Annotated in this window: 437 protein-coding genes, 7 tRNA genes, 4 pseudogenes and 4 riboswitches (2 of these 452 running past the window's edge); of the genes and pseudogenes, 232 read left to right on the forward strand and 216 right to left on the reverse strand. The window is 27.1% G+C overall.

Annotation, left to right across the window (positions count from 1 at the left end):
* From ACZ5CK_RS00280 to ACZ5CK_RS00365, 18 genes and pseudogenes are all read left to right on the forward strand, one after another.
* On the forward strand, positions 1 to 1031 hold the 3' portion of the coding sequence (locus ACZ5CK_RS00280) for an ABC transporter substrate-binding protein (protein WP_464581909.1). 253 nt of this gene lie to the left of the window's left edge; the window shows 1031 of its 1284 coding nt (coding positions 254–1284); its start codon lies off the left edge, out of view; the stop codon is at positions 1029 to 1031.
* Positions 1032 to 1107: 76 nt separating this feature from the next.
* A complete protein-coding gene (locus ACZ5CK_RS00285) occupies positions 1108 to 1998 on the forward strand; it encodes a carbohydrate ABC transporter permease (protein ID WP_464581910.1) in 891 nt (296 codons plus the stop codon).
* Positions 1999 to 2012: 14 nt separating this feature from the next.
* Positions 2013 to 2858, forward strand: coding sequence for a carbohydrate ABC transporter permease (locus ACZ5CK_RS00290; protein WP_464581911.1), 846 nt, complete (start codon positions 2013 to 2015; stop codon positions 2856 to 2858).
* Positions 2859 to 2873: 15 nt separating this feature from the next.
* A complete protein-coding gene (locus ACZ5CK_RS00295) occupies positions 2874 to 4250 on the forward strand; it encodes a phosphodiester glycosidase family protein (RefSeq protein WP_464581912.1) in 1377 nt (458 codons plus the stop codon).
* Between the two features lie 18 nt (positions 4251 to 4268).
* A complete protein-coding gene (locus ACZ5CK_RS00300) occupies positions 4269 to 6425 on the forward strand; it encodes a sugar phosphate nucleotidyltransferase (protein WP_464581913.1) in 2157 nt (718 codons plus the stop codon).
* Positions 6426 to 6537: 112 nt separating this feature from the next.
* Positions 6538 to 8082 (forward strand): ATP-binding protein, encoded by a 1545-nt coding sequence (locus ACZ5CK_RS00305; RefSeq protein WP_464581914.1) that lies wholly within the window; start codon positions 6538 to 6540, stop codon positions 8080 to 8082.
* A 245-nt stretch (positions 8083 to 8327) separates the two neighbouring features.
* Positions 8328 to 9080 carry a GntR family transcriptional regulator gene (locus tag ACZ5CK_RS00310; protein ID WP_464581915.1) on the forward strand — a complete coding sequence of 251 codons (753 nt, stop codon included), beginning with the start codon at positions 8328 to 8330 and terminating at the stop codon, positions 9078 to 9080.
* A gap of 1 nt (position 9081) precedes the next feature.
* Positions 9082 to 10653 carry a beta-N-acetylhexosaminidase gene (nagZ, locus tag ACZ5CK_RS00315; protein WP_464581916.1) on the forward strand — a complete coding sequence of 524 codons (1572 nt, stop codon included), beginning with the start codon at positions 9082 to 9084 and terminating at the stop codon, positions 10651 to 10653.
* Positions 10654 to 10794: 141 nt separating this feature from the next.
* Positions 10795 to 11890: pseudogene (locus ACZ5CK_RS00320) on the forward strand (sugar ABC transporter substrate-binding protein).
* A 124-nt stretch (positions 11891 to 12014) separates the two neighbouring features.
* On the forward strand, positions 12015 to 12902 hold the full coding sequence (locus tag ACZ5CK_RS00325; protein WP_464581917.1) for a carbohydrate ABC transporter permease: 888 nt from the start codon (positions 12015 to 12017) through the stop codon (positions 12900 to 12902).
* A gap of 5 nt (positions 12903 to 12907) precedes the next feature.
* Entirely contained in the window at positions 12908 to 13747 is an 840-nt protein-coding gene (locus ACZ5CK_RS00330) for a carbohydrate ABC transporter permease (RefSeq protein ID WP_464581918.1), read from the forward strand.
* Complete coding sequence (locus ACZ5CK_RS00335; protein ID WP_464581919.1) at positions 13744 to 14871, forward strand: D-alanyl-D-alanine carboxypeptidase/D-alanyl-D-alanine-endopeptidase; 1128 nt, start codon at positions 13744 to 13746, stop codon at positions 14869 to 14871. Before ACZ5CK_RS00330 ends, ACZ5CK_RS00335 begins: the two co-directional genes overlap by 4 nt.
* A 24-nt stretch (positions 14872 to 14895) precedes the next feature.
* Positions 14896 to 15930: a serine hydrolase domain-containing protein gene (locus ACZ5CK_RS00340; protein WP_464581920.1), complete on the forward strand. Its 1035-nt coding sequence runs from the start codon at positions 14896 to 14898 to the stop codon at positions 15928 to 15930.
* A complete protein-coding gene (locus tag ACZ5CK_RS00345; protein WP_464581921.1) occupies positions 15920 to 17017 on the forward strand; it encodes an anhydro-N-acetylmuramic acid kinase in 1098 nt (365 codons plus the stop codon). Before ACZ5CK_RS00340 ends, ACZ5CK_RS00345 begins: the two co-directional genes overlap by 11 nt.
* 25 nt (positions 17018 to 17042) lie before the next feature.
* Positions 17043 to 17933, forward strand: coding sequence for an N-acetylmuramic acid 6-phosphate etherase (gene murQ / locus ACZ5CK_RS00350; RefSeq protein ID WP_464581922.1), 891 nt, complete (start codon positions 17043 to 17045; stop codon positions 17931 to 17933).
* 28 nt (positions 17934 to 17961) lie between these two features.
* The gene (locus ACZ5CK_RS00355) at positions 17962 to 18891 is read left to right on the forward strand and encodes an SIS domain-containing protein (protein ID WP_464581923.1); all 930 of its coding nucleotides are present in this window, start codon (positions 17962 to 17964) and stop codon (positions 18889 to 18891) included.
* 24 nt (positions 18892 to 18915) lie between these two features.
* Positions 18916 to 19320 (forward strand): amidohydrolase family protein, encoded by a 405-nt coding sequence (locus ACZ5CK_RS00360; protein ID WP_464581924.1) that lies wholly within the window; start codon positions 18916 to 18918, stop codon positions 19318 to 19320.
* A gap of 56 nt (positions 19321 to 19376) precedes the next feature.
* Positions 19377 to 20003 carry an amidohydrolase family protein gene (locus ACZ5CK_RS00365; protein ID WP_464581925.1) on the forward strand — a complete coding sequence of 209 codons (627 nt, stop codon included), beginning with the start codon at positions 19377 to 19379 and terminating at the stop codon, positions 20001 to 20003.
* Positions 20004 to 20452: 449 nt separating this feature from the next.
* On the opposite strand, the gene ACZ5CK_RS00370 is transcribed toward ACZ5CK_RS00365, so the two are convergent.
* The gene (locus ACZ5CK_RS00370) at positions 20453 to 21889 is read right to left on the reverse strand and encodes a DUF4209 domain-containing protein (protein ID WP_464581926.1); all 1437 of its coding nucleotides are present in this window, start codon (positions 21887 to 21889) and stop codon (positions 20453 to 20455) included.
* Between the two features lie 179 nt (positions 21890 to 22068).
* Here ACZ5CK_RS00370 and ACZ5CK_RS00375 point away from each other — a divergent pair, with 179 nt between their 5' ends.
* Positions 22069 to 23667 carry an IS1634 family transposase gene (locus ACZ5CK_RS00375; RefSeq protein ID WP_464581211.1) on the forward strand — a complete coding sequence of 533 codons (1599 nt, stop codon included), beginning with the start codon at positions 22069 to 22071 and terminating at the stop codon, positions 23665 to 23667.
* 107 nt (positions 23668 to 23774) lie between these two features.
* Here the strand turns inward: ACZ5CK_RS00375 and ACZ5CK_RS00380 are convergent, their stop codons facing one another.
* From ACZ5CK_RS00380 to ACZ5CK_RS00395, 4 genes are all read right to left on the reverse strand, one after another.
* The gene (locus ACZ5CK_RS00380) at positions 23775 to 24227 is read right to left on the reverse strand and encodes a hypothetical protein (RefSeq protein ID WP_464581927.1); all 453 of its coding nucleotides are present in this window, start codon (positions 24225 to 24227) and stop codon (positions 23775 to 23777) included.
* A gap of 53 nt (positions 24228 to 24280) precedes the next feature.
* A complete protein-coding gene (locus ACZ5CK_RS00385; protein WP_464581928.1) occupies positions 24281 to 24643 on the reverse strand; it encodes a 4-fold beta flower protein in 363 nt (120 codons plus the stop codon).
* Between the two features lie 658 nt (positions 24644 to 25301).
* Positions 25302 to 25835 carry a hypothetical protein gene (locus ACZ5CK_RS00390; RefSeq protein WP_464581929.1) on the reverse strand — a complete coding sequence of 178 codons (534 nt, stop codon included), beginning with the start codon at positions 25833 to 25835 and terminating at the stop codon, positions 25302 to 25304.
* 3 nt (positions 25836 to 25838) lie between these two features.
* Complete coding sequence (locus ACZ5CK_RS00395; RefSeq protein WP_464581930.1) at positions 25839 to 27101, reverse strand: AAA family ATPase; 1263 nt, start codon at positions 27099 to 27101, stop codon at positions 25839 to 25841.
* A 280-nt stretch (positions 27102 to 27381) separates the two neighbouring features.
* On the opposite strand from ACZ5CK_RS00395, the gene istA reads away from it, so the two are divergent.
* The 3 genes from istA (at position 27382) to ACZ5CK_RS00410 (ending at position 30697) form a co-directional block, all read left to right on the forward strand.
* Complete coding sequence (gene istA / locus ACZ5CK_RS00400) at positions 27382 to 28581, forward strand: IS21 family transposase (protein WP_464581931.1); 1200 nt, start codon at positions 27382 to 27384, stop codon at positions 28579 to 28581.
* A gap of 9 nt (positions 28582 to 28590) precedes the next feature.
* Positions 28591 to 29364 (forward strand): IS21-like element helper ATPase IstB, encoded by a 774-nt coding sequence (istB, locus tag ACZ5CK_RS00405; RefSeq protein ID WP_464581932.1) that lies wholly within the window; start codon positions 28591 to 28593, stop codon positions 29362 to 29364.
* Between the two features lie 85 nt (positions 29365 to 29449).
* Positions 29450 to 30697: an IS256 family transposase gene (locus ACZ5CK_RS00410; protein WP_464581024.1), complete on the forward strand. Its 1248-nt coding sequence runs from the start codon at positions 29450 to 29452 to the stop codon at positions 30695 to 30697.
* 626 nt (positions 30698 to 31323) lie between these two features.
* Here ACZ5CK_RS00410 and tmk read toward each other — a convergent pair.
* From tmk to ispD, 7 genes are read right to left on the reverse strand one after another with little or no spacing between them, the layout of a single operon-like run.
* Positions 31324 to 31923, reverse strand: coding sequence for a dTMP kinase (gene tmk, locus ACZ5CK_RS00415; protein ID WP_464581933.1), 600 nt, complete (start codon positions 31921 to 31923; stop codon positions 31324 to 31326).
* A 10-nt stretch (positions 31924 to 31933) separates the two neighbouring features.
* A complete protein-coding gene (locus ACZ5CK_RS00420) occupies positions 31934 to 32608 on the reverse strand; it encodes a tRNA1(Val) (adenine(37)-N6)-methyltransferase (protein WP_464581934.1) in 675 nt (224 codons plus the stop codon).
* A complete protein-coding gene (locus ACZ5CK_RS00425) occupies positions 32605 to 34377 on the reverse strand; it encodes a hypothetical protein (protein ID WP_464581935.1) in 1773 nt (590 codons plus the stop codon). The genes ACZ5CK_RS00420 and ACZ5CK_RS00425 overlap by 4 nt, the downstream gene beginning before the upstream one ends.
* Complete coding sequence (gene hflC / locus ACZ5CK_RS00430; protein ID WP_464581936.1) at positions 34378 to 35238, reverse strand: protease modulator HflC; 861 nt, start codon at positions 35236 to 35238, stop codon at positions 34378 to 34380.
* Positions 35235 to 36218 carry an FtsH protease activity modulator HflK gene (gene hflK, locus ACZ5CK_RS00435; protein WP_464581937.1) on the reverse strand — a complete coding sequence of 328 codons (984 nt, stop codon included), beginning with the start codon at positions 36216 to 36218 and terminating at the stop codon, positions 35235 to 35237. Before hflK ends, hflC begins: the two co-directional genes overlap by 4 nt.
* A gap of 37 nt (positions 36219 to 36255) precedes the next feature.
* Positions 36256 to 37116: a deoxyribonuclease IV gene (locus ACZ5CK_RS00440; RefSeq protein ID WP_464581938.1), complete on the reverse strand. Its 861-nt coding sequence runs from the start codon at positions 37114 to 37116 to the stop codon at positions 36256 to 36258.
* Complete coding sequence (gene ispD, locus ACZ5CK_RS00445; protein WP_464581939.1) at positions 37109 to 37807, reverse strand: 2-C-methyl-D-erythritol 4-phosphate cytidylyltransferase; 699 nt, start codon at positions 37805 to 37807, stop codon at positions 37109 to 37111. The genes ACZ5CK_RS00440 and ispD overlap by 8 nt, the downstream gene beginning before the upstream one ends.
* A gap of 75 nt (positions 37808 to 37882) precedes the next feature.
* Here ispD and ACZ5CK_RS00450 point away from each other — a divergent pair, with 75 nt between their 5' ends.
* The 15 genes from ACZ5CK_RS00450 (at position 37883) to mreB (ending at position 53436) form a co-directional block, all read left to right on the forward strand.
* Positions 37883 to 38827 (forward strand): ROK family protein, encoded by a 945-nt coding sequence (locus ACZ5CK_RS00450; protein ID WP_464581940.1) that lies wholly within the window; start codon positions 37883 to 37885, stop codon positions 38825 to 38827.
* Positions 38828 to 38867: 40 nt separating this feature from the next.
* Positions 38868 to 39575 (forward strand): rhomboid family intramembrane serine protease, encoded by a 708-nt coding sequence (locus tag ACZ5CK_RS00455; protein WP_464581941.1) that lies wholly within the window; start codon positions 38868 to 38870, stop codon positions 39573 to 39575.
* Between the two features lie 11 nt (positions 39576 to 39586).
* Positions 39587 to 41104 carry an HD domain-containing protein gene (locus ACZ5CK_RS00460; protein WP_464581942.1) on the forward strand — a complete coding sequence of 506 codons (1518 nt, stop codon included), beginning with the start codon at positions 39587 to 39589 and terminating at the stop codon, positions 41102 to 41104.
* Between the two features lie 4 nt (positions 41105 to 41108).
* Positions 41109 to 41405 (forward strand): nucleotidyltransferase family protein, encoded by a 297-nt coding sequence (locus ACZ5CK_RS00465; RefSeq protein ID WP_464581943.1) that lies wholly within the window; start codon positions 41109 to 41111, stop codon positions 41403 to 41405.
* Positions 41398 to 41775, forward strand: coding sequence for a HepT-like ribonuclease domain-containing protein (locus ACZ5CK_RS00470; RefSeq protein WP_464581944.1), 378 nt, complete (start codon positions 41398 to 41400; stop codon positions 41773 to 41775). The genes ACZ5CK_RS00465 and ACZ5CK_RS00470 overlap by 8 nt, the downstream gene beginning before the upstream one ends.
* Entirely contained in the window at positions 41762 to 43105 is a 1344-nt protein-coding gene (gatA, locus tag ACZ5CK_RS00475; protein WP_464581945.1) for an Asp-tRNA(Asn)/Glu-tRNA(Gln) amidotransferase subunit GatA, read from the forward strand. Before ACZ5CK_RS00470 ends, gatA begins: the two co-directional genes overlap by 14 nt.
* A 125-nt stretch (positions 43106 to 43230) precedes the next feature.
* Positions 43231 to 44664, forward strand: coding sequence for an Asp-tRNA(Asn)/Glu-tRNA(Gln) amidotransferase subunit GatB (gene gatB / locus ACZ5CK_RS00480; protein ID WP_464581946.1), 1434 nt, complete (start codon positions 43231 to 43233; stop codon positions 44662 to 44664).
* A 143-nt stretch (positions 44665 to 44807) separates the two neighbouring features.
* Positions 44808 to 46112 carry a 30S ribosomal protein S12 methylthiotransferase RimO gene (gene rimO, locus ACZ5CK_RS00485; protein WP_464581947.1) on the forward strand — a complete coding sequence of 435 codons (1305 nt, stop codon included), beginning with the start codon at positions 44808 to 44810 and terminating at the stop codon, positions 46110 to 46112.
* Positions 46109 to 46645: a CDP-diacylglycerol--glycerol-3-phosphate 3-phosphatidyltransferase gene (gene pgsA, locus ACZ5CK_RS00490; protein WP_464581948.1), complete on the forward strand. Its 537-nt coding sequence runs from the start codon at positions 46109 to 46111 to the stop codon at positions 46643 to 46645. The genes rimO and pgsA overlap by 4 nt, the downstream gene beginning before the upstream one ends.
* 2 nt (positions 46646 to 46647) lie before the next feature.
* Positions 46648 to 47241 (forward strand): RNA 2',3'-cyclic phosphodiesterase, encoded by a 594-nt coding sequence (thpR, locus tag ACZ5CK_RS00495; RefSeq protein ID WP_464581949.1) that lies wholly within the window; start codon positions 46648 to 46650, stop codon positions 47239 to 47241.
* Positions 47234 to 48352, forward strand: a complete 1119-nt coding sequence (recA, locus tag ACZ5CK_RS00500; RefSeq protein ID WP_464581950.1) for a recombinase RecA — start codon at positions 47234 to 47236, stop codon at positions 48350 to 48352. Before thpR ends, recA begins: the two co-directional genes overlap by 8 nt.
* The gene (locus tag ACZ5CK_RS00505) at positions 48330 to 48803 is read left to right on the forward strand and encodes a regulatory protein RecX (RefSeq protein WP_464581951.1); all 474 of its coding nucleotides are present in this window, start codon (positions 48330 to 48332) and stop codon (positions 48801 to 48803) included. Before recA ends, ACZ5CK_RS00505 begins: the two co-directional genes overlap by 23 nt.
* Positions 48804 to 48805: 2 nt before the next feature.
* Complete coding sequence (rny, locus tag ACZ5CK_RS00510; RefSeq protein ID WP_464581952.1) at positions 48806 to 50377, forward strand: ribonuclease Y; 1572 nt, start codon at positions 48806 to 48808, stop codon at positions 50375 to 50377.
* A 54-nt stretch (positions 50378 to 50431) separates the two neighbouring features.
* Positions 50432 to 51859 (forward strand): clostripain-related cysteine peptidase, encoded by a 1428-nt coding sequence (locus tag ACZ5CK_RS00515; RefSeq protein ID WP_464581953.1) that lies wholly within the window; start codon positions 50432 to 50434, stop codon positions 51857 to 51859.
* A gap of 575 nt (positions 51860 to 52434) precedes the next feature.
* The gene (gene mreB, locus ACZ5CK_RS00520; protein WP_464581954.1) at positions 52435 to 53436 is read left to right on the forward strand and encodes a rod shape-determining protein MreB; all 1002 of its coding nucleotides are present in this window, start codon (positions 52435 to 52437) and stop codon (positions 53434 to 53436) included.
* A 25-nt stretch (positions 53437 to 53461) separates the two neighbouring features.
* Here mreB and ACZ5CK_RS00525 read toward each other — a convergent pair whose 3' ends face one another.
* The 5 genes from ACZ5CK_RS00525 to ACZ5CK_RS00545 all read right to left on the reverse strand — a co-directional run bounded on the left by ACZ5CK_RS00525 (position 53462) and on the right by ACZ5CK_RS00545 (position 57248).
* Positions 53462 to 54268 (reverse strand): mechanosensitive ion channel family protein, encoded by an 807-nt coding sequence (locus tag ACZ5CK_RS00525; protein ID WP_464581955.1) that lies wholly within the window; start codon positions 54266 to 54268, stop codon positions 53462 to 53464.
* Between the two features lie 24 nt (positions 54269 to 54292).
* The gene (gene flgG / locus ACZ5CK_RS00530; protein ID WP_464581956.1) at positions 54293 to 55078 is read right to left on the reverse strand and encodes a flagellar basal-body rod protein FlgG; all 786 of its coding nucleotides are present in this window, start codon (positions 55076 to 55078) and stop codon (positions 54293 to 54295) included.
* Between the two features lie 37 nt (positions 55079 to 55115).
* Complete coding sequence (locus ACZ5CK_RS00535; RefSeq protein ID WP_464581957.1) at positions 55116 to 55850, reverse strand: flagellar hook-basal body protein; 735 nt, start codon at positions 55848 to 55850, stop codon at positions 55116 to 55118.
* Between the two features lie 98 nt (positions 55851 to 55948).
* Complete coding sequence (locus tag ACZ5CK_RS00540) at positions 55949 to 56887, reverse strand: hypothetical protein (RefSeq protein WP_464581958.1); 939 nt, start codon at positions 56885 to 56887, stop codon at positions 55949 to 55951.
* Positions 56888 to 56891: 4 nt separating this feature from the next.
* On the reverse strand, positions 56892 to 57248 hold the full coding sequence (locus tag ACZ5CK_RS00545; RefSeq protein ID WP_464581959.1) for a hypothetical protein: 357 nt from the start codon (positions 57246 to 57248) through the stop codon (positions 56892 to 56894).
* Positions 57249 to 57458: 210 nt separating this feature from the next.
* On the opposite strand from ACZ5CK_RS00545, the gene ACZ5CK_RS00550 reads away from it, so the two are divergent.
* On the forward strand, positions 57459 to 57791 hold the full coding sequence (locus ACZ5CK_RS00550; RefSeq protein WP_464581960.1) for an STAS domain-containing protein: 333 nt from the start codon (positions 57459 to 57461) through the stop codon (positions 57789 to 57791).
* Positions 57792 to 57817: 26 nt separating this feature from the next.
* Here ACZ5CK_RS00550 and murC read toward each other — a convergent pair whose 3' ends face one another.
* Genes murC through ACZ5CK_RS00585 form a run of 7 tightly spaced genes read right to left on the reverse strand, consistent with a single transcriptional unit; the run spans position 57818 to position 66355 of the window.
* Positions 57818 to 59161: a UDP-N-acetylmuramate--L-alanine ligase gene (gene murC, locus ACZ5CK_RS00555; RefSeq protein WP_464581961.1), complete on the reverse strand. Its 1344-nt coding sequence runs from the start codon at positions 59159 to 59161 to the stop codon at positions 57818 to 57820.
* Between the two features lies 1 nt (position 59162).
* Positions 59163 to 60200 carry a UDP-N-acetylglucosamine--N-acetylmuramyl-(pentapeptide) pyrophosphoryl-undecaprenol N-acetylglucosamine transferase gene (locus tag ACZ5CK_RS00560; protein WP_464581962.1) on the reverse strand — a complete coding sequence of 346 codons (1038 nt, stop codon included), beginning with the start codon at positions 60198 to 60200 and terminating at the stop codon, positions 59163 to 59165.
* Entirely contained in the window at positions 60190 to 61347 is a 1158-nt protein-coding gene (locus tag ACZ5CK_RS00565) for an FtsW/RodA/SpoVE family cell cycle protein (RefSeq protein WP_464581963.1), read from the reverse strand. Before ACZ5CK_RS00565 ends, ACZ5CK_RS00560 begins: the two co-directional genes overlap by 11 nt.
* Positions 61347 to 62654 carry a UDP-N-acetylmuramoyl-L-alanine--D-glutamate ligase gene (gene murD / locus ACZ5CK_RS00570; RefSeq protein WP_464581964.1) on the reverse strand — a complete coding sequence of 436 codons (1308 nt, stop codon included), beginning with the start codon at positions 62652 to 62654 and terminating at the stop codon, positions 61347 to 61349. The genes ACZ5CK_RS00565 and murD overlap by 1 nt, the downstream gene beginning before the upstream one ends.
* Positions 62651 to 63601: a phospho-N-acetylmuramoyl-pentapeptide-transferase gene (mraY, locus tag ACZ5CK_RS00575; RefSeq protein ID WP_464581965.1), complete on the reverse strand. Its 951-nt coding sequence runs from the start codon at positions 63599 to 63601 to the stop codon at positions 62651 to 62653. Before mraY ends, murD begins: the two co-directional genes overlap by 4 nt.
* Before the next feature lie 10 nt (positions 63602 to 63611).
* A complete protein-coding gene (locus tag ACZ5CK_RS00580) occupies positions 63612 to 64871 on the reverse strand; it encodes a UDP-N-acetylmuramoyl-tripeptide--D-alanyl-D-alanine ligase (protein ID WP_464581966.1) in 1260 nt (419 codons plus the stop codon).
* Complete coding sequence (locus ACZ5CK_RS00585; protein WP_464581967.1) at positions 64868 to 66355, reverse strand: UDP-N-acetylmuramoyl-L-alanyl-D-glutamate--2,6-diaminopimelate ligase; 1488 nt, start codon at positions 66353 to 66355, stop codon at positions 64868 to 64870. The genes ACZ5CK_RS00580 and ACZ5CK_RS00585 overlap by 4 nt, the downstream gene beginning before the upstream one ends.
* A 114-nt stretch (positions 66356 to 66469) precedes the next feature.
* On the opposite strand from ACZ5CK_RS00585, the gene ACZ5CK_RS00590 reads away from it, so the two are divergent.
* From ACZ5CK_RS00590 to ACZ5CK_RS00640, 11 genes are all read left to right on the forward strand, one after another.
* On the forward strand, positions 66470 to 67480 hold the full coding sequence (locus tag ACZ5CK_RS00590) for a DeoR family transcriptional regulator (protein ID WP_464581968.1): 1011 nt from the start codon (positions 66470 to 66472) through the stop codon (positions 67478 to 67480).
* A 12-nt stretch (positions 67481 to 67492) separates the two neighbouring features.
* A complete protein-coding gene (locus ACZ5CK_RS00595) occupies positions 67493 to 68170 on the forward strand; it encodes a nucleotide exchange factor GrpE (protein WP_464581969.1) in 678 nt (225 codons plus the stop codon).
* Positions 68167 to 69312, forward strand: coding sequence for a molecular chaperone DnaJ (dnaJ, locus tag ACZ5CK_RS00600; protein ID WP_464581970.1), 1146 nt, complete (start codon positions 68167 to 68169; stop codon positions 69310 to 69312). Before ACZ5CK_RS00595 ends, dnaJ begins: the two co-directional genes overlap by 4 nt.
* Positions 69313 to 69315: 3 nt before the next feature.
* Complete coding sequence (locus ACZ5CK_RS00605) at positions 69316 to 70200, forward strand: YitT family protein (RefSeq protein WP_464581971.1); 885 nt, start codon at positions 69316 to 69318, stop codon at positions 70198 to 70200.
* Between the two features lie 13 nt (positions 70201 to 70213).
* Positions 70214 to 71548: a hemolysin family protein gene (locus ACZ5CK_RS00610; protein ID WP_464581972.1), complete on the forward strand. Its 1335-nt coding sequence runs from the start codon at positions 70214 to 70216 to the stop codon at positions 71546 to 71548.
* Complete coding sequence (locus ACZ5CK_RS00615; protein ID WP_464581973.1) at positions 71523 to 71945, forward strand: cytidine deaminase; 423 nt, start codon at positions 71523 to 71525, stop codon at positions 71943 to 71945. Before ACZ5CK_RS00610 ends, ACZ5CK_RS00615 begins: the two co-directional genes overlap by 26 nt.
* The gene (locus ACZ5CK_RS00620; RefSeq protein WP_464581974.1) at positions 71923 to 73077 is read left to right on the forward strand and encodes a SpoIIE family protein phosphatase; all 1155 of its coding nucleotides are present in this window, start codon (positions 71923 to 71925) and stop codon (positions 73075 to 73077) included. Before ACZ5CK_RS00615 ends, ACZ5CK_RS00620 begins: the two co-directional genes overlap by 23 nt.
* On the forward strand, positions 73074 to 73610 hold the full coding sequence (locus tag ACZ5CK_RS00625) for an NUDIX domain-containing protein (protein WP_464581975.1): 537 nt from the start codon (positions 73074 to 73076) through the stop codon (positions 73608 to 73610). Before ACZ5CK_RS00620 ends, ACZ5CK_RS00625 begins: the two co-directional genes overlap by 4 nt.
* Before the next feature lies 1 nt (position 73611).
* Positions 73612 to 75072 (forward strand): glutamate--tRNA ligase, encoded by a 1461-nt coding sequence (gene gltX / locus ACZ5CK_RS00630; RefSeq protein ID WP_464581976.1) that lies wholly within the window; start codon positions 73612 to 73614, stop codon positions 75070 to 75072.
* A gap of 2 nt (positions 75073 to 75074) precedes the next feature.
* A complete protein-coding gene (gene cysS, locus ACZ5CK_RS00635) occupies positions 75075 to 76466 on the forward strand; it encodes a cysteine--tRNA ligase (protein ID WP_464582995.1) in 1392 nt (463 codons plus the stop codon).
* A gap of 556 nt (positions 76467 to 77022) precedes the next feature.
* Positions 77023 to 78246: a GAF domain-containing sensor histidine kinase gene (locus ACZ5CK_RS00640; protein WP_464581977.1), complete on the forward strand. Its 1224-nt coding sequence runs from the start codon at positions 77023 to 77025 to the stop codon at positions 78244 to 78246.
* Positions 78247 to 78301: 55 nt separating this feature from the next.
* Here the strand turns inward: ACZ5CK_RS00640 and ACZ5CK_RS00645 are convergent, their stop codons facing one another.
* Together ACZ5CK_RS00645 and ACZ5CK_RS00650 are read right to left on the reverse strand one after the other, a co-directional pair.
* A complete protein-coding gene (locus ACZ5CK_RS00645) occupies positions 78302 to 79747 on the reverse strand; it encodes a radical SAM/SPASM domain-containing protein (RefSeq protein WP_464581978.1) in 1446 nt (481 codons plus the stop codon).
* 13 nt (positions 79748 to 79760) lie between these two features.
* Positions 79761 to 80345: a TetR/AcrR family transcriptional regulator gene (locus ACZ5CK_RS00650; RefSeq protein ID WP_464581979.1), complete on the reverse strand. Its 585-nt coding sequence runs from the start codon at positions 80343 to 80345 to the stop codon at positions 79761 to 79763.
* Between the two features lie 441 nt (positions 80346 to 80786).
* A riboswitch (TPP riboswitch) is annotated at positions 80787 to 80896 on the forward strand.
* A 66-nt stretch (positions 80897 to 80962) separates the two neighbouring features.
* Here ACZ5CK_RS00650 and ACZ5CK_RS00655 point away from each other — a divergent pair.
* The 7 genes from ACZ5CK_RS00655 (at position 80963) to ACZ5CK_RS00685 (ending at position 89255) form a co-directional block, all read left to right on the forward strand.
* Entirely contained in the window at positions 80963 to 81940 is a 978-nt protein-coding gene (locus tag ACZ5CK_RS00655; protein WP_464581980.1) for a thiamine ABC transporter substrate-binding protein, read from the forward strand.
* Positions 81941 to 82055: 115 nt separating this feature from the next.
* Positions 82056 to 83333 carry an ArsB/NhaD family transporter gene (locus tag ACZ5CK_RS00660; protein ID WP_464581981.1) on the forward strand — a complete coding sequence of 426 codons (1278 nt, stop codon included), beginning with the start codon at positions 82056 to 82058 and terminating at the stop codon, positions 83331 to 83333.
* Positions 83334 to 83355: 22 nt separating this feature from the next.
* The gene (locus tag ACZ5CK_RS00665; protein ID WP_464581982.1) at positions 83356 to 85011 is read left to right on the forward strand and encodes a uridine kinase family protein; all 1656 of its coding nucleotides are present in this window, start codon (positions 83356 to 83358) and stop codon (positions 85009 to 85011) included.
* 170 nt (positions 85012 to 85181) lie between these two features.
* Entirely contained in the window at positions 85182 to 85541 is a 360-nt protein-coding gene (locus ACZ5CK_RS00670; RefSeq protein ID WP_464581983.1) for a PadR family transcriptional regulator, read from the forward strand.
* A 553-nt stretch (positions 85542 to 86094) separates the two neighbouring features.
* Positions 86095 to 87399, forward strand: a complete 1305-nt coding sequence (locus ACZ5CK_RS00675; protein ID WP_464581984.1) for a nucleotide sugar dehydrogenase — start codon at positions 86095 to 86097, stop codon at positions 87397 to 87399.
* 21 nt (positions 87400 to 87420) lie between these two features.
* Positions 87421 to 88506, forward strand: coding sequence for a Gfo/Idh/MocA family protein (locus tag ACZ5CK_RS00680; protein ID WP_464581985.1), 1086 nt, complete (start codon positions 87421 to 87423; stop codon positions 88504 to 88506).
* The gene (locus ACZ5CK_RS00685; RefSeq protein ID WP_464581986.1) at positions 88503 to 89255 is read left to right on the forward strand and encodes an acyltransferase; all 753 of its coding nucleotides are present in this window, start codon (positions 88503 to 88505) and stop codon (positions 89253 to 89255) included. Before ACZ5CK_RS00680 ends, ACZ5CK_RS00685 begins: the two co-directional genes overlap by 4 nt.
* Positions 89256 to 89338: 83 nt before the next feature.
* Here the strand turns inward: ACZ5CK_RS00685 and ACZ5CK_RS00690 are convergent, their stop codons facing one another.
* Together ACZ5CK_RS00690 and ACZ5CK_RS00695 are read right to left on the reverse strand one after the other, a co-directional pair.
* Positions 89339 to 89476, reverse strand: a complete 138-nt coding sequence (locus ACZ5CK_RS00690) for a hypothetical protein (protein ID WP_464581987.1) — start codon at positions 89474 to 89476, stop codon at positions 89339 to 89341.
* Position 89477: 1 nt separating this feature from the next.
* The gene (locus ACZ5CK_RS00695) at positions 89478 to 89915 is read right to left on the reverse strand and encodes a MarR family winged helix-turn-helix transcriptional regulator (protein ID WP_464581988.1); all 438 of its coding nucleotides are present in this window, start codon (positions 89913 to 89915) and stop codon (positions 89478 to 89480) included.
* Between the two features lie 306 nt (positions 89916 to 90221).
* On the opposite strand from ACZ5CK_RS00695, the gene ACZ5CK_RS00700 reads away from it, so the two are divergent.
* From ACZ5CK_RS00700 to ACZ5CK_RS00720, 5 genes are all read left to right on the forward strand, one after another.
* Positions 90222 to 92342, forward strand: a complete 2121-nt coding sequence (locus ACZ5CK_RS00700) for a hypothetical protein (protein ID WP_464581989.1) — start codon at positions 90222 to 90224, stop codon at positions 92340 to 92342.
* A 39-nt stretch (positions 92343 to 92381) separates the two neighbouring features.
* Positions 92382 to 95048 carry a hypothetical protein gene (locus ACZ5CK_RS00705; protein ID WP_464581990.1) on the forward strand — a complete coding sequence of 889 codons (2667 nt, stop codon included), beginning with the start codon at positions 92382 to 92384 and terminating at the stop codon, positions 95046 to 95048.
* Positions 95045 to 96055 carry a mannose-1-phosphate guanylyltransferase gene (locus ACZ5CK_RS00710; protein WP_464581991.1) on the forward strand — a complete coding sequence of 337 codons (1011 nt, stop codon included), beginning with the start codon at positions 95045 to 95047 and terminating at the stop codon, positions 96053 to 96055. Before ACZ5CK_RS00705 ends, ACZ5CK_RS00710 begins: the two co-directional genes overlap by 4 nt.
* A gap of 128 nt (positions 96056 to 96183) precedes the next feature.
* Positions 96184 to 97842, forward strand: coding sequence for a methyl-accepting chemotaxis protein (locus ACZ5CK_RS00715; protein ID WP_464581992.1), 1659 nt, complete (start codon positions 96184 to 96186; stop codon positions 97840 to 97842).
* Between the two features lie 34 nt (positions 97843 to 97876).
* Complete coding sequence (locus tag ACZ5CK_RS00720) at positions 97877 to 99775, forward strand: HD domain-containing phosphohydrolase (RefSeq protein WP_464581993.1); 1899 nt, start codon at positions 97877 to 97879, stop codon at positions 99773 to 99775.
* A 174-nt stretch (positions 99776 to 99949) separates the two neighbouring features.
* Here ACZ5CK_RS00720 and pgeF read toward each other — a convergent pair whose 3' ends face one another.
* Both pgeF and ACZ5CK_RS00730 read right to left on the reverse strand, forming a co-directional pair.
* Entirely contained in the window at positions 99950 to 100753 is an 804-nt protein-coding gene (pgeF, locus tag ACZ5CK_RS00725) for a peptidoglycan editing factor PgeF (protein ID WP_464581994.1), read from the reverse strand.
* Between the two features lie 2 nt (positions 100754 to 100755).
* Entirely contained in the window at positions 100756 to 102114 is a 1359-nt protein-coding gene (locus ACZ5CK_RS00730) for an MATE family efflux transporter (protein WP_464581995.1), read from the reverse strand.
* 150 nt (positions 102115 to 102264) lie between these two features.
* Here ACZ5CK_RS00730 and ACZ5CK_RS00735 point away from each other — a divergent pair, with 150 nt between their 5' ends.
* Positions 102265 to 103452 (forward strand): MFS transporter, encoded by a 1188-nt coding sequence (locus tag ACZ5CK_RS00735; protein WP_464581996.1) that lies wholly within the window; start codon positions 102265 to 102267, stop codon positions 103450 to 103452.
* Between the two features lie 2 nt (positions 103453 to 103454).
* Here the strand turns inward: ACZ5CK_RS00735 and ACZ5CK_RS00740 are convergent, their stop codons facing one another.
* Both ACZ5CK_RS00740 and ACZ5CK_RS00745 read right to left on the reverse strand, forming a co-directional pair.
* Positions 103455 to 104831, reverse strand: coding sequence for an HD-GYP domain-containing protein (locus ACZ5CK_RS00740; RefSeq protein WP_464581997.1), 1377 nt, complete (start codon positions 104829 to 104831; stop codon positions 103455 to 103457).
* Between the two features lie 40 nt (positions 104832 to 104871).
* Complete coding sequence (locus ACZ5CK_RS00745) at positions 104872 to 105030, reverse strand: hypothetical protein (RefSeq protein WP_464581999.1); 159 nt, start codon at positions 105028 to 105030, stop codon at positions 104872 to 104874.
* 198 nt (positions 105031 to 105228) lie between these two features.
* Between ACZ5CK_RS00745 and ACZ5CK_RS00750 the strand changes: the two genes are divergently transcribed.
* From ACZ5CK_RS00750 to rpsO, 9 genes are all read left to right on the forward strand, one after another.
* Positions 105229 to 106803 (forward strand): hypothetical protein, encoded by a 1575-nt coding sequence (locus ACZ5CK_RS00750; RefSeq protein ID WP_464582000.1) that lies wholly within the window; start codon positions 105229 to 105231, stop codon positions 106801 to 106803.
* 12 nt (positions 106804 to 106815) lie between these two features.
* Entirely contained in the window at positions 106816 to 107616 is an 801-nt protein-coding gene (locus ACZ5CK_RS00755; protein WP_464582001.1) for a type I phosphomannose isomerase catalytic subunit, read from the forward strand.
* A 157-nt stretch (positions 107617 to 107773) separates the two neighbouring features.
* Positions 107774 to 108913 carry a sodium ion-translocating decarboxylase subunit beta gene (locus ACZ5CK_RS00760; protein WP_464582002.1) on the forward strand — a complete coding sequence of 380 codons (1140 nt, stop codon included), beginning with the start codon at positions 107774 to 107776 and terminating at the stop codon, positions 108911 to 108913.
* A gap of 13 nt (positions 108914 to 108926) precedes the next feature.
* Positions 108927 to 109151 (forward strand): 4Fe-4S dicluster domain-containing protein, encoded by a 225-nt coding sequence (locus ACZ5CK_RS00765; protein WP_464582003.1) that lies wholly within the window; start codon positions 108927 to 108929, stop codon positions 109149 to 109151.
* Positions 109144 to 110304 (forward strand): 2-oxoacid:acceptor oxidoreductase subunit alpha, encoded by a 1161-nt coding sequence (locus ACZ5CK_RS00770; protein ID WP_464582004.1) that lies wholly within the window; start codon positions 109144 to 109146, stop codon positions 110302 to 110304. Before ACZ5CK_RS00765 ends, ACZ5CK_RS00770 begins: the two co-directional genes overlap by 8 nt.
* 133 nt (positions 110305 to 110437) lie before the next feature.
* Positions 110438 to 110731, forward strand: a complete 294-nt coding sequence (locus tag ACZ5CK_RS00775) for a stage V sporulation protein S (RefSeq protein WP_464582005.1) — start codon at positions 110438 to 110440, stop codon at positions 110729 to 110731.
* Positions 110732 to 110749: 18 nt separating this feature from the next.
* Complete coding sequence (locus tag ACZ5CK_RS00780) at positions 110750 to 111004, forward strand: hypothetical protein (protein WP_464582006.1); 255 nt, start codon at positions 110750 to 110752, stop codon at positions 111002 to 111004.
* Positions 110982 to 111866, forward strand: coding sequence for a DUF1385 domain-containing protein (locus ACZ5CK_RS00785; protein WP_464582007.1), 885 nt, complete (start codon positions 110982 to 110984; stop codon positions 111864 to 111866). Before ACZ5CK_RS00780 ends, ACZ5CK_RS00785 begins: the two co-directional genes overlap by 23 nt.
* 134 nt (positions 111867 to 112000) lie before the next feature.
* A complete protein-coding gene (gene rpsO / locus ACZ5CK_RS00790) occupies positions 112001 to 112276 on the forward strand; it encodes a 30S ribosomal protein S15 (protein ID WP_464582008.1) in 276 nt (91 codons plus the stop codon).
* A gap of 26 nt (positions 112277 to 112302) precedes the next feature.
* On the opposite strand, the gene ACZ5CK_RS00795 is transcribed toward rpsO, so the two are convergent.
* From ACZ5CK_RS00795 to ACZ5CK_RS00805, 3 genes are all read right to left on the reverse strand, one after another.
* On the reverse strand, positions 112303 to 113838 hold the full coding sequence (locus tag ACZ5CK_RS00795; protein ID WP_464582009.1) for a diguanylate cyclase: 1536 nt from the start codon (positions 113836 to 113838) through the stop codon (positions 112303 to 112305).
* Between the two features lies 1 nt (position 113839).
* Entirely contained in the window at positions 113840 to 114793 is a 954-nt protein-coding gene (locus tag ACZ5CK_RS00800) for a transporter substrate-binding domain-containing protein (RefSeq protein WP_464582011.1), read from the reverse strand.
* Between the two features lie 129 nt (positions 114794 to 114922).
* Positions 114923 to 115378, reverse strand: coding sequence for an Hsp20/alpha crystallin family protein (locus tag ACZ5CK_RS00805; protein WP_464582012.1), 456 nt, complete (start codon positions 115376 to 115378; stop codon positions 114923 to 114925).
* A gap of 606 nt (positions 115379 to 115984) precedes the next feature.
* Between ACZ5CK_RS00805 and ACZ5CK_RS00810 the strand changes: the two genes are divergently transcribed.
* From ACZ5CK_RS00810 to ACZ5CK_RS00840, 7 genes are all read left to right on the forward strand, one after another.
* Positions 115985 to 116881, forward strand: a complete 897-nt coding sequence (locus ACZ5CK_RS00810) for an RnfABCDGE type electron transport complex subunit D (RefSeq protein WP_464582013.1) — start codon at positions 115985 to 115987, stop codon at positions 116879 to 116881.
* Positions 116878 to 117492 carry an FMN-binding protein gene (locus ACZ5CK_RS00815; RefSeq protein ID WP_464582014.1) on the forward strand — a complete coding sequence of 205 codons (615 nt, stop codon included), beginning with the start codon at positions 116878 to 116880 and terminating at the stop codon, positions 117490 to 117492. The genes ACZ5CK_RS00810 and ACZ5CK_RS00815 overlap by 4 nt, the downstream gene beginning before the upstream one ends.
* Positions 117489 to 118091, forward strand: a complete 603-nt coding sequence (locus ACZ5CK_RS00820; protein WP_464582015.1) for an NADH:ubiquinone reductase (Na(+)-transporting) subunit D — start codon at positions 117489 to 117491, stop codon at positions 118089 to 118091. Before ACZ5CK_RS00815 ends, ACZ5CK_RS00820 begins: the two co-directional genes overlap by 4 nt.
* On the forward strand, positions 118091 to 118687 hold the full coding sequence (locus ACZ5CK_RS00825; protein WP_464582016.1) for an Rnf-Nqr domain containing protein: 597 nt from the start codon (positions 118091 to 118093) through the stop codon (positions 118685 to 118687). The genes ACZ5CK_RS00820 and ACZ5CK_RS00825 overlap by 1 nt, the downstream gene beginning before the upstream one ends.
* Before the next feature lie 9 nt (positions 118688 to 118696).
* Entirely contained in the window at positions 118697 to 119812 is a 1116-nt protein-coding gene (locus tag ACZ5CK_RS00830) for an FAD-binding oxidoreductase (RefSeq protein ID WP_464582017.1), read from the forward strand.
* 12 nt (positions 119813 to 119824) lie between these two features.
* Positions 119825 to 120283 carry a hypothetical protein gene (locus ACZ5CK_RS00835; RefSeq protein ID WP_464582018.1) on the forward strand — a complete coding sequence of 153 codons (459 nt, stop codon included), beginning with the start codon at positions 119825 to 119827 and terminating at the stop codon, positions 120281 to 120283.
* Between the two features lie 325 nt (positions 120284 to 120608).
* Positions 120609 to 122063 carry an FAD-dependent oxidoreductase gene (locus ACZ5CK_RS00840; protein WP_464582019.1) on the forward strand — a complete coding sequence of 485 codons (1455 nt, stop codon included), beginning with the start codon at positions 120609 to 120611 and terminating at the stop codon, positions 122061 to 122063.
* Between the two features lie 189 nt (positions 122064 to 122252).
* Here the strand turns inward: ACZ5CK_RS00840 and ACZ5CK_RS00845 are convergent, their stop codons facing one another.
* Positions 122253 to 126026, reverse strand: coding sequence for a glucodextranase DOMON-like domain-containing protein (locus ACZ5CK_RS00845; protein ID WP_464582020.1), 3774 nt, complete (start codon positions 126024 to 126026; stop codon positions 122253 to 122255).
* 241 nt (positions 126027 to 126267) lie between these two features.
* Between ACZ5CK_RS00845 and panC the strand changes: the two genes are divergently transcribed.
* The 3 genes from panC to ACZ5CK_RS00860 are packed head-to-tail and all read left to right on the forward strand — an operon-like array spanning position 126268 to position 129471.
* The gene (gene panC / locus ACZ5CK_RS00850) at positions 126268 to 127110 is read left to right on the forward strand and encodes a pantoate--beta-alanine ligase (protein ID WP_464582021.1); all 843 of its coding nucleotides are present in this window, start codon (positions 126268 to 126270) and stop codon (positions 127108 to 127110) included.
* A gap of 11 nt (positions 127111 to 127121) precedes the next feature.
* Complete coding sequence (locus ACZ5CK_RS00855; protein ID WP_464582022.1) at positions 127122 to 129005, forward strand: cache domain-containing protein; 1884 nt, start codon at positions 127122 to 127124, stop codon at positions 129003 to 129005.
* Positions 128986 to 129471, forward strand: a complete 486-nt coding sequence (locus ACZ5CK_RS00860) for a chemotaxis protein CheW (protein ID WP_464582023.1) — start codon at positions 128986 to 128988, stop codon at positions 129469 to 129471. The genes ACZ5CK_RS00855 and ACZ5CK_RS00860 overlap by 20 nt, the downstream gene beginning before the upstream one ends.
* Before the next feature lie 19 nt (positions 129472 to 129490).
* On the opposite strand, the gene ACZ5CK_RS00865 is transcribed toward ACZ5CK_RS00860, so the two are convergent.
* Positions 129491 to 130684, reverse strand: a complete 1194-nt coding sequence (locus tag ACZ5CK_RS00865; protein ID WP_464582024.1) for a flagellin N-terminal helical domain-containing protein — start codon at positions 130682 to 130684, stop codon at positions 129491 to 129493.
* A gap of 22 nt (positions 130685 to 130706) precedes the next feature.
* On the reverse strand, positions 130707 to 132833 hold the full coding sequence (locus ACZ5CK_RS00870) for a hypothetical protein (protein ID WP_464582025.1): 2127 nt from the start codon (positions 132831 to 132833) through the stop codon (positions 130707 to 130709).
* Between the two features lie 218 nt (positions 132834 to 133051).
* On the opposite strand from ACZ5CK_RS00870, the gene ACZ5CK_RS00875 reads away from it, so the two are divergent.
* A complete protein-coding gene (locus ACZ5CK_RS00875; RefSeq protein WP_464582026.1) occupies positions 133052 to 135139 on the forward strand; it encodes a HAMP domain-containing methyl-accepting chemotaxis protein in 2088 nt (695 codons plus the stop codon).
* 299 nt (positions 135140 to 135438) lie between these two features.
* Here ACZ5CK_RS00875 and ACZ5CK_RS00880 read toward each other — a convergent pair whose 3' ends face one another.
* The 9 genes from ACZ5CK_RS00880 to ACZ5CK_RS00920 form a co-directional block, all read right to left on the reverse strand.
* Complete coding sequence (locus ACZ5CK_RS00880; protein WP_464582027.1) at positions 135439 to 136401, reverse strand: asparagine synthetase A; 963 nt, start codon at positions 136399 to 136401, stop codon at positions 135439 to 135441.
* A gap of 323 nt (positions 136402 to 136724) precedes the next feature.
* Positions 136725 to 138605, reverse strand: coding sequence for a DNA mismatch repair endonuclease MutL (gene mutL / locus ACZ5CK_RS00885; protein ID WP_464582028.1), 1881 nt, complete (start codon positions 138603 to 138605; stop codon positions 136725 to 136727).
* Entirely contained in the window at positions 138606 to 139328 is a 723-nt protein-coding gene (rlmB, locus tag ACZ5CK_RS00890) for a 23S rRNA (guanosine(2251)-2'-O)-methyltransferase RlmB (RefSeq protein ID WP_464582029.1), read from the reverse strand.
* Entirely contained in the window at positions 139328 to 139750 is a 423-nt protein-coding gene (locus ACZ5CK_RS00895) for a Mini-ribonuclease 3 (RefSeq protein WP_464582030.1), read from the reverse strand. Before ACZ5CK_RS00895 ends, rlmB begins: the two co-directional genes overlap by 1 nt.
* A 188-nt stretch (positions 139751 to 139938) precedes the next feature.
* Entirely contained in the window at positions 139939 to 140589 is a 651-nt protein-coding gene (locus ACZ5CK_RS00900) for a response regulator (protein WP_464582031.1), read from the reverse strand.
* On the reverse strand, positions 140582 to 142177 hold the full coding sequence (locus ACZ5CK_RS00905; RefSeq protein WP_464582032.1) for an ATP-binding protein: 1596 nt from the start codon (positions 142175 to 142177) through the stop codon (positions 140582 to 140584). Before ACZ5CK_RS00905 ends, ACZ5CK_RS00900 begins: the two co-directional genes overlap by 8 nt.
* Before the next feature lie 18 nt (positions 142178 to 142195).
* On the reverse strand, positions 142196 to 142576 hold the full coding sequence (locus ACZ5CK_RS00910) for a DUF1987 domain-containing protein (protein WP_464582033.1): 381 nt from the start codon (positions 142574 to 142576) through the stop codon (positions 142196 to 142198).
* A gap of 12 nt (positions 142577 to 142588) precedes the next feature.
* Positions 142589 to 143134 carry a SiaB family protein kinase gene (locus ACZ5CK_RS00915; protein WP_464582034.1) on the reverse strand — a complete coding sequence of 182 codons (546 nt, stop codon included), beginning with the start codon at positions 143132 to 143134 and terminating at the stop codon, positions 142589 to 142591.
* A 20-nt stretch (positions 143135 to 143154) separates the two neighbouring features.
* Positions 143155 to 144864 carry a cache domain-containing protein gene (locus ACZ5CK_RS00920; protein WP_464582035.1) on the reverse strand — a complete coding sequence of 570 codons (1710 nt, stop codon included), beginning with the start codon at positions 144862 to 144864 and terminating at the stop codon, positions 143155 to 143157.
* A 73-nt stretch (positions 144865 to 144937) separates the two neighbouring features.
* On the opposite strand from ACZ5CK_RS00920, the gene ACZ5CK_RS00925 reads away from it, so the two are divergent.
* The 14 genes and pseudogenes from ACZ5CK_RS00925 to ACZ5CK_RS00990 all read left to right on the forward strand — a co-directional run bounded on the left by ACZ5CK_RS00925 (position 144938) and on the right by ACZ5CK_RS00990 (position 161674).
* Positions 144938 to 145870 carry an enolase C-terminal domain-like protein gene (locus ACZ5CK_RS00925; protein WP_464582036.1) on the forward strand — a complete coding sequence of 311 codons (933 nt, stop codon included), beginning with the start codon at positions 144938 to 144940 and terminating at the stop codon, positions 145868 to 145870.
* Between the two features lie 175 nt (positions 145871 to 146045).
* The gene (locus ACZ5CK_RS00930; RefSeq protein WP_464582037.1) at positions 146046 to 146780 is read left to right on the forward strand and encodes a hypothetical protein; all 735 of its coding nucleotides are present in this window, start codon (positions 146046 to 146048) and stop codon (positions 146778 to 146780) included.
* A 45-nt stretch (positions 146781 to 146825) separates the two neighbouring features.
* Complete coding sequence (locus ACZ5CK_RS00935; protein ID WP_464582038.1) at positions 146826 to 147557, forward strand: hypothetical protein; 732 nt, start codon at positions 146826 to 146828, stop codon at positions 147555 to 147557.
* Entirely contained in the window at positions 147554 to 148930 is a 1377-nt protein-coding gene (locus ACZ5CK_RS00940; protein ID WP_464582039.1) for a hypothetical protein, read from the forward strand. Before ACZ5CK_RS00935 ends, ACZ5CK_RS00940 begins: the two co-directional genes overlap by 4 nt.
* 11 nt (positions 148931 to 148941) lie before the next feature.
* Positions 148942 to 150177, forward strand: coding sequence for an isoamylase early set domain-containing protein (locus tag ACZ5CK_RS00945; RefSeq protein ID WP_464582040.1), 1236 nt, complete (start codon positions 148942 to 148944; stop codon positions 150175 to 150177).
* A gap of 128 nt (positions 150178 to 150305) precedes the next feature.
* Complete coding sequence (locus ACZ5CK_RS00950; protein ID WP_464582041.1) at positions 150306 to 150641, forward strand: L7Ae/L30e/S12e/Gadd45 family ribosomal protein; 336 nt, start codon at positions 150306 to 150308, stop codon at positions 150639 to 150641.
* Positions 150642 to 150675: 34 nt separating this feature from the next.
* Positions 150676 to 152808, forward strand: a complete 2133-nt coding sequence (gene infB, locus ACZ5CK_RS00955; protein WP_464582931.1) for a translation initiation factor IF-2 — start codon at positions 150676 to 150678, stop codon at positions 152806 to 152808.
* 47 nt (positions 152809 to 152855) lie between these two features.
* Positions 152856 to 154124 carry a DegT/DnrJ/EryC1/StrS family aminotransferase gene (locus tag ACZ5CK_RS00960; protein WP_464582043.1) on the forward strand — a complete coding sequence of 423 codons (1269 nt, stop codon included), beginning with the start codon at positions 152856 to 152858 and terminating at the stop codon, positions 154122 to 154124.
* 9 nt (positions 154125 to 154133) lie between these two features.
* A complete protein-coding gene (locus ACZ5CK_RS00965) occupies positions 154134 to 155972 on the forward strand; it encodes a polysaccharide biosynthesis protein (RefSeq protein WP_464582044.1) in 1839 nt (612 codons plus the stop codon).
* 9 nt (positions 155973 to 155981) lie between these two features.
* The gene (locus tag ACZ5CK_RS00970; RefSeq protein ID WP_464582046.1) at positions 155982 to 156887 is read left to right on the forward strand and encodes a glycosyltransferase family 4 protein; all 906 of its coding nucleotides are present in this window, start codon (positions 155982 to 155984) and stop codon (positions 156885 to 156887) included.
* Positions 156888 to 156899: 12 nt separating this feature from the next.
* Positions 156900 to 158108 carry a hypothetical protein gene (locus ACZ5CK_RS00975; protein ID WP_464582047.1) on the forward strand — a complete coding sequence of 403 codons (1209 nt, stop codon included), beginning with the start codon at positions 156900 to 156902 and terminating at the stop codon, positions 158106 to 158108.
* Positions 158109 to 158165: 57 nt separating this feature from the next.
* Positions 158166 to 159838 (forward strand): annotated as a pseudogene (locus tag ACZ5CK_RS00980) (phosphoenolpyruvate carboxykinase (ATP)).
* Positions 159839 to 160990, forward strand: a complete 1152-nt coding sequence (locus ACZ5CK_RS00985) for an MFS transporter (RefSeq protein WP_464582048.1) — start codon at positions 159839 to 159841, stop codon at positions 160988 to 160990.
* Between the two features lie 27 nt (positions 160991 to 161017).
* Positions 161018 to 161674 (forward strand): HAD family hydrolase, encoded by a 657-nt coding sequence (locus tag ACZ5CK_RS00990; protein ID WP_464582049.1) that lies wholly within the window; start codon positions 161018 to 161020, stop codon positions 161672 to 161674.
* 16 nt (positions 161675 to 161690) lie between these two features.
* Here ACZ5CK_RS00990 and pepT read toward each other — a convergent pair whose 3' ends face one another.
* Positions 161691 to 162911: a peptidase T gene (pepT, locus tag ACZ5CK_RS00995; RefSeq protein WP_464582050.1), complete on the reverse strand. Its 1221-nt coding sequence runs from the start codon at positions 162909 to 162911 to the stop codon at positions 161691 to 161693.
* Between the two features lie 53 nt (positions 162912 to 162964).
* Positions 162965 to 163963, reverse strand: coding sequence for a PIN domain-containing protein (locus ACZ5CK_RS01000; protein WP_464582051.1), 999 nt, complete (start codon positions 163961 to 163963; stop codon positions 162965 to 162967).
* Between the two features lie 64 nt (positions 163964 to 164027).
* On the opposite strand from ACZ5CK_RS01000, the gene ACZ5CK_RS01005 reads away from it, so the two are divergent.
* The 10 genes from ACZ5CK_RS01005 (at position 164028) to ACZ5CK_RS01050 (ending at position 178367) form a co-directional block, all read left to right on the forward strand.
* Positions 164028 to 165002 carry an alpha/beta fold hydrolase gene (locus ACZ5CK_RS01005; RefSeq protein ID WP_464582052.1) on the forward strand — a complete coding sequence of 325 codons (975 nt, stop codon included), beginning with the start codon at positions 164028 to 164030 and terminating at the stop codon, positions 165000 to 165002.
* On the forward strand, positions 164992 to 166014 hold the full coding sequence (locus tag ACZ5CK_RS01010; RefSeq protein ID WP_464582053.1) for a dienelactone hydrolase family protein: 1023 nt from the start codon (positions 164992 to 164994) through the stop codon (positions 166012 to 166014). Before ACZ5CK_RS01005 ends, ACZ5CK_RS01010 begins: the two co-directional genes overlap by 11 nt.
* Positions 166015 to 166029: 15 nt before the next feature.
* Positions 166030 to 167679 carry a GGDEF domain-containing protein gene (locus tag ACZ5CK_RS01015; protein ID WP_464582054.1) on the forward strand — a complete coding sequence of 550 codons (1650 nt, stop codon included), beginning with the start codon at positions 166030 to 166032 and terminating at the stop codon, positions 167677 to 167679.
* Between the two features lie 20 nt (positions 167680 to 167699).
* Positions 167700 to 170132, forward strand: coding sequence for an HD domain-containing phosphohydrolase (locus ACZ5CK_RS01020; RefSeq protein WP_464582055.1), 2433 nt, complete (start codon positions 167700 to 167702; stop codon positions 170130 to 170132).
* 142 nt (positions 170133 to 170274) lie between these two features.
* Positions 170275 to 170634 (forward strand): PadR family transcriptional regulator, encoded by a 360-nt coding sequence (locus ACZ5CK_RS01025; protein ID WP_464582056.1) that lies wholly within the window; start codon positions 170275 to 170277, stop codon positions 170632 to 170634.
* A gap of 18 nt (positions 170635 to 170652) precedes the next feature.
* Positions 170653 to 171330 carry a protein disulfide oxidoreductase gene (gene pdo, locus ACZ5CK_RS01030; RefSeq protein ID WP_464582057.1) on the forward strand — a complete coding sequence of 226 codons (678 nt, stop codon included), beginning with the start codon at positions 170653 to 170655 and terminating at the stop codon, positions 171328 to 171330.
* A gap of 3 nt (positions 171331 to 171333) precedes the next feature.
* Positions 171334 to 172287, forward strand: coding sequence for a thioredoxin-disulfide reductase (gene trxB / locus ACZ5CK_RS01035; RefSeq protein WP_464582058.1), 954 nt, complete (start codon positions 171334 to 171336; stop codon positions 172285 to 172287).
* A 494-nt stretch (positions 172288 to 172781) separates the two neighbouring features.
* A complete protein-coding gene (locus tag ACZ5CK_RS01040) occupies positions 172782 to 176426 on the forward strand; it encodes an LAGLIDADG family homing endonuclease (RefSeq protein ID WP_464582059.1) in 3645 nt (1214 codons plus the stop codon).
* Positions 176427 to 176497: 71 nt separating this feature from the next.
* Positions 176498 to 176998: a hypothetical protein gene (locus ACZ5CK_RS01045; protein ID WP_464582060.1), complete on the forward strand. Its 501-nt coding sequence runs from the start codon at positions 176498 to 176500 to the stop codon at positions 176996 to 176998.
* 121 nt (positions 176999 to 177119) lie between these two features.
* Complete coding sequence (locus tag ACZ5CK_RS01050) at positions 177120 to 178367, forward strand: IS256 family transposase (RefSeq protein WP_464581024.1); 1248 nt, start codon at positions 177120 to 177122, stop codon at positions 178365 to 178367.
* 312 nt (positions 178368 to 178679) lie between these two features.
* Here the strand turns inward: ACZ5CK_RS01050 and ACZ5CK_RS01055 are convergent, their stop codons facing one another.
* From ACZ5CK_RS01055 to ACZ5CK_RS01130, 16 genes are all read right to left on the reverse strand, one after another.
* Entirely contained in the window at positions 178680 to 180362 is a 1683-nt protein-coding gene (locus ACZ5CK_RS01055; protein ID WP_464582061.1) for a Na+/H+ antiporter NhaC family protein, read from the reverse strand.
* A gap of 91 nt (positions 180363 to 180453) precedes the next feature.
* Positions 180454 to 180627: riboswitch (Lysine riboswitch) on the reverse strand.
* 406 nt (positions 180628 to 181033) lie between these two features.
* A complete protein-coding gene (locus ACZ5CK_RS01060; RefSeq protein ID WP_464582062.1) occupies positions 181034 to 182125 on the reverse strand; it encodes a 4Fe-4S binding protein in 1092 nt (363 codons plus the stop codon).
* A gap of 16 nt (positions 182126 to 182141) precedes the next feature.
* Positions 182142 to 183431, reverse strand: coding sequence for an amidohydrolase family protein (locus ACZ5CK_RS01065; RefSeq protein WP_464582063.1), 1290 nt, complete (start codon positions 183429 to 183431; stop codon positions 182142 to 182144).
* Positions 183425 to 184738 (reverse strand): dihydroorotase, encoded by a 1314-nt coding sequence (locus ACZ5CK_RS01070; protein ID WP_464582064.1) that lies wholly within the window; start codon positions 184736 to 184738, stop codon positions 183425 to 183427. Before ACZ5CK_RS01070 ends, ACZ5CK_RS01065 begins: the two co-directional genes overlap by 7 nt.
* Positions 184739 to 184754: 16 nt before the next feature.
* Complete coding sequence (locus tag ACZ5CK_RS01075) at positions 184755 to 185750, reverse strand: ornithine carbamoyltransferase (RefSeq protein WP_464582065.1); 996 nt, start codon at positions 185748 to 185750, stop codon at positions 184755 to 184757.
* Positions 185751 to 185810: 60 nt separating this feature from the next.
* Positions 185811 to 187013, reverse strand: coding sequence for a YgeY family selenium metabolism-linked hydrolase (locus ACZ5CK_RS01080; RefSeq protein ID WP_464582932.1), 1203 nt, complete (start codon positions 187011 to 187013; stop codon positions 185811 to 185813).
* A gap of 194 nt (positions 187014 to 187207) precedes the next feature.
* Positions 187208 to 187855 (reverse strand): endonuclease III, encoded by a 648-nt coding sequence (gene nth / locus ACZ5CK_RS01085; RefSeq protein WP_464582066.1) that lies wholly within the window; start codon positions 187853 to 187855, stop codon positions 187208 to 187210.
* A complete protein-coding gene (gene rfbB, locus ACZ5CK_RS01090) occupies positions 187852 to 188919 on the reverse strand; it encodes a dTDP-glucose 4,6-dehydratase (RefSeq protein WP_464582068.1) in 1068 nt (355 codons plus the stop codon). The genes nth (ACZ5CK_RS01085) and rfbB overlap by 4 nt, the downstream gene beginning before the upstream one ends.
* Before the next feature lie 15 nt (positions 188920 to 188934).
* Entirely contained in the window at positions 188935 to 189456 is a 522-nt protein-coding gene (locus tag ACZ5CK_RS01095; RefSeq protein ID WP_464582069.1) for a GNAT family N-acetyltransferase, read from the reverse strand.
* A gap of 4 nt (positions 189457 to 189460) precedes the next feature.
* Positions 189461 to 190333: a glucose-1-phosphate thymidylyltransferase RfbA gene (gene rfbA, locus ACZ5CK_RS01100; RefSeq protein ID WP_464582070.1), complete on the reverse strand. Its 873-nt coding sequence runs from the start codon at positions 190331 to 190333 to the stop codon at positions 189461 to 189463.
* A gap of 58 nt (positions 190334 to 190391) precedes the next feature.
* Complete coding sequence (gene rffA, locus ACZ5CK_RS01105) at positions 190392 to 191516, reverse strand: dTDP-4-amino-4,6-dideoxygalactose transaminase (RefSeq protein WP_464582071.1); 1125 nt, start codon at positions 191514 to 191516, stop codon at positions 190392 to 190394.
* 11 nt (positions 191517 to 191527) lie between these two features.
* On the reverse strand, positions 191528 to 193408 hold the full coding sequence (gene asnB / locus ACZ5CK_RS01110; RefSeq protein ID WP_464582072.1) for an asparagine synthase (glutamine-hydrolyzing): 1881 nt from the start codon (positions 193406 to 193408) through the stop codon (positions 191528 to 191530).
* A gap of 1 nt (position 193409) precedes the next feature.
* Positions 193410 to 194408, reverse strand: a complete 999-nt coding sequence (locus ACZ5CK_RS01115; protein WP_464582073.1) for a radical SAM/SPASM domain-containing protein — start codon at positions 194406 to 194408, stop codon at positions 193410 to 193412.
* A 1-nt stretch (position 194409) separates the two neighbouring features.
* Positions 194410 to 195363, reverse strand: coding sequence for a radical SAM/SPASM domain-containing protein (locus tag ACZ5CK_RS01120; protein WP_464582074.1), 954 nt, complete (start codon positions 195361 to 195363; stop codon positions 194410 to 194412).
* Between the two features lie 13 nt (positions 195364 to 195376).
* Complete coding sequence (locus ACZ5CK_RS01125; protein WP_464582075.1) at positions 195377 to 196069, reverse strand: WbqC family protein; 693 nt, start codon at positions 196067 to 196069, stop codon at positions 195377 to 195379.
* A complete protein-coding gene (locus ACZ5CK_RS01130; RefSeq protein ID WP_464582076.1) occupies positions 196066 to 198882 on the reverse strand; it encodes a glycosyltransferase in 2817 nt (938 codons plus the stop codon). The genes ACZ5CK_RS01125 and ACZ5CK_RS01130 overlap by 4 nt, the downstream gene beginning before the upstream one ends.
* 133 nt (positions 198883 to 199015) lie before the next feature.
* Between ACZ5CK_RS01130 and ACZ5CK_RS01135 the strand changes: the two genes are divergently transcribed.
* On the forward strand, positions 199016 to 199288 hold the full coding sequence (locus ACZ5CK_RS01135) for a PmbA/TldA family metallopeptidase (RefSeq protein ID WP_464582077.1): 273 nt from the start codon (positions 199016 to 199018) through the stop codon (positions 199286 to 199288).
* Between the two features lie 31 nt (positions 199289 to 199319).
* On the opposite strand, the gene nth (ACZ5CK_RS01140) is transcribed toward ACZ5CK_RS01135, so the two are convergent.
* The 13 genes from nth (ACZ5CK_RS01140) to ACZ5CK_RS01200 all read right to left on the reverse strand — a co-directional run bounded on the left by nth (ACZ5CK_RS01140) (position 199320) and on the right by ACZ5CK_RS01200 (position 211926).
* Complete coding sequence (gene nth / locus ACZ5CK_RS01140) at positions 199320 to 199967, reverse strand: endonuclease III (protein ID WP_464582078.1); 648 nt, start codon at positions 199965 to 199967, stop codon at positions 199320 to 199322.
* A 9-nt stretch (positions 199968 to 199976) separates the two neighbouring features.
* Positions 199977 to 201842, reverse strand: coding sequence for an asparagine synthase (glutamine-hydrolyzing) (gene asnB, locus ACZ5CK_RS01145; RefSeq protein WP_464582079.1), 1866 nt, complete (start codon positions 201840 to 201842; stop codon positions 199977 to 199979).
* A gap of 22 nt (positions 201843 to 201864) precedes the next feature.
* The gene (locus ACZ5CK_RS01150) at positions 201865 to 202599 is read right to left on the reverse strand and encodes an ABC transporter ATP-binding protein (RefSeq protein WP_464582080.1); all 735 of its coding nucleotides are present in this window, start codon (positions 202597 to 202599) and stop codon (positions 201865 to 201867) included.
* Entirely contained in the window at positions 202586 to 203272 is a 687-nt protein-coding gene (locus tag ACZ5CK_RS01155; protein ID WP_464582081.1) for an ABC transporter permease, read from the reverse strand. The genes ACZ5CK_RS01150 and ACZ5CK_RS01155 overlap by 14 nt, the downstream gene beginning before the upstream one ends.
* Positions 203259 to 204035 carry an ABC transporter permease gene (locus tag ACZ5CK_RS01160; protein WP_464582082.1) on the reverse strand — a complete coding sequence of 259 codons (777 nt, stop codon included), beginning with the start codon at positions 204033 to 204035 and terminating at the stop codon, positions 203259 to 203261. The genes ACZ5CK_RS01155 and ACZ5CK_RS01160 overlap by 14 nt, the downstream gene beginning before the upstream one ends.
* The gene (locus ACZ5CK_RS01165; protein ID WP_464582083.1) at positions 204022 to 204990 is read right to left on the reverse strand and encodes an ABC transporter substrate-binding protein; all 969 of its coding nucleotides are present in this window, start codon (positions 204988 to 204990) and stop codon (positions 204022 to 204024) included. Before ACZ5CK_RS01165 ends, ACZ5CK_RS01160 begins: the two co-directional genes overlap by 14 nt.
* Positions 204987 to 205817 (reverse strand): LysR family transcriptional regulator, encoded by an 831-nt coding sequence (locus tag ACZ5CK_RS01170; RefSeq protein ID WP_464582084.1) that lies wholly within the window; start codon positions 205815 to 205817, stop codon positions 204987 to 204989. Before ACZ5CK_RS01170 ends, ACZ5CK_RS01165 begins: the two co-directional genes overlap by 4 nt.
* Positions 205818 to 205883: 66 nt before the next feature.
* On the reverse strand, positions 205884 to 206957 hold the full coding sequence (locus ACZ5CK_RS01175; protein WP_464582085.1) for an ATP-grasp domain-containing protein: 1074 nt from the start codon (positions 206955 to 206957) through the stop codon (positions 205884 to 205886).
* Positions 206954 to 207685, reverse strand: a complete 732-nt coding sequence (locus ACZ5CK_RS01180) for a polysaccharide deacetylase WbmS family protein (RefSeq protein WP_464582086.1) — start codon at positions 207683 to 207685, stop codon at positions 206954 to 206956. Before ACZ5CK_RS01180 ends, ACZ5CK_RS01175 begins: the two co-directional genes overlap by 4 nt.
* Positions 207675 to 209111, reverse strand: a complete 1437-nt coding sequence (locus ACZ5CK_RS01185; RefSeq protein WP_464582087.1) for a glycosyltransferase — start codon at positions 209109 to 209111, stop codon at positions 207675 to 207677. The genes ACZ5CK_RS01180 and ACZ5CK_RS01185 overlap by 11 nt, the downstream gene beginning before the upstream one ends.
* A complete protein-coding gene (locus ACZ5CK_RS01190) occupies positions 209111 to 209743 on the reverse strand; it encodes an acetyltransferase (protein WP_464582088.1) in 633 nt (210 codons plus the stop codon). The genes ACZ5CK_RS01185 and ACZ5CK_RS01190 overlap by 1 nt, the downstream gene beginning before the upstream one ends.
* 1 nt (position 209744) lies before the next feature.
* A complete protein-coding gene (locus ACZ5CK_RS01195; protein ID WP_464582089.1) occupies positions 209745 to 210950 on the reverse strand; it encodes a DegT/DnrJ/EryC1/StrS family aminotransferase in 1206 nt (401 codons plus the stop codon).
* A gap of 1 nt (position 210951) precedes the next feature.
* Entirely contained in the window at positions 210952 to 211926 is a 975-nt protein-coding gene (locus ACZ5CK_RS01200) for an NAD-dependent epimerase/dehydratase family protein (RefSeq protein WP_464582090.1), read from the reverse strand.
* A gap of 126 nt (positions 211927 to 212052) precedes the next feature.
* On the opposite strand from ACZ5CK_RS01200, the gene ACZ5CK_RS01205 reads away from it, so the two are divergent.
* Together ACZ5CK_RS01205 and ACZ5CK_RS01210 are read left to right on the forward strand one after the other, a co-directional pair.
* Complete coding sequence (locus tag ACZ5CK_RS01205; RefSeq protein ID WP_464582091.1) at positions 212053 to 213483, forward strand: TldD/PmbA family protein; 1431 nt, start codon at positions 212053 to 212055, stop codon at positions 213481 to 213483.
* The gene (locus tag ACZ5CK_RS01210) at positions 213480 to 214796 is read left to right on the forward strand and encodes a TldD/PmbA family protein (RefSeq protein WP_464582092.1); all 1317 of its coding nucleotides are present in this window, start codon (positions 213480 to 213482) and stop codon (positions 214794 to 214796) included. Before ACZ5CK_RS01205 ends, ACZ5CK_RS01210 begins: the two co-directional genes overlap by 4 nt.
* A gap of 208 nt (positions 214797 to 215004) precedes the next feature.
* Here the strand turns inward: ACZ5CK_RS01210 and ACZ5CK_RS01215 are convergent, their stop codons facing one another.
* The 5 genes from ACZ5CK_RS01215 to ACZ5CK_RS01235 form a co-directional block, all read right to left on the reverse strand.
* Positions 215005 to 215322 carry a hypothetical protein gene (locus tag ACZ5CK_RS01215; protein ID WP_464582093.1) on the reverse strand — a complete coding sequence of 106 codons (318 nt, stop codon included), beginning with the start codon at positions 215320 to 215322 and terminating at the stop codon, positions 215005 to 215007.
* 151 nt (positions 215323 to 215473) lie between these two features.
* On the reverse strand, positions 215474 to 215794 hold the full coding sequence (locus ACZ5CK_RS01220) for a hypothetical protein (RefSeq protein ID WP_464582094.1): 321 nt from the start codon (positions 215792 to 215794) through the stop codon (positions 215474 to 215476).
* Between the two features lie 15 nt (positions 215795 to 215809).
* Positions 215810 to 216142, reverse strand: coding sequence for a hypothetical protein (locus ACZ5CK_RS01225; RefSeq protein ID WP_464582095.1), 333 nt, complete (start codon positions 216140 to 216142; stop codon positions 215810 to 215812).
* Positions 216143 to 216144: 2 nt separating this feature from the next.
* Entirely contained in the window at positions 216145 to 216474 is a 330-nt protein-coding gene (locus ACZ5CK_RS01230; RefSeq protein WP_464582096.1) for a hypothetical protein, read from the reverse strand.
* A 379-nt stretch (positions 216475 to 216853) separates the two neighbouring features.
* Positions 216854 to 218011 carry a MalY/PatB family protein gene (locus ACZ5CK_RS01235; RefSeq protein ID WP_464582097.1) on the reverse strand — a complete coding sequence of 386 codons (1158 nt, stop codon included), beginning with the start codon at positions 218009 to 218011 and terminating at the stop codon, positions 216854 to 216856.
* 185 nt (positions 218012 to 218196) lie between these two features.
* Between ACZ5CK_RS01235 and ACZ5CK_RS01240 the strand changes: the two genes are divergently transcribed.
* A complete protein-coding gene (locus tag ACZ5CK_RS01240) occupies positions 218197 to 219900 on the forward strand; it encodes an oleate hydratase (protein WP_464582098.1) in 1704 nt (567 codons plus the stop codon).
* Positions 219901 to 219912: 12 nt separating this feature from the next.
* Here the strand turns inward: ACZ5CK_RS01240 and dhaS are convergent, their stop codons facing one another.
* The gene (gene dhaS / locus ACZ5CK_RS01245) at positions 219913 to 220479 is read right to left on the reverse strand and encodes a dihydroxyacetone kinase transcriptional activator DhaS (RefSeq protein WP_464582099.1); all 567 of its coding nucleotides are present in this window, start codon (positions 220477 to 220479) and stop codon (positions 219913 to 219915) included.
* A 130-nt stretch (positions 220480 to 220609) separates the two neighbouring features.
* Here dhaS and ACZ5CK_RS01250 point away from each other — a divergent pair.
* A pseudogene (locus ACZ5CK_RS01250) lies at positions 220610 to 220855 on the forward strand (AAA family ATPase); the annotation flags it as partial.
* A 321-nt stretch (positions 220856 to 221176) separates the two neighbouring features.
* Here the strand turns inward: ACZ5CK_RS01250 and oraE are convergent.
* The 11 genes from oraE to ACZ5CK_RS01305 form a co-directional block, all read right to left on the reverse strand.
* Positions 221177 to 223372, reverse strand: a complete 2196-nt coding sequence (gene oraE / locus ACZ5CK_RS01255; RefSeq protein ID WP_464582100.1) for a D-ornithine 4,5-aminomutase subunit OraE — start codon at positions 223370 to 223372, stop codon at positions 221177 to 221179.
* The gene (locus ACZ5CK_RS01260; RefSeq protein WP_464582101.1) at positions 223369 to 223743 is read right to left on the reverse strand and encodes an ornithine aminomutase subunit alpha; all 375 of its coding nucleotides are present in this window, start codon (positions 223741 to 223743) and stop codon (positions 223369 to 223371) included. The genes oraE and ACZ5CK_RS01260 overlap by 4 nt, the downstream gene beginning before the upstream one ends.
* Entirely contained in the window at positions 223743 to 225155 is a 1413-nt protein-coding gene (gene ortB / locus ACZ5CK_RS01265) for a 2-amino-4-oxopentanoate thiolase subunit OrtB (RefSeq protein ID WP_464582102.1), read from the reverse strand. Before ortB ends, ACZ5CK_RS01260 begins: the two co-directional genes overlap by 1 nt.
* Positions 225152 to 225457, reverse strand: a complete 306-nt coding sequence (gene ortA, locus ACZ5CK_RS01270; RefSeq protein ID WP_464582103.1) for a 2-amino-4-oxopentanoate thiolase subunit OrtA — start codon at positions 225455 to 225457, stop codon at positions 225152 to 225154. The genes ortB and ortA overlap by 4 nt, the downstream gene beginning before the upstream one ends.
* A 25-nt stretch (positions 225458 to 225482) precedes the next feature.
* Positions 225483 to 226496, reverse strand: a complete 1014-nt coding sequence (gene ord, locus ACZ5CK_RS01275; protein WP_464582104.1) for a 2,4-diaminopentanoate dehydrogenase — start codon at positions 226494 to 226496, stop codon at positions 225483 to 225485.
* A gap of 245 nt (positions 226497 to 226741) precedes the next feature.
* Positions 226742 to 227971: an MFS transporter gene (locus ACZ5CK_RS01280; protein ID WP_464582105.1), complete on the reverse strand. Its 1230-nt coding sequence runs from the start codon at positions 227969 to 227971 to the stop codon at positions 226742 to 226744.
* Positions 227972 to 228003: 32 nt separating this feature from the next.
* Positions 228004 to 228381 (reverse strand): hypothetical protein, encoded by a 378-nt coding sequence (locus ACZ5CK_RS01285; protein WP_464582106.1) that lies wholly within the window; start codon positions 228379 to 228381, stop codon positions 228004 to 228006.
* A 5-nt stretch (positions 228382 to 228386) separates the two neighbouring features.
* Positions 228387 to 228839, reverse strand: coding sequence for a hypothetical protein (locus tag ACZ5CK_RS01290; RefSeq protein ID WP_464582107.1), 453 nt, complete (start codon positions 228837 to 228839; stop codon positions 228387 to 228389).
* A gap of 10 nt (positions 228840 to 228849) precedes the next feature.
* Positions 228850 to 230637 (reverse strand): tetratricopeptide repeat protein, encoded by a 1788-nt coding sequence (locus tag ACZ5CK_RS01295; protein WP_464582108.1) that lies wholly within the window; start codon positions 230635 to 230637, stop codon positions 228850 to 228852.
* Complete coding sequence (locus ACZ5CK_RS01300) at positions 230630 to 231979, reverse strand: sigma-54-dependent transcriptional regulator (RefSeq protein ID WP_464582109.1); 1350 nt, start codon at positions 231977 to 231979, stop codon at positions 230630 to 230632. Before ACZ5CK_RS01300 ends, ACZ5CK_RS01295 begins: the two co-directional genes overlap by 8 nt.
* A complete protein-coding gene (locus tag ACZ5CK_RS01305) occupies positions 231972 to 232481 on the reverse strand; it encodes a hypothetical protein (protein ID WP_464582110.1) in 510 nt (169 codons plus the stop codon). Before ACZ5CK_RS01305 ends, ACZ5CK_RS01300 begins: the two co-directional genes overlap by 8 nt.
* Before the next feature lie 179 nt (positions 232482 to 232660).
* On the opposite strand from ACZ5CK_RS01305, the gene ACZ5CK_RS01310 reads away from it, so the two are divergent.
* Both ACZ5CK_RS01310 and udk read left to right on the forward strand, forming a co-directional pair.
* Positions 232661 to 233389: a hypothetical protein gene (locus ACZ5CK_RS01310; protein WP_464582111.1), complete on the forward strand. Its 729-nt coding sequence runs from the start codon at positions 232661 to 232663 to the stop codon at positions 233387 to 233389.
* 12 nt (positions 233390 to 233401) lie between these two features.
* Positions 233402 to 234010 (forward strand): uridine kinase, encoded by a 609-nt coding sequence (udk, locus tag ACZ5CK_RS01315; RefSeq protein ID WP_464582112.1) that lies wholly within the window; start codon positions 233402 to 233404, stop codon positions 234008 to 234010.
* Between the two features lie 71 nt (positions 234011 to 234081).
* Here the strand turns inward: udk and ACZ5CK_RS01320 are convergent, their stop codons facing one another.
* Both ACZ5CK_RS01320 and ACZ5CK_RS01325 read right to left on the reverse strand, forming a co-directional pair.
* Positions 234082 to 234588, reverse strand: coding sequence for a cyclic nucleotide-binding domain-containing protein (locus ACZ5CK_RS01320; RefSeq protein WP_464582113.1), 507 nt, complete (start codon positions 234586 to 234588; stop codon positions 234082 to 234084).
* An 8-nt stretch (positions 234589 to 234596) separates the two neighbouring features.
* Positions 234597 to 235739, reverse strand: a complete 1143-nt coding sequence (locus ACZ5CK_RS01325) for a potassium channel family protein (protein WP_464582114.1) — start codon at positions 235737 to 235739, stop codon at positions 234597 to 234599.
* A 241-nt stretch (positions 235740 to 235980) separates the two neighbouring features.
* Between ACZ5CK_RS01325 and ACZ5CK_RS01330 the strand changes: the two are divergent.
* The 5 genes and pseudogenes from ACZ5CK_RS01330 to codA form a co-directional block, all read left to right on the forward strand.
* A pseudogene (locus ACZ5CK_RS01330) lies at positions 235981 to 236118 on the forward strand (LacI family DNA-binding transcriptional regulator); the annotation flags it as partial.
* 87 nt (positions 236119 to 236205) lie between these two features.
* Complete coding sequence (locus tag ACZ5CK_RS01335; protein WP_464582933.1) at positions 236206 to 236979, forward strand: LacI family DNA-binding transcriptional regulator; 774 nt, start codon at positions 236206 to 236208, stop codon at positions 236977 to 236979.
* Positions 236980 to 237023: 44 nt separating this feature from the next.
* Positions 237024 to 238505 (forward strand): carboxypeptidase M32, encoded by a 1482-nt coding sequence (locus ACZ5CK_RS01340; RefSeq protein ID WP_464582115.1) that lies wholly within the window; start codon positions 237024 to 237026, stop codon positions 238503 to 238505.
* A gap of 304 nt (positions 238506 to 238809) precedes the next feature.
* Positions 238810 to 240129 (forward strand): cytosine permease, encoded by a 1320-nt coding sequence (gene codB, locus ACZ5CK_RS01345; RefSeq protein WP_464582116.1) that lies wholly within the window; start codon positions 238810 to 238812, stop codon positions 240127 to 240129.
* Between the two features lie 5 nt (positions 240130 to 240134).
* Positions 240135 to 241397: a cytosine deaminase gene (gene codA, locus ACZ5CK_RS01350; protein ID WP_464582934.1), complete on the forward strand. Its 1263-nt coding sequence runs from the start codon at positions 240135 to 240137 to the stop codon at positions 241395 to 241397.
* A gap of 17 nt (positions 241398 to 241414) precedes the next feature.
* Here codA and ACZ5CK_RS01355 read toward each other — a convergent pair whose 3' ends face one another.
* Positions 241415 to 241675 carry a CPF_0552 family protein gene (locus tag ACZ5CK_RS01355; RefSeq protein ID WP_464582117.1) on the reverse strand — a complete coding sequence of 87 codons (261 nt, stop codon included), beginning with the start codon at positions 241673 to 241675 and terminating at the stop codon, positions 241415 to 241417.
* Complete coding sequence (locus tag ACZ5CK_RS01360; RefSeq protein ID WP_464582118.1) at positions 241662 to 243311, reverse strand: radical SAM protein; 1650 nt, start codon at positions 243309 to 243311, stop codon at positions 241662 to 241664. The genes ACZ5CK_RS01355 and ACZ5CK_RS01360 overlap by 14 nt, the downstream gene beginning before the upstream one ends.
* A 320-nt stretch (positions 243312 to 243631) precedes the next feature.
* Between ACZ5CK_RS01360 and ACZ5CK_RS01365 the strand changes: the two genes are divergently transcribed.
* The gene (locus ACZ5CK_RS01365; protein WP_464582119.1) at positions 243632 to 246016 is read left to right on the forward strand and encodes a TolB family protein; all 2385 of its coding nucleotides are present in this window, start codon (positions 243632 to 243634) and stop codon (positions 246014 to 246016) included.
* A 22-nt stretch (positions 246017 to 246038) separates the two neighbouring features.
* Here ACZ5CK_RS01365 and ACZ5CK_RS01370 read toward each other — a convergent pair whose 3' ends face one another.
* The gene (locus ACZ5CK_RS01370) at positions 246039 to 247424 is read right to left on the reverse strand and encodes a pyruvate carboxylase subunit B (RefSeq protein WP_464582120.1); all 1386 of its coding nucleotides are present in this window, start codon (positions 247422 to 247424) and stop codon (positions 246039 to 246041) included.
* A 549-nt stretch (positions 247425 to 247973) separates the two neighbouring features.
* On the opposite strand from ACZ5CK_RS01370, the gene ACZ5CK_RS01375 reads away from it, so the two are divergent.
* From ACZ5CK_RS01375 to ACZ5CK_RS01485, 23 genes are all read left to right on the forward strand, one after another.
* Positions 247974 to 248534: a hypothetical protein gene (locus tag ACZ5CK_RS01375; protein ID WP_464582121.1), complete on the forward strand. Its 561-nt coding sequence runs from the start codon at positions 247974 to 247976 to the stop codon at positions 248532 to 248534.
* Positions 248535 to 248547: 13 nt separating this feature from the next.
* A complete protein-coding gene (locus tag ACZ5CK_RS01380) occupies positions 248548 to 249180 on the forward strand; it encodes a Crp/Fnr family transcriptional regulator (RefSeq protein ID WP_464582122.1) in 633 nt (210 codons plus the stop codon).
* Between the two features lie 90 nt (positions 249181 to 249270).
* On the forward strand, positions 249271 to 249747 hold the full coding sequence (locus ACZ5CK_RS01385; protein WP_464582123.1) for a permease: 477 nt from the start codon (positions 249271 to 249273) through the stop codon (positions 249745 to 249747).
* Positions 249744 to 250439, forward strand: a complete 696-nt coding sequence (locus ACZ5CK_RS01390) for a permease (protein ID WP_464582124.1) — start codon at positions 249744 to 249746, stop codon at positions 250437 to 250439. Before ACZ5CK_RS01385 ends, ACZ5CK_RS01390 begins: the two co-directional genes overlap by 4 nt.
* A 102-nt stretch (positions 250440 to 250541) precedes the next feature.
* Entirely contained in the window at positions 250542 to 251387 is an 846-nt protein-coding gene (locus ACZ5CK_RS01395) for a 50S ribosomal protein L11 methyltransferase (RefSeq protein ID WP_464582125.1), read from the forward strand.
* Complete coding sequence (locus tag ACZ5CK_RS01400; protein ID WP_464582126.1) at positions 251354 to 251869, forward strand: DUF501 domain-containing protein; 516 nt, start codon at positions 251354 to 251356, stop codon at positions 251867 to 251869. Before ACZ5CK_RS01395 ends, ACZ5CK_RS01400 begins: the two co-directional genes overlap by 34 nt.
* Complete coding sequence (locus ACZ5CK_RS01405; RefSeq protein WP_464582127.1) at positions 251826 to 252629, forward strand: GGDEF domain-containing protein; 804 nt, start codon at positions 251826 to 251828, stop codon at positions 252627 to 252629. The genes ACZ5CK_RS01400 and ACZ5CK_RS01405 overlap by 44 nt, the downstream gene beginning before the upstream one ends.
* Entirely contained in the window at positions 252619 to 254349 is a 1731-nt protein-coding gene (gene uvrC / locus ACZ5CK_RS01410) for an excinuclease ABC subunit UvrC (RefSeq protein WP_464582128.1), read from the forward strand. Before ACZ5CK_RS01405 ends, uvrC begins: the two co-directional genes overlap by 11 nt.
* A 10-nt stretch (positions 254350 to 254359) precedes the next feature.
* Positions 254360 to 255826 (forward strand): ATP-binding cassette domain-containing protein, encoded by a 1467-nt coding sequence (locus ACZ5CK_RS01415; protein WP_464582129.1) that lies wholly within the window; start codon positions 254360 to 254362, stop codon positions 255824 to 255826.
* 83 nt (positions 255827 to 255909) lie between these two features.
* Entirely contained in the window at positions 255910 to 257292 is a 1383-nt protein-coding gene (locus tag ACZ5CK_RS01420) for a DegQ family serine endoprotease (RefSeq protein WP_464582130.1), read from the forward strand.
* Between the two features lie 101 nt (positions 257293 to 257393).
* The gene (locus tag ACZ5CK_RS01425) at positions 257394 to 258614 is read left to right on the forward strand and encodes a M20 family metallo-hydrolase (protein ID WP_464582131.1); all 1221 of its coding nucleotides are present in this window, start codon (positions 257394 to 257396) and stop codon (positions 258612 to 258614) included.
* Between the two features lie 9 nt (positions 258615 to 258623).
* Complete coding sequence (locus ACZ5CK_RS01430) at positions 258624 to 258899, forward strand: hypothetical protein (RefSeq protein WP_464582132.1); 276 nt, start codon at positions 258624 to 258626, stop codon at positions 258897 to 258899.
* On the forward strand, positions 258893 to 260557 hold the full coding sequence (locus tag ACZ5CK_RS01435) for a LytS/YhcK type 5TM receptor domain-containing protein (protein ID WP_464582133.1): 1665 nt from the start codon (positions 258893 to 258895) through the stop codon (positions 260555 to 260557). Before ACZ5CK_RS01430 ends, ACZ5CK_RS01435 begins: the two co-directional genes overlap by 7 nt.
* On the forward strand, positions 260554 to 261237 hold the full coding sequence (locus tag ACZ5CK_RS01440) for a LytR/AlgR family response regulator transcription factor (protein WP_464582134.1): 684 nt from the start codon (positions 260554 to 260556) through the stop codon (positions 261235 to 261237). Before ACZ5CK_RS01435 ends, ACZ5CK_RS01440 begins: the two co-directional genes overlap by 4 nt.
* A gap of 138 nt (positions 261238 to 261375) precedes the next feature.
* Positions 261376 to 263061 carry a carbon starvation CstA family protein gene (locus ACZ5CK_RS01445; protein ID WP_464582135.1) on the forward strand — a complete coding sequence of 562 codons (1686 nt, stop codon included), beginning with the start codon at positions 261376 to 261378 and terminating at the stop codon, positions 263059 to 263061.
* Positions 263062 to 263198: 137 nt separating this feature from the next.
* The gene (locus tag ACZ5CK_RS01450; protein WP_464582136.1) at positions 263199 to 268073 is read left to right on the forward strand and encodes an outer membrane protein assembly factor BamB family protein; all 4875 of its coding nucleotides are present in this window, start codon (positions 263199 to 263201) and stop codon (positions 268071 to 268073) included.
* Positions 268074 to 268086: 13 nt separating this feature from the next.
* Positions 268087 to 271764: a hypothetical protein gene (locus tag ACZ5CK_RS01455; protein WP_464582137.1), complete on the forward strand. Its 3678-nt coding sequence runs from the start codon at positions 268087 to 268089 to the stop codon at positions 271762 to 271764.
* Between the two features lie 74 nt (positions 271765 to 271838).
* Complete coding sequence (locus ACZ5CK_RS01460; protein WP_464582138.1) at positions 271839 to 275375, forward strand: hypothetical protein; 3537 nt, start codon at positions 271839 to 271841, stop codon at positions 275373 to 275375.
* 99 nt (positions 275376 to 275474) lie between these two features.
* Positions 275475 to 275644: riboswitch (cobalamin riboswitch) on the forward strand.
* Positions 275645 to 275697: 53 nt separating this feature from the next.
* Complete coding sequence (locus ACZ5CK_RS01465; RefSeq protein WP_464582139.1) at positions 275698 to 276582, forward strand: ABC transporter substrate-binding protein; 885 nt, start codon at positions 275698 to 275700, stop codon at positions 276580 to 276582.
* Entirely contained in the window at positions 276579 to 277595 is a 1017-nt protein-coding gene (locus tag ACZ5CK_RS01470; RefSeq protein ID WP_464582140.1) for a FecCD family ABC transporter permease, read from the forward strand. The genes ACZ5CK_RS01465 and ACZ5CK_RS01470 overlap by 4 nt, the downstream gene beginning before the upstream one ends.
* Complete coding sequence (locus tag ACZ5CK_RS01475) at positions 277592 to 278359, forward strand: ABC transporter ATP-binding protein (RefSeq protein ID WP_464582141.1); 768 nt, start codon at positions 277592 to 277594, stop codon at positions 278357 to 278359. The genes ACZ5CK_RS01470 and ACZ5CK_RS01475 overlap by 4 nt, the downstream gene beginning before the upstream one ends.
* 164 nt (positions 278360 to 278523) lie before the next feature.
* Positions 278524 to 279636, forward strand: a complete 1113-nt coding sequence (locus tag ACZ5CK_RS01480; protein ID WP_464582142.1) for a KamA family radical SAM protein — start codon at positions 278524 to 278526, stop codon at positions 279634 to 279636.
* Between the two features lie 353 nt (positions 279637 to 279989).
* Positions 279990 to 281213 carry an adenosylhomocysteinase gene (locus ACZ5CK_RS01485; RefSeq protein ID WP_464582143.1) on the forward strand — a complete coding sequence of 408 codons (1224 nt, stop codon included), beginning with the start codon at positions 279990 to 279992 and terminating at the stop codon, positions 281211 to 281213.
* 100 nt (positions 281214 to 281313) lie between these two features.
* Here ACZ5CK_RS01485 and ACZ5CK_RS01490 read toward each other — a convergent pair.
* The 6 genes from ACZ5CK_RS01490 to mnmE form a co-directional block, all read right to left on the reverse strand.
* A tRNA-His gene (locus ACZ5CK_RS01490) sits at positions 281314 to 281388 on the reverse strand.
* A 20-nt stretch (positions 281389 to 281408) separates the two neighbouring features.
* Positions 281409 to 281485: transfer RNA gene (locus ACZ5CK_RS01495), tRNA-Arg, on the reverse strand.
* Positions 281486 to 281561: transfer RNA gene (locus tag ACZ5CK_RS01500), tRNA-Gly, on the reverse strand.
* 21 nt (positions 281562 to 281582) lie between these two features.
* Positions 281583 to 281658, reverse strand: a tRNA-Pro gene (locus ACZ5CK_RS01505).
* 91 nt (positions 281659 to 281749) lie between these two features.
* A complete protein-coding gene (locus ACZ5CK_RS01510; RefSeq protein WP_464582144.1) occupies positions 281750 to 282457 on the reverse strand; it encodes a hypothetical protein in 708 nt (235 codons plus the stop codon).
* Positions 282458 to 282467: 10 nt separating this feature from the next.
* The gene (mnmE, locus tag ACZ5CK_RS01515; RefSeq protein WP_464582145.1) at positions 282468 to 283811 is read right to left on the reverse strand and encodes a tRNA uridine-5-carboxymethylaminomethyl(34) synthesis GTPase MnmE; all 1344 of its coding nucleotides are present in this window, start codon (positions 283809 to 283811) and stop codon (positions 282468 to 282470) included.
* A gap of 617 nt (positions 283812 to 284428) precedes the next feature.
* On the opposite strand from mnmE, the gene ACZ5CK_RS01520 reads away from it, so the two are divergent.
* A complete protein-coding gene (locus ACZ5CK_RS01520; protein ID WP_464582146.1) occupies positions 284429 to 284971 on the forward strand; it encodes a GNAT family N-acetyltransferase in 543 nt (180 codons plus the stop codon).
* A gap of 27 nt (positions 284972 to 284998) precedes the next feature.
* Here the strand turns inward: ACZ5CK_RS01520 and ACZ5CK_RS01525 are convergent, their stop codons facing one another.
* From ACZ5CK_RS01525 to ACZ5CK_RS01535, 3 genes are all read right to left on the reverse strand, one after another.
* Positions 284999 to 285844: a GNAT family N-acetyltransferase gene (locus tag ACZ5CK_RS01525; protein ID WP_464582147.1), complete on the reverse strand. Its 846-nt coding sequence runs from the start codon at positions 285842 to 285844 to the stop codon at positions 284999 to 285001.
* A 155-nt stretch (positions 285845 to 285999) separates the two neighbouring features.
* Positions 286000 to 286446, reverse strand: a complete 447-nt coding sequence (gene fliS / locus ACZ5CK_RS01530; protein WP_464582148.1) for a flagellar export chaperone FliS — start codon at positions 286444 to 286446, stop codon at positions 286000 to 286002.
* Positions 286447 to 286455: 9 nt separating this feature from the next.
* Positions 286456 to 287061, reverse strand: a complete 606-nt coding sequence (locus ACZ5CK_RS01535) for a hypothetical protein (protein ID WP_464582149.1) — start codon at positions 287059 to 287061, stop codon at positions 286456 to 286458.
* A gap of 316 nt (positions 287062 to 287377) precedes the next feature.
* Here ACZ5CK_RS01535 and ACZ5CK_RS01540 point away from each other — a divergent pair, with 316 nt between their 5' ends.
* The 8 genes from ACZ5CK_RS01540 to ACZ5CK_RS01575 all read left to right on the forward strand — a co-directional run bounded on the left by ACZ5CK_RS01540 (position 287378) and on the right by ACZ5CK_RS01575 (position 294726).
* Entirely contained in the window at positions 287378 to 287911 is a 534-nt protein-coding gene (locus tag ACZ5CK_RS01540) for a helix-turn-helix domain-containing protein (protein ID WP_464582150.1), read from the forward strand.
* A gap of 38 nt (positions 287912 to 287949) precedes the next feature.
* Positions 287950 to 288345 carry an adenosylmethionine decarboxylase gene (speD, locus tag ACZ5CK_RS01545; RefSeq protein WP_464582151.1) on the forward strand — a complete coding sequence of 132 codons (396 nt, stop codon included), beginning with the start codon at positions 287950 to 287952 and terminating at the stop codon, positions 288343 to 288345.
* A gap of 14 nt (positions 288346 to 288359) precedes the next feature.
* Entirely contained in the window at positions 288360 to 289235 is an 876-nt protein-coding gene (speE, locus tag ACZ5CK_RS01550) for a polyamine aminopropyltransferase (protein ID WP_464582152.1), read from the forward strand.
* Positions 289236 to 289289: 54 nt separating this feature from the next.
* The gene (locus tag ACZ5CK_RS01555) at positions 289290 to 290294 is read left to right on the forward strand and encodes an elongator complex protein 3 (protein ID WP_464582153.1); all 1005 of its coding nucleotides are present in this window, start codon (positions 289290 to 289292) and stop codon (positions 290292 to 290294) included.
* A 271-nt stretch (positions 290295 to 290565) separates the two neighbouring features.
* The gene (locus ACZ5CK_RS01560) at positions 290566 to 291660 is read left to right on the forward strand and encodes an iron-containing alcohol dehydrogenase family protein (RefSeq protein WP_464582154.1); all 1095 of its coding nucleotides are present in this window, start codon (positions 290566 to 290568) and stop codon (positions 291658 to 291660) included.
* 32 nt (positions 291661 to 291692) lie between these two features.
* Positions 291693 to 292331, forward strand: coding sequence for a histidine phosphatase family protein (locus tag ACZ5CK_RS01565; RefSeq protein WP_464582155.1), 639 nt, complete (start codon positions 291693 to 291695; stop codon positions 292329 to 292331).
* Positions 292328 to 293038 (forward strand): 2-phosphosulfolactate phosphatase, encoded by a 711-nt coding sequence (locus tag ACZ5CK_RS01570; protein WP_464582156.1) that lies wholly within the window; start codon positions 292328 to 292330, stop codon positions 293036 to 293038. The genes ACZ5CK_RS01565 and ACZ5CK_RS01570 overlap by 4 nt, the downstream gene beginning before the upstream one ends.
* A 20-nt stretch (positions 293039 to 293058) precedes the next feature.
* Positions 293059 to 294726: a peptidylprolyl isomerase gene (locus tag ACZ5CK_RS01575; RefSeq protein WP_464582157.1), complete on the forward strand. Its 1668-nt coding sequence runs from the start codon at positions 293059 to 293061 to the stop codon at positions 294724 to 294726.
* A gap of 271 nt (positions 294727 to 294997) precedes the next feature.
* Here the strand turns inward: ACZ5CK_RS01575 and ACZ5CK_RS01580 are convergent, their stop codons facing one another.
* Entirely contained in the window at positions 294998 to 296113 is a 1116-nt protein-coding gene (locus ACZ5CK_RS01580; protein WP_464582935.1) for a DUF362 domain-containing protein, read from the reverse strand.
* Between the two features lie 104 nt (positions 296114 to 296217).
* Between ACZ5CK_RS01580 and ACZ5CK_RS01585 the strand changes: the two genes are divergently transcribed.
* Positions 296218 to 297048, forward strand: a complete 831-nt coding sequence (locus ACZ5CK_RS01585) for a DMT family transporter (RefSeq protein ID WP_464582158.1) — start codon at positions 296218 to 296220, stop codon at positions 297046 to 297048.
* Positions 297049 to 297052: 4 nt separating this feature from the next.
* Here ACZ5CK_RS01585 and ACZ5CK_RS01590 read toward each other — a convergent pair whose 3' ends face one another.
* The 10 genes from ACZ5CK_RS01590 to ACZ5CK_RS01635 all read right to left on the reverse strand — a co-directional run bounded on the left by ACZ5CK_RS01590 (position 297053) and on the right by ACZ5CK_RS01635 (position 308328).
* Positions 297053 to 297592, reverse strand: a complete 540-nt coding sequence (locus tag ACZ5CK_RS01590) for an NUDIX domain-containing protein (protein ID WP_464582159.1) — start codon at positions 297590 to 297592, stop codon at positions 297053 to 297055.
* A gap of 39 nt (positions 297593 to 297631) precedes the next feature.
* A complete protein-coding gene (locus tag ACZ5CK_RS01595; protein WP_464582160.1) occupies positions 297632 to 298960 on the reverse strand; it encodes a sodium/glutamate symporter family protein in 1329 nt (442 codons plus the stop codon).
* Positions 298941 to 300029 carry a lysophospholipid acyltransferase family protein gene (locus ACZ5CK_RS01600; RefSeq protein ID WP_464582161.1) on the reverse strand — a complete coding sequence of 363 codons (1089 nt, stop codon included), beginning with the start codon at positions 300027 to 300029 and terminating at the stop codon, positions 298941 to 298943. The genes ACZ5CK_RS01595 and ACZ5CK_RS01600 overlap by 20 nt, the downstream gene beginning before the upstream one ends.
* Positions 300030 to 300112: 83 nt before the next feature.
* Entirely contained in the window at positions 300113 to 301795 is a 1683-nt protein-coding gene (locus ACZ5CK_RS01605) for an alpha-amylase family glycosyl hydrolase (RefSeq protein WP_464582162.1), read from the reverse strand.
* Positions 301796 to 301810: 15 nt separating this feature from the next.
* Positions 301811 to 302617 (reverse strand): MurR/RpiR family transcriptional regulator, encoded by an 807-nt coding sequence (locus ACZ5CK_RS01610; RefSeq protein WP_464582163.1) that lies wholly within the window; start codon positions 302615 to 302617, stop codon positions 301811 to 301813.
* A 13-nt stretch (positions 302618 to 302630) separates the two neighbouring features.
* On the reverse strand, positions 302631 to 303602 hold the full coding sequence (locus ACZ5CK_RS01615; protein WP_464582164.1) for a carbohydrate ABC transporter permease: 972 nt from the start codon (positions 303600 to 303602) through the stop codon (positions 302631 to 302633).
* Entirely contained in the window at positions 303596 to 304462 is an 867-nt protein-coding gene (locus ACZ5CK_RS01620; RefSeq protein WP_464582165.1) for a carbohydrate ABC transporter permease, read from the reverse strand. The genes ACZ5CK_RS01615 and ACZ5CK_RS01620 overlap by 7 nt, the downstream gene beginning before the upstream one ends.
* A 63-nt stretch (positions 304463 to 304525) precedes the next feature.
* Positions 304526 to 305806 (reverse strand): ABC transporter substrate-binding protein, encoded by a 1281-nt coding sequence (locus ACZ5CK_RS01625; protein ID WP_464582166.1) that lies wholly within the window; start codon positions 305804 to 305806, stop codon positions 304526 to 304528.
* Positions 305807 to 305978: 172 nt separating this feature from the next.
* The gene (locus ACZ5CK_RS01630) at positions 305979 to 307295 is read right to left on the reverse strand and encodes a glycosyltransferase (protein WP_464582167.1); all 1317 of its coding nucleotides are present in this window, start codon (positions 307293 to 307295) and stop codon (positions 305979 to 305981) included.
* Positions 307296 to 307443: 148 nt separating this feature from the next.
* Positions 307444 to 308328, reverse strand: coding sequence for an ADP-ribosylglycohydrolase family protein (locus ACZ5CK_RS01635; protein WP_464582168.1), 885 nt, complete (start codon positions 308326 to 308328; stop codon positions 307444 to 307446).
* 90 nt (positions 308329 to 308418) lie between these two features.
* On the opposite strand from ACZ5CK_RS01635, the gene asnS reads away from it, so the two are divergent.
* Positions 308419 to 309717 (forward strand): asparagine--tRNA ligase, encoded by a 1299-nt coding sequence (gene asnS / locus ACZ5CK_RS01640; protein WP_464582169.1) that lies wholly within the window; start codon positions 308419 to 308421, stop codon positions 309715 to 309717.
* A 24-nt stretch (positions 309718 to 309741) separates the two neighbouring features.
* On the opposite strand, the gene ACZ5CK_RS01645 is transcribed toward asnS, so the two are convergent.
* Positions 309742 to 311112 carry an MATE family efflux transporter gene (locus ACZ5CK_RS01645; RefSeq protein WP_464582170.1) on the reverse strand — a complete coding sequence of 457 codons (1371 nt, stop codon included), beginning with the start codon at positions 311110 to 311112 and terminating at the stop codon, positions 309742 to 309744.
* Between the two features lie 377 nt (positions 311113 to 311489).
* Between ACZ5CK_RS01645 and ruvB the strand changes: the two genes are divergently transcribed.
* From ruvB to ACZ5CK_RS01685, 8 genes are read left to right on the forward strand one after another with little or no spacing between them, the layout of a single operon-like run.
* Positions 311490 to 312515: a Holliday junction branch migration DNA helicase RuvB gene (gene ruvB / locus ACZ5CK_RS01650; protein WP_464582171.1), complete on the forward strand. Its 1026-nt coding sequence runs from the start codon at positions 311490 to 311492 to the stop codon at positions 312513 to 312515.
* A 1-nt stretch (position 312516) separates the two neighbouring features.
* Positions 312517 to 313209: a YggS family pyridoxal phosphate-dependent enzyme gene (locus ACZ5CK_RS01655; RefSeq protein WP_464582172.1), complete on the forward strand. Its 693-nt coding sequence runs from the start codon at positions 312517 to 312519 to the stop codon at positions 313207 to 313209.
* A 12-nt stretch (positions 313210 to 313221) separates the two neighbouring features.
* A complete protein-coding gene (locus ACZ5CK_RS01660) occupies positions 313222 to 313521 on the forward strand; it encodes a YggT family protein (protein WP_464582173.1) in 300 nt (99 codons plus the stop codon).
* A gap of 4 nt (positions 313522 to 313525) precedes the next feature.
* The gene (locus ACZ5CK_RS01665; protein ID WP_464582174.1) at positions 313526 to 313936 is read left to right on the forward strand and encodes an NAD(+)/NADH kinase; all 411 of its coding nucleotides are present in this window, start codon (positions 313526 to 313528) and stop codon (positions 313934 to 313936) included.
* Between the two features lie 30 nt (positions 313937 to 313966).
* Positions 313967 to 314353, forward strand: coding sequence for an NAD(+)/NADH kinase (locus tag ACZ5CK_RS01670; RefSeq protein ID WP_464582936.1), 387 nt, complete (start codon positions 313967 to 313969; stop codon positions 314351 to 314353).
* Complete coding sequence (locus tag ACZ5CK_RS01675; RefSeq protein WP_464582175.1) at positions 314350 to 315075, forward strand: phosphate signaling complex PhoU family protein; 726 nt, start codon at positions 314350 to 314352, stop codon at positions 315073 to 315075. The genes ACZ5CK_RS01670 and ACZ5CK_RS01675 overlap by 4 nt, the downstream gene beginning before the upstream one ends.
* A gap of 3 nt (positions 315076 to 315078) precedes the next feature.
* The gene (locus tag ACZ5CK_RS01680) at positions 315079 to 318528 is read left to right on the forward strand and encodes an LptF/LptG family permease (RefSeq protein ID WP_464582176.1); all 3450 of its coding nucleotides are present in this window, start codon (positions 315079 to 315081) and stop codon (positions 318526 to 318528) included.
* Positions 318529 to 318551: 23 nt separating this feature from the next.
* The gene (locus tag ACZ5CK_RS01685; RefSeq protein WP_464582177.1) at positions 318552 to 319217 is read left to right on the forward strand and encodes a uracil-DNA glycosylase; all 666 of its coding nucleotides are present in this window, start codon (positions 318552 to 318554) and stop codon (positions 319215 to 319217) included.
* A 20-nt stretch (positions 319218 to 319237) separates the two neighbouring features.
* On the opposite strand, the gene ACZ5CK_RS01690 is transcribed toward ACZ5CK_RS01685, so the two are convergent.
* Positions 319238 to 319612 carry a Rid family detoxifying hydrolase gene (locus tag ACZ5CK_RS01690; RefSeq protein ID WP_464582178.1) on the reverse strand — a complete coding sequence of 125 codons (375 nt, stop codon included), beginning with the start codon at positions 319610 to 319612 and terminating at the stop codon, positions 319238 to 319240.
* A gap of 168 nt (positions 319613 to 319780) precedes the next feature.
* Positions 319781 to 321157, reverse strand: a complete 1377-nt coding sequence (locus ACZ5CK_RS01695; RefSeq protein ID WP_464582179.1) for an alpha-amylase family glycosyl hydrolase — start codon at positions 321155 to 321157, stop codon at positions 319781 to 319783.
* Between the two features lie 299 nt (positions 321158 to 321456).
* On the opposite strand from ACZ5CK_RS01695, the gene ACZ5CK_RS01700 reads away from it, so the two are divergent.
* The 4 genes from ACZ5CK_RS01700 (at position 321457) to ACZ5CK_RS01715 (ending at position 328024) form a co-directional block, all read left to right on the forward strand.
* Positions 321457 to 323712, forward strand: coding sequence for a xanthine dehydrogenase family protein molybdopterin-binding subunit (locus ACZ5CK_RS01700; RefSeq protein WP_464582180.1), 2256 nt, complete (start codon positions 321457 to 321459; stop codon positions 323710 to 323712).
* Positions 323713 to 323738: 26 nt separating this feature from the next.
* The gene (locus ACZ5CK_RS01705; RefSeq protein WP_464582181.1) at positions 323739 to 325154 is read left to right on the forward strand and encodes a pyridoxal-phosphate dependent enzyme; all 1416 of its coding nucleotides are present in this window, start codon (positions 323739 to 323741) and stop codon (positions 325152 to 325154) included.
* Positions 325151 to 326506, forward strand: coding sequence for an 8-oxoguanine deaminase (locus ACZ5CK_RS01710; RefSeq protein ID WP_464582182.1), 1356 nt, complete (start codon positions 325151 to 325153; stop codon positions 326504 to 326506). The genes ACZ5CK_RS01705 and ACZ5CK_RS01710 overlap by 4 nt, the downstream gene beginning before the upstream one ends.
* 126 nt (positions 326507 to 326632) lie before the next feature.
* Positions 326633 to 328024, forward strand: coding sequence for a GGDEF domain-containing protein (locus ACZ5CK_RS01715; protein ID WP_464582183.1), 1392 nt, complete (start codon positions 326633 to 326635; stop codon positions 328022 to 328024).
* 34 nt (positions 328025 to 328058) lie between these two features.
* Here ACZ5CK_RS01715 and ACZ5CK_RS01720 read toward each other — a convergent pair whose 3' ends face one another.
* Positions 328059 to 330212, reverse strand: coding sequence for a Tex family protein (locus tag ACZ5CK_RS01720; RefSeq protein ID WP_464582184.1), 2154 nt, complete (start codon positions 330210 to 330212; stop codon positions 328059 to 328061).
* Positions 330213 to 330283: 71 nt separating this feature from the next.
* A complete protein-coding gene (locus ACZ5CK_RS01725; RefSeq protein ID WP_464582185.1) occupies positions 330284 to 331567 on the reverse strand; it encodes a trigger factor in 1284 nt (427 codons plus the stop codon).
* A gap of 216 nt (positions 331568 to 331783) precedes the next feature.
* On the opposite strand from ACZ5CK_RS01725, the gene ACZ5CK_RS01730 reads away from it, so the two are divergent.
* From ACZ5CK_RS01730 to purB, 3 genes are read left to right on the forward strand one after another with little or no spacing between them, the layout of a single operon-like run.
* Positions 331784 to 333457, forward strand: a complete 1674-nt coding sequence (locus tag ACZ5CK_RS01730; RefSeq protein ID WP_464582186.1) for a GGDEF domain-containing protein — start codon at positions 331784 to 331786, stop codon at positions 333455 to 333457.
* Between the two features lie 11 nt (positions 333458 to 333468).
* On the forward strand, positions 333469 to 334128 hold the full coding sequence (locus ACZ5CK_RS01735; RefSeq protein ID WP_464582187.1) for an MBL fold metallo-hydrolase: 660 nt from the start codon (positions 333469 to 333471) through the stop codon (positions 334126 to 334128).
* Entirely contained in the window at positions 334125 to 335420 is a 1296-nt protein-coding gene (gene purB / locus ACZ5CK_RS01740; protein ID WP_464582188.1) for an adenylosuccinate lyase, read from the forward strand. The genes ACZ5CK_RS01735 and purB overlap by 4 nt, the downstream gene beginning before the upstream one ends.
* 16 nt (positions 335421 to 335436) lie before the next feature.
* Here purB and ACZ5CK_RS01745 read toward each other — a convergent pair whose 3' ends face one another.
* Both ACZ5CK_RS01745 and ACZ5CK_RS01750 read right to left on the reverse strand, forming a co-directional pair.
* On the reverse strand, positions 335437 to 335622 hold the full coding sequence (locus ACZ5CK_RS01745) for a hypothetical protein (protein ID WP_464582189.1): 186 nt from the start codon (positions 335620 to 335622) through the stop codon (positions 335437 to 335439).
* Positions 335623 to 335725: 103 nt separating this feature from the next.
* Positions 335726 to 336526, reverse strand: a complete 801-nt coding sequence (locus ACZ5CK_RS01750; RefSeq protein ID WP_464582190.1) for an IS1634 family transposase — start codon at positions 336524 to 336526, stop codon at positions 335726 to 335728.
* A gap of 47 nt (positions 336527 to 336573) precedes the next feature.
* On the opposite strand from ACZ5CK_RS01750, the gene ACZ5CK_RS01755 reads away from it, so the two are divergent.
* From ACZ5CK_RS01755 to ACZ5CK_RS01790, 8 genes are all read left to right on the forward strand, one after another.
* Positions 336574 to 336720 (forward strand): hypothetical protein, encoded by a 147-nt coding sequence (locus ACZ5CK_RS01755; RefSeq protein ID WP_464582191.1) that lies wholly within the window; start codon positions 336574 to 336576, stop codon positions 336718 to 336720.
* A gap of 45 nt (positions 336721 to 336765) precedes the next feature.
* Positions 336766 to 337191, forward strand: a complete 426-nt coding sequence (locus ACZ5CK_RS01760) for a radical SAM protein (protein WP_464582193.1) — start codon at positions 336766 to 336768, stop codon at positions 337189 to 337191.
* A gap of 137 nt (positions 337192 to 337328) precedes the next feature.
* Complete coding sequence (locus ACZ5CK_RS01765) at positions 337329 to 337718, forward strand: SPASM domain-containing protein (RefSeq protein ID WP_464582194.1); 390 nt, start codon at positions 337329 to 337331, stop codon at positions 337716 to 337718.
* Positions 337719 to 337739: 21 nt separating this feature from the next.
* The gene (locus ACZ5CK_RS01770; protein ID WP_464582195.1) at positions 337740 to 337979 is read left to right on the forward strand and encodes a hypothetical protein; all 240 of its coding nucleotides are present in this window, start codon (positions 337740 to 337742) and stop codon (positions 337977 to 337979) included.
* On the forward strand, positions 337972 to 338796 hold the full coding sequence (locus ACZ5CK_RS01775) for an ATP-binding cassette domain-containing protein (protein ID WP_464582196.1): 825 nt from the start codon (positions 337972 to 337974) through the stop codon (positions 338794 to 338796). Before ACZ5CK_RS01770 ends, ACZ5CK_RS01775 begins: the two co-directional genes overlap by 8 nt.
* Positions 338796 to 339536 (forward strand): ABC-2 family transporter protein, encoded by a 741-nt coding sequence (locus tag ACZ5CK_RS01780; protein ID WP_464582197.1) that lies wholly within the window; start codon positions 338796 to 338798, stop codon positions 339534 to 339536. Before ACZ5CK_RS01775 ends, ACZ5CK_RS01780 begins: the two co-directional genes overlap by 1 nt.
* Before the next feature lie 2 nt (positions 339537 to 339538).
* Entirely contained in the window at positions 339539 to 340276 is a 738-nt protein-coding gene (locus ACZ5CK_RS01785) for an ABC-2 family transporter protein (protein ID WP_464582198.1), read from the forward strand.
* Positions 340277 to 340914: 638 nt separating this feature from the next.
* Complete coding sequence (locus ACZ5CK_RS01790) at positions 340915 to 341166, forward strand: hypothetical protein (RefSeq protein WP_464582199.1); 252 nt, start codon at positions 340915 to 340917, stop codon at positions 341164 to 341166.
* Between the two features lie 15 nt (positions 341167 to 341181).
* Here the strand turns inward: ACZ5CK_RS01790 and ispE are convergent, their stop codons facing one another.
* From ispE to hslV, 3 genes are read right to left on the reverse strand one after another with little or no spacing between them, the layout of a single operon-like run.
* Positions 341182 to 341937 carry a 4-(cytidine 5'-diphospho)-2-C-methyl-D-erythritol kinase gene (gene ispE / locus ACZ5CK_RS01795; protein ID WP_464582200.1) on the reverse strand — a complete coding sequence of 252 codons (756 nt, stop codon included), beginning with the start codon at positions 341935 to 341937 and terminating at the stop codon, positions 341182 to 341184.
* Complete coding sequence (locus tag ACZ5CK_RS01800) at positions 341937 to 342521, reverse strand: NUDIX domain-containing protein (protein ID WP_464582201.1); 585 nt, start codon at positions 342519 to 342521, stop codon at positions 341937 to 341939. Before ACZ5CK_RS01800 ends, ispE begins: the two co-directional genes overlap by 1 nt.
* Positions 342518 to 343051 (reverse strand): ATP-dependent protease subunit HslV, encoded by a 534-nt coding sequence (gene hslV, locus ACZ5CK_RS01805; RefSeq protein WP_464582202.1) that lies wholly within the window; start codon positions 343049 to 343051, stop codon positions 342518 to 342520. The genes ACZ5CK_RS01800 and hslV overlap by 4 nt, the downstream gene beginning before the upstream one ends.
* Positions 343052 to 343176: 125 nt before the next feature.
* Between hslV and ACZ5CK_RS01810 the strand changes: the two genes are divergently transcribed.
* The 21 genes from ACZ5CK_RS01810 (at position 343177) to ACZ5CK_RS01910 (ending at position 361908) form a co-directional block, all read left to right on the forward strand.
* Positions 343177 to 343626, forward strand: a complete 450-nt coding sequence (locus tag ACZ5CK_RS01810; RefSeq protein WP_464582203.1) for a hypothetical protein — start codon at positions 343177 to 343179, stop codon at positions 343624 to 343626.
* A 9-nt stretch (positions 343627 to 343635) separates the two neighbouring features.
* A complete protein-coding gene (locus ACZ5CK_RS01815) occupies positions 343636 to 344298 on the forward strand; it encodes a response regulator transcription factor (protein WP_464582204.1) in 663 nt (220 codons plus the stop codon).
* On the forward strand, positions 344273 to 345604 hold the full coding sequence (locus ACZ5CK_RS01820) for a sensor histidine kinase (protein ID WP_464582205.1): 1332 nt from the start codon (positions 344273 to 344275) through the stop codon (positions 345602 to 345604). The genes ACZ5CK_RS01815 and ACZ5CK_RS01820 overlap by 26 nt, the downstream gene beginning before the upstream one ends.
* A 55-nt stretch (positions 345605 to 345659) precedes the next feature.
* Positions 345660 to 346535: a YicC/YloC family endoribonuclease gene (locus ACZ5CK_RS01825; RefSeq protein ID WP_464582206.1), complete on the forward strand. Its 876-nt coding sequence runs from the start codon at positions 345660 to 345662 to the stop codon at positions 346533 to 346535.
* A 32-nt stretch (positions 346536 to 346567) separates the two neighbouring features.
* Positions 346568 to 346861, forward strand: a complete 294-nt coding sequence (locus ACZ5CK_RS01830; protein ID WP_464582207.1) for a DUF370 domain-containing protein — start codon at positions 346568 to 346570, stop codon at positions 346859 to 346861.
* The gene (gene gmk / locus ACZ5CK_RS01835) at positions 346858 to 347481 is read left to right on the forward strand and encodes a guanylate kinase (RefSeq protein WP_464582208.1); all 624 of its coding nucleotides are present in this window, start codon (positions 346858 to 346860) and stop codon (positions 347479 to 347481) included. The genes ACZ5CK_RS01830 and gmk overlap by 4 nt, the downstream gene beginning before the upstream one ends.
* Before the next feature lie 2 nt (positions 347482 to 347483).
* Positions 347484 to 347726 carry a DNA-directed RNA polymerase subunit omega gene (locus ACZ5CK_RS01840; RefSeq protein WP_464582209.1) on the forward strand — a complete coding sequence of 81 codons (243 nt, stop codon included), beginning with the start codon at positions 347484 to 347486 and terminating at the stop codon, positions 347724 to 347726.
* 1 nt (position 347727) lies between these two features.
* Positions 347728 to 348270 (forward strand): hypothetical protein, encoded by a 543-nt coding sequence (locus ACZ5CK_RS01845; protein ID WP_464582210.1) that lies wholly within the window; start codon positions 347728 to 347730, stop codon positions 348268 to 348270.
* Positions 348267 to 348707 carry a hypothetical protein gene (locus ACZ5CK_RS01850; RefSeq protein ID WP_464582211.1) on the forward strand — a complete coding sequence of 147 codons (441 nt, stop codon included), beginning with the start codon at positions 348267 to 348269 and terminating at the stop codon, positions 348705 to 348707. Before ACZ5CK_RS01845 ends, ACZ5CK_RS01850 begins: the two co-directional genes overlap by 4 nt.
* A 1-nt stretch (position 348708) precedes the next feature.
* Entirely contained in the window at positions 348709 to 349983 is a 1275-nt protein-coding gene (locus tag ACZ5CK_RS01855) for a HEAT repeat domain-containing protein (RefSeq protein ID WP_464582212.1), read from the forward strand.
* The gene (locus ACZ5CK_RS01860; protein ID WP_464582213.1) at positions 349970 to 350581 is read left to right on the forward strand and encodes a ComF family protein; all 612 of its coding nucleotides are present in this window, start codon (positions 349970 to 349972) and stop codon (positions 350579 to 350581) included. Before ACZ5CK_RS01855 ends, ACZ5CK_RS01860 begins: the two co-directional genes overlap by 14 nt.
* Before the next feature lie 140 nt (positions 350582 to 350721).
* Positions 350722 to 351513 carry a DUF4912 domain-containing protein gene (locus ACZ5CK_RS01865; protein WP_464582214.1) on the forward strand — a complete coding sequence of 264 codons (792 nt, stop codon included), beginning with the start codon at positions 350722 to 350724 and terminating at the stop codon, positions 351511 to 351513.
* Positions 351510 to 353099 carry a glycoside hydrolase family 57 protein gene (locus tag ACZ5CK_RS01870; protein ID WP_464582215.1) on the forward strand — a complete coding sequence of 530 codons (1590 nt, stop codon included), beginning with the start codon at positions 351510 to 351512 and terminating at the stop codon, positions 353097 to 353099. Before ACZ5CK_RS01865 ends, ACZ5CK_RS01870 begins: the two co-directional genes overlap by 4 nt.
* A 26-nt stretch (positions 353100 to 353125) precedes the next feature.
* Entirely contained in the window at positions 353126 to 353701 is a 576-nt protein-coding gene (locus ACZ5CK_RS01875) for a 2-oxoacid:acceptor oxidoreductase family protein (RefSeq protein ID WP_464582216.1), read from the forward strand.
* Positions 353694 to 354002 carry a 4Fe-4S binding protein gene (locus ACZ5CK_RS01880; protein ID WP_464582217.1) on the forward strand — a complete coding sequence of 103 codons (309 nt, stop codon included), beginning with the start codon at positions 353694 to 353696 and terminating at the stop codon, positions 354000 to 354002. Before ACZ5CK_RS01875 ends, ACZ5CK_RS01880 begins: the two co-directional genes overlap by 8 nt.
* A gap of 15 nt (positions 354003 to 354017) precedes the next feature.
* Entirely contained in the window at positions 354018 to 355187 is a 1170-nt protein-coding gene (porA, locus tag ACZ5CK_RS01885; protein ID WP_464582218.1) for a pyruvate ferredoxin oxidoreductase, read from the forward strand.
* 15 nt (positions 355188 to 355202) lie between these two features.
* On the forward strand, positions 355203 to 356177 hold the full coding sequence (locus ACZ5CK_RS01890; protein WP_464582219.1) for a thiamine pyrophosphate-dependent enzyme: 975 nt from the start codon (positions 355203 to 355205) through the stop codon (positions 356175 to 356177).
* A gap of 77 nt (positions 356178 to 356254) precedes the next feature.
* Positions 356255 to 358234 (forward strand): peptidylprolyl isomerase, encoded by a 1980-nt coding sequence (locus tag ACZ5CK_RS01895; protein ID WP_464582220.1) that lies wholly within the window; start codon positions 356255 to 356257, stop codon positions 358232 to 358234.
* Between the two features lie 184 nt (positions 358235 to 358418).
* Positions 358419 to 358838, forward strand: coding sequence for an NADH-quinone oxidoreductase subunit NuoE (gene nuoE / locus ACZ5CK_RS01900; RefSeq protein WP_464582221.1), 420 nt, complete (start codon positions 358419 to 358421; stop codon positions 358836 to 358838).
* Between the two features lie 13 nt (positions 358839 to 358851).
* Positions 358852 to 360060 (forward strand): complex I 51 kDa subunit family protein, encoded by a 1209-nt coding sequence (locus ACZ5CK_RS01905; RefSeq protein ID WP_464582222.1) that lies wholly within the window; start codon positions 358852 to 358854, stop codon positions 360058 to 360060.
* Positions 360061 to 360198: 138 nt separating this feature from the next.
* Positions 360199 to 361908 carry an NADH-dependent [FeFe] hydrogenase, group A6 gene (locus tag ACZ5CK_RS01910; RefSeq protein ID WP_464582223.1) on the forward strand — a complete coding sequence of 570 codons (1710 nt, stop codon included), beginning with the start codon at positions 360199 to 360201 and terminating at the stop codon, positions 361906 to 361908.
* Between the two features lie 38 nt (positions 361909 to 361946).
* Here the strand turns inward: ACZ5CK_RS01910 and ACZ5CK_RS01915 are convergent.
* The 26 genes from ACZ5CK_RS01915 to ACZ5CK_RS02040 form a co-directional block, all read right to left on the reverse strand.
* Positions 361947 to 362022: transfer RNA gene (locus tag ACZ5CK_RS01915), tRNA-Phe, on the reverse strand.
* Between the two features lie 11 nt (positions 362023 to 362033).
* Positions 362034 to 362109 (reverse strand) — tRNA-Val (locus ACZ5CK_RS01920).
* Between the two features lie 14 nt (positions 362110 to 362123).
* Positions 362124 to 362199, reverse strand: a tRNA-Glu gene (locus tag ACZ5CK_RS01925).
* A 70-nt stretch (positions 362200 to 362269) separates the two neighbouring features.
* Complete coding sequence (gene rdgB / locus ACZ5CK_RS01930) at positions 362270 to 362875, reverse strand: RdgB/HAM1 family non-canonical purine NTP pyrophosphatase (protein ID WP_464582224.1); 606 nt, start codon at positions 362873 to 362875, stop codon at positions 362270 to 362272.
* Positions 362853 to 363530: a ribulose-phosphate 3-epimerase gene (gene rpe, locus ACZ5CK_RS01935; protein ID WP_464582225.1), complete on the reverse strand. Its 678-nt coding sequence runs from the start codon at positions 363528 to 363530 to the stop codon at positions 362853 to 362855. The genes rdgB and rpe overlap by 23 nt, the downstream gene beginning before the upstream one ends.
* Positions 363521 to 364420, reverse strand: a complete 900-nt coding sequence (gene rsgA, locus ACZ5CK_RS01940; protein ID WP_464582226.1) for a ribosome small subunit-dependent GTPase A — start codon at positions 364418 to 364420, stop codon at positions 363521 to 363523. The genes rpe and rsgA overlap by 10 nt, the downstream gene beginning before the upstream one ends.
* Positions 364420 to 364929 carry a PASTA domain-containing protein gene (locus ACZ5CK_RS01945; protein ID WP_464582227.1) on the reverse strand — a complete coding sequence of 170 codons (510 nt, stop codon included), beginning with the start codon at positions 364927 to 364929 and terminating at the stop codon, positions 364420 to 364422. The genes rsgA and ACZ5CK_RS01945 overlap by 1 nt, the downstream gene beginning before the upstream one ends.
* The gene (gene rlmN, locus ACZ5CK_RS01950) at positions 364926 to 365966 is read right to left on the reverse strand and encodes a dual-specificity RNA methyltransferase RlmN (RefSeq protein ID WP_464582228.1); all 1041 of its coding nucleotides are present in this window, start codon (positions 365964 to 365966) and stop codon (positions 364926 to 364928) included. Before rlmN ends, ACZ5CK_RS01945 begins: the two co-directional genes overlap by 4 nt.
* A 28-nt stretch (positions 365967 to 365994) precedes the next feature.
* Positions 365995 to 366801, reverse strand: coding sequence for a radical SAM protein (locus ACZ5CK_RS01955; protein WP_464582229.1), 807 nt, complete (start codon positions 366799 to 366801; stop codon positions 365995 to 365997).
* Entirely contained in the window at positions 366791 to 367513 is a 723-nt protein-coding gene (gene rnc / locus ACZ5CK_RS01960) for a ribonuclease III (protein WP_464582230.1), read from the reverse strand. The genes ACZ5CK_RS01955 and rnc overlap by 11 nt, the downstream gene beginning before the upstream one ends.
* Positions 367510 to 369402: a transketolase gene (locus tag ACZ5CK_RS01965; RefSeq protein ID WP_464582231.1), complete on the reverse strand. Its 1893-nt coding sequence runs from the start codon at positions 369400 to 369402 to the stop codon at positions 367510 to 367512. The genes rnc and ACZ5CK_RS01965 overlap by 4 nt, the downstream gene beginning before the upstream one ends.
* 23 nt (positions 369403 to 369425) lie before the next feature.
* On the reverse strand, positions 369426 to 369650 hold the full coding sequence (locus tag ACZ5CK_RS01970; protein ID WP_464582232.1) for a DUF2905 domain-containing protein: 225 nt from the start codon (positions 369648 to 369650) through the stop codon (positions 369426 to 369428).
* Between the two features lies 1 nt (position 369651).
* Positions 369652 to 370485 (reverse strand): PSP1 domain-containing protein, encoded by an 834-nt coding sequence (locus ACZ5CK_RS01975; RefSeq protein ID WP_464582233.1) that lies wholly within the window; start codon positions 370483 to 370485, stop codon positions 369652 to 369654.
* 3 nt (positions 370486 to 370488) lie between these two features.
* Positions 370489 to 371184 carry a hypothetical protein gene (locus ACZ5CK_RS01980; RefSeq protein WP_464582234.1) on the reverse strand — a complete coding sequence of 232 codons (696 nt, stop codon included), beginning with the start codon at positions 371182 to 371184 and terminating at the stop codon, positions 370489 to 370491.
* Positions 371114 to 371479 carry a hypothetical protein gene (locus tag ACZ5CK_RS01985; protein ID WP_464582235.1) on the reverse strand — a complete coding sequence of 122 codons (366 nt, stop codon included), beginning with the start codon at positions 371477 to 371479 and terminating at the stop codon, positions 371114 to 371116. The genes ACZ5CK_RS01980 and ACZ5CK_RS01985 overlap by 71 nt, the downstream gene beginning before the upstream one ends.
* 14 nt (positions 371480 to 371493) lie before the next feature.
* Positions 371494 to 371958 carry a YaaR family protein gene (locus ACZ5CK_RS01990; RefSeq protein ID WP_464582236.1) on the reverse strand — a complete coding sequence of 155 codons (465 nt, stop codon included), beginning with the start codon at positions 371956 to 371958 and terminating at the stop codon, positions 371494 to 371496.
* A gap of 74 nt (positions 371959 to 372032) precedes the next feature.
* Positions 372033 to 372683: an RNA-binding cell elongation regulator Jag/EloR gene (gene jag / locus ACZ5CK_RS01995; RefSeq protein WP_464582237.1), complete on the reverse strand. Its 651-nt coding sequence runs from the start codon at positions 372681 to 372683 to the stop codon at positions 372033 to 372035.
* A gap of 24 nt (positions 372684 to 372707) precedes the next feature.
* Positions 372708 to 374051: a membrane protein insertase YidC gene (gene yidC / locus ACZ5CK_RS02000; RefSeq protein ID WP_464582238.1), complete on the reverse strand. Its 1344-nt coding sequence runs from the start codon at positions 374049 to 374051 to the stop codon at positions 372708 to 372710.
* A complete protein-coding gene (gene yidD / locus ACZ5CK_RS02005) occupies positions 374048 to 374311 on the reverse strand; it encodes a membrane protein insertion efficiency factor YidD (protein ID WP_464582239.1) in 264 nt (87 codons plus the stop codon). The genes yidC and yidD overlap by 4 nt, the downstream gene beginning before the upstream one ends.
* Positions 374308 to 374658: a ribonuclease P protein component gene (rnpA, locus tag ACZ5CK_RS02010; RefSeq protein ID WP_464582240.1), complete on the reverse strand. Its 351-nt coding sequence runs from the start codon at positions 374656 to 374658 to the stop codon at positions 374308 to 374310. The genes yidD and rnpA overlap by 4 nt, the downstream gene beginning before the upstream one ends.
* Before the next feature lies 1 nt (position 374659).
* Positions 374660 to 374794, reverse strand: coding sequence for a 50S ribosomal protein L34 (rpmH, locus tag ACZ5CK_RS02015; RefSeq protein WP_464582241.1), 135 nt, complete (start codon positions 374792 to 374794; stop codon positions 374660 to 374662).
* A gap of 140 nt (positions 374795 to 374934) precedes the next feature.
* Positions 374935 to 376611: an HD-GYP domain-containing protein gene (locus tag ACZ5CK_RS02020; RefSeq protein ID WP_464582242.1), complete on the reverse strand. Its 1677-nt coding sequence runs from the start codon at positions 376609 to 376611 to the stop codon at positions 374935 to 374937.
* Between the two features lies 1 nt (position 376612).
* Positions 376613 to 377317 carry a LysM peptidoglycan-binding domain-containing protein gene (locus tag ACZ5CK_RS02025; RefSeq protein WP_464582243.1) on the reverse strand — a complete coding sequence of 235 codons (705 nt, stop codon included), beginning with the start codon at positions 377315 to 377317 and terminating at the stop codon, positions 376613 to 376615.
* Between the two features lie 45 nt (positions 377318 to 377362).
* Positions 377363 to 378097, reverse strand: a complete 735-nt coding sequence (locus ACZ5CK_RS02030) for a Nif3-like dinuclear metal center hexameric protein (protein ID WP_464582244.1) — start codon at positions 378095 to 378097, stop codon at positions 377363 to 377365.
* 118 nt (positions 378098 to 378215) lie between these two features.
* Positions 378216 to 379319 (reverse strand): ABC transporter ATP-binding protein, encoded by a 1104-nt coding sequence (locus tag ACZ5CK_RS02035; protein ID WP_464582245.1) that lies wholly within the window; start codon positions 379317 to 379319, stop codon positions 378216 to 378218.
* A gap of 15 nt (positions 379320 to 379334) precedes the next feature.
* Positions 379335 to 379595: a type II toxin-antitoxin system Phd/YefM family antitoxin gene (locus ACZ5CK_RS02040; RefSeq protein WP_464582246.1), complete on the reverse strand. Its 261-nt coding sequence runs from the start codon at positions 379593 to 379595 to the stop codon at positions 379335 to 379337.
* Positions 379596 to 379894: 299 nt separating this feature from the next.
* On the opposite strand from ACZ5CK_RS02040, the gene ACZ5CK_RS02045 reads away from it, so the two are divergent.
* Complete coding sequence (locus ACZ5CK_RS02045) at positions 379895 to 380944, forward strand: hypothetical protein (RefSeq protein WP_464582247.1); 1050 nt, start codon at positions 379895 to 379897, stop codon at positions 380942 to 380944.
* Here the strand turns inward: ACZ5CK_RS02045 and ACZ5CK_RS02050 are convergent.
* Positions 380928 to 381947 carry a polysaccharide pyruvyl transferase family protein gene (locus ACZ5CK_RS02050; RefSeq protein ID WP_464582248.1) on the reverse strand — a complete coding sequence of 340 codons (1020 nt, stop codon included), beginning with the start codon at positions 381945 to 381947 and terminating at the stop codon, positions 380928 to 380930. The two genes, ACZ5CK_RS02045 and ACZ5CK_RS02050, sit on opposite strands and share 17 nt — an antisense overlap.
* 60 nt (positions 381948 to 382007) lie before the next feature.
* Between ACZ5CK_RS02050 and flgB the strand changes: the two genes are divergently transcribed.
* The 10 genes from flgB (at position 382008) to ACZ5CK_RS02100 (ending at position 389075) form a co-directional block, all read left to right on the forward strand.
* On the forward strand, positions 382008 to 382412 hold the full coding sequence (gene flgB / locus ACZ5CK_RS02055) for a flagellar basal body rod protein FlgB (protein ID WP_464582249.1): 405 nt from the start codon (positions 382008 to 382010) through the stop codon (positions 382410 to 382412).
* On the forward strand, positions 382412 to 382843 hold the full coding sequence (flgC, locus tag ACZ5CK_RS02060) for a flagellar basal body rod protein FlgC (protein WP_464582250.1): 432 nt from the start codon (positions 382412 to 382414) through the stop codon (positions 382841 to 382843). Before flgB ends, flgC begins: the two co-directional genes overlap by 1 nt.
* 13 nt (positions 382844 to 382856) lie before the next feature.
* A complete protein-coding gene (fliE, locus tag ACZ5CK_RS02065) occupies positions 382857 to 383165 on the forward strand; it encodes a flagellar hook-basal body complex protein FliE (RefSeq protein ID WP_464582251.1) in 309 nt (102 codons plus the stop codon).
* A gap of 197 nt (positions 383166 to 383362) precedes the next feature.
* Positions 383363 to 383653: a cupin domain-containing protein gene (locus tag ACZ5CK_RS02070; RefSeq protein WP_464582937.1), complete on the forward strand. Its 291-nt coding sequence runs from the start codon at positions 383363 to 383365 to the stop codon at positions 383651 to 383653.
* 118 nt (positions 383654 to 383771) lie between these two features.
* Complete coding sequence (locus ACZ5CK_RS02075) at positions 383772 to 384188, forward strand: OsmC family protein (RefSeq protein ID WP_464582252.1); 417 nt, start codon at positions 383772 to 383774, stop codon at positions 384186 to 384188.
* A gap of 1 nt (position 384189) precedes the next feature.
* Positions 384190 to 385011 (forward strand): Mrp/NBP35 family ATP-binding protein, encoded by an 822-nt coding sequence (locus ACZ5CK_RS02080; protein WP_464582253.1) that lies wholly within the window; start codon positions 384190 to 384192, stop codon positions 385009 to 385011.
* On the forward strand, positions 385008 to 386045 hold the full coding sequence (gene mtnA, locus ACZ5CK_RS02085) for an S-methyl-5-thioribose-1-phosphate isomerase (protein ID WP_464582254.1): 1038 nt from the start codon (positions 385008 to 385010) through the stop codon (positions 386043 to 386045). The genes ACZ5CK_RS02080 and mtnA overlap by 4 nt, the downstream gene beginning before the upstream one ends.
* A 157-nt stretch (positions 386046 to 386202) precedes the next feature.
* A riboswitch (molybdenum cofactor riboswitch) is annotated at positions 386203 to 386320 on the forward strand.
* Positions 386321 to 386330: 10 nt separating this feature from the next.
* Positions 386331 to 388130 (forward strand): aldehyde ferredoxin oxidoreductase family protein, encoded by a 1800-nt coding sequence (locus ACZ5CK_RS02090; RefSeq protein ID WP_464582256.1) that lies wholly within the window; start codon positions 386331 to 386333, stop codon positions 388128 to 388130.
* Positions 388127 to 388408: a MoaD/ThiS family protein gene (locus ACZ5CK_RS02095; protein WP_464582257.1), complete on the forward strand. Its 282-nt coding sequence runs from the start codon at positions 388127 to 388129 to the stop codon at positions 388406 to 388408. The genes ACZ5CK_RS02090 and ACZ5CK_RS02095 overlap by 4 nt, the downstream gene beginning before the upstream one ends.
* Position 388409: 1 nt before the next feature.
* Positions 388410 to 389075, forward strand: a complete 666-nt coding sequence (locus tag ACZ5CK_RS02100; protein ID WP_464582258.1) for a HesA/MoeB/ThiF family protein — start codon at positions 388410 to 388412, stop codon at positions 389073 to 389075.
* A gap of 24 nt (positions 389076 to 389099) precedes the next feature.
* Here the strand turns inward: ACZ5CK_RS02100 and ACZ5CK_RS02105 are convergent, their stop codons facing one another.
* Genes ACZ5CK_RS02105 through ACZ5CK_RS02140 form a run of 8 tightly spaced genes read right to left on the reverse strand, consistent with a single transcriptional unit; the run spans position 389100 to position 394296 of the window.
* Positions 389100 to 389582, reverse strand: coding sequence for a MogA/MoaB family molybdenum cofactor biosynthesis protein (locus ACZ5CK_RS02105; protein ID WP_464582259.1), 483 nt, complete (start codon positions 389580 to 389582; stop codon positions 389100 to 389102).
* A complete protein-coding gene (gene moaC, locus ACZ5CK_RS02110) occupies positions 389579 to 390055 on the reverse strand; it encodes a cyclic pyranopterin monophosphate synthase MoaC (protein WP_464582260.1) in 477 nt (158 codons plus the stop codon). The genes ACZ5CK_RS02105 and moaC overlap by 4 nt, the downstream gene beginning before the upstream one ends.
* Position 390056: 1 nt before the next feature.
* Positions 390057 to 390998: a GTP 3',8-cyclase MoaA gene (gene moaA / locus ACZ5CK_RS02115; RefSeq protein ID WP_464582261.1), complete on the reverse strand. Its 942-nt coding sequence runs from the start codon at positions 390996 to 390998 to the stop codon at positions 390057 to 390059.
* Between the two features lie 4 nt (positions 390999 to 391002).
* The gene (locus ACZ5CK_RS02120) at positions 391003 to 391779 is read right to left on the reverse strand and encodes an ABC transporter permease subunit (RefSeq protein WP_464582263.1); all 777 of its coding nucleotides are present in this window, start codon (positions 391777 to 391779) and stop codon (positions 391003 to 391005) included.
* The gene (locus ACZ5CK_RS02125) at positions 391751 to 392416 is read right to left on the reverse strand and encodes an ATP-binding cassette domain-containing protein (RefSeq protein WP_464582264.1); all 666 of its coding nucleotides are present in this window, start codon (positions 392414 to 392416) and stop codon (positions 391751 to 391753) included. Before ACZ5CK_RS02125 ends, ACZ5CK_RS02120 begins: the two co-directional genes overlap by 29 nt.
* 1 nt (position 392417) lies before the next feature.
* Positions 392418 to 393335 (reverse strand): extracellular solute-binding protein, encoded by a 918-nt coding sequence (locus ACZ5CK_RS02130; RefSeq protein WP_464582265.1) that lies wholly within the window; start codon positions 393333 to 393335, stop codon positions 392418 to 392420.
* On the reverse strand, positions 393332 to 393796 hold the full coding sequence (locus ACZ5CK_RS02135; protein WP_464582266.1) for an MOSC domain-containing protein: 465 nt from the start codon (positions 393794 to 393796) through the stop codon (positions 393332 to 393334). Before ACZ5CK_RS02135 ends, ACZ5CK_RS02130 begins: the two co-directional genes overlap by 4 nt.
* Entirely contained in the window at positions 393793 to 394296 is a 504-nt protein-coding gene (locus ACZ5CK_RS02140; RefSeq protein ID WP_464582267.1) for an MOSC domain-containing protein, read from the reverse strand. Before ACZ5CK_RS02140 ends, ACZ5CK_RS02135 begins: the two co-directional genes overlap by 4 nt.
* A 138-nt stretch (positions 394297 to 394434) precedes the next feature.
* Between ACZ5CK_RS02140 and ACZ5CK_RS02145 the strand changes: the two genes are divergently transcribed.
* Genes ACZ5CK_RS02145 through ACZ5CK_RS02155 form a run of 3 tightly spaced genes read left to right on the forward strand, consistent with a single transcriptional unit; the run spans position 394435 to position 398670 of the window.
* Positions 394435 to 396351: a molybdopterin biosynthesis protein gene (locus ACZ5CK_RS02145; protein WP_464582268.1), complete on the forward strand. Its 1917-nt coding sequence runs from the start codon at positions 394435 to 394437 to the stop codon at positions 396349 to 396351.
* Complete coding sequence (locus ACZ5CK_RS02150) at positions 396348 to 397577, forward strand: molybdopterin molybdotransferase MoeA (RefSeq protein WP_464582269.1); 1230 nt, start codon at positions 396348 to 396350, stop codon at positions 397575 to 397577. The genes ACZ5CK_RS02145 and ACZ5CK_RS02150 overlap by 4 nt, the downstream gene beginning before the upstream one ends.
* Positions 397578 to 397584: 7 nt before the next feature.
* Positions 397585 to 398670 carry a tungsten cofactor oxidoreductase radical SAM maturase gene (locus ACZ5CK_RS02155; RefSeq protein WP_464582271.1) on the forward strand — a complete coding sequence of 362 codons (1086 nt, stop codon included), beginning with the start codon at positions 397585 to 397587 and terminating at the stop codon, positions 398668 to 398670.
* A gap of 14 nt (positions 398671 to 398684) precedes the next feature.
* Here ACZ5CK_RS02155 and ACZ5CK_RS02160 read toward each other — a convergent pair whose 3' ends face one another.
* The 3 genes from ACZ5CK_RS02160 to ACZ5CK_RS02170 form a co-directional block, all read right to left on the reverse strand.
* The gene (locus ACZ5CK_RS02160; protein ID WP_464582272.1) at positions 398685 to 400490 is read right to left on the reverse strand and encodes a diguanylate cyclase; all 1806 of its coding nucleotides are present in this window, start codon (positions 400488 to 400490) and stop codon (positions 398685 to 398687) included.
* Positions 400490 to 401515 (reverse strand): type 1 periplasmic-binding domain-containing protein, encoded by a 1026-nt coding sequence (locus ACZ5CK_RS02165; RefSeq protein ID WP_464582273.1) that lies wholly within the window; start codon positions 401513 to 401515, stop codon positions 400490 to 400492. The genes ACZ5CK_RS02160 and ACZ5CK_RS02165 overlap by 1 nt, the downstream gene beginning before the upstream one ends.
* Positions 401516 to 401578: 63 nt before the next feature.
* Positions 401579 to 402478: a phospholipase D-like domain-containing protein gene (locus ACZ5CK_RS02170; protein ID WP_464582274.1), complete on the reverse strand. Its 900-nt coding sequence runs from the start codon at positions 402476 to 402478 to the stop codon at positions 401579 to 401581.
* A gap of 81 nt (positions 402479 to 402559) precedes the next feature.
* On the opposite strand from ACZ5CK_RS02170, the gene ACZ5CK_RS02175 reads away from it, so the two are divergent.
* Complete coding sequence (locus ACZ5CK_RS02175; RefSeq protein ID WP_464582275.1) at positions 402560 to 404104, forward strand: ATP-binding protein; 1545 nt, start codon at positions 402560 to 402562, stop codon at positions 404102 to 404104.
* 28 nt (positions 404105 to 404132) lie between these two features.
* Here the strand turns inward: ACZ5CK_RS02175 and trhA are convergent, their stop codons facing one another.
* The 11 genes from trhA to ACZ5CK_RS02230 form a co-directional block, all read right to left on the reverse strand.
* The gene (gene trhA / locus ACZ5CK_RS02180) at positions 404133 to 404786 is read right to left on the reverse strand and encodes a PAQR family membrane homeostasis protein TrhA (RefSeq protein WP_464582938.1); all 654 of its coding nucleotides are present in this window, start codon (positions 404784 to 404786) and stop codon (positions 404133 to 404135) included.
* A gap of 13 nt (positions 404787 to 404799) precedes the next feature.
* Entirely contained in the window at positions 404800 to 405174 is a 375-nt protein-coding gene (locus ACZ5CK_RS02185; protein WP_464582276.1) for a methylglyoxal synthase, read from the reverse strand.
* Between the two features lie 179 nt (positions 405175 to 405353).
* The gene (locus ACZ5CK_RS02190; protein ID WP_464582277.1) at positions 405354 to 405962 is read right to left on the reverse strand and encodes a V-type ATP synthase subunit D; all 609 of its coding nucleotides are present in this window, start codon (positions 405960 to 405962) and stop codon (positions 405354 to 405356) included.
* 30 nt (positions 405963 to 405992) lie between these two features.
* Positions 405993 to 407363, reverse strand: coding sequence for a V-type ATP synthase subunit B (locus tag ACZ5CK_RS02195; protein WP_464582278.1), 1371 nt, complete (start codon positions 407361 to 407363; stop codon positions 405993 to 405995).
* A 21-nt stretch (positions 407364 to 407384) separates the two neighbouring features.
* Positions 407385 to 409133, reverse strand: coding sequence for a V-type ATP synthase subunit A (locus ACZ5CK_RS02200; RefSeq protein WP_464582279.1), 1749 nt, complete (start codon positions 409131 to 409133; stop codon positions 407385 to 407387).
* Positions 409123 to 409707 carry a V-type ATP synthase subunit E gene (locus tag ACZ5CK_RS02205; protein ID WP_464582280.1) on the reverse strand — a complete coding sequence of 195 codons (585 nt, stop codon included), beginning with the start codon at positions 409705 to 409707 and terminating at the stop codon, positions 409123 to 409125. Before ACZ5CK_RS02205 ends, ACZ5CK_RS02200 begins: the two co-directional genes overlap by 11 nt.
* A complete protein-coding gene (locus ACZ5CK_RS02210) occupies positions 409700 to 410014 on the reverse strand; it encodes a V-type ATP synthase subunit F (protein ID WP_464582281.1) in 315 nt (104 codons plus the stop codon). Before ACZ5CK_RS02210 ends, ACZ5CK_RS02205 begins: the two co-directional genes overlap by 8 nt.
* A gap of 3 nt (positions 410015 to 410017) precedes the next feature.
* Complete coding sequence (locus tag ACZ5CK_RS02215; RefSeq protein ID WP_464582282.1) at positions 410018 to 410458, reverse strand: ATP synthase subunit C; 441 nt, start codon at positions 410456 to 410458, stop codon at positions 410018 to 410020.
* A 27-nt stretch (positions 410459 to 410485) separates the two neighbouring features.
* Positions 410486 to 412342 (reverse strand): V-type ATP synthase subunit I, encoded by a 1857-nt coding sequence (locus tag ACZ5CK_RS02220; RefSeq protein ID WP_464582283.1) that lies wholly within the window; start codon positions 412340 to 412342, stop codon positions 410486 to 410488.
* A complete protein-coding gene (locus tag ACZ5CK_RS02225; protein WP_464582284.1) occupies positions 412335 to 413393 on the reverse strand; it encodes a V-type ATPase subunit in 1059 nt (352 codons plus the stop codon). The genes ACZ5CK_RS02220 and ACZ5CK_RS02225 overlap by 8 nt, the downstream gene beginning before the upstream one ends.
* Before the next feature lie 6 nt (positions 413394 to 413399).
* Positions 413400 to 413717, reverse strand: a complete 318-nt coding sequence (locus tag ACZ5CK_RS02230) for a hypothetical protein (protein WP_464582285.1) — start codon at positions 413715 to 413717, stop codon at positions 413400 to 413402.
* 263 nt (positions 413718 to 413980) lie between these two features.
* Between ACZ5CK_RS02230 and ACZ5CK_RS02235 the strand changes: the two genes are divergently transcribed.
* Together ACZ5CK_RS02235 and ACZ5CK_RS02240 are read left to right on the forward strand one after the other, a co-directional pair.
* Complete coding sequence (locus tag ACZ5CK_RS02235; RefSeq protein ID WP_464582286.1) at positions 413981 to 414238, forward strand: ArsR/SmtB family transcription factor; 258 nt, start codon at positions 413981 to 413983, stop codon at positions 414236 to 414238.
* Between the two features lie 13 nt (positions 414239 to 414251).
* Positions 414252 to 414842: a sulfurtransferase TusA family protein gene (locus tag ACZ5CK_RS02240; protein WP_464582287.1), complete on the forward strand. Its 591-nt coding sequence runs from the start codon at positions 414252 to 414254 to the stop codon at positions 414840 to 414842.
* A gap of 20 nt (positions 414843 to 414862) precedes the next feature.
* Here the strand turns inward: ACZ5CK_RS02240 and gcvH are convergent, their stop codons facing one another.
* The 7 genes from gcvH to ACZ5CK_RS02275 form a co-directional block, all read right to left on the reverse strand.
* Complete coding sequence (gene gcvH / locus ACZ5CK_RS02245) at positions 414863 to 415222, reverse strand: glycine cleavage system protein GcvH (protein ID WP_464582288.1); 360 nt, start codon at positions 415220 to 415222, stop codon at positions 414863 to 414865.
* Positions 415223 to 415261: 39 nt separating this feature from the next.
* Entirely contained in the window at positions 415262 to 416614 is a 1353-nt protein-coding gene (lpdA, locus tag ACZ5CK_RS02250) for a dihydrolipoyl dehydrogenase (RefSeq protein WP_464582289.1), read from the reverse strand.
* A gap of 116 nt (positions 416615 to 416730) precedes the next feature.
* The gene (tusB, locus tag ACZ5CK_RS02255; protein WP_464582290.1) at positions 416731 to 417000 is read right to left on the reverse strand and encodes a sulfurtransferase complex subunit TusB; all 270 of its coding nucleotides are present in this window, start codon (positions 416998 to 417000) and stop codon (positions 416731 to 416733) included.
* 9 nt (positions 417001 to 417009) lie between these two features.
* The gene (locus ACZ5CK_RS02260) at positions 417010 to 417366 is read right to left on the reverse strand and encodes an intracellular sulfur oxidation protein (RefSeq protein WP_464582291.1); all 357 of its coding nucleotides are present in this window, start codon (positions 417364 to 417366) and stop codon (positions 417010 to 417012) included.
* Positions 417367 to 417377: 11 nt separating this feature from the next.
* Positions 417378 to 417731: a DsrE/DsrF/TusD sulfur relay family protein gene (locus ACZ5CK_RS02265; RefSeq protein ID WP_464582292.1), complete on the reverse strand. Its 354-nt coding sequence runs from the start codon at positions 417729 to 417731 to the stop codon at positions 417378 to 417380.
* A 12-nt stretch (positions 417732 to 417743) separates the two neighbouring features.
* Positions 417744 to 418736 (reverse strand): thiosulfate transporter TsuA, encoded by a 993-nt coding sequence (gene tsuA, locus ACZ5CK_RS02270; protein ID WP_464582293.1) that lies wholly within the window; start codon positions 418734 to 418736, stop codon positions 417744 to 417746.
* Between the two features lie 23 nt (positions 418737 to 418759).
* The gene (locus ACZ5CK_RS02275) at positions 418760 to 418999 is read right to left on the reverse strand and encodes a sulfurtransferase TusA family protein (protein ID WP_129409765.1); all 240 of its coding nucleotides are present in this window, start codon (positions 418997 to 418999) and stop codon (positions 418760 to 418762) included.
* 316 nt (positions 419000 to 419315) lie between these two features.
* Between ACZ5CK_RS02275 and ACZ5CK_RS02280 the strand changes: the two genes are divergently transcribed.
* Positions 419316 to 420326 carry a TDT family transporter gene (locus ACZ5CK_RS02280; RefSeq protein ID WP_464582294.1) on the forward strand — a complete coding sequence of 337 codons (1011 nt, stop codon included), beginning with the start codon at positions 419316 to 419318 and terminating at the stop codon, positions 420324 to 420326.
* A 145-nt stretch (positions 420327 to 420471) separates the two neighbouring features.
* A complete protein-coding gene (locus ACZ5CK_RS02285; protein WP_464582295.1) occupies positions 420472 to 420894 on the forward strand; it encodes a 4Fe-4S dicluster domain-containing protein in 423 nt (140 codons plus the stop codon).
* Between the two features lie 21 nt (positions 420895 to 420915).
* Here ACZ5CK_RS02285 and ACZ5CK_RS02290 read toward each other — a convergent pair whose 3' ends face one another.
* The gene (locus ACZ5CK_RS02290; protein ID WP_464582296.1) at positions 420916 to 425127 is read right to left on the reverse strand and encodes an acyl-CoA dehydratase activase; all 4212 of its coding nucleotides are present in this window, start codon (positions 425125 to 425127) and stop codon (positions 420916 to 420918) included.
* Between the two features lie 243 nt (positions 425128 to 425370).
* Here ACZ5CK_RS02290 and ACZ5CK_RS02295 point away from each other — a divergent pair, with 243 nt between their 5' ends.
* The 4 genes from ACZ5CK_RS02295 to ACZ5CK_RS02310 all read left to right on the forward strand — a co-directional run bounded on the left by ACZ5CK_RS02295 (position 425371) and on the right by ACZ5CK_RS02310 (position 428011).
* Positions 425371 to 425685 (forward strand): ArsR/SmtB family transcription factor, encoded by a 315-nt coding sequence (locus tag ACZ5CK_RS02295; RefSeq protein WP_464582297.1) that lies wholly within the window; start codon positions 425371 to 425373, stop codon positions 425683 to 425685.
* 11 nt (positions 425686 to 425696) lie between these two features.
* A complete protein-coding gene (locus ACZ5CK_RS02300; protein WP_464582298.1) occupies positions 425697 to 426467 on the forward strand; it encodes a sulfite exporter TauE/SafE family protein in 771 nt (256 codons plus the stop codon).
* 99 nt (positions 426468 to 426566) lie between these two features.
* A complete protein-coding gene (locus ACZ5CK_RS02305; RefSeq protein ID WP_464582299.1) occupies positions 426567 to 427592 on the forward strand; it encodes an arsenic resistance protein in 1026 nt (341 codons plus the stop codon).
* The gene (locus tag ACZ5CK_RS02310) at positions 427592 to 428011 is read left to right on the forward strand and encodes an OsmC family protein (protein ID WP_464582300.1); all 420 of its coding nucleotides are present in this window, start codon (positions 427592 to 427594) and stop codon (positions 428009 to 428011) included. Before ACZ5CK_RS02305 ends, ACZ5CK_RS02310 begins: the two co-directional genes overlap by 1 nt.
* Before the next feature lie 38 nt (positions 428012 to 428049).
* Here the strand turns inward: ACZ5CK_RS02310 and ACZ5CK_RS02315 are convergent, their stop codons facing one another.
* Together ACZ5CK_RS02315 and ACZ5CK_RS02320 are read right to left on the reverse strand one after the other, a co-directional pair.
* On the reverse strand, positions 428050 to 428346 hold the full coding sequence (locus ACZ5CK_RS02315) for an ArsR/SmtB family transcription factor (protein ID WP_464582301.1): 297 nt from the start codon (positions 428344 to 428346) through the stop codon (positions 428050 to 428052).
* A 65-nt stretch (positions 428347 to 428411) separates the two neighbouring features.
* Positions 428412 to 428765 (reverse strand): SPW repeat domain-containing protein, encoded by a 354-nt coding sequence (locus tag ACZ5CK_RS02320; protein WP_464582302.1) that lies wholly within the window; start codon positions 428763 to 428765, stop codon positions 428412 to 428414.
* A 305-nt stretch (positions 428766 to 429070) separates the two neighbouring features.
* Between ACZ5CK_RS02320 and ACZ5CK_RS02325 the strand changes: the two genes are divergently transcribed.
* The 3 genes from ACZ5CK_RS02325 to ACZ5CK_RS02335 are packed head-to-tail and all read left to right on the forward strand — an operon-like array spanning position 429071 to position 431253.
* Entirely contained in the window at positions 429071 to 429433 is a 363-nt protein-coding gene (locus tag ACZ5CK_RS02325) for an ArsR/SmtB family transcription factor (protein ID WP_464582303.1), read from the forward strand.
* A 1-nt stretch (position 429434) separates the two neighbouring features.
* The gene (gene arsB / locus ACZ5CK_RS02330) at positions 429435 to 430472 is read left to right on the forward strand and encodes an ACR3 family arsenite efflux transporter (RefSeq protein WP_464582304.1); all 1038 of its coding nucleotides are present in this window, start codon (positions 429435 to 429437) and stop codon (positions 430470 to 430472) included.
* Between the two features lie 4 nt (positions 430473 to 430476).
* A complete protein-coding gene (locus tag ACZ5CK_RS02335; protein ID WP_464582305.1) occupies positions 430477 to 431253 on the forward strand; it encodes a metallophosphoesterase family protein in 777 nt (258 codons plus the stop codon).
* Positions 431254 to 431279: 26 nt separating this feature from the next.
* Here ACZ5CK_RS02335 and ACZ5CK_RS02340 read toward each other — a convergent pair whose 3' ends face one another.
* Positions 431280 to 432554, reverse strand: a complete 1275-nt coding sequence (locus tag ACZ5CK_RS02340; protein ID WP_464582306.1) for an ArsB/NhaD family transporter — start codon at positions 432552 to 432554, stop codon at positions 431280 to 431282.
* A complete protein-coding gene (locus tag ACZ5CK_RS02345; RefSeq protein WP_464582939.1) occupies positions 432551 to 432880 on the reverse strand; it encodes an ArsR/SmtB family transcription factor in 330 nt (109 codons plus the stop codon). Before ACZ5CK_RS02345 ends, ACZ5CK_RS02340 begins: the two co-directional genes overlap by 4 nt.
* 155 nt (positions 432881 to 433035) lie before the next feature.
* Here ACZ5CK_RS02345 and ACZ5CK_RS02350 point away from each other — a divergent pair, with 155 nt between their 5' ends.
* The 7 genes from ACZ5CK_RS02350 to ACZ5CK_RS02380 all read left to right on the forward strand — a co-directional run bounded on the left by ACZ5CK_RS02350 (position 433036) and on the right by ACZ5CK_RS02380 (position 441555).
* Positions 433036 to 434283 (forward strand): amidohydrolase family protein, encoded by a 1248-nt coding sequence (locus ACZ5CK_RS02350; protein WP_464582307.1) that lies wholly within the window; start codon positions 433036 to 433038, stop codon positions 434281 to 434283.
* A gap of 1 nt (position 434284) precedes the next feature.
* Complete coding sequence (locus ACZ5CK_RS02355; protein ID WP_464582308.1) at positions 434285 to 435712, forward strand: GGDEF domain-containing protein; 1428 nt, start codon at positions 434285 to 434287, stop codon at positions 435710 to 435712.
* 78 nt (positions 435713 to 435790) lie between these two features.
* Positions 435791 to 436099: a MoaD/ThiS family protein gene (locus ACZ5CK_RS02360; RefSeq protein WP_464582309.1), complete on the forward strand. Its 309-nt coding sequence runs from the start codon at positions 435791 to 435793 to the stop codon at positions 436097 to 436099.
* Between the two features lie 24 nt (positions 436100 to 436123).
* On the forward strand, positions 436124 to 437839 hold the full coding sequence (locus ACZ5CK_RS02365; protein ID WP_464582310.1) for a phospho-sugar mutase: 1716 nt from the start codon (positions 436124 to 436126) through the stop codon (positions 437837 to 437839).
* A 73-nt stretch (positions 437840 to 437912) separates the two neighbouring features.
* Positions 437913 to 439439, forward strand: coding sequence for an AAA-like domain-containing protein (locus ACZ5CK_RS02370; protein WP_464582311.1), 1527 nt, complete (start codon positions 437913 to 437915; stop codon positions 439437 to 439439).
* Positions 439440 to 439463: 24 nt separating this feature from the next.
* Positions 439464 to 440195, forward strand: a complete 732-nt coding sequence (locus tag ACZ5CK_RS02375; RefSeq protein WP_464582312.1) for an SDR family oxidoreductase — start codon at positions 439464 to 439466, stop codon at positions 440193 to 440195.
* Between the two features lie 112 nt (positions 440196 to 440307).
* Positions 440308 to 441555 carry an IS256 family transposase gene (locus ACZ5CK_RS02380; RefSeq protein ID WP_464582313.1) on the forward strand — a complete coding sequence of 416 codons (1248 nt, stop codon included), beginning with the start codon at positions 440308 to 440310 and terminating at the stop codon, positions 441553 to 441555.
* 293 nt (positions 441556 to 441848) lie between these two features.
* Here ACZ5CK_RS02380 and ACZ5CK_RS02385 read toward each other — a convergent pair whose 3' ends face one another.
* The 22 genes from ACZ5CK_RS02385 to ACZ5CK_RS02490 all read right to left on the reverse strand — a co-directional run bounded on the left by ACZ5CK_RS02385 (position 441849) and on the right by ACZ5CK_RS02490 (position 455674).
* Positions 441849 to 443597 (reverse strand): M3 family oligoendopeptidase, encoded by a 1749-nt coding sequence (locus ACZ5CK_RS02385; RefSeq protein WP_464582314.1) that lies wholly within the window; start codon positions 443595 to 443597, stop codon positions 441849 to 441851.
* Positions 443598 to 443722: 125 nt separating this feature from the next.
* Complete coding sequence (locus ACZ5CK_RS02390) at positions 443723 to 443911, reverse strand: helix-turn-helix domain-containing protein (protein ID WP_464582315.1); 189 nt, start codon at positions 443909 to 443911, stop codon at positions 443723 to 443725.
* Between the two features lie 326 nt (positions 443912 to 444237).
* Positions 444238 to 444855: a zonular occludens toxin domain-containing protein gene (locus ACZ5CK_RS02395; protein ID WP_464582317.1), complete on the reverse strand. Its 618-nt coding sequence runs from the start codon at positions 444853 to 444855 to the stop codon at positions 444238 to 444240.
* A complete protein-coding gene (locus ACZ5CK_RS02400) occupies positions 444852 to 445229 on the reverse strand; it encodes a hypothetical protein (RefSeq protein WP_464582318.1) in 378 nt (125 codons plus the stop codon). The genes ACZ5CK_RS02395 and ACZ5CK_RS02400 overlap by 4 nt, the downstream gene beginning before the upstream one ends.
* Positions 445230 to 445233: 4 nt before the next feature.
* Positions 445234 to 445878, reverse strand: a complete 645-nt coding sequence (locus tag ACZ5CK_RS02405; protein WP_464582319.1) for a helix-turn-helix domain-containing protein — start codon at positions 445876 to 445878, stop codon at positions 445234 to 445236.
* A gap of 5 nt (positions 445879 to 445883) precedes the next feature.
* The gene (locus tag ACZ5CK_RS02410; protein WP_464582320.1) at positions 445884 to 446357 is read right to left on the reverse strand and encodes a hypothetical protein; all 474 of its coding nucleotides are present in this window, start codon (positions 446355 to 446357) and stop codon (positions 445884 to 445886) included.
* A 98-nt stretch (positions 446358 to 446455) separates the two neighbouring features.
* The gene (locus tag ACZ5CK_RS02415; RefSeq protein WP_464582321.1) at positions 446456 to 447211 is read right to left on the reverse strand and encodes a tyrosine-type recombinase/integrase; all 756 of its coding nucleotides are present in this window, start codon (positions 447209 to 447211) and stop codon (positions 446456 to 446458) included.
* Between the two features lie 42 nt (positions 447212 to 447253).
* A complete protein-coding gene (locus ACZ5CK_RS02420; RefSeq protein ID WP_464582322.1) occupies positions 447254 to 447511 on the reverse strand; it encodes a hypothetical protein in 258 nt (85 codons plus the stop codon).
* 12 nt (positions 447512 to 447523) lie between these two features.
* Complete coding sequence (locus ACZ5CK_RS02425; RefSeq protein ID WP_464582323.1) at positions 447524 to 448300, reverse strand: hypothetical protein; 777 nt, start codon at positions 448298 to 448300, stop codon at positions 447524 to 447526.
* A 13-nt stretch (positions 448301 to 448313) separates the two neighbouring features.
* Positions 448314 to 449066 (reverse strand): hypothetical protein, encoded by a 753-nt coding sequence (locus tag ACZ5CK_RS02430; RefSeq protein WP_464582324.1) that lies wholly within the window; start codon positions 449064 to 449066, stop codon positions 448314 to 448316.
* Positions 449045 to 449524 carry a transglycosylase SLT domain-containing protein gene (locus ACZ5CK_RS02435; RefSeq protein ID WP_464582325.1) on the reverse strand — a complete coding sequence of 160 codons (480 nt, stop codon included), beginning with the start codon at positions 449522 to 449524 and terminating at the stop codon, positions 449045 to 449047. Before ACZ5CK_RS02435 ends, ACZ5CK_RS02430 begins: the two co-directional genes overlap by 22 nt.
* A gap of 2 nt (positions 449525 to 449526) precedes the next feature.
* Complete coding sequence (locus ACZ5CK_RS02440; protein ID WP_464582326.1) at positions 449527 to 449682, reverse strand: hypothetical protein; 156 nt, start codon at positions 449680 to 449682, stop codon at positions 449527 to 449529.
* A gap of 129 nt (positions 449683 to 449811) precedes the next feature.
* Positions 449812 to 450447, reverse strand: a complete 636-nt coding sequence (locus ACZ5CK_RS02445) for a hypothetical protein (RefSeq protein WP_464582327.1) — start codon at positions 450445 to 450447, stop codon at positions 449812 to 449814.
* Positions 450447 to 450770, reverse strand: coding sequence for a hypothetical protein (locus ACZ5CK_RS02450; protein ID WP_464582328.1), 324 nt, complete (start codon positions 450768 to 450770; stop codon positions 450447 to 450449). Before ACZ5CK_RS02450 ends, ACZ5CK_RS02445 begins: the two co-directional genes overlap by 1 nt.
* A 4-nt stretch (positions 450771 to 450774) precedes the next feature.
* Complete coding sequence (locus tag ACZ5CK_RS02455) at positions 450775 to 450942, reverse strand: hypothetical protein (RefSeq protein ID WP_464582329.1); 168 nt, start codon at positions 450940 to 450942, stop codon at positions 450775 to 450777.
* 4 nt (positions 450943 to 450946) lie between these two features.
* Positions 450947 to 451570, reverse strand: a complete 624-nt coding sequence (locus tag ACZ5CK_RS02460) for a hypothetical protein (protein ID WP_464582330.1) — start codon at positions 451568 to 451570, stop codon at positions 450947 to 450949.
* Positions 451571 to 451580: 10 nt separating this feature from the next.
* Positions 451581 to 451808: a hypothetical protein gene (locus tag ACZ5CK_RS02465; protein WP_464582331.1), complete on the reverse strand. Its 228-nt coding sequence runs from the start codon at positions 451806 to 451808 to the stop codon at positions 451581 to 451583.
* A gap of 14 nt (positions 451809 to 451822) precedes the next feature.
* On the reverse strand, positions 451823 to 452527 hold the full coding sequence (locus ACZ5CK_RS02470; protein ID WP_464582332.1) for a hypothetical protein: 705 nt from the start codon (positions 452525 to 452527) through the stop codon (positions 451823 to 451825).
* Positions 452528 to 452537: 10 nt separating this feature from the next.
* Positions 452538 to 453065: a hypothetical protein gene (locus tag ACZ5CK_RS02475; RefSeq protein ID WP_464582333.1), complete on the reverse strand. Its 528-nt coding sequence runs from the start codon at positions 453063 to 453065 to the stop codon at positions 452538 to 452540.
* Positions 453066 to 453514: 449 nt separating this feature from the next.
* Positions 453515 to 454654, reverse strand: coding sequence for an IS110 family transposase (locus ACZ5CK_RS02480; RefSeq protein ID WP_464582334.1), 1140 nt, complete (start codon positions 454652 to 454654; stop codon positions 453515 to 453517).
* 176 nt (positions 454655 to 454830) lie between these two features.
* Positions 454831 to 455418, reverse strand: coding sequence for a hypothetical protein (locus ACZ5CK_RS02485; RefSeq protein WP_464582335.1), 588 nt, complete (start codon positions 455416 to 455418; stop codon positions 454831 to 454833).
* Positions 455393 to 455674, reverse strand: coding sequence for a hypothetical protein (locus ACZ5CK_RS02490; RefSeq protein ID WP_464582336.1), 282 nt, complete (start codon positions 455672 to 455674; stop codon positions 455393 to 455395). The genes ACZ5CK_RS02485 and ACZ5CK_RS02490 overlap by 26 nt, the downstream gene beginning before the upstream one ends.
* 66 nt (positions 455675 to 455740) lie before the next feature.
* On the opposite strand from ACZ5CK_RS02490, the gene ACZ5CK_RS02495 reads away from it, so the two are divergent.
* Entirely contained in the window at positions 455741 to 456472 is a 732-nt protein-coding gene (locus ACZ5CK_RS02495) for a metallophosphoesterase family protein (RefSeq protein ID WP_464582337.1), read from the forward strand.
* Between the two features lie 23 nt (positions 456473 to 456495).
* Positions 456496 to 458409 (forward strand): BMP family ABC transporter substrate-binding protein, encoded by a 1914-nt coding sequence (locus ACZ5CK_RS02500; RefSeq protein ID WP_464582338.1) that lies wholly within the window; start codon positions 456496 to 456498, stop codon positions 458407 to 458409.
* A 289-nt stretch (positions 458410 to 458698) separates the two neighbouring features.
* Here the strand turns inward: ACZ5CK_RS02500 and ACZ5CK_RS02505 are convergent, their stop codons facing one another.
* The 3 genes from ACZ5CK_RS02505 to ACZ5CK_RS02515 all read right to left on the reverse strand — a co-directional run.
* Positions 458699 to 459946: an IS256 family transposase gene (locus ACZ5CK_RS02505; RefSeq protein ID WP_464581024.1), complete on the reverse strand. Its 1248-nt coding sequence runs from the start codon at positions 459944 to 459946 to the stop codon at positions 458699 to 458701.
* A gap of 142 nt (positions 459947 to 460088) precedes the next feature.
* Entirely contained in the window at positions 460089 to 461309 is a 1221-nt protein-coding gene (locus ACZ5CK_RS02510; protein WP_464582339.1) for an aminopeptidase, read from the reverse strand.
* 1 nt (position 461310) lies between these two features.
* On the reverse strand, positions 461311 to 461373 hold the 3' end of the coding sequence (locus ACZ5CK_RS02515) for a DNA polymerase domain-containing protein (RefSeq protein WP_464582340.1). It continues 2397 nt past the right edge of the window; 63 of the gene's 2460 nt are visible here — the last part of the coding sequence; the start codon falls outside the window, past its right edge; the stop codon is at positions 461311 to 461313.

A 461373-nucleotide genomic window follows, 5' to 3' on the forward strand; every position in this document is an offset into this window, starting at 1 on the left:
GGTATATTGAAGAATGGGCAAAAAGCGGATTTTTAATGAATATTACTGATTATGTAAACAAAGATATCGATCAAGAAAAATTCTTTAAAAATTTGTTTGATACAGGTAAAGAACTAGTTGGTGATGGTAATTATTATGCAATTCCATTTGCCTTAGTTACAACAGTATTATATTTTAACAAAGATATGTTTGATGAAGCAGGATTAAGTTATCCTAATTCAGATTGGACATGGTTTGAATTTTTAAGAGCAGCTAAAAGATTGACTAAGGATAAAGATGGAGATGGAGAAATCGATCAATGGGGATATTGGTTCTATGGAAGATATGCGCATATTGAATCATGGATATATAGAAATGGTGGTTCTTTATTGGATAGAAGCAAAATGAGATTTGCTCCAGATAAAAATGCTGTAGAAACATTAGAGTTTTTAGATTCATTAGTAAAAGACTTTAAAGTTTCACCACAACCAAAACAAATGAGTGGTATCAGACAACAAGATGTTTTTCCAAGAGGATTAGCTGCAATGTGGGTTGATGGATCATGGAATATAGAAAATAATAGAACAATTATAAAAGATAAATTTAGATGGGGAATAGCAGAGGTTCCACTTGGTCCACATGGAGATCCAAATGTTGCATATGGATGGCCTGATTTTGTTGCAATTTCAGCATTTACAAAGAATAAAGAGGCTGCCTGGGAATTTGCAAAATTTGCATCAGGTGAAGGATTAGATCTTAGTATGTATATGGCTGGTAAAATACCATCATATAAACCATTAGGATTATCAAAAGAATTTTATGAAGAAGATAAACAACCAGCTGAAAAGAAATTATTATTAGATATTGCAGCAAAGACCATGAAAAATTCATTTACACAAGGTTGGGGAGAATGGAGAGGTTATGGTTCTTCTGAATCAATGGGTTTAAATGGAGCAATTGATGGTATGCTAAATGGCGATTACACTTTAGATGAAGCTTTAAAGATAGCAGAAAAAACTGCAAATAAAGTTTTAGAAAGATATTATAAGTAAAAAATAAAAGGGGAATAATCCCCTTTTATTTTAAATATAACAAATATGACTTTGTCAAACTAAAGGAGTGAAGTGAATGAAAGGATCAAAACTTTCATGGTACAAACCATATCATCCGTGGTTATTTTTATTACCAACTTTGATTGGATTAATTGTATTTAGGTTATGGCCTATATTTTATTCTTTTTATATAAGTTTCACAGACTGGAATATTTTAGTAAAACCACAGTATGTTGGACTTAAAAATTATAAAGAATTATTTAATGATCCTATATTTTATGAAATACTAAAAAATACTTTTGTGTTTTCTTTTGTTTATGTGATTGGTGTAATGATTTTTGGATTGTTATTAGCTATTCTTGTAAATAATAAAATTAAGGGAGTTAATTTTTTTAGAACAGCATTTTATACACCAGTTGTTACTTCTGCAGTAGCTGTAGGATTAGTTTGGAACTGGATTTTAGCACCAAAATACGGAATTCTAAATAATTTTTTAAAGGACGTTTTTCATATTCTTCCTCCAGTATGGCTTGAAGATAAATCTTTAGCTTTAATAGTGGTTTCAGTAATACAAGTTTGGAAAATGTCTGGATATTATATGATGTTATATCTTGCTGGGTTGCAAGAAATACCCTCTACTATTTATGAAGCAGCAAAAATTGATGGAGCCAATGGATGGCAATCATTTAAAAATATAACTTTACCTTTATTGACACCAACTACATTTTTTGTTTTTACAGTGGCAATAATAGATTCTTTTAGGAATTTTGAAATAATATATACTATGACACAAGGAGGACCAGAATATTCAACAAATACTATTGTTTATTCTGTATATTTAAATGCATTTGAATTTTACAGAATGGGGTATGCATCAGCTTTAGCATATGTTCTTTTGGTAATAGTATCTATTTTAACATTAACCAATTTTGTTCTAAAAAAATATTGGGTTAATTATCAATATTAGATTGAGGTGACATTATGAATAAGGAGACAAATATAAAAATAACAATATTGTATGTGGTATTAATATTTTTTACAATAATTATGATTTTTCCTTTTTTATGGATGTTAATCAGTTCATTTAATACGGAAGAAAATATTTTTAGAATTCCACCCACGCTAATTCCAGATAAACTTTTTAAACCTGGAATGTTTAGTAATTATATTGATGTCTTAAAAAATTATAATTTTTTAAGATATGCTATGAATAGTTTTATTGTTGCTTCTTTAGCGGCAATAGGGCAGGTTTTTACATGTTCATTAGCAGGTTTTGCATTTGCAAAAATGAATTTTAGATATAAAAATATAATTTTTTCACTTTTATTAATGACAATGATGATTCCTGTTCAAGTTACTATCATACCAGAGTTTTATTTGATGTTGCATTTGGGGTGGATAGATACTTTTGCTCCTCTAATTGTTCCATCATTTTTAGTTGGATCTTTTGGAACATTTATGTATAAGGAATTTTTTGAGAACATTCCAAAAGATCTTGAGGATGCGGCTGTAATAGATGGTGCAGGACCTTTTAAAATGTTTTTTAAAGTGTTTTTTCCATTGAGTACTGCAAAGACTGTAACTTTGTTTATAATAGCTTTTATGAATAATTGGAATGATTTATTAAGACCTTTATTATATATTAGTACAAATAAAAATTTGACAACAATAACATTAGCATTAACTCAGTTTCAAGGAGAGTATGGTGCACGTTGGAATTATTTGTTAACAGGTGCAGTATTATCTATTATTCCTTTGTTGATTTTATATATTTCCCTTCAAAAATATGTAGTAGAAGGTGTTACACATAGTGGTACAAAAGGATAATAAGGAGAGTTGTTTATGATAAAAGAATTGATTAATTATAATGATGAAAATGTAGAATATATTCTAAGGAAAAAAATATATAAAAATTTAGAATTTACTGATTTTGGTATTATTAGTTTTTTACCAAAAAAAGTATTATATAAACATAATAGGTTAACTAAATATATTTTTGATAATTTTATACATGAAGCTCAAAGATATTTTTTTTCAAATAGAAAAAATATTCAAATAGCTTTTATTAATCCAGATATAATAAAATTTTTTGATATTGATTCAGAGATTATTTCGAGAGAGTTTATCTTATCAAAAGTATATAAACTACACATATATTTAAATGAATTATATAAAAACTCTTTTTTAGAATTTAAAAATAGCCGTTTCTATACAAAAAATAGAGAATTAGAAAAATTTTTAAATAATAATTTATTTAAAGGGAATATCAGAATTTTGGGAAATTCAAAATCTCCATTAAAATTTATCACAATTCATCCAAATTTAGGTATCCCAAAACAGGATTATAAAAATAATAATATTATTATAAATTCCCATTTTTTTCTCATGGAGTACGAAGATTTAGAATCTAAATATTCTCTTTTAGGTCAGCCATTTGGTGGCTTAATAATAAATAAAAAAATTATTTTTCCTTTTTTATATAAAAGACCAACATTTTTTATAAGAGAAAATCTGGAAGCATACGTTAAAAATATAGGGATAAGAGATATGAAAATAGTTATTGATAATACTATCTATGAAGATAAAAAGAATTGTATTATATATACAAGAGAAGATAATAACATTACACCAAAAGAAAAAGGAATTGATATTATTGTTATAAATAATGAAATAGTCGGTTTTAAATTAGATGGTGGGACATCTATACCTGATGGAGGATATGTTATTCATTTAAAAAAAGAAATGAATGTGAATAATTTAAATGTAAAATATATATATAATGAAAACGCATTATTTTCCCTTCAAGTTGGTCCGGTATTGATTGAAAACAATAATGTAAAAGATAAAGTAGATGATTCATTTCTTGTTCAAAAAAATTTATTAAGATTGCCACCAACAAATTTCAAAACTGATTGGAAAAATGCCATTTCTTCTCGATTAGCCTTAGGTGTAAAAAATAAGAAAATAAAATTATTATTTGCTAATGGAACAAATACAGATACTTATTTAAAAGGTATTGATAATAAAGGATTTTCTTTTTTTGAGTTATCAGAAATTTTAAAAAAAGAAAAAGTAGAAACTGCGATATCTCTTGATGGTGGAGGATCAATGCAGGTATATATAAATGGCGGTAAAATAACAAAACATGCGGATAGAAGAAGATTGCCATATATAGAATATCAAAGACCTATTCCAGGGTATTTGAAATTTATTTTGTAATAATAGGTGGTGGATAATGTGAAGTTTTTAATTTTAGCTGGAGGTAATGGGAAAAGACTTAAATCTAAAAAATCTAAACCTCTTACGGAATTAAATAATAAACCGTTAATTAAATACATTTTAGACATTGTAAATTCTTTAAATAAAAATTCTGAGAAAATTATAATAGCAAATCCAAAAAATTATAATGATTTGGAAGATATGATCGATAAAAATACGCATATATATATCCAAGATAAACCCTTAGGCACAGCGCATGCAACAAAAATTGGAATGGATCATATAGAAGATAAAGAAGATGTTTTTATTTTATACAGCGATACACCATTATTTAGAGATTCTACATTATATGCAATGTATGAACATCATAGACTAACAAAATCTAATATTACCTTTATGTCTGGATTAACCAGCATTAAATATCCATATGCTGTAGTATATAGAGATGATGATGGTAAGGTTATAAGATTAGAAGAACATGGAGATCCTGAATATGATCCTCCTTATGAATACAGCATAGGTGCATATATTATGAAAGCTGGAGTATTTAAAAGCTTATATTCTGAAATTAAACCTCATCCTGATACAGATGAATATTATATACCTGAAGTAATAATAAAAGCTATTGAAAAAAAGCTATCTGTTGAAGGATATATTTGTTTGGATGAAGATGAATATCTTGGTATAAATACACCAGAAGATTTGAAATTAGCAGAAGAAATACTTTTAAAAAGAGAAGTTTCCGATTCTCAAATTCAGGAAGAAAAGTATATAAAATTTGGAACAGGTGGATGGAGAGCACATATTGGAAGAGGATTTACTCTGCAAAATGTAAAAAAATTAACTCAAGCAATATCAAATTATTTAAAAATGAATGGTAAAACTAATAAACCTGTTATCATAGGTTATGATAATAGATTTTTATCAGATGAAGCTGCAAAGGAGATTTCAAGTGTATTAAGTGCAAATAATATAAAGAATTATCTTAGTACAACGCCTATACCAACACCATTAGTGACTTTTACAGTATTGGAAAAAAAAGCAGCTTTGGGTATTGTTGTTACTGCTTCGCACAATCCATATAATTACAATGGAATAAAAGTGGAAACAGAAGATGGATTACCAATACCTTTACATATGTCTGAAGAAATAGAAAAAATATCAAATAGTATAGATAAAATATCCTGGATTCCATACCCTGTTGCGAAAGAAAAAAACTTCACAAAAGAGTGTGATTTTAGGAGAAAATATTTAGATTATCTTGAAAATAAATTGGATTATGATTCAATAAAAAATGCTGGATTAAAGGTTTGTTTTGATTCTATGTATGGTTCTGGAACAACCACAATTCAGTTAGCTTTAATTGGTGCTAGATGTGATCTTGAAATAATAAGAGGATATAGAGATACATTATTTGAAGGTTCTGCTCCAGCTCCTACAGAGGAAAAACTATCTCATTTAATATACAAAATGAAAAATGGTGATTTTGATGTAGGAATGGCCGTTGATGGTGATGCTGATAGAATAGTTTTAGTAGATGAAAAAGGAAAATTTTTACATACAAATGAAGTAATATCATTATTGTGGTATTATATGCATGAAATAAAAGGATTTAAAGGTGGAGTTGTTAGAAACGTTGGAACAAGTCATAATATAGACAATCTTTGTAAAATATTTAATGAAAAAACATACGAAGTTCCTGTAGGTTTTAAATATATAGCTGAAGGAATAAGAAAACATAATGCTCTTGTTGGTGGTGAAAGCAGTGGAGGTATTACATTTAGAGATCATATAATGGAAAAAGACGGTGTATATGCAGCAATGCTTGTTGTTGAAATGTTAGCAAAAACTGGTGAAAAAATTTCAAGACTTTTAGAAAAAATAAAAAATATGGTTGGAAAATGGTTAATCTTTTTTGAAAAAAATTATAATATTTCCCCAGAAATAAAGATAAAATTAAATAAATTTTTTAATGAAGAGCATAAAACTATTGCTGGATATAAAGTAATTGAAAAAAGAACAATTGATGGTTATAAATATATTCTTGAAGGCGGAAGATGGGTTTTATTAAGGCCATCTGGAACTGAACCATTATTAAGAATGATTGGAGAAGCAAAAAATGAAAAAGAGATAGAAAAAATATTAAGTTTTTTAGTAAAAAAATTGGAATTATAATAAACTTATTTTAAAGGCAGCATTTGCTGCCTTTGTTTATATATTAGGAGTTGGATATTAGTTTTGTGATATAATTTAATAATAAGAACCGACAAATAAGGAGGTGGAACTGATGAAAAAATTGCCAATAGGAATACAGGATTATAAAAAAATAATAGAAGGAAATTATATATATGTAGATAAAACAAAATATATATTTGATTTAATAGATAATGGGAAATATTATTTTTTATCTCGCCCAAGAAGATTTGGAAAGAGTTTAACTATATCGACATTATATTACATATTCAAAGGTGAAAAAGAATTATTTAAAGGAACATATATATATGACAAATGGGAATTTAAAAAATATCCAATAATAAGAATAAATTTATTAGATGCAATAAGTGATAGTGAAAAAGAATTAAAAGAAGGGTTATTAAAAATAATACAAGAAGAAGGAAGAAAATATAATATAGAAATAGAATCAGAACATTACAAATATGCATTTGATGAATTAATAATAAAATTATCTCAAAAAGGAAAAGTAGTAATATTGGTAGATGAATATGAAAAACCGATATTAGATAATATAAATAACAAAGAAAAAGCAGAAAGGTATAGAGAAATATTAAGGAACTTTTATGTAACAATCAAATCAAGGGATGAATATATAAAATTTGTATTCATAACAGGAATAACGAAATTCACCAAAACAGGAGTGTTTTCTGCGTTAAACAATCTAAATGATATATCATTAGATAATGACTATTCACAAATGATGGGATACACACAAGAAGAGTTAGAAAGTTACTTTAAAGAATATATAAAAGAAACAGCAGAAAAATTAGAAATAACAGAAAAAGAACTATTACAAGAAATGAAAAAATATTATAATGGATTCTCATTTGATGGAGAACACTTTGTATATAATCCATTTTCAATATTAAAATTCTTCCAAAAAAAAGAATTTCAAAATTACTGGTTTGAAAGTGGATCGCCATCATTTATATACGAATATATAAAAGGAAAAAAAGTAGCCTATGAAGAATTAACAAAATATCCAGTAAGTGCAATGGATTTCTCAACAAGAGAAATAGAAGATGCAAATGCAAATATATTCTTTGCACAAGCAGGATACTTAACATTTAAAGGAATAAAAAGATATGGACTAAGAAAAAAATACATATTAGACTATCCAAACATAGAAGTAAAAAATAGCTTTTCGGAATTAATATTAGAAGCGAATTATGGATTAGAAGAAATAGAAGAAATAGAAAATAAAATATATGAAAAAATAGAAGCAAATAAAATAGAAGAAATAATAGAAGAAATAAAAAGGATAATAAGTGCAATACCGTATAACTTACATCAAAAAAGAGAAAGTTATTATCATTCATTAATATATACAATATTAGCATCAGCAGGATTAAACGTAACAGCAGAAGAACTAACAAATCTTGGAAGAAGTGACTTAGTATTAGAACATAATAATAAAATATATATATTTGAAATAAAATTAGATAAAAGCGCAAAAGAAGCAATAGAACAAATAAAAGAAAGGAAATATTATGAAAAATATACGAGTAAAAATAATGAAAAAGAAATATATATAATAGGAATAAATATAAATTCAGAAAAAAGAAATATTGATGAATATATAATTGAAAAAATATGATGATATTAAAACCTGATCAACCAAGAAATTTAACTAAATCTGTTATTTTTGATTGAATCGTGACTGTTTGTCACGATTTTTTTATTTAATAAAAAAATGACGATTTAAGTTGATCTGATGGAAATATTTATAATGTGTTAAAAAAATTAATAAGATTTTACATTTGACTTTCTATTTTAAAGGTATATAATAGAATTGTATATTTGTATATACAAATATACAACATAACAACTGGAGGGGAAATTGTGAATAAAATAAATAAAATAGACAGAGATAGTCCTATACCTTTGTATTATCAGATTAAGGAACAATTAAAAAATTATATTGAAAGTGAAAAATTACCTGCACATAGCTCTTTGCCAACTGAGGATGAACTTGCAAAACAATATGGGGTTAGCAGACTGACTGTTAGAAATGCAATGAAAGAATTAATAAGTGAAGGAATTATATATAGAATTCAGGGTAAAGGCACTTTTGTATCAGAAAAAAAACACATTTCAGATTTGACATTTTTAAAAGGATTTAATGAAGAAATGAGAAGTATAGAAAAAGAAACAAGATCAAAAGTGTTATTTAATAATTTTATATTACCAGATCCAAAAATAGTAGAAATGTTTGGATTAAAGAAAAATCAAAAGGTTTTGCTTCTTTCAAGAATAAGATATGAAAACGATATTCCTCGTGCTGTAGAAAATGCTTACCTTAATATTTCTGCATATCCTGAACTTATGGAAATTAAAGAAAAAGATATGGAAAAACTTTCATTATATGATATTTTAAAAAATGAATTTCAAATTTATCCAACTTATGCTAAGGAAGAAATTGAAATTGTATATGCAAATAAAGAGACATCAAAGATTTTAGATATTAAAGAAAATGATTGTGTTTTATCTATTATACGATTAACCAGTAGTCATGAAAATATTCCTTTTGAGTATGTTGAGTCAAAATATAGAAAAGATAATTTTAAATTAAGAATATCATTAGAGGCAAAGTAACATGGATAATAGTTTTAAACTTATTATAATGGGGGTTATAACAATTACAGAATTTATAAGTAATATGACATTAAGAGATAAGGTAGGAGAATTATTTCTTTTTGGCTTTAATGGAACGAAATATAATGAAAATATTGAAGAATTGATAAACTATGGGGCAAATAATTTTATTCTTTTTTCTAGAAATGTTGAAAATAAAAATCAAGTAAAAAAATTAATAGAAGATATAAAATTAAGGAGCAAAAAAATTCCCCCATTCATAGCAATTGATCAAGAAGGAGGAATGGTTGCAAGAATTAGAGATATATTTGTTCCACCAAATATGATGGTTTTAGGTTCTTTAAATAATCCAGATTTAACTTATAAAGTTGGTTATCTTTCTGGAAAGTCATTGAGAGAATTAGGAATTAATATGAATTTTTCTCCAGTATTAGATGTTAATTCAAATCCATATAATCCAATTATAGGAGTGAGATCTTTTTGGAATAATGAAAAAGTTGTTGCGCAAAATGGTATAGATTATTTTAGAGGATTATTAAATGGTGGAGTAATTCCTGTTGGGAAGCATTTTCCAGGACACGGCGATACAGAAGTTGATTCTCATAAAAATCTTCCGATAATCAATAAATCTAAAGAACAATATGAAAAGGTAGATATATACCCATTTAAAGAAGCAATAAAAAGTGGAATTCCAGCGATAATGACAGCACATATACTTTTGCCTTTTTGGGATAATAAACCGGCAACATTATCTAAAAAAATAATATCTTATTTAAGAAATGATTTAAATTTTAATGGAGTTATTATTAGCGATGATCTTTTAATGGGAGCAGTATCAAAAGATCAAGACATATGTAAAGTTGTAGAAGAAAGTTTATTAGCAGGAGTTAATATGTTTATTATTTGGAAAGATATAGAAATTCAAAAAAGAGTAATTGATTATATTATTAGTGAAGTTAAAAGTGGGAAGATTGATGAAAAAATAATCGATGAATCATTAGAAAAGATACTAAGTTTAAAACTGAAATATGAGAATTTAAAAGTTAAGAATTTTGATGTATCTGTAGATGAATTAGAGAAAGAGATTAGTAAGGGGATAGCAATATATAAAGGTGATTTTAAAGTAGAAAAGGGTAAGAAATATTTAATGTTTTTTCCGACATCATTAAATTTTACTAGAGTTCAGGAGAGAGCTTATCTAAATGAATATATAACTAAATATTTTGAAGAGAATGGTATTGAGTACAAAATAAAAAAATATAATATTAAATCATCTCCATATAGATATAAACATTATATAGAAAAAGCCAAGGAATATGATGGAGTTATTGTTTTTACGATAGATGCTGTAAGAAATAAATATGTTTCTCAGTTGGCTGATTTGTTAGTTAAGCAAAATAAGAATAATTTAGTAGTTGCTATACAATCTCCATATGATTATATGTTCATGAAAAACAAAAATTACGTTAAATCCTATATTATGACATATGATTGGAATGAGTATTTTTCAAAAGCACTTTTTGATTATTTATATAATAAAAAGCTATTAAATGGAAATAGCATTTTAAAATGAGAAGGGGGTATATGTATGAAAAAGTTAGTATTTTTGTTTGTATTGGTATTGGTTTTGGCAACATTTGCTCAAGCTAAGGTTACATTAAAGTTTTGGAATTTCTGGTCTGATAAATGGATTGGCCCAATGATAGAGGATTTCATGAAGGAAAATCCAGATATAGACGTACAAATTGAGCGTTTAACATGGTCAGATGGTTTTAATAAGATAGTTACAGCCTTTGCTGCAGGAGATACTCCAGATGTTCTTGAATTAGGTTCAACATGGGTTTCTCAATTTGCAGCAGATGGTGCATTAAAAGAGGTTAATGTATCAGATATGGTAGATCAATACAATATGTGGGATCCTGTTATTTACAAAGGAAAATATTATGGATATCCATGGGTATTGTCAAACTAGAATATTATTTTATAACAAAGAATTATTTAAAAAAGCTGGATTAGATCCGGAATTACCTCCAAGAACATGGGATGAATTGTATGATGCTGCTAAAAAAATATCAGCTCTTGGTGATGATATTTATGGATTTGGTATAAAGGTAGGAGGGTATACAACATGGCAAACATTCTTACCTTTTGCATGGTCAAATGGTGGGAAAGTATTAAGTGATGACTGGAAAAAGTCAGCAGTGGATTCTACTGAATTTATAAACGCATTAAAGTATGTACAAAGTTTAACACACTTTTCAATGATAGATTCTAATTTAAATGTAAGGCAAGCATTTATGCAAGGAAAAGTTGGAATAATATTAGATGATATAGGTAAGATAAATAAATTTAAAAAAGATGCACCAGATTTAAACTTTGGTTATTCGTTATTTGTAAGACCAAATAAATTATGGTCAAAACCTATACAATTCGGTGGTGCAGAAGTTATAGTAATACCTGCAAATACGAAATATCCAGAAGCAGCAGAAAAATTAGCAAGATATATTGTTTCTAAAAAAGGTTCTATGGCAATATCTTCAAAAATTCCTACATTGGTTCCAGCAGATAAAAGTGTTAAAGATGATAAATTTTACAAAGAACAACCTGGATTTGATGTTATAATCAAGCAATTACAATTTACTAAAACACCACCAGCACATCCAAAATGGGTAGATATTCAAGAAGTTTTAACACAATACATTACAGAGGTTTATAATGGAACAATAAATGCAGAAGAAGCTATGAAAGAAGCTGCAAGTGAAATTAATGATATTTTAGAAGAATATGAAGAAGAATATGGTGATAATTAAGTAAACGAGGTGAGGGCACTCCCTCACCTTTTATAATAATTTGCTTATAAGTTTTACAGAAAGTTTTATTACTATAAAGAAATTTTTTGTAAAACTTATAAAATTTAAAAATTGAGGTGGCAAGATGAAAAAAAGAGGATTAAAAGAAAATATCAAAATATTGTTATTAATTTCCCCATGGCTTACATCATTTATAGTATTTAAGTTATATCCTATTATTTATTCGTTATATTTATCTTTTACAAGATATAATCCTATACGTAATAAGCCTCCCAGATTTATTGGTTTAAGAAATTATGAAAAAATATTACATGATGCGGTTTTTATGACTGCATTAAAGAATACAATTTTGTTTGTCATAATTACAGTTCCGATAACAACTATGCTATCCTTATTTATTGCAAATATATTGGTAAGTAATTTAAATATAAGGAAAAAGCAATTTTTTCAATCCAGTTATTTTATGCCTGTTGTAACATCGATGGTTGTTATTGCTAGTATTTTTTCTTTTTTATATTCTCCGAATGGTTATTTAACAGCATTAATAAAATTTTTCGGAGCAGATATAAAGTTTGGAAGAGGAGTTTTGGCAGATCCTAAATATGCTTTGTACGCGATAATGCTAATGGATGTATGGGCAAGTTTTGGATATTATACTATATTATTTTTAGCTGGTTTACAATCAATTGATGAACAAATATATGAAGCAGCAGCAATTGATGGTGCTAAAGGGTTTACGTTGTTTAGAAAAATAACATTTCCGTTAATTTCACCTATGTTATTGTTTGTATTAGTTATAAACACTATTCGATCATTTCAAATATTTATTGAAGTATATGTAATGACTCAAGGTGGGCCTTTGAGATCCACGACAACCGTTGTATATTATCTTTATGAAACAGGGTTTCATAAAATGAAAATGGGATATGCTTCTGCGATGGCATATATATTGTTCTTGATTATTTTGTTTTTTACTATTATTCAAAAGCTTATAGTTAAGGATAAGAGGTGATTTTAATGATAATAAAAAAAGATTATAGATATAAAATTAATAGATTTTTAGCATATACATTATTAATATTTTTAGTGTTTACTACTCTTTTTCCCCTGTATATTATGTTATCTACCTCTATAAAAGCACAGGGTAATATACTTCCAACCTGGAAAAGTTTAATACCAGATAAAGTAACACTTCAAAATTATGTTGATGTATGGAAAAGTTCTAACTTTAATAGATATTTTTTAAATAGCGTTATAGTTACAATTTCCGTTACTATATTAAATATAATATTAGATTCTATTGTAGCTTTTGCATTATCTAGAAAAAAATTTAAAGGTGCTAATTTAATTTTAATGATAATTTTAGGAACAATGATGATACCGCCACAAGTGCTGATGATACCATTATTTATCCTAATAAAAAGATTGGGTATGTACAATACTTATTGGGCACTTATTTTACCCTTTGCTGTTCAAGGTTTTGGAATATTTTTGATGAAACAATATTTTGATGGATTACCAATATCATTAGATGAAGCGGCGAAAATAGATGGTGCAAGCGATATTAATATATTATTTAGAATATTAATGCCAATATCGAGACCAGCTATAGCCGTTTTAGGAATTAATACTTTTTTGACAACATGGAATTCATTTTTATATCCATTGATATTTACTAATACAGATAATATGAGAACATTGCCAATTGGTATTGCTTATTTTAATACACTTCAAGGTGTTGATTATGTACATTTAATGGCTGGTTCAAGTATTGCCACAATACCAGTTATTATAGTTTTTTTAGCTTTTCAAAAGCAAATTATATCAGGACTTGTTGGAGGTGCAGTTAAAGAATGAAAAAATTGCTTATTTTAATGTTTATTATTATTGGGATATTTTCTTATGCGGATAATATAAAATCTTTAATTGATAATTTTGATGGTTTTGTAGGGGTTTATGCTAAAGAATTTGATAATGATAATGTTCTAATTTCTATAAATGCTACGCGTAATTTTACTCCAGCTTCTATTACCAAGTTAATGACATTATTTTCAGCATATGAAATTTTAGGACCAGATTATGAATATGAAACGAAATTTTATTATGAAAATGGAGATTTTGCTATAAAAGGCAGTGGAGATCCTACAATTTATCCTGCTGATATACAGAATGTTATAAAGTATTTTAAAGATAAATATAATGTGATAGAAATAAATAACATTGTTATAGATGATAGATTATTTGACAAAAAAGAATTTTTTGGAAAAGGTTGGATGTGGGATGATGCGAATCCTTTTATTAACGCATTTACTATTAAAAATATTCGACCTAATAATTTATCTACAGATGCAATTGAAGAATATATGTTTAATGTGATAAAAAATGAACTTGAAAATCAAAATATCAAGGTTAATGGCACATTGAAACTAAAATATATTTCTTCTAAAAAAATTCCTTTTTATGTTCATAAATCTAAAAGTTTATATGAAATCTTAAAATATATGATTAAAAATAGCGATAATGAAATTGCTGAACATGTTTTTAGAACTGTAGGAGCAAGATTCCTCAAAAAAGGAAAAATTAATAATTCTATAGCAGCTTTAATAAATTTGACAAAAAAATATTTTGATTATGGTATAAATGATTTTACGATAGTAGATGGCCCTGGTTTATCAAGATATAATCTTATTTCCCCAGATCTAGTTGTAAAAGTCTTAGAGTTTATGTATAAAAAATATGGAGATAAATTTATAGATATTCTTTCATATTCAAAAGCTGATGGAACAATAAATGGTAGATTTAATTTTGATGTTTGGGCAAAAACAGGAACATTAACAGGAGTTTCAGGTATAGCGGGTTTTTTAAAGAATAAAAATGGAAAAATTATTGTGTTTTCAATATTTGAAAATAATTATTTAAAAGGAAAAGTTGATGCGAAAAGTTTTGAAAATAAAATTTTAGAATATTTATATAATTATTAAGAATGATATTTAGAAGGTGAGTTCATGGAAAATAATATATGGAATAATGTTGATAGAATTATTAATCACGGAATAAAAGAAAAGGTTTATCCTGGCGGGGTATTGTTAGTAGGAACTACTGATAAAATAATATATTCAAAATCATATGGGACTATAGATGAAAAAAACCAGGTGACTATGGATACAATGTATGATTTGGCGAGTTTAACTAAAGTTTTGGCAACTACAACTGCAATAATGAAATTATTTTCTGATGGATATATACATTTAAATGACACATTAGAAAATTTTGGATTCAAAGATGATAAAAAAGATATTACCATATTTAATTTACTAACTCATACATCTGGAATTCCGGCATATAGTGAATTATGGAAACAATATAATGGAGAAAAATTATATAATGAAATTTTAAAAATAAAACCGGAAAAACCTGCAAATTATGAAATAGTTTATTCTTGTATTAATTTCATAATCCTTAAATATATAATAGAAAAAATTACTAATAAAAATTTTGAAGAATATATAGAGTCTTTATATAAAGATTATGGTATAGAGAATTTAGTTTTTAATCCAAATAAAAAAGAGAAATTTAAAATAGCTCCTACTTCAATTAGAGATAATAAAAGACTATTGGGTGAAGTAGACGATGAGTTAGCCTATTATTTAGGTGGAATTAGTGGAAACGCTGGATTATTTGGTAATGCAAATTCTATATATTTATTACTATCAAAGTTAGCAATTGGTGAAATAGTTCCTAAAACAATTTTTAATTTATTTACAAATACAACTATAAACATTGATAATACAAGAAAACATTTAGGTTGGATGGCACCCACATATGGTGGTAGTGCTGGAGATATATTATATACGCATGAGAATGCTTATGGACATACAGGTTTTACAGGGACGAGTATATGGAGTTATCAAAATTTATTTGTTATATTCCTTACAAATAGAACATATTATGAAAGATTTGGAAATAGTATTGAAAAAATAAAAAGGACAAGAATACTATTACATAATGTTATTTTTGGAGGTTTATTGAATGTGGAATAAATTTTTTAATATTTTGAATAAAAAAGAAAGAAAAATTTTGGGGTTAATGTCTGGAACTTCAGCTGATGGATTAGATATAGCTCTTGTGAAGATATCTGGTAAAGGTAGAAATATTAAATTCGAACTTTTAAAATTTGATTCCATTCCATATTCTTTAGATTTTAAAGAAAAAATAATTAATTCATATAATCCAGAGAAATCTACGGTAAGAGATATTGCATATTTAAATTTCTATATTGCTAAAAAACATTCAGAAATAATAAAAGAATTAAATTGGGATTTTGATGTAGTAGGATATCATGGGCAAACAGTTTATCATAATCCAAATGAAGGATATACATTGCAAATAGGAGAATCTGATGTATTGGCAGTTGAATTAAATGTTCCAGTAATTTATTCATTTAGAACAAAAGATGTTGCTTTAGGTGGCGAAGGTGCTCCGATTACCTCTTATTTTGATTGGATTTATTTTAAAGAAAAAGAGAAAACAGCTACCTTGAATATTGGTGGAATATCAAATATCACATATTTAGCTGAAAATAAAGAAGAAATCATAGCTTTTGATACAGGCCCTGGAAACTGTCTTATAGATACTGTAGCTAATATGTTTTTTAATAAACTATATGATGAAAATGGGAATTTATCTAAAAAAGGAAAAATTAATAAGGAAATACTTGAAAAATTAATTTTGAAAGAATCAAATTATATAAATAAAAAACCCCCAAAAACAACTGGAAGAGAAGTATATAATAAAGATTATATATGTGATTTGCTCGATTATAATCCGTATGACTTAATAAGAACACTTACTTATTTTACAGCATATACAATACATGAAAATTTAAAGTTGCATGTACCCCCTACTGATAATTTAATAATTTCTGGTGGTGGAGCATACAATCCTATTTTAATAGAAGATATAAAATCATTTGGTTATAATGTTGAAATTCATAAATATATTGAATCTAAAGAAGCAATAGCAATGGCAATTTTAGCTAATGAATTTTTAAACGGTATTAATTCTAATATAATTAACGTTACTGGAGCGAAAAAAGAATGCGTTTTAGGTAAATTATCTTTACCTTAATTTATCAATGATCAGAGGTGAAAATATGTTAGATAAAATAGAAACAGAATTATCAAATCCGAAAACTAAAAATATTGATAATTTAGAAATTATAGAAATTCTACGTTTAATAAATAAAGAAGATGCTATTATACCAGTAGCAGTAGCAGAAAATCTGGAAAAAATAAAAGAAGTTGTGGGATTTTGTATAAATTCTCTAAAAAATAATGGGAGAATTATATATTGTGGTGCAGGGACTAGTGGAAGGGTTGCAGTAGTTGATGCAGTGGAAACAGTTCCAACATTTGGTGTAAAAGAAGGAACTTTTTTACCATTGCTTGCTGGAGGAGAAGAAGCATTTTTTAGATCACTTGAAACAGTGGAGGATGATATTAAAGAAGGAATTAAAAATTTTCTTTCAAAAAAACCAAATGAAAATGATACAGTTATTGGTATTACAGCAAGTGGAAGAACTCCATATGTAAAAGGAATTTTGGAAAAATCAAAAGAAATAGGTTGTAAAACAGTACTTATTTGTAATGTGAAAGATCCAGAAATAAATTTTGCAGATATAACAATTTCTCTTAGAACGGGTCCTGAAGTTATTACAGGTAGTACAAGAATGAAAGCAGGGACTTCACAAAAGATTGTGTTGAATATGATTAGCACAACAACAATGATTAAAATGGGTAAAACATATGGGAATTATATGGTTGATGTTCAAATTTTAAATAAAAAATTGGAAAAAAGAGCAATAAAAATGATTTCTGATATAACTGGAGTTGATTTTAATAGAGCAGAGAAATATCTAAAAAAAGCTGATTATAATGTTAAATTAGCAGTTTTAATGATATTATCTGGAAAGACAAAAGAAGAATGCGAACAAGTTCTTGAAAAAACAACATTTCTTTATGAAGCATTAGAGATATTAAAATAAAAATTGTATTTTTTAAGAAGGTGAAAGGATGAGAGGTAAATACACGATAAAAGAAATAAATAGGATACCAGAATTATTAAAAAAAGGGAAAGAATATAAAATAACATATGACAAAGATAAAAAATATACATTTATCGGATGTGGATCATCATATAATTTAGGGTTAATAACAACAAAAATGCTAAATAAAAATGGGTATAAATCAAATGTAATATCAGGTGGTGAAGTAATAGTATTTGATAAAGTACCACAAACAGACATAGGAATATTTATATCAAGAACAGGAGAATCGACAGAAACAGTAAAAGCGGTAGAAAACTTCAAAAAAAGAAAAATAAAAACAATAGGTATAACATGTACAGCAGATACAACATTAACAAAAGTATGTGATGAAACATATATATTTGAATTTGCAAATGAAGAAAGTGTAGTAATGACAGGATCATTTGTATATATACTCAATTTCTTACTAAATGGAATAAAAAAAATAGATATAATAAAAGATGCAGAAACAGTATTATCAAAAATAAAAGAACAAATAGATACAATAGACCTAAAAAAATATAATCACTATGTATTTCTAGGATATGAAGAAGAATATGGAATATCAAAAGAAGGGGCATTAAAAATACAAGAAATGGCGATACAAAATGTAGAATATCATGAGCCATTAGAATACAGACATGGACCAAAATCAATATTAAATGAACATACACTAGTAGTAATAAACTCAAAAGATACAAAAAAAGAAGCAAAATTAGCAGAAGAACTAAAAAACATGGAAGCAGAAGTTATACTAATAGGCAAAGGAAAAGACATAGATATACCATATAACAATGGATATGAAACACCATTAAGAATGATACTTCCGCAATATCTTGGATATAAAAAAGCACTAATTGAAGGATATGATCCTGATCAACCAAGAAATTTAACTAAATCTGTTATTTTAGATTAAAAAAATTAAAGAGGTGTATAATTAATGGAAATTAAAAATATTCTTATAGTGGATCCTATTGATGGTGAATATATTGGAGATATTATTATAGAAAATAATATTATTAAACAAATCATTAAAAAAGATAATAATTATTATGATTATATTTTGATGCCAGGATTTGTTGATACGCATACTCATGGATATATGGGTGTAGATTTTATGAATGCAACTAAAGAAGATTTAAAAAAATGGTCAGAATTGAACTTTTCTCATGGTGTAACAAAATTTTATCCAACAACAGTATCTGCATCAAAAAAACAATTAAAAGAAATAGTAAATAATTTTCAATCTATACTTTCTATTTCTGGAATACATTTAGAAGGTCCTTATATAAACAAAGAAAAAAAGGGGCACAAAACGGAGCATATATATATTCTCCAAAATTAGGTGATTTAAAGGAAATAATAAATGAAAATGTAAAACTAATAACAATGGCACCTGAAGTGGAAAATTTCTTTGAAGTTATTGATTATTTAAAAGAAAATGGTGTGATTATTTCTTTAGGTCATTCAAATGCAAATTATAAATTGTTTAAAAAAGCATTAGAAAAAAATATAAATAGAATTACTCATTTTCCAAATGCTATAACGTCATTGCATCATAGATCAATTGGTGGTGTTGGTGCAGGATTACTTGAGAATTTTAAATTAGAAATGATTGTGGATAAAATTCATTCTTCGTCAGAGTTTATAAAATTGGTTTATAGAATAAAAAATATTGAAGATATTATATTAATTACAGATTCCATTTCTGCAACAAATTTGGAAGATGGTGAATATTCTCTTGGTGGATTAAAGATTATAGTTAAGAATAAAAAAGCGACATTAGAAGATGGAACAATAGCTGGAAGCACATTAACCTTTGATGATGGGGTTAGGAACTTTTATGATATTACGCAATGTTCATTAAAAGAACTGGCAAAAGTTTCTTCCTATAATGCTATTCAAAATCTAAGTATTAAAAATGAAGGAAGAATAAAAGAAGGATATATTGCCAATCTCATCCTTCTAAACAGAAATCTTGAAATCAAAAAAACTATTTTCCACGGTAATACTGTTTATGAAAAATAATCATAAAAAAGTACAGGTGGAATTGACTAATTTCACTCATATTATTATTTTTAATACTTTGTTAATAGATAAAACCGGCTCTCCCCCGGTTTTATCTATTTGATTTTAGAGGGACTTTCAAAATTAGTTTTTATAATACATATATGAATTTTTATACCATCTTTTTCTTCCAATTAAGAATTTTCCTTTTGATTGTTTTAAATTTAAACCATTAATTGATTCTATTTCAAATAAACATTTAAGCTTTAAAGTCCTCTTTTTCTTCTTTTAAATGCCTGTATATATTGGTTAAAAATAGTAAATGTTTCATAATATACCTATAAATTATAATCATGAGAAACATATTTTTGCATTTAAAAACATAACAGTATAATGAAATTTTTGATTTTATAAAACTTGCTATTGCATATAAAAATAATTTATGAATACTAAATATAAAATTATTAAAATCATTTTTTTTCTTTTACCAAAGCTAAACATAAAAGTGCATGAAATACTCTATCAGCAGAAATTTGATTAAAATCTTCTACATTGCTTATACCGTGACACATATTGTTACGAAGATTCCACCCTCTTGGATCAGTAAGTAATACTCTTAAATACAAAGACATATCCTCTGTTAAAATGTCAATTACTCTATTTTCTCTTAATAGTTCATCCAATGTTTTATAATTAAATCCACCAGAACGAGAAATCTTTAAAACAGGGATTCCGGTTAATTCTGCTAAATTTCTAATTATTGCTTCAATTTGTGGAATCAAAATATGTAAAGCTTTTATAAATTCTTTATTTAAATATGCCTCTATTCCTTGAATTAAAAATTCTTTTCTTTTTTCATCGAAAATTGGTGATTCATAAAAATAATCAACAATCTTTTTAACATCTAAATTAAATTTTTTTATTAATGTATTTATTGTTTCATTTAAAAGAAATGCATCAATTCTCAAATTTTGCGAAATTTGAAGAATTATATGTCCATTCATATCTTTTTCTAATGAGCCTACTGAACAAATTACACGCCCTTCTCTATCTATAATTTTTCTGCTAAATAAATATGTAAGAGGTGCTTCTTGAGATAATTCTCTTAATTGCGTTTTAATTTCTTCTTTTTTAGGAATATAATATAAAGCAACATTTTTCAAAGAATTTCTTAAATCATTAACTATTATATTGTCAATGAATTTTTTAATTTCTTCATTTGAAATTTTTATGGAAGCTTCTATTGTCTTTAATTCAGATACTACATTTTTACCAATTTCTTTAATTTCAGTAGAAATTCTATCTGCTGCTTCTTTTAACCCATATTTAGTATAAAAATGATATATTTCCTCCAACAAAGAGCTTTTAACAAAAAATGAAATTTGTTCTGACTGTTTTTGAATTACCTTCTCAAGTTGAATTAATACCTCTTTTACTTTTTCTTTCTTTTGATACCTGGAATAATAATCTACTAATAAAACTACTGCTCTCTTAGCTGCCCAATAATCATTTTTCATCAATAATCTTTTAAACCTCTCTTCTAATCTGTCAATAATCACTTGTTTTTTATCTTTACTTAGTTTTATATTTTTATTTTTAACAAGTAACTCATATGAAAATCCCCATAAACCTGGCTTATCATCTTCTGCTATTTTTTCTTCATAATTAATAATTGTATCTATTAATTTCTCTATTCGTTCCTTATCCTTAATACTTAATGCTATAGATAAAACTCGCTTGGTTTTATTTTTTATTACATCTACAGTATATTTATGTAAATCTTTTTCCATAATTTCTACAACACTATCTACAAAAATCTGAGCAATTGAATAATCAGGCTTTTTCCCTGTAATTTTAGAAGAAAAATCCCATACTAAATTAGAATATCGCGCTCCTGACTTTGACACAAAAATGGCGATTTTTGGGTAAATAGGACGGTAGAATGCGGGTTTGAGGTGCGTATTTTTCAGGAAGTCGAAAAAATGTGTGGCTAACTTTTGTTACATATAATTAACTATACATATTGTTATTTAGCTTCTTTTAGTGGTATAATATATATGACAACCACTAAAAGGGGATGATTATAATGTATCCTAAAATATCAAAAGTTAAAGGTAAGAGATATTTAAGGATAATGGAAAGTGTAAGAGAAGGTAAGAAGGTTAAACAAAAGACAGTGGTAAATTTTGGAAATGTTGATAATTACACTAAAAAAGATATAATTAAACTTGTAGATAGTTTGTTAAGGATATTTGAAATAGAAGGATACGAAAAAATAGATGATGATTTAATGGAAGAAATAGCAAGAAAGAATTACGGAATACGATTAATAGTAAATAAGATATTTGACAGATATGAAATGAAAAGATATTTTGAGAAGATGAATACAACATATGATGTAGAAGAGATGTTAAAAATAATGGTAATGAATAGAATAATAGAACCGAGGAGTAAATTAGGAATATTTAATAATTTAGAATATTTAGGATATACACCAGTAGAAGTTAGTGAAGGAAAAGAATTAGAAAAAGATGAAGTTATGTTGCATTGGTTGTATAGAACATTAGATGTATTAGCAGAAAATAAAGAAGGTATAGAAAAACATTTGTATAATCAAAGAATAAGTTTGTTTAATACAACAGTAGATTTAGTATTTTACGATGTAACTACATTAGCCTTTGAAACACAACAAACAAATGAGATATTACAAATGGGATATTCAAAAGATAAGAAATTTAATGAATCACAAATAGTATTAGGTATGTCAATAGATCAAGATAAAATGCCAGTGAGTTTTGATATATATCCAGGTAATACATTTGAAGGACATACATTTAAAGATGCAGTTGAAACAATGAAAAAAGAATATCAATTAGGAAAAGTAATAGTAGTATCAGATAGAGGAATGATGAGTAAAAAAAATATAGAAGTAGTAGAAAATTCCAATTATGAATTCATAGTAGGTAAATCAATTAAACAATTAAAAAAAGTAAATATATTTGATGGAGAATTCATAGAAATAGCAAAAGGAATAAAATATAGAGAAGTTCAATACGATAATAATAGATTACTCATAATATATTCAGAAGAAAGAGCTAAAAAAGATAGAGCAGATAGACTTAGATTAATTGAAAAAGCAAAGAAAATGCTTGAAAATAATAATGTAGATTCAATGAATAAAAGAGGAGCTAAAAAATATTTAAAAGAAGAAAATAAACAGAATTATATATTAGATAATGAAAAAATAAAAAATGATGAAAAATACGATGGATATTATGGAATAATGACAAATACTAAATTAAATCCAAAACAAATATTAGAACAGTATCATACATTATGGAAAGTAGAAGAAACATTTAGAACATTAAAAAATTATCTAGAAACAAGACCTATATTTCATTGGACTCCTAAAAGAATAAAAGGTCATATAGTAATGAGTTTCATATCTTACATAATGCAAAGAACATTAGAATTAGAACTAGAAAAAAATAACATTGATTATTCACATGAAAAAATTAGAGAGACTATTAAAAATATGGAATATTCAGAAGTAAGATTAAAAGACAAATTATTTGCATTAAGAGCCAATTTAAATGAATTTCAAAAATCAATATTAAAAATATTAGAAATAGAAAAACCTAAAAAAATGATGGATTTAGATGAATTTAAAGGAAAATACTTCTAAAATACGCATGAATAGCTAAAAAGAGGGAGGTGTGTGGCTAATTTCTCTTTTTACAAAAAGTTAACAATCGCTGTTTTTCTTATTATTTCTCTTTTTGAGAATTTGAGTTACAAAAGTAGTGTCAAACTCAGGAAAATCTGAGCAATTGAATAATCAGGCTTTTTCCCTGTAATTTTAGAAGAAAAATCCCATACTAAATTAGAATATCGCGCTCTAAGAATTGGATGTTTAGATTCTTTAGCTCTTTTTTCCCAATAGATGATGATTTCAGAGCTTAATTTCTGGATGCTTGGATATTCAAACATGTCTCCTTTTTCATTTGACCAAACAGAAAAAGGTCCAAAATAAGTGCCCCAACACGTTTTATCATCAGTGCAATTCTCTATCAAATCAAAAGCTATTTGTTCCCAAATTAAAATTTCTGGAGGATCTTTTTCAAACTCATTTTTTATAAAACTTTTAATTTTTTGCGATATTTCATATTCTGATATTTTCCCTGATATTGCATCTAACTCATATAAAAACTTTTCTATTTCTTTATTTCTATGTCCTTTATTCATAAACATATCTGCTCCTTTCATTGGAAAACATTATACATAACGTTCCAAATATATTATTGATAAAAGAATTCTTCTCCAGAAAAGTCTGACCATAATAGTTGTCTAACAGGTTTAAAAGGTTGGATCTCTTTTATACTTTTTATTGGATTTATTTGTTTTATGTTCTTGATAGGCTTTATGTGTTTTATAGGTTTGATCGGACCATATGCTGATGAAGTTTCAGTAAAGAAAACACATTTACCTGAATGTTCCATAACCCAACCATCTTCAAGCCAACCCAAATGTTTCCCAGAATACGTATAAATTGAGTTACCTTCAATATAAGCAACAGATGTTCCATCAAAAAGATAAATGTGTAGCCCATCTTCTGTATACGCAACTGCTCTACCTTCGTTGTCATAAAATGTTAATTCCATATATTCCACCTCCCAAAATATTGTTTAGCTATTTCGTATATTAACTGCTCATACATACTTTCTTAAAATAGTTATTATTTTTAAAACTGTTATTTTATATGTTCTTTTGTCTCCAAAAATAAAATTAATTTTAATTAGATAAACTAAAATCACACAATTTTTATATAAAATACTACACCAAAAAAACTCTCATATTCTTCAATTAAAAGTTTTTTGATTTTAAATTTTTCTTTATTTTCATATTAATATCTCCATACTAATTTTATCACAAAATTAATTCAGTTTATATCATAAACTAATTTTAACTATTTTTTAACTTTAATTAATATATCATTTGATAAATTAAAATTTAACTTTTTCACAATAAAAAAACTCTACATTACCCTTCAATAACAAAATTTATCAATCATATATCAGCTATTGTCATACAAGAAAATATAATTACTACAATCATCAATGCTTGTAGAAAAAAAGGGATGAAGTAAGGATTTCTTTTGATGTTTATGAATTTTTTGAGTTAATTCAGTAAAAAATAACCGGGCTTAAGCCCGGTTACAGTTTGTATATCTATTTTCATAATTTTCGCTTTAATTAATTAGAAACCATATTGTTATTTTTAAAATCCAAAGAAATCAATTGTTTTATTTTTCCAGTATATTTAATCAGCTATTATATTCATTTGATCAATAAAATATTTAAACGATTTGTTTTTTTGAATTGCAACTTTAATAGAAAAATTTTTTAAAATTTCAATCATAAAAGCTATACGTGAATCAAAGTTATCAGGTATTATACTATTAAATGATTCTTTCGTAATTTCATCGGTATTTTTAATTATGGGAATTTTCAACATTTGGCATTTTTCATTATTCAAGCCAGCAAGATACCAACTTTCAATTTCTTTTATAACTATAAATATTTTATCTTCATCAATATTTTTCAACATATGCTTTATTTCACTTTTTTTACTTGTTGTAGAGACTGTATTATCAATATCATGAGCAAAAATATAATCTGCATTCATTTTTTTTATACTAATAATAAAATTATTAACCTTATCTTTTTTCATTTTTGCATATTTTATAATATTTATCGAATTATATTTGCTGGATAATTTAAATCTTATTATCTTGTCAAAAAATCTTTCATCATCCTCTCCTTCAACAAAAATATATAATTGTTTAAAACTCATAATCTACCCCCTGAGTAAATTCTGAATAAATAATTCTTCAATTCCTATTTCGTTTTCTAAAAATATTTTCACTTCTTCTTTATCTGCTGGTCTGGAAATTGTAGAAAACCCCTTATCATCACGAGAAACTAATAAAATGTTATCCAAATTTGTATATTTTACTATTTCTGGATTATGCGTTGTAACAATAATTTGCTTCTTTTGTGATGCGTCTTCCATCATTTCTACCATTTTTGAAATAAGATAAGGATGAATATTACGTTCTGGTTCTTCAATAATAGTTAGATTTTTTTTCTCAAAATATAAGGTTATAATTAAAGCTATTATATTTATAGTTCCATCAGAGATTAAAGATGCTGGTATATAATTATTCTTAAAATATTTCTCTTCTAATTTAAAAAGCAAAGATTTGTCTGCTAATTTTTCTACATCAAGATTAGATATAAATGGCAAAATGTCTTTTACAAGATTAAAAAGTTTCTTTTTCTTATTCGTATTTTTTATAATATTATTGAGAATAATTGATAAATTACTTCCATCTTCCTCTAATTCAGCTTTTCCTGTAATTGGAATAGCTTTTTTTGGTAGTTTTGGATCAAAATCATAAATAGAAATATCGCTAAAAACTTCTATTAAAGGAAATGGAATAATAAAATAAGGAGTATTTATCAAAAGAATATTATTAGACAGCTTTTCTTTTATAAAAAATTGAGGATATATACTATCTTCTTTTATGGGAACATTATCAGGACTTTCAAGGTGTATTTTTATTTTACCATTATTTTCTCTTGATATAATGAGTTTTCCCTCACCAAGAAAATTATCTTCTTTCAGTTTTTTGCTCTTTTCTTCAGATTTAAAAATTTTAAGTTTTTGAACCAATTTATCTTTTATAATTTTATATTTTGAACTTCTTTTATAGAACTCTAATTCAAATTCATAAAATATTTCATGAATTTTTATTAAAAAAAATTCATCTTTAACCTTCTCAAGAAAAATTCTATCTTCATCAAAAGAAAATACAGATTCTATAGACAAATTTTCAGCTGAGCCAATATTTATATTTCTAATATATTCAACATCACCTTGTATAGAAATAGCGTTATCTAATCCTAACTTTGCGATATCTCTCAAAAATTCAAAAATATGAATGAAATTGGATTTTCCAGCTGCATTCGCACCTATTAATACATTAAAATTTTTGAGTTCAACTTCTAATTCATTAAAACTTTTAAAATTTTTAACCTTTAATTTTTTTATTTTCATTTTCTTTTCCTCCAAATAATTATGAATCTTACGCAAATAAGAATTTCTTCAACTTATTTATATCAAACAAATTTTCTGCTATTTCTATAATTCTTTCTTTTTTCAAAAGGTCGAATTTCTAACCTTTTTATTATTGATTAAAATTTTTAAAACTTTTATTTTATTACACTATAATTTTATCATAAATCTCCCCATTTACACAAGTATTCGTAGTTAAATTGTAAATGGTAAAATAAAAAAGAAATAATGGTATTCTCTCAGTTGAAGGGCGAATGCCAAAATGGAGAAAATGAAAAAACATTTAGAAATAATAAGGATGATGGGAATGAAACCAAACTTTTCAGAGTTAAGTAGAATATATGGATTTGATAGAAGGACAATAAAAAAATATTGGGAAGGATATGAAGGGAAACCAAAAACTAGAAATAAACCAAGTAAGTTAGATAAATATTTAGAAAAAATAACGATGTTACTTTCAATTAGAGGAATTACAATAAAAGCAGTATATGAAAGATTAAAAGATGAGGAAGGTGATAAAATAGGGACATATTCTAATTTTAGGAAATATGTAAAAAGAAAGGAGTTGATGCCAAAGAAAAATATAAAGGGACATCCAAGATTTGAAACATTACCAGGTGTGCAAGCGCAAGTAGATTGGAAAGAAAATATAAAATTACATTCAAAGAGCGGAGAAGAATATGAGTTTAATGTATTTAATTATAAACTTGGATATTCGAGATATTGTTATTTTGAATATAGAAGAAGTAAAACACAACAAGATGTATTTGAATGTTTAATAAATTCATTTAAAGCAACAGGTGGAGTTCCACAAGAAATATTATTTGATAATATGAGAACAGTAGTAGATATAACAGAAAATGGTAGAAGAATAAATAATAAAATGAAAGCATTTGCAAAAGATTTTAAATTTAAAATCAAATTATGTAAGCCAAGACATTCATATACTAAAGGAAAAGTAGAAGCAGCAAATAAGTTCATAAATTGGGTATTAGCATATGATTATGATTTCGAAAATGAAGAAGAATTAAAGGAAATTATTAGAAATATCAATAATAAGGCTAATAAGCAAGTAAATCAATCAACAAACATGCCGCCATTATTGTTGTTAGAAAAAGAGAAGGAGTATTTATCCCCTTCACCAAGTAGATTTATCATCGAATCATATATAGTCTCAACCACCACAGTAAAAGTCCAAAAAGATTCTCTGATACACTACAGAGGGAACAAATACTCCGTACCGCCAAAATATATAGGCAAAACTGTTAGTTTAAAAACTAACGGCAATGACCTATATATATATTATAACACAGAATTAATAACAGTCCATAAAATAACAGGTAAGAAAATAAACTATTTAAATGATCATTATAAAACCTTAATGTCAAAACATATAAAAAATAACGATGACTTAAATGAATTCTGCACAAACAATCTAAAAAAATTAGATAACTTTTTGTAGGAGGTAATAATGAATAACTATATAAAACTACAAAATAATTTAGATGAATTAAATTTGTTGAATATAAAAAATAATATAGATAAATATTTAGATTTAATAAACATGGGAGAAAAAAGCGTAATAGATGCATTATATGAATTAAGCGAATTAGAAGTAAAAGCTAAAGAAAAAAGAGCAATGAATGCATGTGTAAAAGTAGCAAATTTTCCATTTCTAAAAGGAATAGAAGATTTTGATTTTGAATTTCAACCAGGAATAAATAAACAAGAAATACTAGACTTAAAAAGTTTAAGATTTGTAGAAAATAATGAAAATATATTATTTGTAGGAACACCAGGAGTTGGCAAGACACATCTTGCCGTCTCCCTAGGAATAGAATGTGCAAAACATAGATATTCTACATATTTTATTCATTTTCAGGATTTAATGTCACAACTGAAAAAAGCTCACAAAGAAAATAGATTGGAAACTAGACTAAAACATTTTGCAAAATACAAAGTATTAATAATTGATGAAATAGGATATTTACCAATTGATACAGATGCATCTAATATATTCTTCCAATTAATATCAAAAAGATACGAAAAACACAGCACAATAATAACAACAAATATGCCTTTTTCAGAATGGGGTGAAATATTTGGAACACCTATGTTAGCCCAAGCAATATTAGATAGATTATTGCATCATTCTCATATTATATCTATCAAAGGTGAGTCATATAGGTTAAAAGAAAAAATGGAGTTTTTCGCTAATTCTTCGTCAAATTTCGTGAGACCATAAAAAATTTTGTGTAAATAAAAAGTAGAAAAAATAGGTAACCCTCTTCTTGGTATGGTAAAATAAAACCAAGAAGGGGGTATTTTAAATGGCAAAGAGAAAGAAAAAAGAAGAAAGTAACATTGAAAAATTAGCAAAGTTAATAGCAAGAGATCCTGAAGTAAACACAATGAAAGACGTATATGACAAGATAAAAGAATTGATGGGACCAATAATACAAGAAATGTTAGAAGCGGAATTAGAAGATGAATTAGGATATGAGAAATACGATAAGGAAAATAAAGAAACGGATAACTCCAGAAATGGATACAGCTCAAAAAAGGTAAGATCAAGCATGGGTGAGATGGAATTGAAAATACCCAGAGATAGAAAGGGTGAATATGAACCGAAAATAATACCAAAATATAAAAGAGATATTTCAGATATTGAAAGTAGAATAATAGGAATGTATGGTTTGGGATTAAGTACGAAAGATATAGTTAGGAATGTTGAAGATATATATGGTGTAGAATTATCAGCTGAAATGATAAGTAAAATTACTAATAAGATATTACCAGAAATTAGAGAATGGCAAAGCAGACCATTAGAAGAGATATACACTTTTGTTTTCATGGATGGAATAGTATTTAAAGTAAAAGATGATGGTGAGATAATTAAAAAGACTGCATATGTTGTAATAGGTGTAAATATTGATGGATTTAAAGAAGTTCTTGGTATATATATAGGTGAAATAGAATCATCAAAATTCTGGTTAAGAGTATTAAATGATTTAAAAAATAGAGGAGTTAAAGATATATTAATAGCTTCAGTAGATGGATTAACAGGATTCCCACAAGCAATTAAAGCAGCATTTCCTGATACTGTAGTACAAAGATGTATAATACATCAAATAAGAAATACATTAAAATATGTTAATTACAAAGATAGAAAAGAACTTGTAAATGATTTAAAAAAAGTATATAAAGCACCCAATAAAGATATAGCTTATTCAAACCTACAAGATTTAAAAGAAAACAAATGGACAAAATACAAATTGGCATTAGAAAGCTGGGAAAAACATTGGGAAACAATATCTCCATATTTTGATTATGGTGATGAAGTAAGAAAAATAATGTACACAACAAATGTAATAGAATCATTGAATAGGCAATATAGAAAAGTGACTAAAAATAAAACATCTTTTCCAAATGATGATGCATTATTAAAAATATTATATTTAGCAACAATAGATGCAACAAAAAGATGGACAGCTCGATATAGAAACTGGAGTAAAGTCCTAAACGAACTATCCATCTTTTTTAAAGAAAGAATCACAAAATACGTCTATAATTCTTAATGCAACTAAATTCAAAAACCTGAAATAATCAATAATACATAAAAACAAATACTAAAAACTAACGCCAAAAATATATTCTTAATTTAATAATGTTAAATCTTGCAGTGAAAATTGCAAAAAGGTGTTTGTTTTCAAAAACTCACATTAAAAACTTCTAGAAATTACTATTAAAGCATATTATAATATAGACGATAATTCATATGAAAATAATTTAAGAATTATAATCCAATTTAATTAATTTATTACCATCCAAGAAGAGGTATTTACACAAAAAATTACATGCTACCAATTTCGGTAGCATGTATTTTTTTTGTGTAAATATCTCTTTTAGATGGGAATAAATTAATAAATTGAATTATTATTTTTTCATTTCTTCAGGATAAATTAACCAACGGCCTTCTGGTTTCCAGGCTATTAATTTTTTTCTTGAAATCATTTTTCGTAATTTTTGTCCTGTTTTTTAACGTATTATATTATCATTATACCTTAAAAACGTTTTGTTTTCAACTTTTTGGAATAAAATAAAAATGTCCTGTTTTGAACCGAAATAGTCAAACAGGACATTTGTTTTCTTTTTATTTATAAAAACTTTATACTATTTTAATATTTATATTTTTCCATTCTTCTTATACCATATGTTTTTTTATAATATTCAATAAAATATCAAACTCTTCGTTTATATTCAATTCACCACTGATTATTTCGATATTTCTTTTTGGAAACCAATCCTTTAATTTCAAAAAACCTTCTCTAGCTTTTTCAAAAAATTCTTTTCCTTCACTTTCTATTCTATCCCTATTTTTATTAGCCATTCTTTTAAAAGACGTTTCAACAGAAATATCAACTACAATGGTTAAATCTGGCATAATTCCATCTAACGCGTGCTTATTTATTTCATATACTTCTTTCCAGCCTAATTCTCTTGCATAACCTTGATAAACAATTGATGAATCTACAAATCTATCTAAAATTATAATTTTTTCTTTATTTGGTTTAATTAATTCTTCTATTAATTGTGCTCTACTAGCTGCAAATAATAATGCTTCACTTACATGGCATATATTATAATTTCCCAAAAGTAATTCTCTTATTTTTTCGCCTAATTCTGTTCCGCCGGGTTCTCTATTCCAAATAACAGGATAATTCTTTAATTTAAAGTATTTCATTAATTTTTTTGATAATGTTGATTTTCCCGAACTCTCTATTCCTTCAAAAGTTATAAGCATGATTACCTCCTTATTCTCCGCTACTTTTTAGAAATACTGGTGGATATATTTTTAGATTTTCTCCCCCGTTTTTTCTAAGAATGCCACCTATTAGTTGGGCGGTTCCGTTTTTATTACCATAAGCTATATGCATTTCCTGAAGCATAAATTTATACTTTCTGGCTAAATTTAGGAATGTTATAAAATATGTAGGATGATATACAAAAATCATTCTTTTTTTATTTTTTAATGCATAATTTGCAGCTTTAAAGAATTTTTCCAGATTTTTTTCATCAAATGTCCTTGCCTTTTTTCTGTCTTCAAAGGGGCTTTTTAATGATTTATCTGAGTAATGTGGTGGGTTAGTAACAATACAATCTACGGATTCTCTCTCTATATAATTTGAAATATTCTCAATATCATCGTTTATGAATTTTACTCTATTCTGAAGATTATTATCTTTTAAATTTATAATAGAGTAATTATATGGTTCTTTTTGTAGCTCAAAACCAGTAACCTCAATATTTTCATATATCTTTGCTAATGCAAGCGATACACTGCCAATTCCAGAGCCTAATTCAAGTATTTTATTTTCATTTTTTAAAAATTTTGAGATTTCAATGAGAAATGTTGTTCCATGTGTTGGTAAATGAAATTTATTAGGTGATTTTAAATTTAATTGTCTAAAAACTTCATCTAAATTCACTTTATCACCACACTGGTATCAGTACTTATATTAGTTATATTTGATTTGTATAATACGCTTCTTGAATAACCGGATAATTCTAAGTTATCGACATATGAATTTAATATTTTTGACCACGAAAAACTATGTTGTTTAATGCTTTTTACAGTTGTATTATTTAAATAAATATTTGTTAATCCATCTATGTTCATATTGGAAAATGAAGACTTTTCTGATTCAAATATATTCACATTTTGAAAGTTTAAATTATTAAAAGAACTATTTTTTATATATATTTCTTCTGTATTATGAAAATTCAAATTATTTTTATAACCCAAAGTGTTGTATAGGCAAATTCTAAAATCATTTGAAGATAATAAGTCAGAGCCTTCTAAAAATTCCGAATCCTCAAGATATATTAATTTGGCATTTTTCCCAATTATATTTACTTTATCAAGTATTGTTTTTGAGGCTATTAAAATTCCGCCATCTACAATTATTTCACCATTTCCACTAATTAAAGATTTTCCTGGTCCTGGCATTATAAAAAATAATCCTTTTATTACTAATTGAGAGTTTGAAACGAATTTTAATACGCTTCCTGATTCAACCATGACAACACTATTTTCTCCAAGAACCGTTTTACCCCCAATAAGAAATTCTGAATTTATTTGAGGTAAATATAAATTATCTTCGGAAGATTCCAGTATGTTTCTTACCAAATGAACAAAATTTCCAGAAAATCTTATTGTAGGTTGGGATGGATAGCTTAATGTTCCATATTTACTTTTTTTTCTTATCATTGCAACATTAGCATCTAGTATTCTTGCATAAGCTGCCTTGCTTTCTAATTCAGTTTTCCATCCGTATTTATATGGAGTTTCAACAACATATGAATCCACATCGGTTTCATAATTCCAACCAAATGTATCTACGGAATAATCTATTAATCTAGGATTTCCTGATGGAATAGAAGGGAGGTTTTTTTCCACAGAAATGTTTATCTTTTTTTGTGTAATATTGTTACCATTGTCTATGACTATCAATGTGCCTTCTTTAGTATCTTCTAGCAATACTTCATCTATATTTATAATAGAATAACTTTTTTTATCTGTTTTTAATAGTATTTTTAAATCTTCTTCTGGAGTCCAGTCATCATAAACTTTTATATTAGTTTCTCCAAATAATGAAATTTTTAAATCATTATTTATAATTTTCGGTTTTTCATCTTTATTTGTATCAATTTCGATAATTTTTTCTTTTGAAATGTTATTATATTTATCTTCTGCATATAATTTGTAATCAATAATGCCGCTATTTTTAGAGATGGGTATTTTAAGATTGATATTAAAAGTGTATTGCTTATCATCAGTTTTTAATATGAAATTTTTCAAATCGGTGGCAGGAGATGAAGCTGTGATATTTAGCATTCCATCTTTCATATAATAATTTAAAAATGCAATATTAGGAGCAACATTATCGAAAAAGATTTTTACAGCTTTTTCGTAAATCTTTTTATTTTCTGAAAATACATTTATTAATATCTTGTTTTTACCTGTTTTTAGATTTTTAAAATAGTAATTATCTCCGGTGTTTTCTGTTTTTATTTCCAAGCCATTTTCATCAAAAAACTTAAGGGTATAATTATTTATATTTTTTACCTGGATTTTAATGGGAAAAGAAGGTGACGCCACGTCACCTTCAATTATTATATTAATTTTCTTTTTTGAATTAGCACAAGAACTCAAAAGTATTAATAAGAACAACAATGGAATTAAAACTTTTTTCATTTATTTTCCCTCATATAAATATTTTAATATAGGTGAATCAGGAGATAATATCATCATTCCACCTTTAAATGATTGTTTGTAAATATCAGCAATTCTTCTTAATTCGAAAAATTCAGGACTTTTACCATATGAGTCAGCATAAATTGAAATAACACTTGCATCTGCTGTACCTCTAATAATTTCAGCATTTTTTTGTGCTTCTGAAGTAATAATTTTTACTTTTTTATCTGCTTCGGCTTTAATAATTTCAGCTTCTCTTTGTCCTTCGGCTCTTATTTGAGCAGCTATTGAATATCTTTCTGCCATCATTCTGTTATATACTGATTTTGAAATGTCTGGTGGAAGATCTGTTCTTTTAACTCTAACATCGACTATTTCAATGCCAAATTGCTTTAAATTTTCGCTACTTCTTTTAGTTATTTCGGTTAACATCTCTTCTCTTTTTTTAGATAAAACCTCATCTAATGTGTATTTTGCAACTAAATCTCTAACATTTGAATATACGACATCATCAATTCTTGTTAAGGCTAACTGAACAGATCTCATACTCTCCATAAATGTTTTTGGATCATTAATTCTCCAGATCGTGTATGTATCAACAATAACGGTTTTTTTATCAGCAGTAATTATTCTTTCTGGTTCAATATCATACAACATTATCCTTTTTTCAAATTTTACCACATTATCAATAAATGGTGTTTTAAAACTTATTCCTGGTTCTGTAACAACTTTCTTAATTTGACCAAATCTTAACACTACAGCTTGCTGTTCCTGATTAACAATAAACAAAGAAGTTGTTATAAATAATATAACAATAATAATTATAATACTTGAAATTACTAATTTTGTTGTTTTCTTCATTTGGTATCACCACCTATATTAGGTAAGTTAAGCAGTTTTAATGTGTCAGATTTATCTACAATTATTTTTTCTTTAGAATTTTCTAATAAATCTTGAATAGCTTCAAGTATTATTCTCTTTCTTGTTATATCTTTAGAGTTATTGTATTCTTTTAACATAGCCAAGAATCTTTTAGATTCACCTGTAGCTATAGCTACTTTTTCATAAGCATATGCTTCGGCATCTCTCAATATTTTTTGTGCCTGGCCTTCGGCTTTAGGAATAACATCATTAGCATATCTGTTAGCTTCGTTTATAAATTTTTCTTTATCTTGTTTTGCACTATTTACATCATCAAAAGCCTTAACTACTTCATCAGGTGGGGCAACTTCTTGTAGATAAACGTTTTCTACTTTAATTCCAGCACCATATGAATCTAATATTTTTTGCACTTTTGCAGCAGTTTCCATGGCTATTCTATCTCTTTCTGAAGTTAAAACGTTATCAATTGGATTAATTGCGACCATTTCTCTTAGGACACTTTCTGTTGCGAATTTTACCATTTCAAAACCATTTAATATTCTAAATGCATATTTTACTGGATCTGAAATTCTATATTGAACAACAGCTTCAAGACTTACGATGTTTTCATCGCCAGTAATCATTAATGACTCTTCTGGAACTGATTGATATTCTATTTTTCCTCTATAATTCACTGTTCTGAATCCGATTTCAATTTTCTTTAATGTTTTAATATCAACTATTCTATGAGTTTGAAATGGATAAGGTAAATGCCAATGTATACCAGGGCCACTGGTAGATGTGTATTCACCAAATGTTAAAACTAACCCCATTTCTGATGGACCAACTTGATAAATACTTGTGGAAAAATAACCTAACACCAATAATATTATTACTAACCAAGTAATACGTTTGAAGAAATTCTTCTTTTTCTTCGGTTTTTCTTCTTCGACATCAAAAATTTCAAAGTTGTCTGTCATACTCCCACCCCTTTCCGGTGTTAAAAAAATAATTAAATTATAAATTTAAATTTTTAAAGATAGATTTTACTACTTTTATATCTTCAGCATGTTCTGAATCATTTCCAGGTGTTTCAAGATGCATGGGTAATTTCACGATTTCATCAAAGGATAAAAAGGTTTCAAATCCTTTTATTCCAATTTCGCCCTTTCCTATAAATTCATGTCTATCTTTTCCTGCGCCTAATGGAAATTTTGAATCATTTAAATGAATCATTTTAAATTTATCTAATTCAATATATTTATCTATTTCATCTAACAATCTTCTAACATCATCTTTATCTCTAATATCATAATTGGAATCAAAACCATGACATGTATCATATGTAATACCTAACTTTTCTTTAAAATTACTTCTTTTTATAATTTCTCCGAGTTGTTGCATGTTCCATCCAATATTTCCACCTTTTTTTGCTACATTTTCAAGTAATATAGTGATATTTAAATCTGAAAGATCTTTTAGAATAATGTCTAAAGCTTTTGCTATTCTATCAAAGCCGAATTCATCTCCACTACCAAGGTGAGATCCAGGATGAACATTGAAGTATTTTATTCCAAGTAAAGAGGTTATTTTTATTTCTTCTTTCATTAAATTAATAGATTTTTGCCAATTTTCATCTTTGGGTGAAGCTAAATTGATTAAATAACCAGAATGCACTAAAACATCTTCAAATAATATATTATTATTTTTCATTTCTTCTTTAAATTTAATAATATCACTTTCTTTTGGTTCTTTTACTTTCCATGTTCTTGGACTATGACAAAAAATTTGAAAAGTATTACCTCCTATATTTTTTGTAGCAGATGGAACCTTATGGAATCCTTTTGAAGTACTCATGTGTGCGCCTATTTTAAGCATTAATCTTACCTTCCTTTATTAACCATTTTGCAAATTTAATGTCGAATTCTGTGGTTATTTTTATATTGTATTCTTCTCCAGAAATGATTCTTACAAAATTACCCGCTTTATGAAATATACTTGCATCATCAGTAAAGTTTTTCAATTCATTTTCAAAATTCGTATAAGCTTTATATAATTTTTGAAAATCAAATGTTTGTGGTGTTTGATGTATATAAATCTCATTTCTATCTAAAATTTTGTTTATTATATTTTCTGATGCATGTGATACAGAATTCTTTTCTGGTAGAGCTAAAATTGCAGAACCGCATTCTAGAGCAATTTTTATACTTTCGTCAATTTTTTTAACGCTAACAAAAGGTCTAGCCGCATCATGGATTGAAACTGTAGAAATTTTATCGAAACCATATTTATCATAAATGTATTTTAAAGCATTAAATACTGATTCTTGTCTGGAATTTCCACCTATAACAATATTATCAAATTTGTTAATATTATAACATTCTTTTTTAGTTTTATCAACATATTGTTCATTGGCAACAACTATAATTTTGTCAATTAATTGAGAATATTCATATTTTTCTAATGTAATTCTTAACAAACTTTTATTCAAAATCTGGTAAAATTGTTTTGGATAGGTTAAATTTGTTCTTTTTCCTTTACCAGCGGCGACGATAATGCCAATATTCATATAATCACCTCATCTTTATTATACTACATAAATATGATAAAATTACAATTAATTGATTAAGAAAGGGGAGATATAATGTATTTAATAGGAGTTGACCTTGGAGGAACGGAAATTAAAACAGGTATTGTTTCAAAAGATAAAGGTATAATAAATAAAGTGTCTATCCCAACAGAAGCAAATTTAGGAGCCGAAAAAGTTGCAGAAAATATTATAAAAACAATAAAAATTATTTCAGAAGGTAAACTAGATAGAGTTGAAGGAATAGGGATAGGTTCTCCGGGGTCTATAGATAGAGATCATGGGATTGTTAGATATGCTCCGAATTTACCATTTCATAATTTTGAATTAGCAAAAGCAATATCAGATGAATTAAAAATTCCAACATTTGTAGAAAATGACGCTAATGCTTTTGCCCTTGGTGAATGGTATTTTGGTTCTGCACAAGGTTTAAAGCATTTTGTTGCATTGACTCTTGGTACTGGAATAGGTGGAGGAGTAGTTTCTCATGGTATATTAATAACAGGAAAAGACGGAATAGGTGCAGAGTTAGGGCATGTTATTGTTGATCCAGATGGACCTTTATGTGGTTGTGGATCAAGAGGATGTATAGAAGCTATTGCATCTGCGAGAAATACAGCAAGATGGGCTAAAGAATTTTCTATTAAAATTCCAGATAATATGATTGTTAAATTAGCAGGTAGCATTGATGAAATAGAATCTAAACATGTTTTTATGGCTTTAGAAAAAAATGATTTTGTTGCAAAAATGGTTGTAGATAAAATAACAGATGCTTTGGCAAAAGCTATTGCAAATTTTGCTCACATATTTAATCCTGAAATGGTAATTGTTGGTGGGGGAATGAGCAAAGCTGGAGATGCATTATTAAAACCCATTAAAGAAAAAGTCGATTTATATTTAATGCCATCTTTTAGAAATTCATTTAAAATTATGCAATCCTCTTTAGTAGAAGATGCAGGTATTTTAGGAGCATCCGCTGCAGCTATGTATCATTCCAGATAAATCGTTAAATTTGGAAATAAAATAAATAAGAGGTGAAATTGTGGAATATATAAAGCGATTTTTAAATTTTGATAATGTTACTCAAAAAATATTTACTATAAATATCATAGTCTTTGTTATGATGTTTGTTTTTGGTGGTGGATTTCATGCTTTTACAAATCCTTATACTTTAATTTTTGCAGGAGCTCAATATGGTAAGTTAATTACAATATCTCATCAATATTTTAGGTTTATAACTTCTATGTTTGTGCATGGTGGTTTTTTACATATTATCTTTAATATGTATGCATTATATTATATTGGTACTATTGTAGAAAGAGTATACGGGCCATATAAGTTTTTAACAATATATTTAGCATCTGGAATAGGTGGTGCATTATTGACTCAGATATTTTCACCTGAAGCGTTTTCTGTTGGAGCTAGTGGCGCTATTTTTGGATTAGTTGGATTATTATTTGGTGCAGGGTTTCGAGATGATACACCACCTATGGTAAGACCGATGACTGGAACAGCTTTGTTGCCTGTAATTATCATAAATTTAATTCTTGGTTTTACAGCATCTGGTATAAATAATTTTGCACATATTGGAGGATTAATAACGGGATTCACGTTTGGATGGTTAGTTCCGATTTCTGACACTTATTCATCATATAAAAAGTGGAAAATATTAGGATATATTAGTTTAATATTGATATTAATTTCATTTGTGTGGCTTGGAGTATTTGACATAATGTATTTAATTAGTTAGGGGGAATGAGTATGGAAAAATTATATTTTAAGGTATCCAGAGATCCAATATATTCTGAAATTTTTCTTTATCCTTTAGAAATAGTAATTGCAGATACACCATTGGTTCAAAGATTAAGATATTTAAGCCAATTAGCAGGTGCCGAATATGTTTATCCAAGTGCTACTCATACAAGATTTGGCCATTCTCTTGGAGTAATGCATATTTCCGGATTATATGCTAAAAAATTATTTGAAAACAACCATAAAAAAACGAGAATTTTAAGACTAGCTGGATTGCTACACGATATAGGTCATGGTCCATATAGTCATCAATTTGATGATGTTATATATAAAAGGATGGGACTGCATGATGGGCATGATGAGTATAGAAAGATGATATTAAATACCAAATTAATTGATCAAGCATATGAAGTATATAATAAATTAAATGATTCTAGGACGAAAAAGGATTTTCTAAAAGATTTATCATTAACAGTAGAGAGAGATTTAAACGATGATGAAGATTCAATAAAAACAGCATTAAAAGATGTAATGAAAATGGTAAATGATCTTTTTGATACAGAAAATACAGGTGGAAGCCCCGAATTTAACATAGTTCAAGGGCCATTGGGAGCAGATAGACTTGATTTTGTATTAAGAGATTCATATTATGCAGGGACGAGAGATTTTGGAACAGGAGATCTTGATAGGATTATTAGAAATTCGTCAATAAAAAATGTGGATGGTAAAGAAAAGTTATGCTATAATGCAAAAATCATTGATAATATTTATACTGTTCTTTTTGCGAGATTTATGATGTATAAAAATGTATATTTTCATAAAACATCAAGAGCAGCTGATCAAATGATTCAGGAAATTTTAAGGCTTGCAGATGATATTCTTGATTTGCAGTCTAGGGTAAAAGATTTAGATAAATTTGCAACATTAACAGATCAAAGAATAATAAACGAATTAGAAATTGTATATGAGCAATTATATGGAAAAGAAGAAAATGAATTGTTTAATATTAGCCCAGATTTGATGAAAAAGGCAGATAAAGTAGCTAAGGCATATAATCTTGTAAAAAGGCTAAAATCGAGAGATTTGTGGAAATTATTAATTGAAATTCCATTTTCTACAACAGGATTGGATCCATCTGTAATTAGCGTTAGTGTAGCAGAGAATGTATTAAAACAATTAAAAGAGAATATAGAAAAAGTTATAAAAACAGATATATCTAAAGAAGACAAGCAGGAATTATCTTATATTTTAGATAATTTTGATAATCTTTTTATAATAGACACACCATATAAACTTGCTTTAATGCATCCAAAAGAATTTTTATCAACAGATGTATCTATTCTGGACTATAATGGTGATGTATTGAGATTTGATGAAGTATTCGAAAGATATCCAGCATATAAGTTTATGGAAAGTAATTTGATACAAATATCAAGAATATATTTAACAGAAGATAAAAGAGAAATTTTAAAGAAGTTGGATTTAATTCCTAAAGTTGGAGGAATAAACATTACAACAAGATGGTGAGAAAATGAAAACATTAAAAGAAATAAAAAAAATTATTTTGTCTAAGAAAAAATTTTTAATGGAAAATTATGGTATAAAAGAGATAGGAATATTTGGTTCTTTTGCTAGGGAAGAACAAAATGAATTTAGTGATGTAGATATTTTAGTTTCATTAAAAAAAGATTATAGAACATTTGATAATTATATGAATTTAAAAGAATTCCTTGAAAAAATTTTAGAAATCAAGGTTGATTTAGTTACAATTGATGCAATAAAACCACGATTAAAAAAGTATATTCTAAAGGAGACTATTTATGTCTAAAAGAATATTGATAGTTGTTTTAGAAGATATTTTAGAAGAAATTAATAAAATAAAAAAATTTATAAAAGGTATTAACTCTGTTTTTGAGTTGCAAGAAGATGATATGAGAGTTTATGCAATATTAAAAGCTCTCGAAAATATAGGTGAAGCAGTAAAACAAATTCCAGATTCTAAAAGAGATTTGTATAAAATTGAATGGAAGAAAATAGCAGGATTAAGAGATATTTTAATTCATGAATATTTTGGTGTTGATATTTATATTATTTGGGATATCATTCAAAACAAATTATCAGAATTAGAAAAAGCTGTAATTTACTTAAGAAATTTAGAATCTCATAATGGTGAGGAGGAATCAAATGAAAAATTTTAAATTTGATATTGAGAAAGCAAAAAAAATTAATGAAAAAATTAATGCAGTATTAGAATTTACTACGGTAGAAGGAAATAAAGGAGGAGAATATTTTTCAATACCTTTTTTGGTAAAAGATAATATACAAGTATTAGGTACAAAAAACACATGTGGATCAAAAATATTAGAAAATTATAATTCAACTTATACAGCAACTGCTGTTCAAAAATTATTAAATGCTGGGTTTACTGTTGTTGGAAAAGCTAATCTTGATGAATTTGCAATGGGAGGTTCTAATGAAAATTCTGCATTTGGTCCTGTAAGAAACCCCTGGGATTTAGAAAGAATACCAGGAGGATCTAGTGGTGGTTCTGCTGCAGCTGTAGCTGCAAAAATAGTTCCATTTGCATTAGGATCAGATACAGGTGGATCGGTAAGACAACCAGCTTCCTTTTGTGGAATTGTTGGTTATAAACCCACATATGGTGCAATTTCAAGATATGGTGTAGCAGCCTTTGCATCATCATTAGATCAAATAGGAGTTTTAGCAAATAATGTTGAAAATGCTGCGATTGTAGGAGAAACAATGAGTGGTAAAGATGAAAAAGATTCAACATCTTTAGATATTAAATGGGATTTAACTTCTCAATTAAATAATAAATTAGAAAAACTAAAAGTAGCTGTTCCAAAGGAAGTATTCGAATTAAATGGAATTGATGAAGAGGTATTAAATAAATTTAAAGAAAATATAGGAACATTAAGAAAAAATGGTGTAGAAATAGAAGAAGTAAATATACCGCACTTAAAATATACAGTATCAATTTATTATATAATAGCGCCTTCTGAAGCAAGTTCTAATTTATCAAGATATGATGGTATAAGGTATGGATTAAGAGATGAAAAAGAGTCATTGAAAGAAACTTATATGCAAACAAGAGATGAAGGTTTTGGATTAGAGGTTAAAAGAAGAATATTTATGGGAGCATTTACGTTAAGTTCAGCATATTATGATGCTTATTTTGCTAAAGCTTCAAAAATTAGAAATTTATTATACAAAGACTTTGAAAAAGTATTTGAAGAATATGATGTGGTGTTAACTCCAACAACTCCAACATTGCCACCAAAAATAGGTGAGTTAAAATCACCATTACAATATTATTTGATGGATTTATTTACAATTCCTGCTAATATGATAGGTGCTCCTGCTATTAGCATTCCTTCAGGAAAAATAAATAATTTACCATTTGGAATTCATTTGATTTCTAAACCACTTGAGGATGCTAAATTATTAAGAATTGCAAAACAATTTGAAGAAATTTTTGGAGTTTTAGAGTTACCTGATTTAATATAATAGGTTGTTAAAAAATAAAATTATAAAATAATGCTCTTCACTTTGTATTATAAAAATCATACACTCTTTGTTTCTTTTATACTTTTTGAAAAACTTAATAATAACAAAAATTATGGAGGTGAATTATGAAATATAAGACTACAATAGGACTTGAAATACACACTCAACTTTTAACAAAAACTAAAGCTTTTTGTTCATGTTCTGCAAATGCTTTTGAAAGTGAACCGAATACAAATATCTGTCCTGTATGTACAGGACAACCTGGAGCTTTACCAGTTTTTAATGAAGAAGCATTAAATTTAGGTATTAAAGCAGCAATTGCACTAAATGCAAAAATAAATGAATATTCAAGATTTGATAGGAAAAATTATTTTTATCCAGATTTACCAAAAGGATATCAAATTACACAATACTTTTATCCGTTAGCCAGCAATGGATATATTGAAATTGATGGAAAAAAGATAAGAATTAATAGAATTCATCTTGAAGAGGATTCCGGGAAAATGTTTCATGAAGGAGAAGATTTAGAAAATGCTTCATACAGTTTTGTTGATTATAACAGAAGTGGAATACCATTAGCGGAGATAGTTACAGAACCAGATATAGAATCACCTGAAGAAGCTAGAAAATTTATGGAAAAATTGAGGAATATTCTAAGATATGCGGATATTTCTTCTGGGGATATGGAAAAGGGAGCATTAAGATGTGATGCTAATATTTCCATTACCGATACAGAAAGAAATATTAGCAGTAATAGGGTAGAAATTAAAAATATTAATTCTTTTAAATTTGTGGAAAAAGCTCTTGAATATGAAAGAAATAGAATAATAGAAGCAATGGAAAAAGGAGAAAATGTTCCAAAAGAAACAAGAGGCTGGAATTTTTCAACAAGATCAACATTTTCTATGAGGTCAAAAGAAGAAGAGGCCGATTACAGGTATTTTCCAGAACCAGATATACCTCCTGTTATAGTTACTCAAGAAAAAATTGAAGAGATTAGAAAGACTATGCCAGAAATGATAGATGAAAAAGCTCAAAGATTTGTTAAACAATATGGTATTAAAGAATATGATGCTGAAATATTAGCTTCTGATAAAGAATTGGCGAATTATTTTGAAGAGGCAGTAAAAAATGTTAAAAATCCACAATTTGTAAGTAATTTAATTCTCACAGATTTAATGAGAGAAATGAATAAAAATAATATAGAATTAAAAGATGTAAAAATTAAAGCAGAGCATTACAAAGAATTAGAAGAATTAATTAATTCTGGAAAAATATCAACTAAGATAGCAAAGGATATTTTTATAGATATGTTTGAAAATGGTAAAATGCCATCAGAAATTGTTAAAGAAAAAGGGTTAGAACAAATTGATGATGATTCTGTGATTGAAGAAATAGTAAGAAAAATTATTGAAAATAATCAAAAGCAATATCAACAATATAAAAATGGTAAGACAAAACTTTTTGGGTTCTTTGTTGGGCAGGTAATGAAAGAAACTAAAGGTAAAGCGAACCCGCAAAAGGCAAATGAAATAGTTAAGAAGTTATTGGATAACTAAATTAAGCCTCTGCATAGCAGAGGTTTAATTTTACCAAAATATGAACACTCTTTTGTTAATTTTTCTTTATTTATATCGATAACTATCGATGAATGAGGAAATTTATGTTATAATTAATATTAGACTATATTCGGGAGGAAAATATGAAAGAAAAAGTATATATTTTGACATTAGGCTGCCCTAAAAATGAGGCAGATATGGATGTTTTAAAAGGCCTTTTCATAAATAAAGGCTATATTTTGACAGATAATCCAATAGAAGCTGATTATTCAATAATAGATACATGTGGATTTATTGAACCAGCAAAAGAAGAATCGATAAATGAAATATTTAATTTAGTATCCTTAAAAAAGGATAATCCAAATTTGAAAATAATACCTATAGGATGTTTGGTAGAAAGATATTATGAAGAATTAAAAAAAGAATTGGTAGAAGTAGATGGGTTAATAGGAGTTGTACCTCCAGAAAAAATAGTTGAAGCAATTGAAAATAAAAACTATTATTTTCAGTTGCCAGAACCATATGATGTATATAAGTGTGATTATAGAGTTGTTCCAAATAAGTCATATGCATATATAAAGATCGCAGATGGGTGTAATAGAAAATGTGCATTTTGTTCCATACCTTATTTTAAGGGCGATCCTGTAAGTAGAGAAATTGATGATATAAAAAGTGAAGCGGAATTTTTAATTAAAAAAGGTATTAAAGAAATTGTTTTGGTTTCGCAAGATAATACATTATACGGAGTTGATTTATATAAAAAGCAAGCATTACCAGAATTACTAAAAGAACTTAATTCAATTGATGGTGACTTTTGGATAAGAGTTTTATATTTACATCCTGATTTTATTAACGATGAAATAATAGAGTCTATTAATTCTTTGGATAAAGTAGTAAAATATTTTGATATACCTATGCAACATGGTTCAGATAAGATTTTATCTTCAATGGGAAGAATCAGGAAAACAGAACAATTAAAACAAATTATTTCTAAAATCAGGAAAAATCCTGATGCAATTATTAGAACTACAATGATAGTTGGATTTCCTGGTGAAACAGATGAAGAATTTGAAAAATTATTATCATTTGTAGATGAGGTTGAATTTGATAGATTAGGAGCATTTACATATTTTGATGAAGAAGGAACACCATCTTATCTTTTACCAAACAAAGTAGAAGAAAAAGAAAAAGAAAAAAGACTTGAAGAGTTAATGGAATTACAAAAGGAAATATCATCAGAAAAGCTAGAAAGGTTTATAGGTAAAAATTTAAAAGTTTTAGTTGAAGAGGAAGAAAATGGTATATATATTGGAAGAGCATATACAGATGCTCCTGAAATTGATGGCAATATCTTTTTCAGAGCAAATAAAAATTTAAATATAGGAAGTTTTGTAAATGTAAAAATAACAAATACGTCTGAATATGATATGGAGGGTATTTTAGAATGAAACTTTGGACAGCTCCGAATATACTAACATTTATTAGAATATTAGCAACTATTCCAATGTTTATAATTACATATAATGAAAAGTATTATTTAATTGCGTTTTTTGTGTACATTTTAGTATCATTAACAGACATTTTAGATGGATATATTGCAAGAAAATATAACTTGGTTAGCGATTTTGGTAAATTTATGGATCAAATTGCAGATAAAATATTAATTAATTCACTTTTTATAGTGTTTTTAGATATTCATAAATTGCCAGGATGGTTTGTAGGAATTATAATTATAAGAGATATATTTATTAGCGGATTAAGGATGTTTTTAGCCAATAAAAATGTGGTAGTAGCTGCAGATATATGGGGTAAATTAAAAACTTTTACACAAACTATTTTAATAGCTTCATTATATTTAACCCCAACCTTTAATTTGCTAACATCATTAAATTTTATTCTTATTATCCTAACATCATTTTTTTCTATCTATTCAGGGTATAACTATTTGATGAAAAACTTTGTTTATTTTAAGGGGGAGTAATTATGAATAATAAAAATAAACATCTTCGGACATTTATAGCTCTTGATGTAAATGAGAGTGTAAAAACAATTTTAAGAGATACAATAATAAAACTTGAAAGAATGGGCTTTAAGGGTAATTGGACAAAGCCTGAAAATGTTCATTTGACATTATATTTTATGGGAGATACACCTATTACAAAAATTACAGAGATAGCAAAAAGAATGGAAGAAAGAATAACAGGTTTTCCAACCTTTGCTTTTAGTGTTAATAAGATAGGATATTTTAAAAATAGGAATTTTCCAAGGGTTATATGGTTAGGTGTTGAAGGTGGGAATACATTAAAACAACTACATAATGAAGTTATAAAGTCTTTAAAACTTTCAAATATTCAAGTCACTGAAAGTGAAGTTATGTTTCAACCACATTTGACAGTAGGAAGAATAAAAAAAGCACCAGATTTTTGGGAAAAACTTATTAAAGTTTTAGATGTTGAAAATGTTATTGTTCCTGTGAGCTCAGTACATATTTATTCTTCAACCTTAACTAAAACTGGTCCAATATACAAAAAGATGTATACTATTGATTTTGAGGGAGGAATGATTATTAATGGCTAAAAAGTCAACCAACAAAAAAGAAGCCGTAAATAAAGAGGAAATGTTAGATAAATTAGTAAAAGAATTAGAAAAAAATTACGGTGAAGGTTCAATAATGATTTTAGGAAAAGGATTAGAAGAAGAAAGAAAGTTGGACATAGTTCCAAGTGGTGTTTTATCTGTAGATGTTGCTTTAGGGGTTGGTGGTTATCCAAGAGGAAGAATAATAGAAATATATGGTAATGAATCAAGTGGTAAAACAACACTTGCATTACATTCTATTGCGGAGGTTCAAAAGAGAGGTGGAATTGCAGCTTTTATTGATGCAGAGCATGCGTTAGATTTAGAATATGCTAAAAAGTTGGGAGTAAATCCCGATACATTAATTCTTTCTCAGCCTGATTTTGGGGAACAAGCCTTAGAAATAGTAGATAGTATAGTTAGATCAAATATTGTTGATTTAGTTGTTATTGATTCTGTAGCAGCTCTCGTTCCAAGAGCAGAAATAGAAGGTAGTATGGGAGACTCTCATATGGGGTTACAAGCAAGGTTGATGTCACAGGCTTTGAGAAAATTGGCCGGTAGCGTGAATAAATCCAAAACTATTGTTATTTTTATTAACCAAACACGTATGAAAATAGGTGTAGTATATGGTAATCCGGAGACTACAGCAGGTGGAGTAGCTTTAAAATTTTATTCTACAATAAGAATGGAAGTTAGAAAAGGAACAACATTAAGAGAAGGTAAAGAGGCTTATGGTAATGAAGTAAATATTAAGGTTGTTAAAAATAAGGTGGCACCACCATTTAGAGAAGTTAAGGTAGATATGATTTATGGTCAGGGATTAGCAAAGGATAACGATATTTTTAATCTTGCAGTAGCTCAGGATATTGTAAAAAGGAGTGGGGCATGGTTTTCATACACAGATTTACAAGGGAATGAGATCAGCTTAGGTCAAGGTAAAATAAAAGCTCTTGATTATTTAAAGGGAGAACCTTATTTATTAGAAGAAATAGAGTATAGAATAAGAGAAAAATTAGGATTAGTTATACCAGAAGATTTAAAAGAAAAAATTGAACAAATGTCTAAAGGAGTTTCTGAAGCAAAAGATGAAGAAAAAGAAGATAATTGATCCATTTGATGAAAATGCTGCACAAAAAGCAGCAATTAATTTGTTAAAGTTTAGAGTGAGATCTGAGTATGAAATGAAAAATCGGCTTTTTGAAAAAGGTTTTGATAAAACCGTTATAGAAAAAGTTATTTTAAAATTAAAAGAATATGATATGTTAAATGATGAATTATTTGCTTATTTCTATATTTATGATAAATTAACAATTAACAAAAAAGGTCCTTTTTTAATTAAGTTAGAGTTATTAAATAAGTTTCACATTGATGAGGATATTATAGAAAAAGCATTTAAAAGAGTTTTTGAAGAATTAAATTTGAAAGAAATTGTTCGTGAAATAGTTGCATCACAATTAAAGTTAAAAAAAGATAAAAGAAAAATTAAAGAGTATGTTTTTAAAAGAGGTTTTGATAAATATTTAATAGAAGAAGTTTTAGATGAAGTTGGAGGTGAATGAAGATGGGTATTGTATATACGACTATTATTCTAATATTAGTTATAATAGCAGGTATTTTATATAAAATTGGTTTAAATAAAGGATTAGAAAAAGGGAATAGAGATTTTATTGAAAAATTAAAATCAGAAAAAGAACAACTTAAAATGGAAATAGAAATTGCTAAAAGGGAAAAAGAAGAGATATTAAGAAATGCTGAAAAAGAAGCAGAAAATATTGTAAAATCTGCTCTTATTGAGAGTAAAGAAGAAATACAAAAAATGAAAGATGAATTTAATAGAGAGTTGAAATTAGAAAAAGAAGAATTAAAATCAATGGAAGAAAGATTGATTAGAAGAGAAGAACTTATAGATAGAAAAGAACAAAATTTAGAAGACTTAAAATTAAAATTAGAAAAAGAAAAGGAAGAAACGGAAAGAATAAAACAAGAATTAGAAAGCAAATTATATGAAATAGCTAATTTAACAGTTGAAGAAGCAAGAGAAAAAGTATTAAATGAAGCAAAAGAAAAATATGAATTAGAATTAGCTCAAAAATATAAGTCATTAAAAGAAGAGTATGAAGAAGATGCAAAAAGACATGCACAATGGGTAGTTAGTATAGCAGTTCAAAGATATGCGTCTGATGTAACATCTGAAATTACAACGTTGACAATTTCTTTGCCAACTGATGATATGAAAGGAAGAATTATAGGTAGAGAAGGTAGGAATATTAGAGCATTTGAAAAAATGACTGGATGTGACCTTATTATCGACGATACACCTGAAGTTGTTGTTATTTCTGGATTTAATCCTTTAAGAAGAGAGATTGCAAGAAGAACTCTTGAAGCTTTGGTAGCAGATGGAAGAATTCATCCTGCAAGAATAGAAGAGGTTTATGAAAAAACAAAGAAAGAATTGGAAGATATTATTAAAGAAGCTGGAAAAGAAGCTGTTATGCGTGTTGGAATTAAACCGCTTCATCCTGAATTAGTAAAATTATTAGGAAGATTAAAATTTAGAACTAGCTATGGACAAGATGTATTAGAACATTCTATAGAGGTAGCAACATTTGCTGGATTAATGGCTTCTGAATTAGGATTAAATGTTGAATTAGCTAAAAGGGCTGCATTATTACATGATATAGGTAAAGCTATTGATCATGAGGTTGAAGGATCACATGCTATTGTAGGTGGTCAGATAGCAAAGAGATATAATGAAAAAATGGAAGTAGTTAATGCTATTCAATATCACCATAACGAAGTTGATCCAATGACTCCTGAAGCTGTTATTGTTGGTGCTGCTGATGCAGTTTCTGCAGCTAGACCTGGGGCAAGAAGAGAAACGTTAGAAAATTATATTAGAAGAATTGAACAATTAGAAGAAATAGCAAAAAGCTTTAGACATGTTGATAAGGCTTATGCTATTCAAGCTGGAAGAGAAGTTAGGGTAATTGTACAACCAGATAAAATTGATGATGTATTATCAGATAAGTTAGCAAGAGATATTTCGGCTAAAATAGAAGAAACAATGGAATATCCTGGAGTTATTAAAGTTACAGTTATTAGAGAAAAAAGAAGCGTAGCTTACGCATCATAATAAAATGGCGGCATATTTGCCGCCATTTATATAAATATAAAAATGGGGTGTGTTATGCGAAAAATTATTCCGTTAGTTATAATAATAATAGTTTTTTTATCCTCGTGTATAACATTTGAAAAACAAAGTCCATTAACTACTTTAGAATATTTAGAAGGTATGCCATTAGTCTTAGAATTTGAAAGACCTGTGGTAAGAGTTGAAATATATGATGGAAATAAATTGATTCATTCATATGATGGAGATATAATATACGAGTTAAAAACGAATTTGATTTTGCATAATGATATTACAGTGAAAATAACAGAATATTATAAAAATAGGCAATATACTAATATTGTAAAAAAAGTGGAGCCACAAATACAATTTTTATTATATGTTGGTGCAGATAATAGTTTAGATCAAAAATATACAGATCCAATAACTAATGAAAATAATTATTTTATAGATTTAGATATATCAGAGATAAGAAATTCTGTAAAAAAATCAGATAAAAATATTGTAATATCAGTATTGGAAGATAGATATGCCAAGAATGATAAGATTTTGTTTATCTCTAAATTTAATGGAATTTATTATGAATATTATGAAACTCCCAAAACATTTAATTTTGAATATGAAATTTCTTCAGCATCTTCAGAAACATTATATAAATTTTTAGATGTTTTTACTGTAAGGAGCTCAAATACCATAAAAATTTTAGATTTGTGGGATCATGGTAATGGGTGGGCTTTAGAATCGAAAGGAATAGAAACAAAAGCTATTATACAAGATGAAAGTGATAATAATAGATATTTAAAAATTAAAGACATTAAAAATGTATTATCTAAATATCAAAATAATTATAATATGAAAATTAATATATTATCATTTGATGCATGTAATATGATGAGTTTAGAGATATTATATGAATTTAGAAATTTAATAGATTATTATGTAGGTTCAGTATATTCCATAGCGGGATATGGTTTTTATTATGATTTTTTTGATGGATTAAGTAATATTGATTTAGAAAAAAATATAGTTTCAAAAATTATCGAAAAATACAAATATTATTATACCTCTATTTATAGTCTTGGTAGATTATCTTTATCAGCTATAGATATGAACAAATTTAAAATTATATGGGATAAAATAAAAAATATCAGTAGCATTAATGACGAGTTTTCTGAAATTAATAAGATGTACATGAATGATGGAAATTCATATGTTGCAGAACCTACAAATATGATAGATGTTAATGGATTACTGCTTAATACAGGGGAATTTTTAAGCTATTATGTTAATCAAGCAATTGTAAATTCTGTTGTAAGAATTGATGGTGTTGATTATCCAAATTATAGTGGAATTGGTATTATGTTTGAAGATATATTTAATAATTCTAATAGTTATTACGATGATTATAAAGCTCTTGATTTTTATAATGATTTTCAGCAATGGATAGAAGGAACGTGGAAAAATATTATACAAAGTTATAAGTAATAAGAAAATTATAAAATAATGTTCCTCGCCAGGTGGAAATTCTAAATCCTCAAAGTTGTAATCAAAATAAAACTCATTCAAACGCTTGATTGCTGATCTGAAAAAATTACTCATGAACATATTTTTAATGCAAGCATTAAAAATAGACAAAAGTTTATATTAAAAATATAATTTAATACCTGTTTAAAACAAATAGGTATTTTAATTTATAAGATTTAATTTTTTTCGCGAAGCGATGCTTAGGCAATCTTCGAGTTTTCATTCGTTTTATTTTTGAATTACAATAATATACATGACTTCATTCGAATTTTCTCGGAAATTTCCAAGGGCTCATCACATTATTTTTATATAATTTCTTCATGAAAATAAAGTAATATTTGAGTTTTCATTCGTTTTATTTTTGAGTTCCAACAATATATATTTTTATTTATGTTTTCTCGAAAATTTTCAAATATTTTTGCTTATATTATTAAAAAAATACTTTGTCAGTACTCTTAGAAAATCAAGTGAACGTATTGTTTTTTTAAATAAAATCTTGTATAATATTAAAAGAATAGAGTGTGGGAGGAAAAAATATGGCAAAACATGATTTAGGAATAGATTTAGGGACAGCAACTTTTATAGTGTATAAAAAAGGTGATGGAATAATAATTAATGAACCTTCAGTTGTAGCAGTAGATAGATTAACAAATACTATAAAAGCGTTTGGTAATGAAGCTAAAGATATGATAGGTAAAACACCATATGGTGTAGAAATAGTTCATCCTATGCAAGATGGAGTTATTGCATATCCTTCATTAATAGAACAATTATTAAGATATTTTATTAAACAGGCTAAAACAGGATTTTTACCTTCAAAACCCAGTTTAGTAATAGGAATTCCAGCAAGAACTACTGATGTTGAGAGAAGAGCTGTAAAAGATGCAGCTGAGAAGGTAGGGGCAAATAAAGCATTTTTAGTTTTAGAACCAATTATTGCAGCAATTGGAATAGGTTTAGATATAACAAAACCTAATGGCCATTTAATAGTAGATTTAGGTGGTGGAACTACAGATATAGCTGTTATTAGTTTGAGTGGAAGTGTTATTTCTGAATCGATTAAATTAGCTGGGGAGGCTATGGATACAGAGATAATAAAATATGTTAAAAGAAAATATAAATTTTTAATAGGGGAATCAACAGCAGAACTATTGAAAAAAGAAATAGGAAAAGCTCATAAGGATATTGAAACACTAGAAATGGAAGTTAGAGGTCAAGATTTAGCAACAGGAATGCCATCATCTAGAGTTATTAATTCTGATGATATATATGAAGCAATTGAAGGGGTACTGGATGAGATAATTCAAAAAACTAAAGCTGTTCTTGAAAATACACCGCCAGAATTATCAGCAGATATTTTGAAAAATGGTATAGTATTAGCTGGTGGGACTTCTCAAATTAGAGGCTTAGACCAGTTATTTGAGGAAAAAACTGGAGTTAAAACAGTAGTAGCTGAAAATCCTCAATTATGTGTTGCTCAAGGTGCTGGTAAATTATTGGATAATCCAGAATTATTATCTAAAGTTGCTGTAATATAGAATAAAAAATATAAAAAACGGTGGATTAAATTCCACCGTTTTTTATATGTACATCAAGTTGATTAAATGGTATTTCGATATTTTTTTCGTTTAATAAATCAAATATTTCTGTAGCAATTTTTTTAGTTCCTTCGAAATAATCTTCTTTTTTTAGCCAAAATTTTATAGAAAAATTAACTGAAGAAGCACCGAATCCTGAAAAAAGAATAAAGGGGTTATGATTTTCATCTTTATAAATGAATTTAGATTTTTCGAGATAATCATTTAAGATATTTAAAAATTCACTTATATTAGTATTATAGGATACCCCAATATTAACTTCACTTCTTCTAATATCTGATGGCCAAAAATTTGTAATAGAACTACTCCATATAGTTTTATTTGGTATTCTAACTTGCTTTCCATCGAAAGTATTAATTATTGTATGATTTAAGTCGATTTGCTTTACGCTTCCAGAAATTCCGTTAACCTCAATAGCATCTCCTTCTTTCACAGCTTTTGAAAACATCAACAAGATTCCGCATATAAAATTAGACAAAGGTTCTTGGACTGCAAAAGCTACTACTACACCTGATACTCCTAAACCAGTTAAAAAAGGCATAAAATCCTTAAATAACAGTGATAATATGATAAAACCACCAAGAGTATAAGAAGCTATATTTATTAGTACTTTTAGAGTATTTCTGTATTGTAAGCTTTTTCCCGTTTTTTCTGTTATTTTTATTAAAGAGGTGTATAAAAATTTTGAAACAATTTTTGTGATTATTAAAACAAAGACACTTATGCCAATTCTAATTGAATAGTCGATAATTAAATCCATATTTATATTCATCTGGAACCCCCAATAATCTTCAAATTATCTCTTTAATGTTCCAACTGTTCTTAAGAAATCATCAGCTGTTTGAACAGCTCTTGAATTAATATCATAAGTTCTTTGGGCAACTATCATATTAACCATTTCTTTAACAACATCAACATTAGATTTTTCTAATGAACCTTGTTCTATAGAACCATAACCATCTTGATTTGGAATACCTTCAGTTGCAACTCCAGAAGCAGGAGTAGATAAGAATAAATTATCTCCAATAGATTTTAAACCTGCGGGATTAACAAATCTAACAAGAGTTAAATTTCCAACATTTTGTATAGTTCCATCAGGTAATTTTGCACTGATAATACCATCTGGAGATACATTAACACTTTCAGCATTTGTAGGTACTGTAATATTTGGAACTAATAATAGGCCATTAGAATTTACAAGTCTTCCGTTAGCATCAACCTTAAAAGAACCATCTCTAGTATAAGCAATTCTACCATCTTGTAATTGAACTTGAAAAAATCCATCACCCATAATAGCTAGATCAAATGTTCCACCAGTTTGTTCAATATTTCCTTGAGTAAATATTCTATTTGTTGCTCCGATTTTCACACCATGACCAACATATTCTCCTGTTGGTAAAACAGAATTTTGTGCAGTAGGTGTTCCAGCTTCTTTTATTGGAGTATATAGTAAATCTTGAAACTCAATCCTTTGAGCTTTATATCCTGTTGTATCAACGTTTGCTAAATTGTTTGATACAGTATCAAGTCTCCTTTGTTGAGCAATCATTCCAGTTGCTGCTGAATAAAGAGATACTAACATAGTCTTTTCCTCCTTGAATTTAAATTATATTATTTTATTATATTCTTTGAGCACTTTCTATAATTTTTCCAGTCATTGAATCTTGTGTTTGAATAGATTTTTCTAAGATATTAAAAGTTCTATTTGCATTGATTAAATTTATCATTTCTTTTAAAGTATTTACGTTCGATTTTTCTATACTGCCCTGTATTACTTTATAATTATTTGAAACTTTTTCTTTTCCTGTAAAAAGATTTATTCCAAATTTTGATGGATTTTCTATATTAACTATAGCTATTTTTTGACCTGTAAATTGAGAACCATTATAAATATTTCCTTCATTATCAACTTTAAAATTGTTTGGTATTTGAATATGCTTATTATTTTGATCTAATACATAGTCACCATCAGAAGTCATTAAATATCCATCTGAACTTCTTTTAAATTCACCATTTCTAGAATAATAGATTTTTGAATTTCTTTCTATTTTAAAAAATCCATCACCAGAAATAGCAAAATCAAAAGGATTATTGGTTTCTTCGATTGGCCCTTGAGTTATTAAAGGTTTTGTTTCATCTGCAACCAATGCTGTTTCCATATATCCAATGTGTTTTCCTTTTTTTATATCATTTGAGTTATAATTTCTGAATTCCTTTTCAAGATATGCTTTAAAGGTTATTTCATCTTTTTTATATCCTATAGTATCAGCATTTGCAAGATTATTTGATATGTTATCTAATTGAGCCATATTTGAAAGCATACCCATGGTTGATATATATAATCCTCTATTCATATAATCGCCTCCTGCGATATTACTCATTAATATATTTCTTTTAAGAAAAACATATATCCTAAAAAAATATCACCGTCATCGACGGTGATATCTATTAATCAACTTATAAAGGATGAAATTTTGGACATTTCTGAAGATATATTTATTTTACAAGTATATGTTGAATTTTCAAAATTATTGGAAACTAGGGTAGAATCATCTTTTTGGGTAAATTTATTTAATTCTTTCATACTTAAATCACCAATATAATTTATAATAACAAATACATTGTTTGGTATTTCTATAGTTAAATTGCTAACTTGAATATTTATATCAATACTAGAATCTCTTTTTGAAGATGGAATTAAATGAATTTTGGATGCTTTAGAGTTAATTTTAAGGTATTCTGAATTTGTATCAAACAAGTCAATTGTTAAATCGCTGACATTAGAATCGATTTTAAGATATATTTTATTAGAATCTGAAGGTATATATACAAAGCTTTTAGCTCTTTCAGGAATATTAATAGAATTTATTCTCAATTTTTCTTCAAAGTATAAATTGTTATTATCAAATGATATATTATGTCTAAAAATTGATTTATCATATTCATTTATTAGTTTTAGTGATTTTTCATTATTGGAAGTAATGTTTAATTTATTCCAATCCAATGATAATTCTAGGTTTACACTTTCTTTTTCATTAATATCAAAATGTGTTTCTTTTTTTATAATGTTATTTTTTGAAAACGACTTGCCTTTAAAAAATAATTCAACTAATCCACTAGAAAAAATTTGAGCACCAATATATAATAGTATTAATTCCCCAAAAGAAGGATTGAATTTATAAAAATTAAATATATCGATAAATAAGATTATACCAAATATTAAATTTCCAATATATTCACTTTTTATTTTCTTTATTAATTTTAATCCATCAAAAACTAATATTATTGATAAAATAAATTTTATAGCGGTACTAATAGTGAATGAGATTTTAAATACTAAAATCAAGTAAATAAAAACACCTATCAATATAGATAAAATGCTATATAACATACTCTTACCTCCTGAAAAATAGTTTGCTAAGACCAGAGGATATTAATGCTGAAGCTAATATAATTAATATGAGTTCCCAGAAAGAAAAATTAGTATTAAATATATTTAGACTATCTATAATAAAAGTAAATCCCGTTAATAAACTAAAAATCAACGATATAAATCTATAATTTTTATTAAATATACGAAATTTTTTTAAAGAATTTTCATTTTCTTTTTGAGTTGGATTAAAACCAGCAAAAATAAATGCACATCCAACGATAAATTCAATTATTCGCCAAAAAGTTAAAGTCCAGCCAAAAAAAACCGATAATATTATTATCAATCCAATAGTTATAAATATTATCGCTAATAGTTTCATAACTCACCTCCCATTACAATGAATTTAAAAATTTTAAAGTTGAAATTGACATACATAAATAATATATCATATTATTTCAAAAAAACAAGTTTGAAATGAAAATATTGAAATATTAATTTAGTAAATAAAAAGTTGAAATTAAATATTTGTATATGAAAAAAAAATATGTTATAATTTTATTAAGATGTAAAATAATATGGAGGTGTTATAATGGATTTTACAGTAGATTTTTCTGAGAAAGAAAACTATTATTTAATTAAAGTAGAAGGAGAAATTGATGCATATCATTCTGCAACATTTAAGCAAAAAACAAAAGAAAAGTTATCAGAAATTAATCAATCTAAATTTGTTATCGATATGTCTTTGGTTTCCTATATTGATAGTGCTGGTTTGGGTGCTGTCGTAAGTTTATTAAAAGAAGCAAGAAATTTAAAAAAGGAATTAGTATTAGTAGGGTTACAACCACAAGTAAGGAAGATTTTTGAAATGACAAAGTTAGATAAAATTGTAAAAATACTAGATACTACAGATGAAATAAAATAAATGGCTCGTATGAGCCATTTATTTTATTAAATAACATTTTCATATTTTTTTATGAATATATCGCTAATTTTTCTTGCAACATTTGTAATATCCCCTGCACCCAAAAACAAAAAAACTCCATCGTTTATATCAAGTATTTTATCAATAATTTCATTTTCATTACTTATGAATTCAGAATTATCAATTAATTTAGCCATTTTATATTCATCTACACCATTAATAGGTTCTTCAAAAGCAGAGTAAATTCTATAGACAAAAACTTTATCTGCATTTTGCAGTACCTTACTAAAATCCTTATAATGTCTAAATAATCTTGTATATCGATGAGGTTGAAAAATAGTAATTATAGGGAATCCTGGGAAATATTCTTTAGCAGCTTTTATGGTGTGTTCTACTTCTTCTGGGGTATGTGCATAATCATCAACAACAAAAATATGACTATTTTTAAACAATACATTAAATCTTCTTTTTACAGAATGAAATGTTTCAAGTGCTTTTTGTATTTTATCAAAACTAATTCCTATTTCTAGAGCATATGCTATAGCAGCGATTGCATCATAAGCATAATGCACACCTGGCAAATTCATTTTTATCTTTCCTATATATTTATCTTTATAATTAACATCAAATGTTTGATAATAACCATGAGGTGTTCTATTAGAGAAATAATATTCGGAATTATCATTAGAACCAAATTTTATAATAATGTTATCATAAAAAGTACTTAAAATAGTATCGTCTCCGTTTAATAAAACAAAGTCTCTTGCTTTAGATGCATGTGAATATATCGAATCTACGAGATTTTCAAACAAATTGTTATAATGCTCTAGATGATCTGGTCTTAAATTAGTAATTATTGATATATCAAGAGTAGTCTCTTTTATAAAACCATCGCTTTCATCAACTTCGCTTACTATTGGGCCATTACCAATTCTGAAATTTCCATCTTCTAAGCTGTCATGTATTCCACCAAGAAAAACGGTTGGATCTACGAGTGCACATTTTAATATGTGAGATATCATAGCGGTAGTGGTAGTTTTTCCATCTGTTCCTGTAATACCAGTACTATAATTGTTTTTTAAAATATAATTTAAGTATTCCATTCTATTTAATACTGGAATATTCAATTCTTTTGCAGATAATATTTCAGGGTTATCTTCTTTTATAGCAGTGCTTTTAACAAGCATATCGGAATTAATAATATTTTCTTCAATATGACCGATTTTTATATCGATATTTTTGGTTTTTAAATAATTTGTTCTTTCAGTTTCGGTTATATTGGAACCAGCAACTTCAAAACCTTTATATTTTGTATAAAGTGCTAAAGCACTCATTCCTATTCCGCCAATTCCAGAAAAAAAGTATTTCATTTCAGGCGCCTCCTAAAGAATCTAAAATAGTTTTAATAATAATGGTTGCAGGGTTTGTCTTATTAATAGAATATGAATCTTTCTTTTTTATATTTTTAATTATATCAAATATTTTTTGTGGTTTTATGTCGTTTTCGGTAAATATATGGATATTTTCCTTATTAAAGCTTTTTGCATTTAAAAATTGTTGATTTTCTGCAGAATCACCCCATGGTATTATTATAGCAGGTAATTCAAAAAAGTCAATCTCTGATAAGCTAGTTGCACCTCCGCGGCTGATAGCCATATCGCTTATAGATAGTATTTCAGTTAAATTATCCAAATATTCAAAAACTCTGACATTTGGCCATGAGGATTTTATATTTTTTGAAATATGTATAAAATTTATATTACTAATTTTATTATATACCTCAATCATTAAATTGTCTATAAATTCAGAACCTAAACTTCCACCAAATACAGTGATTAAAGGTTTATCGGGATCAAGATTTAATTTTTTTAATAGATTATTTCTATTTGTTTTTCCAGGAATTCGTAAGGGATTTCCAGTAACGATACTTTTTTGAGGATATTTATTTCCAATAGTATTATCATAAGTTAAAAAAATTCTTTTAGCATATTTACTTAAAACCTTATTAGCTATCCCCATTATTTTATTTTGTTCCAGGATAAATATAGGTATATGTAAATCTTTTGCTGCAAATCCTACAGGAACGGTTACATATCCACCTGTTAAAATTACAAAATTAGGTTTATTTCTTTTCATTATATTTTTGACTTTTAAATAGTTAGAAAAAGTATTCATTAAAACTCCAATATTTTTTATAGAATGTAAAGGTCTAATAAGTCCTTTGACTTTTAAAGGAATATGTTTTGCATTAGGAAAATCTTGTGGAACTTTATAATAATCTAATCTATTATATATTGTAAAGTAAGTTAAATCAAAGTCAATATTTTTTTCCAATTCTTTTATTACAGAGTATGCGGGATAATAATGTCCTCCTGTACCTCCACCAGATACTGCGATTTTATATTTCATCCGTACTTTCCACCCTTTTTTTGTTGTTTTCTAATTCTGGATTTTCATTTATTATTTCGTAATATATCATTCCCATAATATAACCTATAGATACTAATGTTATTAATAAAGATGAATTACCATAACTCATTAGAGGTAATGTAACACCTGTAGTAGGTAACATGCCTACAGAAACTCCAACATTAATAAAACTTTGAAAAAATATCCAGAAAGCAAAAACTACCATAAAATTTCTTGCGGCAGAATTTTTTATATAATGAGAAATCAAAATAAGCTCTCTAGATATCAAAAAATATAATGTTAGTATCATTATAATTCCTAATTTTCCCCATTCTTCTCCAACAACAGCAATAATAAAGTCGCTATATGAATAAGGTACACTATATTTTTCTTCACCAATAAAGGTTCCAGAACCAAATAAACCACCATTAGAAATAGCGTCTAAAGACTGCTGAAGTTGATAATTTTCACTTTTATTAGAAAACTGTTCTAACCTTGATTTTTGATATCCTTTTAGAAAATCGGTGTTTAATATTATAAATACTCCTAAAATTATTATTAGTAAAATTGTGAGATAAAAATGTATATTTTTTACACCATTTATATAAATAGTTAATAGAGCAAGGATAAAAATTAATATCGAAGAACTTAAATCAGGTTCTAAAAATATTAGCCCAATTTCAATACCAATAATTATCATTGGAAGTATAATTCCAAATAAAAATTTCGATTTCTTATCTTTTATTTTATAATAATACCATGATAAATATAACGGTAAAAATAGTTTCATAAATTCTGATGGTTGAATTTGAAATCCTAAAATAGTAACCCATCTTCTAGTTCCGTTTATTGGAGTTTGGGTTAATGCAATTACCAATAATGATGTGAATAACATAAATAAAACGTTCATAAAATGTTTGCTTTTGGTGATGTATTTTGATATAACAAAAGCGATAAATCCCAGAAAAGAGGATACTAAAATAGTAAATAAGTGCTTTTGAAACATTTTGTCTATTTGAATAGTTGAAAAAGTATATTCCATAGCTTTTAATGAACTATATACGAAAAATGTACCTAGTATTAAAGCCATACCAACAGCGGAAATAAATAATATAGAACGATTTTTTAGTATTTTAGTTTTATTCACTATACCATCTCCATTAATTTATAAACCTCTTTTTTAAAAGCTTTTCCTCGTTCTTTGTAATTTTTAAACAAATCATAACTAGCGCCTGCAGGCGATAAAATAATATTGTACCCTTTTTTCGATAAATTTACAGCAGTTTTAAATGCATCTTCTAAATTTCGTTTTATAATATAATTGTTGAAAAATGTATATTTTTTTATTTCATCAACCATTTCTCCAAAAACAATTACTTTTTTAGCATTTTTTTGTAGTTCCAATAAAAAATCAGTCATATCCTCTTTTTTAGGCCTTCCTGATAGTAATGCAATATAATCTTTTCCTCTAAATGATTTATATGCAGAAAATGCTGCATGGACATTAGTAGCTTTTGAATCATTAAAGAATTTAATGCCTTTATATTCACCTACAAATTCCATTCTATGTTCTAATGTTCTAAAACTTTTTATATTATTTTCAATTAAATCTTTCGATATTCCTAGATTTAATGCTACAGCAACAGCTGCTAAAACATCTTCTTTATAAATATCAAGCTGTAATGAAAAGTTTTCTATTTTTATTTTTATATTATTAACATTTTCTACCATGTTATTTTTCCATAAATATTCGTCATTTTCCCCGAAAAAATGTAAATTTGAATTGTTAAAATTTAAATAAGATTTTAAGTTTGAATTTACTATTCCCAAACCATTATTGTTTATACTTTTTTTTATTAAATTAATTTTTGTATTATAATACTCACTTAATGAAGAATGCCAATCCAAGTGATCAGGCATTAAGTTTATTAAAACAGAAATTTCTGGAATAAAGTTTTTTCCCCAAAAGAGTTGAAAACTAGAAACTTCAACAACATATATTTCATTGTTGAAATCAGCTGTTGAGAGAGGTGTCCCTAAGTTACCACCAACAAATGTTTTATAAGAATCTTTTATCAAATGTCCTATTAATTCAGTGGTCGTAGATTTTCCGTTAGTTCCTGTTATAGCTATAAACAAAGATTTAGGATTATTTAATTTAATTTTTTTCCAGGCGTATTCAATTTCTGTGGTATACGGTATATTATTTTCCTTTATAATTTTTATAGGCAAGCTATCAGGCTTTATTCCAGGGCTAATTATAGCTAAATCTGACTTTTTTAATAGATTACCATGTTTTTCTTCATATAAAATATTGTTTTTGTCAAAAAATAAAATATCTTTTTCTGAGAAAGGTTTATTATTGCTGACATATAATTCAACATCTTCATTTATCAGTATATTTTTTAATAATTTTTCATTGCTTATACCATAACCAACAAGACAAATTCTCATAATATACCTCCAAGAACTATTATAGAAAATATCAAATTAATTATTATAAATCTGAAGGTTATATTTTCTTCAGACCATTTTTTTAGTTCGAAATGATGATGTATAGGCGACATTAAAAAAACTCTTTTCCCTCTTAATTTGAATGAAGTAACTTGAATAATAACGCTAAGTGTTTCAATAACAAAAATAAATCCGGTAAATATCAAAAATAATTCATAATGATAATATGTAGTTAATGAAGATAAAATTGCACCTAGAGCTAATGATCCAGTATCTCCCATAAATACTTTAGCAGGTTTAACGTTGAATATGAGAAAAATAGAAATAGGTAAAACAATAGAAAACAACAAAAATATTGGTGCATTAAATAATAACACACCAATTAATATTGTGAATATTGAAGATATAATAAAAATTCCGCCTGCAAGTCCATCGAGTCCATCGGTTAGATTTGTAGCATTTGAAAAACCAGTAAAAAGAAAAACATAAAAAATAAAATATATTGTAGAATTTAATGCAATTGTGTTTTTAATAAAAGGTATATATAAATTCAATGGTAAAAGATATTTAGAAAAAACAAAATATAATATAATAGAAAATAAAATTTGTAAAAATAATTTTCCTTTTGGCGTTAATCCCATGGAATCTTTTTTTAATATGGATTTAAAATCATCAAAAAAACCTATAAAACTAAATAATAGAGCAGAAATTGAGATATATATAAATATCATATCTTTCAAAAATAAAAAACCTATAAGGTTTAATATGACAATTGTAGGAATAAATATTATGCCGCCAGCTGTAGGAGTGCCTTGTTTATATCCATGGAGATCAGGTCCTTCTGGTCTTATATATTGTCCAAATTGTTTGTTTTTTGCCCATTTAATATATTTTGGATATAATAAGAATTCAATAAAGATAATAACAAGAGATATTAATAATAACATTTCTTCCTCCTTAATGATTTTTTTTACTAAACAATTCTTCAACAAATTTCCATAATCCAGTTCCATTAGATCCTTTAACATAAATGAAAGATGAGGGTTTGTTTAAAACTTTAAAAATATCCTCTTTAGTCTTAAGAATTGATATATCATTAAAATTAAATTTCTCTTTTGGATCATAAAAATAAATTTCGTCAAAAAATTCCTTAGCTTTTTCAATTATCTCTTTATGATATTCATAACTTTTACTGCCAATTTCTAATATTTCTGCCATTAATAAAATTTTTTTATTTTTAAAATTCATTTTTTTAAAACTATCGAATGCTGCAAAAAATGATTCTTTTGAAGCATTATATGCGTCATTTATTATTATGGAATCATTATATTGTTTAAATTCAAAACGTTTTTTAGGTAATTTGAAACTTGAGATATAAAAAGGATCTAAAGGTATTTCAAAATATAATGAAACCATTAAAGAAACTAATGCATCTAATAATTGTCCTTTATTCCATATTCCAGAAAGCGTAAGCATTAAATTTTCTTTATAAATATTATAATAAACTCTTGTGTTTCCATTTATATATTCAAAATCTATCAAATAACCATCATTTGTATCATTTTCACCGAATTTAAATATTTTTATATTTTCTGGGTATTCAACATTATTTAACAAGTGTTCATCACCATTAATAAAAAGGATTCCAGGCTTTTCGCTATGGGATAATATTTTCAACTTCTCTTCAGCTATTTTTTTTCTACTTCCAAAAAATTCTAAATGAGAACTACCTATATTAAGTATTATAGAAACATTTGGATTATAGTATTTAGATAGATATTCTAAATCATTTTCTTTTCTTAGCCCCATTTCTAAAATCGAAACAGGTTCATTCTTATAATTATTTAAAATGCTTAAAGGAATACCTATCTCAGTATTATAATTTTTTTCTGTTGTGAAAACGTTAAAAGCATATGATAATAAATGGAAAAGGAAAAACTTTGTAGTAGTTTTTCCATTAGATCCAGTTATGCCTATTCTTATTTTTGAGCTTTTTTTTAAATTATTTGAAGCTAATTCATTTATATAGTTAATAACATTTTTTACAAAGATGACATCTTTAATATAATTTCTTTTTTCTTCAACTATAGCTGTTTTTGCTCCTTTTTCAAATGCTTCATTTACAAAATCGTGTCCATTATTTTTTTCGCCTTTTATTGCAATAAAAATATCATTTTCTGTAACTTTTCTAGAGTCAATTTCATAATGATTATTCATCTCTTCATCACCTTTCGGAACTTTTGAACTATATCATAAGCTACATCATAATCATTAAAAGGTATTTTTTTGCCATTTTCATAAAGTTGGAATTTTTCATGCCCTCTTCCTGCTATTATAACTATATCATCCCTAGAAGCAAAACTAACAGCAGCTTTTATAGCTGTTCTTCTATTTCTTATTACTATATAAGTTTTTTCTTTATCAATACCTTCTAATATATGTTCTATAATTTCATCAGGATCATCATTTTTAGGATCATCATCAGTTATAACGATCAAATCACTATATTTTGAAGCAATTTCTCCCATTATTTTCCTTTTTCCTATATCGGCAGCTCCACCTGCCCCGAAAACTAGTATTACACGACCTTTGGTAATCTTTTTTGCGCTTTTTAAAACTTTTTCTAATGCATCAGGGGTATGTGCAAAATCTATATAAACTTTATATTCTATATCTTTTGTATTTTCCACTAATTGAAATCTTCCAGGGACGCCAGGAAATGTTAAAAATCCATGTCTTATAGCTTCGTTATCGACATTTAAAAGTTTTAATGCAATAAAAGCAGCTGTTAAGTTTTGAGCATTATATTCACCTATTAAATGTGTGTGAATTTTATTCTCTATTCCATTTGGTTCTGTTATTACAAAACTCATTTGAGAATTGTTATACTCAACATCAGATATTACATAATCAGAAACCTTATTAAAACCATATGTAATAATATTTTTTTTATCCAACGGAACTTCATCAAGATTTATACAGTCTAAATTTATGATTCCATGACCATTTTTTTTAAGTTGTTTAAATAAAGATAATTTTGTTTCTTTGTATTCATTAAAATCTTTGTGATAATCAAGGTGATCTCTTGTTATATTTGTTAAAATGGCAATTGAAAATGGAATTTTATATATTCTTTTTTGATCAATAGCATGTGAGGAAACTTCAAGACAAATATTTTTTATAGATCTTTTTTTTGAAAGACCTAATATTTTTGCTATTTCATCTACACCAGGAGTAGTATTATATGGTTCGTATAAAAGTTCATCATTTAATTTAATCCCCACAGTACTTAAAAGCGAACTATTTTTATTTGAATTCGTCAAAATATAATGGATAAGTGATATTACAGTGGTTTTTCCATTAGTTCCTGTAACCCCAATAAAATTAAAATCATCAAAATTTATGTTATAATATGCATAATTAAGGAGGGCATAAGCTTGTTTAGTATCTTTAACTAAAATGTATGGATAGTCGAATTTCAACTTTTTAGCATTATCTGCGATAATTAAAGCAGCTTTGAATTCCAAGGCAGTTTTTATAAAATCGTGCCCATCGAAATATGTACCTTTAATACAAACAAAAACCGATCCCGGTTTTATTTTGTTTGTATTATTTGTAAAGAAAGTATAATTTTTTTCTAATGGGAAATTATATTCTATAACAAAATCTTTTAAAATTTCCAAAATTTTATGTCCAGTCACATTATCACGCCCCCATATATGATTTCTTAACTAATTTTACACCAATAATTAATTTTTTACAACCCTTTTTTTATGTTATCATATAATTAGCACTCAAAAAAAAGGAGTGATAAAATGCCAAAAGAGTTGAGTAGCAGACAAAAGAAGGTTTTGTTCTCTATTATAGAAAATTTTATTAAAGAAAAAAAACCAATTAGTTCTTCAGAAATATTGAAAAAATCATCATTAAATGTTAGTTCTGCGACTATTAGAAATGATATGCAAAAGCTTCAACATCTTAATTTAATATTTCAACCACACTCAAGTGCAGGTAGGATACCTACTGATAATGCATTAAGATTGTATTTTGAGGCAATAAAGGAGAGTTTTTCTGTAAAAAATAAAAATATAGAATTACCTCATGATTATAAGTTTTATGATATTAACATTATGTTTGATAAATTTTCTAAAATTTTATCTGAAGTTACAAATAGTCTTGTTATTTTAGAATTGCCAGATTCTCGTTTCATATATATAATAAGAGCTGTAGTATCTGATTTAACAAATGATTTTTACCAAATAACATTAATGACGAATTTAGGATTATCTATTAGTAGAACCATAGAAAGAGTAGGATTTCCTTCATCAAAGGAGCTTGAAAAAATATTAAATGAAGGTCTTGTTGGGAAGTCTATGCATGATATTATCAAATTTATAAAAACTAAAAACATAGAAAATGAGCAAGATATCAGATTATCAAATTTATATAATTTAGTTTTTCTTTTAGCAGAAGAATTTTTTAGAAATAAATTTATAGTAAATGGTTTAGCAAGAATAATATCAACAGGATATTTTAATACTAAAGAAATTTTATATATATCAAAGATAGTAGAAGACGATAAATTAAAAGTTCAATTATTATCATTAAAACCATTTAATATAGAGATAAAATCGACAATTGGAAATGAATTTAATATCAATGAATTAAAAAATTTTGTTATGTTTGAAACATCATATTGTTATAATGCAAATCCTTTGGGTAAAGTAGCTATGCTAACATTTAAATATAGCGATTATAAAATTCTATATTCAATGCTGAATGAATATACATCCAGATTATCTAAAATAATATCAAAAAATCTTTAAGGAGGGATTTACATGCCACAAAAAAAGAAAAATTCTGAGAAAAAAATTAAGGAAGTTAAAAATAAAGAGAAGGTGTTAGATAAAGAAATGGAACAATTAAAAAAGGAAATTGATGAACTAAAAAATGAATTAGAAAATCAAAAAGTTGAAAAAGAGAATTTGATGAAAGAATATGATAAAATAAAGAATTATGCAATTAATTTAAAAGTAGATTTTGAAAATTACAAGGATATAGTTCAAAAAGAAAAAATAAGGGTAAAAAAAGAATCAAAGGAAAGTGTAATTAAACAGCTATTGCCTATATATAAAAACTTTTCTATTGTAATGAAAAATCAGGAAAATTTAGAATTATTTGCTAAAGGCGTAGAAATGGTGTATAAATCATTTGTAAAGATGATTGAAGATATTGGTGTAGAGTTTATTGCTCCAAATAAAAATGATAAATTTGACCCATTTGAACATGATGCAATTGAAAAGGTTGAAACCGATGAGGTTGAGGAATATCATGTATACAGTCTGGAATCCCCTGGTATTAAATTAGAAGGAAAAATTATTGAGCCAGCCAAGGTTAAAGTTGCAATAAAACCTTTAAATAAAGAAAATAATAATAATAATAATAATAATATTGAGAAAAAAGAAGAACGAAATGATGAATCAGACAAAGAAATAAACGAAGAAAGGGGTGAATGATATTGACACAAAAGAAAGATTATTATGCAATATTAGGAGTATCTAAAAATGCAACTCCAGAAGAAATAAAGAAAGCATATAGACAATTAGTAAAGAAATGGCATCCAGATAGACATCAAGAAAATAAAGATATAGCAGAAGAAAAATTCAAAGAAATTCAAGAAGCATATGAAGTATTAAGTGATCCTCAAAAAAAGGCTTTATATGATAGATTTGGGTTTGTTCCAGAAAATGGCATGCCACCACCAAATCAAGGTGGAGGAAGAGGTGGTTTTGAAGATTTATTTGAAGATCTTTTTGGTAATGCAGGCGATTTTGGTGGAACTTTCTCAGATATTTTTGATATGTTTATGGGAGGAGGTTCAAGATCTTCTTCTCAAAGAAGGCAAAGAACTTCAAAACCTCCAGTAAAAGGTGAAGATAAGTTTTTTTCAATTACAGTTGATCTTAAAGATGTATTAAATGATATTCATAAAAGGATAGAATATGATAGATATGCAACCTGTAAAGCGTGTAATGGTACAGGTGCAAAAAATGGTACAAGTTTTACAACATGTCCAAGATGTAATGGTACAGGTGTTATAAAAGAAGAAGAAAGGACTTTTTTTGGTGTATTTGTAAGAAATTATCAATGTCCTACATGTCATGGTGAAGGAAAAATAATTAATGAAAGATGTAATGTTTGTCATGGTTCAGGAAAAGTTATTGTTCATGAAAAAGTAGATATAACAATTCCTGCTGGAGTTGAAGATGGATACACGTTTAGAATACCAAATAAAGGTAATGATGGAAAAAATGGAGGACCAGCAGGAGATTTAATAATTAAAGTAAATGTTAGAAGACATCCTAAATTTGTGAGAAATGGAAGTAATTTAGAAACAACAATTGATATAGATTATGTTCAAGCTTTGTTGGGAGATACGATTACAATAGATTTATTGAATGGAAAAACAACATTAAAAATTCCAGAAGGAACGAATCCAGGTACAGTATTGGTTTTGAAAGGTCATGGGCTACCGGATTTTAGAACAGGAAAATATGGAGATTTATATATTAAAGTGAATATAAAAATAAAAAAGCCTGGTTTAAGAGAAAGGAAATTGTTAAAGGAAATAGCTAAATTAAAGGGATTGGGGGAATAATAATTGAAAATAAATGCAAAAAAGGAAATCATTAACTATATTATAATAACTGTTGGAACACTTTTAACAGCGCTGGGAATTGTATTATTTCTTGATCCTTTTTCTATTGTGGCTGGCGGAGTTAGTGGCTTGGCTATTGTATTAAAAAATCTATTTGGATGGTGGTTAGGTGTTCAAATGTTAATTTATAATATAGTTCTTTTTGCATTAGGTTTTTGGTTATTAGGAATAGGATTTGGTTTTAAAAGTATTTATGCTGCATTATTATTATCATTTTCTATTGATTTTTTTGAACAAGGATTACACCTTGATTCTATGATGAAAAATTTATTATTAAATTCAACTATTAAAATAGACCCGTTATTAATAAGTTCTATATATGGTGGTGTATTAGCTGGACTCGGTATTGGTTTGGTAATTTGGAGAAATGCTTCTACAGGTGGTACGGACATTTTAGCGATGATAATAAATAAATATTTCCATATTTCAACAGGAAAAGGATTATTAATGGTCGACACGTTGGTAACAATGTCAGCTTTTTTAATAAATCCATTAGTTCCAATGTATGGTATCATAACAATTTTTGTTACATCTAAAATGATTGATGCGGTGATAGATGGTTTTGAATCTGCAAGAACTGTATTTGTAATAAGCGAAAAATATGATAAAATAAAAGAAAGAGTATTAAAAGATTTAGATAGAGGAGTTACTATTTTAGAAGGAAAAGGTGGATATACATCCCAAAAGAAAAATGTTTTAATGATTGTTTTGGCAAGAAGAGAAATAGGAGAACTTAGAAGAATCATAAAAAATGTAGATGAAAAAGCATTTATAAGTATTTTAACAAATTCAGAAGCGTTAGGATATGGATTTAAAAAATTACGATAGGGGAGGATTAAATGTGGAAGACCCGGCCAGTTATAAGCAAGTATTAATGATGGTAATAGAGATAATATCTTTGCTGTTTTTATCAGCTTTTTTTTCTGCATCAGAAACTGCATTAACATCTATGAGTAGATTGAAGGTAAAAGATTTAATTGAAAATGAGGATAATGACAATGCAAGAGAAAAATTGCATCATTTTTTGCAACACCCGAATCAATTATTAACTACAATTCTTGTAATGAATAATTTGGTTAATATATTAATTTCTTCATTGTCAACAGCATTTATTATTGAACTTGTTCCAGGAAATACAGGTAAGGTTGTTGGTGTTGTTACTGGAATTTTAACTTTAATGATTTTGATTTTTGGTGAAATTACCCCTAAAGTATATGCGAGAGAAAACACGGAAAAATTTTTTAATATAGTATTTCCTGTAATAGCCTTTTTAACTATAATATTAAAACCAATTATATGGTTATTAGTTAATATATCAAATTTCTTTATAAAATTATTTGGTGGAGAAAAAATTAGTGAAGCACCATTTATTACAGAAGATGAAATAATGAATTATTTAGATATAGGTCATGAAGAAGGAGTTATAGAGAAAGATGAAAAATTCATTATGAAACGAGGATTAGAATTAAAAGAAATATCCGTTAAAGAAATTATGACTCCTCGTGTTGATATAGTGGCAATTTCAGATGAAGATGATATTAGAGAGTTAGTTCAAATAATAAATGAAGAAGGGTATTCTAGAATACCGATATATAAGGAATCCATTGATAATATAATAGGTGTGTGTTATGCTAAAGATGTATTTAAGATATTAGAAAAAGAAGGAATAAGTGAAGAAGTTTTAGATATAAATATAAAGAATATTATGCATAAGGTAGAATTTATTCCTCTGACTATGAAAATAAGAGATGTTATGAAGCTATTTTTAGAGAAACATACACATATGGCTATTGTAGTTGATGAATATGGAGGAACAGCAGGATTAGTTACGCTAGAAGATATTCTTGAAGAATTAACAGGTGAAATATTAGATGAATACGATATAGTTTCGGAAGAAATAAATATTGTAAAATTAGCTAAAAATGTATATTTGGCCAATGGAACTACTCCAATAAATGATATAGAAAGAGAATTAGATTTAGAATTACCAGAAACAGATTTTGAAACCATAGGCGGTTTATTATTAGAAGAATTTGAGAGATTTCCAAAAGCAGGAGAGAAAATTACACTAGAAGGTGTAGTATTTGAAATAGTTTCTGTATCTAAAAATAAAATTGATAAAGTTAAAATAACAGTTAAGGAGGAATTTAATGAAAACAAATCAAAAGAAGTTTGAGGAATTATATATTAAAGCAAAAGAAGTTATGAATAATTCATATTCTCCATATTCTAAATTTAAAGTGGGAGCAGCATTGCTAACTAAAAGCGGTAAGATTTATACTGGAACAAATGTAGAAAATTCTTCATATGGGTTGTCAATGTGTGCAGAAAGAATTGCAATATTTAAAGCAGTTTCAGAAGGAGAAAAGGATTTTGAAACATTAGTTGTAATAGGAGATACAGAAAATCCTATTAGTCCATGTGGTGCATGCAGACAAGTAATTTCAGAGTTTGGCGTTGATGAAGTCATTTTGACAAATTTAAAGGAAGATATAAAAGTGATGACTGTAGAAGAGTTGCTTCCATATGGATTTTCCGGGGACGAATTAGATGTTAAAAATACTGATAATTGATGGGAATGATGAACATAGAAGCTTTTTAAAAGATATATTTAATGAAGAAAATTTTATATTGGATGAACTTGATTTTGATAAAGAAATTGATGTATATGAGGCTAAAACAGCATTTTCGGGAATAAAACTGGCTCAAGTTCATGAGCCAAATCTTATTTTGTTAGAGGTAAAACTTCCTGATATGAATGGTTTAGATGTTTGTAAAAAAATAAGAGAGATAAAAACGGAATTAGATATACCAATAATTTTTTTAACTGCTATTAATGATATGAAAATAAAAGAAGAAGCACTAAAAATTGGAGCATCGGATTATATAAATAAGCCAGCAAATCCATATGAAATATTAATAAAGATTAAAAATCACTTAGACTTTTATAACACTAAAAAAAAGCTAAAACAATCGTTGGAAAATTATGAAAAAGATCTTAGGATTGCAAGAAAAGTTCAACTTAATTTATTGCCTAAAATAAAAAAAATAAATAATATCAATTTTGATTATATATATATATCTTCTCATAGCACATCAGGAGATATGTTTGATGTAATACCATTAGAGAAAGATAAAGTTTTTGCATATATATATGATGTTTCTGGACATGGTGTGACTTCAGCCTTGTTATCCGTTATAATAAAACAAGAAATAGAAAATATATATAGGATACATCATATAAATAATTTAAAAGAGTTTGTATTAACATTAGAAAAAAACACGAGGGAATATTTTTTTGATGGTATGTATTTTACAGGTGTATTTTCTATAATATCAAAAAATTATATAGAATATGTAAATTTAGCTCACAGAGAAGTAATATTTTTGGGGGAAAATAGAATTAAGTATGATTTAAAAACGAATTTCCCATTAGGTGTTGGATTGTTAAATGAAAATAATATAGATGTTTATAATAAAAAAATAAATAAGGATGAATATATTATTTTTTATACAGATGGAATATATGATATAAAAGATAATTTTAAAGAAACGGATTTCTATAATATATTGGTTTCAGGCAAGTTTGAAAACCCTAAAGATATATCAAGAAAAATAAAGAACAGTATTAATGAGATGTTAGATGGAAAGTTTCCAAATGATGATATAACTATGGTAGTTTTAAAACAGGAGGAAAAATTATGAATTTTGAAGAAAAGCAATTAGAAGAAGAAAGAATATTTTCTGGAGTTCTACTTGATGTAAGAAAAAGTCTCGTAGAGTTGCCTAATGGAAAACAATCTACAAGAGAATATGTGGTGCATCCTGGGGCTGTTGCTATTTTACCTGTAGAAAATGAATATGTTTATTTGGTAGAACAATATAGATTTCCTATTGGAAAATCTTTATTAGAAATACCAGCAGGAAAATTTGATGAACCAGGAGAGGAACCATTAGAATGTGGAAAAAGAGAGTTAGAAGAAGAAATTGGTAAAAGAGCTAATACATGGATTTATTTGGGATATATATATACAACTCCAGGTTTTTCCAATGAGATTATACATCTTTATTTAGCAAAAGATTTTGAAAGTACAGAAATGAATTTAGATGAAGATGAGTTTTTAGAAGTAAAAAAATTAAAAATAGAAAAGTTTGAAAATATGATAATGAAAAATGAGATTACAGATGCTAAAACAATTGCAGCATATACAAGAGCAAAATTATTAGGAGGGATATAAAATGAAAGTTAGAGTAAGATTCGCACCAAGTCCAACAGGTTTTTTACATGTGGGAGGAGCAAGAACTGCATTATATAACTATTTATTTGCTAAAAAACACAATGGTGTGTTTGTATTAAGAATTGAAGATACAGATATAGAAAGATCTACTAAAGAATCAGAAGACCAATTAATTGAGGCTTTAACCTGGTTAGGTTTAGATTGGGATGAAGGACCAAATGTAAAAGGAGAATATGGACCATATAGACAAAGTGAAAGAACATATATATACAAACAGATGACTGAAAAATTAATTAATGAAGGTAAAGCATATTATTCATATGTATATCCTGAAGAAATGGAAGAGATAAAAGAAAAATTGGCTAAAGAAGGCAAACCACCACATTATTCATATGAATTATTAGAACCCTATAATACAGAAGAAAGAAAAAAGGAATTTGAAGAAAAAGGATTAAATCCAGTAGTATTCTTTAAAATGCCAAGAAAAGCCTTTTCTATAAATGATTTGATTAAAGGGCCTGTAACTTTTGGTGAAGGTGCAATTGGAGATTTTATTATTATGAGAAGTAATGGATTACCAACATATAATTATGCTGTTGTTATAGATGATATGACAATGGAAATTACTCATGTTATTCGTGGTGATGATCATTTATCTAATACATTGAGGCAAGTTGCATTATATGAAGCCTTTGGAGCAAAAATTCCGGAATTTGCACATGTTTCAATGATTTTAGGACCAGATGGAAAAAAATTATCAAAAAGACATGGTGCAACATCTGTAGAAGAATTTAGAAATAAAGGGTATTTACCAGAAGCTTTAGTAAATTATTTAGCATTATTAGGTTGGTCACATCCTGAAGGAAAAGAAATAATGCCATTATCAGAAATGATAGAGAATTTTGATTTAAACAGAGTAAATTCAAGTCCTGCTATTTTTGATAATGAAAAATTAAAATGGATGAATGGGGTATATATAAGACAGGCTAATTTAGATAGAATAGTAAAATTATCAAAACCATTTATATTGGAAAAAGATCTATTAACAGAAGAACAATTTGAAAATAATAAAAAATGGGTAACAGAAGCAGTTGATATAGTAAGAGAATCCGTTGAAGATTTATCCCAAATTCCAGATAGATTAGAAATATTCTTAAAGGACTTTGAAGTAGATTTGGAAAATGAAGAATTAAAAGAATTTTTATCAGCTGATGGTGTAAAAACTACAATAAAACTTATACATGAAAAAGTATTAAATGATCCAGATTGGAAAGTAGAAACTATATTAAAAAATATAAAAGAAGCAATGAAAGAAGCAAAACCTAAAAAGAAACCATTCTATATGTCATTAAGAAAAATCTTGACAAATTCTTTTGAAGGACCTGATTTAGTAAAAACCATTCATTTAATTGGAAGGACAAGAGTTCTTCAAAGATTGGAAAGAGTGGTGGCAGAATGGTAAACATAAAGATTTTCGATACATTAAAAGGAGATCTTGTTGATTTTGAGCCTATAGAAAAAAATCATGTAAGAATGTATGTTTGTGGTCCAACAATATACAACTTAATACATGTTGGAAATGCAAGACCTATGATTGTTTTTGATGCATTTAGAAGATTTTTAGAATATGTGGGTTATAAAGTAACAATGGTTCAAAACTTTACAGATATAGATGATAAAATTATAAATAAAGCAAATGAAGAAGGAGTTCCTTTTGAAGAAATAGCGGAGAGATATATTGTAGAATATTGGAAAGATTCCTATTATTTAAGAATTAGACCAGCTAATTATCATCCGAAAACATCGAATTATGTCGATGAAATTATAGAATTTATAGAAGATTTAATAAAAAAAGGCTATGCTTATGAATCCGAAGGTGATGTTTATTTCAATGTATCAAAATTTGAAAAATATGGTGAATTATCTCATAGGAAGCCTGAAGATATGATAGCTGGTTCCAGAATAGAGATATCAGAAAAAAAGAAAAATCCTTTAGATTTCACATTATGGAAAGCAGCAAAAGAAGGAGAACCATATTGGGAAAGTCCATGGGGTAAAGGAAGACCAGGTTGGCATATAGAATGTTCTGTTATGTCAAATTGTTTATTAGGTGATTCATTTGATATACATGCTGGTGGAAATGATTTAATATTCCCACATCATGAAAATGAAAAAGCTCAATCAGAAGCAAGACATGGGAAAACATTTGCTAAATATTGGATGCATAATGGTATGATAAGATTTTCTGGTGAAAAAATGTCTAAATCTATTGGAAATATATGGTTAGTAAGAGAATTAGTAAAGGCATATGACGCAGATACAATAAAAACATTTATATTATCTAAACATTATAGGACACCACTTGATTTTATAGAAGAAGGATTAAATGCACAAAAGAAAGCTGTTAAAAGAGTAAATGATGCATTAAAAAGAGTAGAGGAAAAATATGAAGAACATGTTCCATATATTCCTCAATCAGATTATATGAAAGAAAAAATAAAAGAATTTATTGATTATTTATCCTTAGATTTCAACACGCCTAAAGCGATTGCTTTAATATTTGATTTAGTAAATGAGTTAAATAAATCATTTGATGAAAACAATGAACAAAGAGCGTTAGAAACATATCATTTAATAAGAAATGAATTTGGGCCAGTTTTAGGGATTTTTGAATTGCCAACTAAAGAGGAAAAAGCATTAAAAACAGAAGAATTAATGAATATATTAATTGATGTTAGAAATATGTTGCGAAAAGAGAAAAATTTTCAATTAAGTGATTATATTAGAGATACTTTGAAAAATATAGGAATAACATTAAAAGATACACCAGAAGGAACTAAATATACAATTGACTAAAACTCTGCTGCTTTCAGCAGAGTTTTTTACATTAAATATAAAAACAATTTTTGTGGGATAAAAATAAAACTCATTCAGATGCTTGATTGCTAATCTAAAAAAAATGAAGAAAATTATAAAATAATGCTCTTCACCAGGTGAAAATTCCTTTTCCTCAAAAATGCTCATAGTCATATCTTTAATGCAAAGCATTAAAGATAAATAAAAGATTCTTATTAATTTTATAATATTCTATATTATTCGTGAAGCGAAAGTTTCGGGAATTTTCAAATACTCGTTCATATTATTTTTTTAGAAAATGCTTTGTCAACAGTCTGAAATAATTCCAGCAATTTTTGATGGGATTATTTAGTTTTTTCAGATCAGCAATCAGGCTTTTGGATGAGTTTTATTTTGATTACAACTTTGAGGATAAATAATTTTCACTGGATGAACGAGTATTATTTTGATTATTTTATTTTGAACTTTTTATTATGAAAAAAACTTCATTTGGAATTTGACAAGTATAAAAAATGTGTTATAATTGTAAAGAAATAGAAAAATTGGAGGTAGGGTGATGAATTGCGAAAATAAAGATATTTTATCTAATTTTGAATTAATGGCAGAATTATCTTCAAAATTTACAGGAGAAGAAAATGAAAAAGAATTTATGAAAAAATTACTTTCTGTAGCAGTTGAAAGTATCCCAGAAGCAGAAGCTGGTACAATTTGGCTTATAGATAATACATTATATAAAGCTGTTGCAGGATATAATTATGATGAAGAAATATTAGAGAATTTAATATCTCCTCTTGAAGACTCTTATATATATAAATATATTAATTTGCTGGATATTATAGAAATAGATTCTTTCAAAGAATTTAAAAGTCCATCAAGATTTTTTAAGGATAATGTACAGGTTCTTCATGCAAAACACGAAACAATGATAACATTAGCTTGCCCACTTAAAGTTAGTGAAAAGGTAGTTGGACATATATATATAGATAATTTTAAATTGAAAAAATTTAGTGAAACGGCAAAAAAATCATTAAAAATATTTGGAAGTTTTGCCTCAACATTTTTAACTTTAAAATCTTTAAGAGATGAAGAGAAGAAAGCTAATGAATTAAATAGAATATATTTAAGTTTTATAACTCATGAAGTAAGAACTCCACTAACTTCTATTTTGGGATATTCTGAAGGTATTTTACGTAGTAAAAATGATTTATCTAAAGAGGAAATTTTAGAATTGGTTAGAAGAATATATTTAAGTTCCAAGCATATGAACTCATTAATATCAGACCTTTCAACATTTAATAAATTAAACAGAGAAGAAGAGCTGAATATCAATGAATTACATTTGAAATTCTTAATCTATGAATCTATCTCTATTGTAGAACCACAATTATCTCCAGATGTGGAATTAAATATAAAATTTGGAGAGAATATGCCTGAAATGATAGAAACGGATCCAATTAAAATGAAACAAATTTTAGTGAATATTGTAGGAAATGCTATAAAATATACCGATAAAGGGTTTGTTAATGTATATATAGATTTTGATGAAAAAACAAAGGAATATGTAATTACAGTAGAAGATAGTGGTCCGGGGATACCGAAAGAAAAATTAGAAGAAATTTTCAAACCATTTGTTAGATTAGCTAAAAACAAGCCTGGTAGCGGATTAGGATTGGCAATAGTAAAAAAATTAATAGAAAAACTAAAAGGAAGAATTCATATTGATTCTGAAGTTAACAAAGGTACTAAAGTAGAGCTGAGATTTCCACAACGAATAAGTTAATAATAATATATAAATAAATCAGGAAGCTTTTTAAGCTTCCTGATTTTATTAAGTATTAACCTTTTTTATCTAAAGCAAGTTTTTCTTCATTATTAGCATATCTTCTCATTCTTGTTTCATAATTATATACTCCACGCTTAGATGGATATTTTTCTGCATAACCCTTTTCATACCATAATTTATCTGCATATGGTTTCCAACCTTCTGCTAATTTATCTATTTCAGGAGCTAATTCTGTAATAACTTTTTCACTACCAGGATGTTGAGGTATTGCATTGAACTTTTTAACCATAGCTCTGAATACTTTTGGATTATCGATAATTGGACATGGTCTGAATAAATTATTTGAATATGGTATGGTCCTCTTATATGCTTCAAAGAATGGAGATTTCAATATTTCTATTATTGATTTTTCTCTTATATTATCAACTGCAAATTGTTGGAATACACATGGTTCAACATAACCTTTTGCATTAATATGTAAGTATTTTGCACCTGCAGCTAAACAACCATGTGTTAAGAATCCATGATTCCAGAAATCGGCAACGAAGGCAAAATCTCCACTTAATCTCATTTTTTCGGTTATTTCAAATCTTTCATATCTTTGCTCCGGTGTTGGTACTAAGTCCATTGTAGGATCCATTCCAACAGGCATAAATTGGAATATCCAAGCATAGGCTACATTATGTTCTTTTAAGAATTTCCAGAAATCTTCACTCATTATTAAATCGTGATTTTTTCTTGTTGCTGTAATAGAAGCACCATAGATTACACCGTATTTTGTTAATAATTCATGAGCATGCATAACCTTTTTGAAAACGCCCTTACCTCTTCTCCAATCTGTCATTTCTTCATAACCTTCTAACGAAATTGACAATGTAGCATTACCTAATTCTGCTAATCTCTTTGCTTTTTCCTCGTCAATTAATGTTCCATTTGAATATATCATGAAATAAGAATCATTGAACTCTTCAAGAACATCAAATAAGTATGGATAAATGAATGGTTCTCCACCTGTAATTATGAAGAAGTAAATTCCTAAATCATTAAATTGTCTTATTACACTAAAAATTTCTTCTTTTGATAATTGATATTTGTGTCCATATAATCCTGCATAACATCCAACACATCTTAAATTACATGCATATGTAGGACTGATAACTGCTAATTTTGGTAAAACAACTTTGTATTCGTGCATTTTTTCTTGTCTGATTTTTTCTCCAATTGCAAATTCATTGATAATGAGATTATTAATAACTTTTTCTACAACTTTAGGATTTGATCTTTTAAATAGATTTGACCAATTAACGAGCATAGGGTCTCGATTTTCAGCACCATCTGCTAATTTCCTTAATCCACTTTTTGCCGGTTCTTTTGCTAAGCTGGAAAGTGTTCTTAGCAATTTAGCTAAATCTTCGACATCAGAATTTCTTACAACATTAGTTACTAATTTTGATGCTTGTTTTAGCATCATACTTTTCATACTGTCAAGGATTTTCATACAAACCCCTCCTTTATGATATAATTTTCTCTATAATGTATTCTAAAGATGTACATAATTCTCCTTCCTTAAAATTAACACCAACTGATTTATAGATACCAATTCCATCAATCATAGCCTGCAATATAATAGCAGTTGTTTTATTTGGAACAAATTCAGACCATAAATCAAATAATTGTGAATAATAATCACTAAATAAATCACCGAGCTCTTTTATTCTTTTTTTATCATGAATAGAATTGATTAAAATTTCAAAAAGTCTTAAAAGATCATCTGAAGGAAACTCTTTTATTATTTTTGAATACAACTTAATAATGGCCTTTGCTTTTTCTTCCTTTGAATTTTCTTTAGGTAAAAGGTTAGTAATATAATTTTTCAGGCGTTCTACCAATATACCAAAAGCTGTTATAATTAATGTATCTTTGCTATCAAAATATAGATATAATGTTCCTTTTGATACCCCAGTTTCTCTGGCAACATCATCCATAGTAAAATGAGACAATCCTTTAGTCAAAATTAAATCTAAAGCATTTTCCGCTATTTTTTTCTTCTTTTGTTCTTTATATGCACTTTTTTTGTTTTTTGTATTTACCATCATTTAAGATCACCTCTATGACTGACTGGTTAGTCAAAAGTATTATAATACATTTTACAAATCATTTCAAACATGACAAAAAAAGTCATAAAATTAAACCGTCATATTCTATGATTATAAAAATAGCAAAAATAGAAGATATTCTGACCATAAAAAATGACCGACTGGTTAGTCAAACCTATAACATAATAGTAAAACAAACATTACTTAAAAATAACAAAAATAGAATTAAAAATAAATAAAAGTTTTTATATTAAAAAAAATGTAATAATTAATATATGTTTAAAATAAAATAATTATTTTAGTTTATAATATTTAAATTTTCGCGAAGTGAAAGTATATGGATTTTCAAGAATTTGCTCACATTATTTTTTAAAATTTTTTGTTAATGTCTAAATAAGTTATATATTGATTTTTCTTATTTTTAGTGATATAATTATTTTGTAGAACCGCCGGGGGAGCTCCTAAGCCGGAGCTGAGATTAAGGTGGAAGCCTTAGACCCCAGCACCTGATCCGGGTAATACCGGCGTAGGGAGAGCGGAGTTAATAATATAAGAATTAACGCCTTCCAATGCCGGAAGGCGTATTTTTTTATAAAAATTTTAAGGAGGTAAGATGGATGAGAAAGGTTTTGATGGTTTTAATGAGTATCTTAATTGTTGGTGTGGTTTTGGCAAATACTCTCACTGTATATGTTTATGATAGTTTGGATTGGATAAAGAAGGGGACTATTCAAAAATTTGAAAATATGTATGGAGTAAAAGTGAATGTTGTTGTTTTAGGTGATGGTGGAAATGTTTTAGCAAGGTTAAAAATGGAAAATAAAAATCCAAAGGCTGATGTTGTTATAGGGTTAGATCAATCTTTATCTGTATTAGCTATAAATGAAGATTTAGTAATTCCATATAAACCTTTGAACATCAATAAAATTAATAATAATACTTTGATTTATGATAAAACATATCATTTAATACCATATGATTATGGTGCAATAGCAATAGTATACAATCCAGAAAAATTAAGTTTTATACCAAAAAGTTTTGAAGATTTAACGCATATGAATAAAAAATTGATTATTGAAGATCCACGAACATCAAGTACAGGTCAGGCATTTTTGTTATGGACAATAGCAGTATATGGAAACAAATGGCAAGAATTTTGGAAAAGATTAAAACCAGCAATTTTAACGGTAGCTCCTGGATGGAGCGAAGCATTTGCAAAATTTGAATCTGGCGAAGCTCCGATGATGGTGAGTTATGCAACTGATGGTGCATATTCATATTATTATTATCATTCAACTAAATATAAAGCATTTATCCCGGAAGAAGGTGCATATGTTCAAATAGAAGGTGCAGGAATTGTCAAAGGAACGAAAAACTTAGAATTAGCTAAACGATTTATAGAATTTTTGCTATTTGATGATTTTCAAAAAAATGTTCCATTAAATCAGTGGATGTTTCCTGTAACTAATGTTAAAATGCCAGAAGCTTTTAATTATGCACTTATTCCAGAAAAGATAGTGACAATATCTCCTGAAGAAATGAATAAAAATATGGAAAAATGGCTTGAAGAGTGGGAAGAAATAATGCTACAATAAATAAATTAAGTTGAACAGGCTACTTTGGTAGCCTGTTTTTTGTTTGGAAATTAAAGTTTACTTGACATAATATTAATAATCTTCTATAATTTAATTACGCATGAGGGGGGAGTATATGATTGCTAAAATTATAGCCCTAATAATTTTTTTCTTTACTTACTATTTAATTATATTTGGAAAAGGAAATAAGGCAGTAATTGCTTTTAGTATGGGGTTATTAGTTTCTTTAGTAAAGGTTTCTGATACTTTGCGTGTTTCTAATGTGGGGGATTTTATTGATTTTAATACATTAGGTATTCTTCTTGGGATGATGATAGTTGTAGGAATACTTAAAACAACAGGTTTGTTTCAGGCAATAGCAATATATATTGTAAAAAAATCGAGAGGGAATGTTGTATCTATATTTGTTTTTACCTTAATAGTAGTAGCTGCGTTATCTAGTGTATTGGATAATGTAACTACTTTGTTATTATTTTCTCCAGTTATTATTTATATATGTCAGGAGATAAATATTAAACCAGAAACATTTTTATTTCCTATGATTTTTGCTGCTAATATAGGTGGTACTGCAACTATGATAGGTGATCCACCAAATATTTTAGTAGGAAGTGCATCTGGAACGAGTTTTTTGGAATTTTTATTCATAATGTCCATACCTTCATTAATAGCACTTTTTTTGTTAATAATATATTTTTTATCTATTCATAAAGAATTAAAATTAGTAGAAAAAGAAAAATTGGATAATGTAATGAAAGCAGATCCTGCAAAAGCTATTGTCGATCATAGTTTATTAAAAAAAGGATTATTCATCTTTATATTAGTTATTATAGGATTTTTTATTCATGAATATTTAGATTATGAAGCAGCATTAATTGCGCTAACTGGTGGAGCGGTAATGCTTATGATTTCAAAAAAGGATTTTGATGAGATTTCTGGAGAAGTTGAATGGGATACATTATTTTTCTTTGTAGGTCTTTTTGCTATAGTAAAAGCACTTGAAGATGTTCATGTTATAGAAGATGTAACAAATTTGATATATAATTTTATTTCACATCCTTATAGTTTATTGTTAATTGTATTATGGGGAGCAGGAATATTAGCAGCTTTTATGGGAGCAGTTCCTGTAGTCACTATATTTATACCTATTGTTAAGGCGTTAATTGGAACTTTTCCTCATAGTGAATTATTATGGTGGGCAGTTGCTTTGGGAGCAAGTTTTGGAGGTAATGGTACTATTAGTGGTGCTGCATCTAATATGGTTATAGTTGGTATGATTGAAAATAATTTTAATAGAAAAATTAAGTTTATTGATTTCATGAAATTTGGTATGAAAATAGCTATTTTGGGCTTATTAATATCATCACTATACCTATTTATTTTAATAAAACTATAAGTTTTGGAAAAGGGGTGAAAAGATGAGTTATTTGGTAAAAACAGATTATGGTGAGATTAAGGTAAAGAAAGGTGATCAATTTTTTAAGGTTGCAGAAGAAATTCAAAAAAATAATAAACATACTGTATTAGCTATAAAATTTAATAATGAAATAAAAGAATTATGGAAAAAAATACAAGATAATGGATATGCAAAACCTGTTGATATTACTTCTAATGAAGGTATGAGAATATATAGAAGGGCTTTACTTTTCATAATATATATATCTTTAAAAAGATTGCATAAAAAAGGTAATTTGGTAGTACATCATGCTATTGGTCCGGGATTATATTTTGAAATAAAAGGTATGAGAAACACCGAGAAGAATATTGAGAAATTAAAAAATGAAATGAAAAAAGTTATTGAAGAAGATCTTTTATTTGAAAAAATTACATTAAGTAAATTTGATGCTATAAAATATTTTAAAGAAGTTGGTGAATTTGATAAGGCACTATTATTTAAGTATAGAAAAAAGACAACAGTAAAGGTATATAAATGTGGAGAATATATAAATTATTTTTATGAATATATGCCACCATCAACAGGATATATAGATAAATTTGACATTATTCCATACGAGAAAGGCTTTATATTATTGCATCCAACAAATATGAGTCCAGATAAAATACCAGAATTTAAACCATTACCAAAATTATCAGCAACATTTATAGAGTATAAAAAATGGCTTGATATATTAAATATAAAAAGTGTTGGAGAGTTAAACTCATTAATAGCTAAAGGAGTAAAAAAGAGTGGTGAATTAATTAGAATTTCCGAAGCTTTACACGAAAAAAAATATGCAAATATTGCAGATGAAATAAATAAAAGGAAAAATGTCAGATTGATATGTTTAGCAGGGCCATCGTCTTCAGGAAAAACTACAAGTGCTAAAAGAATAGCCCTTGAGTTAAAAGTTCATGGTAAGGAACCTCTACAAATTTCATTGGATAATTATTATATGGATTACGAAAAAATTCCATTGACTTCTGATGGTAAAAAAGATCTTGAATCATTGAGAGCTTTAGATCTTGATTTGTTAAATAAAAATTTAAAGGATTTAATAGCAGGAAAAGAGGTTGAATTACCATATTATAATTTTGTTACTGGAAAGAGAGAATGGACAGGAAAAAAGGTTAAGGTAGGGAAAAAACAACCTATCATTATAGAAGGAATTCATGGATTAAATGAAAAACTTACAGAAAGTATTCCAAGAGATCAAAAATTCAAAGTGTATGTTAGTGCTTTAATACAAATGAATTTGGATGAAATGAATAGAATTCCAACTACAGATACAAGATTAATTAGAAGAATAGTTAGAGATTATAATTTTAGGGGAGCGACTGCATTAAGAACGTTACAATTATGGCCAGAGGTTAGAAAAGGTGAGGAAGAAAATATCTTTCCATATCAGGAAGAAGCAGATGTAATGTTTAATTCATATCTAATATATGAATTGCCTATATTAAAATTATTTGCGGAGCCTTTATTATTGGAAATAGATAATACATTACCGGAGTATACAGAAGCAAAAAGGCTATTAAGATTTTTAGATTATTTTTTACCACTTCCAGCAATTAACGAAGTACCAAGAATTTCTGTTTTAAGAGAGTTTATTGGTGATAGTGCCTTTGAATATTGATATATATATATCATCCATTCTAATTTTCTCAGGTATTTTCAATGGTTCATCACATTATTTTTATAAATTTTCTTATTTTTATATAAATATGATATAATAAATAAGGTATTAAACGAGGTTGCATTCTTTTATATAATTTAGAGATTTGTAATGGTTTTGGAGGTTTTAATATGCCAGGATACGGAAGAGGTCAGGGGAGATTTAGAAGAGGTTGGATAGAATCCTTTGTTCTTTTAATAATAGCAGAACAGCCTGCACATGGGTATGAAATTGCAAATAAATTATCTGACTTTGGAGTTATTTTAAATGGAATAGGGCAAATGGGAAATTTATATAGAACATTAGCTAAATTAGAAGATATGGGACTTGTTGTTACTGACTGGGATACAACAGATTCTGGCCCTTCAAAGAAAATATATAGAATAACAGAAGATGGAATTTCTTTTTTGAGAAATTCAAAAGAAGAATTTGAAGAATTTAAAAAAATTATAGATGTTTTTATTCAAAGAGTATCTAAAATTGAAAAATAAGTGCCGAAAGGCACTTATTTTTGTAAACAAAATTAAAACAAAATATTCAAAATAATATTTTGTCAAGGTGAAAATTCTTATTCTCAAAATAGGAATCAAAATAAAACTCATTCAAACGCTTGATTGCTGATTTGAAAAAAACGAAGAAAATTATAAAATAATGTTCTTCACCAGGTGAAAATTCTGAGTTCTCGAAAATTCTCATTCTAGCAGGTCGTATCAGACTCACATCCGTGTTCGGCTTCACTCAATTTTGCATCCGTGCAAAATTGACCTGCTCCATTCGAATTTTCTCGGGAATTTTCAATGGTTCATCACATTATTTTTATAAATTTTCTTATATGATAATAAAAAAATATTCTAATTTTCACTCGTTTTATTTTTGAATTCCAATAATATACATGGCTTCACTCATATTATTTTTTCATATTTTATTTTGTCAACAGTCTGAAGTGTCGAAAGGCACTTTTTTTGTTGACAGAGAAAAATAAATATGATATAATTCACTCAGTGAATGAAAAATAAAATAATATTAAAATATGGAGGGATGGAAATGAGTTTAATGGAAAAAATTGAAAGTAAAACAGCTAAAATAGGTGTTATAGGTTTAGGATATGTTGGATTACCTTTAGCAGTAGAAAAAGCAAAAGCAGGATATAATGTAATAGGATTTGATGTTCAAGAGAATAAGGTAGAAATGGTTAATAAAGGTATTAATTATATTGGTGATGTTGTAAATGAAGAATTGGATAAATTGGTTAAAGATGGAAAATTAAAGGCAACTACTAATTTTGATGAATTAGCAAATTGTGATGCTGTAATGATTTGTGTTCCTACACCATTAGATAAATTCAAGCAACCAGATTTGCAATATGTAGTAGCTTCTACAAAAGAGGTTGCAAAAAGATTACATAAGGATATGTTAATTACTTTAGAAAGTACAACATATCCAGGAACTACAGAAGAAGTAATGTTACCAATTTTAGAAAAAACAGGGTTAAAAGTAGGAAAAGATTTTTATTTAGCATTCTCGCCAGAAAGAGTAGATCCAGGTAATTTAAGATTTAAAACAAAAAATACACCAAAAGTAGTTGGTGGTGTAACTGAGGAATGTACAAAACATGCAAAAGTATTATATGAAAGTGTATTAGAAGCAGAAGTTTTTGCAGTATCTTCACCAAAAGAAGCAGAAATGGCAAAAATATTAGAAAATACATTTAGAATAGTAAATATTGCATTGATTAATGAAATGGCAATTGTTGCTAAAAAATTAGGAATTAATATATGGGAAGTTATAGACGCAGCTGCTACTAAACCATTTGGATTTATGCCATTTTATCCGGGGCCAGGTGTTGGAGGACATTGCATTCCAATAGATCCATTTTATTTAACATACAAAGCAAGAGCAGTAGATTATCATACAAGATTAATTGAAATGGCTGGAGAAATTAATGATGCTATGCCAGAATATGTTGTTTCAAGACTTCAGGATATTCTTAATGACAGGAAGAAATGTTTAAATGGAGCAAAAGTGTTATTGCTTGGTGTAGCATATAAGAATGACATTGATGATTTAAGAGAATCTCCAGCATTAAAGGTTATAGAACATTTAGAAAAGAAACATGCAGATATTATAATTCATGATCCATATATTCCTGAATTTACTCATGAAGGTAAAGAATATAAAAGTGTTGAATTAACAAAAGAATTATTAGAAAGTGTAGATGCCGTTGTTTTAACAACAGCACATTCTAATATAGATTATGAGTTTGTATTAGAACATGCATCATTCTTATTTGATACGAAAAATAAAACTAAAAACATAGAAAAGAATAAAGAAAAAGTTATATTGTTATAATAATATAAAGGAGATGTGCTGATGATTAGATTAGCTTTAATTGGATGCGGAAGAATTGCAACAAAAAAACATACAGAAGCAATTATAAAAAATAAAGGATTTTTTGATCTCGTAGCAGTAGTTGATCCTGTAAAAGAAAAGGCGGAAAATATAGCTAATATCATTGAAAATGCAGGATTAAAAAGACCCGAAGTATACACCGATTATAATGAAGTAATAAAAAGAGAAGATATTGATATGGTGACTATAGCAACAGAAAGTGGTTATCATTATCAAATATCTATAGATGCTATGACTAATAATAAACATGTTTTAGTTGAAAAACCAATGGCATTATCAACAAAAGATATGGATCATATGATTCAATTATCAAAAGAAAAAGATTTAAAATTAGGAGTGTGTTTCCAAAATAGATTTAATCCACCAATTCAAGAAATGAGAAAGAAATTAGAAAATGGTGAATTTGGTAATTTATTACACGGTCAAATATCAATTAGATGGAATAGAAATAAATCATATTACGAACAAGCTCCCTGGAGAGGGACATGGAAGCTTGATGGCGGTACATTAATGAATCAATGTACTCATGGGATAGATCTATTACAATGGACTTTTGGAGAAATAGAAGAAATAACAGGAAGAATTGAAAATTTCAATCATCCATATATAGAAGCAGAAGATTTTGGAAGCGCTATTGTTAAATTCAAAAATGGTGCTGTTGGTATAATTGAAGGAACAGCAAATGTATATCCAAAAAATTTAGAAGAAACATTATCGGTATTTGGTGAAAAAGGCACTGTAGTTATAGGTGGTCTTGCAGTGAATAAAATAGAAACATGGAGATTTGAAAACGAAGATTCACATCCATTTCAAAATTTACCGGACCCTGATACTGTATATGGTGCTGGTCATGTGCCATTATATAGAGATTTTTATGATTCAATAGTAAATAATAGAAAACCATATGTTTCTGGTGAAGATGGAAAAAGAGCAGTTGAAATAGTTTTAGCTATTTACAAATCATCGAAGGAAGGAAAACCTGTTAAATTTCCATTTGAATTTTCTACAGAAGAAATGAAAGAATATTTTAAGAAGGTGAAAGAATGATTTCTGAATATGCACAAATTGATTATACAGTTGAAATGGGACATAATATTGAAATAGAAGAAAATGTTATTATAGAAGAAAATGTAAAATTAGGAAATAATGTTGTTATTAAAAATGGTACTATTATAAAAAAGGGAAGTGTTATTGTAGATAATACAGTGTTAGGTAAGAAACCATTTAAAGCTTCAAATTCTGCAGTAACGCAAGAAAAAGAATTAGAACCATTAATAATAGGAGAGTATGTAACTGTTGGAGCTAATTGTGTTGTATATAGAGGTGCAAAATTAAATGATTTTGTGTTTGTTGGAGATTTGGCAAGTATCAGAGAAGATGTGGAAATAGGTGAATATACCATTATAGGTAGAGGAGTTGCTATAGAAAATAAAACTAAAATTGGGAAAAAGGTAAAAATAGAAACAAATGCATATATTACAGCATTATCTACAATAGAAGACTATTGTTTTGTTGCACCTGAAGTAACATTTACAAATGATAATTTTTTAGGTAGAACAGAAGAAAGAAAAAAATATTTTAAAGGTGCAACATTAAGAAAAGGAGCAAGAATAGGTGCGAATTCTACAATTTTACCAGGAATTGAAATAGGTGAAGATGCGTTAGTAGCTGCAGGTTCAGTGGTTACAAAAAATGTTCCAGCAAGAAAAATTGTAATAGGAAGCCCTGCAAAGATTTACAAGGACGTGCCAGAAGAACAATTACTAAAAAATCAAAGTTATTATAAAGAGGTGTAATTTTTACACCTCTTTTTTTATTGACAATCCATAATACTCTTGTATCCACGTAATGGTATCTTTTAAACTTTCAAATAAAGTTCTTAGATTATATTCATAACATCAAAAATACTTACGTCATCGTTTGGTAATACAAAAATTCTTATTTTTTCACCCAATTCATATAATTTTTTTACTAATATATTCCCAATGTGCCCGGTTGCACCAGTAATAAGTACCATATTAATCACTCCTCAAATTATTATAAATTTTAATTATTCTATTAAATCCTTCTGAAATAATTTTGAAATCATCATCTGAAACACGAGACATAAAGTCTTCAAACATCAATTTGAAATTGGTTAACGTTTCATTGAAAACAGTTTTTCCTTTATTTGTTAAATCAATTAATATAACTCGTCTATCTAAGTTATTTCTAATCCTTTTTACATAATTATTTTTTTCTAAATTATCGATGATGTTTGTAATATTACTTTTAGTTGTAGAAAAATGTTCTGCTAAAGAAGACATTTTTTGTGGCCCTTTTAGTCCAATATACAAAACAACATAAAATTCTAAAGTCTTTAATTTTTCTGCTTCGGAAAAATCTGAAATAATTTTAGTAAAGTTAGAAATAAAATCAAAAGTTGATTCAAAGGCATCTTTAAAATCTAAATTCATAAAAATCACTCCTTTATATATAGTCAATTATTTAGACTATTTAAAAAACAAATAGTTCAAAAATTGAATTATTAATAAAAATAGTTTTTTGTCACTTGTATAAAGTTGTTTGATGAAATTTATTTGTTTTAAAAGTTAAAGATTAGTAAAATAAATACGATAATTATATAGAAAGATAATAAAATTTTTTATAAATATAAAATATAAAAATTATTTAGTTATTTAGGTATATAATAAATCATATAGAAAAATAATATTGAATAATAACTATTTAAATTTTAATTTTATTATTATGGAGGTGTTATTGTGAGAAAATTTAGTATTTTTTTAGTATTATTATTTTCTATTGCTGTATTTTCTGTAAATTCTCCTAAACAACCTGTGTTATTTTTTGATACTCAAAATTCATTAAAGGACTTACCAGAAAATATTGAATATTTGCTTAATTTAAGCTTATATGAAAATCTCGATTCAGAAACAAATATTACAAAATTTGATTCAAGATTTTCATATGAATTTTATCCCAATGACAATGTGTATGCTAATGAAATTGCTGTTTCTGCAATAAGAATTCTTGGGTTGGAAAAAGATGTTTTAAATAAATATCCGTTATCTTCACCTGCTTTTGAGGATATAAAAACAAATATGGAAAAAGCCTATACACAAAATGGTTATGATTTTTCAAGAAATTATGGATATTTTAAATATGCAAATGAATATTTTATTAGTAAAATAGGATATCCGTTATTAGATAGCAGTAATCCATTAGAAAAAGTTACAAAATCTGAAGCAATAAAGGCTATAGTGAAGATTTTTACAGTAAAAGCTTTAAATAATGGTTGGAATTATGGATATTATTTACCAATGACTAAAAATGCAAATTTAGTAACATATGCTCAAGAATTAAATGCTAGATTAGGAAGTGGAATGGGCGTTACATCACCAAGTGATGTTGGATATATTTCAGTATTTGAAAAATATTTCTTAACAAAAATTGAAGAAAATGGAAAAGAAAAAATTGTTCCGATAATAAAATTATCTTGTTTTGAAGGTGATAATACTTTTGACGGTAATGAAAATATAACAAGATCATATTTTTATTCATTGTTGTCTTTCATATTTAGCGATAATCCTATGAAAGTAAGTGATGATGATTTAATACCTGTTAGAACATTAAATAACATGGTATCTTATTTGCCAAAATCAAGTATTCAAGGAGAACCTATATTATTTTTAATTAAGAAGCCGGTTAATGGTGTAATAAAGGCTATATCTCCATATAAATTTTCAAATGATGTGGTAAAATATAACATAGATAACGATGAAGTAGTTACTTTGGATAATTCTAAAGTTTTAGTAAATACCAAATACTATGTGGAAAACATTGTTGAAAATACATCAGATAAAAAAATATTAGTTGGACATAATGATGATATATATTCAGGAAAAGAGTTTTCAATGAATTATAAGTATTTAGCAGAAAAAGATGAACATAAAAAAACCTATGAGTTTTTAAGTTCAGGAGAAATAAAGAAAGATGATACAGGGGTTTGGATAGTTAATGCTATACATAATAATTGGAGAAAGATTAAAATTCCAGATAATTTGAAATTATCAGATAAATTTAAAATAGATGGAAAAAACGTAAAAGCAAAATGGTATACAGTAAATGTTGAAACTATTGATCAAATGAGAGAATTTGCTGAAAAGGAATTGCCAGGTATTCCAGAAAAATATAAAAAATTATATAAAGAAGTAAATGCGGAGGATATTCCAAATAATATAGGTGTATTATTTAAAACATCAGTAGATTATATATATAGAACTAAAATAATAAAGCCAGATTATTTAGGAGCACCAGCAGAATATTTTAAAGTTATGGATAGATTAAATGCTGAAAGAAATTATGCTACATTAGACTCTTTAAATAAATTTTTGGAAAATTATAAAAATGAATATTATAATGTAAACAAAAATGAAAGTCATGAATTTATAAATTATTGGAAAGATGTTGTTGAAAAATTAGGAGAATTAAAAACTTCTAACAATGCATATATTTCTCCAGATCTAAAAATAAATATTAATATTACAAAAGAGAAATTTATTCAAAAACCTGAAGATATGACAATATATTTCTGGACATTCTATGGAGGTAAATTAGTTTCTTTTGAGCCTGCAACTCATAGGTTATTTACTCAAAAATTTGTAGAACCATTTAGATATTCATCAGATGCTTATTTATATGTAAAATATAAGGATGGAACTGTAAAAGGTAAAAAAATGTCAGAAAATGGAAAAGAATTATTATATAATGAAAGTGGAGAATATTTAAGAGATGTATTATTATGGTTCCAAGTTGCATTAAAGGTAGATCAATATGGTAATAAATATTTAGAAATAGTATATATAATTGGGGAAGAAATTTAATAAAGGGGGTAATTATTCCCCCTTTTTTGGAGGTAATATATGAAAAAGAGATATATCTTTTTAATAATAATCGCATTATTCTCTTTATTTTTTGTAGCTTTTAAACCAGTTAAAGTAAATATTTTTTTGAATTTGCCGGATAATATGAAAGACTTTAATTTCGAAATGGCATTTAATGGTAAACATTATGTAATTTCTAAAAATATATATATTAGCATGTTTCCAGGAAAACATAATATTACTATTTTTTTAGGGAAAAATAAGAAAGATATGGAAATTAAGGTTCCATATTTTTCGTTTAGTAAGTTAGATTATGAAATTAATATTGAAAAGCCGATTATAAAAACGAGCTTTGAAAGAAAAGATTATGATAAAATATACGTATATTTAAATGCTAAAAACTATATTATGGATTATTGGATAATTAAATTTAATAGTAAAGAGTATAAAACTACATTATCTACTTATAAATTATATGTTTCACCATATGATAATGGTGAATTGTTTATTTCTGCATATTTACAGGGTAAAAAAATATATGAAAAAGTATTTAATATAAAAGCACCATTATCTAAAATTACAGATTATAAAATGGAAATAAAAAATTATATTGAAATTACATTAGATATAGAGCATAAGATGATAGATCCTGTAAAATATGAAATATATAAAAATAATATATTGATTGATACTATAAAGGAGCCTAAATATAGAGATAACTTCACATATGATAAAGTAAAATATAAAATAATCCCTATATATTCTAGTGGATATAAAGGAAAATCAATAGAAATTGAGAAACCAAAATTATCATATATTCCTGATAAAATAAATACGAAAAAAATAAATATTGATATAAGTTATGAGAAAATAATTTTAAACGGTAAAGATTATAATGTAAATAACTTTGTTGAAGGTGAAAATGATTTAATTATACAATTAAGTAAAAATATTTTCTGGATTAAAAAAATATATTTAGATACGACACCACCTAAAATAAATAAAATTTCCTTATTTTACAATGGAATGTTTGATGTAGATATTCAATCAAGTGAGAAATCAAAATATATATTGGTAACAAATGAAGGTACAGCTATTTATGAAACAGATAAGTTTTCAATGGATACCTTAAGTAAAGAAGCCACAATATTTGCTGTTGATGAATTAGGTAATAAGTCAGATCCAATAAAATTAGAATTAAATCCATATCCGAAATATGAAATTAAAGAATCCAAAAATGATGTAACCTTTGAATTTGAAAATAAATTTATAACAAATACATGTGAATTAAAAATTATTGATGATGAAAATAATGTGATTTCAACTATAAATGTAAAAAAATTAAATAGGTTCACATTTTCAAATTTTCTTCCAGGAAAAGAATATAAGTTTATATTATATATTGATAAAAAATTTAATAAAGAAATATATAAAAAAATAACAAAACCAGAATTACCCGTTATAAAAAGCATTGATAATCCGGAAACAGGAACATTTGAAATTGAGTTATTAAAAGACTATAAATATAGTTTTTATCAGATCCAATTTGACGATTATAAAGATGAAGGAAGTTTTTCTGGTAATAAGCTAAGAATAGATGTTCCATTAAAAGATTTAACTAAAGAAGGAACTTTAACATTATGGAGAGAATTTAAAGGCTTAAAAACAGAGATGATTAAAATTAATTTAATGGACAATTTCTTATATAATAAAAAATTATATACTAGTTTGGATGGGACTTTAAATTCTACAAATTTACCCTATATTGTTTCTGAAGATGTATCTTTAAAAAATGTTGAAGTAGAAGGTAGAGTGTTAATATACGTTTTTCCCGAAAGGCGTATATCAATAGATGGTCCTATAAAATATAAAGATAATAATTCTAAATTGGTTTTTAAACCAGTGAAAGATAAATTTGAAGGAATTATATTAAATAATGGAAGTTTGAAGAATATTGAAATATATAATGCAAATATAGGAATTTTTGTAAAAAAAGATTTCGATCTATATAATTTAGTTATAAAAAATTGTGATATAGGTATATATGTAAACGGTTATAAAGGAACAGCGTATAATGTAATATTTTCTGATAATAAGAAAGGTTTTGAGATTGTAAATAGCGATATAGAAATAAAAAATTCATTGTTTTTTGATAATGTAACAACATTTTCCTTTTATAATTCTAAGGCTTATTTATACAATCTTTCAATAGCTGACTCACAATTAGATATAGATAATTATAAATCTAATATAAAAATAAAAACCTCAGATTTCTTGAATAGTAGAGAATCAATAAACAGTAATAAAGGAGATTTATATATAGCATATTCTTCTTTTAAAAACAATTTTACTACGATAAAATCTGTGGAAGATAATAGTTTATATATTTTAAAGACAGAATTTGTAAATAATAAAGTGTCAGTAGATATATATAAAACATCATTTGAAATTAATTTATCTAAATTTATCAATAATGAAAAAGCTATAAAAGTTTTTAATTCTTCAAATGATAAAAAATTTAACATTAAAAATTCTGAATTTGAAGAGAATAAAATAGATATTTATGTAGATGGAAGTAATGATGTTGATTTAGAGAATACTAAAGTTACTAATTATTACGATGGGAATATTGAACCGACATGGGTTAATGAAAGAGGTAAAGTTTTAAATAGAGGAAAAATAATTTTTGAAGGAGGAAAAGAATGAAAGCAATAATTTTAGCAGGAGGTTCTGGGGAAAGATTCTGGCCGTTAAGCACATCAAAAAAACCAAAACAATTTCTGAAAATATTTTCTGATAAATCAATTATAAGAGAAACTTTTGAAAGATTAGCATATAAATTAGAGCCCAAGGATATTTTTGTTGTGACAGCAGAAAAGTATAAAGAAGAAACATTAAAAGAGTTGCCAGAATTAGATGAAAAAAATGTATTATTAGAGCCAGTAGCAAAAAATACTGCGCCTGCATGTTTTTTAGGAACATTGGTAGCAGAGGAGAATGAAGTTGTTTTTATTCTACCAGCAGATCATTATATTCCTAATAAAGAAAAATTCTGGAAAACAGTTGAAAAAGGGATTTATGCAGCAAAAAAATATAATGGATTAATAACTATGGGGATAAATCCAACTAGACCAGAAACGGGGTATGGTTATATAGAAGCAGGGGAAGAATTAAAAGAAAACATAATGAAAGTAAAAAGTTTCAGGGAAAAGCCGAATATGGAAACGGCATTGGAATATATTAAAAGTGGTAATTATTATTGGAATAGCGGTATGTTTTTTTGGAAAAAAGATGTGTTTTTAGAAGAGATGAAAAAGTATAATGAAGATATATACAACGATATGATAAATTTAGATCCATACAATATTGAAGAGCTACATATCAAATATCCAGAAATGAGAAAAATAAGTATTGATTATGCGTTAATGGAAAAATCTGATAAAGTATATACAGTAAAAGCTGAATACGAATGGTCAGATGTTGGTAATTGGGTTTCTGTAAGAGAAATGGAAGATTATTCTGATAATAAAAAAAATGTTCATTTAGTAGAGAGTAAGAATGTTTTTGTTAAATCAAATAAAAATGTTGGTGTTGTAGGGTTAGAAAATATTATTATAATCGATACAGAAAATGGGTTATTAGTTGCAAAAGAAGATAAAATAAATGATATTAGAGAAATAGTAAGTCAATTAAAAGATAAAGGTGAGTTTTGAAAAACTCACCTTTTTTGATATAATTTTCTTGTAATGAGGTATTAAATGAATTGTATATTTGAATTTTAGCGAAATTTAATTTTGAATGCTATATAAAAAATAACAAGTATTGAAAAGGAGGGGGTAAAATGAGTGTAAGAAACAAAATACGGTTATTAGTAGGAATTTTATTAATTTCTCAGTTTGTTATGTTTCTTATCAGTAACCATTCTTTTTCTATTATTTCTGAAAATGAAAAACAAATGAATGAAAAATATATAACTCATATGAAAAATATAGCATTTTATGCAACTAATTTTATGGAAGCACGAAAAATGGTAGCTGAGTATTTGGTATTTAACGATGAAAACTTAAAATTAAAAGCAGAAAATAAAATACAAGAAGTGATAGATAATATATCAAGTATGAATTTAGACAATGAATTAAATTCAATAAAAGAAAAAGCTGTAGATGATATTTCAGCATATTTAAATTTATTGAAAAATTATAATTCTGTAGAAACCATAAAAAATGATGTTGAAAATTTTCAAACTATAGGAAAAAAGGCAATAACTTCTTTTAATGAGCTTCAAAAAGAGATTGATAATAAAACTGATGAATTTATCAATAACAATTTCTCACTAATAGAGAAATCAAAAATATTTGGAATTATAATAATTATCTCTTCTTTGATTTTTGGTATACTTGTTTCAATAATATTAATAAATGCAATTATGAGAACATTAAATATATTAATGAAATATGCTAAGAAATTATCTGAAAAAGATTATACTGTTAAAATTCCAGAAATAAAGTCGAAAGACGAATTTGGACAATTAATAGCAATATTTAAGGAAATGCATGTTCAATTAATAAAAGATATGAAGCAATTAAAAGGTGAAAGTGTTACATTGACGACTTCTATGAAAGAAATTATTGATGAAATGAATATATCAGCAGAATCATTACAAGAAATAACTATATCAGTAAATAATATTTCAACCGAAATGGAGAATATAACAGCGGCAGTAGAAGAAACAACAGCTTCAGTACAAGAAATTTCTTCCGCTACAAAATTAATAGCAGATAATGCAACAGAAGCAGCAGAATTTGGACATGTTTCTACAGATGAGGCAGAAAATGCTGGAAACACAGTAAGAAAATCTATAGATAAAATGAAAGAAATAACAGAAGTAACCATAGAAATAGAAAAGGTAATTCAAAAATTTAATGAAAGTGCAACTAAAATAAATGATTTTGTTGATACTGTAGCAAATATAGCAGAACAGACAAATCTTCTTGCATTAAATGCAGCAATAGAAGCGGCAAGAGCAGGAGAAGCAGGGAAAGGATTTGCTGTGGTTGCTGATGAAGTAAGAGTATTAGCAGAAGAAAGTAGAAAAGCAGCAGATGAGATAAGAGAAGTAGTAGAAGGTGTTCAAATAATTTCAAAAGAAGCTATGGATGTATCAGATATTATTAATGAAAAAGTTAAAGAAGGGTCTGAACTATCAAATGAAGCTGGTGAGAATCTTGAAAAGATATTAAAAGCAATAAAAGATATTACGGCAAGATTAGAAAGTATAGCTGCAAGTGTTGAAGAGCAAACAGCATCTATTGATGAAATTGCTACAGCAATGACAGAATTGTCAGAAAATGCAACAAATATTAATGCATCTGTTCAAGAAATAAATGCAGCAACTGAAGAGCAAACAGCTAATATAGAAAATGTAACTGCGGAAGCCAATAAAATGACAGAACTTGCAGATAGATTAATGCATATTGTAAAACAATTTAAATTGAACTGATGAATTGAAATTTTATAGAAATGGCGGTGAGATTTTGCTAAAAAAAATAGCTATGACAATGATTTTACTATTAGTAGCAATAGCAGTATTTCCAATAAAAATTGGTATATATTACAATCCGCCAAAAATAATAGATGACAAAACAGGCATATTTCCCGAGATATTAAATTATATATTTGATAAAGAAAAAATAGAATATAAATATGTTTTGGATTCTTTTCCAAAAATAATTAAGAAATTAGATAGTGGAGAAATTGATGCAATAGCATGTGTAGGATACTCTTTAGATAGAGCAAAAAAATACGATTTTAATACTGAGTCATTTTTATCTGATTGGGCTGTTATATATATTAATAATAATGAACATATTGAAAATATATTTGATTTAGAAAATAAAAAAATAGGAGTATTAAAAAAGGATATATATTATGAAGATAATGAGTACGGAATAAAAAAGAAATTAGAAAATTTTGGAATAAATGTTCAATTTATTGAGTATTATACCTATGAAGGAATTTTTAAGGCTTTATCAGATGGTAAAATAGATGCTGGAGTTGTAAATAGAACTTTTGGTGTATCAAATTTTGAAAAATATAATGTAATTCCTACAGATATAGTTTTTTCTCCTATTAAATTATTTATAATGTTTAGAAAAAATTATAATGAAAAAGAAAAGATAATAGATATAATAGATAAAAATATAATGAGTTTAAAAAATAATAAAGATTCATTTTATTATGAAGTTATAAATAAATATTTATATGTTGAAAAGATTGAAAAATTTCCAAAATGGATTAGATGGATGATTATAATATTTGTGATTGTGTTATTATCTTTGGTATTCAATCACTTTTTATTAATAAAATTGGTTGAAAAGAGAACAAAAGAATTAAGAAGATTAAATATGATTTTATCTGCTAAATATGATGAATTAGAATCGTTAAATGAACAAATTATTGCTCAAAATAAAGAATTAGAAAGTTTGTATATTCATAATGAGAAACTTCAAAACTCCTTAAAATTGCTGATACGTTTAATGGCAGATATGGGAGAAATCGAGTATATTTCTGAGGATTCTTTTATTTTAAAATTGATTGAAACATTAAGATTTATTATTCCTGGATTTAAATATAATAAAGTAATAAAAGTTGAGAAAGATAAAAAAAATACCATTATAGAATTAGGCAATGATAATCAAAAATTTAAAAAATTAAAAACATCTTTGGTTCTTTCTGACGATTTAAAATATGAAATTTCACATGAATTAGATGAAGATAAAATAAATCCAGGATATGTATATGAACTAATGGAATCATTTAAGGTATTAGCTAAGGTGTTTTATAAAATAAAGAATGAAGCAAGAATAGAAGAAGAACTTAGAGATGATATAATTCGTGCTTTAATTACCTTTTTAGAACAACACGATGAATATACTAAGGATCATTCACAAAATGTAGCAGATTTGTCCGTTAAAATAGCTAAGAAGATGAATTTAGATAATACCTATGTAAGAAAGGTATATTTAGCAGGATTATTACACGATATTGGAAAATTATTAATACCTTTAGAAATACTCAACAAGAAATCTGTTTTAACTGAGGAAGAATATAATTTAATAAAACAACATCCAATTCTTGGCTATAATGCTTTAAAGGAGACAGAAAGTTTAAAAGAAATAGCTATAGGTATAAAACATCATCATGAAAGATGGGATGGGAAGGGTTACCCGGATGGTTTAAAAGGTGAAGAAATTCCATTGATGTCTCAAATAATAGCTGTTGCGGATTCTTGGGATGCAATGATGAGTAAAAGATCTTACAGAGATCCTTTGGGTAGAAAAAGGGCAATTGAGGAAATAATTAATAATTCAGAAAAGCAATTTTCGCCAATAGTTGTGAAAGCTTTTTTGGAAATAATAAAAGAGGAAGAATGATCTTCCTCTTTTATTATATTATAGCTTTTTTCCAATTTCCAAATCTAACGAATAGCCATGCAATTATTAACGCCAAAATATTACTAATAATCATAGCATAAAAAATACCAATAAAACCTAAGCTTTTTGCCATTATGGCGATTAGAGGAACTCTAACTCCCCACAATTAATATTTCATTTGTCAATTAAAGCCATTATAGCAGCCATCCTACCGTTTTTTCCTTCTTTTCTATAGGAGAAAAATAAATCTGTATTAGAATATGTGTCTATGTTTGATATTATTATATTTTCTTTTTTTATTCCTGAATTTATCAATGTATACTCGATAGCTTTCCATATATTAATTAAGTATTTCTCTTTATTTTTTTTCTTTATAATATTAATATTTTTCGGGAAAGTTTTTTCAAATAATAATTTTACATCTTCTCTCACTTCAAAACTATTAGGACCAATAGATGGGCCTAAAGCCACTAGAATATCTTCTGGATTGGAGTTATATACATTCTTCATATTTTTAACAGTTTTTTCTGCAATTTTTTTAATTGTACCTTTCCATCCTGAATGAGCTAAACCAATAACATTTTTATTTGGGTCAAAAAAATATATAGGAGTACAGTCTGCATATAAAGTTACTAAAATAACATTTTTTTTATTAGTAATTAATGCATCAGTATTTTTAATTGTTCTTTCATATAGAAATTTATTTGATTTATAACTTTCATCAACTATTAAAACATTATCTTCATGTATTTGATCAGATAAAACAAAATCATGAATATTTAAATTAAATACTTTAGCTAATTTTTCATAATTGTTGTATATCTTTTTTAAAGGTGTTTCAGTATTTATTCCTAAATCAAAATCGTTTGGAATTCTTGTAGTGAATATATGAAATAAATTATTGAATTTTTCAAATGTTGGTATTGTTAAATACAATAAATCATTTTTTTTGTTTAAATTAAAATTTCCAATTTTCATATTTACACCCTCTTATATTTCCATTTTCCTTGTTTATAAAAATACATTGCAATAATAAATTCAAATAAATCGCCAAAAACAAAAGATAACCATACCCATACTACTGGTAAATGCATGATATTTATGAATATAAATAATAAAGGGATTTGAACTAACCATCTTGATCCAATACTCATAAATAAATATGGCATATTGTATCCAGAACCTGGAAAAACAATTCCTATACCAAAAGCATAAGAAACAAATAATAATCCTAAAGAACCAAAAACTAAAAATTCCGATCCGTATTTTACTACATCAGGATCTTTAGAAAAAAATCCAATTATATTTTTTGAGAAGAGAAAAACTATTATCATAAAAACAAGTGTTGAAATGGTTGTAGTTAATGCAGATACTTTTGCGGTTTTTTCTGCTCTATTGATTTTTTCAGCCCCCAATGATTGACCAACTATTGCAGAACCTCCCATAGACAGACCCATCAAAGGCATAAAAGCTAAACCAAAAATTTTACTTGCTATAGTATATCCTGATACTACAGATGTTCCAAAAATTGATATAAAATATAAGATTATTGTCATTGCCATCTGTCTTGCAAAAACTTCTAATCCGTTAGGAAGACCTATTGTTAGTAGTTTTTTATCTGTTTCCCAATTTAATTTAAATAATCCTTTTATAGAAGGCTTTATCTCTCTTTTTCCGCTGAATAATATGTAAAAACCAATTAAAAAAGCAATGCTTTGTGAAATTACTGTAGCAATAGCAGCACCAGTTATTCCTAATCCGAATCCTGGAATATTAATAAAAGGTATAGTGTCAAAAATAAAAATAGGGTCTAAAATAATATTTAATAAACTGGAAAATATCATTATATTCATAGGAGTTTTTGAATCTCCTATATTTCTAAGAACGGTATTTACAGAAAATGAAGAAAACATTATAGGTAGAAAGAATACTCGAAAATATCCATAATTTAATCCATATTGAACAACGTCTTTTCCTGCAAAAATATTTAATATAGGTTTTAAGAAAAAAGCAAGAAATATGGCTCCAATTATAGCAACAAAAAATTTGAAAGCAATTGTTTGTTCAATAGCTAAATTTGTTTTTTTAATATCTTTTCTGCCATAATTTTGAGATATTAAAGATATAGAACTAACACCAATAATTTCATTTAATGATTCTACAACCCAAAAAATTGTGGAAAAAATACCAACACCAGCAATAGCTTCTTTTGATATCATTCCTATCCAATATATATCAACAAGGTCATATATCATTTGGAAAGTAAATCCTATAGATGTTGGAATAGACATCCATAACAATTCTTTAAGAATATTACCTTTAGTAAGATCTTTGGACATGGGATACTCCTTTCTGATTATAATTTTCTTCATTTTTCGATTGGACAGTTTTATTATAACATTAAAAATAACAACTTTAAAAATTATTAACATAACGAACTATTTTTTATAGTATAATATTGTTTGTAAAACTAACAATGGAGTGATAAAATGAAAAAATTATTGTATTATACATTTTTAAGTAGCGTTGCACAATCAATATATAGAATAGTATTCAATCTTTTTTTAAGAGATTTAGGGTTTAATAACACATTTATAAGTCATATTACTTCTTTGGAAATGATAGGGTCGGCATTTTTGGGATTATTAATAGGGGTTTTAGGAGATAAATTAGGAAAAAAAATAATGCTTATAATATCTTCAATAACATTTGTTTCAATAACATTTTTAAGGGTGATGATACCAACAGAAACTGTGTTATTATATACGGCATTATTTAACGGAGGAGTATTAACTTCAAGAATGATTCTTCTTAATTCATTAATTGTAGATATAACAGATCATGATAATAGAGGAAAGTATTTTGGGTATAATTTTGGTATATTTATGGGAAGTGGATTAATAGGTAATTTAATAGGAGGAAGTATAGGAGAATTTTTTGGATTTGGAACAGCATTATTAATTACGGGAATTATACACTTAAGCTCAAATTTGTTTTTATTTATGGTTCATGAAAATAAAGCAAATCATTCGAATGTTCGTATAAAAGATATTTTTAATCTAAAAGATTTCAACAAAATTCAAAGCCATATAGTAAAAATACATTTAATAAGAACATTTTTAATAGGATTTGGTGCAGGATTATTTGTTAACTTTGGAAATGTTATATTTAAAGACTTATTTAATATGCAACCTACTATGATAGGTATAGCTCTTGCAATAGCTCAACTTGGTGCTTCATTAGGTTCTATTTTTTCCTCAAAATTATCTAAGAAATTTGGGGCATATCAATTTACATTATTTATGAATATATTAGTTATTCCATTGATAATATCTTTTGCAATGGTAAGAGATCCGTATATGTTCACTGTATTATATGCTCTTAGATTTTCTTTTATGAATATGACTAATCCAGTATCAACCACAATTATAATGAGTTATATACCCCAAAATAAAATAACTACCATAAGTAGTTTTAGGAATTTTCTTAATTTTATTGCTAGATCTATTGCTGCATTAATGTTTGGCTATATTACGTCATTTAGTGGCGGGTATTCTTATTTATTTATAATTAGTGCGTTTTTTTATTTTATATCATTATTATTATTGAGAAATTTATTTAAACCTATATTGAATGATGAGATATTTTTAAAATTATATAAAAGTTCAAGTAAATAAAATTATTTATCTTTATTGTTTTTATTATCGATATCTTCATTAGAATTAATAATATCATAAAAAATTTCAACTATTTTTCCATCAAATTGTTTCCAGGACATCTTTTTAAGTTCGTCTAAAGCTTGTTTTTTGGAAAGAGGTTTTTTATATGGTCTATCACTAATCATTGCATCAAAGCTATCTACTACAGTTAATATTCTTGATTCTATTGGAATATTTTCACCAATTAATCCGTCTGGATAGCCTTTACCGTCATATCTTTCGTGATGATGTCTTATAATTTTTGATATATATTTCATTTCATCAACTTTATTAATTAATTCTTCACCTTTAACGGGATGTAATTTTATTTTTTCATATTCTTCTGGAAGTAATCTTCCAGCCTTGTTTAAAATAGATTGTGATATGAATATCTTGCCAATATCATGTAAAACTCCAGCCCAATATATTTGTTCTATTTTTGGTTTATCAAAATTCATTTTTTCTGCAATCAATGAAGCCCAAGTTGCAACTCTTTCAGAATGTCCTCTGGTATAATTATCATAATATTCTAAAGCCTTTACTAAGATTAATGCAATATCTTTGTGGAATTTTCCCTCTTGCTTTATAAATTTTAGCATTTTCAAAAACCCAGCAAAGGTCTTTCCGAAATAGTCCATTATTTTTGTGTGATAGTCTTCAAAATTATTTATATGATCATTATTTAAAATATCTAAGGTTATTATTCCGAATAATTCGTCATTAAATACTATTGGAGTTATAAGGGTTTCTTTTAGATCACCACCAAGGGATTCAAATTCTTTAAACTTTTCAGATGACATTTTTATTTTATTGATTTCATGAATATTTTTTACTACTTTAGCATTTTCAGGAATGATTAATTCTCCCATTTTTAGATTTAATTCATTAATTTTTTGGTAGTTATAACCTTTCGCAAACACCATTTTTGCATTGTCTTTTTCATCAAATAAATAAATGGAACCATTTTCGGCAGGTTCTATTATCTCAAGTGCTAATTCTAAAACCTTTTTTTCAAAATCTTTTTCCATTAATTTTGGTGCTGCAAAAAAGGAAGATAATTCTAAAGTTTTTAAAATTGAAGAATTTAATTTTTCTATTTTATTGTAGGATGATTCAAGTTCTTTATTAGTTTCTTCAAGTTCATTATTAAGAAGTTTTAATTCTTTTTCTTTCTCTAAATATCTTTTTTTTAAAGTTTTTCTATCTATTATGAGAGTGAGAAGTATTGAAACAATGGTAAAAAAAACTAAAATCACAAACAAAGTAGCACTATTGATACCTGTGCTATTATATTTAACATCACCATATGTTATTATGACTAACAAGATTGTTATGACTAATAGTGTAACTCTTTTCATTAAAACACCAACCTTTAAAAAAAGGGGGAAATAATTCCCCTTATTGATTTATATCAAAATTATTTAATGTAAATACAACAGAATTTGTAGTTATTTCTGTAGAATCTGAATAATCATCAGGGTCTGCAAAAGATATTGTTGAGAACAATATAACAAACAAGAAGGTTAAAATAACGATTGTTTTAGTAATTTTTTTCATAGTTTCACGCTCCTTTCATATTTTCAATTATATTATACACGATTCTATATGACTTTCAAGTTTACTGATGTTGTAAAAAGTTATTATAAGCATTTTTGAAATATATAAAAATATGCTATATTGTAACATGTCTATTTTTCGTATCATAACTTCCCATTTCTATAAAAATATAGTATAATAACAAAAAAGAGGTGAATTATGAATAATAAAAATAGAGAAATTTTTGAAATAATTTCTAATTACGGGTCTTTTGCCAAGCCTTTTTTAAATTTCATGATATTAAAAACAAAACATGATGGTTGGAACCATCTATTTAAAAGTTTGGAATATAGTTGGAAGAATAAAAGAAAAAAAGCTTTAGAAGAAATTGAAAGAGGTTTAAAACATAATAATACAAAAACATTGAAATATTTATTATTAGCAAAAGAATTGTATTATTCAGCATATTTAAGAGATTATGAAAATTCGAAAAAAATATACTTATTTTTAAAAGAAAAATTTTCAGATATTCCAAAAAAGTCTAGAAAATTAGTATCTTCTGTTTTGATAAATGTAGAAAATATTTTGAATTTAGATGAAAAAACAAGATTATGGGGAAAAGAATATGAAATGGATCCAGCTACAGAGGTATTTATTGATCTTGGGAGGGGAAGAAAAAGAATAAAAGAAAAAGAATATAGTGAAGCTTGGAAATATTTTGAAAGATCATTAATATTATCGAAAAATATTCCACATAGAATAGGTATTGTTAGTTCTTTGAATAATTGGTCATGGTATTTAAAGGAGTTTGATTTGGAAAATGCAATTAAATTATCAAATGAATTGATGTATTATATGGGATATTATTTTGAAAATAATGAAAAACATTTTGGGTTATTCGACACATTTTTTGAGATTAATAAAGGAAAAATAGAAAGCTTATATTTGTATGCGCCTATTATTAATTATTACTGGGAAAGATTACCAGAAAAGGGTAAAAGAAACTCTAAAGAAAGTTATGACTCAATGTTTAATATTTTAGGAAAGTTTATTATTAGTGAAAAATCCACATATGAAAATACAGAAGAATTGAGAGATTATTTAAAAAATTATATTACCAATGTATCTGAAACATCAAAAAAAGTAAATGTTTCTCGAAAAAGTCTTTCATCAATAATAAATGGAAAGGTATTAGAAATTAAAGGAGATACATTAAAAAAAATACTTTTAGGATTAAATATAGTTCCAGATATTAATTCACCAGAAGCTATTATTAATGAATACGGAAAAATTTATTTAGAAAAAACTTTTAAAGAAAGCATAGAAGAATTAGAAAAAATGAATTTTGAAGAAAGGAAAAAAATATTTATAAATACATATATTGCATGTGTTTATAAACCTAAAATAGACATAATTCAAATAAAAAATTTAAATTTTACTGATGATTTTAGCGTAAAATGGTTTATAATAGAAATGATTAAAGGGAATGAATTTATTAATGCAAGAAAAAAGTTAGTAAATTACTTCTTTTCCAAAATGAAGAAGAATTCATATAATAATTTTATAAGCATATATTTGAATTTAAATAAAAAAGAAAAAGAAATGATAGATATATATATTAGAAATTATTCAAGATATGATATAAAATGGAATGTTAGAATAGAATTACCTGGATTTTTGAAAAGCTTTGTAGAAAAATATTCGTTAAAAAAAATGCCAGCAACTTTAGCTTATTGGTATTATGAAAAAGGTTCAGATAGAAGAAAATTAATTAATATATTAAATAAATTTTAGGAGGAAAAAATAATGAAAGAGGTTTTAATTTCAAAGCCGATTTTTGTAGAAAAAGTTTGGGGAGATGAAAATTTAAATAAAATATTTAATAAAAAGGATATGGGTAAAATAGGAGAAGTGTGGTTATTTTCAGGAGTAGAAAATTATGAAACTGAGTTAATAGGTTTAGAAAGTGGTAAAAATTATGGAAATCCGTCTCAGATTATAAAAGAGCTAATAGGGGAAGATTTTCCAAGAATTCCATTATTGTTAAAATTAATATCAACAACTCAATGGCTTTCTATTCAAGTACATCCAGATGATAAATTTGCAAAAGAATTAGAAAATGAACCATGGGGAAAAACAGAAGCATGGTATTTTTTAAATGAATCAAATGAAATATTTATTTCTAATGATGTTGAAAATAATAAAAGAGCAATAGAAACTCAAAATTGGAAAGATATATTTAATCCAATAAAATTAAAAAAAGAAGATTTATTATTTATTCCAGCAGGAGTAGTTCATACATTAGGACCTAATTCTATGTTGCTTGAAATTCAACAGACATCAAGTTTGACATATAGATTATACGATTGGGGAAGACCAAGAGAAATTCATATAGAAAAAGGTAAAAAAGTTTTAAAAGATAGCCCATATGTAATTGCTAATTCTCCTAAAGAGTTTAAAACTCAGTATTTTAATATGAAAAAAGCAAAAGATGAAATAGTTAGAGGTTTTGCTATTTATACCACTTTCAATGATTATAAAACTCTGATTATTCCACAAAATGTAGAGTATAAAATTCAAGGAGAGGGAATGTTATTTTTTCTTTAATAAGAAAAAATAACAACTAACTACAATTAGAGATAAAGTGAGGCGTTAAGACCTCGCTTTTTTTACTTTATTTTGATTTAATTAGTTAAAATGTTGCTTGAATTATCAGGGATAAAGTTTTATAATTACTTTGATATAATAAAAGGGAGGATATAACATGGATTTTTCTAATTTTTTAGCTTTTTTTGCTAATACAGGATTTGCATACTTTACATGGCAAAATTTATTGATGCTTATTATAGGAGGGGCTTTAATTTATGTTGCAATAGCCAAGCATGCTGAACCGTTATTATTAATACCAATAGGTTTTGGTATCATATTGGCTAATATTCCTCCAGAAGTCACAGGGCTTTTGAATCCTCCAACAGCAAATCAAGTAGGTGGATTATTATGGTATATACAAAGAGGAATGTTTTTAGGTATATACCCACCATTGATTTTTTTAGGTATTGGAGCTATAACGGATTTTTCTTATTTAATAGCTGATCCAAGATTGATTTTTTTAGGTGCAGCAGCTCAAGTTGGGATTTTTGGAACTTTTATAGTAGCGCATTTAATGGGATTTGACATGTTAAGTGCGGCATCGATAGCTATAATTGGTGGGGCTGATGGTCCTACATCAATATATCTTGCTTCACGTTTTGCACCACAATTATTATCAATTATAGCAATTGCAGCTTATTCGTATATAGCGTTGATACCAATTTTGCAACCTCCAGTATCCAAACTTCTTACTACAAAGGAAGAAAGAAAAATACGAATGAAAAAAATGAGACATGTTAGTCAAAAGGAAAAAATGATATTTCCCATTGCAACCACCATTGTTGTAGCTCTATTGGTTCCTAAAGCTGTATCGTTAGTCGGACTTTTGATGCTTGGAAATTTATTAAAAGAATCAGGTGTAACAAAGAGATTAGCTGAAGCAGCTTCAAGATTTATATTGGATTCAGTAACTATACTTTTAATGCTTTCGGTAGGGAGCACGGCAAGAGCAGATGTTTTCTTGAAACCAGAAAGTTTAAAAATAATATTATTAGGTGCAGTGGCATTTATTATAGCAATGATGTCAGGAATATTCTTTGCAAAAATTATGAATGTATTTTCCAAGGATAAAATTAATCCATTAATAGGAGCTGCAGGTGTTTCTGCTGTTCCAGATTCAGCAAGAGTGGCACAAACAGTAGCTCAATCAGAAGATCCTAGTAACTTTATATTAATGCATGCAATGGGACCTAATGTAGCAGGGGTTATAGGTTCTGCAGTTGCAGCTGGAGTGTTTTTGTCAATACTATCTTAAGAGGTGAATCTTTATGGCAAAAAAGAGTTATACTATTGAAATAAACTATTCTTTTTGTAAAAATTGTGGGATTTGTTATAATGTTTGTCCAACAAAAGCTTTAGGGTCAGCAGAATTAGGGAAACCTATAGTTGTTGATGCTGATAAATGTATAGGATGTTTAATGTGTGAAAGATTATGCCCTGATATCGCAATTAATGTGGAAGAAAGAGAAAAGGTGGTAGAAAATAATGGGTAGAATAGTTTTTATGCAAGGAAATGAAGCTGTTGCAAAGGCTGCTATTAAAGCAGGGTGTAGATTTTTTGCTGGTTATCCAATCACACCTTCCACGGAAATTGCTGAAACAATGGCAAGAGAATTACCTAAAGTTGGTGGAAAATTTATTCAAATGGAAGATGAAATAGCCAGTGCTGCAGCAATAATAGGGGCATCATTAGCTGGAGTTAAGTCTATGACAGCAACGAGTGGGCCTGGTTTTAGCTTGATGCAAGAAGCTTTAGGATATGCAACTATGACAGAAACTCCGTGTGTTTTTGTTGATGTAATGAGAGGTGGTCCAAGTACCGGATTACCAACTAAGCCGTCTCAAGGCGATTTAATGCAGATTAGATGGGGAAGACATGGGGATCAACAAATAATTGCGTTGTATCCTTCTACTGTTGAAGAAGCTTATAAATATACAATAAAAGCATTTAATTATGCTGAAATATATAGAACTCCAGTGGTTTTAGTTATGGATGAAACCCTCGGGCATATGAGGGAAAGTTTTTATTTAACAGATGAAGATGAAAATCCTGAAATTGTTCAAAGATTGACAGAATCAGAAATTAAAGAGGAAGATTTATTTCATCCATTTGGATTTCAAGATGAAAGCTATCCAGTTAATCCGTTGATTGAAATGGGTAAGGCCAGATTCCATGTTTCTGGATTGGTTCATGATGAAACAGGTTTTCCGGTTGGTTCTTCTGATGTTGCTGATAAGGTAATAAAGCATTTAGATTCTAAAATAAGGTTATATGCTGAAGAAATTGCAATTTATGATGAATATATGACTGATGATGCAGAGATAATTGTGGTTGCATATGGGACTATTGCAAGAAGTGCTATGAAAGCTGTAAAAATGGCAAGAGAAGATAGAATTCCAGTTGGGTTATTTAAACCTATAACAATATGGCCATTTCCAGTATCTAAAATGAAAAATATTTTAAAAAATTCTCAAGCTATTATTATTGCTGAAATGAATCTAGGGCAAATGGCATTAGAGATATCAAGAATTAATAAGTTTGGCAAACATATTGAATTAGTAGATAAAGTTGATGGAGATTTAATCAGTCCAAAAGAAATTTTAAATTCTATTACAGCGGTTTGGAGAAGAATTATAGAATTTTAATAAAAAGCTGCTTTTTACTTGTTTTTTATCAGTTTAATGTAGTAAAAAATAAAATTTTTGGAATTATTTGAAAAATTACGAGTTTTATGGTAAAATATTCTTAGAAAACGATATAAAGGGGGCTGAACTATCCATGGAAGTTTTGAAAGTTGGACATTCTTCATCACCAAACAAAGTAGCAGGAGCTATAGCAGGTGTTTTAAGTAAAACAGATGAAGTTGAAATTCAAGCAATAGGGGCGGGAGCAGTTAATCAAGCAGTAAAAGCAATTGCTATTGCAAGAAGATTTGTTGAAACTCATGGTAAAAAGCTTTATGTAGTTCCAGGATTTGTTGAAGTAACAGTAGGAGAAGAAAAAAGAACTGGAATAAAATTTAGGGTATTCGCTGAAATTACTGAGGAAGAATCAGAAGGTTCAGAGGAATAATCGAGGGGAATTCTGTAAGTGATAGATGATAAAATCATCAATGAAATAGTTACCGCGTGTATTAAAGACGCGCGGATTTTTTCTATAGTTGAAGAAATATCAAAATTAAATAAAGAAGAAAGATTAAAAATAAGAAGGAAAGCTTCTATGGTTTTGAAAAAGGAAAAAACCGTCGATAAAGAAGCATTAACATTTTATTTTGTTATAACAGAGGAACAAATTGCAGAGGAGATTTTGAGGAGGATTCATAATGAAAAAGCAAGAAATGCCTAAATATGTAGGTGGCCAAGCAGTAATAGAAGGTGTTATGATGAAAGGGATTAACACTGTTGTTGCTGTAAGGAGAAATGATGGAAAGATACAGGTTAAAAGGTTAAAAGAAGGATCATATGGCTGGTTAGAAAAAATTCCATTTATAAGAGGTTTTTTTGTGTTGTTAAAAGCTATGGTTATAGGAATGGAAGCACTTTCTTATTCAGCTAATGTTTCTGGAGAAGAAGAAATTACAAAAAAGGACATGGTTATCTCAATTCTTTTGGCATTTTTATTTGCTATAGGTGGATTTGGGTTAGGACCAATGTTTTTGACTAAATTATTTAATATTCAGAATGAGTTTTGGTTTTCTTTCATAGAAGGAACAATTAGAGCTTTTTTTGTAATATTATATATTTGGGTGATCTCTTTATTTAAAGATGTAAAAAGGGTATTTGAATACCATGGTGCTGAACATAAAACCGTTTATAATTATGAAGCTGGAAAAGAATTAGCTGTTCATAATGCAAAGAAATATACAACGCTACATCCAAGGTGTGGAACTAGTTTTTTAATTATAACTGTATTTGCTTCTATTATTGTATTTTCTATAACAGGTGCTTTAGGATATACAACATTATGGGAAAAAGTCATTACAAGAATTATTTTATTACCATTAGTGGCGGGATTTGCATATGAATTTCAAAGATTTACTGCAAAAATAATAGATACGTGGTTTGGGAAAATTTTAGCCTGGCCTGGATTAGCATTGCAAAAAATTACTACATCTGAACCGGATGAAAAGCAATTAGAAGTAGCGATTGTATCTTTAAAATATGCATTAAAAGAAGATTTTGATGGAGAAGAAGTTGTTGATATTTGATGTATTATAATATATAATTTAAATAATCTCAGTGGAACGTTAACAATTATGTATTATAATATCAATACCTTAGCTCAGATAATGGCGAGGACCTTATCTTGGCTAAAGGAATATGAATATGGAGGTAGAGAAGAATGTCAAGAGGATTAGATCCAGAAATTAAAAACAAGGTTATTGAAGAATTTAAAATCAACGAAAAAGACACAGGTTCAGTTGAAGTTCAGATTGCATTATTAACAGCAAGAATTAGACATTTAACAGAACATTTAAAAACACATCCAAAAGATTTCCATTCAAGAAGAGGATTAATGAAAATGGTTGGTAAAAGAAGAAAGATGTTAAAGTACTTAAAGAAAGAAAGACCAGAAGTTTATAAAGAATTAATTTCAAAATTAGGAATTAGAGGATAATTTAAAGCTCCCTTTCGGGAGCTTTTTTAATAGGAAATTATAGTCTTATTTCTTCCGCTATTTTTTGCTTTATATAGATTATTATCAGCTAACATAATTAAATTTTTATAATCCTCAGTTTCAGGTATTTTGGCAATAGCTCCAATACTAATTGTAAAGTTTATAGATGTATCTTTATAATTAAATTTAGTATTTTCAATCTCTTTTCGTAATGATTCAAGTAAAGTTTCAAATTGAGTTAGTTTTTTTGATAAAAAATAAATAACAAATTCTTCTCCTCCATATCTGAAAATCTTATCATTATCTCTATGAAAATGATTTTTTAGTATTCTTCCAAATTCTGACAAGCAATAATCACCGGCTAAATGACCATATTTATCATTAATTTGTTTAAAATGATCTATATCTATAATAGCAAAATTGATATATAGTTTTTCTCTGTATGCAAATTTATAATCGGATATAAAAATTTCATTAAAATATCTTCTATTATATAATGAAGTTAATTCATCGGTAATAGAGATAGATTTCAGCTTAATATTTAATTGTTCCAATTTTTTATTTTGTTCTTCTATTTTTTTTGTTCTGTCCTTTACAAGTTCTTCCATATCATTAATATATTTTATTAATTCTTTTCCCATAGAATTGAAATGAATAGAAAGAGATTTAATTTCATCTTCAAAATCATCTTTTATTGTAATAGGTTTAAATTCTTTAAAATTAAAATTACTAATAGAGTTTGTGATATGAAGTAGTGGATTTGTTATTTTCGTAGAAATGATTTTAGCGATTAACCATATAAAAAAAGAAATTACTATAAAAATTAAAATTGCAATTATCAAAGAATTGTATATTTCTTTGTAAATACTATATTTATCTTTTAAAATACCTAATGTCATGTTATTTATATTAAATGTATTTGATTTTAAGCAACAATCACCTATATTATAATTGTTAATCTGATTAGCGTTATTGTTTTGTATAATGTAGCTTTTATTATTATAAGATATTAGTAGTTTATAAGTATTTTCATATTTTAAATTAGAAAGGAAAGAAATATAAATTTTATTTATATTTAAAATGAAAATAAGATTTCTATCCTCTTTGAAATCAATCTTATTTTTTAAGATTAGATAACAATTGTTACTAGTATAAATTAGCCTATCCTCATTATTTTGTGAAGTAAATAAGGTATTACCAGATTTTAAAATTGTTTTTTGATTTTCATCAATAATTAATATTTCGCTAATAAAATCGTTTTTAGATAATAAATCTTCAAATCGTTTTTTTAAAGATTTTTGAGAAAAATCTCTAATAAGTGAATTCTTATCGAAGACGAATACAATATCATTAGTAGAGTTTATCTCTTCCATGTACTTTTTAGTTAATGAAAGGATATCTTTTATATTTTTTTCGAATAAAGTATTCAATAAAAATAAGTTTTCTGATTCGAATTTCATCAGTTGATTTATTTGAAATGAAAAAAATAATATTAAAATGAATATAATAGATATGAAGTTTACTAAAAACATATGTTTAAAAATTTTGTCTCTAATTTTCATATTATTTTTTCCTTTCTAGAATTTCTAAATAATCATAATAATCGATTCCCATATATTTTTTAAAGAGTAAATTGAATTTCTCTGATGATTTAAAAGTAGTTAAAAATTTTTCCAAAGAAGAACTTAACTCTGGAGTATCATAAGATGTGCAAAAGGCTAAATAACCAATATTGCTATTAGCGGGAAATAATGGTTTTAAATTATCTTTGAATGTATAGGTGTTAAATAATTTTGAAAAAAAGGGAAATGAATCAAAAATGCTTATATCAGCATTTTTTAATATAACTTGGTAATAAAAGGTATATCTATTGAATTTAATACCTTCTGGTATTAAAAGAATTTCTATATCATCTTTTGATGGTTTTATATATGGTTTCATATAAATAATTTCTCCGTTATCTTTAACATTTATTTTATTTATTATATAGTGCAGATTTCTTTCTTTTAAATTATTTATGAGGGTTGTATAAAAATTATAAGCTTCAGCTGTAATTATTTTTTTTCCCTTAAAATCATCATAAGAGTTAATTTTTTCATCTTTTCTGGTAAAAAATAATTCAACATTTTCTATAAAAGGAATCATTTTAACTAATTTTTTTCTTTGTTCTGTTACAGTAATAATATCAGCTACAATATCAATATTCTTATAAATATCAGGTGTTCCGGATATATTATTTTTAAGCATATTTTTGCCATCTTTTGTCCAATAATCACTAAAATAATTTACAATTTTTATTTTCATATCTACATTTAAATAATCAGCATAGCTTTTTGCCAATTCATAACAAAATCCTGGTTTGTTTATAATCTCTGGTTGGTAAACAATATCGGTTGGTATATTTCTTATTCCAATAATTAAATATCCAGAATTTATAATATCTTTTAAGGTTCGGCCGTTAGCGATATTAAATATAAAAACAAAAAAAGCAATTAAAAAGATAATTTTTTTATACATTCAAATCACATCCTTGAAAATATTTCTTTACAAAATTATATCACAATTATGACAAAAAACAAAATTATTTATTATTATTCTATATTTGATTATATAAACTAAAAGCTCCAGGATAAATTCCTGGAGCTTTTAATCAATATTGATTTGCTTAGATTTTTTTGCTTTTTCAGGTAATTTTGGTATTTCTATTTTTAAAACACCATCTTTGAATTTTGCTTTGATTTTCTCCATGTCAATATAATCTGGTAATCTAATGGATCTCTCGAACTTTCCAAAATATCTTTCTCTTTTGATATAATTTCTTCCTTTGTCTTCTTTATCATCTTTCTTTTCAGCGGATATTGTTAAAATATCATCGTCTAATCTAATGTTAATATCCTTTTTGTCATATCCTGGAACATCTGCTTCGATAACTATATCTTTGTCGGTTTCATATATATCTAAGTTTGGCATAGCAAAACCTCTTGAATTTTCGAAGATATCAAGAGTTCCAAAATCGTCAAATAATCTTTCTATTTCTCTTTTTAATGTTTCAAATGGTTCAAAGAAATTTGACCCTCTTTCATATTTTTTGATTTCGCTCATGATATCCCCTCCTTTTTATAAATTTTTTCTTTTTCATTGGCTTCCGTTATTTATGACGAAGAAAATTTTATTAGGTTCAAATGGTTCAAAAAAATTACAAAAATTTTATAATATTTTATATTTCTATATTATAATCTATTTTAATATTAAATTTACTAAAAATTATAGCAGTCGTTACCATCGGATGATAATTAGAATTATTAATATTTCTTTTCGTATATAACAATATTTTGTGAATTGAGTGGTATAATTTAATTGCTAAAAGGTAATTTAATGATTAAGATGTCAAAAAAGAATAAAAGAAACGAAGACTCGAAAATTGCCTAAGCATCGCTTCACGAAAAAAATTAAATCTTGTAAATTAAGATATCTATTTGGTTTAAACATGTATTAAATTATATTTTTAATATAAATCTTTATCTATTTTTAATGTGCAGCATTAAAAATATGTTCATGAGTAGTTTTTAAAGATAAGCAATCAAGCTGTCTGAGTGATTTTATCTTTTTGGATATCCTAAGGCAATTTAATGATATAAATTTTAAATTTGTAATAAGTATAAATATATGATATAATTTATCCGAAAAAAGAGTTTTGGGGGTGATTTAGTGAAAAAAAGTTTTTTTCTTAAACAGCCTATGATGAGGCGTGTTTTGTATGCATTAACTCCTATTTATTTATTTGCTTTATATTTTTATGGAGTTAGACTTTTATTATTAAGTGTTGTTGTTTTTGGTGGAGGTATAATAACTGAATATATAATGGAAAAAAGAGTTAAAAAAAATGTGTCTGAAGCTGTTCTTGTAACTTCTATGCTTTTTGTTCTTTCCTTACCTCCTTTAACACCATGGTGGATAGCTTTGATAGGTATTATTTTTGGAGTGCTGTTTGGAAAAGAAGTTTTTGGCGGTTTTGGAAGAAATCCTTTTAATCCAGCTATTGTTGGAAGATTATTTATTTATATAACTTTTCCAAGTGTTATGACATATGGCTGGATGAAACCTGGAAATTTTGGTATTAATGCAATTACAACTGCAACCCCTTTAAAGATAATGAGAGGTGGGGAATCTCCAACTAGCTTATTAAAATTATTTTTTGGATTTAGACCAGGATCTATTGGTGAAAGTTTTGTTTTTTTAATAATAATTGCTGCAATTTACTTAATTTATACTAAGACAGCAAGCTGGAAAATAATTTTATCAACATTTTTAAGTGCAACTACTATGATTTATATTTTTTATTTTGCAGGATTTATTAATTATCCATTGCAATTTTTAATGTCTGGTAGTTTGTTATTTGTTACTGTTTTTATGGCAACTGATCCAATTAGTGGACCAAAAAATCAAAAAGCTCATTGGTATTATGGTATTTTAATTGGTAGTGTAACTATTTTGATTAGAACTTTTTCTTTATTTCCAGAAGGCACTAGTTTTGCTGTGTTGTTAGGGAATACTTTTGCGCCTTTAATGGATGAACTTTTGACTAAAAAGAAGGTGAAAAAATGAAAGATAGCAAATTATATGTGGTTCTATTCACCTTTATTGTATCTTTTATTTTTGTATTCATATTGGCATTAGCAAATGAGTTGACTAAAGAAAAGGTAAAAATAAATGAAGAATTATTCCAAAGGAAGGCCATTCTTTCTGCTATGGGAATAGAATTTAAAAATGATAAAGAAGCTTATAAATTGTTTGATGAAAAAGTTAAAATTGAAAAAGTTAAAGATATTGATGTTTATAAATCAAATGTAAATGGAGAGTATGTATATGCCGTTATTTTTGTTGGTAATGGATTATGGAGTACCATTAGAGGTGTTTTAGCTGTCAATAAGGATTTAACAGAAATAGTTGGTATTGATTTTATAACTCAAAGTGAAACTCCGGGATTAGGTGGAAGAATTGAAGAATCCTGGTTTAAAGAACAATTTAGATTTGAAAAAATTAAAGATGGAAAAATAAAAATGATTATAGGTGGGACTGGTAAAGGTGATTATAATCATGAAAATGGAGAATTTGAAGCAATAACTGGTGCAACGAGAACATCAGAATCTGTTGCTAATATGTTGAATAAATATTTAAGCATAGTAAAAGACCTCTTGGGAGGTGAATTGCAATGAGTGAATATAATAAAATATTAAAGGAAAATGTTTGGTATAATAATCCTGTTTTTGTACAAGTTTTAGGTATTTGTTCAGCATTGGCTGTTACAAACAATTTGACTAATACATTTATAATGACAATTGCTGTTAGTTTAGTTACTGCATTCTCTAGTTTAACCGTATCTTTGATAAAAGGATTAATTCCAAGAAAAGTTAGAATGATAGTGCAAACACTAATTATAGCCTTTTATGTTATTATTGTAGATATTATTTTAAGAGCATATTTGCCTGATATTAGCAAATCATTGGGACCATATGTTGGATTAATAATAACAAATTGTATTATAATGGGTAGAGCAGAAGGATTTGCACAATCAAATGGGCCAATTATATCTTTTTGGGATGGATTCACGTCTGGTCTTGGATATTTAGTAGTTCTAATGGTTGTAGCATTTTTTAGAGAATTACTTGGTTTTGGAACGTTGTTTGGATATAGAGTTTTACCTGAAGGATTTATGTCTTGGACAATTATGTTAATGGCACCAAGTGCATTTTTTATGCTTGCTATTTTTATTTGGGTTGTAAAAGGAATGATGTTAAGAAAGGAGGCTAAATAATGGCTCCAACTATAAATCCATTCATATTATTTTTTGCATCGATTTTTACAAGTAATATTTTATTGGCTAATTTTCTTGGAATGTGTTCATTTATTTCAATATCAAAGGATATAACATCGTCAAATGGTTTGGGAATGGCAGTTACAATGGTAATGACAATAACTACCGCTTTAAATTGGATTGTATATAATAAAATTATAGTTCCATTGGGATTAGAATATTTAAGATATATTATTTTTATAATTGTTATAGCTGCAGTTGTCCAAATTCTAGAAATGCTTATAGATAGATTATCTCCAAATTTATATATGAGTTTAGGTATTTTTTTACCATTAATTACAGTTAACTGTGCAATTCTTGGTGTTTCTTTATTTATGCAATTGAGATATTATACATTTATACAGTCTATATTCTATGGTTTAGGATCTGGACTTGGATGGTGGTTAGCAATTATGGCATTAGCTGCAATTAGAAAAAGAGTGGATAAAAGTCCTAATGTTCCTGCTGCTTTAAAAGGTCCAGGTTTGACGTTGATTATAATAGGTATTATGGCAATGGCATTCATGGGATTTTCTGGAATGCTTAATGTACAGTGAGGTGATATGATGAGTCCTATTTTATTAGCACCTTTAATAGTTTCAATTATTAGTGGAGTATTAGCTGCAATAATAGCTATAGTTGATGGAATAGTAAACAATTATGGGGAAGTTAAAGTTAATATTAACGGGAAAAAGGAAATTACAGTAAAAGGTGGAGCATCACTTTTAACAACTTTATCAGAAACAGGTATTTTTGTACCATCTGCATGTGGAGGTAGGGGGAGTTGTGGAGCATGTAAAGTAAAGGTTTTATCAGATGTTGGACCACATTTACCTACAGAAACACCATTATTAACACCAGAAGAAATGAAGGAAAATGTAAGGCTATCTTGTCAGGTTAAAGTAAAAAAAGACATTGAGATATGGTTGCCTGAAGAATTATTTAATGTAAAAAAATATAAAACAAGAATAGAAAAAATTACAGATGTAACGCATGATATTAAAGAAGTTCGCTTTAAGTTACTAGAACCAACAGAAATAAACTTTAAAGCAGGACAATATATGCAAATAGTAGTTCCGCCTTATGAAAAAATAAAAGAACCTACACAAAGGGCATATTCTATCTCATCGTTGCCGTCACAAAAAGATTCCTTTGAATTATTGATTAGATTAGTTCCTGGAGGTATTGCAACGACATATGTACATAATTATTTGAAAGAAGGAGATATTTTAGAAGCCATAGGACCATTTGGGGAATTTTATTTAAGAAATACAGATGCTGATGTAATTGGTGTTGCAGGGGGATCAGGTATGGCACCATTAAAATCTATAATATTGGATATGTATGAAAAAGGAATAACAAATAGAAATGTTTGGTATTTCTTTGGAGCAAGATCTTTAAGAGATTTATATTACGTAGAAATATTCAGAGAATTAGAAAAAAAATGGCCTAATTTTCATTTTGTTCCAGCACTTTCTGAACCATTACCAGAAGATAATTGGGAAGGTGAAACAGGTTTTATTACCGATGTATTAGATAAATATATAAAGGAAAAAATGAATCAAAATACACCTAAAGAAGGATATTTGTGTGGAAGTCCTGGAATGATAAATGCTTGTGTTAATGTTATGACAAATAATGGTATTCCAGAAGACAAAATTTATTATGATAAATTTGCTTAAGGGGGGAAGAAAATGAAAATGACTCCTGAATTTCAAAAAGCTCAGGAAAATATGCAACCAGGGGTTATAACTGCTGATGGCTTTTTAGGAAATGATGATAGAAATTTAATAGATATAATTATAGAAGACGAAGAATTACTATCGAGTTTGAATTGTGATATCGATACAATAATTGAAAAGTTAAAATATTTAAAAGAAAAAGGTGAAAAGGGATTAGGAGAACCGATAACTGTTGATGAAAAATGGGAAGTGCAAGTTGGAGAAGCAAGAGGGCATTTGCCTTGTCCATTTGAAGATGGAATATTTAGAAAAGTAGTTACTAGAGTAAAAAATATTAAAAATGATGAGAGTATAATATTTAGTGATTTATCATTGCATTTGATTGAGAAACATCATTTTTTTCAAGGAAAAGGGTCCCCTTTTAGGCTTAATCCTGCAAAACTTTTAAGGGTTTTGGAGATTTGTAAATAATAGAAATTTAATCAAAATAAAAATCATATTCAAACTATTGATTGCTAATCTGAAAAAATTAAAATAAATATCAGGCTGTTGTCAAGATAAAATATTCAAAATAATATTCGTTTATCCAGTGAAAATTCTTATTCCTCAAAAATGTTCATTCTTGCCTGTCGCGAAAACTCACATCCGTGCTCGGTTTCGCTCAATTTTGCATCCATGCAAAATTGCCAGACTTCATTCGCATTTTTTCGGGAATTTTCAAGGATTCTCTCATATTATTTTTTCATATTTTATCTTTTTAGAGCTTCATTTTTAAGATTTATTAGGGGGAAGAATTATGTATGATGTTACTATAATTGGTGCGGGAGTTGTAGGGTGTGCAATAGCCCGTGAATTATCAAAATATGATTTAAAAATTTTACAATTAGAAAAAAGTGATGATGTAAGTAATGGAGCATCAAAAGCAAATAGTGGTATTGTTCATGGTGGGTATGCTGCAAAATATGGAACATTAAAAGGTAAACTATGTTTTGAAGGAAATAGGTTATATGAAAAATTAAATGAAGAATTAAATTTTGGATATAAAAAAACAGGAGCTTTGGTTATAGGTTTTGATGAAAAAGATGAGGAAAATATAAAAAAATTATATGAAAATGGTATAAAAAACGGTGTTTCTGAAAATGAAATGAGAATAATATATAAAGATGAAATATTAGAAATAGAACCCAATATAAGTAGGGATGTGAAAGTTGCATTATTAGCTGAAGATGTTGGAATAACTTCTCCTTACGAAATGACGATTGCTTTAGCAGAAAATGCTGTGAAAAATGGTGTTGAATTAAAACTTGAGAATGAAGTTTTAAATATTAATGAAAATACTGATTATTATACAGTTATTACAAATAAAGGTGAATATAAGACAAAATATGTAATTAATGCTGCAGGAGTTTTTAGTGATAAGATTTCCAGGATGGTTGGTATTGATAATTTTTATATTAAACCCAGAAAAGGACAATATATTATTTTTCATAAAGGATATGGAAAAATAATAAATAGAGTTATTTTTCAAACTCCAACAGAAAAAGGGAAGGGAATTTTGGTTACACCAACTTATCATGGTAATTTAATGATAGGTCCAAATGCTGATGAAGTATCAGAAAAAGAAGATTTAAGTACAGATGTTGAAACATTAAAGTATATAATATCAACAGCAAGGAAATCTGTTCCAAATATAGATTTAAGAAAGATTTTAACCTCTTTTTCAGGAATAAGACCAACACCATCAACAGGAGACTTTATAATTGAAGAATCAAAAGAAAGATTTATAAATGTTGCAGGAATTGAATCACCAGGATTAACATCATCACCGGCTATAGCAAAAATGGTTTTTAATATTTTGAAGAATTCTGGATTAAAAATGATAAAGAAAACAGATTTTGATCCATACAGACCACCAATAATTATAAAAAAGAATCTATCTTATAAAGAGGTAAATAAATTATTGAATATAAATACCCCAGATCAAATAATTTGTAGATGTGAAATGGTAAGTAAAAAAGAAATTATAGATGCTTTAAACAGAGGAATACCTGTAAAATCTATAGATGCAATTAAGAGAAGAACAAGAGCTGGCATGGGATTTTGCCAAGGAGAATTTTGTGGGCCGCGGGTAAGAAAGGTTATTGCTGAAACATTAAACATTCCAGAAGACGAAGTACCACAAAGAGGAAAAGGTTCTGGTATAATACCCAAAAAAGTTAATTTAAATTATTTCAAAAATTTAGGAATATAAAACCAGCTGTAAATACAGCTGGTTTTGGTTTGTAGAAAAAGTTAAAAGTAAAATATTCAAAATAATATTCGAGTTTTCATTCGTTTTATTTTTGAATTCTAATCATATATTCAGCTTCATTCATATTTTATTTTGTTAACAATCTAAAAACTAAAGCTCTGACTAAATCAGTCAGAGCTTTAGTTTTTGTTAAAAGTCTATTTCTACTGGAACTAATGTTGCATATTTTTCTTGTGATGCATCATAACTTGATAATACTTTATGTTGATCATATCCTTCTGGAACTATAATATCAAGAACATATGGTCCGTAATCTCCTGCATCTGCTGGATACCCGCCTAATGTCCATTGTGTGTTTTCTGGTGTAACTGCTCTAAAATTATCTGGTCCATAACCATCTTGAGAACCAACCATAAAGTATGCATAAATTTTATTACCTTTTATATCTAAGAATTTTTTCATTACAATAACAGTTATAATTTTTTCTCCTGGATCTGCCTCTACTTGAACACCTTCAGGTAGTTCTTGTTCATCGGAAGTAGCTAATAATTGACCGTAACTTGGCCATCCAGCAACCTTTATAAAGTAGTCCCAAGGATGTTTTGGATCAAATTGAACTCTAGCGCCATCTTTATATGTTTTAGTTAATCCGCCATCTTTTGTATCTAAATAAATATTAATTAATTGATGTGAGAAGCCTTTAGGAGCACCCCATGGATTTGTCATTTCTCCAAACTTAAATTTAAATACTATGGAGTCATCATTATCATATACTTTAGTCCATTCTATATCCCATAAACCTTTATAAGGTTTAAATGCACCATCTTTAGGGTATGTGTATCCTCCAGGTCCATCTTCATCGCCGATTGGATCTTCAAATATTTTTATTAATTTTCCACCAATTTCTTTTGGTATCATAACATGTACTGGTCCAGTATTTGGAGCAAAGTCAACATCTCCAGAGTTTCCTTTTTCTGTATATGCCATAACAACTGCTAAATTGAATTCATCACCACTTTTAATACCGATTAAATCAAAAGGAATTTTAAATTCAACGATGTTTCCTTTTGCTGCAATGTATCCTGAAGTTTTACCTGCAATCATCCATCTTTCTGTACCACTGGCATTGTAGTAATATAAATCTTTGGAATTAGGATATTTTTGAAGATTGAAACTAAATCTTTTTGCTAGAGCAAATCCGAGATCTGTAATATTTTCTCCTGCTTTTGAGTATGCGGTTCTGGTATTTAATCTCTTGGCGTTTGGCATATCGGTATAAATTTCTAATTTGTAAGGTTTTCCAGCTAATTCATCTATAGATTTTTTAAGTTCTACAGCAACATAAATATTAGAATTATCTCTTCCTACATAGAAACCAGAAATCAAATCTCCTTCTTTATACATAACGCCTGAATCATCATCGGCAAAATATGCACTTTTAGCCATTTCTTTATCATCAACAACGCCATCTAATGTTATTTCAACTTTTCCAATATTTCCTTTTGAGGCTGAAGAAGGCTTTTTGTTTGCAATAAATAAATATCCAGGTATTTTATCTTCGGGAACTTTAGCCATTCTATATAATTGAATTAATAGCTTTTTAAATTGCATATCGAATAATACTTCATTTGGTCCAGCATCTTGATCTGAACCATACCACCAGAACCAGTCACTTCCTTCAGCAGCATATAAAACATCTAAAGCTTTTTTGAATTCTTCATCTGTTAATTTATTTTTGTTTTCCATTAGAATTTTTCTTGCTTCACCAAGCCTATCCCAGGCTTCATTTTCTTCTTTTTCACCATACCATGTATCTAAACTTCCACCAACCCATGAACCTTTTGGTAACTGGTTTAATTCTCCTTTAACTTCATAGTTCTCTATATATTCTTCTGGAGTAACTAATTCAACATATGGATCGTTTGATAATGCTTGATAAAATAATTTTCTAAAATCATTTCCATTATTTGGATAATGTTCCCATGCATTTTCACCATCTAAAGCTACTGTGACGATCATATCTCCTTCATCATTTAATTTTTGTATATTATGTAATGCAGTAAGAAAGTCTTTTACAGCATTTTCTTTAGACATATTAGAATATTTGAATCCAATTCTATCAGAAAGATCAGTATCTCTGAAAAATACGATAACACTTTTTCCATTTACTGTAACTTTATATGGTTTATATAATTTATGTGGATCTCCTGTGTTGACTCCTGCTTTTTGTAAAATTTGTTTATCTGTAATTATCCATTTTACACCATTATCTGCAAACATAGGAACTAAAGGAGTACTTACAGCTTGCTCAGATGGCCACATACCAACAGGTTTTTTGCCAAATATTGATGTAAAATATTCTAATCCTCTTGTGATTTGGGCTTTTGCATCTTCTGGCCAACCCATATCTACTAATAATGGCAATATTGGGTGGTAATATGGGGTTGTTGTTAATTCAACTTTTCCTTCATCCCATAATTTTTTATATTTATCAACAATTTCTGACATTAGTTTATATTGCGCAGAAATAACATATTCTAAATCTTCTTTTGTAAAATCTTTACCTTTTTCTGCTAAAGCTTTTAATTTTTTATCACTATTAATATAGTCAGCATTAATCCAATAAAGATTCCATGAAACTTTTAAATCTAACCAATCTTGATCAGTAAAAGGTTCATTTTTATCTCTTTTATTCCTTAATTCTGCATATCTTGGGTGTGAATCAACAAATTGTGGATTTATATCGAAAAAATGCCATTTAACAAATTCTTTTTCTTCGTCGGTTAATTTATCCTTTAATGATAATTCTAAATATTTATCTTTTGCTCCATTATTTACGTAGTCCATTAATTGAATTAATAACACTGGAGTTATATTGAATGTAACGCTTCCAGAAGTTAAATATTTATCAACTAAATCAGCCATATATGGATAATCATTTATAGCATGAGCTCTAACCCAGGGCATTTCTGCATTTAAATCACCAGGTATTTTATATGAAGGTTGGTGATGATGCCAAACAATAGCTACTTTCAAAGGTTCTTTATTGTCATCGCCTTTAGGGATTTTTGATAAAAAATTTTCTACAGCAGTTTCTGTAATATTTTTAACTTCTGGAGCAGGTGTTGAATTTTCTGCGGAAGTTTGGGGTGGAATATCTCTCCATGAAGCTACAGTATCTTCTTGTGTTTGTTCAGTATCTTCAACTATTACTACTCTATTAGAGATTTCTTCACCATTTTCATCTTTTTCTACAGTATCCCAATTTCCTCTTGTATATTTGTATTCTAAACGTTTACCTACCTCGGTTTCTAATTTATAAGTAGCTTTATTTCCGTTTCTTTCCATTACGAGTTGTCCGGGATCCCAATTGTTGAAATTACCAACGATAAAGATATCATCAGATTGTGGTGTATTTGAAGGCAACGTTACTACAAAAGTAACTATAGCTTTTTCACCAGGTTGAGCTTTTGTTTTTATTTCAGCTGGAATATCTGCCCAACTCTTAACTTCATCTTCAATTACTTTATTTTCATCTGCGGTTACTTTTCTATTAGCAATTTCACCGCCATTTTCGTCTTTTTCTACTGTACCCCAATCGCCTCTTGTGTATTTATATTCTATTTCTGTTCCTTTTTCTACAGTTAATGTGACAGTTCCAGTGTTCCCGTCTCGAGATAAAATATAATTTTCATCATCTGGATTCCAATCATTGAAAGAACCTACTATATAAACATTCTCATCAGTAGGTGTATTTGTTGGTAAAGTTACTTTAAATGTTAATGTGACTAAATCAGAACTATTATCTGTAGGGACAGATGTTTCTTGGGTTTTTGAAGTGATTTCGCTAACAGATGGTGATTTTTCCGTTGCTTGTGCTTGTTGAGCACCACAACTAATTAAAAAAATAGATAATAAAGTTACAATTGCTACGACGAAAAACTTAGAAAAACTTTTTCTCATACTTTTTGTTACCCCCTTTTAATAGAATTTTATATATGTATTTATTGTTATATAATAGTGACCAAGTAGAATTATACACCAATAATATATAAAATTTCAAGTTTTTAATAAAAACTACTGGCGTTTGAATGAGTTTTATTTTGATTTCAATTTTTGTAAGAATATCTTTGAAAAATCATTAATGTGTGGTAAAATTCAGTTAGAATAAGGAATGTAATAATGATAGGCAGGAGGGGTTTGAATGGAATTAATATCTTCTATATCAAAAATGAAAGATATTAGAAATAAATTTATTAAAGAGGGAAAAAGTATAGGTTTTGTTCCAACTATGGGATATTTACACAAAGGTCATTTATCTTTAGTTGAACAAGCAAGAAAAGACAATGATATAGTTGTTGTGAGTATTTTTGTGAATCCAACTCAATTTGGGCCAAATGAAGATTTTGATAGATACCCAAGAGATTTGAATAGAGATATGGAATTATTAAAACCATATAATGTGGATTATATTTTTCATCCAGATGTAAATGAAATGTATTTAACAGACCATTCTACATATGTTGAGGAAACTGAATTAACAAAAGTCCTTTGTGGAAAATCAAGACCAGGGCATTTTAAGGGAGTAACAACTATAGTTACTAAATTATTCAATATAGTTAGACCAACAAGAGCATATTTTGGTCAAAAAGATGCACAACAGTTTAGAGTTCTTAGGAAAATGGTGAATGATTTAAATATGGATGTTGAAATGGTAGAAATGCCAATTATAAGAGAAGAAGATGGCCTTGCAATGAGTTCTAGAAATATATATTTGAATTCTGAGGAACGAAAACAAGCATTAGCATTAAGTAAGTCATTAAAAAAAGCAAAAGAATTATATGAAAATGGAGAGAGAAATCCAAATATTATAAAAGCGGAAATGAGAAAAATATTTAATAAAAACCCTTTAGTAAAAGTAGATTATATAGAAATAGTTGATGAGTATAATTTAAAAAATGTAAATAAAATTGAAGGGAAGATATTAGTGGCAGTTGCAGCTTTTGTTGGAAAGGCACGACTGATAGACAATGTAATTTTAGGATAGGGGAGATAAAAATGTCTAAGATATCAATGAAAGGATTATTAAACATAGTAATAATTATTCTTATAATAATTTCAGTATTTGGCGTTATTTTATTTTTTAAATATGATTTAGGAAATAAAGTGTTTAATCCAATTTCTCGAAGTATAATGTCAAATTTAAATGAAAAAGGAAAATATATTTCATTATATTTTGAGAATGAAATAGAAAAAATAAAGCTAATGCCAAAAGATTATACATATAGTTCTACAGATACTGCAAAAGTGTTAAAATCTTTAAAAAATAAATTAAAGGAATATCCGGAATTTGAAGAATTTTTTATAGCGAATTCTGATGGAGAAACAATATCAAGCTCTAATATATTTACCAATATTTCTAGATATAGGTACTTTCAGGAAATTTTTACTAATAATAAAAAATGGTCTATTAGTGATATATTTACATCAAAAATCTCAGGAGATGCAGCAATTATTTTGGCGGTAGAATATTTTGACAAAGGTAAAAAGTATATTTTTGGAGGCACATTAGATCTAAAAAAAATATTTTTAGAAGCAAATGCATTTAAATTTAATAATGCTGGAGAAATATTTTTTATCGATAATTTGGGGAGTTATTTTAGTGTAAATAATGATGGAAGTATTAATTCTAATACATTTTCAAAGAATTTTAGAGAAAATATAATTAGAAGTTTAAAAACAAATTCAGGATCATTAAATATATCAAAAATGAAGAAAGAATATATTTTATTTGTTAGTTCTATTAATTCTATAAATTGGAAAATTGGTTTTTATATAGATAAAAATTATATTTATCCAAAATTCTCTAAATATTATGTTTATGGAATAATGTATGCTATTGCTATAATATTAATTGCCATTATTTTTACTAATTTAATAATAAAAAAGCGTTTTTATAAACCATTAAACGTAATGAAAAATGAATTAAAGAAAATCAATGAGATGAATTTTGATGAAATAGAAATAAATATCAAAGAACCCATGTTTATAGATTTTTCTGATAATTTACAATTAACAGTTGTCAATTTAAAGGAAAATTTTAATTCATTTTCTGAGCAAATAAATAATTTGGAGAAAAATATTGATAAAACAGATGCAATGATTTCAGAAGAGATTTCTAGAATAAATGAAGAAAATGAAACAATAGATAGATTATCTAAAACATTTGAAGCAATATCTAAATCTGTAAATGATACGCAAAATATATCAGAGAATTTTAAAAACAAACTATCTTCATATGATAATAAATTAGAAGAGTTAAGACATAAATTGTTGAAATCTAAATCAAAAATATCTTATTTTTCAGAGTTAGTATCTAAGATTACCGAAATTTCTAAAAAAGTTAGTGAATTATCATATAGAACAGAAATATTATCATTAAACGCAGCCTTAGAAGCAGCTAAAGAAAAAAGTTCTATGACATTTGCCGTAATAGCTGCTGATATGAGAGATATGTCATATGTTTTGAAAGATTATAATATAAAAACAAATTCACATGTAAATAATATAAAAGAGAATTTAAGTGATTATAAAAATACATTAGACGAGTTGTTTAAAACTATAGATAATAATATTTCAGAAATAAGAAAAGTTACATCAAATTATTCTGATATAGAAAACTTTATAAAAGAGTATTCAATTTCTTCGGCACAAGTAAAAAATGCTTTGAACTTATTAAGATTGATAACAAATAAAAATAAAATTATTATGGAAGATATAGTTTCCAATTATAATGAAATAAAGAAAGACTATAATGAAATAAAGAAAGTATTTTCTTCTAAAAAAACACCTAAAAACTTAGAAGAAATTTTTAGAAAATTAGAAGAAATCGAAAAAAAAGAAGATTCAGGAAGTGAATTTGATGAAGAAGAATCCATTTAAAGATTTAAAAAAAATACTTCTTTTGAAAGAAAAAATAGATTATTATGTGGTTTTTAAAATTGAAAATATATATTATGCATTAAAAACCGACGCAATCAAGGAAATACTTCCATATAAAGAAAAAAAAGAAATGCCAAATACTCCTGGATATATAGTTGGAGTAGTTGATAATAATAATATTCCTATAATATTAATTGATTTAAAAAAACTTATGAATGATAATGAAAATCAGGATTTTGATAAAAATTGCATAATAATAAATTTTGTTTTTGAAAATAAAAATTATGGATTTTTCACTAAAGAAATAATAGATATAATACCTGTTGATAAAGCAAGTTTAAATGAGGTAGGAGAAGAGATGAAAAAAATTTATTTTGTTGATAATGTATTTTCATATGAAGGTAATGTAGTATTGGTGATTAATTTAGAAAAAATATTATTAAAAAAAGAATCCGATGAATATTAAATCATCGGATTCTTTTTTATTATCTAAATAATTGAGTAATTTGTTGTGGTAATTGATTTGCTTGAGATAACATAGCGGTACCACTTTGCATAAGTATCTGTTGTTTTGTGTATTCAGCCATTTCTTTAGCCATATCAGCATCTCTGATACGTGATTCCGCAGCAGTTAAGTTTTCTTCAGCTACACCTAAGTTTTTAATGGTGTGTTCTAATCTGTTTTGTGATGCACCTAATTTAGCTCTGAATGCCGATACTTTATATATAGCTGCATCTAATGCAGTAATGGCAAATTCAGCATCTGATTGAGAATTAATTTTTACTCCTGTTGTAATTCCTAAGTCATCAGCTTTCATACTTTCAAAACCAAGAGTAATTACTTGCCCTTCATTAGCACCAATATGGAACTTAATTGGATCAACATCAGTAGTTACAATACCATATACAGCTATTGCACCACCATCAACTTTGGTTCCACTGGCAAGAGTTCCACCGTAATCTTTTATTTTAGCTATTTGATTAGCATCCCATTTAATACCAATTGTTGCAGTTCCGCCACTTAATGTAACAGCAACTCTTGCGGCAGAGAGAGTTACACTTGTGACTGTAACTTGAGAAATGCCATTTGCATCTATTCTTGAAATTTTAATATCAAGTTGTGATGTAGCAGTTCCTTTAAATTGTCCCACTTCAATTATGATGTTTCCGTTTGCCGTAATACCGCTTGAATAAGATCCTATGGAGAAATGTGCGGAACCAGGAGCAACAAGCTTTGCTTCAGCTGTTCTTGTTCCTTTTATAGAACCGTCTAATAAGTTTTTAGTGTTGAACTGTGTTGTTTTTGCAATTCTGTTAATTTCATTTCTTAATTCTGAAAATTCATTTTGTAATTGATCTCTATCTGCATCAGTATTTGTTTCTGTAGATGATTGAACAGCTAACTCTCTCATACGTTTTAAAATAGAATGAACTTCATCAAGGGCACCTTCAGCTGTTTGTATCATAGATACAGCATCTTGAGCATTTTTAATAGCTTTATCAAGTCCTTTTATCTGGTTTCTCATTTTTTCTGAAATAGCTAATCCAGCAGCATCATCAGCGGCTCTGTTAATTCTTAAACCAGATGAAAGTTTTTCTAAAGTCTTTCCCATACTACCTTTAACATTTGTTAATGTTCTCCAAGCATTTAATGCTTCCATGTTGTGGTAAATTCTCATAAACTACACCTCCATGTTTATGTTATTTGGTTTTGAAATTAATTGTATAATAAATATTTTCAAATTCATCCGCATATGTGTTTCCAAATTCATCAACTATTTGTGATGGATCAATCTTTATTTCCCATGTTTGAGTTGAATCTAGAGTTATCCCATTTAAAATGCCAGAATATTTAACCCTTTTACTTTCTTGATCTGGAGATAAATAGATAGGAATAACTTCATCAGTTCCATTTTCTAAGATTTTGACATTGATATTTATATAATCTCTTTTTATAATTTCCGATTGATCCTTAAATTCAATAAGTATTCTTGGATTTTTTTCTTGAGAACTTACAGATAAATTGTAAAAATCTTCTGTACTTTCTCTCGAATAAACCTCTGTACCTTCTATAGATACTTTATATAATTCCGGAGGATTATTTTCTTTTACTAAAACTTCAAAATCATTATTTACGAAATAATTAGAATCGACGTCTTTACCTGAAATATGTACATAATTATGACCTGCTGGGAATTGATATGATGAATAGATTAAATCTCTTGATTGAACAGGATTAGATTTAAAAATTTCATTTTCATTTACTGCTAAACTATATATATAAGTAGCAGGATAAGAATAATTTGAATGTACATTAAAATGTATATCAAAATTATTTAGTTTGGTGGATTCTGGATCAACTAATATTTTTGCTGGAATATAATATAATGTTGTACTAGAATCGGAATTTTTTTGAATCAAATAGTAATTAAGATCAAAATTATTAATAGCCTCTGTTACTTTAAAGGTTTTATAGTATTCTTTTGAATATAATGGATTGTTTTTTGATATGACTAATTTAAGTTCATAATTTCCTTTAGGTAAATACATTTTTTCAGTTTCTAAATCTGTACTATTTGTTGTAATATCTAATTTTTTATACTCTAAACCATCTTTTTTTAAAATAAAATTGTATTTTAATTCATCAGAAAAATCTCTGTTTTTATTTACATTAACTTTAAAAAATATGGGATCTCTATTTGTGAGTATAGTATTTTCATTTATTTTGATGTTTTTATCTAAATAATCTTTTTTATAGATATCAACATTTGCAGTGAATTCCTCAAATTTTTTCACATGAAGTAAAATTTTATTTTGTGTAGAATCATTTGTTATCAAATTTTTTGTAGTTAAAAATAAATTGACGTCACCAGAATTTAAATAAATAGGACCATATTTAAATTCTTTTTTATCACTGACAGAATTTTTTATAGATCCGTCATCATCTGAAATTTCAAACATATAAGAAGCAGGTAAACTATACTTTTCAACGATATTCATAACAATATATAAAGGGTCAACTGTTGAAAGTGTAGAATCATTTGACAATATTGGGCCATCATATGAGTTTTTATGAATAGTAGCTTGTAAATCAAAAGACGTATCTATATCTTTTGGAAGTAAATCTACAGTTGTTCTGCCAAATCCATTGTTTACTGTGTCATACACCTCAACAGATATTGTGTATTTTTTATTTTTAAATAAAACAGGAGTGGATTCAAAGGATTTATTTTTTAGATTGCCTTCTTCCAATAAAGAGTTATCAAAGAAAATTTTATATGAAAAATCGCTATTATATTCTATTTTTGGATCTATTGAAACTAAAATGGAATAATTTCTATATGGATCATACAAATTTCCTTTTAACAATTCTCCTGTTTCTGCATTTTTAAATTCTAATTTTGGTTCTAATTCTTTTTTATAATCATATACATTTATATATAATTTATTTTCGCTAAGAAAATCTTCTCCACCTATTGAAAAGATACCTTGTATTTCATAATTACCTGTTTGATTTAATGTGAATGTTCCTGAATAAGTATTTTCATTTAGTGGTGTCAAATCAACAGTTCTTACATTTTTTCCATCCTCTGAATTAATAATATTTAAATGAGCTTTTCCAATATTAGCCAAAGGAGAATCTAATCGAAGGATAACTTCTCCAGATGCTTCATTAATATCCTTATTGAGTATAGTTTTTGTTTGCGTTGAAAAAGAAATATTGACTTTGATTTGGAACTTAGATTTGACTGGTTTTATGCATGAAGAAAATAAAAAAGTTAATAAAAAAACTAATAAAAAAATATTGAATAAATTTCTTCTTTTCATAGAATCCCTCCATGGAATAATCTTTCAATTTATCATTCTTTGAAACGAATAAAATTCCTAAAAAATAAAAAACCATAGGATTTGTTAAAATTTACCAGTATATAAAAAATCTTTAAAGCCTACCGTTATTAATTATTTATAATAATGTTTTTGAAAATCAAAGGTTAAGGTATATAATAAAAATATAGTAGATATTAAAAATTAATGGAGGGATCGAAATGACAATAAAAGCAAGAATAAGTATAGGGTTTCTAATTATATTAATTATCGCTGTTATAATAGGATTTTTAGGATTATATTCGATAAATAGTATTAAAGGTAACGTTGTAGAAATAGCAAATGAAAATCTTCCTAAAGTTGAAAAAATATTATCTATATATCAATTACAAACATCTATAGAAAAATCTGAAATGGCATTATTGGGATTTACAGATCAAAAATTAAGAGATGCTGAATATGAAAAGATTAATGATACCTGGAAATCTATAAATAAATTTATAAAAGATTATGAAACATATTCATTAGATAAAACAGAGAAAAAATACTGGGATGAATATAAAGAAAAATTAAGTGCATGGGAAACAGCACATGCAAGTTTTATGGAATTATCAAAAAAATTAGATGAAACAAAGATTCTTGATCCTAAATCATTAAAATTAGATATTAAAACATATGAAAGTGAATTATATAGATTTGCGTGGGTTTTAGAAAAATCTATTTTAGAAAACACGCCATTTGAAGAAGAATTAAATCCTCATAAAAATCCTTTTGGAATATGGTTAGATAATTATCAAACAGAAAATGATTATTTAGCAGAAACATTTGATGAATTGAAGGGATATAATGAAGGATTATTAAAAACAGCAAGTACAATAAATAGAACATTAAAAAGAAAGAATGAAAAACAATCCAAATTAATGCAAAGAGTGTATAATAACGCATTGATACCGTATTTAAATAAAATATTTGATGATTTTGAAATAATAAATCAGGTTGCAGATGAGTCTTTGGATTTACAGAATAAAATGATAGATCAAAGTTTGAATGTGGATTTACCTTTGTTTAATGAAACAGCAAGTGTTTTAAAGAAAATTGTAGATTTTAATAGAACAATGGCATTGCAAAAGGGTAAAGAAGCAATTAATAGATCTCAAAAGGCCTTATATATTATTATTTTAAGTATTTCTGCTGGAGTAATTCTATCAATAATATTTGCATTATTGATTGGAATAAATATTGTAAGGCCTATAAAAAACTTAATGGAAAAAATAGAGAAATTTGGTAAAGGTGACTTAACAGTAGATTTTAAAATAAATGGCAACGATGAGATAGCTTTGATGTCTGTAGCTCTTGACAATATGGCTAAAGATTTGAAAGAATCAATGCAAATGATAGTTGAGGCTGGGAATAAATTATCATTATCTTCAAACACATTAGCTTCAATTTCTGAAGAGCAAAATGCCATATCAGAGGATTTAGCATCACAATCAAAGGTTATAGAATCAAATACAGTTGATGCATCAGCTTCAGTTGAAGAGGTGTCTTCTGGCGTTGAAGAGATAGCAAGTTCGGCACAGATGATTTCAAGTAGTGCTGAAGATTTAAACATTAAAGCAAATGAAACTTCTGAAGCGGCAACTAATGGTGAAGAATACATTAATAGAATTGCGGAAATAGTTGAAAATGCAGTAAAAGAATCAACTATAACTCAAAACACTGTAAATGAGTTATCAGAGAAAGTCCAAAATATAGGAAATATTGTAGAAACTATAAATCAAATTACAGAACAAACAAATTTATTGGCTTTAAATGCAGCGATAGAGGCAGCAAGAGCGGGAGAAGCAGGGAAGGGATTTGCAGTAGTAGCTGATGAAATTAGAAAATTAGCTGAACAAAGTAAAGCTTCAACAGAAGAAATTGCGAAAATATTGATTTCCGTAAAAGATGGAGCTATTAGTGCAAATGAAGCAACAAATAAGGTAGTAGGTGTAATTAAAGATATAGATAGTGAATCAGAAAGGGTAGTATCACAATTTAAAATAATACATGATAAAGTGCAAGAAATAGTTTCTAAAGTGCATGAGTTATCATCGGCATCAGAGGAACAAAGTGCTTCAACGGAAGAAATGGCAGCAGCTATGGATAGAATTTCTAAAGTTATTAATGAAATATCTGAACAAGTTAAATATATGGTAGATGCAATAGAACAACAAAATCAAAGTTCTAGACAAGTAAATGAGTCTGCTGAAGAAGGAGAAAAACTTTCAAAATCTTTGATGAATTTAATAAAGAAATTTAAAATATAATAAAACGGGCTGAAAAGCCCGTTTTATTATATTGCAGATTGTTGACAAACTCTATATTTAAATACAAAGTATTTTCAAAAAATAATGTTTACTCATACGGAAAATTCTAAATCCTCAAAAATATTCATTCTCGCTGGGCGCTCAGACGCACATCCTGATTGACTTCGCTTAAAATCACATCCATGTGATTTTATCCGGCTTCATTCATATTTTTTCGGGAATTTTCAAGTATTCGCTCATATTATTTTTTTAGAAAATACTTTGTTGACAGTTTAAAACGGGTTGAAAAGCCCGTTTTATTATATTGAATGTTTACCTGGAGTTTTGGCAAAGAGTCTGGTTTTTTCAACGTGATCTAAAGCTAAAATCCACCTCGTGAATCTTTCGATACCAATTCCACACCCTGCAGAATGTTTTAATAATCCAGCTTTAGCTACTTTTAAATAATCTTCAAATTGTTCTGGCGGAGTTTTTTTCAGTTCCATTCTTTTTAGTATTTGATCATATTCATGTTCTCTTTCACCACCAGAAATAGCTTCTTCAAAACCTTCTGGATATATTAAGTCGAAGTCAAGTAAAACGTCAGGTCTTTCAGGGTCTTGTTTGTCATAAAATTCCCTTTCCATTAAAGGAATGTCTATCATCCAAAAAGGTTCATTAGCATCTAAAGAAGCCTTTTTTTCGTAATCATCACCATATTTTTCTTTCAATTCTTTTACAGTATATCGTTTAAAAGGTTTTGAAGGGGTTTTTAATGTAGGATGATATTTTTCTATAATATCTGTATATTTTTCTTTAATTTTTTCAACAGTATAAATTATAGCATCTTCCATTACATCAAATACATCCTCGCGAGAAGCTTCTAACATTTCCATATCAATTTGAACGAAATCAAATAAATGTCTTCCTGAATCCATTTTATCTTCAGTTTCAAGTCTAACATTAGGAGATACAATATATATTTTTTCATGAACTAATACAGCTACCTGCTTGTGTAAAATCATTGATTTCGTAACAGAATATTTTTGACCATAGTATTCAAATTCAGTTTCAAAATGTGGATGGTTTAAAGGATCAGTTATAGGCGAAACAGTAACAGGTAATAATTCAACAAAACCTTTGTCATCTAACACATATCTAATACCCTTTAATATTTCACTTTGAACAAGTGTAGCATCTTTGAATACAGGATTTTCTAAATATTCTTTCACTAGTTCTACAGTATTAACCTTTCTTTTCATAACATCTTCCATAAATTTCATAATACCCTCTCCCTTCTCTAAATAAAATTAATATATAAAATCTCTCCCTCTCCAAGGTATTTTCAAGAAGTGCTTGAAAACTTGAAAAATTATTAATAAAATTAATTATGATTAAATAATTATGATATAAAAAACCGGCGCTGTAAATTTCTACAGCGCCGGTGAATTATAAACAACGAGTTACCTCGCGTTACACCAACGCTGGTAAATATTATTATTATTATTATTATTATTTAATTGTATTAAATTAATAGCGTAAATTTTATCCATAGGTAACACTCCTTAAGATTTTTTTCTTATTATACTACAAAAAAATTACGATGTCAAGTCCTTTCAAAAAAATCATCTAATTTTTTAAATGGTATTTCCATAGAAATAGGTCTCCCATGTGGACAGGTTAATATATTATACTCAATTATTTTTTTTATTAATGTATCTAATCCAACAGGGTCGTCACCGGTTTTTACAGCAGCTCTGCATGACATAGTTGCAATGGCATGATCAAAGATTTTTTCAGGGGATTCTATTCCCTCTAATCTCATTTCATCAAGAATCTCTGTAATGGCATTTTGTGGATCATTTATTTTTATATTTGATGGTAATCCTGTGATATAGTATTCATCGTTATTTTTTGTGATTTCAAAACCTAATGTTCTGATTCTTTCAATACTATTCTCTAAAATTTCTTTTCTCGAATTGTCTAGTTTTAGTTTTATAGGTAACATTATCATTTGTGTTGTAATATTTTCGTTTTCAAAAAATTCTTTTTTTAAGTCTTCATATATAACTCTTTCATGAGCAGCATGAAAGTCTATAAATTGAATTGAATCTTTTAATTCTAAAACTATATATCTTTTTGCTACTAAACCTAGAATCTTATAATAATCAATTTTTTGTGGGGGATTTTTATCGTTATCAGCATCAATTTTTTTTGATTCAATTTTTTGTAAAAAGTTATTTGGCGAAGAAATTATGTTTTTAGATAAATTTCTTTCATGTATTTTTTGTTGATAATAAGGTGGTTCAGTTAAAGTTTTTTCTGTTTTTATTTCATCAATAGTATTTTTCTTTTTTAATAAAAAAGTATTATATGTATCTTCTTTTTCTGATACAAAGGGTATTTTAGATTTGTTTTTATCATCAGAAATTTCTTTTCTTAGATTTATATTTTCATCATAGTGTTTTTGATTTTCTTCAACAGCAATGGACATTTTAAATTTTGTTTCTCTTAAAAGAGTATCTCTAATTAATTTTTTCAATTTATTATATATAATTCTGGATTCTGAAATTTTAACTTCCAGTTTTTGAGGATGAACATTTACGTCGACTTCATTAGGGTCTATCTCAAGAAAAATAATGCCATATGGATGTCTTCTGGATTCAAGCATCTCTCCGTATCCTGATTCAAAAACAGCAAATAAATCTCCAGATTTTACATACCTATTATTAATAAAAAATATTTGTGCTGTTCTGTTATTTCTAGTTACTCTAGGATGAGAAATAAAACCTCTTATTTTAAACCAAGTTTCAGTAAATTCTAATTCAAAAAAATCCTCTTTTTTCGTTTCTGGAAATAAAATATTTATTTTTTCCAGTAAATTCATATTTTCTTGAACAGAATAAATTTTTTTCCCATCTTTTACATAATCAAGAGAAACATTTGTGGCTAGTATAAACTTTTCAATAATTTCTGTAACCATTCTTCCTTCAACTGCAGGAGATTTTAAAAATTTTCTTCTTGCAGGGACATTGAAGAATAAATCTTTTACCTCAATAGTAGTTCCATATGGAGCATCTATTTTTTTTGTGTTTATAGGTTCTCCGCCTATAAAATCTATAGCTGTGGCAATTTCATCTTTTTTTCTTTTAGATATAATACGCATTCTTGAAACTCTGGAAATAGCTGATAAAGCCTCACCTCTAAAACCATATGTATTAATAGAATATAAATCTTCAACATTTTTAATTTTACTCGTTGTATGTGGTTGTACAGCTAATAATATTTCTTCTTCAGACATACCAATTCCATTGTCTGTAATTCTGATATAGGTTTTTCCACCATCTTTTATTTCAACAATAATATTATTTGCATGAGCATCTAAAGCATTTTCCAAAAGTTCTTTAACAACAGCAAATGTGCCAGTAACAACTTCGCCAGCAGCAATTTTCATAATTACTGATTCTGGTAACTTAATTATACTCATTTAATCACCTGCTTTTTGTCTATATATTTCGAATAATAAAATTCCTGCGCTTACAGAAACATTTAATGAATCAACGTTGTTAGCCATAGGAATATATATTAATGCATCACATTTTGATTTAACTTTATCTCTAATTCCGCTACCTTCATTCCCCATAACTAAAGCCACTTTGCCTCTTAAGTCCATTTTATAATATATATTGTTACTCATATCGGCACCATAAACCCAGAATCCCATTTTTTTAATCTCTTCAATGAATCTAGCTAAATTAGTTACTTTTAATATAGGTATTTTAAAAGCTAAGCCCACAGAAACTTTTATAACTGTGGGAGTTATTTCAACAGAATTATCTTTTGGTATAACAATTAAATCAGCATCTGCAGCAACTGCGGATCTAATAATAGCTCCAAAATTATGTGGATCTTGAAGTTGATCTAATATAACAATAGTAGAATTTTCATTTAAATGGTCTAAAATATTTTCTTCGGCATATTTGAATTCTTTTCCAATATCTATAACAACTCCTTGATGTTTGGGTATTCCTGCCATTTTTTGTAAAACTTTATCAGGTGCAAATGAAAATGAATAATTATTTTTTTTAGTTAATTCTACTAAATCGTAAAAAGAGCGATCCACATTTTTACTATCGGTAAAATAAATATTTTTAACAGGATATTTTGCACTAATAATTTCTTTTAAAACATTTCTTCCGTATACATACATTATTCTCTCTCCTTTAAAGCATTTTTAGCTAAATCTAATATTTCATTTAATCTATTATAATCTTTTTTTAGGAATAAATATCCAATAACTGTTTCGAAAGCAGTAGATTTTCGATAATCGATGTCATTACCTCTTTTTTTCGCTCCTTTAGAATTTAATCCGCGTTTGTATAAAGCCTTTTCTTCTTCAGTGAAATTGTCTATTATAATATCAACTATTTTTGATTGAGCTGTTGCACTAATATAGTTTTTACTTTCATTATGTAATTTACCTGCTTTTTTTCTTCCTGTATCTATTATATAATTAATAAAATATAGATTAAGAACAGCATCGCCTATGTATGCAAATGTATCTACAGGAACTTCTTTTAGATCTATTATGTTACTATTAAATAATTTTCCTAACGCATCAAATTCACTCATAAGATACTCCTTTCAGAAAAGATTGTATTATAAAGTTTGTATTATTAATTATATCATAAAACTTAGCACCTTACGGTGCTAAGTTTTAGTTTATAAAAAAATCACAAAATATTCAAAAAAATATTTTACACTTTACATTATTTTTTTATATTTTATTTTCAATTTATAATTTAACGACAGGCGTTAAATTAAATTTCTATATCAACATTTCCACCGTGATTTTTTATTTTCAACATTATGTCATTCAATGCTTTTTTTAAAACAAGTATATTTTCATTTTCATCGAAATATGTGAAAACAATATTTAAAGGTTTTATTATTAAAAAGCCGTCAACTATTTTATTTATTTTTTCAATAACCTTTCCATTTAAAGGTTTCAGAATATGAATTCTTAAAACTCCATTCACATTTTTAACTTCTAAAATTTTTTCGTCCTCTTGTTTTTTATAAAGCTTTCTTATTTTTGTAACTTTATTTTGTGAAATAAAGACTTTATTTAAAGCTTTCTTAAGTTTTTCTATGCTTAATGGTTTTATAATAAAATAATCAGCACCGAAATTTAAAGCATCAAAAATGTCTTTTTTATTGTTTATCACGCTAATAATAATAACTTTTGAATCCGGAAATTTTCTTTTTAACTTTTTTAAAGCATGAATTCCATCAGTTTTTTTTAGCATTAAATCCAATGTTATTATATCGGGCTGTAATTTTTGATATATATCAATCAAATTATAACTATCTTCTAATTCATCGACAACAGTATGACCAAGTTCATTTAAAAAATTTTTTAATGTATTTCTTATAATTATATTATCTTCAATAATTAATACTCTAGCCATGGAATAAACCTCCTGAAGATTTTGGTAAAATAATTTCAAAAGATGTACCTTTTAAAGTTTTTGATGAAATTTTTATTTTTCCATTTAATTTTTCTATTTCATTCTTAACAATAGTTAATCCCCAACCCTTTCCAGCAAATTCATTTGGAGAATCATATGTAGTAACTCCTTCTTTGAAAATTTCATATAAGACGTTATTACTTTTTTTATTGATTTTTTTTAATTTGTTAATATCAATTCCTTTTCCATCATCAGATATTATGATATAAATGTTTTCTTTATCTTCAAAAATTTTACAATATATATTTCCTCCTGCAGTTTTATTTAAGGATAATCTCTCTTCCGGTAATTCAATACCATGAACAATAATATTACGGAATATATGTATGAGAGATTTATTAAAATTGAAGTATATTTCTGGATCAAAGAAAATATTACTATTACTTTCTATATTAAAACTATTAATTTCTTTACCAAATTTAAGAGCCAACTCATAGGAATATTTTTTATACATATTGAAAATATCGATAAAAGAGGAGTAGTATATTTTTTTTAATTTAATTAATATTTTTTTGGAATAAGATTCTGGTAGCTCTTTTTCTATTAATTTTTCCAGATCTAATAATTTGTTTTTATCAATCCACAACTTATCTTCTTTTAAAAAATTTTTACCTAACATATTTTCTATAATATTTATTTCATAGTCGATAAAATTTTCGGGTTTTTTTTGCTGAATAATATTTAAAATATAATTTTTTGATATATTATCTTTTTTTATATAATTTAAAGTATTTTCAAAATTATCAATATTTTTTCCAGCTTTTATCATATTCCATTGTAAAAATAAGCCTTTATATGTATGCATTTTTTTTAGAAGATCAGATAAAAAGATATTTAAGGGAATAGTATTAATGTTATAATATAATTCTTTTGTACAATAATTGATATAATCATCAATAGTTTTTTTTACAATATCTCTATACATTATAATATTCAATATCATTTTATTATTATTTTTTTCAATTTCTAATTTTTCTTCCAGTATTTTTTTCTCGGTAATATCAGAAATTATGCACATTATTTCCTTTTCTGATTCTAAATGGAGTATTTTATATCTAATTTTTAAGATCTTATTGTTTATCTTTATTTCGGTTGGTAGAAGCTCTAAATAAACATCCTCTTTTTCATCATTTTCAAAGATGTGATTTAAAATTTTCTTTTCTATTTCATGGTCTTTGCCGAATAACAGATATAATACATTCTCTTTAAAAATATTTTCTTTATTAAAGATATTTAAACATTCATTACTATAATCTCGATTAATAAGAAAATTATCTCCAAAAGTGAAAAAACCTTCTTCGGAATTATCTAGAAGTAGCTTTAAATTTTTTTTAGTTTCATTTAACAATTTATGGTTAATATCACTTATTTTGGCTATTTTTTTTGATTGATTTAAAAGTTGTTCATAACTTTTTATTAAAGAAAAATAATTTTCTTTTATTTTAGTATCAGAAAGAGAATTATTTTCTAAAAATTTTTTGTGTTTTTCTAGAATTTCTATTTCATTAAAAAATATGTCTTCACTCATAATTATACCTCTAATATTTTATTTTTTAATCATATTAAATGGAATATTCAAATCTTCCATAAAGCTTTCGGCGATTTCATATGAAAACTCATTATCTTCATCATAATACCAATTGATTATTATATTTTTATTGTTTTCATATGCTTCTTCAAGAATATCTAATATGAACATTATGGATTTTGTACTACTTGTATTTAAATAACTGATGTCAAATTTAAAAACAACTTTTTCATCATTTGGTAAATTATTAAAATAATTTTCTAACCATTCAAAAATAGGATTATAAAACTCAAAAGAATTTTCTGGATAAGATTCTCCTTTTATGGATAAAATATTCTTTTCTGGATCAAAATCAATTTCTGGGGTAGACTTTGTAGGTTCAATATATAATTTCTTCATTATTTTACCCTCCTAAACTTTTATTATTAATATAAAATAATAGTAATTTTCATCTAATTTTATGAAATCGTATTCGAATTTTTCAGAAGCTCTTTTAGCCATTTCAAGAAAACCAAGACCAGCCCCACCGGTTTTACTCTTAAAAGTTTCTTTTAACCTTTTTTTATATAGTAATTTTATTTCATCTTTACTTAAAGAATTTATTTTATTAATATATTCTTTTAAACTTTGCATATCTTCTTTTTTTATAATATTTCCAGAACTGATAAAATATTTTTGCTCACTTTTTCCTATTAATAATATAGATTCTAAAAAAACGTGATTTTTTTCTTCTGCGGTTAAAATTCTTTCATAATTTTTGATATTTTGACTTTGTTCTATAAATACAGAAAAAACATTGTTCGAGGGGGTATTAAGATTTTTATCATTCTTCATATATTCTCTTAATGCTCTCCCGATTTCTTCAATTATCCCCTGAGAGAAAGGTCCAATAAAAGACATTATAACATTACTTTCTGTAATTTTCTTCTTCAGTTCAAGAATTATTTTCGGATACAAAATAATTCCCCCCTTTGAAATTATTTTAATTTAAAACCAATAATAGTAATATCATCTCTTTGATCTTCTCCAGCCATATATTCATAAATAGATTCTTTAAAACTCTTTTTTTGTTTAACCATAGACTCATTAAAACTCTTTTTTATCAAATTAATAAAATTCTTTCTACCAAATCTCTTTCCCTCAGGATTATTTTGATCTTCATACCCATCAGAAGACATATAAAAAGACATATTTTCTTTTATTTCAATAATATGTTCTTTAAAGGTATAATCTTCTTTAGAACGTTTATAACCAATTCCCTTATTATCCGCTTTAATTCTAATGACTTCACCATTGTGTGTATAATATAAAGAAATTCCAGCACCGCTATAAATAAGTTTTGATTTATCTGGTGAAATATAACATAAACCAATTTCCAAGCCATCATCAATTCTATAATCCCTATTGTTTGAATTTATGGCTTTTTTAAATAATATATTTAATTCACTTAATATTTTAGAAGGATTTTTAATATTTGTATCATCGATAATTCTGTTTAATAAAGAATTTGCAACCATCGTCATTAAAGCGCCTGGTACCCCGTGGCCGGTACAATCGACCACGGCTATGTAAGAAGAACCATCTTCTTTTTCTTTGAACCAGTAAAAATCGCCTCCAACTATATCAGCGGGTTTCCAAAAAACAAAAAAATCTTTAAAGTTCTTTTTTAACATATTTTCTGAAGGTAGAATAGAATTTTGAATGTTTTTAGCATATAAAATACTATCCATGATTTTTTTATTTTTTTCTTTTAATTCGTTGGTTTTTATTTCTACTAAAGTCTTTAACTTTGCATTAGATATTATAGTATTTTGTAAGATTACAAAAGCGATTAGTAATGCGAGAGAAATTAATGAGTAAGAAATAACTCCTTTAATAACTGGAGCCATAACTTCGCTTGTTTCAACTGTTGTAATAATATACCAACCAGTAGAAATTAATTTTGTATAAGCAACATAATAATTTTTAGAATTTATAGAAGCTTTTATAAGATCTTTTTGTTTGTCGAAAGAGTTTAAATCAAACATAAATTTTTTATTTATATTTTCAAGATTTTTATGAAGAATAATAGTACCTTCTTTATTTACAACGAATGTTTGACCGGTTTTATAGCTTATTTCTGAATTTGTTAAATTTACAAATTGACTTATAGAACAATCTATAGATAAAACACCTACAATTTCATTGTTTTTGTTAATTAAAGCTTTTCCTGTAGATATTAACCAAGCTTTTGTTTTATATTCTTTATAAGGTGTTCCGATGTATACAGTTTTTGGATTTTTAATTCCTTCTTTATACCATGGTCTAATAGTGGGATCAAATTCTTCTGGTACTTCCCAATCATTAATAACCATTTTCTTGTTCTTGTATCCCACATAAACATATGCAATATTTTTGTTTGAATTTTGATAGTTTTTTAAAACTTCTAAAACTTTTTTTTCACTTTCTCTGGAAAATTCAGCGTTTATAAAATCCTTATCATTAGCAAATGTTTCTGCAAAATGTATTAATTCTTTAAAATAATCATTGATAAAAGTAGCAACAAGAGAATTTTCGCTTTTTATATAGTCTTGCGCTTTACCTAAATTTATATTATAATAGTTAATAGAGAAAAATAAACCTATTCCTATAATTAATATAATGGAAATGAGTGATAAAGGCAAAATAATTTTATGTTTATTTTTCATTATTGGCACCTCATTTTTTAATATTTATTATATTATAATTATATCAAAAAAATATGAAAATAGGAGGAATAATATGAATAGAAAAAGAGATGTGTATTATTGGCAAGAAAGAAGCGTTTTAAAATATTTAAATAAGGAATGGGTAGAACATGCTGTATTTAAAATTGACTCAAATGGAGTAGAAGGTATTGGTGCAGGAACACCAAATCCTGATTATGGTGAAACATATAAAACAACTATGGCAATTATAGAAAAAATGAGGAAATTAACAGAACAATGGATAGATTTGAATGATTATGCAGAATTTGAGAGAAAAATGAATAATATTGTAAAATTTGATATGTCATCAAAAACTGCTGTAGAAATAGCTATTGCTGATTATATATTAAATTCAAAAAATTTGGATTTAACGAAAATATTATTTTCTAAAAATACATTAAATGAAGAAATGAAAAAAGTATATGTTTATAAAGATATGGGATATTCTGTCTATGAAGAGATTTATGATGCAATTGCAGTAAAAATAGAATTTTTAGAAAAAATATCTTTAGAAGAATTAGAAATATTGAAAGAGAATATAGGAAAATACAATGTTTGGATAGATTTTAAGGGAATATTTAATCATTATGAGGTAAAAAAAATCTTGGATATTTTTAAAGATATTAATATAATAGCAATTGAACAGCCATTACCAGTTGGAAGTGAAATTGCGGTAAAAGATTTGTTGTTAAAATATTCAGTTTTTTGGGATGAATCATTTAAAAATATTCATGATATTATGAAATTAAAAGATATATCAACAGGATTGGTTTTTGAATTAACAAAATTTGGTGGAATAATGAAAACAGCAGAATATCTAAATTTAGCAAGGAGCCTTGGTTTAGAAACAATGATTTCATCCAGAATAGAACATCCTATTACATTAAATTGGGCTAAAAAGATAAAAAATTCTTTTAATTACATAGATCTTGATTATGAACATTATATAGAAAAAACCTCTAAATAAGAAATCCGATGGATTTCTTATTTTTTTATTGAATTTTATTATTAATAATGTATAAATATAAATAACAATAAATAATTGTATATAATAACTGTTTTTGAAGTTTCTTAATATTAAAAATAGTTGTATAATATTATTGCAACAAAAATATAACATTACATCTATAGGAGGGGTGTGTATGAGAAAATTTTGGATATTTTTAATGTTGATTGCAGTTTTATCTTTTGCATTAGTAGGATGTGTAAAACCTAAAGTTGAAGAACAACCTGAACCTATTATGTTAAAAGTAGATTTGCCAGATAGTTTGCCTTCGAGTATAACAAGTATTTATTTAGCAGGGAATTTTAATAATTGGACATTTTCTGATGATTATGTATATGATGTAGTTACAGAAAATGGAAAAAAAATGGTTAATGTTGAATTGGATTGGGATAATTTAGAATATCCTATTCAGTTTAAATTTTCTGATAAAATGGATTGGGCTGGGGTAGAAAAAGGTCCTGATGGAAAAGAATTAACAAATAGGGTTATTTTTGAAAAACCACTTGAATCAAAAAAATTGAGAATTTGGAATTTTGCTGATACTTCAATAGATTATTCTTCTATGTCTACACCAGTTACAGTAAAATTGGTGGTTGAAATTCCAAACAACACACCTGAAGCATCTGGAGTATATATTAGAGGAGATTTAATAAATGCTTCTTGGGATGGCACACCTTTGACATTAAATGATGGAAAATATGAAGTTACTTTAACTCTTAATTCTTATCAATTGTATCAATATAAATACGTTTTAGATAATACATGGGATCATGTTGAATTAATGCCTGATGGATTATCAGATATACCAAATAGATGGATTGTTGTAACTGATAATGAAACTATAGTTAATAAAATTTATGCTTGGAAATAATTAAGTAGCCCCTTTTTGGGGCTTTTTTAATAGGAGGTGATGTTTTTGAAAAAGGTTGTATTGTTAATTTTAATAATTTCTTCGGTGTTCATTTTTTCTGGATGTTTAATGAAAATATTAAATTTATCTGTTCCGGAAGGCATATATGTAGGATATGATGGGAATAATTGGCTGCAAACAGATGATAATAACATTATTGAAAAAAGTAAATTCGTTTATGATGAGAATTTAAAACTATATAAAGCTACAATAGATGCTTCTGAAATCGATTTTAATGAAATAGATAATGATGGTAGTAAATTTTATATAGGTTATTATAAAGTGTTTAATGTAAAAAGTGATGGAAATATAGTTTCTGATTCTATCCCTATTTTAAAATCTGCTCTATCAAGCAATCAAGTAACGGTTTATTTAAATTTAGATAAACTTGTCAATAGTAAAGCAATTGGTGTTGGTGATGATACAAAATTAAATATGAATTGGTATGCTGCTGGAACTTTCAATAACTGGTCTCCAGAATTGATGAATAAAGTAAATAATCATTTTGAAATAGAAATAGATAATACATATAATAAAGGAGAAAATATTGAATATAAGATACCAGTATCTACAACATGGAAACCTTGGCAAATGATATTTAACGGTGATGTATATTCTGATTCATCTCAAAATAAGATATATACTTTTAAAAATAATGTGACAGGGTTTAAAATTAAATTTTATCCTTTAATTAGTTATGTTGAAATTGAAGAATTAAAGGCTGGTGATTCACAATGAAAAAGATCTTTTTGTTTTTAATTTTATTAATTTCAATATTTGTTTTTTCTGATATTCAAATCAATGGAAATTTAGAAACATCTTGGACTTATATATTAGAATCATCACCTGCTCAATTTTACTATAATGGATTAAAATTAGATTTATATGTTAAACCAAATGATTCAAATTTTTCTGGAGAATTAAATCTTAATAAAGGCGATGATGATAAATATTATATAACAGATGGAGAATTTAATTTTAAATTTGATACAAATGAAATTAAAACTTTGTGGAAAAAGAAAAGCGTAAATACTACAGATTGGATAAATGCTTTTAATAATGAAAAAATCGGAGCTGTTAATGGAATTATATATAGTTTTGATTTACCAATATTACATGCTGAAAATTATTTAGTAAAAAAAGATGGTGGGTCTTCTTCAATTTTAATATCTCATATAAGAGGTATACCTTTAGGAAATTTCTATTATAGTTATATATATTCAAGAGAATTTTTTACAAAGTATATTTATTCAGATTGGAGATTATTTGATTTTAACTTGAATTTAGGAAATAATCAATTATTTGGGGAATTTGGATATTCATATGATAAAGGTGAGAATTATCTGGATAATAATTATCTTATCTTTGCAGGAAATAAAATAAACTTTGGAAAAATTCAAAATTCATTATATATAAAATATCTATCTTCAGGCTATAAAAAGGATTATTTGCCAGATAGTTTTTCACAAAATATTAGAGATGAATTTAACATTGATAAATTAGGAATTACATTAGAAGGTGATTATCATTTTAAAGATAATGATTTTTCTAATTTTTCATTAGATTATTTGAAAAGCTACTTTTCACTAAATAATTATAATTATATATATTTAGGAATGCCTTTTGAAAATAATAAGTATAATATAGATAAATTAGAATTTTCTGTGAATATTCCATTGAATTTACCTGTTATAGGTAATGCAAATATTTCTGTATATAAATATGGATTAGAAGATGATTGGAAGGATATAAAAAAGTATAAATCATTTTCTATTTCATCTAATATAAATGGAAATATGTTTGGTTATTATTATAATTTATCCTATATTTTTGGAAACAATGCAGTGAATATAGAAAATTCTACTGTTTATAGTGGAGGCTTTTCTGAAGTTTTATATGGAACATTGTCAAAATCATTTGGTAATTTGAATATATATGGAAAAGGTATGTATATATATGGTGTAATAGAAAGATATAAGACAATGTATTTAGAAGCAAAATATACAGGTTTTTCCAATATGGAATTATTACTAAGTCTTGGCGATGGGAATTTTGGCGCTTCAAAAGAATTTAAGAAACAATTATCTTTAACTGTTAGAACAGGATTTTAGGAGGTGTGTGTATGAAAAAAATATTGTTAATATATATTATAGTAATTTTATCTATTATATCTTTTTCAAAGGTTTATGTGTATAAAAATAACGTGGTTTTTGAATTCAAAGATCTTACTGCATCGCAAGTATTTTTAGCAGGTTCTTTTAATAATTGGGATCCAACAGCACAACCTATGAAAAAAGCTAAAAGTGGATTGTGGAGAGTTGCATTAAGATTGGCTCCTGGAGATTATCAGTATAAATTTGTAATTAATGGTACAGATTGGAAAGAAGATCCAGAAGCCCCAGATTATGTTCCTGATGGTTATGGTGGAAAAAATGGATCTTTTTCCTTGGTTTTAGAAAATGGAAAATTAAAAATAAAAAAACCAGAAAAACAAGAAAGCGGTATATTAAGTGGTAAATATTCATTTAATTTAAAGTCCAAAGTGAATATGGATACATATTCTTTTAAATCGCCAGAAATAACTCATAATTTTTATTTAACTATCAATCCTAAAAAATCTGGTATGAATTTTGAGGCTGTTTTAAATGCAGATAATTATAGTTGGCAATTGGGATTAAATTCCTTAAAAGCAACATGGGAGAATTCAAATTTTAAATTTGGAATTTATAAAAATAATGCAGCTAATGATTTAATTACATTTAATGAAAATATAGAAGAATCAAATTCTGGATTTTTTGGAATAGTTAAAACTAAATTTGCTAATTTGGGTGTTGATTTATTTTCTGATAATAATAATTTAAATTATTTTATCACAGGAAATATTGATTTAAAAACTGTTCAAATAAATGCTTTATTTTTACCAGAAACAAGTGCGTCATCTATGAATATATATGTAAGAGCAGAAGCTAATGGTTTCGGGATTGAAGGAAAGTATTCAGATAAGTTAGAGTATGTAATGGCAAATTATTTGAATGATAATATAATGATAAAAGGAATATATGATCTTTCTAATAAAGAAATATATATTACAAGTGGATTTAATAAATTTATATCCTTAACAGGAAATTATAGTTTAAATAATAATGCATATAACATTGAGTCTGATATATCTTATGGTATTTTTAGTGAATCAAATATTTTATTAGATTTATATTATGATAATTTTAGTAATTTTGGTTATAAGATAGGATATGGATTGAAGAAAGATAATATAGCAGTATCCTTTAAATTAGGAAATGATTTTGAAAAGGATTTTGAAAATTATTATTTTTATATTTCAGCAAGTTCTAATTTCTAATAAAATCCTCCTTCGGGAGGATTTTTTGTTAAATTACTGTTATTTAATTTCTATATTATAATGAACATTTTTTTATTCTAATTTTATATGTTATAATTACTTTAGAAAAGATAATTGGAGGTAAAAGAATGAATGAACAAAAGGTTGTAAACCTTTTGGGGTTTGCATCACGAATGAGAAAAATAATATTTGGAAAGGATAATATAAGAGAATATATTAGAAATCCAAAAAGAAAATCCAAATTTATAATTATAGCTTCCAATGTTGGGGAATCAATAAAGGAAGATACTATAAAAAGGTGCGAATCCCACCATGTTCCCTACATTCTTTTGAAAAATATAACGAAAGAAGAATTAGGGAGATCTCTTGGAAAAGATGAAATCAGTGTTGTTGGAGTTTTAGATGAAAATATTGTAAATGGAATAAAAGAAGTAGCAAATGTTGGAGGTGATTCGAATGTCTAAGACACGGGTATATCAATTAGCTAAAGAATTAGGGATGCATGCTAGGGAATTTTTGGAGGAATTAAGGGATTTAGGATATGAGTTAAAAAGTCATATGTCTTCTTTGGAAGATAGTGAAGTTGACGCGATTAAAGAATATTTTGAAGAAAAAATAAATGAAAACAAAAAAGAAAAAGAAGTAAAGACAAATAAAAAAGTTGATATAGAAAAATCAAAAGAAACAGAAGAAAAAACAAAGCAAAAAAAGGTTTCATATAAAAAAGGAAAAAAACGTGAACCAAAGCAAAAGAAAGAAATAACTGAAAGCAAAACTAAGGTTGAATCTGATGAAATCAAAGAAATAAAAATAACTAAATCTGAATTAAAATTAGATATTTTAGCAAATAAATTAGGAAAAGGGCAAAATGATATTATTAAAGAATTCTTTATGAAAGGTAAAGTGTTAAGGCCCGGACAAGTTTTAAGTGAAGACCAAGCAGAAGAAATTGCTATGATGTTTAATGCTTTATTAGACATTGTTGTTGATGAAGCGAAAGAAGAGAAAGAAGTGAAAAAAACTTTAAGGGATAAGATCGATCCAGAGGATGAATTAAAAGAAAGATGGAAGAAAATATATGAAGAAAATGAAGATAAACTTATTGAAAGAGCACCTGTTGTAACGATAATGGGACATGTTGATCATGGAAAAACTACATTATTAGACAATATAAGAAATACAAGAGTAGCAGAAAAAGAAGCTGGTGGAATTACCCAGTCTATAGGTGCTTATCAAGTAAATTATGAAGGGAAAAAGATTACATTTATTGATACACCTGGACACGAAGCTTTTACAGAAATGAGAGCAAGAGGAGCTCAAGCTACAGATATTGTTGTTTTAATAATTGCAGCAGATGATGGAGTAATGCCTCAAACTATAGAAGCTTATAATCATGCAAAAAATGCAAATGTGCCTATTATTGTAGCTATAAATAAAATAGATAAACCAAATGCAAATGTAGACTTAACTAAACAACAAATGGTAGCAAAATTAAATTTAATTCCTGAGGATTGGGGTGGAGATACTATTACAGTTCCTATTTCCGCTAAATCTGGACAAGGAATTGATGAGTTATTAGAAATGATTATACTTGTATCTGAAATGCAGGAAATAAAATGCTATCCTGAAGGTTTGGCAAGAGGAGTAATTATTGAAAGTAAATTGGATAAATTTTTAGGACCAGTAGCTACTACAATAGTAAAAGATGGCAAGTTAAAAGTAGGGGATTATTTTGTAGCGGGTAGCACATTTGGTAAAGTTAGAAGAATGATAGATCCGAATGGGAAAAACGTTAAAATAGCTGGTCCAGCTGATCCTGTACAGATATTAGGTTTTGAAGAAGTTCCTGATATGCACTCTATATTATATGGAGTCAAAACATTACACGAAGCAAGGGATTATGTAGAAAAGAAAAAAGCATTAGAAGAAAAAGTAGTTCAAAAAAGACATATAAGACTTGAAGACGCATTGAAAATGATGAGAGAAGAAGGAGAACAAAAAACTTTAAACATAATTTTAAAAGCTGATACATTTGGATCTTTAGAGGCATTAAAAAATGCAATTGCAAAACTTGAAAATCCTGAGATAGAATTACAAGTGATTCATGGTGGAATTGGTGCAATTACTAAAAGTGATGTAATGCTTGCTACAGCTTCTGATGCAGTTATATTGGGTTTTAGAGTAAAGGCTGATAGTGGAGCTGTTAAGTATGCAGAACGCGAAAATATTCAAATAAAAAGATATGATATAATCTTTAATTTAATAGATGATTTAAAGAAAGCTTTACAGGGTATGTTAGAACCTGAAGAAAAAGAGGAAATTACAGGTAGCGGTGAAGTAAAACAAGTGTTTAAAATAAAGAAAGTTGGAAATATAGCTGGTATACAATTAAAAGAAGGATATGTTGAAAGAGATGGTGGAGTAAGACTTTATAGACAAGGTAAATTAGTTTATGATGGGAAAATAGAGTCTTTAAGACATTATAAGGATGAAGTGAAAAGGATTGATGCTCCAAAAGAATGCGGAATAAAAATATTAAACTTCGATGATATTAACGAAGGCGATGAAATGGAATTTTATAAATTCATTCAAGTAGAAAGAACTTTGGAATTTGGTAAAAAAGAGGATTAATTGATAAGCTCGCATTTGCGAGCTTGTTTTTGATAAGGGGGCTATTTATGAACATATCTCTATCTTCTGCAAGCTTAACTGAAAAAGAGAAAAAAATAATAGAAGAAATATTTAATTCTAAAAGATTAGCTTTGGGTCCATATATAAAGAGATTTGAAGATAAGATAAAAGGATACTTTAAAGTTAAACATGCGGTTGCTGTAAATAGTGGAACATCAGCACTGCATTTGATTTTAAGAGCTTTAGATGTTAAGGAAAATGACGGTATGATAGTTACTCCATTTACATTTATATCTTCGTCAAATGTTGCTTTGTTTGAAAATGCGCATCCGATTTTTATTGATATAGATCCTTTCAATTATAATATTGATTTAAATAAAATAAAAAAGAGTTTAAATGATACAAATCACCCATTATTTAAGAGAATAAATAAATTAAAAGATATTCGTTTTTTTATGGGCGTTGATATATTTGGACAACCTATTGATTGGGATAAAGCTATAGCAATATGTAATGAAAATAAATGGAAAATAATTGAAGATTCATGTGAAGCAATTGGTTCTGAATATAAAAATAAATATGTTGGAACATTTGGTGAAGCTGGTACTTTTGCATTTTATCCCAATAAACAAATAACTACTGGTGAAGGTGGAGTGATAATTACTAATGATGATGAAATAGCGAAACTATCCCGGTCTATGGCTAATCAGGGGAGAGGAGATTCTAATGAATGGCTTGAACATGTGAGACTAGGTTATAATTATCGTATGGATGAATTATCAGCAGGATTAGGTTATGTACAAATGCAAAGATTAGAATATATACTTAAAAAAAGAAATAATGTAGCTCAAAATTATTTTGATTTATTTAAAAATGATGAAAAGATAGTATTACCAAAAATAGAAGAATATACAACAAATATGAGTTGGTTTGTGTTTGTTATTAGATTATCTTTAAATTGGATAGATAAATTTGTGAAAATTCCTGAAGATATAATAAATTTTAATTTACCATTATATATTTCAGAGCAAGAAAGAGATAATTGGAAAAATCTTTTAAATAAAATCAAAAAAGTAACTTATGCTATAATTGAAGAATTAAATAAAAGAGGCGTTCAATCAAAAAATTATTTTTCACCTGTTCATTTACAGAAGTTTTATAGAGAATTATATGGTTATGAAGAAGGGGATTATCCTGTTACAGAGCTAATATCCTCTCTAACTATAGCTATTCCTTTTTATACAGATATAAAATTTGAAGAACAGGAATATGTAGTTAAAACTATACAAAAAATTTTAGATGAATTTGAAAAATAGGAGGAAATTATGAAAAGAAAAATAGAATTGATAATAATAGATTATATTTTCTTTTTATTGAGCTATTTTATAGCTCTATTTTTTAGGTTTCAAACAGATTTTATAGAAATGCAAAAGTATGTTCCTCCTGTAATTATTTTTCCAGTAATTATGGTATTAGTAATGTATTATAATAGAATATATGATCATGTATGGCGTTTTGCTACTTTAAAAGAAATTAAACCAATAATCTATTCTTCATTTTTAGGGTATATTTTAAACTTTTTTATTATAGAAGGGATAAGAAGAATTTGGATACATAATTTAGCTATTCCGATATCTGTAGGATTTATGGCATCATTATTAGGAGCTATATTAATTATATTTAGTAGAGTATGGTGGTTTTCTAAAAATAAGGCAGTTAATAAACTTCCAGATAATAAAAGAATTTTAATAATAGGAGCAGGTGAAGCTGGAGTTGAATTGTTAGATGAATATTTAAGACATCCTGCATACGGATATGTTGTAGGTTTTCTTGATGATGATGAAACTAAGATTGGTAGAAAAATTAGAGATATAAAAATTTTAGATAAAACGTCTAAAGTTATGGATTATGTTGAAAGTTTAAAAATAAATGAAGTTATAATAGCAATACCTTCAGCAACTTCAGAACAATTAAAAAATATTGTGGATAAAATAGATACAAAAAAAGTTAGAGTAAAGACATTACCGGGTATTTTTGAAATTTTAAATAATAAAGTTTCATTAGGTTTTTTAAGAGATGTTAATATAGAAGATTTATTAGGAAGAAAAGAAGTAAAGGTGAATCTTGATGAAATAAAATATTATATATCAAATAAAAAAGTTTTGGTTACAGGAGCAGGAGGTAGTATAGGATCTGAAATTTGTCGTCAAATTGCGGCATTAAATCTTAAGGAAATATTGTTATTAGGACGTGGAGAAAATAGTATATTTAATATAAATAAGGAATTAAAAGAAAAATTCCCGAATTTAAACATAATCCAAATTATTAGTGATGTAACTAATGAAAAAAGAATTAGAGCAATATTTAATAAATTTTCTCCTGATGTAGTTTTTCATGCTGCTGCACATAAACATGTTCCTTTGATGGAAAATAACCCTTCTGAAGCATTTAGAGTTAATTCATATGGAACCTATATATTAGCGAAAATATCTCATGAATATAATGTTGAAAGATTTATTTTTATTTCTACAGATAAAGCAATAAATCCAACTTCTATAATGGGAAGTTCTAAAAGACTTGGTGAAATAATAATTAGATCTATTGCACAAAATTCTAAAACAAAATATGGTATTGTTAGATTTGGAAATGTATTAGGCAGTAGAGGAAGTGTTGTTCCTATTTTTAAAGAACAAATAAAAAAAGGTGGTCCTGTAACTGTAACAGATCCACGGATGAAAAGATATTTTATGACTATTCCAGAAGCAGTAGCTCTTGTATTACAAGCAGGTTCTTTTGCTAATAATGGTGAAGTATTTGTTTTGAATATGGGAGAACCAGTATCTATTGATAATTTGGCCAGAGAAATGATTAGATTATCTGGATATATACCAGATCAAGATATAAAAATAGTATATACAGGTGTTAGACTAGGAGAAAAATTATATGAAGAATTATTTTTAGATTCTGAAGAATTTATAAAGACAGAAAACAAAAGAATATTTATTCTTAAAGAAAATAACATATTAAGTAACGAAGAATTAAAGAAACTTATAGATAATATCATTATAGCTTTTGAGAAAAATGATTTTGATTTAATGAATAAAATTATAAAAGAGTATATTCCTGAAGGTTCATCAGAGATAAAAAAAGATATAGCATATTAGAGGTGTAGCATGACATACATTGTAATCCTATTATTATCAACGGTTTTAACATATTTCATGATACCATTTGCAAAGAAAATGGGTATAGTTGATAAACCTGATGAAAGTTTAAAAATTCATGAGAAGGCTACACCGTATCTTGGAGGAGTAGCGATATATTTATCAAGTATATTTTTTATAGATGATTTGAAGTTTGTTATATTTTCATCTATAATGATGTTTTTAGGTTTGTTAGATGATGTTAAAAATATTTCTCCTAAAATAAGACTGGTAATTGAGTTTTTGGTAATAATAATTACATTAATTCCATTTTATAATTCATTAGGTATTGTATATTTTTTGATACTTATAATACTCGGCGTTTCTCTAATTAACGCTGTGAATATGATAGATGGTATGGATGGAATTTGTGGAGGTAATGCGTTATTTGTAATTTTATTTTTAAGTATAATATCAAAACATTTTACTTTTATTTATATTGTAATGGCTATTATAGGTTTTTTAGTTTTCAATTTTCATCCTGCAAAAATATTTCTTGGTGATGCTGGTTCTTATTTTTTGGGATATACAATTTTTTATTTAACTACTATTATGACAAATAATCATGGGTTTGGTGGATTTTCTATATCTGTTATAGTATCAGCATTATTTTATACAGATTTATTTTTTAGTTTTTTAAGAAGGGTATTAAATAATAGATCGCCATTTTCAGGAGATAGAGATCATTTATATGATAAAATAAAAAAGAAATATAATCTATCTATTAAAAAAACAGCAATGATGACATATATATTTTCATTTTTATTTGGTATAATTGGTATTATTAGTTGGGATTATCCTTATTTAGGATTGAGTTTAGCATTAATAGAATTTTTATTTTTAGGAATATATTTAAAATTGTATTCCTATAATTGATGGAGGTATAATATGGCCTTATTAAAAGGTATAGACGGTTCATTTTTTGAATTAGAACCTAAGATGATAAAAAAATTTTGGTTTGCTGATTCATTAGATGACGATGTGGAAGAAAAATATATATTTGAAATAAAAGCAAAAACGGGAGATTTTATATGGACTCCTCATGAATTTGGCGTTGAAGTGGAAAATATTATAGATGTTGAAATGGAATACACACCAACACTATTAACTATATTTAGGTTGAATAAATATTTTAGTAATAAAATGAAAAATATGTTTTCGTTCCTTTCTACAGATTCTTTAATGTTGACTGAAAATATAATTAGTCAAGAATTGATGGTTTATACTATAAATGAAAGTGTTGATTTTTCAGCAATATATATAAATAAATCTGGTAGATATTATGAACATCATTTCATATTTTCAAGATATGATTATCAGAGCATTTTTGATATTAATATAAAAACTACAATGACTGAAATTAAAAAATTTTATAAAAATATGATTGATGAATTTAATAAATTTAGATTAAATGTATTACCAGAAATAATTAATCAAGAAAAGTTTTTAAAACATATTTCAGAAAGAATAAAGATTGTTGGATATAACGAATTAAAAAATATAGAAGATAATATTTTTCAATTATATAATATCAGTAAAATAGAAAAAAATCTGGGATTAAGTAGTTCGGAAGAATCTTTAAAAGCTTTTACCAATTTTATAGGAGAAATGAGAAAGAATAAAAGTCAAGATGAAAATAATGATATAGATATAGAAATTTTTATGGACGATGATAATGATGATACAGAAGATAATGAAACATTATGGGAAATAATAGATGAAATTGAAGAAGAAATAAAAAATATGTTAGAGGATGTTGAAGAAACAGAAAATGATTATATTTTAACAAGAGAAGAAAAATTGGACAGCATTTATTCTGAAATTCAAAAAAGTTATGAAGTATTTAACAAAAAGTTTTTGGAAGAGAGTGAAGATAAAAGGGAAGAAAAATTGTTAAAAAGTTTGATTTTAATATATGGAATAGAAACAATTTATGAACTAAAAGAAAGATTAAAAAAAGATTTTAATCATATAAAGGTAGATAAAATATTAGATGAGTATTTAAAAAGTTCTGATGAGGCGATTATAATGGATTATAAAAAATGGTATAAAAAAATAATGAATAAATTAGGAAAAAATCTTAATCAAATAATATAATAAACCCAGAGAATTCTGGGTTTGTTTTTTTGAATTTACATGTGGGAGGTAATGGTGATGGCAACTAAAAGTTATTTTACAAAAGATGAAATTTCGTATACAAATCCACTTTTTTCAAGAATAAGAACGACTATTGAAACAGCATTTTATCGTAATAATGTTATAAAAGTTGATTCACCTAAAGAAGCATACAAATTAGCAAAGAATTCACCTGGAACAATAGTTACGGATATTAATGTTTATAAGCCTGAATTATTAGCTCTTGATGAAGGAACAAAAATATTAATATTTAATGATGGTGCAGTTACTGGAAGATATGCTGCAGGAAGAAGAATTGTTGGAGAACCGGGTGTTGATGAAAATAGATATGCAGAGATTATAAGAGAAGCGATTTATAATACAAGATATAAAAAAATGTATCATGCAATTTCTTTTACTGGATTACATGAAGATTTTATAGTAAAAAATCATTTATTGATTCCAGAAGGGCATGAAAATATTTTATATAATTGGTTATTAAATTTCCAACCATTTACTGTTGACTTTGTAAGGATATATGAAAAATCAAGAGTATTAAATGAAGGAGATATTTATATATTCTCAGATCCTGATTGGAAACATCCAGATTTTCCATTAGGATTATCATTTTTTGATCCACAGCATAATTGTGCAGCAATTTTGGGCATGAGGTATTTTGGAGAATTTAAAAAAGGAACGTTAACATTAGGATGGGGAACAGCTAATAGAAATGGATATGCATCATGCCACGGAGGTTTGAAAAAATATACTTTAAAGGATAATGAAAACTTTGTAGCTGCATTTTTTGGATTGTCAGGTTCGGGGAAATCCACATTAACTCATGCAAAACATAATGGTAAATATGATATAACGGTATTGCATGATGACGCATTTATTATTTCTATGGCAGATGGATCTACAATATCTTTAGAACCGTCATATTTTGATAAAACAGCAGATTATCCTGTGAATTCAGAGGATAATAAATATTTATTGACAATACAGAACTGTGGTGCTACTCTTGACGAAGAAGGAAGGGTTATTCCAGTTACTGAAGACATTAGAAATGGAAATGGAAGAGCTTTAAAGTCAAAATTGTGGTCGCCAAATAGAGCTTATAAGGTTGAAGAACCGATTAATGCCATATTCTGGTTAATGAAAGATCCAATCTTACCTCCTATTGTAAAGGTTAATGATCCAATATTAGCATCGACATTAGGTGCGCAACATTAGCTACAAAAAGAACATCAGCAGAAAAATTAGCTGAAGGTGTAGATCCAGATGCTTTAGTTTTTGAACCTTATGCTAATCCATTTAGAACATATCCATTGGCAGAGGATTATTATAGTTTTAAAAAATTATTTGAAAAAGGTGTAGAATGCTATATATTAAATACAGGTCATTTTATAGATAAAAAAATAACTAAAGAAATAACATTATCTGCTATAGAATCTGTTGTCGAGGGAAAAGCAGAATTTGAAAAATGGGCAAATGGTATTGATATAATGGACATTGAAGGATTCATTCCAAATATGGAAGATAAAGAATATATAAATAATTTTATAAATTCAATGAAAAGGAGACTTGAATTTATAAAATCTCGAGAGATTGAAAGAGGTGGATTTGACAAATTACCTTCAGAATGTTCAGAATCTATAGAAAATATTATAAACATATGTGAAAATAATAAAAAAGAAATATTGGAGGGATAAATGGAACCTTTAGCATTATATATAACTTTTACTAACTTTTTTACAAGTTTTTTTAAATCATATTTTAAACCACTAATACCTTTTTTTATGGAATATTTTAATATAAATGAACCAAAAATATTTGTGATGATGGCGTCAATTCTGACGCTATTGTCTTCTTTTAGTCAGATATTTTTTGGATATATTGCAGATAAATCAAATAAAAAGCTTGAGTTTTTATACGTATCAGTATTAATAACAATGATTCCTATAATCTTTTTGGGATATGTAAAAAATATTTGGTTACTTTTTATAATATTTTTAATAGGTTATATGGGAAGTTCGGCACAAGAGCCATTAGGAGCGGGAATTAGTGGGACTATTGGAAAAGAAAAAAGTACAACTTTAGCTATTTTTATGGTTGGAGGAACATTTGGATATGCGTTAGGACCTGTATTCATAACTTATTTTGTAACTCATTATGATTTAAAAAATGCTATGTATATAGGAATAATAGGGATAATAATATATACTATTTTATTCTTTTTTGCATATAGATTTTTCAAAAGCCATAAATATTTGCAACCAAAAAAGAAAAGAGCAAGTTTTTTTGAAAGTTTTAAAGGATTTAAATATATTGCACCAATATGGTTTTTAACAACATATAGGGCGTTTATAAGTATTATGTTTCGATCATATGTTCCTATAAAATCAAGAATGTTAGGATATGATTTAACTATAGGGGGACTTTTAGTAACATTGGGCTTTTTGGCCGGTGCAGTTTCTAATTTATTAGGATCTAAATTAGAGGAAAAAACTAATGTAAAAGTTGTTAACTTAATATATTTTTCTGCTTTTTCAATTTTAGTATTTTTATTTTCTATATCACAAAATATATGGATGTTAGCAATATCCTATATTTTGGCAGATGCGTTTATGTTTTTAACAATGTCTGTAAACGTACATTATGCACAGCAATTATTACCAGATAATAAAAGTTTTGCTTCCGGGGCACTTATGGGTGTAACAAGAGCAGCGGGTAATGTTTTAATAACAATATATTCCTTTTTCTTTGGAAATAATGTTGGATTTATTTTTAATAGTTTATGGATATTTGGAATATTAGGTATCTTTTTGACCATTTTTACAATACATAAGAAAAATATGATATAATAAAATAAAATTTTATTGGGGGTAAATATGAAGGATTATGTAGCTTTTTTTGATTTAGATAAAACATTATTAGATAAATATAGTCCACAGTTATATTATAAATATGAAATAAAATACGGTAAATTTACGTGGTGGAAATATTACCGAATGGGTTTATTTACTCTATTCTATAAATTGGGATTTGCAATAAAAGATATGGAAAAAATGATGAGAGATACAGCTATGCAATACGCAGGTCAAAGTGCCGAAGAAGCATTTGGTTTTGCAAAACAATGGTTTGAGGAAGATGGTAAATATCATATTAGAGAAAGTATGAAAAAAGAAATAGAATATCATAGGAGCAGAAATGCTTATCTTGTAATAATATCAGCATCTCCTGATTCTATAGTTATGCCAGTAGCAGAATATTTAAATTTTGATGATGCTATTTGTACTAGAACAATTATAAAAGACGGAATTATTACTGGAGAAATGGGAATTTACATGTATGAAGAAAATAAAGTAAAAGAAGCTGAAAAATTGTGCAAAGACCATAATTTTGATTTAAAAGATGCATATTTTTATAGTGATTCAATATCTGATTTACCTCTTTTAGAAGAAGTAGGTAATCCAGTTTGTGTAGCGCCGGATTTTAGATTAAAAAGAATAGCTAAAAAGAGAAATTGGAGAATTATAAAAAAATAGAATGGCTAAAGCCATTCTATTTTTTTTCAGCTACTAATTTTATTATTTCTAATATTGTTTCAACAGCTTTTTCCATAGATGGAATAGGAATATATTCATATCTTCCATGAAAATTATGACCACCAGTAAAGATATTTGGGCAAGGCAATCCCATATAAGATAATCTTGCTCCGTCTGTTCCGCCTCTTATAGCTTTTATTATTGGCTTAACACCAATATTTTCCATAGCTTCTTTAGCTATTTCTACTATTTTAGGATCTATTTTTTCTTTCATATTATAATAACTATCCTTTAATTCTAATTCAATTGTTCCTTGACCATATTTTCGATTTAACAATTCTGCATTTTTTTCACATAACCACTTTTTATTCTCAAATAATGTTTTATCGTGATCCCTTACAATCATAACTAATTTAGCATTATCACAATTTCCGGAAATATGTACTACATGAAAAAATCCTTCGTATTTTTCAGTGTGTTGTGGTGTTTGAGCTTCTGGAAACATCATTGCTAATTCCGCAGCAATTAACGCAGCATTAATCATTTTATCCTTAGCTGTTCCCGGGTGAATACTTTTTCCATGAATAGTGAAAGTAGCAGTTGCAGCATTAAAATTCTCTGCTTCTAATTCTCCAATTTCACCGCCATCTACAGTATATGCAAAATCTGCTCCAAATTTTTCTACGTTAAATTTATCTGCACCTCTACCAATTTCCTCATCAGGCGTAAAACCAACTTTAATTGTTCCATGTTTGATTTCTGGATGTTCAATTAAATATTCCATGGCTGTTATTATTTCGGCAATACCAGCTTTATCATCAGCGCCTAATAAAGTATTTCCATCAGTAACGATAATTTCTTGACCAACATAATTGTTTAACGTTGGAAAATCTTTTGGGGATAATATTATATTTTTTTCTTTATTTAATATAATATCTCCACCTTCATACTTTATAATCCTCGCTTTTACATCTTTTCCAGTTAATGCTGGTGCTGTGTCCATATGAGATATAAATCCAATTGTTGGTACATCATTATCGACATTAGAGGGAAGTGTTGCATATACATACCCATTTTCGTCTAATTCCACATTTTTCATACCAATATTTTCTAACTCTTCTTTTAAATATTTTGCAAAAATTAATTGTTCTGGGGTTGAAGGGCAAGATTCTGATTCTTCATTAGAAGTTGTATAAAATTTAGTATATTCAATAAATCTTTCATAGACTTTTTTCATAATAACTCTCCTTTCAAAATATTATATCCATAATAAATATATCATTTGATATGTTAATTGTCAAATCTAAAATCTTCTATTTTAAGTAATTTATTCTTATCTACGTTATATTCTTTAAAGTTATCATTTGATAATATATAATAGTCATATTTATTGGAAATATACATAATTAATTCGTCTGCTGGTGAGTTAAAATATACCCTTTTCTTTTCAGATAATACTTTTAATATTCTTTTATCTTCCTCATTTAAAAAATATTCAATATTGTTATCAAAAACGATATGAATAGGAAAAAATGCTATTCTTCCTAAAAACATATTATCTAACATTTCTGTTAAAAATTGCAAAGAATTTTTATTTTCATATCTCACCACATTACTACCATCAATTACTAATCCTTTAATAGAGTTCGGGTTAAATAATTTATAATGATAATAAGAAAAATTTTTTAATTGAATATTCAATAAATGTTTTTCAAATTCACTTAAACTTTTATAAATCTCAACTATTTTTTTAAAATAGCTTACCTTATCATCAATAGGATCTATTTTTAATATTTCATCCAATAGATTTTGTATAAATGGATTTTTTTCATCAAGTGGAACATATGTCATTAATGAGTATAAATCAATATAATCTTTAAAAGGTAGTTTTTTAAAAATTACCCTTGGAGAATATAATTCTATTCCATATTTTTTTAGTTTTTCTTCATAACCACCAGGTGGGAATTTATCAGGATACATTAAGAATTTGATCATATTAGCATCATCATCTGTTAAACTATAATACTTTTTTAAATCATTTATTCTATTTTCTTTAGGTTTTTCAACTATATGTATAAGTAAAAATTGTAAATCATTTAAATGCTTTTTTAATATTTTTCTTTCTGCATTTTTACTTAAGAATTTAAATATTGTTAGCATTTTCCTTTTGTTTAGTTCTCTTGGTTTTAATAGCCACTTATTAACTTTTGATATTTCACTTCTTATTTTTTTGTTATGTTCTATAAAATCTTTTTCTTCAATTATTTTTAGAATTTTTCCAAAGCTCATAGTATCTACTCCTTTAATAATTTTGGTGTATAATTAATATGATAATAAAAAGATAGGTGATAAAATGAAAAAAGAAAATTTTAAAAAAATATATGCTATAATTGTATTAATTTTTTCTGTCATATGGGGTTGGATAGTATTAGCTTATGGTTTTTTGTTATGGCTTTTTATATATCTATTAAATCTTTTATTTAGAAAGTTACCAATAGAAGCAAAAGACTTTTATGGCCCATATACATACACATATAAAAAAATAGAGAAAAGAGAATTAAAACTTGATATATACTATCCTAAAAATCCCAAATATCATAAAGAAAAGTATCCAATAGTTTTTTTTGCACATGGTGGAGGTTGGGTTTTAGGATTTAGAAATCAAAGAAATAATGTTTCGTGGTGTAAATTTTTAGCTTCAAAAGGCTTTGCTGTAGTTTCTATAGATTATAGGCTTGGTATTTCTCATACCATGAATGAAATACTTTCTGATTATACAGATGCATTAACTTATATTAAAGAACATTCTGATGAGCTAAAATTAGATAAAAAAAACATAGTTTTAATGGGATTATCTGCAGGTGGTCATTTATCACTATTATACTATTCATATAATACTTTTGTAAAGAATAAAAAAAATATAGAAGGTATAAAGGGTATTGTAGCCTATTATACACCGGCGAATCTAAAGCATTTATTTGATAAAGATGTAAAATCTATTTTTGCTAAAGTTGCTACAGCAACTACTTTAAAAGGTTTTCCTACTCCTAATAAAGAAGGTGAGTATTTATACTTCTCACCGATATTTTGGATAAATGAAGATATGGGACCTGTTCTACTTGTTCATGGAAAAAAGGATAAAACAGTTCCCTTTTCTTCTTCAATAGAATTGTTTAAGAAATTAAAAGAAAAAGGTGTTAAAATTAAATTGTTAGTACATAAAACAGGAGATCACGCTTTTGAATTTGAAAATAATGATATTCAAACAATTAAAATCTTAAATAAGACTGTAAGTTTTATAAGGGGATTGATTAAAGATGAAAATTAATTTTTCTTATGAAAAGAAAAATATAGATTATACTTCTGGGTTTATTTTCAAGGGGAGACATTATAGATGCAACTATATACGTTTTAAAACCTTATATAGAAATTCGGCTGAAGGGACAGAAACGGTAGAACTTTATAATTTTGAGCCTAAGGATAAAGTTTTAGCCTCTGCAATAATTTTACATGGATTGGGTAGTGCAAACATCAAATATATGATATGGATGGCAAGAAGACTTGCTAGTGTTGGTATAAATACAACAATATTAATATTACCTGGTAATTACACAAGAGTAGATAAAAATTCAGTAAGCGGTAGAAGCTATTTATGGCCGGATTTAAAAATAATGTATCAGTTTTGGGAACATGGTGTAGTTGATACGCTAACCACAATAGATTTTTTAAAACAAAAAGGATTATGGAAAAAGGACAATATATTATTAGGATATTGTTTAGGTGGAATGGTTGGAACTATAGTTGAAGCTTTAGAACCGCAGTTAAAATATTTTTTATTAATGACAACAGGAGGACATTTGCCTGAAATACTATATAATTCTCCAGCTACAAAGTTTGTTTTAAGATTAATAGAAAAAGGGTTCAAAGATGAATATGACCTTCATAGACCTGATAAAATATTCGATATATATAATAAGCAATTTGAAAAAGTAAAAAAAATGACATTAAATGAATTATTAAGCTCTGAATCAATACATCCTTTATTTAAAATAGATCCGTTATCTTATGCTCATTTAATTAATCCTAAAAAAGTTACTTTTGTTGAAGCGTTATTTGACAAAACATTATCTAAAAAAAGTCGTAAAATGCTTGCTAAGGAATTTAAAGGTGCAAAACATTATATTATTCCAACGGGGCATGTTACATGGTTGCCGTTTGAATTTTTATTAGCAAAAAATATCATATCTTTACTTAATATAGAAGATTTAAGGATTAAAGCAAGATTATATGCTTTTGATGAAATCGATGAAGCCCTTGATGATGAGGTTATAAAAAAGTAAGGGGGATACTTAATTATGAATTTATTTGAGGGATATGCTAAAAAGATAATAATACCTTTTATTTTAAGTACTTTTTTATTATATCTTTTTCCGATAGCATTTAAATTTGAGATTTTTAAAGTATTAAACATAATTATTATTACATTCGTATCTGATAATACAAATGTAAAATGGAGAAATAAAAATAGGCTTGTTTCTAATGTTCCGGGATTTATTGTAGCTTATTTATATGGACCGCAATATATACTTTTATCATCATTAATTACATTTTTTAGAATTGATAAGAATATAAACTATATTAAAAAAACAAGGAAATTTCTTGTTTATTTTTCAATGTATTATGGTGCTTATATAATTACAAAGTATTTTAATGTAAATCTATATATGAAATTATTTTTATTTATAACGTTTTCAAAAATTTTAAATTCCATATTAAGTGATATTTGGGATTTTGATATAAAAATATTTAGTATAGAATATATATTTTTTCTTGCATCATTACCAAGTATTTATTTATATTTAATAAGCCAAAATAATATTATTAGATTATATTTTTTATATCAAAATTTATTTTTGTTAGGTATTTATTATTCATTAACAAAATATATGTATGAAAAAGAGGAAGAAAAAATCAAAAATATTAGATTAAAAAGATTTAATGAAATAATGGTGGAGTTTTCAAATCTTCTTCAATCTTATTCTCTTAAAGCATCTAAAGAATTAATATTAAAAAATGTTGCTGACTTTTTGAATAAGAAATTAGGTTATAAATATGTATTAATATCTGAAATAGATTATGAAAACGATAGATTAAAGAGAGTAGCATATGCTGGAATAAGCGATAAAGATTTTGAGAAATTAAAAAATAATGATATCAAACCTTCAGAAACTTTACATAAAGTTTTAAATGAAAAATACAGATATGAAAATATTTATTTTATACCTAAAGGAAGTGAAAAATTAGATAATAAAGAATATTTTGTTTTTGAGCAAAATATTAATGCAAATAATATTTATAATAAAGATTATTTATGGCATCCTGAAGATTTGTTGATAATATTGTTAACAAATAAAAATGATGAAATAATAGGTTATATATCCTGTGATAGTCCAGAGAATGGTTTAAGACCAACACAAGAAGAAATGCAAATATTATCGGTATTATCAAAAATAGTTTCAATGATTTTAGTGCATGGAGAATATTATCAAGAGGCAGTATATTTAAGTGAAACAGATCATTTAACAGGATTATATAATTCCTCTAAATTAAATAATGATCTAAAAAAATATAAAATAAAAAAATCATTAATATCTTTAGCACTTATAGATCTTGATGATTTTAAAAAGATAAATGATACATATGGTCATTTAAAGGGTGATAAAGTATTAAAAGAATTTTCTGATATAATAAAAAGTTCAATTAGATCAAATGATAAAGCATATAGATATGGTGGAGATGAATTTGTTATAATTTTTGAAAATATAAAAAAATATGATGCTAAAAAAATAATAGAAAGAATTAAAGATAATATTGAAAAATTAAATATCAAATTTAGTGTAGGAATAGAAGATTCTCAAAATGTTAAAATAGATGAACTTATAAAAAATGCTGATGAAAAAGCATATATAGCAAAAAGAAAAGGGAAAAATAAAATAGTTGTTTAACCTTAGAAAGAAGGGGTTTTATGAAAAAACTCATATTTTTGATATTAATTATAATTTTTAACATTTCAATTTTTTCAATAACCATAGGTTTATATAAAGCGCCACCTATAGTTATTGATGAAAATAGTGGTTTTTTTAATGATATATTAAAAAAAATAGCTGATAATAATAATATTCAGCTTAAATTTGTTATTGATTCTCAAAAGAATTTGATAGAAAAATTAAGAAATGGTGAAATTGATGCGATTGCTCCTTTAGCTCGCACCCCTGAGAGAGAAAAAGAATTTGATTTTAACAAGGAGCCACTATTTTTTGAATGGGCAGTATTATATGTTCGGGAAGGATTACATCTAAATTCTATACTTGATTTAAAAAATTTAAAAATAGGTGTTATGAAAACAGATGTATTTTATACTGGAGAAAATGGTATAAAAGATATTATTGATGATTTCAAAATAAAAGTCAATTTTGTCGAATTAGACTCATATGAAGAAATATTTGAATTATTGGATAAAAAAAAGATTGACGCAGGTGTTGTACCAAGATTTTTTGGTCTTGATGAAGAAAAATTCTATAATGTAAAAAAGACATCTATGATTTTTAAATCTATTGGTGGATATATAATGTATAAAAAAGATAATAACCTGGGAAAATATTTTGATTTAATAGATAAAGAACTAAGATTACTTAAAGAAGATAATAATTCATATTATTATAAAATGTTTAATAAGTATTTTGAACCAGTTGTTCGAAAAGAAACTCCTGAGTGGGTAAAAACATTTATTATCTTTGGCTTAATTTTAATAGTATTAATAATTTCCCTATCATATGTGTATTCAAAATTATTAAAAGTAAAAATTAAATCAAGGACGCATCTTCTGAATGAAACACTTGAAAAATTAAAAGAAAATTATAATGAATTGAAATCATCCCGAAACTTAATAGAAGAAATTGTGGAACTTTCTCCCAATCCAATATATATAAAAACAGTAGATCAAAAGATAAGATTTGTAAATACATCATTTGCAAAATTTCTTAATATAGAAAAAAAGGATTTGATTGGTAAGGATTTATTTGATATATTTTCTGGTTTGAATAATAAATTACTTGAAGATTCAGTTATTGAAGATATTGAAGTAATACAATATAATAAAAAAGGTTATATTAATACTTTTGATGTTATTATGGATGGTAAGACTTATTATTTTAAAGATTATAAAACAATAATTAATTTAAACAATGGAGAAAAAGGTATATTAGTATTATGGATGGACGTAACTGAAAATATAGAATATCAGAAAAAATTGGAGAAAAATAATGTAGAATTAGAAAAAATTAATGAGAAACTATTTGAAATGATTAATATTGTCAATATGCTTGGTACTAACATTGAAGATTTGTATGGATATTTTGATTATTTATTAAAATTTGCTATTAAATTATCAGATAGTGCGGATTATGGAAGTATATCGATTTCTCGAGGTAAAGAATGGAAATTTATTTCAGCAGTTGGTCATGATATTAATGTATTAAGAGAATTAAAACTTAAATCAGAATATATGATTCAAACAGGTGAAGAACTAAAAATATTTACGGGAGAAGAATTAAGTAATTATAATAATATGATTTTTGATGATGAAGAAACAAAAAATAAATTTTTTAAAGCTATAAAGAAGACGAAAGAAATTATGATAGCAACAACAGGAATTAGTAAAGATAGAATATTAAGTTTTGCTCTCGATATAGATATTAATAGTCAAAAAAGTTTTACCGAAAATGACAAATTAATCTTTAAAGCATTTATTAACATTGCCAAAACAATATTATCTTCAAAAATGAATATTGATGTAGTAAAAAATGCGTATTTAAATTTTGCAAATAAATTAGCATTAATTGCTGAGACTCATGATGATATTACAGGGCAGCATATCTATAGAGTTGGAGAGTTGTCCTATTATATAGCTCAAAAATTAGGATTACCAGAAGATAAAATATTAGAAATAAAGGAATTTTCGCCATTACACGATATTGGGAAAATATTTATACCTTTAGAAATTTTAAATAAAAACTCCAGGTTAACTGATGAAGAATTTGAAATAATGAAAAAGCATACAATATATGCAGAAAGATTATTGGGAAATGATCCATATTTTGAAACAGCATTAAAAATTGCATTGTATCATCATGAAAAATATAATGGTGGAGGATATCCATTTAATTTAAAAGGTAATCAAATACCAATAGAAGCACAGATAGTTTCTCTTGTAGATGTTTATGATGCGTTACGTTCCAAAAGACCATATAAAGATGCATTGTCTCATGAAGAAGTTATGAAAATAATTCTAAATGGTGATGATAGGACATCTCCAAAAGATTTTAATCCTCTATTATTAGACATATTAAAGAAATATTCAGAGGAAATTAAAAAAATATATAATACTTTTTCTGATTAGAACCATGTGATGTGGTTCTAATTTTTAATATAATAAAAACAAAGTCTTCATTTTTATTGGTTGACAAATATATACATATTGTATATAATATAAATGTGAATAATAAATAGGACTTTTTTAGTTGTAATTATGGAGGTTTAGAATGGAACCGACCAATAAATGTAAGGTTTTTAATAAAAGTGGAAAGTTAATATGTGATCTACTTCTTATTTTAATTGCAGAAAAGCCAAGTTATGGATATGAATTATCAAATAGATTATGTGAAATGGGTATTACAATTCCAGAAGGTATAGGTCAAAAAGGTAGAGTTTATAGAGCTTTGGCGGATTTAGAAAAAAGAAAAGAAATTGAGTTTGATTGGGATACATCGTCCAGCCCACCCAGAAAAATATATAAAGTAACACAAAGTGGTAAAAAAAGAATAAAAAATTTCATCATAGAGATGGAAGAACAAATAATAGTATTAAAAAATTTCATAAAAAAAGCAAAAGAAAATATATAAAAACCGGAGGTGTTTTTTGTGGAAAAATTATTAGATGAAAAGACATTAGAACAAGTAAAAGATTTATTGTCAGAAATGAAAGGTAGAGTAAAAATATTATTTTTTGAAAAAGAAAACTGCGAATATTGTGATGTAACAAAACAATTATACACAGAATTAAAAGATGGTGTAGAAAACGTTGATGTTGAAGTTTATGATATAAATTCACCAATTGCTGAAGAATATGATATTGATAAAACATTAGCACCTGCTACAGTAATTTTGGCTTCAAATGGTAGCGACTTAGGGGTAAGATTCTACGGTATTCCATCAGGGCATGAATTCAGTACATTATTACAAGACTTAATATTATTATCAAAAAATGGTGAAGTGGAATTAGCAGAAGATACAGTAAATAAATTAAAGGCTATTGATAAAAAAATGAGATTAAGAGTATTTGTTACTCCAACATGTCCATACTGTCCAAGAGCTGTTTTAACTGCACATCAAGCAGCAATGGTTAATGAAAATATAAATGGTGAAATGGTTGAAGCAAATGAATTTTATGAAATATCAACGAAGCACAATGTAAGTTCTGTTCCACACACAGTTATTGAATTGTTTGAAAATGGTGAATGGGTAGTTAAAGGTGAATTTATTGGTGCATATCCAGAACCTAACTTCGTAGAAGAAGTATTAAAGGCTGTGGAGGGATAATAAATGTTCTTTGATATGGGGACATCTAAGAAAAGTAGTATAAAAGAATATTATGATATGGTTATAATAGGTGGTGGACCTGCCGGTGTAGCTGCTGGAATATATGCAGTTCAAGGTGGAATCAAACCATTAATAATAGAAAAAGATTTAGATGGTGGTCAGGTAAATTTAACAGAATATGTTGAAAATTATCCTGGTTTTTCATCTATAACAGGTGAAGAATTAGCGGAAAAATTAGGAGAACATGCAAAAAAATTTGGTGTAGAATTCTATTATGGAGAAGTTATAAATGTTGATTTTTCAAAAGAAGAAAAAATTATATCTTTAGATGATGGAAATATAGTAAAAGCAAAAACTATAGTTATTGCAACAGGTGCAACACCAAGAAAATTAGGGGTTCCTGGTGAAAAAGAATTTGCTGGAAAAGGCGTTTCATATTGTGCAACATGTGATGGACATTTCTTTAGAAATCAAAAAGTTGCAGTAGTTGGTGGTGGAAATACCGCTGTAGAAGAGGCATTATACCTTTCAAAAATAGCAAAAGAAGTATATATTATTCATAGAAGAGATAAATTAAGAGCAGATAAAATATATCAAGATAAAGCGTTTAACACAGAAAATATCAAATTTATATGGAACTCTGTTGTTAAAGAAATTAAAGGGGATAAAAAGGTAAATAAATTAGTTTTAGAAAATAGAGAAACAGGAGAAGTTATTGATTTTGATGTCGATGGTGTATTTATATTTGTTGGATTATTACCAGTAACTCAATTATTCAAAGATAAAATTGAATTAGATGAATATGGATATATTATTACAGATAAACACATGGAAACAAGTGTTAAAGGTGTATTTGCAGCAGGAGATGTAGTTCAAAAAGAATTAAGACAAATTATAACTGCTGCTGCAGATGGAGCTATCGCAGCATCCTTTGCAGTAAGAGAATATTTTAATTAAAAAATATATAATTAAAAATAACCTCGGAGATTTTCTCCGAGGTTTTCTAATTTGTAGGCAAACTCTATAATTAAATACAAAGTATTTTCAAAAATAATATTCACTCATACGGAAAATTCTAAATCCTCAAAAATGCTCATAGTCATATCTTTAATGCAAAGCATTAAAGATAAATAAAAGATTCTTATTAATTTTATAATATTCTATATTATTCGCGAAGCGAAAGTTTCGGGAATTTTCAAGTATTCGTTCATATTATTTTTTTAGAAAATACTTTGTCAACAGTTTGAAAAAATCTCGGAGATTTATTTTTTTAATTTTATATTAAATAATAAATTTTTCCATCAAAAAATTAACATTTTCTATAATTATTTTGAATAAATATAAAATCAAAAATACACAATAATTTCACAAAGTATTGTGTAAATAAAAAGTTAAGACACAATATATTGTGGTATAATGATAGATGATGAAAATTGTAAGGGGGTATGGATGTGGAGCAATTATCCAATTTAGAAAGTTTATTAGATTTTTTTTCTGATATAGAACCATCAGAAAATGCTGAAAGAATTTTAAGAGATAGGTATTTATTAAAGGATGGGGAAGGAAAATATTTGGAACATTCCTGGGATGATATAGCAAGGAGGGTTTCTAGATATATAGCAAGTGCAGAAATATTATATACCGATGATATCGAAAAAATAAGAAATGTTGAAGAAAAATTCTATAAATTATTAAAAAGTAGGGTTTTTTTACCAAATAGTCCAACATTGTTTAATTCTGGAAAAACCTTACCAAGAGATGTATTTCAAAAAAATAGAGAAGATATGAGTTTAGAAGATTATAAAAAAATTTTTAATTCTAGAAATAGACATAATATGTTATCTGCATGTTTTGTTGTTCCACTTGAAGATTCAATGGAAGGAATTTTTGATGCTGTAAAAGATGCAGCATTAATACAAAAATATGGTGGTGGTGTTGGATACGATTTTTCTGCATTAAGGCCAAAAGAAAGTTCAATAGCAGGAACAGGTGGAAAATCATCTGGTCCAATTAGCTTTATGCATGTGTTTAATACTACAGCTTCCACAATAGAGCAGGGTGGAGCAAGGCGTGGAGCCCAAATGGCAGTAATGAGATATGATCACCCTGATGTAATAGATTTTATAAATTCCAAAAAAAATAATGATGGTAAATCTATACTTAATTATTTTAATATATCTGTGAATTTTGATAATCCAGAAGAATTTTTAAAAAAATTGGAAAATAATGAAGAAATTGAGTTATCCCATCCTAATTCAAATATAAAAAGAACAATTAAAGCAAAAGAATTATTTGATTTAATTGCTAATAATGCATGGAAATCAGGAGATCCGGGAATGTTATTTTTAGGAAGACATAATAAATATTATGCTTTAAGTGATGTGACTCCTGTAAGTGCTACTAATCCGTGTGTTGTTGGTGATACAAAAATCTTAACTGATAGAGGATTAATAAAAGCAAAAGACTTAACAACAGATATGAAAGTTTGGAGCCCAATTTCAAAACGATTTTTGCAAATTGAAAAAGTTATAGATCAAGGGATTAAACCTGTAAAGAAAATAATATTAAAAAACGGTATAGAATTAATAGCAACGTATGATCATAAAGTTTATACAGAAAATGGATGGGTCGAAATAAAGAATCTTAAGGTTGGAAATAAAATAAAAATAGTGAATGATAAAATTGAGTTTGAAAATGCTAATGATGAATTTGAATATCAAAATATAGAAAAAGGAAATAATAATAAGAAAATGAAATTTATAAATACTTCAAATGCAGTTGCTGTTGCAAAAGTTTTAGGGCTATTCATTGGTGATGGTTCATTATCAAATGAAGGTAGAATATCTTTTTCTATTGGAAAAAAGGATAACATTAAAGAAGAAATGGAATATTTATTAAATGAACTTTCAGAATCAAAAATAACTATTGTAGAAGAAGAAAATCAATATAAATTTATGATCAGATCAAAAAATTTTGAATCATTTATTAGAGAAATAATTGAATTAAATGCAAATGAACCAACATCATCTTTAGAGAAAAATGTTCCCGAAAAAATATTGAAATCAGATATAGAAATTCAAAGAAGTTTTTTAATAGGATTATTTACTGCTGATGGTTCTGTATATAATTCAAATGGTTCTATAACAGTAAGTTTATCAAGCGTTTCAAAAAAACTTCTTCAAAATGTGCAATTATTATTATTGCACTTTGGGATAAATTCGACCTTAACTATTGAAAAAATAGAAAGAAAATCAAAAATTAAAAATAATGTATATAATTGTAAAACAGGGTATAGAATCCTTATTTCAGGAGTAGATGCATATAAATTCTTTAACGAAATAGGTTTCATAGGTGAAAAACAGGAAAAACTGAATAATTTGGTTAAAGAACATTTGAACAAGCGTGGATTTTATAATAAAAATAAAGATTTTATAGAAATTTCTGATATTATTGATGATGGCGAAAAACAAGTTTTTGATATTACGGCAGGTCCAGATTATGTATGGGTTACAAATGGTATTTTATCTTACGATTGTGGTGAAGAACCTTTACCGCCATATGGGAGTTGTAATTTAGGTTCTATTGATATAGCTAAAGTAATAGATTTTGTTGAGTTGGGAAATCCTGAAGGAAAGAATAAAGATTTATTTAAAGAGTTAGTTTATTGGACAGCAAGATTTTTAGATGATGTTATAGATATAAATGTATATCCTCTTGAAAAAATAGATAAAGTGTCTAAAGAGCAAAGATTTATAGGTCTTGGAATAATGGGATTGGCTGATGCTATGTATAAAAAAGATTTGCCATATAATTCTGAAGAAGGCAGAAAGTTTATGGCAGAAACTTTAGCTCAATTTGCATATTATTCCCATTTAGCAAGTAGCGAATTGGCAAAAGAAAGAGGGAATTTCCCATTATTTGAAAAATCAAAATATAAAAATGGATTTATTCCATTTCCTATGCTAAATGATGATTATTCAGATAATATTAGAAAATGGAATAAATTAATAAAAGAACATTTCTTTGGGGAAGGTAAAAATTATAAAAGGAATGTTCAGGTTAACACAGTAGCTCCAACTGGATCTATATCTAATTTAGCAGATACTTCAAGCGGAATAGAACCTAATTTTATGCTTGCATATATTAGATATATGACAGATAAAGAAGGAAATAGAGTTCCTCTTCCGTATATGAATAAAATATTAAGGGATAAACTAGATGGAGATTTAAATAGTGAATTAGAAGCAGAAATTATTGAAAAAGGGTCATTACAAAATATAGAAGGAATATCAGAAGAAATAAAGAAAACATTTGTTACTTCAATGGATATTTCTGGAATGGATCATCTATTAGCTCAAAACGTTATCCAAAGTTATTTAGATGCCTCATGTTCAAAAACCATTAATTTACCAAAAGAAGCTACTGTTGATGATATAAAAGAGATATATAAGAAAGCAATGGAATTAAATCTAAAAGGAATAACAATATATAGAGATGGATCATTGGAAACACAAGTTTTAACGAAGGCAAAAAAAGAAGATAAAAAGGTTACTTTCTTTGTTTTAGATGAAAAACATAAATTGCGCGCAAGACCAAGAAAAGAAACATTAAAAAGTGTAACCAGGAAATTTAAAACAGAATCTGGAACTGTATATATTACAGTATCCTTTGATGATAACGGTGAAGCTATAGAAATTTTCTTATCAGACGGAACAGAAACAGCAGAAATTATAGGAAGATTGTCTTCTATAGCTTTAAGATCAGGAGTTTCTGTTGACGAAATATTAGAACAATTATCAAAAGTAAAAGGCACATATTGTAAAGGGATTTCAAAAGAAATAAAAAGTGCACTCGATGATTTTGAAGAATTATGGAATGAGGAAGAAAACGATATAGAAGTATTTCATGTTGGAAAACCTTTGAGTAAAGAAGAAATTGAAAAATTTGTTCATGCTAATAAACTTGAATATACTAAAGGTTATTATATTGATACTGAAGGAAATACATATTGTCCAACATGCTTAAGTAGAAATTCTTTAATAATGGCAGAAGGATGTATTTCGTGTAAAACATGTGGTTGGTCAAAATGTTCATAAAATTGGATATTAATTTTAAATATTAAAATATATAATAGATTTGATAAATTATTATTTTTGAGGTGATAAAGATGGCAAGTTGTAAAAATTATCATGAGGCAGCTATTGAAGGAGCAAATGACGGTATATTTCATGGAGATCATATACATCCAACTGTAATGATCTGGGCTTCTTTAAATGATGAAAAAATGAAAAAATTAGTAGAAAAAGTTGCTGAATATGATGCTGATTATGCTGATGATTTAAAAGAAATGTTTGGCGAATATGATAGTGATGTTGAAGATATTCCAATACCTTTTCCTTTTTCGTTTGGAAGTGAAAAGGAGTTTGAAGATGCTGAAGTTTTGTTAAAGGAAGTTGCAGATATAACTGAAGCTAATGCTTATTCTTTTATTGTTGAAGCTATGAGTGTTGATGATGAAGAAGATACTGTACCTTCTTTATTTACAGAATGTAGAGAAGGGAAAATATTTTTAACTCTTTTCGATTGGGAATACAATAAAGTTGATGAAGAAGAATACGAAAGTTCCGATGAAGATATTCAAAGTTTTAGATTAAAAATATTTAAATAAAAAAGGAATGGCTAAGCCATTCCTTTGAGACCATAAAAAATTTTGTGTAAATAAAAAGTAGAAAAAATAGGTAACCCTCTTCTTGGTATGGTAAAATAAAACCAAGAAGGGGGTATTTTAAATGGCAAAGAGAAAGAAAAAAGAAGAAAGTAACATTGAAAAATTAGCAAAGTTAATAGCAAGAGATCCTGAAGTAAACACAATGAAAGACGTATATGACAAGATAAAAGAATTGATGGGACCAATAATACAAGAAATGTTAGAAGCGGAATTAGAAGATGAATTAGGATATGAGAAATACGATAAGGAAAATAAAGAAACGGATAACTCCAGAAATGGATACAGCTCAAAAAAGGTAAGATCAAGCATGGGTGAGATGGAATTGAAAATACCCAGAGATAGAAAGGGTGAATATGAACCGAAAATAATACCAAAATATAAAAGAGATATTTCAGATATTGAAAGTAGAATAATAGGAATGTATGGTTTGGGATTAAGTACGAAAGATATAGTTAGGAATGTTGAAGATATATATGGTGTAGAATTATCAGCTGAAATGATAAGTAAAATTACTAATAAGATATTACCAGAAATTAGAGAATGGCAAAGCAGACCATTAGAAGAGATATACACTTTTGTTTTCATGGATGGAATAGTATTTAAAGTAAAAGATGATGGTGAGATAATTAAAAAGACTGCATATGTTGTAATAGGTGTAAATATTGATGGATTTAAAGAAGTTCTTGGTATATATATAGGTGAAATAGAATCATCAAAATTCTGGTTAAGAGTATTAAATGATTTAAAAAATAGAGGAGTTAAAGATATATTAATAGCTTCAGTAGATGGATTAACAGGATTCCCACAAGCAATTAAAGCAGCATTTCCTGATACTGTAGTACAAAGATGTATAATACATCAAATAAGAAATACATTAAAATATGTTAATTACAAAGATAGAAAAGAACTTGTAAATGATTTAAAAAAAGTATATAAAGCACCCAATAAAGATATAGCTTATTCAAACCTACAAGATTTAAAAGAAAACAAATGGACAAAATACAAATTGGCATTAGAAAGCTGGGAAAAACATTGGGAAACAATATCTCCATATTTTGATTATGGTGATGAAGTAAGAAAAATAATGTACACAACAAATGTAATAGAATCATTGAATAGGCAATATAGAAAAGTGACTAAAAATAAAACATCTTTTCCAAATGATGATGCATTATTAAAAATATTATATTTAGCAACAATAGATGCAACAAAAAGATGGACAGCTCGATATAGAAACTGGAGTAAAGTCCTAAACGAACTATCCATCTTTTTTAAAGAAAGAATCACAAAATACGTCTATAATTCTTAATGCAACTAAATTCAAAAACCTGAAATAATCAATAATACATAAAAACAAATACTAAAAACTAACGCCAAAAATATATTCTTAATTTAATAATGTTAAATCTTGCAGTGAAAATTGCAAAAAGGTGTTTGTTTTCAAAAACTCACATTAAAAACTTCTAGAAATTACTATTAAAGCATATTATAATATAGACGATAATTCATATGAAAATAATTTAAGAATTATAATCCAATTTAATTAATTTATTACCATCCAAGAAGAGGTATTTACACAAAAAATTACATGCTACCATTCCTTTTTTAATTGTTAAAGTTATTAAGCTTTTAAATCTTTAGGATCTGTGGATTTTCCATAGAATCTTAACACTGCCCATATTGCTGTTACACCTAAAATCAATGAAACCCATACAGGTAATCCAAGTCCAACTGGTATATAACCAACGACAGCTGCAGTAGAAGCTGCTGTTACAGCGTATGGTAATTGTGTCTTAACGTGATCAATATGATCAGCGGATGATGCCATTGATGACATAATTGTTGTATCTGAAATTGGAGAACAATGATCTCCGAATGTTGAACCTGTTAATACTGCACCTAATGTAGCATATACTAATGCTGTTAATTCATTTCCAGTATACGCTGCTGCCAAAGGAACTGCTAAAGGAAGCATAATTGCCATTGTTCCCCATGATGTTCCTGTAGCAAAAGATACAATTGCTGATATTATAAATACTAAGAGTGGTATTGACCAGCCAGGTAATGATGATGAAACAACTTGAACTAAATATTCAGCTGTTCCAAGGTCAGAAGCAATTGAGCCAATAGACCATGCTAAAGTTAAAATTATTGTAGTAATAACTAACGATTTTGCACCTTCAACCCAAGCTTCTAAAGCTTTTCTTAATGTCATAATTCCTTGAGAAACAGCCATTACAACAGCTACTATACTAGCTAATACTGATGCCCATATTAAAGCAGCGGAAGCATCTGCATTACCAAAAGCATCCCTAATTCCATCCCATGTAAAAGGATTATCTAAACCTCCACCAGAATACCATAAACCAATGAATGCAAAAATAATCAATGTTAAAATCGGCACCAAAGCATTTGAAACTCTTAATGGAATATCACTTTTATCTAAATCTTTTTCAAAATCTGTAGATAACATTGGTTCTGCATCATCTGCTAAAACCTTACCTGTTAATCTTGCCCTTTTTTCTGCTTTATACATTGGTCCAAAATCTCTTAACATTGCACCAACCATAAATACCATTACAAGTGCAAAAATCCCATACATCCTATATGGAATAGAACTAAAAAATACTGAATATGGATTTACTTTAACTCCAATTGAGTTAAAAGCATCTCCAATTAATCCTAATTCATAACCAATCCAGGTAGAAATCGCTGCCATAGTGGCAACAGGAGCAGCAGTAGAATCTACAATATATGATAGTTTTTCTCTTGAGACCTTTAATTTATCTGTTAATGGTCTCATTGTAGGTCCAACTATCAATGTATTTGCATAATCGTCAAAGAACACAACAACGCCCATTAATGCTGTAGCAACTTGAGCACTCCTTGCAGTTTTTGCTTTTTTTGCAAGTGCATTTGCTATAGCCCTTGTACCACCCATTTTAGCAATAACTCCAACCATACCACCTATTACTAAGGTGAAAACAATAATTCCTGCATGCCAGCTGTCAGCTAAAGCGTTTACCGGGTATTGTAATGTTTTTGTATAACTCTCAACTAATTTCATAAAAAATCCAGAGCTAGATGTAGCAAAAACATTAATTAGTGCACCTGAAAAAACACCAAGCAATAACGAAACAATAACTTCTTTGGTAACAAACGCTAAAACTATAGCTAATAATGGAGGAATAACAGACCAAAAACCATAATTTATTTTTGCTGCATCTCCTCCTTCAGCAAAAGCCAGGGTCGCCACTAAAACAAACGCCGCCATGATAAATAATACCACGAGTTTTTTCTTCATAAACTCCCTCCTCACATAATGATTTATATATAACTATTTTTAAAATAAAAAAGCCTTCCATGTGGAAGGCCTATTTGAAATAAAATTAATTATTTCAAACGGCTCTCCGCATATAGTATGCGACAGTTATACAGGTCTTTCCTGCATAACCAGGCCTGTAAGGTGGGTAAACCTTACATCCTTCGGCAACCTCGCCTTTCATCTATCCCGAACCTACCCTGGCGATAGATAGATTACTCATCTTGGTTGCGCCTCCGTTTGTTGTTAGATATATTAACTTTTTAATCGAGTTTATCACATAAATATTTCTTGAATATTTCTTGATTGTGAAAATAATAGGATTATAAATTATTATGGATTTATAAAAAAGCAAAATATGTAATCCTCCAGAAATATTTTTAACCACAAATACAAAATCAAAGCTATTATATCATAAAAACGTAAATAAAGTCAAAAAAGATTAATATATTATCTGTTTAATAATTTGTATTAATTATAATTAAACAGATTTTGTTATGCGTAATCATCACAATAACAATTAAATTTTCATTATTTTAGTAATGAATTATTAATATAAAAATGGGAGTTTTCAATAAATAACTACTTTAGAAGAAGCAAAGTAATTATTAATATAAAAAGATGGCGATTTACGCCATCTTTTATAGATACTATTATATAACTCCACTAATTGCTTTTACAGGACATCTGCTTTGACATAAACTACAACCAAAACATTTATCTTCATCTACTATAACCTGTTTATTTTCCTTATCAACAGTAATTGCCCAATATGGACATACCATTTCACACAATTTACAGAAAGTACATTTATTTAAATCTATTTTTGGATATTTTGGTTCAAATACTACTTCTTTTTTCTTTAACCCGGTTTTTTTAACCTCATCTATACTATTAAATCCATATTTTTCAAGAGCTTTAGGAAGTTGATCAACTATTGTTTTATACAATTGTTTTCCCCTAATTAATGCTGCAGATAGCATTTGAACCGCATCAGCACCAGCTAATAAATATTCTATAACATCATCAGCAGAAGCAATTCCACCAACACCTATTACAGGTATTTCAGGGACTGCAGTTTTTATTGTATTTACAAGTGCAAGTCCTAAATTCTTAATAACAGGACCAGAAATCCACACTTGCCCTTTATCATTTCCAATTAGATTTGTTCTGTTTTCGATATCAATAAGCATAGTTGGTCCAAGAGAATTAATTGCAACAACACCAGTTCCGCCATTTGCTAATACCATTTTCGCAAATTCAACAGGATCTGGTATATGAGGGCTCATTTTCATAAATATTGGTTTGTCTGTATTTGCTCTAATAGTTCTTACAGTTTCTGCTATATTATCTAAATTCTTTCCTACATAATGCGTGGAAATTTCAAATGCATCAGCAAATTTATCTAATTGAGGTATTAATATTTCCATATCTTCCTTAGTATAGCCTGCACTAACTACTAAAGGTAAATCCAATTCTTTTTTTAATTTTGGTAATATTTCATTTATCCATTTTTCTGGTGGTAATTCTGACCATAATTCTGCGTTAACTATATAGTTATTTGTCCCGTATATACATGGTCTTGGAACTTCAGCTGCTTTTGTTGATATAGTTTTTGTTACCATGCCCCCAACGCCAAGTCTGGCAAGATATAACATTTTTTCATCATCGCCAACGAGTGGTCCAGAAGCTGGCATTAAAGGATTTTTAAGTTTTATTCCAGCAAATTCTGTACTTAAATCCATAATTTTACCCCCCTGATTATAATCTTTCCCATAATTTTTTTGATATTTCTTTTGCATTATTATAAATACTATTCACATCATATTTTACTTCTCTATTTTTCATTAAAATTTCACCGTTTACTATTGTGTCAATAACATCTAATTTATCCCAAATCCCAAAGAATACATGTCCAAAAATATTATTTTTATCAAGTAGTGTAAAAGGAATATAATCAAAAGAAATCATATCTGCTTTATAACCTTCTTTAATTCTTCCTATTTTTATTCCTAATAATTCCCCGGCAAGATTATATACATTATCAATATTGTTTTTTAAATCAACAAAATTAAAGAATGTAGGATCTTCATATCTATATTTTTGTGTATAATAAAGATTTAAATATTCACGTGTTATATTAAATCCAAGACCATCATTACCAATAATAGTTTTTATATTATTATTTTTTAATAGCATATAATTTGGTAATCCAACAGCATTATTCATATTAGATGTTGGATTTAAGGCAACATATACATCATGTTTTGATATGATTTCTGCTTCTTTTTCATCAATATGAACACAATGAGATAAAATAGAATTTTTAGTTAAAAGATCAAATTCCTCTAGTCTCTCCACAACTCTTTTACCATATTTTTTTATTGAATCTTCTTCATCTTCCAAACTTTCTGCAACATGAATATGTATAGGAAGTCCATTTAAATTTTCTGATACCTTTTTTAATGTTTCATTTGATAGTGATAATGATGCATGAAGGCCAAACATTCCAGCATGATTTTCGTTTTTATTTTTTGCAAACTCTACGTTTTCTTCTATACACTCAGTTACATTAAATCTATCACTGGTTTCAAAACAAAAAATCCCTCTTAATCCAATTTCATCACACAATCCTTTTTTTAATTCATTTAATGTACCTTTAATTGCCAATCCACTAGCATGATGGTCAATAAATGTAGTAATACCATTTTTAATAAATTCTATTCCGCTAACTAATCCGCTATAATATGTAGTTTCTAAATCTATTTTTGAATCCATTCTCCACCATAATTGTTTTAATATATCAGAAAAGCTTTTTGGATTGAATTCAACAGACATGCCTCTTGCAAAAGTAGAATAAATATGTGTGTGTCCATTTACAAAACCTGGCATTACTAATTTGCCTTTGAAATCAATTATTTCTTCATTTTTATTTTTTTTAAAATCTTTCATGTCACCCACTTCTAATATTTCTTTATCAAATCTAATGTATTGATTTTCCTTATAATTTTCATAATCAAAAATATTACAGTTTATAATAACTTTTACCATTTTATCTCTTCCCTTCTTAAAAAACGACCTTTATACTTCTTGTTTGTTAATTTTCCTTCCTTGATTATAAAACGCCCTCGAGATATTGTGCTTAGGATTTTACCTTTTATATCTATGCCGTCATAAACAGTATAATCAGCTTTTGAATTATGTGAAGTTATAGTCCATTTTAAATCTGGATCGAATATAACTATATCAGCATCAGAACCAGGTAAAAGCGTTCCTTTTTGGGGATATAATCCGTAATATTTAGCAACATTTTTTGTAAATTTATCTATTATTTTATCTCCAAATAATGAATACATTAATACAAAGGAAAACTCTACACCACCTATTCCCATAGGCATAATATTTGTATATTTCTTATTTTTTTCATTGCTATTAAAAGGACAATGATCTGTTCCTATTGTTTGCAAATAATTAATATTATCTATTAATTTTAATCTTTCGTTTTCACTTCTTAAAGGTGGTGTCATTGAGTAAAGATAACCATCTTTTTGTGCAAACTTTTCATTGTTAAAATAGAAGTAATGTGGGCAACTTTCTAATACTAAGTTTTTGGCTATAATATCAGAAAATCTATTTTTTAATACTTCTAATGAATATCCGCTAGAAAGATGAACTATATATAATTGACCATTGTAAAAATCTGTCATTTCAGCAAGTTTTATAACTTCTGTTGTTTCTGATAAAGTCGATCTAATCTTAGAATGATCTTTTATTGGTATATTATCTTTTTTTTCTATTAATTGATCATTTTCTGCATGAACAGTTACTACAATTTCCTCTTCTTTAGATAATTTTAAAAGATCAGAAATATATTTATCTTTTGTCATTCTTGGACCATATGTAGTAAATAATTTTATACTGGCAACACCTAATTCTTTGCATTTCTTAATTAATTTCTTAGCATCAACTGTGGGATTTGCTATTGTAGCGTGAAAAGCGTAGTCAGTAAGACTTTTTTTAGCAAGATTTTTTCTTTCTTCAAAGGCTTTTTCTAATTCTTCTATATTTGTAATAGGGTCAAGAAAATCTATGTATGAAGTAATACCCCCAAATGCTGCAGAAATAGAACCAGAATTAAAATCATCAGCCGAAGTATAATTCCCTACAGTTAGATGAAAGTGTACATGAGGATCTATAAAACCGGGAAGTATATACTTCCCGGAAATATCATATTCTTCTTTTGAACTTAAGTATGAATTTGAAATATCTTTTATTTTTCCATTTTTGATATATATATTACCTTCAATAAATTCTCCATCTAAATATATTTTGCCATTTAAAATTCCCAAATCAAACATATATAATCACACCTTATTATCTTCCGCCCATTAATAATGTCATTACAGCTTTAGCAGTATGAATTCTGTTTTCAGCTTCATCAAAGATAACAGAATGAGGACCATCTATAACAGAATCAACAACTTCCTTTCCTCTATCTGCAGGTAAAGCATGCATATAAATAGAGTCATGTCTTGTTAATTTCATTTTTTCTTCATCGCAAATCCAATCCTTATGTTTAGCAGTTTCTGCCTTGATTTCTTCTGGATCATCAGATACAAAGAATCCTCCCCAGTTTTTAGGAATAACAACATGTGCATCGACAAATGCATCTTCCATTTTATGTGAAATATTCAATTTACCGCCATATTTTTCTGCGTTTTCTTGTGCTTGTTTAACAATATCAGGCATTAAATCAAATTTTTCTGGATATGCTAATGTAACGTCCATACCTAATCTTGTGAATAATAATATTTGTGATTGAGGCACTGATAAAGGTTTTAAATGACTTTCTGCATATGCCCAACTAATACCAACTTTTAATCCTTTTAAATTTTTTCCAAATCTCTCTTGCATTGTCATAGCATCAGCTAATACTTGGAAAGGATGGTATACATCATCTTGTAAATTCATAACTGGAACTTGAGATACTGAAGCCATACCCCTTAAATATTTATTTCCTTTACCAAATTCACAAGCTCTTACTGCAATTCCGTGACCCATTCTTGCTAAAACTCTAGCGGTATCTTCTGGAGTTTCACCATGAGATAATTGCATTGTGCTAGGGTTTAGGAAATTAGCATGTCCACCTAATTGGGCAATTCCAGCTTCCATAGAATTTCTTGTTCTTGTTGATTGATCAAAGAAAATTAAAAATAATGTTTTATAAAGTAAATATGGTGTTGGAATATTTGAAGCCATTTTTATTTTTAAATCTCTTGCTAAATCTAGCATCATTTCTATTTCTTCATTAGTGAAATCTTGTGTGGTTATAAAATGCCTACTTTTTTCAGTTTTAAAAAATGCTGACATAATTTTCTCCTCCTTATTTTTATTTATAAATTTAAATTATCAGTTTTTTTTCATTAAATATTATTTCTTTATTTTTTCTACTAATGTTTTAGGGAAATTAGCATAAAATGCTGCAGCTTTTACTAAATGTTCAATTCTTACTTTTTCATTTGGAGCATGCGCAAATTTTTCATCACCAGGGCCAAATCCTACTGTTGGAATACCATACACCCCTGCTGTAGCTATACCATTTGTACTAAAGGTCCATTTATCTATTAATGGATCGCTTCCGAAAGTTTTAATATATGCTTCTTTTGCAGCTTGAACTACATCAGAATCTTCCTCAAGTACCCATGTTGGGAAGTATTTTTCTACTGGATATTCAATGCCAGTGTAAGCAGGTTTTGAGTAGGTTAGTTCAACGATTTCCGCATCAATACCAGTTTTTTTGAATATTTCTCTTATTTCTTCAAATGCACTTTCTTTAGTTTCTCCAGCAGTGAGCCTTCTATCAATATGTATTACACATTCATCAGGAACTGCGTTATGTGAAGGTGATTTAAAGAAAATTTGAGAAACAACTATAGTACCTTTTCCTAAGAAAGGATCATAGTGAAGATTATCGTTTAATTTTTCTATTTCATTAATTATCTTTGCCATCTTATATATAGCATTATCTCCTCTTTCAGGAGCACTAGCATGTGCAGAGAGTCCAACGGTTTTGATTCTAAATTCTATTCTTCCTCTGTGACCTCTGTATACGTTTAAACTGGTTGGTTCAGTTATGACTACAAAATCAGGTTTTAGTTTATCCTCTTCCACAATATATCTCCAGCATAATCCATCACAGTCTTCTTCCATAACTGTTCCTGTTACATATACAGTAAAATCATCTAAAAGATTTAATTCTTTTAAAATTTTCATACCATAGACCATGGAACACATACCAGCTTTTTGATCAGAAGCACCACGGCCATATACCCATTCATCGTCCCAATCGCCACTAAATGGATCTTTTTCCCATAAGTCTGGATTTCCAACTTCAACAGTATCAATATGTGCATCCATTGCAATAACATGTTTTCCATTTCCTATTCTTCCAAGGATGTTTCCAAGTCCATCAATCTTTACTTCATCGAATCCTACCTTTTCCATTTCTTCTTTAATTACTTGAATAACTTCTTTTTCTTCACCAGAATAACTTCTTGCTTTAATTAATTTACTCATGAATTTTACAATATCTTCTCTATATTTCTCCGCAAGTTCTAATGTTGTCAATCCTATCCCTCCCTAAAAAGTCTTTATAAAATTATATAACTTTTACTTTAAAATTAAAAATCCATACAAGTTTCATTAACAGTATTTTAGTATTTTAAATTTCAAATATTGTTAATTATCTTCTTTATTTATAGAAATTCTATATAAAATAAAAAAAGCTCTCAAAAATGAGAGCTTCTGGCTGTTGACAAAGCATTTTACTATTTTTTTTCCTTTTTATAATAATCACAATATTCATTTATAAGACATTCTTCGCATTTGGGATTTCTTGCTTTACAAACATTTCGACCATGAAAAATTAACCAATGATGAGCTTTTCCCCATAATTCTTTTGGAATCACTTTCATTAAATCATCTTCTGTACCTCTTACATCTTTACTATTAGCAAGACCTATTCTGTTTGATACTCTAAAGACATGGGTATCAACAGCTATAGCATCTTTTCCAAAAGCTACGCTTAAAATAACATTTGCAGTTTTTCTTCCAACACCTGGTAATTTTATTAATTCTTCTCTTGTTTCAGGTATTTTTCCATTATAATTTTCTACAAGGATTTTAGCAGTTTTTATAATGTTTTTACTTTTAGTTTTGTATAATCCTACTCCTTTTATGTATTTTTCTAATTCTTCTGGTTCTAATTTTGCAAAATCTTCTGGTGTTTTATACTTTTCAAATAAAATAGGAGTTACTTTATTTACCTGATTATCAGTGGTTTGAGCAGAAAGCATAACAGCTATTAATAATTCAAAATTATTATTGTATTTTAAGACGGTTTGAGGATTTGTATAAGTTCTTGATAATATCTCTAATATTTTTTTAACTTCTTTTTTTGATTTTAATTTTTTCATTTCTTACCTCCATAATTCTTCTCATAAAACTTCAAATACTCACCAGAAATTACTCTTTTCATCCAATCTGGGTTTTCTAAATACCATTCTATTGTTTTTTCTATTCCTTCATCGAACATTATTTCTGGTTCCCATCCTAATTCTTCTTTTATTTTTGTTGGATCTATTCCATATCTTCTATCATGCCCTAGTCTATCTTTTACGTGTTTTATTAATTCCTCATTTATTTCTTCATCTCCTGTTTTTTCTCTGAGTATTTCTATTATCTTTTTTACTATGTATATGTTTTCCTTTTCGTTGTGACCACCTATATTATATATTTCTCCTGTTTTTCCTTTTTCAAATACTAAATCTATTGCTCTACAATGATCTGTTACATATAACCAGTCTCTTATTTGTTTTCCATCTCCATATACTGGTAATTCTTTGTGATTTAATGCATTGTTTAGCATTAATGGTATTAATTTTTCTGGAAATTGATATGGTCCATAGTTGTTTGAACATCTTGTTATATTTGTTGGCATTTTATATGTATCATGATATGCTTTTACTATTAAGTCTGCTGATGCTTTACTTGCTGAATATGGACTATGTGGATCTAGTGGTGTATTTTCTGTGAAATACCCTGTTGGTCCTAATGATCCATATACTTCATCTGTTGATACTTGTAAGAACTTTACTCCATCTTTGTATTTTTGTGTATCTATTCCCCAATATTTTTTTGATACATTTAATAATGTTTGTGTTCCTATTACATTTGTTTTTAAGAATATTTGTGGATCATGTATTGATCTATCTACATGACTTTCTGCTGCAAAGTTTATTATTCCTTCTATTTTATATGTTTCAAATATGTATTCTATTAATTCTTGATTGTTTATATCACCTTTTATGAATATAAATCTTTCTTTTTGTTCTGGGGTTAATTTTTCTAAATTTTCTAAGTTTCCTGCATATGTTAATTTATCTAGTCCTATTATTTTTCTATCTTTATATTTTTCTAAGTAATAATATACAAAGTTACTTCCTATGAATCCGGCTATTCCTGTTACCAGTATATTCATTTTATATTTCCCCCATTATTCTCTAAATTTTGCTAATAATATTAAATCTAAATATTTTCCATTTCTAAATATTTCTTTTTTTAGAATACCTTCTTTCTGATATCCTAATTTTTCATATAACTTTAGAGCTCTAATATTATTTGAAATAACTTCTAATTTTATTTTTCTTATATTCAATTCGTAAAATATAAATTTTTCTATTAAATTAACTGCTTCTCCACCATATCCATGTTCCCAATATTTCTCATCAATAAAGAAACCTGCTCCACAAACAGAATTTTTAAAGTCAACATTTTTAACAACACTCCCCCCTATTAAAGCATCATCTTCTTTTCTTACTATAGCAAAATCATATATATATTTTTTTCTTCTTTCTGGAATTGACTTAAAAAAATTTCCCTGATCATTTGATGAAAAAGGTAATATTATGTTTAAAGTTAAGAACTCTCTTACTTTATAATTATTCATTATATTTTTTAAATTATTCATATCATTTTCTTCATAGTTTCTTAAATATATTTTTTTACCGTTGTACACAAAATCACTCCCCCTCAGAAACAAATGATAATAAATATCTTCCATATTCTGTATTTTTTAATTCCTCACCAAATTTTTTTAAATCTTTTTGTGAGATCCATCCATTTCTGTATGCTATTTCTTCTAAACAGGCTATGTATAATCCCTGCCTTTTCTGAATTGCGGCGACAAAATTTGAAGCTTCCAATAATCCCTCAGGAGTTCCTGTATCTAACCAGGCAAATCCTCTTCCAAGAATTTGAACTTTCAATTTCTTCATTTTTAGGTATTCTTTGTTAATCTCTGTAATTTCCAATTCCCCTCTTGGAGAAGGTGTAATCTTTTTTGCTATCTTTACAACATTATTATCATAAAAATATAATCCAGGAACAACATAATTAGATTTTGTTTTTTTAGGTTTCTCTTCTAAACTTATAACATTAAAATTTTTATCAAATTCAACAACCCCAAAATTAGAAGGATTTTTAACATAATATGCAAATATCATTGCACCTTCTGTTATTTTTATTGCTTTCTTTAAAATATTAGAAAATCCATGGCCATAAAATAGATTATCTCCTAAAATCAATGCTACATTATCATTTCCTATAAAATCTTTTCCTATTCTAAAAGCTTCAGCTATCCCATGGGGATATTTTTGAATTCTATATTCTAATTTTATTCCATATTGATGCCCATTTCCTAATAAATTCTCATACAATTTTATAAATTCTTTATTAGAAATTATCAATATATCCTTTATCCCTGCAAGCATTAGTGTTGATAATGGATAGTATATTAACGGTTTATCATATATTGGTATTAATTGTTTACTAATAGCTCTAGTAATTGGATATAAACGCAATCCAGAACCACCAGCTAAAATTATCCCCCTCATACCATCGCCCTTTCACAATTAAATAAATTTATTTTTATTGAAAATACTTAATTTAACACTATATAGATTCATATATAGAGTTTATAATATAATTTATCTCTTTTTTAGTAAGATTCAGATGTAAAGGTAATCTTAAAATGTTTCTACTAATTTTTTCAGTAATAGGGAAGTCACCTTTTTTATATCCTAATTTTTGACCCATAGGAGATTCATGTAATGGTATATAATGGAATATTGCTTGAATACCTTTTTGCTTTAATGAATCCATTAATTTATTTCTTTGCTTATTAGAATTTAATAATATATAAAATATATGATAATTAGAAAACGAGTAATCGGGTATTTTTGGTAGTTTTAGCATTCCTCTTTTTTCTAATTCAAATAGCCCTTTATAATACATATTATAAATTTTTTTTCTTTTTTCTAAGATTTCATCCATTTTTTCTAGTTGAGCAAGTAAAAATGCTGATAAAATATCGGAAATAACAAAACTTGATCCTATATCAATCCATGTATATTTATCTATTTCTCCTCTAAAAAATTTACTTCTATTCGTACCTTTTTCCCGAACAATTTCAGCTCTTTCAATTAATGTTTCATCATTTAAAATGATTGCTCCACCTTCACCACAGGTATAGTTTTTAGTTTCATGGAAGCTATAGCATCCTATATCTCCTATGGTCCCTAAATATTTATCTTTATATTTTGCATTAACCGCTTGAGCTGCGTCTTCAATAATTTTTAACGAGTATTTTTTTGCAATATAGGATAATTTGTCCATATTACAAGAATGCCCTGCATAATGTACTGGCATTATAGCCTTTGTTTTAGAATTAATTTTTTCTTCTATTTTATCAACATCTATATTTAAAGTATCTGGATTTATATCTACAAATATAGGCTTTGCACCTCTTAATAAAACTGCATTAGCAGATGACACAAATGTAAAAGATGGCATTATGACTTCATCACCATCTTTTAAATCTAATAATATAGCAGCCATATCTAATGCTGCACTTGCTGAAGTTGTTAACAAAACTTTTTTCGTATTGAATTTTTTTTCTATTAATTTTTGAGCTCTTTTTGTAAAAGAACCATCGCCACTTATTTTAGAACTTATTATAGCTTGATTCATATATTCAAGCTCTCTTGAAGTATAATATATTTTATTGAAATAAATCATAATATACACTCCTATTTAAAATATAAATCCCACCATATTTTAAATGATACAATATTCCATATTTTTGCTGCTAATTTAAAATCATTTTCTTTATTATTATAATAACTATCCAATAAAAGTTTTACGTATTCATAATTGAAAACACTATTTTTAAGTTCGTGTTCATTTAAATTTTCAAATATAAATGGTTTTAATTCCTTTTTTAACCACCAGAAAACAGGTAAAACGAATCCTTCTTTTTTTCTATTAATGATTTTATCAGGTAATATTCCTTTTAATGATTTTTTTAATATATCTTTTATGTTCCCATTCTTTATTTTTAAATTGCCCGGTAATGAAGCTACGTATTCAACTAATCTATAGTCTAAAAATGGAGATCTTACTTCTACAGAATGAGCCATAGAGAGAAAATCAACAAAAGCCAATACGTGATCAGGTAATAATGTTTTCCATTCTAATTCTAAAGCCCTATTTAAAGGATCTAAAGATTTTAAGTTTTCTACATCTTTTTTTAATAAATCAAAAGAATTGAATTTATCATATTCAAATACCCAGTTATTTAATAATCTTTTTTTCTCCTCGTCTTTAAATAATAATATTTCATATTTCCATTTTTCAAAATTTCCATTTGATTTTAAATATAAATTTTCTAAAAATTCTGTATTATTTTCAAAAGGTTTTAAATTTTTTTTGTCCTCATCTGATAATCGATATCCTGATTTTATTTTTTTATATATTCTCTCAAAATAATATAAAGGTTGAGATAGCCTTGGCGCTAAATAACTACCAAAAAGCTCATCTGCACCATCACCAGATAGAGCAACTTTAACATGCTTTGAAATCAATTTTGTTAGAAAAAATGTTGAAATTGCACCTGAAAAAGGGGCATCAAAACTTCTTAAAACATTTGGTAAATCATCTATTAGGTCTTGTGGAGACATAAAATATTCATACTGATCAGTATCCAAAATATTTGATATTTCTCGAGCAGCTATAATGTCTTGATTTTTATGTTCCAAAAAAGTAGTATATCCTAAAGAGAATGTTTTAATTTTAGAGTTAGAATACTTAGACATAATAGAAACTACAGAACTAGAATCTAATCCACCACTTAAATATGCTCCTATTGGAACATCACTAATCATTCTTTTCCTCACTGAGTCTTCTAAAAGATTTCTAATGTTATATGTGATTTCTTCTATATTATCATTGTTCGGTTTTAAAAAATCTATTTCCCAGTATTTAAATTGTTTTTTCTTTTTCTTTTCTACATCAAATATCAGAACTTCGCCAGGAAAAAGAGAATATATATTTTTGAAAGGTGTGAAAGGTGCAGGTATATTTTTAAATGTAAAATAATGATTAAGAGCTTCAAAATTTGGTTCCTTTTTATAATATGGATATTTTAAAATACCTTTTATTTCAGAAGAAAATATTATTTCATTATTAACAATAGAATAAAACAACGGTTTCTGTCCCATTCTATCTCTTATCAAAATTAAATCTTTCTTTTTTAAATCCCAAAGAGCAATAGCAAACATCCCATTAACTTTGTTTATAAAGCCTATACCATATTCCTCATACAAATGTACAATTGTTTCTGAATCAGAATGATCGGTATAAAATTTATGTCCTTTTTCCAATAACTCATTTCTTAACTCTTTAAAATTATATATTTCTCCATTCCATACCAACCATATGCTTTTTGTTTCATTATGAATAGGCTGTTTCCCACTTAAAACATCTATTATACTTAATCTACGGGAAGATAAATTTACATATTTATCCTGATAAAACCCTTCTTCATCTGGACCTCTATGGAATATTTCATCATTCATCCTTTTTAAAATTTCTTTACTTCCCTTACCGCTAAAACCTACTATTCCACACATATTATCCCTCTTTATTTAGCTTTTTCTTTCGATTCTCTTCTGCTATTTCAACTAATTTATAATAATTATAATTCCATGTTCTATACTTTCTATCAGTACAATTTTTACATAACGGTATTTCATCCATTCTACCTTCTAAATGTAATTTCCTTATTCTTTCAAATTCTTCACCATGCCATATTTCTCTTATACTTTTTTCATTTATATTTCCAAAATTCGTTTTAAACGCTATATCATACCCACACATAGCAACCTTACCAAGAGTATCAATATTCAACCTTTCAAATGGCCAAGGGCAAGGAGCCGTAGATGGTAAATATGGTGTAGGATCTGCTGATTTTGAAGGATCGCCCATTCCCCATGTCAAAAATTTTCTTAACTGAACATGATCAACCTTTTCTTTCCAAAAATCCAAAATTTCATCTGGATTTATTCCTTGTTGAACAATAGCACTCACTATAATCTTTGTTTTGCTTTTTAATTTATTTCTTAATTCTACCATTCTTTCAACATTTTTCACTAAATTTTCCCAATTTAAACCTACTCTAATCTTTTCATAACCTTCCTTTTTTGCAGCATCAACACTAAATTCAATCATATCTATGTTTGCTTCTATTAATCTTTTTGAATTTTCTTCATTAAATAACGAGCCATTTGTTATAAGTCCTATTTTTGCTCCTACTTTTTTTGCATATTCAATTAATTCTACCATTTTTGGGTGAAGCATTGGTTCCCCGCCTCCGGTCAATCGTATATATGCACCATATTTTCCACATTCATCTGCAATTTTTTTAAATAACTCTTCTTTTATATATAATCCATCTCTATAATTATCTCTTATAGTAGAAATGGTATATGGACAAGAAGGGCATTTAGCATTACACACATATGTTGTACTTACAACAACCATTAAAGGAAATTCCTTTGCTTCCGCCCGCATTTTATATTCTTTCGGAACATGCGTTAAAAAATCTGTATAAATTTTATAAGTTTTTTTCATATTATTTCACCTCCGGTTCTATATAAGAAGCGTAACTTGACTGCCAATCTTTACAATTTTTGCACAAATCGGGTAATTCTGCCCATCTTCTTTCTAAATGTTTTAATCTGAAATCTTTTAAAGTTGTATTCCAAACTTCTTTTATACTTTCTTTATTAATATCTCCAAATGTTACCTCACAATTTAAATCTACTGCACACATACATACTTTACCTTGATCAGAAATGTTTATTGTATTCATAGCCCAATTACATGGCAATCTAAACTCATAATCTTTCAAGTTTTTTGCTTCAACTTTTCCCGCCCAACTCACTTTAGGTCTTACTTTTACGGGAATATTATAGCTATTCCAAAATTTTATAAAATTTTTTAATTCTTTTTCATTTTCTGGCATTTCAACAAATTGTACAAATATTTTTTGATTTTTAGTTCCTATTTTGTCTAATAATTCTTTATATTTCAAAACTCCTTTCGCGACATTGTCTAATTTTCCTTTTACTCTAATTTTTTCATATGTATCTTCTTCAAACGCATCTATTCCAATATACATTACATCTAAGCCAGCTCTAATTAATCTCTCTGCCCATTTTTCATTCAATAAATTTCCATTCGAATTCAAAACCACATCTTTTAATCCTTTTCTTTTTGCATAACTTACTCTTTCATCCAAATCTTTTAACATTAAACCTTCACCAAAAAAAGTCATCCATATCCTTGCTTTTGGATTTTCTATAGCTATTTCATCTATAATTTTTTTATATAAATCCCATGACATTATTCCAGGTTTTCGAGACATATTTTTATGTGGGCACATAAAACATTTCAAATTACAATAAGAGATATTATCTATTAATATAACCGATGGAAAAAGATTATTTTCTTCGTCTTTTATTCGCTGAAGCAATATTCTTTTTAATTTTTCATCATCATAATAAATATCAAAATTTTTTTGCATTTTTTCCCTCCATTCAAATTCTATTTTGAAAAATATATTTTAAAGAATTTTCACCACAATTAAATATTACATCTAAAACTGTTACTTCATGAATAAACTTACCATATAATTGAGGATATTCAGGATAATTATAATTCATAAAATATATATCTATATTGTTTTGCTTGAATTTTTCAATATCTATATAATTTTTTGCCGCTGGTCCAGAAACATATATTTTTCCATTTAAATATTTAATGATATCTATCAACCTTTGGTTTTTATCTTGAGTTGATATATTTAATTCTGAGGATCTAATAAATTCTGTATTTATTTTTAAAATTTCTGAAATCTTTTTTGTTGTATATATATTCAACTCATTTAATTTTTTCCACTGATTTTTTATATAAAAATCTTCTATCAAAAATTCATATTTTTTAAAATAATTTGCTTTTGCATAATTTGCTAAAAATGAATAATAATGTTTCTTTGACCAATTAACTTTATCTGAAACCTCAACTTCAAAAATTTTTTGCTTTATACTATTAGACTTTAATGGAACCGTTAGCCACTGAGTACCATTTGATGTTTTTATTTTATTTCTGTTACGCCAATCATGTTTTGTATATTGAACATCATCTAAAAAAACAAAAACATCTACAAGATTAATCATGTCAAAAACACCTTTCCATGGCAAATAATTTGGTTGTAATATTGCAATCTTCATGATTCGTTTCCCGCCTTCTTCAGCAACTTTATAACATATTCCTCAAATTCTCTAACAAATGTTTTATATTCCAACTCTCTGTTTTCTATTTTTCTTTTAGATTGAACAAAATTTTTAAACTCTTCATCAAGAATAATTTTTTTTGCAAATTCATATAACCCCTCATAATCTCCTAATTTCGGAAAAATTTTAAGAGCATCTTTATAAAACATAATTGGTAAAGTATTTACTCTATTTTCTATATTTTTTTTGGTATAATCATAATCTTTAACAAAAGTTATTATTGGTAAATTGGCATAATAAGCTTCATTAAATGAAATTCCTCCACCATTTGGAGCAGAATTTATATAATAATTACAACTTTTTAAATATGCTCGCGCATTCAAATCCGCACCCAACAGAAGTATTTTTTTATTATTTATATATTCTTGTGGAATAAATTCTTTAAAATATCCCACATATCTTGGACCAAAAAATACAAATGTTATATTTTTCATATCATCTGACAATTTTTTCACTACATTCCAATAATTTTTATTATAGTATTTTACATCTCTTCCAATGGAGATAACAACTTTATTTTTTTGAGGTATATTATAATCTTTTTTTATATTCCTCTTTTTATTTATTAATTCTGTATTTACAGGAGGTAACTTAAGAAATATATTTTTCGTAAAAATATTTTTATCATTTAGTCCTGTATAAACAAAATCTATATTATTATCAAAATATGGTTCTATATCTTGGGTTATATGCCTCCCTATTAATTTCGAAATCTTTCTTAATAAAGGATATATCAATATACCATATGGCGCAAAATAAAAAGAATGATAAAAGGATATATCAGGGTTAACTTTTGAAATATATTCATAATATTGATTTATAACATCTTCCATATTATTCGAAGGTTTTGGAATAAAAAAATCTATATTATGTTTTTTTAATATGTTTTTTGCATATTCTGCGTTTCTAAAGCTATTTTCATCTAATAAACTTAAAATATGATATTCAATATTTTCATTTTGACTATTAATTATGCTCTCAAAAACAAATCTAAACAATATTTGAAAATAATCTAATCCATTTAAAACATATAAAAAATGTATTTTCCCATCCTTTTTCTTATTTTGAATAAAATATTTATTATAATATTTACTTAAATATTTTTCTCCCTCTTTTTCTAAATACTTAAATGGTTTGTCTGATAAATACTCAAATCTATTATAGCTATCAAATTTATAATATAAATTTCTCAAGAAATAATTAACTTTTTGTTTTAATTCAAGTTTCCCATTTATTAATAAATATTCTATAAATTCTATAAATTTTTTAATTTCTTTTTTTTCTATATAATAATTTAATATGTATTCATTATTTTTGAGATTATCTGGATTTTTATAAGCTAAATTTAACATACTATTTATATTATTTTTTTGTTTAGATAAAGAATATATAATTTTTTTAATTTTATTTATCATAATTTTAAAAGAATAATTTTGTTCAATAAATTTTCTATATTTAATAGAGTTATAATCATTATCCAATATTAAGTCAACAGCTTCATCAACCGTATTAAATATTAACTCATTAGGCCATTGATTTTTACTTCCAAAGTAATTATGTATAATTGGTTTTATACCTTTTGCCATTCCTTCCATAATATTATAAGGATGTCCTTCATGAATACTTGTAGAAAGAAGATAATTTTTATCTTTCCACCATTCATTTATATTATCTATCCAACCATAAAAAATAACATTATTTTCTAAATTCATTTCTTTAACCATATGTTTTAAATATATTTGATATCTTAATTCTTGAAAATCTCCGGCAATATGAAGTTTATATCTTTTGTCTTTTTTAACAAGTTTTTTAATTATTTGAAGCATCATTGGAGGATTCTTTTTATGAGAAATATGAGCAACCCAGGCAATATTATAGCCTTTTTTTCTTTTTGTAAATTGCAATTTGTCAACTTTTACACCATTCGGAATTATTTCAATATCTACTAAATTTTCTATATTAGGAATGTATGATTTTATTATATCTTTAATATGATCAGCAACTAATATTAAATTATCTATATTATTCCAATTTATTTTTATAGGATAATAAGCTAAAGATTCATAACTATGTAATCTTATAATTGCAGGCTTTTCTAATAATCCTTGATAATTGCTTCCTACTATTGCAACTTCATTTGCCCATTCTAACCAAACAATATCGGCCCAATCTATTGCATGATATATTTCTTCATTTTTAGTTACAATAAATTTTCTTACCCAATATTCATCAGATAAATTTTCGATTATATCATTAATGAAACTATCAAGTCCTTTAGCACAAATAAAGGATAATTTTGGTAATTTTTTTGCATTTTCAAGTTTGTTTTTAAAGCTATTGATTTTATTTTTAAAGTAAGATTCTGAACCTCGAGGAGCATTATTAAAAGCTTTTTCTAAAAAGGATATTGCTTTGTCAAAATGACCCTCGAATAGCCATAAATCTGACAACATATCATTTATAGCCCAATTATTTGGATCTTTTTCATAATATCTAATAGCGGTATCTTTTAATTTATTCCAATTTTTCTCATTATAATATATAGTGGATAAATTAAAAAGTGCATCCAAATTATTTGGATTTAATTTTAACACCTCTTTTAAAACTGATATAGCCTTATTAGTTTCTTTTATATTATAATAAGCTAAAGCAGCTATTATATAATCATTTTCCTCTTTGATTTTTTTATTGTTAAATTTTTCAATTACTCTTTCAAATTTACCTTCATCGAATAATTTTTTTAAGTCCATATAATTACCTCCGTATATAATCTTCATTCAATATTTCGACTCAAACAATTAAATTCCTTAATTCATTAATTAGTTTTACGAATTAATGAAAATGTGTTATAATTTAAGAGAAAACAATAATGGGGGTAAAATAGTGTTAAGTAAGGAATTAGTACATGAAATCATAGCCACTGTTTTAAAATATGGTGGAGATTTTGCAGAAGTATTTGTAGAAAAGAGATATACAAACTCATTTGAAATGAAAAATGGAGATTTAGAAAATGCAAGTTCGGGAAATTCCCTTGGTGTAGGTATAAGAGGATTTTTAAATACTCAAGCTGTATATGCATATACTAATGATTTAAGTAGAGAAAGCCTTTTAAATACTACTAAAAGAGTAGATGAAGTTCTTGCTAAAATTAAATAAAAAATTTAACTTTAAGTTTATCAATAATATTTTATAATTTTCCCTTTTTATAATAATCACAATATTCATTTATAGGACATTCTTCGCATTTAGGATTTCTTGCTTTACAAACATTTCGACCATGAAAAATTAACCAATGATGAGCTTTTCCCCATAATTCTTTTGGAATCACCTTCATTAAATCTTCTTCTGTACCTCTTACGTCTTTACTATTAGCAAGACCTATTCTGTTTGATACTCTAAAGACATGGGTATCAACAGCTATAGCATCTTTGCCAAAAGCCACGCTTAAAATAACATTTGCAGTTTTTCTTCCAACACCTGGTAATTTTATTAATTCTTCTCTTGTTTCAGGTATTTTTCCATTATAATTTTCTACAAGGATTTTAGTAGTTTTTATAATGTTTTTACTTTTAGTTTTGTATAATCCTACTCCTTTTATGTATTTTTCTAATTCTTCTGGTTCTAATTTTGCAAAATCTTCTGGTGTTTTATACTTTTCAAATAAAATAGGAGTTACTTTATTTACCTGATTATCAGTGGTTTGAGCAGAAAGCATAACAGCTATTAATAATTCAAAATTATTGTTGTATTTTAAGACGGTTTGAGGATTTGTATATGTTTTTGATAATATATCTAAGATTTTTTTTATTTCTTTTTTTGATTTTAATTTTTTCATTTGAGCCTCTTAAAATTTTATTCGACTGAGATTTAAAAAAGACCATAATAATAATCTTTTATTCTCACCATCAAAGTGTTTATTAATAGTATTAATTACAAAATCTTTATTGATATAGTTATATAATTCAATATTGTTTGGTTTATTTAAGAATTTTATTAGATAATCTTTACCTTTTGCTCTATACCAGGAAGCATCAGGAGAACTAAAACCTTGTTTTTTTCTTTCTATAATTTCATCAGGTATAAATTTTTTCATAACTTTTCTTAATATGTTTTTTCCCGTATTTGTTTCAAAATATTTATCTTTTTTCTTTATTTCATTTTCATCTATTTTTTGATATTCATTATAATTTTTTAATTTATATTCTATGGGTATTTTTATTGCAAAATCTACTAAATCATTATCTAAAAATGGAACTCTAGTTTCTAATGAGTGCGCCATACTTATTTTATCTTCCATAACTAACAGACCGTGCAAAAATGTTTTCAATTCAAAGTACAATGAGGCATTTATTAAGTCTTTATTATTCTTAATGGGAAAATCATATTCTTTAAAAACAGATTTAAAAGCTTCGTACGAGTTGTATTTTGGGATTTTATTTTTTATTTCATCAGAATATAGTAATTTTTTTTCGTTGTCTTTAACAAGTCTTTGCCAATAATTGTAATAGGAATTAATAAAATTATCTTTACTTTTATGCCCCAACGCATGGTAATATCTCCAAGGATAACCGGCAAATAATTCATCTCCGCCAGAACCACTCAATACAACTTTTACAAATTTAGAAGCAAGATTTGCAATATAATAATTGGAATATGACATTCCCAATCTTGGATAATCTAAATGATATACTAATTTATCAATAACTTCATATAAATCTCCTTCATGTAAAACAACTTCGTATTGTTCAGTTTTGTATGTATTTGATATCATTTCTGCATACTGTCGTTCGTCAAAACCTGCTTCAAAACCAGCAACAGAAGTCATATCATAACCACATGTAAAAGTTTTTAATCTCTTTAAACTTCTTGATGCTATAGCTACAATAGATCCAGAATCCATACCACCGCTTAAATATGATCCTACCGGAACATCACTTATTAATTGTCTTTTTACAGCTTGAACAAATAATTTTTCTAATTCCTCAATTGCTTCATTTTCTGAAACTTTTAATTCATCATCATGTAAATTAAAATCCCAATATTTATACTGTTCGAAAATTATTTCACTTTTTTCAGATTTAACAATGGCATAATGACCAGGTTTTAATATTTTTATACTTTCGTATAATGTTCTATCTGTAAAAATATTTTGAAATGACATATATTCGTCAAGAGCAAGTAAATCTATTTTTTTCTCAATAAAATTCCATTTGAATAAAGCTTTTATTTCTGATGCAAATAATAATTTTGCATTGTCTAATCTATAATATAATGGTTTAATTCCATATCTGTCTCTTGCTAAAAAAAGTATCTTATTGTTCTTGTCATAAATAGCAAAAGCAAACATACCATTTAATTTATTTAGTATGTTTATATTATATTCTGCAAACCCATTCAAAAGAACTTCTGTGTCAGTATTTGAATTAAAAACATATCCTTTTGTCTGTAACTCACTTCTTAATTCCAAATAATTGTAAATTTCCCCATTATAAGTAATAATATATCTCCCGTCATTCGAAATCATAGGTTGATGACCGTGAGAAGAAAGATCTAATATAGAAAGCCTTCTATGACCAAGTCCTATATTTTTATATGTATATATACCATAATCGTCAGGTCCTCTATGAATAATAGCATCGGTCATTCTCTTTATATCCTGGGGAGAAACAAAATTATTTTTATTAAGAAAAGCTCCGGCAATTCCGCACATATTATTCCCCCGATCGGTTTTATTATTCTTTTATTCCTATCTCAGGATCTAAATGACGTAAAATTTCTTCCCTATATTTAAGGAAATCTTTGTCCAAATAATTTCTTTCACCATCAATTTTAATTTTTGATTCAAAAATTATTTTTGATGGTCTTTTACTCATTACAATTACCCTATCGGCTAAATATACAGCTTCTATAACGCTATGCGTAACAAATACTACTGTTTTTTTGAAATCTTTTAATATATTTAATAGCTCTTGTTGCATTAATTTGCGAGTTTGAGCATCTAAAGCTCCAAATGGCTCATCCATAAGTAATATTTTGGGATTATAGGCTAAAGCTCTTGCTATTGCAACTCTTTGTTTCATACCACCCGACAATTTATGAGGATATTCATTTGCAAAATCTTTTAATCCCACTTTCTCAATATAATGTATTGCAATATTCCTTCGTTCTTTTTTAGATGCTGAAATTGACATTTCTACATTACCTAGCACTGTTTTCCATGGGAATAAAACATAATCTTGAAATACAAATCCTATATCCTTATTAGGTTTTTCAACAATTTTACCGTCTATTAAAACTTTTCCTTTAGAAGGTTTTTCGAAACCTGCAATTAAATTCAATAATGTGGATTTCCCACATCCTGAAGGGCCTAATATTACAAAAAATTCATTTTCTTTAATTTTAAGATTAATATTTTTAATTACTTCTAGATTATCAAAATTTTTAGAAACATTTTCAAATTCTATCATTAATTAGCCCCCATTTTTTCAAGGTATTTTCTTCAATATAATCAACAATGAGTTTGTTCAAAATAAATCCCAAAAATCCTATAATTAATAATATAATTAGCATTTTATATATATTATAAAAACTTTTTGAAGAAAATAATAATACACCTAAACCATTTTCACTTGCTCCCAACATCTCAGCTCCAATTAAAGCTCTCCAAGAATACGAAATTCCTAATTTCAACCCTACTAATATTTGATTAAAAGATGCTGGAATATAAATAAAAAATATTCTTTTAAAGGTTGAATATCCTAATATTTTTCCTAATTTTATATAGTTTATATTAACATTTTCTATTCCGTCTATAGTATTATATAAAATAGTAAAAAATGAACCTATAAAAATTGAAATAATTATTGTAATATCATTTATTCCAAAAAATATCAATAATATAGGAACCCAAGTTATTGTAGGAATTGACATTAAAAATAATATTAAAGGTTTAAAAGCCATTAGTAAATATTTATTTGTACTCAAAAGTGCCCCGATTAATATACCTAATATTATTGATAATAAAAAACCTATCGACATTCTATAAAGACTATATAATATATGTATAAAAATACTTTTATCATATATGTATAAAAGGAAAAAGGCAATAATAATTAAACTTATATATTTATATTTTTTCATATTTTCTTTTTAACCCCCACTTTACCACGGTTTTATTTTCAATAATTCTCACAAATAAAAAATCTATTAGTATATATATCAAACCACTTAAAAAAATACCTAGATACATAACATCGATGTTAAGTAATTCTCTTGCGTCAAAAGTAATATATCCTAATCCATAATTAGAAGCAGCAATCATTTCAACAGCAATTATTGTTCTCCAAGCTCTTGAAAATGACTCTCTAATAGCATTTATTAAATATATTCCGATGGCTGGTAAATAAATATTTTTTAGTTGTTCTTTTTTATTCAATTCAAGTAATTGAGATAATTTTAAATAATTATTGTCTATATTTTTTAAGCCCTGTAAGGTATTAAATACAGAAGGGAAAAAAGCAGCTATAGCTCCAACTATTATTATTGTGACATTACCAAATCCTGTAAAAATAATAAACAAAGGTGCCCAAGCAATTCCAGGAATAGACATTAAAAAATTAATTATGAATTTTAAAAAACTAAAAAATTTAAAATTATATATAATTATACCAAATAGAACACCTGACACATAGCCATATAATATAGAGAAAAATAATCTGTATAAAGAACTAAAAATATGTAAATATAATTCTTTTATTTTCAAACCACTTATTAAAATTTTTGTTGGATTTGAAAATAAAAATGGATTTATTATTTCATAATACGAAAACATTTGCCACAACAAAAATATTGTGGCAAATGTCATTAGAGGTAATATTATTTTTAAGATACTACTTTTTTTCATTTTTCTTTTCCTCATATAGTTTTTTTGCATCTTCTAAAATACTTTTATCAAAATAAAATTTTGGTATTTTATCAATTTTACCTTGTTCTTTTAAAAATATTGCGGTGTTTATTAATTCTTCCTCTAATTGTTTTTTATCAAATTCTATACTAAAATCAATTTTTTTAAATAAAATATTAAACGCTTCTTCTGATATATCTATTCCCATTTTTTTTGCTGCAAGGGATGCATATTTTGCAGCTTCCTCAGGGTGATTTTTAATCATATCGGCTTTTTCAAGCTGAGCAGCTAAAAATTTAACTAATAGATCTCTATGTTTTTCAGCAAATTTTTTTGTTGTATGTATTTGAACAGGAGTTAAAGCGTATTTTCCAAAATTCATCAATACTTTTCCAAATCCTTGTGCAACAGCTATTGAAGGCGTAGGTTCCCAAGCAGTAAATGCTTCAATTTTCCCGCTTTTAAGAGCTAACACCATATCTTCAACTTTCATATTAACCCATTCAAAATCTTCCCACTTTAAATCATTTCTACTCTCAAAAAATTTTCTTAAAACAAATTCTGCGCCTGTACCGAATCTTGTTGCAACTTTTTTACCTTTTAATTGACTCCAATCAGTATATTTAGAATCACTTCTCACTATAGTGCTATATCTATCTCCTCTTTGTATAACCCCTATAATCAAAGCTTTATCTCCAATAGTATTAAAAAGAGCTACTGTTTTAGAGTCTGAACCTACATTAACATCTATATTACCACTAATTAAAGCTAAAGAATTCTCTGTTCCAGAACTAAATAATTTATGATTAACAATTATTCCAAATTTAGAAAAAAAATCATATCCTTTTAATAAAAATTCACCAGGGTAATACTGTCCACCATATCTAATATCAACTTTAGAGAATCCAAAAATAGACATAAGGAGTAACAAAAGAATAATAAGAGATTTTCTCATAATAATCCCACCTCTTTCCAGTATTTTATTTTTTCTAAGAGTTTATTATTTTTTCCGACTAACCAAAATGATCTTTCAATCTCCTGATTTTCTAGTATATTAACTAAAGGTGGCTTTAATTTATAAATGTTTAGAAAGCCATATCCAAATCCATTTAATACGCTTTTTAGAGTAAAATTTTCATAACCTATTTCATATACAATATTTAATTTATTTATATTTATATTTTTTTCTTCAAGATATTTAAAAATGTATTCTCTCAATCCGCTACCTTTTTGGTGAATAATGAGCGGTATATCATAAATGTTTTTCAGTGAAAATTTTTCTATCTTTTTTAGACCAACTAAACCTATTTTTTCTTTAAATAAGGTTTTAAATTCTAAACCATCTTTTTCAAATTTATATCCTACGATACCAATATCATATTTATTGCTTTCAATTTTATCTATTATATTACTAGAACTATCTATATATATATAAGGTATATAATTTTCTTTTTTTAAATGAATAGTCAAATTGAAAATAAATTCTTCATTTATTCCACTTGATATTCCAATATATAATGAATTCCCATATTTTGAAATTCTTTCGATTTTATTTTTACTATTTAAAATATCCTTAAAATATGGGATAATTCTTTGAGCATCTTTTGTTATAGAAATAACACCTTTATTATTTCTATTAAGTAATTTAATGCCAACATTTTCTTCTAATCGTTTTATTCTTTTTGATATTGATGATTGTGACATATTATAATGCGCAGCAACATCAGAAAAATTTTTTATTATTATTAGATCTAAAAAAATTTCAATATCCTGTATATTCATATAATATCACCTTTTAGTAATAAAATTATTCTATTTTGGAATAATATATAAAATTCCTTTTCTTTTTTATGAAATTTTCGAATTATTAATTAATCTTTTATAAGTTTTTTCATCAATTACTGTAGGTAATGTATCTAATTCACGTATAAGGTAAAAGGTCTCTTTTTCATCAAAAGGGGTTTTATTATAATAATCATCTATTAAAGCGCTTTTTAAATAAACTTCGGCAGTATTTATTTTTCCAGATAAATCAAAAATAGGCGTTATCATAAAAAATCTTCCAATATTTATTTCTGTAATACATATATTATGATCTCTATCCTCTTTTAAGTCAAGGCAATAATTTCCATGAGGTTTGGAAGAAATAGTGTTAACTATTTTTATTGCTAAATCAAATAATTTTTTATCGTGTATAGTTTTTGCATATGATGGTGAACTTGACATATTTGAAAGGCGATTTCTTGCGTAAATATACTCTAAACGTTCTGCGCCTTTTATTACTTGTAATTTTCCATTTTTCCAAATGCTTTGAACTGCATAATCTCTAAATGGTAAAAATTCTGATATTGTAAAATCAGAAATTTTATAATCTCTTAGTTCAGTCCATAATTTTATCCATGAGATAGCTTGATCTAATGTTTTTACCCATGTAGCTCCTCTAGAACCTGAACCCTGTTTTGGCCTTATCCAGTATTTTTCGTCTGGATATTGCTCCATAAATTCTTTAATATCATTGAAAGATTCGATTTCCCACGTTTTGGCGATAGGAATCTCATTTTCTTGCATTAATTTATTAAATTTATATTTATCGTGGCATATCAAAATTTCTTCATGTTTAGGTAAAAAAAGTTTTGATCTTATATATTTTCTTTTTGAAGAAATTACTTCTACTTCTAAATCATTATTTGGAATTACCAAATCGATATGTTCCTTTTCAATTATTTTATTTAAATTTTCTATATATTTATCTTTTAGTGCTGGAGGTAAAATATAAAATTTATCAGCCTTGCTTTTTGCAATATATTTTTCATACATATTTGTTCCTATTATTCTTACATCTAATGAACTTTGCTTAATACTATTGATTAAATTTTCAGCTCCTCCGCTTCCTGCACCTGTTACTAAAACTGTATATTTCATAAATTTTCCCCTACCTTTATATTTTTTATTAGCTTAAATTCATAATTATTATCTGAAGCAAAATTAATAACATTCAATAATATATTTCTTATTCCGAAACTATTATAATCATTAATAAATTTTTTTAATTTTTTCTCATCTTTCATATATATTTTAGCTTGTGAATACCTTTCAATTTTTTCTGTATTAAGGTATACATGTATAGGATGAAAATTAAAAACTTTTAATCCATCATTTTTAAATATATGATTTATATTATGACTATAATGATTTTCTAACATTTTACAATAAATATCATCTTCCCAAAAAAATGGGACTTCTATTATGCCAGTCCATGTTCTATATGGTTTCAATTTAATACCACTATCAAAAGGAATATATTTATTTAAAGAGAATCTAATTCCCTTCTTAATATAATAATTTTCTATAATGGAAGAAAAGGTTAAAGAATGAGATCTTATAGAAACTGCCTCAGGAATTATTTTTAAAAGATTGTCAATTCTATTCTCAAATGTATCTGTAGTTTTTGCATATAATATATCGTTAAAATTTGGATGTATTCCAAGATCAAATAACGAATAATTTCTAATAGTATTTAATAAATTAGAATAATTTGTAATAAAAAATGTAGCTTTTACTTTCTTTTTTACTAAAATATTTAATAAATCTTCAATAACAAAATCAGGAGCCCAATCAAAATCAAAAGTTAAAAATATTTCATTTTTCATACAAATACCTCTTATATTTCTTTTCAACATATTTATATAATTCTTTAAATTTTATAGTATTTATAACATTTTTATTTATATCAAGAAGTTTATTTGCTAGTTCGGTTTTGCCTGACAATTTATAGATAATTATTGTTCTTGCCAATATGTCAAAGTCATCAGCTAACTTAATAGCTTGATTGCATTCAAAAAGAGCTCTCTCGAAATCTTTTTCTCTCATCCAATTATCTATGGCATTTATATAATATTCTTGCCCTATCTTATTATTTTTTAATACCATATCAAATTCTTCATACCATTTATTATTTATATAAAATTTTATTTTCTCATTATCTAATATTTTTTTATATAATTCATAATAATCTTTAGCAACTTTTTCTGCTGAAAAGTTTTCTATAATATAATTTCTAAATATGTTAGTAAAATCTGGTAAGGCGTTAAAATTTTTTATATAATACACAATCTTATTGTATAAATCATCCATATTTTCTGCGCTTATTATAGGAGCATTTAGTTTAGCATCATTTGATAAAAAGAAGTCTTTAGGATTTTGAGAACATATTACAGGATTTCCCAAATACATAGATTCTAATGCGAATAAACCAAAAGTAGTCGAAATTTGTGAAATAACTAATCGTCTATCTTGAGATAATAACTTCAAAAATTTATTATAAGGAATTTGTGAAATTATTTCAATATCAACTTGAGGATAATTTCTTTTAACTTTCTCCAATATATATGTTATAAATTTTGTTCCTTTTAATAAATTATTTGAATAGGCATGTATAATTTTTATATTAGTATTCTTATTTTTTTTATTGCTTTCTATGCTTAATTTTTTTAAATTATCTAAATCTATTGGAATATTAATATCATAAAAATACGGTACATGATTAGCCATTACTCCACCAGAAACTATTGCATCAGTATATTTTGAAAATTCCCAAATTTTAAAATATTGATTATATGTATTTAAGGGTGGAAATAAAGGTGTTTCATTATTGCTAACAAATTGAAATTGCCTCATTAAAATCCTTGAATTATTTCTTACATCTGAACCCCAGGAGCTAACAACAATTTTTTTTCCTAAGTTTTTAAAGTATTCTAATTCCCAATATGGATTATTTTCAGGGAAAGCATTCCATCCGCCAAAAGATTGCCCGTAAGTTATTGTGTCAAAAAAATGATAATGAATAATATCGAATTTATTAAAAAATTTTTTATTGGAAATAAAAAATTCTCTAATTTTTTCATTTCTTTTTTTGGTGGAAAGAGAGTCTAGTTCCAAGTTTATATCACCAGAGTAGTTTAACCAAGTTCTAAAAAAAGATATGACGGTAGAATTTACACTTAATTTTTTTAAATATTTTGATAGTACAATAGAGTTATTAGCTATAATTAAAGGAACATGTAAAACTGAAATCATTATATATCAACACTCCTTAAAAATTTAGCTGGATTACCTATCACAACGCTTTTGGGCTTTACATCATTTGTTACTACAGAACCCATTCCAATCAAAGCGTATTCTCCTATTTCTGAATATCCGATAATAGAAGCATTTGATCCGATATATGCGCATTCGTTAATTTTAACGTTTCCAGATATTTTTACACCGCTTGTTATAGTAACATAATCACTTATTACATCATCATGATTAATTACACTTTGGGACATTATTATAACGTGATTTCCAATATGTGTGTTTGACATAATAGTAACATTAGGGTATATTATACATCCACTTCCTATTTTTGAAGAATTAGCAATAAATGAATTAGGATGAACAATGGTTTCAAATGATTCATTTGGAATTTCCAATTTTTCTATTAAGTTTTTTTTGAAAAAATAATTTTTAGGACTACCAAAAGCATTTACAAAAAATACATCCTTGTATTTTTTGATATCTTTAAGAGTTCCTAAAATATTTTTTCCTTTTTTATAATCATCTAAAAAACCAATAACCTCATATGTAGGTTTTATTTTGTTTATATCTTCAATTATACTTAAAACATCATAAGCAGTTCCAGCAGCAGTTAATATAATAATTTTTTTCAAATTACCACAACCTTTTAATATTTTTTATGACATAATCAATTTCATATTCAGACATTTCATAATACATAGGAAGTGTGATTGTTAATTTATCTGCTTTATATGAATTTATATAATCATAATCTTCCAAATTATATTTATTCTTATAATATCCCAAAGTGTGTGAAGCGTGAGTACCTTGTCGGGTAGTAATACCTAAATTTTCTAATTCTTCCATTAATTTATTTCTTTTTTCGTTAGCTTCTTCAATAGTCAAATTTAAAATGTCATTATCGATTCTACATACAAATGACTGCCAACCATGTTCATAGTTTTCAGGAACAACTGGTAATACAAATCCATCAAGATCTTTTAATTCATTAAAATATATATTGGCAATTTCCTTTTTTTTATTTAATATTGAATCTAATTTTTTCATTTGGTGAATTCCTATTGCACCTTGAATATCAGTCATTCTATAATTATAACCTAATAAATTAAATTCTGGAAGTAAATATCCCTTTTTAAGATGTCTTTGTAAATCTGACAATGTTGCGCCATGAGAGCGTAAAGCTTCTATCATCTCGGCTTCTTTAACGTTATTGGTTATAATCATTCCACCTTCACCAGTTGTAATGGATTTTCTAGGGTGAAAACTAAAAGCGCACATGTTTCCAAAATTTCCCACATGCGTATTATTTATTTTTGCACCTACAGCACATGCCCCATCTTCTAAAATTTTCAAATTGTATTTGGCAGCTATTTTATTTAATTCTATAATATCAGATGCTAAACCAAATTGGTGAACAGTTAAAATTGTAGTTAGTTTATTTCCAGTTTTTTTGTTAACTAGAGTATTATTTTCAAAAGTATAATTATTTTCTATAAGTTTTTCAACTTTTTTTGGATCTAAATTGTATGTATCTAAATCAATATCACAAAATACAGGAGTAGCTTTTGTATATTCTACCGAATTTGGAGTAGCAATATATGTAAAAGAAGGGACTATTACGTCTTGACCTTCATTCACTCCTAATGTTACTAATCCCAAATGTAAAGCTGTTGTACATGAAGATGTAGCTTTTGCATATTTAACTCCAGTGTATTCTGAAAAAAGTTCTTCGAATTTTTTAACCTTTGGTCCTTGAACTAGCCATCCGCTATCCATAGAACTTTTTATTTCATTGTATTCATCATCTGTGAAATATGGTTTAGTAATAGGTATTTTCATATCATATCTCCCTTTCTTTTTTATCTTTATTTCTCCATTCTATTAAACTTTTTAATCCTTCCTCCAATTCTATCATGGCTTTAAATCCTAATTCTTTTTCAGCTTTTTCTGTAGAACCAATTCTATGAGTTACAAAGGTTTTTCCTTGAGGAACATATTTTATACTTCCTTTGAAATTAGTTAATTTAATAATCAATTCAGCTAATTCTTTAATTGAAATACCTTTTCCCATACCAACATTATAGAATCCGTTAGTAACATCAGCTTTTAACGCCGCAATATTAGCTCTTGCAATATCTCTTACATGAATAAAATCATAAGTTTGAGAACCATCGCCATATATTTCAGGTTGTTTTCCAGCATCTATTTTATCAAGCATTTTCATTATTACTGAAACATAAGCCCCATTATAGTCTTGTCTAGGTCCATAAACATTCATATATCTTAACCCTACATAATTCAATCCATATCTTTTATGAAATGCATGCAACATTTGTTCTCCAGCAATTTTTGTTGCACCATAAAATGTTTCATTATTAAATGGATGATCTTCTTTCATAGGAATTTCTAAAGCATTTCCATAAACGGAAGCGGAAGAAGAAAAAATTAATTTTTTTACATTGTTATTTTTACATGCTTCAATAACATTAAAAGTCCCAGCAATATTTGTTTCAAAAGCAGCTCTTGGAAAATCATAACATTGTAATAACCATAGTGCTGCTAAATGAAAAACATAATCTATTCCTTTCATAGCTGAATTTAAAATATCAATATCTCTAATATCTCCACCATATTCATATACTTTACATCTAGGATCCTTTAGAGATTCCTTTATATTTTTCATTTTTCCTCTTACAAAATTATCATAAATAATAACTTCTTTTACATCTTCTTTTAATAATTCTTCAACTATATGAGAACCTATAAATCCTGCTCCGCCTATTACTAAAACTCTAGAATTTTTTAATTCAAACATAAAATCCCTCCAAATATTTCTTATTAATTATTCATATAATTATCTTCGTATATGATCTTCATTCAATATTTCGTCTTAAACAATTAAATTCCTTAATTCATTAATTAGCTTTACGAATTAATGAAAATGTGTTATAATTTAAGAGAAAACAATAATGGGGGTGAAATAGTGTTAAGTAAAGAATTAGTACATGAAATCATAGCCACTGTTTTAAAATACGGTGGGGATTTTGCAGAAGTATTTGTAGAAAAAAGATATACAAACTCATTTGAAATGAAAAACGGGGATTTGGAAAATGCGAGTTCAGGAAATTCCTTTGGTGTAGGTATAAGGGGATTTTTAAATACTCAAGCTGTATATGCATATACTAATGATTTAAGTAGAGAAAGCCTTTTAAATACTGCTAAAAGAGTAGGTGAAGCTCTTGGTGAAATTAAAATAAAGGATTTAACTTTAAATTTGACACCAAAAGAATTTAAAAATAAGCATATTGTATTATTATATCCTGAAGATATATCAAAAAAGAAAAAAGTAGATGTAATGAAAAGAGCATATTCATCAGCGAAAAATTATTCGGATTTAATTAAACAAGTAGTGGTTAGATATTGGGAGTATAATCAAAACATATTAGTAGCAAATTCTGAAGGTATTTTTGCTGAAGATAACAGAGTTAGAACAAGATTGATGATTTCAGCTGTTGCTGAACATAATGGCATTATGGAAACAGGTTTTTATGGTCCGGGAGCAGGAATGGGGTTTGAATTCTTTGACAGAATTGATGTAGAAGAAGCAGGAAAAGCTGCAGCAAGAACTGCTGTTAAAATGGTAAAAGCAGATCAAGCACCTGCAGGAAAATTACCGGTTGTAATAGCAAATGAATTTGGAGGAGTTATATTCCATGAAGCAGTTGGGCATGCATTAGAAGCAACATCTGTAGCAAAAGGTGCTTCTGTTTTTGCAGGTAAATTAGGTCAAAAAGTTGCAGCAGAATGTGTTTCTGCTGTTGATGATGGAACAATACCAAATGCATGGGGCTCTACAAATATCGACGATGAAGGTACTCCAACAAGAAGAAATCTATTAATAGAAAAAGGTGTTCTTAAAGGATATATGATAGATAAACTTGGTGGAAGAAGAATGAATATGGAACCTACAGGTAGTGCAAGAAGACAAGATTATACATTTGCACCAACATCAAGAATGACAAATACATTTATTTTGCCTGGAGACAATTATCCTGAAGAAATAATTGCAAACACAGAATATGGATTATATGCAAAAAGAATGGGTGGAGGTTCTGTAAATCCTGCAACTGGTGAATTTAATTTTGCTGTAAATGAAGGCTATTTAATAGAAAACGGAAAAATAACAAAACCAGTTAGAGGAGCTACCTTAATAGGAAAAGGATATGAAATTATACAAAAAATAGATATGGTTGGTAATGATATAGCAAGAGGACAAGGAATGTGTGGATCTATTTCTGGTAGTATTCCGGCAGATGTAGGACAACCAACAATAAGGGTATCTGAAATAATCGTTGGGGGGCGAAACAAATGACATACAATGAATTTAAAGATAAAATATTTAAGTTAGCAAAAGAAAAAGGTTTTGAAGCTCAAATATCATATTCAAAAAACTATGAATTTTCTATTAGATTAGCAAATGGTCAAATGGATGAATATAAAGATGCAAATAGTAGTTCAATATCTTTAAAGGTTTTAAAAAATGGGAAAATTGGATCGGCATCTACCACAATATTTGATAGCCCAGAAAGATTATTAGAAGAAGCAATAACAAATTATGAAATAATAGATTCAAAAGAAGAAAATCTTTTTTATGATGGTTCAGGAGAATATCTTGATATAAAATCATATTATGGAGAATTTGAAAAACTTAGCGTAAAAGAAAAAATGGGAAAATTAAATAAAATGTTTGAAATAGCTTCAAAAGATGAAAGTATAATGATGATTCCAATGACTGTATATGCTCATCAAACAACAGAAGTTTCAATGGCTAATACATTAGGATTAGATAAAACATATAAAGGTGATGGCGGATATGCTTATCTTTCAGTAGTTGCAAAAGATAAATCACCAAGATCAGGATTTTGGTATGGTCTTGCACCAAAACCAGAAAATCTAAAAGTGGAGGAAATCAGTAAAGCTGCAGTAGAAGAGGCGAAAGCAAAAATAGGTGCAAAATCTGTAAAAAGTGGCAAATACAGAGCTATCTTTAGAAAAGATGAATTCGCATCATTGATATCAACAATGTTAATACCTATGATATCTGCTGAAAATGCACAAAAAAATATGTCTCCATTAAAAAATAAACTTGGAGAAAAGATAGCAAGTGAAGTTTTAAAAATAAAAGATGTTCCATATTATGAAGGTTCATTATCTAATGCGTCATTTGATAGTGAAGGTGTTCCAACTAAAGAAAAAAATATTGTTGAAAATGGTGAGTTTAAAACATTTTTATATAATTTAAAAACTGCCAAAAAAGAAGGAAAAGAATCTACAGGTAATGCCGCAGGAAGAGGTATTGCTCCTATCAATTTATTAGTAGAACCTGGAAATAAATCTTTTGATGATCTTGTAAAAGAATTAAATAATGGTATAATTATAACCTCATTAGAAGGGTTGCATTCTGGTGCAAATCCTATATCTGGAGAATTTTCATTAGGTGCTCAAGGATTAAAGGTAGAAAATGGAGAAATTGTTAGTGGAGTAGAACAAATTACAGTTTCAGGAAACTTTCTTGATATACTAAAGAAGATAGAAGTTGTAGGAAATGATATGTGGATTTCTTTTGGTGGAACTATTTCACCTTCTATATTAGTTTCTGAAATAGATATTGCCGGTAATGAGTAGGTAAAGAGGAATTTCAGGAGTCAAATTTACCTTTTAGAGTTGATATTATTGATTGGAATAGAACTTCTGAAAGTTTTAAAAAGGTCATAAATAAAAAATGTATAAAAATAAAACTATAGCAGCTTTAGGCTGCTATAGTTTTATTTCTTCAATTATAATAATTAAAAAGACTATTTCAAAAAACATTTATTATTTAAAAAGTAGTTTCTCAATACTTATAAATTTTTGTTTTTGTTAATAACCTTATTAATTCAGTAATGAAAACAAGCACTACTATAAAATGTTGCCAAATAAGAAAATACGTAATACTGAAAAAAACAACACAATAAGAAATATCTACTATTTTATTTTGTTGTTTTCTTTTTAATATTGAATATAAAATATAAGAAAAAATCAATAATATAGAAGATATCAAATAATTTTGCATATTTTGTCTTGTAATAAAGTTATTTGATATGTTTGATAATAGTAAAAATATATAAGGGAAAAATCCCATTGCTAATGTAATAATTATTTTTTTAACCATTCTACAACATCAACTCCAATCGCACCATGTATTCCTCCCGCAACAATACCCGGTATTATATCAAGATATCGCATTATATACTGTACAATATACATTTCTCTTTATAATTCAATATCTTTCTAAAACGAAAATTGAGATTTTACATAGTTTATCATAATTTTTCCTTTTTAAAGTCTTTAAATAAACCCAAAATACTAACAGTTAAAAATGGAATCAACAATTTAAATACTCCCCATAAAAAATAAGTGTTATATATAATGAATAAAATGACTAATTGTTTTCCTAATATTTTATCATCAATGTTATATTTTTCTCTTAAATCAAACATTGAAATTAAGGTAGAAATAAATAATATTATTAATCCTATAAGATTTTTTGTAGGTATTGAATGTTCTAAAAATTTTATAAGTATTGTCCATAATATAACTATGACGATTAATTTAATTAATCTATATTGATTTTTTTTATTCATAAGTTCACCTCAGAATTACTCCTGTTTTTTCTTCATACCAGGTAACTTTTCAAAATACATAAAAATAGAAACTACATTTACAGCCATCATAATAGGAAATGCTTCCCATAAAAAGATAGAATTTATTATAATATATAAAATAATAAAGTATTTATTTAATATTTTATTATTAATATTATATTTTTCCTGTAAATCAAATAGTACAAATAAAATAGAACTCAAAATTAAAATATATCCTATAAGATCTTTTAATGAAACGGGATAATCACTAAATATTCTAATTAATATGACTAATAATGTACAAGGTGCTATGACTTTAGTAACTTTAAATAATATTTTTTTATTCACTATTAATTCCCCCACGAAGCCATATCAGAAGTTATTGCTCCTTCAATTGCACCCAGAGCTATACCGCCAGCCAGTCCGCCTAAGGTAATTGGATTAGTAGTAGCTGCAGTCAATAGGAGATAACCTATTGATCCTCCAACACCACCCCAAAATGCAGACTTTTCTGTGTTTTTCCATCCCTCAATGCCTTTTTGGTTAAATTCTTCAATTTTTTGTGCATTTCTTTGTTGAAGTTTTTCCCACGATTCTGCTCCTGTAACATATCTTCCTTGATTAACTTGCCCATAACCACTAACATTTCCTTCATAAATAGCATCCATTCTAATACCCATAAAGTCACCTCCTTGTAAAGTTACTTTATGTTATACAGTAATTTTTTAAACTCTATATCCTTCAAATACATAAAAATACACCTTCTAATACTCAAATAAAATTTTCTGATATTTAATATAATTATAATAATAATAATAATAAAAGTCAATATGAATTAAATATTTTACTTATTTTTTTCAATTATTAAATATTGGATTAATATATCAAATGATAATTATTTAAAGTAACAAGATTAAAAAATAAAAATTTTTATATAATATGAAAAATATCTAATTTTTCAATCTGGATATCTCAAAAGAGAGCTTATTGTTTTAAGGATTTTACTATTATTATAAAATTCAACACCAGAGTGTTAAAAAAGGAAAATAAAATGCACTCTTATCCGAGTGCATTTTTAATTCTTTTACAAGCTTTTTCTATATTTTCCCTTGAAGTTGCAATATTCATTCTCATAAATCCTTTACCGCCTGGTCCAAATGTATCACCAGAATTTAAACCAACCTTAGCCTTTTTTTCCAGCAATTCTCTTAACTCATTTTGACTTAAATTTAATTGTCTGAAATCAAGCCATACTAAAAAAGTTCCTTCAGATTTTATTACCTTTACTTCTGGTATATTTTTTTCAAAAAAATCTTTTACATAGTTATAATTATCTTCTATATAATTCATAACTTCCTCTAACCATTCTTTTCCATATTTATAAGCTGTATTGGCAGCAATTAATCCAGTAAAGTTATGCATATATAAACCACTGATATTTATCCATTTTTCAAAAGTTTCTCTTAGATTAGGATTTGATATAATTGCAAACCCATAATGTAATCCGGCTATATTAAATGTTTTACTGGGTGCCATTAAAGTGATAGTATTTTGTGACAAATCTTCAGAAATAGAAGCAATAGGAATATGTTTTATATCTTTAAATGTTAAATCCGCATGAATTTCATCGGAAACAATTAAAACATTATGTTTTAAACATATTTCTCCCATTTTTTCTAATTCTTCTTTACTCCAAACTCTTCCGATAGGATTATGAGGACTACATAAAATAAACATGTTTGCATCTCTTGCTTTTTCTTCAAAATCATTAAAATCTATTTCATAATAATTATCTACAAGTTTAAGTTCATTTATTAAAAGATTTCTATTATTGTTTTTGACGGAACTCATAAATGGAGGGTATACTGGTGTTTGAATTAATATTTTATCCCCTGGGTTTGTAAATAATTGTATTGAAAAATCCAATGCTGGAATAACACCATGCATGTGTAAAATGTCTTCTTTTTTTATTTTCCAATTATGTTTGTATTCTAACCAGTTAATAATATTATCTTTTAAATCTGTAGGTTCGTATGTATAGCCATATACTCCGTGTTCTATTCTTTCTTTAAGTGCTTTTTTAACTTCTTCTGGTGCTTCAAAATCCATATCTGCAACCCACATTGGTAAAACATCTTTATCTAAAAATAGATTTTTATTCCATTCATACCAATCCCACTTTATAGAATTAGTTCCTTTTCTATCTATATATTTCATTTTATCCCTCCCTGCTTCATACAAAAATTTTATCTACCCGCTAATATATATAATATCATATTTTTACACAAATCATCAAATGTGTTGCAAATTTGCACAAACAAAGTATTTTGATAATTTACAATATAAAAATTTTGAAGTATACTAAAATTACCAAAAGGTTTTAAAAGAGGAGGAGATATAACATGGGTAGCTATCAATTAAAATATCATGCAAAAAAACCTGAAGGAATAGAAAATAAAAAAGCATATCTTGTCGGTTCAGGAATTGCTACACTTGCAGCAGCATTTTTCTTAATAAGAGATGGACATATGGATGGAAAAAATATCACTATATTTGAAAGGAAAAATGTTAATGGTGGAGCTTTAGACGGTGCTGGAAATCTTGAAGATGGATATATCATTCGTGGCGGTAGAGAAATGGAAGAACATTATGAATGTACATGGGATTTATTTGGTGATATTCCAACATTAGAAAATCCAGAAAGAACCGTTTTAGATGATATGAAAGAAATTAATGATTGGGATCCAAATGTTTCTGCAAATAGAGTAATTCAAAATAGAGGTGAAAGAGTAGATGCTTCAACATTAGGGTTAAAAGATCATCACATTAAACAATTAACAAAATTATTTTTAGCAAAAGAAGAAGATTTAGGTGATTTAACTGTAGAACAATTCTTTACACCAGATTATCTTGAAACAAATATGTGGTTATTATGGCGTTCAATGTTTGCATTTCAACCATGGCATAGCGTTGTTGAAATGAAAAGATATATGGAAAGATTTATTCATTTATTACCAGGAATGACAGAATTAAGAAATATTTTATTCTCCAGATACAATCAATATGATTCATTTGTTTTACCATTAGTAAAATGGTTAGAAGATCATGGGGTGAAAATTCAAAATAATACTTTAGTTACAGATCTTGATATAGAAATTAATGGTAAGGAAAAGGTTGTAACTGGAATACATTTAGTTATAGACGGAAAAGAAGAATATATAAAAACTACAAAAGATGATTTAGTATTTGTAATTAATGGTTCTATGACAGAAAATTCTACATTGGGAAGCAACGATAAAGCACCAGAATTAAATACAGAATTTGGCCCTGTATGGAGATTATGGAAAAATATTGCAGAAAAAGATCCTGCATTTGGAAGGCCAGAAGTTTTCTATAAAAACATTGATAAAACAAAATGGGAATCATTTACAGTAACATTTAAAGATTCAAAGATTGCAGATATTATTAGAAAACTAACAAATAGAGATCCATATTCAGGAAGAGTTGTAACTGGTGGAATTATAACAATTAAAGATTCAAATTGGGGTATGAGTTTCACACTCAGTAGACAACCACATTTTGCAAATCAACCAGATGATGTATTAGTACTATGGGCATATGGTTTATTTGCAGACAATGAAGGTGACTATATCAAGAAAAAGATGAGCGAATGTACAGGTGAAGAATTATTAAGAGAATTGTTATATCATATGGGTGTAGATGGAGATTTAATGGAAGAAATCGTTAATGACGCAATTGTTATTCCAGCAATGATGCCACATATTACCAGTCAATTTATGCCAAGAGTTAAAGGTGATAGACCAGAAGTTGTACCAGAAGGAAGTGTAAACTTAGCATTCTTGGGTCAATTTGTTGAAATTGAAGGAGATTGTGTATTCACCGTAGAATATTCAGTAAGATCTGCAATGATTGCTGTATATAAATTATTAAATCTTGATAAACAGGTTCCAGAAATTTATCCAAGTAAATACGATATTAGACACGTTGTAAATGCAACAAGAACTTTATATGGCAATAAACCATTACCAGGAGAATTCTTTGTAAAAAAATTACTTAAAGATACATCATTAGAAGGATTATTATAATAAAAAGCCCCATCATTGGGGCTTTTTATTGCTAAATTTCAATAATGCTCTATGAATATCGCCTTCTATTATTTTACTGAGTTTATTTGTCAATTTTTTAGGATCTTCAGCCATTTTATTTTTGATCCAATTTATAATCATACCTGTAAGTGCTATTTCATAGAATTTAATAACATAATTTTTATCTTCTAATGATATATCTATATTTTCAGAAAGTTCGTTAACAACATCAAGAATTAATTTATAAACATAATCATATAAATGATCTTCAAGTCTATTTCTATCAATGGAGTTAAATGCATTTAATACAATTTTTTTGTTGTCTTTTAAATAATATAATAAATCTAAAAAACCTTTTTGCCAGGTTTCGTAAGTCCTATTTTCTCCCAGGATTTCTTTTACTTCACTTTTGAAAGACCATTCAAGAAGTTCATATATATCATGAAAATAATAATATAATGTTCTTCTATTTACTCCACAATCACTAACTATATCTTTTACAGTAATTTTTGATAATGGTTTTTCTTTCATTAACTTTTTTAATGAACTCGCAAGTGCTTTTTTCGTTATTTCCGACATAAAAACCCCTCTTATCTATTTTTATTTTCCCATATGAAATTATACCATACTTTTATTCTTTTGCTTCCGTATCTATCTTTTTAATTACCTCTTATTTTTATATGGTATAATTAAATCGGAGGTGGAAACGATGAAACGATTACCAATAGGACGAAGTGACTTTAAAAGCATAATAGAAGATAATATGTATTATATAGATAAAAGCATGCTGATAAAAGAAATAATAGAAAGTGGAGATGTAATATTAATAACCAGACCAAGAAGGTTTGGGAAAACACTAAATATGAGTATGATGAAATATTTTTTTAGAAATGATCAAGATAACAAGCATTTATTTGAAGGATTAAAGATATGGAAAGAAAAAGAAATAATAGAAAAGTATTTGTAAAAGTCAACATCAGAATGTTAAAAAAAGGGAAAATAAAAATATACAAAAAAAGAATTAAGAATTGGTAGCATGTAAAATTTTGTGTAAATACCTCTTCTTGGATGGTAATAAATTAATTAAATTAGATCATTATTTTTAAATTATTTTCATATGAATTATCGTCTATATTGTAATATGCTTTAATAGTAATTTCTAGAAGTTTTTGATGTGAGTTTTTGGAAACAAACACTCTTTTGCAATTTTAACTGCAAAATTTAACATTATTAAAGATATCATAAAAAATAGCTCTGCTAAATGCAGAGCCATTAATTATTCTCCTAACATTTCTTTTAATTTTTTAGCAATGAATGTTGCAACGTGTGCCCCTTTTGTTCCTCTTCCAAATCCTGCATCCATACCATTTTCTTTTGCTATATCATCATTTAATTGAGTTCCACCAACAATAATCATTAATTTATCTCTTACACCTTTTTCAATAGCTAATTGATGTAATTTTTTCATATTTTCCACATGTACTTCATTGTGTGTAACAATCATAGAAGCTAATATTGCTTGTGCTCCAACTTCTATAGCAGCATCAATCATTTTTTCTGGCGGAACACTTGTACCTAAATATTCATATTTTATACCGTATTTTTCTATACCACCATGTTTAATATCAAGGATTTCCCTTATACCAACATTGTGTTCATCATTACCTACTGTACCAGCTACAACCTTAACTTTATGTTTTGCAAAGAAATCAAATAATTCATCATCTGACATAACTTCTGGTTTTTTAGGTAATACTAATTCATCTTTCTTAATTGCAAATGGGACTTTTGCTTTTAATTCAACATATGTTGCTTCTGTTGGATGTAATACTGTTTTTGAAATTACTTGAGCATCTTCTAATCCCATTCTTTTACATATTTCAAGCGCGGCAGCTTCTGCATATTCTTCTGATTCAGGAATTGTCATATCTAATTGAATATAACCATCATAACTCCATTCTACTTCTGGTTTAATCAAATTATTTTCTCTATATTCTTTTATTTTATCTAATCTCTTATATACATTATCTTCATCATCTAATTCATCTATGTATTGTATTTTATCTGGATTACATAATGTACATCCACCTATTAAATCACAAGGCTTTTCTAAACCTTCTGGTAAATTATTATATCCAAAGTGATGACATACAGGAGCCATATAATCTTTATCTCTTGGTACAACCGTTCCTGCACCTATACCTCCATCTTTCTTTCTAACAATACCATCACCCATTCTTTCTGGATATTCACCATTATCTACAAACATTCCATTTTCAACAGCTTCAAAATAACCGCCCATTTCAATTATTTCTTCTAACATTAAAATAGCTCTCATCTTTAGTTCTCTAACTTTTTCTCTTACATTATCCCAATTTACCTGAACCATTTCTTTAATACCATCAAGAGCAATTAATGTATGTTTAGCTGTTTCAACACCTCTAATTGAATTAATATGCCATGGGACATTTCTTCCTTCATCAGGAGTAATTGTTGATTGAATATCAGCTTTTGTTAATCTTGAAATAAGTGTATCTAATACGTGTATTCTTGTAGCATCGAATAAATCTGATTCAATATATCTTGTATTCATTTGTGCTCTGAATTTATAATCTTTGAATAATTCTCTAATTGTTAATGCATATACAAAGTTTAATCTAAATTCTGGTGTTGGTGAAACTATTGGTGGAACTGTGGATAATGCTATATTTTCTTTTTTCATTCCAGCTTTTACTGAATATAATGAATTAATAGCATGTTGTACTAATAATTCTGGCATAACCTTCCATGCGAATTTAGCTGATGCATTTGCATTATGAGCACCATCAATTTGTAACATGTTTACTGATGCCATAATTTTTTTAGCTACAGCAGCATCAACAAATGACCTAATCATATTAATTCCTCTATATAATACATTATATTGAGGATCCTGGTGAGCTCCATTTACGCCTTCTTCAGCAAATAATACAGCTACTTCAGGGCCAGCTACACCTGAAACATAACTATGGAAATTAATAGGTCTTCCTACTTCTTCTTCTATTAAATCAAGAGCTTTTCTTGATGCTCTTAATTGTTTTCTTGTTATTGGGATACCACCTATACCTTCTGGTGTTCCTTCAATTAAACCATCCATATGACTTTGTCCTAATGTTCTAATAACCATAATATGATCTGCACCATGCCATGCAGCCATTCTCATTCTTCTTATATCTTCTTCAAATCTACCAGATGCAATTTCTGAAGTAATAACCTCTTGTGGTTGAGGATCTATATTTTTAAAGTAATGAGCTGCAGGTAATGCAACAAAGTTTTTTAAAGGTTTACTTACTTCATAATATTCAAAATCTCCAATCTTTGTCTTTGGAGGTAATTTTTCTCTCCAGGTCCATCCTTTTCTTTTTGGTCTATATTTATCTAAATCTTTTAATATTTCTTCAACATTCAATTTTTTGTTTGGCTCTAATTTCATTTGTTATCGCCTCCGTGAACAAAAATTCTATCCACATCATCCCAATATTTTCCTGCAATTAAATCTCTTCCTGCCTGTATATAATCTATATTATGTTCTTTAGCTATGGTATATACAATATTACCTGCACCTTTTCCTAATATATGTTTTTCAAAAAATTTATCAACTAAAGCTTTTGCTTCCATACTATTGAATCCCATTCTAAGTAAAACAGATCTTTCAATTGATGGAGATGTATGTGTAGAAGCTAAATCAATTAGAGGATCTACAATTTTTTCTATTAAATCCCAGAAGTATTTATCTAATTCTTCATCTGTCATATTCATTAAATGTTTTGCTTTTTCTTCAAAATCAACTTTTCTTGGTTCCATTATAATACCTCCTCAATCAACTTTTTTACTTCCTCTGTAGTGATTCTTAAATCTTCAGCAATAAATTTTAATTCTTTTTCAGAAAATTCTGTTTTTCCATATCTTTTTTTCAATTCTATTATATATGATTTTCTTAATTTTTCTAACGGGTATTTAATAACATCAATTTTTGATGGATGATCTGGTAATACAATATTTTTACCGGGTACATCTTCTTTAATTGGATCACCGAATTTTATTTCAATACCATTTTCTTTTGCAAATGTAAGTTGTGCAGAAGGTAGTTTGCCTGCACCAGTATATTCTGTTTCATTAACTACAATTATTTGATCTTTATCCATTTTCACAGCTAAAGCAAATGCTGCAGCTAAAGAAGTATTTCCGGCAGGTCCTCTTTGCATACCTTCAATATTAGCCAACATTTCAGTTATATAGAAAACTTCACCTTGTGTAACTAAAACATATTCATCCATATATCTTAATGGTCTTGCAGCATTTCTTGGAACATCTGATCTATCTGGGAAAGTCGCAAAGGGAATTCCAAAACCTGTATGACCAGTTGTAAAAGATTTTTTGTTAAAGTCATTATCTGATGCCATATGTAATCCGTGTAAATCAACACTGGCACCAATAATTTTTGTATTAATAGCTCCTGCTTTTTTCAATCCTCTTGCTGTTCCTGTTAAATTTCCTCCACCTGCGTGTGTGATAACTACAGCATCTGGATATTTTCTAAATTGTTCCATTGATTGCTCTGCTATCTCATATCCTAATGTTTCTACACCGGCAATACCAAAAGGTGTATATAATGAAGCATTGAAGTAACCTGTTTCTTCAAGTAAAACTAAAAAATAATAGAACAATTCTGGTCCAACACTTAATTGAATGACTTCAGCACCATATGCTTCACAAGCTCTAGCTTTTTCTAAAATTTCTGGTTGTCCAACACCATTACTATCAAAACATTCTTGAACAATAATTGATTTTAAACCCCTTTTAGATGCTTGAGAGGCAACAGCAGCTCCATAATTTCCACTTGTTGCTGCCATTACACCTTTATATCCCATAACTTTTGCTCTATATGCACTTACAGATGCTCTTCTGTCTTTAAATGATCCAGAAGGATTAGTAGCTTCATCTTTTACAAAAATCCTTGCGCCTTTTCCTTTTGGAGATATTTTTTTAATTAATTTATTTATATTTTTTAATTCAACTAATGGTGTATTGCCAACACCAGTTTCAAATTGTATTTTTCTAATTTCATCTATAGTATATCCAGCATCTTTCATCATTTCTTCATAATCAAAGGCTATGCCTTCTATTTCATATTTAGTATAATCAACACCAACAGATTTTTTCATTATTTCATTTTTTCTTGACATTACTGCATCATAACTAATATCTCTTTTCATTCTTGATCACCTTCGATCATTTCTCTTAATTGTTTACCTATTTGTAATAATTCAATCACAGGCTTTCCGAAATTATGTTTGTATTCTGGAAATATTTCTTCTAATTTACCTTCAACCTCTCTGCCAACAGGAGTTTCTATTTTTACAATATCTCCGATTTTAGCTTCATCATTTAAAAGAAAGCCTTTTATACGAATTTCCAGAGGAACACGTTTTGTGTCCTCTGGAAGATTATTTGCTCTTTGTTTAGGATTTAATCCGACAAAATATATTTGAACCCAATCGCCTTTTTTAGCAATCATTTAATCATCTCCTAAAAAAACTAAATTATAATGTTAAATCTCCAATTAAAGCTCTAGGTACTGGTAAATCTGCCATTGATAATAATCCGGGTTCTGCTTCAATAACTGAAGGAATCATATTTGTAGCTACAGCCATTGTACCTTTTCCACCAGGGACTTCTGGTTTAATAGTTAGATTTAAATTAGGATCTCCTATGATTTCAATATAATCTCCTGTATCTACATTTTCTAATTCTGGTCTTACTTGCTGTGGATGTTTTAATTCTATAACCATTTTTTCATTCATATATGCTCTTGCTATATGATTACATCCAGCAACCATTCCTGGTTCAACCCTTACATGTTTTGTTTCTCTTAAAACATTTGAAATTATTGGTTCTCTTGTTTGTTCAATTTTATCTATATTCCATCCTAATGCATCAGCAATCATGTAGATAGATTGTTCAAATCCGATGTGTCCAACAATTTTTCCAGATTTCAATCCTTTTTCAAATTCTTCAACTGTTGTTCCTACACCTTGAGTTTCCATAACTGTAGGTCCAAATGGTGATAAATCATTAATTCTTGCAGCTTTTATTTGTTCTACGTTTAATGCTGCTCCTGATAATGCCAAAATCAAGGTATCTAATACAAAACCAGGATTAATGCCTGTTCCTAAAATCGAAACTCCATATCTTCTTGCTAAATTATCCATTTCTTCAGATTCATCAGGGTGAGTATAGAAAGGATAAGCCATTTCTTCAGCAATTGTTATTACGTTAATATGTTTTTTTACAGCTGTAATAATTTGTTCTTTAACAACTTCAACAAATGAATTTGTTGCAATTACTACTAAATCTGGATTAGTTTCATCTAACATTCTTTCTGGTGAATCATAAACCTTTAGTCCAATTTCACCTATTTCTAATAATTCCCCAACATCTTTTCCAACATATCTCGTATCATGTACTCCAACTAATTCTAATTCATACTTGGATAAAATATTTCTTGCAATCCCGCTACCCATTGCACCGAATCCCCATAATGCTATTCTATACATAATAACGCCTCCTTTGAAATATTAAATTTCTTTTTTAATAATTTTTAGAATTTTTTCACTTACACATTTTAAAATATAGTTGCATACATTTTAATTTTATGAAATTTTTTTCATATAGTCAAATACGCATACTCAAACATACTTATATATAAATGAGCATACTCAATATTATCGTATTTATACGGATATAATCCATGATTTTAGTCAAATTTGAATAAAAATAATAGGTGATGCAAAAGCATCACCTATTTAGCTTCATCAACTTTTATTAGTAATAACGCACCAATAATAAATAATATAGATACACTTAAAACGCCAAATCTTGAATTTTTAGTAATTTGAGAAAAGAAACCTACTAAAAATGGCCCAATTATAGCTGCAAATTTTCCAAAGATATTATAAAATCCAAAAAATTCCGCAGACTTATTTTTAGGAATTAATTTTCCATACATAGATCTACTTAAAGCTTGAATACCACCTTGTGATGTTGCGACAAGCATTGCTAAAATCCAAAAATCCACAGCTGTTTTAAGAAAATAACCATATATTGTAATAAATGTATATACAGTTATTCCAATAAACAACATTCTTTTTACATTCCATTTTTGAGCCAACTTTCCATATATTAATGCAAATGGGAAAGCTACAATTTGAGTTGCGAATAGGGCTAATAATAATTGAGTAGTACCTATTCCCACATCTTTGCCATAAACTGTTGCCATTTTTATTATAGTTCCTACTCCATCAATATAAAAAAAGTAAGCCAATAAAAATAAAAAGATATTATTATATTTTTTAATCTCTTTAAATGTATTTGCGAGCCTTTCAAAACTATCCTTAATAGGTGTTTGGGATTTTTCAATATAATGTTCTTGATGAACATTTTTTAATAATGGGATGGTAAAAATTGCCCACCACAATGCAGTTATAATAAAAGCTAAGCGTGTTGCTACTAAAGAATTTGATAAGCCAATAATTCCAGGCTTCATTATAATAGCCATACTAATTATAAATGGTATTGTACTTCCTATATATCCCCATGCAAATCCACTTGCTGATATCCAGTCCATTTTTTCATCTGTTGTAACATCTACTATCATAGAATCATAAAATATATTAGCGCCTGCAAAACCAATAGCTGAAAATATGTAAATAATTAAACATTGAAGCCAATCACCTTCGCCAACAGTAGCTAATAAAAATGTTGATATTACACCTAACAACCAAAAAAATGTTAAAAATCTTTTTTTTACATTTTTATAATCAGCAATAGTACCTAAAATTGGTGCCAATATTGCTACAATTATTGTTGCTATCGTATTACCATATCCCCAATATGCAGTAGAAAGATATCCTTCAATGTTTTTTGCCGCAACCTCTTTAAAAAATATTGGTAAAACTGCGGTAGTTACAATTAAAGTATAGGCAGAATTAGCCCAATCATACATCACCCAACTTTTTTCTTTCTTTGTCATCCTACCCCTCCTGATAAATTTTTGGAATAATATTAAACAGATAATATAATATGAATCTTATTAGTTTCAAATGAAAAAGTTTTTAAAATAAGATTTTTAGTAAAAATATTTTCTGGAATATAAAGATATAATTTGTTCTTATCAATTTTTAAATATTTTGGGATTTTTTCTTGATTGATAAAATTAATTGGTAAATTATGTTCAAATGTATATATACCAGCTACTGTTTCTGGAATTTCTACTATTTTAATTGTATATTTGAATAATAAAACTCTTATAATGATCATATTATCTACAAAGTTTATTTTTGTAGATAAATTAAAAATTTTTCTTAAAAATTCTGATGAAGAAAATTTTATTATTCCATTTAGAATATCCATAATGAGATCTTTGTCTATGATTATTTCCAAAATATCTACTCCTTATATTTTAATGTTAAAAGAAATTCTTTATTTTTAACTTCAAAATTATCTAAGATTAATGACTGGAATAATGGTTTGAGGTTTTCAGAATATTGTATTTTTGATAAGTTTATACCTATTTCATTATCTTTTGCTTCAAAGCCATCTATGAATTTTGAAATTATTGAGAAAACCCCTTCTAGTATTTTTCTTACTCCTTCATCGCCGGATAAGTTAAATTTTAACATACCATTAGCTAAGGATGATGGTTTTTCTTTTAATTCAATAAGAGAGTCAAAAACTACATCTTTATTAAATATATTTACCTCTATTTGAAAATGGATACCATCATTTTTCATCTCGATATTTAGATTTTTTAATCCTTTTATAGATGCATTTTCCTCAATTAATTTATCAACAAGGCCATTTATAAAGGCTTCATCGATTTTAATAGTCATTTCAGCCATTTAAAACACCTCACATATTTTCTAATTCTTCTATTAAAGAATTATACTTTTGAGGATCTTCTGAATAATAATTTAGCAATATATTTATTATTTTTTTCAATTTTTCTTCATAATTTAGTGGTTCTATTTCATATAGATCTTTATATAATTTATATGATTTTTCAAAATATTCTACAGCTTTTTCATTTTCAACTTTTTCACTATATAATGTACCTAAGTTAAATAATATCATTGCTTCATCGCTTTTTTTCAAATTTTTTATAGAATCTTTTAAATTAAAAGCTTCAATAAGATAAGATTCAGCTTTATCAAGATTACCAGAGTTGATTTCTAATACACCGATGTTGTTTAAAGTATAGAATAAATACAATTGATATTTCTCTTTAGCCTTTTCGCTCAACTTTCTTCTGATATTTAATGAAAGTTCAAAATATTTTCTTGCATTTTCATTTTTATTCATTTCGGAATATAATGTGCCCAAATTGTTTTGAATGACAGAAACATTAAACTGCATATCAAAAGACTTATTACCTTCACATAATTCTAATGCTCTTAGATAATTTTTCTCTGCTGCACTATAATTAGAAATATCCACATAAAGATTTCCTAAAATATGATAAATAGCATATAAGCTTTCTTCAGGCAATTTTTCTTTTAGAGTTTCGGTTATATTAATTAACATTTCTATATTTTCTTTTGAATGTTCCAAATATTTTTTAATTTCCAAAATTGAACTTAATATAGAAGTAGTATCGCCTAAAGCTATCAATAAAAGATTATTTAGTAAAGATATAATCCCTTTCTCTAAGGTTTTTGTTTTTAAATTAGTTGTTTTTATTTCTTTAATAAGATTTTTTCTTTCATGTTCCAATTTTTCTATTTTTTCTTCGTATAGTTTTAGTTTATTATTTAATCTTGTTTCCAAAGAATTGATTTTATATTCATTTGAATTAGAATTAATCTTGATATTAGGAATGATAATATCTTCTTCTAACTTTTGTGAGGCGTTCTCATTTTTCAGCATCTCTGAAACATCTTCAGTATTTATAATATCTTCTTTAATATTTGATGATTCAATATTATTTTTCTCTTCTAACTCTACATCTTTTGTCAAGTTAGAATCTTCCATATCAACTTCAGGAATAGATTCAACAGATTTTTCAACGACATTTTCATTTTCTTTATTTATAGGTTCGTTAGATTCAGGTTCTTTATTTTCCTCATCAAGTTCTAATTCAGGGATATCATTTGGTAATTCAGATTCATCTAAATCAACTTCAGGAACAGATTCTTCAACGACATTTTCATTTTCTTTATTTATAGGTTCGTTAGATTCAGGTTCTTTATTTTCCTCATCAAGTTCTAATTCAGGGATATCATTTGGTAATTCAGATTCATCTAAATCAACTTCAGGAATAGTTTCAACAGTTTCATCAACAACAGATTTTTTTCCTTCACTTGTGGGTTCACGGGATTCGTTTTCTTCAGGAATATTGTTTTTAATGTTTTCATTAGAGGATGATTGATTAGGTTTGTTTTCGTTTACCTTTTTCTCTAATTCTTCTGCTAATTTTTCTACATCAGTAACTTCTGGCTCATCAGATTCTATATCTAAGTCTAAATCATTTAAATCACTTATTTCTTCATTAATATTCTTATCTGCTAATTGTTCAGTTTTAACTTTATTTTCTTCTGATTCTAAAGAGTCTAAATCCATTAATTTGTTTAATTCATCTGGATTATCCATTAAATTTTCAAAATCCAAATCCTTTTCAGTATCTTTATTTTCCTCAGGCATTACTTTCCCCCCTTTCATTTGTTTCCCATTTTTTTAACTTTGAAAATAATGTCATTTTAGATATGCCGAGAATATTAGCGGCTTGAGTTTTATTATTTTTAGTAAATTCTAAAGTCTTTAATATATATTTTTTTTCAACATCTTCTAAACTTAAACCTAAAGGGATGGACACTATGTCATTTGATTTATTTTCAAAACTTTTTATATTATCAGGTATCATGTACTTATTTAATATATCGTCTAAAGATATGGCGACCATTGAATAAATTACGTTTTTTAATTCTCTAACATTACCTGGCCAATTATATTTTAGAAGAATATCCATGGCATCCGGATTAATCCCTTTGACATTTGTTCCAAATTCTTCATTAGCTTTATCGATAAAATAATTTATCAATAATGGAATATCTTCTGCATGATTTCTCAAAGGTTCAATTTCTATTTGGAAAACAGATAATCTAAAAAATAAATCTTCCCTAAATAAATTTTTTTTGATTAAATCTTTTAAATTTCTATTTGTAGCAGCGATGACTCTTACGTTAACTTTAATAGGTTTTGTACTACCTATCCTCTCAACTTCTTTAGTTTCCAGAACTCTTAATAATTTCACCTGCATGTTTTTAGGTAACTCTCCAATTTCGTCTAAGAATAAAGTTCCATTATTAGCTAATTCAAATTTTCCAGGTTTTGCTTGTTCAGCTCCTGTGAAAGCCCCTTTTTCATATCCGAAAAGTTCACTCTCAAATAAGTCAGGAGGTATTGCTCCACAATTAATAGCTACAAATTTTTGTCTATTACTTAGTTTATGAATATATTGTGCTATAATGTCTTTTCCTGTACCACTTTCACCAGTTATCAATACAGGAATATTTTTTTTGGCGATTAAAAATACTTTTTCTTTGATTTTTTTTATATGATTAGATTTTCCTATTATTTCAGGAGACTCTTTTAACTTATTTTTTAAATCCTCAATTTCTTTTTTTAGTCTAATAGTTTCTAAAGCCCTGTTTACCTCATTTATTAGAGTTTTTAGGTCAACTGGTTTTTCTAAGAAATTATAAACACCAAGTTTTGTAGCTTTTACAGCATCTGCAATATCACCATGAGCAGTTATTATAATTATTTCATATGTAAATTTTTTTAATTCATCTATTAATTCCATTCCGTTTATATCCGGAAGTCTTAAATCTAAAATAATTAAATCTGGGGATTCGTTTTTTGCAATATTTAGCCCATCTAATCCCCTTAATGAACACAAAGTGTTGTAATTAAATTTATTTAAAAAATCACACATCATTTTATTTAAAACTTTATCATCTTCTATAACCAGAATTTTATGCATTTTCTTCTCCTTTGGATTTTTTTAAATTTGAAAATATTCCTAAAATTAATCCAAGAACAAAACTCCAAACTGCAGCAAGAGTAATTTGCCATTCTTGAGGTAAAGAAAAAGTGATTGTATGAGCAGGAACCCAGAACCATAATAATGTCAATAAAGCACCTTTTAATCCATTTGTTGGCACTTTGAATTCGGATATGTTTTCAAGAAATCTATGAATAATAACTAACCAAGGGCCAAAAAAAGCATTTGTAAATAGAGATTTAAAAAAAGCTTGATAGAATTTTCCTGAAGGTAAATAATGATGATTAACTAACTCACCTACAAACCCATTAAAACCTGTAAATGCAAATTTAATAATAACCCCTAAAATAGCCCAAACAAGCGCAGAATAAATAGTTTTTAGAATAGAAATTTTGCTTTTTGTTAGTAATTTTGCAACTATTTCTCCGGCAGTACCCAAAATTGCAAATTGAATCATTGCAGCGATTAAAGGATTTTCCATTATATAACCTCCTTAATTTTTTTATATAATAATTATAACACTTTTTATTATAATTATGCATGATATGATATAATTAGAGTGATCAAAAAATTTAAAGTAGAGAATATCCGGGATTATATTTAAAATTCGAAAGAAAACTTTCAAAAAATAAATAATAAAGAAATTAAGGGGGAAAAATTATGGAAGAAACAATAGCTTCTACTATTTCAAATATTATACAGCAAAATTCGGATACTTTAAAAACATTATATTCGTTTTCTGATTCCTGGTATATTATTTTACCAGTTTCTCTTATAGCGGTTTTATTTGCAAGAAAAGTTTCGAAGGTTATATTTTTTATATTAGGCTTTATAAGCAGTTATGTTTTTATAATCCCATATCTATTACAGTTTGAATTTGCAAAGGAACTTTTAGATCAGGTAAAAAATTATCAAAATATATCATTATTTATATTCTCGGTTGTTATAGGTATTTTAACATATTCATTATTCAAATCTTCTGCGCAAATTGCTGGATTTGTTTTAGGAGGTATATTGGGGTTTGAAATTTCAGGTGTGATATTAAAACTTTATCCAGAAATGTTTAATAAAATTGAAATTTTGAAAAATATTGATCAATCATATATTCCATGGATTTTTGTGGTATTTTTTGGATTGATGGTTTCTATTGTTATAACCAAAAGTTTTGATAATGTAGTAACAATTTTAACAATATTAATATCCTCTACATTAGCAGCATTTTTTTCTGTTTTTGCATTGGAAAATTCATTATCTTTGAAAATAGGTGAAAATACATTATTAAAACAAAATATTAATATTAGTACAGTTGAATTATCAACAATTATTGTTTTTTCTATTATTTTTATAGTTATAGGGTTTAAATTTAATTTTAAAAAATCTAATAAATAGGGAGTGTTATTAATGTATGTTATAGGTATTGCTGGAGGTACTGGTTCTGGTAAAACAACTGTTGCATATAAAATTAGAGAAACATTAGGAACGCAAAATTGTGAGATATTACCTATGGATAATTATTATAGGGATTTGAGTCATGAAACTTTAGAACAAAGAAAGTTGCATAATTATGATCATCCCGATATGATTGAAAACGAATTGATGTTTAAGCATATAAATGAATTAAAAGAAGGAAAAGTTATTGATTTGCCTGAATATGATTTTTCGCAATTTACAAGAGTTGGATCAATAAAATTTGAACCAAAACCAATTATTATTGTTGAGGGAATTTTTGCACTATATTATGAAGAATTAAGAGAATTATATGATTTAGCTATTTATGTTGATACAGAAAATGATATAAGATTTATTAGAAGATTAGAAAGAGATATTAAAGAAAGAGGAAGAAGTTTAGATTCAGTTATTAAACAATACACAAATACTGTTAAACCTATGCATGAAGCATATGTGGAACCAACAAAAAAATATGCAAATATCATTATTCCAGAAGGTGGTTTTAATGAAAAAGCTATTCAAGTTGTTGTAAACTACATATTTAGAAAAATGCTGAAATAAGTGCGTTTAGTACTTATTTCAGTTTGTTAACAAAGCATTTTTTAAAAAATATCTAATTTTGGAAAAAATGTTCATTTTTTCTTTTTCGACAGAGCTATACTTAAAGCTGTAGTTAATTTTAAAATATTTTCATTTAAATTTTCTATTCTATGACTTAATGTTGAAGCTATTTCTTTCATTATTCTATAACCAATATCAGGTCTTTTTTCAGCTAATTGTTCAAAGTCCTTTTTGGATATTTCAAACAACTCGCATTCACTCAAAGCCTTAATTGTTGCAGAACGAGGAGAACCTGTAACTAAAGACATTTCGCCAAAAAAACTTATTTTTTCGGCATCCAATATAGCCATTGATTTTTCTCCTTCTTCCCAGTGATGTGAACCTATCTTTAATGTTAATTGGTGGGTTATTTGAACTTTTCCTTTTTTAAATATATACATAGAATCGCCATGTTCTCCTTCTGTAATAATAATATCTCCAGCGGAGAAATTAATAGGTTTTAAAATATTCGAAATTTTTTCTAATTGTTCATCATTTAAAGTTTTAAATATAGATATATTTTTTAAAAACTCTTCCATTATATCACCTACTTTATTACAAATACATAAGAATCATTTTCTGATATTTTATAATCATCAGGGGGATTTAATTTTAATTCATAATTTTCTTTTTTTTCTTCTTCAAAAAAATCCTCTTCAGCTTCTTCAAATTTTTGTCTAATAAAATTATCAATTGAACTGTCTGAAGATAAAAAATCATTTATAGTAAATTCTTTTTTTGTGCTGACTAATCCAATAGCCAAAATATTTTTATTTTGTTTAAAGTGATTAAAAAGATCTTTAAAAGTTTCACCTATAAAATTTTTGGGAACAGGAATTAGTTGAACTCGCATATTATCAAGAGATGCAATTTCTCTAAAAAGCATGTGATATGCTGGTGATAATAGAGCAGAAGATAATAAAATTGAATTAAATTCATTTCCTAAAATAACATCATCTGCTCCAGCTCTTAAAATATATTTTGCCTTTTCTTCTTTTACAACTTCAGCATAAATTTTTGCATCATTATTTAATGTTCTAATTAATAATATAGATATTAAAGTTCTTTCATCGCATTCATCAAGACTTCTTCCACCGTAAGTATCCGACAGTATTATTATATATTTAGCTTGTGAAATATTAGCTCTTTTAAGGACATTTTCTTTAATGAAATCACCATGTATAAATTTTATATTTAAATCAGGAAATTTAGATTTGAAATTTTCATAATCTTCTTCTTCTGCTTGATTAACTAATACGATATTATATTCTTCTAAATTAATGAATTTCTCCATAGCTTCTAATGTTTTTTCTAAATGATTATTCCAACCTAATATTACAAGATGGTTTTTAAATTTCACTTTTCCTAACCCCTTTCTTTCTTTTATACGCCATTCAACTAAAGCAGAAGCAATGCTACCAGATATGAGAGAAAATAATGTTACACCAGAAATTATTATAATCATTCCTATGATTTTTCCTAAAAAGGTGTTTGGGACAATATCACCGTATCCAACAGTAGCTATAGTAACAATTAACCACCAAAAAGCGTCAAATAATGAATGTATATTTGGATTTTTTCCTATTTCTGTTGCATATAATAATAAGCCAATAAATATAACAAAGATTAGAATGAATAATAAAAATTTATTAGCTGGATCATTTAGTAATTTTTTAAATTTTGATTTCATATTCTCACCTGTATTTCTTTATTTTAATATAATTATAACATATTTTTGTATTTAGTTTAATAATCGAATAAGCTTTTTCATTGCTTAAAATTATTTATGTTATACAAAAAATGGTTCATCACATTATTTTTATAAATTTTCTTATATATTTTATTTTTTCAACAGTCGGACACTATATTTTTTATTGACAATAAACTATTTATGGGGTAATATATAATAAAAGCGAAAACGGTTTCGTGGAGGTGAGAAGATGGTAACAATAAAAGATATTGCTAGAATAGCTGGAGTAAGTCCTTCAACAGTTTCTAGAAGTTTAAATGATTATCCAAATATTTCCAAAAAGACGAAAGAAAAAATAAAAAAGATAGCTGATGAATTAGGTTTTGAATTTAATGAAGCTGCAAGAAGTTTAAATAAGAAAAAAACTAATACAATTGGCGTTATAATTCCTCAATTTTTTGATGATATGAGAGGGGAAATATTTTTTGCTAATTTTTTGGGAAAATTAATTAAAGAGGCACAATTAAAAGGTTATCACATAAGAATTGAATATGAGATAGAAAAAAATTATATTAGACGCATGATTCAAAGTCGGAGTGTTGATGGATTATTATTGGCAAATCCTTATATCTCAAAAGAAGATGTTAATTTTATAATTAATAAAAAAATTCCTTATATTTTTTTACACTACTTATCAGAAAATTATATTAATTCTGAAGTAAATTATGTGAGAACAAATCAAGAAAAAGGTGGATATTTAGCGACGAAATATCTCTTGGAAAAAGGCAGAAAGCGTATATTGACATTATCTGGACTAAGTATAAATTATGAATTTATTGAAAGAACGAGAGGTTATAAAAAAGCATTAAAGGAATTTGGAATAGAAGATGAATATATATGGGATATAGATGTGACATTTGAAGCAGCTAAAAATGCAATAAAAAAGAATAAAAAAATACTAAAAGATATAAATGCGATTTTTGCTCAAACAGATTTAATGGCACTTGGAGTTATAGATGCCCTTAACGAATTAGGTATGAAAATACCAGAAGAAATATCAGTAGTTGGATTCGATAATATTCAAATAGGAACCTATTTTAAACCTAAGTTAACAACTGTAGAACAACCTATTGATAAGTTAGCTAAAATTGGAGTAAAAAATTTAATAGATTTAATGAACAAAAATATCAATATAAAAAAATTTATTGATCCTAAATTAGTAGTTAGAGAATCTGCATAATATGATATAATTATCATAACAAACTATTATAAAGGAGGCTAACTATGGCAATTGAAAAATTAAAAGAGAAATATTATTTAATATCAAAATATAGTACTGCAGCATCATTACTTGAATGGGATTTTGAAACACATATGCCTAAAAAAGCTGCTGAAAAAAGAGCTGATGTTATAGGGGAAATTTCAGGAAAAGCTTTTGAAATGTCGGTGTCTGATGAGATGGGAAGATTACTAGAGAAGACTGAAAAAGAAGAGTTAAGCGAAATAGAAAAAGCTATTGTAAGAGTTGGGAAAAAAGAATATGAAAAATTTAAGAAAATACCAACAGAATTATTTAAAGAATTAAATATTTCATCTTCTAAAGCACAAGCTGCATGGGAAGAGGCAAAGACTAAAAATGATTTTTCAATATTTCAACCTCATTTAGAGAAAGTTGTAGAATTAACTAAAAAAATGGCAGATTATTTAGGATATGAGGAAAATAGATATGATGCATTATTAGATTTATACGAACCTGGTTTGAAAACTTCTGAATTAAAAAAAGTTATTGAACCTTTAAGAGAATTTTTGGTTAATTATCTAAATAAATTAGATAATGGAAAGAAACCAGATAATTCAATTTTAAAAAGATATTTTCCAATTGAAAAACAAAAAGAATTATCTTTAAAGGTTTTAAAATTGATGAATTATGATTTTGAAGCAGGAAGAATGGATGTAGCTATGCATCCTTTTACAACTACGATTGGTCCAAATGATGTTAGAATTACTACAAGATATAACGAACATGATTTAAATGATTCGCTATATAGCACTATTCATGAAGGAGGACATGCATTATATGAACAAGGAATTCCTGAAGAATTTGCTGGTTTGCCTATTGGCGATGGAGCTTCAATGGCTATACATGAAAGTCAATCAAGGTTTTGGGAAAACATAATTGGTAGAAGTTTAGAATTTTGGAATTTCTTTTATAGTAATTTGGTTGAAATATTTCCTGAATTTAAGGAGAATACACCTGAAGAAATTTTTAAAGCGGTCAATTTTGTGGAAAGATCATTTATCAGAACAGAAGCAGATGAGGTAACCTATAATTTACATATAATGTTAAGATTTGAGATTGAAGAAGCTTTAATCAATGATAGAATAAAGGTTGAAGATTTACCTAAAATATGGAATGAAAAGATGAAAGATTATTTGGGAGTAGTTCCTGAAAAAGATAGTGAAGGAGTTTTACAAGATGTTCATTGGGCTCATGGATCTTTTGGATATTTTCCTTCGTATATGTTAGGGAATTTATACTCGGCTCAATTCTATAATAAGATGAGAGAAGATATACCTAATTTAGATAAACAAATATCAGAAGGTAAATTCGAAACAGCATTAATGTGGTTAAGAGAAAAAATTCATTCAAAAGGAAAAATGTATGAACCAGGAGAACTAGTAAAAATGGTAACTGGTGAATCATTAAACCCTAAATATTTTATGGAATATATTGAAAATAAATTTAACAAAGTATATGAATTATAATATTTATCAAAAGCAGTTTGTTTTCATAACAAACTGCTTTTTTTATAGATAATAGTTTTTTAAACAAATATTCTAATTACAACAATTGATTTTCACAAATCAAATGTTATTAGGTGATTTTTGAGTCTTAATTCTTTCTAAATATTTAGTATTTAATAATATTAAAAAAACAACATGTCATATTTTTTTAAAAAAATTATAACAATAATGTAATTATATGTAAATATAATTAATACAATAATTCTAGTTTGTAAAGTTAAATATTTTAGATACTTAATAGAAACTTTAAAAAAGGGGGGATATTATGGAAAATGAAGAAATTTTGAAAAAAAGTCAAAAAGAAGTTTCTGCTGAAGGGACAGAAGATTTTCCTTTAGTTGAGGTTCCAGAAAATGAAAGAAAAGGTTTTTGGTCAATTTCTGTGGTACTATTAGGTTTTACTTTTTTTACTGCCACAATGTGGGCAGGAGGGAATTTAGGAGTATCTTTTAAATTTTGGCCAGATTTAATATTATTAATAACACTTGGTAATTTTTTATTAGGAGCTTATGTAGCCGTTTTAGGATATATAGCATATAAAACAGGATTAAGTACAGTACTTTTAGGTAGATATAGTTTTGGAGATTGGGGAAGTAAATGGCCAGATTTTGTATTAGGATTTACACAAATAGGTTGGTATGCTTGGGGAACCGCTACAATTGCAATACTATTAACAAAGTTGTTAAATTTACCTCAAGGATGGAATATGCCTTTAATGATAGTTTTTGGTTTTGCGTTTTCATGGACTGCATATGTTGGATATAGAGGGTTGGAATGGTTATCAAGATTTTCGGTACCTTTAATGACTATATTAATAATTTGGAGTATAACTATTGCAACTAAAGATGCTGGTGGATTAGCTGGTATATTAGGTATTGAACCTACAAAAAATATGACAATTGCTGGAGCTATAACTATAATTTTTGGAACGTTTGTTAGTGGTGGAACTCAGTCAACTAATTGGACGAGATTTTCTAAAACAACTTTTTCAGCTGTTTTTGGTTCTCTGATAGCATTTTTTATTGGTAATGGATTAATGATTTTTGCTGGAGCATATGGTGGATTAGTTTATCAAGAACCGGACATTGTAAATGTTTTAGTAAAACAAGGACTTATATTTTGGGGCATAGTAATGCTCTTTTTAAACATTTGGACTACTCAAGATAATACTATTTATAATTTTTCTGTAGCTGGATGTAATTTCTTTAGAACTGAGAAAAGAAGGTATTTTACTGTTGGAGGAGCAGCTATAGGAACTATTCTTGCTATACTAGGAATGTATAATTGGTTAATTCCATGGCTTGTTTTGTTAGGAACATTCATCCCTCCAATTGGTGGAGTTATTATGGCAGATTTCTTTTATAAACATAAAATGAAATATCCTAAAATTACTAAAATAAAATTTCAAAAATTTAATTGGGCTGGAATATTAGGATATGTAGCTGGAGCTTTAATTGCTAAATATAGTCCTGGAGTTCCTCCTTTAAATGGTATTATTGGAGCTTTTATTTTCTATGTAATATTTGATTTACTTTTTAAATTATTTAGAATAAATAATGATCATGTAGTAGAGGGTGAGAAGTAATGGACATTATTATTAGAAATGCAAAATTATTAAATTATGATGAATTTGTTGATATTGGTATAAAAGATGGAAAAATAGAAAAGATTGGAAAAATTACTGATAATTGTAAAGAAGAAATAAATGCAGAAGGAAATTTAGTTTCCCCACCTTTTGTCGATCCTCATGTGCATTTAGATGCTATTCTTACTGTAGGAGATCCAAATTATAATATGTCTGGTACATTATGGGAAGGTATAAGCATTTGGTCTGAAAGAAAGAAGAAATTAACATATGATGACGTAAAGAAAAGAGCAAAAGAGGCAATAAAATGGGCAGTAGCTCAGGGGACATTAAAAATACGAACGCATGTTGATGTATGTGATCCGGAGTTAGTTGCTTTAAAAGCTATGATTGATGTAAAAGAAGAAGTAAAAGATTTAGTTGATTTACAAATAGTTTCCTTTCCACAAGAAGGTATAGTTAGTTTTCCTAATGGAGAATATTTAATGGAAGAGTCTTTGAAATTAGGTGCAGATGTGGTTGGTGGAATACCACATTATGAATTTTCTAGAAATGATGGGATAGAAAGCATAGATATAATAATGAATTTAGCCAAAAAGTATGATAAAGATATTGACGTTCATATTGATGAAATAGATGATGAACAGTCAAGATTTGTTGAATATTTAGCCTCTAAAACAATTAAAGAAAATTATCAAGGAAGAGTAACAGCAAGTCATATAACCGCAATGCATTCATATAACAACGCATATGCGAATAAATTAATGGGAGTGTTTAAAAAAGCACAATTAAATGTTATTGCTAATCCCTTAGATAATATAGCTCTTGGAGGAAGATTCGATAATTATCCAATTAGAAGAGGGATGACAAGAGTGAAAGAACTATTAAATTATGGAATTAATGTAGGATTAGGGCATGATTCAGTAATGGATCCATGGTATCCTTTAGGAAGATATAGCATGCTTCAGGTAGCTTTTATGGGACTTAATATAGGTCATATGACAGGTTATGAAGAAATAAAACAAATTTATAAAGCTATAACTTACAATTCAGCCAAATTAATGAATTTGAAAGATTATGGGATAGAAGAAGGGAAAAAAGCTGATTTAATAGTATTAAAAGCCCCAAGTGATATTGAAGCAATCAGATTAAGAAGTGAAGCTATATATGTAATTAAAAATGGAAAAGTAGTTGCTAAGACAATACCATCAAAGTCATATGTAAACGATGAGAGAATAGATTTTAGAGTTTCTGGAATTTATGAATAAAGGGGCGTTAAGCCCCTTTATTCATAATCAAAATCCATATTTTTTACAGTGATACCATCAACTTTTGATAATTTTTCTTCTAAATCTCTCCATAAATTTTGATCTTCTGCCAATTCTAAAAGAATTAAGCCTCTATCGCTGCAATTATCATCAAATGCATCATGTAAACCAAGTCTTGTTTTTATAATACATCCGAATCCAGTTAATAATCTTTGTACCTCACCTGCTTCTTTTTTTCTGTCGTGAATATAAATACCTAATACTCTAATCTTTCCCATAAAACGTCCCCCCTTTAATAAGATATAGAGATTTTTTTGCTTCTTCATTAATATCAAGATCATCCAAATTTTTAATAGGTCTTTTTAAGATAATGGATTCTGCTGTTTTTTTGCCAATACCGTCAATATTTTTAAGTTCTTCAATTGTAGCAGTATTAATATCAAAAGGATACTTTAATGCTGTTAATGATCTTGAACCATGAGAAATAACAATACAATTTATTTTATTTAATTTCTCAAATCTTCCAATTACACCAGTTTTTATAGGATATGTTCCTAATTGCCTACCAAAAGATATTTTTCCTTTAATATCTTCAATAATTAAATCTTTCAATATAGTTCCTATAGGAAATACTTTTTTTATCATTTCGTGATTATAACTTTCCATATATTCTTTAAATTTTATAAATTCTTTCTTCAATTGTTTGGGTTTTACATTAAAAAGTAAAGTACCCGGAAAAGCCATAGCTTGACGCACATTTATCCTTCTAACTAATAAATCATCTTCCAGTATTTTTTCTAAATACTTTTTATTTATTTCAAAAGTTTCTTTAGTTTCACCAATTAATCCATATAATAGATTTATGCCAGGAAGTAATTTTGGAACACCATTTTCATCTCTGATACTTCCAACTTCATTAACTATTCTAATTGCTTCTAATGAATCATCAGGCATAATATCTACTCTATTTTTCTTAACAACATTTTTATCAAATGATTCTACTCCAAAAGATAAAATATCACCAGCGGTATTATATTTTACTATTATTTCTAATGCCTTTCTTATCTTGTTTTTGTGTTTTATTATATAAGCTGGATTAGCATTATCTGTATGTATAATATTAGCTATTTTTGACATTTCTTGATAAAGTTCCTTAAATAGTTCTATGTTTGGTTCATTATTTGTTTGTAAAGATCCATAAGCTAAAAAATTTGCAGCTCTTCCAAATCTAAAATTTTTAACTCCAACATCAGAAATAGCTTTAGCTTCTTCTAATAAATCTTTTAAAGGTCTTTCCCTGTATCTTCCATTTATTAATGGTTCTGTACAAAATGAACAAAAACCATTAGTTCTTTCACATCCGCGAGATACGTCCATTTCTACTATAATATCAGGATACCTAGGATGCTTTTTTAATATTTCTGATCCCAATGGTGCAATTTTTGATATCAAATTATAATCTGATCTTGCATTTAAATCAAAATTATCTGAGATAGGATATTCAAATAAAAATTTTTCAATATCTCCATTGATTAAGTAATCTATATCATCAGATTCTACTTTTATTGCAGATTTTCCACCTTTTAGCGTGTAGCCTTTTACAATAGGACCACCTAAAACTCTTAATGGCTCTTTGTTGAAAGAAAATAATTTTTTTATTTCTGTTAAAGATATAGGGGTTCCGCCTAAATAATGCCCTGGGACAGTAACTCCGCCTATTATTATTAAATATTCATAATTATTAAATGATTGCCACATATTATTGTCTCTAACTTGATCAATAGTGAAATAATCCACGTCTATTCCATGATAATATAATGCTCCAGCAGCATATCTAATATATGGCGAAACATATGGTGGAACACCTAGAACTGCAGGTTCATCAACATATCCATCAATAATAACAGCTTTCATATAAAACCCCTTTCATATTATATATGAATATTATATCACATTAGCTTTTTAGAATATATTTTATTAAGTTGTTCAAAAAGTTAAAAGAAACGAAGACTCGAAGATTGCCTTTAAAAATTATGAATGAAAACCGTCAAAAAAACAGGATGTTTTTTTGAGTGAAACTTTTGCATGGATGCAAAATCTGAACGACGGTTGAGAATGAATGATTTTTAAAGATAAGCAATCAAGCTGTCTGAATGATTTTAACTTTTTGAACATCTTATATATTTCATGTTATAATTGTAATATATAAAGTTCACCAAAGTTGGAGGTGCATAATGAAAAAGAGCATGTTTATAATATTTTTAATTTTATTTTCTACTTTATCTTTTACTCAAATTATATATAATATTTCTGAAAATGCTTATGTCGAAAATACAAAATATTTTAAATTTGTATATGAAAAAAGTTTATATGAAAAAGTTATAGAATTAGAAAAAGTTTCAGATAAATTATATGAAGATTATTCTAAATTCTATGATACAAACCCTGGATCAATCACCGTATATATATTTGATGATGTTGATTTTGTAAATTCTTTTGCCATTCCACCATTAAATGTAATTAGATTATATATAAATCCACCATATGCTAAATATGGATTATCTGGCAATGTAGAGAATTGGATGAGTTTTGTATTTTCTCATGAATTAAATCATATTTTTTATGGTAATACTTTAAATAATTATGTATCATGGATTCCTAATAATGTTATTAAAAAAACTTTGATGATGAATTGGAATCCTAGTTATTTACATGAGGGTTTATCTGTATATATGGAAAGTAAATACTATATGGGAAGATTTAAAAATGATATATTTAATATGTATTTAAAAGCTGAAATATTAAGCAATGAATATCCACGATATTCATTAGGTAGTGGTCCAGGAAAAGATGTATGGTCTCCAGCAGGGTTTAATTATATGTATGGTAGCATTATTACAAAAGAAATATCTGAAAAATATGGAGAAGATACTTTAAGAAAAATTATAAAAGATATAAATTCACATTTATTTTTTAGCGCAATAAGTAGTTCATTTGAAAGAATAACTAATGAGAAATGGAATGATTTTTTACTGTATATAAAAATAAAATATAAGAATGAATATTTGGATTTAATAAAAAAAGGATATGAAGATAATTATAATCCTATAAATGACACATATCATTTTACTTCAAACTTAAAAACAGATGGAAAATATTTATATTATTATAGAGATTCTCCTGGGAAAAGAAAAGGTATATATAGAAATGATGAATTGATTTTACCAGATATTTCTAAATTTGATGTATCTAATGACGGAAAAATTATATATCTTATATCGAATCAAAATGAAAAATATATAAACACTTTATATTTAAAATGTGATTGTCCAGTATCGGATACAATAATTGATAATAGAGTAATTAATTTTGCTTTTGTTGGAAATAATAAGGTTGTATATTCAAAAATAAAAGAAGGATTAACAGGAGTATTTTTAAAAGACTTAAATACCCGAAAAACAGAAAAATTATTAGATTATGGAAAATATACTATAAATGATTTTTATTATTATAATAATAAAATATATTTTTCTGGAATAATAAATAATCAGAATGACATATATTATATTGATTTAAATACCAAAAAGCTAATTCAGTTAACTAATGATAAATATATTGAGATGAATCTTTATGTAAAAGATAATAAAATATATTATACAGCTAATTATGAAGATCATATATTTAATATATATTCTTTGAATCTAAATAAAAGGGTATTAAATAAACTGACTAATCATGTTTTCGGAACATTTTATCCAGTAGTATTAAATGATGAGCTTTATTTTTTCTTCTATAATTCTACAGGATACCATTTATCAAAAATAAAAATAAATAATGGCATAAAAGAAAATATAAAATTATTTAATAATAGGGTTATTGTTAAAAATATAAGTTTAAAAACTTCTAAAAAAATAGAAAAATATTTTGAACCATTAAAATATAATTTTTTAGTTCCTTATGTAGAGAACAATGATATAGGTATATTATATTTATCTTTAAGCGAAGGCATTAATTACGGCATTGGAGGAGGTATTTTAACAGATTTTAATGAAATAAAACCTATATTTGGTTATTACTTAGATTATAATGGTATTCAAAATCTTTTTATTTTTAAATATGATAATAATACATTGTATTCTAACTTGAAATTTTCTAAAAACTTTGAATTTTATTTAAAAAATAAAAATTATCTTGACATAGAAGGGAATATAAAACTTGAGAATTTGAAGTTTGTGGATAAAGAATTCAAATTTAATTTGATGAAAAATTCTTATTCAATGGGATATCAAAATTATTATGACAGTAATATAATTCTTGGATACTTAAACGATAACTATTATATACAATATTCAACAGCTTTTGAGTTTTTCTCATTAAAAAATGAACCATATGTTTATTATGATACTAATGGAAATTTAATACCTGGTATAACCATATCAAAGAGGTTATGGTATCCGCATTATTTAGTTTTAGATGGCAAGTATGGTTTTGATGGAATTAATGGAAGTATAGATTATAATTATAATTTAAAAACGAAAAAATCAAATTTAAAATTTTCATTGAATATGGATTTAACAGCATTTTATTGGGCGAATTTCACATTACCTATAATAAAATAAGAGTTGCCTTTTGGCAACTCTATTATACTGGATAAACACTTTCATCATCAGAAAATTCTTCATTTTCTTCTACTAATTCAAAATCAACTTGTATTTCTTTTTCGTATTTCTTCTTAAGATAATTTTTTCCAACTTCACCAAATAGTATATAAGTTAATAAATCTTCATCTGTTTCAGCTAATGCACCAATTTCTTCTCTGGCCTTATCAATTTCAGGTTCTAATAAGTCTGCTGGTCTGCAAGTTATAGGTTTTTCATTACCTAAAGCTTTCTTTAATAAATCCTCATCTACAGGAGCAGGTGGTTTTCCATACATGCCTTTTAAATAATTTTTTACTTCCTTTGTAATAGTTTTATATCGTTCTTTATACATAACATTTAATACTGCTTGAACACCAACAATTTGACTGGTTGGTGTAACTAATGGTGGATAACCAAGATCTTTTCTAACCTTTGGTATCTCTTCTAAAACATCATCTAGCAAATGAAGCATTTTTTGATTTTTTAATTGCGATACAAGATTTGAAAACATACCACCAGGTATTTGAGCTTTTAAAATTCTTGAATCTATAGAAACCATTCGCATATCATCATCTTTGTGATTTTCTCTAATTTTCCAAAAATATCTTACTAAATCATATAATAAATCCGAATTTAAAGGATTATCTAAAGCATAATTAAATGGTTCAACTGCTGGTTGTGAACTTGCATTTGCAAAAGGACTAAGAGCAGTATCTATATAATCTATACCAGCATCTATAGCTGCTTGATATGCAATAGAAGCCATTCCGGCAGTATTATGAGAATGTAATTCAATTGGTACGTTAAACTTTTTCTTTAATTCTGAAACCAATTGATATGACATTTTTGGTGTTAACAATCCAGCCATATCTTTTATAACAATTGAATCTACACCTTTTTCTATTAATTCTTTAGCAAAATTTAAATAAAAATCAAGATTATGAACAGGACTTATAGTATAAGAAATAGAACCTTGAACATGAATATTTCTTTTTTTAGCTATTTCAATGCTTTTTTCAAGGTTTCTTATATCATTTAAAGCATCAAAAACTCTTATTATATTCATACCATAATCAGCAGTTTTATTTATAAAAAGTTCAACTACGTCATCTGCATAATTTCTATAACCAACTATATTTTGTCCTCTTAATAACATTTGTATTTGTGTATTTTTTAACTTTTTTCTTATTATTTTTAACCTTTCCCAAGGATCTTCGTTAAGATATCTAATACAAGAATCATATGTTGCTCCTCCCCAAACTTCCATAGAATGAAAACCTATTTTATCGAATTTATCTAAAACTGGCTCGAATTCTGCAGTTTTCATTCTAGTTGCTATTATGGATTGTTGCCCATCTCTTAAAGTGGTATCTACAAATTTTGTCATGTTTTCACCTCCATTATGATAATTAAAACATTCTTAGTTTAAAAATCAACAAATTTTTTATTAAGAAGTAGAGAAAAAAGAAGGTAAAAACATATAAGATATGTTTCAGTTTGTAAACAAACTCTATAATTAAAACAAAGTATTTTCAAAAATAATATTCACTCATACGGAAAATTCTAAATTCTCAAAATTGGAATCAAAATAAAACTCATTCAAACGCTCGATTGCTAATCTGAAAAAATGAAGAAAATTATAAAATAATGCTCTTCACCAAGTGAAAATTCTAAATCCTCAAAAATTCTCATTTTCGCAGGTCGTATCAAACTCACATCCATGTTCGGTTTCACTCAATTTTGCATCCATGCAAAATTGACCTGCTTCATTCGAATTTTCTCGGGAATTTCCAATGGTTCATCACATTATTTTTATAAATTTTCTTTTATGAGAACCAAATGATTTTCGAGTTTTCATTCGTTTTATTTTTGGATTAGGAAATATAGTTTTGGAATAGAAAAATTTAGTAGTAGAATAATAATAGAAGGTGGAAAAATGAGAATAGGAAATTATTTACCTTCACAAGATACAAGGAGTATGTATCTTGAATCTAAATTAAGAAGAATATTATTAAAAGCTATAAATAACAAAGATAATTCTTTGTTATTAAAAGTCGGTAATATAGATAATTTAATAAAATCTGGGAATATTGAGGAAGCCGAAAGGGAAATAAAAAATGCAGAAAAAAATGTTTTTTCAAAAGAACAGAATAAAAAAAGTGTAGTCAATATAAGACCACTACCAGAAAATACAAGAAATAGCTCAAAAAAGAATTATCAAATTCCAGAAAATATAGATGGGGAAGTTTATTTGCAAGATAGTTCGCCGGATTCAGCTGTGTCTTTCCAATATCCTATAGCAGTTCCTGAAAGTGCATCATTTTTATTTATAAATTCTCATGAAGGTGAACATGCAAGGGAAATAATAAAAGAAGCTATGCTTAAAGGAAAAATGGCTCAAGCATATGTAAGATATTTTACATCATATGATTCAGAAGGAAGATTAGTTTATACAGGTGGTGTAACCTGGGGGAAGATCGTGGATTCAAAGGTATGATTGGAGTGAAAAAGTGCAAAGTAAATTTTTCCAGAAATTTTTAATAGAAAATAAGAATATATTAGAGAAGTACGGGAAAATAATAGAAGTAAAAAGAAATGACATATTGCATTCTACAACTGAAGAATTAAAACAGGTTAGTATTATTTTAAAAGGTAAGTTAAAAGTAGTAAAATATACTTCTGAGGGTTATGAACAGGTATTGAAGTATTTAAATAAGAATGAAAGTTTTGGGGAAGGATTAATTTTTTCTGGAGAAAGTTATCCTTCATATATTGTAGCTGAAGAGGATTCAAAAGTTTTAGAAATATCGAGAAAAGGGGTTCTTGAACTATTTAGAGAAAATGAAGATTTTCTTGTGTTATATTTAAATGAAATATCAAAAAAATTATTGAATTTATCAAATGTTGTAGATATTTTGATTATAAAATCTATAAAAGAGAGAATAATAAAATATTTTTCTTTGTTATATAAACAGCAAAAATCTAATATTATATACTTTAAGTCAAAGCAGAAAATTGCAAATGATATTGGAAGTGTGAGAGAAGTTGTTTCGAGAAAAATTAAAGAACTTATAGATGAAAATATAATTGAAGAGATTGATAAAAATCATATAAAACTGATTAACTTAAAAATATTTGAATAAGATAAAAATAAAACCGTGAGTGAAATCACGGTTTTATTTTTTTAGATACTTTATAATTAAAGTATCAAAAAAGGAATGGGAGGTTGATTTATGAATACAGTGGTTTTGGTTATTATTGCTGTAATATTTTTAATTTGGTCATTTTTTAAAAGTAGAGAAAAAACAAAAGAAAGCTTAAAATTATCCAAGAATTTACTTGTCAAAACATTTGTAGAAATTATAGGAGTTATGGCATTAGTAGGGTTAGTTCTTGCTATATTGCCACCAGAGTTGATAAAACAACTACTTGGTAATTCAAATGAATTTTTAAGTACGGTATATGGTGCTATTATTGGTGCTTTAACGATAATTCCGGCATTTATAGCTTTTCCGTTATCAAAGTCTCTTTATCAAAGTGGTGCGAACTTAACTGCAATAGCAGCTTTTATTACTACATTAACTATGGTTGGTTTCGCAACAATGCCTATAGAAATAAAATATTTTGGTAAAAAATTTACATTACATAGATTATGGATAAGTTTTGTAGCGGCAATATTAATTGCTTCTGGAATGGCGGTGATTTTATGAATAAAATTATAAAATTAATAAAAAACAATAAATTAATATTTATAAGTATAGTTTTATATTCAATTGCTTTTTTTATAAAACCAGAAATATTTTTTAGAGGATTAGAAATGACAAAAGGATTTTTAATAGAAATGATTGAAGTTATGCCTCCTATATTAATAATATCTTCATTAATTACAGTTTGGGTACCTTCTGAAGTAATAATGAGAAACTTTGGTAAGGAATCTGGCATAAAAGGAAAGTTTTTATCAATTTTTACGGGTGCAATTTCAGCAGGACCAATATATGCAGCATTTCCTGTAGCACAAGCTTTGTTTTTAAAGGGAGCAAGTATTGCAAATTTAGTTATAATAATTAGTTCTTGGGCTGTAGTAAAAGTTGTTATGTTTATGGTTGAATCTAGTTTCTTAGGATTATCATTTGCTATTACAAGGTATGCATTGACAATTCCAGCAATTTTAATTATGGGATATATAATGGAAAAATTGGTAAGTAGAGAGGATATTATCGATGAAATAGAAGATAAAGATATAGTATATGAAAATGAAAAAGAGGTTTTGAGAGATTTACCAAATATGAATTGTGGAGCATGTGGATATCCTAATTGTAAAGCATTTGCTGAGGGTGTAATAAAGGGTGAAGTTACAATAGATGATTGTGTGATTAGAAGTAAAGCTAAAAAGTATGCATAATAAATGCCAACCTTAATGGTTGGCATTTTGTTTTAAAAGGTTTCACATTTTATTTTCCATTATGCTATACAAATATGTTATACTAAAATCGAGGTGATAGATATGGAATATATAGAATATATTTTTGTTTTACCAGAAAATTTAGAAGATGAAATAGAAACTTTTTTTGCTATGAATGAATTTCAAAATTATTATTTTGATAAACCTACTAAAGGTCAATCTGTTGTGAAAGTATATATAAATCCAAAACATCCAGAAAACGATATTGTAAAATATTTAAAAGAAAAATTGGAATTAGTTTCAAAACAAAATACAACAGAAGATGAGTGGTTAAAACCATGGCGAGAATCATTAAAACCATTTGAGTTTATTGAAAATATATGGATATTACCTGATCCGGAAAAAAGTTATGATGTTCCAGAAAATGTTAAAGTAATAAAAATAATTCCAGGAACTGCTTTTGGAACAGGACTTCATCCAACCACAAAATTAACTGCAAAGAATTTAGTTAAAATTATTAATAAAGGTGCAGATGTATTGGATGTTGGAACAGGAACTGGTATATTATCAATGATTGCTAAGTTATATGGAGCAGACAAACTTTTATCTCTTGATTATGATCCTTTAGCAGTAGAAAAAGCAAAAGAAACATTTAAATTAAATAATCTCACTATTGAAGTAAAACAATCTGATTTGTTATCTTCCGTTGATAAAAAAGAAAAATACGATATAATAATTGCAAATATTGTTGTTCCTATACTATTAAGATTATTAGATGATGACAAATTAGATGAAATTTTAAATGAAAATGGATATTTGATTTTATCAGGCATTAATAAAGAGAGAGAAGAAGAAATGATTAATAAGATTTTTGAAAAGGAATATAATATAATATCAAGAGAGGAAGATTCAGGATGGATATCACTTCTGTTACAAAAGAGGATTTAAAAATAATAGAAAAACAAATAGAAAGAAAACCGAATAAAATAATATCCATACCAAAAAGATGTTCTTTTGGAAAACCTGTTGTTATTAAAAGTTATCCGCTAAAAAATGGGAAACCATTTCCTACTTTGTATTGGTTAACCTGTCCTCATTTAATAAAAGAAGTTGGTAAACTTGAATCATTGGGTAAAATAAAAGAATGGGAAGAAGAAATAAAAGATAATGAAGAATTAAGAGAAAAATATTTAAAAGCTCATATTGAAGAACTCAAAGAACGAAATTCCATGATAAAAGAAGAAGAAGAGTGGATAAAAAAAAGATTGAAAAAAATAGGTATAGGTGGTATAAGTAATTTTGAAAGTATTAAATGTTTACATTTGCAATTAGCTTCTTTTTTGGGGGGGACAAAAAATCCTATCGGGGAAAGGGTGTGGAATAGCATTGAAAAGAAAGAATGTGAGAACTGCATCTGTTGTTTATTATAGAGATATAAGAACACATATTGTAATATTTATTCTTCTTTTCTTAGGAATATTGTCAATAATAAAATTACTTTTATTGGGAAATGTAAATGGTGCGATTAATTTAGGATTAAAGTATTTTGCATTGTTAGTTGCTCGTTTTGGTTTATATATAACAGCGCCTATAACAGATATGTCCATTTATTTATTTAGTTTTTTAAATGTTTTTGGAATAAATTCAATGTATATAGGTGATATATCTTTTTTTATATCTTTTTCTTTGATATTTTATGATATGCTTAGGGCCAGAAAATATATTTTTACAGATTCCTTGACAGGATTATTGAACAGAAGATATTACACGGAAATAATACCTAAAGTTATAAAATTAAAAGAATATATGAATAAAGAGTTTGGGATAATTGTGTTAGATTTAGATAATTTTAAACCTGTGAATGATAAATATGGTCATGAATCCGGGGATCATGTTTTGAAAAGAGTAGGAGAGATAATAAATAAACATGTTAGAAAATCGGATCTTGCAATTAGATATGGTGGAGATGAATTTGTTATTATAGTTAATTCAAATTCGCCAGAAATAATAGATGAGATAATAAAAAGAATAGATGAAAAAGTGAAAAAGGATTTAAAAATATACAATATTGGTATCTCTGCTGGGAAATACATAAAGACAAAAGACGAAAATATAGCTTTGGAAGAAATGTTTTCTAAAGCTGATATGAATATGTATGAAAATAAAAAGAGGAGAAAACATGCTCGATAGAAAGGTATTAAAAGATATTCCAAATGAACCAGGAGTATATATTTTTAAAGATAAGAATTCTAAACCTATTTATATAGGCAAAGCTAAAAAATTAAAAAACAGAATATCATCATATTTCAATAAATCTAATCAAGAAAAAAATGAAAAAGTTAGAAAAATTGTTGAAGATGCAGAATATTTAGATTATATAGTAGTTAGAAATGAAGATGAATCCCTTATATTAGAATCTAATTTGATATTTACTCATAAGCCAAAATATAATATATTATTAAAAGATACGAGAGTGTATCCATATATTGCTATAACAAAAGAAGAGTATCCGCAAATAAAATTAGTAAGAACTAAAAAAGGTGAAAAAGCAGAATTTTATGGACCGTATTCAAATGTGGGTATGGTGAGGAATATAATTGAAATTATCCAATGGGTATATAAAGTGAGAACATGTGAAAGAAAATTAGACAAGAAATCAAAACCATGTTTTTTATTTCATTTAGATAAATGTTTTGCTCCATGTTATGTTGATGTTGATAAAAAAGAATATAGAAAATCTGTGGGAAAAGTAAAAAGATTTTTGAAAGGTAATATTAAATCTATTAGAAAATATATAGAAGAAAGTATGCATCAATATGCTAAAATATTGAATTTTGAAAAAGCAGCACAATTGAGAAATATGCTTTTTAAATTAGATAGATTATTTATTCCAATAGGGGTGGAAATGGCACATCATAAAAATGTAGATATAATAGCAAAAGATGATGAATATCCAATAGTGGTATTATTAATAATTAGGCAGGGATATGTAATTTCAAAATTAACTTTTACCATTGATGAAGATATAAATGAATTTGTTCATCAGTATTATTTGATAAGAAAAAATATCATTCCAGATGAAATTTGGATAAAAGATTTTAATAATAATATAGAAGAAGAAATAATGAATTTTTTGTTTAAAAAGGGATTAAAAGAAATAAAAGACTTAAAGAGTGAAAGCGAAGAACTATATACAATAACGGTCAGAAATTTGAATGAAGAAGTAAAAAAGCAAACAGATTTAGGAAATACTTTAAAACAAGCTAAAGAAATATTATCTTTAAAGAAAATTCCATATAGAATAGAAGGAATAGATATTTCTCATTTACAAGGGATGTATACCGTTGCGTCTTTAATTACTTTTGAAAATGGAAAGCCTAAAAAAGAAGATTATAGAAGATACAGACTAGATGAATTCAAAGAGCCTAATGACTTTGACTCGATTAAAACAGTTATAAAAAAAAGATATACAAAACACCCTTTGCCAGATTTGTTATTTATAGATGGAGGTAAAGGACAGGTGAATTCTGCAGTTAAGGCATTAAATGAAATTGGATTTACACTTGATGATGTAGATGTTGTGGGGATAGCAAAAGAAGATGAAAGAATCGTTTTTCCTGGTGATATTGAAGATCTTCATTTACCCCTCGACCATCCAGTTTTAAGAATGCTTATTTTTATGAGAGATGAAACCCATAGGTTTGCTATTACATTTAATAGAAAATTAAGGGCAAAGAGATTTGAAAAATCTAAGTTAGATGATATTCCGGGTGTTGGCCCCAAAAGAAAAAAATTATTAATTAATCATTTTGGTTCCCTAAAGGGAATTTCTCAAGCAACAGTAAAAGAAATTAATGATGTTATAAAAAACGAAAAAATAGCTAAAAAAATAAAAGAATTTTTTGATTAGTGGTGAAAAAATGAAAAGAAATACATTAATTGGTTTGCTTTTATTGATTTTTATATGGTGGATAATATCATTAATGACAAATAATCCATTATTAATACCATTTCCACAAAATGTTTTTATGGAGATGATAAAGTTATTTGGTGAAAGTAGCTTTTATGCCGATTTAGGGAATACAATTTTAAAAATCATATTCGGTTTTTTTATATCTATATTAATAGGGATTCCAATTGGAATATTATCGGGATTGAGTAATGTATTTTTTGAAATTTTTAGACCATTTTTAATGATTATACAAAGTTCTCCTGTGGTTTCATATATAGCTATAGCAATGCTTTGGTTTGGGATAGGTTTTTATACTCCAGTCTTTGTAGCTTTTATGGTTATATTTCCAGTAATAGTATTAAATATTTCAGAAGGTATAAAGTCTACGGATAAAAAATTATTGGAAATGGCTAAAGTTTTTAAATTAGATAAAAAAAAGATTCTTTTAAAAATTTACTTTCCTTCCTTAATTCCTTTCTTAAAATCTACATTGAATATGATATCAGGTAGCTTATGGAAATCTGTTGTTGTTGGTGAGTTTCTTGCAGGTGACAGAGGTCTTGGAGTCAGTCTTTCTTTTAGTAAAATAGCCTTAAATACGAATAGAGTTTTTGCATATACTTTGATCTTAGCTTTTTTAGGTATGGCCTCAGAAAAAATTATTAAATACATATCAAAAGCAAAAAAAAGGAATAAGAAATTTTCTAATGAACCCCCTCGCTTAGTTAAAGAATATTCAAAGAAAAATTCAAGAAATGTTATAATAAAAAAATTGAACAAAAAATTTGGAAATGATGTCATATTATCTGGTTTTGATATTATTTTCGAGAAAAACAAAATAAATGTATTGCTTGGAGAATCTGGAATAGGAAAAACAACAATTTTAAATATATTATCAGGAATATTAAAACCAGAAAGTGGAGAAATTTTTATAGAAGGAAAAATAGGATATATTTTCCAGGATGATATATTAATTCCATGGTTAACCGTTTATGAAAATATAAAAATAGTTAATGAAAATATTGATTTTCAATTATTAGAAAAATATATAAGTATATTAAACCTTGAAAAAGAAATTTTAAATAAATATCCGGATGAATTATCAGGTGGTATGAAAAAAAGAGTAAATATATTGAGAGCTATAGTTTATAATCCAGATATTATTTTTATGGATGAAGCATTTTCTTCATTAGACATTTCTAATAAATATAAAATAATAAAGGAATTTATAAAAATACAGAAAAATGAAAGATATACTGTTATAATGGTAACTCATGATCCATTTGAAGTATCAAATTTAGGCGAAAACGTATTTTTGTTAGAAGGGAAACCATTAAAAATAAAAAGGAAATTTAAATTTAATAATATTTTTGAGAGAAACATTGAAGATAATCATAAAATTCTTTATAAAATCAACAAAATATTGTTAGATTAATTTAAAATAATTCTAAGGAAATTCTAAGGAAGAAGAGTAAAAATTTTTATGAAATAAAGAATACAATAGTGGAGGTGGTAGTGATGAAAAAAATTGTTATTGCTATGACAGCAGTATTATTAATGGTAGTTTCCTCATTTGCATTTGTAAATCCAAATTATGTTTCACCAGTGGTAAATGTTGTAAAGGAGGCAGCACCGGCAGTTGTTAATATAGAAGCAGTAGGACACAAACAAGCTTCTGTAGATCCTTTTTTTGAAGATTTTTATAAAAGATTTTTTGGTGAATCACCATGGACTCAAGATAGAGAATTCAAAGCATTAGGTACAGGATTTATATTTGATAAAAGAGGATATATATTGACAAATTATCATGTTGTTGAAAATGCAGATGAAATAACTGTAACAACATTAGAAGGAAAGAAATATAAGGCAAAATATGTTGGTGGAGACAGTGATCTTGATATAGCTGTTTTACAGGTTAATACAAAAGATGAATTACCTGTAATAGAATTAGGAGATTCTGATAATATTCAAATTGGTGAATGGGCAATTGCAATAGGAAATCCTTTAGGATTCAAACATACAGTTACATTAGGTGTTGTAAGTGCTGTACATAGAAAAATACCAAAACCAGATGGGAATGGTGCTTATGCAGATTTAATTCAAACAGATGCAGCAATCAACCCTGGAAATAGTGGAGGTCCATTGTTAAATATTCATGCTCAGGTAATAGGTATAAATACTGCTATAGTAAATCCAACACAAGGTCAAAATTTAGGTTTTGCAATTCCAATTAATTTTGCAAAAAGATTTGCCGAATCTTTAATAAACACTGGAAAAGTATCAAAAGCATACTTAGGAGTTTATATACAAAATGTAACAGAATCTCTTGCAAAAACATTTGGTTTAAAAGTAACAAAAGGTGCATTTGTTAGTGATATTGAAAAGGGTTCACCTGCAGATAAAGCTGGAATAAAACCTGGTGATGTTATTGTAAAAATAGATAATAAAGAAATAGATAGTGCTGATGAACTTGTATATATTGTAAAAACTTATCCAGCAGGACAAAGCATTAATGTTGTTGTAAATAGAAAAGGAAAAGAAATTACATATACAGTTACATTAGCAGAAAGAGAAGAATTTGCAAAGGCTACAGAAAATTATTACTTAGGATTAAAGGTTAGAGATTTAACACCAGAAGATATAAATGAATTAAAATTACCAAAAGATATGTATGGTGTTAGAGTAGAAGATGTTAAAGAAGGATCAGAGGCTCAATATGTAAATATTAAAAAAGGCGATATAATAATGGAAATGTATGTAAATGGCAAAGGTGAAAAAATGAGATCTGTAAAAGATTTCCAAAAATTAGCTTCAAAGATTAAAAAAGGTGATTATGTAGGATTTATTATTTATAGAGATGGTTATAGAGCATCTGTATATTTTACTTATATGGGTAGATAATAAATGTTCAAATCCCCCATCATTTTGATGGGGGATTTTTTATGATATAATATATATAATTAGGTATACTAATTATATAATTTTGAAAAGGGGGAACTATAATGGATATTACTAGTCATGTTGAAAAAATTAAGAATGAAATTATAGAAGCATCTAAAAAGTTCATATCAATAAATTCTGTAAATCCGCGTGCAGGGGGACCTGGTGAAAAAGAAGTTGCCGAATGGTTAGAATCATTTTTAAAAACTCTTAAATTTGATGAAATAAAAAGATATGATGCACCTGATGATGCTGTTGAATACGGTTTTAGACCTAACATTGTTGCAATATATAATGGAACAAATCCAGAAAGAACAGTATGGTTTATAACCCATATGGATAAAGTACCAGAAGGTGATTTATCATTATGGGATCACGACCCATTTGATCCTGTAATAAAAGATGGGAAAATATATGGTAGGGGCTCAGAGGATAATGGAAGTTCATTAATTGCAACATTATTTGGAGTAAAAACATTAATGGATTTAAATATTAGGCCAAAAAATAATATTGGTTTAGTTTTTGTTTCAGATGAAGAAACAGGTAGCGAATATGGAATAAAATACTTATTAAAACAAAATATTTTTTCTAAAGATGATTGGTATTATGTTCCAGATTCTGGAAATCCAGAAGGTTCATTTATAGAAATAGCTGAAAAATCCATATTATGGTTAAAAATAGTAACAGAAGGGAAACAAGCACATGCAGCTACACCGAATGTTGCAAAAAATGCTCATAGAGCTGCAATATATTTTGCAAAAGAATTAGATGAATTTTTACATGAAAAATATAATGCAGTAGATAATATGTTTGGAAGAGTACCTACATCAACATTTGAACCCACAAAAAAAGAACATAATGTTGATAATGTTAATACAATTCCTGGAACAGATGTGTTATACTTTGATTGTAGGGTGTTACCTCAATATGATTTGAATGAGATATTAAATGATGTCAATAAAATAAAAGAAAAATATGAAAAAAAATTTGGAGTAGAAATAAATATAGAAGTTCCACAAATGGAAGTTGCACCAGAACCAACACCAAAGGATCATCCTATGGTTTTAAAATTAAAAGAATGTATAGAGTTTTTAAGATCCATTAAAACTTTTGTGGGTGGAATTGGTGGTGGAACATGCGCTGCAATTTTGAGACATGAGGGATTTCCTGCTGTAGTTTGGGGAACAATGGATCATATGGCTCATCAACCAAATGAATATATAAAAATTGAACATTTAATTGAAGATACAAAAGTTTATGCACATTTAATATCTAAATTGTGAGGTGGAAAAGTGAAAACATTGATATTATACGGATTTGGAATTGGGGTTATAGATATTAGAAGTATTAAAAAAGTTAGAAAACAATATGAAAAAGTTATAGTTTATGTTTCCAAATCTCCTCAAGGTAAAGCAAAAGAGATGATTGAAGAATTGGATGGAGTTGAAATAATAGAAACTTTAAATTTCTACAAAGAGGCTAAGAAAAGGGCAAAAGAAATACAAGAAAGTGATTTAAAAGATTTAGGAGATTTTGGTGATAGGGCAATGATGAGGGATCCATGTTAGATAACATTAGTTTAATATTATTAGAAAGAGTTTCTCTAATATTAGTAATAACCTATATAATTTTTCAGACATATTTTATAAAAAGAATTTTTGGCAAAACATTAGTTGCCAAAAATAGAGTTGTATTAGGTATTATTGGGGGATTTTTAGGGATTCTTGGGACAGTTTTTGGAATTAAATATAATGGAGCTATTGTTAATTATAGGGATATAGGGGTTATTTTATCAGGTATGATAGGTGGAATTCCTGCAGGTATTATTGCGGCAGGGATTTCAGCAACATTCAGAGTTTTTATGGGAGGAGCAACTGCTATACCTTGCTTCTTTGGAACATTAAGTGCAGGTATTATTAGTGGAGCTATTTCACAATATTATGGAAGACAACATTTTACTTTTTTTAGAACATTATTTTATACAACTATAATTGAAATTTTTCATTTAACTTATGTTTTGGTTATGGTAAAACCATTTTCTTATGCATATGATATAACTTTCAATATATTATTTCCTATGGTGATTACTAATGCTCTTGGAGTATCTTTTCTAAATTATATGATAAAAAATATGGAGGAAAAATTAGAGCTAACAGCTGAAAATACTATGAATTCTATATTTGTTATTATGGAAAAAAGTTTAAATGCTATAGAAAAGGGGTTTAATGAGGAAAGTTCAAAAATAATAGCTGAAACCATATTAAATAATACAGATTTTGAAGCTGTAGCTATAACAGATAAAGAAAAAATTTTGTCTCATGTTGGTATAGGGAGTGATCATCATATTGCAGGTATGAATATAAAAACTGCGGCAACAAAGAAAGTAATAAATAGTGGCCAAGGATTAAAAATTGTTGGAAAAAATGGTATTAGTTGTCCCGTAAATGACTGTCCACTTTTTTCTGCAGTAATTATTCCGTTAACAAGTTTAAATGATGAATTAATTGGAACATTAAAATTATATTATTCTAAAAAAAATGAGATAAAAAACTCTGATATAATTTTTGGTAAAAAGTTAGCCCAAACATTATCTTTGATTATATCTATTGCTAAAATGAATGAAGAACTAAAATTAGCAACTGAAGAAAAGTTAAGAGAATTAATGTCTAATTTAAGTCCTCATTTTCTGTTTAATACGTTGAATGCTATAAAATACATTTCAAAAAAAGAACCAGAAAAAATAAATAAATTTATAGATAATATATCTGACTTGTTAAGATATACATTATATGAAAATAATAGATTTGTTTTATTAAAAGAAGAAATAGAATTTACAGTAAATTATTTGGAATTAATGAGTTTAAGGTATAAAGATAAGTTAAATTATGAAATTATTTATGATAAAAAGGAAGACAATGTTTTAATACCCCCTTTTATATTACAACCTCTTGTAGAAAATTCTATAAAACATGGGATGAATGAAGATAAACTTTTAATAAAAATAAAAATAGAAAATATAGATGATTATACAAAAATTATTGTTGAAGATAATGGTAAAGGATTTAAGAAACAAAATAAAAAAGGAAAAGGTCTTGAATTAATAAAAAATAGATTAAATTCAATATATAATAATGATTATGAGTTTTCTATTAAAAATGGATTATTTGGAGGGACAGTTATAGAAATAAAGTTTAGAAATAATATAAAAGTTGGTGAATATGTATGATTAAGGTAGCCATTATAGATGATGAATATTATGCAAGAGAAAGTTTAAAAGATTTAATTGAAGAAATGACATCATTTGAAATAATAGGATGTTTTGAAAGTGTAGAGGATTTTTTTAAAAATAAAAAAAAGAATGATCCTGATGTTGTATTTTTAGATATAGAATTACCTAAAACAAATGGTATAAAAGCTTCAAAATACCTTGATAAATACGAAATAGTTTTTGTTACAGCATATTCAGAATATGCTGTAGACGCATTTGAAATAAATGCTGTAGATTATCTAACAAAACCTGTATCGGAAATTAGATTTATTGAAACTGTAAATAGAATAGAAGCCAAATTAAATAGTAAAAAAAGAATAAATAGAATAGCTGTTGATTATAATAATGAAATAATATTTTTAGATTTTGATGAAATTTATTATTTTGAATATTTTAATAAAAGTATATTGGTTATTACAAAGGATAATGAATATATTTTAAAACATTATAAAAATATAGGAAAATTAGAAAAAGATTTACCTTTAAATTTTTTAAGAATTCATAAATCATATATAGTTAATCTTGATTATATAGAAAAATTTATAAAAGATCCTATTTCCCTACAAATGAAAAATGAGAAAATTTTACCAATAGGTAAAACACATTTAAGGGAAGTAAAAAAAATATTAAAAATATAAAATTTTGTCAAGAAAAATTAATATCCTTTAAGCTAAAAAAATGGCCATTCAGGTCATTTTTTTTAATGTTTAAAGATTAATTAATATATCATGTGATAAACTAATCGTTAGACAATCAAATTGAAAGGGGGAAGTTATGTGAATTCATTGTTACTAGCTATTTTGGCATTTTTGGGTTATTGGTTAGCATACAACACATATGGAAAATGGATAGCAAAAAAGATTTTTAAGTTAAATGACAAAAACCCAGTTCCATCAAAAGAATTTGAAGATGGTGTTGACTACGTTCCAACAAAAAAACATATTTTATTGGGACATCATTTCACTACTATTGCAGGTACAGGTCCTATTGTTGGTCCAGCTATTGGTGTAATTTGGGGTTGGGTACCAGCATTTATATGGGTATTCTTTGGATCGATTTTCATGGGAGCTGTTCATGATTTTACATCATTAGTAGTTTCTGCTAGAAATCAAGGAAAAACTATTGGTGAATTAACAGGTAATTTAATTAATGAAAGAACAGCAAAAATATTCTTAGTATTAATCCAATTCTTATTATGGATTGTTTTGGCAGTATTTGGATTAATAGTTGCATTATTATTCAAAATGTATCCACAATCAGTATTTCCAGTATGGATGGAAATACCTATAGCAATGTGGTTAAGTTATATGGTATATAATAAAGGTAAAAATGATACAGTTTATTCGATAATAGCAGTTATTTTAATGTATGTGACAATAGCAATAGGTGTAGTATTTCCAATTAGCGGAATATCTGTTATAGGATGGATTTACATTTTAATGGTATATGTATTCTTAGCTTCAACATTACCAGTACATAAATTATTACAACCTAGAGATTATATAAACTCACATGAATTATTAATTGCTATGGGATTATTAGTATTGGGTGTAATTATAGGTCATCCTAAAATTGTTGCTCCAGCATTTCAAACAGTGCCAGATGCACCACCATTATTCCCAATATTATTCATAACAATAGCTTGTGGCGCTATTTCTGGATTCCATAGTTTAGCAGCTTCAGGTACAACAGTTAAACAATTGGAAAAAGAAACAGATGCCCATTTAATAGGTTATGGTGGAATGATTTTAGAAGGAGTTTTAGCTACTATAGTTATCATAGCAGTTACTGCAGGTTTAGGCATGAATGGCGGAGGTGTTCAAGCATTTACATCACATTATGCTTCATGGGCAGCAGCAAGCGGTTTAGGAGCTAAATTATCTGCTGTTATTAATGGTTCAGCAAACTTAATGCATTCATATGGTGTTCCTTTAGATTTGGCAAAAACAATAATGGCAGTATTTATTGTTTCATTTGCAGGAACAACAATGGATTCATCTACAAGAATTCAAAGATTTGCATTACAAGAATTATTCTCAAATAAAGAAGGAGAAGTTGTAGTAAAACCATTAAAAAATAGATATGTAGCTACAACAGTAGTAATATTAGCAGCTATGGCATTAGCATTATCAACTGGTGATGGTAAAGGTGCATTAATATTATGGCCAGTATTTGGAGCATTAAATCAATTATTAGCAAGTTTGGCATTATTAATTGGAACAGTTTATTTAGCTCAAAAGAAAAAACCTATTTGGATAACAGGATTGCCTATGTTATTTATGATGGTTATGACATTATATGCAACAGTATTAAATTTGAAAAAATTCATCGCATCAAGTAATGGTTTATTAATTTTCATAACAGTAGCAACATTGATTATTGCAATATGGATATTTATAGAAGGATTTGTAGCTATTGCAAAAGCTGGTAAAGAACCAGAACCAGTTGAAGAAGAAATCTAATATTTATTAACTGCCTTGCTTAAAAGCAAGGCAGTTTTTTTTAGGTAAATAATTTGTGGATATAGAAAAATAATTTGAAGATATTAAAACAGAACAAAATAATTATTAATATAGTCTTTAAAATTGGAGGTATTTTTATGAAAAAATGGGCTGTTGGAATTTTAATATTAATATCATTATTACTTTTACAGGGGTGTATATTTAATAATCAACCTCCAATAATAAAAAGTATGGCTCCAAGTAATGGGGCAAAAGTAAATTCTGGAAAAATAACCTTCAAATGGGAAGCAAAAGATCCTGAAGGTGAAGATTTATTTTATGATTTTTATTTATTTTCTAATGGTCTTTTAATAAAAGAAGAAAAAAATTTGATAGGAAATGAATATCCTTTAGACATAACTTCTGAAGGGGTATATACATGGAAATTGATAGTTTATGACAATAGAGGTGGAAAAACGGAAAAAGATATTGAATTTGAAGTAATTCATAATAATACTAAACCTATAAAATCATTCTTGAAATTTCCTGAAAATGGTGCTTCTAATATATATCCGTATAATGTCAAATTTCAATGGAATAAAAGTTTAGATTTTGATGGTGATATGGTTTTTTATAATTTATACTTAGGAAATTCAACACCTTTAACCACACCAATAGCGACGAGTTTAGAAAAGACAGAATATATAATTGATAAACTAAAATTAAATGAAAAATATTATTGGAAAATAGTGTCATATGATTCTAATAATGCATCAGAAACTTCAGAGATATGGACATTTAAAACAATGTCCAATACGCCTCCTATTATAGACTTTCCTCAAAAAAAATTCATCATTAAAGAAGGAGAAAAGTTTGAATTGGACTTGAATAATTTTGTTTCTGATATGGAAGATAATTATTTCGAATATCAAATTATCACTAATAATGGTGGATATATGCAAGGAAGCAAATATATATTTAATCCAGGATATGATTTTGTTAAACATGATAATAAAAAGAAGGATTTTCAAGAACAAATTTTAGTTTCTGATTCGAAAGATACATCAAGTGGTTTTTTGAATATTGAAGTAGAGGATGTAAATAGGCCTCCCGAAAAACCACAAATAGTATATCCTCTAAGCAATTCGATAGTTCCAAAAGACTTTGCCTTAAAATGGATTGATTCAGACCCTGATGGGGATAGTTTATTATATGATGTATATATAGGTGATTTTCCTGGTCATTACACTAAAGTAGCAACTAAAATAAACACACAAGAATATAATTTTGCTTTGAATAATGATAAAGAATATTATTTAAAAGTAGTAGCTATAGATAGCTACGGTGAAACGACTGCAAGCGATGAAATTAAAATAAAAACGCAAAAAGAACTATATAAAATAGAATGGATAAAAAATATAAATAATATATTAGATATATTTAACTATAAAAATAGATTAATAGTTATATCGGAAAGTAATATTTTTGAATTTAGCACTAATGGTGATGAAATTAATAGAATCAGTTTAGAAAACCTAATTTCTAATAGTGCTATTTTTGGAAATAAATTATATGTTCCAGATTCAAGTGGGAACATAAATATAATAGATCTTAATTCTTTTACTCTTGAAAATAGTATATATGTTGAAAATGACATATTAGGAATTACTATTAGCAAAGATTATAAAAATATAAAAAGATTATATGCGATATCAAAAGAAGGAAAATTATCTATTTTAAATATTAATACTAATGAAATTGAATGGGGTAGAGATTATAATATTTCTCCAAATGGTCCAGTATTAATTATTGAGAATGGCTATATAGTTATTGGAGGAACAGATGAAAATAATAAAGGAAGTCTTTTAATCTTGAAACCAAAAGGAAAAATATTTAAAAAGTTATCTTTTTCTAGTCCTATAACTTCATTAATTTCAAATGATGAAAATAGCAATATATATTTTGCTATAGGGAAAACTATATACAAATATTCCAAAGAAGGAGAAAAAATTTGGGAAAGTATAGTATCTGAAGATATAAATAATGAAATTTTATATGATGGGAATAACATTTATGCTGCAAGCCAAAATAAAATATTTATATTAAATTTAGATGGAAGTTTAATAAGCACAAAATTAGTAGCTAATCTATTTTCAAAAACATTAGTTGTTTCTGAAAACAACGTTATTTATGTCATGAAATTAAACGGTATTTTTGTTAATGATAATAGTATTAATTTAAATAATGTAAATGAAATAAAATCATATATGAGATTATCAGATGGTTTGTTGTTTGCTGCTTCAAATAATGAATTATATACAATATCGGTTGGGAAAGATGATATAAACGAGGATTATTGGTCGGATTTTGGCAAAAATAATGAAAATAATAGAAATTCATATATTAGAAATAATACAGCACCAAATAAACCAGAATTGCTATATCCCCAAAATCAATCATATGAAATACCAATAAAACTTTCTTTAAGTTGGGAATGTGAAGATCCCCAAGATGATGAATTATCCTATGATATCTATTTAGGAGAAAATGATGTCCCTGAATATATAGCAACAACTAAAGCAACATCTTATGAAATAACTTTAAAAAATAATAAAAGATATTATTGGAAAATAGTATCTTCAGATGGTGAAAAATCAACTGAAAGTGAAATATATTCATTTGATACTATTCCGGCACCAGCTGAAATGAAATTTAAAATAAAAGTGGATGGTGCGTCTGTATTTTCACCAGCAATATCTGAAGATAACAATATTTTTATTTCTACGAGTAATGGTAATGTATATGAATATAACGCTAATGGAGAATTAAAATGGAAATATGAAACAAATGGATTTATAAAATCACATGTTGTATTAAATCCTAACAATCAATCAATAGTGGGTAATTCAAATGGAGAATTATTTATTATTAATTCAGATGGAACATTAGCAAATAAAATAAAACTTGATAGTTCTATAAGTAAACCAGTTTCTTTAAGCGGATTTGGTGAAATATATGTGATAACAGATATAGGAACAGTTTATAAATTGAGTGCCTTTGGGAATGAATTATGGCATAAAGAATTAGGAGGTAATCCCACAACTAATATCGTTGTGGATAATAGTGATAATATATATTTTGGATTAAACAATAGCTTATATAGTATTGATAAGTTCGGTAATGAAAGATTTAAAAAAGATTTCTCAATGAGTATATCTTCAGATTTATCCATTGATAGTAATGAAAATATATATTTTGCAACGGAGGAAAATAGATTATACTCAATTACGAAAAATGGAAAAATAAATATTAACAAATATATAGGAGAAGAAATAAAAGGAAGTATACTAATAGATAATAATAATTCAATAGTATTTGAAACATTATCAGGGAATTTATATAGGTATTATTATTTAAGTGATTATTTCCCAGCACCAATAAAATTAAACGATATACCCTATTCATCTATTTTAATGGATGATGTTAAATATATAACTACAAAGAATAAATTTATAGTCTATAACGGAGAATTAAGGTGGTTTGATAATTATAGCAAAATTAAATATTCTCCAAATATAGATATGAATGGTGTAATAATTTTTGGAACTATTGATGGATATTTATATGGGATATATGGGGATACTCCAAATTTAAGGAATTCAGATTGGCCTATAGCGTTTGGGGATAGAAAGCATACAGGAAATATAAATAAAAATATAACAATGCCTACTAATAGACCACCACTAAAACCATTTAATCCATATCCATCAGATAAAAGTGTTTTAACATTGAATTCTATAACCTTAACCTGGGAATCTTCAGATCCAGATGGAGATAGCGTTTATTATGATGTTTATTTTGGTGATGATAAAAATCAAGAATTAGTTGCTCAAAATATTACACAAAATAAATATACTATAAATAATCTTTCTTCAGGAGTTTATTATTGGTATGTAGAAGCTAAAGATAATTATGGAAACAGTGTGAAAAGTGATATCTGGTCATTTACTATTGAAGAAGGCAGTCAAAATAATCCGCCATTAAGACCAACATTGTTATATCCAGCTAAAAATCAAACTGATGTTCCTGTAAATATTACACTTAAATGGTCATGTATTGATCCAGATGGAGATATTTTAACCTATGATATATATATAAGCACTGATCCAACCTTTATAGTTCCAACTTTGTCAAATTATAATAGTACAACGTATGAGATATCGTTGCAACCTGGTGAAGTATATTATTGGAAAGTAGTAGCAAAAGATGGGAAAGGAGGAAGGACGGCTAGTGAAGTCTATTCATTTACAACAGCAGAAGAAACTAATAATCCGCCTAATAAACCAATATTGATTTCACCTACAAATGGAGCGGAAGGATTAGAAACAAATCTAACATTATATTGGTCATGCGAAGATCCAGATGGTGACTCATTAACCTACGATATTTATTTAGACAAAACTCAGGATTTTGTAATGCCATATAAAACTAATGTGGGTAATACATCATTAGCGGTATCCGGATTAGAATTAGGAACTACTTATTATTGGAAAGTAGTAGCAAAAGATGGAAAAGGTGGTGAAAATTCCAGTGAAATATATTCATTTACAATAAAAGATTCAGAGGGACCATTAACTCCAAAGTTATATTTCAAAGATGTTATAGTAGCTTCTGGAAGTGAGGGTGAGTTAATAATTCATGGGCAAAAATTAGAGAATGTTCAGGCATTTGATATTGAAATTAGCTATGATACATCGAAAATAAAAATTTCTAATAATGAAATAGAGTCTATTGGCGAAATACAAGGAAGAAGTTTAATAATAAATAATAAGAATGGAAAATTAAAAATAACAAATTTATCATTCTCACCATATACAATAAATAATAGCGATATTATTAGAATTAAATTTACAGCAATAGGAGAAAGGGGAAATACAGAAGTAAGATTTACTAATAATACAAGATTAGTATCATCTGAAGGAAATGATATTTTAGTCGATATATCTGATGTAGGAATAATTACTATTCAATAAGCGAGGAGAGAATATGAAATCCAAAAAAATTATTATATTTTTTACCATTCTACTATTGCTAATAATAATTTCTTTATCGAGTTGTTTCAAAAGTGCGCCAGTAGAATTATTGAATACAGATCATGTAGATGTAAGCTTAGGGAACAACTATGATTTTTACTCAAAAGTAAACGCATCAGCAGTAGAAATAGAATTTGATAAAAACATACCAAAAGAAGCGTTTATGTATGATAAAAACAGTGCATTGATGATGGTAAAAAATTATCCAAACAAAACAGTAGTAATGTATTCAAAAGCAAGAAAAGATATAACAAAAGGAGAAAAGTTATTCTCAGTAAAAAGAGAATATTTAAATCCTGAAAGTAATAAAATAGAAACAAAAGCAGCGATATTAGATGAAAAAACAAACAAAATAATAACAAAAGCAGTAGCGCCATATGAAGATGGATTAAGTGTATCGGATTCAGTAAGATTAAGATCAGGAGATGAAGCATCAATAGTAATACATGCAAAAAGTATAAGTGGAGTAGAAAGTTTTCAAATAGACTTACACTATCCAAATGAACTAATAGATATAGACACATCAAAAGGGAACAATGGAGTAGAATTATTAAATTCAGCAGCAAATAACACATTATTATCAGATCCAATAAACACACCTGGGAAATTAGAAATAACATTTGTAACCCAAGATGGCTCAACGATAAGTGTAGAAGATGAAGACATAGTAAGAGTATACATAATAGCAAAAGATGTAAATCCAAAAGGACAAGGTAACACGACACTAGAAGCAACATTATTAGATAGTAATTTAGATGAAGTAACAGCAGACACACATGCAGGAGAAATAGTAGTATATGATCCAGAATTATTAGGAGACTTTGATGATCCAGATACAGCAGGAAATGACAAAGATAACACAGTAGATATGGATGACTTCTTAGTATTCTTAGATCATTATGGAACAGCACAAGGAGATGCATTGTATGATGAAGATTTTGATATATATCCAGCAGAAATAGCGCCATTAGAAGGATGGGAAGATGATTCAATATATAGTATAGCATTTCATGATGGAAAAGTAGACTTATATGATTTCATAATATTTGCAAGGAATTATGGAAAGAGCTTACCATCAGAAAATACACCACCACTATTTGGAGGAGCAGCACCAGTTCCAGCAGATGGGGCATTAAATGTTTCTATAACAACATCGCTTGATTTTGATGATGCGACAGATCCTGATGGGGACTCACTCACATATGATGTATATTTAAGTACAGATCAATCATTAGTAGATAGTAAAGACCCATCAGTAAAAATAGCATCAGATTTAGCAGTTTCACAAACAAGTGCATTATCATTAGAAAGAGGGACAACATATTATTGGAAAGCAGTAGCAAAAGATGGGAAAGGTGGAGAAGCAGAAACATCGACATATAGTTTCTCAACAGAAACATTAGATAAGATATTTGTAGCAGGAGGAAATGAAGGAGTATTTGTAATAGATGTAAGTGATACTTCTAATCCTCAAATTGAGAAAGATGGGGATGATGAGTACAACATAATAGATACAGATGGTTATGCATATGATGTAGCAAAATTTAATTCTGGAAATAATACATATATAGCAATAGCTGATGGTGAAAAAGGAATAAAAGTTGCATTATATGATGACAATAATTCTCATCCTCAAATAAAGGCAGATCTTGATGAAGAGCCATTCTATCTAGGAGATATGGCAAAAGGTGTAGCTTATTATTTTAAAAATAACAATCATTATATATTAGCAACAGCAGGATCTAAAGGTTTATACATAATTAATTTTGATCCGGGAAACACCGATGACTCTGCAGCTGGAGTATCAGATAATCCAGTTGGTCAATTCACATTAACCTTAAAATCACATTTAGCAATAAGCGGAGATTCAAATCAAGTAACAGTAGATGGGACAGCAGCATATGTAGCAGCAGGATCAGGAGGATTAGTAATAGTAGATATAAGTGATTTATCGAATCCAGAAATAATAGGGACATTAAGTGATATAACAAATGCAAGAGATGTAGCGATAGATGGAGATTATGCATATGTAGCAGGAGGAGAAACGGGAGTATACAAAGTGGATGTAAGCGACAAGACAAATCCAAGTGTAGTAAGTTCATATAACACATCAGGATATGCAGAATCAGTAGATGTACAGGGAGATTATGTATATGTAGCAGATGGAGCAAACGGAGTAGTAAAACTTGAAAAATCATCATTGTCTTATGTAGGAAGTTACAACACAGGAGGATATGCAAAAGGAATAGTAGTAGATGGTGGTACAGGATTTGTTGGTGATGGTTTTAGAGGATTAGAAATAATAAATGTTAATGATATGACTTTTATAGGTAATTTTGATATAGGTTTGTATGCAAGGGATATTACTTTAGCATACAATACATCTGGTAATGCAGAATATGTTATTGTTGCAGATAGTATTGCTGGTGTAAAAATTTATGACGCTGGTGATAAACTATCAAATATAGATAAGATGACTTTAATAAAATCAATAGAAACTGAAGGAACAGCAAAGGATGTAGTTTATGTATTCTTTAAAAAAACAGATTTTGGGGGAAATGAAGAAAAAGATTTTGTCATATATGTAGCTGATGGTTCAGGTGGAATTGTTGTTATAAATGCAGATGTTAATGGAAATGATATTCCATTTGAAAATGGTGATGATATAGAAGTTACTGATATAATTCATGATCATGCTTATGGAAATGTCGAAGATATATTAGCAGTTGATTTTAGTACTGATGCAGGTGGTGGTTTTAATTATAGTGGAGATGAGTATATATATGCAGCAAATGGAGAAAATGGATTAGATGTATATAGTATAGGAGATTCATATAAAATATTTCATCCTGAATTTATTATAGAAAAAAAAGATAACAATCAATATAGTTATAATATTGGAAATATGATGTATGTTGAACTAATGGATGATTATGATGGTAGTACACCTGGGGATCAAAAAGCTTTAGTGATAGCTGATGGTGAAGGTGGGGTTGTTTTATATGATTTAAGTGATCCTGAAAATCCAACGATTCCAGACTTTAATCATGCAAGATACGATTTAGGAGGAAGTGTATATGGAGTGTATACAAAAGATAACTTTATATATGTAGCCAATGGAGAAAGAGGTATAAGTGTAATACAATATAACACAAATAATCCGCAAAAATGGGAGAAAAGGGGTGGGAGTAGGAGTTGTAAATATTTCATATCGAATCTTATGGAAAGAGGTGGTGACTATTTTAGAGTAGATGCGGGAAATGGAGGTATATTAATAATGAAAATCTCAACTCCTGAAGAAATTGGGGATGAGGATTTCAGACAATTTAGTGAATCTGAGGATAATGATAGTGATGGTAATTATGTTGTTCAAATTGCTAAAACTGAAGGAATGTCTTATTTATCATATAATGCTTTTATTCAGGTTCAAGAATGTAGATGGGTTTTCAGTTTTGGCTGGGGATGGCCTTGGTGGAGATTAGTTTGTTCAGATGAAGGAAAATATTTAACTTTCGTTTCAAATGGTTTTGGAGGAATAGATATATATGAAGATGATGACACTGAACCGTATGAAATGACACTCTATAAACATATGAACTGGGTAAATTTTAATAAAATAGCAGCAAATTAAAAGAATATTATTAAAGTTATTTTGTGTTTCTACGATATTTATAATGGAAGGTTATAAAAAATGGAGGTGTGATTATGAGAAAGAAAGGATTATATTTGTTTTTGTTTACGGTTTTTTTGAGTATTTTCTTTTTATCGAGTTGTTTCAAAAGTGCGCCAGTAGAATTATTGAATACAGATCATGTAGATGTAAGCTTAGGGAACAACTATGATTTTTACTCAAAAGTAAACGCATCAGCAGTAGAAATAGAATTTGATAAAAACATACCAAAAGAAGCGTTTATGTATGATAAAAACAGTGCATTGATGATGGTAAAAAATTATCCAAACAAAACAGTAGTAATGTATTCAAAAGCAAGAAAAGATATAACAAAAGGAGAAAAGTTATTCTCAGTAAAAAGAGAATATTTAAATCCTGAAAGTAATAAAATAGAAACAAAAGCAGCGATATTAGATGAAAAAACAAACAAAATAATAACAAAAGCAGTAGCGCCATATGAAGATGGATTAAGTGTATCGGATTCAGTAAGATTAAGATCAGGAGATGAAGCATCAATAGTAATACATGCAAAAAGTATAAGTGGAGTAGAAAGTTTTCAAATAGACTTACACTATCCAAATGAACTAATAGATATAGACACATCAAAAGGGAACAATGGAGTAGAATTATTAAATTCAGCAGCAAATAACACATTATTATCAGATCCAATAAACACACCTGGGAAATTAGAAATAACATTTGTAACCCAAGATGGCTCAACGATAAGTGTAGAAGATGAAGACATAGTAAGAGTATACATAATAGCAAAAGATGTAAATCCAAAAGGACAAGGTAACACGACACTAGAAGCAACATTATTAGATAGTAATTTAGATGAAGTAACAGCAGACACACATGCAGGAGAAATAGTAGTATATGATCCAGAATTATTAGGAGACTTTGATGATCCAGATACAGCAGGAAATGACAAAGATAACACAGTAGATATGGATGACTTCTTAGTATTCTTAGATCATTATGGAACAGCACAAGGAGATGCATTGTATGATGAAGATTTTGATATATATCCAGCAGAAATAGCGCCATTAGAAGGATGGGAAGATGATTCAATATATAGTATAGCATTTCATGATGGAAAAGTAGACTTATATGATTTCATAATATTTGCAAGGAATTATGGAAAGAGCTTACCATCAGAAAATACACCACCACTATTTGGAGGAGCAGCACCAGTTCCAGCAGATGGGGCATTAAATGTTTCTATAACAACATCGCTTGATTTTGATGATGCGACAGATCCTGATGGGGACTCACTCACATATGATGTATATTTAAGTACAGATCAATCATTAGTAGATAGTAAAGACCCATCAGTAAAAATAGCATCAGATTTAGCAGTTTCACAAACAAGTGCATTATCATTAGAAAGAGGGACAACATATTATTGGAAAGCAGTAGCAAAAGATGGGAAAGGTGGAGAAGCAGAAACATCGACATATAGTTTCTCAACAGAAACATTAGATAAGATATTTGTAGCAGGAGGAAATGAAGGAGTATTTGTAATAGATGTAAGTGATACTTCTAATCCTCAAATTGAAGGTAATAATATAGTGGATACAGATGGATATGTATATGATGTGGCAAAATTCAATGGAGCAAATGATAAATATGTTGCAGTAGCAGATGGAAGCGATGGAATAACAGTATTGTATTATGATAATACTGCTGTAAATACGTGGGTTTTAGAAAAAGATGATAGTTTAGCAAAATTCTATTTAGGAGATAAAGCAAAAGGAATAGCATATTATTATGACAGCGATAATTCTAAGCATTATTTATTAGCTTCTGCAGGTTCAGAAGGATTATATATAGTAGAATTTACTTCAACTGCAGCTGATCAAGCAAATACAGATGATGATCCAGATGGAACATTCACATTAACCTTAAAATCACATTTAGCAATAAGCGGAGATTCAAATCAAGTAACAGTAGATGGGACAGCAGCATATGTAGCAGCAGGATCAGGAGGATTAGTAATAGTAGATATAAGTGATTTATCGAATCCAGAAATAATAGGGACATTAAGTGATATAACAAATGCAAGAGATGTAGCGATAGATGGAGATTATGCATATGTAGCAGGAGGAGAAACGGGAGTATACAAAGTGGATGTAAGCGACAAGACAAATCCAAGTGTAGTAAGTTCATATAACACATCAGGATATGCAGAATCAGTAGATGTACAGGGAGATTATGTATATGTAGCAGATGGAGCAAACGGAGTAGTAAAACTTGAAAAATCATCATTGTCTTATGTAGGAAGTTATAACACAGGAGGATATGCAAAAGGAATAGTAGTAGATGGTGGTACAGGTTTTGTTGGCGATGATTATAATGGATTGAACATTGTAGATGTTAATAATCTAACACTAAGCGGAAGTTTAAATAATGGTTCAGTAGCAAGAAACATAGATGTTGCAGAAAATCGATATGTAATAATTGCTGATGGAGATAATGGAGTTCAAATTTATGATGCTGGAGCAGCTTTAGCAAATATTAATAATCCAACATATGTTACAACAATACATACACCAGGTTATGCAAGAAATGTTAAGTATATTCACCATGATGATGGTGGTGCTCCAGCAAATCAAGAATTTCTAATTTATGTAGCAGATGGACCAAAAGGTATTGCAGTAATAGATGCTGATGCTGATGGTGATGATACCGCATTTGAAGATGCAGCAGATATTGCTATGATTGGTAGCGTAGAAACGGATGGTTATGCATATGACGTTTACCCATATGCTGTAGACGGTAGTTTTGATTTAAGTGGTGATGAATGGTTATATGTAGCAGATGGACCACAAGGTTTAGCAGTATTTGATATAACCTCACAAGCAAATACAAGAGTGCCAGTATATGTTGATTCATTTATAGATAATAATGGAACATCGAATGATGGAGTAATGATGGCAATAGGGTATGATGATGATTATGATGGTGGTGGAACTGATGCATTATTGGTAGCGGATGGCGAAAATGGCATAGTGTTATTTGATATATCAACACCACAAACTCCTTCAATACCAGATTCAGCTCATCCGAATTATGATACGTCTGGAACAGCATTTGATTTATATGTAGATGCAGCTAATGATGACATATATGTAGCAGATGGAACTCAAGGGTTAAACGTTGTTCATTATGATTATGCTGCAGGTCCAACAATAACCTGGTCATCAAAAGGTGGAGTAAAATTTGATGATGCAATTATAACAGGAATAAAACAAAGAGCAGCTGGATATTATGAACTATCAGCAGGTAATAGAGGGGTAGTTGTAATGAGAGTAGCAGATCCAACAACATTAACAAATGCTGATGCATTGCATACATCATCCAATGATCCAGATGCAGATAATGATTATGTAGCAAGTGAATACGATACACAAGGTGCATGTTATTCAACAGTTATTTCAGGTAATTATATATTAGTAGCAGATGGTGAAAATGGTTTAGTAGTATTACATGATGGAGGAGCAGCACCATACACACCATCATTAACAGTAGATCTTAATTGGCTTAACTTTGGAAATATAGCAACAAATTAATATTATTGCAAAATCCCTGGGATTATTCCCGGGGATTTTTTTATATATAATTTTTATTTGAAATATTATAATGATCATGATATAATATCATTGACAATTAAATAAAAATTCCTTTAAAGTGTAAGGGAAAACGGTGAAAATCCGTTGCGGTCGCGCCACCGTGAGTGGGGACGAAACCAGCACTAAGCCACTGGAAACATTTCTCTGGGAAGGCGCTGGGAGTAGAATGAGCCACAAGCCGGGAGACCTATTTTAAAGGAATTTGTTCCATCTTCTCGCGAAAAGAAGATGGAAAATAGATTTTATATAGGAGGGATTATAGATGAAAAAGTTGTTTTTAGCAGTACTATTGGTATTAGCCTTATCAGTATTTGCATTTCAACCAGTTACATTAGTTGATGATTTAGGAAGAGTAGTTACATTTAATAAGGAAGTTGAAAGAATTGTGGTTGCAGCACCTGCTATTTCTGATTTTATTGTGAAACTTGGATCTAAAGATAAAGTTGTTGGGGTTACAGATTTTGATTCATATATAACAGATGTAGAAAAAATAGGAAATATGGTTCCTTTAAATGTAGAAAAAATAGTTTCTTTAAATCCTGATGTTGTATTATTAACTGGGGGATTTCAAGAAGGAGAAGTTTCAAAATTAGAAAAATTTGGAATAAAAACATTTGTTGTAAATCCTACGACATTAAATGAAGTATTTAGAGATTTATCACTCGTTGGAGTTATTTTAGGTAAAGATAAAACTGCTCAGGATTATTCACAAAAGTTAAGAGCAAGAATGCTAAATATAGCAAAAAATACATTTGCTTGGAAAGAAAAACCAAGGGTTATTTATTTATCAGCATATGGTAGTGTTTCACAAATGTGGACATGTGGTACAGGTTCGTATTTGAATGAAATAATCGCGTATGCTGGTGGAATTAATGTAACTGCACCATATACAGGAAATAATGGTTGGTTTGCTATTGGGCCAGAATTTGTTGTTAAAGAAAATCCGGATATTATTTTAGTGCCAGCTTATTATCCTGGTGATAAAGGGGCATATGATTTAATTATGAAAGCTGAGCAATTTAAGGATGTGAAAGCTGTTAAAGAAGGGAAAGTTTTTATCATAGATGGCAATAAAGCATCTTTGCCAAATACAGGATTAATAGACTTATTAGGGGAGATTAATCAACTCTTCAGTGAAAATAAATGAAAAAAATAATTTCGGGGAGATTCTCCCCGATTTTTTCCCTTTCATTAGGTATTATTTTTATTATTTTATCAATAATATTATTTACATCTTTAGGGACAGTAAAAATTCCTTTTAAAGATGTAATGTTAGCCTTTTTAAATAAATCTGATAATATGTTATATGATAGAATAATATTCAATTTAAGATTACCGAGAGTAATCGGAACCATATTAATAGGATCTATTCTCGCAATAGCTGGTAATGACTTTCAAATGATAATAAAAAACCCACTAGCTGATCCGTTTATTATTGGTATTTCATCTGGAGCAAGTTTTGGTGCTGTTATATATACTGCATTAAAAAGTGTATATGGCATAGATTTACCTTTTGGAATAGAAACTTTTTCATTTTTATCTGCTTTAATAGCTACTGGAATAACTTTTGCATTGGCAAAAGAGGGAAGGAAAATTCCAGTTGTTTCTTTAATTTTAAGTGGAGTTATTGTTGGATTTGTTTTTAACTCAATTTCAACTTTGTTTACTGTTTTATTCTGGCAAAATTTACTGCATGTAAATTTTTGGCTTATGGGTAGTACAGGAAATATTGTGTGGTCTGATTTAATAATTTTAAGTATATTTTTAATTCTTCAAATTTCAATTAATTTTATTTTTAAAAAGCATATTGAAGTTGTTGCTATGGGTGATGATATATCAATTTTTTCTGGAATAAATCCAGAAAAAATAAAGTTATTAGTATTAACTATAAATATATTTGCTGTTTCTGTAGTTGTTTCAAAAGCAGGTATTATAGGCTTTGTTGGATTAATAATTCCGCATCTTGTAAGAAAACTTACTGGCCCTAATATTTATTATTCTACAATAGGTTCTTTAATATATGGTGGAATATTTTTAGGATTTGCAGATTTGTTTTCGCGTTATTTATTCAGACCTACAGAATTGCCTATTGGTGTAACAACGTCATTGGTAGGAGCTCCTATTTTTATTATTATTATGAAAAGAGGAAGAAAAATATGAGAATAATTGAAATAAAAAATCTAAAATTTTCATATAATAATCATTTTACTTTATACATTGATGAATTATATATTGAGAAAGGAGAATTTGTATCGATTATAGGTCCGAATGGTTCTGGAAAAACTACAGTATTAAAATTATTAACCATGGTAGAAACAATAGATGGAGGAGAAATTATTATTAATGGTAAAAATATAAATAAATATTCTAAAAAAGAATTATTCAAAGAAATTTCCGTTGTTCCTCAGGAATTTTATACATCTTTTGATTTTACAGTAGAAAGTATTATTTCTTCTGGCAGAATACCTTATGAAACATTGTTTTCAAAAAGAGATTATGAATTTATAAATAAAATAATGGAAAAGACGGACACGTTAAAATTTAAAGATAGAATATATAATTATTTAAGTGGTGGTGAAAAGCAAAGAGTAATGCTAACAAGAGCATTGACTCAAGATACTAATGTATTATTGTTGGATGAATTTGTTTCACAAATTGATCCGGGATATACGCAACAATTAGTAAGAATGGTAAAAAATGAATCTATTCAAAAAAATAAAAGTGTTCTTTCTATATTTCATGATATTAATTTAGCCTCTCTCTATTCCGATAGAATATATATTTTTAAAGAGGGGATTATAAAATATCATGGTAAACCTGAAGATATAATTACAAAGAAAATAATGAAAGAAATATATGATATAGATTGTATAATAACCAATCATCCTATAAAAAATAAACCTCAAGTTATTTTTGAATATTGATTTCATATGGTATAATATATATACAGATCCTCTTATTTCTTCTTTATTAACACTATCTGAAATAACGCTTGTCTTTATATTTCAAATTTTCAAAACGTTCGAATTCAAGACTCTAAAAAGAGCCAAGTTTTTTTGTTAAATAACTTTGAAAGGAGGAGGATGCATTGAGTGTAAAATATATTATAAACATCGACAAAGTGGAACAATTAACTGAAGAAGAAAAAAAAGAATTAAAGAAAGTCACTGAAAAGTATAAGTTTAGAGCTAATGATTATTATTTAAGTTTAATTAATTGGGATGATCCAAATGATCCCATTAGAAATTTGATTATTCCACAAATTGGAGAATTAGAAGAATGGGGAAGATTAGACGCTTCAAATGAAAAGTCATATACCATAAGCAAAGGATTACAACATAAATATAGAGATACAGCTTTGCTTTTGGTAAATGATGTATGTGGTGGATTTTGTAGATTCTGTTTCAGAAAAAGATTATTTATAAATACTGGTGCTGAAGTTGTTAGAGATGTAACTGAAGATCTTAAATATATAAAACAGCATAAGGAAATAACTAATGTATTATTAACTGGAGGAGATCCTTTACTATTATCTACAGAAAAATTAGAAAATATCATTAAGCAAATCAGAGAAATTGAACACGTTCAAATTATCAGAATTGGATCAAAAATGTTAGCTTTTAATCCATATAGGATTTTAGAAGATCCAGAATTAATTGAAATGATTAAAAAATATTCTACTAATGAGAAAAAAATATATATTATGACACAATTTAATCATCCTAATGAAATTACAGATGTGTCTATAAAAGCAATAAATAAATTATTAAAAGCAGGTGCAATATTAGCTAATCAAACACCTTTAATTAAAGGGGTAAATGCTGATTGGAGAACATTGATGGAATTGTTTAAAAAACTATCATTTATTGGTATTCCACCATATTATGTATTTCAAGGAAGACCTGTTGCAGGTAATAAACCATTTGCTGTTCCTATAGAAGAAGGATATCAGATATTTCTTAAAGCAATAATGAATGTTTCAGGTCTTGCTAAAAGAGCAAGATTTGTTATGTCGCATGAAACAGGAAAAATAGAAGTAGCTGCTCTTACTAAAGAACATATTATATTTAAATATCAAAGAGCGCATGATCCTAAAAATGCTGGAAAATTTATGGTTTATAAGAGAAATCAAAATGCATATTGGCTTGATGATTATAAAGATTTAGTTGAAGAATATTTTGTTGATAATCCGTTAATATAAATCCTAGATATAAAACTCTGGAATTTAAGTTTATTGACAAACTTAAAAATTAAATACAAGTATTTTCAAAAATAATATTCACTCATACGGAAAATTCTAAATCCTCAAAAATTCTCATTTTCGTAGGTCGTATCAAACTCACATCCGTGTTCGTTTTCACTCAATTTTGCATGAATGCAAAATTAACCTGCTTCATTAGAATTTTCTCGGGAATTTTCAAGTATTCGTTCATATTATTTTTTTAGAAAATACTTTGTCAATAGTTTGGGATCCCGGAGATAAATCTCTGGGATTTTTTTATAAATAGTGATATAATATAAAATGTTATTAAAATAAAATTAAGGGGGGAGATTATGGATTTAGTAGAATCAGGTAAAAAAAAGATAGAATGGGTAAAACAACATATGAAGGTATTGAATACATTAAAAGAAATGTATATGGAAGAACAACCATTTAAAGGAATAAATATTTCGATGAGCATTCATCTAGAAGCTAAAACTGCATATACAGCTGTTGTATTACATGAATTAGGAGCTAATGTTGCTATTACAAGTAGTAATCCTTTATCTACACAAGATGATGTGGCAGAAGCTTTGAAAACGTATGGAGTAAATGTATATGCTAAAAGAACACCAGACGAAGAGCTTTATTGGAAAAATATCGATAATGTTTTAGCAATTAAACCGAATATTGTCATAGATGATGGAGCAGATTTGGGGGTTAGAATTGTAGAAAAATATCCAGAATTATTAGAAAGTATTTGGGGAATTAATGAAGAAACTACAACAGGAATAAAAAGATATAAGGCATTACTTAAAGATGGTAAATTAAAAGTGCCAGTAATTGATGTAAATGATTCATATATGAAATATTTGTTTGATAATAGATACGGAACAGGACAGTCTACATGGGATGGTATAATAAGATCAACTAATTTAACAGTTGCAGGTAAAAATGTTGTTGTTGCAGGATATGGATGGTGTGGAAAAGGTGTTGCAATGAGAGCAAAAGGATTAGGTGCAAAGGTTATAGTTACGGAAGTAGATCCTATAAAAGCAATTGAAGCTGTAATGGATGGATTTGAAGTAATGTCTATGGATGAAGCTGCTAAAATCGGTGATTTTTTTGTTACAGTTACAGGTGATACAGATGTTATTGTAGAAAGACATTTCTTGTCTATGAAAGATGGTGTTATATTGGCTAATGCTGGACATTTTGATATTGAAGTAAAGGTTGCAGATTTAGAAAGAATAAATGTAGAAAAGAAAGAAGTTAGAAATGGTGTAACACAATATACTATGCCAAATGGAAATAAATTATATTTACTTGGTATGGGAAGATTAGTAAATCTTGTAAATGGTGATGGGCATCCAGTAGAGATAATGGATCTTTCATTTTCACTGCAATTAGAAGGGGCAAAATATTTAAAAGAAAATAAAGGTAAGATAGATATTGATGTTAAACCCGTGCCATATGAAGTGGATCTAAAAATAGCTAAAATTAAATTAAAATCTATGGGAATAGAAATTGATGAATTAACTCCAGAACAAATAGAATATTTAAATAGTTGGAAATAACAAAAAGTGGAAGCATAAGCTTCCACTTTTATATTAAAATTTAAGAAATAAAAGGGTATTGGATAACAAAAAAAGGAACCGTAATAGGTTCCCTTTTTGTTGGGGTGGCATGTGGGATTTGAACCCACGACATCCTGATCCACAGTCAGGCGTTCTACCACTGAACTAATGCCACCATCACTAAATAAAAAAAGGTGGCGCGCCCAGAGGGACTCGAACCCCCAACCCTTGGATTAGAAATCCAATGCTCTATCCTATTGAGCTATGGGCGCTGGAGCGGCCGACGAGACTCGAACTCGCAACCCCTGGCTTGGAAGGCCAGTGTTCTACCAATTGAACTACAGCCGCACTTTTAAGGTCGCCACCTTCTGGTCGGAGCGACTGGGATCGAACCAGCGACCTCCGGTTCCCAAGACCGGCGCGCTACCATCTGCGCTACGCTCCGACACATCCATCTTCATCAGATGTCCGAGAATTATAATACCACAAAAATCATTACCAGTCAAGTAAAAAAATATTTCAAGATTTTTACAAGTTTATAGATTATCTAATTTCTCAACAATTTTATGTAAGATCTCCGGTTCTTCATAAAAAGTTATTACTTCATTTTCTTTTAAATATATAGATAAACAAAAGCTTTCTAAATAAGGCTTATGTAAATTTCTTAATCTCCTATTTGGTAAAAATAAATCTTGTATTTTAACATAATATAGTTCTTGTTTGCCTTTTATATCAAAAAGATTATATTCTTTTATATCATTCTTGTTAATTATTTGATTAAAATATTCACCGTTTGGCATTTTAAAAGAATAAGCAATTTTGTTTTCTCCTATTGCAAAAACAGCAGGTAATAATTTACCAACTTCTTCTATAGAAGAAATTTCGCCTCGTCCAAAAAAAAGTTGATAAAATTTCCATTCCTTTGAATTAAAATTATTAATATCAATATGATTTTTTAAAATATCGATCTTTTTTTCTTCATTAGCTGCAACCAAGAAAATAGCTGAAACTACTAATATATAAAATAAAACAAGAAAATTAGTAAATCCAAATAATACAGCAATAGCTTCACTTGCTATAATGGTGCCTGCAAGGAAAGAAAAAACGCTTTTACCCTTGCCTTTTAATATTTGATAATATATAATAAAAAGTATAAGAGATAACCCAAAAAAAGCCCATCCTTTGATAAATAGTTGTAAAAATGGAGTTAATCCAAAAAGAATAGAAAGAATTAAAGAATTCATATATACACCTCTACTTTCCTACGCAAAAATTACCAAATATATTATCTAATAATGTTTCTGTATAATCTTCTCCTGTAAGTTCATTTAACCCCTCAATTGTCTTTCTAACATCAAACATTATAGCATCGTTAGTTAATCCTAAGTTTATACCTTCAATAGCCTTAGAAACAGAATCAATAGCTTTCTTAACAGCGTTTTTTTGTCTTTCGTTTGTAAGGGTGTATTCGTTCGTTATTACGGTATTTTTTAATTTGTCGTAAATTAATTCTTCTAGGTTTCTAATATCTCCATTTGAAGCTGAAATTTTTACAATATCATAATCTTTCCAAGGTACATTAAAATTGACTCTATTTTTTATATCAGATTTATTTATAACTATTATAATATCTTTATATGAAAACTCTTTTAATTTTTCATATACTTCAATATCATAATCTTCTATACCAGTAGAGTTGTCTAAAACGAATAATATTAATTTTGATTCTTCAATAGCTTTTAAAGATCTTTCAACTCCGATTTTTTCTACTACATCTTCGGTTTCTCTTATGCCAGCGGTATCAATAGATTTTATTAAAATACCACGAATACTTAAACTTTCTTCTATGGTATCTCGTGTTGTTCCGGGGATATCTGTTACAATAGCCCTATCTTTTCTTAATAAGGCATTTAGCAAAGTTGATTTTCCAGCATTTGGTTTTCCAACAATAGCCATTTTAATTCCTTCTATAGCTGTGATTCCATTATCAGCATTTTCATATAAATAAATTAATTCATCTTTAACCTTATTTAATGAATTTAGAAACTCAAAATTATCAACTTCAAAATCTTCTGGATAGTCCATTTCTACTTCTATTCTTGCAGCTATAGTAAACAAATCTTTTTTTAAATCCTGAATTTTTTCTGAGAGTTTTCCTTCCATTTGATTTGCAGCAGCTTTTAAAGCATAATCAGAATTTGCATGAATAAGCTCATTTATTGCTTCGGCTTTCACTAAATCCATTTTTTTATTCATAACAGCTCTTTTAGAGAATTCTCCTGGCAATGCTTCTCTAATATTCTTTGATAATATCAAGTTAAGGATTTTTTTAGTAACTAATACTCCACCGTGTCCAAAAATTTCCAGCATATCTTCTCCAGTATAACTTTTTGGACCTTTATGGTATACCCAGGTAACTTCATCTATTATTTCATCTTTATCTTTTATCCAGCCATAATACATCTTTTTTGGTTCTGTTTTTTCATTATCAAACAATTCTTTAATTAATTTTTTTGTTTTATTTCCAGTAATTCTAATTACTGATATTGCACCAGTTCCTAATGGTGAAGAAATAGCAGCTATTGTATCAAAAATCATAAAAATCACTCCTCAAAGTTTTTCTGATATATTATAACATATAAACCTACAATATTTTTTAATATTATAATCCCATATTGTTAATAATATTGATTTATTGAAATGAAATGTATTATAAAATTTGCATAATAAATTTCGGCCAGACGCTCATTTGCTAATCTGATAAAATCATTCATTTTCAGCTGTCGCTCAGACAACACATCGTGTGTTGCTTCGCTTAAAATCCCATCCTTGGGATTTTAACAGCTACATTCATGATTTTATCAGGCAAATTTCGAGTCTTTTCTCAATTTATTATGAAATTTTATAATAATAGCGAATTATAACCTAAGGTAAGGCTTGAAAATTCCCGAGTTAAATATTTGCGTGAGCTGACAAAAAAACAGGATGTTTTTTTGAGCGAAACCATTGCATGGATGCAATGTTTGAGCGACAGCGGCAAGAAAATATTTAACGAGGAATTAGAAATTTCACCGCCTGGACGGGGGTTATAATTCTCTATTATTAATTTTTCAATAAATCAATATTTATAATTGACATGGAAGTTATAATTTGTTATAATATTCTCAAATATTTGTGCTTTTATTAAAAAATCCGATTTTTTAGGGAGGGGTTTTATGTTAGAGGGTAAAAAGGTAAGATTAAGAGCATATTCTAAAGATGATTTAAAAGAAGTATTAGAATATATCAATGATTATGAGGTGAAAAAGTATTTGATGCCAGGCATCCCTTTTCCATTTAGAATGGAAGATGAGGAAAAATGGTATGAAAGCAATAATCCTATGGGCGATGGTAAATATAATTTTGCTATAGAAAGAATTGAAGATAAAAAGTATATTGGTGGATGCGGAATAAACGATATTGACTGGAAAAATTCTGTTGCAACTGTTGGTATTTTTCTTGGGAAACCATTTTTAAATAATGGATATGGAACAGAAGCGATGGAATTATTAGTGGGTTTTGTTTTTAATGAAATGAATGTTAATAAGATAAAATTACATGTATTTAGTTTTAATAAAAGGGCTATAAAATCATATGAAAAAGTTGGATTTAAAGTTGAAGGGGTATTAAGAGAGCAGATTTATAGAGAAGGAAAATATCATGATGAAATAATAATGGGTATTTTAAGAAAAGAATGGAAAGAAAAAAAACACGACTGACTTTACAGTCGTGTTTTTTTAAATATTTTAATGTATTCTTTTCTCCATTTCTATTTGTTTTAGAAAAACATTAAAATTATGTTTTTTTACTATAGAACTTAAAGGATCATCTTCTGGCAAAGAAACTATAGTAACATTTTTAAAATTCATATCAGCAAATCTATTAATCGCATCTGCAAAAATTTCTTCATATTTAGTTTCGTCTATTATAGGAGAAATGTCTACAATAAATGCACTATCTTTTGTGATTCCCCATACAATATATCCAATAGAAAAGCCTTTGTAAGTTATTTTTTCCATTTGATATCTATCTTTAGATAACTCTAAAGTTTTTGGCTCTCTTTGCCAATTTGGGTTTCGTTTTATATAATGTAATGCTTCAACAGCTCTATCGTGTATCCATTTGTAATCTATTTGGGAATATCCGAATTTCACATCATCTGTTTTTTCAATGTATTTAACAAAACTCTCTAAAATTCTTTTTTCTTTGAATCCGTGTTTTTTATAAAATTTTTTTGCGTTAATTTCTTCATCAACAACCTCTAAAGTAACTTTTGTTATACCTTTCCATTTCATTTTTTCTATTGTATAATATAATAGTTCTGAGCCATATCCTTTTGTTCTATATTCCTTTAAAAAACCAAAAGCATCTATTCTTCCTCTTGTTCCTCTTATTGAAACCAGAGAAAAACCAATAGGTTTTGTGTCTTCAAAAACTATATATGAATCTTCTAACGATATAGAGTTTTCTCTTATATCGTACTCAAAAGATGTAATGGTCCAATTAATTGGAACGGAATAATCTTTAAATGTTTTATTTACTAGATTAACAATAGTTACTTTGGGAACTTCACTTGCTTTTTTGAATTCCATAAAATCCCCCCTTTTTCCCACATTATAATTATATCACAAAAAAATAAAAACTGGCATAAAGCCAGTTAGACTGTTGACAAAATAAAATATGAAAAATAATATTTTGATAATTTTATTTTGTATTTTATCTACATAAAACTGGCTTTATGCCAGTTTTATGTAGATATATCTAAACCTTTTCTTTCAGGGCCATTTACTTGCTGTTTTATAACGTCTCCAGCTTGTTTCATAGCTTCACGCCAGGCTTCTAATAGTGTATTTAATAAAGTTTTAATTTCTTCTAAAATAGTAATATCCTTATTTAAGTTAGCTTCTAATAATCTTCTATACATATAATTATATAATGCTCTTAAATTTTTTGAAATCTCTCCGCCTTTTTCCATATCCAAAGATAAATTTAATTCCATAATGATATCCTCAACCCTTATAATTTGATTATGAGCATCAGCAATTTTTTTGTTTTTAATCATATTAATGGCTCTATTTAATCTTTCAATGGAATTTAAATATAATAATTCAACTAATTTTGCCGGGCTTGCTGTTTTTACCATGCTTTCAACATATCTGTTATTAGCATTTTGAAAATTATTTGGTTGATACATTAAACCACCTCACTCAATTTCGTTAATAGCTCTTTCAAATGCTTTTTTAAAGATGTCTAATATTTCTGAAAATTCATAATCTATGATGTCTGAAATTTCCACATTATCAGAAATAGCTTGAGAGTCTGTTATTTTTTCTAAAATTTCTTTTTGTTTTTCTATTTCTTCTTTTGTTATAAATTCTTTTTTTAATACTTTCGAAGCTTGGGAAAGTATAGTGTTCATAGCTTGTAACCCTTCAGCTAAAGCCTTAATCATTTTATGTCCTTCTTCTGAGTTTAGCATAACTTCTTTTGAAATTGAACTTAAAGAAGTTTCGATCTTTGATATATATTGTTCTCCTTCTAATAGTAATTTTTTTACAAGACCATATAAATCGTCAAAAGTTAATTCAACTTCTTCCCCACCTTCAAAAAAAGCATTTTTAATTTCATCATAAAATTTCATTGGTATATCTTTACCATTTATTTTCATACCAACAAGCACAGAATTTAATTTTTCAGTTTGAAAAAAATTTACTAATTCATTGAAATTTTTAAATTGATCCTTAGAAAATTCTCTTTCAAAGGTTTGATCGTCTGATTCGTATAAAATCTTTACTTTTATTGAATCCATAAGAATTACCTCCTAATTCATTCATATAATATATCGTCCAATTGAATTATAACATTAATTTGGACTAAAACAAAAAAATACCGTAAAAAAAAATTAATATTAAAAATACTAATTTGATAAAAAGTTTATTGACAAATCAGAGAAAAAAGATTATAATAATAAACGTATTGTTTATTATAATGTTCATTTATACATATAAAAAATCATATTTTGAGATGTTTAAATAAGAGTAAAATTCTAAAAGTCTTTTATAATAAAATTTTTCGGTGTTTATTATAAAATACACAGAAGACACTTTAAAAATACAGGTGATATTATGAAAATAGGGGAAAAGCTGAAAAAATTAAGGCTTTCAAGGGGATTAACACAAGAAGAATTAGCAGTTAGAGCTGATTTGACAAGAGGTTTTATTTCTCAATTAGAGAGAGATTTGACTTCACCAACTCTTGAAAGTTTAGAAATGATATTAAGAGCATTAGGAACAAATTTAAAGGAATTTTTTTCTGATTTTGAAGAAAAGAAAATTATATATAAAAAATCTGAGAGAGTTCCTATTTATGATGCACCAGAGGGAGTAAAAGAAGAATTGCTAATGACTGATACAGAGGTAAAGAAAATAGAACCGATTATAGTAGAATTAAATCCTTTGTCCCAGACTGAAGAAGAAAATTATCATGAGGGATCGGAATTTGGATATGTTTTGGATGGTAATATAGAGTTATGGTTGGATGATACAAAATATAAAGCTAAAACAGGAGATGCTTTTTATTTTAAGTCTGATAAAATTCATTATATCAGAAATTCTAGTAAAAAGAAAAAAGCTAAAGTATTATGGATTGAAATACAATAATAAAGAATAAAATAGAAATTCCATGGGGAGGGTTGTATATGGCAAAATCATTAGGAAGGCATATTATAGCTGAATTTTATGAATGTGATAAAGATATATTAGATGATGTAGATAAAATAGAAGAATTAATGAAAAAAGCTTCCATAGAATCTGGAGCAACTATAGTAACTTCTACTTTTCACAGATTTTTGCCCCATGGGGTAAGTGGAGCCGTTATAGTTTCTGAATCACACTTTGCAATTCATACATGGCCAGAATATGGATATGCATCTGTTGATATCTATACATGTGGAGATCATGTTGATCCATGGAAAAGTTTTGAATTTCTAAAAAAAGAATTTAATTCTCAGAGAGCACAAACGATAGAGCATTTAAGAGGCGTTTATGATGAGATTGGAATAGATGAAAACTCACCACATAAGGTGGAAGCGTAAGAGGAGGGGTTAAAATGGAAAAGAATTTAGAGCCCGGAAGACATTTGTTATATATGGAATGGTATACAGGTGGAGATGTAGGATTGTTTATGAAAATGAATAAAGTGTTATATTCTGCTCAAAGCGAATATCAAAGAATAGACATTTTTGAAAATCCAGAATTAGGAAGAGTTTTTTCTTTAGATGGAATTACAATGACTACAGAAGTAGATGAATTTATGTATCATGAAATGTTAGTTCACGTACCAATGTTTATTCATCCAAATCCAAAAAGAGTATTAGTAATTGGTGGAGGAGACGGAGGGTTAACAAGAGAAGTTTTAAAACATTCTTCAGTTGAAGAAGTGATTTTGTGTGAAATAGATCCAATGGTTATTGAGGCTGCAAGAAAATATTTACCAACAAGTGTAGAATATGATAATCCTAAATTAAAAATAGTAAATGAGAATGGTTCTGAATATGTAAGACAATTTGAAAATTATTTTGATGTAATAATAGTTGATTCAACAGATCCAACAGCTGGAGAAGGTGGACATTTATTTACAGAAGATTTTTATAAAGCTTGTTATAATGCATTAACAGAAAATGGTGTATTTTCAGCAGAAACAGAAGATCCTTTTTATGATAGAGCATGGGTAGGAATTGCATATAACAGGATAAAAAGTGCATTTCCAGTAACTAAAACATATATGGGCTTTATGACTACATATCCTTCAGGTATGTGGAGTTATGCATTTGCATCAAAAGGATTAGATCCATTAAAAGATTTTAATCCAGAAAAAGTTAGAAATTTTGAAAAATTAGACACATTAAAGTATTATAATGAAGAAATTCATGTTGCAAGTTTTGCATTACCAACATTTGTAAAAAAATTAATTGGTGAAAAATAATTAAATAAAATATACCGGTGGAATTTTCCACCGGTTTTTTAATAGAGGTGAATAATGTCTAGAGAATATATAATACCGATTTTTATTCCACATGCAGGATGTAAAAAAATATGTGTATTTTGTAATGAATTTTCTGCTACTGGTATTAGATTAAAACCAGATATAAAAAAGCTAGATGAAACATATACCAAATACATAGAATATTTTCCTAAAGATGTAGAACCATTTATAGCCTTTTATGGTTCTACATTTACGGGTATGGAAAAAGAATTAATGAAATACTATTTAGACTGGGCGCAGGATAAAGTTGCTTATGATAAAGCGATAGGAATAAGATTTTCCACTTCACCAGAAGAAATAACAGAAGAAAAAATAAATATATTAAAAGACTATACAATAAGCTTTATAGAAATTGGTATTCAATCTTTTTATAATGATGTTTTGGAACTTGCAAATAGACCGCATAATTTAGAAGAAGTATGGAAAGCGATAGATTTGCTTGAAAAGTATAATATAGATTATGGAGTTCATTTAATGACAGGATTACCTGGAAGCTCTTATTTTAAAGATATTAATTCATCAATTATAGCTACATTTTTAAAAGTAAAAAGCGTAAGGATTCATCCAACAGTTGTTTTAAAAAATTCAACTCTTGAAAAAATGTATAAAAATGGTGAATATAAACCAGAAACTCTTGAAGAATCAATCAGTAAAGTTGCTCGAATGACTGAAATAATAGAATCTTCAGGTAAAAATGTAATCAGATTAGGTATATGTTTATATGGAAAAGAGAAAGAAAATGTTGTAGCTGGACCATATCATGATTCATTTGGTGATCTTGTTAGAACAAAAATAGCAGAAGATATTATAAAAGCATTTCCTGAATTAATTGTACCAATTAAATATAAATCTAATTTTATAGGTTTTAAAAAGAAAAATATGAAATTATTAAAAGAGTCAAAAATACAATTTCATGATAATAAAGTTTTTATTTTAAATAATAAGGAACTTTCATATGTGGAATTGCTAAATTTATTATTAAATAAGAAGTTTATATAAAACTAAGGAATGTTCAAAAAAATAAAATTACTCAGACAGCTGATTGTATAATTTAAAAATAATCTTCGAGTTTTCATTCGTTTTATTTTTGAGTTCCAATAATATATTTAGCTTAATTAGAGAAATTTTTAATAATATTTGATATTATTTTCATATTTTATTTTTTGAATAATATAAAAAGCATATAAACTCTTTAGTTCTTAAGCAAAATTTAAGAAAATAGTGTATAATATAATTAGTATTAAGTTAATTTTATAAGGGGGTATTATTAATGTTATACTATATGCCAACAAAGTTATATTATGGAAAAGATATTATTTTTCAACATAAGGAAGAAATGATTATTGGCGAAAAAGCAATTATAGTAACAGGTAGAAATTCTGCAAAGATTACGGGAGCTCTTGAAGATGTAATATCCGTTTTAAACGAGTTTCATATACCTTATGTTCATTACAATGAAATTGGTGAAAATCCTACATATGAAATGGTGTTAAAAGGAAAGGAAATTGCTATTGAAAATGAATGTGATTTTGTTATTGCTATTGGTGGTGGAAGTCCTATGGATGCTGGTAAATCTATTGCAGTCTTAGCATCTAATCCCGATTTATCTCCTGATGATTTGTTTGATATGAAAAATTATGATGTTGCATTACCTATAGTAGCGATTCCAACAACTTCTGGGACAGGAAGTGAGGTAACTCCATTTGCAGTTTTAACAAAACCGAATGGTAGAAAATCAGGATTTAAAAGCGAATTAATTTTTCCAGATGTTTCCTATTTGGATCCAAAATATATGGTGAAGATGAGTAAAAGTTTGACAATGACTACAGCAGTTGATGCACTTTCTCATTCAATAGAAGGAATTCTTTCAAAAAAAGCTACTGTTTTATCTGACATGCTTGCTAAAGAATCAATTTCATTAATTTATAATTACTTACCTAAAGTATTAAATGATTTAGAAAATATTGAATATAGGGAAAAACTTGCAATTGCATCATCCTTAGCTGGAATGGTTATTGCACAAACAGGAACTATCTTACCTCATTCATTAGGGTATAGAATAACTATTCATAAAGGTTTAAGACATGGTCAAGCAACAGCAATTTTTTTGCCTTTTGTAGCTCAAGAAGTAAAGAAAACTGCGCCAAAAAAGACTAAAATACTTGAAGAAATATTTGGTAGTTTAGATGGATTATATGAGTTTTTGAAATCGGTTGATGTATATAAATATGATATAGATTTTACAGAAGAAGAATTAGATATGTTTTCAAAAGAAGTTATGAATTCGTCACATGTAAAAAATACTCCAGGTAATTTTGATTTAGAAAAAATTAAAGGAATGTATAAAAAAATATTAAAAATATGATAAAATGATATATAAGATACGGAGGTATTAATTTGAAAATATTTCTAGTAAGACATGGAATGACAGAATGGAATATTCAGCAGAAATGGCAAGGAACTGTTGATATTGAATTAAGCAATATAGGAATAAAACAGGCAAAAAATTTAGCAAAAAGATTTAAAAATGAGAATTATGTAAAAGTTTATTCGTCATCATTAAAAAGGGCATATTCAACGGCATTACCAATAGCTGAAAATATCAACTCAAAACCAATGGTTGTTAAAGGACTTGAAGAAGCAAATGTGGCTCTCTGGAATGGATATCAAATTAATGATGTAAAGACTAGATTTAAAAGAGAATTTGAATTGTGGTCAAATGATCCTTGGGCTTTTGTGGAAGGCGTAGAATCTTTAGCTGAAGTGCAGCAAAGAGGAGTAAAAACGATAAAGCGAATATTAGCTGAAAATACAGAAAACATAGTTATTGTTTCACATGGTTTATTAATAAGAACTATTGTATGTTGGGTTTTAAATTTGCCCTTAAATCAACATAGAAGATTTATGCTTGATAATGCTTCAGTCACAACGTTTGAATATTTTGATAATAGAATGAAATTGTTAAGTTTGAATGAAACATGGCACTTGGATTTAGAGAGAATAATTCATCCTAAAACTGTGGAGGAAGAATTATGAGATTATATACATATTTTTTTCCATATGATAATATAGAAACTCATAAGTATTTTATAGTAATAGATACATTAAGAGCTACATCTACGATGGCAACGTTGTTATCAATTGGATGTCAATCAATATCTGCAGTAAATGATCCAAAAAAAGCTCTAGAAAAAAAAGATGAAAATACGATTTTAGTTGGTGAAAGAAATTCTAAAAAAATAAAAGATTATGATTATTCTAATTCGCCATCTGAAATATTAAGAAACGCTGGTGAGTTTAAAAACAAAAAGATTATTATTACTACAACTAATGGTACAAAAGCCTTAACACTTGCTAATTCTAAAGGTGTAACAATAGCAGCTTCTTTATTGAATTTTAAAGCGGTAATTCAATTTTTGATAAATAAAAAAATAGATGATATAGGGTTTATATGTAGTGGTGATGAAGGAAAAGCTTCATTAGAAGATGTTTTTACAGTTGGAAGATATCTATCTATTCTTTCAAAACAAGATATTTCATATTTTAACGATGAGTCTTATATAGCTTTGAATATGGCAAATATTCCTCATACAAGAATATTACAATATTCGATGCATGCACAAAAGTTAAAAAAATTGGGATTAGAAAAGGATTTAACAATGTGTTTTAATGAAAGCTTATTAAATGTAGTGCCGATTTCAAAAATGAATGAAAATGAATTTAAATCAAAATTAAATATTTAATTATAATTTGGAGGTGTAGTATGAAAAAAACAGTTTTAGTTTTATTATTGGTTGCATTTAGTGTTTTAGCATTTTCAGAAATAGTAGGTTATTTAACAAAAGATGGAAAGGTATTAGAGAACTATTCTTTAGATGATAAAAGGTTTGAAATTGAATATTTAAATAGAATTAATTCTATGCAACGAAGTGGACAAAAATTCGATAAATCAAAAGAACCTTATTATATGTTATCAACAATAAGAGATATTTTGAATTATAAAATTCTTGAATATTATGCTAAAGAAAATGGATATACACCAGATGCTAGTAAAATTGATCAGCAAACGAAGGATTTAATGTCTCAATATTTAAATAATCCAAAAACAAAAGATCAAATAATAAATTATTTTGGTTCAGAAGAAAACTTTGAAAAATATATAAGAGAAAATTTGGAAGCTAGCGAATATTATTATTATGTAGATTCTAAAATTGGAACTGTTACCGAAGATGAATTAAATAATTACATTAAAAATAATATTGATGATATTAAATTAAGATATGAAAAAATACTTACTAAACATATATTAGTGACTGATGAAGCAACGGCTAATAAAATTTTAAATGAAATTAAGAGTGGTGAAATTACATTTGAAGATGCAGCAAAAAAGTATTCTATAGATACTCAGTCAGCCAAGAATGGCGGTAGTATTGATTGGGTAGCAAAAAATCAGGTAGTTCCAGAATATTTTGATGCAGCTTTTAAAGCAAATGTTGGAGATATTGTAGGACCAGTAAAATCTAATTATGGTTATCATATAATAAAAGTAGAAGGTAAAAAAGTTTATAATGATGTAAATGATATAAAAGCTGATAAAGATTTGGTGGACAAACTAAGAACAGAGTTAAAAAATGAAAAATTATCAAAATGGTATTCAGAATATTCTAAAGATTTTGATTATGCATTAAAATATGAGCCATTAATATATGAAGATAGAATAGAAAAGGCAAAAACATTAAAAGAAAAAATAGATATTGAAAAGAAATTATATGATGCTATTAGAAGTAATCCAAATGCTCCAGAATTATGGCAAGAAAGTTATTTGAATTTAGTTCAAGAATTAAATCAAACATTGCCTGAGGTTATTGAAGTTAATAGAATAATTTCAAAATATAAAGATACAAAATATCTAAACATGACCGAAGATGAAATAAGTAATAAGATAGATGAACTTGAAACTGATATAGCGAATGAAAAGGATGAAAAAACAAAGTCTGAAAAGACTGCTTTGAAAAAAGATTTAGAAGAATTATATTATGCTAAAATAATGTACCCTGATCTATTAAAAAATAACGATTTTAGTTCAGAATATATTCAAAAGTATTCAGAAGAATTAAAGACAAGAGAATTCAATATGCTAAAAGATAAATATAATAAGAATAAAGATATGGATACATTGATAAAATTATACCAATTAAATCCTGATGATCCTCAAATTTCATTTGAATATAATTATACATATTATCAATATATAAAGCAATATATTTCTTCACAACCAAAAGATGTTATTCAACCAGAATTAGAAAAAATGTTGCAAGCATTTGAAAAAATAGTATCAACTACTGATGATGAGAAAATAAAAACAGAATCGCAAAAAATTATTGATGAAATAAAAACAACATTGAAGAATATGATGGGAGATAACAAGTAAAAAAGCGCCGTAAGGCGCTTTAGTTTGTAGTTAAAGCACAAAATAAAATAATCAAAATAATATTTACTCATCCGGTGAAAATTTTTATTCCTCAAAAATGCTCATTTCAGCCTGTCGTTCAAACTCACGTCCATGTTCGGTTTCACTCAATTTTGCATCCATGCAAAATTGCCAGGCTCCATTCACATTTTTTCGGAAATTTTCAAGGATTCGCTCATATTATTTTTTCATATTTTATTTTGTTAACGTTTAAAGCGCCGAGAGGCGCTTTTTATATTGTTATTAATTCATAATTTTTAGTACCTAAACCTATTTTTTCTGCATGATTTAATCCTGCTTCCCAGTCTGCATTAGGATGCACGAATTTAAATTTATCTTCTCCTACAAAATCATGAGAGTGATCCTTATATATTTTACTTCCTGGTAATACAGGAGCATTTTTAACTAAATCAACGCTTGCCATATCTAAAGCAACTGGGTCAAATGATGCAGCAATACCTATATCTGGGACTATTGGATAATCATTATTTGACCAACAGTCGCAATCAGGGGAAACATTCATAATGAAATTAATATAAAATGCTGGTTTATTTTTAACAATTGCATAGGTATATTCGGCTATTTTTTTATTCATTATTTCAGATGATTCGTCCCAAACAACCTGTGCAGCATTATATTGACAAACAGCAACACACTGCCCGCATCCTACACATTTATCATAATCTATATATGCAATTTTCTTTTCATTTAGATGAATGGCATCATGAGCACAATTTTTCACACAAATTCCGCATCCTACACAATTTTTTTCTACAATTTTTGGTTGTGATGTAGAATGTAATTCCAACTTTCCGCCTCTTGAAGCGCATCCCATACCTAAATTTTTTAATGTTCCACCAAATCCTGCTTGTTCATGCCCTTTAAAATGAGTCATTGCTATAATTACATCGCTATCAACAATAGCTGTTCCTATTTTTGCAGTTTTACAATATTCGAGATTTATTGGTATTTCGGTATAATCTGTACCTTTTAAACCATCAGCGATAACAACATGACATCCAACAGCTAAAGGATTAAAACCATTTTTATATGCACTTTCTAAATGATCTAAAGCATTTGATCTTTTCCCACTATAAAGGGTGTTAGCATCAGTTAAAAAAGGCCTTCCGCCTAATTTTTTAATTATTTTTACAATTCTTGCAGCATAATTTGGTCTGATATATGCCAAATTTCCAGGTTCGCCAAAATGAATCTTTATGGCGACGAATTTTTCTTTAAAATCAATATTTTCAATACCAGCTTTTTTAACTAATCTTTCTAATTTATCAAGTAAATTCATACCGGGTCTTGTTCTTAAATCGGTAAAATAAACCTTTGATGGCATAATTTCACCCCCATAATTTCTTGGTTTTATTATATCATTTTTTTTGACAATAAAAAAGAAAAATGATAAAATAATTAGTAATACGAAGTATTGATTGGGGGGATTAAATGTTTAAAGCATATATTTTGTTATTGTCAGTTACTTTTATTTGGGGAAGTACATTTCCTTTGGTGAAAGTAACTGTTGGTGGGGATGATGTATATATTTTTCTTGCTATAAGATTTGCAATTGCTTCATTATTATCATTTCTAATCTGGAAAAAGCAAAACTTTAAGTATGGTGCAATAATAGGGTTATTCATTGCATTGGGTTTTATTACTCAAACTATAGGGTTAACGATAACTACAGCATCAAAAAGTGGATTTATAACTTCATTATATATAATATTAACCCCCTTATTTTCATATTTGGTAGAAAAAGAAAAACCACACATCAACCATATCATTGCATTACCTTTAGCTGCTATAGGTTCTTATTTTTTATCAGGTGGAATTCATGGAATAAATTTAGGTGATATTCTAACGTTTATATGTGCAATTGCATTTGCCTTATCAATGGTATATATTACTAAATATTCTAAAATAGTTGAAGAAACTTCATTATTAGGGTACCAATTTTTAGTTGTAGCTGTTTTAAATGGAGCTTTAGTATTTACAAAACCAGTACATATTACACTACCAATGATTGGAACAGCTATATTTACAGCAGCACTTGCATCAACATTAGCTACATTAATACAATTAAAATATCAAAAAGTAGTTTCTACTAATACAACAGCATTTATTTTTGTTGGAGAACCTATATTTGCTATGTTGTCAGCATATATTTTTTTAGGTGAGACAATGACAACACAACAAATAATAGGAGCTTTAATATTATTATCATCTTTAATTATAGCATCCGTTAGATTTGGAATTAAAGAAGCTAGAGAAATGTAGAGACTTATTGAGTCTCTACATTTTCTATATTTATTATCTCTGCATTTTTCTTTTCATCATAATTTATCTCAATAAAATATATTCCTTCTTTTTCATATAAATATGGAATAATTTTCTTATCAATATTTGTTAAATTTTCTTCAAACAACTTATCTTTTTTTACCCATTTTAAAATTCCTTCATTACAATACTGTAATTCTTGTTTTTTCACTTTACCCAAAAATATAAATAATATCCAATTATAATGTTCAGGACCTTCTTCTGAAGTAAATACTTTTAATCTTAAATCATTTAATTCAAAACCTGTTTCTTCTATATATTCTCTTTTAATAGCTTGTACTATATCTTCATTCTTTTCAACCTTTCCGCCTGGTGGAACTAATTTTCCGGAAAAAGGTTCTTTAATTCTTTCAAGCATTAGAATTTCGTTTTCTTCGTTTTCTGCATAACAAATTACTGCCATTTTTTGATTGTGGTTTTTAAATAATCTACTAATGTCAAAATTTAGTTTTTGCTTTTCAAAAAAACTTTTTATATTTTCCATTTTTATATAGTCACCTCTTTTGAAGTATTAAAATTTGAATTAATTAGTTATTTTAGGTTTTCTAAAGAAGATTAAGAATAGTAATAGATTATATGCTATCATTAATCCTAAACCATAGAAATTGTATATAATTTTTCCAGAAGTTAAGTATAATGCAGGTAGATTTAAAATAGCAATTAATGGAAATCCTATCATTAGAGAAATTCCACTTCCAAAAATCAAATTTTCTGCAGCCCCTGTTTCTAAAGCTGGATCAACTTCTCTTAATAACGCCATAGCTGTAGAAATTGTTCCAGTAAGCATTCCAAAAAATGCAATTCTATTCTCTACTTCGTTTTTCACAATTATTTTTTTGGTTAATAACATTACATAGAAATAGGTTAATACTCCAGCTGTCAATGTGATAAAGAATATTGGCCAGAAATATTCTCTAATCCTTGCTAAAGATACTGCACTAATAGATGCTGCAACCATAAAATCAAAAACTGCACCAGAAATTCTTTGTAATAAAAAATTATTTATATAATTCTCTTTAGCTATATTTTTTTCTCTTAATTTAACATACACACTTCTAAATATCATTGCTACAATAGCCCCAAAAACAAAATGAAAACCCCATAAAACTGTTCCAAATGTATGTCCTAAATTACCTAACGTATTTAAATATTCTGTAAGTATTTTTATTAAAAAATATGTAATTGAATAAACTATACCAATTAAAACAAATTGTATAGTTAAACCATCCATATCAGAAAATTCATAGTCTTTTACGACTACTTCCTTTTTATGGACAATTATCTTTGACTTATCTTTTTTCCATTTAGCTAATAATATGTTTAATATTACTAAACCGCCAATCGTTGCCCAACCAAATCCTGCAGCTGCAATAGCTAAGCCAACAGCACTTCCGTTATTTAAACCTAATAATTGCCATTGAGAACCTATAGAAAATGCCTGTCCTGGTCCTTGCCCAAATCCCAATGGAACTATATATCCTATAGGGATAGGTGTTTTTTTATCAAATAAATAAAATAAACTGGCTATAGTTATTCCTAAAATACCTTGAAATAAATATGTAGAAACAATTATAAATCCAGCTTTCCCATATTTCCCTCTATTTTTAACAGTTCTAAGAGCTAAGGCTATAAATCCAATAGCCATTAAATGATAAATAATTTTTCCTAATCCATCAATATCTAAATCTATTAAGTGAAGGAGATTAGGTCCCATTAAAAAACCAATAAATCCAGCAAGTATTGAATTTGGAATAACAAATTTTTGTAGAGCAGGAATAAATCTTTTTAATAATATTGCAATACCAAAGAAAAGTGAAATCCAAAAGAAATCATCAACCATCGATATGTACATTTTTTCCACTCCTTATTTTATAGATATTGTACAATAGATAACTATAATTTTTCGATTTAATTCTATAAACCTTGTCTTCATATATGAATTCAAAAATGGTTGATAAAAAACATACACCATTTTTAATTTTTTCAAATTCAAATGTATTTTTATTGAATTTTATTCCATAATCAAAAACTTCTATGTTACCTTTTTCTTTATTCAATAATTTTGGTTTAAATAGGTCTCTTTCTTCTAAAGTTCCAATATCTAAAACCATATATTTGTTATTATCCATATAATTTATCAATTTTTCTTTTTGAGTATAAATAATATCATCTATTCTTTTTCCATTTATATACCCATAATCATCAACAACATATTCGCTAGAACAATTTGTACATTTTGCAATATTACCTTTAGCCTTTATTGAATTAAATGAGTTGCATTTATCGCAAAACCACATAATTCTTTCTAAACCTTCTGCTTTTTTATTACCAGAATACTTCAATTTATTTTTTTCTTGCCAATTCCATTCATTATATTTAATATATTTTAAAGCTGCAGAATCATTAAAAGTTTTTAATTCAATAATAATAGTTCCTTTTCTTTCTTTTTTTGCCCATCTTGGTTTAGATAAATAACCTCCATGAATTCTTGCAGCTAAAATTGGTACCTTAATTTTATCTAATAATTTATCTGTTCCAGAAAGTGCAGATTGATAATTTCCAGACCATGTTGTAGAACCTTCTGGAAAAAGTCCTACTATTCCACCATTTTTTAAAACTTTAAAGATATCTCTAATGGTTTTTATATCTGGAATACCTTTTTGCTTTGGTATAAATTTAAAATGCTTAAAAAAAGGATTACCCCATTTGTTATAATAAGTTCCTCCGGCCATTACAAAACTAATAGGATATGGAATTACTGATTGAATAAAAAAACCATCTAAAATATGTGTATGATTTGCTATAAATAAAAATGGTGGTTTGGGAATTTCACCAACAACTTTAATATTATATTTTTTTATGATATAAGGAGCTATAATAAATTTTAGAAATTTTCTTAATAAACTATCACCATAATACATAAAAACATCCTTTCAAATATACTTTTCTTTATTTTACCATAATTTTATTCGTATCACAAACAAAATAGGCCCATTTGGGCCTATTATTTAATCCATAATGTTTCATATGGTTTTAATTTAATTTTTAATTTATTATTTTCTACTTCTATATTTTTATTAGATAATAAATCCACCGGGTTTTCTGAAAACTCATTTTTTAATTCAAGGTTTATTTCTTCATTTGATACATTGGTTAAAACTAAAACCTTTTCATCTTCAAGTTCTCTGATAAATGAAAATACTTTATCATCTAAGAATAATACTTTTTGTTTCGCTTTAGGATTAAATACTTTATGAGTAGTTCTTATTTTCAACATATTTTTCATGGCATTAAATATTTTATACCTTAAAGAATTCGGATCATTTATTTCTTTTTCTAACTGATTATAATTTAATTTTTCTCTATTTATAGTCCTATTCATTCCTGTTATCTTTACGCCTTCATAATAATTTCTGGAACCAAGCAAACTATGAATATATATTCCTGGAACACCTTTCAATGAAGAAGCTATAGCATATGCTGAAACGAATTTTCGTATATTTAATTCCATATCTTCATTTTCTTCATATAATGCGTCAAAATAGTTAATATTTAATTCATATGGTGATTTGGAACCGTCCGGATTACTTTTGTAAGATACTAACCCTTTATTTTTTAAAGTATGTTCAACTAAATAATCAATTTCTTCATCTTTTAGAATACCTTTTGCTGGCATTAATCCTATTCCATCATGTGAAGCTAAAAAATTAAAGAATGTAGTTTTATCACTCGGTGTTTCTAATGTATTTGCCCAATGTGAGATATAATGAGCATTTTTTGATAAGAATGAGTGTAAAACTAATGGTGGTAATGAAAAATTATATACCATTTGTGCTTCATTGTATCCATCACCAAAATAAGATATATTTTCTTTATGGGGTACATTTGTTTCTGTTATTAAAATTATATCTTTAGCTGTCAAATCTAGTATATCCCTAAATAATTGAATCATTTTATGAGTTTGTTCTAAATGAATACATGAAGTGCCAACTTCTTTCCATAAATATCCGATCGCATCTAATCTAATTAATTTTGCGCCTTTTTTTGCGTAAAATAATAATATTTCTACCATTTCCAAAAATAAATCTGTTGACTTATAATTCAAATCAATTTGATCCTCACTAAATGTTGTCCATATATGTTTTTTGCCATCTTTTGTTTCATAAATATGCAATAAAGGTAAAGCTCTTGGCCTGGTAACATATTTTAATTCTTCAACGGGCTCTTGTTCAATAAAATAATCTTTATATTTTGGATTACCTTTTAAATATTCTTGGAACCATTCACTTTCTTTAGAAATATGATTAATAACAGCATCAAACATTAAATTATAATCTTTTGAGAGTTTTTCTATATCTTCCCAATTTCCAAGGTCTGGATTTACTTTCTTATAATCTATGACAGAAAAACCATCATCTGATGAATATGGGAAAAATGGCAAAATATGAACTGTATTAATAATACCTTTTACATGGTCATTTAAAAATTCATGTAATGTGTGAAGAGGTTTTTCTTCATCTTTTTTTATGGAATCACCATAAGTTATTAGAATAACATCCTTCTCTGTTAAATCAATGTCTTTATCAGAAATTTTATACTGTTCTATTAAATCCATCAATTTATAATATAATTTATCTGTTTCGTTTGGATATAAAAACTTTAGTTTTTCATATATTTTTTGGATCATTAAAAAACACCTCTTTTAAAATTTCTTAGGTTTTATAACATCTTTAAGTTTATCAAAATGTTCATCGCTAAATTTTTTAGAAACTACAAGATTATACAATAATTCAACTATATACATTTCACCTATTCTATCATGTGTAAATTCATTTTCTGAAGGATCGCTTGGTGTAGTATAAATAACATCATGAACTACCATGCTTAATGGTGAATCAACACCAGAAGTTATTGCTACAGTATATGCTCCTGCATCTTTTGCGATTTGTGTTGATTTAAAAACGTCTCTAATATATCCAGAATGGCTAATTGATATAACGGTATCTTGTTCACTTAAATTTGCACCTACAATTACCTGCATATGCGGGTCAGAATAAGCTGCAGCAGGTAATCCCAAAGCAGCAAATTTCAATGAGCTATCAAGAGCTACAGGGAAAGACCTGCCTACTGCAAAAAATATTATTTTTTTTGATTGCAAAATTTTATCAGCAACTTTATGCAATAATTTTTTATTTAGATTTTTATATACATTATCTAGACTATTGCAAATTTTATTATGAAAATTAGAAAATAAATCTTTTTCATCAATTGTTTCTAAAGATGGCTCTGAAAGCTCTTTTGCTAATGAAATCTTGAATTCTTGATAACCAGTAAATCCTAATTTCTTGATTACCCTATATACAGTAGTTTCACTTACTTCAGACCAATTAGCCAACTCTGTTATACTATAATGTATAACATCTGGTGCTCTTTCTATAATATAATCAGCTACTTTTTTTTCTCGCTTAGTTAATGAATTATAAATTCCTTTAATTTTATTAATAATCATAAAAAATCACCTCTTATTCTTTTACACCACCTGCAGTTAATCCGCCTGTTAGATATTTTTCCATCATCATAAACATTACAACCACGGGAACAGCAGTAACAACAGATGCTGCCATCATTTTTGCCCATATTGCATGTTCGGAATTAAATATTTCATTTAATCCAAGAGGTAGCGTATAAAATTCTGGGAATGGTCTTACAAATATAGATGCAAATAAGAACTCATTCCATGCAATCATAAATGCATAAATATATACAGTAATTATAGCAGGTAAAGATAAAGGAATTATTATTTTTGTGATAACGCCCATTCTACTTGTTCCATCTATAATAGCAGCTTCTTCGATAGATCTTGGTATTGTTCTAAAATAATTTCCAAGCATATAAAGTGAAACAGGTATTGTTTGAACAATATAAATTATAAATAAAGCAAAAGCTGAAGATATTCCAGATGATGTCAATCCAATTTTAACAAAAATTTGATAAAGAGGAACTGCTAAAATTGTACCACCAAAAAGATATACAATCAATACTCCTCGCTGTATTGTTCCTCTTCCTTTAAAATCAATTCTACTAAATGCATATGCGCCAAATATAGATAACATTAAACTAACAAAAGCACTTAACCCCGCTAATAATAAACTGTTTCTAAAGAATCTTAAAAAAGGGAAAGATTCTTTTTTTCTTTGAGATTCTATTTGAGCTAATACTGTTTCTTGTTGTTCTTTTGGAAGTGTTTTTATAAGATCTAATAATTGTTGTTGTTCATTGCTGAGTTCTTCACGAATAGATTTTTTTAAACCTAAAAGAATAGCGTACGTATCTAATGTGGGTCTTTTTGGTATTATTCCGGGTTCAAATGCATCGGTATCATATCTAAAAGATACAGATACCATCCATGCAAATGGATATGTAACAAAAATAATTAAAGCAACAATTAGAGTCCAAAATCCAAGAGTTCTTAAAAAGCTTTTTTTCTTTACCATTTTAGCACCTTCTTTACATATATGCCTATTAATGAAATCATTATTACAAACAGAATAGTAGCAATAGCAGCAGCTACACCTTGTTCAGGAATTCCTGAAAAAGCTTTTTCATATATATATACTGGCAAAGTATTGGCAAATTTAGACATAAGATAAACTTCATCAAATTTATAGAAATTCCATATTCCTCTTAATAATGCCACAGAAGCAATAACAAAATATAATTCTGGTAAAGTAATATGAACAAATTTTTGCCAATCGCTAGCTCCATCAATTTCTGCAGCTTCATAATAATCTGAGTTGATTGATTGTAATCTTGATAATAGCATTAAATAGACAAATGGGAAATTTCTCCAAATATTAAATATTGAAACAACCCAGAAAGCATTGTTTGGGTTATTTACAAAATCATTTCCAGGATTCATTCCGAAATTAGCCAAAAATTTCATTAAAGGCCCATCTATTGGCAAAAAGATATATTTCCATGCAAAAACAATAGCTATTAAAGGCGTAACATATGGAAGTAACAATAAAGCTCTTACAATACTTCTTCCCGGAAATTCTCTATTCATTAATAGGGCTACACCTAATCCCAATAATATGCTACCTACTACAGTTGTTATGGTAAACAATATTGTTATACCAAAAGAATGCCAGAAAGAAGCATCAGTTAATACTTCTTTATAATTTTCCAATCCAACAAACTTATTTGGTGCATTGGAAATGGATACATCAAAAAAACTTAGATATATATTATACACAACAGGATATAATATCAATAAAGCTATTATTATAACAACTGGTAAAATTAATTTCCATCCAAATCTCGCTTCTTTTTCTCTTAGTGACATTACAGCCATTTTTGTACCTCCTTTTTAAAAAAAGGGGGATATATAATCCCCCTTTATGAAAAAGAATAAATATTATTTACCTAAAACTTTTTCTGCTTCTTTTTGAGCCCACATCGCTGTTCGTTGAGGTGTCCAATCATTAGCAAACATATAATTGATTGCTTTACTGATTACAAAATTTGCACTTAATTTACTCATATCTGTAATAACTTTTCCGTGAATAAATTCGAATCTTTCAACAGAATCCAAAGCACCCACAATTTCTGCAATTTTAGCTTTTCCGTATCTTTTTAATACTGGGTTATCTAAGAAAGCATCACTTTCAGCTATTGATTTTCTTGTTGGATTCATCCCACCAGGTGCCATATGTACCCAGTATACATAATTCTTATCTGTCATTAGGAATTTAACAAATTTTTCTACTTCATCTTTGTTAGCATTCTTAGTAATACCTAAAGCTACAACTTGGCCATATGATGTAGGTCTTGTATTGATCATTTTATTTGCAAAACCAGTGTTTTTAACTAATTCAGGATTAAATTTGTTTATTCTGCTTTTTTGTACTTCTTCAATTGCAATGTCATCCATAATATATGTTGAATAGAAAATCATTGCTGCTTCTCCATTTAAGTAACCTTTTAATGCATCTAAAACTGTTGTAAATCCAGGTTTTGAATATTTTCCTAATTCTTTGTAAAATCTAAATGCTTCGATCATTTCTGGTGTATTGAATGTTATATTTCCGTTTTCATCAATAGGTCTTGCACCATTTGCTAAAGCAACTTCTGTGAATACTTGTTCAGCATATGCATCAGCTTTTTTAGGTAAAATTATACCGTATACACCTTTTTTAGGATCATTTAAAACTTTTGCAGCTAAAGCTATATTATACCAAGTTACTGGATCTCCTAAATCTTGTGAAGCAAACATATCTTTTCTATACCATATACCTTGTACCCATGCATGGAAAGGTATTGCATAATATTTTCCCATTCCATTACTTAGCATTCTTGCAGCACCATTATAAATATCTCCAAAATCATTTATAATTTTTGTAGCTAAATCTACATCTAAGAAATCTTGAGAACCTAATAACAACATTGGTTCAATTCCGCCCTCTAATAAATCTGGTAATGTTCCAGCATTTTTTGCAATTGGAATTTGCTTTAATAAGTCATTTTCTTCTACAGGGACAACTTCAACATCAATACCTGTTTGTGCCTTAAAAATAGTTGCTAATGCTCTAATCCTTTGCATTCTGTCTGATTCAACTTCAGTTGTCCAGAATGTAATTTTTGCAAAAGCAGCAGACACTAAAACTACTACTAACATCAATACTAAAAACTTTTTCATATAAATACCCCCTTTAGAGAATTCTTTTTTTTTGAAAAAATTAAAAAAGAAAATTTTCTTTTTTAATTATACTACAAAAAAATTTTTTTATCAATTCAAATATTCCATATTATATTTAATCAAAAACGATGTTAAGTATATATTTTTGATTAGATAAAAAAATCTAAATATTTTATAAATCAAATATTTTTTTCAATATTATATCCAGTGTTTTATAAGAGTAAAATTTTTTACCAAGCTCAAAGTTTTTCTCAATAATGTTTATTGCTCTTTCTTTATCAAATAAAATATCTAACATTTTACTAGCAGCATTTTTAATAATGGAGTTATCAACTTCATATTTTTTATTTATGTATTTTGCGTTATTACCCAAACTTACTATCTCAAATCCATTTTTTTTGATATCTTTTTCATATACAGGGTATTCATAAACAAGAAGGGGTTTTTTTGCAAATATTCCTTCTAAAAATTGATTACCAAAACCTTCTAAAACACTTGGGTAGGTTATAAAATCACTAATTGCATAAAAATCCCATAATGAAAATGTTCCTTTTTCTTCATCTCTAATTTCTTCTAATAATTCATTACAAAAGATAGTATTAACTTCTTTTTCTTTTGCATGCTTTATTAATAATTCCTTATATGATGGTTCTTCATCTAATCCTGGCATTAATAATATAATTTTAGAATCTTCTGTTATTTTCTTACCAGTATAAATTTCTTTCCCGATATAATTATTAATGTTTTTTTGTAATTCAGATAAAGTGTCTATTGCTAATTCGATAGCTTTCCTTTTAACTACTCTTGTAGCTTGTAAAAACACAATATCATTTTTTCTTATTCCAGCTTTTTCTAATATTTTTGAATTATATGAATCTTTTTCCCATAAATGTGCTTCAAAATTAAAAACGTTAGGCACTATTGTGCTATCAACACCTTTGAAATTTTTTAAGCTTTCTTGTGCGAGAGAATTAATAACTACATGTTTAATTTCTCTTGGAGGCATAACATTTTCTAAAATTTCTTCTATATATTCTGATGTAGGATTTGAATAAAAATCTCTTTCCCAATAAAAGTCATGATGATGGCCTATAACCTTAATATTATTTTTTTTAAAATATCTATTCAAAGCTATTGCAGCAGGTAAATTATGAGCCAAAGAAAAAATATTATTTACTACAACAATATCAAAATCTTCTATTTTTTCTTTTAATTCAGTATAAATATCTTCTGCTAATTTATCAATTTCATTTTTTAATTTATCTTTTGACCAATTTTCTAAAGATTGAAATGCTTTCTGTCTTATTTCGAGATTTCTGGGTTCTTCATAAGCTAATAATGGAATCTTTATTCCTTCTTCTTTACCTAAGGTTCCTGCAATGAAATGAACTTCATGTCCTTGTTCTTCTAAAACAATTTTCCACTTCTTCATTTCTAAAGAAACACCATCAGTTTCTCCAACTCTGAAATGCATTAATCCTATTTTCATATAACTCCTCTCCTTTTTGAAATTATATATACTATATTATATAATAAATTTTCTTTTTTTATATTACAAAAAAAATATTTTTTATTTTAAGAATATAAAAAATAGTGCCTCTGAAAAAGAGGCACAATAGATAAAGATGTAATATTTTTTATTTTTTAGATACTTCATACAACTTTTCAATTATTTCCATTATTTTATCTTTTTTTACAATTTTTAATGTCCACAACTTTGGAATGCTATCAAAACCGTAATATGCTCCAGCAATTTGTCCTATAATAGATCCAATAGTATCAGTATCTCCGCCAAAATTTACAGCTGTCAAAACAGCATCTTTAAAATTTTCTGTGTTATAAAAAGACCATAATGCTATTTCTAAAGAATCCAAAGCAGAGCTAGAAGATTTTATTTCATTTTTTACCTTATATGGAATATCTACTATTTTAAGCTTAACATCATATATTAAGTCCATATGTTTATGAACTTCACTTAATAAAATCTTTTTGTTTGTACCCTTAATAGCTTGTTGAATTAATCCACCTAAATATTTACATGCATGAATGGTGTAAATATTATTGTGAGTAGTGTAGGCACTTTGACCAGAATAATAAACAGCATCTGTAAAAGAGTTTTTAAAATATAATGGTACAGGGGCTAATCTTGCTAATGGTTTATTCGAATCTTTATCTGTAATATCAACGAATTTGTTGTTTTTCTCAAAATATATCAATGCTTCCATTGTTTGATTATCTATGCCAAATGCTTTGTTTTTAGAAGATAAATATCCTTCATCTATCCATTTTAAATAATATTTCATCTGATTATTTAAATCAAAACCATTTTCTATTAGACTTTCAGCTAAACATAGAGACATTGACGCTGAATCTGTCCATTCACCAGTATTTAAATTATAAATACCACCTTTTGCAAAATCTTTGATTTCATCAAATTCAATATTTTTATAGGGAGCTCCCAAGGCATTTCCAACTATTAAACCGAACATTGTACCTATAAATCTGTCTTTTAATTTATTCATTTAATAGCCCCCTTTCAATGATTATTTAATTTAATTATAACATATAATATGTTATAATATATAAAAATTGAAAATTTGGGAGGGAGAATTATGGAATGGGTATATATTAAAGATATGAAGAAATATATAGGAGAAAAAGTGGAATTTAGAGGATGGTTATGGAATAAAAGAGCAAGTGGGAAAATTGCTTTTTTACAGTTAAGAGATGGAACAGGTTTTGTTCAAGGCGTTGTTGAAAAAAGCACATTAGGAGAAGAAAAATATGCAAGAGTGAAAAAATTAAAAATGGAAAGTTCCTTAATTGTTAGAGGTACCGTTGTAGAAGATCAAAGATCACCTGTTGGTTTTGAATTACATATTGATGATGTTGAAATTGTTCATAATCCACAAGAAGATTATCCTATATCAAAAAAAGAGCATGGTATTGACTTTTTAATGGAACATAGACACTTATGGTTAAGATCAAGAAGACAATTCCATATTTTAAAAGTAAGACATGAAATTATTAGGGCAATAAGAGAATTTTATAATAATAATGGCTTTACATTGGTTGACACTCCAATATTTACTGGATCAATTGGAGAGAGTGCAGGTAATACATTTGAAATAGATTACTTTGACTATGGAAAAGTTTATTTAGCTCAAACTGGCCAATTATATCTTGAAGCTGCTGCAATGGCATTAGGTAAAGTATACAATTTGGGTCCTACATTTAGAGCAGAAAAATCAAAAACTCGAAGACATTTAATAGAATTCTGGATGAATGAAGCAGAGGTTGCATATTATACGCATGAAGATAATATGAAATTACAAGAAAATCTCGTATCTTATGTAGTGAAAAAAGTATTGGAAAATGCATCAGAAAATTTAGTTGCATTAGGAAGAGATATATCAAAATTGGAAAAAATTGAAGCCCCATTCCCAAGGATTACATATACAGAAGCAATTAAATTATTAAATAAAAAAGGATCAGATATTAAATGGGGTGAGGATCTTGGTGCGGATGATGAAACAATGGTTGCTGAAGATTTTGATAAACCTGTAATAATAGAAAAATACCCAAAATCTGTTAAAGCATTTTATATGCAACCAGATCCAGAAAATCCAGATGTAGTATTATGTGATGATATGATTGCTCCAGAAGGGTATGGGGAAATTATAGGTGCTTCAGAAAGAATTTGGCAAGAAGATGTATTAATAGAAAGATTAAAAGAAAATAATTTGCCTGTCGAGGAATATCAATGGTATCTTGATTTAAGAAAATTCGGTTCTGTTCCTCATAGCGGATTTGGACTTGGTATAGAAAGAACTGTTGCATGGATTTGTGGTTTGAAACATATTAGAGAAGCAATTCCATTTGCAAGAACATTATATAGAGTATATCCATAATAAAAGGCTCTGTTGGAGCCTTTTTTATATTCTTTCCATTTGTCTTAATTTTTTTATTGTAAATCGTCCCCATGTGAAGGTTATAACAGATGATACTGCATTTCCTGTAACTATCCCCCACCAAACACCAGAAAGTCCTATTTTAAATACAAAGATATATAACCATGAGAAAAATACTTGCATTATTATTGTTCTATTAATCGAAACTATAAGGCTTTTTACTCCATGGCCTATTCCTTGAAACATAGAAGATGTAAACATTCCAAATGGAACTCCTGGTAAGAATAGACTCATAACTCTTAGCGCTTTTACTAAGTCATTGTATATAAGAGAACCATCTTTTGAATAGGTAAATATTTTTGCTATTTGAGGTGCAAATATGAAAATAGTTATCATAACGATAAAACTTATAATCAATCCAAATTTTATGGAATACAAGTGTGTTGTGGATAGTTTTTCTCCATCTCTTTGACCATATGCCGCTCCAGTTACTGTGGTTACAGCCATTGTTATTCCGATTAAGGGAACAGTACCAAAGTTGATAATTCTCCAGCTACTGGTAAAAACAGCAACTCCTAAATCTCCACCAGCTTTCACAGCGAAAACATTAAGAACAAATATCGCAATAGACATTGAAATTTGAGATAATGAAGCTGGGACACCAACTTTTAATATTTTTTTTAGTATATTATGATCGTATTTATAGTCTTTAAAAGTAATATTTAAATATGTCTTTCTTTTTATAAACATCCAATAGATTATTAAAAATGAAGATATACTAAAAGATATTACTGTAGCATAAGCTGCACCTTTTATTCCAAGTTTAAATCCATAAATAAATAAAGGGTCTAAGAATATATTTAATAGAGAACCAGCGGTTATAGCATACATAGCTTTTTTGGCATCACCTTCACCTCTTAAAATACCATTCGATACATTATTAAACATCAGTAATGGAGAAAATATTATTAAAATATAAGCATAATCTAATGTTAGATTAAGGGTTTTTCCATCCGCACCTATAGACTGTAGTATAGGTTTTATTGTTATTAATAAAATAATTGCGGTGATTAAACCTAAGCCTATTGCCAGTAAGATGGATATTATAGCAGCAGAATCTGCACCTTCTTTATTTTTTTCACCAATTTTCCTGGAAATTTCGGAACTTGCACCAATGCCAAGACCAGAGGCTAAAGCAATAATGATCATAAATATAGGAAAAAATAAACCTATTGCAGCTAAAGCATTAGATCCTAAACCTGCAACCCAAATACCATCAACTAAATTGTATAATGTTTGTACTAACATTGCTAAAATCATAGGCAATGATAATTTTTTTATTGCGATTTTAGGATCACCTTTTAATAATAAAGTTCCTTTTGTTTCATTTGCCATATAGTTCCTCCTTGTTTGTTGTAATTTTATTTGTATAAATAATGTTCTAAAAGTATAAAAAATGAAGACTCGAAGATTGCCTAAGCATCGCTTCGCGAAAAAAATTAAATCTTGTAAATTAAAATATCTATTTGTTTTAAACATGTATTAAATTATATTTTTAATATAAATCTTTATCTATTTTTAATGAGCAGCATTAAAAATATGTTCATGAATAATTTTTAAAGATATGCAATCGAGCTGTCTGAGTGATTTTAACTTTTTGAACATCCTGTTAGTATACTGATTATACCATAATTAAAAATTTTAGTTATTTAATAATTACCTATTTAAAATAATTATATGTTATAATAATATAAGTAGAATGGAGGTATTATATGGACGATAGAATTCTGGATCCTACAGAAAAAACTGAAGAAAGCACTATAATCAATCTTAGACCACAATATTTAAATGAATATATTGGTCAGGAAAAAGTAAAAGAAAAATTAAAAATTACTATTGATGCGGCTAAAAAGAGAAAAGAGCCGCTTGATCATATTTTGTTAGCAGGTCCTCCTGGTTTGGGTAAAACAACATTAGCAAATGTTATAGCTAATGAAATGGGAGCAAATATACAAATAACAAGTGGTCCTGTTTTAGAAAGGGCAGGCGATTTAGCAGCTATTTTAACGAATTTGCAGAATGGTGATGTATTATTTATTGATGAAATTCATAGAATAAATAGATCTGTGGAAGAAATATTGTATTCTGCAATGGAAGATTTTCAACTTGATATTGTTATAGGTAAAGGACCAGGAGCCAGATCTATTAGAATTGATTTAAATCATTTTACTTTAATAGGAGCAACTACAAGAACTGGTTTAATTGCTGCACCTTTAAGAAGTAGATTTGGAATAATAATGGAAATGAATTTTTATCCGCCTGAAGAATTAAAAGATATAGTATCAAGAAGTGCAAAGTTATTAAATGTCGAAATTACAGAAGATGCAGCATTATTAATAGCTGAGCGATCAAGAGGAACGCCAAGAATTGCTAATAGATTATTAAAGAGAGTTAGAGATTATGCTCAAATCAATAATGAAGGCGTTATTGATGTTGATTCCGCAGAAAAAACAATGACTTTATTAGAAATTGATCATGAGGGATTAGATGAAATGGATAGAAGAATATTGAAGACTATTATTGATTATTATAATGGTGGGCCTGTTGGTTTAAAGGCATTAGCAGCTTCTTTGGGAATTGAGTCTGATAGTATTAGTGAAGTTTATGAACCATACTTGCTTCAAAAAGGTTTTTTAGTTAGAACACATAGAGGAAGATTGATTACTGAAAAGGCATTAAAACACTTAGGAATTTCTAAAGAAAATAATAAAAAATTATATTCTTTATGGGGGAATTAATATGGGTTACATAAAACAAAATCTTGATTTTGTTTTTGAAAGGATAAAAGAGCATTTGGAAATTGCAAGTAGGAGTTCCGATGAAATTTTATTAATTGCAGTTTCAAAAACTTTTCCTGTTGAATATATAAAAGAAGCATATGATTACGGAGTTAATAATTTTGGTGAAAATAAAGCTCAAGAATTAAGAGAAAAAGCAGAAATATTAAAGGATTTAGATATTAACTGGCATTTTATAGGTAGAATACAAACTAATAAAGTTAAATATATTGTTCCGGTATCAGAGTACATACATTCTGTATATCGAGAAAAGGAAATGGCGGAAATAGATAAAATTGCAAAAAAGCATAATAAAATACAGAAAATATTAATTGAAATGAATATTTCCGGTGAAGAAACAAAAGGTGGAATAACTGAAAAAGAATTAAAGAATTTATTAGAAGTTGCAAAAAAATATGAAAATATAGAAGTAAGGGGACTTATGACTATGGCCCCATATACCGATGATGAAGAGATAATAAGAAATGTTTTTTTAAATCTTAAAAAATTAAGAGATGAATATGTAAAATATTATCCAAATTTAAAAGAATTATCTATGGGAATGAGTAATGATTTTCACATTGCAATTGAAAGTGGTGCAACTATGTTACGAATAGGTTCGTTAATTTTTGGAAAAAGAAATTATCAAAAATAGGAGGTAGATATAGTGTTTGTTTTAGCAAATCTTATATATGCAATAGCAGTTGTATTAAGAATAGTTATTAATTTTTTTGAGATTTCCTTGATTATTTCAGCTATTTTCAGTTTTGTTTCGTTTAATTATCATCATCCAATAAGGCAATTTTTTGATTCTGTATCTGAGATAATAGAAAGACCTATAAGGAGATATTTAAATTTAACTTTTGGAATGTTTGACTTTACGCCGTTCGTAGCAATTTTGTTATTAATATTGTTAGATAATTTTTTGGTAAATACTTTATTTGATTTGGCTAGGGTTTTGAGGTGATAATTTGAAAGCTATAATATTTTTTAATCCATTAAAAGCAAAGAAAGATGAAATTCAAGAGCAGTTTTTTGATGTTTTTCATAATAATGATATAGAAATTTTAAAAATAATGCCGGCTGGTTCAGCATTGGCAGATAATTCATTATATCAAGAAGCTGATATTTTTATTGTATTAGGTGGAGATGGGACGGTATTAAGAGTGGCAGAACTTTCTGCTGAAAATTCTGTTCCAATTATTGGAATTAATTTAGGAACATTAGGTTTTTTAACAGCCTATGACAGTACTGAAGTTGAACAAGCAGCAAAAGATATAGCTTCTAATAATTTACATTATTCAGATAGATATTTATTAGAATGTTATGTAGGAGGTAAAAAATTAATATCATTGAATGATATAACAGTTCAAAAAAGTTAACCTATTGGAACAGTTGATGTTGAGATATTAATTAAAGGTGAAAGTGTATTGAATTACGCTGGAGACGGAGTTATTTTATCAACCCCAACCGGATCTACGGGTTATGCTTTATCTATGGGGGGGCCTATAGTTGAACCTACATTAAATTTAATAACAATAAACCCATTAGCTTCTCATTCATTAAATATAAGGCCTCTTATAATTTCTCCTGATAATTATATTGAAATCATTATTCATCATATTGATTCTGGAAATGCTTATGTTACAGTAGATGGAGATATAGTGCATAGAATAGAAGCAGGTATGGCTGTTGTAGTTTCATCATCCGAGAAGAAAGTAATTTTAGCACAAAAGAATGACTATTCATTTTTTAAGGTATTAAATAACAAATTAGGATTTGGAAGGAGAATTGTATGATAGAATTCTTATCCGAAGAATCGAAAAAAAAGGTAATTTCGTATCATAATGAAATATTAAAAATGGGTAGGCTTGTTCAAGGAATGTTTTTGAAATTTAGAGATTCCTTTTTTGAAAAAAATGTAAAACTGTCCAAAGAAATTATTAAACAAGATACTAGAGTAGATTTATTTGAAGCTAGGTTAGAATATGATGCAATGGGGATTTTAGCGATAAATAATCTATATGGTAAATATTTTAAATTAATTTTTTTAGGAAACAAGATAATAGGAATTTTAGAAAGTATGGCTGATATGTGTGAAACAATGGCGAAGAATAATATAGACTTATTATCTTATCCAAATTCAGTGAATCCATATCAATTTGAGGATTTGTTTGATATTTCTCAAAATATGTTAGGAGAATCGTTGAAATTATTTTCCTCAATAATAGAGGAAAAAGAAAGATATTCTATTAAGTATTATGTTGGTCAAGCAAGAAAGATTTGTGAAACTGATAATGAGGTGGATAGCTTATATAGTGCATTTAAAAGAAATTTAATAAGTAGAGTTAATAAAGATAATTTTAGATCTATTATGGCAAATATAGAAATTTTATCAAATTTAGAAAAATTTTCAGATTTAACGACAAATATTTCAGAATATACTTTATTTATTATAACAGGGGATAGATATAAATGTAGTAAGGAAGGTTTTGATATTTTTTATTCTATGGAGGAGTAATTGATGTTAAAATTAATAAAATATATATCCAAAGAATTTACAGCTCCTTTTTTTATGGGACTTATCGGATTTATTGTTTTTGTAAGTGTTGAATTATTATATCAATTGTCAGATATAATTGTTAGAAATAAAGTTGGTATAGACAAATTATTTATTTTAATAACATATCATATACCTTATTTCATAGTAATGGGTATTCCGGTTGGAATACTTTTTTCTGTATTTTGGGTATTATCAAGATTATCAAATGATAATGAAATAATAGCCCTGCAATCATTAGGAATTCCCTCAAAAAGGATTATAGTGCCATTTATATTTTTAGCTTTAATATTAGCTATTGTGACATTTTCATTATATGATACAATAGTGCCAAAATCAAATATGAAAGCAAAAGAAGCTATATCAAAATATGTTTATAAAAATGTTGAAGCAAATATTGAAATGAATAAATTTGTTGAAGTTGAAAAAAATAAAAAATATTTATATGTAAGAAAAATAGATAAAGATTCTGGAATTTTATATGGAATTTTATTATATGAAGTAGATTATGATAAAACTACAGTATTTCATGCAGAAAAGGCATTTAAAGATAAAGATAAATGGTATATGGAAAATGGAAGAATTTTCCGATTAACAGATGATGGATTATTAAAATTAGATATAACTTTTAAAAAGTTAGAGTTAGATATTTCAAAAAATGTTGAAGAATACTTAAGATTTTCAAAAAGTCCGAATGATATGACAACAAAAGAATTAAAACATAAAATAGAAATAACAAAAAAACTTGGAGGAGATGCATCGGCGCTTATAGTTGGATATCAAGAAAAATTCTCTAATTCTTTTGCACCAATAGTTATAGCCTTATTAGGGGTGGCATTATCTTTATTTATTAATCTTAGAAGTAAATCGTGGAGCGTTATTACGACTTTTGTATTAGTTGTGTTATATCAGGGTTCAGGAGCATGGTTAAGTGCTTTAGGAAAAGAAAAGATAATAAATCCATATTTAGCTCCGTGGATTCCAAATATAATCTTTGGTATAATAGGTATTTTAATATTTGTATTATTAGATACGAGAGCAGCTTATAAACTAATAGAGCCATTAAAAAGAGTATTAGGAGCTGTAATAGTTTTAATAGTAATAAGTTCAACAGGTTTTTCAGAAAATGTGTATATAGAATCTTCAAATATAAGTGTAGATGGAACTATGGTCACATTTGAAGGAAGTACTACAATTAAATATAAAGATTCTGTTATTAAAGCATATAAAGGATATGGTATATTAGATGATAATAATAAAATTATAAAAGCAAATTTATTTGGAAATGTATCATATTTGTATGGAAAAAGAACTATAGATGCATCATCAATGGAAGTAAATTTTGAAAGTAAAGATGTGGTTTTAAATAATACATATTCAATAGAATCATTTAAAAATAAAAAGAAAAAGGATGTTAAAGTTAGAGTATGGTCAGAAATTTCTGAAAAAAAAACAGATGAAGAAGCAGTTTTTTCGTCTAAAGTAAAAATGACTACATGTAAAGAATGTATAACTTATTATTTTAAGGCATCTCATGTGACGATTTATCCTGAAGAATTTTTAGTAGCAAGAGATGTGACATTAGAGTTTTTTGGAATTCCGGTATTTTATTTTCCATTTTATTTTCAGAGTTTATCTGGTGAAAAAGAAGCACCTTTTATTGCAGCATTTGCGTTTAAAGAAGATTCTGTAACAATATCTGTAAAGATAAATCATAAATTTCCAAATGGTTCTTCTTTAGGGTTTTATCAAGAATATTCAAGAAATGTAAAAAAAGATACCCTTTCTCAAAGTATGAATTATACATATACAATTCCTATAGCTTTAGGTATTTTATCAATATCAAATAGTATTAAAGATAGTAATATTTCTGATTTGAGATTTACATTAACTAAGAAATTAGAAAATATAAATTTTTCAACTACATTATCCCATTCTTTTTCAACTAATAAAGATACATTATCTTTTGGATCTAAAGATGTAAAAACACCTTTAGGTAAATTTTCATTTTCGTCATCCTATTCTTGGAGAAATAAAGAAATATATAGCGTGAATTTTTTAAACCTTTCTACACCGTCATTAACAAAAAAATATAAAAAAACATATGTAAAGTTGAATTCTTCTAGAGTTAATATAAGTGGTCCAGCAACCAAATTATTTGAATCTTGGGATAAAAAAAATATATCCATTAAAACATCATTAGATTCTCAAATTATTAATAAGAGTAAAAAAGATTCAATAAAAATAACATATTCTAGTTTGTATGAAGAAAATCAGTTGAAAAATTATAATTTATACATTAAAAATAATATTTCAGATAATTATAAACCATTGAAATATAATAAAAATCTTTTATATTTAGATACATCTGTAACTCCAGAATTAAAATTTGCTTTTAGAAATAATTTCCCAAATAAAATATATAATTATTATGCTTATGGATTGAAAGCAAATTTTAAAAGTAAAATAGCTATTTTTCAATATGGTATATCTGATTATCAATATTATAGAGTATTAGTTAATGAGCCTCGATGGATTTCTAATCCCGCTACTCATACAAATAAATTATCTGATTTTATAGGTTTGGAATTTAATCTAAATATTTTAAAGTCTAAAAATTATTTTGATTTAAGATATAATAGAACTTTTGATTTTATGAAGGAAAATCCTGAAGAACAATTTATAGGTCATTCATTAACTTCAAAATATACATTTAATTATGGAATTTTAAGCTTAGAAAATAATACTAAGACAACACTTGAACAAGAAAAATTCGAATTTATAAATACTAATTTTACAGGTTTTTTAAAAATAGCCATATTAAAGCATAATTATAAATTTGATTATAATCACAAAGCAAAAGATGAACATATTTCATTTATAAATAATAAAGATGAAATAATATTTGGCAAAAATAAGATAGAAATAAATTATGATTATTATTTGAAAAAAACTACATTTAAAGAAACTATACCCCAAATTAAGTCAAAATATTTATTTTATGATTCTAAGAATGGCAAATATGAAGGTAATTTAAACTTATATAATGACTATAAAAATATTCATTATGATTTAAAATATAAATCAAGTGGAGCAAAACAATCTTTGACTTTGACTTTAGATTATGATATTGAAAATGAATATTTAAAAACAGGGTTTGGTTATGACACATCTCCAAAATATGACTGGGCTAAAATATCTTTTATATATGATATAAAAAACAATGTTTGGAATTTTACTCAATTTGAATTAAATAAAAGAATTATATGTTGGTCCTTTTATTTCAAAGGTGATGTTAAGCTATTACCCGAATTTTCTTTGAAAAGTTTTGAATTAAAATTCTTTATAACCGATATTCCTGAAAAGTCTTTTGGATATACAGAAGAAAAAGGTATTGATATTAATATGTTTTAAGAATTTTTATAAGGAGGAAGAAAATGTCTAAAATAGAAGATTTGGAATTAGTTGGTGAAAAAATAAAGAAATGTGATAAATGCTCTTTAAAATTATCAAGAACAAATGTGGTTATAGGTGAGGGGGATCCAAATGCTCCTATAATGTTTGTTGGTGAGGGTCCTGGTGCAAATGAAGATCTTCAAGGAAGACCGTTTGTCGGTAGAGCTGGTAATTTATTAGATAAATTATTAAAAGAAGTTGCAAAAGTTGATAGGGATAAATTTTATATAACTAATGTAGTAAAATGTAGACCACCTAAAAATAGAGTTCCCACTACTGAAGAAATGGAAAAATGTAGTCATTTCTTAATTGCACAAATAGAAATAATAAAACCAAAAATAATAGTTGCATTAGGGTTGACTGCATTAAATTATTTTTTAAAACAGGTAGTTCCAATAACAAAACACAGAGGGAAATTTAAAGAGTGGTATGGAGGAATATATATTTTTCCAACATTTCACCCAAGTTATTTATTGAGAAATAGAAGTGAGAAAGAAGGTTCTCCATTATTTTATGCAAAATTGGATATGCAGGCGATTGGATATATGTATAAACAGTTAAAAGCTAATCCAAATTTGGATCTAAAAAAATTAGTTGAAACTACAGAAAAGGGCATTATAGCTGCTGAAAATAAGATAAAAAAATAGCTCCAAATCGGAGCTATTTTCTATGCTTCAGCTATAGCTTCTATTTCTATATCTGAACCTTTTGGTAATGCTGCAACTTGAATAGCAGCTCTTGCAGGTTTATGATCTCCAAAAATTTTAGCATATACTTCATTAAAATCATTGAAATTCGATAAATCTGTCATATAAGCGTTGACTTTAACAACTTTATTTAAACTACTACCGGATTCTTCGAGTATATTTTTTATATTGGTTAAGATAACCTCTGTAGCTTTTTTTATATCGCCCTTTATAAATTCTCCCGTTTCTGGAATAACAGGTAATTGCCCAGAAACAAAGACAAATCCATTACTTTTTACTGCTGTAGAATATGGTCCGACAGCCTTTGGAGCACTCTTTGGATTTAATAATTCCATTTCAATTCCCCCTTTTAGATTATTTGTAATACAAACTAAATTATATCATATGTTATAAGAAAAGCAAAGTATTATACTAGATTGTGGCCAAAATATTTTCAAAAAAATAATATAAATAAAGATATATATATATTATTTTGATTCCAAAATTTGGAGCTATTCCATGATTTATAATCTTTTATAAGCGGAATAAGTTTTATATTCTCGTGGTTTCATATGAAAAATACCAAATGAATTGGCGGGAATAGTTCCTTTAATACTTCCCATTTCAATATATAATTCATTATCGCTAAAATGATCAAATAAATGCATAGCATCCAGTAGTAATGATTCTTCAAAGTATAATTGAATATCTTTTTTTTCATTTGTTGGATTAATAACTATTAATTTGCCATCTCTAATACTATTATATTTTCTATAATAAGCTAAAATTTCTTCATCATTAGATATAACTTCATAATATTTACCTTTTTTCAAAGCTATTGAATTATTGAATAAATCTATTAATTTCATATAGAACTTAAGTGTTTCATTATTTTCGTTTACCCTGTCCCATTCCATGACTCCACGACAAAATGGGTCATGGTCACCTTCCATTCCAATTTCTTCACCATAATATATTAATGGGCTACCAGGTAATGTAAATTGCATTACAACTGCTAATTTCCATTTATTTCCAAAGGTATTTTTAATTCTTGGTGAATCATGAGACGAAAGCATATTCCATGATTTTAATATTTTCATTCCGCTATCATATATTGTTTTTTTAAGTATATCCGATGCGATTCTGCCTTTTAATTTATTTTTTAAAAGGTTAATTATGATAATAGTATAATAATAATTCATAATACCATCCATAACTTTTATCCACTCTTTAGGATATGCCCAAACTTCTCCAATAATTTCATGATGTTCACCTAATGATTTAATGCTTTTTACAATATCTTCTAAAATTTCAAAACCTAAGTCATATGCACAATCTAATCTCCAGTGATCAACCCCTAATTTTGTCCATTTCTTCATAACAGAGTTATCATCTTGCCATAATATTTTTTGTAATTCCTTATTTTCCAAATTAAGTTCAACTAAAGATTTATGATCTCGCCAATATGTAAAATCATTATTTTCATATCTAAAAAAATTTTTTTCTTTTTCTCCTTTTAAAGCTTTTTTAAACCATTCGCTCTCATTACTCATATGATTTAAAGCTATGTCTAAACATAATTCTATATTGTTTTCATGTAATCTATTAATTAAAGATTTTAACTCATTATCATCACCTAAAACAGGATCAATTTCAAAATAATCTTTAGCATCATATCTATGATTACTATTAGCTTTGAAAATTGGGGTTAAATATATGAAATCAATATTTAAATTTTTTAAATATTTAATTTTTTCTTCAATTCCTCTCAAATCTCCGCCGTATAATCTTTTTCCTGCTTTAAAATCTTTAATAATGGGTGTATTCCAGGGTGTATTTCCTCTTTTGTAATAAGAATAAAATCTATCAGGAAAAATTTGATAACCTATTTTTGCTTCCATAATTCACCTCTTTCTATAAAAAATGAAGAAAATCAACAATATTTTATCATATTCAATAAAAAAAATCAATAAATCGTTTTAATAGAAAATAATCACTGAAAACAAGACATAAAAAATATAAAGCGCAATATAGATAATTAAAAAAATTAAGTTATCGAATAAACGTGATTGTGGGTGTTTAATTCCATTTATTAGTGAAAAAGATTTTTTTTCTTTTTAAAACTGGTTATTAAAAAAAGACTAAAATAAGGTAAAATTTAAAATAGAATTTATAATAAGTCAATAATTGGAGGGATGCTATGAACATAATAGGAAAAGTTACTAGAAGAATCGAAGGGAAAGAGAAGGCATACGGTGAATCAAAATATACTCCAGACCTATATTTAGATAGAATGTTATATGCTGGAGTGGTATATGCTAATATTCCACATGGAATATTGAAAAGCATAGATACATCAGAAGCAGAAAAAGTTTCTGGGATTGTAAAAGTAGCAACATATAAAGATGTTCCTGGAACAAATAAATTTGGCGTTTTAACTAAAGATATGTGGTTTTTAATTCCCGTTGGAGAAAAAATAAGATTTGAACATGATGCTATTGCTCTTGTTGCTGGTGAAAGTAAAGAAGCTGTAGAAGAAGCTATAGAAAAAGTAAAATTTGAAGTTGAGGAGCTACCTGCTGTATTAACTATTGATGAAGCAATAAAAGATGAAATAAAAGTAAACAATGAAGACACAAATATAGCTTTTCATAAAAAAATAAGAAGAGGAAAAATAGATAAAGCATTTGAAAATGCTGATTTAATTATTGAAAGAGATTTTAAAACTGATTATCAAGAGCAAGCATATTTAGAAACACAAGGTTCAGTAGCATATTATGATGGGGAAGTTATGACCATTTATGCATCAATGCAATGTCCATTTTATGTTCAAGAAGATGTTTCAGAAATATTAGATATACCTTTTAATAAAGTTGATGTGATTCAAATGGAGACAGGTGGAGGTTTTGGAGGTAAAGAAGATGTACCTTCATATATTGCTTCAAAAGCTGCATTATTATCTTATTTAACAAAAAGACCTGTAAAATTAATATATAGCAGAGAACATGATATTAAAGAAACCAGCAAAAGACATCCTTCGAAATCACATTATAAAGTAGCTTTTAAAAAAGATGGTACGTTGTTAGGAGTTCAAAGTGAAGTATATTTAGATATGGGTGCATATTCTACGCTATCTCCTATAGTAATGTATAGAACGTTAACGCACGCAGCTGGTGCATATAAAGTTCCAAACGTTTTTGTTGATGTATATGGTGTATATACTAATAAAGTTCCTTGTGGTGCATTTAGAGGATTTGGGTCACCTCAAGTATTATTTGCAATAGAGTCTGTTATGGATGAAGCTGCAGAAAAATTGAATATTGACCCTTGGGATATAAGATATAAAAATGCATTAGAAGTTGGAGCTGAGACTTCTACTGGACATAAATTGGAATTTTCTGTGGGGGCTAAAAAAACACTTGAAAATATAAGAAAATTATCTAATTATGAACAACTTAAAAAAGAAGTTGAAGAATTTAATAAAAATAATAATATTAAAAAAAGAGGATTAGGGTGGTCACATATTATTTATGGTGTAAGTTTAGGAGCTGGTGGACAACATTTAGATGCTTCAAATTCAGAAGTTCATGTATTTCCTGATGGCACAATAAATATAATGTTTGGTGGAACGGAAATAGGACAAGGTGCAAAAACAGCTATTTCAATGATAGTGTCAGAAGTTTTAGGACAAAAAATGGAAAAAATACATGTACTTCAAACAGATACATTTATAGTCCAAGATAGTGGTCCAACTGTAGCTTCGAGGACAACTGTTTTTAGTGGGAATGCAGCTAAAGATGCAGCTGAAAAAATAAAAAAGAATATTATAGAGTTTTTATGTGGTAAATTTAAAGTTAAACCAGAAGATATAAAAATAAATTTAGGAGTATACAAAATAAAGGATAAAGAATATTCATTTGATGAAATAGCTAAAATGTGTAATGATGCAAATATAAAATTAAATGAATCAGGTTGGTTTAAATCTCCAAAATTAAATTTTGATATGGAAAATGGCGTTGGAGAGGCTTATGTAACCTATACATATTCAACTCAATTATCTTTGGTTGAGGTTGATACATATACTGGGAAAGTTGATGTGAAAAAAATGTGGATATCTCATGATATAGGAAAGGCAATAAATTATGATGGAGTAATAGGACAAATACAAGGTGGAGCAGTTCAAGGTATGGGACATGCAATAATGGAAGAGATTAAACAGAAAAATGGTAAGATAATTACAGATAATTTCAATAATTACGTATTTCCAACAATTAAAGATATTCCAGAAATTGTTGCAGATGTTGTCGAAGAAGAATTTCCATTTGGCCCATTTGGCGCTAAAGGTATTGGAGAACCATCGTTAATGAGTGCACCACCTTCTATAGCAAATGCAGTTTCTAATGCTATAAATAAAAGAATGGTAAAAATACCAATATCAATAGAAGATATTATTTAAATACTAAATCTAAGGGAGGTTATATAATGAAAAGAGTACCAATTGTAGGTCCAACTTATGAAGAAATGTTATATCCAGAGAAAATCGATCCAAAAATCAGGAAAAGAGCTATTGAAATGAAAGAAAAAGATCCATTACATCCTATTAATTTATTTAATATAACTTGGAAGGATGAAAATAATGAGATTAGGTATTTTGTAATGCCTAAAGAATTAACAGGAGTTGAAGCTAATATAATTGTATTGTATGCAAAAGACTTTCCATCCGGAAGTCATAAAGTAGGTGCAACATATTCTGTATTAATGGAAAAAACTATTACACATGAAGTTGATCCATCTGTACATAAATTAGTATGGCCATCAACAGGGAATTATGGTATAGGTGGTGCCTTTGTTAGTTCAAGGATGAATTATGATTCGTTGGTATTATTACCTGAAGAGATGAGTCAGGAAAGATTTGAGATTATTAGAAAATATGGTTCTGATGTTATACCAACACCTGGTTGTGAATCCAATGTTAAAGAAATATATGACAAATCAAAAGAATTATATGAGGCAGATCCAGAACATATTAGAATCTTAAATCAATTCGAAGCATTTGGGAATTATAGATTCCACTATTATGTAACTGGAAACACAATGATAGAAACAGTTAGAAGATATCATATTGGTAACGAAAGAATTGCTGCAATAGTATTGGGTGTAGGGTCTGCTGGAACAATTGCAAGTGGAGATAGAGTTAAACAAGAATTCCCTGAAACTAAAGTTGTAGCTATGGAACCCGTTCAATGTCCAACAATTTCATTAAATGGTTATGGTGGTCATGATATTCAAGGTATAGGAGATAAACATGTTACATGGATTCATAATGTAATGAATAATGATGCTGTAGTTTTAGTTGATGATATTGATAGTAAGAAAATGTTACAGGTTTTAACTGATGAAGAAGGCAAGAAATTCTTAAAAGAATTTGTTGATCCAAAAATGGTTGAGTATTTATCAGATAAATTTGGAATTTCAGGGGTAGCAAATGTTATAGGTGCTATTAAAATGGCAAAATTCTATAATCTAAAATCAGATGATAATATATTTGTTGTTGCTACAGATAATATTGATAGATATCATTCTGTTATGAAACAGATGACAGAAACATATGGAAAATTAGATAGAGCAGAAGCAAAATCAAGAGTTGAAAGAATATTCTTATATCAAGAAACATCAGGAATATTTGAAGGAGATAAATATAATAGAGAAAGATGGCACAATTTAAAATACTATACATGGATTGAACAACAAGGAAAAACATTAGAAGAATTAAATGCACAAAAAGAACAAGCATATTGGGAAGAACATCAAAGAAAGGTAAAAGAAATGGATAAAATGTTAGAACAATATAGGGAAGAACATAAAGAAACGTTAAAGAAGGTGTGGCTTGACGAATGAGAAAATTATTTAAAAATATCTCATATTTAGCTACTTTCAATAATGAAGATATTGAACTTGAAAACGCATATATATATATAGAAGACAATGTAATAAAAGATATTGGTGAAGGAGAACCAGATGTTGAAGCTGACGAAGTTATAAATTGTAAAGATATGCTTATAATGCCTGGTTTTGTTAATACGCATCATCATTTATACCAAACGCTAACAAGAAATGTTAAAGGAGCTCAAAATGCAAAATTATTCGATTGGTTAGTATTTTTATATGAAAGATGGAAATTTATTGATAGAGAAGGGTTTTATATTAGTTCTATCATTGCTAATTATGAAATGATGAAAACAGGTGTTACAACTACTACTGATCACTTATATTTATATCCATATGGATTAAATGAAGCTATTGACGCAGAAATAGAAGGGGCATTAAGAACAGGAATAAGATTTCATCCGACACGCGGAAGTATGTCTATGAGCAAAAAAGATGGAGGTTTACCACCAGACAGTGTTGTTCAAACTGAAAAAGAAATAATAAAAGAGAGTATTAGAGTTATAGAAAAATATCATAATCCTGAAAAATATTCAATGCTAAGAATAGCATTAGCTCCATGTTCACCATTTTCTGTAACAGCAGATCTTATGAAAGAAACTGTGAAAATAGCTGAAGAATATGATGTATTAATGCATACACATGTGGCTGAAACATTAGATGAAGATAAATATTGCTTAGAAAAATTTGGTAAAAAACCTGTTGATTATATGGAAGAATTGGGTTGGCTTAATTCGAGAGCCTGGTTTGCTCATCTTGTTTGGTTGAGTGATTCAGATATTGAAAAACTTGCAAAAAATGATGTGGGTATGGCACATTGTCCATCGTCAAATATGAGATTAGGTTCCGGAATTGCACCAGTAACAAAAATGAAAGATAAAATAAGAATAGGTATAGGTGTAGATGGAAGTGCAAGCAATGATACTAATAATATGATTGCAGAAATAAGGAATGCATTATTATTGCAAAGGGTAAAATACGGTGCTGATGCTTTAACTGTAAAAGAAGCATTAAGAATGGGAACAATGGGTGGAGCTAGAGTTTTAAGAATGGATGATTATATTGGAAGTATAGAAATTGGAAAAGCAGCTGATTTTATTGGATTTAATTTAAATAGACTAGAATTTGCCGGTGGTTTAGATGACCCTCTTGGGGCTGTTTTAATGTGTGATGGAAAACAAGTTGATTTAAATGTTATTAATGGTGAAATAAGAGTTAAAGATGGTGAAATTCTTGATGAAGAATTACCAAGATTAATAGAGAAACATAATGAAATTTCTAAAAAGGTTATAAATAGTTTATAAGAAAAAACCTGCGAATTTTCGCAGGTTTTTTTACAATATTTTAATTAATTTGTTTTTTTATTTTACATTTATGTGATTTAATAATTTTGATAACATTTTTCAGGGATATTAATCAGGGGGATTAATATGAAAGAAATGGTAAAAACTTTAATATTTGAAAAGTATTTTGATAAAGAAAATATAGGGCTTTTGATTATTAGTAATAAAAAAATAAAATATATAAATAATAGAATGAAAGAATTCGCCAAACTTTTCCGTGAGGATTTTGAAAAAACAAATCCTGCTAATATATTTTTTTATTACAAAGAATATGTTAAAAAAAACAAAGATTTGCAACAATTTAAATCACTAATTGAAAATATATCATTATTTAGAAATTCAAATGTTGAAATGAATAGTTTTTATGTAACGGAGTTTAAAGGTCATTTTTTGGAATTTCATTTTGACGGTGTAATTATTGATAAACAGAAATATTATATTATATCTGTTTTTGATGTGACTAATGATATAAAATTGTTTGATTATAAATATCTAGAGATTTCGAGGAAAATAAATGAATTAGTTTATAATAATTTAACAGAGTCCAATTTTAATAAAAAAGGACTATATAAAGAAATATATGAATTATTAAAAAAATATGAAATTATAGACGAAATGTTAATTGCAACAGTTGATGAAAAAGATAATAACAAAATAAATATAAATTTTGGGATAATTGATGGTAAAAAATTAACTGGTAGTTTTTTGAGTAGAAAAGATAAAACATTAAGTGCATATATAATAGATAATAAAAAAAAGATTTATATACCAAATTCTTTAGATTATGAATTGCCAAAGGGGTATAAAATAAAACATGTAAGAATTCCGAAAATATATAGTGTTTATGGAGTTCCATTAATTAACGAAAAAAAGGAGAGCTACGGAGTCATTTTATATGAAAGGCCCAAAGTAAATAGTTTTAATTTTAATGATTTTAAATTACTTGATGAAGTAACCTATGCTATACAAACAGCAATGAAATTTCAAAAATTATATAAAAAATTATATGAGGAAAAAATTAAATATTACGAAATATCCATTAGGGATTATTTAACCAGAGCGTATAGTAGAGTTTATCTTGAAGAGTATCTAAAAAATGCTTATCAAAATGTAAAAAGATATGGAGAAAAATTTGTTATTTCTTTTATAGATATAAATGATTTCAAAAAAATTAATGATAAATATGGTCATGACTTTGGCGACATGGTCTTATCAATTTTTGCTGAAGTTGTTATAAATAATATTAGAGAGTCAGATATTTTTGCAAGATATGGCGGCGATGAGTTTATAATTGTTTTTTCTAATTCAAATGAGGATGATGCTATTAATGTAATGAAAAGAATAGAAAAAAAATTACTTATGCAAGAAATTCCTATAAAAATATCATATGGCATTCAAAATATAAATCCATTATGTTCTTTGGAGGAAAATATAAGGATAGTTGATAAAAAAATGTATGAAATGAAGAAAACAAAATAAAAACCCGAGATTTTGATCTCGGGTTTTTTTAATATTATGATCTTAACTTTAAATTAATTCTTTTAAGATCTTTATCTATATCTAGAATTTCCACGGTAACAATTTGATTTATACTTAAAACCTCAGAAGGATGTCTAATGAATTTATCTGAAACGTTCGATTTATGAATTAAACCATTTTCTTTGATACCAAGATCCACAAAGGCTCCAAAGTCAGTGATGTTGGTTACTCTTCCTTGTAAAATCATACCGATTTTTAAATCATCTAAGGTTAAAACATCTTCATATAATAATGGTTGAGGTAAATCATCTCTTAAGTCTCTTCCAGGTTTTTTTAATTCTGAAATAATGTCTTTTAATGTATACTCTCCAATATCTAATTTTTCAGATAATTCTTTAATTTTATCATTGGTTGTATATTTCTCCAGTTCTTTTCTGATTAAATTCAATTTTTCATTATCTAAAATATCTTCTTTTTTGAATCCGAAAAATTTTAATAATTCTTCTGCTTTTTCGTAACTTTCCGGGTGAATACCAGTGATTTCTAAAGGATTTTCTCCATAAAATATTCTTAAAAAACCTGCAGCCTGTTCAAAAGCTTTTGGACCAAATCCCTTAACATTTAATAATTCATTTCTTGATTTAAATGGACCATTTTCTTCGCGATATTTTACAATGTTTTCTGCAAGTTTTGGAGTAATGCCAGAAATATATTGTAACAATGCAGCCGAAGCGGTATTTAAATTTACACCTACAAGATTAACAACATGTTCTACAGTATTTTCTAATTTTTCTTTTAACAATTTTTGATTCATGTCATGTTGATATTGACCAACACCTAATGATTTGGGATCAATTTTAACAAATTCAGCTAAAGGATCTTGTATTCTTCTTCCAATGCTAATGGCTCCTCTAACGGTTACATCTAAGTTAGGAAATTCTTTGACTGCTAATTTAGATGCTGAATAAACAGAAGCGCCAGATTCGTCAGCAAAAATGTATTTTAAATTCAAATTATGTTTTTTAACAGTATCAACAATGAATTTTTGAGTTTCTCTTGAAGCTGTTCCATTACCAATAACTATTAAATTCAAATTATACTTTTTTATTAAATTTAAAACAATTTTTTCAGCATTTTCAAAATCATTTTGAGGAGGAACTGGATATATAACATTATTTTCCAAAAATTTCCCAGATTCATCTAATGCCACAACCTTACATCCAGTTCTATATCCGGGATCTATAGCTAAAACTCTTTTGTTTTTTAATGGAGGAGTTAATAATAATTCTTTTAAATTTTTTGAAAATAATTCAATTGATTTTTCTTCAGCTTTTTGGGTTAATATATTTCTTACTTCATTAGAAATAGAAGGGAATAACATATTTTTAAAACCATAAGTAAGTCCTTCTCTTATAATCTTATTATTTCCTTCAAATTTAGTTAAATAAAATTTATATAATTTTTCAACATATTTATCATCAATAGTTAATTTTACAGATAATACACCATCTTTTTCTCCTCGATTAATAGATAAAATTCTGTAATTTGGTATTTTTGATATATATTGTGAAAATTGGTGATACATATCATATTTAGTTTTTTCTTCAACGTATTTCTTTTTTTTAACACTTTCGATTTTTCCGAAATTCATTAAATCATTTCTCAAAGTTTGTCTTATTTTTTCATTATGCGCAAAGTATTGCCCTAATATATATTTTACACCTTCTAATACATCTTCAACGGTTTTTACATTTTCATTAATAAATTTTTTTGCTTCAGATTCTATGTCTCTTACTTCTTGTAATAATAGTTTTTGAGCTAAAGGTTCCAAGCCATTTTCTATTGCAATGTCAGCTTTTGTCTTCTTTCTCTTTTTATACGGTAAATATAAATCTTCAACTTCACTTAATTTCATGGAATTTAATATTTTATTTTTCAAATCTTCTGTTAATTTTCCCTGCTCTTCTATGGATTTTATAACACTTTCTTTTCTTTTTTCTAATTCTGTATAATATTGAAGTAATTCCGAAATTTTTCTAACTTCTTCTTCTTTTAAGTTTCCAGTAGCTTCTTTTCTATATCTACTAATAAATGGTATAGTATTACCATTATTAAGTAATTCAACAGTATTTTTGACTTGCCAATCTTTAACTTTTAATTCTTTTGAAATAACTTCTAAAATATTCATAAAACCACCCCTAAATAAATCTTTTCCGATACTATATTAATTAATAAAACAGGGATTAGATCCCTGTTTTATTAATTTTCTTCTTTATTTTCTTCCTCTTTTTGTTTTTCTTCAAAATTTTCAACTTCAACTATTTCAACACTCTTTGATATATGTTCAGCGACTTTTTTACTTAATATATCCCACATTAAATTACCTAATATTTCTGCATTTGAATAAACAATTTCTCTTGCTTTGTCATGAGGAATTCTCCACATATGTGCAAATGAATGAATAGCTTCACTTAATTCTTTTTCTTCAACTTTTATATTATTTTCTTCAGCGATTTTATTAATTACAGTCATTTCTTTAATAGAGCGTATTGCTTGTTCCTTCAATTCGTTGAGATAATTTTCTTCTCCATCGTGTTTTTCAACTTCTTCATCATATTTTCCATTTTGTTTAACTCTCTCAATAGTTTTTTCAACAAAATCATCAATTGTTTCTTCAGATACATCAACTTCCACATAATCGCTTAATTTTGAAAGTACATAATTCTTGACATAATCGTCTTTCCATACTTTGAAGGATTCAACACCTTCTTTTGACAATTTTTCTTTTAATTCAAGGACGGAATTAACTTCAGCATCTAATGTTTTAGCAATTTCATCTGTTAATTCTGGTACTATTCTCTTATAAACACCTTCGACATTTATTTGATATAAATATTTTTTATCTTCAAATTCTCTGTTTATTTCAACATAATCGCCTTTCTTTTTACCAATTAAATCTGTAACCATAGGTCTTTTATCTTCCTCGTATAATACATATTCGCTTTCTTTATCTTTGAATAATTCTTTTCCTTCTTCATTTAATACATTATATTTTACTTTAACTAAATCACCAATTTCAGCTGGTTCTTCTTTTTCTTCTAAAATAGGATTTTCTTCTAATAATTCTTTTATTCTGTCTTCAACAAATTTTTCTACAACTTCTTTTTCTGTAGGTACTTCTACTTTCATTTCTTCAAATTTAGTTGATATAACTTCTGGATGTTCGTGGATAAGAACTTCAACTTCAGCAGAATCACCATCTAATGCAAATGATTCAATGTAAGGACCAAATAAAACTTTTTCATCTTTGAATTCATCTTCTACCTTTTCCACTAATATTTCTCTAACCATCTCAACAAAATCTTCTCCGAATTTGATTTTCATAACGTTTTTAGGTACTTTCCCTTTTCTAAATCCATGAAAAGTGTATCTTTGGTTTAATTCTCTAACTATTTGATTTTCTGCACTCTCTATATCTTTTTTGTCAAATTTTACCAATATCCTTTTGACATTTTTTTCTTGTGAAATGACTTCTTTTTGCAATTTCAACACTCCTTTTTTCTAAAATATATAGTTTTTCAAAGTATATTATACAGTGAATTTACTTTAATACTGTTAAAATTAGGTCAAAATAGGATTTCGGAGAAGTAATAAAATTTGAACAGTTTTATTATTATTACATTTGAGTTAAAAAATTAATTAAAATGAAATAATATAAAAAATTGGTGTATAATATAATATGGGATGGAGGTGAATAATTTGAATAAGAAAAGATTAAAAGATGTTTTGTTTAATAATGCATTTTTCACTATGCTTTTTTTATCTATTATTATGATTGTTGTATTAGTCTCTTCAGTAAATATCTTATTTAAAAATTTATATAGTTCAACAATTTCAAATTCTATTTTATCTGTTTCAAAATATTTTAATGATAATTTAGAATATTTATCATATCATAGTTCAAACTATGAAAAGGTATTATCATCTATAATTGACGAAATGTATGAAGAATATAAAGCTGGTAATATAAAAGGTTTTTTTGAAATTCCAGAAATAAAATATTTAAAAAATGAAAATTTAATTAAAAATGTTTATTATTATGTAATTAATAAGAAAGGTATCATTGAAAAAACAAATAACGAAAATGATTTAGGATTAAATTTAGCTCAAAGAGTTCCTAATTATTGGAAACTATTAAATAAAAAAATAGATAAGAATAATGGCAAATATATAGAGAGAATCTCATATGAAATAAAAACTAATAACCCCATGATATATGGTTATATAAGAATGAATGATGATAAAATTTTTGAAGCTGGTGTTGCACTGAATGAAAAAGTAATACCGAATTTCTTTAAAGATATATCTTCAGTTAATTTTAATTTTGTAAAAGGCATATATAGTTATAATGTTTCTTTTATTCCTTTTTCTAAGGATTTTCCATTATTAGATGAGGAAGATAAAAAAATATTTAATGAATTGGATTATTCTTTAGGTGAAATTAATAATTATATTGTAAAAGAAAAGTCTAATGGAGAGAAAGTATATATTTATTTTAAATGGAGACCGACTAAGCCAATTGATTCACCGTTTTCTTTCGCTGTATTAACAAAGGTATATATTGATTTTTCGGAAATGGTAAGAACAAAAAATTATATGATTTTTATTTCTATAATACTTATTGGAATTTTTGTTTTTGTATTTACAATTTATATAAATCGTTCAGCTTTTAGGGTTGAAAGACCACTAATAAAATTAATAAAAGATATTGAAAGTGGAAAGGTTGATGAAAAAACAGAAACAAATATATTAGAAATAGACACTTTAATTAAATACTATTCTCACTTAGTAACAAATTTAGTAAAGAAAATTTCTGAAGACGAAAAGGAATTGATAAGTTTAAAAGAAAAATTTGAAATGATAGAAAAAGAAAAAGATATGTTGTATGATATGGCTTTAAAAGATGATTTAACTAAATTATTTAATAAAAAAGGATCGATCAATATATTTAAAAAAATCATTAGCAATAAAGAGAGTTTTTGTGTAATATATATAAATTTAGATAATTATAATGCTGTCTTAGAAAGATATAGTAAAAAAGATGCAGATGATATGGTTTTAGATTTAGTTGATATAATTAAAAAAACAATAAGGGATAGGGATTTTGCTTTTAGAGTTAACGATGATGAATTTTTGATTTTATTAAGATATGTTAATTTAGAAATTTCTCAGAAAGTATTAAAAAGATTAGTTGATTTTGTAAAAAAATTCAATATAACTACAGAAAAACATTATAAAATATCTATTAGTTATGGAATTTTAGAATATAATGGACAAGATGTTGAATCTATTTATATAGAAGCCAAAAAGAAAATGGAAGAAATGAAAGAGAAAAAAAGAGAACTTTTAAGAAGGTTAAATAATAAAAGTTAAGGGGTAAAAAAATGGATATATTTCCGTTTTATAGAAATAATGATACAGAAGTTTATTTATTTATATTACCGCCATATGGAGTAAATACATATGTAGTAATGAAAAATAATACAATTATTGTTGTTGATCCTGGAAAGGGAAATGATCTACTTTTTAATTCCATAGATTTAGGTAAATACCATAAAAAAGGTATATTGATCACTCATACTCATTATGATCATATAGTTGGATTGAAAGAGTATAGTGATTTTGAGATAATGATACCAGAAAAAGATGAAAATGGTTTGATAGATCCTTCAGCAAATTTAAGTTATATGTTTTCTGAAGATTTTAAGCTAAAAATTCCATATAAAGAATTATATGAAGGATATTATGATTTTGGAGAATTTAAATTTTTAGCTTCATATTATCCAGGACATACTCCGGGTTCTATGATATATGATTTTGGAGATTTTATATTTACAGGAGATTTTATTTTTTTAGATTCTATAGGAAGAACGGATCTGCCCTATGGCGATGAAGAAACTATGTTTCATTCATTAGAAAAATTTAGAGATTATTTAAAAACAAAAAAAGATTCTGTTTTAATAATGCCGGGTCATATGAATATTTGTACAGTAAAAGATTTAAAAGATAATAATGTATTTTTAAAATATGGAGGTAAAAAATGATAGAAAGATATTCTTTATCGCCAATGAAAGAATTATGGACAGAAGAAGAAAAGTATAAACGTTGGTTGGAAATAGAATTATCTGTGGTTGAAGCTTTTGAGGAGAAAGGGATAGCGCCAAAAGGTATTGCTGAAAAAATTAGAAGTCAAGCAAAAATAGATGTAGAAAAGATTCTCGAAATTGAAAGTGTTGTAGATCATGATGTAATAGCATTTATAAAGTCTATAACAGATGAAATGGGAGATGAGGCTAGATACTTCCATAAAGGTTTAACCTCCTCTGATATTGTAGATACCGCATGGTCCTTGGGTCTTAAAAGAGCTGGAGAATTAATATTAGAAGAATTAAAACATCTGGCAGAAACATTAAAAGAAAAGGCTGTAAAATACAAATATTTATATACAGTTGGAAGATCACATGGGGTACATGCTGAACCAACTTCTTTTGGATTAAAAATGTTGTCATATCTTGCTGAATTAGAAAGAAATATAAAGAGATTTGAAATGGCTATTGAAAATATTTCATATGGAAAGTTAAGTGGAGCTGTAGGAAATTATGCGAATATTAATCCTGAAATAGAAAGTATAGCTTTAACAAAGTTAGGATTAAAACCTGAAACTGTTGCAACTCAAGTAGTTCCTCGAGATAGACATGCGGAATTTCTATCTGTATTAGCATTAATTGGATCAGGTATAGAAAGAATAGCAGTTGAAATCAGGCATTTGCAAAAAACGGAGGTTTTAGAAGCACAAGAACCATTTAAAAAGGGGCAAAGAGGTTCTTCGGCAATGCCTCATAAGAAAAATCCAATATTATGTGAAAGACTTACTGGTATGGCAAGAATGCTTAGAAGTTATACAATTGCAGGATATGAAAATATATCTCTTTGGCATGAAAGAGATATTTCGCATTCTTCTGTTGAAAGAGTATTTTTACCTGATGCAACTTTAATAGCCTATTACATGGTGAAAAAAACTCAGTATTTAATAGAAAATCTTATTGTAAATGAAGATCGAATGAAAGAAACATTTGAAAAATCCTATAATTTAGTATATTCCCAAAGGGTTTTGTTATCATTAATAGATAAGGGTATGAGTAGAGAAGAAGGTTATAAATTTGTTCAAAAATATGCATTAGAGGCATGGGAAATAAGAAAAGACTTTAAAGAATTATTGTGGAATAATGAAAGAATTAGAAATTTATTTAGCAAAGAAGAATTTGACGAGATATTTACACCGGACTATTATTTAAGGAATATAGATGCAATATATGAAAGATTTAATTTAAAATAAGCTGCTCATTGGCAGCTTATTTTACTGAAAATATAGTACTTCCGGAGCCGCTCATTAATGAAACAATAGAGTTTTTTGACATTTCTTCTTTAATATTTTTTAATTTTGGATATTTAGGGAAAACAACCTGTTCAAATATATTAAAAGAATTTTCTCTTATTTTTCTGATATTTCTTTCTTTATAAGCTCCTGAGTTTGACACAGCTTTTATAATTCGACCTCTCAAAAAGAGAAATAATAAGAAAAATAGCGATTGTTAACTTTTTGTAAAAAGAGAAATTAGCCACACGCCTCCATCTTTTTAGCTATTCATGCGTGTTTTGGAAGTATTTTTCTTTAAATTCATCTAAATCCATCATTTTTTTAGGTTTTTCTATTTCTAATATTTTTAATATTGATTTTTGAAATTCATTTAAATTGGCTCTTAATGCGAATAATTTGTCTTTTAATCTTACTTCTGAATATTCCATATTTTTAATAGCCTCTCTAATTTTTTCATGTGAATAATCAATATTATTTTTTTCTAGTTCTAATTCTAATGTTCTTTGCATTATGTATGATATGAAACTCATTACTATATGACCTTTTATTCTTTTAGGAGTCCAATGAAATATAGGTCTTGTTTCCAGATAATTTTTTAATGTTCTAAATGTTTCTTCTACTTTCCATAATGTATGATACTGCTCTAATATTTGTTTTGGATTTAATTTGGTATTTGTCATTATTCCATAATATCCATCATATTTTTCATCATTTTTTATTTTTTCATTATCTAATATATAATTTTGTTTATTTTCTTCTTTTAAATATTTTTTAGCTCCTCTTTTATTCATTGAATCTACATTATTATTTTCAAGCATTTTCTTTGCTTTTTCAATTAATCTAAGTCTATCTGCTCTGTCTTTTTTGGCTCTTTCTTCTGAATGTATTATGAGTAATCTTTTATTTTCATATTCTACTTCTCTGTATTCTATTCCTTTTGCTATTTCTATGAATTTTCCTTTAAATAAACTTAAAATAAGAATAAAAATTAAAAGTTTTCTATAAAATGGAAAATTCTGTACATATTTTTTGCTAAAGTGTTGACTTTTTTTTTTTGATATCATTATTATGAAATTATATTATTTTTATATTTTAAATAGGAGGGGATTTTATGAATTTGGATGATTTAGTTATTTTTGAATTAAAGGTAACTAACACAGAAGAAGATTTAACAATTAAAAAAGAAGTAAAAGAAGATTTGTTAACACCAGGAAAACAACCTAATGGTGGCTGTTTAAGATATACTAGTAGTTGTTAAAAAAGTTCCCTTTTAGGAAACTTTTTTAAAAAGGGGGATATTTTAATGTATGAAGAACTTGAATTATGGCTTTTAAAAAATTATGAAACAATTTCTAATATTCAATTAGGATTAACTTATAAATGTAATTTAAATTGTATTTTTTGCTTCCAAAAAAATAATTTTATTTCATCATATCTTGATTTTCATAAATTTAAAATTATTCTGGAGAAAATAAAAGAATTAAATACAATTAAACTTATTGAGCTAACAGGTGGTGAACCATTTTTAAATCCAAACATTTCAGATATTATTGAACTTATTGGAAATGATTTTCAGTTAGAAATAACTTCCAATGGTACTCTGGTAAATCAAAAAATTATTGAAAAATTAAAAAAAGTTAATTTAAAAAGTATTAAAATAAGTGTTAACGCAGCTACCTCAGAAACATATTTTAAAGTTACAGGAAAAAACATTTTAGGAGAGTTGTGAATAATATAAAAATGCTTATTAAAAATGACATTCCAGTTACTATATCTTTTATTGTAAACAAATTAAACTACTTTGAAATTGAGAAAGCAAAAGAAATTTTTGAGGGATTATGAGCTACTATAATATTTTCACCTTTTATGATAGATAATATTTATAATAAAAAGATGTCAAATAGTGATTATAGAATATCATCTCAAGAAATATTAAAAAATTTAAAAATTTTAAATATATCAAAGATGCTTCCTGAATGTTCTGCTCTAAGGAAAACAGTCTTTATAGATTCAAATGGAGATATATATCCATGTATAGCTCTACCAATAAAAATTGGTAATATATTTAATAATAGTCTTGAAAAAATATTAAAATCTCCATATTCAACATTTATAAAAAGAAAAATTTATGATTCTCAAAAAAATGTTGAAAAAAATATATTATTTTGTCCTGCAATCAATTATTCTGAAAATAAGGATTTTTCAAAAATACCAGAATATATAAAAAATGTTTTTAATTTTTGTAAGGAAAAATAACTTATAACGTGGAGTGAGATTATGATAAAGTATTACAATAACAATAAAGGAGAAAGTTATTTGTTTATTGATTTTAATAATAATATTTTAATATTAAAGAATGATTGGGCCGATATAGGAAAACTTCTCTTAGAAGGATATAATATAGATGATTTATTTTTAATGTTTAATGATTTTATCAATGATTACAATATGTTTAAGACACAGTGTAAAACATTAATGGAAAAGTTTAAATCTATAGGAGTGATGAATTTTGATTGAGTTTTCTGAGGTTAATTTGAGGATAAAAGATAAAAACATATTGTCAGAGATTAATCTATCTATATCTGATAACAAAACAATTGGTATTGTTGGGAAAAATGGTTCTGGTAAAAGCTCTTTTTTAAAAGTAATGGCTGGAATTATAAAACCAACAGATGGAAAAGTAAAAGTGTTTAACTATATTCCTCATAAAAAAAACAAAGAATTCTTAAGGCAAATCTCTTTTGTTAATCCTCAAAAAGGAATCCTGGATTATTCTTTATCCGCTATTGATTTCTATAAATTTTTAGCGAAGGTTTATAAAATAAATAAAAAGGATTTTATGGATAAAATCGAATATTTTGGAAAAATATTGGATATTAAAGATAAAATTCATCAACCTGTTAGGTTATTATCTTTTGGTGAACGGGTAAAATGCGAGGTTTTAGCTAAATTAATACATTCTCCAAAATTAATTATTTTAGATGAACCTTTTATCGGAATAGATGTTGATTCAAAAAATAAATTAATAGAATTTTTAAAAATGCAGAAGAAAGAGAGAAAAACTATTTTTATAGTAACTCATGAAATAAATATATTATCTGAGATTGTAGATGAATTAATAATATTTGATAAAGGTAAAATTTTGAGAAGGGTCAAAGAAAGTGAAATAGAACACTTTAAAGAACTTAAAAAAGTTGATTATGTATTTTCTAATGGAATAACAAAATCTGAGATAATAAATAAATTTAAAGTTCCAGATATTTCTTTAAAAAATATAAAATCAATTCAAATAAATGATATTACAATTGAAGATATCTTAAGGGAGTTAGTATAATGGAATATTTAGAATACAGTAAATTACTGCTAAAAAAATTAAAAGCATACAAACTTAATTGGTATTTGTACATCTTTCAGAATATTATAAACTTTTTCTTTTTATATCTTTTTTTGCAATCAGGAATAGGTGAGAAGGATAAGATAATCAGATATTATTTTTCTCTTTCATTTTTCTTATCTCATATAATTCCAGTAATAAAGCCCGGTTTTTTTAATTTAGTTAGAAATGGTGAATTTGATAATTTAATTCTAATGCCTATAAATAAAATTCTCTATTTTTCCATTGTGGAAATTGTATACCCCTTATACAACATATTTTTAACCTTACCTTTTATTTTTGTATTTTCGATTATTTTCAATATACCTCTTAAAAATTTAGTGGTTTTATTAGTAATTTTTCCATTTTCACTTATTCTATCTTCTTTGATTTCAATTTTGTTTAGTTTAAGTGCTTTTTGGTTAAAAAAAGGAGATTCTCTTTCGTTCTGGTCATATAGTTTATTTAGAATAATTTCTGGTGGTATAATTCCTATTAAATTTTTCCCGGATAAAATTAAATTGGTTTTGGAATTTTTACCATTTAATTATATAGTAAATTTTCCGGGTGAAGCATTTGCAAATGGTGTAATAGATATTGGCAATTTTTTAAAATTATTATTCTGGATATTAATAATATTTATTATTTCAAATATGGTTTATAATTATGCAATCTCAAAATATGAAACAGCGGGTGGTTAATAATGTTTGTACAAAGTTTTATTAATGGCATAAAAATTAGAATGCAATTTTTAAAAGATACGATATTAATGATTTTATGGGGAATTTATGAATTATTAATAACAATAATGTTCTTTTCAGTAATAAAGAGTAATTTCAATATTAATATATCAAATGAAAAAATGTTATTATTAATCGGAACTGCTTTTATTGTAGAAACAATACATTATACTTTTTTTGGCTCATCGCTTCTTAATTTAAGTAATTTAATCATAGAAGGAAAATTAGATAATTATATTTTAATGCCTAGAAATATTGGATGGATTTTATCTATAATAAATATGGACTCTTTATATTTAATTACCCTAATACCTAATTTATATATTATATTAAATGTTTATAATTGGCATATATCGGATTTTATAAGATATTTTTTAAACATCATTATCATGGTTCTGATAAGATATTCTTTTCAATTAATAATTACTTCGTTGAATTTTATCTTTGTAAATGTAAAATTACTTGAAGATACTATTAATACCCTTTTTTCATATGCATATTTACCTAAAAATATTTATACATCTTTCTGGAAATATGTTTTTATAGTAATCCCGGTGAGTCTTTTTGCAAATGTTCCTGTAGAATGCTTATTAAAAAGAGTATTTATGATAAAATATTTTATATCTGCTGTTTCATTATTTTTGTTAGCAAATATAATTTTCAAAAAATCACTGGAAAGGTATATCAGTGTTGGGGGATGATAACCAAAAAAGGAATGGCTGAGGCCATTCCTTTTTTGGTTGTTTTAAGTTATTAAGTCTTGAGAATTATCCATTCCACCACCAGAATACCATAATCCTACAAATATAAAAAAGGTTATTGAAATTGTAAAATTGGATAAAATCATACCTATCAAAGAATACAATGTAGAATAATCTTCCAGTTTGGGAAGATTCCAGACTGTTGTTAAAGACCAGGTTACTTGGTATTTGGTATAATTAGACTCTTCAAAAATAGCCTGAATAAAAAATCAATTCAGCGATAAGAAGTATTAAATTTAGTAATGAATTTAAAAAAGATGAAAAATAATAAAAGAATTAAGCTCTAATATAATAAAATTTAGTTTTGCTAATAGAAGCCAGTAAATGGTCCATACCCAAATCATGAGCAAGGAAAGCAGAAGAAATGAAAAAAAGATTAACAAGATTGGCATCAAGAGAAACAGCATTAATATAACGTAATTTAGTATGAGAAATATAGGATTCAATATTAGCAAAAAGAGATTCAATACGAACACGTGGTTTATAGTTTTCTTTAAAGAAAGAAGAATTTCTAAAAAGATACTTTCTAAAATTATCTTTAGAAAAATTCTGATATTTATAGCAATTGCTTTTGGTACATGAATCTGGTTTATTCTCAAAGAGTGTTATTATCGTTAATAGATAAGGGGATGAGCAGAGAAGAAGGATATAAGTTTGTTCAAAAATATGCATTAGAAGCATGGGAAACAAGAAAAGACTTTAAAGAATTGTTATGGGATAATGAAAGAATTAGAGAATTATTTTCAAAAGAAGAATTTGATGAAATTTTCACACCAGACTATTATTTAAGAAATATCGATGAAATTTATAAAAGGTTTGAATTAAAATAGCTGCCGAGAGGCAGCTTATTTTACTGAAAATATAGTACTTCCAGAGCCGCTCATTAATGAAACAATAGAGTTTTTTGACATTTCTTCTTTAATATTTTTTAATTTTGGATATTTAGGAAAAACAACCTGTTCAAATATATTAAAAGAATTTTCTCTTATTTTTCTGATATTTCTTTCTTTATAAACTTCGTATAATTTCATTGGATCTCCATATCTTTTTAAATTATTCCAATTATTATCAATTTCATTGTACATTTCAGGAGTTGAAACATGTATTCCTGGAAAATTAAATTCAAAATTCAGGTTTAGAGATTCTAAAAATGTTAATTTATCTCCAATTTCTTCAGCAATAGCGGTACCACCAAATATTAAAAAAGGCACATCACCACCGACTTTTGATCCGATTTCTATAATATCAGAATTGCTTATTTTATAATGTTCTTTTAAAAATTTTAAAATAGCAGCAGCATCAGCGCTTCCGCCACCGATTCCGCCACCTTGAGGTAATTTTTTATTTAAATGTATTTTTAAATTAAAATTATAACTGGTTAGTTTTTTAAAAGTATCTATTGCTTTTTTTATTAGATTATTTTCCCATGGGAAATCTAATTTAGGGTTAGATGTAAATATTTCTTTCTCAGAAAATTCAACATCAATTTCATCATATAATGGAACGCTATTAAATAAAGTTAAAATATCATGATATCCGTCGTTTCTTCTGCTTACAACATCTAAAAAAAGATTGACTTTTGCGTATGCTTTTAAAAGCATTAAATCACCTCAAGAGCTCTTAATGCAATTTTTGACCAGCCTTCAAAATTTCCATTAAAATTTTTAAATTCCATTTCATTTAGCCATAATTCATTGAAATTTTCTTTTTCTCTAATATCAGCATTAGTAACATTAGCAATGAATAAAACGCCTAGATGAACTCTGGAAACTTCTGTTGAATCATCTAATATCAAGCCAACATATTCTAAAGATTTTAATTTATCAATAAATAATTCTTCATTTAATTCTCTGTTTAATCCATTGTAAAAAGTTAATTCGGGATTTTCGTTTTCGTCAATAGGATTAACATGACCACCAATTCCTACACTATATAAATTATGTAGTCTTTTCTCTGTTTGATTTTTGGTTCTTTGAACAACTAAAATTTTATTCTTTTCATCTTTTATAACAACATATGGTATTATTTGTTTTTTGGATTCATCTGTTTCTGCTAAATCTCTATCGATAAAGTAAGCATTTTTGAATATTTTTTCAAGAATATTTTGTTCTACTATTGTAAAACCATTAAAGAAATTGATGCCGTTTAGAATTTCATTATCAATTACCCAAACTTTTTCTTTCATTCAATAACCTCCACAGTTATATTCTGGTTTGTGTATATACATATATCTCCAGCGATTTTTAAAGCTTTTTCAGCAATTTCTTTAGCATCTAAATCTGTATTTTGCAATAATGCCTTTGCAGCAGCTAATGCATAAGGTCCTCCTGAACCAATAGCCATAACATTTTCTTCTGGTTCAATAACTTCACCGTTTCCGGATATTAATAATAGATAGTCTTTATCCCCAACTAATAACATAGCTTCTAATTTTCTTAATACTTTATCTGTTCTCCAGTCTTTGGAAAGCTCAACAGCAGCTTTCAATAAATTACCAGCGTTAGCTCTATATTTTGTTTCAAATCTTTCAAATAAGGCTAATGCGTCAGCAACTGAACCAGCGAAACCAGCTATAACCTTACCTTCACCTAATCTTCTTACTTTTCTTGCTGTTCCTTTAAAAATAGTATTTCCAAGTGTTATTTGTCCATCACCTGCAATTACAGTTTTTCCATCTTTTTTTACACCTACGATTGTTGTTCCTCTAAATTCCATATTAAACACCTCTCATTTTAATTTTAAGCAATTTTTAAGTATGGTATGTTTTAATTCTATTGTAAAGTAAATAAACTATAATTTTATAGATTACAAATATTATTATAACATAGGGGGGTAAAAAGATGAAAAAGGTATTTTTAATTTTAATGATGGTTTTATTAATGTTTAATGTAATTAATGCAGCGAAATCTATTTTTTCTATGGATATAGTTGTTCCTACGTTAAATGATTTAACAGGTAGATTTGATGGTGTATTGTCTTTTAAAGATGTTTCTAGTATTAAATATGGATTTGATTCTGGATTTTCATTCCCTTTTATTAAATATTATCTGTATGATTTAAAGGGGACTTTTGATTTTAGTACATTGATAGATACTTTAGATTACAAAACAAAATTCTCAATTATGGCAACTTTTGGTAAAAGAGAAGCCTCAATTATTATAGAACAACCAGTTGCTTCAGATTTGAGTTTTTCAACAAAATACGGTATAAAATTCTTTTTAGAAAATTTAGGTGGTTATATGATAATTGAAACTACACTAAAAGAATTATATGTTGGATTTACATATTGAGGTGGTTATGTGTTTAAGATATTAATAGTAGAAGATGATAGAAGTATTTCAAGATTATTGGAATTGGAATTAAAACATGAAGGATTTAATGTAGAAGTAGCTAATGATGGTAAAGAAGGTTTGGAAAAGTATGAGTCTTTTAAGCCAGATATAATAATTTTAGATTTGATGCTTCCCGAAATAGATGGTATGGAGGTAGCAGAATCAATAAGAAGTTTTGATAATAATGTAGGTATCATTATGCTTACAGCAAAAAGTGACTTAGGTTCTAGAGTTGAAGGTTTAAAAACAGGAGCAGATGATTATGTAGTTAAACCATTTGAAATAGAAGAACTTTTAGCAAGAATAGATTCTTTGCTTAGAAGATTGGGGAAACATAAAGTTTTGAATACTTCAAATATAGAAATTGATTCAGAAAAAATGGAAGTTAAAGTAAATGGAAAAGAAATAAATTTGACACTTACAGAGTTTAACTTATTAAAATATTTGATAATTAACAAAAATAATGTTATTTCAAAAGAAAAATTGCTTGAAGAAATTTGGGGTTATGATGATCCGGAAAACTTGAATCTAGTTGAAGTATATGTAAATTATTTGAGAAAAAAATTAGGCGAAGAAGGGAAAAAAATAAAGACAGTGAGAGGTGTTGGATACGTATTTAAAGAAGAATAAAAAAAGTGTTGTATGGAATTTGACAATTATATATACTATGGTAATAATAGTAATATTATTAACAGTAATACTTTCAATGAGATATTTTGTTGAATTTATGTCTGTAAGATCTTATGCAGTTATTTTAAAGCAACAAATAGAGAAGATGTCTCAAATTCCTTCACCCGATAGAATGGGTGTTATGATGAGAAATATGAATATATTAAGGGATTCGGAAAGATTAAAAAACAGCATTATATCAAATAAAGTTGTGATATTAGATGGTATTGTATTAAATGATCCTTTTGGAATAGTAAATGAAGAAATATATAATATAAAAAAGCCTTATGCAGTTTATAAAAATGAAGGATTATATTATATATTCATTAAAACTAAAGTCTTTGGAAATTCAAATTTGATAATAGGTGGTCCATCTTTAGAATATACGGCATTACTTAATACATTTAACTCTCTTGCATTTAAATTGAGTTTGATAAGTATTTTTTTATCTTTTTTAATTTCATATTATTTTGCTAAACGTTCTCTTAAACCACTTCTTGATATATCAAGAGAAATATCAGAAATTAATGTTGAAAGTTTGGACAAAAGAGTTCCTGAACAAAAATATATAGAATTTCATACATTAACACAAAATATAAATTCAATGTTAGAAAAAATAAATAAAGGTTATGAATTGCAAAAACAATTTGTTTCGGATGTTTCTCATGAATTAAGAACACCGTTGACATCAATAATTGGATATATTAAATTAATTGAGAGATGGGGGAAAGAAGATAAAAAAGTGTTTGAAGAATCATTAGAAAATATAAAAAGTTCATCAAATTATCTAAAGGAAATGATAGAAAATTTGTTATTATTATCTAAAGTAGAAGAAGAAATAAAACTTGAAGAAGTTAATTTAAGGGATGTAGTAGAAAAAGTAATAAGTATATATAAAAATGAAGATATAAAAATAAAAACTAAATTGAAAAATGTATATGTAAAAACGAATAAAGATTATTTATCTATTATGCTTAAAGTAATTATTGAAAATGCAATTAAATTCACTAAATTGAATGGTGAAAATGAAATATTTATTAATATAAACAATAAGGAAATAGAGATAATAGATAAAGGTATTGGAATACCAGAAGATGAAATAAATAAAATTTTTGAAAGATTTTATAAATCCAATAAAGCTCGTTCTGATGAAGGGTTTGGATTAGGTCTTTCTATTGCAAAAAGAATAAGTGAAAAGATTTACGCTAAAATAGAAGTTATTAGTAATGAGGGTGAAGGAAGTACATTTAAGATTAAATTTTCTTAAATATTTTGATTTTTTAAAGAATTTGGTGTATAATGGTATAATAAGAGGTGATAATATGAGGAGTATGACTGGTTATGGGAGAATAGAAGAAAATATAGGTAATTATAGTTATACTGTTGAAATAAAATCGTTAAATGGAAAACACTTAAATATAAAAACGAATTTGCCATGGATATATTCATCTTTAGAGTTAAAGGTAAATGATGTAATAAAAAAATATTTCAAAAGAGGCTCGTTGAATATATATATAGATATTAGATTATTACAACCAAAAGATATAATAAAAATAGATAAAGCTCTTGCAAAATCTTATTATGATGCATTAAATGAACTTGCTCAATATCTTCACTTAAACGATTTACCGAATTTAGACCTTCTTGTTAAATTTAAAGAAATAATGAGATATTCAATTGATGAAAAAGATCTTGATAATATATGGGAAGGATTAGAAACAGCTTTAAATAATTGCGTTAAAAAGGTATTAGAAACACAAAATTCCGAAGGAGAAAAAATAAAAAAAGTATTAGAAGAGTATATAAATACTATAGAAAATATTACAAAAGAAATAGAATCAAATGCTGGTAAAATGAAGGAATACTATAGAGAAAAGTTAAATGACTCATTAAAAGATTTGGATTTAAATATTGAATATAATAAAGAAAGACTTGAATATGAAATAGCTCTTATTTTAGAAAGAGGCGATATTACAGAAGAAATAGATAGATTAAAAATGCACGTAAAGAAGTTTAGAGAATTAATAAATTCTGATTTAGAATCATTAGGACAAAACCTTGATTTTCTCTCTCAAGAAATGCATAGGGAATTTAACACAATAGCTTCTAAATCAAAATTAAAAGAAATAACTGCTTTATCTATAGAAGGTAGATTGCATGTGAATAAAATTAAAGAACAAGTACAAAATATTCATTAATGATAAATAATCTATTATCGGAGGTGTAAGTTGTGTACGGTTTGATAAATATAGGATTTGGTAATGTTGTTATAGGCGATAGGGTTATCGCAATTGTTAATCCTGAATCTTCACCATTAAAAAGATTAAAGGATATAGCAAAAGAAGAAGGAAAATTGATAGATGCAACATATGGCAGAAAGACAAGAGCTATAGTAATAACTGATAGTAATCATATTATTTTAAGTGCTATTCAGCCGGAAACAATCAGTGGTAGATTTATGCAAAATTTCTATGATGTAGAAGCAGCTTTGGAAAAAATAAGGAGAGAGGTATATTCTAAATGACCAAGGGTATTCTTTACGTAGTTAGTGGCCCAAGTGGTGTAGGAAAATCTTCAATTATAAAAAATGCAATGTCAAAATTAGATGGATTTTCATTTTCTATATCATATACTACAAGACCACCAAGACCAGGAGAAATAGATGGAAAAGATTATTTTTTTATAGATGAAAAAACGTTTGATGAAATGGTAAAGAATGATGAGTTTTTAGAATATGCAAAAGTTCATGGTCATAAATATGGTACTTCTAAGAAATACATATCAGAAAAAATTAGTGAAGGTATGAATATAGTTTTAGATATTGATGTTCAAGGAGCTTTGAACGTTGTAAAGAAAATGCCTAAAGAAACAGTTTTGATTTTTATAGCACCACCATCTTATTCTGAGTTAAAGAAAAGATTGATGAATAGAGGAACTGAAAAAGAGGAAGATTTAAAAATTAGATTATCAGATGCTAGATGGGAATTATCCAAAATAAATGAATTTGATTATCTAATTGTTAATGAGGATTTAAATGAAGCAATAAACCAGTTAATTGCTATTTTTATAGCTGAACAAATAAAAACCAAAAGAGTTACAGAACATTTGGGTAAATACTCATTTTTTAAATTCGAGGAGGAATAATTATGTCTATGGATTTTAATTACGATGAAATTATGAAAAAAGTAGGATTTAAATATGTTGTTCCTGTCATGGTTGCAAAAAGAGTACAAATTTTAAAAGAAGAAGGGTTTGATGCAACAGCAAAACCATTGGTAAAAACATCTGATAATAACTTTGTTACAATAGCATTTAAAGAAATAGAAAAAGGCCATGTAAGATTAAAAAATAAAGATAAACTTGAGGAATATAAGCCTGAGGTGAAATAATTTGAAAAAATTTATATTTATAATATCTCTTCTTTTTTCGGTTTCGATATTTTCAGTTAACTTTGATATAGGAATGTCTATATTAACAGGTTTGGATAATTGGAATATGGGATTGAAATTAGGACTTGAAGAAAGTAATTTTGAGTTCTCCAGTGATATTACTTATATAAGTACTCCAGATTTTAATTTTTTGACAGTATTAGATGTTAGTACATCAATATTAAAAATAAATAATTATAGTAATGTTGACTTTGGTATTGCATGGTTTAATGATAGAATAACAAAAGAGGCTACACAAAATAGAAGCATCTTTTTGATGTATTCTGGAATAAAATTTAATACAGAGAATTTATCTTTAAAATTTGGATTTGGATATCCGTTATCTCAGAAGGAATATTCTACAAACCTTGTGGATTATATGTTTTTAAAAATAACATATATAGTTCCACCACCGGAAGATTTTATAGATGATTTAAAAATGGAATTTAGATTTTTGAATGGAAGAAAAGACTTTTCTATATATTTTTCGGAGCCAATTAAATGAAAAAAGGTTTTTTATTAATGGAATCGACATTATCATTATTGATTATTTCAATAATTTCTATAATTGTCCTTGCTTTATTTGCAAGGACAATTATTATGTTCAAAGAAGTAATAAATATGAATTTCAATAGAATAAATGTAGAAAATAGTGTAATAAATATGTTTAGGTTTTTCAGAGATGATATAGAGGTATCGACGGTTAAATTTAATGATGGTGGATATAAAAAATACTTTGAGTTTAAAAGGAAAAACAATGAAAAATTGCAAATCGAGAAAACTTCTAATTATTTAAAAATGATTTTTATAGATCAATATAATAAAAGAACCTATGAATATTTATATACTGGAAAATCAGTTGATATAGATATGAAAGAAAACAAAATGATGGAGTTTCAATTAGAAAATTATAAACTTAATATTTGCTCAGAGGAGTGGTAATATGGCTAACCCAATTATAGAAGCATATAAAATTTTACAAGAAAAAATACGACATGATAATATGAGATTATATCTTGAGTTATTAGAATCAAAAGTTTCAACTGTTAAAGCAAAATCAATACAGGAATTATCAAAACAGAAAGTTGAAATTACTCATATGCATGAAATGCTAAATGATAACAGCCCTAATGTAAGAATTTCTGCTTTAAAATATCTTGAAAAAATGGGAAAACTCGATTGTGATTTATTGAAATCATTATTTAAAGATATATCGCCTTTGATAAGAAAAGAAGCTGTGAAATTATATCTTTCGCTTGGTTGTGAGGATTTTAAAGAATTATTTCCTTTTGCAAAAGATCCGGATTTTAAAGTTAGATTTCAATTAGTAAGCTCATTTATAGAATTTTATCCAGAAGATATAGATAAAATAAAAGATAAATTTAAAGATGATCCAAATCCACAGATAAAAGTTTTATTAAATATTACTGATAATATAAGTGAAATTATATTGTCAGAAGAAATTCCTCTATCTTTGAAAAAACTGATTTTAAAAAGATATTTTGAGTCAAATGATTCTGTAACTGTATACAATACATTTACAGAAATATACAATAACTCTTTAAAAGAAATGAAATTAATAATTATAAAATATATTGCAGGGTTACCATGTGAAATATCTAAAAACTTTTTTACAAAAAATATAGATGAAGAAGATGACATAGAAATATTATTTGAATTGGTTAATAGAGGAAAGAAAATTTGTGGCAATGATATAGTTCAAGATTGGGTAATAGATAAATTTATAAATTCAGATTTACCAAAAATAAAAAATTTTGGTTTCAGATTAGCAATGGAAAAAGATGATATGAATTATGTTGATTATGCAAGAACATTATTAGATGTTGTAGAAGATGATTTATTAAATGGTGCAGTTAATTATTTATTATATTTTCTCGATTACACTTTACTTGAAAAAGTTCCAGAATTTTTAGAATCGCTATCTATAAAAAGAAAAAATTATGCATTACAAATAATAAAAAAATTGAAAGCAGAGCAATTTTTAGTAGAAGTATCAAAAATTGCTGAAAATAAACAATATCCTATAAATCTAAGAAAAAATGCTTTAAATATTTTAAAAATTTTGAAAGCTAATAGTTTTTGGGAAACTCCATTTAATATAATAAGGGATGAAAATGAAAGTGGTACGTTAAAGTTAACCGCTTTAACAACATTGCTAAAATTGAATCCAGAGGTAGTACCAAATGTTCTTGAATGAACTATTTCCGAATAAATGTAAAATATGTGAAAAAGGAATAGTTTTTAATAAACTAATATGCGGGTCTTGTGAAGACTCGCTTTTTCAACCTTCCTACTTAGAAAGGAATGGTCATAAAATATATTTTGCGGGGATTTATGAAAAGCCATTATCGGATTTTATCATAGAATTCAAATTTAAACAAAATGTGCATTTTGCGAAAATTTTCGCTAAAATGATATACAAAACTTATATTTATTACAATATTAGCTTTGATGAATTTCCAGAAATATTATATCTTCTTTCCATAAAAAAACATCTTAAAGTTCGTGGATATAATCCTGTATATTTAATTGCAAAAGAATTTTCAAAATTGACAGGATTTAAAATAAATAAAGGTTTAAAAATAAAAAATAATTATTCCGAATCACAAGTAGAAGCAGAAAACTATATTCAAAGATTAAAACAGGTTAAAAATAAATTTGAGTTTAATAGTATGAATGGAACATATATATTATTAGATGATGTTTATACAACAGGAGCAACAATTAGTGAAGCCATAAATACTATAAGCGGTAAAATTATTCCAATAATACTTTGCAAAAATGTAAAGAAATAAATACCTTTAATAATAGTGGTTTTTCATTATTACTAATAAATAATAGTAAATACAATTAAAAATTGAATAATTACTACTATTTGCTAAAAAAAAATATATGATACAATTTATATGGAAATTTATTTATTGGGGGTTGTTATATGATAATAGATAAGAAATTATCTAAAATTTTGGAAAGTGAAGAACCAAGTATTCAAGAATTAAGAAATATTGCTAAGAATATGGGAATTAGATTGAAAAGATCAATGAGAAAGAAAGATATTATAAAGGTAATAAAAAATAAATTGTTGCAATTAAAAGAAGAAGGGCTAATTACTGATACCTCAAATCAAATGCAATATAATATATCACAAATAAGTAAAATTAATTTAATACCAAATGATAAAATACTAAAAAAGAATTTATTGACAATAGTAAGCGTTAATTCAAATTGGATATATGCTTTTTGGAATTTTTCGAAAGATGTGATTACTAAAATTGAAAAAATACCAGAAAACACTAAAATTATAATGAGATTATATGATATAACAAATAATGATTTAATTGAAGATGCAAATAGAATTTATGAATCTATAAATGATTTAAGAGAATATAAAAGTTATTATTTTTATGTTCCATTATCGAGTTCGGAATACATAGGAGAAATAGGTTATTTAGATTATGAGAAAAATTTTATTCCATTAATAAGAAGCAATAAATTAAAGATGCCTTCTGATAGGATAAATAACTCTGATAATCTTATTATGTATAATGTAAAAACTAATAAAAGAAAAAAGATGAGAGAGAGAATAAATGTTAATATTGTAGAAAAAATACCAAGCATTGCTAATGGCAATATGGCTTTACCACAGTTAGGAGGTAAACCTCCAATTTCTGGTGGCGGTTCTTTTGTTTGGAATTTATATTCTTTAAATAAGGGGATAAAAAAATGAATAAAGGCAATATACTTTTTATTTTACATTCTCATCTACCATATGTTAGACATCCAGACTATGAAGAATTTATGGAAGAAAGATGGTTATTTGAAGCGATTACAGAAACGTATATTCCTTTAATTCGAATGTTTAAAAAATTAGAAAAAAAAGGTATAGATTTTAAATTAACAATGAGTTTATCTCCGACATTAATTGAAATGTTGAATAGCATAGATTTACAAGAAAAGTATATAAGATATCTTAAAAAAATAATAGAATTATCAGAAAAAGAGTATGAGACTACTAAAGATGAAGAGTTAATAAAGCATAAAATGGCAGATTACTATAGAAATAATTTTAAAGAAATATTAGAAATTTTTGAAAAACATTATAAAAAGAATATTATAAATGCTTTTAAAGAATATGAAGAAAAAGGATATTTGGAATTAATTACTACGGCAGCAACTCATGCAGTATTACCAATATATTCTGAATATCCAGAGATAATTAAAATGCAAATAAAATATGGGTTGGAAACATTTAAAAAGTATTTTGGTCATTCTCCTCAAGGATTTTGGTTGCCGGAATTAGGTTATTTTGAAGGATTAGATAGTTATTTAAAAGAATATGGAATAAAATATTTTTTTGTAGAAAAACAAGGATTGATATATGGAAATCCATATCCTATATATAATGTGTATAATCCTATCATTACTCCAGATAATGTTTTTGTTTTTGCTAGAGATAAGGAAAATAATACAGAAATTTTTGATACAGAAACAGGATATTTAACAGATCCAAGATATAGAGAATTTTATAGAGATATAGGTTTTGATAGAGACTATGAGTATATAAAAGATTATATAGATAAAAGCGGAGTTAGATGTAACACTGGAATAAAATATTATAAAATAACTGGTAAAGATAAAGAACTTTTCGATAAAATGTTGTATGATATAGATGAAGCTTATGCTGCTGTAAAAGAAGATGCTGAAGATTTTGTACAAAAAAGGCTTAAACAAATAAAAAAAATAAACGAAGAAATACCAGATTTAAAAGAACCAATATTGACATATGCGTTTGATACAGAATTTTTTGGTCATTGGTGGTATGAGGGAATTATGTTTCTTGAAAAAGTAATAGAAAATGTGTATAATCATAAAGAGATTGAATTGAAAAAACCAGAGGAAATATTAAATGAAATGGAAAATGTTCAGGTTGTATCTCCTACAAAATCATCGTGGGGAATAAACGGATATTTTGAAGAATGGATAAATGGAAACAATGATTGGATATATCCAGCAATATATGAAATGATAGAAGTTTTAAAATCAAAAATTAATAAATTATGGGAAAAACAAGAAAAAGATATTATATCATTAATGATAAGGGAGCTAATGCTGGCACAATCAAGTGATTGGGCGTTTATTATAAGTTCGGGCACAACAGTTGAATATGCAGTTAACAGAATAAAAACACATGTGAAACGTTTTTTTGAACTTAATGCAATGCTTGAGAGTGGAAAAATTGAAAAAAATAAGTTAAAATACTATATGTGGGTAGATAAAATTTTTGAGAACATTGATTATAGTGTTATAAAGTGATCAATACTTGAAAGGAGGGCATAAGAGTGCCAGAAAAATATTTTGAAATCAGATGGCATGGAAGAGCTGGTCAAGGAGCAAAAAGTGCTTCACAATTCTTGACAGAAGCAGCTGTAGAAGCTGGAAAATATTCAACAGCATTCCCAGAATATGGTGCAGAAAGATCAGGGGCACCAATGAAAGCGTTTAACAGAATAGCTGATGTTCCAATTAGAATAAGAAGTGGTATTGAAACTCCAGATGTTGTTGTTGTCTTTGATGACACAATGTTAGGATTACCAGAAATAACATCAGGATTAACTGAAGATAAGATTATGTTAGTAAATACAGTTATGTCTCCAGATGAAGTTAGAGAAAAAACAGGATTTAAAGGAAAAATATATACAATTCCTGCAACAGACATAGCTTTAGAAGAAATTAAAAGAGGTATTCCAAATACAGTTATGATTGGTGCTTTGGTTAAATTAACAAATGTGGTTCCATTAGATGCAGTTAAAGCTAAAATCAAGAAAACATTTGAGAAAAAATTTGGACCAGAAATAGTTGAAGCAAATATGAGAGCTGTTGAAAGAGGTTATCAGGAGGTGAAAGGCGATGCCTAAATATGATAGCTGGAAAGAAATGCCTATCGCTGGAGTAATAGATAAACCAGCTACAGCAAGAGAATATAATACTGGTACATGGAGAATAATGAGACCTATTGTTGATAAAGATGTATGTATAAATTGTATGCAATGTTGGTTATATTGTCCAGATATGGCCATTAATGGTAAAGTAAAAGAAGATGGAAAAACAGAAATGTTAGGTTTCGATTATAATTATTGTAAAGGTTGTGGGACATGTGCAGAAGTATGTCCTGTTAATGCTATTACAATGAAACCTGAAACAGAATTTTTAAAATAAGGAGGTTGAATATAAATGCCTACAAAGTTAGCAATTACTGGTGCAGCTGCAGTTGCTCATGCTATGAGACAAATTAATCCAGATGTTGTAGCTGCATATCCAATAACACCACAAACTCCAATAGTAGAATATTTTGCACAATTTGTTGCAGATGGAGTTGTAGATACAGTAATGGTTCCAGTTGAATCGGAACATTCAGCAATGAGTGCTGTTGTTGGTTCAGCAGCAGCTGGGGCAAGAACAATGACAGCAACAGCAGCTAATGGTTTAGCATTAATGTTTGAAATTGTATATATAGCAGCATCTATGAGATTACCTATTGTTATGCCTATAGTTAATAGGGCATTATCTGGGCCAATAAACATCCATGGTGATCATTCTGATGCATATGCTGTAAGAGATTCAGGATGGATTCAATTTTTCAGTGAAAATTCCCAAGAAGCATATGATTTAACGATCATTGCTACAAAATTAGCAGAAAGGGAAGAAGTATTAACTCCAGCTATGGTAAACTTAGATGGATTTATTACATCTCATGGTGTTGAAGGTGTAGAAATATTAGATGATGAATTAGTAAAAGGATTTGTCGGAGAATGGAAACCAAAATATCCATTATTAGATATTGATAATCCTATCACTCATGGTCCATTAGACTTATTTGACTATTACTTTGAACATCATAGACAACAACAAGAAGGTTTGAAGAACGCATATAAAGCATTACCAGAAGTATTTGCTGAATATGAAAAAATTTCAGGAAGAAAATATGATTTCTTAGATTTATATAGAATGGAAGATGCAGAATATGTAATGGTTGTATTGAACTCTGCAGCATCAACAGCTAAATATGTTGTAGATGAATTAAGGGAAAAGGGAATAAAAGCTGGATTAGTAAAACCATGGGTATTTACACCATTCCCTAAAAAAGAAATTTTAGCAGCTCTTGACGGTAAAAAAGCAGTTGTGGTTCTTGATAGAGCAATGTCATTTGGTAAAGAAGCACCATTATATTCATTGGTAAAATCTGCATTATATGAAGCAAAAGAAAGACCAATGATGGGTACATACGTATATGGATTAGGTGGAAGAGATGTAACTCCTGAAATGTTGCATATACCATTTGAAGAAGCACTTAAAGGTGAATTGGATCCAAACGAAGAAAGATATCTTGGTTTAAAAGAATAATGGAGGTGAATAATAGTGCCTGTAAATATGAAACAATTAATTAATTTGGTAGAAAAAGAAGATTGGCCATTTACACAAGGTCATAGATTATGTCCAGGATGTAATGCGCCAATGGTTGCAAAATGGACAACAATGACAGCAAAAGCTTTAGGATATGAACCAGTAGTAGGTGCAGCAACTGGATGTTTAGAAGTTTCTTCAACAATATATCCATTTACAGCATGGAATATTCCATATATACATAATGCTTTTGAAAATGTTGCAGCAACAATTTCTGGTGCTGAAGCTGCATACAGATCATTAAAGAATAGAGGAAAATTAAAAACAGATAAACCAATTAAATTTATAGCATTTGGTGGAGATGGTGGAACATATGATATAGGTCTTCAATCATTATCAGGAGCTGTAGAAAGAGGACATGATTTCTTGTATGTATTATATGACAATGAAGGTTATATGAATACAGGTAACCAAAGATCAGGTTCAACACCTCCAGGTGCAGATGCAACAACAGAACCTGTTGGAAAAGTAAAAACTGGTAAAGTACAATTTAAGAAAAATATTGTTGAAATAGTTGGGGCTCATGAAAATGTTTATGCAGCAACAGCATCAACTTCTGATCCATTTGATTTTATGGCAAAAGTTGAAAAGGGTTTAAAACATAAAGGACCAGCTTTTATTGCTGTATTAGCTCCTTGTGTAAGGTTCTGGAGAATTCCTGAAAGTTCAGGTCCAAAGATAACAAAATTGGCAGTTGAAACAAAATACTGGCCATTATATGAAATTGATAGAGGTGTTTATAAGATTACAAGAAAACCAAGAAATTTCAAACCAATTGAAGAATATATTAGATCAATTGGAAGATTTAGAAAAGCATTACAACATCCAGAATATAAGGAAATAATTGAAGAAATGCAAAAATATGTAGATACAAGATGGGAAAGATTGTTGAAATTAGAAGAAGCAACAAAAGATATGTATTTGAGATAATCTTCTAAAAACAAAAACCGGGGCTTGCCCCCGGTTTTTAGGCTATTATAAAACGAGCTAACAGAGGGGGTTTATAGATGAGAGATTGGTTTGTTAAGTGGGAAAAAGTTATAGTATTAGCTATAGTAATTTTATTTACTGCAGGGATAATATGGTGGTCAGTTGCAGCATATTTAGGTGCTTCAAAAGCAAAAGCAGCATCTAATAAGCCTTCAAGAGATAATGCAACTGCTATAATAACTAAAGCAGGAACAGAATTAGATTACCCATATTGGATAATGGATTATGAAGTAAATGATGAAGTTTCGCAAATGAGACAACAATATACCTCATATGGACAAACTTTAGATCCTGTATTTGATGAATTAGCTTTATCATATAATGCAGTAAAACAATTGTTTGATATAAAAGTAATTGAATATTATGCTGATAAAAATGGTTTAACACCAACAGATAAAGAAGTTGATAAAGCTTTTGATAAATATATAGATGATCAAATTGCTAAATTAAAAGAAAATCAAGACACATGGAAGAAATATTTGGATTACTATAAGAGCGAGGATAATTTAAGAAATTTGATAAAATCAAATTATAAAAATGCATATAGAACTCAATATATAATAAATAAAGTAAAGGATAAAGTATCAGTTATTTCAAAAGAAGAAGGATTAAAATACTTAAAAGATAATTTTAATGATTTAAAAAATAAATATGAAGAAGTTAAAGCACAACATATACTTGTTTCAGATGAAGCAACAGCAAATAAAATTAAACAAATGATAGAAAATAAAGAAATAACTTTTGAAGACGCGGCAAAAAAATATTCTAAAGATACATCAAATGCAACAAGCGGTGGAGAATTAGGATGGTTTAAACACAATACAATGGTAAAAGAATTTGAAGACGCATCATTTAATGCTACTGTAGGAGATTTGGTAGGTCCAGTAAAAACTAATTATGGATATCATATAATTAGAGTGCAGGATAAAAAAGTATTTAATAAACCAGAAGACATAATGGATAAATATCCTGAAATATATTCTGAAATTGAGAAAACATTAAAAGACGATAAATTTGTAAAATGGTTAAAAGACTATAAGGAAAGCGAAAAATTATCCTTAAAATATTTAAATGATGATATGAAATTATATGATGAGTATACTACTTTAAGTACTTCTAAAGATGAAGAAAAAATAAAAGAATTTATTAAATCTCTTGAAGATTTTGTATTTGATGAAAATGGTGAATTATCTGTAGATGTATCCACAAATGAAATGGCATTATATATTAATGCAACTAATTTATTAGAAAGTATTTTAAAAGATAGATTAGATAAATTTACAAAATACATAACATTAAAAGATGATGTTGATGAAAATGTTCTTAAATTAGGTATTGATGAAATAAATAAAAAATATGATGAAATTAGTTCTAAAATGAAAAACGTTCAAGGAGAAGAATATACGAAATTATTAAAAGAAAGATTTAAATATGAGGACGCAAGAGATTTCTTAAATCTAAAAAACGAATTAAAAGATTATACAGATGAAGAAATAGTAAAAGGTAAAACAGAATTACAAAAGGAATTAGATGAATTAAAATCAAAAAGAATAAAAGTTTTAGATGAATTATTTGCAGAATATCCAAATTCTTCTAAAACAATAGATTATTATTATCAAGAAGCTCCAGAAAATCCAGAAGTAGCCTTGAAGTATTCTGAAAACAAATTTAAAACCTATAAGCAATATTTGAAATATGTAGATGCAAATGCTATGTTCCAATATTTTGGACAACAATTAAGAGAAATTAGCTTTAATTTAAACAGAGTAGCTTTTTCAAAAGCATCAACAGAAACAAGAATAGAAGCATTAGAAACATTAATTGATTTTAATGATACATTCTCTCAAGATAAATTTTCAAAAGTTGGATATTTAGAAGAAATTAAAAAATTAGATCCAAAATACTCGGGAATAGATAAAATGATTGCTGATGCAGAAAAAGAATATCAAGAGTCTAAAAATGCAACAACAACAGAAGCAACTACAACAAATAAATAAGATAATAAAAAACAGAGAGCTTTTTTAAGCTCTCTGTTTTTATTTGGTATGTTAATAATGTGAAAAAATACTCATTAATAACTTGTTAATGATTATAATCGTGAATAAATTCATTTAATCTAATATAAACACATTTGTTATTTTTTTAATTTAAGAGTAATATATAATTGAGGGGGTGAATACTATGGAAAAATTTTATGAAAAAACCTTATTAGAAGATCTTCATGATATTCAAGATACATATGGATATATACCAGAGGAACAAATTGTTAGAATCGCTAAATCGAGGAATATGCCGAAATCGCAGTTATATGGAGTCATTTCATTTTATTCAATGTTTCATGTTAAACCTAGAGGAAGATATATTATAAGGGTTTGTGATAGTTTGTCATGTCATTTAAATAATTCTGAAAATGTTGTAGAAACGATAAAAGAATATTTGGGAATTGAATCGGGCGAAACAACGGCGGATAAAAAATTTACTCTGGAAATTGTAGAATGTTTAGGGTATTGTGGAGAAGGTCCAATTATGTTAGTAAATAATAAAGTTTACACTAAATTAACTCCACAACAAGCTGTTTCTATTCTAAAAGAATGTATATAGGGTGGTGATGCTTATGTTAGAAGAAAGAATCTTTTTAAAATCTGATATAGAAAAGACCTTTGAAAATTATGAATTTCCTGGATTAAAAAAATCATTAGAAATGAAACATGAAGATATTGTGAAAAAAATAACCGATTCTGGTTTAAGAGGAAGAGGAGGAGCGGGTTTTCCTACAGGAAAGAAGTGGGAATTTGCTTTAGCTCAAAAAAATAATGTGAAATTTTTAATATGTAATGCAGATGAAGGTGAACCAGGTACATTTAAAGATAGATATTTACTTGAAAATATGCCATTTAAAGTATTAGAAGGAATAATAATAGCAGCATATTCTGTTAAAGCAAATTTTGGATATATATACATTAGAGGTGAATATTCAAAAGCAATAGATATTTTTGAAAAAACTATAAAGGAAGCATATCATAGAGGTTTACTTGGCAAAAATATATTAGGTAGTGATTTTAATTTTGAATTAAGACTTATTAAAGGTGCAGGTGCATATGTTTGTGGAGACGAAACATCTTTAATTAATTCAATTGAAGGGAAAAGAGGTTTTTCAAGAATAAAACCACCATATCCTGTTCAAAAGGGATTATATGATAAACCTACTGTAGTAAATAATGTAGAGACTTTGGCAACAGCAGCAGAAATAATGAAGTATGAAGATAATATTTTTGCAAAATTAGGTACAGAGAAAAGCAGAGGAACAAAATTAGTTTCAATTAGTGGAGATGTTAAATTACCTGGCATTTATGAAATAGAGTTTGGTAGTGGGACAATAAAAGATATTATTGAATTAGCTGGAGGAACAAAGGATGAATTAAATTTTGTTGTTCCAGGTGGGCTAGCAACATCAATATTAAAATATGATGAAATTGATGTCCCTTATACATATGAAGACTTAGAAATTGCGGGATCCTCTGTTGGTTCTGGTGGTATGGTAGTAGTTTCTAAAAAACATGATTTAGTTGATATACTGTTGAATGTATCAGATTTTTTTGTAAAAGAAACCTGTGGAACATGTTTTCCATGTAGAGAAGGTAATAGAAATATAAAAGAAATATTATTAGAACTAAAGAAAAAAGGATACAAAGAAGAATATAAAAAGATAATAGGTGAATTAAGAGAAGCAATATTACTTGCTGCTAGATGTGGATTTGGTCAATCTTCAGTTAACTTTATTTATTCTGTTCTTGATAAATTTTTTTATGAAGAGGTGAGATAGATGAAATCTATCTCTAAAATAGAAATAGGAATTTTATTAAAATTGATTTTTTCACCGGAGGTGAGATAGATGAAATCTATCTCTAAAATAGAAATAGGAAATTTTTCAAAATTAATTTTTTCACCGGAGGTGAGATAGATGAAAATTACAATTAATAATAGAGAATATGATATGCCAGAGAATATATCTATTTTAGAAGCGGTAAAAAAAGCTAATATAAAAATACCAACCTTATGTTATATAGAAGGTAAAGAACCATATGGGGGATGTAGATTGTGTATTGTTGAAGTTGAAGGTTCAAAAACATTGGTTCCATCATGTGCAGTAAAAATTAGTGAAGGGATGAAAATAAAAACACATTCGGAAAAAGTAAGAAAAGTTCGAAAAACGATAATGCAGTTGATAGTAGCTTCACATGGCATAAGCTGTGAATTAAATTGTTTAACATGTCCAAAAGCTACAAGTTGTGAATTGAAAATAATTGCAGAAGAGATAGGCGTAACAAAAATAAATATACCTCCAGTAGAAAAAAATTTACCTACAGATTTTTCGAGTTATTCAATTGTTAGAGAACCAACAAAATGTATCGTATGTGGAAGATGTATTAGAACATGTTCTGAAGTTCAAAGCGTTAATATATTTACATTTGCAAATAGAGGACCAAATACAATAGTAACAACATTTATGGATGAAGGTATGGGAAATGTTGATTGTACAAATTGTGGTCAATGTGTTATGAATTGTCCGACAGGTGCTTTGCATGAAGTATATCATATTGATGGAGTATGGAAAGCAATTAATGACCCAGAAAAAATTACTGTCGTACAAACAGCACCTGCCGTTAGAGTGGCTATTGGAGAACCATTTGGACTGGAACCTGGAACTATTTCTACTGGAAAAATGGTTGCGGCTTTAAGATTATTAGGCTTTGATAAAGTTTTTGATACTAATTTCACAGCTGATTTAACCATAGTAGAAGAAGGAACAGAATTTATCCAAAGATTCAAAGAAGGCGGAAAGCTACCATTATTTACATCATGTAGTCCTGGATGGATAAAGTTTATTGAACATAATTATCCTGAATTTCTACCTCATCTTTCTTCTGCAAAATCACCGCAACAAATGTTCGGAGCAGTTGCAAAACATTATTATGCAAAGAAATTAGGTGTTCCTAAAGAAAAATTAGTAGTTGTTTCTATAATGCCATGTACAGCAAAAAAATATGAAATGCATAGACCTGAATTAGCTGGTGATATCGATTTTGTATTAACCACAAGAGAATTAGCAAAGATGATAAAAGAATCGGGGATAGACTTTAAAAATCTTCCTAAAGAAGAATATGATGATCCATTTGGAATATCAACAGGTGCAGGAGCAATATTTGGAGCATCAGGTGGAGTTATGGAAGCAGCTTTAAGAACAGCATATAAAATATTAACAGGAAAAGAGCTTGAAAAATTAGATTTTACATCAGTAAGGGGATTAGCAGGTGTAAAAGAAGCGGAAGTTGAAATTAACGGGAAAATAATAAAAGTCGCTGTTGTTAATACTTTAGGAAAAGCAAGACAATTGCTTGAAAAGATGAAAAATGGAGAAGTGGAATATCACTTTGTGGAATTTATGGCATGTCCAGGTGGATGTATAGGTGGTGGAGGACAACCAATTCCAACTACAGAAGAAGTTTTACTTAAGAGAATGGAAGCAATATATGAAATAGATTATGATTCAAAATTAAGAAAATCTCATGAAAATCCTGCAGTAAAAAAATTATATGAAGATTTTCTTGAAGAACCAAATAGTGAAATTGCACATCATTTGCTACATACACATTATATAGCAAGAAGTTAAAAATCTAAAAAACTCCCCGAAAAAATCGGGGAGTTTTTTGGTGGCCAGGGACAGAATCGAACTGTCGACACCTGGATTTTCAGTCCAGTGCTCTACCGACTGAGCTACCTGGCCATCTAATAAAATGGTGGGTGCTGCAGGGATCGAACCTACGACCTTCTGCTTGTAAGGCAGACGCTCTCCCAGCTGAGCTAAGCACCCGCATCTTTTCTTCTTGGCGCCCCCAACGGGATTTGAACCCGTGCCTTTGGCGTGAAAGGCCAATGTCCTAGGCCGCTAGACGATGGGGGCATCAATCACAACCGACATATATAATATCAGAAAATAAGGAAAAAGTCAAGAAAACAAAAGGTTAAAAAGTTTAAGATATGATTTCTAATTTTGGAATATTAATCAATAAAGAAAATAATTTTTCAAAGGCACGTTTTCTATGGCTAATTTTATTTTTAATACTTTCTCCAAGTTGCCCAAAGGTTAAAGTTTCACCATTAGGAATAAATATTGGATCATATCCAAAACCCTTTTTTCCTAAAATAGAAAAAGCGATTTTTCCTTTTACTTCACCTTCTACCGAAAATAAGATATTATTTTTTGGATTATAATATGTTGCAGAACATACAAATCTTGCATCTCTTTTTTCAAAAGGTACATTTTCCAGTTTTTTTAAGATATATTTCATTTTATCTTTATAAGAATAATTTTCCATAAATCTTGCAGAATATACTCCTGGAAAACCATTTAAAATTTTTATTTCTAATCCAGAATCATCTGCAATAACTGGTGCTCTTAAAACATGAGCAGTTTCAATGGCTTTTTTTATAGAATTTTCGAGAAAAGTCTTGCCATCTTCATTAACTTCGAAATCTTTTAAAATTTCGAACATTCCTTTTATTTGTATATTTTTAGGTTTAATCTCATTAATTTCTTTTAATTTATGTTTGTTATTAGTCGCCAGATAAATTATCATTTCCCATACCAACCTCTTTCAAATTTTTAGCAGCTTCAGAAGGATTAGCTTGATGGAATATTCCAGCACCTACTACAAATTCCATAACACCTGCTGCGTATAATGTTCTTATATTCTTTAAGCCAACTCCCCCATCAACTTCTATAACAACATTATAATTTTTTTCATCGATTATTTTTTTTAATTTTTTAATTTTATCAATAGTTTCAGGAATGAATTTTTGACCAGTAAATCCCGGATTTACACTCATAATAAGTATTCTATCAACAAAAGGTAAAATTTCTTCTAATAAGAAAACAGGAGTGTGAGGATTTAAAGAAACACCTGCATCACATCCTAAATCCTTTATTTTTGTTATTGTACGATGCAAATGGGTAACTGCTTCATAGTGAACGGTTATTCCGTTAACACCAAGTTTTGCATAATCTTCGATATATCTATCAGGATTTATAATCATTAAATGAGCATCAAGGTATTTTTTTGTAATGTTTCGTACAGATTTTATTATTGGAGTTCCAAAAGAAATATTTGGAACAAATAATCCATCCATAACATCTAAATGTATGCCATCAATATTATTTTCTACGTTTTTAATCTCTTCTCCTAATTTTGAAAAATCAGCAGCTAAAATTGAAGGATATATTTTCATTTCCATCTCTTCCTCCTTATTTTTTTATTGTATTCTACAACCTCATTATATATTTTCAAATAGTTATTATATCTTTTTTCAGAAATCTCTTTATTTTGAACAGCTTCTTTTACTGCACAATGTGGTTCATTAATATGAACACAATCATTAAAACCACAATACATGGAAGGTTCTTGAAACTCAATAAAAAATTTTTGTAATTCTTCAGGTTCAAAATCATAAATATCAAGAGCAGCAAAACCAGGAGTATCAGCAACAAAACCTCCAAAATTAAATTCTAGTAATTCGGTATATGTAGTTGTGTGCTTTCCTCTTTGTAATTTCTCGGAAATTTCTCCAACACGCAATTTAAGACCGGGATTTATAGCATTTAGAAGTGATGATTTACCAACTCCAGACATGCCAGCAAAAGTTGAAATCTTGTTTTTTAAATATGGTTTTATCTCTTCAATACCAATATTTTTCTTTGCACTAGTCAATACAACAGGATATAAACGGGAATATATATTTAAGAATTCATCAATTTCATCTTTTTCCAACAAATCAACTTTATTCAAGACAATTATACATTCAAGATTATTTTTTTCGACTTGAACTAAAAATTTATCTATTATTAAATAATCAACTTTTGGACTTTTTAAACAAGTCACTAAAACAGTTTGATCCACATTTGCAATTTTAGGTCGATATAATAAATTTTTTCTTGGCAATATATTTTCTATTTTAGCAGCACCATTTTCCATAGAATATTCTACATAATCTCCAACGATTGGCGTGATCTTTTGTAATTTAAATTTTCCTCTTAAGAAGGCAGTTATTTTCTCATTTGTATTCAAATCTATTAATTCTAAAGTATTAGAATGAAATCTAGTAACAATACCTTTATAAATATTCACTAATTCACCTCCGAAGATGAAACCTTTAATATAATGATATCTCCTTCATTTACTGGTGTTCCAGGAGAAGGATTCATGTCAATAACAGTATCAATCTTTTCATTAGAATTATATATTTTAATAATTTTATAATTCAAATTATATGAATTTAAAAACTGTTCAGCAACGGATAATGGAGATCCAATTAAATCTGGAACTTTTAAAGTTTCTATATTACCCAATTGAACAAAAATGTGTCGCCCTTTTTTTACACGTTTCCCTGCAGAGGGTTCTGTATATAACACAATATTTCCTGTTCCTTTGACCAAAGGAACTAATCCTATTTCCTTTAGAGCATTGATAGCAGTATCTTTATTTTCTCCATCTACTTTAGGCACTATTACATAAGAATAAGAATTAACAAATATAAAAATAAATAATAGTAAAATTAATCCACCAGTAATTGCGCCTAATATAAATAAAGATAAATTTTTTATAATTTTTTTTATTATAAAGCTTATATTTTTCATTTTGTTTTAAAACCCTTTTGCCTCATTTTTAATTGTCCACAAGCGGCATCAATATCTGTTCCCTTTTCCATTCTTAAAGTAGCTTCTATATTATTATCTTTTAATTTATTAACGAAATTCGTTAGAAATCTTTTTGATGGTCTTTCAAAACCAGCAGGATTAGGATTAACGGGGATTATGTTAACCATCACTTTCAAATCTTTTAGTAATTTTGCTAATTCTTCAGCATGTTCTACTCCATCATTTAAACCCTTTATAGCAATATATTCTATTGTAACTCTATTTTTAGTTTTTTCTTGATAAATTTTACAAGATTGAATAACCTCTTCAATAGGGTATTTTGAATTTATAGGCATAATTTGATCTCTTATATAATTATTTGGAGCATGTAGAGATACTGATAATCTAATATCTAATTCAAAATCTGCAAGTTCTTCGATTTTATCTGCAATACCTGCTGTAGAAATGGTAATTCTTCTAGCTCCAAGGTTCTTCATTTTCTTGTTATTCCAATTTCTGATAGCTTTTAAAACATTATCATAATTGAGCATGGGCTCTCCCATACCCATTAATACTACGTTATTAATATTTACATCTTTTAATTTTTCTATAGCAAGCACTTGAGATACAATTTCTCCAGTAGTAAGATTTCTTTCGAAACCACTTGCACCAGTTGAACAGAATTTACATTTTAAAGCACATCCAACTTGAGTAGATATACAAGCAGAAACTCTATTTGGATAAAATAATAATACAGATTCTATAGTTCTACCATCTTCAAGTTTCCACAAAAATTTGGTAGTACCATCTATTTTTGATTCTTGAATATTTATAGGTTCTGGAATATAAATATAAAAATATTTATCTAATATTTCTCGTTGCAATTTTGAAATATTTGTCATTTCATAAAAATCAAACACATGTTTTTTAAATATCCAATCTAAAACCTGATCTACTCTGAATTTTTGTAAATTTATTTGTTTGAATTCATTTATTAATTCGTCATAACTATAATCTAAAATGTTTTTTTTAATCATTTCTTTCTCCTCCATATTAAAGTTTTTCTTAAAATACACAACATTCATAACTCCAAGTTACTTTAAAATTCATTTTATTTGCTAAATCTATAGTGTTTTGTACAGGTTGCACAATTTTATCAGCAATACCTAATAATTTCGCTTGCAAATCTTTTCTGTATTTTCCTTTTGGATGCATACAACCTAATGTCAAGGATATGTTATTAAAAATATTTTTCGCATATTCAAATATATCAACAACTTCATTTATAGAAGGAGGCGATTTTTTTTCAAAAAAGGATCCTTTAGTAGGAATAAACACTAAAAAAATAATATCTTTAATATTATAATTTTTTAAACGGTTTATTGCATCTATTTCATGAGTTAGCTTTCCACCATTGAGACCTATGGTTATATGTGGTTTAACATTAAAATTTAGTTCAAGTAAATTATCAAATGTTTTCCATATTTCATTAAATTTATCCACACCATAAACATTAATCATTGTTTCTTTATTACCAACCAGGTCAAATGAAATTGCATCACTAATATCTTTTATTTTTTTTAATTCATTATAATTCATAAATCCAGTATGGAGATTGTATTTAAAATTATATTTCTTTTTATATTCTTTTAAAATATCAACAAATTGATATACAGGAACTTTAATTTCATTATTCATTCCACCGCTTAATAATAATGAAGACATATTTGATAAATTGTCAATATCATTTATAGTAGCCATATTTTCTAAATAATGTTTATTGCAATGCTTACAATTTAGAAAACAATAATTTCCAGTTAAAGAGATGGATTTAGTATCTCTCATCTTTACAAAGTGTATTTTATTTTTCATTTATCTCACCGCTAAAATTTTCGCAAGCTTCTTTAGCTGCTAATTGTTCAGCTATTTTTTTTGATTTGCCAATTCCACGACCATACCTTTTTCCATTAATTATAGCATCTATAACAAATGTTCTATTATGTGGAGGCCCATCTTGTCTAATTAATCTATATTCTGGTCGTATTTTCAGATCTTTTTGAGTCAATTCTTGTAATCTTGTTTTATAATCAAGAAATAGCTTTCCTGCAATTGAAAGATTTATATATTCGTTTAGGTTTTTTAATGCAAAATTTTTTGCTCTTTCAAAACCTAAGGATAAATATATAGCCCCTAGAATTGCCTCAAAGAGATCTGAAATTATTGAATGTTTTTCTCTTCCACCAAATCGTTCTTCGTTTTTACTTAAAAGAATGTACTTTCCAAGACCCAGTTTTTGAGCGGCTTCAAATAATATTAATTCGCTTCCAACAGTTGCCCTAACTCTTGCCATATCCCCTTCGTTTAAGTTATATTTTTTAAATAAATGTTCTGCAATAGTTAAATTTAAAACGGAATCACCTAAAAATTCTAATCTTTCATTAGATTCAATATTTCTACCTTTTGATTTATAATCATTAGAATAAGAAGAATGACAAAGAGCCTCAAAAAGAAGCTCTTCGTCAATATCTGGGACATCAATTATGCTTTTTACCTTATTAACTATTTTCTTTTCATATTCATTCATTTATTTATTTTCTCCTTAACTGTTTCATATAATGAATCTTCATCTAATTTGAAAATTTTAAATAATGATTCATTATTTCCTGATGGTGAGTAATTATCAACATCTATAGATTCAACGCTTAATGGATTTAATTTATTTGCAACAACAGATTTAGAGAATTCTACTAATAAACCATTGTATTTATTATGGTCTTCATAAATAATCACATGAGAATTGTTAATGTAATCAGCAACAATAGATGCATCAAATTCTAATGGAGCAGAAACATTAATTACTGTTATATTTAAACCTTCTTCTTTTAATCTATCAGCAACTTTAACAGCTTTATAGGCTACACTTCCATGAGTTAATATAGTGACTTTTTCGCCTTTTCTTAAAATGTCAACTTTTCCATATTCAAACTCATAATTTTCACCAAAGTATGGATTTCCATTTTCATCTAATATTACAGGGATTTTAGATCTTCCCATAGCAATTACAACATTTCCTAATGTTGAAGCAGCATATCTAATAGCTTTATCAGTTTGATTAGGATCAGCAGGAACTATTAGTTTAGTATCGAAAAAGCTTCTTACAATACCAATATAATTTATTTCATGATGAGTTTTTCCATCTTCACCAATATCAATTCCACAATGAGTAACAGCTGTTTTTAAATTTGTATGATTTATATCATTTAATCTTTGTTGATTAAATGTTTCATCAAGGCCAAATACTCCAAAGTCTGCAAAAAATGGAACAACACCGCAAACTGACATTGCACCTGCAATAGTAGCAGCATTATGTTCTTGAATACCAATTTGAATATAAGTTTCAGGACTAACTTTTTCAAATTTTTCTAATTTTACAGAAGGTTTTAAATCACAATCAACTGCTACAATAGGAGTTTTTCCCTTATTGATTTTTGCTAAATCAGCTATAGCATTTCCAAATGCTCCTCTATTATCAATTTTATCCTCTTTTCCGTAAACAATAGGCGTGCCAGCTTCAGCAACAACAACGTTATCTTCAAATTCTAATTTTTTTCTTAATAATGGCAATTTCTTTCTCATTTCCTTATATTTTTCAATATCATTTTCTAAACCTAATTCTTTTAATGCTTTATCTGCAGCATCTTCTTTTAAAGGAGAACCATGGTATTCATGTCTATTTTCCATAAAAGAAACGCCTTTTCCGATTATTGTTTTTGCAACAATTACAGTAGGCCCTAATTTGTAATTTTTAGCTTCTTCAATAGCATTAAATAATTGTTCAAAATCGTGTCCATCAACCTCTATAATATTCCAACCAACTGATTCATATTCTTTAACAATATCAACATATAAAACATCTCTAGCTCTTCCGGAAATTTGTATATCATTATAATCAACCAATACAGTTAAATTATTTAAGTTTTCCTTTTTAGCAGTTCTTCGTGCTTCTGAAATTTGCCCTTTTGGAGACTCTCCATCGCTATGTAATACAAAAACATGATAATTTGCACCAGTAATTTTTGATGCTAAAGCCATACCAACACCAGCTGAAAGCCCTTGCCCTAAGTTACCAGTAGTCCATTCTACTCCAGGAATTCCTCTTGTTATATGACCTTCAAAAATAGAACCAGAATGTCTAAAACCTGCAATTAAATCATCTACATTAAAGAAACCCAATCTTGCTAAAGCTGAATAAACACCTGGTGATGTATGTCCATGACTAATAACAACTCTATCCCTTTTTGGGTCATAGGGGTTTTCAGGGTCTATATTAGCTAAGTTAAATACGCTCAAATACATATCGATAGAGGACATTGAACCTCCAGGATGACCTGATTTTGCAACGGTAGTCATTTTTATAATGTCGCCTCTACATATTCTTGCTAGATCTTTTAATTCGCTTAATGATTTTTTCATTTAAACTCCTCCTTCTAATAAATTTACTTAATAAAATATTTTATAATCAAAAATATTATATTTAATATAGCACTTATTAATATTGCAGTTGTTAAAGGGAAATAAAATGTAACTCCTTCTTTTTTAATTAAAATATCTCCAGGTAGTCTACCTAATTTAAAAGGAATTTTATCGGAAAAATAAAATATTAAACCTATAATAATTAATATAATTCCAAATGATATTAAAGACTTACCTATATAGTGCATATTAATCACCTAATGGGCAATTTTTTTTGAAATACTCAAAAGGTAATTTAACCATAACAGGTTGATTATTTTCGATTATTTGTAGTGTTACTTGCTTTAAAAAAGCATTTACAGTTATAACTCTAGCTGGAACATTTTCATAATCAATTGTAGATCCTTCATTAGGAATACATTTTAATGATGATTCATAAAATTCATTTTCATAGGCTAGACAGCACATAAGACGCCCACAACGACCAGAAATTTTTGCGGTATTAATGAGCATTTGCTGTGTTTTTGCCATCTCCATTTTTATAGAATCAAATTTTCTTAAAAATCTAGAGCAACAGGTAGGCTGACCACATAAACCAATTGCACCAATCATTTTTACTTCATCTCTGATTCCTATTTGCCTTAATTCTATTCTTGCTTTAAATTCTTTAGCTAATTCTTTTACAAGTTCTCTAAAATCTACTCTGGTATCTGAACCAAAATATACAATTATCTTTGATCTATCGAATATAAATCTTGCTGATAATACTCGCATAGGAAGTCCTAATTCTTTAGCTTTAATTTCAGTGACTTCTTTAGCTTTTCTGGCCATCTTTTTGTTTTCTTCGTATTTTTTAAAATCTTCGTCATTTAGTTTTCTTATAATAGAAGATACTTCGTACCCTATCTCTTCAAAAGTTAATTCTTTTGGTCCTAATACGACTTTTCCAACATCTAATCCCATATCAGTATTAATCAAAACTAAATCTCCAACTTTTAAATCTTCCCCATTTCCCGCATAATATAATATAGGAGATAATTTATAAATTTCTACTCCATATACTAAAGCTTTTAAATTAATCATTTTTTATTCCTCCTTATTTTTAAAGAAAGCCTGAATAAATCTAAGAAACATTGTTTGGATAGTCAAATCGAAATTAAAATTAGAAACATTGCTTTTAGTTATAGTTTCACACCATTTTATATTTTCATAAATTTTTTTAAAATCAAGTTTGAAATTCGCAAAACCAAAAAAATAGACCATATTGAGCGAAAAAAAATTTTTCCATTCAGAAGATAACAAAAAAACAAAAGCATCATGATATAATGCTAAAAATAGATTAGAAAAAAATTTTAATATGGATAATTTATCCTCTATGGTATTCTTATATGATATTATTGTATCAATTATTTTTTGAATTTCCATTAAGTTTAGTTTTTCAAATCTTTTTATTAGTTCAAAAAATGATTCATACTTTAATATCCTATTTTCAATTTCATTATTTTGAGACATTAAATATTTTATCAATTCTTCATTTTCCAATGAGTTGAAACTTTTTACTGTATTAAAAACATTCTCTAAATTATCAGTGTTTTCTAATATATAATAGGCACATTCATAATCATTTCTAATTGAGTAGGAAAAGTTAATATAATAATTTGAATAGTCTTTTTTTATTCTATCAATAATATCAGGATTGGGTAATAGTATTTTATATAGTTCTACTTCTAATAGTTGGTAATAAGTTATACCATTTAGTCGTTGTTGCAATAATAATAGCATATTCAGGAGGTTCTTCGAGGGTTTTTAAAATAGAATTTGCAGCCTGAATATTCATTTTATCAATTTCATGAATAATAATCAATTTATATTCTGAAAAATTAGGTTTATATAATAAAAATTCCTGAATTTCACGAATATCAATAATTTTAATATTTCCATCTTTTGGATAAATTTCCAATATATCATTTTGATTTATCTTATTTTTGATATCACTAATACTTTTTTCTAAAATAAAATTATCTTGATTTACTAAACATATAGAAGAGCCAGAGAAATTAAAAAGTTTTTCTATCAATATTTCCACCCCATTTATTTATATAAATCCAAAAGTAATCCATTTATTAAATCGATCTTTTTAGCATAAAGGAAAGCACCACTTTCCCCTTTTAACAAGTTATCTGTTAAATCTTTTAATTCATTGTTAACTTTTTCCGCAACCACAAAATAATTTTTTTCTTTAAAGTTCATTTTTGAGTTAAGTTTATAGAGGTTTTTTTCTATTTTTTTTAGAAACTCCTTTACGCTTTTTCTGTATTTGTTTAAATTACTTTCTATTGGTGATCTTTTGAATTCTGCACCATATTCCTCAATTTTTTCCAGCAATTTATTTAAATCCTTTTTTATAATTTCAATTTCGTTTAATTCCATAATTTCAGTAAAAGCTATCTTTTTTTTATGTGAGATTGTTTTATGTGATTTAGATGATTTTTTCTTTTTTATTTTTTTTTCATCAGATTTTTGCGGGGAATTTCCTGATAAAGGATTAATAAACATATGCCCACCTCCGGTGAGAACTTATATATATCTATATTATACTACAAAAAAGAAAAAAGGGGGTATCCCCTTTTTTAAGCTTTTATATGAGATTTTGTAAGTTTAATAATAACTTTTCTATAGGGTTCTAAACCAACAGATTCAGTTTCTAAATGCGGGTATTGTTTCCTAACATATTCGTGGACAATTCTTCTTTCATATGAAAACATAGGAGCTAATTCTATTTTTTCAATATCATCATTTAATCTTTTAACAGCATTATCTACTATTTCATAAATTCTTTCCTTTTTCTTTCTTCTATATTCGCCAACATCTAAGTTAATATCAATTTTAGTGCTAGATAATCTGTTTACAAAAATCGATAAAATATGCTGCATAGCTCCAATAGTTCTTCCATACTTTCCGATTAGTTTTCCGAGGCCATCTCCATCCATCCTAATTAAAATATTTTTTCCTTGAAAATTAATTGAATAATCAAAATCTCCATCAAAATGATATAAGATGGAACTTAAAAAATCATTAAGTTTATTCATTAAATACTTTTCATTTAAGAATGCGCTAATTATAGCATTTTTATTACCAATTCCTAAGAAACCTTTTTTAGGTTGCTGAATTACTTCAAAGCTAATTTCTTCAGGGGAAACATCGTAAAATCTTATCGCTTCGTCAAATGCTAAATCAATACTTTTTCCTTCAAACTGTTTTTCTCGAATCTTTATATTCATTTCGAGCACCTCCTAATATTAAGACTATTTTGATGTTTTATAAGGTTTTGGACCAAGGCCTAAAAATTCTCTTATCGTCAAACCTTTTACATTATTTTTCTTATTTACATATGCGGTGATAAATATTTGTAAAACAGCATTTGTTACCCAATAGATAAATATACCTGTAGGTAAATTTATAAATAAGAATGGGAAAATTACCATCATTATAGAGGTATTCCATGCTGTCTTTCTATCTGTTGCAGACTGTAAAGCGTTATATAAATATGCTATTACACTTAATAAAACTAGAACAATATTTTGTTTGAACCCACCTTGGGATAAATCAGACCAAATTAAGAATTGTGGATTATAAGCAAATGTTCCTTGATAATAATTAATTGCTCCATATAATATCCAGAATATAGGTAGTTGTACAAATGCTGTTAAACATCCGCCAGCTGGATTTATATTGTGTTCTTTATAAAGAGTCATTAATGCTTGTTGTTGTTTTTGCGGATCTTTGTATTTTTTCTTTATTTTTTCAATTTCTGGTTGTAACTTTCTCATTTCAATCATGGATTTAGTTTGCCTATGATATAGTGGGTATAAAAGGGTTCTTATAACAACTGTAAATATCATTATAGCCCAACCAAAATTACCAGTAAATTTGTATAACCACCATAAGAAGGTTACAAAACCATAATTTATATACCATAACCAATTTATAGCTCCCACTTTTTTAGCTAAAGCTTTTATTCTATCGTATTTCTCTGGGAATACTTGTTTAATAAATATAAATTTAGCAGGCCCCATATAAGCTTTAAAAGTTTCATCTCCAGAAATTTTAATGCTTTGATCTTCTATATTAAGTTTATTTGAATCAAAAATAAATATAGATTTTATAGGTTTATTTAAATAAGAAAGTAACAATTCATTTTCTGTCGCAACTGTATCAGGATAAGATATAGTAGGTATTATAATCTTTCCGGATAAATTTTTAAAAGATACTTCAAAATTATAATATGGTCCATTAAAAAACTTATAACTTTTTATACCACCATTTTTAAAGTAATATTTTATTTCTACAAAATTATTAATATGGTTTTCTGAAATATCAAAAGATGTTGGCAATATCTCATTACCATTTTCATCATATAAATCAAAACTATCGTTATAATAATTATAAATCTTAATAAAAATAGTATTGCTTCTGTTCTGAAGGATTTCAAAATCTTTCATATGACCATAATTATCAAAAGAGACTTTATATAATCTCATTTGTAATTTTATTTCAGTAGATGATGAGGTTATATTATAATTAGGAGTTTGAGAGAAAATAAAAACCCCTAGGACCATTAGTCCTATAATTAAAATTAACTTTTTCAATTTTTTACACCCCTTTGTTTATTTTTTGTTGATGGTATAAATACAAATTTCTCTGGGACTGGATCAATACCACCTTGATGAAACGGATTGCATCTTAAAATTCTTAATATACCTAAATATAAGCCTTTTAAGACGCCGAATTTCTCTATTGCTTCATATGTATATGTGGAACATGTTGGATAATATATACATTTCGAAGGTTTATAAGGTGAAATATACTTTTTATAAAATTTAATTAGTCCCAAAAATATTTTTTTCATTTTAAACGCTCCGATATACTAAAAATAATTTCCTTTATATCTTCAAATGATAAATTGTGGAATTCTTTTGATAATTTTTTTCGTGGTAAAAAAACTATATCATAATCTTGTGGAAAGAGACTCTTATTTCTACGATATATTTCTCTGATATATCTTTTTAATTTATTCCTTTTATGAGCTTTTCCAAATTTTCTTTTTATTGTAATTCCTATTCTAGAAAAACCAAGATTATTTTTTGTGTAAACAACAACAAAATAATCATTTATCTGTCTCTTTCCACAAGAAAAAACTTTATCAAAGTCTTTTTTGAAATGAATTCTTTCTCTCTTCTTTAAAGTTTCTTTCATATTAAACAGCTAGTCTTTTTCTTCCTTTAGATCTTCTTCTTCTTAATACAGCTCTACCACCAGGAGTTTTTGTTCTTGCTAAGAATCCGTGTGTTCTTCTTCTTTTTGTCCTGGAAGGTTGATAAGTTCTTTTCATTTGAATTCCTCCTTTATAAATATATAATTTATTTTTATAATAGCCTTCACCTATTATACCCTTAAAATATTTTTTATGTCAATATAAAACGTTACAATTATTTTTTTTTTAAGAAAAAATTCGGGCACTCCCCCGAATTTTTAAAGTCTTTTTAATTGATCTTTTCTCATTGATATCAATTGAAGTAATTTCATCATCTCTTCTTCTGTATTTTCACCTATTTTGAAATCACAATGATAATATCCTTTGAATATCTCCTCTTTATGAACAATTTCTCCTAATAATTTTATTTTTGTACCCATAGCATCAAAAGTTAATACAAGTTTGGTATCACCTATTTTTTCAATTTTATCTTTTAAAGCATAAAAAATAATGTTTGATTTGGAAATGCTTTCTATAGATGCTTTAAATGCTTTTTCATTATCAAGACGCCAAACATATTTGTTGACAAAAATAACTCGTTTTAAAGGAACACCAATTCCGGTAATACTCAATTTTATAGAAAAACTACTCTCTCCTTTTTTTATCTCCTTTTTTTTCAAAATATAACCTAATTTATTTTTCCCTACAATAGTAAAATCATTTTTTATCAAACTATTATTTAAATAATATTCTAAATGTATAGAATTTCCGAAATTAAAAAATGTATTTTGTAAATCGATAATTTTATTTTTAACAATGATATTTTTTTCTGGTAAGAATATATTAATAAAATCTTTTCTTGAATTAATTATTTTAACCTCTAATGAGATATTTTCATTGTCTATATTAAAGATAGCATAAGCATTGCTGTGCCTAAATAGCGATGGTTGGATAATTCCACCATAAAATTCTGGTATTATTTTTATAACTGTCTCAACAACTGTTTTATCTAGTTTTCCATCTTGAACCATTTTTAATAAAACTTTTGGAGCATCTTCTATATTTAAAGCTTTTCTCCATGGTCTATTTGAAAGTAAAGCATCAGTAACTTCTGCAACTGTTAATATTCTAGATAAAATGGAAATATCATAATTTTTTTTGCCGTAATAACCAGATCCGTCTAAATACTCATGGTGATATTTTGCAATTTCAACAAATTCAGAAAAAAAATCATTTCCTGCAAATAATAATTCTAATTTTTTAGTATGTTGTTTAACTTCTTCTGTTTCTAGAGGAGATAATTTATCAGGTTTTTGCAAAATATCTTTTGATATCCACATTTCGCCCAAATCATGTATTAAAGCAGAATAATAAACTTTTTCTATTTTTGTTTGATCCAAGTTTAAATTTTCTGCCAACAAAACTGATAAGTCAGCTATTCTTAAAGAATGATAATAAGTATAAGCATCATGAGCTTTTAATAAATAAAACAAAGTGCTGATAGTTTGTTCAATAAAATAGTCTTTATAAGCACTATCTTTTACATCAAGAATAAGAATTAGAAAATTTTTTAATTGATCATAAAACAGCTCTCTTAGACTTTTAACATCATCATATTTTGTATTCTTTTTCATAAAAACATATATAAATCCAACAGTTTCATCTCTAAATATAATATTTTGTCCTATAGCAAAATAATCATCTTCTTTATTTTCAAAAAAATGTTTATTAATTGATTCATCATATAGTACAGTATCAAAATTATTTATATGAAATTTATCTTCTACAGAGAAATACATTCCGTTCATTGAATAATCAATATTCATATTTGTTGAATCATAGTATATAATAGTTTTGTATAAATTATCGGAAATCTTTACCCCTAATATCAATCTAAAATCATCAAGCGGAATATTTGGAATAATTGAATTAAAGGTTTCTATATAATTGCTCATATTATTCACCTACTAGTTTAAAATTGTTTGAAGTTCCAATTATAATATACATATCGTTTTTTAATAATTCTGGAGATTTTATATTATTGATTTTTAATAAATAATCAATAGATACTCCAAACATTCTCGAAATTCCATATAAAGTATCACCTGATTTAACTTTATAATATATATAATTATCCTCTTTTCTATCTTCTTTAAAATATTTTTCAAAAACAGAATTATCCAAGGAATAAATTTCTCGTGGGTAAGTATCCTTAATAACGATAGAAAAATTATTTAAATTTAAATTTGTAGAATCTTGAGAAACTTTTTCTCCATGAACAGAAACATTTTGATACAATATCAGAATAGATATATTTGCATTTTGTATTTCACTTGAATATTTTTTTATGATATTGTTCGTGCTAAAAACTTTAAACTTATTTTTATTATAATCGTTATTTCTTTCGATTAAACCTATTACAAAAATTTCATTGTTTCTATATAGATATTTTGTATATGGTAAATAATATTCTTTATCATTATAGGATAAATTTGCCAAAAGAAAAGGCATATTTTTATCAAATAAATCATTATTAATATCAAAATCTAAAAAAGATTTATAAGCGGGTATTTCGTAATATCCAATATTACTTTGAGAAAAATTTGTTGCAAAAAAAGATAAGGATAATATTATATAAAAAATTATTATAAATTTTTTCAATTTAATCCCTCCAGTATTTTCAAGGATAATTATATCATAAAATTTTTAAATTTCATTATATATATCAATAAAAATAGTTTCCAAATCGAATTTTTCTTCAAGTATTTTTGCAATAGCTTTTACCCCAAAAGTTTCTGTCGAATAATGTCCAGCATTTATATAAGAAATATGCATTTCTTTCGCTATATCTCTAATGTGTTCTTTAACTTCACCAGTAATATAAGTATCAACTTTCCCCTCTAAAGATTCTAAAGCATAAGAAGCACCACCAGATATTATGGCTATTTTTTTTACGTAATCATTATTTTGATAAATAAACAAATCTTTTCTATTAAAAACTTTTTCTAACTTCATTTTAAAATTATCAAAAGGAATTTCATTGTCAAATTCTCCAATAATTCCAACATCAAAAGATTCATAAGAAAACAATTCTAATTTTTTTGCTATTTGAGCATTATTTCCATATTCTAAATGAGCATCTAAAGGTAGATGATACCCCATTAACGTCATATCTTTTTTTATTACATTTTCTATTCTTTTTTTAAAATATCCCCTTATTTTGAAAAAATCTTTTCCGAAAATACCATGATGTACTAACATCATATCAGCATTAATATTTATTGCTTTATCAAGAAAATCTTTATTAAAAGAAACTCCAACAGCAATTTTTTTGACTTCGGGATTTCCTTCTATTTGAATACCATTAAAACAAAAATCATTGAATTTATTAATTTCAAGTAGATCATTTAAAAATGTTTCAATTTCAAAAATATTAGCCATTATTTCACCTCCATCCTTGATATTATAGCACAAAAAAGAATTTCATAAAAAGAACTCAAACTTTCAATTGAAGTAATCAATAAAAAACTCCCCTTACAGGGGAGTTTATATTACAAGATTATATAATTGCTAATTCGTTTTCTTTATCAAATACGTGCATTGTTTCCATTTCTAAAATAAGTTCTACTTCACTATTTTCCTTTGCTGTAGTTGTTGGATCTACTTTTGCAACCATATATTGGCCACCTACTGTAACGTGTAATAATGTTTCACTTCCTAAAGGTTCTGCAACATCAACTTTTCCTTTAACAACGTCATTTGTATGTTCTCCTTTATATATAGATTTATCATGAATATTTTCTGGCCTTATACCAAAAACAATATCTTTATCTACATATGATTCTAATTTTTCATTAAATTGATTTGGAACTTTTACTTTTAATTCATTTGCTACTACCCATAATTCCCCATTCTCTTTAGCAATTTTAGCTTCTAAGAAATTCATAGGAGGAGTTCCAATAAATCCTGCAACAAATTTATTTGTTGGTTTAAAATAAACTTCATGTGGAGTTCCAATTTGTTGAATAACTCCATCTTTCATAATAACTATTTTATCAGCCATTGTCATAGCTTCAACTTGGTCATGAGTAACATAAACAATTGTAGCATTTAATCTATGATGTAATTTTTTTAATTCGGATCTCATTTGAACCCTTAATTTAGCATCTAAGTTTGATAATGGTTCATCAAATAAGAAAACCTTAGGATCCCTAACAATAGCCCTACCAACAGCAACCCTTTGTCTTTGACCACCTGATAATTGTTTTGGTTTTCTGTCTAATAAATGAGCAATGTCTAAAATTTGTGCTGCATTTTTAACTCTTTGATCAATTTCTTCTTTAGGGAATTTTCTTAATTTTAAACCAAAAGCCATATTGTCATATACAGTCATATGTGGGTAAAGAGCATAGTTTTGGAAAACGAATGCTATGTCTCTATCTTTAGGTTCTACATCATTAACAACCTTTCCATCAATAAGTAATCTACCTTTAGTAATTTCTTCTAAACCAGCAATCATTCTCAATGTTGTAGTTTTACCACAACCAGAAGGACCTAATAAAACACAAAATTCTTTGTCTTCAATAGTAAAACTTGCACTTTTTACAGCATGAAATCCATTAGGATAAATCTTATCAATATTTTCCAATACAACTTGTGCCATAATTACACCTCCGAATTAATCTAAATTTTCAATTTCTTTAAATATATCTTTAATTTCATTATATTTAGAGGGATCACCTATTTCCATTAAATACAAATCCCTAATTTCATCGATAAAATTCATTAATTTTTTAAATTTGTCAAAACCAATCAAAACAAATTCAGGTTTTCCATTTTTAGTTAAAACAATGAATTTGTTTTTAGATTCTTCTGTTGCTTGAGAAAATTTGGCTTTAGCTTCAGCTATACTATAAAACTTTAAATTTTCAATATCCATGTTATTCCTCCTTGACTATAATTATAGTCATATTTAATATAATAAAAAAATTTGTTTAAATACAATAAGAATACATTACAGAATATTATAATTGATAAAGAATCAAATACTCATTTTTTTAAAGGAATTGTATTATTTAAAGTTTCAAATGACGTTATGAGATAGAAAATAAATGAGTATTAGAAATTAGTATTTAAATAATTGTTATAATATTAAGTATAATATAAGGTCTTTGTTATTTAAAAATTTTGATGTATAATAAAGTATAATAAATTAATATAAAAAGTCTGGAGGTAAATATGACAATAAACAAATATTTATTTATATCTCTATTCATAATAATATCTTTGATAGTTTTTTCTTCTCCGGATACATTTCAAGTAGTAGATAGAATTCCAGTTGGAGAAAGAACATTTCATATTGACATTTATGGTAATTATGCAACAATATGTAATTATAGTGGTACAGTGAATGTAATTGACTATGTAAATGGGGATAATGTGTTATATGTTGATAACGGCATTATTTCAAGGCCTATGGTAGGGTATTATATAAACAATTATTTATATGTAATAGATAATGGGGACCCTTCATTAAAGGTTATTAATAAATGGGGAAGTTTAAGTAGAAAATTAAAATTAAAGGCAAAACCGATAAATATGAAAATCTTAAAGTCTCGTTTTTTTATTACAACAACAGATCCTTTTGGAATGTATGTAGTGAATTTTAAAACATTAAAGATAGAAAAATTTTATGAATTCCCTGTGAAAGCCCCATTTATATCAGTAAATAATAATGATGTTTTGGTACCTATGTATGAAAATGAAAAAGATAATATTCTTAATACTTATAAGTTGTTGTTTAGATATAGTGATGAAAAATTTATTATGAATTTAAAAAGAATATTATTTCCTATAGATATAGAGAAATATAAAGATAAATATTATTTAGGAGAATATTTTGATGGAGGAATTTATGAATTTTGGGATAATTATCAAAAGAAAATAGCACAATTTGGTAAAAAATTACTTAATATAGGGATTTTTAATGACCATATTATAGGTAATTCTCTTTTTGGAGGTATATACATTTATTCTTTTAAAGATAAGACCACTAAAGTTATTCTTAAAGATATACCAATCACTGATTTTGATTATAATAGTTCAAACGATTTTTTATTTGCAATTTCACATATAACAGGAGAATTTTTTGTAATTGATAAAAATTTCAAGGTATATGAAAAATTAAATCTAGATGGTTATCCGATTGATGTAGAGGTTCCAACAGATAATATTATACTGGTTTTATGTACAGACGGAAAAGTATTAGATATTATAAGAAGATTTTAATTAAATTTTTTGAGTTAATATAAGTTTCCGCTAATTGTTTTCTGAACTTTATTTCAACTGAAATAAAGTTATAATTATATATATTAGATAATGGATCAATTAGATCAGCTTCTGTGTTATAAAATAAATTATAGTTTTTATCAATAGTTTTAAAAACCCTATAATTTTTTTGATTTTTATACATTATGACTGGAACTCCTAAATAGAGAGATAATAGTCCGCCATGTAATCTATCAGAAATTACAAATTCGGATTTAAGTATTTCATCAATAATATTTCGTTCATCTGTTATTGGAAATGATATATTTATCTCATTTTTATGATTTTCATAAAATTCATATGCTATAATAGAATCTTGAGACTTATTAAATATTATTGGAGTTATTCTCTTTATGTTTATTTGTTTTAACAAATATATAACTTTTTCCCAATCTTTTTTATATTTCATGATAATAGAAATATGGCCTTTTTGAGAATCTTTTTTAAAGGAATAATCATTATATTTTAACATACCGATATCAACACCAAGTTCCAAATTTTTAGAAAATCTTTTTGAAAAAATATAACTTGATTTATCTCTTAATATTCCATATAAATTCTTATACTTTAGAATTTTTGTTAATTCTTTTGTTGCAAATTTATGTTTAAAATGCCCAAATCCTTGTGAAAGAAAAATAATATCCTTTTTATAGTGCTTTGCTATTTTTATTAAAAAATCATAATACAAGAAACTTCTTAAAGAAGTCTCACTTTGTAGGAGATTTCCACCACCAAATATTAATACATCAATATTTTTAATTGTATTGATTAAATTCAGAAAATCAAATTTTTCAATATTAAAAATTTTAAAATCATAATGTTTATTGATATTAATTTTATCCGAAAGAATATATAATTTTCCATTAAAATTCAGATCTTCAAATATTTTTAATATCGATTCAAAAAGCATTTCATCGCCAAGGTTATTTTTTCCATAGTATCCAACAAGAAAAATTTTTTTCATCGCATCATCTCCTTAGGTTTTTTATCCTTTACGTAGAATTATTAATCAGGAGGCGGTTATATGTTTGCTAAAGATCTTACAATGAATATTATACCAAAAGCATTAGATGCTATTGAAGCAAGGCAAAAAATTTATTCACATAATATAGCTAATTATAACACACCTGGTTATAAAAGAAAAGATGTAGTTTTTGAAGATATATTAAAAAAAGCTTTAGGAGATTCTGATGAAATAAAGTTAAAAACAGATAATGAAAAACATTTAAAAAATATCCCTTCAATTAATGAAATTAATTATAAAGTGGTTGATGATAATTCCAGGTCAGCAAGAGAAGATGGAAATAATGTTGATATTGACGTTGAAATGGTGAAAATGATGGAAAATACATTACAATATAATGCTTTGACAAGATTAATTAACTATAGATTATCAGATTATAAAACAGTAATAGGAGGAATTAGATAATGAATTTAAGTGCTTTTAAGATAATGGATATAGCTGCTAGTGGTATGACAGCAGAAAGATTTAGATCAGAAGTTATATCTAATAACCTTGCAAATGCTAATACAACAAGAACGGAAAATGGTGGACCATATAGAAGAAAGGTAGTTACATTTAAAGAAGTTTTGAATAAACAATACTCAAATGAGGATAAAGAAATTGCTGGAGTAAAAGTGGATAAACTTGAAGAGGATAAAAGTCCATTTAGATTAGTTTATGATCCTTCTCATCCAGATGCAGACAAAAATGGTTATGTGAAATATCCAAATGTTAATCCTTTAAGAGAAATGGTCGATTTAATAACTGCACAAAGAGCATATGAAGCTAATGTCGCATCAGTTAATTCAGCGAAAACGATGTTTAATTCTGCCTTATCTATAGGTCGTGGAGCATAGGAGGTGTAATTAGGTGATAGAAAAAATACCAGGAGTATCAGGAATAAATGGAATTAATAATATAGCAAGGACGCAAAAGAATAATAAAACATCATCAAAGAACCTTAATTTTGCGGATATTTTAAGGAACGCGCTTGATGATGTAAATAAAACCCAAAAGATTTCTCAACAGATGAGTGCTGATTATGCAGCAGGAAAAATTGATAACATTCATAACGTTATTATTTCTGCAGAAAAAGCCTCATTATCATTAAAATTAACAACAGAAGTTACAAACAAGATAGTTTCTGCGTATAAAGAAATTATGAGAATGCAAATTTAAAGTGAGGTAAGAGCATGGAAAAAATAATTAAAGCGGTAGAAGATTTTTTTGAAAGAAATCCAGATGCAAACTTTGAAGATCTGGAATTGTTTTTATATGACAATTTTGATAAAAAAGATATTGAAGAATATATGCAATTATTAGGCGAAACAATATTAAGTGCAGAATCAGGCTTAAGAGATCCAGTTAACGCTTTTTTGGATAATGAACCAGAAGTTAAAATAATAGAAGATCCATCCGAAGATCTATTAAAAAAACTGGATGTTGAAAAATGGTCTATCTGGGAAAAAGAAGCGTCAGAATTTGATTGGTATTATGATGATACAGAAGTATGTTATATATTAGAAGGAAAAGTAACTGTTCATACCAAAAATGGAGAATATAAAATAAAAAAAGGTGACTTAGTAAAATTTAAAAAAGGGTTAAGTTGTAAATGGGAAATAGAAGAAGACATAAAAAAATATTATAATTTTGGAATTGAAATTTAGGACCCAAATCTATGGGTCCTTTATTTTATTGTTAAAATTCTGTTATACATTATTATAAGTATAGAGTTATAATTAATATGACATAATATATCATAATTGAAGACAAGGAGGCAAAAAGATGGAAATAGAATTAAAAAATACTTTAGGAATGCAATTTGTTTCTAAGACACCTTCAGGACATGAGGTAATAATTGATGCTTCACCAGAAGTTGGAGGGGCAAATAGTGGTCCTCGTGCATTAGAATTATTTCTATTGGGTATAGGAGGTTGTACAGGAATAGATGTTGCAATGATTTTAAAGAAAATGAAAGTAGAATATAAAGATTTGAGAGTAAAATTAGAAACAGAACGAAATGAAGAACATCCAAGATATTTTAAAAAAATAAATGTGAAATATATATTTAAAGGTAAAGATTTACCAATGGAAAAGTTAGAAAGAGCAGTAAAATTATCTCAAGAAAAATACTGTTCTGCTTCTGCAACAGTAAAAGGGATGGCAGAAGTTACATACGAAATTATAGTTGAGGAGGAATAATATGGCTGATAAGAAAGTTCAATTTAATTTACCCAATCAAGATGAATTAAAAAACATTAAACACATCATAATGGTAATGAGTGGTAAAGGTGGAGTTGGAAAATCTACAATAGCAGTAAATTTAGCAGTTGCTTTATCATTAGAAGGAAGAAAGGTTGGATTAATGGATATTGATATGCATGGCCCTAATGTTATGAGAATGTTAGGGGGTACAGAAAAAGACCATCCATATCAGGTTGGCGAAAAAATAGTTCCACCAGAAGTGAATGGTATAAAGGTAATTTCCGTGTCACAATTTGTACCAGAAAGTGGAAAACCTATAGTTTGGAGAGGCCCAATAAAAACGGGGACAATTAAGCAATTCTTTAATGAAATTGAATGGGGAGATTTAGATTATATGGTTATAGATGCACCTCCGGGTACAGGAGATGAACCATTAACAGTAATGCAAATGTTAAAAAGATTTGACGGCGCAGTAATTGTTACAACACCTTCTGAAGTTTCAAAAGATGATGTAGAAAGAGCAATCAACTTTTTTAAAGTTATGAATAAAAAAGTATTGGGATTAGTTGAAAATATGGCATATTTTGAATGTCCAAATTGTCATACGAAGCATTATATTTTTGGTAAAAATGGAGCAAAATCATTAGCAGAAAAATATGAATTACCAATTTTGGCAGAAATACCAATTAGTGAAGAAATTAGAACTAATATGGATTCAGGAAAACCTGCAGCGTATTTTGGAAAACCAGAACATGTAGCTCCATATGTTCAATTAGCAAAAAGAGTTATTAATGAAGTTGAAAAGGATGATAAAGAATGAGCAAGTTAAAGACTATAACAATGGAATGGACAGGAAACTCTCTTGTTTTAGTTGATCAAAGATACTTACCTTTAGAAGAAACATATGTAGAATGTAAAAATTATAAGGAAGTTGCAGTTGCTATAAAAGACATGATAGTTAGAGGTGCTCCAGCTATTGGTGCATCAGCAGCTTTCGGATATGTTTTAGGCGTAAAAGAATTTATAAACACAGAAAATTTTGATGAAAAAATGAAAGAAGTTAAGGAAACATTAGCAAATACAAGACCAACAGCAGTAAATCTTTTCTGGGCATTAGACAGGATGGAGAAAAGGTTAAATGAAATAAAAAATGAAGAAAATTTAATAGAATTAATCGAAAAAGAAGCTTTAGATATAGCATATGAAGATATTGAAGCAAACAAGGCAATGGGGAGATTTGGCGGCGAATTATTAAATGATGGAGATACAGTGCTAACTCATTGCAATGCAGGTGCTTTAGCGACAGTAGATTATGGAACTGCATTAGGAGTTATAAGAGGAGCAAGAGAATTAGGTAAGGACATAAAAGTGTATGCAGATGAAACAAGACCATATTTACAAGGAGCAAGACTCACAGTTTGGGAATTGTATAAAGATGGTTTTGATGTTACGTTGATTTCAGATAATATGGCTGGTTGGGTAATGAAACAAGGAAAAATAAATGCTGTAGTAGTTGGTGCAGATAGAATTGCTGCAAATGGTGATGTTGCTAATAAAATAGGCACCTATTCTGTAGCATTATTGGCAAAAGAGCATGGAATTCCTTTTTATGTTGCAGCGCCATTATCAACAATAGATTTAAACACACCTACTGGAAATGAAATCCCGATTGAAGAAAGATCACATAAAGAAGTTAGATATTGTCATAAATCAAAAATGGTTCCAGAAGAAATAAAAGTATATAATCCAGCATTTGATGTAACCCCAAACGAATTGGTAACGGCAATTATTACAGAAAAAGGTGTAGTAAGGCCACCATATTCAGAAAATCTAAAAAAATTATTTGAAAAATAATATTATAATTATAAAAAGCACGAGAGGATATTTGCTCTCGTGCTTTTTATATATCATTAATTTTAATGTAATTTAATGGTGCAATAAATATTTATAAAATTCAAATATCAATATAATATGTTGAATTTCATGTGAAAATGTGATAAAATTAAAGTGAATACATTACCCCTTCCGAGCCTTTTTACCTAAAGCTTATGCCAAGGTAAAAGGCCAATGGGTATAACTGGAAACGGTTATGCCTCCCGTGTTTGGAAAGGAAGGAAAAATTATAAGGAGGGGTAAAAAGTGTCGTTTAACGGAAAGGTATTAAGAGTAAATCTTACAGAAAAAAGTATTAAGGTAGAAGAGTTACCTAAAGATGCAGAGCTTTATTTAGGTGGTAGAGGTCTTGCAACAAAAATGTTTTATGATGAGGTTGGTCCTAAAGTAGATCCATTTTCTCCAGAGAATAAGCTATTTATGGCAACAGGACCTTTATCAGGGACAGCAGCTCCTACTGGTGGAAGGTATATGGTTGTAACAAAAGGTCCATTGACTGGAACTATAGCTTCAAGTAATTCAGGAGGTTATTTTGGAGCTGAATTGAAGTTTGCAGGGTATGATATCGTTATTTTCGAAGGAAAGGCCGATAAACCAGTATATTTATCAATAAAGGATGATCATGTTGAATTGAAGGATGCATCTCATTTATGGGGAAAGGATGTTTTTGAAACCACAGATATGTTATTAGAGGAATTTGGTGATCCCAAAGCAAGAGTTGCTTGTATAGGACCTGCGGGGGAAAAGCTCTCATTAATGGCAGCTATTATGAATGATAAACATAGAGCTGCAGGAAGAACAGGTGTTGGGGCAGTAATGGGTAGTAAAAACCTAAAAGCTGTAGTTGTAAGAGGTTCTAAAAGACCTCAAGTAAAAGATCCAGCTAAATTTATGGAAACAGTAAAAGAAAAAATAAAGAAATTAAAAGAAAATGGAATTACAGGTGAAGGATTACCTAAATTAGGAACTAAGGTTTTAGATAATATTATTAATCAAAATGGATTATATCCAACAAAAAATTTCCAAGATTCTGTATTTGAATTAACCGATGAAGTTTCAGGAGAAGCATTGGTAGAAAAAGGATATTTGGTAAAGAATATGCCATGTTTCGGTTGTCCTATAGCTTGTGGAAGAAGAGTAACTTTACCTAATGGTATAGAAACAGAAGGACCAGAATATGAAACAGGTTGGGCATTTGGCGCAGATTGTGGAGTATCAGATTTAATAGCTATAGTAGAAGCTAACCATTTATGTAATAAATATGGTCTTGATACTATTTCTACAGGTTCTACAATTGCTGCAGCAATGGAAATGTATGAAAAAGGGATTTTAAAGAAAGAAGAGATAGGAAATGGCCCTGAATTAAAATTTGGTAGTTCAGAAGCTATTGTATATTATACAAAATTAATAGGATTAAGAGAAGGAATTGGAGATAAATTAGCAGATGGTTCATATAGATTAGCTGAAAAATATGGTCATGTAGAATTATCTATGACAGTTAAAAAGCAAGAAATACCAGCTTATGATCCTCGTGGCGCTCAAGGTCATGGTCTTGAATATGCAACAAGTAATAGAGGTGGATGTCATGTTAGAGGATATATGATTTCTCCAGAAATTTTAGGTGCTCCAGAAAAAATAGATCCTCAAGCTTTGGAAGGTAAAGCAGAATGGGTAAAAACATTCCAAGATTTAACAGCTGTTATTGATTCTGCAGGTTTATGTTTATTTACATCATTCGCATTAGGTTTAGATGATTATAAAGATCTTATTAATGCAGCATTAGGTTGGAATTTATCTTCCGAAGAAACATTAAAAATTGGTGAAAGAATTTGGAATTTAGAAAGAAAGTTTAATTTAGAAGCAGGAATAGATCCATCGCAAGATACATTACCAAAGAGATTATTGGAAGAACCAGTTAAAGAAGGCCCAAATAAAGGTCAAGTAGTTCATCTTGATGTATTATTACCAAAATATTATGAAGTAAGAGGGTGGAGTAAAGAGGGTATTCCTACAGAAGAAAAACTTAAGGAGTTAAATATTTTATGAAAATAGAAGTAAAATTTTTTGCTACCCTGAGATTATATCTCGGGGTAGCTTCAGTTAATATTGAATTTAAAAATCCAATAACCGTAAAAGAGTTGATAGACTATTTAGTTAATAAATTTAATGATGTAAAAATAAGAGACTATCTTTTAGAAAATGGAAAGATACGAGTTGGAACTATGATATTAATAAATGGGAAAAATATTATTCATTTAAATGGTTTAGAAACAAAAATAGAAGAAGGTATAATATCTATCTTTCCTCCAGCAGGTGGTGGATAATATGGAAAAATACACAAGACATATGAATTTATATAAGGAATTTGAAAAAATCAGGAATTCTAAGATATTAGTTGCTGGTGCAGGAGGATTAGGCAGCAATGCTTTAGAACATCTTGTAAGATTGGGAGTGGGTGAAATTTATATATATGATGATGGAATATTAGATATGCCTGATCTAAATAGACAAATATTATATACCCCTGAAGATTTAGGGAAAGAAAAGGTTTTTGTAGCTAAAGAAAAATTGCAAGAAATAAATCCTGATGTTGAAGTTCATATTCATAATGAAAGAATAACAGAAAGTACAAAGTTGCCAAATGTTGATATCATTATAGATTGTTTGGATAATTTTGGAAGTAGGAAAATTTTAGATAGAAAAATACACGAAAAAAATATTCCTCTGATTCATGGTGGGGTAGAGAGGTTTTATGGACAGGTGACTGATATTATCCCTGGTAAAACAAAGACATTGAGAGATATTTTAGGTGATGTAAAAGACACAGATGAAATAAAATATGTTACACCTTATGCAGTTTCTGTTATTGCTTCAATTCAAGTGAGTGAAGCAATGAAGCTGATCTGTGGTGATTACGATAATGCACTGATAAATAAATTATTAATTGTAGATCTTTATTTTAATAGTTTTGATATTATAGAATTAAAATAATAGGTGATTGTCATCACCTATTATCTATCTTGCACAATCTCCACCTAAATTTTTAATTTTTTCGATGGCATGTGGAATAGCTGGCAATAATACATTAAGATTTTCTTTTACTGCTCTTGGACTTCCAGGAAGATTTACAATTAATGTGTTATTTGCAACACCAACAACAGCTCTTGATAGCATTCCGTGAGGAGTATGTTTTAAAGCTTCAATAATCATAGCTATTTCCATTCCATATATTCTTCTTTCTATAACTTCTAATGTTGCTTCTGGTGTAACATCTCTTGGTGTTAATCCTGTTCCGCCAGTGGTTAATATAATATCTATATCCTTTTTTACTAAATCCTTTAATTCGTTTACGATTAAATCTTTTTCATCAGGTAATATTTTATATCCTGCTAATTCACCGTTAATAGTAGTCATAATTTCCTGTATAACTTTACCACTTAAATCTTCTCTTTCGCCTTTTGATCCTTTATCGCTTAATGTTAATACAAAATACTTCATTGATTATCACCTCTTTTAAAATGGCCGCTTTTACCGCCTGATTTTTCAAGAAGATATATTTCAGTAATTTCCATTCCTCTATCTATAGCTTTACACATATCGTATATTGTTAATGCCGCAATATTTACAGCTGTTAAGGCTTCCATTTCTATACCGGTTTTTGATTCTGTTTTTGCCATTGAAAAAATTTCTATATTATCTTCATTTATTTTAAAATCAATATCTATTTTTGAAATAAAAATATTATGGCACATTGGGATAAGTTCAGATGTTTTTTTTGCACCCATAATACCAGCAATTTTAGCAGTGGTTAATACATTACCTTTTATAATTTTTCCTGAAACAATAGCATTAAGGGTTTCTTTTTTCATTTTTATTTTTCCATGAGCTTTTGCAATTCTTAAAGTAATATCTTTTTTAGAAACGTCAACCATTTTTACATTTCCATTTTCATCTAAATGTGTGAATTCCATTTTATCCCCCCATTTTATGCATAGGTGTTTTTTTCTTTAATTCATTCAAATAATGTTTTTGAGGTTTTTCTAATACAGCCATTTTAATTTTTTCTTTTAATAAGTTTTCATTATCTATAACATTTTTTATTGAAATATGATAATCAAATGCAAGGCATGGATATATATCTCCATTAGCAGCTATTCTTATTTTATTGCATGAAGAACAGAAATTATGTGTCATAGCAGAAATGAATCCAATGTAAGAATTTAATTCTTTAATAATATAATATTTTGAAGGACCAACACCGAAATTTTTATTATATGGGATTAATGAATACTTTTCTTCAATTTTTGATTTTAAGGTATCTTCGCTTATAAAGTCATCTTCATTATAATTATTGCCAATAGGCATTAATTCTATGAATCTTATGGGTAATTTATGTTTTGCTGAAAATTCAATTAATTCAAAAACTTCATTAAAATTTCTTTTTTGAATTACAGTATTTAATTTTACATTTAAACCAGTCTCTAAGGATTTCTCTAATCCATTAAGGACATTATTAAGGTCATCTCTTTTCGTGATTTTTGCGAATGTATCTCTATTTAATGAGTCTAAGCTAAAATTAACGTTTTTCAACCCATTTTTCTTTAAATCTTTAGCTAATAAGTACATTAAAGAACCGTTTGTCGTAATACTAAACTCACCAAAATAATTTTGTATTATCTTAGATATATCAATTATATCAGGCCTTAATGTAGGTTCTCCGCCTGTTAATCTAATATTTTTAAATTCTAAATCCTTTAACACTTTTACTAATTTTTCTATTTCGTTTAAAGAAAGTAGTTCAATTTCTTTCATGAACTCAGCGTCTTCATTCATACAATAATTACATCTAAAATTACATTTGTCAGTAATGGATAATCTTACATAATTAATTTTTCTATTATATTTATCTATCATAAAATTACCTCGATTCTGTATATTTCCAAATATTTTGAATAATTCTAATAATAACAAAAATAATCATAGACATAATAAATATTAAAGCTGTTATAGCTAAAGCTTGTTTGAGTCCATAACCTTGAAATTTATCATATGTAAGAACAGATAAAGTCATAGGATAATAAGCTAAAATGGCAACAGCTCCAAATTCAGAAATACCTCTGGCCCACATTAATAATGCTCCAGTTATAATATCGTGCTTTATCATTGGAAGAGTTACGAAAAAAAAAGCCTTAAAAGGTGTAGCGCCTAAAGAACGAGCAACTTTCTCATATCTAATATCAACCTTTCTAACTCCTTCTTTTACGGCGTTTACAAATATGCTAAAACTTAAAAAACCCATTGCAGCAACTACTCCCCAGAATGTTTGAACAAAGGATATATTCAATAAAGAAGCACCTTTTCCTATTAATGAAGAACGACCTAATGTCATTAATAAGGCTATACCAGCAGCAGTATGTGGTATTGTTTGAGGTATATCAACAATTGCTTCAAATAAGCTTTTAAATGGAAATTTATATCTGGTTACTGCATAAGCAAAAGGAATACCAAAAATTATAGCGATTAAAGTTGAAACAAATGCTGCTAAAAATGTGGTTTTTACGGCATTAAGAAATTCAACTGTTTTGAAAATTTCATATAATAATTTGTAGTCTACATTCAAAAACACGGTGATAAAAGGTAAAGAAATGAATATGATAAATAATAGACTAATAGTTATAATTAATTTCTTGAACATTATTTTTTTTCTCCTCTGTTAAGTGTCTGTTTTTAATTTTGAAAACTCTGCAATTATTTATTATTTCATTTTTATCATGGGTAACATGAATGGTAGTTAAATTATATTCTATATTCAATTCATGTAATAATTTTAAAATATCACTTTTTGTATCTTGATCTACAGCAGATAATGGTTCATCAAGAAGAAGAATATTTGGTTTTATTACAAGTGCTCTTGCTAATGCAATGCGTTGCTTTTCCCCACCAGAAAGATTTTGGATCTTTCTATTCAACAAGTGAGATATATTTAATTTTTCGACAATATAGTTTAGAAAAGATATATCTTTTATTTTTTTCATTTTTAAACCAAATTCAATATTCTTTTTTACTGTTAGATGAGGAAATAAATGATAATTTTGATACATAAATCCAACATTTCTTTTTTCTGGAGGTAATTGAGTAACATCTATGTTATTAAAGAATATTTTTCCTGAAACTGGAGAAATAAAACCAGCTATACTTTCTAATAATAAGGTCTTTCCTGCTCCAGTTGGGCCTATAATATATATATATTCTCCTGAGGTTATTTTTAAGTCATTTATATATAAACTAAAATTTTCGATGTTTATGGATAAGTTTTTAATATATAAATCCAAATCAATACCCCCATAATTTTTTTAATTCAGATGGAAGATTTTTAGGATTATCAACATTTACAAACAAATTCATGCCTTTTTCTTTAAAAATTTTTTGACCTTTTTCAGAATACATAAATTTAATGAAGTTTATAGCATCTTTTTTATTATTAGCATTTTCTGGTATAGTAAAGCTATAATTAATAGATTTTCCGTATATTCTTGTTTTTTTACCGCTCTTACCAGGAACTTCTACAAATGCCTTTTTATAATTTTCCTCAAATTTTACAGATGATAAATTTATTTCTTCAGGTAATTCTATATAATTTAGATCATGTTGAAAAGCCTCAGATTTGTATAAAAAAGCATAATCCATTTCATTTGCTTCTAAATAAGCAATTAAATCTATAGATTTTTTTAATATCATTCTATTCTTAGAATTTAAAAATTTCTCATATAGTCCATTTAGATTATAATATTTTTCTGCTAATTGCATTGTTATTAATGTTCTATAGCCACATGGATCTAAATCTGGATTTGAGTAGCCAAAGATTACATTTTTATCAAAAATAATCTTATACCAATTATCTTTGTTTATTTTTTTTCTGTATTTTGAATTATCTGTATAAGCTAATACCATGCTGTTATTCGAAAAAATTACATTGAAATTCGAATATTTTGGATATAAAAAATTTGGAATTATTATATAATCTGCAACAAAAGCTAGATCTGCAATTTGACCCAATTCTGTAATTTTTCTTGCTACGACAAGACTGCCAGAACTCATTAATTGAACTTCAACAACAGGATTAACTTTTTCGAATTCTACAGCTATGGTTTTTAGCACATTGGTTAAAGAACCAGCATGAAAAATAATCAATTTTTTAGAAAATGAAATTATAGTTAAAATAACGAATAAGAAAGTTATAATTTTTTTCATCTTTCAAATTCCTCCACAAAATCATTGGTATAAAATATTACTTCATCTCCAACATTTATTTTTCCACCTTTTAAAACTTTTAAAAATATTCCTTCCAGAGGCATTACACATTTTCCAATTGTTTGAGAAATTGCACATGATGTATGGCATTCTTTTCCGATTTGAGTTATTTCTAATAAAGTATCTCCTATTTTTACTTTTGTACCTATAGGAAGTTTATAAATATCACCATTTTTTACAGTAATGTTTTCTGCAAAATCGCCATATTTTAATTCATAACCATATTTTCTCATTTTTTCAATACTATCTTCTGAAAGCATAGAAACCTGTCTATGCCAATTTCCAGCATGAGCATCACCTATAATTCCCCAATTTTCCTTTAGAGTTGCATCTTTAATAGGTTCTTTAGTAATTCCTTTTTTTCTTGAAATATTAATGGACACAACATAGGTAGTAATCATATTTTTTCCTCCAGGAAAAAGAAAACTTCGTCGCCTATATTTATCTTTCCGCCTTTTGAAACTTTTAAAAATATTCCTTCTTCTGGAGTTATACATTTACCCGTTAACCTTCTAACGAGATTATCTTCTTCACATTCCTTACCAATTTGAGTAATTTCTAACTCAGTATCGTTTATTTTTACTTTTGTGCCAATTGGCAAAGTATGTATTATTACATCTTTTATAATGATATTAGCTGCAAAATCACCATAACTTAATGTTTTTAATTTTTCTTTATCCACTTTTTCTATACTTTTTGTTGAAAGCATAGAAACCTGTCTATGCCAATTTCCAGCATGAGCATCACCTATGATTCCCCAATTTTCTTTTAATATAACACTTGATACTTCATTTTTCCTAGTTCCTCTTTTTTCTGAAATATTTAAAGAAACGATATAACTTTTTATGAAACTCCCCCCTTTTGAAAATTTAAAATTGATAAAAAAACTCCTACTTATCAAAAAAGATTATATCACTTTTTATTTTTTTTACAAAACCTGTTATTATTATTTCTCGAGTATTAATTTAAAAATAACCTTCATTTTTTTGTTATTTTGTTGTATAATTTAAATTAGCTAACCTAACAGGGAGGGATAGTATTGAAAAGAAGATTTTATTTAAATAAAAAGGATTTAGAAGAGGCTGTGGAAATATATTTTAATGAATTAAGAGAATATTTTTTAAAAGATGAAATAGAATATATAAAAACAAGGGAAGGTATTAATAGAATTACAGCTTTGCCAATAATAGCGAACGAAAATGTACCATCATACAATAGTAGTGCGATGGATGGAATAGCGGTTATAAGTAAAAGAACATATGGTGCAAATGAATCTAATCCTATTGTTTTAGAAAAAGGAAAAGATTTTGAATATATAAATACAGGATATCCCATAAATAATCCATATAATAGTGTTATAATGATTGAAAATATAGAAATAATAGATAATGAACATATTCAAATAAGAAGCAGTGTTTATCCTTACAAAGATGTAAGAAAAGTGGGAGAGGATATTTGTAAAGGTGAAATGGTATTTCCCAGATATCATACATTAACTTCATCTGATATTTCATTTTTAATGATGGCAAAGGTTTTTGAAATTCCTGTTGTTAAGAAAATGAAAATATTATTAATACCAACAGGTAATGAAATAGTTAAACCAGAAAAATTAACAGAAGAGTTTCAAATACCAGAAACCAATTCTTTAATGATAAAAAATTATTTAGAACAATTTAATGCTATAGTTGATATAAATGAAATTCTCCCTGATGATATAAATATAATAAAAAATACCATTGCTGAAAAAATAAAAGAATATGATTTGATTCTTTTAAATGCTGGGTCATCAGCAGGATCAAAAGACTTTACATATCATGCAATAAATGAATTAGGGAAAGTTATTATTCATGGAATAAACATAAAACCTGGAAAGCCTGCTGTTTTAGGTATTGTAAATGAAAAACCAGTTATAGGGTTACCTGGATTTCCAGTATCTTGTAATATCATTATGGAGGATATAGTTAAACCATTAATTTTAAATAAAACAAAATATGAAATATATTATGATAATGAAATTATTGAAGGTATTTCTGCAAAAAGAATACATTCTTCAATTACAGAGAAAGAATATTTAAGAGTAGGTGTTGGAAAAGTAGGAGAAAATTATGTGGCCATTCCTTTAAAAAGAGGTGCTGCTAATATTTCAGCTATTTCTAAACAAGACGGAATTGTTTATATAGAAAAAGGTATTGAAGTAATTGAAGATGGTGAAGAAGTATCTATACATTTAAAAAGAAATAAAAAATTAATTGATAATAATATCCTGATTATAGGTAGTCATGATTTGTTATTGGATTTACTTGCGGATTTTATAAAAAAATATGATAAGAATATCAATATTGTATCTGCAAATGTAGGTAGTCTTGGAGGGATTTTATCAATAGCGAAAGGATATTCACATTTGGCTGGTATGCATTTGCTTGATCCGGAAACTGGAGAATATAATATTTCATATATAAAAGAATATATGGATGATTTTAAATTAATGAATTTATCATATAGAGAACAAGGATTTATAGTGCAAAAAGGTAATCCCAAAAAAATTAAAGATTTTGAAGATTTGACAAAAGATGGAATAAGATATATTAATAGACAAAAAACAGCTGGAACAAGAATATTGTTAGATTATAATATTAATAAAAAAGGAATATCTCCAAGAGAAATACATGGTTATTCAGATGAAGAATATTCTCATGTTAATTTGGCTTTAAAGATCAAAAAAGATATGGCTGATGTTGGGTTAGGAATAAGGGCAGCAGCTAATATTTATGATCTTGATTTTGTTCCAGTAGCGTTAGAAAGGTATGATTTGTTGATTCAGGATAGTTTCTTGAATGATAAAAGATTTGAATTAATTATGAATATTATAACTTCTAATGAATTTAAAAAAGAAGCAAAAAAATTAGGTGGATACATTTTAAATGATAGTGGAAAAATATGGGAGGTTGTAAAATGAAAAAGAGATTTCAGGTATTCGTTCCAAGACAGGAAATATATGAAAACTTTATTGATAAATTAGATATCAGAACAGAAATAGTGGAAATAAAAACAGAAAATTCCTTTGGATATGCATCTGCAGAAGATATATTTTCGCCAGAAAATTTACCAGGATTTGATAAATCTACAGTTGATGGATATGCTGTATATGCAGAAGATACATTTGGTTCTAGTGATGGAAATCCTGCATTTTTAAAGATTGTAGGTGAAGTGTTTATGGGGGAGGAGTATAGTGGTGAAATAAAATCTGGTGAATGTGTAAAAATACCGACAGGAGGTATGTTGCCAAAAGGTGCAAATGCTGTAGTTATGGTTGAAAATACTAAAGAATTTGGTAAAAGAGTGGAAATATATAAATCAGTTGCTCCAGGAGAAAATATTTTATCCAAAGATGAGGATATAAAAAAAGATAGCATAGTTTTAAACAAAGGAGAAAGTATTAATATAGGACATATTCATAATTTAATGAGTTTGGGTATAACATCTATAAAAGTATATAAAAAACCGACAATTTGCATTGTGCCAACAGGAGATGAAGTGGTAGAACCAACAGAACAAAGAGTAAAAACACAAATTAGAGATGGGAATTCATATACATTGATGGCATGGTTAAAAAATTTTGGTTATGAAGTAAAAAGATTTAGATTAGTGAAAGATGATCCAAAAGAATTTAAAGAAGGAGTTAAATGGGGATTGGAAAATGGTGATATAGTAGTTATTTCTGGAGGAAGTTCTTTAGGTGCAAGAGATTATTCTTTATCAACTATAGAACATTTTGGAGAGGTATTATATAACGGAGTACAGGTTAAACCAGGAAAACCTGTAATTTTTGGGAAAACTAAGGAAAAGGTAATATTAGGCTTACCAGGTAATCCAACCTCTTTTATTGTAAGTTCATTTTTGTTTTTATTTCCTACTCTGAAGAAATTGTCTGGCCATAATTTATTTAAACCAGAACCCGATTATTATGTAAGGATTACAACTAATGTCCCAACTGCTCAGGGTAGAGAGAGGTTTATTTTTGTAAAATTAGAAAAAGGTAAATATGAAATTTTAGCTCATCCAATTTTAGGTGAATCTGGTATAGCTTCACCATTTAGAATGGCAGATGGGATAGTGAGAATACCCTTAGGAAAAGAAGGGTTGTATAAAGACGAATTGTGTGAATTTTATTTATGGAGATGATAATATTATGAAAGAGTATATTTTTAAAATGAATGCTGGAGAATTAATTTTAAAACCACAAAAAGATTTAAAAAAAGTGTATATGGAATTATCTTCAAGATGTAATCTTGATTGTCCTATGTGTTTTAAAAATACATTTACTGATCCAGAAGGTTTTATGTCAAAAGAAACTTTTGATAAGGTTATAAAAGATTTAAAAGAATTTCCAGAAGTTGAACATATAATTTTTGGTGGTATTGGTGAATGCACAATGAATCCACATTTCCTTGATATGATTAGAAAAGTGAAAAATGAAGGATATATGATAACCATTACTTCTAATGGTTATATGTTATCAGATCTTTTGATAATGCAATTGATAGATTTAAAAGTTGATGAATTAGTTGTTTCTGTAGAGACAGGTGATGTGGGACATCCCAGTTTTAAATATGTTGAAAAATTATTAAAGAAAATATCAAAATTAAAAGAAAAAAGGAATACTGGTAAGCCCGCTTTATCAATAGAAACAGTTTTAACAAAGAAGAATTATGAGGATTTTGGAAATATAGTGAAATCATTATTGCCATATGGTATAAGAAAAGTTGTTATCTCCAACCTTTTACCAGTATATGAACATTTTCTTGGACTCGAATTATATAGTGAAGATAGTAAAGAAAAAGATGTTGAATTAAGAAAATTAATATCAAATGCTGTAACAGCAAAAGTTAGTGCTGTAATACCGAATTTTAAATTAAAAACGGAGAGACATTGTAATTTTATTGAAAAAAATGCAACAGTTATTAAATGGGATGGAGAAGTTGTTCCATGTTATAGATTTTTACACGATGGAATTGAATATGTTTATGGTCAAAAGAAAGAAATAAAATCCCATTCATTTGGAAATATAAATAAATTCTCATTGTCTGAAATATGGACTTCAAAAGATTATTCTTGGTTTAGATATAAAGTTAAGAATTCTCTATTTCCTTCTTGTACAGATTGTGATTTAAAAGATGGATGTCAGTTTATTGAAACTACTGCACAAGATTGTTGGGGGAATGAACCATCTTGTGCAGATTGTCTCTGGTGGAGAAATATAATAATGTGCCCTTAAAAGAAAAAAGAAGCTTATTGCTTCTTTTTTCTTTTGTTTTGATACATTATTTCATCGGCTTTTGAAATAATGGAATCCACTGTTTCTTTATGATCATATTCAATAAAACCAAAGCTTACACTATAATTAATCTTTTCTTTTTTACTAATTTCTATAAGATCATTTGTAATATTTTCTTCAATACGTTTTGCATCTTTTAAATTGCAGTTATAAAGAGCAATAAAAAATTCATCACCACCATATCTTGCTACAATATCGGATTTTCTTGTATTATTTTTTATAACATTTGAAATGATTTGAAGAGCTTTATCGCCTGCAGCATGTCCGTATTTGTCATTTATTGTTTTTAAATTATCAACATCAATAAATCCAATAGTAATAGGAGTATTTTCTCTTTTAGATAGTAATACTAATTCTTCCATAAAATGGAATCCTGCTCTTCTATTAAAAGCTTTTGTTAAAGAATCATAGTATGCGAAATTCCTCAATTTTTTTTCGTTTTCTTTTAATTCAGTAATATCTCTACTGATTAAAGCGGCTCCAATAATTTCAGCTTTGTCATTGAAAATAGGATAATAATTATTACTTACCCAATATGTAGATCCATCTAATCTTTTTATAGGTTTTTCAACAATAAAATTTTTTCCTTTATTTAAAGAAAGTTTAAATTCTTCAAAAAATCTATCTTCTCCTTTGAATATGTCTTTTAGATTATCTCCTTCTTTTAAATCTTTGCAAAAATCTCTTTTGGTCCAATGTTTAAAAATAGAATTTGCTAATATGACATTTAATCCTTTGTCAACGTATATAATTCCATCTTTGCTGTTTTCTATTATTGATTTTAATAATTTTTCAGAATTCGCTAATTTTTCTTTTGTTTTGCTTAGTTTCTTAGTATATTCATTTAATGAATTAAATAGATTTTCAATTTCTTTTTTTTGTTTTTTTGATAATTCAATTTGAGTTCTCAATTCAGCTGTTCTTTTTTTAATCAATCTCTCCATAAACCATATAATAAAAATAAATAAAACAAAAGCAATTATAGATATTATAAGTAATAAAATTACCCAAGAAGGTATTTTTTCTCTATGAATATATTTATTAATTGTTTGGTAGTATATTGATTTTGGATCATCTTTTAATGTTTTTAAATCATTATCTATTTTTGATATTAAGTTTTTTAAATTTTGATTATGGTATACGAGATAAACATTTATTAAGTAGAAAGAAATAGGCGTTTCTAAAACATTATATTTTCTATATAATGCCATTCCAGCAAATCTGCTAACGACACCACTTTCAATTTCTTTTTTTGAAAGAGCATCAAATATTTCTTTATAATCATTATATTCTATAAACTTAATATTAAGATCAAAATCATCATTAATTTTTTTAATTCCTTTATCACCTATGTAAAAAATATCTTTTTTTAATACACCGACTTTTTTATTTTTTAAATCAAAAAAAGTATTAATTTTTTCATTCTTTTGTGAATAAATTTTTCCATAATTAGTATAAAATGGAATTTTATTATAATAAAAAATATCACCTCTTTCTTTTGTGTAGCCAACCCCTAAAACAATATCTAATAAGTCATTTTCCAATGAATCAAGTGTTTCGTAAAAAGGTAAATACATATATTTAATTTCTATATTTTCTTTTTTAGCAATGTAATTAAAAACATCAGGTAATATACCTTTTATTTTTCCTCCTTCTGCATAAGATAAAGGAGGGTTTTCATATACCCCAATTTTTAAAGTGATGCCAAAATATGATATTGAAATAAAACCCATTATCAATATAATTAATAATTTTTTCATTACTTTATCACCTTGAATGATAGTTTTTTATTAATTTCTCCATTTTTATTGAATTTTATTGTTTTAAAGCCTAAATTAAATTCATTATTTAATATATAGTTTTTGATTTTTTTGGAATTATATCCAACTTTTTTATAAGCAATATAAATAACTTTAAGGGCATCATTAATTGTATATGCATATATATTTGGATTTTTACTATATTCAGAAAAAAACTCTTTTTTAAAATTTGAATCATCAGAAAAATAAGCAGGGAAGATCATATTGCTTTTGGAATCTATTAGATTTATTAAATGTTCATCATATATCCATGGAAATACCATAATATTAATATCTTTATTTATTTTTTTTAAGAAATTTATTATTAATGCTGTTTTATTCAATGAATTTACCATAATATAAGCATATTTTTCGTTATTATAATAAAGTTTTATTTTTTCAATTGAATTTAGATCATCACTTAAGGGGATTAAGTTAATATTTCCATGATAAAATCTTCTAAAATTTTCAAAAGAATTATTTACATATATAGGATTTTCGAAACCTTTTATAACAAGAATATTTGAAGTTTTTGAATTTAAAAAATCTGCAATTTGTTTTTGTTCATTCTCATTAGTAATATTTGTTCTAATAAAATAATCATCTGATGCAGTATATAAATCTGAAGTGATAGATACGCCAATTCCTAAGATTTTGTCTTTTTTTAATAAAGGATATATTTGTTTAAAGGATGTTGAATCTGTAGCAAATATTATTATTCTTATACCTTTATTTTTTAGTTTATTATATGCTTTTAATGAATTTTTAGGGTTGCCTTTTGCATCTTCATAATAAAATTTAATATTTGTAAAACTATTTTTTTTCAAAAATAAACTTGTTGTATTGATTATGTCCTGCATTGTAAAAGTTTCATCGCCGGAAAAATTAGCAATTATTCCAATTTTTAATGTTTGACTTTTGAAAAACAAAAATATCGAAAATAATATAATTATCAAAATTAAAGAGAACATATAAATTTTCCTCATAAAAATCCCCCAAACATAAGAATAATAATACTCTATTATACTATAAAAATAAAATTTTATTATTTATTTTGTAATAAAAAATTTTTTTGTTATGTTTACAAAAAAATCTTTTATTTGATTGTTGTATATAGTTATTAAATATTCATCATTTTTTTCTCGTGCTCTGTAAGTTAAATTATAACTTCCTAGCAATATACCATTTTCATTGATTAAAACTTTTAAATGCATATTTCTATATTTATTTATTATCTTATAATCTATACCTTTTAAATATTTAAGATTAGAATAATTCGTAATATTCCATTTATCTGCTATTATCTTTATTTCAATATTTCTTGAGGATAATTTTTCTAAATCATACAATATTCTTCCATCAGTGAAAGAGAAGGAAAAAATGTATAAAAATTTTTTAGATGAATTGATAAAATTGTCAATTTCATTATATATATTTTCTGATGGTCCAGTAACAAATTTGATTTTTCTTAAATCATGAGATTTTACCTCTTTATCTATAATTCTTTTTTTATTACCAAAATTCCCATTTTTAAAGTTTTGAAACTCTTTTAAAAATAAATTAACTATATTCATATCTTCTGAATATATAAAAACATTTAAATCCTCAAAAATACTACCTGATGTAAAATTACCTGTTCCAAATAAAACACTTTTATTGTCAAAAATAATAAATTTTTCGTGTAAATATCCATCATAATTTTTATCAGGTAATATATTACTACTTTCAAAATTCATCATATCATACTCAATAAATCCAGTTGTTTTATTATTATCAAGTATATCTATAAAAGGTTTATCTATACTTAAAGAAACAAATTTTATATTATTGGATATTAAACTTTTATCTTTTATGAAATTATATAATTCATATGATGGAGTTAAGAAAATTTTATAAGAAAAAGAAATTGAAAATATTAAAATATAAATTATAAATACTAATTTTTTCATTTTATCCTCCTAATAATAAAGTTATATATACAATTATACCAAATAAAAATATATGGTATAATTAAATCGGAGGTGGAACTGATGAAAAAATTACCGATTGGGATACAGGATTATAAGGAAATAATAGAAGGAAATTATATATATGTAGATAAAACAAAATATATATTTGATTTAATAGATAATGGGAAATATTATTTTTTATCTCGCCCAAGAAGATTTGGAAAGAGTTTAACCATATCGACATTATATTACATATTCAAAGGAGAAAAAGAATTATTTAAAGATACTTACATATATGACAAATTGGAATTTAAAGAATATCCAATAATAAGATTAAACATTTTATTAGCAGCAACAGATACTGAAGAAAGATTTAAAAAGAGTTTGACAAAATTAATACAACAAGAAGGTCAAAGGAATAATGTAGAAATAACAGAAGAAGATTATAAATTTGCATTTGATGAATTGATAATAAAACTTTCCAAAAAAGGAAAAGTAGTAATATTGGTAGATGAATATGAAAAACCAATATTAGATAATATAAATAATAAAGAAAAAGCAGAAAAATACAGAGAAATACTAAGAGATTTCTATGTAACAATCAAATCCAGAGATGAATATATAAAATTCGTCTTTATCACAGGGATAACAGAATACACACTAAAAAGTGTGTATTCGGGCTTAAATAATTTAATGAAGATTTCTTTTGATAAAAATTATTCAAATTTTTTGGGTTTTACCCAAAAAGAACTAGAAAATTACTTTAAAGAATATATAAAAGAAACAGCAGAAAAATTAAAAATAACAGGAAAAGAACTATTGCAAGAAATGAAAAAATATTATAATGGATTCTCATTTGATGGAGAACACTTTGTATATAATCCATTTTCAATATTAAAATTCTTCCAAAAAAAAGAATTTCAAAATTACTGGTTTGAAAGTGGATCCCCATCATTTATATACGAATATATAAAAGGAAAAAAAGTAACCTATGAAGAATTAACAAAATATCCAGTAAGTGCAATGGATTTCTCAACAAGAGAAATAGAAGATGCAAATGCAAATATATTCTTTGCACAAGCAGGATACTTAACATTTAAAGGAATAAAAAGATATGGACTAAGAAAAAAATACATATTAGACTATCCAAACATAGAAGTAAAAAATAGCTTTTCGGAATTAATATTAGAAGCGAATTATGGATTAGAAGAAATAGAAGAAATAGAAAATAAAATATATGAAAAAATAGAAGCAAATAAAATAGAAGAAATAATAGAAGAAATAAAAAGGATAATAAGTGCAATACCGTATAACTTACATCAAAAAAGAGAAAGTTATTATCATTCATTAATATATACAATATTAGCATCAGCAGGATTAAACGTAACAGCAGAAGAACTAACAAATCTTGGAAGAAGTGACTTAGTATTAGAACATAATAATAAAATATATATATTTGAAATAAAATTAGATAAAAGCGCAAAAGAAGCAATAGAACAAATAAAAGAAAGGAAATATTATGAAAAATATACGAGTAAAAATAATGAAAAAGAAATATATATAATAGGAATAAATATAAATTCAGAAAAAATAAATATTGAAGAGTATATAGTAGAAAAAATATAGCCACAGTTTAAAAACTGTGGCTTGTTTATTATTGGTTAAGTACGTAGAAAAATACTGCTATAAAATGTGAAATACTACCACCTAAAACAAATAAATGCCATATCATATGACCATATGGTAATTTTCTCCAGACATAAAATATCGCTCCAATAGTATATAATAATCCACCTGTAACCAACCATGTAATTCCACCAAAAGGTAATGTGGCCACTAAAGGTTTAATTGCAAATACAATCATCCAGCCCATTGCAATGTATAAAATGGTTGATAATATTCTAAATCTTTTAACAAAGAAGGGTTTTAATGCTATGCCAATAAAAGCAAGTATCCATACAGTAATAAAAATACTCCAGCCGATTTTTCCATTTAAAGTTACAAGAGTAAAAGGTGTATATGTTCCTGCAATTAATAAATAAATAGAAGAATGGTCTATAATTTCCAAAATTTGTTTTGCTTTTTTGTGTTGAATACTATGATATAATGTTGAAGCTAAATATAATAAAAATAAACTAATACCATATACAGTCACGCTAAAAGTTTGTAAAGGAGTCCCTTTTAATGCTGAAAACACAACTAAAATTATTAAAGCTGCTAAACTCATTAAAGCTCCGATTCCATGAGTAATAGAATTAGCAATTTCTTCACCTAAAGTATATTTTTCATAATTATCTAAATCTTTTATATTAATCACCTTCTCACAATTTTTTTTCTATTTCTAAAACTAAACCTTCCGCAGTAGCTAAATTAGTAGCTAAAGGAATATTATGAACATCACAAACTCTCATTAATGCAGAAACATCTGGTTCATGAGGTTGGGCAGTTAAAGGATCTCTTAAAAATATTACAAAATCCATATTGCCAGAAGCTATTAATGCTCCAATTTGTAAGTCGCCACCATATGGGCCAGATGCAAATTTAGTAACTTTTAAACCAACTTTTTCCTCAATTAAAGTACCTGTTGAGTTTGTAGCATATAAATTGCATTTTTCAAAAACATGCTTCCATTCTTTAACGAACATTACTAAATCTAACTTTTTCTTATCATGTGCAATTAATGCAACGTTTATCATATTTTTCCCTCCGATATCTTTTGTCTCATGTTATTATAACATAATTTAATGAATAAAAATATAAGTAGTTTTAAGTAAAACTTAATAAAAATAAAAAAACGACCTGAAAAGTTCAGGCCGCTAAAAACAACTATCGATTGATATTATACCATAAAAAATAGTTTTTGTCAAGGGGTAATTTATTTTTTTAGCATTTTTAATTTAAAGAATTCTTCTCTTTCAAATTCTTCTAAGGTATCTTGAATAAATTTTATTGATTCTTTTAAATTCGGAATTACAACATTTTCAAGAGCGGATACTCTTTTTTTAGTTTTTTTAACTTCATATGCGAGTTTATAAACTTTATTTTCTATCATAGATGCTTCTGTTATTAATTCTAAAACAGTTTTAAAAGAGATATATGCCTGATCAAGGGCAGCATCTGTTCTGTATATTTCATAAGGTATATCTATTTGCTGCTTTTCCCTATATATTTCTGGGACTTCAACTCCCATAATGCTTCTAAACCTGATCTTTAGATTATTATATTCAGGTACACCATTTGCATATTCTTCTACATTTTCTATACCTAAGTCTAAATTAGCTAATTGCAAAGATTCATAAGCTTTTTCAAAAATTTTTAAAATTCTTTCCTGAATTTCCTTTGCTTGATCTATTAAATCAACTAATTCTTTCATTATGATATTTCTTTTCTTTTCCAACAAATCATGTCCCTGTTTAGCGAGGTTAAACTGTTGTTTTAAATTTATTAAATTACCTTTTGTAGGAATGGTTTGATTAAAAATCATATTTTCACCTTCAATCTATTGGTAGAAAGGTTAATCTCCATTGTAATACTTTTCTATATAGTCTTTTTTTACTCTGGTTAATTCTGTTTTTGGAAGTATCGAAAGAATTTTCCAGGCTAAATTAAGTGTTTCTTCAAGAGGTCTTTCTTCATCAAACCCCTGATTAATAAACTTTTCTTCAAATTCTTTTCCAAATTTCAAGTATAATTTATCCGTTTCAGATAGATCATCTTCACCAATAATTGCAGCCAAGGATCTTATTTCGAAAACTCTTGAATATGATGCAAATAATTGAGAGGATACATCTGGATGATCATCTCTTGTATAACCTTTACCTATACCATCTTTCATTAGCCTTGAAAGAGAAGGTAAAACATTAATTGGTGGATAAATATTTTTTCTGTGTAATTCACGAGATAATACAATTTGCCCTTCTGTAATAAATCCTGTTAGATCAGGTATAGGATGTGTTATATCATCATTTGGCATTGTTAAGATTGGTATTTGTGTAACTGACCCTTCTTTCCCTCTTATCATTCCAGCCCTTTCATAAATAGAAGCAAGATCAGAATATAGATAACCCGGGAATCCTTTTCTTCCAGGGATTTCGCCTCTATAGTTTGATAATTCCCTTAATGCTTCACAATAATTTGTCATATCATTTAAAATAACGAGCACATGTTTTCCTAATTCAAATGCAAGGTATTCTGCAACTGTTAAAGCCATTCTTGGTGTTGCAATTCTTTCTACAACAGGGTTACTGGCTAAATTCAAGAATACAACCATGTTTTTGATTGCGCCGCTTTCTTCAAAATTTTTGATTATAAAATTAGCATCATCTTTTTTAAGACCTATTGCACCGAAAACAACAGCAAACTCTTCATTTGATTTTAATTTTGCTTGTTTTGCAATTTGAACAGCTAACTTATTATGCGGCAACCCATTTCCAGAAAAAATAGGTAATTTTTGTCCTCTGATTAATGTTAACATACTATCTATTGCAGAAATTCCTGTTTGTATAAAGTTTCTTGGATATTCTCTTGCTGCAGGGTTGATAGCAGAACCGTTGATATCAGTACTTTTTTCTGCTATAATTTCACCCATACCATCGATAGGTCTTCCTAATCCATCAAATGTTCTACCAAGAATATCAGGTGATAGATTAATTTCTAATGGTTTTCCTAAAAATTTAATTTTTGGATCAATTAAAGATAAACCCTGAGTTCCTTCAAAAACCTGAATAACTGCAGCGTCTTCACTAACCATAATAACTTTACCAGTTCTTTTAATGTCACCTGATTCTATTTCAACAACCTCATCATATTTAACGTCTTTAATATTTTCTATTATCATAAGCGGACCATGAATTTGAGATACACCGCTATATTCCCTTATTGCCATGAGCTCACCTCCGGTGAGATATTATTTACTATATATTCCTTCTAGTTTTTCAAAGTGTTCATTTAGCATATTTTCAATATTTTTAAATTCATTTATTTCTTTAATTTCTTCTTTCATAGTCATTAATTTTGAAATAATTTCAGAAGGTAAAATTTGACTTAAAGCTATAGATTTTTCTACATATTTTTTTGCTTTTGTATAAGTATCCATTATTATTTTTATTAAATGATATTGTTTTTCCAAAGAACAATAAGAATCAACTTCGCTAAAAGCGCTTTGTTGTAATACACCAACTTTAATAATTTTTGATATTAAAACAACTAATTTTTGATCATCAGGTAAAACATCTTCACCAACGATTTTTATTATTTGTTGTAATCTATCGTCTTCTGTTAATAATTTCATAGCTTCATCTCTATAATGATTCCAGTCATCAGTTACATTTTCAGAGAACCATTCTTTTAAATCCTCAGTATATTCACTATAACTGGTAAGCCAGTTAATAGATGGGTAATGCCTCGAATAAGCAAGGTTTTTATCCAACCCCCAGAAGCATTTTACAAACCTTTTAGTGTTTTGGGTTACAGGTTCTGAAAAATCACCGCCGGGAGGTGATACTGCACCTATTATAGTAACTGACCCTTTTGTTCCATTCAAATTTTCTGAAAGACCAGCTCTTTCATAGAATTGTCCAATTCTTGATGCAAGATAGGAAGGATAACCTTCTTCAGCGGGCATTTCTTCAAGACGTCCTGATAATTCTCTTAATGCTTCTGCCCATCTTGATGTTGAATCAGCCATTATTGCAACGTTATATCCCATATCTCTAAAATATTCAGCTATTGTAATACCTGTGTATATAGATGCTTCTCTTGCAGAAACAGGCATATTTGATGTATTTGCGATTAATACTGTTCTATCCATTAATGGAGCTCCAGTTTTTGGATCTTTTAAATTAGGGAATTCTTCTAAAACTTCAGTCATTTCATTTCCACGTTCTCCACAACCAATATAAACTATTACATCGGCGTCAGACCATTTAGCTAATTGGTGTTGAGTAATAGTTTTTCCTGTTCCAAATCCACCAGGAATTGCGGCAGTTCCACCTTTGCTTATCGGAAAGAAAAGATCGATTACTCTTTGTCCCGTTATTAATGGTATTTTTGGTTCTAATCTATTTTTTACAGGTCTTGGAATTTTAACAGGCCATTCCTGATACATTTTAACTTCTTCAATACCATTTTTGGTTTCTATTTTTGCTAATACTTCTGTAACTTTATAGCTTCCATTTTCTTTAAGTTCAACAATTTTTCCATTGATATTTGGAGGAACCATTATTTTATGAATTAAACTTTGAGTTTCTTTGACTTCTGCAATAATGTCGCCGCCAGATACAATATCTCCAACTTTTTTAACAAAAGTAACTTCCCATAATTTTTTGTCATCTAAACCAAAAGCATCAATTCCTCTTCCAATAAAGGATCCGGATTTTTTTATTAATTCTTCTAAAGGCCTTTGAATACCGTCATAGATACTGCTGAGCAGGCCAGGTCCTAAAGCTACAGAAAGCATTTTACCTGTACCTTCTACGGACTCTCCAGGTTTTAACATAGAAGTTTCTTCGTATACTTGAACAGTGGCAATGTCACCGTTTATTCCAATAACTTCACCTGTTAACTTAAAATTTCCAACTTTAACCATTTCATTCATAAATAAACCTTTTGTACCCTTTACTTTGACAACAGGACCATTGATTTCTTTAATTTGCATCAATATCACCTACCTCTTCTAAAACAAAAGCGAAAATTTTATTTTTATTTTCCTGAATATATGATTCAATGGTATTTCTAATAATTAAATTTTTACCTTTTAGAACAATTCCACCCTTAATATTTTCATCAGTTTCTATTTTATGGTCGGTAACAAATGATTTTACAATACCGATATCATTTGGATTACATAACACTACAAAATCTTCATTTATAATTTTAATAGCATCATTATATAGTTTTTCATAAAAATATTTTTTCTTTTTAGGTTCAAGATTTATCAATTTTTCTTCTAAATTAGATAAAATTTTCATCAACAATTGATTTTTTAGTTTCAATTTTTCTTGTTTTACGTGAATTTCTGCTTTTGATTTAGCCAATTTAATAATATGATTTGCTTTATCTTTAGCCTCTTTTAGTTTTTTTTCGCTTATTTGTTTTGTTTCTTTTTCAAAAGATTCTAAAATTTTATTATATTCTTCATCATACTTTCTTTTTAATGATTCGTATTCTACTTTAAAATCATCATCTAATAATTTAAGCATTTTATTAAGTTTATTTTCTATCTCATTCATTTACTCTCACCCCAATAGCTTCCTCAACGTATTTGGTAATGAAATCTTTGTCTCCACGCCAACCATGTCTATCTGGTATAACAAATATAAGAGGAAGTTTTCCAGAAAGTTTATGTGTTTTTAATTCTTCAGTTATTTTCTCAGCAGCTAATTCTGTTATAAGAATAACTCCGTATTCTTTATTATTTAAAGAATTATTAAAAGCTTCCAATATTTCATTTCTTTCATGTACAACGACTCCATTAACACCGCTTAATCTGAGTCCAGTGGCAGTATCAATATTGTCGCTGATAAGAAAGAATTTCATTTGTTATATCCTCCCAAGGATCATTATAGTAACAATTAAACCATAAATTGCAATACCTTCTGCTAAACCAACATAGATTAAAGTTTTACCTAATAACTCAGGTTTTTCACTAATAGCACCAACAGAAGCAGCGCCAACCATCCCAACACCAACACCAGCACCAACAGCAGCTAAACCAGTTGCTAATGCAGCACCAATTAAACCTAATCCGGTATTATCAGTAGTGTCTACTGTAGTTGTTTGATTAGTTGTTTCAGAAGCAGCATAAGCTGTTGAAGGACTTAAACTTATTAATGCGAATACCATAATTGCTACAAAAATAGCTATATTTCCTGCAAATACTTTTTTTGCAAATTTCCTTGATTTCTCTGGATTTTTTGAAAAGTAAAAACCAAATACTACAGTTAAAAATGCTAAAATGAAAAGAGAAATAACGTATGCCATAACTAACACCTCCATAAAAATTTTGTATTAAAATTTGTATTTTATAGGTTTAAATTCTCTACCATTACCATTAAAAAACCTTGTGAAAAATTCATAATATTCAAGCCTTAAAGTTTGTATGAAAACAACTAAGCCTTCTAATACAATGATTAAAATATTCCCGAATAACAGAATAATAAAAGATAAAATTGAATTATGTGTCATTTGAGACATCATATAAAATGCAAGAAATAATCCTGCATGATTTAAAGCAAAAGCACCTAATCTGATAAATGATAAAGTGTTACTTAAATACCCTAATAAAACTTCAAAAAGTTCAAAAAAACCCTGTACTAACTTTTCTCCTAATTTTCCTTCTTCAAATATAATACTCTTAAGATATATAACAATAATTAATCCTATAATGAAAAAGTAACTAATTTTAGGGAAATTACCATTTTTTATCATATAAAATATAGAGCCCAATAAAATCCAGTATAATGAAATACCAGCAAATCCGTTTGGATCAAAAATTAATTCTTTATTTTTTCTATTTTTTATTTTATTTATTATATTTAAAATCATTGCTAAGGTTAATATTGTAATCCCAAAGTAAATTGACAACATTAAAAAGAAATTTATATTATCCATAGGACGCTTCCATAATGGCTTAATAATATCTTCAAATCCAAAAAAGCTTCCATATAATCCACCAAATATCATAGAAAATATTCCGGCTGATCCTATAACATAAAATAGATCTGATTTTTTCTTTTTGTATACCCAAAAACCAAATAAAGTTAGTATTAAACCATGACCAATATCTCCAAACATCATTCCGTAAAATAATAGGAATAGAATGGAAATTATAGGTGTCGGATCAATTTCGTCGCTTGATGGTGTTCCAAACATCTTTACAACAAATTCAAAATGTTTAAAGAATCCATTGTTTTTTAATAATGTTGGTGCTTTCTCGTTAAAAGAATAATCCAGAAATAAGATATAATCATTTGATTTTGAATAATTAAATAAATCCTGATAAGTTTTTTCAGTAGCCCATCCGGAAATTAAAAAGAAATTTTCTGTAAATTTAAGTGAATGAGTTAAATCATAAATATTTTTTAAAACAAATATATAATCGAAGTATTTATATATATGTCTTCTATTTTCGAAAAATAATTTTTTTAAGGACATGTTTAACATTTCGATTTCGTATTTTAATGAGCGGTATCTATCATATAATTCCCACAATATTTCTTTAGGTGTTCCAGAATAATTTTCTGAAATATGGTATTCCATAAAATTAGCAACAGATAATACTTTTTCAATATCAATATTAGAATCGTAAATAATAATTATCCAATCAAAGTTCTCATCTTTTGCAAAATTTATAGATAATGCGTTTTTATCATTCAAACTTTGAACAAATCTCTCATAATACATAGTGCTAATCTTCCCAACTTTGTACTTTAATTTTCTCATTTTTCTGAATCTTTCAATCTTTATATTTATATGTCTAAGCCTTTCAAATAGTTCTATTTCTGTTTCTAATTTCTTCCTTTTATCTTTGAGTTCTTCTATTTTAAAAAATGTTTTTTCCATTTCATCATTTAATTTCTTTGAGAAGCTTAAAATTTCATCTTTATCAATTATTAAAGGGAATTTTATTTTATTTGTTTTAGGTTCAGGGGATTTATCTGCATAATTGAATATTTTCATAAAGTTATCATATATTTCCTTATAAGCGTTATCTTTTTGAACTTTTAAATCTTTCAATAATTCTTGTTTTATAATTTTTTCGAGAGGTATTATTTCGACTTCTTGTGAATCCAATATTTTTTTTGAAATTTCTTCTAATTCATATTTATTTGAAATTATAGTAAATGGTTTTAATTTTTCATGCATTATTCTCACCTGCCAGAATTAAAAAACTTTTAATTTTTTCATCAGGTATTTCATATCGTTTTCCTTCAATTAATGTAATCAGATCTTTGTACTCATATTCTCTTACATATAAGTATCCACTCATTACATCAAATCCATTTTGTGTTCTGCTTAATAAAGTTTTCGCATTTTTTAAAATTATTTTCTCACAGGTTCTTTCTATTACGTATGGGAATATATTTTTATCAATATTGCGAAAATATTGACCGTATGAACAAATGGAAATTTTATTTATGAAATCATCTGTACTATCAGAAGAGGCCATGTTTTTTAATTCATCTTGAGATAAGTTAAAAGAAATAGGCATCAAAAAATTTAAAACTTCTTCAGTAGAAAGCTTGAATAAAATTTTAGCTCTGTAAATCCATTGTATATTTGCTAAATCCATTTGTATGTAAAATAGTTTTTTTAAGTTTTTTCCAAATTCAGGCATTGTACTTAAAAAAGATTTCATTTTAGTAAAATACCAGAAATCAAAAGCATTTAGTAAATATTGAATTTTTTTAGTTTTGGCATAATTTTGATAAACGGAATTTATAATAGGTTCATAAATAGTATTTTTGAACACGTTGAGAGCATCTTCAAAAGAATTTATAGATACAAGAGTATTTTCGTCAACAGTTTTATGATTTAAAGGAAAGAGTTTTTCTTTTGTAATATATTCTGGATGGTTTGAATGAAGTGATCTTAAAATAAATTTTATATTCTCAATTTCAAATCGTTTTTCCATTAGTCTAAAAAATTTTTGTCCTTCTATTGGAAGGAAGAAATATATATTATACATATCCTCTAACATAGCTTTTCTCAATAATATTTCTATATCTCTTCTATGAAGTTTTTCAATATCAAATCCTTCAAATGATTTTTTATAATGTGTGTTATTTTTTAAATATTCTGCAATTTCAGTTACGGTATCGGTATTTATTAAATTTTGAAAATCGTTATCATTAAGTATTTTGGAATTTAAAGCTTTTATTTTAGCCATTAATGCTGGAAATTTCAATTTAATCATCCCCGTTTATGAAATTATTTTTTTTACAACAGAAAAAGCAATATCATCTATTTTTTTATCATAATCTTCAAAATTTTTCTGTAAAGATAAAATTTCTTTTTCGGATTCTTCCATAATTTTTTTAGCTGTATTTTGTGCATTTTGTATAATATTTTTACATTCTTCATCTATTCGATTAATATCTTCTTCTTTTTTCTTTTCCAGAAATAATATTTTTTCTTTTAATTCCTTTTTTAGATCGTCTTCTGCTTTTTTTAATTTTTTATTCGTTTCAATTTCGGCACTTACTATTTTATTTAATATTTCATTAGGGGATAAGTCCATTTTACCACCTCCTAATAACCATTATACTCTTTTGATTTTTAAGAATCCACTAAAAAAATGAGTATTTTTACTGATTAAAACTGTTAAGAATTGATTAAATGTATTTAATAGCTAAAATCAGTAAAATTTAATATTTGCTAATTATTACAAGTTGATATTTAAGCATATACAGAATCTTATGTATATATAAAATTAATCTTTGCATTTAATTCTTTTTTATATAAAAATGGTATAATATATAGAAAATAAATGGAGGTAATAAAATGGAAGCATATAAAATTTTTAAAGCCTTAGGGTGTAAATGGAGAGTTGAAATAGTGAAAAAAATAACTAAAAATAAAAATGTTTGTTTATGCGAATTGCAAAAAGAATTTCCACTTGATGTAAGTACTCTTTCAAGACACATCAGTATGTTAAAAAAAGTTGGAATAATAGTAGAAGAAAGGCAAGGTACTTCAAAAATTCTTTCCATATCTTCAAGAAAAGTAATGGAATTAATAAAACAGGCAGAAAAATTATAAAGAAGGTGAAATAATGCGAAAAAACATATCATTACAGGATCTTTTTAAAGTACTTTCAAATCAAACAAGAATGGAAATTCTAATCGCAATTTTTGATAATTACCTAACAGCTTCTGAAATTGCCGAAAAATTAAATTATGATATATCTACAATATATAGGCATTTGCTTCATATGAAAAAACTTGGAGTTTTAAAATCGGAAAGGAAAAATGGAATAGAATATTTTGATTTCTCTTCAACTAAAATATTTCATATAATAGAGAATGCAATAGAATTTATTTCTGAAATAAAAGGAAATAAAGTTATAGATTGCACAAATATGGGGAGATGTTTATTAGATCAAAACTCTTTAAATATAGAACCAGATATGATTCTTGATATGAGGGGTGAAATTTGTCCTGTTCCTGATATACAAACAAGAAAAGTATTAAAAAATATGAAAAAAGAGCAAGTGCTTTTAGTGATAGTGGATTATCCACTTTCAGCTGAAAGAATTCCTATTTCTATAGCAAAAGAAGGGCATATATTATTAGGAAAAATAAATGAAATCCCTGGTGAAACAAAATTATATATAAAAAGGGCCAAAAAAATCAGGAGAACCTAAACTTCTCCTGATTTTAGAAATTATAATGAATTTTTATATTCTTCTTCTGATAATAATTCATTGACTTCTTCTTTATTAGAAACTTCTATTTTTACAATCCAACCATCTTTTTCAGGTGAATCATTTATTACTTCAGGGTTGCTATCTAATGTAGAATTAACTTCTACAATTTTTCCACTTATTGGTGCATATACATCACTCGCTGACTTTACAGATTCTAATGTACATAATACATCACCTTTTTTTACTTCTTTTCCTACTTCTGGTAATTCAACAAATGTGACATCTCCTAATTCTTCAGCAGCATGTTCCGAAATACCAATATAAGCAATATTATCTTCTAATAATACCCATTCATGAGTTTTAGCAAATTTTTTCATATTATTCCTCCTTTTTTTAATCATTTAAAATTTTTGTATTTATATATGTAAAGCCATTCCTTCAGCATCTTCAAATGCCCCAAGAATCGTTTCTGTTAAAGTAGGATGTGGATGTATAGAATTGGCAATTTCTTCAACGGTTAATCCGTGTTTAACAGCTAAAACACCTTCCATAATCATATCTGTAGCAGAAGGTGAAACAACTGCAAAACCTAATACCTTTTTTGTTTCCTTATCCGCTATAACCTTTGCAAATCCATCTCTTTCTTCCATTGTTCTAGCTCTTCCATTAGCTGAAACAGGGAATTTTCCTATTATTATCTTATCTGGATCTAAATCTTTTTCTTTTAATCCTGTTGAAGCAATTTCTGGAGAAGAGAAAATAATAGATGGAACTGCTGAATAATCCATTTCCATTTTTTCTCCAGCTATATTATGTGCAGCAACAATCCCTTCAAACATTGCTACATGAGCTAACATAATTTTTGCTCTGATATCTCCTATAGCATATATGTTATCAATATTTGTTTTCATTGTATTATCAGTAACTACTCCTCTTTCAATTGTTACACTTAATTTTTTAACATCTTCCGGAATATTTGGTCTTCTTCCAACAGCTAATAATACTCTGTCAGCAATTAATTCTATTTCTCCATTTTCTGATTCAGCTACTACAATATAATTTTCATCCTTTTTAACATCTTTTACTTTTGTTTTTTCATATACTTTTACACCTTTTTTAATTAATGACTTTTTAACTTCTTGAGCAACATCTTCATCTTCAAAAGGTAGAATATGATCAGCTAATTCTACAACATGAACTTTTTTCCCTAATGAAGCAAAGAATGTTGCAAATTCGACTCCTATAACTCCACCACCAATAATAACAATACTATCTGGTAATTCTGTCATTTTAAATACATCATCACTTGTCCATATACCTTCTACGTCATTAAAAGGTGGGAACATTGAAGGAATAGAACCATGGGCTAAAATTAAATATTCACTTTCAATGATTTCATCATTCACTTTTACGTGTTTTTTATCTATTATTTCTCCAGTTCCTTTAAATACATCTATATTGTTTTTCTTCATTAAATATTCTATGCCTTTTCTTGACATTGTAACTGATTTATTCATATGTTTCATAATTCCAGAAAGTTCATATGAAACATTATCTACTTTTACACCTAATTTTTTTGATTTAGAAATAATATCCGTATATAAATGTGCAGCAGTTAAAAGAGCTTTTGTTGGAATGCACCCTTTATTTGTACAGGTACCACCTAAATGTTCTTTTTCTATAATAGCAACTTTTTTCCCTAATTGAGCCAATCTAATTGCAGCAACATATCCGCCAGGTCCACCACCGATTACGATTACATCATACATTTAATCCACCCCTTTGCATTATTGTCGCGAATATTTTATCGTTTAGACAGAAATTTTATTTTACAAAAAAGTTAAATGATTAAAAAGGAGGGGAGAAATCTCCCCTTCTATTTGTTTTAACCGATAAATTTAGGTTCTTTTTCAACTAAATCAATAAATTCATGATAATCTATTAAATTAGCATTTGCATCTTCTTCGGTATATCCTCTTGCTAAAAAGTCTGCTTTTATTAAATAAGTTTTTCCTTTTGTTAATTCAGATAAGTTTTCAAAATTCCAATAAACACCATCTTGTATAAATACAATAGAGTCGTCTTCTTTTGCGTTTTTTATTTTTAATTTTTCAATAGGATGATCTATACCAAATTTTACTAATATTAAAGCCATGTTTTCACCTCACATGAAAATAACATAATCAAATTGATGGAAAAAGTCAGATAATGAGTCTTTGTTAATAATTTCAGCATTAAAATTTTCGTCAATATTTTTAACTCTATATTTCTCTATATCTTCTTTTATCCCATATACTGGAGTTTCATAACGTTTTATGAATCTTTGAACAATTCTTATTGGTAATAATCCAAGGGATTCTGGAGAAGTATTTTTTGATAAAGCTACAGAAGCTCCTTCCATTAATAAAACTGCTGGTTCAATATCTTCTCCATACATTCCAAATGCAGTTCTAAACCCTTCATTTACCCAAATTGAACCTACTGGAGATTGATAAACAACAAATAAAACTTTTTTTTCCATTTTATATCACCTCACGCCATTAAGCTAATGAATCTATCGCTCTCGTATATTAATGCAGCGAGTTCTGGTAATCCACTTGGATTAGATCCCTCAACTATCATATCAGTTGTGATTCCTCTGTAATCCATACATATACCACATATCTCTACTTTTCCGCCTCTATTTATAACTTCTTTTAAAAGATCTGGAATTTTTCTATCTGATCTAACAGGTTTAATTTGTTTATTTGAAGCAATTGCAGAATCGCAGAACAAAAATATAGTAACTTCATGACCTTTATCTAAAGCAGCATGAGCTAATTTTGCTGCAGTATCTATATCCTGATAAGTATATGGTTGCACCATAACTTGAATTGCAATTTTCATTGTATTACCTCCTTAATCTCTTCCATACAAGAGCCATGCCATGGTCCAATTTCCTAAAACAAAGAATATTGAAGCTAAAATAGATCCTATAGCCATTTGTGGAACACCTGTAAAGAAATGACCTATATTACATCCGCCAGCTGTAACTGCACCTAAACCCATTAAAGCACCACCGATCATTACCTGTAAGTAAGTTACAGGATTTTTAGGCATTCTTAATTTAAATTCACCAGATATTTTAGCAGAAATCATAGCTCCAATGATGATGCCAACAATTCCCCATCCTTCCCAGTTTACTGGAGTTCCAGCAAGAAATCCTTTAAATAAACTTATCCAACCACCAGTAATACCAAAACCATAATTTCTACCTGAGGCAGCACTTGCCATCCATGCAATAGGAGCTAAAATAGCCAATAATACAGCAGCAGTTTTCATACCCATTTTTGAATGTCTCTCCGTTGTTTTGGTGCCAAATGTATACCATAATAATAGGGCTGCAAACAATATACCTACAATCCATGGATTAAGATGTAAAACACTAGGTAATGTTGGTCCAGCTTTGGATGAATAAATTGGGGTTGAATAATCTACTTTCACATTAAATTTTGATATCCAATTTAACCATGGTTTTAAAGCTCCAGCTTTTGTAGCATAACCCGTTAAACCATAAAATATTGCAGCAAACCACGCAGTTGTCATACCTTCACCTGATCTATATGTGACACCAGAAGCACAACCTCCAGCTAGAACCATACCTAAACCGAATATATAACCACCAATAATGTTACCTACCCAATTTAAAGGTTTCGGATTTAATGTAATCCATCCAAATTGTGCAAATAATAAAAAGGTTAATGTTTGTAAAGCGATAACCAAAGCAGCAAATTTCATTAAGTAATTATCTTTAAAGAGCATAACATCTCTAAAAGCTGAGTTAAAACATATTCTTCCTCTTTGTAAAATAATACCAAAAAGCGCTCCAAAAATAATACCTGTCAAAGCCATGATATTCACCTCGCATTATTTTTTTATTTTACTTTGATATAAATTTTCCATTCACTATTTCCCACTTCTTCAATTTCTAAAACTTCATGACCCATTTTTTTCATACCTTCTGGAATTCTTTCTTTTGACATTGGATAATCAATCCATACCTCTAAAATTTCTCCAGGTTTCATTTTTTTAACAGCTCTTTTAGCTTCAACATCTGGAACTGGACAAACTTCTCCCCTTACATCAATACTTTTAGTAACTTCATATTTACCCATAATAATCCCTCCTTAATAATTGTGATTTTATTCACTTATAACCAAAAACTTTCCCGACATTTATAGTGATTATTTTCACTTACAACTGTATTATAAAAGAAAAAAATTAAATATAATTTTCAAATAAATTAAGATTTGGTAAAGACAAAAAGATAAAAATTTTAAACTATTATTAGTAAGTGAAAAATCAAATATAATTTTTTTATATTAGGAAATTATCGAGTTTGGTAATATAAAAAATATAACAAAGTAAAGAAATTTAAAACTAAAAATATTACAATGATTTTTGTACAAAAACGCAAGAAGGAGGTAGATTATGGAAGAGAGGATTAAAGGTTTTGCGCCATCGTGGTTTGCAGGTATTATGGGAACAGGTATTTTTGCTTTGTCAAGTTTTTTGTATTCATCATATATACCTTTTTTAAAAGGCTTTTCTTATGTATTGTTTTATTTTAATTTGATCTTATTTTATTTATTTTTAATTCCATGGACATTAAGATGGTTTATGCATACAAAGGAAGCCATAAAGGATTTATATCATCCTATCTTATCTAATTTTTATGTAACAATAGGAGCAGCGATGATAGTTATTTCTTCAACATATCAGGTGTTGTTTCATAATATGAAAGCTTCTTTCATTTATTGGATTATAGGAACTTTATTGACCATTTTCTTTAGTGTATTAACACCATATGTAATGTTTAAGGAATCTCATGTTCAATTGGATCATATAAGTCCTGCCTGGTTTATTCCACCAGTTGCTTTAATAGTTATACCAGTTTCTGGTAGTGTATTTATGAATATGTATACAGGAATACTTAGAGAATTTATTATATTATTAAATTATTTTGGATTGGGTGCAGGATTCTTCCTATTTATTATATTATCAGCAATCTCAATGTATAGATTTATTTTACATCATCCATTACCAAATGTTATGTCTCCAACGGTATGGGTTAATTTAGGACCTATTGGAGCAGGAACAATTGCATTAATGAATCTTGTAAAATTCTCACCGTTTATCACTGTGAAAGAGCCATTTTTGATTTTTAGCTTTATATTTTGGGGATTTGGGATATGGTGGTTAATTATGGCTATATCTCTTACACTTCATTATATCAAAAGAATGAAAATACCTTTTACATTGTCATGGTTTGCATTTATATTCCCTCTTGGAGCATATGTAGCATCAACACATAATATTTCCATGTTTTTCAAAATAAAGCTTATCGATTATATAGGACTTGGGATGTATTTCTTATTAGCTGTTATATGGTTAATTACCTTTATTAATTTAACTATTTTTGTATTTAGAAAAAAGCAATAATCAAAATGGTGCTATATTTTATAGCACCATTGTTTTTAATTTTTTGCTTGTATATGTAACCAAATTGTATAACGAATGAAATTTGAAATAAACATTAAAGTTTTAGTATTTAATTGAGAAAAATTTCATTAATGGAGGTGAAAGTATGTCAACACCAAATAATATGCCAACAATTGGCAAAGATGCTTTAGGTAGAGAAGTGAAAGATTTAACAAAAATACCCTGGTGGGGAATGGATAGAAAAGAAATAAATTGGTATCCAACAATTAATCATGATAAGTGTGCTGGTTGTGGATTGTGTTTTGTAACCTGTGGAAGAAGAGTATTTGACTGGGATGATAAACTATCAAAACCAGTAGTAGCTCAACCATATAATTGCATGGTGGGATGTCAAACCTGTGCAAATCTTTGTCCAACAAGTGCAATATCTTTTCCTGATGTTTCAGAAATGAAAAAATTAGTAGCTAAAAATAATGTTGTGAAAAAATCTTTTGAAAAAATTGCTCCACTGATTAATTGTAATAATCCTTTAGATGATGAAGAAACTGAATCTAAATTTAACAAATAAGGCGCTTTTAAAGCGCCTTATTTAATTAATATTGTCAATAAATAATTTTAATCTGTTTTCTATATTTACCTCACTTGTGCCTGATTCGTAATCTAATAAAAGAAGGTTAACGTCAAATTTTTCTTTTAATAATCTGTAAATACCTTTAGCAATTATATGATTTGAAATACAACCAAATGGTTGAACAGAAATGATATTTTTAATATTATTATATGCCATTTCACCGATTTCATTTGCTAAAAGCCAACCTTCACCAAATTGTATTGAAAGAGGTAATAAATTTCGTCTATTTTTAATAGATTCTTCTAAAGGAGTGTCTGGAACGTATCTTTTGAACTGGGATAATTCTTTTTCTACAATGTTTCTATAATAATCTATTGTTTTTTTAATTACTAATTTTGTTAAATATTGTTTATTGTTTTTATCAACATTTTCATATTTGTTGAATTTTTTACTATAAAAATCGTATTCTAAAAATTTTAAGAATGTTGGCATTATAACTTCATACCCTTCATTCTCAAGTTTTCTTACAAGGTAATTATTTGAAAAACAATTAGTTTTCATGTATATTTCTCCAACTATTCCTATTCTTTTTCTTTCCTTTGGCATAGTAACTTCTATTTTATTAAATTCATAAACAGCTTTTTTTAGAAAATTTTTAAGCATTTTTGTTGATGGTTTTTTTCTCATCATTTCATTTCTAAAATAGTCAACTAAGTCATTAAAAACTTTAAGTGTTTCACCTGAATTTTTTTCATAAGGTCTTGTAGCAAGTTTTAATCTTAGTAATGAATCTCCAGCTGCAAAAGCTATTACACTATATTTTAATAATTTTAGAGGATTAATCTTGATTCCTTCCATAGACGCATCTGTACCAAGTGCAATAACAGGGGTATTCTCAAATCCTGCATCTATTAAAGCTTTTTTTAGTAATGGAACATAATTTGAAGCCCTACATTGACCGCCAGTTTGTGATAATGCTACGACAGCATTATTAGGATCAACATCATCACTTTTAAGAGTTTTTATAATATCACCAATAACAACAACTGCGGGATAACACATATCATTGTTTACGTATTTTAAGCCTTCTTCAATAGAATCTTTACTCTGATTTTCAATTGTTTTAATTTTATAGCCTAAATTATACATTACAGCTTCATATAATTTTGAGTAAAAAGATGAAAATTTAGGTACTAATATAGTTTTTTTCTTATCTTCTTCACTATATGGTTTGGTATATTTTCTTTCTTTAATCAAATTGATATTTGAGTTTTGATTTAAAGCCTCAAAAGTCGATCTTAGTCTAATTTTAGCTGCACCTAGATTAGACATTTCATCGATTTTTAAAGCTGTAAAAATCTTTCCTCCAGATTCAACGATAGCTTTTACCTCATCAACTACAACAGCATCTGGACCGCAACCAAATGAATTCAATTGAATTGCTGTAATCTTCTTATAATCATTTTTCGCAACCCATTTCGCAGCTAAATATAATCTATTATGGTAAGACCATTGTGTAAGAGGTAAAATACCTTTTAAATCCATTTTATATAAATCAGGGATCGAATCTTCTGTTATTCCATATGCACCTAATTCATATATTAGATTCATAATACCAGTATTTACCATAGGATCCATATGATAGGGCCTTCCAAGCAATACCACTAATATTTTATCTTCTTTTTTAGCTTGATCTATAATCTTTTTCGCAAGATTTCTTAAATTATTTTTTAGCATTCTTTCTTTATTTTTAGCAATTTCAAATGCTCTTTCAAAATCTTTTTTATTTATATTTCCGATTTTATTTAAATAATCGAATAAATTCTTTTTCAATCCTTTTTCATATCTAAAACCCAGGGCAATGGTATCTATAGGGATATCTGTATTTATATTTCTTTTTAATACTTCGCCATATCCAGTAACAATAGGACAATTATATGCATTTTTTGAATCTTCACCTTCTTGATTTTCAAATATTATAGTTGGAATAAAAATTCTATCAACTTTTTTATCGATAAGATTGATAACATGCCCATTCGAAATTTTTGCAGGGAAACATATATTATCAGCAGATACGGTTTTAAGTCCCTTATAATACATAGGTGGATTTGATCTATCAGATAATACAACTTTAAAACCTAATTCCTTGAATAAATTATAGAAAAATTGAAAATGTTCATACATTGAAAGCATTCTAGGAATACCTATGACAGGTTTAGAACTATCAAATTTTTGATTTTCATCCATCTCAAATAACATTTTTTCCTTTTCAGTAAAAAAGTTAAGGACATTTGCTTTTGCTTTTGAAACTTTATTAGAAAAATATTTTTCACATTTATTACCTGTATAAAAAATATTATTATTATCAAAAATGAATTTTGTTATGTAACATTTATTTCCACAACCATTGCATCGTAAAAACTTTTTTTCGTAAGAAATATTGTCTATAGAATCGATATCGAATTTGGTTTCATAATCAGTTTGGGAATTATAGAATTTTTTTGCATATAATGCTGCACCAAGAGCTCCCATATATTCTGAAATATTTAATCTATATACATTTTTTCCAGTTATTTTTTCAAATGCTCTTAAAACTGCATCATTTTTAAATGTACCACCTTGAACAAATATATTTTCTCCGAGTTCTTCAATATTTTTAACTTTTATAACTTTATATAATGCATTTTTTACAACTGAATAAGCTAATCCTGCAGCAATATCTCCGATATCTACACCATCTTTTAGAGCTTCTTTGACTTTACTATTCATGAATACGGAACATCTTGTTCCAAGATCTACAGGATTTTTGGCATGAATAGCTTTTTTTACAAATTCATCAATATTCATATTTAAATTTTTTGCAAATGTTTCTATAAAAGATCCTGTTCCTGAAGAACATGCTTCATTTAGTTGAATATCAGAAATTATACCATTATCGATTTTTATGGATTTTATATCCTGTCCTCCGATATCAACGATGAAACTTAAATTTTTCTCAAACAGTTTTCCAGCAGTAAAATGAGCCATTGTTTCTACTATCCCGCCATCAAGGTTTAAAGCTTTTGTTATGAATTCTTCTCCGTATCCAGTAGCATAAACTGCTTTTAAATTTTTATTATGTATATATTTGCTAAACTTCTTCAATCCTTCTATTGCAATTTCAAGTGGTTTTCCCATATTGTTTTTATAAAATGTATCAATAATATCGTTATTTTCGTTTATCATGATCAATTTAGTTGTAGTAGAACCAGCATCTATACCAATATACAATTCTTTGGAATTCAATTTTTCATTTTCAGATAAAAAATTCAAATTCATTTTCTCATGTCTTTTCTTGAATTCTATATACTCTTCTTCATTTTTGAATAATGGTTCTAACACACGGATAGTTTTATTCTCGTTTTTCTCGTTATTTAAACGATTTAAAATTTCTTCTATTGTATAATCTTTATTTAAATTTTCAGAATAAAGCGCTGCACCAATTGCTACAAGTACTTCGGAATTATCAGGAAGAATGTATTCGTCTTCAGGAAGATTCAATGTTTCTTGAAAAGTTTTTCTTAATTCTGATAAAAATGTAAGAGGGCCTCCAGCAAAAAGTATTTTCCCTTTTACTGAAGCACCAGCAAGTAATGTTGTTATTGTTTGATTTGCAACAGCAATAAATATAGATTTAGCGATATCTTCCTTACTTTCTCCTCTGTTTAATAAAGCCTGAACATCAGTTTTTGCAAAAACCCCACATCTTGAAGCTATATATAATTTTTTAGTTGCTTTTTTTGAAAGTTCGTTTAATTCTTTCGGAGTTATATTTAATAATGTAGCCATTTGATCTATAAAAGATCCTGTCCCTCCAGCACAACTTCCATTCATCCTCATTTCAGGTGTTTTTCCTTCATCAAATAATATTATTTTTGCATCTTCACCGCCAAGCTCTATTAAAGTGTGTACATTATTATAAAAAGTTTTTATTGCTTTTGAAATGGCTATCACTTCTTGAATAAATTCAAAATCATTTCTGTTAGCAACACCCATTCCGGCTGTTCCAGTAATTGAAAATTTTATTTTTTTATTTCCTATTTTTTCTTTTAGAGTGTTTAATAAACCATATAAAGATTCTTTTATTTTACCATTATGCCTTATATATTTTTTAAACAATAGGGTATTATCTTCATTTAATAATGCCATTTTTGCTGTAGATGAACCAATATCAATTCCAAGTTTTAACATATTATACCCTCCACTTTCTGGAATTTGTTGCGGATTTGTACAAATTATAGAATGCAAATATGAAGATTTATGCATATATTAATAATAAAAAATGAAAAAAATATTAATTTTTAATTTTTAATACACATATCTATTAAATTAATAAGTTTATTAATTGACAAAAAATAAATTTTATTGTATAATAATATTATGCACATATAAACAATTTTTCATATGTGAATTGATTATATTGGAGGTGTAATTATGTCTAAAAAGGCAGAAATGACGGAATTAAAGCATGGTCATGATTATTATTATGATATGGCAGAATTTTTTTCTATATTTGCAGACCCCACAAGACTAAAAATCTTACACGCATTATTAGATGGTGAAAAATGTGTCAAAAAAATTTGTCAAATAGTTGGTTTAAATCAATCTACATGTTCGCATCAATTGAAGATTTTAAGACAATATAAAGTAGTAAAAGCAAAAAGAGAAGGTAAATTTATTCGTTACTCATTAGACGATTCTCATATTAAAGATTTAATTGAAGTTGGTGAAGAACATATCAATGAATAGGAGATGAAGTAATGATTGTGCTTGGAATTGTTTTATTTTTTATAACTATTGTTTTATCCATGCTTGGAAAAGGTGGTGGAGAATTCTTTGTACCAATTTTTTTAGCATATGGCATATCTTATCAACAAGCGGCATCAGCTTCTTTGTTTATTTTAATGGTATCTGGTTTAATTATGATGTTAGTATATAATAAAAAGGCGTTAATAGATTGGTATACAGGTACAATAATGATTTTATCTGTGGCAAGTGGTTCTTTCTTGGGAGGATTTATATCTGCAAAAATTAGTGTAGTATTATTAAAAATTATATTTTCATCGCTATTATTATTATCAGCATTTTTTATTTCAAGAAAAAAGAAGAATCTGAATATAAAATTTGGACCTGTTTTAAAGAGAAAATGTTGTGACCACGAATATGATATTCCACTTATTATTGTGATTCCAACAGTATTTATTATTGGATTTATAGCTGGAATGGTTGGTATTTCAGGTGGTGGATTAATTGTTCCATTGCTTATTATAATTGGTAACATGCCTATGCGTTTGGCTTTTGCTACCAATTCTATGATGGTTTTATTTTCTGCAACAACGGGATTTATTGGAAGAGGCTTGAGCGTAGGAATTGATTGGAAGTTTAATATAACTATGGCAACATTTGCAGCGTTGGGATCATTGATTGGTTCACATTTTTCAACAAAAGTAAAGACAGAAAACCTTAAGAAAATATTTGTATATGTCATTTTGTTTGCTGCTGTGTGGATGATAATAAAAATATTTATTTGATATAGTGACAGAAATGTCACTATATTTTATAGAATTAATTTGCATGTTTAACCAAAAAGAAATAATAAAAACATATTATATATAAACGGAGGTGAAAAAATGGAAATTATTAAAAAATTAGCATCTAATATAAAGAGGTTTTTAGTGTTGTATTCACTATTAGCAATAGCTACTGGATGGATGCTTGGAATAAAATTTTCATCATATGCATCTTTACATAAGGGAATATATTCTAACTTAATAGTATTGTTTGTATTTTTTATGATATATCCAATGATGATAAATATGGATTGGGGAGAGGTAAAAAGAGTTGTTAAAGAGCCAAAAGCTGTATTATTAAGTATTTTTTATAATTATATAATGACGCCAATTATAGCATATTTTTTGGCAAAATTGTTTATTCATAATTCTGAATTAGCACTTGGTTTTATGTTAGTAATGATGATTCCTGTTAGCTCTTCAAGTGTTGGATATACTGGAATAGTTAAAGGTAGTGTGGAAGTTGCTATGATAGCCCAAGCATTTAACTTTTTACTTATACCAATACTAACTCCTTTGTATCTTCATTTTATTGCAAGAGGAAGCAATGTTCATGTGCCTATGAATTCAATTTTAAAATCGATTTTAATTGTAGTTGTATTACCTATGATTCTTGGTTATATAACTAGAATTATAATAATAAAATCTAAAGGGAAAAAAGGTTTGAAGAATATAAAGCCATTAACAGGATTAATAACTCTTTTTTCTATGTTGGGTGTGATTTTTTTTATCTTCTTTTTAAAAGGTAATATGCTACTCTCAAAATGGGTAATTTTGATTCAATTAGGAATAATCACATTGGTATATATAATTTTGGCATTGTTATTAGAAACATTTATTAATAAAAAATCTGGATTAAGTTATAAAGAACATATGGGAATAGTTTTTCTAAGTACGGGAAAAAATAACGGTACAGCTGTAGCTTTAGCAACTATGGCATTTGGACCATTAGTAGCAATTCCAGCAGCAGTATTACCTATTTTTCAAATAATTTTACTTGTAGTATATATTCATATGGAAAAAATTATATGGCGTTATTTTGAAAATAAAAAACATAAATCAAATTTGATAAAGGAGGAAGAATGATGGAGTTTTTGCAAGAATTTAAATTAAGAACAAAGTTTTTACCTGAAGAATCTGTTGCGTTACATATTGCCAGAGATTTAGAAACCAAAATATCAGTAAATCCAGACAGGAAACATAAAAATGCTCATACACCTGTAGAAATGGTAATAGCAGCATTAGGATCGTGTGTAATGATAAACTTACAAAGATTTTTATTAGATGAAGGTATAAAATATTCAGATATTGATATGGAATTAAAAGGTTATAGAGATCCAGAAATGCCTAAGTTGGTTAAGATTGAGTATTATATTAAAGTAGATGGGAATCTTGAAGGATATAATTTAGAAACAATAAAAGCAAAAATTGAAAAAAGTAGCACAACTTATAATACTTTAAAAGATACGGTAGAGATAATTGGAAAAATAGAATTCTCAAAATAGTTCTGTTAAAAATACCATCCTGTTTTAGGATGGTATTTTTATAATTTTTCAGTAAGCAGATAACCAAAATCAAAAATTTTTTTAATATATTTATTATTAATAAAATAAAAAATATGTTGTCCCCGTCGTTCGGATTTTATAATATTAGCTTGCTTTAATATTTTTAATTGATGAGAACATGTTGATTGTTTTAAACCTAATGTATCGCATATTGTTTTAACATTTTTTGCTCCGGATAATAAAACAGTTAAAATGCGCAATCTTGTAACATCAGAAAATATAGAAAAAATAGTAGCAATGTCATTAAATCTATAGTTATCGTATGAAATATTCAACGTTCCACCTCCATTCAGAAATTATAAACCCTGTACTTTGGAGTACAGGGTTTATAAATCCTTAATTAATTGTTGTTGTTATTTTGATCAAAGAAAACTTCAGTAGAAGATTTTTTATCAAAGAAAGCGAATATTGCTGTTAAAATACCAAATATCAAATAATTTGTCATTGCTCCTGCTTTTGAACCAGTTATTCCAGGAATAAATGCTGCAATAATTAACCATATGCCTGAGATTAGTATAATCCATGCTGCTGTTTTAGCATTCTTTAACATGGGAATACCTGCTGCTACAAATACAATACCAGCAATTAAGAAGTTTGCTAAATTTCCTCCAGATGAACTAACAATACCAGGAATAAATGCTGCGATAATTAACCAAACTGCAAAAATCAATACTGTCCAACCTTTCCATGTCATACATAACACCTCCTAAAAATTTTTTAAAATTTTAATACACTAGCATATAATGATATATACATAACTACATATGAACAACTGCTGATATAACCATCTAATAATATTATATTCTAAAAAAATATAAAAGTCAACTAATATAGAAAAAATTACATAGGTTGTAATACCTATAAATAAAGCATTTTAACTATACATTCGAAACTTAATTATTTTTTAATGTTTGTGTAACGTATAGGCCTGTTATTTTTTTATGCTATATGTTATAATTATATAACCAAATAATCATATAGTTATATGGAGGTGATAATATGAATAAATTTGTTGAAATGATAAAGCTTTTTTCTGATGAAACGAGGTTAAGAATATTAAATATACTTTTTCAAGGAGAACATTGTAATTGTGATTTAGAAGAGGTTTTAGGATTATCTCAACCAAATATTTCAAAGCATTTAAAAAAAATAATGCTACTTGATTTGGCTACAAGCAGAAAAAGTTCATATTGGACATATTATAAGATAAATGAAGAAGTTTTTAATAAACATTCTTTTATGATTGAAATAATGAAAGAAATACAGGAATTAGAACCGTTCAAATCTGATTTAATAAAATTAAGAGAATATAAAAATTCACCTGGAAGATGCCAAATAAACTTGAATTCAAGGGAGGTATAACATGGAGAAAAAGATGAACGTATTTGAAAAGTATCTAAGCATATGGGTTGCTATTTGTATCGTTTTAGGAGTTTTGATAGGCAAATTTATCCCCGTATTTCCTCAAACATTAAGTATATGGGAATATGCTAGTGTTTCTATACCTGTAGCAATATTAATATGGTTAATGATTTTTCCCATGATGTTGAAAATTGATTTTTCCAGTTTAAAATATGTTGGAAAAAATCCAAAAGGATTAATTGTTACTTTAATAGTAAATTGGATTATAAAACCATTTACTATGTATTTTTTTGTATGGATATTTTTTAAATATATATTTGCTGCATTTATAACTCCAGAACTTGCTAGCGAATATATTGCAGGAGCAGTATTATTAGGAGCAGCTCCTTGTACTGCAATGGTATTTGTTTGGAGTTATTTAAGTGATGGCGATCCTGCATATACTCTTGTTCAGGTTGCTATAAATGATTTAGTAATTTTATTTGCATTTGCTCCAATAGTATCATTTTTATTAAAAGTTGGAAATGTAGATGTCCCATTTGACACATTATTATTTTCTGTTATAATATTCGTATTATTTCCTTTAATAGCTGCAATAATTACTAGAAGATATGTTATAAATAAAAAAGGTATTGAATGGTTTAATAATATATTTTTAAAAGAATTTTCTGTAGTATCAACTATAGGATTATTGTTGACTTTAATAATTTTATTTTCATTCCAGGGAGAAGTTATTTTAAATAATTATTTGCATATATTATTAATTGCTGTACCATTAATAATACAAACATTTTTCATTTTTTCAATTGGATATCTTTGGTCATACAAATGGAAACTACCTTATAGAGTAGCTGCCCCTGCATCAATGATTGGTGCAAGCAATTTTTTTGAATTAGCTGTAGCAGTGGCTATATCATTGTTTGGGTTGGAATCTGGAGCTGTTTTAGCTACTGTTGTTGGAGTTTTAGTAGAAGTGCCTGTGATGCTTACATTGGTAAATATTGCCAATAAAACAAGAGATAAATTTGTATGGGAGTGATAGAATGAAAATAGCTTTTATTTCTGATATTCATAGTAATTTAGAGGCATTAAATGCAGTAATGGATGATATTAAAAAAAGAAATATTGAAAAAATTTATTGTTTAGGTGATTTAGTAGGTTATGGACCGAATCCTAATGAAGTAGTTGAAATTATAAGACAAATGAATATTGAAAGTATTATGGGAAATTATGACGACGCTATTGGATATGAAAAAGAAAGTTGCGGTTGTGCATATAATCCGGGAAGAGAAACGGAAGTTGGAGATGAATCAATAAATTGGACAATAAAAAATACAAGTAAAGAAAATAAAGAATTCTTAAAGTCATTGCCAGTGAAAAAAGAAATTGAAATAGAAGGAGTAAAAATATTATTGGTACATGGTAGCCCACTAAATCATTTATTAGAATATATAAAGCCTAATATAACCCCAGAAAGATTAAAGGAATTAACAGATAATGTAAATGTAGATATAATAATTAATGGACATACACATTTAATGATGGCAAAACATTTACATGGAAAAACTATACTAAATCCCGGGAGTGTCGGTAGAACAAAAGATGGTGAACCATTAGCAACATATTTAATATTAAATATTGAAAAAGGTGTATATAATTATGAATTTGTCAAGGTAAAATATGATGTAAAAACTACTGTTGAAAAAATTATAAAAGTAGGACTACCTGTAGAGTTAGCAACAGTATTAGCTTTAGGTGAAACTTTCAATATGGGAAAAGCGAAAAATACTAAAAAAAATGATATAGGATTTAAAATATAAAAATAGCTCGGTTGTCCGAGCTGTTTTTATACATATAATAAGTATCCAACATATAATAAACCAATAATTAATGATATAGTTACAGGAACTATCTTCCATCTCATATATTCCATAAACCCAAATTTTCTTCCCAGATTTTTTTCAAGATAATTTACTGCTACAATATTTTGAACTGCACCCAATGGTGTTAAACTTGTGGCAAAATTAGCTCCTACAGCAAAAGCCCACCATAATACAGGAGTTATTCCCTGTCCAACCAGTATTTTAATTACAGGTGCTAAAATTAATGCAGAAGGTACGTTATTTAAAATTGGAATTGTAATAATAGCTATTAAGTAAAATACTCCTATAAGTAGAAGTGGCATTCCTTCTAAAGGTATAAACATATGAGCTATTTTCTCAGTGAAACCAACTTCCTCTAATGCGTAAGATGTCATGTATAAACCAGCAAAGAAAAACAACATATCCCAATCAATATCTTTAGCGATATCTTCATATCCATGAGCAAATTTAAATACGAGAATAGAACCTCCTAATAATGCAACCACTGCTAATTCCACATGAAGCGTGGAATGTAAAATAAATAAAATGATAACTATAACAAAATCTATTAAAGAATAAATCATCATTTTTTTATCAGTAATAGCTTTGTTTTCATCCATATTCTTCAATTTTTCGATATTTAGTAAAGCTTTTTCATCAATTTTCAGATGTTTTTTAAAATATATCAATACTCCTATAAAAGCTAATATGGATACTGGCCCCATTTTTACTATAAAATCATTAAAAGAATATCCACTAATAGAACCTATAACAAGATTTAACGGACTGCCAATTAAAGTAGCAGCACCGCCAATATTATCCATTAATATTGTAAGCATTATTAATGGAATAGGGCTTATTTCAAGCATGTCTGCTATTAAGAAAATCATTGGTGCCATAACTAAGATAGTAACAACATTATCTAAGAAAGCAGATGTTAAAGCGACTATAATCATTAACATTGTTACTGTTAGAAAAAATCTTTTTCCACCAAACTTTATTATTTTTATTGAAAAAAATTCAAAAAAACCAGATTTACTTAAAAAAGCAACTATCATCATCATACCAGTTAAAAGTCCAAGTGTATCAACATCGACAACATGACTGAAATTTTCTGTATCCAAGCCTTCAACCAATCTTAGTGCTGAGATTAATAATGCAAGACTAAAAACTACAACAGGTTTGTTTTTCTTTCCAAAAATAATATAAAGATAAGCTGAAGCAACTATTATTAATACAAGAATAGCATTTGTTGTCATTTAATCACCTCTAGTTTTTTAATTTCATAAATTAATTTTTTGAGAAATTTTTTAAATTCTTCAGAAGAGATTTTATATCTAATTCTTTGTGCATCTCTTTCGCAAACTACAAATCCCTTTTCTTTTAATGATTTTAAATGTTGAGAAGCTAATGGTTGAGAAATGTTCAAAGCTTTTGATATATGATTTACACAATAAGGTCTTTCCAATAATAAAGATAAAATTTTGATCCGGACAGGAGACCCTAATACTGAAAATACATTAGCTAATTTTTCAATGTCTTTTTCAGAGATAATATCACCCCGCTTATATAAAAATTTTTTTATATAAAGAACAAGTTATATAATATTCTTCTAATATAATAATTTCCTTTCAAAAAATTTTAAATAGTGAGAAAAAAGTATTACAATATATGGTATAATAAAATTGTATAATATTATAATTAAATGAATAATATATTAATAATAAAAGAGGTGAAAAGATGTATTATTTAACAAAAGATGGAAAATTCCTATATAAAAACACTAAATACAATTTAAATAAGTTTGTTACCCCTCTAATAACAGATACACATATGCATATTTTAGGTTTTGGTGAAAAGTTATTAAATCCTGATATTGAAGGTTTAAAAAAAGAAGATATAGAGAAAATAATAATAGATAAATTAAAAAATAATTCAAAAAAAGTTGTTTTAAGAGGCTGGAGTGAATTAGATATAGATTTGGATAAATATTCTGAAAATATACCTATAATACTTATAAGAAGATGTGGACATATAGCAATTGTAAATTCAGTTATTTTGAATAGACTTGCAAAGGAAATTGATAATAATTATATAGATTTTAAGAAAAAAATGATTAAAGAGAAAGCATTAGAAAAATTTCATGAAATATATGGTTTTTATTCTAATGTAAAAGGAGCATATTTAAAAGCAAAAAAATATCTGTTAAATAAAGGATATGGATTTATTCATTCTGATGATTTACATGGTATAAGCAAAGAAGATTTACCTTTTGATGATGAATTAATGGTTTTTGAAAAAGTTGCTATTAATAATTATAATGAATTAATCGATTATTGTAATGAAGGATATTTTAATACTTTTAAAGCAGTAAAAATATATGTTGATGGGTCTTTTGGAGGAAAGACAGCATATTTGCGAGAAAAATATAATGATGGTGAAGATAAAGGATATTTAGTTTGGAAAGAAGATGAATTAAAAAAAGTATTAGAACTTTGTGAGAATAACAATCTTCATTTATGTATGCACGCAATAGGAGATGGTGCTATAGATGTAATTTTAAATGTATTTGAAAAAACAAAACCAGAGCATTATCATAGAATTATACATGCATCAATTTTACATGATGATCAAATAGAAAAGATTAAAAAATATAAATTGATATTAGATATGCAACCACAATTCATAGAATCAGATAAAAAGATATTAAAAAATAGATTGGGAAAGAGAAGTGGTTTAACATATAGATTCAAGAAATTATTTGATGAAAAAATTCCAATGTTTTTTTCATCGGATGCTCCAGTAGAAATACCAGATTGGTTTAGAGACGCAAAAATATTAAATAATCACGGAATACCCTTAAAGTATATAATATATAATATGACATATTTTCCAGAGTTTATAGACAATTTTAATAGAGAAAATAAGTATCTTATATTCAATGAAAATCCATTTGAAAAATTAACAATTCCTGATATGGGAGGATAAAATGTTATATATTTTTATTATTGCTATATCAATTTTTGCATATCTTTATTTAAATACAAGAAATAAATTAAAAAAAGAAATCAAGAATTTTTTTTCAATTCTTGATAAGTTGCCATTTATTATAGCTATCCATAACATAGAGGATATTTATTATTTAAGTCCAGGAGCAGAAAAAATTATTGGGAAAAAGATTAATAAAGTAAGTGAATACCTGGATCTTTTTAGTAAAGAAGAAAAAGTGCAAATACTCCAAATTCTTTCTAAAGAAAAAGAAGGTTTTTTTCAAAACAATATGAGAAAAATAAAAGGAAAAACTTATTATGTATCATCATCAAAAATAAACATTTTTGATAAAAATTTTGTTCTTGAAGTTTTTAAAGATATAACAGAACTTTCAAATAAAGATAAAGAATTAGAAGAAATGCAACGTAGCATAGAAGTATTAGATAATATTCGGAATTTAACATATACAAAAACTTTTAATTTAAATGGAACTATGGAAAGTATATTTAATTATTTAAGAAAAGTGAAATTAATAGATGTATTTTCATATAATACTATTTTGGAAGATGGAAAGAGTGTAAAAGCAACTATTTATTATGAGAATAAAAAAACAGAAAAGAAATTATATAGATCAGATAAAACTTTGATATGGTATTTTTTTGATAAGAATTTAAAAAATTTATATGTTCCAGATGTTTTTGCTTTTTCAAAAGATGGTTATAAGAGTACTATTTATTCATATGAATTTGATGAAGATCTTAGCGAATTAACAATGTATATTTTTCCTTATTATTTAGAAAATAAAGTTCATGGGCTATTTGCTTTTGGGAGAAAAGGTAGAGATGCCTATTCTGAAAGAGATAAAAAGATACTAGAATCTCTGGCATCACATATTGATTTCGTTATAAAATATCAATATATTCTTGAAAAATATAACAAGGGAAAAAATCATTTTAAAGAACTTGCTACAAAAGATGCATTAACTCAATTATATTCCAGATATTATTTTAATGAGTGGATTTTAAAACATGCTGAATATCTTAAAAGAAAGAATAAAAAATCTATTTTAGTGATGATAGATATAAATAAATTTAAATATATTAACGATACATATGGACATATTGTAGGAGATGAGGTGTTAAAATTTATCTCAATTCGTTTTTTGGAAAATATAAGGAGTATGGATATAGGAGTTAGATTTGGTGGTGATGAATTCCTTCTTGTGTTTCCAGATGCTTCTATTAATGATATACAAAAAAAGATGAAAATAATAAATGAAAAATTAAAAGATAATAGTTTTGATTTTGATGTTGATATATCATATGGATTATCTGAGTTTAATGGTGAGGATTATATTAACGCATTAAAAAAAGCCGATGAAAAAATGTATGAAATGAAAAAGTTGAAGAATGGAAATAATAATTAAATATATTGTAATTAAAAATGCATCAGATTTTCGATGCATTTTTTAATTCTTATGTTATAATATTAATGAGGTGGAATAATGTTGAAGATAAAGTTTATGAGTAATTTAAGAACTATAGTAGATAGGAAATCCATAAAATTAGAAATTGAAAATGGAAAAGATATTGAAGAATTATTGAATATTATTGGTAAAGAACTAAATTCTAAATTTGAAATAATAAAAAAAGAGAAAGATCATATGATCTTAAAATTGTATATTGATATTATGGGGCAAAAGAGTTATATAACAATGAGAGTAAAATTTATTCACAATAATGAATTTATTACAACTGACAAAAAAATTAAGGATGGGGAATTACAGATACTACCATTACTTGGTGGAGGATAAAAATAAGAAGGAGGAGTGATTAAAATGGATTACATGAAAGTATATGAAGAATGGTTAAATAGCCCATATGTTGATGAAAATACAAAAAAGGAATTATTATCCATTAAGGATAACGAAAAGGAAATTATGGAGAGATTTTATAAAGAATTGGAATTTGGAACAGCTGGTTTAAGAGGTGTTTTAGGAGCTGGAACTAACAGAATGAATATATATACAGTAGGTAAAGCTACTCAAGGATTAGCAGATTTCATTAAATCTAAAGGTGAAGAATATATGAAACGCGGTGTTGTTATTGCGTATGATGTAAGACATAATTCAGATCTTTTTGCTAAAACAGCAGCTTTAATTTTAGCAGCTAATGGAATTAAAGCTTATTTATTTGATCATATAGCACCAACTCCATTATTATCATTTTCTGTTAGAAGATTACATACAGCAGCAGGTATAGTTGTGACAGCAAGTCATAATCCAAAGAATTATAATGGTTATAAAGTATATTGGGAACAAGGTTCTCAAATTTTAGATGATGTTGCAATACCTGTTATGGAGAATATAAAAAAACTAACAGATTTTTCTATGATTAAGAAAATTTCAGAAGAAGAAGCTTTAGAAAAAGGATTACTAGAATATGTTGGAAAAGAAATTGAAGATGAATATATAGAAAAAGTAAAAGGATTAGCAATAAGAGAAGATATAGATAAAGATGTAAAAATTGTATATACACCTCTTAATGGAACAGGTAATAAACCAGTAAGAAGAGTATTAGCAGAAAGAGGATTTAAAAATGTATTTGTTGTTCCAGAACAAGAAAATCCAGATCCAGATTTTACAACAGTCGGATACCCAAATCCAGAAGATATTAAAGCTTTTGAATATGCTAAAAATCTTGCAAAGGAAAAAGATGCCGATGTAATAATTGCAACAGATCCAGATTGTGATAGAACAGCAGTTATGGTAAAACATAATGGTGAATACGTTCCTCTAAATGGTAATCAAACTGGTGCAATATTAATTAAATATATAATTGAAGGTAGAAAGGAAAAAGGAATACTTTCAGATAAAGGGATTATTATAAAATCAATAGTTACAGGTGATTTAGGAAAAGAATTAGCAGAAAAATATGGAGTAGTAACTTTTGAAACATTAACAGGATTTAAAAATATATGTGGTTTAGAGAATGAATTAGAAGGAAAATATGACTTTGAATTTGGATATGAAGAAAGTATTGGTTATGTAACAGGAACATTTGTAAGGGATAAGGATGGAGTAATTTCATCAATGTTTGTATCTGAAGCAGCAGGATATTATAAGAAGCTTGGTAAAACATTAGTGGATGTACTAAATGATATGTACAAAGAAATTGGTTATTATTTTGAAAATAATTTCTCCATAATTATTGAAGGTTTAGAAGGTATGGCAAAAATGAAAAAAATTATGGAAGTATATAGAAAAGAATTTCCAAGAGAAATTGGAGATATGAAACTTGTAAGATATATAGATTATTTAGAAAAGAAAGATTTTGATTTAAAAACAGGTGAAACAAAAGAAACAGATGTTCCAAAATCAAATGTTTTAAGATTCTTCTTTGATGATGGCTCATGGTATGCTGTAAGACCATCAGGAACAGAACCAAAACTAAAGATTTACATATATTCAAAAGATAAGGAAGAAGAAAAATCAAAGGAAAAATTAAAATTAATGAAAGAAAAAATAATGGAAATAATAAACTCAGTTGAATAATTCGCCTCCCCTCTGATTTTCAGAGGGGTTTTATTATTGAAATGTGATATAATTCTGTTGTGGAGGTGAAAAGATGAAACGATTTTGTACAAGCGGACCTGTTGATAAGAATACATGTTATTATGTAGAAAGACCAGAATTGATGAAAGAAGCGATTGATCATATAGAAAATTGGAGATACTTTACAGTATCAGCACCAAGACAAACAGGAAAAACAACATTTTTAAATGAAATAGTGGAAAAAATAAAAGATAAATATTTACCAATATTTATTTCATTTGAAAATCTTGGAAGGATTGAAAATGAAAGTGAATTTATAGAATTATTTAAAGAAAAAATAGATTTTTATCTGCAATTTAAATATGGAAAATCATTTGAGTATAAAAATACAATAGCAATAAGGCAAATAAGTAAATATATAAAAGAAATGAGTGAAAAATTTGAAAAAGAAATAATACTAATGATAGACGAATTTGAAAAGTTTAGCAATGAAGAATTAATGAATGAATTTTTACACTTAATAAGAGAAATGTATCATATGAGAAAGGGATATAAGTTAAGAAGTGTGATATTAATAAGTGTAAGTTATTTGAGTGGAGTATTAGAAGATAATGCAAGTCCATTTAATATAGCAGAACATATGGAAGTGCCATATTTTACTAAAGAACAGGTATATGATTTATTAAATCAACATGAAAAAGAAACAGGGCAATTATTTGAAGAGGAAGTAAAAGAACTTATATGGCATAATGCAGGAGGACAACCTGGTCTAACCAATGCATTGGCATATGATTTAGTAGCAAAAAAAGCTAAGAGTGAAAAGATAATAACGAAAGAATATTTTGAAAAAACATTAAATGATTTTATGTATGTATATATAGATAAAAACATAGCCAATATAATAAACAAAGCAAAAAAAGAAAAAGAATTAATAATGAAAATATTATTTGAACCAGAAAGCGTTGAATTTAATATATACGATGAAAGGATAAATTATCTATATCTAAATGGAGTAATAGATAATTGTGAGGGGAAATGTTGTGTAAGAGTACCGTTATATTACAAAGCATTATATGACAGATTTAAACCACAAATAAATGGTGAAAAGAATTATATGGCAACAATAAAAGATACAATAAAACCATATATAAAAGAAGATGGCAGCTTAGATTTAAATAAATTAATAAAAAGATATATAAAATATATAAAACAAAGAGGAGCAATAATGTTTAAAGGAAGAAATTACTATGAAGGAGTATATCAATATAATTTAGACCAATTTCTAAGCTTATATGTAGAAGCAGCAGAAGGAAAAGTATATCCAGAAACACAGGTTGGTGGAGGAAGAATAGATTTATTAATAAATTTAAATAATAGAGAATATTTAATAGAAGTAAAAGCAAATATAACAGGAAATGAATATGAAAAAGCGAAAAAACAATTAATAGAATACATAAAAAGAAAAGGATCAAAAGAAGGATGGTTGATAATATACTCAAACACAATAGAAGATTTTGAATATCTAATGGAAGAAAAAGATGGAATCAAAATTCATATATGGTTTATAAAAACTAATTTTGAAAGTCCATCAAAAATGTAGAAATATAAAAATGGGGGGAGAAAAATGGATTTAGGATTGAAAAATAAAACAGTATTAGTTACTGGAGGAAGTTCGGGAATAGGTTTAGCTGTGGCGAACACATTTAGCAATGAAGGGGCTAAGCCTGTAGTAATATCCAGAAATGAAGAAAAATTGAAAAAAACAGGTTTTCCATATATTATATGTGATCTTTCAAAAAAAGAAGATATAGATAATATGAATAAGAAATTTGAGGAAAAATTTGGCGTTCCATATATTATATTTTTAAATGCAGGAGGACCTAAGCCAGGATATTTTGAAGAAACATCTGAAGAGGATTGGCAATATGGTTTTGAACAAAATCTTATGAGTACTATTCGTATTTTAAAATATTTTTTGCCTAAAATGAAAAATAAAGAATGGGCGAGAGTTGTATTTTTAACATCCCTTTCTGTGAAAACGCCAATAGAAAATCTTTATATATCAAATTCTATAAGATTAGGAATAACAGGCTTGCTTAAAACATTATCTTTAGAATATGGGAAGTACAATATAACCTTTAATGCAGTAGGTCCTGGTTGGACAAAAACAACAAGAGTTAGAGAATTAGTCAATGAAGAGAAAGAAAAGCAAATTTCAGATAATATTCCTTTAAAGAGAATGGCAATGCCTGAAGAAATAGCTAATGTGGTAGTTTTCCTTTCATCTGAAAGAGCATCATATATTAATGGGCAAACTATTTTAGTAGATGGTGGATTGGCAAAATTTCCATTATAATTATAAAAAGGCAATTTGAGACCATAAAAAATTTTGTGTAAATAAAAAGTAGAGAAAATAGGTAACCCTCTTCTTGGTATGGTAAAATAAAACCAAGAAGGGGGTATTTTAAATGGCAAAGAGAAAGAAAAAAGAAGAAAGTAACATTGAAAAATTAGCAAAGTTAATAGCAAGAGATCCTGAAGTAAACACAATGAAAGACGTATATGACAAGATAAAAGAATTGATGGGACCAATAATACAAGAAATGTTAGAAGCGGAATTAGAAGATGAATTAGGATATGAGAAATACGATAAGGAAAATAAAGAAACGGATAACTCCAGAAATGGATACAGCTCAAAAAAGGTAAGATCAAGCATGGGTGAGATGGAATTGAAAATACCCAGAGATAGAAAGGGTGAATATGAACCGAAAATAATACCAAAATATAAAAGAGATATTTCAGATATTGAAAGTAGAATAATAGGAATGTATGGTTTGGGATTAAGTACGAAAGATATAGTTAGGAATGTTGAAGATATATATGGTGTAGAATTATCAGCTGAAATGATAAGTAAAATTACTAATAAGATATTACCAGAAATTAGAGAATGGCAAAGCAGACCATTAGAAGAGATATACACTTTTGTTTTCATGGATGGAATAGTATTTAAAGTAAAAGATGATGGTGAGATAATTAAAAAGACTGCATATGTTGTAATAGGTGTAAATATTGATGGATTTAAAGAAGTTCTTGGTATATATATAGGTGAAATAGAATCATCAAAATTCTGGTTAAGAGTATTAAATGATTTAAAAAATAGAGGAGTTAAAGATATATTAATAGCTTCAGTAGATGGATTAACAGGATTCCCACAAGCAATTAAAGCAGCATTTCCTGATACTGTAGTACAAAGATGTATAATACATCAAATAAGAAATACATTAAAATATGTTAATTACAAAGATAGAAAAGAACTTGTAAATGATTTAAAAAAAGTATATAAAGCACCCAATAAAGATATAGCTTATTCAAACCTACAAGATTTAAAAGAAAACAAATGGACAAAATACAAATTGGCATTAGAAAGCTGGGAAAAACATTGGGAAACAACATCTCCATATTTTGATTATGGTGATGAAGTAAGAAAAATAATGTATACAACAAATGTAATAGAATCATTGAATAGGCAATATAGAAAAGTGACTAAAAATAAAACATCTTTTCCAAATGATGATGCATTATTAAAAATATTATATTTAGCAACAATAGATGCAACAAAAAGATGGACAGCTCGATATAGAAACTGGAGTAAAGTCCTAAACGAACTATCCATCTTTTTCAAAGAAAGAATCACAAAATACGTCTATAATTCTTAATACAACTAAATTCCAAAATCTGTAATAATCAATAATACATAAAACTAAATGCTAAAAACTAACGCCAAAAATATATTCTTAATTTAATAATGTTAAATCTTGCAGTGAAAATTGCAAAAAGGTGTTTGTTTTTAAAAATCCACATCAAAAACTTCTGAAAATTACTATTAAAGCATATTACAATATAGACGATAATTCATATGAAAATAATTTAAAAATAATAATCTAATTTAATTAATTTATTACCATCCAAGAAGAGGTATTTACACAAAAAATTACATGCTACCTATTAATTATAACTTGTTAATTAATTCTCTTTCAACAAATTTAAATCCTTTTTCCCAGAATTCTCTTTTTGTAATATCAATGCCTAATTTGGATAATAATACCTCTGGAGCATCGTTACCTCCACTTGATAATAACTCTTTATATTTTGGTACAAATGATTTTCCTTCTTCTAAATACTTTTCATATAATGCAATTACTAATAAATTAGCAAAATTATATGCATATACATAGAAAGGAACACCTATCATATGAGGAATAGAGCTCCACTCATATTTGTATTCTTCAGTGATTTTTACAGAATCTCCAAACATGATTTTTAATTCTTTTTCATAAAGATTGGATAATTCATCCCATGTTGCCATACCATTTTCATCAATCATTTGATGAGATTGTATTTCGAATCTAGCAAACATATTTTGTCTAAACATTGTAGCAAACATATCTTCGATTTTTGAAGCTATAAAAATCTTTTTCTCTTCTTCATCTAATTCTTTTAATAATTTATCCATTACTAACATTTCACCAAAAACAGAAGCTACTTCTGCCATTGTTAAAGGTGTATGGTAATTTAATAAATTTCGTTTTGAAGATAATGTTCCGTGAACTCCATGTCCTAACTCATGAGCTAAAGTCATAACATCTCTCATGTTTCCAGTATAATTCAATAAAACAAAAGGTTTATAATTTGGAATATTATATGAACAAAATGCTCCACCTCTTTTACCTGGAACAATTTCTGAATGTATTCTATTTTCATCAAAGAATGATTTTACAATATCTCCAATTTCTTTATCAAATTCATAATATGATTCTAATACCATTTCTTTAGCTTTTTCAAAAGGAATTTCTTTTTTTACAGGATCTAATGGAGCGTAAATATCAGCTAAAGTTAATTCATGTCCTAAATATTTTTCTTTCCATTTATAATATTTGTGAACCATAGGTGTTTGTTCTGTTGTTATCTCTATAACCATATCAACAATTTCATCATTTACTTCATTTGCCATATTTCTCATTGAAATGGGTTTTGAGTAATTTCTTAATTTTGCTTCAGTATCATAATATTTTGCAACAGAATTAAAGGTGCTTTCTAAAACAATTTTATCCTCACTATATCTTTCAAAGAACATTTTCATAGCTTTTCTTCTTAATTCTTTATTAGGACTTTGTCTTAAAGCTCTAATTTGTGGTCCCGTCATCTTTTTAACTTCTCCATCGATTTCTATTTCAAAATTATATGATGAAGTCAGTTTTTCATATAACATATCAAAAGCATCTCTTCCAGCTGGTTGAAGAGCGGATAAAACCTTTTCAGCATCTTCACTCAATACATGAGGTTTTTCTTTTATTAGTTTTTCCATTACATGTCTGTATTCTTTTAAGTCTTCAGAGTTCTTCCATTCTTCTAATTTTTCTATTGGATGGCTAAGCAAAACAGGTCTCCAAAAAGATAATTCTATTTCTCCTTTAGTTAAATAGTCTTGTCCTATTGCAACTAGTTTTTGAGCTTCTTTGTTTTGAGTATTTTCTGCATATAATAAGTGAGCATATTGAATAGCAAAATAAGGTTTTTCCATAGCATTTTCTAAATCTTTAAAGAAACTTTTTATATCTTCTGCAGTTAAATTTTCTGAAGTAAGTTTGCTATAATATTTTTCTTTTAATATTTTTGCATTAGAAACTGCACTTTCAAAATCTTTTTTTATTTGATCACTTTCTGGAGAATCATAAAAGAATGTTAAATCCCATTTCATAGTTCTACCTCCTTTGCTTTTATCTTTTTTGACGTTTTAATTTTTGATCGATATAACATTATAACACATCAAAGTATAAAAAAATAGAAAATTTTTTATGTTATAATCCGTAAGAATTTTTACATTTAATCTTCTGTATTTTGCTTAAATAAAATGTTCTTGATATCTTCTTCCTTTACATAATATACGTTTCCAACTTTATAACTTTTTAATTTTTTCTCTTTTATCCAACGTCGTATAGTTTCTGGATGTTTATTAAGCATACTACCAGTTTCTTTTAAAGTTAAAAATTTTATACCTTCTAATTCAATCATAAAAATCCCTCCTTTGTATAATTTTGTATAAGTAATTTAATATTATTATATATTTTTATATAGAAAAAATCAAGATCTATTTTCTTTTTTTACAAATTCTTAATAAAAGGTTTTATGGTATTTATAAACTGTATTTAGGTATTTAGGAATAGTGAAAGCCTTATTATAAGCTGATTATCTATGTTAAGGTGGTAATCCACGATTACCACATGTGGTAACCTATGATTACCACCTTCATAAAAAGTGGTAATTCACAGTTACCACCTTAGATGAATGAAAATATAAAGGTGGTAATCCACGATTACCACCTTCATAAAAACGTAACACTACAACACCTTATCATTTTTAGCAATTTCATAAGTACCTCTCCAGGTATCAATAACAATACATTCATATTTATTAAGTTGTTCCATGATCTTCTTATCAACACCGTATTTTCTTGCAGTTTCTAACTCATTTAATTCAAAGAATTTAAATAAAATAAGTATATGAGCCTGCTTAATAGCAGCCTTATTTATATCACTAAACTGTTGCGTGACAAAAATAATATCGATACCTCTTTTTCTTGCAGTTTTAACGAGTTTTTCCAATTCAATAGGGTTCTTTTTTAAAGGGTAAAACATATGTGCTTCATCGATTAATAAAACAATATTACCGCTATTCCATACAGAACGTGAAAAGCGGTTAATGAAATTAAATAAGAGTGTATCGTCAATATATTCTGTTTCAATAATTAATCTATCAAAAGAAGATATAAGCTTATCTGTATTGATTTTATCTGCGATTTCATCATTTAACTGTAGTAATTTCATATTACCGAGTTTCAAATGATCATGTGAATTATCAAGGACGAATAATTTTTTTTCTTCTGCTAACTCATTAGCTAATTTTCTTGCAAGAAAACTCTTACCTGATCCTGATTTTCCAAGAATAGTATAAATCATTCTCCCACCTCTGGTAATCCAGGTAGAACTGGTGTAATAAATCCATTCCCTATAATACCAACAACACCGAGAATTAAAACCATTTTAGGACTCATTTTTTTAATAGACAAAGTATTCACAGCGTCCTTAAATCCGAGCATTTTTAAATAAGCCATAGTAGATTGCTTATATCTTTCAATAAAAGTAGGATCATTAATTTTACGGATATTAGCGATTTGAGATCCTACAAATTCGATACCCATTTCAATAGTCATATCATCGAACTGAAAATTACCTATTAAATCATTTTCCTGTGTTTCTTCCTGAACATCTTCATTATCGATAATATCCTTAAAATCATTTTCATTAATCATAACATCGTTTATATTTTCCATAATATTACCCCCTTCTAAATTGTGCGAATGGATCTATTTTTTCTTGCATCACAGGTGCAGGAATCACCTTATTTTCAATAACAGGTGTATTTTTTTGCATTAAAGCAAAAACAAAACCTACAAAAATGGCAATAGCAACAGGTTTAATAATATCGATAAAATCGTCATTTTTCTTTTTAGGTGGATCTATATTTTCCTCTTTTTGTTCAACAATAGGTTCTGAAAAATTTTCATAAACAGTAGCTTTAGATTCTCTTACAGCCTGTCTTAAAATTACAGGCATTGAAGTTTTCTTAATCTCCATTTCCTCTATCACCTCATTGTTTTCATCCTTAAAATCATCATCAGACACCTTTTTACTCTTTAAATTTTCCTTTAATTTCTCAATTAAATACTTTTTTTCCTCATAATACTTTGCTGCAATTTCCTGAGCGGCTTTAATTTTTTCCTCATATGTTTGAGCTGATCTATCAATATTTTGAAAGAAAAAAGAAGGCAATTCTAAATCATCGGCATATTTTTCAAGTTGTTTCAAATGGTGTTGAACGGAATTTTTATGTAAATCAAGAGCTGCAGCGATTTGTCCAAAAGAAAGATTATACCGTCTCATAAAATAAATACTTATAGCCTCTAACTCATAAAACTTCAATGATTTCACCCCCTCAATATTTTAAAAACAATAAATCCTATTAAAAAAATTCCCAGAGAACCTAACAAAACGCTTGAACCTGCACTTTGGCCAACGAGTTTTAATTCCTCGGCATTCTTAGCGATAATATCAATTACACGTATAGTTATTGCTTCAACAGCAAAAGTACCCGCAAAAATAGTAACTAAAATAGCAAAAACCCATCTAGCAGCTAATTTAACATCAGTTGAATTATCAAAATTATATATTTCGCCTTTTTTTAAATCTAATTTCTTAGCGTTTTTAGTAGGTTTTAAATCCAGTTTATACATAATCTTTAAGCCATTATCGTAATCATTAATATCTAAAATATTTAAAGTATTCATAATCCAGCCTTTTTTTCTAAATTCGGCATCTAATTTAAAATAAATATTATTATTAGCAGCATAAACATTAGCAGCAGAACTAACAGGTAAAATAACATCGAGTATCAATTCCATGATCTCACCTCACAATACTATATATAGTATTAATAATTTAATCACATACTAAATATACCATAAAAGTATACTTAATGTCAATGATAATTTTCTTAATATTATGTCAACTTAACATCATTAGAAGAGAATTTCAAATAAATAGCAGTAGTATTTAAGCTGGAATGACCTAATAAAGATTGAATAACGTTTATAGGGACACCGTCATTAATTTTAGAAATGGCAAAAGAATGTCTTAGCTTATGAACGCTAACATCTTTATCAATACCAGCTTTAATAGCAGCTTTTTTAATTTCTCTTTGAATAGATCTTTTACCAGGTAAAATATCTTTAAAGTTTTCAAATAGATCTTTTATTTTCTTATCAACCTTCAAAACACGTTCTTTATTACCTTTACCTATAACGCGCAATATAAAAGTATTTCTATTAATTCTCTCGAATTCCAGGTTATATAATTCTGATAATCTCAACCCAGTCTTATATATAAACTCAAAGATATAGCAATAAGGTTCTCGAGCGTTTTTAATAAGTGCTTTAATTTCTTTTGAGGTTAAAAAACGTGGTAAAGCATTATAACGAGGGGGTTTTAAATGCTCCCAGAATTTCTTTTTAATTTTTCCATTATCGTATAAATAATTCAAAAAAGATCTAACAATAGTAATTTTTCGAGCTATAGTATTTGGTTTCTGATGTTTAATATTTTCCATGAATAAATTTAAACCCTGCATTGAAGCAGGGTTTCTAACTTTAGAAAATTCATTTAAAACCTGATTATAATTTTTTAAAGTATTAGAATTTACATTTTTTATCAAAGATAATTCATTTAAAAAGTTTTCTATTTCTTTTTTAATACGCATTACAACCACCTGTCATAAAATGTATATTTTATGAAATCTGAATTATTCAAATAGATCAATTTTATCTGTATCAGTTAGCCATGTGTCTGGTAAAACTGCTGGATCATAAGTTAAAGTTAATGATTCTGGATCGTTATTTACAACAGTTATTTCATGATTAGTGAATAATATTGAAACGTTATTATAATTTGGGTTTGTAATTCCACCTTTACCTCTTATTTCATCTCTGGAATATTCTTTTACATCTTTAATATAAAATAAAATTGTTTTATCTGCCTTTTTAAACATTATTGCGTTCATAATATTACCTCCTTAAAACCATACATTAGAATCTTTAACATCGGCATAAACTGAATTAGTTAAAGTATTACCACTACTGTTATTTGCTTGTGATCCGTCTTTTAATAATATATGATAATTATTATTATCAAAAGTACATCCCGTAAATCTAAATATAGAAGTATGTAAATCAACAGCTGTAGAATCATCATTAGTAGTATTAATAAAATTTTTGAAAACAGTATTATATATAAGTCCTCTGCTATAATACAATATAACACCTTTAGAATTAGAGTAATTTATATTTTTTCCATCAAAAATACAATTGCTAATCCCAACATAATTATTATATGCTTCTAAATATATAGCGTATCTATAATTTGACATACCATATGGAGACCATTTTAAACTTTTTAAATAAAATATATGAAATGAAAAGTCATTTAAAAACATATAAAATTCATCTAAATATGTATCTTCAGCATTAGAAGTTTCACCTTGAATTGTTAGTTTTTTTATAAATCTGTTTGGTAGATTAATTGTTTCAGAACCGTTTATTGTATGAATTCCCTTTTTTATTGTTACTGTTAGAGAATCAAGATATTTTGGCAAGCTATTAAATAATGCTATAAAAGTTTTATATGGCTTATTATAACTTCCGTCTGCTGTAGAATCATCACCATTTGTTGGATCAATATATAAAGATAAATCTTCTGTTTTAATTCTTTGATTAATATCATCAATATCTGCTTTACTTGCAATATCGGCCATATTTATTACTGGCAAATTTCCAAAAGGGTTAAATCCCATAATTTCACCTCGCTTAAATAATTTTTCCTAAGATATAACTTAAAGCTGCAATAGTACCAAATTTTAAAAAAGTATTAGTTTTTTCTTTATTTTCATACTCGGAATTTCTATACAAATGTTTTCTAAGGTCGTTTATTGCTTTTGTAGGTGCTGCAACCTGTATATTATACTTATAATCCTTATTATCAAAAGTGTCTGACTTTTTATACTTGTAATAAATGAAACCGTCTTTTAATTCAATATTAAGCATTACATACCCATAAATAGGGAAGTAAATATCTTTCAAATAACTTAAAATACCTTTCAAAGAATTTGCATAAACATATGCTTGATAATCTGTAAGGATCCTTTCATTAATAACGCTCGTTGTATGTGCTCCTGTAATATTATTTTCATCGCCAAAAAACATAACCATTAAATTTACATTCTCTACTTTCTCACCAAGAGCAATAGCAACTGCATTATAAAATCTGTGTATATCCTCACAGTCACCTTTCATAGCGTAAATTGTTGCTCTTGCTGTTTGCATTAAATCCTCGTGTTTCTGAGATAATAATTTTGTTGTAAATTCATCATCAGAATATCTTAAAAGATAGAATAAATAAGGTATATCGTTTAATGTTTTAATAGGTATATTATACTTTTCTAACTGCTTTAAAAATGCTTTAGTAGTTTCAATTTCATTTAATCCTGTTTCTACATCAAGAGGCTTTGTTTTAATAAATTTATCTTCTACAATATCCTTTAAATCTTTAAGAGTCCACATTGTACCAACTCCAATGCAATTAGCTTACCCTTTCTAAGATTAGAAACATAAATTAATGTTTCTTTATCTTGTTTATTCACATTATCTAATTCAAATCTATTTTTTGCACTCATTAATCCGTAATGATATAAAATAGCTAATCTTTCAAAAGAGCTTAAATACTGATAAAACTTTGTATTTTCGTATTTATCAAGTTTAGGTAGATCAATTTCTTCTAACAAATTTAAAAACTTGCATACAACATCAGTTGCTATTATAGGATCAAAAACATTTAAATCTTCTGCTCTAACTCTTTTAATAGCCCATGGTGTCATTTGATAAAGCCCAACCGCATTAGTGGCAGGGTTACGTGCGGCTGGGTTAAAAGAACTTTCTGCAAAAGCTAAAGATAATATGTCAAGGGGGGGATAGATTTTTACATTAGCTATAATTTTAAAAATAGTCTTTAATTCAAGCATTTTTAAATTCTCCCGCTTTTATATTTTTTACTTGCTTTTTTTATTGCATTTTTCCAAGAAATAGCACTATTCTTATATATTTTCTTTGCTTCTCTCACAATTTTCTTTAAAGCATTAGCTCCTTTATTAGATTTAGATTTTCTCCTCTTTTTAGCCATTTTCTTAACCTCCTGTTAAACTGTATTAGCCTTTATTAGCCATTTTAAAAAGTTTTTATAACAAATTACACACATCAAAATTTTAGATACCCTTAAAACGCTTTATTTTAGAAGCCGAAAACCGCATTATTAGTCTGTTTCGAAATATTCAATATATACGTTTATTGGTGAAGCATTTGCCAATGGTTGGAAGGTAATTGCTCTTGCAATAAGTCTTATAAAGCTATTACTTGCAATTTCTTTTGGGTATTCTTTAATAGTTACCGTTCCACCAAAAGCAACAGGTAGTGGTTCTAAAGTGACAAAAATTTGCCAATTACTTAAATCACCAAAAACTTGAAACCCTGTAATTGCTGGAATAATTCCATTTTTTTGATACGTTTTAACTGATGATCCGTCTAATTCTTCAAAATCAAAATTATTACCGCCTTGAACTCCACCAACAAAAAACATAGGTAAATGCTTTATATTATCGTTTATAATCCTATAATTTGTATTAGCATCGACATATATATTTTCTTTTAAAATCAATATTTCAAGTGGTGCAATATCTGCAGGACATGAAATATAAAACTTTTCAAAATTTACCAGGTTAATACTTTCAATATCCTGTAAAGGTATTTCCTGGCTTAAAGTACTATCAAATTTAATAGTTGCTTCTTTAGGTGTTTGTAAAACGACGATACCAGATCCTTTTTCTCTATACTCTTTATCAATTAATTCTTTAGAAGTATCAACTACAATTTTTTTTATAACTTCTTTCATTAAATCACCTCGATTATCTTTGCTACCTCCGTTAATAATCCTGCTGCATCGTCTGCATGATCAATAATTGAATAAATAACATCAGCTAAAACTTCAAAAGCTTTTTTTGTAACTCCTTTTAATTCATCTGGTATTTTTTCCTGGTGTTCCTCATAGAAACTTAAAATTTCCTCTTTTACACTTTGAGCTATTCTCTCGTCGTTTTCATCGATTTTTTTTCTAATTCTTTCTAAAATATCAACAAGCATTTGTTTAATTGCATTTTTTAAAAAAGGTAATAAGCTGATAATAAACGGTACAATAGTTTTTAAATTAAAAAACATGCTCTCATTCCTTTCTTACAAAGAGTTTATACATATCCTCTCTTAATTTATTAATCGCTTCTGTGTTGCGATCTAAACTTTTCTTTATTTCTCTTACTGTGTAATACAGTAAAAAAGCACTATATGCTGTTGGTAATCCTACGTTGCTAATCATGCTCATTAATTGATCCATTAAATCACTTCCTTAAAAGCAAGAATCCTCCAACTGCTGCAGCTCCAACAAGAATAATGGGTACGAGATTTGATTTCTTTTCTGCATTTGTTTGCACAGTTGCTTTTCTTGCTGTATCCCTGATTTTTCCCCCTGTTGGATCAACTTCAGCTGCAACTTGAAATGTTGGAATTTTTCTAACAACTCCAGAAGGTCTTTGAGGAATAGTTCTATGAACAGTTGGTCTTGAAATTGGTCTATATACTGATGGTTTAGGTGCAGAAGTATATCTATGTGTTGTAGGTTTAGGTGTAGGTCTATGCACTACAGGCTTTGGTTTAGGCTTAGGTGTAGGTTTTCTTTTTTTACCAAATACAGAACCTACTACACCACCAACAGTTTTGGCAACACCGCCAACTACACCACCTACAAATTTAGTTGCACCTTTAAAGAAATCAAATGGACCCCAGCTTATAGGTATGGATTTTTTAGCCTGTTTAATTTTTTTTACATGCGAAACCTTCATTGGTTTAGGTTTCACTGGCGGTCTTTTTGGCATTAATCCTGGTCTTCTCATTCCTATATTTTTTGGTGGTTTTTTAATTTTTCCAGGTGTGAATCTTACGTATCTATGTTGTCTCATTCTCATTTTTTACACCTCACTTGTTCATTAATAGGACTATTAGCAAAACTCCAGCAAGTCCTAATATAGCAAATAACATTGTATTATCTTTCTTTTTTTCTTCTGTCTTTACCACTATTTGTTGCGGTTGTGGCCTAGGTGCTGGTGCAGCTGCGGGGGTTGGTTTAGAACCCCCATTCAATATATTATTTGCAAATCCTACTACTCCCTTTGCTGCATTAAAAATACCTCCTAATATATCCATGCGTTTCACCTCGCTTATAACTTTCTTTGATGTTCAAGCACCATGTCTATACTGTATCCCATACTTGCAGCAATTTGTTCAAATTCTGCTTTATCAAATTCTATTACTGGGATTTCAATAAAAGTTAATGGGTTTTCAAAATCTACTATTACAGGTGCATTTACATATACTTGAAGCATAAAATCATCAAGTAATGCTATGTATGGAAGGTAATATGAACTTTCAAAAATCTTTTTACTGTTTAAATCACCTAAGGATCCTTTCATGAATGATTTTATTTCTGTTGAAGATCCGAGCGGTGCTTCCCATGCGATTTTGTAATATCCATCTAAGAAAAGATAATATACTTTCAATGTTCCTGTTATATTGGTTGTTGAACTTGTTAATGTGATTTTTTTGTTTATACTATCTATTGCTTTTACTCCTAAATTGTGTATTGTTCCGTTTCCTTCATCGAGTATTGCATATACTGATTTGCTTAAATCATCACTATCAACAACTGCAATTTTTCCCTCAACAGTTACATTGAATTCTGTTGCACTGATCGTATATGAACTTGCTTCATGTTTTGAAGCCAACTTCATTCTAAATGGTCTGTCACTATCAATTTGATATATCTTTTGTCCTGGTACATCAAATTCCAGGACTTTTGAATCTTTATTTACTACATTTGCATATTTTTCAAAATCATTTAAAAACAAGGTTTTTACTGTATTCATCTACATCACCTCAATATTCTTCATATTCTTCTGGTATATCTACTTCATAATCTGCTCCTAAGAGATCCATTTCTTGTACTTCTGATGTTGTTAATTCAACTGAAGGTATTTCTATTTTTGATTTTGTTAGATCAAGTGTTGTATCTGCACTTACTTCTACGAAAATCTCCAATTTTTCTAATTCTTCGAATAACAAATCTGTTTCTACTGGGAAAGTTAATGCTTCTTGATACTTTTCATTGTATTGATCGCTTTCTGTTATATCTTTGTATGCTCTATATTCTTTTTCTGCACTTAATTGTGTTGCGAGCATTTCTTTTGAACTTTTGCCTGCAAAACAAATTTTTGTATCTGCTGGCAATTCATTTCCTGCAGTATTTCTTAATTTCATTCTTATTGCAGGATTATTTAATACTACAAATGCACTTTTTCTTGGCGGTACTATTTCTAATATTTTTATAGCTTGTCCAGCTTTTAAACTCACTGTGTCTGAATAACTTGCCCATTCGTCACTTAATGAAAGTACTCTTTGATTCATATTTTCTTACCTCCTCTTACTTCTTTAATTTTTTTGTCATTTTTAATACTACAAATAATATTCCTGCTCCTGCAGCTGCTCCTGCTGCTAAATCCTTCCAGTTTGTTTTTAAGTAATTTACTAATTTATCCATACTTTCTACCTCCTCGATAAATTTTTATCGCTATGCGATACAGTGTTATTTTGTTCTTTTTTGTTGTACAATTTCAAGATAGTAAAAAGCACATATAATAACAAAAAGACGGTCAAATTAAGTTACTAATTTGACCGCCTTTTGTACTAAATAAAAAATATTTCGTACAAATTTGTACGATTTTTTTAATACTTTTTCACAGTTTTTTACAAGATGTCATATTTTTTGTCCTCTAAAATTTGAGCCTCTAAGGCCTTTGTTTTTAAAAAAATATAGTTTTATACATAAAGAACAAAAAAACGGCTAAATTTCGCCGCTAAATTTCATATACAACCATATTTTTTTTAAGAAACATTATTATTTTTTCATTCGCTTTGTATTTTTTTGATTTTTTATTTGAAAGTTTATTATTTTCTATTTCTAATATTTCTTTTATTAAGTACATTGTTTTTTTATCTATATATTCAAAATTTATATTATATTCTTTTTTGCTTTTTAAGAGATAATATATTCTTATTATTATTCTTGCTGCTACTTTCATTATCGCTTTAAAATGGTTATTATATTTGTATTTGTAATAATATACTGCTCGCTTTATATTATTATCCCCGCTTTTCTTTAAGTTTCTTAATATTAAAAGGTACATTTTTGATTTTAGTAATTTATGGGATATTATTTTTTTTGTTTTTCTTACGCTTGTTCCTGATTCTTCTTTTGCTACTCCAAAACCAAGGAACTTTTTAAAAGCATTTACTGATTTGAAGCGATTCACATCTACTATTTTAGATACTATTATACATGCATCAGAATATGAGAAATTAGGTATTGTCATTATTATTCTTATCTGTTCTTTTATAAACCCGTGGCTTTCTGCATATTCTTTTATTTTTCTTTCTAATATTAGTTTTGATTTTTCTAAGTTTTTTATTCTTTTTGCTCTTAAATGTATTAATTCATTATCTATCTTTAAAGCGTATTTGATTAGTTTTGCTTTTGTTAGATCGTGTGTGTTTTCGTCTATTATATATAATTCGCCTCTTAACCTGTTTATTTCTCTTGTATATGCTTTTTTTATGCTTTCAAATTCTGAAAGTAATATATTTAATTTTTTTGCTATTATATATTTTTTATCTACTTTATACTTTACAAATTGCTTTTCACGTGAGTAGTAGTACATTTCAAGGGTTTTAGCGTCTATTGTATCATTTTTTTGTGATTGATTACCTTTGTATTTCGATATTAGATATGTTGGTACTACATATACGTTGAATTCTTTATATAATTTTTCTATTAAGGGTATTGAATATACCCCTGTTGGTTCTAATATGATTTCTTTTACTTTTTTCTTTTTTAAATAGTCTTTAAGTTTTTCTATATCTTTTGAAGAGAATTTTTTAACTTTTTGATCAATACTTACATAATGTTCTTTTTTTCCTACATCGACACCTGCTACCACCCCATGTGACCCCCTTTATTAAAGCATAATAAAAGCCAGTTCATCGCCCACTAATCCGTCAAATATATGTTTATCAATATACCCTTACGAGCTTTTGAACTGGCTTTTATATGTCCTAGTACTCCACTAATATAAAAAAAATCGTTGTTTCATTATAACATTAAGAGTTACTAGGACTATATTAATTTTAAATTATAATCTTTTACTTCTTTTTGCATTTTATATAATATTTTTTTTCTTATGTGATCTTTTACAAAATTATTTTCTGTTCCGAATATGATTTCTTTACTTTCTTCTTTTATATCTACCCTTAAAAATTCTGCATATAGTTTTAATTCTGTAAATAATTCTTCTGATATTAAATACTTTAATACTTTTAATTTTTCGCTTTCTTTTTCTATTTCTACTTTCTGCTTTTGTTCTATCTTTCTGGCATTTTCTTCTCTTATCTTTTCTTTGGCCAATTCCCCAAAATATATTTTTGTTTTGTTATATTTGCTTTCATAATATATTAAACCTTCTTGTTTTAGGAAACGGAATATTTTTATTACCTTAGGTTTTCCAATATTTAATTCTTTTGAAATCTTATTTATACTTATGCTATCTAAGGGATTATTGAAAAAGTTTTCGTTTAATTTATATAATAAAAAATTATATACTCTACATGTATAAACATCGAAATGCTTTTCTAAAGCTATTTTTTGAAATTCAATAAAAAGTGTTGCGACATTGAAAGTTTTAGTAACTTTGTTTTCTTTGTACAATTTCCCCACCCTCTTGCACTAAACAACTTTTTTTGTTATAATTGTATGTGTAGGACTCATTGGCGTGGGTTTCTGCTGTACTGGCGGTTGGCATGTTTATGTGCTGATCGCCTTTTTCTATTTTATATACCTCGTATATTAGATCTAATACGTTTTTTAATAACTCTGGATTCTTAATATTTTCTGCTATTCTAATTATTCTCATTAGTGCATTTTCATATCCTCTTATATATCCTTTTTCATAATCGCTTATCATTAAAACCCCTCCTTGTAAATATATTTTTCTTAGGGTATAATATAAAAAAATAGAAAGAAGGATATTATGATAGAAATAATAGCTGTTTCAGATGAAGAGAGAAATTATATATCTAAAAAAATAAAAGGGTGTGACATATTATTAGGATGTGGTGATTTATCACCAGGATATCTTGATTTTTTGCTTAATGCATTAAAACCAAAAATAAGTTATATGATATATGGAAATCATGATAAAAAATATTTTAAAAATTTATTTGATGTTGAATTATCTGGTTATTCAAGAATCTATAAAGGGTTAATTATTCTTCATAATCAAGTAATAAATATAAGGAGAGACTTGGATATAGAATCTAATCTATATATTTCTGGTTTTTCAGGTGCTTTTTCCTATGGTAAGAAACCTTTTAATTTTACAGAAAGAGATGTGAAAGTATTTAAGAGGATGCTTCAAAGGAAGAATATATTTGGCTTTATAAATAATATTGATATTATAATAACTCATGCTGTTCCTGGATTAGAAAATTTATTTGAAAAAGATATGGATTCTTATCATAAAGGTTCCAAAATAATGGCAGATATTTATAGAAAAATTTTCCCGAAAATATGGTTTTATGGACACATACATCCAAGATATACAGATCAAATACTAAATTTTAGAGTTCACTATAAAAATAAAATATCTTATCTATTAAATGTGGTTCCATATAAATATGTTAAATACGATGAGAAAAAGAAAGAAGTTATTGAGATTATTGGTGAAGATGGCGTTATAAGATTTAAAGATATATTTCTTTAATTGTTTTTAGGGGAGAGGAAAACATGAATAATATGAGATATGATAGTTCTAAAGAATATAGAATAGCTAAAAAAATGGGCGAAAGAGAATTATTATATTGGCAAAGCAGAGGAAAAGATGGGTATTTGCCTTCTTTAGAAAAAACACTAAAAGAAAGTAACATAATTAATGAAGTACCTTTGGGAATAATAGAAATTCCTATAAAAAAGATTAGGGGAACTTATTATGATTCGAGAAGAAGTGCATTTGCTAGAAATTTTATGCCATTATTAGAAGAAGATACAGAATTTGCAATAAAATGGATGAATTTATATGAAGCTCAGCATGAAGAAGGAATAAGAGATGCAATAATAGCATATGAATATTTAAATAGATTTTATGTAGTGGAAGGTAATAAAAGAGCCAGTGTTTTAAAGTATTTAGATTCACCTTCGATAATGGGTAATGTTAAAAGATTAATTCCAAAATATGATGAAATGGATTTAAATATAAGAATATATTATGAATTTTTAGAATTTTATGAGAAAACAAAGATTAATATGATTTGGTTTAAAAGAGAGGGTGGATTTAAAGAATTAGAAAATATATTATTTGAATATATAGTAAAAAATAATGAAAACTCAAAGGAATTTTTGAAAAATTTTGAAAAATCTATTTATTGGAGTTTTAGAAAAGTTTTTCAGGAATTAAATGGCGAGAAATTGCCAATCACAACTGGAGAGGCTTTTTTGTATTATTTAAAAAAATATGGAATAGAAAAATATATACCAGAAAAAGAATTAAAGGTAAGAGTAAGAGGTATTATAAAAGAATTAGAAAATATTTATCTTGAAGAAAGAAAAAATATTATTCATGATGTTTTTTTGCCGTTTATAAAGACATCTAATGAAAAAAAATTGAATATAGCTTTTATATATAGAAATTATATAGGAGAGAGCACATGGGTTCAGGCACATGAAAATGGAAGATTATATTTAGAAGAAAAATTTGGTGATAAAATAAAGACATTTTATATAGAAAATGTGAAAAAACAAAAGTCATATGATATTATTAAAGAATTAGTAGAACAAAATTATAATTTGATAATAACAACGAGTTATGATTTTATGGATTCTACTTATAAAGCGGCAATAGAATATCCCAACATAAAATTTTTAAATTGTGCGGGATATAAAAGTTATAGAAATTTATCAGTGTATTTTGGAAGGATTTACCAGCCAAGATTTTTAACAGGATTAATTGCAGGGACTATGACAAAAAGCAATAAAATTGGATATATAGCACCATATCCACTACCATTATTTTTAAGAGGGTTAAATGCTTTTGCTATAGGAGTTAAAATGGTTAATCCGTATGCGAAAATTTTAGTCAAGTGGACTAATAAATGGATAGATAAAGATTTGGAAAGTGAAAAGACCTTAGAATTAATAAAAGAAGGAATAGATATACTTGCAATTAATATGGATTCAAACATTCCACAAATTTTAGCAGATAAAAATAAAGTATATACTATTGGATATAATGTTGTAAATGTTGATCTAACTCCAAATACGTATATTGCTTCTGCGTATTGGAAATGGGGAAGATTCTATAAAAAAATTGTTAGAAGGTTATTAAATGATGAATGGGTAATAACTACATCAAAACATCTTGAAGATTTAAAAAAATATTGGTATGGCATGGATAAAAAAATTGTAAAGCTATATAAAAATAAGAATATATTGCCAGGTCAAACAGAGAAGTTAATTGGAGTTATGAAAGCTTTAATAAAAAACAATGATTTTGATATTTTTAGTGGTCCATTATATGATAAAAATAACAGATTAATTGTAGATAGAAATGAAAGTATTTTAGATGAAGATTTGTTAAAAATGAATTGGTATCTTGATAATATAGAAGGGGATTTACAAAAGGTTATTTTTAATACAGAAAGTTAATAGGTAGCATGTAATTTTTTGTGTAAATACCTCTTCTTGGATGGTAATAAATTAATTAAATTGGATTATAATTCTTAAATTATTTTCATATGAATTATCGTCTATATTATAATATGCTTTAATAGTAATTTCTAGAAGTTTTTAATGTGAGTTTTTGAAAACAAACACCTTTTTGCAATTTTCACTGCAAGATTTAACATTATTAAATTAAGAATATATTTTTGGCGTTAGTTTTTAGCATTTAGTTTTATGTATTATTGATTATTACAGATTTTGGAATTTAGTTGTATTAAGAATTATAGACGTATTTTGTGATTCTTTCTTTGAAAAAGATGGATAGTTCGTTTAGGACTTTACTCCAGTTTCTATATCGAGCTGTCCATCTTTTTGTTGCATCTATTGTTGCTAAATATAATATTTTTAATAATGCATCATCATTTGGAAAAGATGTTTTATTTTTAGTCACTTTTCTATATTGCCTATTCAATGATTCTATTACATTTGTTGTATACATTATTTTTCTTACTTCATCACCATAATCAAAATATGGAGATATTGTTTCCCAATGTTTTTCCCAGCTTTCTAATGCCAATTTGTATTTTGTCCATTTGTTTTCTTTTAAATCTTGTAGGTTTGAATAAGCTATATCTTTATTGGGTGCTTTATATACTTTTTTTAAATCATTTACAAGTTCTTTTCTATCTTTGTAATTAACATATTTTAATGTATTTCTTATTTGATGTATTATACATCTTTGTACTACAGTATCAGGAAATGCTGCTTTAATTGCTTGTGGGAATCCTGTTAATCCATCTACTGAAGCTATTAATATATCTTTAACTCCTCTATTTTTTAAATCATTTAATACTCTTAACCAGAATTTTGATGATTCTATTTCACCTATATATATACCAAGAACTTCTTTAAATCCATCAATATTTACACCTATTACAACATATGCAGTCTTTTTAATTATCTCACCATCATCTTTTACTTTAAATACTATTCCATCCATGAAAACAAAAGTGTATATCTCTTCTAATGGTCTGCTTTGCCATTCTCTAATTTCTGGTAATATCTTATTAGTAATTTTACTTATCATTTCAGCTGATAATTCTACACCATATATATCTTCAACATTCCTAACTATATCTTTCGTACTTAATCCCAAACCATACATTCCTATTATTCTACTTTCAATATCTGAAATATCTCTTTTATATTTTGGTATTATTTTCGGTTCATATTCACCCTTTCTATCTCTGGGTATTTTCAATTCCATCTCACCCATGCTTGATCTTACCTTTTTTGAGCTGTATCCATTTCTGGAGTTATCCGTTTCTTTATTTTCCTTATCGTATTTCTCATATCCTAATTCATCTTCTAATTCCGCTTCTAACATTTCTTGTATTATTGGTCCCATCAATTCTTTTATCTTGTCATATACGTCTTTCATTGTGTTTACTTCAGGATCTCTTGCTATTAACTTTGCTAATTTTTCAATGTTACTTTCTTCTTTTTTCTTTCTCTTTGCCATTTAAAATACCCCCTTCTTGGTTTTATTTTACCATACCAAGAAGAGGGTTACCTATTTTTTCTACTTTTTATTTACACAAAATTTTTTATGGTCTCAGTTAATAAGGATTTATGATATAATAAAGGCTGCAGTGCAGCCTTTATTATATAGTCCATTTGCCATTTTTCATGATTTGTTCTTCTTTTCCATCTTTAATACCATATACATTCATTTCTTCATTTCCTATCATAAAATCAACATGTGTAATGCTATTATTTAATCCAACTCCTTTTAATTCTTCTTCTTTCATATTTTCTCCATTTTCAACACATGTAGGATATGCTCTGCCAAAAGCAAAATGCGAAGCAGCATTCTCGTCAAATAATGTATTATAAAATACAACATTTAATTGATAAATTGGCGAATCAACAGGGACTAATGCAACTTCACCTAAATAACTTGCACCTTCATCTAATGAAATAGCTTGTTTTAATACTTCTTCTCCTTTTTCTGCAGTCACTTTGATTATTTTACCGTCTTTAAATTCCATAGTGAATCCATCTATAACATTTCCACCATATACTAAAGGTTTGCTATTTCTTACATAACCATTTACTTTGTCTTTATGTGGTGCAGTAAAAACTTCCTCGGTAGGAATGTTTGGTAAAAATACAATTCCATTTTCATTGTGTTGTGCTCCTCCAAGCCATCTGTGATTTTTTGGTAATCCAACTTCTAGATTAGTTCCAGGACCTTCATATCTTAAGTAATCGTATTGTTTATTATTTAAGTATTCTGTTTTTTCTTTTAGAGAATTTAGATGTTTATTCCATAATTCAACAGGATTATCATGTTCATTAATTCTAACTGTTTTTAAAATTGCTTCCCATAAATCGTTTACTGGATCTGGTGAATTTGGAAATACTTTTTCAGCCCATTTTTTTGCGGGAATTGCGACAACTGACCAGCTAACTTTATCGGACATAATAAATTGAGATACTTCTTTCATTGCATTTTGTCTGGTTTTTGAATAAATACCTATTTTTTTAGGGTCAATTGTTTTTAAAATATCTGGGTCTGATCCTATAATACTTAAAAATGCACCACCTTCATCACAGAAAAATTTTGCCATATCAACTTCCCATTGATGAAATTCTTCTAAAGCTTTTTCGGGTGAATATTTTAATTTTAAATATAACATATAATCATCAGAATATACAGTATATACTTCTTTTGCACCAGCTTCATAGGCTTTTTCTGCAACTATTCTAGCAAATTCTGATCCCTCAATAGTACTTCTTAAGAATAATCTTTGTCCTGGTTGGATATTAACTCCAACCTTAACAGCAAGTTCTGCATATTTTTCTAATAATGTTCTTTCCATTTTATTCCTCCTCAAATAATTTTAGTTGTTCTGCCTTTAAAGGGAATCCCTCTATTAATTTAAT

Source organism: Marinitoga okinawensis (genome assembly GCF_055387075.1).

Coding starts and splice junctions, on each gene's coding strand:
- ACZ5CK_RS01020 (WP_464582055.1), top strand. CDS start 167,700: ATGAAAAAACTCATATTTTTGATATTAATTATAATTTTTAACATTTCA.
- pgsA (WP_464581948.1), top strand. CDS start 46,109: ATGAAACTTTGGACAGCTCCGAATATACTAACATTTATTAGAATATTA.
- ACZ5CK_RS01355 (WP_464582117.1), bottom strand. CDS start 241,675: ATGGGAAAGATTAGAGTATTAGGTATTTATATTCACGACAGAAAAAAA.
- ACZ5CK_RS02280 (WP_464582294.1), top strand. CDS start 419,316: ATGGAAGAGAGGATTAAAGGTTTTGCGCCATCGTGGTTTGCAGGTATT.
- ACZ5CK_RS00950 (WP_464582041.1), top strand. CDS start 150,306: ATGAATGAACAAAAGGTTGTAAACCTTTTGGGGTTTGCATCACGAATG.
- ACZ5CK_RS01005 (WP_464582052.1), top strand. CDS start 164,028: ATGAAAAAAGAAAATTTTAAAAAAATATATGCTATAATTGTATTAATT.
- ACZ5CK_RS02335 (WP_464582305.1), top strand. CDS start 430,477: ATGAAAATAGCTTTTATTTCTGATATTCATAGTAATTTAGAGGCATTA.
- ACZ5CK_RS00965 (WP_464582044.1), top strand. CDS start 154,134: ATGAAAAGAAAAATAGAATTGATAATAATAGATTATATTTTCTTTTTA.
- ACZ5CK_RS01760 (WP_464582193.1), top strand. CDS start 336,766: ATGTATGAAGAACTTGAATTATGGCTTTTAAAAAATTATGAAACAATT.
- flgC (WP_464582250.1), top strand. CDS start 382,412: ATGAATTTAAGTGCTTTTAAGATAATGGATATAGCTGCTAGTGGTATG.
- ACZ5CK_RS01320 (WP_464582113.1), bottom strand. CDS start 234,588: ATGGAAGAGTTTTTAAAAAATATATCTATATTTAAAACTTTAAATGAT.
- ACZ5CK_RS00355 (WP_464581923.1), top strand. CDS start 17,962: ATGAGAGGTAAATACACGATAAAAGAAATAAATAGGATACCAGAATTA.
- ACZ5CK_RS02305 (WP_464582299.1), top strand. CDS start 426,567: ATGGAAATTATTAAAAAATTAGCATCTAATATAAAGAGGTTTTTAGTG.
- ACZ5CK_RS00390 (WP_464581929.1), bottom strand. CDS start 25,835: ATGAGTTTTAAACAATTATATATTTTTGTTGAAGGAGAGGATGATGAA.
- ACZ5CK_RS01780 (WP_464582197.1), top strand. CDS start 338,796: ATGGAATATTTAGAATACAGTAAATTACTGCTAAAAAAATTAAAAGCA.
- rnpA (WP_464582240.1), bottom strand. CDS start 374,658: ATGAAAGAAACTTTAAAGAAGAGAGAAAGAATTCATTTCAAAAAAGAC.
- ACZ5CK_RS02215 (WP_464582282.1), bottom strand. CDS start 410,458: ATGGCATACGTTATTTCTCTTTTCATTTTAGCATTTTTAACTGTAGTA.
- ACZ5CK_RS00845 (WP_464582020.1), bottom strand. CDS start 126,026: ATGAGAAAAAGTTTTTCTAAGTTTTTCGTCGTAGCAATTGTAACTTTA.
- ACZ5CK_RS00735 (WP_464581996.1), top strand. CDS start 102,265: ATGAAAAAATTATTGTATTATACATTTTTAAGTAGCGTTGCACAATCA.
- ord (WP_464582104.1), bottom strand. CDS start 226,496: ATGTATAGAATAGCATTATGGGGATTCGGTGCAATGGGTAGCGGGATT.
- pepT (WP_464582050.1), bottom strand. CDS start 162,911: ATGAAAAAAGTCTATGAAAGATTTATTGAATATACTAAATTTTATACA.
- ACZ5CK_RS00590 (WP_464581968.1), top strand. CDS start 66,470: ATGCCAAAAGAGTTGAGTAGCAGACAAAAGAAGGTTTTGTTCTCTATT.
- nagZ (WP_464581916.1), top strand. CDS start 9,082: ATGGATAATAGTTTTAAACTTATTATAATGGGGGTTATAACAATTACA.
- gatA (WP_464581945.1), top strand. CDS start 41,762: ATGAAAAATTTTAAATTTGATATTGAGAAAGCAAAAAAAATTAATGAA.
- ACZ5CK_RS01810 (WP_464582203.1), top strand. CDS start 343,177: ATGAAAAAGGTATTTTTAATTTTAATGATGGTTTTATTAATGTTTAAT.
- ACZ5CK_RS02475 (WP_464582333.1), bottom strand. CDS start 453,065: ATGAATCAAAGAGTACTTTCATTAAGTGACGAATGGGCAAGTTATTCA.
- ACZ5CK_RS01060 (WP_464582062.1), bottom strand. CDS start 182,125: ATGGATTTAAGTACAGAATTTGCTGGAATAAAACTTAAAAATCCTTTA.
- dhaS (WP_464582099.1), bottom strand. CDS start 220,479: ATGTCGGAAATAACGAAAAAAGCACTTGCGAGTTCATTAAAAAAGTTA.
- ACZ5CK_RS00525 (WP_464581955.1), bottom strand. CDS start 54,268: ATGAATATAAATATGGATTTAATTATCGACTATTCAATTAGAATTGGC.
- ACZ5CK_RS01175 (WP_464582085.1), bottom strand. CDS start 206,957: ATGAAATATACAGTTTTAGTAACAGGTGCAGGAAGCGGAGGAGCTGAA.
- ACZ5CK_RS00595 (WP_464581969.1), top strand. CDS start 67,493: ATGCCACAAAAAAAGAAAAATTCTGAGAAAAAAATTAAGGAAGTTAAA.
- ACZ5CK_RS00770 (WP_464582004.1), top strand. CDS start 109,144: ATGGGTAGAATAGTTTTTATGCAAGGAAATGAAGCTGTTGCAAAGGCT.
- ortA (WP_464582103.1), bottom strand. CDS start 225,457: ATGATTGCTAAAAAAGGCGATTGGGTTCAAATATATTTTGTCGGATTA.
- ACZ5CK_RS01070 (WP_464582064.1), bottom strand. CDS start 184,738: ATGTTTGATTTGGGAATTTTAAATGGCAAAATATATTTAGATGGAGAA.
- ruvB (WP_464582171.1), top strand. CDS start 311,490: ATGGACGATAGAATTCTGGATCCTACAGAAAAAACTGAAGAAAGCACT.
- ACZ5CK_RS00880 (WP_464582027.1), bottom strand. CDS start 136,401: ATGAAATTTATGGAAGATGTTATGAAAAGAAAGGTTAATACTGTAGAA.
- ACZ5CK_RS00825 (WP_464582016.1), top strand. CDS start 118,091: ATGGCTCCAACTATAAATCCATTCATATTATTTTTTGCATCGATTTTT.
- ACZ5CK_RS00760 (WP_464582002.1), top strand. CDS start 107,774: ATGGATTTTTCTAATTTTTTAGCTTTTTTTGCTAATACAGGATTTGCA.
- rlmB (WP_464582029.1), bottom strand. CDS start 139,328: ATGTATGTATACGGAAGAAATGTTTTAAAAGAAATTATTAGTGCAAAA.
- ACZ5CK_RS01400 (WP_464582126.1), top strand. CDS start 251,354: ATGGATATCACTTCTGTTACAAAAGAGGATTTAAAAATAATAGAAAAA.
- ACZ5CK_RS01710 (WP_464582182.1), top strand. CDS start 325,151: ATGAGAAAATTATTTAAAAATATCTCATATTTAGCTACTTTCAATAAT.
- ACZ5CK_RS00505 (WP_464581951.1), top strand. CDS start 48,330: ATGAAGAAAAAGAAGATAATTGATCCATTTGATGAAAATGCTGCACAA.
- ACZ5CK_RS01120 (WP_464582074.1), bottom strand. CDS start 195,363: ATGCAAAAAAATTTTGATATTTATTATGATGATGAAAAATTAAAAAGA.
- ACZ5CK_RS01290 (WP_464582107.1), bottom strand. CDS start 228,839: ATGGCTGAAATGACTATTAAAATCGATGAAGCCTTTATAAATGGCCTT.
- ispE (WP_464582200.1), bottom strand. CDS start 341,937: ATGCTTTTAAAAGCATACGCAAAAGTCAATCTTTTTTTAGATGTTGTA.
- rpe (WP_464582225.1), bottom strand. CDS start 363,530: ATGGAAATGAAAATATATCCTTCAATTTTAGCTGCTGATTTTTCAAAA.
- ACZ5CK_RS02510 (WP_464582339.1), bottom strand. CDS start 461,309: ATGGAAAGAACATTATTAGAAAAATATGCAGAACTTGCTGTTAAGGTT.
- ACZ5CK_RS02430 (WP_464582324.1), bottom strand. CDS start 449,066: ATGTGGACTCTTAAAGATTTAAAGGATATTGTAGAAGATAAATTTATT.
- ACZ5CK_RS01755 (WP_464582191.1), top strand. CDS start 336,574: ATGAATTTGGATGATTTAGTTATTTTTGAATTAAAGGTAACTAACACA.
- ACZ5CK_RS01210 (WP_464582092.1), top strand. CDS start 213,480: ATGACATACAATGAATTTAAAGATAAAATATTTAAGTTAGCAAAAGAA.
- ACZ5CK_RS00385 (WP_464581928.1), bottom strand. CDS start 24,643: ATGGAATTAACATTTTATGACAACGAAGGTAGAGCAGTTGCGTATACA.
- ACZ5CK_RS01905 (WP_464582222.1), top strand. CDS start 358,852: ATGTTAGAAGAAAGAATCTTTTTAAAATCTGATATAGAAAAGACCTTT.
- ACZ5CK_RS01260 (WP_464582101.1), bottom strand. CDS start 223,743: ATGGAACCAAGAAAAGTTGATTTTGAAGAAAAAGCAAAACATTTAATG.
- ACZ5CK_RS00930 (WP_464582037.1), top strand. CDS start 146,046: ATGAGAAAATTTTGGATATTTTTAATGTTGATTGCAGTTTTATCTTTT.
- ACZ5CK_RS00940 (WP_464582039.1), top strand. CDS start 147,554: ATGAAAAAGATCTTTTTGTTTTTAATTTTATTAATTTCAATATTTGTT.
- ACZ5CK_RS00670 (WP_464581983.1), top strand. CDS start 85,182: ATGCCAGGATACGGAAGAGGTCAGGGGAGATTTAGAAGAGGTTGGATA.
- ACZ5CK_RS01205 (WP_464582091.1), top strand. CDS start 212,053: ATGTGTTATAATTTAAGAGAAAACAATAATGGGGGTGAAATAGTGTTA.
- lpdA (WP_464582289.1), bottom strand. CDS start 416,614: ATGTATGATGTAATCGTAATCGGTGGTGGACCTGGCGGATATGTTGCT.
- ACZ5CK_RS02265 (WP_464582292.1), bottom strand. CDS start 417,731: ATGAAAATTGCAATTCAAGTTATGGTGCAACCATATACTTATCAGGAT.
- ACZ5CK_RS01860 (WP_464582213.1), top strand. CDS start 349,970: ATGTTCTTGAATGAACTATTTCCGAATAAATGTAAAATATGTGAAAAA.
- ACZ5CK_RS00785 (WP_464582007.1), top strand. CDS start 110,982: ATGAAAAAGCAAGAAATGCCTAAATATGTAGGTGGCCAAGCAGTAATA.
- purB (WP_464582188.1), top strand. CDS start 334,125: ATGATAGAAAGATATTCTTTATCGCCAATGAAAGAATTATGGACAGAA.
- oraE (WP_464582100.1), bottom strand. CDS start 223,372: ATGAAATTAGAGCCAAACAAAAAATTGAATGTTGAAGAAATATTAAAA.
- ACZ5CK_RS00615 (WP_464581973.1), top strand. CDS start 71,523: ATGAAAACAAATCAAAAGAAGTTTGAGGAATTATATATTAAAGCAAAA.
- gatB (WP_464581946.1), top strand. CDS start 43,231: ATGAAATATAAGACTACAATAGGACTTGAAATACACACTCAACTTTTA.
- ACZ5CK_RS00775 (WP_464582005.1), top strand. CDS start 110,438: ATGGAAGTTTTGAAAGTTGGACATTCTTCATCACCAAACAAAGTAGCA.
- ACZ5CK_RS00860 (WP_464582023.1), top strand. CDS start 128,986: ATGAAGAAGAATCCATTTAAAGATTTAAAAAAAATACTTCTTTTGAAA.
- ACZ5CK_RS02400 (WP_464582318.1), bottom strand. CDS start 445,229: ATGGAAAATATAAACGATGTTATGATTAATGAAAATGATTTTAAGGAT.
- ACZ5CK_RS02325 (WP_464582303.1), top strand. CDS start 429,071: ATGAATAAATTTGTTGAAATGATAAAGCTTTTTTCTGATGAAACGAGG.
- ACZ5CK_RS00425 (WP_464581935.1), bottom strand. CDS start 34,377: ATGAAAAAAGTTTTAATTCCATTGTTGTTCTTATTAATACTTTTGAGT.
- ACZ5CK_RS01645 (WP_464582170.1), bottom strand. CDS start 311,112: ATGGCAAATGAAACAAAAGGAACTTTATTATTAAAAGGTGATCCTAAA.
- istA (WP_464581931.1), top strand. CDS start 27,382: ATGGAGAAAATGAAAAAACATTTAGAAATAATAAGGATGATGGGAATG.
- ACZ5CK_RS01075 (WP_464582065.1), bottom strand. CDS start 185,750: ATGTCAGCATTTTTTAAAACTGAAAAAAGTAGGCATTTTATAACCACA.
- ACZ5CK_RS01680 (WP_464582176.1), top strand. CDS start 315,079: ATGTTAAAATTAATAAAATATATATCCAAAGAATTTACAGCTCCTTTT.
- ACZ5CK_RS00840 (WP_464582019.1), top strand. CDS start 120,609: ATGTATGATGTTACTATAATTGGTGCGGGAGTTGTAGGGTGTGCAATA.
- ACZ5CK_RS01880 (WP_464582217.1), top strand. CDS start 353,694: ATGCCTAAATATGATAGCTGGAAAGAAATGCCTATCGCTGGAGTAATA.
- ACZ5CK_RS02310 (WP_464582300.1), top strand. CDS start 427,592: ATGGAGTTTTTGCAAGAATTTAAATTAAGAACAAAGTTTTTACCTGAA.
- ACZ5CK_RS02165 (WP_464582273.1), bottom strand. CDS start 401,515: ATGAGGAAAATTTATATGTTCTCTTTAATTTTGATAATTATATTATTT.
- ACZ5CK_RS01235 (WP_464582097.1), bottom strand. CDS start 218,011: ATGAAATATATAGATAGAAAAGGAACTAATTCTATAAAGTGGGATTGG.
- ACZ5CK_RS00975 (WP_464582047.1), top strand. CDS start 156,900: ATGGCCTTATTAAAAGGTATAGACGGTTCATTTTTTGAATTAGAACCT.
- ACZ5CK_RS00960 (WP_464582043.1), top strand. CDS start 152,856: ATGAACATATCTCTATCTTCTGCAAGCTTAACTGAAAAAGAGAAAAAA.
- ACZ5CK_RS01370 (WP_464582120.1), bottom strand. CDS start 247,424: ATGACAAAATTTGTAGATACCACTTTAAGAGATGGGCAACAATCCATA.
- porA (WP_464582218.1), top strand. CDS start 354,018: ATGCCTACAAAGTTAGCAATTACTGGTGCAGCTGCAGTTGCTCATGCT.
- ispD (WP_464581939.1), bottom strand. CDS start 37,807: ATGAATATTGGCATTATCGTCGCCGCTGGTAAAGGAAAAAGAACAAAT.
- ACZ5CK_RS00755 (WP_464582001.1), top strand. CDS start 106,816: ATGAAAGAGGTTTTAATTTCAAAGCCGATTTTTGTAGAAAAAGTTTGG.
- ACZ5CK_RS02410 (WP_464582320.1), bottom strand. CDS start 446,357: ATGGAATTGATACTCGATGTTATTTTACCTGTTAGTTCTGCTGCTAAT.
- tusB (WP_464582290.1), bottom strand. CDS start 417,000: ATGGCTTTAATATTAGTAAAATTTGGTATAGATCATCCTATTGAAAAA.
- ortB (WP_464582102.1), bottom strand. CDS start 225,155: ATGAAAAGAGATATTAGTTATGATGCAGTAATGTCAAGAAAAAATGAA.
- ACZ5CK_RS02200 (WP_464582279.1), bottom strand. CDS start 409,133: ATGCAAATTAAAGAAATCAATGGTCCTGTTGTCAAAGTAAAGGGTACA.
- ACZ5CK_RS02425 (WP_464582323.1), bottom strand. CDS start 448,300: ATGGGATTTAACCCTTTTGGAAATTTGCCAGTAATAAATATGGCCGAT.
- ACZ5CK_RS01165 (WP_464582083.1), bottom strand. CDS start 204,990: ATGAGAAAATCTCTTATTATTCTTTTGTTACTCCTTATGTCTATTTTT.
- ACZ5CK_RS01065 (WP_464582063.1), bottom strand. CDS start 183,431: ATGGTAAAAGTTATTATAAACTGTAATATTTTTGATTATGAAAATTAT.
- ACZ5CK_RS01450 (WP_464582136.1), top strand. CDS start 263,199: ATGAAAAAATGGGCTGTTGGAATTTTAATATTAATATCATTATTACTT.
- ACZ5CK_RS00905 (WP_464582032.1), bottom strand. CDS start 142,177: ATGAGTGAAGACATATTTTTTAATGAAATAGAAATTCTAGAAAAACAC.
- ACZ5CK_RS02105 (WP_464582259.1), bottom strand. CDS start 389,582: ATGAAGTATTTTGTATTAACATTAAGCGATAAAGGATCAAAAGGCGAA.
- hflC (WP_464581936.1), bottom strand. CDS start 35,238: ATGAAGAAAACAACAAAATTAGTAATTTCAAGTATTATAATTATTATT.
- ACZ5CK_RS01575 (WP_464582157.1), top strand. CDS start 293,059: ATGAAAAAAACAGTTTTAGTTTTATTATTGGTTGCATTTAGTGTTTTA.
- ACZ5CK_RS01615 (WP_464582164.1), bottom strand. CDS start 303,602: ATGGTAAAGAAAAAAAGCTTTTTAAGAACTCTTGGATTTTGGACTCTA.
- ACZ5CK_RS00680 (WP_464581985.1), top strand. CDS start 87,421: ATGATTAGATTAGCTTTAATTGGATGCGGAAGAATTGCAACAAAAAAA.
- ACZ5CK_RS00325 (WP_464581917.1), top strand. CDS start 12,015: ATGAAAAAAAGAGGATTAAAAGAAAATATCAAAATATTGTTATTAATT.
- nth (WP_464582078.1), bottom strand. CDS start 199,967: ATGAAAAAATTAAAATCAAAAAAAGAAATAAAAAAAATCTTAGATATA.
- ACZ5CK_RS00990 (WP_464582049.1), top strand. CDS start 161,018: ATGAAGGATTATGTAGCTTTTTTTGATTTAGATAAAACATTATTAGAT.
- rnc (WP_464582230.1), bottom strand. CDS start 367,513: ATGAATGAATATGAAAAGAAAATAGTTAATAAGGTAAAAAGCATAATT.
- ACZ5CK_RS02275 (WP_129409765.1), bottom strand. CDS start 418,999: ATGGGTAAATATGAAGTTACTAAAAGTATTGATGTAAGGGGAGAAGTT.
- gcvH (WP_464582288.1), bottom strand. CDS start 415,222: ATGAAAAAATTTGCTAAAACTCATGAATGGGTATTATTAGAAGATAAT.
- ACZ5CK_RS02390 (WP_464582315.1), bottom strand. CDS start 443,911: ATGATTGAATTAGAAGGTATAAAATTTTTAACTTTAAAAGAAACTGGT.
- ACZ5CK_RS00765 (WP_464582003.1), top strand. CDS start 108,927: ATGGCAAAAAAGAGTTATACTATTGAAATAAACTATTCTTTTTGTAAA.
- ACZ5CK_RS01195 (WP_464582089.1), bottom strand. CDS start 210,950: ATGAAAATACCTATTACTAAACCATATTTCACAGATGATGAATACAAT.
- ACZ5CK_RS00715 (WP_464581992.1), top strand. CDS start 96,184: ATGAGTGTAAGAAACAAAATACGGTTATTAGTAGGAATTTTATTAATT.
- ACZ5CK_RS02385 (WP_464582314.1), bottom strand. CDS start 443,597: ATGAAATGGGATTTAACATTCTTTTATGATTCTCCAGAAAGTGATCAA.
- ACZ5CK_RS00695 (WP_464581988.1), bottom strand. CDS start 89,915: ATGAATTTAGATTTTAAAGATGCCTTTGAATCAACTTTTGATTTTATT.
- ACZ5CK_RS01610 (WP_464582163.1), bottom strand. CDS start 302,617: ATGATTATTAATAAAATTAAAGGAATTTATAATTCATTAACTAAGCGA.
- ACZ5CK_RS01440 (WP_464582134.1), top strand. CDS start 260,554: ATGATTAAGGTAGCCATTATAGATGATGAATATTATGCAAGAGAAAGT.
- ACZ5CK_RS01980 (WP_464582234.1), bottom strand. CDS start 371,184: ATGCTATTATTATTGCAACAACGACTAAATGGTATAACTTATTACCAA.
- ACZ5CK_RS00710 (WP_464581991.1), top strand. CDS start 95,045: ATGAAAGCAATAATTTTAGCAGGAGGTTCTGGGGAAAGATTCTGGCCG.
- ACZ5CK_RS01200 (WP_464582090.1), bottom strand. CDS start 211,926: ATGTTTGAATTAAAAAATTCTAGAGTTTTAGTAATAGGCGGAGCAGGA.
- ACZ5CK_RS02365 (WP_464582310.1), top strand. CDS start 436,124: ATGGATTACATGAAAGTATATGAAGAATGGTTAAATAGCCCATATGTT.
- ACZ5CK_RS01425 (WP_464582131.1), top strand. CDS start 257,394: ATGGATATTACTAGTCATGTTGAAAAAATTAAGAATGAAATTATAGAA.
- ACZ5CK_RS01485 (WP_464582143.1), top strand. CDS start 279,990: ATGGATTTAGTAGAATCAGGTAAAAAAAAGATAGAATGGGTAAAACAA.
- ACZ5CK_RS01590 (WP_464582159.1), bottom strand. CDS start 297,592: ATGGAAAATATAAAAAGTTTTTTTGAAAAGCAAAAACTAAATTTTGAC.
- ACZ5CK_RS02470 (WP_464582332.1), bottom strand. CDS start 452,527: ATGAATACAGTAAAAACCTTGTTTTTAAATGATTTTGAAAAATATGCA.
- ACZ5CK_RS00925 (WP_464582036.1), top strand. CDS start 144,938: ATGAATAGAAAAAGAGATGTGTATTATTGGCAAGAAAGAAGCGTTTTA.
- ACZ5CK_RS01420 (WP_464582130.1), top strand. CDS start 255,910: ATGAAAAAAATTGTTATTGCTATGACAGCAGTATTATTAATGGTAGTT.
- rfbB (WP_464582068.1), bottom strand. CDS start 188,919: ATGAATATACTGGTAACAGGAATAGCCGGATTCATAGGAAGTAACTTT.
- ACZ5CK_RS01690 (WP_464582178.1), bottom strand. CDS start 319,612: ATGGAATTATTAAATCCAAAGAGTGCTCCAAAGGCTGTCGGACCATAT.
- ACZ5CK_RS01525 (WP_464582147.1), bottom strand. CDS start 285,844: ATGGAATTCAAAAAAGCAAGTGAAGTTCCCAAAGTAACTATTGTTAAT.
- ACZ5CK_RS01220 (WP_464582094.1), bottom strand. CDS start 215,794: ATGAATAAAAAAAATCAATATAGATTAATTAAATTAATCGTCATAGTT.
- ACZ5CK_RS01735 (WP_464582187.1), top strand. CDS start 333,469: ATGGATATATTTCCGTTTTATAGAAATAATGATACAGAAGTTTATTTA.
- ACZ5CK_RS00305 (WP_464581914.1), top strand. CDS start 6,538: ATGAAAAAATTGCCAATAGGAATACAGGATTATAAAAAAATAATAGAA.
- ACZ5CK_RS00550 (WP_464581960.1), top strand. CDS start 57,459: ATGGATTTTACAGTAGATTTTTCTGAGAAAGAAAACTATTATTTAATT.
- ACZ5CK_RS00690 (WP_464581987.1), bottom strand. CDS start 89,476: ATGGTACTTATTACTGGTGCAACCGGGCACATTGGGAATATATTAGTA.
- ACZ5CK_RS00625 (WP_464581975.1), top strand. CDS start 73,074: ATGAATTTTGAAGAAAAGCAATTAGAAGAAGAAAGAATATTTTCTGGA.
- ACZ5CK_RS00835 (WP_464582018.1), top strand. CDS start 119,825: ATGAAAATGACTCCTGAATTTCAAAAAGCTCAGGAAAATATGCAACCA.
- ACZ5CK_RS01180 (WP_464582086.1), bottom strand. CDS start 207,685: ATGAAAAATGAAATATTTTTAACTTTTGATTTTGATTGGGCTCCTGAT.
- rimO (WP_464581947.1), top strand. CDS start 44,808: ATGAAAGAAAAAGTATATATTTTGACATTAGGCTGCCCTAAAAATGAG.
- ACZ5CK_RS02195 (WP_464582278.1), bottom strand. CDS start 407,363: ATGGCAATAAGGGAATATAGCGGTGTATCTCAAATTCATGGTCCGCTT.
- ACZ5CK_RS01620 (WP_464582165.1), bottom strand. CDS start 304,462: ATGGCTGTAATGTCACTAAGAGAAAAAGAAGCGAGATTTGGATGGAAA.
- mtnA (WP_464582254.1), top strand. CDS start 385,008: ATGAGCAAGTTAAAGACTATAACAATGGAATGGACAGGAAACTCTCTT.
- rny (WP_464581952.1), top strand. CDS start 48,806: ATGGGTATTGTATATACGACTATTATTCTAATATTAGTTATAATAGCA.
- ACZ5CK_RS01635 (WP_464582168.1), bottom strand. CDS start 308,328: ATGAATAAATTAAAAGACAGATTTATAGGTACAATGTTCGGTTTAATA.
- ACZ5CK_RS01865 (WP_464582214.1), top strand. CDS start 350,722: ATGATAATAGATAAGAAATTATCTAAAATTTTGGAAAGTGAAGAACCA.
- ACZ5CK_RS00875 (WP_464582026.1), top strand. CDS start 133,052: ATGACAATAAAAGCAAGAATAAGTATAGGGTTTCTAATTATATTAATT.
- ACZ5CK_RS01825 (WP_464582206.1), top strand. CDS start 345,660: ATGAGGAGTATGACTGGTTATGGGAGAATAGAAGAAAATATAGGTAAT.
- ACZ5CK_RS01685 (WP_464582177.1), top strand. CDS start 318,552: ATGTCTAAAATAGAAGATTTGGAATTAGTTGGTGAAAAAATAAAGAAA.
- ACZ5CK_RS01855 (WP_464582212.1), top strand. CDS start 348,709: ATGGCTAACCCAATTATAGAAGCATATAAAATTTTACAAGAAAAAATA.
- ACZ5CK_RS02260 (WP_464582291.1), bottom strand. CDS start 417,366: ATGGAAAAAAAAGTTTTATTTGTTGTTTATCAATCTCCAGTAGGTTCA.
- nth (WP_464582066.1), bottom strand. CDS start 187,855: ATGAAAAAATTAAAATCAAAAAAAGAAGTTAAAAAAATATTAGAGATA.
- ACZ5CK_RS00870 (WP_464582025.1), bottom strand. CDS start 132,833: ATGAAAAGAAGAAATTTATTCAATATTTTTTTATTAGTTTTTTTATTA.
- ACZ5CK_RS02295 (WP_464582297.1), top strand. CDS start 425,371: ATGTCTAAAAAGGCAGAAATGACGGAATTAAAGCATGGTCATGATTAT.
- nuoE (WP_464582221.1), top strand. CDS start 358,419: ATGGAAAAATTTTATGAAAAAACCTTATTAGAAGATCTTCATGATATT.
- ACZ5CK_RS01945 (WP_464582227.1), bottom strand. CDS start 364,929: ATGAAAAATATAAGCTTTATAATAAAAAAAATTATAAAAAATTTATCT.
- ACZ5CK_RS02050 (WP_464582248.1), bottom strand. CDS start 381,947: ATGAAAAAAATTTTTCTTGTTGGATACTATGGAAAAAATAACCTTGGC.
- ACZ5CK_RS00685 (WP_464581986.1), top strand. CDS start 88,503: ATGATTTCTGAATATGCACAAATTGATTATACAGTTGAAATGGGACAT.
- ACZ5CK_RS00805 (WP_464582012.1), bottom strand. CDS start 115,378: ATGAGCGAAATCAAAAAATATGAAAGAGGGTCAAATTTCTTTGAACCA.
- ACZ5CK_RS01415 (WP_464582129.1), top strand. CDS start 254,360: ATGAAAAGAAATACATTAATTGGTTTGCTTTTATTGATTTTTATATGG.
- ACZ5CK_RS00470 (WP_464581944.1), top strand. CDS start 41,398: ATGTCTAAAAGAATATTGATAGTTGTTTTAGAAGATATTTTAGAAGAA.
- rpmH (WP_464582241.1), bottom strand. CDS start 374,794: ATGAAAAGAACTTATCAACCTTCCAGGACAAAAAGAAGAAGAACACAC.
- thpR (WP_464581949.1), top strand. CDS start 46,648: ATGAATAATAAAAATAAACATCTTCGGACATTTATAGCTCTTGATGTA.
- ACZ5CK_RS00855 (WP_464582022.1), top strand. CDS start 127,122: ATGTCTAAGATATCAATGAAAGGATTATTAAACATAGTAATAATTATT.
- ACZ5CK_RS00910 (WP_464582033.1), bottom strand. CDS start 142,576: ATGAAGAAATTATATATTGAACCTACAAAGTCTACCCCAGAAATTGAT.
- arsB (WP_464582304.1), top strand. CDS start 429,435: ATGGAGAAAAAGATGAACGTATTTGAAAAGTATCTAAGCATATGGGTT.
- tmk (WP_464581933.1), bottom strand. CDS start 31,923: ATGCTTATAACTTTTGAAGGAATAGAGAGTTCGGGAAAATCAACATTA.
- ACZ5CK_RS01365 (WP_464582119.1), top strand. CDS start 243,632: ATGAAAAAGAGCATGTTTATAATATTTTTAATTTTATTTTCTACTTTA.
- flgG (WP_464581956.1), bottom strand. CDS start 55,078: ATGTTAGTATCTCTTTATTCAGCAGCAACTGGAATGATTGCTCAACAA.
- ACZ5CK_RS02045 (WP_464582247.1), top strand. CDS start 379,895: ATGACAATAAACAAATATTTATTTATATCTCTATTCATAATAATATCT.
- ACZ5CK_RS02175 (WP_464582275.1), top strand. CDS start 402,560: ATGAAAAAATTACCGATTGGGATACAGGATTATAAGGAAATAATAGAA.
- ACZ5CK_RS01360 (WP_464582118.1), bottom strand. CDS start 243,311: ATGAAAGCTGTTATTATTGATGGATATGTTGATGAACCTGCAGTTCTA.
- ACZ5CK_RS01230 (WP_464582096.1), bottom strand. CDS start 216,474: ATGGGTATTAGAATGGATGCTATTTATGAAGGAAATGTTAGTGGTTAT.
- ACZ5CK_RS02465 (WP_464582331.1), bottom strand. CDS start 451,808: ATGGATATATTAGGAGGTATTTTTAATGCAGCAAAGGGAGTAGTAGGA.
- ACZ5CK_RS02030 (WP_464582244.1), bottom strand. CDS start 378,097: ATGGCTAATATTTTTGAAATTGAAACATTTTTAAATGATCTACTTGAA.
- ACZ5CK_RS01305 (WP_464582110.1), bottom strand. CDS start 232,481: ATGGAAAATCCTTTAATCGCTGCAATGATTCAATTTGCAATTTTGGGT.
- ACZ5CK_RS00730 (WP_464581995.1), bottom strand. CDS start 102,114: ATGTCCAAAGATCTTACTAAAGGTAATATTCTTAAAGAATTGTTATGG.
- ACZ5CK_RS02370 (WP_464582311.1), top strand. CDS start 437,913: ATGAAACGATTTTGTACAAGCGGACCTGTTGATAAGAATACATGTTAT.
- ACZ5CK_RS02240 (WP_464582287.1), top strand. CDS start 414,252: ATGCGAAAAAACATATCATTACAGGATCTTTTTAAAGTACTTTCAAAT.
- ACZ5CK_RS01770 (WP_464582195.1), top strand. CDS start 337,740: ATGATAAAGTATTACAATAACAATAAAGGAGAAAGTTATTTGTTTATT.
- murQ (WP_464581922.1), top strand. CDS start 17,043: ATGTTAGATAAAATAGAAACAGAATTATCAAATCCGAAAACTAAAAAT.
- ACZ5CK_RS02395 (WP_464582317.1), bottom strand. CDS start 444,855: ATGATTTATACTATTCTTGGAAAATCAGGATCAGGTAAGAGTTTTCTT.
- ACZ5CK_RS01765 (WP_464582194.1), top strand. CDS start 337,329: ATGATAGATAATATTTATAATAAAAAGATGTCAAATAGTGATTATAGA.
- ACZ5CK_RS00820 (WP_464582015.1), top strand. CDS start 117,489: ATGAGTGAATATAATAAAATATTAAAGGAAAATGTTTGGTATAATAAT.
- asnB (WP_464582079.1), bottom strand. CDS start 201,842: ATGTGCGGAATTGCCGGAGCTTTTCTTAATAAAAATAATTTTGTTTCT.
- ACZ5CK_RS01215 (WP_464582093.1), bottom strand. CDS start 215,322: ATGGTTAAAAAAATAATTATTACATTAGCAATGGGATTTTTCCCTTAT.
- ACZ5CK_RS01585 (WP_464582158.1), top strand. CDS start 296,218: ATGTTTAAAGCATATATTTTGTTATTGTCAGTTACTTTTATTTGGGGA.
- ACZ5CK_RS02160 (WP_464582272.1), bottom strand. CDS start 400,490: ATGAAAAAATTATTAATTATATTGATAATGGGTTTTATTTCAATATCA.
- ACZ5CK_RS00675 (WP_464581984.1), top strand. CDS start 86,095: ATGAGTTTAATGGAAAAAATTGAAAGTAAAACAGCTAAAATAGGTGTT.
- ACZ5CK_RS02150 (WP_464582269.1), top strand. CDS start 396,348: ATGAAAAAGAGATTTCAGGTATTCGTTCCAAGACAGGAAATATATGAA.
- ACZ5CK_RS01630 (WP_464582167.1), bottom strand. CDS start 307,295: ATGAAAATAGGATTAATGCATTTCAGAGTTGGAGAAACTGATGGTGTT.
- ACZ5CK_RS00800 (WP_464582011.1), bottom strand. CDS start 114,793: ATGTATAAAAAAATTATCTTTTTAATTGCTTTTTTTGTTTTTATATTT.
- ACZ5CK_RS01465 (WP_464582139.1), top strand. CDS start 275,698: ATGAAAAAGTTGTTTTTAGCAGTACTATTGGTATTAGCCTTATCAGTA.
- ACZ5CK_RS00830 (WP_464582017.1), top strand. CDS start 118,697: ATGAGTCCTATTTTATTAGCACCTTTAATAGTTTCAATTATTAGTGGA.
- pgeF (WP_464581994.1), bottom strand. CDS start 100,753: ATGAAAATTGGAAATTTTAATTTAAACAAAAAAAATGATTTATTGTAT.
- ACZ5CK_RS01455 (WP_464582137.1), top strand. CDS start 268,087: ATGAAATCCAAAAAAATTATTATATTTTTTACCATTCTACTATTGCTA.
- ACZ5CK_RS00345 (WP_464581921.1), top strand. CDS start 15,920: ATGTGGAATAAATTTTTTAATATTTTGAATAAAAAAGAAAGAAAAATT.
- ACZ5CK_RS02040 (WP_464582246.1), bottom strand. CDS start 379,595: ATGGATATTGAAAATTTAAAGTTTTATAGTATAGCTGAAGCTAAAGCC.
- ACZ5CK_RS00945 (WP_464582040.1), top strand. CDS start 148,942: ATGAAAAAAATATTGTTAATATATATTATAGTAATTTTATCTATTATA.
- ACZ5CK_RS01520 (WP_464582146.1), top strand. CDS start 284,429: ATGTTAGAGGGTAAAAAGGTAAGATTAAGAGCATATTCTAAAGATGAT.
- ACZ5CK_RS00290 (WP_464581911.1), top strand. CDS start 2,013: ATGAATAAGGAGACAAATATAAAAATAACAATATTGTATGTGGTATTA.
- ACZ5CK_RS01560 (WP_464582154.1), top strand. CDS start 290,566: ATGTTATACTATATGCCAACAAAGTTATATTATGGAAAAGATATTATT.
- ACZ5CK_RS01955 (WP_464582229.1), bottom strand. CDS start 366,801: ATGAAAAATAAAATACACTTTGTAAAGATGAGAGATACTAAATCCATC.
- ACZ5CK_RS02360 (WP_464582309.1), top strand. CDS start 435,791: ATGTTGAAGATAAAGTTTATGAGTAATTTAAGAACTATAGTAGATAGG.
- ACZ5CK_RS02190 (WP_464582277.1), bottom strand. CDS start 405,962: ATGATTTTTAATCAAACCATTCCTACAAAAGGTAATTTAATAAATTTA.
- ACZ5CK_RS02170 (WP_464582274.1), bottom strand. CDS start 402,478: ATGAAAAAATTAGTATTTATAATTTATATTTTAATATTTTCAATTTCT.
- ACZ5CK_RS01395 (WP_464582125.1), top strand. CDS start 250,542: ATGGAATATATAGAATATATTTTTGTTTTACCAGAAAATTTAGAAGAT.
- ACZ5CK_RS01605 (WP_464582162.1), bottom strand. CDS start 301,795: ATGATCCAAAAAATATATGAAAAACTAAAGTTTTTATATCCAAACGAA.
- ACZ5CK_RS00580 (WP_464581966.1), bottom strand. CDS start 64,871: ATGAATAATCATTATGAAATTGACTCTAGAAAAGTTACAGAAAATGAT.
- rffA (WP_464582071.1), bottom strand. CDS start 191,516: ATGATTTATTTCAATAAAATATATTATACTTCAAGAGAGCTTGAATAT.
- ACZ5CK_RS00535 (WP_464581957.1), bottom strand. CDS start 55,850: ATGAATAGAGGATTATATATATCAACCATGGGTATGCTTTCAAATATG.
- ACZ5CK_RS01695 (WP_464582179.1), bottom strand. CDS start 321,157: ATGGAAGCAAAAATAGGTTATCAAATTTTTCCTGATAGATTTTATTCT.
- ACZ5CK_RS00970 (WP_464582046.1), top strand. CDS start 155,982: ATGACATACATTGTAATCCTATTATTATCAACGGTTTTAACATATTTC.
- panC (WP_464582021.1), top strand. CDS start 126,268: ATGGAATTAATATCTTCTATATCAAAAATGAAAGATATTAGAAATAAA.
- ACZ5CK_RS00410 (WP_464581024.1), top strand. CDS start 29,450: ATGGCAAAGAGAAAGAAAAAAGAAGAAAGTAACATTGAAAAATTAGCA.
- ACZ5CK_RS02495 (WP_464582337.1), top strand. CDS start 455,741: ATGATAGAAATAATAGCTGTTTCAGATGAAGAGAGAAATTATATATCT.
- ACZ5CK_RS01540 (WP_464582150.1), top strand. CDS start 287,378: ATGAAAATAGGGGAAAAGCTGAAAAAATTAAGGCTTTCAAGGGGATTA.
- ACZ5CK_RS01700 (WP_464582180.1), top strand. CDS start 321,457: ATGAACATAATAGGAAAAGTTACTAGAAGAATCGAAGGGAAAGAGAAG.
- ACZ5CK_RS01975 (WP_464582233.1), bottom strand. CDS start 370,485: ATGATTAATTTAAAAGCTTTAGTATATGGAGTAGAAATTTATAAATTA.
- ACZ5CK_RS02450 (WP_464582328.1), bottom strand. CDS start 450,770: ATGTTTTTTAATTTAAAAACTATTGTACCGTTTATTATCAGCTTATTA.
- ACZ5CK_RS01375 (WP_464582121.1), top strand. CDS start 247,974: ATGAGAATAGGAAATTATTTACCTTCACAAGATACAAGGAGTATGTAT.
- murC (WP_464581961.1), bottom strand. CDS start 59,161: ATGAAATACTTTTTTTCTGGAATTGGCGGAATAGGAATGAGTGCTTTA.
- infB (WP_464582931.1), top strand. CDS start 150,676: ATGCATGCTAGGGAATTTTTGGAGGAATTAAGGGATTTAGGATATGAG.
- ACZ5CK_RS02460 (WP_464582330.1), bottom strand. CDS start 451,570: ATGAGAATGAGACAACATAGATACGTAAGATTCACACCTGGAAAAATT.
- ACZ5CK_RS01705 (WP_464582181.1), top strand. CDS start 323,739: ATGAAAAGAGTACCAATTGTAGGTCCAACTTATGAAGAAATGTTATAT.
- ACZ5CK_RS02095 (WP_464582257.1), top strand. CDS start 388,127: ATGAAAATAGAAGTAAAATTTTTTGCTACCCTGAGATTATATCTCGGG.
- ACZ5CK_RS02120 (WP_464582263.1), bottom strand. CDS start 391,779: ATGTTCAAGAAATTAATTATAACTATTAGTCTATTATTTATCATATTC.
- ACZ5CK_RS01850 (WP_464582211.1), top strand. CDS start 348,267: ATGAAAAAAGGTTTTTTATTAATGGAATCGACATTATCATTATTGATT.
- ACZ5CK_RS02320 (WP_464582302.1), bottom strand. CDS start 428,765: ATGACATGGAAAGGTTGGACAGTATTGATTTTTGCAGTTTGGTTAATT.
- ACZ5CK_RS02230 (WP_464582285.1), bottom strand. CDS start 413,717: ATGGACTTATCCCCTAATGAAATATTAAATAAAATAGTAAGTGCCGAA.
- ACZ5CK_RS00920 (WP_464582035.1), bottom strand. CDS start 144,864: ATGAAAAATAAACATAAAATTATTTTGCCTTTATCACTCATTTCCATT.
- ACZ5CK_RS01150 (WP_464582080.1), bottom strand. CDS start 202,599: ATGATAGAATTTGAAAATGTTTCTAAAAATTTTGATAATCTAGAAGTA.
- ACZ5CK_RS01335 (WP_464582933.1), top strand. CDS start 236,206: ATGAGAGGGGAAATATTTTTTGCTAATTTTTTGGGAAAATTAATTAAA.
- yidD (WP_464582239.1), bottom strand. CDS start 374,311: ATGAAAAAAATATTTTTGGGACTAATTAAATTTTATAAAAAGTATATT.
- ACZ5CK_RS00375 (WP_464581211.1), top strand. CDS start 22,069: ATGTATCCTAAAATATCAAAAGTTAAAGGTAAGAGATATTTAAGGATA.
- mnmE (WP_464582145.1), bottom strand. CDS start 283,811: ATGATTTTTGATACAATAGCTGCTATTTCTTCACCATTAGGAACTGGT.
- rfbA (WP_464582070.1), bottom strand. CDS start 190,333: ATGAGGGGGATAATTTTAGCTGGTGGTTCTGGATTGCGTTTATATCCA.
- udk (WP_464582112.1), top strand. CDS start 233,402: ATGTATGTTATAGGTATTGCTGGAGGTACTGGTTCTGGTAAAACAACT.
- tsuA (WP_464582293.1), bottom strand. CDS start 418,736: ATGGCTTTGACAGGTATTATTTTTGGAGCGCTTTTTGGTATTATTTTA.
- ACZ5CK_RS01055 (WP_464582061.1), bottom strand. CDS start 180,362: ATGAAGAAAAAACTCGTGGTATTATTTATCATGGCGGCGTTTGTTTTA.
- ACZ5CK_RS01155 (WP_464582081.1), bottom strand. CDS start 203,272: ATGAAAAAATATAAATATATAAGTTTAATTATTATTGCCTTTTTCCTT.
- ACZ5CK_RS00900 (WP_464582031.1), bottom strand. CDS start 140,589: ATGGCTAGAGTATTAATTATTGAAGATAATATAATTATAAGAAATACA.
- ACZ5CK_RS01170 (WP_464582084.1), bottom strand. CDS start 205,817: ATGAATATACAGGATATTGAAATTTTTTTAGATCTAATAATAATAAAA.
- istB (WP_464581932.1), top strand. CDS start 28,591: ATGAATAACTATATAAAACTACAAAATAATTTAGATGAATTAAATTTG.
- ACZ5CK_RS01600 (WP_464582161.1), bottom strand. CDS start 300,029: ATGTATTATGGTGATAGTTTATTAAGAAAATTTCTAAAATTTATTATA.
- ACZ5CK_RS01470 (WP_464582140.1), top strand. CDS start 276,579: ATGAAAAAAATAATTTCGGGGAGATTCTCCCCGATTTTTTCCCTTTCA.
- ACZ5CK_RS01535 (WP_464582149.1), bottom strand. CDS start 287,061: ATGGATTCAATAAAAGTAAAGATTTTATACGAATCAGACGATCAAACC.
- ACZ5CK_RS01240 (WP_464582098.1), top strand. CDS start 218,197: ATGGGTAGCTATCAATTAAAATATCATGCAAAAAAACCTGAAGGAATA.
- ACZ5CK_RS02100 (WP_464582258.1), top strand. CDS start 388,410: ATGGAAAAATACACAAGACATATGAATTTATATAAGGAATTTGAAAAA.
- ACZ5CK_RS00655 (WP_464581980.1), top strand. CDS start 80,963: ATGAGAAAGGTTTTGATGGTTTTAATGAGTATCTTAATTGTTGGTGTG.
- ACZ5CK_RS01655 (WP_464582172.1), top strand. CDS start 312,517: ATGGGTTACATAAAACAAAATCTTGATTTTGTTTTTGAAAGGATAAAA.
- ACZ5CK_RS02185 (WP_464582276.1), bottom strand. CDS start 405,174: ATGATAAACGTTGCATTAATTGCACATGATAAGAAAAAGTTAGATTTA.
- ACZ5CK_RS00865 (WP_464582024.1), bottom strand. CDS start 130,684: ATGAGAATTTACCACAACATGGAAGCATTAAATGCTTGGAGAACATTA.
- ACZ5CK_RS01325 (WP_464582114.1), bottom strand. CDS start 235,739: ATGAAATCAAAATTTAAAAAATTACTAAATGATCCAGCTAATAAATTT.
- asnS (WP_464582169.1), top strand. CDS start 308,419: ATGGAATGGGTATATATTAAAGATATGAAGAAATATATAGGAGAAAAA.
- ACZ5CK_RS00985 (WP_464582048.1), top strand. CDS start 159,839: ATGGAACCTTTAGCATTATATATAACTTTTACTAACTTTTTTACAAGT.
- uvrC (WP_464582128.1), top strand. CDS start 252,619: ATGCTCGATAGAAAGGTATTAAAAGATATTCCAAATGAACCAGGAGTA.
- ACZ5CK_RS02155 (WP_464582271.1), top strand. CDS start 397,585: ATGAAAGAGTATATTTTTAAAATGAATGCTGGAGAATTAATTTTAAAA.
- ACZ5CK_RS01280 (WP_464582105.1), bottom strand. CDS start 227,971: ATGACAAAGAAAGAAAAAAGTTGGGTGATGTATGATTGGGCTAATTCT.
- ACZ5CK_RS02225 (WP_464582284.1), bottom strand. CDS start 413,393: ATGATTAAATTGAAATTTCCAGCATTAATGGCTAAAATAAAAGCTTTA.
- ACZ5CK_RS02500 (WP_464582338.1), top strand. CDS start 456,496: ATGAATAATATGAGATATGATAGTTCTAAAGAATATAGAATAGCTAAA.
- ACZ5CK_RS00450 (WP_464581940.1), top strand. CDS start 37,883: ATGTATTTAATAGGAGTTGACCTTGGAGGAACGGAAATTAAAACAGGT.
- ACZ5CK_RS01895 (WP_464582220.1), top strand. CDS start 356,255: ATGAGAGATTGGTTTGTTAAGTGGGAAAAAGTTATAGTATTAGCTATA.
- ACZ5CK_RS00750 (WP_464582000.1), top strand. CDS start 105,229: ATGAATAATAAAAATAGAGAAATTTTTGAAATAATTTCTAATTACGGG.
- hslV (WP_464582202.1), bottom strand. CDS start 343,051: ATGGAATTTAGAGGAACAACAATCGTAGGTGTAAAAAAAGATGGAAAA.
- ACZ5CK_RS00665 (WP_464581982.1), top strand. CDS start 83,356: ATGAGTTATTTGGTAAAAACAGATTATGGTGAGATTAAGGTAAAGAAA.
- ACZ5CK_RS00380 (WP_464581927.1), bottom strand. CDS start 24,227: ATGAATAAAGGACATAGAAATAAAGAAATAGAAAAGTTTTTATATGAG.
- ACZ5CK_RS02420 (WP_464582322.1), bottom strand. CDS start 447,511: ATGAACGCAATAATGTTTAAAAAGGCAGATAAAACAATTTTATTTTAT.
- ACZ5CK_RS00640 (WP_464581977.1), top strand. CDS start 77,023: ATGAATTGCGAAAATAAAGATATTTTATCTAATTTTGAATTAATGGCA.
- ACZ5CK_RS01570 (WP_464582156.1), top strand. CDS start 292,328: ATGAGATTATATACATATTTTTTTCCATATGATAATATAGAAACTCAT.
- ACZ5CK_RS00465 (WP_464581943.1), top strand. CDS start 41,109: ATGAAAACATTAAAAGAAATAAAAAAAATTATTTTGTCTAAGAAAAAA.
- ACZ5CK_RS01475 (WP_464582141.1), top strand. CDS start 277,592: ATGAGAATAATTGAAATAAAAAATCTAAAATTTTCATATAATAATCAT.
- speD (WP_464582151.1), top strand. CDS start 287,950: ATGGCAAAATCATTAGGAAGGCATATTATAGCTGAATTTTATGAATGT.
- ACZ5CK_RS01910 (WP_464582223.1), top strand. CDS start 360,199: ATGAAAATTACAATTAATAATAGAGAATATGATATGCCAGAGAATATA.
- trxB (WP_464582058.1), top strand. CDS start 171,334: ATGTTCTTTGATATGGGGACATCTAAGAAAAGTAGTATAAAAGAATAT.
- ACZ5CK_RS02490 (WP_464582336.1), bottom strand. CDS start 455,674: ATGATAAGCGATTATGAAAAAGGATATATAAGAGGATATGAAAATGCA.
- gltX (WP_464581976.1), top strand. CDS start 73,612: ATGAAAGTTAGAGTAAGATTCGCACCAAGTCCAACAGGTTTTTTACAT.
- ACZ5CK_RS00335 (WP_464581919.1), top strand. CDS start 13,744: ATGAAAAAATTGCTTATTTTAATGTTTATTATTATTGGGATATTTTCT.
- ACZ5CK_RS02080 (WP_464582253.1), top strand. CDS start 384,190: ATGGCTGATAAGAAAGTTCAATTTAATTTACCCAATCAAGATGAATTA.
- ACZ5CK_RS00620 (WP_464581974.1), top strand. CDS start 71,923: ATGTTAAAAATACTGATAATTGATGGGAATGATGAACATAGAAGCTTT.
- codB (WP_464582116.1), top strand. CDS start 238,810: ATGGAAAATGAAGAAATTTTGAAAAAAAGTCAAAAAGAAGTTTCTGCT.
- ACZ5CK_RS00895 (WP_464582030.1), bottom strand. CDS start 139,750: ATGAGTGAATTTGATGCGTTAGGAAAATTATTTAATAGTAACATAATA.
- ACZ5CK_RS00705 (WP_464581990.1), top strand. CDS start 92,382: ATGAAAAAGAGATATATCTTTTTAATAATAATCGCATTATTCTCTTTA.
- ACZ5CK_RS00560 (WP_464581962.1), bottom strand. CDS start 60,200: ATGAAATATAAAATCGCAGTATCTGGTGGAGGTACAGGAGGACATTAT.
- ACZ5CK_RS02355 (WP_464582308.1), top strand. CDS start 434,285: ATGTTATATATTTTTATTATTGCTATATCAATTTTTGCATATCTTTAT.
- ACZ5CK_RS00815 (WP_464582014.1), top strand. CDS start 116,878: ATGAAAGATAGCAAATTATATGTGGTTCTATTCACCTTTATTGTATCT.
- ACZ5CK_RS02455 (WP_464582329.1), bottom strand. CDS start 450,942: ATGGATCAATTAATGAGCATGATTAGCAACGTAGGATTACCAACAGCA.
- ACZ5CK_RS02130 (WP_464582265.1), bottom strand. CDS start 393,335: ATGAAAAAAATTATAACTTTCTTATTCGTTATTTTAACTATAATTTCA.
- ACZ5CK_RS02300 (WP_464582298.1), top strand. CDS start 425,697: ATGATTGTGCTTGGAATTGTTTTATTTTTTATAACTATTGTTTTATCC.
- ACZ5CK_RS00545 (WP_464581959.1), bottom strand. CDS start 57,248: ATGAAACTATTAGCGATAATATTTATAACTATTGGATTGATAATAATA.
- ACZ5CK_RS01870 (WP_464582215.1), top strand. CDS start 351,510: ATGAATAAAGGCAATATACTTTTTATTTTACATTCTCATCTACCATAT.
- flgB (WP_464582249.1), top strand. CDS start 382,008: ATGTTTGCTAAAGATCTTACAATGAATATTATACCAAAAGCATTAGAT.
- ACZ5CK_RS01125 (WP_464582075.1), bottom strand. CDS start 196,069: ATGAAGATTGCAATATTACAACCAAATTATTTGCCATGGAAAGGTGTT.
- ACZ5CK_RS02210 (WP_464582281.1), bottom strand. CDS start 410,014: ATGAAATTCTTTCTTATCAGCGACAATATTGATACTGCCACTGGACTC.
- ACZ5CK_RS02290 (WP_464582296.1), bottom strand. CDS start 425,127: ATGTTAAAACTTGGAATTGATATTGGTTCATCTACAGCAAAAATGGCA.
- ACZ5CK_RS01510 (WP_464582144.1), bottom strand. CDS start 282,457: ATGAATTCTTTAATTCTTTCTATTCTTTTTGGATTAACTCCATTTTTA.
- asnB (WP_464582072.1), bottom strand. CDS start 193,408: ATGTGTGGAATAGTAGGTTTTAGCGGTAAGGGAAGTAAAGAAATTTTA.
- ACZ5CK_RS00295 (WP_464581912.1), top strand. CDS start 2,874: ATGATAAAAGAATTGATTAATTATAATGATGAAAATGTAGAATATATT.
- ACZ5CK_RS01115 (WP_464582073.1), bottom strand. CDS start 194,408: ATGAAAAAAACTTATAAAATTTATACAGATTTTTTAACGCATGTTCCG.
- ACZ5CK_RS01390 (WP_464582124.1), top strand. CDS start 249,744: ATGAATAAAATTATAAAATTAATAAAAAACAATAAATTAATATTTATA.
- ACZ5CK_RS02435 (WP_464582325.1), bottom strand. CDS start 449,524: ATGCTTGAATTAAAGACTATTTTTAAAATTATAGCTAATGTAAAAATC.
- ACZ5CK_RS01435 (WP_464582133.1), top strand. CDS start 258,893: ATGTTAGATAACATTAGTTTAATATTATTAGAAAGAGTTTCTCTAATA.
- mraY (WP_464581965.1), bottom strand. CDS start 63,601: ATGTTATTATTAATATCTCTTGTTATTATCTTTATTGAATTCTTATTA.
- murD (WP_464581964.1), bottom strand. CDS start 62,654: ATGAGAATTTGTCTTGTTGGTTATGGTATAAGCAATGAAAAATTATTA.
- ACZ5CK_RS02035 (WP_464582245.1), bottom strand. CDS start 379,319: ATGGCACAAGTTGTATTGGAAAATATTGATAAGATTTATCCTAATGGA.
- ACZ5CK_RS02075 (WP_464582252.1), top strand. CDS start 383,772: ATGGAAATAGAATTAAAAAATACTTTAGGAATGCAATTTGTTTCTAAG.
- ACZ5CK_RS01185 (WP_464582087.1), bottom strand. CDS start 209,111: ATGATTTCAGTTTTACATGTTCCTTTAATTATAGCTAATAACTCTATT.
- ACZ5CK_RS02445 (WP_464582327.1), bottom strand. CDS start 450,447: ATGAAAGAAGTTATAAAAAAAATTGTAGTTGATACTTCTAAAGAATTA.
- ACZ5CK_RS01970 (WP_464582232.1), bottom strand. CDS start 369,650: ATGCACTATATAGGTAAGTCTTTAATATCATTTGGAATTATATTAATT.
- ACZ5CK_RS00515 (WP_464581953.1), top strand. CDS start 50,432: ATGCGAAAAATTATTCCGTTAGTTATAATAATAATAGTTTTTTTATCC.
- ACZ5CK_RS02350 (WP_464582307.1), top strand. CDS start 433,036: ATGTATTATTTAACAAAAGATGGAAAATTCCTATATAAAAACACTAAA.
- mreB (WP_464581954.1), top strand. CDS start 52,435: ATGGCAAAACATGATTTAGGAATAGATTTAGGGACAGCAACTTTTATA.
- ACZ5CK_RS01385 (WP_464582123.1), top strand. CDS start 249,271: ATGAATACAGTGGTTTTGGTTATTATTGCTGTAATATTTTTAATTTGG.
- ACZ5CK_RS00440 (WP_464581938.1), bottom strand. CDS start 37,116: ATGCTTAAAATAGGCGCACACATGAGTACTTCAAAAGGATTCCATAAG.
- ACZ5CK_RS02205 (WP_464582280.1), bottom strand. CDS start 409,707: ATGAATGAGATAGAAAATAAACTTAATAAAATGCTTAAATTATTAGAT.
- ACZ5CK_RS01790 (WP_464582199.1), top strand. CDS start 340,915: ATGAATCTGGTTTATTCTCAAAGAGTGTTATTATCGTTAATAGATAAG.
- ACZ5CK_RS01840 (WP_464582209.1), top strand. CDS start 347,484: ATGTCTATGGATTTTAATTACGATGAAATTATGAAAAAAGTAGGATTT.
- ACZ5CK_RS01340 (WP_464582115.1), top strand. CDS start 237,024: ATGGCAATTGAAAAATTAAAAGAGAAATATTATTTAATATCAAAATAT.
- ACZ5CK_RS01025 (WP_464582056.1), top strand. CDS start 170,275: ATGGAACCGACCAATAAATGTAAGGTTTTTAATAAAAGTGGAAAGTTA.
- ACZ5CK_RS00540 (WP_464581958.1), bottom strand. CDS start 56,887: ATGTTATATAGCATTTTATCTATATTGATAGGTGTTTTTATTTACTTG.
- ACZ5CK_RS01050 (WP_464581024.1), top strand. CDS start 177,120: ATGGCAAAGAGAAAGAAAAAAGAAGAAAGTAACATTGAAAAATTAGCA.
- ACZ5CK_RS00360 (WP_464581924.1), top strand. CDS start 18,916: ATGGAAATTAAAAATATTCTTATAGTGGATCCTATTGATGGTGAATAT.
- ACZ5CK_RS02380 (WP_464582313.1), top strand. CDS start 440,308: ATGGCAAAGAGAAAGAAAAAAGAAGAAAGTAACATTGAAAAATTAGCA.
- ACZ5CK_RS02340 (WP_464582306.1), bottom strand. CDS start 432,554: ATGACAACAAATGCTATTCTTGTATTAATAATAGTTGCTTCAGCTTAT.
- ACZ5CK_RS01295 (WP_464582108.1), bottom strand. CDS start 230,637: ATGCCTGAGGAAAATAAAGATACTGAAAAGGATTTGGATTTTGAAAAT.
- ACZ5CK_RS01010 (WP_464582053.1), top strand. CDS start 164,992: ATGAAAATTAATTTTTCTTATGAAAAGAAAAATATAGATTATACTTCT.
- speE (WP_464582152.1), top strand. CDS start 288,360: ATGGAAAAGAATTTAGAGCCCGGAAGACATTTGTTATATATGGAATGG.
- moaC (WP_464582260.1), bottom strand. CDS start 390,055: ATGGAATTCACACATTTAGATGAAAATGGAAATGTAAAAATGGTTGAC.
- dnaJ (WP_464581970.1), top strand. CDS start 68,167: ATGATATTGACACAAAAGAAAGATTATTATGCAATATTAGGAGTATCT.
- ACZ5CK_RS00460 (WP_464581942.1), top strand. CDS start 39,587: ATGGAAAAATTATATTTTAAGGTATCCAGAGATCCAATATATTCTGAA.
- ACZ5CK_RS00395 (WP_464581930.1), bottom strand. CDS start 27,101: ATGAAAATAAAAAAATTAAAGGTTAAAAATTTTAAAAGTTTTAATGAA.
- ACZ5CK_RS01045 (WP_464582060.1), top strand. CDS start 176,498: ATGGCAAGTTGTAAAAATTATCATGAGGCAGCTATTGAAGGAGCAAAT.
- ACZ5CK_RS00330 (WP_464581918.1), top strand. CDS start 12,908: ATGATAATAAAAAAAGATTATAGATATAAAATTAATAGATTTTTAGCA.
- ACZ5CK_RS01300 (WP_464582109.1), bottom strand. CDS start 231,979: ATGCATAAAATTCTGGTTATAGAAGATGATAAAGTTTTAAATAAAATG.
- ACZ5CK_RS01160 (WP_464582082.1), bottom strand. CDS start 204,035: ATGAAAAAAAGTAGTATCTTAAAAATAATATTACCTCTAATGACATTT.
- ACZ5CK_RS01015 (WP_464582054.1), top strand. CDS start 166,030: ATGAATTTATTTGAGGGATATGCTAAAAAGATAATAATACCTTTTATT.
- ACZ5CK_RS01800 (WP_464582201.1), bottom strand. CDS start 342,521: ATGAAAGAAAAAGTTTGGGTAATTGATAATGAAATTCTAAACGGCATC.
- ACZ5CK_RS00645 (WP_464581978.1), bottom strand. CDS start 79,747: ATGAAAATCCTTGACAGTATGAAAAGTATGATGCTAAAACAAGCATCA.
- ACZ5CK_RS02505 (WP_464581024.1), bottom strand. CDS start 459,946: ATGGCAAAGAGAAAGAAAAAAGAAGAAAGTAACATTGAAAAATTAGCA.
- ACZ5CK_RS02375 (WP_464582312.1), top strand. CDS start 439,464: ATGGATTTAGGATTGAAAAATAAAACAGTATTAGTTACTGGAGGAAGT.
- rlmN (WP_464582228.1), bottom strand. CDS start 365,966: ATGATTAAAAAAAACATTTTAGATTATAGTTATGACGAATTAATAAAT.
- ACZ5CK_RS01750 (WP_464582190.1), bottom strand. CDS start 336,526: ATGATATCAAAAAAAAAAAGTCAACACTTTAGCAAAAAATATGTACAG.
- ACZ5CK_RS01785 (WP_464582198.1), top strand. CDS start 339,539: ATGTTTGTACAAAGTTTTATTAATGGCATAAAAATTAGAATGCAATTT.
- ACZ5CK_RS02440 (WP_464582326.1), bottom strand. CDS start 449,682: ATGGCTAAAAAGAGGAGAAAATCTAAATCTAATAAAGGAGCTAATGCT.
- recA (WP_464581950.1), top strand. CDS start 47,234: ATGGCTAAAAAGTCAACCAACAAAAAAGAAGCCGTAAATAAAGAGGAA.
- ACZ5CK_RS02220 (WP_464582283.1), bottom strand. CDS start 412,342: ATGCATGAAAAATTAAAACCATTTACTATAATTTCAAATAAATATGAA.
- ACZ5CK_RS01555 (WP_464582153.1), top strand. CDS start 289,290: ATGTCTAGAGAATATATAATACCGATTTTTATTCCACATGCAGGATGT.
- ACZ5CK_RS02285 (WP_464582295.1), top strand. CDS start 420,472: ATGTCAACACCAAATAATATGCCAACAATTGGCAAAGATGCTTTAGGT.
- moaA (WP_464582261.1), bottom strand. CDS start 390,998: ATGATAGATAAATATAATAGAAAAATTAATTATGTAAGATTATCCATT.
- ACZ5CK_RS00660 (WP_464581981.1), top strand. CDS start 82,056: ATGATTGCTAAAATTATAGCCCTAATAATTTTTTTCTTTACTTACTAT.
- ACZ5CK_RS02235 (WP_464582286.1), top strand. CDS start 413,981: ATGGAAGCATATAAAATTTTTAAAGCCTTAGGGTGTAAATGGAGAGTT.
- ACZ5CK_RS01130 (WP_464582076.1), bottom strand. CDS start 198,882: ATGGACTTAAAAAAATTATTCGATGAAGGTAAATTTGAAAGAGTAATT.
- jag (WP_464582237.1), bottom strand. CDS start 372,683: ATGAATATAAAGATTCGAGAAAAACAGTTTGAAGGAAAAAGTATTGAT.
- ACZ5CK_RS00650 (WP_464581979.1), bottom strand. CDS start 80,345: ATGATGGTAAATACAAAAAACAAAAAAAGTGCATATAAAGAACAAAAG.
- rpsO (WP_464582008.1), top strand. CDS start 112,001: ATGTCAAGAGGATTAGATCCAGAAATTAAAAACAAGGTTATTGAAGAA.
- rdgB (WP_464582224.1), bottom strand. CDS start 362,875: ATGATAATTTATCTGGCGACTAATAACAAACATAAATTAAAAGAAATT.
- ACZ5CK_RS02135 (WP_464582266.1), bottom strand. CDS start 393,796: ATGATTACTACCTATGTTGTGTCCATTAATATTTCAAGAAAAAAAGGA.
- ACZ5CK_RS02020 (WP_464582242.1), bottom strand. CDS start 376,611: ATGAGCAATTATATAGAAACCTTTAATTCAATTATTCCAAATATTCCG.
- gmk (WP_464582208.1), top strand. CDS start 346,858: ATGACCAAGGGTATTCTTTACGTAGTTAGTGGCCCAAGTGGTGTAGGA.
- ACZ5CK_RS01720 (WP_464582184.1), bottom strand. CDS start 330,212: ATGAATATTTTAGAAGTTATTTCAAAAGAATTAAAAGTTAAAGATTGG.
- ACZ5CK_RS00795 (WP_464582009.1), bottom strand. CDS start 113,838: ATGAAAATTAGAGACAAAATTTTTAAACATATGTTTTTAGTAAACTTC.
- ACZ5CK_RS00740 (WP_464581997.1), bottom strand. CDS start 104,831: ATGAAAAGAGTTACACTATTAGTCATAACAATCTTGTTAGTCATAATA.
- ACZ5CK_RS01990 (WP_464582236.1), bottom strand. CDS start 371,958: ATGTTTATTAATCCTTTATCAGGAAATTCCCCGCAAAAATCTGATGAA.
- ACZ5CK_RS01675 (WP_464582175.1), top strand. CDS start 314,350: ATGATAGAATTCTTATCCGAAGAATCGAAAAAAAAGGTAATTTCGTAT.
- ACZ5CK_RS00340 (WP_464581920.1), top strand. CDS start 14,896: ATGGAAAATAATATATGGAATAATGTTGATAGAATTATTAATCACGGA.
- ACZ5CK_RS01310 (WP_464582111.1), top strand. CDS start 232,661: ATGGAAGAAACAATAGCTTCTACTATTTCAAATATTATACAGCAAAAT.
- ACZ5CK_RS01625 (WP_464582166.1), bottom strand. CDS start 305,806: ATGAAAAAGTTTTTAGTATTGATGTTAGTAGTAGTTTTAGTGTCTGCT.
- ACZ5CK_RS01965 (WP_464582231.1), bottom strand. CDS start 369,402: ATGAAAAAATCATTAAGCGAATTAAAAGATCTAGCAAGAATATGTAGA.
- ACZ5CK_RS01000 (WP_464582051.1), bottom strand. CDS start 163,963: ATGAGCTTTGGAAAAATTCTAAAAATAATTGAAGAAAAAGATTTTATA.
- fliS (WP_464582148.1), bottom strand. CDS start 286,446: ATGTATCAACCAAATAATTTTCAAAATGCTAATAACAGATATGTTGAA.
- ACZ5CK_RS01715 (WP_464582183.1), top strand. CDS start 326,633: ATGAAAGAAATGGTAAAAACTTTAATATTTGAAAAGTATTTTGATAAA.
- ACZ5CK_RS00745 (WP_464581999.1), bottom strand. CDS start 105,030: ATGAAAAAAATTACTAAAACAATCGTTATTTTAACCTTCTTGTTTGTT.
- ACZ5CK_RS02415 (WP_464582321.1), bottom strand. CDS start 447,211: ATGCGTATTAAAAAAGAAATAGAAAACTTTTTAAATGAATTATCTTTG.
- ACZ5CK_RS01460 (WP_464582138.1), top strand. CDS start 271,839: ATGAGAAAGAAAGGATTATATTTGTTTTTGTTTACGGTTTTTTTGAGT.
- hflK (WP_464581937.1), bottom strand. CDS start 36,218: ATGACAGACAACTTTGAAATTTTTGATGTCGAAGAAGAAAAACCGAAG.
- ACZ5CK_RS00285 (WP_464581910.1), top strand. CDS start 1,108: ATGAAAGGATCAAAACTTTCATGGTACAAACCATATCATCCGTGGTTA.
- ACZ5CK_RS01595 (WP_464582160.1), bottom strand. CDS start 298,960: ATGTACATATCGATGGTTGATGATTTCTTTTGGATTTCACTTTTCTTT.
- mutL (WP_464582028.1), bottom strand. CDS start 138,605: ATGAGTATAATTAAGTTACCAGAATCAGTAATTATGAAAATTGCTGCT.